General features: G+C 37.9%; 434 protein-coding genes, 16 tRNA genes, 9 rRNA genes, 2 other RNA genes, 8 pseudogenes, 3 riboswitches and 7 other annotated features (2 of these 479 cut by a window edge). Of the genes and pseudogenes, 91 read left to right on the plus strand and 378 right to left on the minus strand.

Going from position 1 to position 461,373, the window contains the following annotated elements; genetic code table 11:
• Positions 1-492 carry the start of a hypothetical protein gene (locus HXV90_RS14585; RefSeq protein ID WP_048390798.1) on the minus strand. 657 nt of this gene lie to the left of the window's left edge, so the window shows 492 of its 1,149 coding nt (coding positions 1-492); the start codon lies at positions 490-492; its stop codon lies off the left edge, out of view.
• 282 nt (positions 493-774) lie between these two features.
• Positions 775-1,827, minus strand: a complete 1,053-nt coding sequence (locus tag HXV90_RS14590; RefSeq protein ID WP_269897500.1) for a helix-turn-helix transcriptional regulator — start codon at positions 1,825-1,827, stop codon at positions 775-777.
• A gap of 112 nt (positions 1,828-1,939) precedes the next feature.
• Here HXV90_RS14590 and HXV90_RS14595 point away from each other — a divergent pair, with 112 nt between their 5' ends.
• The 5 genes from HXV90_RS14595 to HXV90_RS14615 are packed head-to-tail and all read left to right on the plus strand — an operon-like array spanning position 1,940 to position 6,116.
• Positions 1,940-2,914, plus strand: a complete 975-nt coding sequence (locus tag HXV90_RS14595) for an ABC transporter substrate-binding protein (protein ID WP_269897501.1) — start codon at positions 1,940-1,942, stop codon at positions 2,912-2,914.
• Positions 2,889-3,632, plus strand: a complete 744-nt coding sequence (locus HXV90_RS14600) for an ABC transporter permease (protein ID WP_115673070.1) — start codon at positions 2,889-2,891, stop codon at positions 3,630-3,632. Before HXV90_RS14595 ends, HXV90_RS14600 begins: the two co-directional genes overlap by 26 nt.
• A gap of 37 nt (positions 3,633-3,669) precedes the next feature.
• Entirely contained in the window at positions 3,670-4,338 is a 669-nt protein-coding gene (locus HXV90_RS14605) for an ABC transporter ATP-binding protein (protein WP_269897502.1), read from the plus strand.
• 33 nt (positions 4,339-4,371) lie between these two features.
• Positions 4,372-5,076: a class I SAM-dependent methyltransferase gene (locus HXV90_RS14610; RefSeq protein ID WP_115673072.1), complete on the plus strand. Its 705-nt coding sequence runs from the start codon at positions 4,372-4,374 to the stop codon at positions 5,074-5,076.
• The gene (locus HXV90_RS14615) at positions 5,073-6,116 is read left to right on the plus strand and encodes a saccharopine dehydrogenase family protein (protein WP_115673073.1); all 1,044 of its coding nucleotides are present in this window, start codon (positions 5,073-5,075) and stop codon (positions 6,114-6,116) included. The genes HXV90_RS14610 and HXV90_RS14615 overlap by 4 nt, the downstream gene beginning before the upstream one ends.
• A 50-nt stretch (positions 6,117-6,166) precedes the next feature.
• On the opposite strand, the gene HXV90_RS14620 is transcribed toward HXV90_RS14615, so the two are convergent.
• The 3 genes from HXV90_RS14620 to HXV90_RS14630 all read right to left on the minus strand — a co-directional run bounded on the left by HXV90_RS14620 (position 6,167) and on the right by HXV90_RS14630 (position 8,469).
• Positions 6,167-6,889: an amino acid ABC transporter ATP-binding protein gene (locus HXV90_RS14620; protein WP_269897503.1), complete on the minus strand. Its 723-nt coding sequence runs from the start codon at positions 6,887-6,889 to the stop codon at positions 6,167-6,169.
• Positions 6,882-7,541 carry an amino acid ABC transporter permease gene (locus tag HXV90_RS14625; protein WP_036075291.1) on the minus strand — a complete coding sequence of 220 codons (660 nt, stop codon included), beginning with the start codon at positions 7,539-7,541 and terminating at the stop codon, positions 6,882-6,884. The genes HXV90_RS14620 and HXV90_RS14625 overlap by 8 nt, the downstream gene beginning before the upstream one ends.
• A 133-nt stretch (positions 7,542-7,674) precedes the next feature.
• Positions 7,675-8,469, minus strand: coding sequence for a transporter substrate-binding domain-containing protein (locus HXV90_RS14630; RefSeq protein ID WP_004233155.1), 795 nt, complete (start codon positions 8,467-8,469; stop codon positions 7,675-7,677).
• Positions 8,470-8,891: 422 nt separating this feature from the next.
• Between HXV90_RS14630 and HXV90_RS14635 the strand changes: the two genes are divergently transcribed.
• Positions 8,892-11,900: an ATP-binding protein gene (locus HXV90_RS14635; RefSeq protein WP_269897504.1), complete on the plus strand. Its 3,009-nt coding sequence runs from the start codon at positions 8,892-8,894 to the stop codon at positions 11,898-11,900.
• Between the two features lie 5 nt (positions 11,901-11,905).
• The gene (locus HXV90_RS14640; protein ID WP_269897505.1) at positions 11,906-12,628 is read left to right on the plus strand and encodes a DNA-binding response regulator; all 723 of its coding nucleotides are present in this window, start codon (positions 11,906-11,908) and stop codon (positions 12,626-12,628) included.
• Between the two features lie 229 nt (positions 12,629-12,857).
• On the opposite strand, the gene HXV90_RS14645 is transcribed toward HXV90_RS14640, so the two are convergent.
• From HXV90_RS14645 to HXV90_RS14675, 7 genes are read right to left on the minus strand one after another with little or no spacing between them, the layout of a single operon-like run.
• Entirely contained in the window at positions 12,858-13,226 is a 369-nt protein-coding gene (locus HXV90_RS14645) for a Na+/H+ antiporter subunit G (RefSeq protein ID WP_269897506.1), read from the minus strand.
• Positions 13,204-13,488, minus strand: coding sequence for a Na(+)/H(+) antiporter subunit F1 (locus HXV90_RS14650; protein ID WP_004233151.1), 285 nt, complete (start codon positions 13,486-13,488; stop codon positions 13,204-13,206). The genes HXV90_RS14645 and HXV90_RS14650 overlap by 23 nt, the downstream gene beginning before the upstream one ends.
• Positions 13,488-13,970 (minus strand): Na+/H+ antiporter subunit E, encoded by a 483-nt coding sequence (locus tag HXV90_RS14655; RefSeq protein ID WP_048395764.1) that lies wholly within the window; start codon positions 13,968-13,970, stop codon positions 13,488-13,490. Before HXV90_RS14655 ends, HXV90_RS14650 begins: the two co-directional genes overlap by 1 nt.
• Positions 13,970-15,475, minus strand: coding sequence for a Na+/H+ antiporter subunit D (locus HXV90_RS14660; protein WP_048395766.1), 1,506 nt, complete (start codon positions 15,473-15,475; stop codon positions 13,970-13,972). Before HXV90_RS14660 ends, HXV90_RS14655 begins: the two co-directional genes overlap by 1 nt.
• Positions 15,468-15,806 carry a Na(+)/H(+) antiporter subunit C gene (locus tag HXV90_RS14665; RefSeq protein WP_004233143.1) on the minus strand — a complete coding sequence of 113 codons (339 nt, stop codon included), beginning with the start codon at positions 15,804-15,806 and terminating at the stop codon, positions 15,468-15,470. Before HXV90_RS14665 ends, HXV90_RS14660 begins: the two co-directional genes overlap by 8 nt.
• A gap of 3 nt (positions 15,807-15,809) precedes the next feature.
• Complete coding sequence (locus tag HXV90_RS14670) at positions 15,810-16,232, minus strand: Na(+)/H(+) antiporter subunit B (RefSeq protein ID WP_004233141.1); 423 nt, start codon at positions 16,230-16,232, stop codon at positions 15,810-15,812.
• Positions 16,222-18,633, minus strand: a complete 2,412-nt coding sequence (locus HXV90_RS14675) for a Na+/H+ antiporter subunit A (protein ID WP_048395768.1) — start codon at positions 18,631-18,633, stop codon at positions 16,222-16,224. Before HXV90_RS14675 ends, HXV90_RS14670 begins: the two co-directional genes overlap by 11 nt.
• Positions 18,634-19,197: 564 nt before the next feature.
• On the opposite strand from HXV90_RS14675, the gene HXV90_RS14680 reads away from it, so the two are divergent.
• Positions 19,198-19,884 carry an adenine nucleotide alpha hydrolase family protein gene (locus HXV90_RS14680; protein WP_036075307.1) on the plus strand — a complete coding sequence of 229 codons (687 nt, stop codon included), beginning with the start codon at positions 19,198-19,200 and terminating at the stop codon, positions 19,882-19,884.
• Positions 19,885-19,912: 28 nt separating this feature from the next.
• Here HXV90_RS14680 and HXV90_RS14685 read toward each other — a convergent pair whose 3' ends face one another.
• Complete coding sequence (locus HXV90_RS14685) at positions 19,913-21,118, minus strand: MFS transporter (RefSeq protein ID WP_054548546.1); 1,206 nt, start codon at positions 21,116-21,118, stop codon at positions 19,913-19,915.
• A 102-nt stretch (positions 21,119-21,220) separates the two neighbouring features.
• Between HXV90_RS14685 and HXV90_RS14690 the strand changes: the two genes are divergently transcribed.
• Complete coding sequence (locus HXV90_RS14690; RefSeq protein WP_081010917.1) at positions 21,221-21,940, plus strand: DUF421 domain-containing protein; 720 nt, start codon at positions 21,221-21,223, stop codon at positions 21,938-21,940.
• Positions 21,941-21,964: 24 nt separating this feature from the next.
• On the opposite strand, the gene HXV90_RS14695 is transcribed toward HXV90_RS14690, so the two are convergent.
• Positions 21,965-22,669, minus strand: coding sequence for a CBS domain-containing protein (locus tag HXV90_RS14695; RefSeq protein WP_048395772.1), 705 nt, complete (start codon positions 22,667-22,669; stop codon positions 21,965-21,967).
• Between the two features lie 175 nt (positions 22,670-22,844).
• Between HXV90_RS14695 and HXV90_RS14700 the strand changes: the two genes are divergently transcribed.
• Together HXV90_RS14700 and HXV90_RS14705 are read left to right on the plus strand one after the other, a co-directional pair.
• Entirely contained in the window at positions 22,845-23,615 is a 771-nt protein-coding gene (locus HXV90_RS14700; protein WP_269897507.1) for a MerR family transcriptional regulator, read from the plus strand.
• Positions 23,612-24,265 (plus strand): GAP family protein, encoded by a 654-nt coding sequence (locus HXV90_RS14705; RefSeq protein ID WP_103117268.1) that lies wholly within the window; start codon positions 23,612-23,614, stop codon positions 24,263-24,265. Before HXV90_RS14700 ends, HXV90_RS14705 begins: the two co-directional genes overlap by 4 nt.
• Positions 24,266-24,304: 39 nt before the next feature.
• On the opposite strand, the gene HXV90_RS14710 is transcribed toward HXV90_RS14705, so the two are convergent.
• From HXV90_RS14710 to HXV90_RS14730, 5 genes are all read right to left on the minus strand, one after another.
• The gene (locus HXV90_RS14710) at positions 24,305-25,087 is read right to left on the minus strand and encodes an ABC transporter permease (RefSeq protein ID WP_103117267.1); all 783 of its coding nucleotides are present in this window, start codon (positions 25,085-25,087) and stop codon (positions 24,305-24,307) included.
• Positions 25,084-25,968, minus strand: coding sequence for an ABC transporter ATP-binding protein (locus tag HXV90_RS14715; RefSeq protein WP_054548550.1), 885 nt, complete (start codon positions 25,966-25,968; stop codon positions 25,084-25,086). Before HXV90_RS14715 ends, HXV90_RS14710 begins: the two co-directional genes overlap by 4 nt.
• The gene (locus tag HXV90_RS14720) at positions 25,965-26,168 is read right to left on the minus strand and encodes a PLD nuclease N-terminal domain-containing protein (protein WP_269897508.1); all 204 of its coding nucleotides are present in this window, start codon (positions 26,166-26,168) and stop codon (positions 25,965-25,967) included. The genes HXV90_RS14715 and HXV90_RS14720 overlap by 4 nt, the downstream gene beginning before the upstream one ends.
• 118 nt (positions 26,169-26,286) lie before the next feature.
• Positions 26,287-26,718 (minus strand): protein-tyrosine phosphatase family protein, encoded by a 432-nt coding sequence (locus HXV90_RS14725; protein ID WP_048395783.1) that lies wholly within the window; start codon positions 26,716-26,718, stop codon positions 26,287-26,289.
• A gap of 20 nt (positions 26,719-26,738) precedes the next feature.
• On the minus strand, positions 26,739-27,686 hold the full coding sequence (locus HXV90_RS14730; RefSeq protein WP_269897509.1) for a carbohydrate kinase family protein: 948 nt from the start codon (positions 27,684-27,686) through the stop codon (positions 26,739-26,741).
• Positions 27,687-27,842: 156 nt separating this feature from the next.
• Between HXV90_RS14730 and HXV90_RS14735 the strand changes: the two genes are divergently transcribed.
• From HXV90_RS14735 to HXV90_RS14765, 7 genes are all read left to right on the plus strand, one after another.
• Positions 27,843-28,406: a GNAT family N-acetyltransferase gene (locus HXV90_RS14735; protein WP_103117266.1), complete on the plus strand. Its 564-nt coding sequence runs from the start codon at positions 27,843-27,845 to the stop codon at positions 28,404-28,406.
• A gap of 18 nt (positions 28,407-28,424) precedes the next feature.
• A complete protein-coding gene (locus HXV90_RS14740) occupies positions 28,425-29,339 on the plus strand; it encodes an EamA family transporter (protein WP_048395789.1) in 915 nt (304 codons plus the stop codon).
• 199 nt (positions 29,340-29,538) lie between these two features.
• Positions 29,539-30,645, plus strand: coding sequence for an extracellular solute-binding protein (locus HXV90_RS14745; RefSeq protein ID WP_269897510.1), 1,107 nt, complete (start codon positions 29,539-29,541; stop codon positions 30,643-30,645).
• Positions 30,646-30,728: 83 nt separating this feature from the next.
• Positions 30,729-31,799: an ABC transporter ATP-binding protein gene (locus tag HXV90_RS14750; RefSeq protein WP_066038451.1), complete on the plus strand. Its 1,071-nt coding sequence runs from the start codon at positions 30,729-30,731 to the stop codon at positions 31,797-31,799.
• 12 nt (positions 31,800-31,811) lie between these two features.
• On the plus strand, positions 31,812-33,518 hold the full coding sequence (locus HXV90_RS14755) for an ABC transporter permease (protein WP_115673079.1): 1,707 nt from the start codon (positions 31,812-31,814) through the stop codon (positions 33,516-33,518).
• 27 nt (positions 33,519-33,545) lie between these two features.
• Entirely contained in the window at positions 33,546-35,060 is a 1,515-nt protein-coding gene (gene argH / locus HXV90_RS14760; protein WP_054548557.1) for an argininosuccinate lyase, read from the plus strand.
• The gene (locus HXV90_RS14765; protein ID WP_269897511.1) at positions 35,057-36,004 is read left to right on the plus strand and encodes an N-acetylglucosamine kinase; all 948 of its coding nucleotides are present in this window, start codon (positions 35,057-35,059) and stop codon (positions 36,002-36,004) included. The genes argH and HXV90_RS14765 overlap by 4 nt, the downstream gene beginning before the upstream one ends.
• Positions 36,005-36,025: 21 nt before the next feature.
• On the opposite strand, the gene HXV90_RS14770 is transcribed toward HXV90_RS14765, so the two are convergent.
• The 4 genes from HXV90_RS14770 to HXV90_RS14785 all read right to left on the minus strand — a co-directional run bounded on the left by HXV90_RS14770 (position 36,026) and on the right by HXV90_RS14785 (position 39,868).
• A complete protein-coding gene (locus HXV90_RS14770) occupies positions 36,026-37,321 on the minus strand; it encodes a transglutaminase domain-containing protein (protein WP_269897512.1) in 1,296 nt (431 codons plus the stop codon).
• 99 nt (positions 37,322-37,420) lie between these two features.
• Positions 37,421-38,557 carry a transglutaminase domain-containing protein gene (locus HXV90_RS14775; protein WP_269897513.1) on the minus strand — a complete coding sequence of 379 codons (1,137 nt, stop codon included), beginning with the start codon at positions 38,555-38,557 and terminating at the stop codon, positions 37,421-37,423.
• Between the two features lie 252 nt (positions 38,558-38,809).
• Positions 38,810-39,070 carry a metal-sensitive transcriptional regulator gene (locus tag HXV90_RS14780; protein WP_004233098.1) on the minus strand — a complete coding sequence of 87 codons (261 nt, stop codon included), beginning with the start codon at positions 39,068-39,070 and terminating at the stop codon, positions 38,810-38,812.
• A gap of 84 nt (positions 39,071-39,154) precedes the next feature.
• Positions 39,155-39,868: a glycosyltransferase family 2 protein gene (locus tag HXV90_RS14785; RefSeq protein WP_269897514.1), complete on the minus strand. Its 714-nt coding sequence runs from the start codon at positions 39,866-39,868 to the stop codon at positions 39,155-39,157.
• 238 nt (positions 39,869-40,106) lie between these two features.
• Between HXV90_RS14785 and HXV90_RS14790 the strand changes: the two genes are divergently transcribed.
• Positions 40,107-42,023 (plus strand): SEL1-like repeat protein, encoded by a 1,917-nt coding sequence (locus HXV90_RS14790; RefSeq protein ID WP_269897515.1) that lies wholly within the window; start codon positions 40,107-40,109, stop codon positions 42,021-42,023.
• A 44-nt stretch (positions 42,024-42,067) separates the two neighbouring features.
• Here the strand turns inward: HXV90_RS14790 and HXV90_RS14795 are convergent, their stop codons facing one another.
• The 6 genes and pseudogenes from HXV90_RS14795 to HXV90_RS14820 all read right to left on the minus strand — a co-directional run bounded on the left by HXV90_RS14795 (position 42,068) and on the right by HXV90_RS14820 (position 47,129).
• Positions 42,068-42,475 (minus strand): hypothetical protein, encoded by a 408-nt coding sequence (locus tag HXV90_RS14795; protein WP_048395933.1) that lies wholly within the window; start codon positions 42,473-42,475, stop codon positions 42,068-42,070.
• Positions 42,476-42,548: 73 nt separating this feature from the next.
• Complete coding sequence (locus HXV90_RS14800) at positions 42,549-43,922, minus strand: HAMP domain-containing sensor histidine kinase (protein ID WP_269897516.1); 1,374 nt, start codon at positions 43,920-43,922, stop codon at positions 42,549-42,551.
• The gene (locus tag HXV90_RS14805) at positions 43,919-44,590 is read right to left on the minus strand and encodes a response regulator transcription factor (protein ID WP_048395929.1); all 672 of its coding nucleotides are present in this window, start codon (positions 44,588-44,590) and stop codon (positions 43,919-43,921) included. The genes HXV90_RS14800 and HXV90_RS14805 overlap by 4 nt, the downstream gene beginning before the upstream one ends.
• Positions 44,591-44,663: 73 nt before the next feature.
• Positions 44,664-45,761 carry a DUF1648 domain-containing protein gene (locus tag HXV90_RS14810; protein ID WP_269897517.1) on the minus strand — a complete coding sequence of 366 codons (1,098 nt, stop codon included), beginning with the start codon at positions 45,759-45,761 and terminating at the stop codon, positions 44,664-44,666.
• Positions 45,762-45,765: 4 nt separating this feature from the next.
• Positions 45,766-46,161 carry a GntR family transcriptional regulator gene (locus tag HXV90_RS14815; RefSeq protein WP_269897518.1) on the minus strand — a complete coding sequence of 132 codons (396 nt, stop codon included), beginning with the start codon at positions 46,159-46,161 and terminating at the stop codon, positions 45,766-45,768.
• A gap of 72 nt (positions 46,162-46,233) precedes the next feature.
• A pseudogene (locus tag HXV90_RS14820) lies at positions 46,234-47,129 on the minus strand (LysR family transcriptional regulator).
• A 129-nt stretch (positions 47,130-47,258) separates the two neighbouring features.
• Here HXV90_RS14820 and HXV90_RS14825 point away from each other — a divergent pair.
• A complete protein-coding gene (locus HXV90_RS14825; RefSeq protein ID WP_269897519.1) occupies positions 47,259-47,924 on the plus strand; it encodes an O-methyltransferase in 666 nt (221 codons plus the stop codon).
• Between the two features lie 274 nt (positions 47,925-48,198).
• Here HXV90_RS14825 and aceB read toward each other — a convergent pair whose 3' ends face one another.
• Together aceB and aceA are read right to left on the minus strand one after the other, a co-directional pair.
• Entirely contained in the window at positions 48,199-49,797 is a 1,599-nt protein-coding gene (aceB, locus tag HXV90_RS14830; RefSeq protein WP_048395937.1) for a malate synthase A, read from the minus strand.
• Positions 49,798-49,909: 112 nt separating this feature from the next.
• The gene (aceA, locus tag HXV90_RS14835) at positions 49,910-51,193 is read right to left on the minus strand and encodes an isocitrate lyase (RefSeq protein ID WP_004233046.1); all 1,284 of its coding nucleotides are present in this window, start codon (positions 51,191-51,193) and stop codon (positions 49,910-49,912) included.
• A gap of 214 nt (positions 51,194-51,407) precedes the next feature.
• On the opposite strand from aceA, the gene HXV90_RS14840 reads away from it, so the two are divergent.
• Positions 51,408-52,079: a LytTR family DNA-binding domain-containing protein gene (locus HXV90_RS14840; protein ID WP_269897520.1), complete on the plus strand. Its 672-nt coding sequence runs from the start codon at positions 51,408-51,410 to the stop codon at positions 52,077-52,079.
• Positions 52,080-52,188: 109 nt separating this feature from the next.
• Here the strand turns inward: HXV90_RS14840 and rrf (HXV90_RS14845) are convergent.
• From rrf (HXV90_RS14845) to HXV90_RS15015, 35 genes are all read right to left on the minus strand, one after another.
• Positions 52,189-52,304 (minus strand): 5S ribosomal RNA (gene rrf / locus HXV90_RS14845).
• 70 nt (positions 52,305-52,374) lie between these two features.
• A 23S ribosomal RNA gene (locus HXV90_RS14850) occupies positions 52,375-55,302 on the minus strand.
• Between the two features lie 90 nt (positions 55,303-55,392).
• Positions 55,393-55,468: transfer RNA gene (locus HXV90_RS14855), tRNA-Ala, on the minus strand.
• A 12-nt stretch (positions 55,469-55,480) separates the two neighbouring features.
• Positions 55,481-55,557 (minus strand) — tRNA-Ile (locus HXV90_RS14860).
• 94 nt (positions 55,558-55,651) lie between these two features.
• A 16S ribosomal RNA gene (locus HXV90_RS14865) occupies positions 55,652-57,203 on the minus strand.
• 143 nt (positions 57,204-57,346) lie between these two features.
• Positions 57,347-57,422: transfer RNA gene (locus HXV90_RS14870), tRNA-Ala, on the minus strand.
• A gap of 20 nt (positions 57,423-57,442) precedes the next feature.
• Positions 57,443-57,519 (minus strand) — tRNA-Pro (locus HXV90_RS14875).
• 9 nt (positions 57,520-57,528) lie between these two features.
• Positions 57,529-57,605: transfer RNA gene (locus tag HXV90_RS14880), tRNA-Arg, on the minus strand.
• Between the two features lie 8 nt (positions 57,606-57,613).
• Positions 57,614-57,702 (minus strand) — tRNA-Leu (locus HXV90_RS14885).
• A 5-nt stretch (positions 57,703-57,707) separates the two neighbouring features.
• Positions 57,708-57,782: transfer RNA gene (locus HXV90_RS14890), tRNA-Gly, on the minus strand.
• 37 nt (positions 57,783-57,819) lie between these two features.
• Positions 57,820-57,904 (minus strand) — tRNA-Leu (locus tag HXV90_RS14895).
• 17 nt (positions 57,905-57,921) lie between these two features.
• A tRNA-Lys gene (locus tag HXV90_RS14900) sits at positions 57,922-57,997 on the minus strand.
• Between the two features lie 7 nt (positions 57,998-58,004).
• Positions 58,005-58,080 (minus strand) — tRNA-Thr (locus HXV90_RS14905).
• Between the two features lie 3 nt (positions 58,081-58,083).
• A tRNA-Val gene (locus HXV90_RS14910) sits at positions 58,084-58,159 on the minus strand.
• 10 nt (positions 58,160-58,169) lie between these two features.
• Positions 58,170-58,285, minus strand: a 5S ribosomal RNA gene (gene rrf, locus HXV90_RS14915).
• Positions 58,286-58,401: 116 nt separating this feature from the next.
• Positions 58,402-61,329: ribosomal RNA gene (locus HXV90_RS14920) — 23S ribosomal RNA — on the minus strand.
• A gap of 181 nt (positions 61,330-61,510) precedes the next feature.
• Positions 61,511-63,062: ribosomal RNA gene (locus HXV90_RS14925) — 16S ribosomal RNA — on the minus strand.
• The 16S, 23S and 5S rRNA genes sit together here with 11 tRNA genes alongside, the layout of an rRNA operon.
• Before the next feature lie 696 nt (positions 63,063-63,758).
• A complete protein-coding gene (locus HXV90_RS14930; RefSeq protein ID WP_048395308.1) occupies positions 63,759-64,040 on the minus strand; it encodes a hypothetical protein in 282 nt (93 codons plus the stop codon).
• Positions 64,041-64,251: 211 nt separating this feature from the next.
• On the minus strand, positions 64,252-65,754 hold the full coding sequence (gene lysS, locus HXV90_RS14935) for a lysine--tRNA ligase (RefSeq protein ID WP_269897521.1): 1,503 nt from the start codon (positions 65,752-65,754) through the stop codon (positions 64,252-64,254).
• A gap of 179 nt (positions 65,755-65,933) precedes the next feature.
• The gene (dusB, locus tag HXV90_RS14940) at positions 65,934-66,974 is read right to left on the minus strand and encodes a tRNA dihydrouridine synthase DusB (RefSeq protein WP_269897522.1); all 1,041 of its coding nucleotides are present in this window, start codon (positions 66,972-66,974) and stop codon (positions 65,934-65,936) included.
• Between the two features lie 87 nt (positions 66,975-67,061).
• Positions 67,062-67,574: a 2-amino-4-hydroxy-6-hydroxymethyldihydropteridine diphosphokinase gene (gene folK, locus HXV90_RS14945; protein WP_269897523.1), complete on the minus strand. Its 513-nt coding sequence runs from the start codon at positions 67,572-67,574 to the stop codon at positions 67,062-67,064.
• Complete coding sequence (gene folB / locus HXV90_RS14950) at positions 67,574-67,939, minus strand: dihydroneopterin aldolase (protein WP_269897524.1); 366 nt, start codon at positions 67,937-67,939, stop codon at positions 67,574-67,576. Before folB ends, folK begins: the two co-directional genes overlap by 1 nt.
• On the minus strand, positions 67,939-68,793 hold the full coding sequence (folP, locus tag HXV90_RS14955; RefSeq protein ID WP_112116970.1) for a dihydropteroate synthase: 855 nt from the start codon (positions 68,791-68,793) through the stop codon (positions 67,939-67,941). The genes folB and folP overlap by 1 nt, the downstream gene beginning before the upstream one ends.
• 13 nt (positions 68,794-68,806) lie before the next feature.
• Positions 68,807-69,646: an aminodeoxychorismate lyase gene (gene pabC / locus HXV90_RS14960; protein WP_112116969.1), complete on the minus strand. Its 840-nt coding sequence runs from the start codon at positions 69,644-69,646 to the stop codon at positions 68,807-68,809.
• A complete protein-coding gene (gene pabA, locus HXV90_RS14965; protein ID WP_048395320.1) occupies positions 69,647-70,228 on the minus strand; it encodes an aminodeoxychorismate/anthranilate synthase component II in 582 nt (193 codons plus the stop codon).
• Positions 70,225-71,634: an aminodeoxychorismate synthase, component I gene (gene pabB / locus HXV90_RS14970; protein WP_369823949.1), complete on the minus strand. Its 1,410-nt coding sequence runs from the start codon at positions 71,632-71,634 to the stop codon at positions 70,225-70,227. The genes pabA and pabB overlap by 4 nt, the downstream gene beginning before the upstream one ends.
• A 149-nt stretch (positions 71,635-71,783) precedes the next feature.
• Positions 71,784-72,713 carry a cysteine synthase A gene (cysK, locus tag HXV90_RS14975; protein WP_269897525.1) on the minus strand — a complete coding sequence of 310 codons (930 nt, stop codon included), beginning with the start codon at positions 72,711-72,713 and terminating at the stop codon, positions 71,784-71,786.
• A gap of 248 nt (positions 72,714-72,961) precedes the next feature.
• Positions 72,962-73,933 (minus strand): peptidyl-prolyl cis-trans isomerase, encoded by a 972-nt coding sequence (locus HXV90_RS14980; protein ID WP_269897526.1) that lies wholly within the window; start codon positions 73,931-73,933, stop codon positions 72,962-72,964.
• A complete protein-coding gene (gene hslO / locus HXV90_RS14985) occupies positions 73,917-74,798 on the minus strand; it encodes an Hsp33 family molecular chaperone HslO (RefSeq protein WP_009373570.1) in 882 nt (293 codons plus the stop codon). Before hslO ends, HXV90_RS14980 begins: the two co-directional genes overlap by 17 nt.
• Positions 74,799-74,819: 21 nt before the next feature.
• Entirely contained in the window at positions 74,820-75,587 is a 768-nt protein-coding gene (locus tag HXV90_RS14990) for a type III pantothenate kinase (RefSeq protein ID WP_048395343.1), read from the minus strand.
• Positions 75,588-75,838: 251 nt separating this feature from the next.
• Positions 75,839-76,672: an aldo/keto reductase gene (locus tag HXV90_RS14995; protein ID WP_081010921.1), complete on the minus strand. Its 834-nt coding sequence runs from the start codon at positions 76,670-76,672 to the stop codon at positions 75,839-75,841.
• Between the two features lie 153 nt (positions 76,673-76,825).
• Positions 76,826-78,853: an ATP-dependent zinc metalloprotease FtsH gene (ftsH, locus tag HXV90_RS15000; RefSeq protein ID WP_048395325.1), complete on the minus strand. Its 2,028-nt coding sequence runs from the start codon at positions 78,851-78,853 to the stop codon at positions 76,826-76,828.
• Between the two features lie 281 nt (positions 78,854-79,134).
• Positions 79,135-79,677 carry a hypoxanthine phosphoribosyltransferase gene (gene hpt / locus HXV90_RS15005; RefSeq protein WP_004229145.1) on the minus strand — a complete coding sequence of 181 codons (543 nt, stop codon included), beginning with the start codon at positions 79,675-79,677 and terminating at the stop codon, positions 79,135-79,137.
• Positions 79,678-79,744: 67 nt separating this feature from the next.
• Positions 79,745-81,151 (minus strand): tRNA lysidine(34) synthetase TilS, encoded by a 1,407-nt coding sequence (tilS, locus tag HXV90_RS15010; protein WP_066038166.1) that lies wholly within the window; start codon positions 81,149-81,151, stop codon positions 79,745-79,747.
• Between the two features lie 29 nt (positions 81,152-81,180).
• Positions 81,181-83,577, minus strand: a complete 2,397-nt coding sequence (locus HXV90_RS15015; RefSeq protein ID WP_269897527.1) for a SpoIIE family protein phosphatase — start codon at positions 83,575-83,577, stop codon at positions 81,181-81,183.
• Positions 83,578-83,995: 418 nt separating this feature from the next.
• Here HXV90_RS15015 and HXV90_RS15020 point away from each other — a divergent pair.
• From HXV90_RS15020 to HXV90_RS15035, 4 genes are all read left to right on the plus strand, one after another.
• Positions 83,996-84,070 (plus strand) — tRNA-Gly (locus tag HXV90_RS15020).
• A gap of 11 nt (positions 84,071-84,081) precedes the next feature.
• Positions 84,082-84,158: transfer RNA gene (locus tag HXV90_RS15025), tRNA-Met, on the plus strand.
• Positions 84,159-84,162: 4 nt separating this feature from the next.
• A tRNA-Glu gene (locus HXV90_RS15030) sits at positions 84,163-84,234 on the plus strand.
• 165 nt (positions 84,235-84,399) lie between these two features.
• Positions 84,400-84,651, plus strand: coding sequence for a hypothetical protein (locus tag HXV90_RS15035; protein ID WP_048395329.1), 252 nt, complete (start codon positions 84,400-84,402; stop codon positions 84,649-84,651).
• A gap of 86 nt (positions 84,652-84,737) precedes the next feature.
• Here HXV90_RS15035 and HXV90_RS15040 read toward each other — a convergent pair whose 3' ends face one another.
• The 25 genes from HXV90_RS15040 to metG form a co-directional block, all read right to left on the minus strand.
• Positions 84,738-85,175, minus strand: coding sequence for a S1 domain-containing RNA-binding protein (locus HXV90_RS15040; RefSeq protein ID WP_048395331.1), 438 nt, complete (start codon positions 85,173-85,175; stop codon positions 84,738-84,740).
• A gap of 134 nt (positions 85,176-85,309) precedes the next feature.
• Positions 85,310-85,714, minus strand: a complete 405-nt coding sequence (locus HXV90_RS15045; protein ID WP_048395333.1) for an FtsB family cell division protein — start codon at positions 85,712-85,714, stop codon at positions 85,310-85,312.
• Positions 85,715-85,731: 17 nt separating this feature from the next.
• Positions 85,732-86,223 carry a spore cortex biosynthesis protein YabQ gene (gene yabQ, locus HXV90_RS15050; protein WP_048395335.1) on the minus strand — a complete coding sequence of 164 codons (492 nt, stop codon included), beginning with the start codon at positions 86,221-86,223 and terminating at the stop codon, positions 85,732-85,734.
• On the minus strand, positions 86,220-86,519 hold the full coding sequence (gene yabP, locus HXV90_RS15055) for a sporulation protein YabP (protein WP_004229167.1): 300 nt from the start codon (positions 86,517-86,519) through the stop codon (positions 86,220-86,222). Before yabP ends, yabQ begins: the two co-directional genes overlap by 4 nt.
• Before the next feature lie 147 nt (positions 86,520-86,666).
• Positions 86,667-86,957, minus strand: coding sequence for an RNA-binding S4 domain-containing protein (locus HXV90_RS15060; RefSeq protein WP_048395337.1), 291 nt, complete (start codon positions 86,955-86,957; stop codon positions 86,667-86,669).
• Between the two features lie 4 nt (positions 86,958-86,961).
• Entirely contained in the window at positions 86,962-88,422 is a 1,461-nt protein-coding gene (mazG, locus tag HXV90_RS15065) for a bifunctional methyltransferase/pyrophosphohydrolase YabN (RefSeq protein ID WP_269897528.1), read from the minus strand.
• A gap of 8 nt (positions 88,423-88,430) precedes the next feature.
• Positions 88,431-90,053, minus strand: a complete 1,623-nt coding sequence (locus HXV90_RS15070; RefSeq protein ID WP_269897529.1) for a putative polysaccharide biosynthesis protein — start codon at positions 90,051-90,053, stop codon at positions 88,431-88,433.
• A gap of 158 nt (positions 90,054-90,211) precedes the next feature.
• A complete protein-coding gene (spoVT, locus tag HXV90_RS15075; RefSeq protein WP_004229174.1) occupies positions 90,212-90,748 on the minus strand; it encodes a stage V sporulation protein T in 537 nt (178 codons plus the stop codon).
• Between the two features lie 314 nt (positions 90,749-91,062).
• On the minus strand, positions 91,063-94,575 hold the full coding sequence (gene mfd / locus HXV90_RS15080) for a transcription-repair coupling factor (protein WP_269897530.1): 3,513 nt from the start codon (positions 94,573-94,575) through the stop codon (positions 91,063-91,065).
• Between the two features lie 140 nt (positions 94,576-94,715).
• Positions 94,716-94,943, minus strand: a complete 228-nt coding sequence (locus HXV90_RS15085) for an anti-sigma-F factor Fin (protein ID WP_016993788.1) — start codon at positions 94,941-94,943, stop codon at positions 94,716-94,718.
• Between the two features lie 241 nt (positions 94,944-95,184).
• Positions 95,185-95,751 carry an aminoacyl-tRNA hydrolase gene (pth, locus tag HXV90_RS15090; protein ID WP_016993791.1) on the minus strand — a complete coding sequence of 189 codons (567 nt, stop codon included), beginning with the start codon at positions 95,749-95,751 and terminating at the stop codon, positions 95,185-95,187.
• A gap of 146 nt (positions 95,752-95,897) precedes the next feature.
• The gene (locus HXV90_RS15095; RefSeq protein ID WP_048395452.1) at positions 95,898-96,494 is read right to left on the minus strand and encodes a 50S ribosomal protein L25/general stress protein Ctc; all 597 of its coding nucleotides are present in this window, start codon (positions 96,492-96,494) and stop codon (positions 95,898-95,900) included.
• A gap of 252 nt (positions 96,495-96,746) precedes the next feature.
• A complete protein-coding gene (locus HXV90_RS15100; RefSeq protein ID WP_004229183.1) occupies positions 96,747-97,706 on the minus strand; it encodes a ribose-phosphate diphosphokinase in 960 nt (319 codons plus the stop codon).
• 24 nt (positions 97,707-97,730) lie between these two features.
• A complete protein-coding gene (gene glmU / locus HXV90_RS15105; protein WP_103117249.1) occupies positions 97,731-99,101 on the minus strand; it encodes a bifunctional UDP-N-acetylglucosamine diphosphorylase/glucosamine-1-phosphate N-acetyltransferase GlmU in 1,371 nt (456 codons plus the stop codon).
• Between the two features lie 261 nt (positions 99,102-99,362).
• Entirely contained in the window at positions 99,363-99,665 is a 303-nt protein-coding gene (gene spoVG, locus HXV90_RS15110; RefSeq protein WP_269897531.1) for a septation regulator SpoVG, read from the minus strand.
• A 220-nt stretch (positions 99,666-99,885) separates the two neighbouring features.
• Complete coding sequence (locus HXV90_RS15115) at positions 99,886-100,260, minus strand: RidA family protein (protein WP_004229189.1); 375 nt, start codon at positions 100,258-100,260, stop codon at positions 99,886-99,888.
• Positions 100,257-101,090, minus strand: a complete 834-nt coding sequence (purR, locus tag HXV90_RS15120) for a pur operon repressor (RefSeq protein WP_004229190.1) — start codon at positions 101,088-101,090, stop codon at positions 100,257-100,259. The genes HXV90_RS15115 and purR overlap by 4 nt, the downstream gene beginning before the upstream one ends.
• A 56-nt stretch (positions 101,091-101,146) precedes the next feature.
• A complete protein-coding gene (gene ispE, locus HXV90_RS15125) occupies positions 101,147-102,013 on the minus strand; it encodes a 4-(cytidine 5'-diphospho)-2-C-methyl-D-erythritol kinase (RefSeq protein WP_269897532.1) in 867 nt (288 codons plus the stop codon).
• A gap of 220 nt (positions 102,014-102,233) precedes the next feature.
• Positions 102,234-102,413 carry a small, acid-soluble spore protein, alpha/beta type gene (locus tag HXV90_RS15130; protein ID WP_004229193.1) on the minus strand — a complete coding sequence of 60 codons (180 nt, stop codon included), beginning with the start codon at positions 102,411-102,413 and terminating at the stop codon, positions 102,234-102,236.
• A gap of 113 nt (positions 102,414-102,526) precedes the next feature.
• A complete protein-coding gene (veg, locus tag HXV90_RS15135; RefSeq protein ID WP_004229199.1) occupies positions 102,527-102,787 on the minus strand; it encodes a biofilm formation stimulator Veg in 261 nt (86 codons plus the stop codon).
• Positions 102,788-102,944: 157 nt separating this feature from the next.
• Positions 102,945-103,826, minus strand: a complete 882-nt coding sequence (gene rsmA, locus HXV90_RS15140; RefSeq protein WP_048395444.1) for a 16S rRNA (adenine(1518)-N(6)/adenine(1519)-N(6))-dimethyltransferase RsmA — start codon at positions 103,824-103,826, stop codon at positions 102,945-102,947.
• The gene (gene rnmV / locus HXV90_RS15145) at positions 103,819-104,385 is read right to left on the minus strand and encodes a ribonuclease M5 (protein ID WP_257962298.1); all 567 of its coding nucleotides are present in this window, start codon (positions 104,383-104,385) and stop codon (positions 103,819-103,821) included. The genes rsmA and rnmV overlap by 8 nt, the downstream gene beginning before the upstream one ends.
• 220 nt (positions 104,386-104,605) lie before the next feature.
• A complete protein-coding gene (locus HXV90_RS15150) occupies positions 104,606-105,817 on the minus strand; it encodes a resuscitation-promoting factor (protein WP_048395441.1) in 1,212 nt (403 codons plus the stop codon).
• A 135-nt stretch (positions 105,818-105,952) separates the two neighbouring features.
• Entirely contained in the window at positions 105,953-106,723 is a 771-nt protein-coding gene (locus HXV90_RS15155; protein WP_066038156.1) for a TatD family hydrolase, read from the minus strand.
• Positions 106,724-106,976: 253 nt separating this feature from the next.
• The gene (gene metG, locus HXV90_RS15160) at positions 106,977-108,968 is read right to left on the minus strand and encodes a methionine--tRNA ligase (protein WP_369823948.1); all 1,992 of its coding nucleotides are present in this window, start codon (positions 108,966-108,968) and stop codon (positions 106,977-106,979) included.
• Between the two features lie 334 nt (positions 108,969-109,302).
• On the opposite strand from metG, the gene HXV90_RS15165 reads away from it, so the two are divergent.
• Positions 109,303-109,581 carry a transition state genes transcriptional regulator AbrB gene (locus HXV90_RS15165; protein WP_004229214.1) on the plus strand — a complete coding sequence of 93 codons (279 nt, stop codon included), beginning with the start codon at positions 109,303-109,305 and terminating at the stop codon, positions 109,579-109,581.
• A gap of 233 nt (positions 109,582-109,814) precedes the next feature.
• Here HXV90_RS15165 and rsmI read toward each other — a convergent pair whose 3' ends face one another.
• The 20 genes and pseudogenes from rsmI to ffs form a co-directional block, all read right to left on the minus strand.
• Positions 109,815-110,690, minus strand: a complete 876-nt coding sequence (rsmI, locus tag HXV90_RS15170; RefSeq protein ID WP_048395435.1) for a 16S rRNA (cytidine(1402)-2'-O)-methyltransferase — start codon at positions 110,688-110,690, stop codon at positions 109,815-109,817.
• Entirely contained in the window at positions 110,687-110,950 is a 264-nt protein-coding gene (locus HXV90_RS15175; protein WP_004229219.1) for a GIY-YIG nuclease family protein, read from the minus strand. The genes rsmI and HXV90_RS15175 overlap by 4 nt, the downstream gene beginning before the upstream one ends.
• A pseudogene (locus HXV90_RS15180) lies at positions 110,934-111,682 on the minus strand (tRNA1(Val) (adenine(37)-N6)-methyltransferase). The gene HXV90_RS15175 and the pseudogene HXV90_RS15180 overlap by 17 nt, the downstream one beginning before the upstream one ends.
• Positions 111,683-111,745: 63 nt before the next feature.
• Positions 111,746-112,102, minus strand: a complete 357-nt coding sequence (yabA, locus tag HXV90_RS15185; RefSeq protein ID WP_004229222.1) for a DNA replication initiation control protein YabA — start codon at positions 112,100-112,102, stop codon at positions 111,746-111,748.
• Between the two features lie 27 nt (positions 112,103-112,129).
• Positions 112,130-112,945 carry a PSP1 domain-containing protein gene (locus tag HXV90_RS15190; protein WP_048395431.1) on the minus strand — a complete coding sequence of 272 codons (816 nt, stop codon included), beginning with the start codon at positions 112,943-112,945 and terminating at the stop codon, positions 112,130-112,132.
• The gene (gene holB / locus HXV90_RS15195; protein ID WP_054548598.1) at positions 112,938-113,942 is read right to left on the minus strand and encodes a DNA polymerase III subunit delta'; all 1,005 of its coding nucleotides are present in this window, start codon (positions 113,940-113,942) and stop codon (positions 112,938-112,940) included. Before holB ends, HXV90_RS15190 begins: the two co-directional genes overlap by 8 nt.
• A gap of 143 nt (positions 113,943-114,085) precedes the next feature.
• Positions 114,086-114,526, minus strand: coding sequence for a YaaR family protein (locus HXV90_RS15200; RefSeq protein WP_004229228.1), 441 nt, complete (start codon positions 114,524-114,526; stop codon positions 114,086-114,088).
• A 109-nt stretch (positions 114,527-114,635) separates the two neighbouring features.
• A complete protein-coding gene (locus tag HXV90_RS15205) occupies positions 114,636-114,965 on the minus strand; it encodes a cyclic-di-AMP receptor (protein WP_004229230.1) in 330 nt (109 codons plus the stop codon).
• Between the two features lie 277 nt (positions 114,966-115,242).
• Positions 115,243-115,872 carry a dTMP kinase gene (gene tmk / locus HXV90_RS15210; RefSeq protein ID WP_269897533.1) on the minus strand — a complete coding sequence of 210 codons (630 nt, stop codon included), beginning with the start codon at positions 115,870-115,872 and terminating at the stop codon, positions 115,243-115,245.
• A gap of 17 nt (positions 115,873-115,889) precedes the next feature.
• Positions 115,890-117,323 carry an aminotransferase class I/II-fold pyridoxal phosphate-dependent enzyme gene (locus HXV90_RS15215; RefSeq protein ID WP_269897534.1) on the minus strand — a complete coding sequence of 478 codons (1,434 nt, stop codon included), beginning with the start codon at positions 117,321-117,323 and terminating at the stop codon, positions 115,890-115,892.
• Positions 117,324-117,592: 269 nt separating this feature from the next.
• Entirely contained in the window at positions 117,593-118,030 is a 438-nt protein-coding gene (locus HXV90_RS15220; RefSeq protein WP_269897535.1) for an SRPBCC domain-containing protein, read from the minus strand.
• Positions 118,031-118,134: 104 nt separating this feature from the next.
• A 5S ribosomal RNA gene (gene rrf, locus HXV90_RS15225) occupies positions 118,135-118,250 on the minus strand.
• 69 nt (positions 118,251-118,319) lie between these two features.
• A 23S ribosomal RNA gene (locus tag HXV90_RS15230) occupies positions 118,320-121,247 on the minus strand.
• A 182-nt stretch (positions 121,248-121,429) separates the two neighbouring features.
• Positions 121,430-122,981 (minus strand): 16S ribosomal RNA (locus HXV90_RS15235).
• Between the two features lie 285 nt (positions 122,982-123,266).
• Positions 123,267-123,539 carry a pro-sigmaK processing inhibitor BofA family protein gene (locus HXV90_RS15240; protein ID WP_269897536.1) on the minus strand — a complete coding sequence of 91 codons (273 nt, stop codon included), beginning with the start codon at positions 123,537-123,539 and terminating at the stop codon, positions 123,267-123,269.
• Positions 123,540-123,614: 75 nt separating this feature from the next.
• Positions 123,615-123,830 (minus strand): YaaL family protein, encoded by a 216-nt coding sequence (locus tag HXV90_RS15245; RefSeq protein ID WP_004233954.1) that lies wholly within the window; start codon positions 123,828-123,830, stop codon positions 123,615-123,617.
• A gap of 13 nt (positions 123,831-123,843) precedes the next feature.
• Complete coding sequence (recR, locus tag HXV90_RS15250; protein WP_205446338.1) at positions 123,844-124,440, minus strand: recombination mediator RecR; 597 nt, start codon at positions 124,438-124,440, stop codon at positions 123,844-123,846.
• 11 nt (positions 124,441-124,451) lie between these two features.
• Positions 124,452-124,766 (minus strand): YbaB/EbfC family nucleoid-associated protein, encoded by a 315-nt coding sequence (locus HXV90_RS15255; protein ID WP_257962315.1) that lies wholly within the window; start codon positions 124,764-124,766, stop codon positions 124,452-124,454.
• Between the two features lie 20 nt (positions 124,767-124,786).
• Positions 124,787-126,571, minus strand: a complete 1,785-nt coding sequence (gene dnaX, locus HXV90_RS15260) for a DNA polymerase III subunit gamma/tau (protein WP_269897537.1) — start codon at positions 126,569-126,571, stop codon at positions 124,787-124,789.
• A gap of 141 nt (positions 126,572-126,712) precedes the next feature.
• An RNA gene (gene ffs, locus HXV90_RS15265) (signal recognition particle sRNA large type) lies at positions 126,713-126,980 on the minus strand.
• 168 nt (positions 126,981-127,148) lie between these two features.
• Here ffs and HXV90_RS15270 point away from each other — a divergent pair.
• The 4 genes from HXV90_RS15270 (at position 127,149) to HXV90_RS15285 (ending at position 130,874) form a co-directional block, all read left to right on the plus strand.
• A tRNA-Ser gene (locus tag HXV90_RS15270) sits at positions 127,149-127,241 on the plus strand.
• Between the two features lie 127 nt (positions 127,242-127,368).
• Positions 127,369-128,628 carry a sensor histidine kinase gene (locus HXV90_RS15275; RefSeq protein WP_269897538.1) on the plus strand — a complete coding sequence of 420 codons (1,260 nt, stop codon included), beginning with the start codon at positions 127,369-127,371 and terminating at the stop codon, positions 128,626-128,628.
• Positions 128,629-129,507 carry a response regulator gene (locus HXV90_RS15280; protein ID WP_048391012.1) on the plus strand — a complete coding sequence of 293 codons (879 nt, stop codon included), beginning with the start codon at positions 128,629-128,631 and terminating at the stop codon, positions 129,505-129,507.
• Positions 129,508-129,599: 92 nt separating this feature from the next.
• Entirely contained in the window at positions 129,600-130,874 is a 1,275-nt protein-coding gene (locus HXV90_RS15285; RefSeq protein ID WP_016995246.1) for a cation:dicarboxylate symporter family transporter, read from the plus strand.
• Positions 130,875-130,919: 45 nt separating this feature from the next.
• On the opposite strand, the gene HXV90_RS15290 is transcribed toward HXV90_RS15285, so the two are convergent.
• The 10 genes from HXV90_RS15290 to HXV90_RS15335 all read right to left on the minus strand — a co-directional run bounded on the left by HXV90_RS15290 (position 130,920) and on the right by HXV90_RS15335 (position 139,245).
• On the minus strand, positions 130,920-131,540 hold the full coding sequence (locus HXV90_RS15290) for an RraA family protein (protein WP_048391009.1): 621 nt from the start codon (positions 131,538-131,540) through the stop codon (positions 130,920-130,922).
• A gap of 99 nt (positions 131,541-131,639) precedes the next feature.
• Complete coding sequence (locus HXV90_RS15295) at positions 131,640-132,548, minus strand: methyl-accepting chemotaxis protein (protein WP_269897539.1); 909 nt, start codon at positions 132,546-132,548, stop codon at positions 131,640-131,642.
• Between the two features lie 138 nt (positions 132,549-132,686).
• Positions 132,687-133,196, minus strand: a complete 510-nt coding sequence (locus tag HXV90_RS15300) for an LOG family protein (RefSeq protein WP_009374249.1) — start codon at positions 133,194-133,196, stop codon at positions 132,687-132,689.
• 107 nt (positions 133,197-133,303) lie between these two features.
• The gene (locus HXV90_RS15305; protein WP_048391003.1) at positions 133,304-133,972 is read right to left on the minus strand and encodes a deoxynucleoside kinase; all 669 of its coding nucleotides are present in this window, start codon (positions 133,970-133,972) and stop codon (positions 133,304-133,306) included.
• Positions 133,972-134,607, minus strand: a complete 636-nt coding sequence (locus HXV90_RS15310) for a deoxynucleoside kinase (protein WP_269897540.1) — start codon at positions 134,605-134,607, stop codon at positions 133,972-133,974. Before HXV90_RS15310 ends, HXV90_RS15305 begins: the two co-directional genes overlap by 1 nt.
• Positions 134,608-134,805: 198 nt before the next feature.
• Complete coding sequence (locus tag HXV90_RS15315) at positions 134,806-137,217, minus strand: heavy metal translocating P-type ATPase (protein WP_269897541.1); 2,412 nt, start codon at positions 137,215-137,217, stop codon at positions 134,806-134,808.
• Positions 137,218-137,298: 81 nt separating this feature from the next.
• Positions 137,299-137,505, minus strand: a complete 207-nt coding sequence (copZ, locus tag HXV90_RS15320; protein WP_036121975.1) for a copper chaperone CopZ — start codon at positions 137,503-137,505, stop codon at positions 137,299-137,301.
• A 31-nt stretch (positions 137,506-137,536) separates the two neighbouring features.
• On the minus strand, positions 137,537-137,869 hold the full coding sequence (locus HXV90_RS15325; protein WP_048390994.1) for a metal-sensing transcriptional repressor: 333 nt from the start codon (positions 137,867-137,869) through the stop codon (positions 137,537-137,539).
• Positions 137,870-137,935: 66 nt separating this feature from the next.
• On the minus strand, positions 137,936-138,889 hold the full coding sequence (locus HXV90_RS15330; RefSeq protein ID WP_004233977.1) for a cation diffusion facilitator family transporter: 954 nt from the start codon (positions 138,887-138,889) through the stop codon (positions 137,936-137,938).
• Positions 138,890-138,909: 20 nt separating this feature from the next.
• The gene (locus HXV90_RS15335) at positions 138,910-139,245 is read right to left on the minus strand and encodes an ArsR/SmtB family transcription factor (protein WP_004233978.1); all 336 of its coding nucleotides are present in this window, start codon (positions 139,243-139,245) and stop codon (positions 138,910-138,912) included.
• A 223-nt stretch (positions 139,246-139,468) separates the two neighbouring features.
• On the opposite strand from HXV90_RS15335, the gene tadA reads away from it, so the two are divergent.
• Positions 139,469-139,984: a tRNA adenosine(34) deaminase TadA gene (gene tadA, locus HXV90_RS15340; protein WP_269897542.1), complete on the plus strand. Its 516-nt coding sequence runs from the start codon at positions 139,469-139,471 to the stop codon at positions 139,982-139,984.
• Between the two features lie 96 nt (positions 139,985-140,080).
• Here tadA and HXV90_RS15345 read toward each other — a convergent pair whose 3' ends face one another.
• The 7 genes from HXV90_RS15345 to pdxS form a co-directional block, all read right to left on the minus strand.
• Positions 140,081-141,676 (minus strand): amidohydrolase, encoded by a 1,596-nt coding sequence (locus HXV90_RS15345; protein WP_269897543.1) that lies wholly within the window; start codon positions 141,674-141,676, stop codon positions 140,081-140,083.
• A complete protein-coding gene (gene brnQ, locus HXV90_RS15350) occupies positions 141,673-143,004 on the minus strand; it encodes a branched-chain amino acid transport system II carrier protein (protein WP_269897544.1) in 1,332 nt (443 codons plus the stop codon). The genes HXV90_RS15345 and brnQ overlap by 4 nt, the downstream gene beginning before the upstream one ends.
• A gap of 108 nt (positions 143,005-143,112) precedes the next feature.
• Positions 143,113-143,283 (minus strand): helix-turn-helix domain-containing protein, encoded by a 171-nt coding sequence (locus HXV90_RS23525; RefSeq protein WP_225340580.1) that lies wholly within the window; start codon positions 143,281-143,283, stop codon positions 143,113-143,115.
• Complete coding sequence (locus HXV90_RS15360; protein ID WP_269897545.1) at positions 143,247-144,446, minus strand: sigma 54-interacting transcriptional regulator; 1,200 nt, start codon at positions 144,444-144,446, stop codon at positions 143,247-143,249. Before HXV90_RS15360 ends, HXV90_RS23525 begins: the two co-directional genes overlap by 37 nt.
• A gap of 141 nt (positions 144,447-144,587) precedes the next feature.
• Positions 144,588-145,868, minus strand: coding sequence for a serine--tRNA ligase (gene serS, locus HXV90_RS15365; protein ID WP_103117223.1), 1,281 nt, complete (start codon positions 145,866-145,868; stop codon positions 144,588-144,590).
• A gap of 75 nt (positions 145,869-145,943) precedes the next feature.
• Positions 145,944-146,163: a binding site (T-box leader), on the minus strand.
• A 49-nt stretch (positions 146,164-146,212) separates the two neighbouring features.
• Positions 146,213-146,776 (minus strand): pyridoxal 5'-phosphate synthase glutaminase subunit PdxT, encoded by a 564-nt coding sequence (pdxT, locus tag HXV90_RS15370; protein WP_269897546.1) that lies wholly within the window; start codon positions 146,774-146,776, stop codon positions 146,213-146,215.
• 1 nt (position 146,777) lies between these two features.
• Complete coding sequence (gene pdxS, locus HXV90_RS15375) at positions 146,778-147,662, minus strand: pyridoxal 5'-phosphate synthase lyase subunit PdxS (RefSeq protein ID WP_269897547.1); 885 nt, start codon at positions 147,660-147,662, stop codon at positions 146,778-146,780.
• Between the two features lie 102 nt (positions 147,663-147,764).
• Here pdxS and HXV90_RS15380 point away from each other — a divergent pair, with 102 nt between their 5' ends.
• The 3 genes from HXV90_RS15380 to HXV90_RS15390 all read left to right on the plus strand — a co-directional run bounded on the left by HXV90_RS15380 (position 147,765) and on the right by HXV90_RS15390 (position 150,077).
• Positions 147,765-148,184, plus strand: a complete 420-nt coding sequence (locus HXV90_RS15380; RefSeq protein ID WP_269897548.1) for a GntR family transcriptional regulator — start codon at positions 147,765-147,767, stop codon at positions 148,182-148,184.
• A 457-nt stretch (positions 148,185-148,641) separates the two neighbouring features.
• Positions 148,642-148,977 (plus strand): hypothetical protein, encoded by a 336-nt coding sequence (locus HXV90_RS15385; RefSeq protein WP_269897549.1) that lies wholly within the window; start codon positions 148,642-148,644, stop codon positions 148,975-148,977.
• Positions 148,938-150,077 (plus strand): methyl-accepting chemotaxis protein, encoded by a 1,140-nt coding sequence (locus tag HXV90_RS15390; protein WP_269897550.1) that lies wholly within the window; start codon positions 148,938-148,940, stop codon positions 150,075-150,077. The genes HXV90_RS15385 and HXV90_RS15390 overlap by 40 nt, the downstream gene beginning before the upstream one ends.
• Positions 150,078-150,158: 81 nt before the next feature.
• On the opposite strand, the pseudogene HXV90_RS15395 reads toward HXV90_RS15390, so the two are convergent.
• The 8 genes and pseudogenes from HXV90_RS15395 to HXV90_RS15430 all read right to left on the minus strand — a co-directional run bounded on the left by HXV90_RS15395 (position 150,159) and on the right by HXV90_RS15430 (position 155,303).
• A pseudogene (locus HXV90_RS15395) lies at positions 150,159-150,547 on the minus strand (GatB/YqeY domain-containing protein).
• Between the two features lie 89 nt (positions 150,548-150,636).
• The gene (locus HXV90_RS15400) at positions 150,637-151,659 is read right to left on the minus strand and encodes a DUF1835 domain-containing protein (protein WP_269897551.1); all 1,023 of its coding nucleotides are present in this window, start codon (positions 151,657-151,659) and stop codon (positions 150,637-150,639) included.
• Between the two features lie 266 nt (positions 151,660-151,925).
• Positions 151,926-152,915, minus strand: a complete 990-nt coding sequence (locus HXV90_RS15405) for a zinc-dependent alcohol dehydrogenase family protein (protein WP_269897552.1) — start codon at positions 152,913-152,915, stop codon at positions 151,926-151,928.
• 18 nt (positions 152,916-152,933) lie between these two features.
• Positions 152,934-153,344 (minus strand): GNAT family N-acetyltransferase, encoded by a 411-nt coding sequence (locus tag HXV90_RS15410; RefSeq protein ID WP_036076278.1) that lies wholly within the window; start codon positions 153,342-153,344, stop codon positions 152,934-152,936.
• Positions 153,345-153,413: 69 nt separating this feature from the next.
• Positions 153,414-153,965: a hypothetical protein gene (locus HXV90_RS15415; RefSeq protein ID WP_269897553.1), complete on the minus strand. Its 552-nt coding sequence runs from the start codon at positions 153,963-153,965 to the stop codon at positions 153,414-153,416.
• Positions 153,966-153,996: 31 nt separating this feature from the next.
• Positions 153,997-154,095, minus strand: a complete 99-nt coding sequence (locus HXV90_RS15420; RefSeq protein WP_269897554.1) for a VOC family protein — start codon at positions 154,093-154,095, stop codon at positions 153,997-153,999.
• Positions 154,096-154,181: 86 nt separating this feature from the next.
• Positions 154,182-154,492 (minus strand): annotated as a pseudogene (locus tag HXV90_RS15425) (cupin domain-containing protein).
• Between the two features lie 58 nt (positions 154,493-154,550).
• Positions 154,551-155,303, minus strand: coding sequence for an SMI1/KNR4 family protein (locus tag HXV90_RS15430; protein ID WP_269897555.1), 753 nt, complete (start codon positions 155,301-155,303; stop codon positions 154,551-154,553).
• Positions 155,304-155,452: 149 nt separating this feature from the next.
• Between HXV90_RS15430 and HXV90_RS15435 the strand changes: the two genes are divergently transcribed.
• The 3 genes from HXV90_RS15435 to HXV90_RS15445 all read left to right on the plus strand — a co-directional run bounded on the left by HXV90_RS15435 (position 155,453) and on the right by HXV90_RS15445 (position 156,839).
• Positions 155,453-155,788 carry a hypothetical protein gene (locus tag HXV90_RS15435; protein WP_269897556.1) on the plus strand — a complete coding sequence of 112 codons (336 nt, stop codon included), beginning with the start codon at positions 155,453-155,455 and terminating at the stop codon, positions 155,786-155,788.
• A 13-nt stretch (positions 155,789-155,801) separates the two neighbouring features.
• Entirely contained in the window at positions 155,802-156,392 is a 591-nt protein-coding gene (locus HXV90_RS15440) for a GNAT family N-acetyltransferase (RefSeq protein ID WP_269897557.1), read from the plus strand.
• A 312-nt stretch (positions 156,393-156,704) separates the two neighbouring features.
• Positions 156,705-156,839: a hypothetical protein gene (locus HXV90_RS15445; RefSeq protein ID WP_004226973.1), complete on the plus strand. Its 135-nt coding sequence runs from the start codon at positions 156,705-156,707 to the stop codon at positions 156,837-156,839.
• Positions 156,840-156,970: 131 nt separating this feature from the next.
• Here the strand turns inward: HXV90_RS15445 and HXV90_RS15450 are convergent, their stop codons facing one another.
• The 10 genes and pseudogenes from HXV90_RS15450 to gpr form a co-directional block, all read right to left on the minus strand.
• Positions 156,971-157,762 carry a GH25 family lysozyme gene (locus HXV90_RS15450; protein WP_269897558.1) on the minus strand — a complete coding sequence of 264 codons (792 nt, stop codon included), beginning with the start codon at positions 157,760-157,762 and terminating at the stop codon, positions 156,971-156,973.
• 287 nt (positions 157,763-158,049) lie between these two features.
• On the minus strand, positions 158,050-158,439 hold the full coding sequence (locus tag HXV90_RS15455) for a tautomerase family protein (RefSeq protein ID WP_259948149.1): 390 nt from the start codon (positions 158,437-158,439) through the stop codon (positions 158,050-158,052).
• 529 nt (positions 158,440-158,968) lie between these two features.
• Positions 158,969-159,186, minus strand: a pseudogene (locus HXV90_RS15460) (hypothetical protein).
• Positions 159,187-160,058: 872 nt separating this feature from the next.
• Positions 160,059-160,775 (minus strand): hypothetical protein, encoded by a 717-nt coding sequence (locus HXV90_RS15465; RefSeq protein WP_269897559.1) that lies wholly within the window; start codon positions 160,773-160,775, stop codon positions 160,059-160,061.
• A gap of 328 nt (positions 160,776-161,103) precedes the next feature.
• Entirely contained in the window at positions 161,104-161,724 is a 621-nt protein-coding gene (locus HXV90_RS15470) for an AAA family ATPase (protein WP_269897560.1), read from the minus strand.
• Positions 161,725-161,857: 133 nt separating this feature from the next.
• The gene (locus HXV90_RS15475; protein ID WP_269897561.1) at positions 161,858-162,199 is read right to left on the minus strand and encodes a DUF2834 domain-containing protein; all 342 of its coding nucleotides are present in this window, start codon (positions 162,197-162,199) and stop codon (positions 161,858-161,860) included.
• Between the two features lie 794 nt (positions 162,200-162,993).
• Positions 162,994-164,820: a translation elongation factor 4 gene (gene lepA / locus HXV90_RS15480; RefSeq protein WP_269897562.1), complete on the minus strand. Its 1,827-nt coding sequence runs from the start codon at positions 164,818-164,820 to the stop codon at positions 162,994-162,996.
• A 509-nt stretch (positions 164,821-165,329) separates the two neighbouring features.
• Positions 165,330-167,225 carry an acyltransferase family protein gene (locus HXV90_RS15485; protein WP_269897563.1) on the minus strand — a complete coding sequence of 632 codons (1,896 nt, stop codon included), beginning with the start codon at positions 167,223-167,225 and terminating at the stop codon, positions 165,330-165,332.
• Between the two features lie 593 nt (positions 167,226-167,818).
• Complete coding sequence (spoIIP, locus tag HXV90_RS15490) at positions 167,819-168,673, minus strand: stage II sporulation protein P (RefSeq protein ID WP_225340378.1); 855 nt, start codon at positions 168,671-168,673, stop codon at positions 167,819-167,821.
• A 120-nt stretch (positions 168,674-168,793) separates the two neighbouring features.
• Positions 168,794-169,810: a GPR endopeptidase gene (gene gpr / locus HXV90_RS15495; RefSeq protein WP_066036467.1), complete on the minus strand. Its 1,017-nt coding sequence runs from the start codon at positions 169,808-169,810 to the stop codon at positions 168,794-168,796.
• A gap of 163 nt (positions 169,811-169,973) precedes the next feature.
• On the opposite strand from gpr, the gene rpsT reads away from it, so the two are divergent.
• Positions 169,974-170,222, plus strand: coding sequence for a 30S ribosomal protein S20 (gene rpsT / locus HXV90_RS15500; protein ID WP_004226906.1), 249 nt, complete (start codon positions 169,974-169,976; stop codon positions 170,220-170,222).
• A gap of 95 nt (positions 170,223-170,317) precedes the next feature.
• Here the strand turns inward: rpsT and holA are convergent, their stop codons facing one another.
• Complete coding sequence (gene holA / locus HXV90_RS15505) at positions 170,318-171,328, minus strand: DNA polymerase III subunit delta (RefSeq protein ID WP_048392157.1); 1,011 nt, start codon at positions 171,326-171,328, stop codon at positions 170,318-170,320.
• A gap of 165 nt (positions 171,329-171,493) precedes the next feature.
• Between holA and HXV90_RS15510 the strand changes: the two genes are divergently transcribed.
• Positions 171,494-171,631 (plus strand): YqzM family protein, encoded by a 138-nt coding sequence (locus tag HXV90_RS15510; protein WP_004226902.1) that lies wholly within the window; start codon positions 171,494-171,496, stop codon positions 171,629-171,631.
• Positions 171,632-171,659: 28 nt separating this feature from the next.
• Here the strand turns inward: HXV90_RS15510 and HXV90_RS15515 are convergent, their stop codons facing one another.
• The 12 genes from HXV90_RS15515 to HXV90_RS15570 all read right to left on the minus strand — a co-directional run bounded on the left by HXV90_RS15515 (position 171,660) and on the right by HXV90_RS15570 (position 181,361).
• On the minus strand, positions 171,660-173,936 hold the full coding sequence (locus HXV90_RS15515; RefSeq protein ID WP_442916325.1) for a DNA internalization-related competence protein ComEC/Rec2: 2,277 nt from the start codon (positions 173,934-173,936) through the stop codon (positions 171,660-171,662).
• Positions 173,937-173,950: 14 nt separating this feature from the next.
• Positions 173,951-174,520: a ComE operon protein 2 gene (locus HXV90_RS15520; protein WP_004226897.1), complete on the minus strand. Its 570-nt coding sequence runs from the start codon at positions 174,518-174,520 to the stop codon at positions 173,951-173,953.
• 105 nt (positions 174,521-174,625) lie between these two features.
• The gene (locus HXV90_RS15525) at positions 174,626-175,252 is read right to left on the minus strand and encodes a helix-hairpin-helix domain-containing protein (RefSeq protein ID WP_269897565.1); all 627 of its coding nucleotides are present in this window, start codon (positions 175,250-175,252) and stop codon (positions 174,626-174,628) included.
• A gap of 278 nt (positions 175,253-175,530) precedes the next feature.
• Complete coding sequence (locus HXV90_RS15530) at positions 175,531-176,268, minus strand: class I SAM-dependent DNA methyltransferase (RefSeq protein WP_115674130.1); 738 nt, start codon at positions 176,266-176,268, stop codon at positions 175,531-175,533.
• A complete protein-coding gene (rsfS, locus tag HXV90_RS15535; RefSeq protein ID WP_004226890.1) occupies positions 176,269-176,613 on the minus strand; it encodes a ribosome silencing factor in 345 nt (114 codons plus the stop codon).
• Positions 176,610-177,182 carry a bis(5'-nucleosyl)-tetraphosphatase (symmetrical) YqeK gene (gene yqeK, locus HXV90_RS15540; RefSeq protein WP_048392153.1) on the minus strand — a complete coding sequence of 191 codons (573 nt, stop codon included), beginning with the start codon at positions 177,180-177,182 and terminating at the stop codon, positions 176,610-176,612. Before yqeK ends, rsfS begins: the two co-directional genes overlap by 4 nt.
• On the minus strand, positions 177,151-177,741 hold the full coding sequence (locus HXV90_RS15545) for a nicotinate-nucleotide adenylyltransferase (RefSeq protein WP_115674132.1): 591 nt from the start codon (positions 177,739-177,741) through the stop codon (positions 177,151-177,153). The genes yqeK and HXV90_RS15545 overlap by 32 nt, the downstream gene beginning before the upstream one ends.
• 9 nt (positions 177,742-177,750) lie before the next feature.
• On the minus strand, positions 177,751-178,053 hold the full coding sequence (yhbY, locus tag HXV90_RS15550; RefSeq protein ID WP_048392151.1) for a ribosome assembly RNA-binding protein YhbY: 303 nt from the start codon (positions 178,051-178,053) through the stop codon (positions 177,751-177,753).
• A gap of 5 nt (positions 178,054-178,058) precedes the next feature.
• Complete coding sequence (gene aroE, locus HXV90_RS15555) at positions 178,059-178,889, minus strand: shikimate dehydrogenase (protein WP_237898283.1); 831 nt, start codon at positions 178,887-178,889, stop codon at positions 178,059-178,061.
• A 31-nt stretch (positions 178,890-178,920) separates the two neighbouring features.
• Positions 178,921-180,024 (minus strand): ribosome biogenesis GTPase YqeH, encoded by a 1,104-nt coding sequence (gene yqeH, locus HXV90_RS15560; protein WP_054550069.1) that lies wholly within the window; start codon positions 180,022-180,024, stop codon positions 178,921-178,923.
• A complete protein-coding gene (locus HXV90_RS15565) occupies positions 180,021-180,542 on the minus strand; it encodes a YqeG family HAD IIIA-type phosphatase (protein WP_016994153.1) in 522 nt (173 codons plus the stop codon). Before HXV90_RS15565 ends, yqeH begins: the two co-directional genes overlap by 4 nt.
• 36 nt (positions 180,543-180,578) lie before the next feature.
• Positions 180,579-181,361, minus strand: a complete 783-nt coding sequence (locus HXV90_RS15570) for a phosphatidylserine decarboxylase (protein WP_048392148.1) — start codon at positions 181,359-181,361, stop codon at positions 180,579-180,581.
• 199 nt (positions 181,362-181,560) lie between these two features.
• Between HXV90_RS15570 and pssA the strand changes: the two genes are divergently transcribed.
• Together pssA and sigK are read left to right on the plus strand one after the other, a co-directional pair.
• Positions 181,561-181,998 carry a CDP-diacylglycerol--serine O-phosphatidyltransferase gene (pssA, locus tag HXV90_RS15575; RefSeq protein ID WP_004226869.1) on the plus strand — a complete coding sequence of 146 codons (438 nt, stop codon included), beginning with the start codon at positions 181,561-181,563 and terminating at the stop codon, positions 181,996-181,998.
• A gap of 85 nt (positions 181,999-182,083) precedes the next feature.
• The gene (gene sigK / locus HXV90_RS15580; protein WP_269897566.1) at positions 182,084-182,791 is read left to right on the plus strand and encodes an RNA polymerase sporulation sigma factor SigK; all 708 of its coding nucleotides are present in this window, start codon (positions 182,084-182,086) and stop codon (positions 182,789-182,791) included.
• 123 nt (positions 182,792-182,914) lie between these two features.
• On the opposite strand, the gene HXV90_RS15585 is transcribed toward sigK, so the two are convergent.
• From HXV90_RS15585 to recD2, 17 genes are all read right to left on the minus strand, one after another.
• The gene (locus HXV90_RS15585; RefSeq protein ID WP_026023469.1) at positions 182,915-183,070 is read right to left on the minus strand and encodes a hypothetical protein; all 156 of its coding nucleotides are present in this window, start codon (positions 183,068-183,070) and stop codon (positions 182,915-182,917) included.
• A 51-nt stretch (positions 183,071-183,121) separates the two neighbouring features.
• Positions 183,122-183,814 carry a 5'-methylthioadenosine/S-adenosylhomocysteine nucleosidase gene (mtnN, locus tag HXV90_RS15590; protein ID WP_016994157.1) on the minus strand — a complete coding sequence of 231 codons (693 nt, stop codon included), beginning with the start codon at positions 183,812-183,814 and terminating at the stop codon, positions 183,122-183,124.
• Between the two features lie 60 nt (positions 183,815-183,874).
• On the minus strand, positions 183,875-184,534 hold the full coding sequence (locus HXV90_RS15595) for a YrrS family protein (protein ID WP_048392147.1): 660 nt from the start codon (positions 184,532-184,534) through the stop codon (positions 183,875-183,877).
• A 143-nt stretch (positions 184,535-184,677) separates the two neighbouring features.
• Positions 184,678-185,166 (minus strand): transcription elongation factor GreA, encoded by a 489-nt coding sequence (gene greA / locus HXV90_RS15600; protein ID WP_016994160.1) that lies wholly within the window; start codon positions 185,164-185,166, stop codon positions 184,678-184,680.
• Positions 185,167-185,341: 175 nt separating this feature from the next.
• Positions 185,342-185,980 carry a uridine kinase gene (gene udk / locus HXV90_RS15605; RefSeq protein ID WP_112118183.1) on the minus strand — a complete coding sequence of 213 codons (639 nt, stop codon included), beginning with the start codon at positions 185,978-185,980 and terminating at the stop codon, positions 185,342-185,344.
• A complete protein-coding gene (locus tag HXV90_RS15610; protein WP_269897567.1) occupies positions 185,980-187,260 on the minus strand; it encodes a peptidase U32 family protein in 1,281 nt (426 codons plus the stop codon). The genes udk and HXV90_RS15610 overlap by 1 nt, the downstream gene beginning before the upstream one ends.
• Positions 187,261-187,274: 14 nt before the next feature.
• The gene (locus HXV90_RS15615) at positions 187,275-188,207 is read right to left on the minus strand and encodes a peptidase U32 family protein (protein WP_115674133.1); all 933 of its coding nucleotides are present in this window, start codon (positions 188,205-188,207) and stop codon (positions 187,275-187,277) included.
• Between the two features lie 5 nt (positions 188,208-188,212).
• Positions 188,213-188,845, minus strand: coding sequence for an O-methyltransferase (locus HXV90_RS15620; protein WP_054550064.1), 633 nt, complete (start codon positions 188,843-188,845; stop codon positions 188,213-188,215).
• A gap of 286 nt (positions 188,846-189,131) precedes the next feature.
• Positions 189,132-190,259 carry an endolytic transglycosylase MltG gene (gene mltG / locus HXV90_RS15625; protein WP_048392143.1) on the minus strand — a complete coding sequence of 376 codons (1,128 nt, stop codon included), beginning with the start codon at positions 190,257-190,259 and terminating at the stop codon, positions 189,132-189,134.
• 149 nt (positions 190,260-190,408) lie between these two features.
• Entirely contained in the window at positions 190,409-190,936 is a 528-nt protein-coding gene (locus HXV90_RS15630) for a DUF1292 domain-containing protein (protein WP_048392142.1), read from the minus strand.
• A 344-nt stretch (positions 190,937-191,280) separates the two neighbouring features.
• Positions 191,281-191,589 carry a DUF1292 domain-containing protein gene (locus HXV90_RS15635; protein WP_004226842.1) on the minus strand — a complete coding sequence of 103 codons (309 nt, stop codon included), beginning with the start codon at positions 191,587-191,589 and terminating at the stop codon, positions 191,281-191,283.
• An 18-nt stretch (positions 191,590-191,607) separates the two neighbouring features.
• Positions 191,608-192,024 (minus strand): Holliday junction resolvase RuvX, encoded by a 417-nt coding sequence (ruvX, locus tag HXV90_RS15640; protein WP_004226840.1) that lies wholly within the window; start codon positions 192,022-192,024, stop codon positions 191,608-191,610.
• A 2-nt stretch (positions 192,025-192,026) separates the two neighbouring features.
• Entirely contained in the window at positions 192,027-192,293 is a 267-nt protein-coding gene (locus HXV90_RS15645) for an IreB family regulatory phosphoprotein (protein ID WP_004226839.1), read from the minus strand.
• An 88-nt stretch (positions 192,294-192,381) separates the two neighbouring features.
• Positions 192,382-195,042, minus strand: a complete 2,661-nt coding sequence (gene alaS, locus HXV90_RS15650) for an alanine--tRNA ligase (RefSeq protein WP_269897568.1) — start codon at positions 195,040-195,042, stop codon at positions 192,382-192,384.
• Between the two features lie 87 nt (positions 195,043-195,129).
• Positions 195,130-195,345, minus strand: a binding site (T-box leader).
• A gap of 68 nt (positions 195,346-195,413) precedes the next feature.
• Complete coding sequence (corA, locus tag HXV90_RS15655) at positions 195,414-196,379, minus strand: magnesium/cobalt transporter CorA (RefSeq protein ID WP_269897569.1); 966 nt, start codon at positions 196,377-196,379, stop codon at positions 195,414-195,416.
• 245 nt (positions 196,380-196,624) lie between these two features.
• A riboswitch (M-box (ykoK) riboswitch) is annotated at positions 196,625-196,790 on the minus strand.
• A 57-nt stretch (positions 196,791-196,847) separates the two neighbouring features.
• Complete coding sequence (hpaB, locus tag HXV90_RS15660) at positions 196,848-198,281, minus strand: 4-hydroxyphenylacetate 3-monooxygenase, oxygenase component (protein ID WP_269897570.1); 1,434 nt, start codon at positions 198,279-198,281, stop codon at positions 196,848-196,850.
• 123 nt (positions 198,282-198,404) lie between these two features.
• Positions 198,405-200,837 (minus strand): SF1B family DNA helicase RecD2, encoded by a 2,433-nt coding sequence (gene recD2 / locus HXV90_RS15665; protein ID WP_131520513.1) that lies wholly within the window; start codon positions 200,835-200,837, stop codon positions 198,405-198,407.
• Between the two features lie 189 nt (positions 200,838-201,026).
• On the opposite strand from recD2, the gene hisA reads away from it, so the two are divergent.
• The 3 genes from hisA to HXV90_RS15680 all read left to right on the plus strand — a co-directional run bounded on the left by hisA (position 201,027) and on the right by HXV90_RS15680 (position 203,372).
• The gene (gene hisA / locus HXV90_RS15670; protein WP_269897571.1) at positions 201,027-201,794 is read left to right on the plus strand and encodes a phosphoribosylformimino-5-aminoimidazole carboxamide ribotide isomerase; all 768 of its coding nucleotides are present in this window, start codon (positions 201,027-201,029) and stop codon (positions 201,792-201,794) included.
• Positions 201,791-202,078, plus strand: coding sequence for a hypothetical protein (locus tag HXV90_RS15675; RefSeq protein WP_048392136.1), 288 nt, complete (start codon positions 201,791-201,793; stop codon positions 202,076-202,078). Before hisA ends, HXV90_RS15675 begins: the two co-directional genes overlap by 4 nt.
• Positions 202,079-202,622: 544 nt before the next feature.
• Entirely contained in the window at positions 202,623-203,372 is a 750-nt protein-coding gene (locus HXV90_RS15680) for a GTP pyrophosphokinase (protein ID WP_269897572.1), read from the plus strand.
• An 89-nt stretch (positions 203,373-203,461) separates the two neighbouring features.
• Here the strand turns inward: HXV90_RS15680 and HXV90_RS15685 are convergent.
• The 5 genes and pseudogenes from HXV90_RS15685 to cymR form a co-directional block, all read right to left on the minus strand.
• Positions 203,462-204,936, minus strand: a pseudogene (locus HXV90_RS15685) (MDR family MFS transporter).
• Positions 204,937-205,078: 142 nt separating this feature from the next.
• A complete protein-coding gene (locus HXV90_RS15690; protein WP_269897573.1) occupies positions 205,079-205,738 on the minus strand; it encodes a tetratricopeptide repeat protein in 660 nt (219 codons plus the stop codon).
• A 74-nt stretch (positions 205,739-205,812) separates the two neighbouring features.
• On the minus strand, positions 205,813-206,937 hold the full coding sequence (gene mnmA / locus HXV90_RS15695; RefSeq protein WP_004226816.1) for a tRNA 2-thiouridine(34) synthase MnmA: 1,125 nt from the start codon (positions 206,935-206,937) through the stop codon (positions 205,813-205,815).
• Between the two features lie 78 nt (positions 206,938-207,015).
• The gene (locus HXV90_RS15700) at positions 207,016-208,164 is read right to left on the minus strand and encodes a cysteine desulfurase family protein (RefSeq protein ID WP_112118175.1); all 1,149 of its coding nucleotides are present in this window, start codon (positions 208,162-208,164) and stop codon (positions 207,016-207,018) included.
• A 275-nt stretch (positions 208,165-208,439) separates the two neighbouring features.
• The gene (gene cymR, locus HXV90_RS15705; RefSeq protein ID WP_004226809.1) at positions 208,440-208,859 is read right to left on the minus strand and encodes a cysteine metabolism transcriptional regulator CymR; all 420 of its coding nucleotides are present in this window, start codon (positions 208,857-208,859) and stop codon (positions 208,440-208,442) included.
• A gap of 203 nt (positions 208,860-209,062) precedes the next feature.
• Here cymR and HXV90_RS15710 point away from each other — a divergent pair, with 203 nt between their 5' ends.
• Positions 209,063-210,349, plus strand: coding sequence for a replication-associated recombination protein A (locus HXV90_RS15710; RefSeq protein ID WP_112118174.1), 1,287 nt, complete (start codon positions 209,063-209,065; stop codon positions 210,347-210,349).
• An 81-nt stretch (positions 210,350-210,430) separates the two neighbouring features.
• Here the strand turns inward: HXV90_RS15710 and HXV90_RS15715 are convergent, their stop codons facing one another.
• The 15 genes from HXV90_RS15715 to hisS all read right to left on the minus strand — a co-directional run bounded on the left by HXV90_RS15715 (position 210,431) and on the right by hisS (position 224,118).
• Positions 210,431-211,147: a hypothetical protein gene (locus tag HXV90_RS15715; RefSeq protein WP_269897574.1), complete on the minus strand. Its 717-nt coding sequence runs from the start codon at positions 211,145-211,147 to the stop codon at positions 210,431-210,433.
• Between the two features lie 293 nt (positions 211,148-211,440).
• Positions 211,441-211,959: a hypothetical protein gene (locus HXV90_RS15720; RefSeq protein WP_112118172.1), complete on the minus strand. Its 519-nt coding sequence runs from the start codon at positions 211,957-211,959 to the stop codon at positions 211,441-211,443.
• A gap of 209 nt (positions 211,960-212,168) precedes the next feature.
• On the minus strand, positions 212,169-212,555 hold the full coding sequence (locus HXV90_RS15725) for a hypothetical protein (RefSeq protein ID WP_112118171.1): 387 nt from the start codon (positions 212,553-212,555) through the stop codon (positions 212,169-212,171).
• A gap of 141 nt (positions 212,556-212,696) precedes the next feature.
• Positions 212,697-213,458 (minus strand): tRNA threonylcarbamoyladenosine dehydratase, encoded by a 762-nt coding sequence (locus tag HXV90_RS15730; protein WP_048392126.1) that lies wholly within the window; start codon positions 213,456-213,458, stop codon positions 212,697-212,699.
• A 300-nt stretch (positions 213,459-213,758) separates the two neighbouring features.
• Positions 213,759-214,841, minus strand: a complete 1,083-nt coding sequence (locus HXV90_RS15735; RefSeq protein WP_269897575.1) for a DUF871 domain-containing protein — start codon at positions 214,839-214,841, stop codon at positions 213,759-213,761.
• A 24-nt stretch (positions 214,842-214,865) separates the two neighbouring features.
• Positions 214,866-216,191: a PTS sugar transporter subunit IIC gene (locus HXV90_RS15740; protein WP_048392124.1), complete on the minus strand. Its 1,326-nt coding sequence runs from the start codon at positions 216,189-216,191 to the stop codon at positions 214,866-214,868.
• A 47-nt stretch (positions 216,192-216,238) separates the two neighbouring features.
• A complete protein-coding gene (locus HXV90_RS15745) occupies positions 216,239-216,559 on the minus strand; it encodes a PTS lactose/cellobiose transporter subunit IIA (RefSeq protein ID WP_004226783.1) in 321 nt (106 codons plus the stop codon).
• An 18-nt stretch (positions 216,560-216,577) separates the two neighbouring features.
• Complete coding sequence (locus tag HXV90_RS15750) at positions 216,578-216,889, minus strand: PTS sugar transporter subunit IIB (protein WP_004226780.1); 312 nt, start codon at positions 216,887-216,889, stop codon at positions 216,578-216,580.
• A gap of 226 nt (positions 216,890-217,115) precedes the next feature.
• The gene (locus tag HXV90_RS15755) at positions 217,116-218,291 is read right to left on the minus strand and encodes a GNAT family N-acetyltransferase (protein ID WP_269897576.1); all 1,176 of its coding nucleotides are present in this window, start codon (positions 218,289-218,291) and stop codon (positions 217,116-217,118) included.
• 87 nt (positions 218,292-218,378) lie between these two features.
• On the minus strand, positions 218,379-218,657 hold the full coding sequence (locus tag HXV90_RS15760) for an HPr family phosphocarrier protein (RefSeq protein WP_269897577.1): 279 nt from the start codon (positions 218,655-218,657) through the stop codon (positions 218,379-218,381).
• A gap of 18 nt (positions 218,658-218,675) precedes the next feature.
• Positions 218,676-219,395 (minus strand): SIS domain-containing protein, encoded by a 720-nt coding sequence (locus tag HXV90_RS15765; RefSeq protein ID WP_269897578.1) that lies wholly within the window; start codon positions 219,393-219,395, stop codon positions 218,676-218,678.
• Between the two features lie 4 nt (positions 219,396-219,399).
• Entirely contained in the window at positions 219,400-220,122 is a 723-nt protein-coding gene (locus tag HXV90_RS15770) for a GntR family transcriptional regulator (protein WP_004226770.1), read from the minus strand.
• 553 nt (positions 220,123-220,675) lie between these two features.
• Positions 220,676-220,875, minus strand: a non-coding RNA gene (gene ssrS, locus HXV90_RS15775) — 6S RNA.
• Between the two features lie 139 nt (positions 220,876-221,014).
• Complete coding sequence (aspS, locus tag HXV90_RS15780) at positions 221,015-222,784, minus strand: aspartate--tRNA ligase (protein ID WP_269897579.1); 1,770 nt, start codon at positions 222,782-222,784, stop codon at positions 221,015-221,017.
• 65 nt (positions 222,785-222,849) lie between these two features.
• The gene (gene hisS, locus HXV90_RS15785; RefSeq protein WP_054550047.1) at positions 222,850-224,118 is read right to left on the minus strand and encodes a histidine--tRNA ligase; all 1,269 of its coding nucleotides are present in this window, start codon (positions 224,116-224,118) and stop codon (positions 222,850-222,852) included.
• 232 nt (positions 224,119-224,350) lie between these two features.
• Positions 224,351-224,593 (minus strand) — a binding site (T-box leader).
• 164 nt (positions 224,594-224,757) lie between these two features.
• Here hisS and HXV90_RS15790 point away from each other — a divergent pair.
• Complete coding sequence (locus HXV90_RS15790; protein ID WP_054550045.1) at positions 224,758-226,344, plus strand: N-acetylmuramoyl-L-alanine amidase family protein; 1,587 nt, start codon at positions 224,758-224,760, stop codon at positions 226,342-226,344.
• A gap of 47 nt (positions 226,345-226,391) precedes the next feature.
• Here HXV90_RS15790 and HXV90_RS15795 read toward each other — a convergent pair whose 3' ends face one another.
• The 7 genes from HXV90_RS15795 to HXV90_RS15825 form a co-directional block, all read right to left on the minus strand.
• Positions 226,392-227,798, minus strand: coding sequence for a YfcC family protein (locus HXV90_RS15795; RefSeq protein ID WP_054550044.1), 1,407 nt, complete (start codon positions 227,796-227,798; stop codon positions 226,392-226,394).
• A 623-nt stretch (positions 227,799-228,421) separates the two neighbouring features.
• The gene (locus HXV90_RS15800) at positions 228,422-228,637 is read right to left on the minus strand and encodes a DUF2642 domain-containing protein (RefSeq protein WP_004226745.1); all 216 of its coding nucleotides are present in this window, start codon (positions 228,635-228,637) and stop codon (positions 228,422-228,424) included.
• Positions 228,638-228,708: 71 nt separating this feature from the next.
• Complete coding sequence (dtd, locus tag HXV90_RS15805) at positions 228,709-229,149, minus strand: D-aminoacyl-tRNA deacylase (protein ID WP_048392115.1); 441 nt, start codon at positions 229,147-229,149, stop codon at positions 228,709-228,711.
• A 32-nt stretch (positions 229,150-229,181) separates the two neighbouring features.
• The gene (locus HXV90_RS15810) at positions 229,182-231,377 is read right to left on the minus strand and encodes a RelA/SpoT family protein (RefSeq protein ID WP_048392114.1); all 2,196 of its coding nucleotides are present in this window, start codon (positions 231,375-231,377) and stop codon (positions 229,182-229,184) included.
• A 205-nt stretch (positions 231,378-231,582) separates the two neighbouring features.
• Positions 231,583-232,497, minus strand: coding sequence for a pseudouridine-5'-phosphate glycosidase (locus HXV90_RS15815; RefSeq protein ID WP_269897580.1), 915 nt, complete (start codon positions 232,495-232,497; stop codon positions 231,583-231,585).
• Positions 232,498-232,501: 4 nt separating this feature from the next.
• Positions 232,502-233,593 carry a carbohydrate kinase gene (locus tag HXV90_RS15820; protein WP_048392112.1) on the minus strand — a complete coding sequence of 364 codons (1,092 nt, stop codon included), beginning with the start codon at positions 233,591-233,593 and terminating at the stop codon, positions 232,502-232,504.
• Between the two features lie 113 nt (positions 233,594-233,706).
• Positions 233,707-234,957 (minus strand): MFS transporter, encoded by a 1,251-nt coding sequence (locus HXV90_RS15825; protein ID WP_048392111.1) that lies wholly within the window; start codon positions 234,955-234,957, stop codon positions 233,707-233,709.
• A 184-nt stretch (positions 234,958-235,141) separates the two neighbouring features.
• Between HXV90_RS15825 and HXV90_RS15830 the strand changes: the two genes are divergently transcribed.
• Positions 235,142-235,600 carry a MarR family winged helix-turn-helix transcriptional regulator gene (locus HXV90_RS15830; protein ID WP_009373748.1) on the plus strand — a complete coding sequence of 153 codons (459 nt, stop codon included), beginning with the start codon at positions 235,142-235,144 and terminating at the stop codon, positions 235,598-235,600.
• A gap of 39 nt (positions 235,601-235,639) precedes the next feature.
• Here the strand turns inward: HXV90_RS15830 and HXV90_RS15835 are convergent, their stop codons facing one another.
• The 8 genes from HXV90_RS15835 to HXV90_RS15870 form a co-directional block, all read right to left on the minus strand.
• Positions 235,640-236,152 carry an adenine phosphoribosyltransferase gene (locus HXV90_RS15835; RefSeq protein ID WP_004226730.1) on the minus strand — a complete coding sequence of 171 codons (513 nt, stop codon included), beginning with the start codon at positions 236,150-236,152 and terminating at the stop codon, positions 235,640-235,642.
• Positions 236,153-236,175: 23 nt separating this feature from the next.
• The gene (recJ, locus tag HXV90_RS15840; protein ID WP_269897581.1) at positions 236,176-238,506 is read right to left on the minus strand and encodes a single-stranded-DNA-specific exonuclease RecJ; all 2,331 of its coding nucleotides are present in this window, start codon (positions 238,504-238,506) and stop codon (positions 236,176-236,178) included.
• 142 nt (positions 238,507-238,648) lie between these two features.
• The gene (gene trpA, locus HXV90_RS15845) at positions 238,649-239,440 is read right to left on the minus strand and encodes a tryptophan synthase subunit alpha (protein ID WP_066036497.1); all 792 of its coding nucleotides are present in this window, start codon (positions 239,438-239,440) and stop codon (positions 238,649-238,651) included.
• The gene (gene trpB, locus HXV90_RS15850; RefSeq protein WP_269899042.1) at positions 239,437-240,648 is read right to left on the minus strand and encodes a tryptophan synthase subunit beta; all 1,212 of its coding nucleotides are present in this window, start codon (positions 240,646-240,648) and stop codon (positions 239,437-239,439) included. Before trpB ends, trpA begins: the two co-directional genes overlap by 4 nt.
• Positions 240,648-241,262 (minus strand): phosphoribosylanthranilate isomerase, encoded by a 615-nt coding sequence (locus HXV90_RS15855; RefSeq protein ID WP_269897582.1) that lies wholly within the window; start codon positions 241,260-241,262, stop codon positions 240,648-240,650. Before HXV90_RS15855 ends, trpB begins: the two co-directional genes overlap by 1 nt.
• Entirely contained in the window at positions 241,259-242,050 is a 792-nt protein-coding gene (gene trpC / locus HXV90_RS15860; RefSeq protein ID WP_066036499.1) for an indole-3-glycerol phosphate synthase TrpC, read from the minus strand. The genes HXV90_RS15855 and trpC overlap by 4 nt, the downstream gene beginning before the upstream one ends.
• Positions 242,050-243,078, minus strand: coding sequence for an anthranilate phosphoribosyltransferase (gene trpD / locus HXV90_RS15865; RefSeq protein WP_269897583.1), 1,029 nt, complete (start codon positions 243,076-243,078; stop codon positions 242,050-242,052). The genes trpC and trpD overlap by 1 nt, the downstream gene beginning before the upstream one ends.
• Complete coding sequence (locus HXV90_RS15870; RefSeq protein WP_269897584.1) at positions 243,078-244,406, minus strand: chorismate-binding protein; 1,329 nt, start codon at positions 244,404-244,406, stop codon at positions 243,078-243,080. Before HXV90_RS15870 ends, trpD begins: the two co-directional genes overlap by 1 nt.
• 99 nt (positions 244,407-244,505) lie before the next feature.
• Positions 244,506-244,747: a binding site (T-box leader), on the minus strand.
• Positions 244,748-245,067: 320 nt separating this feature from the next.
• Between HXV90_RS15870 and HXV90_RS15875 the strand changes: the two genes are divergently transcribed.
• On the plus strand, positions 245,068-246,756 hold the full coding sequence (locus HXV90_RS15875; protein ID WP_269897585.1) for a methyl-accepting chemotaxis protein: 1,689 nt from the start codon (positions 245,068-245,070) through the stop codon (positions 246,754-246,756).
• Between the two features lie 105 nt (positions 246,757-246,861).
• Here the strand turns inward: HXV90_RS15875 and secDF are convergent, their stop codons facing one another.
• Positions 246,862-249,129 carry a protein translocase subunit SecDF gene (gene secDF / locus HXV90_RS15880; protein WP_269897586.1) on the minus strand — a complete coding sequence of 756 codons (2,268 nt, stop codon included), beginning with the start codon at positions 249,127-249,129 and terminating at the stop codon, positions 246,862-246,864.
• A 346-nt stretch (positions 249,130-249,475) separates the two neighbouring features.
• A complete protein-coding gene (locus HXV90_RS15885) occupies positions 249,476-249,784 on the minus strand; it encodes a post-transcriptional regulator (RefSeq protein WP_004226703.1) in 309 nt (102 codons plus the stop codon).
• 93 nt (positions 249,785-249,877) lie between these two features.
• Here HXV90_RS15885 and HXV90_RS15890 point away from each other — a divergent pair, with 93 nt between their 5' ends.
• Positions 249,878-251,395, plus strand: coding sequence for a putative polysaccharide biosynthesis protein (locus tag HXV90_RS15890; protein ID WP_004226701.1), 1,518 nt, complete (start codon positions 249,878-249,880; stop codon positions 251,393-251,395).
• Here HXV90_RS15890 and HXV90_RS15895 read toward each other — a convergent pair.
• Positions 251,392-252,027, minus strand: a complete 636-nt coding sequence (locus HXV90_RS15895; RefSeq protein ID WP_257960613.1) for a DUF421 domain-containing protein — start codon at positions 252,025-252,027, stop codon at positions 251,392-251,394. The genes HXV90_RS15890 and HXV90_RS15895 overlap by 4 nt on opposite strands.
• Before the next feature lie 138 nt (positions 252,028-252,165).
• Between HXV90_RS15895 and HXV90_RS15900 the strand changes: the two genes are divergently transcribed.
• Positions 252,166-253,017: a polysaccharide deacetylase family protein gene (locus HXV90_RS15900; protein ID WP_269897587.1), complete on the plus strand. Its 852-nt coding sequence runs from the start codon at positions 252,166-252,168 to the stop codon at positions 253,015-253,017.
• Between the two features lie 73 nt (positions 253,018-253,090).
• On the opposite strand, the gene yajC is transcribed toward HXV90_RS15900, so the two are convergent.
• The 7 genes from yajC to HXV90_RS15935 form a co-directional block, all read right to left on the minus strand.
• Entirely contained in the window at positions 253,091-253,357 is a 267-nt protein-coding gene (gene yajC / locus HXV90_RS15905; protein WP_004226696.1) for a preprotein translocase subunit YajC, read from the minus strand.
• A gap of 253 nt (positions 253,358-253,610) precedes the next feature.
• The gene (gene tgt / locus HXV90_RS15910) at positions 253,611-254,756 is read right to left on the minus strand and encodes a tRNA guanosine(34) transglycosylase Tgt (RefSeq protein ID WP_016991901.1); all 1,146 of its coding nucleotides are present in this window, start codon (positions 254,754-254,756) and stop codon (positions 253,611-253,613) included.
• Between the two features lie 57 nt (positions 254,757-254,813).
• On the minus strand, positions 254,814-255,854 hold the full coding sequence (gene queA / locus HXV90_RS15915; protein ID WP_221679909.1) for a tRNA preQ1(34) S-adenosylmethionine ribosyltransferase-isomerase QueA: 1,041 nt from the start codon (positions 255,852-255,854) through the stop codon (positions 254,814-254,816).
• Between the two features lie 17 nt (positions 255,855-255,871).
• Positions 255,872-256,876 carry a Holliday junction branch migration DNA helicase RuvB gene (ruvB, locus tag HXV90_RS15920; RefSeq protein WP_004226692.1) on the minus strand — a complete coding sequence of 335 codons (1,005 nt, stop codon included), beginning with the start codon at positions 256,874-256,876 and terminating at the stop codon, positions 255,872-255,874.
• A gap of 18 nt (positions 256,877-256,894) precedes the next feature.
• Positions 256,895-257,515 (minus strand): Holliday junction branch migration protein RuvA, encoded by a 621-nt coding sequence (gene ruvA / locus HXV90_RS15925; RefSeq protein WP_048395174.1) that lies wholly within the window; start codon positions 257,513-257,515, stop codon positions 256,895-256,897.
• Positions 257,516-257,626: 111 nt separating this feature from the next.
• Positions 257,627-258,406 (minus strand): phosphotransferase, encoded by a 780-nt coding sequence (locus HXV90_RS15930; protein WP_048395172.1) that lies wholly within the window; start codon positions 258,404-258,406, stop codon positions 257,627-257,629.
• Positions 258,407-258,494: 88 nt separating this feature from the next.
• Positions 258,495-259,541, minus strand: a complete 1,047-nt coding sequence (locus tag HXV90_RS15935; protein ID WP_048395169.1) for a LysM peptidoglycan-binding domain-containing protein — start codon at positions 259,539-259,541, stop codon at positions 258,495-258,497.
• 141 nt (positions 259,542-259,682) lie between these two features.
• On the opposite strand from HXV90_RS15935, the gene HXV90_RS15940 reads away from it, so the two are divergent.
• Positions 259,683-260,216, plus strand: a complete 534-nt coding sequence (locus tag HXV90_RS15940) for a transcription repressor NadR (protein ID WP_054550028.1) — start codon at positions 259,683-259,685, stop codon at positions 260,214-260,216.
• A 132-nt stretch (positions 260,217-260,348) separates the two neighbouring features.
• Here the strand turns inward: HXV90_RS15940 and HXV90_RS15945 are convergent, their stop codons facing one another.
• The 22 genes from HXV90_RS15945 to HXV90_RS16050 all read right to left on the minus strand — a co-directional run bounded on the left by HXV90_RS15945 (position 260,349) and on the right by HXV90_RS16050 (position 279,375).
• Complete coding sequence (locus tag HXV90_RS15945; RefSeq protein ID WP_048395166.1) at positions 260,349-260,741, minus strand: thiol-disulfide oxidoreductase DCC family protein; 393 nt, start codon at positions 260,739-260,741, stop codon at positions 260,349-260,351.
• Positions 260,742-260,765: 24 nt separating this feature from the next.
• A complete protein-coding gene (gene pheA, locus HXV90_RS15950; RefSeq protein WP_048395164.1) occupies positions 260,766-261,644 on the minus strand; it encodes a prephenate dehydratase in 879 nt (292 codons plus the stop codon).
• A gap of 165 nt (positions 261,645-261,809) precedes the next feature.
• Complete coding sequence (locus HXV90_RS15955) at positions 261,810-262,265, minus strand: ACT domain-containing protein (RefSeq protein WP_004226679.1); 456 nt, start codon at positions 262,263-262,265, stop codon at positions 261,810-261,812.
• Between the two features lie 24 nt (positions 262,266-262,289).
• A complete protein-coding gene (gene obgE, locus HXV90_RS15960; protein WP_054550027.1) occupies positions 262,290-263,579 on the minus strand; it encodes a GTPase ObgE in 1,290 nt (429 codons plus the stop codon).
• Positions 263,580-263,584: 5 nt separating this feature from the next.
• On the minus strand, positions 263,585-264,112 hold the full coding sequence (locus HXV90_RS15965) for a Spo0B domain-containing protein (protein ID WP_048395160.1): 528 nt from the start codon (positions 264,110-264,112) through the stop codon (positions 263,585-263,587).
• 177 nt (positions 264,113-264,289) lie between these two features.
• Positions 264,290-264,589, minus strand: a complete 300-nt coding sequence (rpmA, locus tag HXV90_RS15970; RefSeq protein WP_016991892.1) for a 50S ribosomal protein L27 — start codon at positions 264,587-264,589, stop codon at positions 264,290-264,292.
• A complete protein-coding gene (locus tag HXV90_RS15975) occupies positions 264,586-264,942 on the minus strand; it encodes a ribosomal-processing cysteine protease Prp (RefSeq protein ID WP_016991891.1) in 357 nt (118 codons plus the stop codon). Before HXV90_RS15975 ends, rpmA begins: the two co-directional genes overlap by 4 nt.
• Before the next feature lie 16 nt (positions 264,943-264,958).
• On the minus strand, positions 264,959-265,267 hold the full coding sequence (rplU, locus tag HXV90_RS15980) for a 50S ribosomal protein L21 (protein ID WP_004226667.1): 309 nt from the start codon (positions 265,265-265,267) through the stop codon (positions 264,959-264,961).
• 14 nt (positions 265,268-265,281) lie between these two features.
• Positions 265,282-265,359: a sequence feature (ribosomal protein L21 leader region), on the minus strand.
• A gap of 45 nt (positions 265,360-265,404) precedes the next feature.
• Positions 265,405-266,016 (minus strand): zinc metalloprotease, encoded by a 612-nt coding sequence (locus HXV90_RS15985; protein ID WP_048395158.1) that lies wholly within the window; start codon positions 266,014-266,016, stop codon positions 265,405-265,407.
• Positions 266,006-266,560 (minus strand): M23 family metallopeptidase, encoded by a 555-nt coding sequence (locus tag HXV90_RS15990; RefSeq protein WP_269897588.1) that lies wholly within the window; start codon positions 266,558-266,560, stop codon positions 266,006-266,008. Before HXV90_RS15990 ends, HXV90_RS15985 begins: the two co-directional genes overlap by 11 nt.
• Before the next feature lie 93 nt (positions 266,561-266,653).
• Positions 266,654-267,451, minus strand: coding sequence for a septum site-determining protein MinD (minD, locus tag HXV90_RS15995; protein ID WP_004226660.1), 798 nt, complete (start codon positions 267,449-267,451; stop codon positions 266,654-266,656).
• 1 nt (position 267,452) lies between these two features.
• A complete protein-coding gene (minC, locus tag HXV90_RS16000; RefSeq protein ID WP_004226657.1) occupies positions 267,453-268,121 on the minus strand; it encodes a septum site-determining protein MinC in 669 nt (222 codons plus the stop codon).
• 27 nt (positions 268,122-268,148) lie between these two features.
• Positions 268,149-268,673, minus strand: a complete 525-nt coding sequence (gene mreD / locus HXV90_RS16005; protein WP_004226656.1) for a rod shape-determining protein MreD — start codon at positions 268,671-268,673, stop codon at positions 268,149-268,151.
• Positions 268,673-269,587, minus strand: a complete 915-nt coding sequence (gene mreC, locus HXV90_RS16010; RefSeq protein ID WP_048395155.1) for a rod shape-determining protein MreC — start codon at positions 269,585-269,587, stop codon at positions 268,673-268,675. Before mreC ends, mreD begins: the two co-directional genes overlap by 1 nt.
• A 13-nt stretch (positions 269,588-269,600) precedes the next feature.
• Entirely contained in the window at positions 269,601-270,620 is a 1,020-nt protein-coding gene (locus HXV90_RS16015; RefSeq protein ID WP_048395153.1) for a rod shape-determining protein, read from the minus strand.
• 581 nt (positions 270,621-271,201) lie between these two features.
• Positions 271,202-271,873, minus strand: a complete 672-nt coding sequence (radC, locus tag HXV90_RS16020) for a RadC family protein (RefSeq protein ID WP_175400705.1) — start codon at positions 271,871-271,873, stop codon at positions 271,202-271,204.
• A 33-nt stretch (positions 271,874-271,906) separates the two neighbouring features.
• Positions 271,907-272,500 (minus strand): Maf family protein, encoded by a 594-nt coding sequence (locus HXV90_RS16025; RefSeq protein WP_066036508.1) that lies wholly within the window; start codon positions 272,498-272,500, stop codon positions 271,907-271,909.
• 98 nt (positions 272,501-272,598) lie between these two features.
• Positions 272,599-273,243, minus strand: coding sequence for a hypothetical protein (locus HXV90_RS16030; RefSeq protein ID WP_004226648.1), 645 nt, complete (start codon positions 273,241-273,243; stop codon positions 272,599-272,601).
• A 168-nt stretch (positions 273,244-273,411) separates the two neighbouring features.
• Positions 273,412-274,662: a bifunctional folylpolyglutamate synthase/dihydrofolate synthase gene (locus HXV90_RS16035; RefSeq protein ID WP_269897589.1), complete on the minus strand. Its 1,251-nt coding sequence runs from the start codon at positions 274,660-274,662 to the stop codon at positions 273,412-273,414.
• Positions 274,659-275,939, minus strand: a complete 1,281-nt coding sequence (locus HXV90_RS16040) for a bifunctional folylpolyglutamate synthase/dihydrofolate synthase (protein ID WP_208644739.1) — start codon at positions 275,937-275,939, stop codon at positions 274,659-274,661. The genes HXV90_RS16035 and HXV90_RS16040 overlap by 4 nt, the downstream gene beginning before the upstream one ends.
• A 134-nt stretch (positions 275,940-276,073) precedes the next feature.
• The gene (locus tag HXV90_RS16045; RefSeq protein WP_048395144.1) at positions 276,074-276,472 is read right to left on the minus strand and encodes a hypothetical protein; all 399 of its coding nucleotides are present in this window, start codon (positions 276,470-276,472) and stop codon (positions 276,074-276,076) included.
• A 257-nt stretch (positions 276,473-276,729) separates the two neighbouring features.
• Positions 276,730-279,375, minus strand: a complete 2,646-nt coding sequence (locus HXV90_RS16050; protein WP_048395142.1) for a valine--tRNA ligase — start codon at positions 279,373-279,375, stop codon at positions 276,730-276,732.
• Between the two features lie 80 nt (positions 279,376-279,455).
• Positions 279,456-279,713 (minus strand) — a binding site (T-box leader).
• Between the two features lie 102 nt (positions 279,714-279,815).
• Between HXV90_RS16050 and HXV90_RS16055 the strand changes: the two genes are divergently transcribed.
• On the plus strand, positions 279,816-280,010 hold the full coding sequence (locus HXV90_RS16055) for a hypothetical protein (protein ID WP_036124009.1): 195 nt from the start codon (positions 279,816-279,818) through the stop codon (positions 280,008-280,010).
• Here HXV90_RS16055 and HXV90_RS16060 read toward each other — a convergent pair.
• From HXV90_RS16060 to HXV90_RS16140, 17 genes are all read right to left on the minus strand, one after another.
• Entirely contained in the window at positions 279,987-280,661 is a 675-nt protein-coding gene (locus tag HXV90_RS16060; RefSeq protein ID WP_269897590.1) for a valyl-tRNA synthetase, read from the minus strand. The genes HXV90_RS16055 and HXV90_RS16060 overlap by 24 nt on opposite strands.
• 170 nt (positions 280,662-280,831) lie before the next feature.
• A complete protein-coding gene (locus HXV90_RS16065) occupies positions 280,832-281,278 on the minus strand; it encodes an SRPBCC family protein (RefSeq protein WP_048395138.1) in 447 nt (148 codons plus the stop codon).
• 516 nt (positions 281,279-281,794) lie between these two features.
• Positions 281,795-283,087: a glutamate-1-semialdehyde 2,1-aminomutase gene (gene hemL, locus HXV90_RS16070; RefSeq protein WP_048395136.1), complete on the minus strand. Its 1,293-nt coding sequence runs from the start codon at positions 283,085-283,087 to the stop codon at positions 281,795-281,797.
• Positions 283,088-284,068, minus strand: coding sequence for a porphobilinogen synthase (gene hemB, locus HXV90_RS16075; RefSeq protein ID WP_048395134.1), 981 nt, complete (start codon positions 284,066-284,068; stop codon positions 283,088-283,090).
• Positions 284,065-284,826, minus strand: a complete 762-nt coding sequence (locus HXV90_RS16080) for a uroporphyrinogen-III synthase (protein WP_115674150.1) — start codon at positions 284,824-284,826, stop codon at positions 284,065-284,067. Before HXV90_RS16080 ends, hemB begins: the two co-directional genes overlap by 4 nt.
• Positions 284,816-285,748 carry a hydroxymethylbilane synthase gene (gene hemC / locus HXV90_RS16085; protein WP_054550018.1) on the minus strand — a complete coding sequence of 311 codons (933 nt, stop codon included), beginning with the start codon at positions 285,746-285,748 and terminating at the stop codon, positions 284,816-284,818. Before hemC ends, HXV90_RS16080 begins: the two co-directional genes overlap by 11 nt.
• A gap of 18 nt (positions 285,749-285,766) precedes the next feature.
• Positions 285,767-286,594, minus strand: a complete 828-nt coding sequence (locus HXV90_RS16090; RefSeq protein WP_004226624.1) for a cytochrome C assembly family protein — start codon at positions 286,592-286,594, stop codon at positions 285,767-285,769.
• Positions 286,595-286,776: 182 nt separating this feature from the next.
• Positions 286,777-288,141 carry a glutamyl-tRNA reductase gene (gene hemA, locus HXV90_RS16095; RefSeq protein WP_048395129.1) on the minus strand — a complete coding sequence of 455 codons (1,365 nt, stop codon included), beginning with the start codon at positions 288,139-288,141 and terminating at the stop codon, positions 286,777-286,779.
• A 197-nt stretch (positions 288,142-288,338) separates the two neighbouring features.
• The gene (locus HXV90_RS16100; protein ID WP_269897591.1) at positions 288,339-291,257 is read right to left on the minus strand and encodes a vWA domain-containing protein; all 2,919 of its coding nucleotides are present in this window, start codon (positions 291,255-291,257) and stop codon (positions 288,339-288,341) included.
• A gap of 18 nt (positions 291,258-291,275) precedes the next feature.
• Positions 291,276-292,724, minus strand: coding sequence for an S-layer homology domain-containing protein (locus tag HXV90_RS16105; protein ID WP_004226619.1), 1,449 nt, complete (start codon positions 292,722-292,724; stop codon positions 291,276-291,278).
• 183 nt (positions 292,725-292,907) lie between these two features.
• Complete coding sequence (locus tag HXV90_RS16110) at positions 292,908-294,569, minus strand: hypothetical protein (protein ID WP_054550016.1); 1,662 nt, start codon at positions 294,567-294,569, stop codon at positions 292,908-292,910.
• A gap of 143 nt (positions 294,570-294,712) precedes the next feature.
• Positions 294,713-294,886 (minus strand): YjfB family protein, encoded by a 174-nt coding sequence (locus tag HXV90_RS16115; protein WP_081011007.1) that lies wholly within the window; start codon positions 294,884-294,886, stop codon positions 294,713-294,715.
• Between the two features lie 135 nt (positions 294,887-295,021).
• Entirely contained in the window at positions 295,022-295,603 is a 582-nt protein-coding gene (yihA, locus tag HXV90_RS16120; RefSeq protein ID WP_048395121.1) for a ribosome biogenesis GTP-binding protein YihA/YsxC, read from the minus strand.
• Positions 295,604-295,607: 4 nt separating this feature from the next.
• Positions 295,608-297,932, minus strand: a complete 2,325-nt coding sequence (gene lon / locus HXV90_RS16125; protein ID WP_048395119.1) for an endopeptidase La — start codon at positions 297,930-297,932, stop codon at positions 295,608-295,610.
• Between the two features lie 230 nt (positions 297,933-298,162).
• Positions 298,163-299,434 carry an ATP-dependent protease ATP-binding subunit ClpX gene (gene clpX, locus HXV90_RS16130; RefSeq protein WP_036075657.1) on the minus strand — a complete coding sequence of 424 codons (1,272 nt, stop codon included), beginning with the start codon at positions 299,432-299,434 and terminating at the stop codon, positions 298,163-298,165.
• Positions 299,435-300,115: 681 nt separating this feature from the next.
• Positions 300,116-301,405, minus strand: a complete 1,290-nt coding sequence (tig, locus tag HXV90_RS16135) for a trigger factor (protein WP_048395116.1) — start codon at positions 301,403-301,405, stop codon at positions 300,116-300,118.
• A 119-nt stretch (positions 301,406-301,524) separates the two neighbouring features.
• Positions 301,525-302,508, minus strand: coding sequence for a hypothetical protein (locus HXV90_RS16140; RefSeq protein WP_269897592.1), 984 nt, complete (start codon positions 302,506-302,508; stop codon positions 301,525-301,527).
• 213 nt (positions 302,509-302,721) lie between these two features.
• On the opposite strand from HXV90_RS16140, the gene HXV90_RS16145 reads away from it, so the two are divergent.
• The 7 genes from HXV90_RS16145 to HXV90_RS16175 all read left to right on the plus strand — a co-directional run bounded on the left by HXV90_RS16145 (position 302,722) and on the right by HXV90_RS16175 (position 309,995).
• On the plus strand, positions 302,722-303,186 hold the full coding sequence (locus HXV90_RS16145; protein WP_237898316.1) for a hypothetical protein: 465 nt from the start codon (positions 302,722-302,724) through the stop codon (positions 303,184-303,186).
• 240 nt (positions 303,187-303,426) lie between these two features.
• Complete coding sequence (locus tag HXV90_RS16150) at positions 303,427-304,269, plus strand: DUF2785 domain-containing protein (protein WP_259948300.1); 843 nt, start codon at positions 303,427-303,429, stop codon at positions 304,267-304,269.
• Positions 304,270-305,094: 825 nt separating this feature from the next.
• Positions 305,095-306,000: a cytochrome aa3 quinol oxidase subunit II gene (qoxA, locus tag HXV90_RS16155; protein ID WP_221680900.1), complete on the plus strand. Its 906-nt coding sequence runs from the start codon at positions 305,095-305,097 to the stop codon at positions 305,998-306,000.
• 61 nt (positions 306,001-306,061) lie between these two features.
• Entirely contained in the window at positions 306,062-308,005 is a 1,944-nt protein-coding gene (gene qoxB, locus HXV90_RS16160; RefSeq protein ID WP_048395108.1) for a cytochrome aa3 quinol oxidase subunit I, read from the plus strand.
• A gap of 1 nt (position 308,006) precedes the next feature.
• A complete protein-coding gene (gene qoxC, locus HXV90_RS16165) occupies positions 308,007-308,606 on the plus strand; it encodes a cytochrome aa3 quinol oxidase subunit III (protein WP_016991860.1) in 600 nt (199 codons plus the stop codon).
• Complete coding sequence (gene qoxD, locus HXV90_RS16170; protein ID WP_004226585.1) at positions 308,606-308,890, plus strand: cytochrome aa3 quinol oxidase subunit IV; 285 nt, start codon at positions 308,606-308,608, stop codon at positions 308,888-308,890. Before qoxC ends, qoxD begins: the two co-directional genes overlap by 1 nt.
• Positions 308,891-309,137: 247 nt before the next feature.
• Positions 309,138-309,995 carry a DUF6612 family protein gene (locus tag HXV90_RS16175; protein ID WP_048395106.1) on the plus strand — a complete coding sequence of 286 codons (858 nt, stop codon included), beginning with the start codon at positions 309,138-309,140 and terminating at the stop codon, positions 309,993-309,995.
• A 61-nt stretch (positions 309,996-310,056) separates the two neighbouring features.
• On the opposite strand, the gene HXV90_RS16180 is transcribed toward HXV90_RS16175, so the two are convergent.
• From HXV90_RS16180 to HXV90_RS16210, 7 genes are all read right to left on the minus strand, one after another.
• On the minus strand, positions 310,057-310,476 hold the full coding sequence (locus HXV90_RS16180; RefSeq protein WP_048395104.1) for a universal stress protein: 420 nt from the start codon (positions 310,474-310,476) through the stop codon (positions 310,057-310,059).
• Between the two features lie 50 nt (positions 310,477-310,526).
• The gene (locus HXV90_RS16185; RefSeq protein ID WP_269897593.1) at positions 310,527-311,603 is read right to left on the minus strand and encodes a PQQ-dependent sugar dehydrogenase; all 1,077 of its coding nucleotides are present in this window, start codon (positions 311,601-311,603) and stop codon (positions 310,527-310,529) included.
• Between the two features lie 44 nt (positions 311,604-311,647).
• Complete coding sequence (locus HXV90_RS16190; RefSeq protein ID WP_269897594.1) at positions 311,648-311,809, minus strand: hypothetical protein; 162 nt, start codon at positions 311,807-311,809, stop codon at positions 311,648-311,650.
• Between the two features lie 151 nt (positions 311,810-311,960).
• Entirely contained in the window at positions 311,961-312,377 is a 417-nt protein-coding gene (locus HXV90_RS16195) for a YugN family protein (RefSeq protein WP_048395101.1), read from the minus strand.
• Positions 312,378-312,513: 136 nt separating this feature from the next.
• Positions 312,514-313,467 (minus strand): alpha/beta hydrolase, encoded by a 954-nt coding sequence (locus tag HXV90_RS16200; protein ID WP_269897595.1) that lies wholly within the window; start codon positions 313,465-313,467, stop codon positions 312,514-312,516.
• 31 nt (positions 313,468-313,498) lie between these two features.
• Positions 313,499-314,230 carry an SDR family NAD(P)-dependent oxidoreductase gene (locus HXV90_RS16205; RefSeq protein WP_269899043.1) on the minus strand — a complete coding sequence of 244 codons (732 nt, stop codon included), beginning with the start codon at positions 314,228-314,230 and terminating at the stop codon, positions 313,499-313,501.
• A 20-nt stretch (positions 314,231-314,250) separates the two neighbouring features.
• Complete coding sequence (locus HXV90_RS16210; protein WP_269897596.1) at positions 314,251-315,876, minus strand: flavin-containing monooxygenase; 1,626 nt, start codon at positions 315,874-315,876, stop codon at positions 314,251-314,253.
• Positions 315,877-316,002: 126 nt separating this feature from the next.
• On the opposite strand from HXV90_RS16210, the gene HXV90_RS16215 reads away from it, so the two are divergent.
• On the plus strand, positions 316,003-316,698 hold the full coding sequence (locus HXV90_RS16215) for a response regulator transcription factor (RefSeq protein ID WP_269897597.1): 696 nt from the start codon (positions 316,003-316,005) through the stop codon (positions 316,696-316,698).
• 67 nt (positions 316,699-316,765) lie between these two features.
• On the opposite strand, the gene HXV90_RS16220 is transcribed toward HXV90_RS16215, so the two are convergent.
• From HXV90_RS16220 to HXV90_RS16235, 4 genes are all read right to left on the minus strand, one after another.
• Positions 316,766-317,227, minus strand: coding sequence for an SAM-dependent methyltransferase (locus tag HXV90_RS16220; RefSeq protein ID WP_048395093.1), 462 nt, complete (start codon positions 317,225-317,227; stop codon positions 316,766-316,768).
• 91 nt (positions 317,228-317,318) lie between these two features.
• Complete coding sequence (locus HXV90_RS16225) at positions 317,319-318,509, minus strand: Ger(x)C family spore germination protein (protein ID WP_269897598.1); 1,191 nt, start codon at positions 318,507-318,509, stop codon at positions 317,319-317,321.
• The gene (locus tag HXV90_RS16230) at positions 318,506-319,603 is read right to left on the minus strand and encodes a spore germination protein (protein ID WP_269897599.1); all 1,098 of its coding nucleotides are present in this window, start codon (positions 319,601-319,603) and stop codon (positions 318,506-318,508) included. Before HXV90_RS16230 ends, HXV90_RS16225 begins: the two co-directional genes overlap by 4 nt.
• Before the next feature lie 21 nt (positions 319,604-319,624).
• Entirely contained in the window at positions 319,625-321,154 is a 1,530-nt protein-coding gene (locus HXV90_RS16235) for a spore germination protein (protein ID WP_412758714.1), read from the minus strand.
• A gap of 362 nt (positions 321,155-321,516) precedes the next feature.
• On the opposite strand from HXV90_RS16235, the gene HXV90_RS16240 reads away from it, so the two are divergent.
• From HXV90_RS16240 to HXV90_RS16255, 4 genes and pseudogenes are all read left to right on the plus strand, one after another.
• Complete coding sequence (locus HXV90_RS16240; RefSeq protein ID WP_269897601.1) at positions 321,517-322,521, plus strand: nucleoid-associated protein; 1,005 nt, start codon at positions 321,517-321,519, stop codon at positions 322,519-322,521.
• Between the two features lie 381 nt (positions 322,522-322,902).
• Entirely contained in the window at positions 322,903-323,178 is a 276-nt protein-coding gene (locus HXV90_RS16245; RefSeq protein WP_269897602.1) for a hypothetical protein, read from the plus strand.
• Between the two features lie 14 nt (positions 323,179-323,192).
• Positions 323,193-324,026, plus strand: a complete 834-nt coding sequence (locus HXV90_RS16250; RefSeq protein ID WP_269897603.1) for a hypothetical protein — start codon at positions 323,193-323,195, stop codon at positions 324,024-324,026.
• 170 nt (positions 324,027-324,196) lie between these two features.
• Positions 324,197-325,685: pseudogene (locus HXV90_RS16255) on the plus strand (serine hydrolase domain-containing protein).
• 181 nt (positions 325,686-325,866) lie between these two features.
• Here HXV90_RS16255 and HXV90_RS16265 read toward each other — a convergent pair.
• On the minus strand, positions 325,867-326,862 hold the full coding sequence (locus tag HXV90_RS16265; RefSeq protein ID WP_269897606.1) for a DUF4179 domain-containing protein: 996 nt from the start codon (positions 326,860-326,862) through the stop codon (positions 325,867-325,869).
• The gene (locus HXV90_RS16270; RefSeq protein WP_269897607.1) at positions 326,863-327,189 is read right to left on the minus strand and encodes a sigma-70 family RNA polymerase sigma factor; all 327 of its coding nucleotides are present in this window, start codon (positions 327,187-327,189) and stop codon (positions 326,863-326,865) included.
• 594 nt (positions 327,190-327,783) lie between these two features.
• On the opposite strand from HXV90_RS16270, the gene HXV90_RS23530 reads away from it, so the two are divergent.
• Complete coding sequence (locus HXV90_RS23530; protein ID WP_048395072.1) at positions 327,784-327,981, plus strand: YjcZ family sporulation protein; 198 nt, start codon at positions 327,784-327,786, stop codon at positions 327,979-327,981.
• A 660-nt stretch (positions 327,982-328,641) separates the two neighbouring features.
• Here the strand turns inward: HXV90_RS23530 and HXV90_RS16280 are convergent.
• From HXV90_RS16280 to HXV90_RS16295, 4 genes are all read right to left on the minus strand, one after another.
• A complete protein-coding gene (locus tag HXV90_RS16280) occupies positions 328,642-329,280 on the minus strand; it encodes an NAD(P)H-binding protein (protein ID WP_066036529.1) in 639 nt (212 codons plus the stop codon).
• A gap of 773 nt (positions 329,281-330,053) precedes the next feature.
• Entirely contained in the window at positions 330,054-332,006 is a 1,953-nt protein-coding gene (locus tag HXV90_RS16285; protein WP_115674166.1) for a lipoteichoic acid synthase, read from the minus strand.
• Positions 332,007-332,439: 433 nt separating this feature from the next.
• On the minus strand, positions 332,440-332,961 hold the full coding sequence (locus HXV90_RS16290; protein ID WP_269897608.1) for a DinB family protein: 522 nt from the start codon (positions 332,959-332,961) through the stop codon (positions 332,440-332,442).
• Between the two features lie 131 nt (positions 332,962-333,092).
• A complete protein-coding gene (locus tag HXV90_RS16295; RefSeq protein ID WP_269897609.1) occupies positions 333,093-333,314 on the minus strand; it encodes a hypothetical protein in 222 nt (73 codons plus the stop codon).
• Positions 333,315-333,535: 221 nt separating this feature from the next.
• Here HXV90_RS16295 and HXV90_RS16300 point away from each other — a divergent pair, with 221 nt between their 5' ends.
• Positions 333,536-333,715, plus strand: a complete 180-nt coding sequence (locus HXV90_RS16300) for a hypothetical protein (RefSeq protein ID WP_269897610.1) — start codon at positions 333,536-333,538, stop codon at positions 333,713-333,715.
• Positions 333,716-333,943: 228 nt separating this feature from the next.
• On the opposite strand, the gene HXV90_RS16305 is transcribed toward HXV90_RS16300, so the two are convergent.
• From HXV90_RS16305 to HXV90_RS16330, 6 genes are all read right to left on the minus strand, one after another.
• Positions 333,944-334,075, minus strand: a complete 132-nt coding sequence (locus tag HXV90_RS16305; RefSeq protein WP_269897611.1) for a hypothetical protein — start codon at positions 334,073-334,075, stop codon at positions 333,944-333,946.
• A gap of 105 nt (positions 334,076-334,180) precedes the next feature.
• Positions 334,181-334,528: a hypothetical protein gene (locus tag HXV90_RS16310; protein ID WP_269897612.1), complete on the minus strand. Its 348-nt coding sequence runs from the start codon at positions 334,526-334,528 to the stop codon at positions 334,181-334,183.
• A gap of 697 nt (positions 334,529-335,225) precedes the next feature.
• Positions 335,226-336,245: a retron St85 family RNA-directed DNA polymerase gene (locus HXV90_RS16315; protein WP_269897613.1), complete on the minus strand. Its 1,020-nt coding sequence runs from the start codon at positions 336,243-336,245 to the stop codon at positions 335,226-335,228.
• 213 nt (positions 336,246-336,458) lie between these two features.
• On the minus strand, positions 336,459-336,800 hold the full coding sequence (locus HXV90_RS16320; RefSeq protein WP_269897614.1) for a hypothetical protein: 342 nt from the start codon (positions 336,798-336,800) through the stop codon (positions 336,459-336,461).
• Positions 336,790-337,701: a phosphoribosyltransferase gene (locus HXV90_RS16325; RefSeq protein WP_269897615.1), complete on the minus strand. Its 912-nt coding sequence runs from the start codon at positions 337,699-337,701 to the stop codon at positions 336,790-336,792. Before HXV90_RS16325 ends, HXV90_RS16320 begins: the two co-directional genes overlap by 11 nt.
• A 636-nt stretch (positions 337,702-338,337) precedes the next feature.
• A tRNA-Arg gene (locus HXV90_RS16330) sits at positions 338,338-338,411 on the minus strand.
• A gap of 221 nt (positions 338,412-338,632) precedes the next feature.
• Between HXV90_RS16330 and HXV90_RS16335 the strand changes: the two genes are divergently transcribed.
• A complete protein-coding gene (locus HXV90_RS16335; RefSeq protein WP_269897616.1) occupies positions 338,633-339,379 on the plus strand; it encodes an SDR family NAD(P)-dependent oxidoreductase in 747 nt (248 codons plus the stop codon).
• A gap of 95 nt (positions 339,380-339,474) precedes the next feature.
• Complete coding sequence (locus tag HXV90_RS16340; RefSeq protein WP_269897617.1) at positions 339,475-340,125, plus strand: hypothetical protein; 651 nt, start codon at positions 339,475-339,477, stop codon at positions 340,123-340,125.
• Here the strand turns inward: HXV90_RS16340 and HXV90_RS16345 are convergent.
• The 13 genes from HXV90_RS16345 to HXV90_RS16405 form a co-directional block, all read right to left on the minus strand.
• Positions 340,122-340,820, minus strand: a complete 699-nt coding sequence (locus HXV90_RS16345; RefSeq protein ID WP_048393687.1) for a YqjF family protein — start codon at positions 340,818-340,820, stop codon at positions 340,122-340,124. The two genes, HXV90_RS16340 and HXV90_RS16345, sit on opposite strands and share 4 nt — an antisense overlap.
• Positions 340,821-340,879: 59 nt before the next feature.
• Positions 340,880-341,041: a DUF2639 domain-containing protein gene (locus HXV90_RS16350; protein WP_016991537.1), complete on the minus strand. Its 162-nt coding sequence runs from the start codon at positions 341,039-341,041 to the stop codon at positions 340,880-340,882.
• A gap of 109 nt (positions 341,042-341,150) precedes the next feature.
• Positions 341,151-342,611, minus strand: coding sequence for a protein adenylyltransferase SelO (locus tag HXV90_RS16355; RefSeq protein WP_112116287.1), 1,461 nt, complete (start codon positions 342,609-342,611; stop codon positions 341,151-341,153).
• Between the two features lie 129 nt (positions 342,612-342,740).
• Positions 342,741-343,244 (minus strand): metallophosphoesterase, encoded by a 504-nt coding sequence (locus tag HXV90_RS16360; RefSeq protein ID WP_269897618.1) that lies wholly within the window; start codon positions 343,242-343,244, stop codon positions 342,741-342,743.
• A gap of 12 nt (positions 343,245-343,256) precedes the next feature.
• The gene (locus tag HXV90_RS16365; protein WP_004226443.1) at positions 343,257-343,850 is read right to left on the minus strand and encodes an XTP/dITP diphosphatase; all 594 of its coding nucleotides are present in this window, start codon (positions 343,848-343,850) and stop codon (positions 343,257-343,259) included.
• A gap of 1 nt (position 343,851) precedes the next feature.
• Entirely contained in the window at positions 343,852-344,601 is a 750-nt protein-coding gene (gene rph / locus HXV90_RS16370) for a ribonuclease PH (protein WP_269897619.1), read from the minus strand.
• Positions 344,602-344,733: 132 nt separating this feature from the next.
• A complete protein-coding gene (gene racE / locus HXV90_RS16375) occupies positions 344,734-345,531 on the minus strand; it encodes a glutamate racemase (protein ID WP_004226440.1) in 798 nt (265 codons plus the stop codon).
• Between the two features lie 10 nt (positions 345,532-345,541).
• Positions 345,542-345,994: a MarR family winged helix-turn-helix transcriptional regulator gene (locus tag HXV90_RS16380; RefSeq protein ID WP_016991542.1), complete on the minus strand. Its 453-nt coding sequence runs from the start codon at positions 345,992-345,994 to the stop codon at positions 345,542-345,544.
• A 74-nt stretch (positions 345,995-346,068) separates the two neighbouring features.
• Entirely contained in the window at positions 346,069-346,290 is a 222-nt protein-coding gene (locus HXV90_RS16385) for a helix-turn-helix domain-containing protein (RefSeq protein ID WP_004226437.1), read from the minus strand.
• Between the two features lie 187 nt (positions 346,291-346,477).
• Positions 346,478-346,942: an acyl-CoA thioesterase gene (locus tag HXV90_RS16390; protein ID WP_066037526.1), complete on the minus strand. Its 465-nt coding sequence runs from the start codon at positions 346,940-346,942 to the stop codon at positions 346,478-346,480.
• A 195-nt stretch (positions 346,943-347,137) separates the two neighbouring features.
• A complete protein-coding gene (sdhB, locus tag HXV90_RS16395; RefSeq protein ID WP_004226431.1) occupies positions 347,138-347,917 on the minus strand; it encodes a succinate dehydrogenase iron-sulfur subunit in 780 nt (259 codons plus the stop codon).
• A 5-nt stretch (positions 347,918-347,922) separates the two neighbouring features.
• Positions 347,923-349,677, minus strand: coding sequence for a succinate dehydrogenase flavoprotein subunit (gene sdhA / locus HXV90_RS16400; RefSeq protein ID WP_004226429.1), 1,755 nt, complete (start codon positions 349,675-349,677; stop codon positions 347,923-347,925).
• A gap of 66 nt (positions 349,678-349,743) precedes the next feature.
• Entirely contained in the window at positions 349,744-350,352 is a 609-nt protein-coding gene (locus HXV90_RS16405; protein WP_004226428.1) for a succinate dehydrogenase cytochrome b558 subunit, read from the minus strand.
• A 272-nt stretch (positions 350,353-350,624) separates the two neighbouring features.
• On the opposite strand from HXV90_RS16405, the gene HXV90_RS16410 reads away from it, so the two are divergent.
• Complete coding sequence (locus HXV90_RS16410) at positions 350,625-351,059, plus strand: YslB family protein (protein ID WP_048393678.1); 435 nt, start codon at positions 350,625-350,627, stop codon at positions 351,057-351,059.
• Positions 351,060-351,157: 98 nt separating this feature from the next.
• Here the strand turns inward: HXV90_RS16410 and HXV90_RS16415 are convergent, their stop codons facing one another.
• From HXV90_RS16415 to zapA, 14 genes are all read right to left on the minus strand, one after another.
• The gene (locus HXV90_RS16415; protein ID WP_103118619.1) at positions 351,158-352,384 is read right to left on the minus strand and encodes an aspartate kinase; all 1,227 of its coding nucleotides are present in this window, start codon (positions 352,382-352,384) and stop codon (positions 351,158-351,160) included.
• Between the two features lie 133 nt (positions 352,385-352,517).
• A riboswitch (Lysine riboswitch) is annotated at positions 352,518-352,695 on the minus strand.
• Positions 352,696-352,802: 107 nt separating this feature from the next.
• Positions 352,803-354,593, minus strand: coding sequence for an excinuclease ABC subunit UvrC (uvrC, locus tag HXV90_RS16420; RefSeq protein ID WP_237898408.1), 1,791 nt, complete (start codon positions 354,591-354,593; stop codon positions 352,803-352,805).
• Positions 354,594-354,716: 123 nt separating this feature from the next.
• A complete protein-coding gene (trxA, locus tag HXV90_RS16425) occupies positions 354,717-355,028 on the minus strand; it encodes a thioredoxin (RefSeq protein WP_004226420.1) in 312 nt (103 codons plus the stop codon).
• A gap of 121 nt (positions 355,029-355,149) precedes the next feature.
• Positions 355,150-356,466, minus strand: a complete 1,317-nt coding sequence (locus HXV90_RS16430) for an amino acid permease (protein WP_442916339.1) — start codon at positions 356,464-356,466, stop codon at positions 355,150-355,152.
• Positions 356,467-356,557: 91 nt separating this feature from the next.
• Positions 356,558-356,791: a binding site (T-box leader), on the minus strand.
• Between the two features lie 139 nt (positions 356,792-356,930).
• On the minus strand, positions 356,931-357,908 hold the full coding sequence (locus HXV90_RS16435) for an electron transfer flavoprotein subunit alpha/FixB family protein (RefSeq protein WP_048393670.1): 978 nt from the start codon (positions 357,906-357,908) through the stop codon (positions 356,931-356,933).
• A gap of 47 nt (positions 357,909-357,955) precedes the next feature.
• Entirely contained in the window at positions 357,956-358,729 is a 774-nt protein-coding gene (locus HXV90_RS16440; RefSeq protein WP_004226415.1) for an electron transfer flavoprotein subunit beta/FixA family protein, read from the minus strand.
• Between the two features lie 114 nt (positions 358,730-358,843).
• A complete protein-coding gene (locus HXV90_RS16445; protein WP_004226413.1) occupies positions 358,844-359,617 on the minus strand; it encodes an enoyl-CoA hydratase in 774 nt (257 codons plus the stop codon).
• Between the two features lie 14 nt (positions 359,618-359,631).
• The gene (locus HXV90_RS16450; RefSeq protein ID WP_054549980.1) at positions 359,632-360,213 is read right to left on the minus strand and encodes a fatty acid metabolism transcriptional regulator FadR; all 582 of its coding nucleotides are present in this window, start codon (positions 360,211-360,213) and stop codon (positions 359,632-359,634) included.
• 138 nt (positions 360,214-360,351) lie between these two features.
• Positions 360,352-362,046, minus strand: a complete 1,695-nt coding sequence (locus tag HXV90_RS16455; RefSeq protein WP_269897621.1) for an AMP-binding protein — start codon at positions 362,044-362,046, stop codon at positions 360,352-360,354.
• A 447-nt stretch (positions 362,047-362,493) separates the two neighbouring features.
• Complete coding sequence (locus tag HXV90_RS16460; protein ID WP_008179180.1) at positions 362,494-362,907, minus strand: DUF350 domain-containing protein; 414 nt, start codon at positions 362,905-362,907, stop codon at positions 362,494-362,496.
• Between the two features lie 22 nt (positions 362,908-362,929).
• A complete protein-coding gene (locus HXV90_RS16465) occupies positions 362,930-365,296 on the minus strand; it encodes an endonuclease MutS2 (protein ID WP_269897622.1) in 2,367 nt (788 codons plus the stop codon).
• A gap of 18 nt (positions 365,297-365,314) precedes the next feature.
• A complete protein-coding gene (gene polX / locus HXV90_RS16470; protein ID WP_269897623.1) occupies positions 365,315-367,024 on the minus strand; it encodes a DNA polymerase/3'-5' exonuclease PolX in 1,710 nt (569 codons plus the stop codon).
• 58 nt (positions 367,025-367,082) lie between these two features.
• On the minus strand, positions 367,083-367,622 hold the full coding sequence (locus HXV90_RS16475; RefSeq protein ID WP_004226395.1) for a CvpA family protein: 540 nt from the start codon (positions 367,620-367,622) through the stop codon (positions 367,083-367,085).
• 5 nt (positions 367,623-367,627) lie between these two features.
• On the minus strand, positions 367,628-367,888 hold the full coding sequence (gene zapA, locus HXV90_RS16480) for a cell division protein ZapA (RefSeq protein WP_016991554.1): 261 nt from the start codon (positions 367,886-367,888) through the stop codon (positions 367,628-367,630).
• 135 nt (positions 367,889-368,023) lie between these two features.
• Here zapA and rnhC point away from each other — a divergent pair, with 135 nt between their 5' ends.
• Positions 368,024-368,947 carry a ribonuclease HIII gene (rnhC, locus tag HXV90_RS16485; protein ID WP_048393660.1) on the plus strand — a complete coding sequence of 308 codons (924 nt, stop codon included), beginning with the start codon at positions 368,024-368,026 and terminating at the stop codon, positions 368,945-368,947.
• A 182-nt stretch (positions 368,948-369,129) separates the two neighbouring features.
• On the opposite strand, the gene pheT is transcribed toward rnhC, so the two are convergent.
• The 3 genes from pheT to HXV90_RS16500 form a co-directional block, all read right to left on the minus strand.
• Positions 369,130-371,547, minus strand: a complete 2,418-nt coding sequence (gene pheT, locus HXV90_RS16490; protein WP_048393658.1) for a phenylalanine--tRNA ligase subunit beta — start codon at positions 371,545-371,547, stop codon at positions 369,130-369,132.
• 12 nt (positions 371,548-371,559) lie between these two features.
• Complete coding sequence (pheS, locus tag HXV90_RS16495) at positions 371,560-372,597, minus strand: phenylalanine--tRNA ligase subunit alpha (protein WP_004226385.1); 1,038 nt, start codon at positions 372,595-372,597, stop codon at positions 371,560-371,562.
• 390 nt (positions 372,598-372,987) lie between these two features.
• Entirely contained in the window at positions 372,988-373,752 is a 765-nt protein-coding gene (locus HXV90_RS16500) for a TrmH family RNA methyltransferase (protein WP_269897624.1), read from the minus strand.
• Between the two features lie 172 nt (positions 373,753-373,924).
• Between HXV90_RS16500 and HXV90_RS16505 the strand changes: the two genes are divergently transcribed.
• The gene (locus HXV90_RS16505) at positions 373,925-374,320 is read left to right on the plus strand and encodes a (deoxy)nucleoside triphosphate pyrophosphohydrolase (protein ID WP_048393654.1); all 396 of its coding nucleotides are present in this window, start codon (positions 373,925-373,927) and stop codon (positions 374,318-374,320) included.
• 7 nt (positions 374,321-374,327) lie between these two features.
• On the opposite strand, the gene HXV90_RS16510 is transcribed toward HXV90_RS16505, so the two are convergent.
• From HXV90_RS16510 to HXV90_RS16520, 3 genes are all read right to left on the minus strand, one after another.
• Complete coding sequence (locus HXV90_RS16510) at positions 374,328-375,305, minus strand: sensor domain-containing diguanylate cyclase (protein WP_048393652.1); 978 nt, start codon at positions 375,303-375,305, stop codon at positions 374,328-374,330.
• 24 nt (positions 375,306-375,329) lie between these two features.
• Positions 375,330-376,121, minus strand: coding sequence for an alpha/beta fold hydrolase (locus HXV90_RS16515; protein WP_269897625.1), 792 nt, complete (start codon positions 376,119-376,121; stop codon positions 375,330-375,332).
• Positions 376,122-376,246: 125 nt separating this feature from the next.
• The gene (locus HXV90_RS16520) at positions 376,247-377,596 is read right to left on the minus strand and encodes an FAD-binding oxidoreductase (RefSeq protein ID WP_054549973.1); all 1,350 of its coding nucleotides are present in this window, start codon (positions 377,594-377,596) and stop codon (positions 376,247-376,249) included.
• A 154-nt stretch (positions 377,597-377,750) separates the two neighbouring features.
• On the opposite strand from HXV90_RS16520, the gene HXV90_RS16525 reads away from it, so the two are divergent.
• The 3 genes from HXV90_RS16525 (at position 377,751) to HXV90_RS16535 (ending at position 379,660) form a co-directional block, all read left to right on the plus strand.
• The gene (locus tag HXV90_RS16525; protein WP_269897626.1) at positions 377,751-379,160 is read left to right on the plus strand and encodes a LysM peptidoglycan-binding domain-containing protein; all 1,410 of its coding nucleotides are present in this window, start codon (positions 377,751-377,753) and stop codon (positions 379,158-379,160) included.
• Positions 379,161-379,291: 131 nt separating this feature from the next.
• Positions 379,292-379,456, plus strand: a complete 165-nt coding sequence (locus HXV90_RS16530) for a YfhD family protein (RefSeq protein WP_004226371.1) — start codon at positions 379,292-379,294, stop codon at positions 379,454-379,456.
• 12 nt (positions 379,457-379,468) lie between these two features.
• Positions 379,469-379,660: an H-type small acid-soluble spore protein gene (locus HXV90_RS16535; RefSeq protein WP_004226369.1), complete on the plus strand. Its 192-nt coding sequence runs from the start codon at positions 379,469-379,471 to the stop codon at positions 379,658-379,660.
• Positions 379,661-379,705: 45 nt separating this feature from the next.
• On the opposite strand, the gene HXV90_RS16540 is transcribed toward HXV90_RS16535, so the two are convergent.
• Both HXV90_RS16540 and HXV90_RS16545 read right to left on the minus strand, forming a co-directional pair.
• Entirely contained in the window at positions 379,706-381,850 is a 2,145-nt protein-coding gene (locus HXV90_RS16540) for a bifunctional diguanylate cyclase/phosphodiesterase (protein WP_269897627.1), read from the minus strand.
• Positions 381,851-382,048: 198 nt separating this feature from the next.
• Positions 382,049-382,576, minus strand: coding sequence for an RNA polymerase sigma factor (locus tag HXV90_RS16545; protein ID WP_269897628.1), 528 nt, complete (start codon positions 382,574-382,576; stop codon positions 382,049-382,051).
• 238 nt (positions 382,577-382,814) lie between these two features.
• Here HXV90_RS16545 and sspI point away from each other — a divergent pair, with 238 nt between their 5' ends.
• Positions 382,815-383,024, plus strand: coding sequence for a small acid-soluble spore protein SspI (sspI, locus tag HXV90_RS16550; RefSeq protein ID WP_066037534.1), 210 nt, complete (start codon positions 382,815-382,817; stop codon positions 383,022-383,024).
• Positions 383,025-383,102: 78 nt separating this feature from the next.
• Positions 383,103-384,482 carry an FAD-binding oxidoreductase gene (locus tag HXV90_RS16555; protein WP_257960580.1) on the plus strand — a complete coding sequence of 460 codons (1,380 nt, stop codon included), beginning with the start codon at positions 383,103-383,105 and terminating at the stop codon, positions 384,480-384,482.
• 47 nt (positions 384,483-384,529) lie between these two features.
• On the opposite strand, the gene HXV90_RS16560 is transcribed toward HXV90_RS16555, so the two are convergent.
• From HXV90_RS16560 to argF, 9 genes are all read right to left on the minus strand, one after another.
• Positions 384,530-385,042: a GNAT family N-acetyltransferase gene (locus tag HXV90_RS16560; RefSeq protein ID WP_269897629.1), complete on the minus strand. Its 513-nt coding sequence runs from the start codon at positions 385,040-385,042 to the stop codon at positions 384,530-384,532.
• Positions 385,043-385,057: 15 nt separating this feature from the next.
• Positions 385,058-385,771 carry an amino acid ABC transporter permease gene (locus HXV90_RS16565; RefSeq protein ID WP_066037537.1) on the minus strand — a complete coding sequence of 238 codons (714 nt, stop codon included), beginning with the start codon at positions 385,769-385,771 and terminating at the stop codon, positions 385,058-385,060.
• A gap of 12 nt (positions 385,772-385,783) precedes the next feature.
• Positions 385,784-386,488 (minus strand): amino acid ABC transporter permease, encoded by a 705-nt coding sequence (locus HXV90_RS16570; RefSeq protein ID WP_054549967.1) that lies wholly within the window; start codon positions 386,486-386,488, stop codon positions 385,784-385,786.
• Positions 386,489-386,512: 24 nt separating this feature from the next.
• The gene (locus HXV90_RS16575; protein WP_269897630.1) at positions 386,513-387,337 is read right to left on the minus strand and encodes a transporter substrate-binding domain-containing protein; all 825 of its coding nucleotides are present in this window, start codon (positions 387,335-387,337) and stop codon (positions 386,513-386,515) included.
• A 20-nt stretch (positions 387,338-387,357) separates the two neighbouring features.
• Positions 387,358-387,636, minus strand: a complete 279-nt coding sequence (locus HXV90_RS16580; RefSeq protein WP_004226351.1) for a glutaredoxin family protein — start codon at positions 387,634-387,636, stop codon at positions 387,358-387,360.
• A 13-nt stretch (positions 387,637-387,649) separates the two neighbouring features.
• Positions 387,650-388,663 (minus strand): LLM class flavin-dependent oxidoreductase, encoded by a 1,014-nt coding sequence (locus tag HXV90_RS16585; protein WP_269897631.1) that lies wholly within the window; start codon positions 388,661-388,663, stop codon positions 387,650-387,652.
• A 45-nt stretch (positions 388,664-388,708) separates the two neighbouring features.
• Positions 388,709-390,037, minus strand: coding sequence for an LLM class flavin-dependent oxidoreductase (locus HXV90_RS16590; RefSeq protein WP_054549964.1), 1,329 nt, complete (start codon positions 390,035-390,037; stop codon positions 388,709-388,711).
• A 143-nt stretch (positions 390,038-390,180) separates the two neighbouring features.
• Positions 390,181-391,077, minus strand: coding sequence for a LysR family transcriptional regulator (locus HXV90_RS16595; RefSeq protein WP_048393626.1), 897 nt, complete (start codon positions 391,075-391,077; stop codon positions 390,181-390,183).
• Between the two features lie 297 nt (positions 391,078-391,374).
• Entirely contained in the window at positions 391,375-392,340 is a 966-nt protein-coding gene (argF, locus tag HXV90_RS16600) for an ornithine carbamoyltransferase (protein ID WP_048393624.1), read from the minus strand.
• A 242-nt stretch (positions 392,341-392,582) separates the two neighbouring features.
• Between argF and HXV90_RS16605 the strand changes: the two genes are divergently transcribed.
• Together HXV90_RS16605 and HXV90_RS16610 are read left to right on the plus strand one after the other, a co-directional pair.
• The gene (locus HXV90_RS16605; RefSeq protein WP_257960575.1) at positions 392,583-393,029 is read left to right on the plus strand and encodes a MarR family winged helix-turn-helix transcriptional regulator; all 447 of its coding nucleotides are present in this window, start codon (positions 392,583-392,585) and stop codon (positions 393,027-393,029) included.
• A 22-nt stretch (positions 393,030-393,051) separates the two neighbouring features.
• Positions 393,052-394,050: a serine hydrolase domain-containing protein gene (locus HXV90_RS16610; protein WP_112116323.1), complete on the plus strand. Its 999-nt coding sequence runs from the start codon at positions 393,052-393,054 to the stop codon at positions 394,048-394,050.
• Positions 394,051-394,463: 413 nt separating this feature from the next.
• Here HXV90_RS16610 and HXV90_RS16615 read toward each other — a convergent pair whose 3' ends face one another.
• Both HXV90_RS16615 and HXV90_RS16620 read right to left on the minus strand, forming a co-directional pair.
• Positions 394,464-395,552: a M42 family metallopeptidase gene (locus HXV90_RS16615; protein WP_016994857.1), complete on the minus strand. Its 1,089-nt coding sequence runs from the start codon at positions 395,550-395,552 to the stop codon at positions 394,464-394,466.
• Between the two features lie 94 nt (positions 395,553-395,646).
• Positions 395,647-396,132: a dUTP diphosphatase gene (locus tag HXV90_RS16620; protein WP_269897632.1), complete on the minus strand. Its 486-nt coding sequence runs from the start codon at positions 396,130-396,132 to the stop codon at positions 395,647-395,649.
• A 105-nt stretch (positions 396,133-396,237) separates the two neighbouring features.
• Here HXV90_RS16620 and HXV90_RS16625 point away from each other — a divergent pair, with 105 nt between their 5' ends.
• The gene (locus HXV90_RS16625; RefSeq protein WP_004226335.1) at positions 396,238-396,633 is read left to right on the plus strand and encodes a hypothetical protein; all 396 of its coding nucleotides are present in this window, start codon (positions 396,238-396,240) and stop codon (positions 396,631-396,633) included.
• 23 nt (positions 396,634-396,656) lie between these two features.
• Here the strand turns inward: HXV90_RS16625 and HXV90_RS16630 are convergent, their stop codons facing one another.
• The 24 genes from HXV90_RS16630 to citZ form a co-directional block, all read right to left on the minus strand.
• On the minus strand, positions 396,657-396,920 hold the full coding sequence (locus tag HXV90_RS16630; protein WP_269897633.1) for a DUF1294 domain-containing protein: 264 nt from the start codon (positions 396,918-396,920) through the stop codon (positions 396,657-396,659).
• 146 nt (positions 396,921-397,066) lie between these two features.
• A complete protein-coding gene (gene rplT / locus HXV90_RS16635) occupies positions 397,067-397,426 on the minus strand; it encodes a 50S ribosomal protein L20 (protein WP_025114500.1) in 360 nt (119 codons plus the stop codon).
• A 57-nt stretch (positions 397,427-397,483) separates the two neighbouring features.
• Positions 397,484-397,684 (minus strand): 50S ribosomal protein L35, encoded by a 201-nt coding sequence (rpmI, locus tag HXV90_RS16640; protein ID WP_004226312.1) that lies wholly within the window; start codon positions 397,682-397,684, stop codon positions 397,484-397,486.
• Positions 397,685-397,715: 31 nt separating this feature from the next.
• The gene (infC, locus tag HXV90_RS16645) at positions 397,716-398,219 is read right to left on the minus strand and encodes a translation initiation factor IF-3 (RefSeq protein WP_016994853.1); all 504 of its coding nucleotides are present in this window, start codon (positions 398,217-398,219) and stop codon (positions 397,716-397,718) included.
• Positions 398,220-398,634: 415 nt separating this feature from the next.
• Positions 398,635-400,566, minus strand: coding sequence for a threonine--tRNA ligase (thrS, locus tag HXV90_RS16650; RefSeq protein ID WP_048393612.1), 1,932 nt, complete (start codon positions 400,564-400,566; stop codon positions 398,635-398,637).
• 554 nt (positions 400,567-401,120) lie between these two features.
• Positions 401,121-402,026 (minus strand): primosomal protein DnaI, encoded by a 906-nt coding sequence (gene dnaI / locus HXV90_RS16655; RefSeq protein WP_231595667.1) that lies wholly within the window; start codon positions 402,024-402,026, stop codon positions 401,121-401,123.
• 51 nt (positions 402,027-402,077) lie between these two features.
• Entirely contained in the window at positions 402,078-403,442 is a 1,365-nt protein-coding gene (locus HXV90_RS16660) for a replication initiation and membrane attachment family protein (protein ID WP_269897634.1), read from the minus strand.
• Between the two features lie 16 nt (positions 403,443-403,458).
• On the minus strand, positions 403,459-403,929 hold the full coding sequence (gene nrdR / locus HXV90_RS16665; protein ID WP_004226277.1) for a transcriptional regulator NrdR: 471 nt from the start codon (positions 403,927-403,929) through the stop codon (positions 403,459-403,461).
• 187 nt (positions 403,930-404,116) lie between these two features.
• A complete protein-coding gene (locus tag HXV90_RS16670) occupies positions 404,117-405,139 on the minus strand; it encodes a glyceraldehyde-3-phosphate dehydrogenase (protein WP_004226274.1) in 1,023 nt (340 codons plus the stop codon).
• A gap of 203 nt (positions 405,140-405,342) precedes the next feature.
• A complete protein-coding gene (gene coaE / locus HXV90_RS16675) occupies positions 405,343-405,939 on the minus strand; it encodes a dephospho-CoA kinase (RefSeq protein ID WP_048393604.1) in 597 nt (198 codons plus the stop codon).
• Positions 405,940-405,952: 13 nt separating this feature from the next.
• Positions 405,953-406,825: a bifunctional DNA-formamidopyrimidine glycosylase/DNA-(apurinic or apyrimidinic site) lyase gene (gene mutM, locus HXV90_RS16680; protein WP_048393602.1), complete on the minus strand. Its 873-nt coding sequence runs from the start codon at positions 406,823-406,825 to the stop codon at positions 405,953-405,955.
• A 12-nt stretch (positions 406,826-406,837) separates the two neighbouring features.
• Positions 406,838-409,465 carry a DNA polymerase I gene (gene polA / locus HXV90_RS16685; RefSeq protein ID WP_269897635.1) on the minus strand — a complete coding sequence of 876 codons (2,628 nt, stop codon included), beginning with the start codon at positions 409,463-409,465 and terminating at the stop codon, positions 406,838-406,840.
• Positions 409,466-409,674: 209 nt separating this feature from the next.
• Positions 409,675-410,034: a hypothetical protein gene (locus HXV90_RS16690; RefSeq protein WP_048393597.1), complete on the minus strand. Its 360-nt coding sequence runs from the start codon at positions 410,032-410,034 to the stop codon at positions 409,675-409,677.
• Between the two features lie 280 nt (positions 410,035-410,314).
• Entirely contained in the window at positions 410,315-410,731 is a 417-nt protein-coding gene (locus tag HXV90_RS16695; protein WP_048393595.1) for a hypothetical protein, read from the minus strand.
• Positions 410,732-410,915: 184 nt separating this feature from the next.
• Positions 410,916-411,926: a protease modulator HflC gene (hflC, locus tag HXV90_RS16700; RefSeq protein WP_048393593.1), complete on the minus strand. Its 1,011-nt coding sequence runs from the start codon at positions 411,924-411,926 to the stop codon at positions 410,916-410,918.
• Positions 411,926-412,888, minus strand: a complete 963-nt coding sequence (hflK, locus tag HXV90_RS16705) for an FtsH protease activity modulator HflK (protein WP_054549957.1) — start codon at positions 412,886-412,888, stop codon at positions 411,926-411,928. The genes hflC and hflK overlap by 1 nt, the downstream gene beginning before the upstream one ends.
• Positions 412,889-413,037: 149 nt before the next feature.
• Positions 413,038-413,751 (minus strand): LrgB family protein, encoded by a 714-nt coding sequence (locus HXV90_RS16710; protein ID WP_004226253.1) that lies wholly within the window; start codon positions 413,749-413,751, stop codon positions 413,038-413,040.
• Complete coding sequence (locus HXV90_RS16715) at positions 413,748-414,116, minus strand: CidA/LrgA family holin-like protein (RefSeq protein ID WP_048393586.1); 369 nt, start codon at positions 414,114-414,116, stop codon at positions 413,748-413,750. The genes HXV90_RS16710 and HXV90_RS16715 overlap by 4 nt, the downstream gene beginning before the upstream one ends.
• 351 nt (positions 414,117-414,467) lie before the next feature.
• Positions 414,468-416,003, minus strand: coding sequence for a two-component system histidine kinase PnpS (gene pnpS, locus HXV90_RS16720; RefSeq protein WP_048393584.1), 1,536 nt, complete (start codon positions 416,001-416,003; stop codon positions 414,468-414,470).
• Positions 416,000-416,716, minus strand: a complete 717-nt coding sequence (locus HXV90_RS16725) for a response regulator transcription factor (protein ID WP_016993215.1) — start codon at positions 416,714-416,716, stop codon at positions 416,000-416,002. The genes pnpS and HXV90_RS16725 overlap by 4 nt, the downstream gene beginning before the upstream one ends.
• A gap of 52 nt (positions 416,717-416,768) precedes the next feature.
• Complete coding sequence (locus HXV90_RS16730; protein ID WP_004226245.1) at positions 416,769-417,209, minus strand: MaoC/PaaZ C-terminal domain-containing protein; 441 nt, start codon at positions 417,207-417,209, stop codon at positions 416,769-416,771.
• Between the two features lie 158 nt (positions 417,210-417,367).
• Positions 417,368-418,306, minus strand: coding sequence for a malate dehydrogenase (gene mdh, locus HXV90_RS16735; RefSeq protein ID WP_004226243.1), 939 nt, complete (start codon positions 418,304-418,306; stop codon positions 417,368-417,370).
• A gap of 178 nt (positions 418,307-418,484) precedes the next feature.
• Positions 418,485-419,747 (minus strand): NADP-dependent isocitrate dehydrogenase, encoded by a 1,263-nt coding sequence (gene icd, locus HXV90_RS16740; RefSeq protein ID WP_048393581.1) that lies wholly within the window; start codon positions 419,745-419,747, stop codon positions 418,485-418,487.
• Positions 419,748-419,826: 79 nt separating this feature from the next.
• A complete protein-coding gene (gene citZ / locus HXV90_RS16745) occupies positions 419,827-420,942 on the minus strand; it encodes a citrate synthase (RefSeq protein ID WP_048393579.1) in 1,116 nt (371 codons plus the stop codon).
• Positions 420,943-421,192: 250 nt separating this feature from the next.
• Here citZ and HXV90_RS16750 point away from each other — a divergent pair, with 250 nt between their 5' ends.
• Positions 421,193-422,158, plus strand: coding sequence for an AI-2E family transporter (locus tag HXV90_RS16750; RefSeq protein WP_269897636.1), 966 nt, complete (start codon positions 421,193-421,195; stop codon positions 422,156-422,158).
• Here HXV90_RS16750 and HXV90_RS16755 read toward each other — a convergent pair.
• From HXV90_RS16755 to HXV90_RS16790, 8 genes are all read right to left on the minus strand, one after another.
• Entirely contained in the window at positions 422,142-422,531 is a 390-nt protein-coding gene (locus HXV90_RS16755; RefSeq protein WP_269897637.1) for an FxsA family protein, read from the minus strand. The two genes, HXV90_RS16750 and HXV90_RS16755, sit on opposite strands and share 17 nt — an antisense overlap.
• A 202-nt stretch (positions 422,532-422,733) precedes the next feature.
• Positions 422,734-424,494: a pyruvate kinase gene (pyk, locus tag HXV90_RS16760; RefSeq protein ID WP_048393575.1), complete on the minus strand. Its 1,761-nt coding sequence runs from the start codon at positions 424,492-424,494 to the stop codon at positions 422,734-422,736.
• A 26-nt stretch (positions 424,495-424,520) separates the two neighbouring features.
• Positions 424,521-425,480 carry a 6-phosphofructokinase gene (gene pfkA, locus HXV90_RS16765; protein ID WP_048393573.1) on the minus strand — a complete coding sequence of 320 codons (960 nt, stop codon included), beginning with the start codon at positions 425,478-425,480 and terminating at the stop codon, positions 424,521-424,523.
• Between the two features lie 321 nt (positions 425,481-425,801).
• The gene (locus HXV90_RS16770; RefSeq protein WP_269897638.1) at positions 425,802-426,758 is read right to left on the minus strand and encodes an acetyl-CoA carboxylase carboxyltransferase subunit alpha; all 957 of its coding nucleotides are present in this window, start codon (positions 426,756-426,758) and stop codon (positions 425,802-425,804) included.
• Complete coding sequence (gene accD, locus HXV90_RS16775) at positions 426,751-427,608, minus strand: acetyl-CoA carboxylase, carboxyltransferase subunit beta (RefSeq protein WP_269897639.1); 858 nt, start codon at positions 427,606-427,608, stop codon at positions 426,751-426,753. The genes HXV90_RS16770 and accD overlap by 8 nt, the downstream gene beginning before the upstream one ends.
• A gap of 24 nt (positions 427,609-427,632) precedes the next feature.
• Positions 427,633-428,274 carry a FadR/GntR family transcriptional regulator gene (locus tag HXV90_RS16780; RefSeq protein WP_048393566.1) on the minus strand — a complete coding sequence of 214 codons (642 nt, stop codon included), beginning with the start codon at positions 428,272-428,274 and terminating at the stop codon, positions 427,633-427,635.
• A 132-nt stretch (positions 428,275-428,406) separates the two neighbouring features.
• A complete protein-coding gene (gene dnaE / locus HXV90_RS16785) occupies positions 428,407-431,490 on the minus strand; it encodes a DNA polymerase III subunit alpha (RefSeq protein WP_269897640.1) in 3,084 nt (1,027 codons plus the stop codon).
• A gap of 22 nt (positions 431,491-431,512) precedes the next feature.
• Positions 431,513-432,457 carry a DHH family phosphoesterase gene (locus HXV90_RS16790; protein ID WP_269897641.1) on the minus strand — a complete coding sequence of 315 codons (945 nt, stop codon included), beginning with the start codon at positions 432,455-432,457 and terminating at the stop codon, positions 431,513-431,515.
• 90 nt (positions 432,458-432,547) lie between these two features.
• Between HXV90_RS16790 and HXV90_RS16795 the strand changes: the two genes are divergently transcribed.
• Complete coding sequence (locus tag HXV90_RS16795; RefSeq protein WP_048393558.1) at positions 432,548-432,853, plus strand: YtpI family protein; 306 nt, start codon at positions 432,548-432,550, stop codon at positions 432,851-432,853.
• 55 nt (positions 432,854-432,908) lie between these two features.
• Here the strand turns inward: HXV90_RS16795 and HXV90_RS16800 are convergent, their stop codons facing one another.
• Both HXV90_RS16800 and HXV90_RS16805 read right to left on the minus strand, forming a co-directional pair.
• Positions 432,909-434,216: a DRTGG domain-containing protein gene (locus tag HXV90_RS16800; RefSeq protein WP_004226205.1), complete on the minus strand. Its 1,308-nt coding sequence runs from the start codon at positions 434,214-434,216 to the stop codon at positions 432,909-432,911.
• A gap of 152 nt (positions 434,217-434,368) precedes the next feature.
• A complete protein-coding gene (locus HXV90_RS16805; protein WP_016994815.1) occupies positions 434,369-435,052 on the minus strand; it encodes a metal-dependent hydrolase in 684 nt (227 codons plus the stop codon).
• A gap of 235 nt (positions 435,053-435,287) precedes the next feature.
• Between HXV90_RS16805 and HXV90_RS16810 the strand changes: the two genes are divergently transcribed.
• On the plus strand, positions 435,288-436,376 hold the full coding sequence (locus HXV90_RS16810) for a M24 family metallopeptidase (protein WP_004226198.1): 1,089 nt from the start codon (positions 435,288-435,290) through the stop codon (positions 436,374-436,376).
• 51 nt (positions 436,377-436,427) lie between these two features.
• Here the strand turns inward: HXV90_RS16810 and ald are convergent, their stop codons facing one another.
• Entirely contained in the window at positions 436,428-437,543 is a 1,116-nt protein-coding gene (gene ald, locus HXV90_RS16815) for an alanine dehydrogenase (RefSeq protein ID WP_004226195.1), read from the minus strand.
• Between the two features lie 421 nt (positions 437,544-437,964).
• Between ald and HXV90_RS16820 the strand changes: the two genes are divergently transcribed.
• A complete protein-coding gene (locus tag HXV90_RS16820) occupies positions 437,965-438,414 on the plus strand; it encodes a universal stress protein (RefSeq protein WP_004226191.1) in 450 nt (149 codons plus the stop codon).
• Between the two features lie 61 nt (positions 438,415-438,475).
• Here HXV90_RS16820 and HXV90_RS16825 read toward each other — a convergent pair whose 3' ends face one another.
• From HXV90_RS16825 to mbcS, 5 genes are all read right to left on the minus strand, one after another.
• Positions 438,476-439,405 carry a class I SAM-dependent methyltransferase gene (locus HXV90_RS16825; protein WP_103118656.1) on the minus strand — a complete coding sequence of 310 codons (930 nt, stop codon included), beginning with the start codon at positions 439,403-439,405 and terminating at the stop codon, positions 438,476-438,478.
• An 89-nt stretch (positions 439,406-439,494) separates the two neighbouring features.
• Entirely contained in the window at positions 439,495-439,998 is a 504-nt protein-coding gene (gene tpx, locus HXV90_RS16830; RefSeq protein WP_004226187.1) for a thiol peroxidase, read from the minus strand.
• 124 nt (positions 439,999-440,122) lie between these two features.
• Positions 440,123-440,749, minus strand: a complete 627-nt coding sequence (locus HXV90_RS16835; protein WP_269897642.1) for an RDD family protein — start codon at positions 440,747-440,749, stop codon at positions 440,123-440,125.
• Between the two features lie 12 nt (positions 440,750-440,761).
• Entirely contained in the window at positions 440,762-441,775 is a 1,014-nt protein-coding gene (gene sppA, locus HXV90_RS16840; RefSeq protein ID WP_048393549.1) for a signal peptide peptidase SppA, read from the minus strand.
• 186 nt (positions 441,776-441,961) lie between these two features.
• On the minus strand, positions 441,962-443,545 hold the full coding sequence (gene mbcS, locus HXV90_RS16845; protein WP_269897643.1) for an acyl-CoA synthetase MbcS: 1,584 nt from the start codon (positions 443,543-443,545) through the stop codon (positions 441,962-441,964).
• 190 nt (positions 443,546-443,735) lie between these two features.
• Positions 443,736-443,833: riboswitch (TPP riboswitch) on the plus strand.
• A gap of 83 nt (positions 443,834-443,916) precedes the next feature.
• Between mbcS and thiM the strand changes: the two genes are divergently transcribed.
• From thiM to thiE, 3 genes are read left to right on the plus strand one after another with little or no spacing between them, the layout of a single operon-like run.
• Positions 443,917-444,684, plus strand: a complete 768-nt coding sequence (gene thiM, locus HXV90_RS16850) for a hydroxyethylthiazole kinase (RefSeq protein ID WP_269897644.1) — start codon at positions 443,917-443,919, stop codon at positions 444,682-444,684.
• Positions 444,672-445,496, plus strand: a complete 825-nt coding sequence (gene thiD, locus HXV90_RS16855) for a bifunctional hydroxymethylpyrimidine kinase/phosphomethylpyrimidine kinase (RefSeq protein WP_269897645.1) — start codon at positions 444,672-444,674, stop codon at positions 445,494-445,496. Before thiM ends, thiD begins: the two co-directional genes overlap by 13 nt.
• Positions 445,486-446,130, plus strand: coding sequence for a thiamine phosphate synthase (gene thiE / locus HXV90_RS16860; RefSeq protein ID WP_269897646.1), 645 nt, complete (start codon positions 445,486-445,488; stop codon positions 446,128-446,130). The genes thiD and thiE overlap by 11 nt, the downstream gene beginning before the upstream one ends.
• A 70-nt stretch (positions 446,131-446,200) precedes the next feature.
• On the opposite strand, the gene HXV90_RS16865 is transcribed toward thiE, so the two are convergent.
• The 5 genes from HXV90_RS16865 to ezrA all read right to left on the minus strand — a co-directional run bounded on the left by HXV90_RS16865 (position 446,201) and on the right by ezrA (position 451,289).
• Positions 446,201-446,419 (minus strand): alpha/beta-type small acid-soluble spore protein, encoded by a 219-nt coding sequence (locus tag HXV90_RS16865; protein ID WP_004226165.1) that lies wholly within the window; start codon positions 446,417-446,419, stop codon positions 446,201-446,203.
• 145 nt (positions 446,420-446,564) lie between these two features.
• A complete protein-coding gene (gene thiI / locus HXV90_RS16870; protein WP_048393538.1) occupies positions 446,565-447,773 on the minus strand; it encodes a tRNA uracil 4-sulfurtransferase ThiI in 1,209 nt (402 codons plus the stop codon).
• Positions 447,774-448,925 carry a cysteine desulfurase family protein gene (locus HXV90_RS16875; protein ID WP_066037557.1) on the minus strand — a complete coding sequence of 384 codons (1,152 nt, stop codon included), beginning with the start codon at positions 448,923-448,925 and terminating at the stop codon, positions 447,774-447,776.
• A gap of 106 nt (positions 448,926-449,031) precedes the next feature.
• Positions 449,032-449,499 carry a GNAT family N-acetyltransferase gene (locus tag HXV90_RS16880; protein WP_259948488.1) on the minus strand — a complete coding sequence of 156 codons (468 nt, stop codon included), beginning with the start codon at positions 449,497-449,499 and terminating at the stop codon, positions 449,032-449,034.
• A gap of 89 nt (positions 449,500-449,588) precedes the next feature.
• Positions 449,589-451,289: a septation ring formation regulator EzrA gene (ezrA, locus tag HXV90_RS16885; protein WP_054549944.1), complete on the minus strand. Its 1,701-nt coding sequence runs from the start codon at positions 451,287-451,289 to the stop codon at positions 449,589-449,591.
• Positions 451,290-451,452: 163 nt separating this feature from the next.
• Here ezrA and hisJ point away from each other — a divergent pair, with 163 nt between their 5' ends.
• Both hisJ and HXV90_RS16895 read left to right on the plus strand, forming a co-directional pair.
• The gene (gene hisJ, locus HXV90_RS16890) at positions 451,453-452,247 is read left to right on the plus strand and encodes a histidinol-phosphatase HisJ (protein ID WP_269897647.1); all 795 of its coding nucleotides are present in this window, start codon (positions 451,453-451,455) and stop codon (positions 452,245-452,247) included.
• A 25-nt stretch (positions 452,248-452,272) separates the two neighbouring features.
• Positions 452,273-452,752, plus strand: a complete 480-nt coding sequence (locus HXV90_RS16895) for a GAF domain-containing protein (RefSeq protein WP_048393529.1) — start codon at positions 452,273-452,275, stop codon at positions 452,750-452,752.
• Positions 452,753-452,839: 87 nt separating this feature from the next.
• On the opposite strand, the gene HXV90_RS16900 is transcribed toward HXV90_RS16895, so the two are convergent.
• A complete protein-coding gene (locus HXV90_RS16900) occupies positions 452,840-454,723 on the minus strand; it encodes a sensor domain-containing diguanylate cyclase (protein WP_048393527.1) in 1,884 nt (627 codons plus the stop codon).
• A gap of 467 nt (positions 454,724-455,190) precedes the next feature.
• On the opposite strand from HXV90_RS16900, the gene rpsD reads away from it, so the two are divergent.
• Entirely contained in the window at positions 455,191-455,793 is a 603-nt protein-coding gene (rpsD, locus tag HXV90_RS16905; RefSeq protein WP_004226141.1) for a 30S ribosomal protein S4, read from the plus strand.
• Positions 455,794-455,864: 71 nt separating this feature from the next.
• On the opposite strand, the pseudogene HXV90_RS16910 reads toward rpsD, so the two are convergent.
• Both HXV90_RS16910 and HXV90_RS16915 read right to left on the minus strand, forming a co-directional pair.
• Positions 455,865-457,060, minus strand: a pseudogene (locus HXV90_RS16910) (MFS transporter).
• A gap of 91 nt (positions 457,061-457,151) precedes the next feature.
• Positions 457,152-457,700 carry a MarR family winged helix-turn-helix transcriptional regulator gene (locus tag HXV90_RS16915; RefSeq protein ID WP_048393524.1) on the minus strand — a complete coding sequence of 183 codons (549 nt, stop codon included), beginning with the start codon at positions 457,698-457,700 and terminating at the stop codon, positions 457,152-457,154.
• Between the two features lie 546 nt (positions 457,701-458,246).
• On the opposite strand from HXV90_RS16915, the gene HXV90_RS16920 reads away from it, so the two are divergent.
• On the plus strand, positions 458,247-459,452 hold the full coding sequence (locus HXV90_RS16920) for an iron-containing alcohol dehydrogenase (protein ID WP_004226138.1): 1,206 nt from the start codon (positions 458,247-458,249) through the stop codon (positions 459,450-459,452).
• 139 nt (positions 459,453-459,591) lie between these two features.
• The gene (locus HXV90_RS16925) at positions 459,592-460,395 is read left to right on the plus strand and encodes a cobalamin-binding protein (RefSeq protein WP_269897648.1); all 804 of its coding nucleotides are present in this window, start codon (positions 459,592-459,594) and stop codon (positions 460,393-460,395) included.
• A gap of 50 nt (positions 460,396-460,445) precedes the next feature.
• Here the strand turns inward: HXV90_RS16925 and tyrS are convergent, their stop codons facing one another.
• A protein-coding gene (gene tyrS, locus HXV90_RS16930; protein ID WP_115674505.1) for a tyrosine--tRNA ligase crosses the window boundary here: on the minus strand, positions 460,446-461,373 show its 3' portion. The gene runs 341 nt beyond the window's last position; the window shows 928 of its 1,269 coding nt (coding positions 342-1,269); its start codon lies off the right edge, out of view; its stop codon occupies positions 460,446-460,448.

A 461,373-nucleotide genomic window follows, 5' to 3' on the forward strand; every position in this document is an offset into this window, starting at 1 on the left:
AATAGTTTCTACATTCTCAACAACCTTTAATGTGTCTATTTTGGACCAATCTGTATATAAACTATTAGGTACTTCCTTTTTTCTAATCCTGTCCATCTTATTCGAAATCCGTATATCTCGAACAAAGTTATGTCCATCATGAGTAATACCCTTCCATTCATTCACTTCAAAATACCCATTCGCTCTGCAAGTTGCTTCATTGGGATTGTTATATGGCACATTAACATAAAGGCTTACAACACCATATGGTTCCTGCATATTTCCTTCATGATTCTTGTTATTATCCTTCCATGAACAAGAAAATTCGTAACCATTCGGACCAAAGGCAGATTTGACCCCAACGGCCTGTATTGTTTGTCCTGCTTTAATTGATTGGGGTCCTTTATCCTCTTCACCATTTGTATTCCAGTATCCCCAGTGCAATTGTGATTCCACCAATTCTAAATCTCGATCTGTGTCATTTGTAACGTTAAAACTAAATGTCCATGCCATAAGTGTGATACCTCCAATTAAAATATTTTAATATTCAGAAATTAATTTATGTAAAACAAATAATTCTTATTACCTAATAAAAAATCTAAAGGTTACATTTTTTTGGTTCTTTATAACTTTTTTTCATTATATTATAGGTCCATAGATTCCGCTATGAGTTCATTCCCTTTTTTAGGTTAATTTTTCTTAACCTTTTAACTTCTAATACAAATCTACTGATTAAAATGCTAATAAACAAAAGAAACTGCTAGAAAGATAGCAGTTTCTTTTGTTAGTCCACCTTTAATCTAATTGGAATCGGGAAAAGATCTTCCATACTAGCTCATTTCGATTTGAGACATTTACTTTTTGAAAAATTACCTTTAAATGATCTTGTACCGTGTAGATTGAAATATCAAGATTATAAGCAATCTCTTTTGTAGGAATCCCTTTAATAACTTCAAATACTACTTCCTTTTCTCTAGGGGTAAGATTATAGGCTGTTATTAAGAAATTGAGCATTTCTCTTGATGATGCTTCATTTATTAATAAAGCAATTTGCTGTTCTTGTTGGCTTGTCAGCAAAAGTGAAGCCCGAATAGCAATATAGCCTGTATCTTTGATAGGTACTATTAAAGAAGTATTTGAATTGTACTTGTCAGCAAGTAATTTTGCACAGATAGCTTGAATAGGCTTAGGAACTTGAATTTCTGCTAAACTTTCATACTTTCTTAAAATGGCTAGCAATTCACAAGCTTTGGTATTACTTGAAAGAATTTTTAACCCTTTATCAAAAATAACAATGCCTTGTTCCCGTTCTACAGCTGGAATCCTCTCCTCAATAATATAATGATAGAACTTCTTTAATGATTCACCCATAATTGGCATCAGTCTTTTTATAAGCATCACATCTTGATCTTTAAATAAAGGCTGTTCATTTTCAGCTCTTTTGAATAGTGTTAAAAAACCATAGCATTGTCCTTGATAAATTAATGCAGCTCTTATTTCATCACTAAAACCATTGGGCATTAAAACTTCTCTATAGCGAAAGCTTCGACTTGAGGAATCGCTTAACCTGCCTATGTTTTGCCCACTTTGAACTAAGAATCCATATCTATTTACATCTTCTGTCGTATATTCCAACTCCATAATCTTCTGATGAATCGCCTCTATTGATTTTTCTGTGACTGCTCCTACTGAAAAAAGTGTATGTGCATCCGTTAATGTACAGCAATAAGCATCAAAATTTATATGTGTTCTTAGAGCTTCTATCATCAATTGACGATATTCAAATGAATTTTTGCTGTGCTTGAAGCATTGTTCAGATTTTCTTTGCCAATAGTGTGCTTCCTTCATAAAAACCTACCTCCCCCCAGAAATATGGGATAGTTCTTTTTTTCCGAAAGTTTATAATTGAGAATAATTCTTAATTGAATTGTACAGAAGTTCAACAAGGAGGAATACTATTTTGAAGAAATTTTATTTTTTATTTTTTATTGTCTTACTAACAACTGCCGTTATTAGTGGCTGCTCAGAGAAATCATCTCAAGCAACCACGGGGGATCAGAATTCAGAAGAACAGCAAACTCTTAAAGCTACTATTAGTGCACCTAAATCGCCAGCTATTTTTCCAAGTATCTTATTGGCAGAGCAACAGAAGGATATTGAACTTATTACCTGGGAAACAGCAGATACCCTTTTAGCTCAAATACAAAAAAAACAAGCACAATTTATTGCACTTCCTCTTAATATGGGGGCAAATCTATATGCAAAAGGTATGCCTTTACAGCTTATTCAAGTCAATACATTTGGCTCTATGTTTCTTGTTTCTACGGATGACAAGGTTCAAAAATTAGAAGATTTAGCACATCAAACTATTTTCGTACCTAGTCAAGGTGGTCCACCAGATATTTTAACAAATTACTTAATTGCTCAAAATAATATCCCAGGTGTTAAGCTCTCCTTTGTCAATCTATCTGAAATTGGTCAACAACTAGCATCAGGAGCTATTCAACATGTTGTTATTCCAGAGCCATTGTTAAGTATAGTGCAAGCTAATTTACAGACAGATTTACATATTGCCATCAATTTTGAAGAAGTATGGCAGAAACAATTTAGCAAACAATTACCTCAAACCGGTATTTTTGTAAATAAGGCTTGGGCATCTAGTAACCAACATGCTATTAAACAATTTCAAGCGCTTTCTGAACAAGCAATTACTGATTTATATCAACAGCCTGATGTTTCCTTGCCCTTATTGAGTGATTTTTTCAAAAGCAATGAAAAAATCATGGAAAGTGCATTAACAAATAGCTCCTTACACTTTCAAACAGCTCAACAAGCGCGGAATGAAACAGAAGCTTATTTTAAGATTTTACTAGAGATTGCACCTGACTCTATAGGTGGTGCATTACCTAATGAAGACTTCTATTACAATGAATAGTCTACTTCGTTCAACAGGTAGCATGATCGTACTAATACTTTTCTGGATTATATTAGCTACTAATTATCCTGACGTACTATTACCTAGCCCTATTGTAGTTGTTTCTGTCTTATTCAAACTATTAGGAAACCCTGTGTTTTGGTCCGCCTTTTTTATTACAATACTGTCCTTTCTTATTGGAATACTGCTGTCTTTGTTATTGGGTAGTATTTTAGGAATCGCAGCAGGTTTATCAAATAAGTTAAAGGATTTTATAAAACCGCTTATTACATTAGCTCAATCCATCCCTCCCGTTTCATGGATGTTATTTACGGTTTTATGGTTTGGAGAACAGGGTGGTGCTCAAATCTTTATTATTTTCGTCACTTTAGTGCCTATCTTTTTCTTTAATGTCATGAAAGGGATACTTCAAACTCCTCAAGAACTGCTCGAAATAGCTCAATGTTTTAGAGTTTCTCGTAAGAAAGTGATAAGAGATATTTATTTTCCACAATTATCACCTTACTTACATTCAGCCCTATTAATAGCAGTTGGAATGGGGTGGAAGACAATTGTCATGTCAGAGTTAATTGTGGGTCATGGAGGGATTGGTCAGCAGCTTAGTCAAGCACGTGTTTTCTTTGATACCCCAACAGTGTTTGCCTGGACGATCATACTTGCATTAGTTGGTCTAGCTATGGAGTTTTTCCTACAAAGACTACTAAAGCAATCTATCTAGTATTATTCCTGTACATCTTTAGAAAGGAGCTTAGCCTATGTTAATCCTTGAGAATCTATCCTTTTCAAGAAATCAAAAGGAAATTTTTCAGCAGTTTCAATTACAAATTGCCCCTCAAACAGTGACATGTATTTTAGGCTCTTCAGGTATCGGAAAAACGACATTATTAAGGCTTATTGCAAAGTTTATATCACCCGATTCAGGGCTAATAAGCTCTCCTACTGGATCTTTAGGCTATGTTTTTCAGGAGCCACGTCTTCTTCCTAGTCTCACCGTATTTGAAAATATTGCATGGGTCAGTGAGACAGTTGATGTGGAACGGATAAATCAATTATTAAAAATTGCAGGGCTCTATCACAATAAAGCACACTATCCGCATCAATTAAGTGGAGGTATGAAACAGCGAGTCTCACTTATTCGAGCGATGGTTAATCAACCAGCTCTTTTATTAATGGATGAACCATTCCAGTCACTGGATGTCCGTTTAAAAAAGGAAATGTTGCAGTTAGTCCATACACTTTGGTTGGACTATCAACCAACCGTTTTATTAGTGACACATGATTTACACGAGGCTCTTTTTCTTGGACAACGAATACTTATTTTTGGGAATAGTCCTACACAAATACTGGGTGACTTCACTAAACAATCATCAGCCTTTCATCCGAATGATTGCTTAAAGATGAAGGAATTGCTCTCGGAATCTTAACGCATAGAAATTAATTATTTTGGAGGTATTTTAATGAATAGATCTTTACATAACTGGGACAGTCCTTCTGTCAACACATATCAACAGTCCATTCGACAAAAAATCATAGGCTATGATCTTATCTATGACATGATGGCCAGTATACTTCACAATTTTACTGCTGCAAATAAATTTTTAGTAGTAGGTGCTGGTGGCGGACAGGAATTACTCACATTAGGCAAATCCTTTCCTTCTGCCCATTTCACAGCAGTCGATATCTCAAAGGTAATGCTGGATCTGGCTGCTAAACAAATTGAATCGCTACCACACGAGCTTACTATTAAGTGGCTTGAGAAGGATTTACTCTCCCTAAGAGTGAATGAGTTATTCGATGTAGCTAGTTGTCATTTAGTTTTACATTTTATTGAAGACTTGGACCAGAAGAGGGCAATGCTTCAAAAAATTGCGGATAGCTTAAATGAAAATGGTGTGTTATTTATCTCATCGATTAATGCTGATTTAACTTCCCAAACATTCAAACACGAGCTTCGTTATTGGCGAAGTTCCATGCTTCATAACGGAATAAGCGAGGATCATTGGGAACGCTTTGAACAATCCTTTCGCATGACAACTCACCCGATTACTCTTGAATTGCTTATTGATTTGCTGAAAGAGGCTGGTTTTACGACAATCCTTCCATATTTTAAAACACATATGATTGACGCTTTAGTCGCTATTAAGGGAGAAACTACTTTATGAAAAATGGGAATATCTTAATCATCGGAGGCTATGGTGAAGTGGGAGGGAAAATTGCAAAATTATTGTTGCAAAGCTATCCTAACAGAATATGGATTGCCGGAAGAAATATAGAAAAGGCAAAGCATTTCTGCGCCCAGCACAATAACTTAGTAAGACCTCTACAATTGGATGTGTCGAAAAAAGTGCACCCAGAGCAATTAGATAATGTAGCACTGGTCATTATGTGTTTAGAGCAAAAAGATACTGCATTTGCGCAGCTTTGCTTAAATGAAGGGATTATGTATATCGATATTACTGCAAGCTATACCTTTCTTAAAAAGTTAGAGGCACTCCACTTACTAGCTGAACAGAATCATTCCACAGCCGTATTTAGTGTTGGTATGGCTCCAGGATTGACAAATTTAATGGCCATGCATGCTGCAAAGCAATTATCCTCCGTAGAGGAGCTGCATATTTCTATCTTACTCGGCGCAGGCGATACGCATGGCACTGCAGCAATTCTTTGGATATTGCATCAATTAAATACACCGTTCAGTAGCTACAACAATCAGAGAGTTGCTAATTTCACTAATAAGAGAACCGTGAAATTTAAGAAATTTGGAAAGCGTAGTGTGTATCAATTTAATTTCTCTGACCAGCACACATTAACAAAGCATTTTCCTTCTATTCCTATCGAAACAAGATTAGGTTTTGATGTAGAGTCGCTCAATAGATTTGTATCCTTTTTACAAAAAAGTAGAATTGCTTACTTATTAAAATTTGACCGTATCCAAACCTTGCTCGCTTCACTTATTCAAAAAATTAAAATTGGTTCTGATGTATGTGGTATACAAATACAAGCCATTGGAAAAAAACATCACAAAGAAACAAGTTATACATTAGACTTTCTAGAACGCGATGAATCTCTCGTAACAGCGAAAGTTGCAGCATTTATTGCGAAAGAACTCCTTAACAACAATCATCCATCAGGAGCCTATCATATTGAGGAGCTATTTACTTTAGAAACCTTACAGGCTCAATTTGAACTGTCCATTCAATAAAAAAGACATTTAGCATTCGCCTAGACGGGGAGCTAAATGCCTTTTATTTTTTATAAAACCTTCTCTAAAAAATCCTTTGCACGCTGTGTTGATGGCGCTGAAAAAAACTGTTCTGGAGGAGCATCCTCAATGAGCTTGCCGCCATCAAGGAAAAGAATACGATCAGCAACCTCACGAGCAAAGCCCATCTCATGTGTCACAATCAACATGGTCATCCCAGAATCTGCGAGGTTTTTCATAACAGCCAATACCTCTTTAACCATTTCAGGGTCAAGTGCCGATGTAGGCTCATCAAATAATATAACTTTAGGGTCCATGGCAAGTGCTCGCGCAATAGCAACACGTTGCTTTTGTCCTCCCGATAAACGATTTGGATATTCTAGACGCTTCTCAAACAGACCTACTTTCTTTAGTAACTCTTCTGCTTTGTTGATAGCTGTAGCCTTATCCAAACCCTTCACATTGATTGGCGCATATGTTAAATTTTCAAGCACAGTTTTATGAGGGAAAAGATGAAAATGCTGAAATACCATACCTACTTCTTCACGTATTTTCATTATATTTGTCCCTTTATCTGTCAGGACTTCCCCTGCAATCGTTACCTTCCCACTTGTCGGAGTTTCTAATAAATTTAAGCAACGAAGAAATGTCGATTTACCTGATCCTGAAGGTCCAATAATAGCAATTACTTCTTTTTCTTTAACTTCAGTTGATATACCCTTTAATACTTCATTCTGCCCATAAGATTTGTGTAAATCTTCAATTTTAATCACTTTTTCTCATTCCTTTCTCGATTCGTTTACCAAGGAACGTTAAAACAAGCGTCATGATGTAATAGATTACCCCTGCAAAAAGTAGTGGCTCAAGATAACGGTATGTCGAACCTCCTACAATGTAGGCACGACGCATAATATCTAATGCACTGATTACTGTCACAACTGCTGTTTCTTTATTTAATGTAATAAATTCATTTACTAAGGATGGTAAAATATTTTTTACTGCTTGCGGAATAATAATATCCTTCATCATTTTTGCATATGGAATACCCAATGCTTGTGCAGCTTCCATTTGTCCTTTATCAACTGCATTGATACCAGCACGGATAATCTCCGAAATATATGCACCTGAATTTAAACCAAAAGCAATAATAGCGGTTGGAATAGGCTCAATTTGGATATCTAGTAATTGCGGTACTGCATAATAAATAATTAGTAATTGTAATACAAGAGGTGTACCGCGGAAAATCGACGTATAGAAATCAGCAAACCAACGTAAAAAATTCACTTTACCAATTTTACATAATGCTAAAAGTATACCTACGATAAAACCAATGATGGATGCACCGATTGCAATTTGAAGTGTAACACCTATCCCTTTTAAAATATAAGGAATAGAGGGAACGATAGCTGTAAAATCTAAATTCACAGCGCTCCCTCCTTTCTTTTTCATCATGATGTAGCTTTGTTTTTTGTACCAAACACAAATTTAGAAGAGGCTTAAAGGATAATAATGAAAAGCACAAGCGATAGCCCAAAAGTAGAGCTATCGCACGAAATTATTATTCAACTTTTTCTAACCATTTTTCTTCTAACTCTTTGATTTTGCCTTCTTCAGCTAGCTCTTTTAAAGCTTTATTAATTTTATCTTTTAAATCGCTTCCTTTTGGAACAGCGATTGCTTTGAAATCTTCAGGCTGTTCTTCCACTGGGAAAGCCTCTAATTGATCATTCGTTTTTAAATAGCCTTTCGCAACGCCACCCTCTAAAATACCTGCGTCTAAACGTTTAGACATCATATCTTGCACAATCTCAGGGATTCGCGTACGTCCTTCTACTGTTACATCAACCTTTTTCGCAATTTCATTACCTAAGTTTTCCTGAATAGATGCAGTTTGTACACCTATTTTTTTACCAGCTAAGTCAGCTTCTTTTTTAATACCGCTATCCTTTTTAACAAGGATTACTTGCTCTGTTTCATTATATTTATCTGAGAAATCTACCACTTTTTCACGCTCTGGATTCGGTGTCATACCAGAAATAACGACATCAATTTTCCCTGCTTGAAGTGCTGGCACTAAACTGTTAAAGTCCATATCTTGCACTTGCATATCAACGCCTATTTTTTCTCCAACTAATTTGATTAGATCAATATCAAATCCAATAATTTCTTCGCCTTTTGCTGCATCCACATATTCAAATGGCGCATAGTCAGCTGATGTACCAACTTTTAATACTTGCTTACCCTCTGTATCCGTAGTAGATCCTGTATCGCTTGCATTATTGTCTTTAGTGCCACATGCTGCAAGTACACCTATTACTAGTACCAGCATCATGATGAATAACTTGTTCTTCATAAATTGTAACTCCTTTTATTTATAATTTATTGTGTATGAGAATACATTTCTCGAATATAGTTGATTGGATATTTATTCATATTGAAGAATAAAAAATCTATCTGCTAATTAAGATATACTCTTTTGAAATAATAATCAAGATAAACTAAAAAAATTTTAGCTAAATATTATATGCATAATTTTCTGATAAGTCAATTTATTTTTGTTTTCATTCATTTTACAAAGTAACTTTACTATTTTCAGTTTTAGCATTATTTATTCCTCCATCATAAAAACAACTTAATTTCAACAGTTCAGAGATAGAGATTATCGCCATCCTTTAAGCTCGCAATATTTAGATTTCATCGCTAGTAGGAATTTTGTATTAATGCCGTAAGTTATCTTGTATAATCCAAATAAATCATTTGAAAGGGATTTTTACGATGAAAAAATTATCGTTATTGTTCGCAATTATTATTGGCTCAGTGCTGATAGCAGGCATTACCTTTTTCTTAACTCAACCTAAGTCGCATGGGCCGCAAGCGATTGAAGGTGTGATGGATTTACGTCATCATTCATTTCACGATAATACGCCTATCAAATTAGATGGGGAGTGGGAATTTATCCCGAATCATTTAGTGGACGGTGAAGCCTTTGATTCCTATCAAAGCTATCTTGTTAATGTCCCTTCAGCTTGGACAAAATATACAATTGATGGGCAACAAATACCTGTATTTGAAAGTGGGACTTATCGTCTCAAGGTTTTAATCGATGATACCGAAGATATTTTAGGAATTAAAACGAGTAACATTCGAATGTCGAACGCATTGTATATTAACGGAAAGCGAGTTGGACATAGTGGAGAGCCCGCTGAGGATAGCAGCTATATACCCCACAATACCCCATATACCGCTTATTTTTCGCCTGATAAAAAAGAACTTGAATTGATTGTTCATGTAGCCAATTTTGATTATGCACCAGGAGGAGGAATTATTAGCTCCATTTTTTTGGGGGATCAATCTAGTATTGCAAAGCTTCGAGAGGGTGCCATATTCTACGATTTAATTACCTTAGCAGGTTTTTTAACAATGTTTATCTACTTTTTTGGCTCATATCTTTATTCAAAATTTGGTATAGAACAGCTTTACTTCTCTATATTTTGTTTCGCAAGTGGGGTTTACACCCTTACTCATGGCGAAAAGTTATTACTAGACTTTATAAATATTTCCTATGCTCCATTTCAGAAAATGCAAATGATCTCTAGTATAGCTGTAGGCCTTTTTATATTGTTGTATTTTTATCGTGCTCTAATAAAACATATGAATCGTTTAGTTGTGAAAGTGTTTTGTGCAATAGGTACCCTTCTAATGCTGGTTGCATTGCTTCCAACATCCATTAATTCACTATTTCAGAATATCAACTCATTGTATGTATTCGCAAATATTGTTTATATCTTCTATGTACAAATTATAGCAATTTACAAACGTGCTACTGGAGTAATGTATTTAACGTTAAGCTCTCTAGCCATTTTGCTTTATTTTATCGTTGCTACTTTAAATACAAATATTAATCTTGAACTGAGTGCTCTACCACCATTGTTGCCATTTATTTGCCTGACAATGCTTTCCCTATATATTTCTCATCGTTTTGCAGATTCTTATTTAGAAAAAGGCAAGCTAACGGAGGCACTGATACGTGTAGATAAATTAAAGGATGAGTTTCTCGCTAAAACATCTCATGAATTCCAAACGCCCTTACATGGCATTATAGGCATTTCACAATCTATGCTGAAGGATAATAGTTTACCTATCTCAGCGGACGAACAAAAAGAAAAAGTATCACTTATTTTCAATATTGCAGAACGGCTATCCTATTTAGTCAATGATTTACTTGATTTTTCAAAGCTGAAGGAGAATGAATTAACATTGCGGATGGCATCTGTTGATTTATATGCCATTACACATATGACTGTAGAAGTGCTTTCCTACACGATTAGCAAGAATGTCAAAATTTATAATCATATAGAACGGGGAACCTTTGTCCTAGCTGATGAAAACCGTCTTCGCCAAATTTTATATAATTTAATTCATAACGCAGTGAAGTATACAAATGAAGGAAAAATTGATATAACTTGTTATGAGAAACAGTCATTCCTTGTGATTGAAGTTAAGGATACTGGGTGTGGGATAGCACCAGAAAATTTAAAAACCATTTTTAACCCGTTCCAACAATTCAATTATTCAATTGGTGGCAGTGGATTAGGTTTACATATTACAAAGGAGCTTGTCGAGCGGCAGGGTGGGAAAATATTTGTTGATTCTATTGTCGGACAAGGCGCTACCTTTTCATTCAAATTACGAAAAGGTCAGCCGACAAATGAGGAATTACCATCAATGCCAATCCAAACATACCAGCATCCTTTCCTAACATTCCCACATATTGTTGAGAAAATAGGAAAGAAAAAAATTCTTATTGTAGATGACGATGCTGTTAATTTAAAGGTACTAATAGATATATTGACACAAGAAAACTATTCCATTATAGCAATTGATAATGGACACCATGTTTTTGAGTACCTTACACAACAACCTAGTATTGATTTATTAATTTTAGATATAATGATGCCCACAATTTCTGGCTATGAGATTTGTCAACAGGTTAGGCAACATTACACGTCTACAGAGCTACCTATTCTAATGTTGACTGCGGCGGTTCGCCCAGAGGATATGATTGCAGCCTTTCAATCTGGAGCAAATGATTTTTTACATAAACCTTTAGATGCTACCGAGCTAATGACAAGGGTTCGCAATCTTCTTTTATTGAAGGAGTCTGCAGAAACAGCTGTGAAAATGGAAACTGCGTTTTTACAAGCACAAATAAAACCGCATTTTATTTATAATGTCTTAAATTCCATTCTGTCCCTAAGCTATTTAGACTTAGATAAATCACGGGCAATGATTACAGATTTTGCTACATTTTTACGTAACAGTTTTGCCTTTGAAAATGCCAACAGTCTTGTCCCTTTGGAAAAGGAGCTTAGTCTTATTGAGGCATATGTAAATATTCATCGTACTAGATATCCTGAGCAATTAGAATTTAATATTTGCATGGATGAGCCTATCCAATGTCTTATTCCTCCTTTACTGCTTCAGCCTTTAGTAGAGAATGCCCTTCTTCATGGTTTGAAAGTCAGAAAAGAGGTTAGCGAGCTACTATTAGTTATAAGGCAGGAAGAGCATATGGTGATTTTCCAACTGATTGACAACGGCATTGGGATATCTTCAGAGCTTTTAAGGCAAATTCAAAATGGTGAGAAAACAGCTAGTCAAGGCATTGGTATTTTAAATATTTCCAAAAGATTAAAAAAATTCGACAACGCTACTATCCATTTTGATAGCCACGAAAACAAAGGAACGACTGTTGAAATTAGATTTCCAATAATTACTTTATAGAGGATGTGAGCAGCTTGTTAAAAGCAGTTATTATAGATGATGAAATTTTAGCCATTCGTTTATTAGAATCCATGCTAAAGGCAAGTGGCTCTATTGAGATTATTGGAACCTTCCAGAATCCAAAAGATGGTTTAGTAAATATTGATATGTTAAAACCTGATATATTGTTTTTAGACATTGAAATGACTGAAATGACTGGACTTGAATTTGCTTCTAAAATAGAAGATGTCTCAAGCTATATAGATATTGTCTTTGTTACAGCTTACGAAAATTATGCTTTAGAGGCCTTTAATGTACAGGCTATAGATTATATTTTAAAGCCCATTGACCACAACCGACTCTTAAAAACAATTGAGCGGCTACTTGAACGAAAGCAACATAAAAAGTTGATGCAACCAATTGAACATACTTCCGTAAATGAGGGAATCAAAATTATTCATACATTACACTTCCATATACACTCAGGAAAAGTTTCAATTGGTGATACTGTATTAACTTTATCAACAAAGGAATTCCAAATTTTATTCTTTTTAGCACAGCATTGCAATCAAGCTTTTCCAGCTGCTGAGCTGTACCGACTTATTTGGGACGAGGATAGCTTTGGACAAACACAAGCCTTACGAGTTCATATCAGCAATTTAAGAAAAAAACTTGAAACGATTCCAGGTCATACAGCTAAAATCGTTATGGTAAGAGGCTCTGGGTATCAATTGGTTTTTCAAGAATAATTTGAAAGGGAAGTTGATTTAACCAATCAACTTCCCTTTCACTTATTTAGAATCCACTTGAATGTTAAGAAATGTCCAATGTTTGCTATCTTAAGCCAGTGCTCTCTCATCTTTTGTGCAGGGATTTCGCCACTCTCTTTGAACAATCTATTCATCAATTTTGCAGTTCTACTATTTTCATTATTTTGCACTAAAAAGACTGTTTGCTTTAGGGCAAACAGTCCTCCTTCTATTTTATCGTATGCTCTTCAGGGAACAATTTTGACTTTAATTCATCTTCACCAGAGTCCTTTGCTAATGGAACGTGAGAACGATAGGCAGCACGACAAATTAAATGCCCTGCAACGGGTGCTGTCACAAAGACGAAAAGAATACCTAAAATGAGCCGTACACTAACAAAACCGTCATGCACCCAGAAATAGATAAACGCTCCTAACAAACAGGTTAAAACCGATAATGTAGAGCTTTTCGTAGCAGCATGTGATCGTGTATAGACATCTGGTAGGCGAATCATCCCAAATGCGCTAATAACACTCACAATGGAACCTATAAGAATAAGGATAACTGCTGCCCATTCAATCATTTGATTTACGTTCAACAATCACACCTCTTTCTATATATTTTGTAAATGCAATCGTTCCGATAAACGCTAAAATGCCCAAAATAAGAATAGCTTCTAAATATGCTTTAGTCTTCAATATAATAGAGACAATGGCAATAGCCGATAATAAATTAACACCAATTGTATCGAGAGCTATCGCTCGATCAGGCATTGACGGACCACGGATAACACGATATAACGACAGCGCAATGGAAATACTGAAGAAAGCAAGTGCAAGAAGTAATATATTGTTAATCATTAGCGTGTCACCTCCATTATCGCTTGTTCGAATTTTCCAATTGATCGTATAACAGCATCCTTTGACTGTTCGATGTCCATAGCATGAATATAAAAGACATCTCCCTCTTCCGATACCTCCATGACGACAGAGCCAGGTGTTAACGTTAACAGTAAGGCAAGAGCTGTAATCTCCCAATCACCCTCTAATACAGTTTTATATGTGAAAATACCCGGTGTAATATTTAGCTTAGGTGTAGTGATTTGTCTTAATACACTATAGCTTGATAAAAATAGCTCCCAGTTAAACAGCCATAATAACTTGATAATGGAAAAGACTCTCCTCATGTAAAATTGAGTACCATAAAAGCGATGCATCGCATATAGAATACCCATACCTACAACAAAACCCATTAAAAATGTTGAAAATTGTGGTGTCACTTCATCCTGTAAAAGTAACCAAAGTGTTGCGATAAATAAATTTAAAATAAACTGCATCGCCATTATTTATTCACCTCACCTTGCCATTGTTCGCCATCTAAAACTGCATCGATATAGATAGATGGTGTATAAAGTGTTTCAGCTGCATCTGTGACAAATGGTGCCAGTTTTTCTGCCCCAATACCTAACCCAAATGTGCAAACAGCTAGTAATGTTAATGGCAACAATATACGTTTAGGTAAAGGTTTTTCATCCTCTAAGCTAATAATGGTTTCGCCGAAAAAGGAAGAAAGAAATATCCTTAACAATGAATATAAAACAATTAAACTAGAGAAAAACCCTAGACCTAATAGAACGAAATGGCCACCTTCTATCGCACCTTGTCCAATTAAAACCTTTCCTAAAAAACCACTCAGTGGGGGTATACCAGCTAGTGAACACATTGCTATAAAGAACAACCATCCAAAAAAGGGGTAGTTACGAATAAGGCCACTCATCTTATCAATTACTGTTTCCCCAGTGAGATATATCATCATGCCAACAGCTAAGAACAACATAGCCTTAGCTATCATATCGTGCATTAAATAGTAGATAACACCTTGTAAGGCTGACTCTGTGCCTACAGCTAGCCCAATTATTATAAAACCAACGCCAATTAGTACATTGTAAGAGGCTATTGTTCTAACATCACGACCTGAAAGTGCACCGATACAGCCTGCTATAATTGTGAGTCCAGCCATGATGCCAAGAGCTGTGTGTGTGACTTCAGGATTGTTAGGGAACAGCAATGTAAAGGAACGTACAAGTGCATACATCCCTACCTTTGTTAATAAAGCAGCAAATAAAGCAGCAATGGCAGTTGGTGGTACACTATAAGATCCTGGCAACCAGAAGAATAATAAAAGTCCAGCCTTCAAGCTAAAGACGATTAAGAAAATAAGCGCTACTGTTGTAATAAGAGGATTAGCTCCTGCCTCCATTACACGAACTGAAATATGTGCCATATTTAATGTGCCTACCGTTCCATACAGAAAAGCTAGTGCCACTAAGAAAATCCAAGAGGCAACAATGTTGATGAGCACATATTTCAATGCTTCACGTAGCTGAATTTTTTCGCCACCTAAGCTAATCAATGCATAGGAAGCGAGCAACATTACTTCAAAACACACAAATAAGTTAAAAATATCGCCCGTCAAAAATGAGCCATTGACACCTGCTATCATCAGCAAGGTAAATGGATAAAAATACATTTTTTCATATCTTAGCTCCATTGTAAAAATTGCATATAGCATACAAATGAGGGCTACAATATTTGCAACTAACACTAATAGTGTCGCAAATGAATCGGCTACAAATGAGATTCCAAATGGTGGTGCCCATCCACTAAAATCAATGCGCATCACACCCTGTTCTTGAATCTCTACTAATAAAATGACGCTAATGATAATAATAAAGCTCAATGTCAATAAGCTGATGATACGTTGTAGCGTCACATGCTCTTTTAAAAACACCAGTAAAATAGCCGTAATTACTGGTACAATTAATGGTAAAACAATCATATTACTCATCAGGCGTACCTCTCAATTCATCAAAATTCCCTGAACCATTTGTTTTGTACGCGCGATACCCTAAAACGAGAACAAAAGCAGTGACAGCAAAGCTAATCACAATCGCTGTTAATATTAATGCTTGAGGTAATGCATCTGTATATGGTCCCTCTGATTCTCCTAATAACGGGACATCCCCTTTTTTTAAACCTCCCATAGTCAAAATCAGTAAGTGGGCAGCATGAGATAAAACAGCGGTGCCTAAAATAACACGCAATAACTGCTTCGAGAGGATTAAGTACGTCGCAACAGCTACTAATATACCTACTAAAACAAGTATTAAAGACTCCATTGGCTACTCATCCTCGCTTATACTTAAAATAATTGTTACAACAACCCCCACCACTGTTAAAGCCACACCTGCTTCAAAAATAGTGACAGTTGAAAAGCCCATTTTCCCAAAGATAGGAACATCTATATACGTATGTGCTTGTGTTAAAAATGGGACATCAAAAAACAACGAACCTATTGCTGTTCCAGTTGCTAGCAATACACCAAGAGCTGCAACTTTTTTGAAGTCGAAAGGCATCCCTTTATGAACAGTTTCAATATCATAGGCTAGATATAACAAAACAATGCCTGAGGCTAACACCAGACCACCTATAAAGCCACCACCAGGAGCATGATGCCCAGCAAAGAATAAATACACGCCGAGTGTTAAAATAATGAACACAACGGCTTTGGTGACGGTTCTTAAAATCACATCATTAATTTTCATGATCTGCTTCCTCCTTTCGTGGCTTAAGCTTTGTCAGAGCATAGACCCCTAAGCCAGCAATTAGAAGAACAACAACCTCTAGCATCGTATCAAAAGCACGGAAATCCCCTAGTATTGTATTAACGATGTTGGAACCGCCAGCCAATTCATAGGCATCATTGAAGTAAGTAGCCACTGGTTCAAAGCGATCATAGTGTACTACTGCTAAACCAACAATAGTTACGGTTGCACCAACAAAAATAGAAATTAATGCTTTTGACCATTGAACCCTTTTACGTGGTAGCTCTGGCATTAAATCTGGCAGATATTTAAAACATAAAAGGAATAAAGCTGTTGTGACCGATTCAACAACTAATTGTGTTAAAGCTAGGTCTGGTGCACGGAAAATAACAAAGAAGAAGGCAATAGAATAGCCTAGTACACCATTTAGCAACATGGCTGTCACCCGACCCTTTGCGAAAATCATCCAAACAGCAGCAAAAATCATGACAAACACAAGGATTAACTCGTAGGATTCTATAGCGGAATCTTTGTCAAAATTAAAGGTCATGGCATCTGACCAAACAAAATAACCAGCGATAAGTGCAACAAAAAATACATATATATAGACAAAATAATGTGTTAAATTACCTGTCATATATTTATTGGTAAGCTTCTGTGAGCCATTTTCACTCATCTCTATCATTCGATTGTAATACGTATTAAACGTATACTTTTGTGAAAATAGACGATAAAGTGGCTTCCAGCTTTTTAATGTTTTAAATAAGATAATTCCAATAATAATGACACCTACTGTCATCAATAACTCTGCATTGATGCCATGCCATGCATGAATATGTGGTGTTAACTCACTTGTAGTTGGGAATGTTGGATAAATACTAGCCATAGCAGGCTCTAAAATATAATGACCTAATATATTAGGGAAGAAAAAGATACCAACTACCAACAAGCATAAAATAATTGGCGATATTAACATGCCAAGTGGAGCTTCGTGTGGTTTTTTATCAATCTTCTCTGGCTGTAGTTTACCCAAAAATGTACGACTAATTAAAATTAAACTATAGACAAAGGTAAAGATACTTGCCACCCATGCTACTATAGGGAAAAACAGCCCTATATCAGCAATAGAGAATGCTTCTACATCACGAATAGCCAATACTGCTGCAAAAAACATTTCCTTACTTAAAAAGCCATTAAATGGTGGCAGTCCTGCCATTGAGAAGCTACCAATCACAGCAATTGTAAAAGTGATAGGCATGAAAGACATTAAGCCACCTAAACGACGAATATCACGGGTACCTACTTCATGATCGACAATTCCAACCATCATGAATAAAGCTCCTTTAAAGGTCGAATGATTCACAAGGTGAAATAGCGCTGCAAAGCTTGCTTGGGTGTAAAGAATCGAGTTTTCCTCATAGCCATAATAATGACCAACAGACCCAAGACCAAAGAGACTCATAATTAAACCAAGCTGACTCACTGTTGAAAAGGCTAATAATGCTTTTAAATCCGTCTGACGGACAGCATTAAAGGAGCCCCAGAATAATGTAACTAGGCCGATAACACTAACTAGCCAGAACCATACTGCCTCTCCTCCAAAAACCGGTGAAAAACGAGCAACTAAATAAATGCCTGCCTTCACCATTGTTGCGGAATGTAAGTAAGCACTAACAGGTGTTGGGGCCTCCATAGCATCAGGCAACCAAATGTGGAATGGAAATTGTGCAGATTTTGTAAAAGCCCCTAGTAAAATTAGAATAAGCGCTGGCGTAAATAAGGTATGATCTCGTATAACCTCTACATTAGCTACAATTTCACGAATACTAAATGTATGAGAAGCTACATAGAGCATTAAGAAACCCGCAAGCATTGAGAGTCCGCCAAAGACGGTAATCATCATCGCTTTTTTAGCACCTGCCCGAGAAGCCTTTCTATGATGCCAAAATGCGATTAATAGGAATGATGACACACTCGTTAATTCCCAAAATGTGTATAATACCATTAGGTTATCTGAAAAAACAACGCCAAGCATAGCGCCCATGAATAGTAATAAATAGCAGTAAAAATGATGAAGAGATTCTTTCGTTGATAAATAAAAAATAGAATATAAAATGACTAAACTACCTACACCTGTAATCAGCAGACCAAAAATCATACTGAGTCCATCTAGGTAAGTTGTGAAATTTATATTAAAAGAGGGAATCCACTCATATGTATGAATAAAGGTTTTACCCTCGGCTAATTGAGGAATATAGCGAGCGAGTAAAAGAAACAAGATGAATGGAACAGATAAAACAAACCAGCCAAGATGTGTGACACGCCTTAGTCGCCTGTAAAGCAATGGAATTAGAGCAGCACAAACAAATGGCAAAAGTATCGCAATGAGAACTGTGACCAAATGAAAACCTCCTACTATCTAAATCATCTAGCAAATTTTTGTGGTGATGGGCATGTAAAGTGCTAAGACTTTAGAAATTTGTTCAAGCTAAGGAACATATTAGATGTATTCTTGAAATTTATTAATGGAATGTGGTGGGGTATTAAAGTGCCTAATTGTTTATAAAAACGGTTATTTTAGTTATTTAGTCACTTCTAACCCGATGCAAGCCTAAATAACTTGTGGAAAATCAGATAATTTATACAGTTACAACTCAGTTAATATCAGCATAATGAAGACACTTGACTATCTATTTAACTCACTGCATAATAGTGTGGCATATGAAAGCAAATTAGCATAGATGCACAGAATGCATAAATTAAATAATCTCTAATTATCGATTTAAGCTTAATCCTTCAAGGGTTTTCCAATACATTTTCGTTAACTTTTATACATTTTTAAGTATACAATATAAATGAGCATAATGCACTGTAACAGCATCGATTTTAGCTGTTTTAGGATAATTTTTTCAAAATCAACAGTGAAATTAACAAAATACCAACAGATAAGAGGTGTACATTTTTTATGAAGCATGTAAAAGGGCGTTTGGATGAAAGTATATTAGTTTGTGTTTATTACGGCTTAAATGGCGAACGTTTGATTCGTCGTGGTCATAAGATGGCCACAATGCTTGATTGCCCACTCTATATTCTTTCAGTCGATTCGCAACCCCTTGATGCATTTGACGCAGAGAAATCTAGTTATATAGAGCAATGGAAAAAGTTATCAGATGAACTTGAGGTTGAAAAATTTATTTTGCAAGATAATGAAAAACGCCCCATACAAAAGGTTATTGCAGAGGTCGCGAAGAATTATAGTATTTCACAAATTATCGTAGGGCAAAGCGCACAAAGCCGTTGGGAGGAAATCACTAAAGGTTCGTTCTTAAACGTACTGTTAAAGGAAGTTCCTTTTGTTGATTTTCATATCGTAGCTGTTCAACGCCCAACCGATGATGATGCAAATGAAACATATGAAAAAGGAGTACGTGCTTACTTAATTAAAGAACAGGAGAACTTTAAAGTAGCATTTACATGTCCTAAGTATGTATCGATTGAAGGTATATTCTTCAAAGAAATTGGCACAGATTTTGACAATGGCATCTTTAAATTTACTTACAACGATAAAATGCATGAAGTTCATATTTCAGAGGGCTATGTAATTGATCAGGAAAAATTGCCAGCAGAATTTTTAGCTCCATTAAGACAATAAAAAAACGCGTAGATACGCGTTTTTTTTATTAGACAGCAGCTGAAGCTGGTTTATCTTTCGGTAAGAAGAAGGCAACTAGTAATAATAAAGGTAATAATGAAACAACAATCATTGTAAAATCAATGCCTTTATGATCCATTAAAACGCCGATAACCATTGCCCCTATTGCGCCCATTCCAAAAGCAAATCCTGTTGTTAAACCTGCCATGGTGCCAATTTTTGTTGGGACTAACTCTTGCGCATAGACCACCGTTACGGAGAAGCTAATCATAATCAACGTACCAATAATAACTAAAAATATCATAGCCGCCCATAATGGTACATATGGCAGTGCTAAACAAAATGGCATAGGGCCAACTACAGAAAGGATAATGACATTTTTCCTACCAATACGGTCTGATAAAGAACCTCCAAAAAAGGTACCTACTACACCAAATGCCATGAAGGTGAATATTAATATTTGCCCTAGTCGAAGGCTGACCTCATAGTGATCCATTAGATAAAACACATAAAAACTTGTTATATTTGTTGTATAAAATGATCGTGCAAAAATAATTGTAAATAATAATGTTAATGCGATTCCTACTTGTTTCTTTGTTAATGGAGGCAATGTTGAGACGAGTACACGCTTTTTCTTAGTTGCACGCTCCTGCTCCAATTGTTTTTTATACCATGTAGCAATTTTACTTAATAAAATAATACCAAACGTTGCAATTACTAATATGATCGCAGCCCCACGTTGCCCTAAAATATCAAAGATGTAAGCACTAATTAATGGTGCTAGTGCTTGCCCTGAATTTCCCCCCACTTGATAAATAGACTGCGCAAGTCCTCGTTTAGATCCAGCTGCCATAAAGGAAACTCTCGATCCCTCAGGGTGAAAAATAGCTGACCCGAAGCCTATAAATAATACCGCAATAATAATAATCCAATACTGCGTTGTGAACGCTATAATAGCAATCCCTATAAATGAACTAATCATACCGATAGGTAAAGCATAAGGCATTGGTTTTTTATCACTGATAAAGCCTACCGCAGGCTGCAATGCAGAAGCAAATATATTTAATACAAAAGAAATCATTCCAATTTGTGTAAAGGTCAATCCTAATTCACTCTTAAATATCGGAAACATCGCTGGGATAACAGCTTGCATCGTATCATTAATTAGGTGAGCAACACCGATTGCAATCATTATTGGATAGATTGGATTGGTTACATTTAAATGTTTATTCATGTTGCCACCTCACTCTTATTTTGTTTAAACATGATTGTCGCATACTATCGACCTTTTTGCACAAGCTATAGTTCGACAGCTGTAAAAGGAGTTGATATATGCATGGAAAGTTTTATTCATGCTCACTTTTGGGAAATGATTCTACGAACAACACTTTCGTTTTTTGCCTTACTAATTCTGGCACGTATACTTGGAAAAAAACAATTAGGCCAGTTAACATTTTTCCATTACATTACAGGTATTACATTTGGGTCGATTGCTTCAGAGATTGCCTCTCAGGAAGAAACACCATTTTTAGATGGTATGATTTCCCTCGTTTGGTGGAGTGCTTTAACGTATTTGATGACCGTTATTACGATTAAATCTAAAAAAGCTCGCGTTCTCATTGATGATAAACCAACAATTGTTATTCAAAAGGGTCTTATATTAGAATCAGCACTACAAAAAAACCGTCTTCATCTAGATGAGCTTACAATGATGTTACGTGAACAAGCCATTTTCTCCGTACAGGATGTTGAGTATGCTTTACTAGAAACAAATGGAAAGCTCAGTGTGCTACAAAAAACCTCTGAACAAGTGGCTACAAAGCAGGATGTTAAAGCCGATGTATCACCACCTACCTACCTTCCTACTGAAGTTATTTCTGATGGTCAACTTATTACCGAGAATATTGTTGAACTTGAGCTGACAGAAGACTGGGTAATAAAGAAATTGAAAAAGCAAAATGTGCATTCTGTAGAAGAAGTTTATTTTGCTCAAGTCCAAACAAATGGTTCCTTGTACATCAGCTTAAAAGATAAAGCGAGACATTCAAGCCCTTAATGCTTGTCTAGTCTCGTTTTTTTGTTAATCAATTTTGACAATATCTAAGGGCGTAATAATACCGAGTAATCTTTGATGTGGTTGACCATGCTCCGTTATTAATAATGCCTCAAAGCGTCTCCCTCTTTCGACTCCTTGTTTAAATATTTCCTCAGCCTCATAGATGGATATCGTTCTACTGACAAATTTGTAATTCACTCTATTTTTCTCATGCAATAAGATATCATGCAGTGTTGGTATTCTTTTCGGTAAATGATCACCACCCATCTTTGACGCAAGCCAATTTGTGATTCCTACTGTTGTGATTAGCCCCTTAAACTGCTTATTATAATAAACAGGAAATTGTGTATATTTGCGCTGACGTATCACTTTTAAAACATGTTTTAAAGAATCGTTTTCTTGAAAAATCAATACTCTTTTACGGAACATTTGCCCCACAAGCGTTGGCTTAGCAAGGGTAGCATCTATGTATTCAATTCGTTCTACAACATCAGTATGTGGCTCTGCAATCACATAATGTAATGATGTACGATGATGCACAATCGCATTTCGTAAGTCTGCATATGAGCGGAGATCATCTTCATATTTCTTCACCAAGACATCCTTTTTCTTTGCTTGATCAATCAGCCGATAAAAAGGCATAAAATCCTTCGCACCTACAATATCTCTCAGTCTATGATCTATTCGATTAAACGCTGTCAGGAAACGATCGGAATTTTCAGTTCCCACTTTTCATGTCCCTTCTTTCTATAGTAGTCTATATATTTTCCGAGTTATTTGACAAATTTCGAGTTACACACCCATTATATTCCTAAGTTATAGAGATTCCAAGAAAGGAGTTTTACAATCCCTCTTGAAAGTGACGTTACGTCATTTTATATAATGTCATTAACAGAGAGGAGGAGTGATTACCTTGCTTACGATTCACAATGTATCAAAACAAACTGGCATTTCTGTTCGAACGTTACGTTACTATGAGGAGATCGGCTTGTTACTTCCTATAGCAAAGACTGAGGGGGGACATAGGATTTACGGAGAGAACGAGCTCAAAACGTTACAACAGATTGTATTTTTAAAGGCATTGGGCTTCAAGTTGAAAGAAATTCAGACACTTATCAATAATTCATGGAACTGGGAAGCAAGTTTAGACCATCAGTTAGCTTTTGTAGCAGAAGAGCAAAAGAAACTACAGCAAATGAAGAACACTATTCTTGGATTAAAGAATGCTTCGTCTATCGAAGGTGGGTTGACAGAGTCCCTTATCCAAAAGTACATTAAGCTTTCAAATCAAGAACGAGATAATAAGCAAGCCTTCCGCCAGCAGATTTTTGCAGCTACAGAAATGGAACTACTTAGAAAATTACCCAATTTAAATAAAAATGATCCTAATTCTTTAGAGTGGATTGGTTTATTAGGTCAATTAAAGCAGCTTCATAATGAAAGTCCTGAAGCCGATTCCGTTCAGTTTATTATTAAACGAATGATGGAAAAAGCCGAGGTAGAATATAACGGAAATGATGAATTTTTAGAGAAGATGTGGACCATAAGAAAATCTACTTATAAATCTGAACAAATTGGATTATATCCTTTAGAGGAAGAATTTCTACATTTTATAGAGCAGGCTTTTCATGTTTATGAAACAAAAAAACAGGCGTTAGGAAAATCACAATCATGAACATAGAAATGTTGCTACTGATTGGTACCTTAGCTTTGTTAGACATGTTTAGTCCTTCTATAATTGGCGTATCCGTCTATGTATTGCTTGTGGCTAAAAAACAGCAGATCCGCCTTTTATTAACCTATTTAATGACTGTTGGGTTGTTTTACTTTAGTACTGGGATTTTTTTAATATTAGGTCTAGGTGTCATATTCAACCCTATTTCTAATTTGCTAGATAGTTACTCAGCTCGATTAATCATGACCATAGTAGGGGGAATTTTATTTATTGGCAGTTGGTTAGTTCCAAAAAGAAAGGCAAATGGATCCCCTAAACCAAAATCTTTACATGTGAGCTCTATGGTAGCTTTAGGTTTCACAACTTCTATTTTAGAAGTTGCAACCGCTCTTCCTTATTTCGCGGCAATAGGTATTTTAACGAGTAATCAAATAGTGTTTTATGAATGGTTACCTTTATTGGCAGGATACAATTTAGTAATGATTGCACCAGGGATCATCCTACTATGCTTTCATCTATTATTCCGCCGATTTATGAATAAACCTTTAAGAAAAATTCAAACGCTTTTTGATCAAAGAACAAGCTCGACCCTTTCTTGGATTATGTTCTTTGTAGGATTGATTTTGCTTATAAATGGTAGGATGATTTAAAATAAAAAACGGTAAAAATGGATTTTTACCGTTTTCTCTTCAGATTTTTGTCATAGACGCATTTCTTTTCATCATCACGATACCAATGCCGATGCAGATAATTGTCAATGCTAGCGTAATGACTAAGCTCCACCAGTAATCTGACATCTCTATTGTTCCTCGAAATTTTGCAATTCCGTAGCTTGCTAGTTTCCACGGAGATATTGTCCAAAAGATTCCTATAATCATATCGATAATTTGCCCAACAAAGATCACTGTAAATGCACATGTTGTAGCAATAACTGTTTTAAAGCTGGCACTCATCATTAACGTAACAGCTATCACAAATAGCAACCAAATATAGTACGTAGAAAAGCTTACTAACAGTGCACCCACGTCCAACGTTCCATATAGAATAGTTGTATAATAGACACTTGCACCAAACCCAGCTAAAATACTAACAAAACAAATGGTGCTCATAACAACAAATTTACTCAAAAAATATGCGCCAAATGATATAGGCCTAGCATATAGTAATGTTGCCATACCATTAGCACGTTCCTTACTAATAGCTCCTACAAACGAAGCCATCATCACCAATAAGCCAATTGTTTGAAATTGCCCGATAGAAGCTTGAATTAAATCCAGTGGCATTAATTCTGGCATCAACATTTCAAAGCCCTCTGGAACATTTCCAACAGCATTTAAAATATCCATCATATAATAGTTTGTTAGTGGATCACTCATTCCAAGCAGAGCAAACACTAGAGGAATCCATAGAAACTTCCAACTCCGCCATGCTTCTCTAAATTCCTTTTGCAGAAGTACATTGAATCCTCTCATGCCTTTTTCGCCACCTTCATGAAAATTTCTTCCAAAGATGCTGTCTGTCGCTCTACCTTTCTAATTGTATAAGGACATTCACTTAACCGTTGAAACAACATTTTCATCGTCGGCTCTTCATTCACGATCTCAATATACACATTACAACCTATTACATGATTAGAGGAATTTGCAAAAAGCTTAGCCTCTTCTTCACTGCCAAATTCAATGACATAATTTTGCTCATCAAAACGTTGCCGTACTTCACGTAATGTTCCCTGCTCTACTAGTTTTCCATTTTGCAAGAATAATAGTTGATCTGTCATTTCTTCAGCATCATTTAAAATATGCGTTGAGTATAAAATAGTCGTCTCTTGCTGTAGTCCTTTTAATAAATCAAGTACTTCTCTACGGCCAACTGGATCTAATGCTGAAACAGGTTCGTCTAATAGCAGTAATTTAGGCTTATGCACTATTGCTTGGGAAATACCTAGTCGCTGCTTCATTCCACCTGAAAAAGAGGCTATTTTTTTATGTTGGACGTCCCCTAACCCTACAAATTCTAAGGTTTTTTGTGCTTCTAATTTAGCCTTTTTGGCTGCTACACCATTCAATTTTGCAGCCATTTCTGTAAACTCTAACGCAGTTAACCAAGGATGAAATTGTGGATATTGGGGTAAAAAACCTATATTCGAACGTAAATCATTACCTAGCATCTTTACATTTCCAGCAGTCGGTCTTAAAAGCCCCGTTAACATAGATAAAGTGGTTGTCTTGCCAGCTCCATTTGGACCAATTAAAGCCGTAGAAGTTTTTTCCTCTAAGTTAAAATGAATAGCATCTACAACTTTGTGCTCTGCAAATTGCTTGGTCAAACCTATAACTTGAAGTAAAGTTGTCATGACTGCTTTCTCCCCACTATAAAGTACGCAATTGATCCAAATAGATTAGCAAAAAGAATAATAAACACCCAAAGAATTTTAGGGCCGTTTGTTGCATGAATTTTTCGTAAATCAATAAGTGCTACAATCATCAAAATAATTTGAACGATGATGAGCGGTACTATTACTGCCCATGGAACTTTTGCTAATTCCTCCATCATACAGATCACCTCATTATTTGTTATACATTAACTATAACAACTTTGTTCTAATATGTATAGAACAAAGTATCTCTTACATCATAAAAAAAGATGTACCTTAATTAGTACATCTTCTCAATTATTTATAAAGTTTTTGCAGCGCGTCTTCCATTTTAGGGCGTATCGTCACCAATGGACGAGCTTTTTTGACAGCTGCCTGTGCTGCTTCTAATGAATCAGCCATTCCCAACTCCATTAATATAGCAGTAGCTGCAACACCTGCACGTCCACCACCACTTCCACAGTGAACATATACTTTTTGCCCTGTCTCAAAGGCTATAGCAACTTCTTGCGCGACTTGTTGAATGGATGATGCTACCTCACTATCTTCATCTGCTATAGGCATATGTTTATAAGAATAAGGAACTGTCTCCTGGTCTTGAGGGGATAGCCCTTGAACACGAACATCTATCACAACATCAACGGATTCTTGTGTAAATGCAGCCTCTGCATCTTTTGCACCGCCAAAGAACAGTTGATCCTTTACTAAAACATCGTAGTCTTTCCCCATATTCTCCACGCCTCACATGTTTATTTTAGTAAATGCTTAATATCCTCATAATATGGTAGAGCCGTTAAAGCACCTGCTTTTGTTGCGGCAAACGCTCCTAATTTGTTGCCAAAGCTTGTACAACGCACTAGTTCTTCTTTTGTTGTAGGTAAACCATTGTAATGGACATCACGTAGGACACCTGCCATAAATGCATCTCCCGCACCTGTTGTATCCACAGGCACTACTTTCTCAGTCGGTACATGTATAACTTCACCATTAAGGACTGCATAAGTCCCGTTTTCTCCTACGGTAATTAAAATAATAGGCACTAAATAGCTATTTAATTGCTCGATACCGTCTTCTAAGCTACTTGTCTCTGTCAGGAAGAATAGCTCATCATCCGTCACCTTTAAAATATCGACATCCTCAAAAAATGATGTAATCGTATCTCGACAAATTTCTTCACTGCTCCAACGTAAAGGACGAATATTTGCATCCATTGCAATAATCGCACCCTTGTCCTTAGCCATTTCTACTGCAGCTCGTGTTGTAGCAAGAGCTGTCGGATGGAACATTGTGCCCGAACACACCGTTAAAGCAGAGGCATGCTTAAAAGCTGCTTCATTTAGCTGTGATGGTTCAACTTGTAAATCAGGTGTTTCATCAACATAATCCTTAAAAATTCGCTCACATGCTTCTGTTAGATGCACATATACACCACTTACTCGTTTTGCTGAATCAAATACGGCATAATCCAGTTTCACACCCTCTTGGGCAAGCCCATCTCGCACAAATTGCGAGCCCTCGTCATCCCCCGTAATTGTAATTAATGCGGAAGGCGCACCAATGCGGCTAATACCCGCTGCAACATTGACCGTTGCGCCACCCATATATTTAGTAAATGATGTGTTTGTTACATCATCAGCAATATAGTCAATAAAAGCATCTCCATAGACTAATATAAAATCCTTCTCTTGCTTTGTCATGATAGTCCTCCTGAAAGTCTAGTCATTATAGATTAACACGAAAATTGTCATTCTATAAAGGTTTTTACTTTTGGCATTTCTTTATGAGAGGATGGATAACTTGAGTCATCCCCTATCTTTGTTATACTTGCCTATAGAAAGGTAGGGATTATCAAAATGAGTATTACAATTCGACAAGCGCAACCACAAGATGCCCATGCCGTTGTGCCTTTAATTATCGACGCCATTGGCGATATTGCTAATCGCTTAACTGGTGAGCAATCAACGGAGGCTGTTATACGAGAGCTGACTGTTCTTTTTCACCAAGAAGACAATCGACATTCTTATTTAAATACTTTTGTTGCTACTGAAAATGAACAGATTTTGGGGATTCTCGTTTATTATCACGGCGAACAAGCCGTTCACATGGACGCTAACCTTGTTAAATGGCTTGAAGCAAAAAATGCGCCATCCATTGTTATTGACCAAGAAGCCCATGAAGATGAGGCTTACATTGATACAGTTTGTGTTGCACCAGCTGCACGTGGTAAAGGAATCGGAACATTGCTATTACAATTTGCCGAAGAGCTGACAAAGCAGCGTGGCTATACAAAATTATCATTAAATGTTGAAACCCAAAAAGAAGAAGCTCGCCGTCTTTATGAACGACTAGGCTTTGTTATTACGGAGCCTTGGTCAATTATTGATGAGCCTTTTCACCATATGGTTAAACAGTTTTAGGAAGTGAATAACTAATATATGAAAAACAATTTGATTTACCCTCTTTTGATTGTTATTGCATCTAGTAGTTACGGGATCTTGTCGACTATTGTCAAAGTAGCTATGCAGCATGGCTTTACATCAGCGGAGGCTGTATCAAGCCAATATATTATTGGCTTTTTACTCGTAATATCCATCTTTATTTTTACTGACAGAAAATTACCAAGACCGTCCAAGAAGGGCTTACTTATTTTAATATGCGCGGGAATTTTTACAGGGACAACAGGTATCGTGTACGGAGAATCTTTAAAGTATCTTCCTGCTTCTCTTGCAGTAGTCATGTTATTCCAATTTACATGGATTGGTCTACTGATTGATTGTGCCCTCCATAAAAGATTACCAAGTAGACCTGAAGTAATTTCAATCGTTATCTTATTTATAGGAACGATTCTAGCTGCAGGTGTATTAAATGTAGATTTAAGTGACATTCCTATTCAAGGATGGCTATTCGGTTTTACAGCAGCCGTTACTTTTGCATGTTTTATTCAATTTAATTCTCGACCCGTCGAGGGCGTGACTACCACATCAAGGGTATTAATCGTTTCCTCTGTAGCCCTTATTTTGATCAGTATTTTCCTAAGCCCCGAGGTTATTTGGAACGGTAAACTATTCATGCAAGGCCTGTGGAAATACGGACTAGCACTAGGTCTTTTCGGTATCATTTTACCGATTTATCTATTTTCAATTGCTATCCCTAAAATCGGTGGTGCGCTTGCTTCTATTTTAAGTGCCATTGAATTACCAGTGGCTGTTACTGTTTCCGTTATTGTTTTGCATGAACCTTTAACTGCTGTACAAATTATCGGGATTGTACTGGTGATTGCTGGTATGATGCTGCCAACCATTGTTGCACAACGTCAACAAAAGGATAGCTTATTAGAAGCACATTCATAAAACGACAAAAAACTCCTTAAAAATGGAATGATTCCTTTTTAAGGAGTTTTTTTGAACTTTAATGAAATGCCATTGCTTACCATTATGCACTTCGCTATGATGAATGCAAATGTAATTTTTTAATAATTCTAACATTAATGTTCCCCTTCGGTATTATACTGCAATATGCAAGTAACTTACTTTAAGAAAGGGGAAGTTGATGAAAAAAGCCTATATTCTTGGTTTTTTCCTTATGTTAATGCTTTTCGTTTTAGCTGCTTGTAATGGCAAAGATCAGCAAAATTCTACAAATGATGCAGCAAATAATGACGAGGCATCGGATGGTAAAAAAACAGAAGTAGCAGCAACGTCGCCTTCAGGCAAGCTAGTAATTTACACTGGACGTGACGAAGAAATGGTGCAAAATGTGATCGATCAGTTTAATGAAAAATATCCAGACATTGAAGTAGAATTTCTAACGATGGGTGCTCAACAAATTTTAGAACGTCTTCGTGGAGAGAAAGCCAATCCTCAAGCAGATTTTTGGTGGGGCGGAACCCAATCAGCGCTCATTGTTGGCGCCAATGAAGACTTACTACATGCTTGGCAGCCGAGCTTTATTGACTCTATTGATACCACACACAAAGATGTTGAAGGACGATGGTTCGGCGAGATGCTGTTACCAGAAGTAATTATGATTAATAGTGATTTACTAACAAAAGAAACTGGTCCACAGGACTGGGATGACTTATTAGATCCTAAATGGAAGGATCAAATTTTAATCAGAGGTGTACTGGCGTCAGGCACAATGCGTACGATTTATTCTTCCATGATTGTACGGCAAGATGCAGATTCACCAGATAAAGGCTATGAATGGTTACTAAAATTAGATGCCAATACAAAGGAGTACACACAAGACCCTAATGCCTTGTATTTAAAGCTAACACGTCAAGAAGGCAGTGTCTCCCTATGGAATCTACAAGATATTTTGTTAAAAAAATATACGACAGATTATCCTTTTGATTATATTTATCCTGAAAGTGGAGCACCTATTTTAGTAGACGGTGTAGCAGTTGTAAACAATGCGAAAAACCTAGAAAATGCGAAACTATTTGTAGAGTTTTTATTTGAAAAAGAGATGGTAACACAATTAGCTAATGATTACTATCAAATTCCTACACGTTCTGATATCGACAAAGCCTCCATGCCAGAATGGTATCAGGAATTAGATTTAAAAACATTTGATATTGATTGGCAGCTAATGTCTGACAAAGAAGCCGAATGGATGGAATACTGGGATAACAATATTAAAGGGCGCGGTAAATAGTAGAACGGGTAAAAATTCGGCTTATACAGCGAATTTTTACCTTCCTGCATCATCTAGATTCTTTGTTAGAGAGGAGCTAATGATTGAGAAGTGTCAGAATTGAAAATGTCTCGAAGCAATTTGGTCAAGTGTATGGCGTGAAAGACTTAAATCTTGAAATAAAAGCTGGTGAATTTTTTACCTTTCTCGGTCCTAGCGGCTGTGGCAAAACAACCACTTTAAGGATGCTTGCAGGCTTTTATTACCCTACTAAAGGCAAAATTCTTTTTGATGAGCGAGATGTCACTCGACTTCAGCCCAATAAGCGCAATATCGGCATGGTATTTCAAAATTATGCCCTTTTCCCCCATATGACAGTTGATGAGAATATTGCATTTGGTTTACAAGTTCGAAAATTTTCAAAAGCTGAGATTCAGCACAAGGTTGATCGAATTAGAGGCCAAGTGCATCTTGCTGCTTACGGCAACAGAAAAATAAATGAGCTATCTGGTGGACAGCAGCAACGTGTTGCTTTAGCTAGGGCACTCGTGATAGAGCCAGATATTTTATTGCTTGATGAACCTCTATCCAATCTAGATGCAAAATTGCGTGAGGAAACACGTATTGAAATCAAACGAATCCAATCTGAGCTTGGAGTCACAACGATATACGTTACTCACGATCAAATGGAGGCCATGTCTATGTCGGATCGAATTATGGTCATGGAAAATGGCTATATCAAACAAATTGGTACTCCTCAGGAAATTTATCATCAACCCAAGGATCGTTTTGTGGCAAATTTTATTGGTGAAACTAATTTAATTGAATGCTCAATCCAAGCTATTGATGGGGAAAATGTACAAGTACGAACAGTGAATGGACATAATTTAACTGGGCGAAAGCAACAAAGCTCTCCCTCTTTAACGCATATGATTGGAGACAAAGTATTTATTTCTATTCGTCCAGAATCGATTCAACTTGGTACTGGTGAAAACACATTAACAGGAAAAATTACATTTGTTGAATTCACAGGCATTAGCGTTAATTACATTGTAGATTTTACTGCGTTCTCACTTAAAGTAATGCTTATTAATTCTTATGACCAAATCAAAAAGATCGGTGAAGATATTACAATCCATATGGCACAAGATTCACTATACTTTTTAGGGGAATAGGAGGAAGCCAATATGGAGAAACAGTCTGAAAGTACGTGGACGCGAATTTTTCATGCTAATTGGTTTGTCTATGTTTTAATATCGCCATTATTTTTAGTGTTATTCGCCTATGTGGTTTACCCCTTCTATCAAACTTTCATCCAAAGCTTTGCTGGCGATGAAGCATTCTTGCACTATAAGAAATTTTTTGATATAGCTAGTCCAGCAAATTTAGAGGCCTTGTGGACCAGTATTTATATTTCATTCATCAGTGTTATTTGCTGTGCACTTGTTGGGGTAACAATGGCCTTTTTACTAGAACGCTATAATTTCCCTGGGAGACGGATATTGTCTGTTTTAGTTTTGGTTCCAATGGCACTTCCTCCTCTAGTAGGTGTTTTGTCCTTTTCATTTTTATATGGTGATAGCGGGATTTTCCCACGAATTTTTCAGCATCTATTTGGGTTGGATCACGTTCCTTTTGCCTTGAAGGGAATATGGGGTGTCATCGTTGTTCATACATTCACAATGTATACGTACTTCTATTTGACTGCCTCTGCTGCCATTAAGGGGCTTGATCCTGCTCTTGAAGAGGCAGCTACTAGTCTGGGTGCAGGGCGTATTCGCGTATGGACAAAGGTTATTTTACCAATGCTCACACCTTCTATTGTTGCCTCATCCTTATTGGTGTTTATGATTTCTATGGCTTCTTATACTGCACCTTTGATGTTTGGTGTAGAGCGTACTATGACGATGCAAATTTATTTATCACGTACAAATGGGAATCTTGAGATGGCTGCAACACAGTCGATGATATTATCTTTTGTATCTATCACTTTTTTAATCATTATGCGCTGGTATCAAAATCGCAGAAATTATCAAAATCTAAGTAAGGGAATTAGTGTTCATCGTTCAGAGGTATCCTCGAAAAAGGTAAAAATTATAGCAACAATTGCTTCTTTTGTTGGCACATTAATATTGATACTGCCTATTTTAGTGCTGATATTGATCTCTTTTTCTGTGGATGGCGCTTGGAAAACGCAAATTCTCCCGACCGACTATACAATTGATCATTATATTGCCCTTTTTACCGATGAGCGCACATGGCGACCTATTTGGAACTCTATTCAAATGGGTGTCATTGCAACACTGGGCAATATTATCTTTGGTGTCGCGGCTGCTTATGCTATGGTGCGCTTAAATTTTAAAGGGAAAACCTTGCTCGATATTTTGATAATGGTACCTTGGGCTTTGCCAGGAACAGTTGTTGCTGTTAATTTAATTGCTGCTTTTAGTACAGAAAGTATCTTTAGTTTTAACCAAGTATTGATCGGGACATTTTGGATTTTGCCATTAGCCTACTTTATTCGACATTTACCACTTGTTTTTCGATCAACATCCGCCTCTCTTGTACAGCTAGATCAATCGATTGAAGAGGCATCACGTGGCTTAGGAGCCAACTGGTGGTATACATTTAGACGTATTGTTGTGCCTTTAACATTCACCGGGATTTTAGCAGGGACACTCTTAGCCCTCGTGCAAAGCTTTGGTGAATTCGTTGCATCCATTCTAATTTACAGTACATCCACTATTCCATTGTCTGTAGCGATATTCCAAAAATTATATGCATTTAAATTTGGGACCGCCTGTGCTTATGGTGTCTTACAAATTTGTTTAATTTTAGTTGTCCTTATTATTTCTGAAAAACTATCAAAAGGCAGTGCTGGTACAGCCATTTAGCTGCCAATCTATTAGGGGGCCATGACAATGTTTGAAGATTTTCGCAATAAAACACAGCTGGAAGATGGGATGATATTCCCTTCTAACATCTATCGAAAAATCGTTTTACAGCCAGCTTATGATGAGGCAAAAAAAAATTTTTTAACAATTATGCTACAAATCAATATTGCTCATTTAAAAATGTTAGAAGAACAAGGACTTGTAAAAAAAGATGAAGCAAAGCAAATTGGGATAGCTCTAAAAAAAATTGACTTAAATTATTATCGTTTAGAGGATTACAGTCCCCAATATGAGGATTTATTTTTCCGCATTGAAAATAAATTAATAGAGCTTGCTGGTGATGTTGCTGGAAATCTTCACATTGGCAGAAGCCGAAATGATATGGGTATTGCCATCTATCGAATGACATTAAGAAAAAAATTATTACTATTAATGCGCGAGTTACTAACATTACGTGATGATTTAATCGCTGCTGCAGAGGAACATATCGATACCATTATGATTGGCTACACACATACACAGCAGGCCCAGCCTACAACCTTCGCCCATTATTTAAAGGCCGTCATCGATCAGCTAGAGCGTGATTTTGAACGAATGCAGCATGTCTATAAAACCGTCAATCGTAGCAGTATGGGAGCCGCTGCCTTAACAACGACAGGCTTTAATATTAGTAGAGAACGTATGCGTGATCTACTAGCCTTTGATGATATTATCGAAAATGCATGGGATGCGGTTGCAGGAGCAGATTATATAGCTGAGGCTGCAAGTATTGTACAGCTTGCAGCACTCAATCTTGGCCGTACTTCTCAAGATTTTTTATTATGGGCTACTCAGGAGTTTAATGCGTTTACACTCGCAAGTCCATATGTGCAAATAAGCTCTATTATGCCTCAAAAGCGTAATCCTGTTTCTATAGAACATACACGCTCATTACTATCTGCGGTTGTAGGAGATGCAAGTACAGTATTACAGATGGTACATAATACACCTTTTGGCGATATCGTAGACACTGAGGATGATATGCAGCCTTATTTATGGCGTGCCATTGACCGCTTAATTGGTATTTATAAGTTGTTTGGTTCGCTTGTTGTTACAATGGATGTCAATAAGAAGAAGTTAAAAAATCGCGCTGAAAATAGCTTTGCGAATGTCACTGAGCTCGCTGATACATTAGTCCGTTCAGAGGGCATTTCCTTCCGTCAAGCACATAGTATTGTTAGTAAATGTATTAAGGTTCTACTTGCTCATGGAGAGGAATCATTAGCTAGTCTTACATGGGGACTTGCAAATACACAATCGAAATTGATCACGGGCAAGGAATTAACTATTTCAGAAGAGGATTTCTATAAGACATTAAAACCAGAATCTTTTGTTGGTGTACGAACATTACTAGGTGGACCCGCTCCAGCCACTATGAAAGCTGCCCTTGAACGCTCCAAACTGAATGCCCATGATTTTTATGAATGGATTCGCTTAAAGGAAAGTTCCATTATTGAAGCAGAAAAAGAACTAACAGCCTTTCTAGAGGAATGGAATCAATGAAGCAATGGTTATTAATTATTGATGGTGGGGCGACAAAAACAGCATGTGCAGTTGTTCATGCTGAATCTGGTGACATTGAATATTCTATATCCGCTAAAGGCTCTAATTATCAAGCCATTGGTGTTGAATCAGCTACAGCAATTTTACAAGAGCTTTTAGCAAATGTTGAAACATTTTTGCAAAAGTATCCTAATTCTCAAATTGCTGTAGCTACCTTTGCTTTAGCTGGCATTGATTCTCCGAAGGATCATGCAACCGTCGTAACCATTGTTCAAAATGCTCTTCAGACCACACAGTTACAAATCGATACACTAATTATTGAAAATGATGCGGAGGCCACACTATTAGGTGTGACTGCTGGACAGGCAGGTGCACTACTCATCGCTGGAACAGGAGCTATTGCCTATGCCTTTGATGGGCAGCGGATTGTACGTGTAGGGGGTTGGGGACATCGGGCTGGCGATGAGGGAAGTGGGTATTGGTTAGGGCAGGAAGTCGTAAGAGCTATATTTAAAATGGAGGATGGTCGTGGGAAACCAACAATCTTAAAGGAAGCCGTCTATCAATCTTTAGGTATACAAGATGTTACAGAGCTCGCTGAATGGCTATTCCGCCCTTCCTATACCAATGCACAACTGGCCAAGATGGGTTCCTTTGTGGCAAAGGCAGTCGAGCAAAAAGATGCTTGTGCCATCGAAATATCTCAACAAGCAGCCCACGAACTAGCTATTCTAGCAAACGCTGTATTGAAAAAAATTAACTATCAGAATACACCATTTAATCTATATTGCAATGGTGGTGCCATCAAGCATAATCCACTCATTTTAAAGTTCTTTACAGAGGAAATAACCTTCATGTATCCTCAAGTGGACATTATCCTTTGTCAGCATCAGCCTATTACCTATTTAATTGAACGAACAAAAAGGGCATATGACTGTTTATAAGTCATTGCCCTTTTCTTGCTTTTAAAGTGCCAGTCTCTTCAATTCATTCGTCGTAAAATAGAGATACCCATCCTTTATAAATAAATCCTTCGAATCCTCCCTATTTAGTACCTCTTCTCCACTACCATCTGGACGAATCTTTGTTAAATACGCCCCTCGGGAATAATTACTAAAGTAGAGCCAACCATCCGAATAAACGATATATTGTGCCCGTGAATTTGTGACACGCTTCGTTTTACCAGTTTTCATATCTAGTACATATAACTTATTGTCATCTGCAATATTACTATAAAACAATTGGTCTCCAACCTGTGCTGGGAAGTCTATATCATGATAATAACTATACAGTGTGCTTGTTGCTTTTGGATAGTCTTCAGCAATCCACGTGTGATCCTTCGCCATTGTACGGTCATCTACTAAAAAGTATTGGTAGCGTATTGCGCCCTTACGATCTGGTACTGGATCATTCCATGTCGTATCGAGATGATACCATTGTCCATCCAACTTGACTAGATTCCACGCATGTCCCTCTTGACCTACATAGCCTACGATATATTTTGTTTCAATACCCAATTTTTGAAGCATAGAGTGGGCAAGTAAAGCATAGCCCTGACATACTCCCCCGTGCTCGGCAAGAACGGTATAAGCGCTGTGTGGGCTAGAATTCGTTTGTTCTGTATAGGAAGTATTGGCAACAATATAGTCATTGACAGCTCGTACCTTTTCTACATCCGTCATAGATTTTTTACTAATCTTAGCAATAATTTCTTGAACATTCATCTCCACATATGCCGCCTGCTCTGGCGTCATTAAATAGCTCTGTTCTCCAAAAATAGTTGCTTTATTTCGCCCATATTCATATCGAATTGAATGTTTACTTACATGGCCGTAAACATAGTCATCGCGTTTGATAGCATTGTTATAGGCCTCTTCTACAATTTGTTCAATTCGCTGTGTATTCCCTTTATATTGAATTTCAAACTTTGGTGAAAAGCTATTATAGTACGCATACATCGCATCAGCCAGTTCCTTGGCATTTGTCACGACTAACTTTGTTTCAGGTTTCTGAATAGGTGGAGCTGTAGGGGCTACCTCCGCTTCATGGACATCTTCTATAGGTAGGGCTGTTTCAATTGAGGCATTATCTGAAAGTCTTGCAGTAACATCTACGATCTTCTCTTTTGTTGAAAGTAGCATAGTTTCTATGTCATCATTATTTGTCCAATCGACCACCTGCTGAACAACAGCCTTACCAGCCGTATAAATAGGATCAATAAAAATAATAATAATGGCAATTATAGCTAATTTCTTCCACAAACTCCTCACCTCCAACCGTCTTCCTTACATTATATACAAAAAAAGCACAAAGAACTCACTTAAGGGTCCATTTGTGCCTGTTAATATTTGTTTGTTGACTTAATTAATTTTAAGTTTATGTTCTTTTGTCTGGACATTATACAGTAAATAATTGTCACTAACCTTTAAATTTGTTACTGGCTGCTTCACTAGCACCTCAGCTTTTAACGTTTTTAAATCTAGCTTTGTCAAATACCCACCGTTACTGTAATCACTATAATATAGGTTTTGATTAGTCCCTGTAATATACAACGCACGTTTATCTAATACCTTTGACTTGCTACCACTAGTCATATCAAGCTTATACAGTTTATCGTTATCTGCAGTATTACTAAAATAAACAATATTATTTAACTGATGTGCGAAATGAACATTAAGCAAATAACTGTATTTAGTGCTTGTAGCAGGAGGATAATTTCCTTTAATCCAAGTGTGATCTTTGCTAATTTGATTGTCCGACACTAAAAAATAGTCATAGGACGCCGCACCAACGCGATTTGGCAAAGGATCGTTCCATGTTGTATCCAAATGATACCATTTCCCATCAACCTTTACTAAATTCCAAGCATGTGCCTCATTCCCATTTACAAAACCTACAACATATTTTGTCTCTATCCCAGACTGCTCTAACATAGCATGTGCTGCCAATGCATAACCCTGGCATACAGCTTGTCCTTCAAAAAACAAAGCATAAGCACTATGTGGACTTGCCTTAGTTTTAGTCCCGTACATAGTATTGGATACAATATAATCGTTAATAGCTTTTACTTTTTGGAAATCTGTCATAGAAGGTTTGATAATATTTTTCAATATTAGATTAATCTTTTTTTGTACAGCTACTTCTTGAGTTTGACTTGTCAGGTACTTCATTTTATACGTTACATTCCCTAGAGAATCTGCGGAAACCATGGTACTTTCTATATGTCCACTTGCATAAACGGCTTGTTGCTTAGCTTTTTCAAGTGCGTCCATCATTTCTTTTTTGAGGTCGCCTATTTTGCCTGTATACGTAATTTTTATATCGGTCTCAAAGTTTTGTATTTGCTTTGCAAGTTCTTCTGTTAATTGATCCCAATTTGCTACTGTTGAGTTCGCTACCATAGGATAAATTTGGGAGGTATTTTCTGTTTGTTTTGCATAGACCGCAGTTGGACTTAATATCAATAAAGCCGCACCACATAACAATAATTTTTTCATCACTCATCACCTTCCCTTGATTCTTTCTTCACTATTTAGCATAGCAAAGAATGTACCTACTAAGCTATCATACAAGTTCACTAACTAAGACTTTTAACTAAAAATATATTAAATTTTATATAATATAAAATACCTAATAATAAAATATAATTAGCGAATATAACTATTTTTTTGCAAAATAATAAAACTCACCTAATTAATAGTGAGTTTTATTTCGATTTAGATTCTGTAATTGTTCAGGAGTTTAGAAAATTATCTACTTTTCACCACTAAATTAACTGCTTCCTGAATGGCTTCGTTCATTTTTTCGCCATCCCCTTCAGCATTCTGTACACATTCCAATAGGTTTGTACTAACAATAACCCCAACTGTACGGTCTACAGCAGAGCGTACTGCTGATAATTGTGTAATGACTGCCTTACAGTCTTTTTCCTCCTCCATCATTTTCAAAATGCCACGTAGCTGTCCTTCCATCCGTTTCACACGATTTTTCACTTGATCTGAATATTCCATATACATTGCTCCTTCTCTTATACTCGCTACGCTCTAATGAGTGATCGTTATTCTTTATCCTAGCTCATTATTTTAAATTTAAACCTAGCCATTACTATTCCTTGGCTTTAGATAATTTATGAGCATTCTCGTAATAATGGTACCAGCGTTTGTTATTTCATCGTACTGAATTATTGAATTCTTCTTTATACGTAATTGCCCAATTTCAACTTCGAAAACTGGACACTTTCTTTTAAGTGCAGCAACTAACATGTTTGTATCATAATCATAGCGTTCACCTTTTACTTTCATTAACCAAGGCAACTCTTTGATGGAAATATAACGTAAACCTGTTTGTGTATCCATTAATTTCTTATGATACAGTATCTCGAAAAATAAGCTTGTTGCACGATTTCCCCAGTAAGAAAGAAATGTACTATCAGTTGAACGAAAGTTACGTACACCTAGCACAATCCCTTCAGAAAACACCTTTGTCATCGTTAAAACAAGCTTCACATCTTGTAAAGTATGTTGCCCATGGGCCCCAATTGTAAGGATACCATGGCACCTCGCTTGTTGTTCTCGTATATATGCAAAGGCGGTCTTAAGTGCGCCACCCTTACCAATATTGCAATCATGCTGTAGTACTTGGCAGCGTTCAATTTTATCTAGGTTTTCAAAAATATCTTTATATTTTTGATCACTCCCATCATTGACAATGATGATTTGTGTAATAGTCGTTGCTAACAATTGATGTACATAGGTAATGAGTGATTGTTGTGGATTATATGCTGGTATAATAGCTGCAATATTTTTCATTTCGATCCCCCACCTAAAGGCTGACAGGTTCTCCGTAGCTACGAATCTCCCTTATATCAAATAGTATCATGTAACAGCAACAATTCAACTGATGAATCCCATTAAAACATATCAATAATATCGATTTTTCTCCGATATATGAACAAAGAGATGAAGAGGCGCTTTGTAAAAAGGTTGAATAAGAAATTGCTTGCAACGACGCCGAGGTAATTAACTGAAAGAGGTGAGTACTTTCGTCATGCATTATGAAAATCTTGAAGAACAATGTCAAAAATTAAGACAGCTGTCCTTCACAATATTAGCTAAAAATTTACAGGATGCTAGTTTGCTCGCCATTTCAACCCCAGCAGAATCCTTACAGAAGTCACTTCTTGTATTAGAGGAAATTTTATATGAGATTTACCGATTGGAAATGCATACCGAACCTAAACTCAAAAATGTCCGAATGCTATTAAATAATCGAAGTTTTGTGGCGCAAATTCATCCTCGTCGGATTTATTTATTGATGAATCTAATTCATAAAATGACAAGCCATACTAGTAATGACATTGTAGAAGCCAAAGCAGCTAAAATTGTTTTAGATTATCTTAGCGATATTGTTGAATGGTTTATGAAGCGCTATGATCGTAGTTTCAAATCGAACCGCATGTCTTCTCATGTCACAGAACTTCCTTCAATATTTGATAAAAATATACTTCAGCATGAGCAGTCTCAAGAGGCTTACGAACATGCTGTCAAATGGTTTGAAGTAGCTGCCCAGAACGGAGATGCAAGTGCTCAATATAACTTAGGTGCTCTTTACAATCATGGTCGAGGGGTAGAAAGGGACTATCGGCTTGCAAAAATGTGGTATGAACGAGCTGCCGCACAAAATGACGCAAATGCTCACTATAGCCTCGGTGTACTTTATCATCTAGGCCAAGGTGTTATACAGGATTATCTAGAGGCTGCACGACATTACCAAATAGCTGCTGATTTAGAGAATGCTGACGCTCAATACAATTTAGGTGTACTCTATAATCAAGGCTTAGGCCTATCTCAAAATTTTAACGAAGCTGCCAAGTGGTATACCTTAGCAGCCAATCAAGGTAATACAAGTGCCCAAAACAATCTAGGCTTCCTTTATCATAATGGCACGGGTGTGGAGCAAAGCTATGATAAAGCCGTTGCTTATTTCAAAATGGCTGCCTTAACTGGAGATGCAAGTGCTCAATACAATCTCGGCTATATGCATCTAAAAGGGCGTGGTATTCCCCAAAACCAAGAAGAAGCGGCAAAATGGTTTCATATGGCTGCTTTACAGGACCATGTGAACGCAGAGTTTCAACTGGCCATGCTCTATAATACTGGGCAAGGAATGATAGAAGATCATATAGAAGCTTTAAAATGGTTCAAGCTAGCGGCACATAAAGGACATTTAAATGCTCAATACTGTCTTGGCCTGCTGTATGAAAAAGAACAGAATCTTGTGTCAGCAGAAAAGTGGCTACTGCTAGCTGCTGACCATGGCCATATCAGCGCTGGCTTCGAGCTAGGACGTCTATATGTATATCAGCTTCAAGATCCAGCCAAAGCAATGTCATATTTTAGGTCTGCGGCAGAAAAAGGCTATGCAGATGCTCAGTATGAGCTTGGCCTATTACTGACATCTGGAAATGGTGTTCCTATAAATTATAAGGAGGCCGTGATATGGTGGCGAGCAGCAACTGATCAATCACATATTCAAGCTGAATATCAATTAGGTCTACTATATGAACAGGGATTAGGGGTAGCCTTAAATCTTGAAGAGGCGCGCAGATGTTATCGCCTAGCAGCCATTCAAGGCCATGCAGGTGCGCAGTATCAACTAGGCAATATATTTGATAAAGGTAAAGGGGTAGAGCAGGATTACACAGAGGCAGCTAAATGGATTGAACAGGCTGCGTCACAAGGACATATGAAAGCACAATACCAATTAGCCCAAATGCACATTCATGGACAGGGCGTACCAAAGGACTTTGCAAAGGCAGCCCAGCTTTATCGACTATCTGCTAATCAAGGACATCAAAAAGCCCAATTCCAGCTTGGTATGCTATACAAAAAAGGGCATGGTGTTGCACAAGACTATCAAGAGGCGACAAGATGGCTGAAAAAGTCACTTGAAGAAATTAAATAAATATTTTAAAACCTACCGCATCACGAATGACACGGTAGGTTTTATTAAAGACTGCTATTATCCTTTTGTTGTTGAATCATAAATGTTACAACAATAAATAAAGCAAAGCTAATTAATAGTGTAGTTCCTCCTACAATAAAGAAGACTAATGTAAAAGTGCTACCAAAATTAAATGGATTTATATTGTAAAACCACATGCCTAACGTTAAGCCCAGAACACCCACAATAGCTGTCCAACCATGAATGGTTACTAATTTTTGTGATTTCACTTTGAAGGCTCTATAAAAAATACCCCAGGCAAACATACTAAGCCAGCCGACCAGTAAAATATGTGCATGTATCGGTCTATATTCATAGCTACCTGATCCCGACATATGTGAACCTAAATATGTGCCGATTAAAGCAAAAATTGCCGCTAATCGAATAAGACGTATGCTCCACTTTTGTTCCATACGATAACTCCCCCTAGTTGTGTTTCAACTAAGTAGCAGTTTATCGTGTGAACATGAACTTTATATGAACTCCTTATGACAAAATTGGTAGATGGATATAAACCTTTGTGCCCGCATGCATCGTACTTTGCATCTGTATGGTCCCTCCATGTAGCTCAACAATTTGTTTGACAATCGCTAAGCCTAGCCCTGTCCCTTGCTTGGTTCTAGACGCATCGGCGCGATAAAAACGGTCATATGCTTTTGCTAATTGATCCTCAGTCATTCCTATCCCACTGTCCTCAACAAGAATTTCAAGTGCGGCAGATCTTTTTTGTAAATGTAGATGTATTTGCCCACCCTCTACATTATATTTAATGGCATTTGTCAGTAAATTATCCCATACATTTTGTAAAAGCCCTGCATCGCCATCAAAAATAATTTGCTCAAGCTTATATGATATTTGAAGCTGTGACTCTTCCATTTGCCAGCGATACTTTCGTACGGTTTCCTTTAACTGTTCATCTAAACGATAAGACTCTCGTTTTACAATTCTTGTCGATTGGTCAAGGGAAGTTAATAATAATAACTGTTTGGTTAATGTAGATAGGCGTTTTGTTTCTAGCTCTATGATTGCTGCATATTCCTGTCTTTCCTGTTCAGTAAGGGAAGGATTTTTCAGTAAATCTACATACCCTTGAATATTTAATAAAGGCGACTGAAAATCATGTGATACATTACTAATAAATTCCTTCCGTGTACGATCATTTTCCTGTAATCTCTCGGTCATTCTATTAAAGCTTGATGCTAATTGACCAATTTCATCTGCACGATCAATATCTAGAACTGTATCAAATTTTTCATGTGCTAGCTGTTGAGTGGCTGCTGTTAACTTCGTAATGGGGCGAATTAATGCTTTAGCAAATAGTAGCATGGCAAGAAGACTCAGTACTGTCATAACCAACATTAATCCTGCAAGTATTGTATGCACCTCAGAAAACAATAAACGAATATCTGGTCTTATGAATAGTGCATAGGACTTACTTTCATAGGTAAATGGCACACCAATTGTATTATTCAGTTCGTTAGCAAAAAATCCTGTTACAAAGGTTTCTTTAGGAAAATCTCGCATACCATGATAGGTTTGCCCATTTAAAACATGCTCCACAACAGATGTTGACAATGTTTTATCACGATATGGACCGCCAAAAAAATGCCCCTCCTCACCAGTTGTCACATATATTTGATAGCCGATTTCACCCAAGGTTGTTAGATAGCTATTTAAATCTTCTGGTTTGTTTGTCTCAATATAATGCACAATATCCTGTGCTATGCTAACGTTTTTCGCATCATTTTTTTCTTTTACAACTTGATGGTAATAGGTATTCGTTACCAAAAAGCCCATACATAAGCTTCCGATCATTACTAGCATTGTTGTTACAACAAATTTACTATATAACGTTTTCATGTTGTTTCCTCTAGCTTATAGCCAACACCTCTTACTGTTGTAATTTCAACAGCCGTGTCATATCGGTTTAATCTTTCACGAATCCGCTTCACATGCGTATTTAACGTTTGCTCATCTCCATCATAGTCATAGCCCCATACTTGTTCCATAATATAGCTGCGAGTAAATACTTGATGGGGGCGTGATGCTAACAAAGCCAGTAATTCAAATTCCTTTAAAGGTAATATAAGTGTATTTTCCCCTATTACAACCTCAAAGCTTCGTCGGTCAATTACTAGTTTACCTACTTGAATAGTTACTTGATTTTTTTTATCAAATCTCCTCAAAATTGCAGCTATACGAAATAATAATTCCTTTGGTTCAAAGGGCTTTACAACATAATCGTCAGATCCTGCTAAAAAGCCACGTTCTTTATCCTCTAGCTCACCTTTTGCTGTTAATAATAAAACAGGAATATCATAATCTTGAGTTAAATACTCTGTTAGTGTAAAACCATCCATTCCTGGCATCATCACATCGACTACAGCTAAATCAGGCAGATTCCCTTCGAGTAAGGCTAGTGCCTGCTTTGCATTTTCAGCAAGTAGCACTTGGTAGCCTTCCTTTGTAAGATAAATATTGACTAGCTGTAAAATATGAACGTCATCATCGACAACAAGGATCTTCATCTGCCCACCTCCAGTTAATAAGAAAAAATCCGATCATATAGAACGAATTTTTTCATCACAAATTACTATTATTTTATAACGAAAATATAGAAATCAACAGCAATAAGAGAAAAGGTAAACCAATCACAATATAGCCTCTAGGATTGGCAAGGTTCATGGTCCATCCTACCCCGAAGCGTTTCTCCACAAAAACGGATGGGTCTTGTCGATTCATATAAATTAAGCCGCCCTTCCAATAACGATCCTCATCCACGTCCATTACCTGGGAATCTATATTTGCTTCATAGCGTACTTTATGTTTATACTTTTTCACCACATATATCAGTAATGAACCCAGCAAAACAACTAAGAACAAAATAAATACTGGTAATAGCTTATAGCCTACTGTCATAGAAGGATAGATGTTGCTTAATTGTAAAATTGTTAATAAAGCTGTTAACGCAGAACTTATCAGTAGTATTTGCCAACTCATGTATTTTCGTGTTTTTAGCTGATCCTCCAACGATTCCTCTTTGCGATTTACAGCTAATTTAATTGCAGAACGTTTAATGGAGTCGGTAATTCCCCACATCATACATTGCATCATTAGCATTACCAATGGCAGTGAAATAGCCGTAAAATAGGTCTTGTTTCTCCAGGCATCGGCTTCGCCACTTGGCCCCCAATGTACTGCTATATCATTTGGCATGAGATCATAATGAAGGTATGTGTAAATGATCAAAAATACGGATATTCCTAATGGTACAGCAAAAAAAGACCAAGGAAGCATTTCATCACGACTTCTTGCAGTTAAATCCACTGCCCGTACTTGTTTAATATTTGCACCCCACTGCTCTTGTTTTTTCAACTTCGATACCTTTTGATGATTTATCCAATACAACGCCATACTTACTGTAAGCATACTAAACAAACAGCTTAATAAAACAATACTTTGAATAGCTTCAGAAGGAGCAAATTGATTGTAACTTATAATCATGATGATTAGAAAAACTATCCCTGTTCCCCCTACGAACTGCACATACTGTTTTTTCAACTGAGCTAAGATGGGATGCTTAATAATTTGATCAGGCACTGTGACTCCAAAAACGATAGTCTCTCTTACAATATAGGGAACGACTATTTGCAAAGCTAATGTCATGATGTAAATGGTTATAAAAACGCCAAGTAGCATTTTGCTACACTCCCTCTGCTGGAATTTGCAAATCAGCAAATACTTTTTTCATCATGTGCTCAATTTGGTCAGCTGTTGCGCCGAGCACCATTCCTTCTGCCACAACAGGTTTTAAATTCTTTTCGATTTGTCGTAGTTGCTCAGGTGATAAAGCTCTCTCCTCTGCTGAACTTATAATAGCTCCAGATTTTGGCCGAATGGTAATAATCCCTTTCGCCTCTAATTCATGATAACTCTTATTAACAGTATGCATATTAACACCTAAATCGGCAGCTAAACTCCGCACAGACGGCAAAGTATCACCTGGCTTCATTTCTCCTCTAGCAATTCCTTCGATAATTTGACGTGTTACCTGCTCATAAATAGGTACGTCTGATTGAAATTCTATTTGAATAAACATGTTTATCAGCTCCACATTTGTTATACAACTAATATAACAAATTTCTCTCCACCTTGCATGAGATTCAAATGTTTAAATGGGGGAATTTTTTATGGTTTCAATAAACCTTTGCACAAGTAAATTCTGCTTCTCATTATTCCTTGTACAAATTGCAATTTTATGTTTAATGGCATGTATATCCTTCACATAAACTCTCGCCAATTGCCCACTCTCTACATACTCTCTAACCGCAAGAGAAGAAATAAAATTTGCACCATAGCCCGCCATGACTGAGCGAATGGTTTCATGAATACCATTAAATTGGAGTGCGATATTTGGTGGTCTCACTTGGTATGTTTGACATAATGAGAAAAGATGCTCCCTCATCGAACTACCTACTTCTCTCATAATAAAAGGCTCCTGAAACATTTCAACTAATGTAATAGATTGATGTGCATAGCGATGATTTGGCGATACTACAAACCATAATTCATCCTCATATAATTCCTCCCACTCTATTTCCTTAGGTCTTTCAGACATTCCCCCACCGTAAATAGCCATATCCGCTTTATAGTTTATTAACTGTTCAAAGGCATCCTTTGTGTTGGTTGTTGTAATCATTAAATTCGCCTGTTCATTAGCAGCCTTGAAAGTAGCCGCCCATTTAGGAATTAAAAAATTAGCAGGTAAGAAAGTTGCAACAATGTGTAAATTCCCAGTTCTTGCAAGTCGATAATCTTCTATAAATGTTTCAATATGTTGCTCAAGAGCAATAAGATTTTGAGCTTTTTCTGCTAGTGTCACACCGAATTCAGTAAAAGTACTACACCACGTCCCTGTTGTTGAAATAGCTGGACTCCAATTTCATGTTCAAAACGTTTGATTTGACTTGAAACTGCAGGTTGACTTATGCATAGCATTTCTGCAGCTTTTGTAAAACTGCCTGTAACCGCAACTTGATAAAACAATTTTAAGCCATGACTATTCATGATTTAACCTCAATTCATAATCTTTAGTTATGTATTAATAATAATAATATATTTTTATTATGATTCATTCTATCATACACTTGATTGGCAAGCTTGCACTTTAAAGCATAATGAAATGAGGACTGTATAATGACAGAATTAAATGTTTGGCAATACGTAGATGACTATTTCATGACTAAGCTCCTTTCAGAAAACGAACATCTTAATACTGCACTACAGGCTAATAAAGCTGCAGGTATTCCAGAGATTGATGTATCTCCTACTCAAGGGAGACTATTATATTTACTCGCAAAAATGAAAAGTGCGGTAAATATTTTAGAGATCGGCACACTTGGAGGCTATAGCAGTATTTGTTTAGCCCAAGCTCTTCCTCAGGCAGGAAAAGTTGTGACATTAGAAATTAATGAAGAGTACGCCAAAGTTGCCAAGCAAAATATAGCGAATGCAGGGTATGGACCAAAGGTTGAGGTCATTGTAGGAAATGCCCTAGATACATTACCAAACTTAAAAAACGCTGGACTATTATTTGACTTTATCTTTATTGATGCTGATAAACCTAATAACCCCGCTTACTTGAAGTGGGCTTTAAAATTAGCAAAATCTGGCGCTCTTATCATTGCAGATAATGTTGTACGTAATGGTGAGGTAACTAATGAAAATAGTGAGGATGAACGTGTTAGAGGCGTACAAGAATTTATAGATTTAGTAAAAGCAAACCCAAGAATTGAAGCAACGGCTATACAAACAGTGGGTGTCAAAGGGTATGACGGCTTTGTACTAGCCGTAGTAAATTAGCATAGAAAAACCGCGTAACTAAAAAAGTAGTTACGCGGATGTACTATATAAAAGATGCCTTACTGCTCCCCATCTAAGCTAGTAAGACATCTTTACCCCTTAAAATCTCTTAACTTTTATTTATAGACCCCTTTTAATTCAATCGTGCTCATCTCTCTAAACGGGGGAACAGACCCCGTCACGTTATGTTAGTGGAATAGGCTGGATTGTACTCGAGTGCAATCCTTAGATAGTTATTAGGAAAGTTTGATATGTTGGATAGTAGACTTGTATTTTACGCTAATTTTTCATACCCTGGAAGTGTCAAGAATTCCGCAAATTCATCTTGTTCAATTAAGGATTTAAACAGTTCAGCAGCTTCTTCATAGCGACCACTGTTATAAGCTTGTTCCCCAACAGCCTCTTTAATTTTCACAAGTTCTTCTTCCAATATTTCTAAAACAAATGCTAGTGTAATACCACGTCCATCATCTAAGATTCCTTTCGGATGACGGATCCATTGCCATACTTGTGTACGAGAGATTTCTGCTGTTGCAGCATCCTCCATCAAGTTATTAATTGGTGCAGCTCCGTTACCTCGAAGCCATGAAGCAATATATTGTACACCAACACTACAGTTAATACGTAGACCTTCAATTGTTATTGTTCCTTCTGGTACAGCTACTAAATCTTCGGCAGATACTTGTACATCCTCACGCTTTTTATGAATTTGGTTAGGCGTTGTCATAATAGCATCAAATTGCTCCATCGCTGTTGCAACCATACCAGGATGTGCTACCCATGTACCGTCGTGCCCCTCTGTTGCCTCACGACGTTTATCTTCTGCCACCTTTGCAAATGCCACTGCATTCGCCTCATCGTCATTTTTAACTGGAATTTGAGCTGCCATTCCGCCCATTGCTGGTGCATTTCGCTTGTGACATGTTTGAATACATAAAGATGTATAGGCTTTCATAAAAGGTACTGTCATCGTTACTTGCCCACGGTCTGGCAAAATAACATCAGCTTGATTGCGTAGACGCTTAATATAGCTGAAAATATAATCCCAACGACCGCAATTCAAACCAGCTGAATGTTCACGTAGCTCATATAAAATTTCATCCATCTCAAACGCTGCTAAAATCGTTTCGATTAATACAGTAGCTTTTATTGTCCCCTGTGGAATACCAATATAATCTTGAGCAAACACAAAGACATCATTCCATAGTCGAGCCTCTAAATGGCTTTCAAGTTTTGGTAGATAGAAATATGGCCCTGTACCTTGTGCAAGTGCGTTTTTGGCATTGTGGAATAGATATAAACCGAAGTCAAAGAAACTGCCAGAAATCGGCTCTCCATCCACCAGGACATGTTTCTCAAGCAAGTGTAGACCTCGTGGACGAACTAACAGCACTGCTGTCTCATCATTTAATTTATATGTTTTACCATTGGATTCTTGTGTAAACTCAATCGTCTTATTAATAGCATCACGCATATTAATTTGACCGCCAATCATATTTTCCCATGTCGGAGAAGATGCATCTTCAAAGCATGCCATGAACATTTTTGCTCCAGAATTTAACGCATTAATAACCATTTTCCGATCAACTGGCCCTGTAATTTCAACACGGCGATCTTGCAAGTCGTTTGGAAGTGGTGCGATTACCCAATCACCTTCCCGAATATGCTTTGTCTCTGGTAGGAAATCCAGCTTCTCTCCCGCATCAAGTCGTTTTTGGCGTTCTTGTCGAGCCTCCAACAGCTCCTTGCGACGAGCATCAAATTTTTCGTGCAGAGCAAGAACAAATTCAAGAGCTTCAGGTGTCAAAATTTCATTAGTTTGCTCATTTTGTTCTCCAACAATTTTAAGCTTACCTGTCGTTGCTTGTTCCATTAGCTGTTTACCCACCTTTGCCATTTTAGTTTCGTCATCCTCCGCTTTAGGAGGAGCGGAGGAGACTATTCTATGATTATGAATTTAGGAAAACACGTATTTAAACTACGACTTATACAAACTGTTCTGTTTCAGTAGAACCTGCCATTGCTGTTGTAGAAGAAGTACCGCCAGAGATAACTTGAGAGATTTCATCAAAGTATCCAGTACCTACTTCGCGTTGGTGACGTGTAGCTGTATAGCCTTTAGACTCAGAAGCAAATTCTGCTTGTTGTAGCTTAGAATATGCAGCCATACCATTATCTTTATAGTCATGAGCAAGCTCAAACATAGAGTGGTTAAGTGCATGGAAACCTGCTAAAGTAACGAATTGGAATTTGTAACCCAACTTACCAAGTTCACGTTGATACTCTGCAATTTCTTCTTCTGAAAGATTTGCCTTCCAGTTGAATGAAGGTGAGCAGTTGTATGCAAGCATTTTACCTGGGAACTCAGCATGAATAGCTTCAGCAAATTCTCTAGCTTCTTCAAGTGATGGTTTAGAAGTTTCACACCAAATTAAATCTGCATATGGAGCGTAAGCTAAACCACGAGCAATTGCTTGTTTGATTCCAGCTTTTGTACGGAAGAAGCCTTCAGGTGTGCGTTCACCAGTGATGAATTCTGCATCACGTGGATCAATATCTGATGTAACCATATCAGCAGCATCAGCATCTGTACGTGCAATTAAAATTGTATCTACACCCATAACATCTGTTGCTAAACGTGCAGCTACTAAGTTACGAACAGCATTTTGTGTTGGAAGTAATACTTTACCTCCAAGGTGTCCACATTTCTTTTCAGATGCTAATTGATCTTCTAAGTGAACACCCGCTGCTCCTGCTTCAATCATACCTTTTACAAGCTCGAATACGTTTAGAGGCCCACCAAAACCTGCTTCTGCGTCTGCTACGATTGGCGCGAACCAATCAAATTGATCAACACGTCCTTCAGCATGATCAATTTGATCTGCACGTTGAAGCGCTTGATTAATTCGTTTTACTACTGCTGGTACAGAGTTAGCTGGATATAATGATTGGTCAGGATACATTTGACCAGACAGGTTTGCATCAGCAGCTACTTGCCAGCCTGATAGATAGATAGCCTTTAATCCAGCTTTTACTTGTTGTACTGCCTGATTCCCCGTTAATGCCCCCAATGCATTGATAAACGGTTCCTCATGTAATGAATTCCAAAGTCGAGTAGCACCTTTTTGTGCTAGTGTTTGTTCAATTACTACTGTCCCCTGTAATTTAACAACTTCTTCAGCTGAATATGTGCGTTCAATACCAGCCCAACGTGGGTTTTCAGCCCATTGTTTTTCTAAAGCTTCGATTCTTTCTTGACGAGTTGACATATTGAAATTCCACCTTCCCCTTTGTGTACAATATACTCTGTTAAAAAACTTTTAATTATCTGTTCCATAACAGGTTTATTTGTTGTAAATTAATATATAACAGACTATTTGAATTTTCATTATTTTTCGATAAAAGATCAAATTTTAAGGATAAAACTACCTTTTTTGACGATGAAATTTGGAAGACTGTTTACAAACAAGGGGGATATTCACAATGAACAATGAGTTAAATTCTTTCGTAAAAGATATTTCGCAACAATATATTTTTATGTTGAAAGACTGGATACCTGCTGATTCATCCATTGCTATTGCTGTTGAAAATGCTTATGTTTATTTTCACTCTGGTCACCAAAGTATTCATTTAGAGATAGGTCAACAAGTATTACCTGGGAGTATTGCCGACCAAGTGTTAAAGACTCAAAAAAAAACAGATGCTATTTTAGATAATTCCCTTTTCGATACGCCATATTATGGCATTGGTTATCCCATATACATTCAAAATAAGCCTGCTGCTCTCGTCATTGTCCTACCGTCATCATTTACAGCAAAAAGAGCAGAACCATTTCAATTTTTAACTGGAAAGCAAGAGGAGGAATGGAATCCTGTAGCAATTAATAAAATATCTCATATTGAAAGCCTACAGAAAAAAACATGGTTTTATGTAGAGGGGGATCAGTATAAAACAAGTATTACACTTAAAGAACTTCAATTACGATTACCATCATATTTTATTCGTATCCATAGATCTTACATTGTAAATATACATTTCATAAAAAAAATGGCACGTGATTTAACGTCAAATTTTATTGTCACTTTAATTGATGGAAGTGAGTTACCAGTAAGTCAATCTTATTTAAATGATCTTCGGAGTGCTCTTGAGTTTTAGTATATACGGCTGTCTTTTTCCGGGGACAGCCTACTTTAAACTATCTTCTTAATTTGAGACAACAAAAAAGCAAAAAAGATCAGAGAATTTATTCTCTGATCTTTCTTTTGCCTAGCGACGTCCTACTCTCACAGGGGGAAGCCCCCAACTACCATCGGCGCTAAAGAGCTTAACTTCCGTGTTCGGTATGGGAACGGGTGTGACCTCTTTGCCATCATCACTAGACTTTGTATTTAATTGAAAGATTTGTTCTTTCAAAACTGGATAAACGGTGCATTGAATGTTTTAAACTTTTTTGGTTAAGTCCTCGATCGATTAGTATTCGTCAGCTCCATGTGTCACCACACTTCCACCTCGAACCTATCTACCTCATCGTCTTTGAGGGATCTTACTTACTTGCGTAATGGGAAATCTCATCTTGAGGGGGGCTTCATGCTTAGATGCTTTCAGCACTTATCCCGTCCACACATAGCTACCCAGCGATGCCTTTGGCAAGACAACTGGTACACCAGCGGTGTGTCCATCCCGGTCCTCTCGTACTAAGGACAGCTCCTCTCAAATTTCCTACGCCCACGACGGATAGGGACCGAACTGTCTCACGACGTTCTGAACCCAGCTCGCGTACCGCTTTAATGGGCGAACAGCCCAACCCTTGGGACCGACTACAGCCCCAGGATGCGATGAGCCGACATCGAGGTGCCAAACCTCCCCGTCGATGTGGACTCTTGGGGGAGATAAGCCTGTTATCCCCGGGGTAGCTTTTATCCGTTGAGCGATGGCCCTTCCATGCGGAACCACCGGATCACTAAGCCCGTCTTTCGACCCTGCTCGACTTGTAGGTCTCGCAGTCAAGCTCCCTTGTGCCTTTACACTCTACGAATGATTTCCAACCATTCTGAGGGAACCTTTGGGCGCCTCCGTTACCTTTTAGGAGGCGACCGCCCCAGTCAAACTGTCCGCCTGACACTGTCTCCTGCCCCGCTAAGGGGCATGGGTTAGAATTTCAATACAACCAGGGTAGTATCCCACCGACGCCTCCTTCGAAGCTGGCGCTCCGAGATCTCTGGCTCCTACCTATCCTGTACAAGTTGTACCAAAATTCAATATCAGGCTACAGTAAAGCTCCACGGGGTCTTTCCGTCCTGTCGCGGGTAACCTGCATCTTCACAGGTACTATAATTTCACCGAGTCTCTCGTTGAGACAGTGCCCAGATCGTTACGCCTTTCGTGCGGGTCGGAACTTACCCGACAAGGAATTTCGCTACCTTAGGACCGTTATAGTTACGGCCGCCGTTTACTGGGGCTTCAATTCGCAGCTTCGCTTGCGCTAACCACTCCTCTTAACCTTCCAGCACCGGGCAGGCGTCAGCCCCTATACGTCACCTTACGGTTTTGCAGAGACCTGTGTTTTTGCTAAACAGTCGCCTGGGCCTATTCACTGCGGCTCTCATGCGCTTGCACGCTCAAGAGCACCCCTTCTCCCGAAGTTACGGGGTCATTTTGCCGAGTTCCTTAACGAGAGTTCTCTCGCACACCTTAGGATTCTCTCCTCGACTACCTGTGTCGGTTTGCGGTACGGGCACCTCTCACCTCGATAGAGGCTTTTCTTGGCAGTGTGAAATCAGGAACTTCGTCCATACGGACTCGCCATCACAGCTCAACGTTACAGTGTGCGGATTTGCCTACACACACGCCTTACTGCTTGGACGCGCACAACCAACGGCGCGCTTACCCTATCCTACTGCGTCCCCCCATTTCTCAAACGGTGAGGAGGTGGTACAGGAATATCAACCTGTTGTCCATCGCCTACGCCTATCGGCCTCGGCTTAGGTCCCGACTAACCCTGAGCGGACGAGCCTTCCTCAGGAAACCTTAGTCATACGGTGGACGGGATTCTCACCCGTCTTTCGCTACTCATACCGGCATTCTCACTTCTAAGCGCTCCACCAGTCCTTCCGATCTGACTTCAACGCACTTAGAACGCTCTCCTACCACTGACATCATAGATGTCAATCCACAGCTTCGGTGAATCGTTTAGCCCCGATACATTTTCGGCGCAGCGTCACTCGACCAGTGAGCTATTACGCACTCTTTAAATGATGGCTGCTTCTAAGCCAACATCCTGGTTGTCTGTGCAACGCCACATCCTTTTCCACTTAACGATTACTTTGGGACCTTAGCTGGTGGTCTGGGCTGTTTCCCTTTTGACTACGGATCTTATCACTCGCAGTCTGACTCCCGTGTATAAATATCTGGCATTCGGAGTTTGTCTGAATTCGGTAAACCGGGATGGCCCCCTAGTCCAAACAGTGCTCTACCTCCAGTATTCTCATCACGAGGCTAGCCCTAAAGCTATTTCGGAGAGAACCAGCTATCTCCAAGTTCGATTGGAATTTCTCCGCTACCCACACCTCATCCCCGCACTTTTCAACGTGCGTGGGTTCGGGCCTCCAGTAAGTGTTACCTCACCTTCACCCTGGACATGGGTAGATCACCTGGTTTCGGGTCTACGACCACGTACTATTTCGCCCTATTCAGACTCGCTTTCGCTGCGGCTCCGCCTTCTAAAGCTTAACCTTGCACGTAATCGTAACTCGCCGGTTCATTCTACAAAAGGCACGCTATCACCCATTAACGGGCTCTAACTACTTGTAGGCACACGGTTTCAGGATCTCTTTCACTCCCCTTCCGGGGTGCTTTTCACCTTTCCCTCACGGTACTGGTTCACTATCGGTCACTAGGTAGTATTTAGCCTTGGGAGATGGTCCTCCCGGATTCCGACGGAATTTCACGTGTTCCGCCGTACTCAGGATCCACTCAGGAGAGAACGAACTTTCGACTACAGGGCTTTTACCTGCTCTGGCGGACCTTTCCAAGTCGCTTCATCTAACTCGCTCTTTTGTAACTCCGTATAGAGTGTCCTACAACCCCAAGAGGCAAGCCTCTTGGTTTGGGCTCTTCCCGTTTCGCTCGCCGCTACTCAGGGAATCGATTTTTCTTTCTCTTCCTCCAGGTACTTAGATGTTTCAGTTCCCTGGGTCTGCCTTCAAGACGCTATGTATTCACGTCAAGATACTACGCGATTAAACGTAGTGGGTTCCCCCATTCGGAAATCTCCGGATCAAAGCTCACTTACAGCTCCCCGAAGCATATCGGTGTTAGTGCCGTCCTTCTTCGGCTCCTAGTGCCAAGGCATTCGCCGTGCGCCCTTAATAACTTAACCAAGTTATTAAGCCTATAAAAAAACTTAAAAAATAAATGTATTTGTTACAATTTCAATGTCGTTTTATCCAGTTTTCAAAGAACAAAAAAATGGTGGAGCCTAGCGGGATCGAACCGCTGACCTCCTGCGTGCAAGGCAGGCGCTCTCCCAGCTGAGCTAAGGCCCCAAGAGGTATATATGGTGGGCCTAAATGGACTCGAACCATCGACCTCACGCTTATCAGGCGTGCGCTCTAACCAGCTGAGCTATAGGCCCTCTTGGAAGTTTTATTAAATTTCATAAACCTTCAAAACTGAACGCAAAACGTAATCTTACAAACCCAAGGTTTGTATTCCGAAATAATCCTTAGAAAGGAGGTGATCCAGCCGCACCTTCCGATACGGCTACCTTGTTACGACTTCACCCCAATCATCTATCCCACCTTCGGCGGCTGGCTCCAAAAGGTTACCTCACCGACTTCGGGTGTTACAAACTCTCGTGGTGTGACGGGCGGTGTGTACAAGGCCCGGGAACGTATTCACCGCGGCATGCTGATCCGCGATTACTAGCGATTCCGGCTTCATGTAGGCGAGTTGCAGCCTACAATCCGAACTGAGAACGACTTTATCGGATTAGCTCCCTCTCGCGAGTTGGCAACCGTTTGTATCGTCCATTGTAGCACGTGTGTAGCCCAGGTCATAAGGGGCATGATGATTTGACGTCATCCCCACCTTCCTCCGGTTTGTCACCGGCAGTCACCTTAGAGTGCCCAACTAAATGATGGCAACTAAGATCAAGGGTTGCGCTCGTTGCGGGACTTAACCCAACATCTCACGACACGAGCTGACGACAACCATGCACCACCTGTCACCGTTGCCCCCGAAGGGGAAACTATATCTCTACAGTGGTCAACGGGATGTCAAGACCTGGTAAGGTTCTTCGCGTTGCTTCGAATTAAACCACATGCTCCACCGCTTGTGCGGGCCCCCGTCAATTCCTTTGAGTTTCAGTCTTGCGACCGTACTCCCCAGGCGGAGTGCTTAATGCGTTAGCTGCAGCACTAAGGGGCGGAAACCCCCTAACACTTAGCACTCATCGTTTACGGCGTGGACTACCAGGGTATCTAATCCTGTTTGCTCCCCACGCTTTCGCGCCTCAGCGTCAGTTACAGACCAGAAAGTCGCCTTCGCCACTGGTGTTCCTCCAAATCTCTACGCATTTCACCGCTACACTTGGAATTCCACTTTCCTCTTCTGCACTCAAGTCCCCCAGTTTCCAATGACCCTCCACGGTTGAGCCGTGGGCTTTCACATCAGACTTAAAGGACCGCCTGCGCGCGCTTTACGCCCAATAATTCCGGACAACGCTTGCCACCTACGTATTACCGCGGCTGCTGGCACGTAGTTAGCCGTGGCTTTCTAATAAGGTACCGTCAAGGTACAGCCAGTTACTACTGTACTTGTTCTTCCCTTACAACAGAGTTTTACGATCCGAAAACCTTCTTCACTCACGCGGCGTTGCTCCATCAGGCTTTCGCCCATTGTGGAAGATTCCCTACTGCTGCCTCCCGTAGGAGTCTGGGCCGTGTCTCAGTCCCAGTGTGGCCGATCACCCTCTCAGGTCGGCTACGCATCGTCGCCTTGGTGAGCCGTTACCTCACCAACTAGCTAATGCGCCGCGGGCCCATCCTATAGCGACAGCCGAAACCGTCTTTCAGTCTTTCACCATGAAGCAAAAGAGATTATTCGGTATTAGCCCCGGTTTCCCGGAGTTATCCCAAACTATAGGGTAGGTTGCCCACGTGTTACTCACCCGTCCGCCGCTAACGTCAAAGGAGCAAGCTCCTTTTCTGTTCGCTCGACTTGCATGTATTAGGCACGCCGCCAGCGTTCGTCCTGAGCCAGGATCAAACTCTCCATAAAAGAAATTTGATTAGCTCAAATTGTTTTGCTGGCATCATGTTTGATGTCCAAAATTGTGTTTCGTTCACTAACCGAAGCTAGCTACTTAAAACTTTATTGATTACGTTTTGCTTGTTCAGTTTTCAAGGTTCATGTAATTGAATTGGTGGAGCCTAGCGGGATCGAACCGCTGACCTCCTGCGTGCAAGGCAGGCGCTCTCCCAGCTGAGCTAAGGCCCCATATTTTTATTTTTAGGAAATGGTCGGGAAGACAGGATTCGAACCTGCGACCCCTTGGTCCCAAACCAAGTGCTCTACCAAGCTGAGCTACTTCCCGTTGTTCTTATGGCGCGCCCGACAGGAGTCGAACCCATAACCTTCTGATCCGTAGTCAGACGCTCTATCCAATTGAGCTACGGGCGCATTTAAAATGGTGCCGAGGACCGGAATCGAACCGGTACGGTAGTCACCTACCGCAGGATTTTAAGTCCTGTGCGTCTGCCAGTTCCGCCACCCCGGCACATTTGGAGCGGAAGACGAGGTTCGAACTCGCGACCCCCACCTTGGCAAGGTGGTGTTCTACCACTGAACTACTTCCGCATGTGCATAAGCTTTTTTTATCTGGCAATGAAAATAATGGTGCGGGTGAAGGGAGTCGAACCCCCACGCCTTGCGGCGCTAGATCCTAAGTCTAGTGCGTCTGCCAATTCCGCCACACCCGCTTATTATTATTTATAAATGGTGAGCCATGAAGGACTCGAACCTTCGACCCTCTGATTAAAAGTCAGATGCTCTACCAACTGAGCTAATGGCTCGAAAAAATGGTGCCGGCTATAGGAATCGAACCCACGACCTACTGATTACAAGTCAGTTGCTCTACCTGCTGAGCTAAACCGGCATATGGTGGAGGATGACGGGCTCGAACCGCCGACCCTCTGCTTGTAAGGCAGATGCTCTCCCAGCTGAGCTAATCCTCCTGGGTATTATGCCTAGCGACGTCCTACTCTCACAGGGGGAAACCCCCAACTACCATCGGCGCTAAAGAGCTTAACTTCCGTGTTCGGTATGGGAACGGGTGTGACCTCTTTGCCATCATCACTAGACTTATTAAAAGACAAGATTTATTATACCATATTTCAGTATAAATGCAAGCTTTTTTTAAAAGCTTACTTGTTCTTTCAAAACTGGATAAACGGTGCATTGAATGTTTCAAACTTTTTTGGTTAAGTCCTCGATCGATTAGTATTCGTCAGCTCCATGTGTCACCACACTTCCACCTCGAACCTATCTACCTCATCGTCTTTGAGGGATCTTACTTACTTGCGTAATGGGAAATCTCATCTTGAGGGGGGCTTCATGCTTAGATGCTTTCAGCACTTATCCCGTCCACACATAGCTACCCAGCGATGCCTTTGGCAAGACAACTGGTACACCAGCGGTGTGTCCATCCCGGTCCTCTCGTACTAAGGACAGCTCCTCTCAAATTTCCTACGCCCACGACGGATAGGGACCGAACTGTCTCACGACGTTCTGAACCCAGCTCGCGTACCGCTTTAATGGGCGAACAGCCCAACCCTTGGGACCGACTACAGCCCCAGGATGCGATGAGCCGACATCGAGGTGCCAAACCTCCCCGTCGATGTGGACTCTTGGGGGAGATAAGCCTGTTATCCCCGGGGTAGCTTTTATCCGTTGAGCGATGGCCCTTCCATGCGGAACCACCGGATCACTAAGCCCGTCTTTCGACCCTGCTCGACTTGTAGGTCTCGCAGTCAAGCTCCCTTGTGCCTTTACACTCTACGAATGATTTCCAACCATTCTGAGGGAACCTTTGGGCGCCTCCGTTACCTTTTAGGAGGCGACCGCCCCAGTCAAACTGTCCGCCTGACACTGTCTCCTGCCCCGCTAAGGGGCATGGGTTAGAATTTCAATACAACCAGGGTAGTATCCCACCGACGCCTCCTTCGAAGCTGGCGCTCCGAGATCTCTGGCTCCTACCTATCCTGTACAAGTTGTACCAAAATTCAATATCAGGCTACAGTAAAGCTCCACGGGGTCTTTCCGTCCTGTCGCGGGTAACCTGCATCTTCACAGGTACTATAATTTCACCGAGTCTCTCGTTGAGACAGTGCCCAGATCGTTACGCCTTTCGTGCGGGTCGGAACTTACCCGACAAGGAATTTCGCTACCTTAGGACCGTTATAGTTACGGCCGCCGTTTACTGGGGCTTCAATTCGCAGCTTCGCTTGCGCTAACCACTCCTCTTAACCTTCCAGCACCGGGCAGGCGTCAGCCCCTATACGTCACCTTACGGTTTTGCAGAGACCTGTGTTTTTGCTAAACAGTCGCCTGGGCCTATTCACTGCGGCTCTCATGCGCTTGCACGCTCAAGAGCACCCCTTCTCCCGAAGTTACGGGGTCATTTTGCCGAGTTCCTTAACGAGAGTTCTCTCGCACACCTTAGGATTCTCTCCTCGACTACCTGTGTCGGTTTGCGGTACGGGCACCTCTCACCTCGATAGAGGCTTTTCTTGGCAGTGTGAAATCAGGAACTTCGTCCATACGGACTCGCCATCACAGCTCAACGTTACAGTGTGCGGATTTGCCTACACACACGCCTTACTGCTTGGACGCGCACAACCAACGGCGCGCTTACCCTATCCTACTGCGTCCCCCCATTTCTCAAACGGTGAGGAGGTGGTACAGGAATATCAACCTGTTGTCCATCGCCTACGCCTATCGGCCTCGGCTTAGGTCCCGACTAACCCTGAGCGGACGAGCCTTCCTCAGGAAACCTTAGTCATACGGTGGACGGGATTCTCACCCGTCTTTCGCTACTCATACCGGCATTCTCACTTCTAAGCGCTCCACCAGTCCTTCCGATCTGACTTCAACGCACTTAGAACGCTCTCCTACCACTGACATCATAGATGTCAATCCACAGCTTCGGTGAATCGTTTAGCCCCGATACATTTTCGGCGCAGCGTCACTCGACCAGTGAGCTATTACGCACTCTTTAAATGATGGCTGCTTCTAAGCCAACATCCTGGTTGTCTGTGCAACGCCACATCCTTTTCCACTTAACGATTACTTTGGGACCTTAGCTGGTGGTCTGGGCTGTTTCCCTTTTGACTACGGATCTTATCACTCGCAGTCTGACTCCCGTGTATAAATATCTGGCATTCGGAGTTTGTCTGAATTCGGTAAACCGGGATGGCCCCCTAGTCCAAACAGTGCTCTACCTCCAGTATTCTCATCACGAGGCTAGCCCTAAAGCTATTTCGGAGAGAACCAGCTATCTCCAAGTTCGATTGGAATTTCTCCGCTACCCACACCTCATCCCCGCACTTTTCAACGTGCGTGGGTTCGGGCCTCCAGTAAGTGTTACCTCACCTTCACCCTGGACATGGGTAGATCACCTGGTTTCGGGTCTACGACCACGTACTATTTCGCCCTATTCAGACTCGCTTTCGCTGCGGCTCCGCCTTCTAAAGCTTAACCTTGCACGTAATCGTAACTCGCCGGTTCATTCTACAAAAGGCACGCTATCACCCATTAACGGGCTCTAACTACTTGTAGGCACACGGTTTCAGGATCTCTTTCACTCCCCTTCCGGGGTGCTTTTCACCTTTCCCTCACGGTACTGGTTCACTATCGGTCACTAGGTAGTATTTAGCCTTGGGAGATGGTCCTCCCGGATTCCGACGGAATTTCACGTGTTCCGCCGTACTCAGGATCCACTCAGGAGAGAACGAACTTTCGACTACAGGGCTTTTACCTGCTCTGGCGGACCTTTCCAAGTCGCTTCATCTAACTCGCTCTTTTGTAACTCCGTATAGAGTGTCCTACAACCCCAAGAGGCAAGCCTCTTGGTTTGGGCTCTTCCCGTTTCGCTCGCCGCTACTCAGGGAATCGATTTTTCTTTCTCTTCCTCCAGGTACTTAGATGTTTCAGTTCCCTGGGTCTGCCTTCAAGACGCTATGTATTCACGTCAAGATACTACGCGATTAAACGTAGTGGGTTCCCCCATTCGGAAATCTCCGGATCAAAGCTCACTTACAGCTCCCCGAAGCATATCGGTGTTAGTGCCGTCCTTCTTCGGCTCCTAGTGCCAAGGCATTCGCCGTGCGCCCTTAATAACTTAACCAAGTTATTAAGCCTATAAAAAAACTTAAAAAATAAATGTGTTTGTTACAATTTCAATGTCGTTTTATCCAGTTTTCAAAGAACAAGTTTTGAAGTGTTTCATTCAGAAGAATGAACCTTCAAAACTGAACGCAAAACGTAATCTTACAAACCCAAGGTTTGTATTCCGAAATAATCCTTAGAAAGGAGGTGATCCAGCCGCACCTTCCGATACGGCTACCTTGTTACGACTTCACCCCAATCATCTATCCCACCTTCGGCGGCTGGCTCCAAAAGGTTACCTCACCGACTTCGGGTGTTACAAACTCTCGTGGTGTGACGGGCGGTGTGTACAAGGCCCGGGAACGTATTCACCGCGGCATGCTGATCCGCGATTACTAGCGATTCCGGCTTCATGTAGGCGAGTTGCAGCCTACAATCCGAACTGAGAACGACTTTATCGGATTAGCTCCCTCTCGCGAGTTGGCAACCGTTTGTATCGTCCATTGTAGCACGTGTGTAGCCCAGGTCATAAGGGGCATGATGATTTGACGTCATCCCCACCTTCCTCCGGTTTGTCACCGGCAGTCACCTTAGAGTGCCCAACTAAATGATGGCAACTAAGATCAAGGGTTGCGCTCGTTGCGGGACTTAACCCAACATCTCACGACACGAGCTGACGACAACCATGCACCACCTGTCACCGTTGCCCCCGAAGGGGAAACTATATCTCTACAGTGGTCAACGGGATGTCAAGACCTGGTAAGGTTCTTCGCGTTGCTTCGAATTAAACCACATGCTCCACCGCTTGTGCGGGCCCCCGTCAATTCCTTTGAGTTTCAGTCTTGCGACCGTACTCCCCAGGCGGAGTGCTTAATGCGTTAGCTGCAGCACTAAGGGGCGGAAACCCCCTAACACTTAGCACTCATCGTTTACGGCGTGGACTACCAGGGTATCTAATCCTGTTTGCTCCCCACGCTTTCGCGCCTCAGCGTCAGTTACAGACCAGAAAGTCGCCTTCGCCACTGGTGTTCCTCCAAATCTCTACGCATTTCACCGCTACACTTGGAATTCCACTTTCCTCTTCTGCACTCAAGTCCCCCAGTTTCCAATGACCCTCCACGGTTGAGCCGTGGGCTTTCACATCAGACTTAAAGGACCGCCTGCGCGCGCTTTACGCCCAATAATTCCGGACAACGCTTGCCACCTACGTATTACCGCGGCTGCTGGCACGTAGTTAGCCGTGGCTTTCTAATAAGGTACCGTCAAGGTACAGCCAGTTACTACTGTACTTGTTCTTCCCTTACAACAGAGTTTTACGATCCGAAAACCTTCTTCACTCACGCGGCGTTGCTCCATCAGGCTTTCGCCCATTGTGGAAGATTCCCTACTGCTGCCTCCCGTAGGAGTCTGGGCCGTGTCTCAGTCCCAGTGTGGCCGATCACCCTCTCAGGTCGGCTACGCATCGTCGCCTTGGTGAGCCGTTACCTCACCAACTAGCTAATGCGCCGCGGGCCCATCCTATAGCGACAGCCGAAACCGTCTTTCAGTCTTTCACCATGAAGCAAAAGAGATTATTCGGTATTAGCCCCGGTTTCCCGGAGTTATCCCAAACTATAGGGTAGGTTGCCCACGTGTTACTCACCCGTCCGCCGCTAACGTCAAAGGAGCAAGCTCCTTTTCTGTTCGCTCGACTTGCATGTATTAGGCACGCCGCCAGCGTTCGTCCTGAGCCAGGATCAAACTCTCCATAAAAGAAATTTGATTAGCTCAAATTGTTTTGCTGGCATCATGTTTGATGTCCAAAATTTTTGTTTTGTTCACTAGCAAAACTAGCTACTTAAAACTTTATTGATTACGTTTTGCTTGTTCAGTTTTCAAGGTTCATTTAGCAACCATCTCTCGACAGCAACTTTTAAATTATAACATTTCTTCACTTCGTTGTCAACATTTTTTTAAAATGTTTTTTCAAATCAGCGGAGACAACTTTTAAATTATATTATAATCAATTATTCATGTCAACATCTTTTTTTCAAATTGTTTTTGAAGTTCAATGTTGTTGATTGCATCGTCTTAACGACAAGTAATAATTTATCACGTTAGAAAAAACTTCGCAAGTGTTTTTTATACAAAATCTAATTTAATTTAACAAACTTGCTTTAATAAGCAAATTTGTGTATTTACGAGAATCGTAAATCATAGTATCTTTCCTTATTTATTATTTGTTTTACTATACATCTCTTTCTATTAAATCTCAATATCTTAAATTAAAATACTACTTACTTTTCAAGTTAAATATAGCTCATAAAACTTAGTGTAAAATTACTTCCTAAATAAAACTACAAATCCACTTAGTTGTTTAGGTCAAAGAAGGTTTTTAAAAATTGCATTATGAAAATAAGCAGGCGCTAAAGTAGAAGTACTTTAGCGCCTGCTTATTTCTAATAGTCCCTATTTTATTTCATTACCTTGAGGGTCAACTATATTTAAGCACCACAAGAAGTTATCCCATGCAGAATACCAGCCACTAAAGATTTCAGAAGAATCGTCCCAACGAACATCAAATTTCTTATGGCCATCTATTTCTACTAAATATAAAGTAAGATTCTCGTCTTTTTTAGCAACGACTAATTTCATACCATGCTCGAGCTCTTCCTCCGTAAATGGAACATCAGAAACAGAACGTAATTGTGCCTGTTCAAATACTTGTTTGTTAATAATTTTGTAATTCATTATAAGCCCCCAATAAAATACTTCTTTTTATACTTATTATATTTGATTTGAAAAACATAGAACTATAAAAGTATAACCTAAATATAATCTACGTTTAAACAACTTAATTTTTTTCATTGAGCAAAAAGAAGAGAACTCACCTATCCTGTGAATTCTCCTCTTAATTCATTGAATGCTCTTTAGCAGCTCTATAAAGAGCCTACGCAGTAATTTATTTTGTAATATGACGCATTGTTGGGAACAATAATACATCACGAATTGATGGTGAATTTGTTAGTAGCATAATTAAACGGTCAATACCTATACCTAAACCACCTGTTGGAGGCATACCGTATTCTAATGCTTCAATGAAATCATTGTCCATTTCATGTGCCTCATCATTACCTGCTTCTTTTTCTGCTAATTGTGCTTCAAAGCGTTGGCGTTGGTCGATAGGGTCATTTAACTCTGTGAAGGCATTGGCGTGCTCACGACGAACGATAAATAACTCAAAGCGATCTGTAAAACGCTCGTCCTCTGGATTTTTCTTCGCAAGAGGTGAGATTTCTACAGGGTGACCATATACAAATGTAGGCTGTACAAGCGTCTCTTCTACTTTCTGTTCGAAGAATTCATTGATAATATGACCTACTTCGTGAACATCCTTCACTTCAACTCCATGCTCTTTAGCAAGTGCTTGTGCTTGTTCTTTTGTCATCGGCTGCCAGAAGTCTACACCTGTTGCCTCTTTTACAGCGTCAACCATATGAACTCGTTTCCAGCCTACAGCAAGGTTGATTTCATCTTCACCATATTGAACAGAAGTTGTACCGAGAACTTCTTGAGCAACATGTGCAATAAGGTTTTCAGTTAGAGACATGATATCTTGATAATCAGCATATGCTTCATATAGTTCAATCATTGTAAATTCAGGGTTGTGGCGTGTAGAAATCCCTTCATTACGGAACACACGTCCGATCTCGTAAACTTTCTCTAAACCACCAACTATTAAACGTTTTAAATGCAATTCGATGGCAATTCGCATATATAATTCCATATCAAGGGCATTGTGATGCGTAATAAATGGACGAGCTGCTGCGCCACCTGCAATTGTGTGAAGCATTGGTGTTTCTACTTCTAAGTATCCAGCATTATCTAAATAATTTCGGATTGCACGAATAATTTTCGAACGCGTGATAAATGTCTTTTTGCTATCTTCGTTTGTCATTAAATCTAGATAACGTTGACGATAACGTTGCTCAACATCCTGTAAGCCGTGGAATTTCTCTGGCATAGGACGTAGCGCTTTTGTAAGGAATGTGAATTCCTCAGCCTTTACAGAAAGTTCTCCCACTTGTGTACGGAACACGTTACCACGCACACCCACGATATCTCCTAAATCAGCTTGTTTAAATAATTCATACGCTTCTTCGCCTACATGATCTTGACGAACATAAATTTGAATTTGACCATTTAAATCTTGAATATGTGCAAAGCCAGCTTTTCCTTTACCACGTTTCGTCATAATACGGCCCGCAATAATTACCTCTTGAAGGTTTTCCTCAAGCTGTTCTTTTGTTTGATCTGCAAATTGATCACGTACTTCTGTTGATAAATGTGTACGCTCAAAACGGCTTCCAAATGGGTCTTGTCCATTTTCTAGTATCGTTGTCATCTTTTGGCGTCTCACCAATAGTTGATCATTTAATTCTTCTATATTTGACACTTGTTCCACTCCTTAAGTAAATTGTCCGCGTTTACGTCCATAATATTTCTATTGTACACAATTTTAGTGCTGTAATCATCTGTTTCAATTTATTTTCAATCCAACACAAAATAATTAATAATTCTAAAAATTAAAAGTGCTGCTGAAAAGGCGCCTCTATCAAATTATAGAGACGCCCATAATAAAAACTATATCATTAATTCTTTAACTTCTGGAACAATTAATTTAGATTCGCTTTCTTCATACTCCTGTACAAGACTATTTAATAGTACCCGAAGTTCTGCCGCAGTTTCTGTTTGGTTAATAGCGTTGCGGGCCTTACCATTACCTCGAATTCCTTTTAAATACCATGATGCATGCTTACGCATTTCCCGTACTGCAATTCCTTCCCCTTTTAATTGAAGAAGTCGTTCAAAGTGCAGTAAACATACGTCCATTTTTTCTCGTACACTTGGCTCTTCTTTTAATTCACCAGTTGCTAGGTATTGAACCGTACGATAGATCATCCATGGATTACCTAAAGCAGCACGTCCAATCATTACTGCATCCACACCTGTAGTTTCCAGCATTCGTTTAGCATCTTGGGGTGTTTCCACGTCACCGTTACCCAGCACAGGAATGCTGACATTTTCCTTCACTTGACGAATATAATCCCAGTTCGCTTTACCCTCATACATTTGTACACGTGTACGACCATGAACTGCTACTGCAGCTGCACCTGCCCGCTCAACAGCTTGAGCATTTTCAATCGCAAAGATATGTTCTTCATCCCAACCAATACGCATTTTTACGCTAACAGGCTTTTTAACAGCATCCACAACAGCCGCTACCATCTCATATACTTTATTAGGATCAAGTAGTAAACGTGCTCCCGCTTCACATTTTATAATTTTATTAACAGGACATCCCATGTTGATATCAATAATATCAGCAGTCGTATTTTCATCCACATATTTTGCTGCTTCCACTAAGGTTTCTTTATCTCCACCAAAGATTTGCAGTGAAAGAGGATTTTCACGTTCATCGATATAAAGCATACCTAATGTTTTTTCATTTTTTTGGACAATGCCCTTATCACTAATCATTTCAGCATATACGAGACCTGCCCCAAACTCCTTAACCGTTAATCGGAAAGCAGAGTTACAAATCCCAGCCATTGGCGCTAATACTACTCGGTTGTCCATGACAATATCGCCAATTTGAAATGGCTTCTCTGTTGACTGACTCAACGTTTTTCTTCCTCCTCTATAGGCTTTACCTATTTTCTCTATCTATCGTTAATGCTATACGCTGATAATTCATTCCTATACAAATACTTAATTCACCGCTGACGGCTCATTAAAGTGGTTCCAGAAGATTACGCCTTCCTTTTCACAATCCATTTGCTGTAACAGATCATGCGCTTGTTGTAGCTGTTCATCGAAAGGTGATGGTGTGATCTCTACAAGTGGTACTAGGACGAACGCTCGCTCGTACATTCTTGGATGAGGAACAATTAAGTTCTCCGTTTCAATATTCTCTTGATTGTAAAGTAAAATGTCAAGATCAATAACTCTTGGGCCCCAGCGGAATTCTCTTACACGCCCTAATTCCCGTTCGATTTCTTGGCAAATATTCAACATCTCAACAGACGATATAGCTGTTTTTAGATGAACAGCTATATTTAAAAAATCGGCCTGATCCGTATAACCTACAGCAGCTGTTTCAAAAATAGATGAAACACGAATCAACTCTAGTTCCTTCTTTTCTTTTAAAAGGTCTACTGCATGCTGAAGATTCTCATATCTCTCCCCCATATTTGTTCCGATAGATAAATAGACATCCTTCATTAGAAATCCCCCCTCGTAACCTCAACAGAGACTTCTTTATAATAACCATGAATAGGTGGGTCTGGTTTAATAAGCTCTACAAAAACTCCTTTTACTTTATCAGGATAGGTTGCTAAAATCACATTTGCTATTTTCACAACAAGAGCCTCAATAAGCTTAAACGGTTCACCCTCTACAATATCCCGACATAACGCATATACCTCTGCATAATTTACGGTATAAGAAAGATCATCCGTTTCACCGGCTTTTGTCATGTCTACTGCAAGCGAAACATTTGCTCGAAAGCGTTGGCCTAGAGTGGTTTCAGCTGCTAATACACCATGATAACCATAAAACTGCATGTCCTTTAAATGAATATAATCCATCACGCTTCCTCCTTAAACAAACGTTTACCCACTAATACATCCGTCATATATGTTGCCCGCGCCATTTCCTTTACATCATGAACTCTTATCATATGACAACCCTTTTCAATTCCATAAACCACTGTGGCGCTTGTCCCTTCAAGACGCTCCTCAACAGGTAAGTTTAAGACATTACCAATCATTGATTTACGTGATGTTGCTAATAATACGGGATAGCCCATAGCCACTAAATCCGATAAGTGTTGCATCATAGCTATATTTTGTGCAGTATTTTTAGCAAAGCCGATACCTGGGTCTAAGATGATATGATGATCGGGAACTCCCGCTCGCTGTGCAATGGCAATACTTTTTTCTAAATCTGCCTTTGCAGTCGTCCAAAAATCAACACCATAATCCATATTTTCACGGTTATGCATTAAAATGATTGGAACATGTAAGTCTGCAGCAACCTGAGCTATTTCTGGTTCTGCCTTTGCTCCCCAAATATCATTGATGATATGTGCGCCGGCTTCAATTGCGGCACGCGCCACACTTGCTTTATACGTATCAACTGAAATAATGACCTTTACTTCTTGTGCTAACGCTCGAATAACAGGCACGATGCGTGCAATTTCATCTTCATCTGAAATTCGTTCGTACCCAGGACGTGTAGATTCTCCACCTACATCGATAATTTTTGCTCCTTCAGCCACCATTTTTTTTGCTTGAGTAACTGCAGCCTCCACATTGTTATACTTTCCTCCATCAGAGAAGGAGTCCGGTGTAACATTTAGAATCCCCATAACAAATGTCTCTTGTCTATAGTCTAATGTAATACCATTAATTGTTAATGGTTTCGTATATTTTTCTAGCATGTAAACGCTCCTTCTATCCTCGTTCCACTTCTTGAACAAATGCGCTATGCAAAATGGAATAAATAGGTCCTTTATTGCCTAAAAATCGCTGGTTCTCCAAGCTACTAATAGGCACAAGTTCTTGTACTGAATTGGTAATGAAGCATTCCGTACTTTGTAGTAAATCCTCTTTTGTATAAAAGCCTTCCTGTACGTCAAGGTTTAGCGCACTAGCCTTTTCTATAACCCATGCACGAATAATTCCTGGTAAAATACCTGTCCCCAAAGAAGGCGTATATAGTATATCATTTTTTATCCAAAATATATTTGATGTCACACCTTCAGCTACATAGCCTGATTCTGTTAAAAAGAAACCTTCTTGTTGAGCCAGTGATGGCATTTCAAAGCGACCAAGCACGTTATTGCCGTAATGGTGCGATTTAACACGAAATGCTTGTTCAGGTGTATTGCGTGGTATGGTAAGCCATTGTGCAAACTTTTCAGTACCACGCGGTGTGTCTTGAAGTTCCTTGCGAAAAATGATGATATTAGGTTGTCTATATTCTGTTGGCTGTAATCCAATATTATGTTCACCCGCAGATACATTTAAACGGAAGTAACCATCCTGACCGCCAGCAAGTTGATTTAGTTGTTGCACAGCCTCAAGTAATACACTTTCAGGATAGTTTAAATGAATGTGATATTGTGATAAAGCATGCTGTAATCTTTCCATATGTGCTTCCCAGTAAAATACCTGACCACCATATGTTCGGAACGTTTCAAAAAATCCTAATCCATATAAAAATCCATGATCAAATGGCGAAATTCTCAGATCCTGGGCCGCCATATAGTTTCCGTTCATCCAGCACTGCATCTATTTCACTCCTTCTATATACATTTCTATAAATTGGCGAAGAAGTTGTTTCCCTTGCTCTGTCATAATGGATTCCGGATGATATTGTACACCCTCAATAGGATATTCCTTATGACGTAAACCCATAATTTCTCCTTCTTCTGTCCAAGCTGTTACTTCTAGACACGCTGGTAATGTCTCCTTTTCTACAATAAGAGAATGATAGCGAGTTGCTTGGAATGGATTTGGCATGCCTTTATGCAAACCCACTTCAGCATGCAGCACGGGTGATGTCTTCCCATGCATTAAACGTTCCGCTTGTATGACATGACCACCAAACACTTGTGCGAGCGCCTGATGTCCAAGACAAACTCCTAAAATCGGAATATTTCCCGCGAAATATTTAATAATGTTCAGGCTTTCCCCCGCCTCATTTGGACTACATGGCCCTGGAGAAATAACAATCATATCTGGCGAAAGTTGTTCTATTTCTTCTACTGTAATAACATCATTACGTTTTACTACTATGTCATGACCAAATTCACCCAAATATTGGACGATGTTATAAATAAATGAATCATAGTTATCGATCATCAAAATCATAATACTCGCTCCTCTGCCATTGCCTTTGCCTGCCACATTGCTTTCGCTTTATTTAAAGATTCCTGATACTCTCTTTCCGGAACAGAGTCAATGACAATGCCTGCTCCAGCTTGAATATGCGCAACCCCATCTTTTACAAACGCTGTACGGATTACAATATTAAACTCCATATCACCTGTAAAGCCTAGCCAGCCGATTGAGCCTGTATATAAACCACGTCGTACAGGCTCCAATTCTTCAATAATTTCCATAGTGCGGATTTTAGGCGCTCCTGTAATTGTCCCACCTGGGAACATCGCACGAATAACATCTGCATTCGTTTTACCTTCTGCTATTTCTCCACGCACATTCGAAACGATATGCATAACATGTGAATAGCGCTCAATGACCATAAACTCATCCACTTCCACTGTTCCATAGGTGGATACACGTCCTAAATCATTGCGCTCTAAATCCACTAACATCACATGCTCAGCACGCTCTTTATCATTATCAATTAATTCTTGAGCCAACGCTAAATCTTCCTCTTCAGACTTCCCTCTTGGCCGAGTGCCAGCGATTGGTCTCGTCGACAACTCATTGCCTTGACGCTTGACTAGTAACTCTGGCGATCCAGAAACAACAGAAAAATCAGGTGCTTCAATATAAGCCATATATGGCGACGGATTAAACGCTCGTAGTGCCTCATAGACATCTAGTGCATTTGCATTGAGTTTCTTAGACTGACGAACAGATAAATTCACCTGAAAGACATCGCCTTGTGCGATATACGTTTGAATTTTTTTAACTGCTGCCTCGAAATCGCCGCCTGCAAATGAAACAAGCAACTCATTTTCATCATTCTTAACTTCTATAGCAGTTGTTTTCTCAAATTTGCGCGCGTCTAATCCAGCCTGTGCAGCAACCTGCCAGATGTTAGCCCATTCTTCCAAGTTAACCTCATTCTCTTCTAACTTCATAAGTGTCACTGTATTCGTTTTCACATCATGTACGGCCCAGCAATCAAAGATATAATAATAGATATCAGGCACTTGTAAATCATCTGTTGCCGTATTAGGAAGCTCCTCGATTTTACGAGCATAATCATACGACACAAATCCAATAGCCCCTCCCTGAAAAACAGGTAGCTCTGCATTATAAGAAACCTGATATTCCGCCACAAGCTCTTCCAGTAAGTCGAGGGACTCCCCTTGTAAAACTTCCTGTCTGCCATTTCTCCAATTTACGAAAAGCCCACCCTCTACTGATCGTGCGGTAGCTAATGGATTCCACGCAGCTATTGAAAAATGTCCACCACGTCCACTCTCTAAAAACACATGTGCTTGCTGCGTCTCTGTCTGCCTTTTATAGCTATAAAAAAATGAATCTGCATCCATCGTTAATGTTTTTGTAAGTATTGTTTTCAAGTTATTTTTCCCCTTTAAACATATGATGTGATTCCATCTTAACTTGATTATTACATAGAAGCGAATGTTTTTATAATTTTCATAGTGCCCTAGTTTTCACACTAAAAAAGGGCCCCTTTATAAAGGAGCCCTTACATAAAAAAATTGAATTAGTCTTCAAATTGATATAAAGGTGTTGATAGATAACGCTCACCATTAGAAGGCACAATAGCAAGGACATTCGAACCCTTACCTAAACGTTTTGCCGCTTCAATTGCAGCATAGATTGCAGCACCAGATGAAATACCACATAGGATTCCTTCTTCACGTGCTACTTTACGTGCTACTTCAAAAGCAACCTCATTCTCAACAGGGAATACTGACGAATAGACTTCTGTATCTAAAACTGCTGGTACAAATCCAGCGCCAATTCCTTGAATTTTATGAGGCCCTGGTTGACCACCAGAAAGAACTGGTGAATCCTTTGGTTCAACTGCAATGATTTCAATGTTTGGATACTTTTCTTTTAAGACCGCACCAGCACCAGTAATTGTACCACCAGTGCCGACACCAGCTACAAAAGCATCGAGTGTCAGGCCATCAAATGCTTCTATAATTTCTGGGCCTGTTGTTAAACGGTGAATTACCGCGTTCGCAGGATTTGTAAATTGTTGTGGTAGGAAGTAGCCATGTTCTTCAGATAGTTCTTCTGCTTTAGCAATTGCACCTTTCATACCTGCTGGACCAGGTGTTAATACAAGCTCTGCACCATAAGCACGTAATAAATTACGACGCTCTAAGCTCATAGTTTCTGGCATAACTAGAATGGCTTTATAACCTTTAGCAGCTGCAATCATTGCAAGACCAATACCTGTATTACCAGATGTCGGCTCAATAATCGTACCACCAGGTTTTAATGTCCCGTCTTTTTCCGCAGCTTCAATCATAGCTAAAGCTAGACGGTCTTTCACCGAGCTTCCCGGATTAAAATATTCTAATTTTACATACACAGTACCTTCATTTTCACTTGTTGCATGATTTAATTTTACAATTGGTGTTTTACCAACTAATTCAGCTACCGAGTTTGCTAATCTACTCATTTACTAATCCACTCCCAATCCCTACTATTTTTATAGGTTTTACTTATTTTGTATTTTATCAATTTTTCCATTCGATTGTCAATAAATAAAACTAATATTTTCAGAATATTTATCATTGCTATGAAAAGGAAAAATCTTATCCTCACTAAAGAAAAAGAACCTGCATTTATTGGGTAATTCACTACGAATGCCTGTAAGTTTGATCAGACTCATTTTACCCCGCAAAACCTGCAGACTCTCTTCATGTATTATTTTTCTTTTTTAGTCTCTCCATAATACCAAGTAGCATTAAATTCCGACCAAAATGCTTCTGGCGTAACAGATTGCGGTAATTGCTCTAAAGCTAATTCACGCTCAATATGTTCTTTCACATCGTCATATGTAAAGGATTGTCCTTCTAATATCTCTTGTACTTGAACAATGCCATAATGACCATTATCTAACTTAAAGGCTTTACTTACCTCATCTGCCTTTAGTGATTTTACAGTATTAATAATTGCAGGGTCTACATTTTCCTGATTTTCTGTAAGGAAACCAATATCCCCTCCTAAACTCGCTGAAGCACTATCAACAGAAATTTCTCGTGCCAGCACTGTAAAATCAGAGCCATTTTTTAATTCACCCAGTGCCTCATCAGCAGCTTTTTTTGAATCGACCTCAATAAAATTCGTACGATAGCTTGTTTTTGTATTATATAAGCCTTGATTTTCCTCATAATACTTTTCAACGTTTTCTTCCTCTATCACTACATCTTTAGTGAGTACCTTATCCAATATAAGCTGTGATCGAATCTTTTGGCGTAGTTGCTCTGCCGAAAGATTTTGCATGGCTGTATCATACTTATCTTGAGCAGATCGCATTAACGCTAATTCAAGATCAATTTCTTTATCAGTAACTTTAATTTTATATGTTTTTGCGGCCTTTTCCATTACCGTTTCATTTACTAAATTTTGGAGTGTTTCTTTACCATATCGTTCTTCCATAGCAATCATCCACTCTTGGCGTGTGATAACATCCCCGTCAATGGCAGCGACTTGTTCGTCGCTACCAATTTCCTGACCTTTGTTCGGGATCAACCAACTAATGAACCATAATGCATTTCCTAATAACAAAACGGCTATGACAGCTAAAGCAGGCTTTGTCTTTAAACGACGTTGCAATAAAGGAGTTTGGTTTGGTGTTACATTGGTTGAAGGTCGCCGATTACGCGTTGAGCTCATCGATAAACCCTTCTAGCTCATCTTTAGAAAAGCTATATGTCTCTAAGCAGAAGTGACATTGTGCCTCTGCACCGCCGTCCTCATCAATCATTTCTCTAATCTCTGCTGTTCCTAGACCTAAAATTGCCGCACCAAACCGCTCTTTTGAACATTGACATTTAAATTCAACTGGCATGGAATCTAAAATTTGTAGATGTCCATTTCCTAATACAGCTTCTAAAATTTGCTCTGGTGTAAAGCCTTTTTCAATCATTTTGGAAACAGGCTCTATTGTAGCAAGGTGTTGCTCAATTTCAGTTATCGTTTCTTCCTCACAACCTGGCATTAATTGAAGTATAAATCCGCCAGCTGCAAGAATAGTGTTGTCTGGATTAACTAATACGCCTAAACCTACAGATGATGGTACTTGCTCAGATGTAGCAAAATAATAAGTAAAATCTTCAGCAATTTCGCCTGAAACAATTGGTGTTTGTCCTGAAAACATATCTCTTAAACCAAGGTCTTTAACAATTGTAAGAGCACCTTCTGTTCCAACACCTGCTCGAACATCTAGTTTACCTTGCTCGTTTAAATCAAAGTGTACATGAGGGTTTGTCACAAATCCACGCACTTCTCCATGTGCATTACTATCAATTACCATTGGGCCAATTGGACCGTTGCCCTCAATTTTAATAGTGATTTTCTCTTCACCTTTTAGCATGGCTCCCATCATAACTGCCGCTGTCATTGAACGACCTAAAGCTGCTGATACAACTGGCCATGTATCGTGACGGCGTTGCACTTCTCCTACTGTGGCTGTTGTACGTGCTGCAAACACACGAACTTGTCCATTAAATCCTAAACCTCTTACTAAATAATCACTCATAAATGGAATGTCCCTCATTTCCTATTGGTTACGTTTATAGAGCTTATATAAACCCTTTAACGTTAAAAATGGATCTACAACATCTATAATTTGTGTCTCCCCTGCAATTAGATTTGCTAATCCACCTGTAGCAATAACTAATGGCTCCTCTTTACTTTGTGCTTTTATACGATTAACAATGCCCTCAACTTGCCCGACAAAGCCATAAAAAATTCCCGCCTGCATGGCAGAAACGGTCGTTTTCCCCACGATATGTGTAGGTCGAACGATTTCAATACGCGGCAATCTTGCAGCCTGTGTATAAAGAGCCTCTGTAGAAATAGTGATGCCTGGCGCAATAGCTCCACCCATGTAATCGCCCTTTTCGTTCAAATAACAATAGGTTGTTGCTGTCCCAAAATCAACTATGATACAAGGGGCCTTATATAAATCTAGAGCTGCTATGGCATTCACTATGCGATCAGACCCAACCTCACGAGGATTTTCGTATTTAATATTTAAACCTGTTTTCACACCTGGTCCTACTATCAATGGCTTTTTTCGAAAATACTTCTGGCACATCGCCTCTAGTGAAAACATAATTGGTGGCACAACTGAGGATATAATAATGCCTGTTATTTGTTCAAATGAAATGCCTGCATGATTAAAAAATGAAAGAACTTGCATGGCATATTCATCTTCTGTTTTATGAAGATCCGTCACCATACGCCAATGGAAGGCTAATTGATCGTTGTCATCATAGACACCTAATACAATATTGGAATTCCCTGCATCTAAAACTAAAATCAAGAATGACACCTCCCATGTCGTCATTGTAACTTTCACAATCCCCATATTACAATATTCTCTCTAACTGGAATGAGGATAAAACACTTTAGAAAATGATACCATACTTTTTATCTTGATTCAGCAGATGTTGTTTGTACTGTAGGGATAGTCTTAGGTACATCACCTTCTACTACAGGTGGAGATAAATACCTATACATGTTATCATCCTTCTTTAAAAAGAGGCCCCCTAAATATGGTAGCCTCTCTTACAATCATTTGAAATTAAATTTTTCTGGATCTGGACCACAACGTAGTCCATCGTTCATTGCATCTAACTGTGTCATTTCTTGCTCAGTTAACGTAAAATCAAAAACAGCTAGGTTTTCAGTCATACGTGCAGGTGTCATCGTTTTTGGAATCGTGACAACATCATGTTGCACATCATAGCGTAATACAATCTGTGCAGGCGTTTTGCCATATTTAGATGCTAGCTCTTGAATCAATGCCTCTTCCAGTAGAGAACCATTCATCAACGGAGACCATGCCTCTACCTGTATGCCCTTATCCTTACAGTAGGCACGTACTTCCTCCTGTATTAAATGCGGATGGAATTCAATTTGATTTATAACAGGGACGACAGTCGTTTCCTTCAAAAGGCTTTCCAAATGGTGTACATGGAAATTACTAACACCAATTGAACGTACTCGACCATCTTGATAAATCTTTTCTAGTGCTTTATAAACTTCAATATAATTTTGGTCTATTCCAGGCCAATGTACTAAATATAAATCTAAATAGTCTAATCCTATTTTTTCTAGACTGCTGTCATATGCCGCAAGTGTTTCTTCATAGGAAAGTCCATCGTTCCAAACTTTTGATGTGATAAATAATTCTTCACGAGTTACCAAGCCTTCTTCAATGGCTGCTCGTATTCCTCGTCCAACACTTTCTTCGTTTCGATATACTTGTGCTGTATCAATACTACGATATCCTTTTGCTATAGCTGTTTTGACTGCTTCAGCTAGGTCATCTCCTTCGGGTACTCGAAAGACACCATATCCAACCAATGGCATTTTAAGACCATTATTCAATACAACATTTCCCACGCATATACACTCCTATCTTTTTTGGCTAACATCTCTCTAAATGGCAGAGTTGCATGCAGCTTGTCTTTTTTACTACTCTATCCTAATGCTTATTAGTAAGAAAAGGCAAAGAAAAAGACTGCTTACTGAACTAGTAAACAGTCTTCCCTATTTTTAATCACGTTTTTCATCGATACCCTTAGGTGCATCATTCGGTTCTTTACGTTCTTTTGCTAAATCCAAAGTTGTTGGATTTGACTCTTTACTTAGTAGCTCTTTTTCAACAACTGGTTCGCCAATAGTATCTAATGTAGGCTTTGCTTCAATCTTTGGAGTGTTCTCCTCAATTTTTTCTGCAGCCTCTGGTTCCGGTAACACACCGTGATCACGTAAATGCTCAATTTCTTGTGCATTTAATGTTTCTTTTTCCATTAGTGTATTGGCAATTAAATCAAGCAGGTGACGTTTTTCCGTAAGGATACGCTTAGTACGCTCATATTGTGTATCAATTATTTTTTGCATTTCTTTATCAATTTCATAGGCTATTGAATCAGAATAGTTCTGGTCAGAATTAAAGTCGCGGCCAAGGAATACATTACCACCTTGACTTGAACCAAATTGCATAGCTCCAAGATTCTCACTCATTCCGTATTCAGTAACCATAGCACGGGCAATGCTTGTAACCTTTTGGAAATCGTTATGTGCTCCAGTAGAAACTTCACCAAGAACAATTTCTTCAGCTACACGACCACCCAGAAGACCTGCAATACGATCTAAAAGCTCTTGCTTTGTCGTAAAGAAGCGCTCTTCCTTCGGTAACATAATCGCATATCCACCCGCTTGCCCACGAGGAACAATTGTTACTTTGTGTACTGTATCAGCCTCATCTAGCTCAAGACCAACGACTACGTGGCCGGCTTCATGGAAGGATACTAGTTTCTTCTCTTTCGCAGAATATACGCGACTGGCTTTTGCAGGACCAGCGATTACTCGGTCTGATGCTTCATCAATATCTGCCATATTTATAGTGCGCTTACTTTTTCGAGCCGCTACAAGCGCTGCTTCGTTTAGTAGATTTTCTAAATCCGCACCTGAGAAACCTGGCGTACGTTGAGCAACAGCTGCTAAATCAACTGTATCTGCTAAAGGCTTATTACGTGCATGTACTTTAAGAATTGCCTCACGTCCTTTTACATCAGGATGACCTACTGTAATTTGACGGTCAAAACGACCTGGACGTAATAATGCTTTATCTAAAATATCCGGGCGGTTTGTTGCAGCAATGATAATAATCCCTTCATTGGCACCGAAACCATCCATTTCAACTAATAACTGGTTTAATGTTTGTTCACGCTCATCATGGCCTCCACCAAGACCAGCACCACGTTGACGACCTACTGCATCAATCTCATCGATAAAGATGATACATGGAGCATTTTTCTTAGCATTTTCAAATAGATCTCGGACACGAGAAGCACCAACACCGACAAACATTTCTACGAAGTCAGAACCTGAGATAGAGAAGAATGGAACACCCGCTTCACCTGCTACTGCTCGTGCAAGTAATGTTTTACCTGTACCTGGAGGACCTACAAGTAAGATACCCTTTGGAATACGGGCACCAATTTCAGTGAATTTGCGGTGGTCTTTTAAGAATTCTACCACTTCAACAAGTTCTGCTTTCTCTTCATCAGCACCTGCTACATCTGTAAAACGCACTTTTTTCTTTTGATCATCATACAGTTTAGCTTTACTTTTACCAAAGCTCATCACTTTATTACCGCCACCCTGAGATTGACTCATTAGGAAGAAGAATAAGAAAATGATGATAATGAAAGGAATAATTCCTGTAAAGAATTGAATCCATCCACTTGTTTCTGGTGCTGCTAAAAAACTAATATTACTATTTTTATCCTTAGCAGCCTCATCGATGCGGTCCATTAAAGATTGGTTTTCACGAGGGATGTTTGTAGTAAAACTTTCCCCTTTTTCATACCCCTTCAGTGTTCCTTCAACGACGTAAACTGATTTATCAGGTTGAATTGTAGCACTTGTTATTTCTTTCTTATCTAGAGCTTCTTGAAACTCATGATAAGTTAATTCTTTCGTTGGTGAATTTCCACCATTGAAAGTACCAAAAATACCGATAATCACTAGGAAAATCAGTAGATAGAATATGGTATATCGAAATATTCGATTCATCTCCAGCCTCCTCATTACAAACAGAAAAATTATAAGTAAAATCTTAACATATCATGATTTCATCATACAACGAAAAGCCCTACTTAAAAAATGTTTCGTTCACTTATTGCCGTTATCACAACAGTTTTTAGGCCATCTTTATATGTCCCAGCGTAATTGTACCTGTTCCTCGGGCTCGATATAGCTAAACATTGTGTCAAGATTTTGAATTATGTTAAACATAACTAAAAATACGTGACTTGCGCTGGAGACCTTTACTTTTTATAGCTGGTCTTTAGTTCTTAGAAAGAATATACCTCAGGCTTTAAAATACCAATATAAGGTAAGTTACGATATTTTTCAGCGTAATCTAAGCCATATCCTACAACAAAGCCATCTGGCACTTCGAAACCAACATAGTCAGCAGATAAATTTACTTTTCGACCTGATGGTTTATCAAGTAATGTAACAATTTTAATGGACTTTGCTTTGCGATATTTAAATAAATCTACTAGATAGCTTAAAGTTAAACCACTATCAATAATGTCCTCGATAATTAATACGTCACGTCCCTCAACGCTTGTATTCAAATCCTTTAAAATCTTCACTTCACCAGATGACACAGTAGCATTACCATAGCTAGACACATCCATAAAATCAAGTTCGATGAAAGAATCGAAACGTTTCATTAGGTCTGTCATAAATGGCATTGCCCCTTTAAGTACGCCAACAGCTAATGGAAATGCATCTTTGTATTCCTCTGTTAATTGCGCGCCTAAGTCTGCAATTCTTTCTTGCAATTGTTCTTCTGTAATCATAATTTTTTCGATGTCGTTTTGTAACATATCGATTCCTCCTCGTGATGTATCAAAAAATCTTCACCCTATTTCGGTGAAATATTTTACAAAGACCTTAGTCTACGATGAGCACTGTATCATCGTTTGGTTGCGGAGTGGTTGAAAAAAATATTCCCATACGCACACCAATTACCGCTACCACCTCATCAGATTGAGAAATCAGTAACGGCCAGCTATTTCGCTCATTTAAAGGAATCTTTTCATCTATAAAAAGGCGAGATAAGCGTTTTGGCTGATCCATTCCTTTTAACAGCATTCTATCTCCATCCCTGCGTGCCCGAACATAAAACGGTAGGTGGAGTTTGCTAGCGTTAAAATAAAAAAGTTGTGCAGTATCCGTCAGCAATTCAGACGATAAATCATGCAAATTGACTACGCGTAAGCGCTCACCATTTGTCAGTGTTGTCCAGCCATTAGCAGTCGAAATAACCTGTTTCTCAGGAGAAGCTAGGCCTTCTAACGGCTCCTTTTTCTGAATCGTTAAATTTCCATAACGGCGAACTGCTAGAAAATCTTCAGGTAAGTGAATTTCAGCATACCCTGCTGTTGTATCACAAAGCTTTAAAATTGAAGTCAATAAGGCATAACTTTGTATCGTATTTGAATCTTTGTAAAGATAGTTTAATAGTATTAAAATGAGCCTCCTTTGTAAAGCAAGTGGTACCAATTGAAATGCCTCAATTTCCATGCGATATGTATTTTCATTATTTCTTATGATGATTTGGGAAAATACATCTTGGGCCAATGTCATTAAAAAGGTATCGTCTTCTTGCAATTGCTTTGTGAAATGGGTCACCTGTTCAGTCACTCGCGGATTCTCTGCCTCCAATAAAGGCACCACATGATGTCTAAAACGATTACGTACATAGGTATCTTTAGAATTGCTAGCATCTTCTCGATAATCTAAACCTTTTCTAAGTAAATATTCCCCTATTTCAGACTTTGTAACCGTTAAAAACGGACGAATTAATGATTTTCCTCCAAAAATTCTTTGAGGACGTATGCCCTGCATGCTATTCATTGTTGCATTTTTTGTAAGGGCCATTAATACTGACTCCAGTTGGTCATCCGCATGATGTGCAGTTACAAGCTTATTAGCATTTGTTTTTTGCAGAACTTCTTTGAAAAATTGATACCTTTCCCTACGACATATTAACTGTGTATTACCATTTTCCTGTGCCAATATTGTAGGTATTGGAATTTCCTTGGCATGTAAGTAAACATCATTAGCGTCACAATATTTTTGAACAAAAGCCCTATCCTCAGCAGAAGCTTCTCCTCTCAACATATGATCAACATGTACGGCTTCCACCTGAATGTTCCAATGCTCCTGTGTTTGAATAAAGTAATGAAGTAAAGCCATAGAGTCTATCCCACCCGAAACGGCGATGAGAAGATGGTCGCCTTGCTGTAATAATTGCTCTTCTTCTATAAATGTTTTGACCTTTAATTCAAATGACAAACGCTTCTCCTCCCCTTTTCGTTGTTAGTTTAAGATGATTTACTCATTGAAGAATACTGAGCTGGTCTAAAGACAGCCCATGTCGGTACAACATGTGTCACCTCTAACATTAATACTGTACAATCATCCTCTATTTCAAAATATCCTTGGAATGATTGCATAATGGTTGTTAGCTTTTCTTGAATCGTTTTATTTGTACTTGCTACCTGCTGTGCGAAAGCTAAAAATGTTTCCTCCTGTTCATCCCAATCAGCTACACTTGAAAACAGTCCATCTGAATGCATTAAAATAACATCACCTGCCTTCAGTTTTCTTTTTTCAGCTTCGACCGCTGAAATAGATAAGAATCCTACAGGTGCTGCATTACTTTCTACTTTCAGTACCTCTTTTCCACGCAAAATGTAGGTTGACATTCCACCCGCTTTCCACGACCACAAATCTCCGTGCTGTAAATCGACAAGTGCAAAATCAAGGGTTGCATACATATCATCTTGCTGCTTTAATGCCATGACATAATGGAGCGTATGCATCGCAGTTTCGGGATTCATATTGTAATTTAGACACTCTCTCATTAAATGAATCAATTTTCTACTTTCATGTTGTGCTTCTTTACTTTGCCCCATACCATCAGACAGCAATATCGCAAATAATCCTGGATGCAATTGGAAAAGGGCATGAGAATCACCGGAATATAGTGTTGCATCTTTAGACATGCTATATATATCATACTCTACTTCAAAGCTAATAGCTGATCTAAAGCAAATTTGAACATGACGAAATGGTATTTCGCAGGCTACTACTTTTTCAATTTCAAAAGGTTCATCAAAAATTTCATAAAGAATCGGCAAAATCATACGTTCAGCTAATGTCGTATCTTTCTCCCAGTTGACACGTGCTGGTGCTAAGGCACAAACAATCTTTCTTGCCCCAGGCTTATTACTTAAGACATCAAGTTGAAAACATTCAATATTGGCTTCCTTTAAGCGCTCAACAATGTCCTTCTCAACACTTACAAAAGAAATTGTATCTTCCTTCATCTCAGCAATTAACTGATTTAAATGATTGCTCATATCTCGCAGTTGAAGGGCAATCATTTTTTTACCATGGAAATATTGCCCGTTAATTCGTTCTCTATAAAGTTCTGTATCTAATTCCTCAAAGATTTTCGTGGATTTCACACATTTATAGCGTATTTGTTCTTCAACACGATGAATAGCTGATTCCTTGCCTACTCCTTTCATATGAAACCAATCTGTCATCAGCTTGTCCATACCATTATTTTGCGCACCCCAGCAATGATCATAACGGAAACAACTTAAACAAGTATTCATTGGTGCTACTTCCTTTGCCGCTTCAACTGGTGCTGTCATAAAGCGATCAAACACAAGTTCCTTCATGAATTGCACAAAATGCTGAAAGTGCTCTAATTTATACGTTACATGTTCTGTTAACCAATTCTGTCGGGCTAGTAAAACCTCTTCTCGTTGTGGAAAGAGCTTGTCCCTTACCTTATCTGAATATTTCTTTGGAATGGTTAGAAATAAAATACTACCAATGGCAATTGAGGTGAAATAAACACTATCCAAGGGCAATGTGGCGTCATAAAATAAAAAAAATACACTAGGTAAAATACTACCAATAGCAACGCCAAATCTACCACCTTTCGCTCCCATACCCGCACATAATCCAGTTAAGGTAGCCACCGAAAGCATACCGGTAAACGAAAGCTTGGCCACACCTATCAGCGTTCCTAACACTGCTCCAATGACAGTTGCTAAGGGCACACTTCCAACCAATGCGCCAAAACAGATAAAGAGCTGCAGTAAAAAAATAGGGAGTGAAAAATAGCTTATTACAACCGTTTGCATTCCAGTAAGCATGGCTGCAAAGACGACTAATCCTGAACCTAGCTTTTCATATGTCCAATGCGTCGTAAACCATTCATACGAATTAACAAATAATACTTGCATAAACAATGTCATAATAAGAGCTAAAGCTGCTTCACAGCCCACATAAAATTGTACAAGCACTGGTGGTAAGCCTTGATACATCACCCCTTGCCACATTATTTGTACTAGTAATACAGCTAAAGACACCGCAATACTTTGGGGCAGTTGCCAGTAACGAAAACGCATAATACATTCATACAGGATAATTTGTAAAGCGAGAATTAGGACTTGTCCAAAGCCTAGGAAAAAGCAACCCGCTAAACTCCCAAATAATACGAATTTAGCATACTCCCTATATTTTGTTCGAATAATGGCCCAAAAAGGAACTGAGAACGGTACAGCCGCTTCAAATACAACAGATTGAGCCAAGAAAAAGGCGGTTAAAAAAAAGAGAGAGCCTATTAGGATCTGCTTCTTTTTCAAACCTATTTTTTGGTCATCTACATTCGTTGTATTATACCATTCAATACTTGTCATTTAACTATCCCCTTTCCGCACTTTTGGTTATTATAAAAAATTATGTGTGGAAAGATTGTCTGACGTTGACAGAAAAAAATATAAATATTTCGACTAATAGCTATTCATAAATACGAGAATTGGCAACAATTTCTATAGTAAAAGGCTTTTGATCAATAGAAATATCGGAAAATTCAATTATTGAATCAATATAATAATTATTTACTATTCATCTTAAAGCCTAATTTGAAGGGATTTTATGTACTATTAATGGTTTGATTCAACTCTTCTCTAGGATATATTTCTACGTAAGAACAAAAAATCCGCTAAAATATTCTTCTATAGTTAAATGTCCTGAAATATCTTTAAATATTTTTTCAAACCTACTTGACACTAGCACGATTGGCTTGTATTATTTAACTTGTTGCTTAAACGACATGCGGAAGTAGTTCAGTGGTAGAACACCACCTTGCCAAGGTGGGGGTCGCGAGTTCGAACCTCGTCTTCCGCTCCATTTCTAAACTTGGCGGCCTAGCTCAGCTGGCTAGAGCGTACGGTTCATACCCGTAAGGTCGGGGGTTCGATCCCCTCGGCCGCCACCATATAGGCCCGTTGGTCAAGTGGTTAAGACACCGCCCTTTCACGGCGGTAACACGGGTTCGAATCCCGTACGGGTCATCTCAAATAGGTATCTCAGAACTAGATTCTGAGATACCTATTTTTAATTTATCCATCTATCTACTTCTTTGCAAATTCTATCCGTCCGCTCAAGTAAAGCTATGTGACAGAATATAAAAGTATGGCATACTAGTAAAAACAACGTTTTTAGGAGGTTTAATTCCCTTGAGTGCATTAACAAAAGCTGCTTTAATTTGTGGAAGTGGCTCAATGATTATTCTTATTTCAATTCTAATAAACTTACCGTTTTTTGTTCAAATAATCTTATTGCTTGGCGGACTAGCTGTGAGTGTATATGGTGTTGCTTTACTTGTCAAAATGGTTATCCATCCTGTGAAGAAAGAATCCATTGGTCTTACCGATGAAAAAACGATAACACCCACAAAAAAGAAAAAGAGACCTTCTTCTACTTTATAGGTATATTAAAAAAGGGAGTAGCTTTTTAAAAAGCCACTCCCAACTCTATTTCATACACTTTTTCTACGATTAAAACAGTCAGCAAACTACCCTCTTCTAGCTCCGCGACCTCCGCGTTTTGATTCTGTAGCACGTTTAAGTGTTGCTAGACGTTCATCACTATCTTTTAAGAAGCGTGCCATTTTTTGCTCAAAATTTTCTTTTGGCTGGTGGCGTTCGTTGCGATCATTGGAACGATTATCACGACGTGGACGTGCTGGACGCTCTGGTCGCTCTGGTCTTTCAGCTTGAGGCTTTGCTTTACGGATTGAAAGACCAATCTTTCCGTCCGCTTCAACATTCATCACTTTTACTTCAACTTCATCTCCAACTTTTAGATGCTCATTGATATCTTTTACATAATTGTCAGCAACTTCACTAATGTGAACTAAGCCTGTTTTGCCATCTGGCAGCTCAACGAATGCTCCAAAATTTGTGATTCCTGTTACTTTACCTTGTACCTTGCTGCCTACTTCAATTGACATAAAAAAAATGCTCCTCCTTAAAAATTAAGCGACTCTTTTGAGCCATGTAATCAATTTAATCAAACTTTTTACTGCAATAAGCTTCTCTTTTCATTATATATAACAATAAAAGAGTGTCAACAATACATAGCTTTTCAGTCGTCTTTTTTATCTTCCTTATCTGGAATGATGAAAATAATCTCACCTTTTTCCGATAAGTAGTACTCTTTTCTTAATAGCTTTGCGATATATTCATCATCCTGCAATTGTTTGATTTTAAGATTTAATGTATCTTGTTCTTCTTTCAATTCAGTGAGATGCCGATTCGCTTCTTCTTTGGATTTCTCTTTTGCTGCTAATGTTTCATTCTGATGTGACAGCACATTTAAGAGAAGAGCAATAATAATGACTGGTACAATCGCAAAAAAGACAATACGACGCATCTTACGTTTTCGAGCCTGTTGTTTGCGATTTATAGCTCTATCCGTGTTACGGACATAGTCATTATCAAGCTTAGTGAAGTTTTGGGATTCATCATTTGATGAATGACGTCTAGTCATGTCCGCACCTCCGATAATTATTGTTGCTTTTTATTATACTTCAAATATCGTAATTTTTTAAAAAAAGTGTAGGACAAATACGAATAAATTTTGACAAAAGGTCTTATAACAAACATAACAATATTTATTAATAATTGCAAAATTTGTCGAATAACCGTAATTATGAAACGCACAATGAACCAAAAGGGTCTCCATGTTATATTCACCAAAATTCTAGCAACGAAACGTAAAAAGGTTTGAAAAAATGATTGATACAAAAAAATTCCGGCTATTTGCGCTAGCGGGTCGTAAGCCCGCCAAGCGCCATCTTTTAGCCAAAATAATAAATAGTATGTCAACCCTCCAAGTAGAATCCAAGTTATTAACTCAACAACCATCATCCACTTTCGAAGGCTTGACCTTTTTGGAGTTGAAAAAACAATAAGCCTTATACTATCAATTATGAAACCAACTGCTATACCGCTCAAAACCATGACAATTAATTGATAAAATTGTTCACTGACAATCATCCAAATAACTTATGAAGGAAACCTTTCGAGAAGCCACTTTCCTCCTCGTCGTACTGTAAGGTTTTTACAGTTCCTTCAAGTGTCAATAATCCTTTGTCAACATCTAAATGAACGATATGCAGTTCCTCTCCACGGATTAACAAGTGCCCTTGGGACGTCTTAATGAAAAACTCTTCCTGATCAAAGCGTTCAATTGATTTTACAGAAGTCATGTCCATTCTTTTACGATTACGAATCGTTAAAATATGCTCTCCAGATGGAATTGTGTAACGATTACTTTCTTGATGTAGCGTCATTTTTTTCCTCCTTTAGTCGTCCTAGCTTCTGTTCACTTTATGCGGACAACCTTCAAAGCATGACAACTTTATTTAAGTTGTGTCATACTTTCACCTACAAAAAGAAAGGCGGGACAACAATAGGAGGGCTAGAAAATAAATTTAGCTTTAATCCTCATCATCAATAAATTCAGGCTCAATCTTTTCAAGTCGTTCTTCTTTCAAAATGGTAAACATTTTTGCTGCATCTTCTTTTTTCACAGTATCACGTATTTCTTCTACACGTGCCGTTACTATTTTTTGACCAAAACGGATAGCAAGCTCATCACCAGCTTTCACTGTACTACTTGCTTTTGCAATCTTTTCATTGATTGTAATACGTCCTTGATCGGCCACTTCTTTGGCTAAAGTACGGCGTTTTATTAAACGGGATACTTTTAAAAACTTATCTAATCTCATAATCTTACTCCTTTTCTAGTTGCTTTGCTTCATTCCAAAATGCATCTAATTGTTCTAATGTAAAATCGGAAAATGGTTTTCCACTTGCCTTTACCTGTTGCTCAACATAGCCGAAACGTCTTGCAAATTTCTCATTTGCATGTAGCATGGCTTCTTCTGGTGATAATTTATAGAAACGTGCTAAGTTTACTAATGTGAACAATACATCGCCAAATTCATCAAGACGGGACGCATTAGAGCCTTTCGTCACCTCATGGCGAAATTCCTGCCATTCCTCGGTAAATTTATCCCATGCTCCCTCCACATCTGGCCAATCAAAGCCCACTTTTGCAGCTCTTTTTTGATAATTGTAGGCTGTCTGTAATGCCGAAGATGCTCTATATTCTTCGTCTAATAAAGGTTTGTCGCTAGTTTCTTTTTCCTCAGCTTTAATAGCCTCCCAATTAGCCACAACATCATCTGCATCTTCTACTGCAACATCCCCAAAAACGTGCGGATGGCGGCGAATCATTTTTTTACTAATCGAAGCTAACACATCTTCAAGTGTAAAATAACCTTGATCTTCTCCAATTTGTGCATGCAAAAATACTTGTAACAACACATCACCAAGTTCCTCAATCATAGCAAAATCATCCTCAGCATCGACCGCAGCCAAGTATTCATGTGCTTCCTCAAGTAAATATTTTTTCAACGACTCATGTGTTTGCTTTTGATCCCAAGGACAGCCATTTGGACCTCTCAGCGTTGCAATGATTTGACGGAATGTTGTCCAATCTCTTAATGACTCCTCCTGTGATTTTACAGGTGGTACATAGACTGTTGTTAAATTATTTACTTCTACACTTTGATCGAGTTCATAGAGTGGCACTGTGACAATCTGTTCCTGTGAAGATCCAGCCGCTGTCACAACTGTCACAGGATACTCATCATCATATTTCTCCATCAACGTTAGCTTCACTTCTGATGCACTGAATGTATCGTATACTTGAGCGATCAAGATATGCTGACGCATGTTAATGTCATGCATTGAAAAACTAGTACCATCAAGTAATTGAAAGCCTTCAATTGGATCTATTTTTAACGCACCAAAAATGGGATCTAAGAAACTCTGACCACCCTCAATGACTAGCTCAATTTCCCCTTCATTTGCGGCTGCAATAAGTAATTGCACTGTTTGCTCTGCAACTAGTGGATGCCCTGGCACAGCATACATAACATCCTCAACAGCGGTAGCTTCTATAAGTGAATCAGCTATTTCTGCATACACAGGTTGAAATGTATCGTGTTTTTCATAAACGTCGTCAAAACTTTCAAATCCCACACCCTCTGCTGCTAATTCCTCTAAAACCGGATGATCCACTGTTCGTACATATAATTTTTTAGCAGCCTTTAATTTTTTATAAACACCCATTTGCAGCTGATTAAAGTCACCTGCACCTAAACCAATAATTGTTAATGTATTCAATATTACACCTACTTCCTTGAATTTAGCCAAAGTTGGTAAACAGCCATTCTACGTCCAAACGGCAGTAAATACCATTCTTTTTCTATTAGTACTCTTTTCTTTGCAATAATTGTTAGCATAACAAACGCCCCAATAGATACTGCTGTCAAACCCGCCACCATGGCTATCATACGTGAAGACATCAAATGGTTTAACAAGGACGATACTAGCTGTAACCATATAAGAACGACGATTGTCATACTGAAGGAGGCTATACCTACTTTTTTATAAAATGCGCCTGAAGCTAATTGAATGCCAGTCAATGTTTTTAAATAAATAATTAGCAAGGTTGCTGTTAATAATAATCCTATATCATTTGCGATGGCAGCTCCTAGTACACCTAATCCACCAATTAAACGTACATTTAATATAATTTTTATTAGAAAACCAATTATGAGAAATAAAGTTGGTTTTTTTAATTTTCCATAGCCTTGTAAGATCGCTGTAAATGTAAGGATAATCGACAAAGGGACAATTTGAAATACATAGACAATCAATACTTCCGATAAGGAATTGGTTTTAAAAAGCATTTCATTTAAATAAGGCATAACTAGCATTAAGCCTAGTGCAGCAGACCAGCCGAACAGGACGGATGCTTTGTATGTTAATTGTATGAATGGCACTGCACTACGTCCCGCTTGTTTTTTCGACAAATGGGCGACAAGTGGCACAATGGCCAACGACAATGAGGATGCAATGACAACACCTAGTTGAACTAACGGTTGTCCTCGATCATAAATACCCTTCGTTTCCTTTGCAATTGTAGGAGTCATCCCATTATCAATTAATGAAGAATAGATTGTAAATGAATCGACCAATTGATAGCCAAGGAGTAGTAGACCACTCATACTGACACTCAAGCTGAGCCAAGTGACCTCTTTAATGATAGGTAAACTTGGATTACCTTGTAGATGTTGTTTAACTTGCTGTAGACCAAATCGTTTATATGAGATATAAGCAAGTAATAGCAAGGCTGTAATTTCTCCAATTACTGTACCGATAACAGCCATTTTTCCTGCACCATAAAGAGATTTAGTCGTTGTCATAATAAGAAAGGTACCTGCTAATATGACAGTTACTCTCACTGCTTGTTCAAGTACTTGGGCATAAGCAATAGGCTCCATAATTGCTCTAGATTGAAAGCTACCTTTTAAAATAGCCAGCGCCGGCATAACCAATACTACTAAGGAGCCTGTACGAATAAGTGGTGCTAATTGAATATCTCCCATTAAATGGGCAATCTTTTCAGCACCTCCAAATAAAATGGCAAAAAACAGTAGTGATAATACCGTTAAATACCTGAAAACTACCTGTGTTATAGTGCGACGTCTTTCATCACGTTCTATTGTATCAACAATACAATCATTGTCTGCAAGCATTTTAGAAATGGCTATAGCAAAGCCACTAGATGTCCAAACAACGAAGATTGAAATAACTGGATATACCTGTTGATAGATATAAAAGCCTTCATCACCTACTAGATTTTGAAAAGGCACACGGTAAATGGCACTAAGAACTTTTACAATAAGGGCTGCTATCGTCAATAAGGCGGCACCCTTCATGTAGCTTTTCATACCAAAACGTTGCGACATAAATTGCCCTCTTTCCTTCTTAACAATGCCAATAGTATAGCATATCTCAAAAGTTTGACGTGCAAGGTGGCACTACTGTTCCTATAATGATTCATCCTTATGTACGCAAAAAAGTTATTGTTCAGCCTTAAAGGTCATCGCAATAACTTTTACATGCATTAACTATTCATTTGTTTTGCTAAGAAGTTTGCAGCTGTTTCCACTACTTTGACTTCTACCTCACCAACAAAGTGTACTTTAGACAAGACGATAATACAGCCTATTGGGTCACCATTCACCATAATAGGTGTCGCACAATATGATTTTACTTGCTCATATTGTCCAGGGACAATTTCAATCGTTGTCTCCATTTTTTCTATTTTTGTGGAGCGTTCGTCCATAAAGCTTTCCGCAAAGGACGTAATGCGACGATTTATATATTCCTTTTTCCCTATCCCTGCAACAGCGATTACTTCATCACGGTCAGTGACAAATGCTGGTGTGCCCATCGTTTCATAAAGTGTTTCAACATATTCTCTTGCAAATTCCCCCAAATCATTGATGGGAGAATATTTCTTTAAAATGACTTCGCCTTCACGGTCCGTATAAATTTCAAGCGGGTCGCCTTCACGAATACGTAGCGTCCTACGAATTTCTTTTGGAATAACTACACGCCCTAAATCATCAATACGACGAACAATTCCTGTTGCCTTCATTCTAATGCCTCGCTTTCGCTACAATGAAATTTTAATTCAATGATAGTATGGTTTTTATTTGAGCAATCTATGCAAAAACTGAAGAAAAAGGATTTCACAACCATCAATCAATTTTTTTCAAAAAACGGTATTACATCAATCAACTCTTTATTAGATTACCCAAGGAATAAGTTTCTATAATTAATTCATAAAAAATATTGGAAAAAATCAATTATTCCTGTGAGCAAATATGTTAGAGATGATGATTACTGAAGCAACATGAAAAAGGCTAATCTTATCTTTTACGGTAAAAGATAAGATTAGCCTCTTAACTACTATGGCTGCTTTTTTGCTTTATCAATAATTTGCATTAGCTCTTCCAACATATCAAAGGGTTGATATTTCCCACTCTTGCGTTCATCTATTGTTAATTTTAACTGCATGCCATCCATACCAAAACCAACAGCACGCTCGAATTTCATCGATTCTTCAATAATCTTACTGCCGTCGACACTTGCCGTCCCTTGTTCTGACAATAGTATTGTAATAAGTTTTTGCTTCTCCTTTACAGATACTACTCCCGCACCTAAGCCCCAAACTTTCATTCGTGCTATTCGAAGTAAACGCTCTGTTTCAATTGGAAGATCGCCAAATCGATCCTCTAATTCCTCCATGATTTCGTCATACTCCTCCACCTGATCCATGGCTTTAATTCGTTTATACATCTGGATCTTTTGATAACCATCTGGAATGTAAGCGTCTGGAATATAAGCATCAATACTCAGCAAAATTTCTATATCTGGCTTTTCTTCTTTTTTCACGCCCGTTTGACGTTCCGCGATGGCATCCTGAAGCATTTGTGAATATAAATCAAAGCCAACTGAATCAATAAAGCCATGTTGCTGCGCTCCAAGTAAGTTTCCTGCGCCCCGAATAGATAAATCTCGCATCGCAATTTTAAAGCCTGAGCCAAGCTCTGTAAATTCTTTAATTGCTTGTAAACGTTGCTCCGCTACATCTGTCAGAACTTTGTCGCGTTGGTACATAAAATATGCATAAGCTACTCTGTTAGAACGTCCAACGCGCCCGCGTAATTGGTAGAGCTGTGCTAAGCCCATGCGATCAGCATCATGGACTATTAATGTATTTACATTCGGTATATCGACACCAGTCTCGATAATTGTTGTCGTAACAAGCACATCATAATCGCCCTCTAAAAAGGCTAAAATTACGGATTCTAGCTCTGATTCAGTCATTTTTCCATGAGCAAAGCCTATCCGTGCTTCAGGGACCAGCACTTGAATCTCCTCAACCCTTCGAGCCATATCCTCTACCCGATTATATAAATAAAATACTTGTCCGCCACGTGCCATTTCCCTCTCAATAGCTTCTCGTACTAATGCCCCGCTGTGCTCCATCACATATGTTTGAACTGGGAAACGATTAGCAGGAGGCGTCTCAATAACAGATAAATCTCGGACCCCTACCATGGACATATGAAGTGTCCTTGGGATGGGTGTAGCTGTTAATGTTAAGACATCGACATTTGTCTTTAACTGCTTAATTTTTTCCTTATGCGTCACACCAAAGCGTTGCTCTTCATCCACAATTAGCAGACCAAGGTCTTGAAAAATTAAATCTTTAGATAAAATACGGTGTGTTCCAATAACTATATCGACTCGGCCCTCTTTTAAGCCCTTTAATGTAGCTGTTTGCTCCTTTTTCGTCCGGAAGCGAGATAACAATCCAACATTAATGGCAAAGTCCTGAAAGCGCTCACGAATAGTCTCATAATGTTGCTGAGCTAGAATAGTTGTAGGGACAAGGAATGCCACTTGCTTTCCATCTTGAATAGCCTTAAATGCGGCACGAATGGCTACCTCTGTTTTACCATAGCCTACATCACCACAGACTAAGCGGTCCATAGGGCGTTCACGTTCCATATCTCGTTTTACTTCAACAATTGAACGTAGTTGATCTTCTGTTTCTTCATAGGGGAACATCGCTTCAAAATTACGCTGGTCATCGTTATCAGGTGTAAAAGCATGCCCTTTCTCTGCTTCACGCTTTGCATACAGCTTTATTAAATCATCCGCAATATCCTGTACAGCAGAGGATACCTTCGCTTTCGCCTTTTTCCACTCTGCTCCACCTAATTTATGTAGCTTTGGTTCTCGATCCTCTGACGCCACATATTTTTGGATTAAGTCTATTTGCTCTACGGGTACATATAATTTATCGTCTGCACGATATCGAATATGCAGGTAATCCTTATGTGTACCATTAACCTCTAATGTCTCTACACCAATATATTTACCAATCCCATGATGAACATGTACAACATAATCACCTGGCTTAATTTCCGTATAACTTTTAATACGTTCAGCATTGGTCATTTTTTGTGTGCGTGCTTTTTTCTTTGCCTGCTGTTTAAAGAGCTCGTCTTCTGTTACAATCGCTAAACGCTGCAGAGGCAATTCAAAGCCACTCGACAAGCCACCATCTACAATATAAATACCAGGTTCTGTTGGCTCACCTATCGCTGTATGAATATCGTATTCTTCAAGCATTTGCTGAACTCTTTTCACTCGTTCTTTATCCCTTGCTATGATGAGAACTGTAAATTTGCCAAGTAACCAGCGTTCAACCTCACTTTGAAGCAAGGACATTTGTCCATGAAATTGCTGCATTGGCTTGCAAGAAAAGTTGGTTGTTTTAGTAAACGTAATCCCTGCAAATGTTCGCGAAAATAATGAAAATGAAAGCTTTTGTTGTGACAACATCGCCAATATTTCTTTTAATGAGAAGGCAGGTTTGACATCATGAACCATTTTTCCCTCTTCGATTAAAGATAAAAACCATTCATCCTCTTCACGTTCCCATGCATCCATTACCTCTTGAATACGTCCAAGTTCGTCAAAAAGCACAATACCATCATATTCAAAGTAATCTCCCAAAAAGGCTGTTTTATCGTATAATAATGAGCCATATTTGTTTACATAATCAGGTAAATTTCCTTGCTGTAGCAACTCAATATCATATTGAATATGCTGATACAGAAGTTCTTTCGTCTCCTGCTTTTTCACCTTCTTTAGGCTGGCTGCTAATGCCACTTCTAAACGGTCTGCTAATGCCTGTCTTTCTGATTTCGTAAGAATGACCTCAGAAGCAGGAAGAATACGAATTTTTTGTAATTTATCAATAGAACGTTGGTCATCTGCTGAAAATGTTCGTATGGAATCAACCTCTGTATCAAATAATTCAATACGAATTGGTGATTCTAAATAAGGTGGATAAATATCTAAAATTCCCCCACGTAATGCGAACTCTCCAGGTGATGTCACCATTGAATTCCGTACATAGCCCATCTCAACTAACGTTTGCAACCATTTATCAATTTCAACATCTTCGCCTAATGCGGTTTGTAAAAAATAATGTAGCCAGTGTTCTTTTGGTTGCATTATTTTACGTAGACCAGCCACAGGTATTACATATACGGCTTTCTCCCCTCTAGCTAAGCAATCGAGCGTCGCGATTCGCTCCGCGCGAAGTTCTGGTGAAGCCACAGAAAGATCGGCTGCAATAAATTCATCTGCTGGGTAATAATGAACATGTTCTTCACCTAACAATCCAGCAAGCTCATCAACCATTTTTTGTGCCTGCAATAGATTAGGAGAGATAATATAGATTGGCTTCTTTACATATTCAAATAACACATCGACCATTACGGGGCGTGCGTTTCCTGTTAAACCTGTAATAAGCTGTGATGCAGTTTGACCGCTCTGAATTTCCTTTAAAAATGATGTAATATGTTTATCTTGCGACACAAGCTGTCGTAAAACCTCCACAGTCAAAAGCTCCTTTCAGCATAAATTCTATATTTTTATTTCTATTATTCTAGTGTTATTTTACATATCTCTATTAATGGCTGTTTTATGAAATGGAAAAAGCCTTGAACACACATAAGTGTGTCAAAGCATCCTTCCAATTATTGAATCCATTTATTGAGTGCGTGATAATCTGGATATTGTCTCAGCGAATCCTCACATTGCTCACAAATGCAGTGCACAGTCGTTTGACCATGTTGATCTTTCTCAACATAATCATCCGCTTCTCCCAATTCGAAAATATGCAACTTTCGAATTGTATCATCTGCATCAAATGGTAGTGTCCCTATTTCTACTTCACAATGCCGACATCGATAGCGAACTGACATCTCCAAATCATCCTCCTTTAAGCAACTTTCTACTTAAAGTATAGACATTTATAAAAAGGATTATGCACTTTTCACTGTCATCCTCATTGCAATAACTTAAAAATTAGAGAATTAATTTTTACCTGTAGCTAAGACTATTCACTACAAGTATTAGCTGTAATAATAGTGTAAGGCAGCTCATTACTCACCTTACACCATGCCAATTATCCAAAAACTTTAACATAAATTTTATTACTTCCATCTATTTGCTTGCGTTAAAGTGATTCATCACATCAAGAAACGGCTTTGAAAGAGATGCTTCAACAGCGTTTACAGAATTTACAATGGCGTCTTGCATAAGAACTTGGTCTTCCTTCGAAAATTTAGCTAACACATAGTCTGCTACCTTCATGCCCGCTGGTGGACGATTAATGCCCACTCGAATACGATTAAATTCCTGAGTGCCTAAATGTTGAATTAATGATTTAATGCCGTTATGACCACCTGCACTCCCTTTTTGGCGCAGACGTAATTTACCTGTCTCTAAATCCAAGTCATCATAAATGACAATTAAGTCTTCTACCTCTATGTCAAAATAGTCCATTAGGGGACCAACACATTCCCCTGATAAATTCATATATGTTAATGGTTTAACAAGTAGAACCTTTCCTTCTGGTCGATGTACAGTTGTGTACATCCCGTTAAATTTTGAATTTGTTAAAGGTGTTCCCCATTTTTCTGCTAACGCATCAATAACATCAAAGCCGATATTATGTCTTGTATGCTCATAAGGTTTACCTGGGTTTCCTAAACCAACGATAATTTTCATAAGTACCTCTCTTCTTTCAAATCTAATAGTCATTATTTTACCATATAGCACGCCTAGAAAGCATTTTGTACAATTGTTAAAAGGCATAAAAAATAAGGCTAACAAGAAAGCTATAGCCTTCTTATTAGCCTTAAGCGTATTTATTTTTATACTGACTCTTGCCCTTCTTCATTTTCTGTAGTCTCTTCCTCTACAGAAACAGGCGCCACAATGGTTACTAACATATACTCATCTTCACTAATAATTTCAACAGATGTAGCATCGCGAATATCTGCTACTGTTAGGGATTCCCCAATTTTCAACGATGAAATGTCCACATCAATTGATTCGGGTAACTCTGTTGGCTTTACTTTAACTTTTAATTCTAAGTTAGGCTGCATTAAAATACCGCCCTCACTCACACCAACTGACTGTCCAAGTAATTTAATCGGGACATCAGCTTCTAGCTCTTCCGCCATATTAATGGCTAAAAAGTCAATATGATTTACTTCATCTTTCAATGAACATTGCTGAATCTCTGACACAACAGCATTCACCTTTTTCCCCTCTAACTCTAGCGAAAACACACTATTTTGCCCATTTTTTTGAATGGACTTTTTAAAATCTTTTGCAGCAATAGAAATTGGGGTTGAATCTACTTTGTAGCCGTAAATAACTGCAGGAATGGCTCCCCCTTTTCTAAGTTGGGTTAATGTTGAACGATGCCCAGTTTCGCGCTTTGTAACACTTAATACTGTACTCATACTTCTTTATTCCCCTTCCAAGAAAATTATTTACGCCTCAACAATAATTCGTTGTAGGCTATGATAATACTTAGCTCTATTTGTTTAAGGTAGAGTAAATATTATTAAGACACATTATTATTATACCCCTTTGTGAGAAGGCTCACACATAAAACACTCATCTATTTCTTCGTCTTGATGAAATAGTGTCCAATTATATAGAAAAGACCAATCTACTCAAAGAGTAGATTGGTCTTATACTTACAATATTTATTAATCAAATAGAGTACTTACAGATTTATTTTCATAAACGCGAGAGATAGCATCCGCCATTAATTTAGCTACAGAAAGCTCTGTAATTTTTGGAGATTTTTTCTCGTCTGAAAGCTGAATTGTATTTGTCACCACTAATTCTTTAATAGCAGAGTTTTCAATACGTTCAATTGCTGGACCAGATAATACAGGGTGTGAACAGCAAGCGTAAACTTCTTTTGCACCAGCAGCACGTAACGCATCTGCCCCAATTGTAATTGTACCTGCTGTATCAATAATATCATCAATCAAGATTGCCACTTTACCATCAACATTACCAACAATGTTCATCACTTCCGCAACGTTTGGTTTCGGACGACGTTTGTCAATAATTGCAATCGGTGCTTTTAATCGTTCAGCCATTTTACGAGCACGTGTTACCCCACCATGATCTGGTGAAACAATAACGATCTCATCTCCTGGAATACCTTTAGATTTGAAGTAATCAGATAGTAATGGTACTGCCATTAAGTGGTCGATTAGGATATCGAAGAAACCTTGGATTTGAGGTGCGTGTAAATCTAATACGATAACACGTGTTGCACCAGCAGTTTCAAGTAGGTTTGCCACTAATTTAGCTGTAATTGGCTCGCGCGCTTTTGCTTTACGATCTTGGCGTGCATAACCATAATAAGGCATTACAACGTTTACTGTACGAGCAGATGCACGTTTAACTGCATCTACCATAATTAAAAGCTCCATTAAATGTTCGTTTACAGGTGCAGAAGTAGACTGCACGATAAACACATCACAACCTCGAATACTTTCTTCAATGCTAATTTGAATCTCTCCATCACTGAAGTGCTTAACAGAAGATTTACCTAATTCTACGCCCATTTCCTGCGCAATTTCTTGAGCTAATGGATTATTAGAATTAAGTGAAAATATTTTTAATTGTGAGTTTGCATAATGATACGGCATGATGGCCTCCTGTTTAGTTGATAATTATTTTGAATTTAATTTGCTTACATAATTCGGTTTGTTTTCTTGTCTTGCACGAGCTATGGCAAGTGCATCTTCAGGAACTTCTTTTGTAATTGTAGAACCTGCTGCAATAAATGAACCTTTTCCAACTTTCACTGGCGCTACTAAGTTAGTATTACATCCTACAAATACATCATCTTCAATAATTGTTTTGAACTTGTTTTTTCCATCATAGTTTACTGTAATGGAACCACAACCAATATTGACGTTACTACCGATCTCAGCATCGCCAATATAACTTAAATGTGAAACTTTCGAGCCATTATCTAGCTTGCTTTTCTTCACTTCTACAAAGTTACCAATTTTGACATGACTACCGATGTCTGAAAGTGGTCGAATATGAGCAAATGGCCCAATAGCAGTATCCTCTGCAATAGCGCTTTCACGGACAACTGAAGAATGTATAGTTGTACGATCACCAACGCGGCTATCTATGATTTGAGTGTTTGGCCCGATAATGCAATCTTCACCGATCACAGTAGCACCTTCAATCATTGAGCCAGGTTGAATCACCGTATCACGCCCAATAACTGCATCTGCACTAATATGCGTTGTTTCAGGATGGATAATTGTTACACCATTCCGCATATGCTTCTCGTTGATTCTTGTACGCATTAATGTCTCGGCTTGTGATAAAGCCACGCGATCGTTAACACCTAGTGTTTCTTCAAAATCATCAGTGACATATGCTTCAACAATATCACCTTGCTTTTGTAAAATTTCAATGACATCTGGTAAATAGTATTCACCTTGAGCATTATCATTTTTCACAAGCTTCAATGTTTCAAATAATAATTTGTTATCAAAGCAATATGTGCCTGTGTTTATTTCTTTTACTAATTGCTGCTCTGCTGAAGCATCCTTTTGTTCAACAATTTGCTCCACCTGTCCGTTACTGCCACGTAATATACGGCCATAGCCAGTTGGATTTTCAGCAATTGCAGTTAAAATAGTTGCTTTAGCATTCTTTGCTTGATGATGTTCGAATAGAGCTTGCATCGTTTCAGGACGAATTAGTGGTGTATCTCCACATACAACTAATGTTGTACCTTCTTCATTACCTAAAATGGCCTCTGCTTGTTGCACAGCGTGCGCTGTACCTAGTTGTTCAGCCTGCAGCACATACTCACTTTTATCACCAAGCTGTTGTTGCACTTTTTCAGCACCATGTCCGACAACCGTTACAATGCGATTCACATCTAACGTCTGAATATGATCCACCACATGTTGTACCATTGGTTTCCCACATACTGGATGGAGCACTTTATATAATTTGGACTTCATACGTGTACCTTGACCTGCAGCCAAAATGACAGCAAAAATATTGCTCATCTGTAAGTCCTCCAATACGCTCATTTTCTCTTATGACTATATAGCAAAATTCATCTATTTTCAAGGCATGTAGAGTTGACAAAAACATGAATTCCTAAATCCAATGCACCTTATGCTCGAATGTCATGAAGTATATCCTGAAATTGCTCATATTATCTTTTTATCAAAATAAAAAGAACCCTTCCAACTAGAAGAGTTCTTCCTATCTTTTTTACCGTAAGTTTGTAACATATCCTTAAAAAGTAAGTTATTTACTATTTATTACACACCGATTCCCTCTAATTCTTCTTCTTTACCAGCTTCCTCTATTTCACTAGAGTTATGATACTGGTTTAAAATGATCTCCTGAATTTTATTTCGAGTATCAGAATTAATTGGATGAGCAATATCTCTAAATTCCCCATCTGGTGTTCGTTTACTAGGCATAGCTACAAATAAACCAGTATTTCCATCAATGACACGAATATCGTGAACAACAAACTCATTATCAAGTGTAATGGAAGCAATCGCACGCATGCGACCATCCGTCTGTACCCGACGTAATCTCACATCAGTAACTTCCATTTTCTCACCACCTCTCTTCTTGGATGCCTAAATGAAAATATTATATTCTCAATTACCGAATATTTTCCTTTTCATAGTCTATCAAATTTTCTAAAAAATTTGAATACTTATTAGAATAATATTTTTTCTTATATACGTAATTTTTGACAATTGTTTGTCGGCGTAAAAAAACCCACTAAAAAGAATAAAGATTCTCTTTAGTGAGCTTAATAAGTTTTATTTATTTTACGATTGCGATTACTTCGATTTCTACTTTTACATCTTTCGGAAGACGGGCTACCTCTACAGCTGAACGAGCTGGTTTATGATCACCGAAATGATTTGCATAAACTTCATTCATCGCTACAAAGTCATTCATATCTTTCATAAAGACCGTTGTTTTCACAACATTATCTAAAGAAGTTCCAGCTTCCGCTAAAACAGCTTTTAAATTAGCAAATACTTGATTTGTTTGTACAGTTATATCTCCTTCCACTAAATCACCTGTAGCTGTTAATGGAATTTGACCAGAGCTATAAAACATACCGTTAACAATAATACCTTGTGAATATGGTCCGATTGCTGCTGGTGCATTTGTTGTTGCTACTACTTTCATTTGTCATGTCCCCTTTTAGAAAAATAGTTACCTTCACTTAATGCAATTGTTCGATCTTTTTCATTAACTTCATGAAGCTTTACAAGTGAATAATAATCGTCTACTAATGTTTCGTCCGCATGCTCAGCCTCCACAAGCACTGCAATGCCTGCTAGCTGACAGTCAAACTCCTCTAAGAGATTTTTCATACCATTCATAGTACCGCCGACCTTCATAAAGTCGTCAGTAATTAATACACGTTGTCCACTCTTCATGCTTCTTTTTGATAATACCATTGTCTGAATTCTTCTGGAAGAACCAGATACATAGTTAATGCTTACTGTAGAACCTTCTGTTACTTTACTATCTCTTCTCACAACAACCACTGGTACATTTAAATGTCTTGCAATGGCATGAGCGATGGATATCCCTTTAGTTGCTACTGTCATTATGACATCGATTTGTTGATCTGCAAAGGCCGAAGCAAAGACCTTTCCTACACGATTAATTAAATCTGGGTTTCCAAGCAAGTCTGTCATAAATAAGTAACCACCTGGTAACAATCGATCTGAATGTTCTAGCTCTGCTTTTAAATCTTGAATCACTAAACGTACTTCAGCCTCGGACATTTTCGGAATATATTTTACTCCTCCTGCAGCACCCGGCACTGTCATCAATAACCCGATTCCTTTTTCTTCGAATGTTTCTTTTACAATCGTTAAATCTTCACTAATGGATGACTTAGCAGATTGATATAGTTCTGAAAAATAAGTTAGCGGGATCAGCTGATGTGGATGTTCTAGTAAGTAGTACGTCATATCAACTAGTCGTTCACTACGCTTCCATTTCATGCGACCCTCTCCTAAACACGAATATTTATAGGTAAAATTAACACAAATTTGCGTTTCTAAGCAAGCGTATTTCGCTCACCCAAAATTCGTACTGCATAAACTTCCTCACAAAAACCACGTAAACCATTATAAATGCGACTTACACGAGCTTCACTATCCACTAGCCCAAATACAGTTGGACCGCTTCCACTCATTAGCGTGGCATCTGCCCCAAAGCGCTTCATTTGTTCCTTTAACATCACAACTTCTGGGTGTAGCTTAAATGTTACAGTTTCCAAAACATTTCCTAATGAAGAACATAATAGCTCATAATCTTTTGTCTCTATAGCTTGTATCATCTGCTGTGTATTGGGGTGTTGCAGTCCTTCAATCTTAAGACCCCCATAAACTTCTGCTGTCGACACACCAATTTTAGGCTTAGCTAGTACAACCCAACAATTAGGTGGAGCTGGTAATTCCTTTATTTTTTCGCCTCGTCCTGTAGCGAGTGCCGTGCCTCCGTAAACACAAAACGAAACATCCGAACCAATTTTAGCACCAAGTTCCGCTAATTCATCTATTGATAAACCTAAATCCCACAGTTCATTTAGCCCTTTTAATGTTGCAGCTGCATCACTACTACCTCCTGCGAGTCCTGCTGCTATAGGGATTTCCTTTTCAATCGTAATGGATACACCTTGTCTAATGCCATATGTATCTTTAATGAGACGCGCTGCCTGATAAGCAAAATTACGATGGTCATTTGGTACAAAATTATCTGTTGAAATTATTTGAATAACACCATCTTCTCGAGATTCAAGACTGATACGATCAGCTAAATCGACTGTTGTCATAACCATCTCCACTTCGTGAAAATTATCCGGTCTTTTATAAAGTACATCTAATGTTAAATTGATTTTTGCAGGCGCCTTTACATAAAGCATCTTTCTTCCTCCTTATAGCTACACGTATAAACAGTTCTTTTTTTCGCGCAAGATTATTCATTTTATTTTACCATATTGAGAATACGAAAATGGAAAAAAAGAACCGTTTACCCTATTCGGAGTAACGGCTCTCTCTCGTCAGTTGTATTTGTTGTGTCAGTAAGGATTTTCATCCCTGCTGAATGAAACTTTATAAGATGACTATTTTAGCAAAAACAGTCTACTTACGCTCTTGCTCACTACTTGCCCGTTCTGCCATTTCTATGGCACGTTTGACCATATTACCAGCATCACGAGCTTTTATGCCGCCCCAGCCTTCCTTTTGCACAACATCATAAAATCCAAGTTCTTTTGCGATCTCTTCTTTTAAACGAGGTGACATGATACCTTTTCTAGGCATATAAACTCCTCCTTTAACAACTGACGAATTTAGTATGCCCGTGAAAACGCAAAACACTCATGTATTTTTAATATACATGAGTGTTTCTAAAATATAGAAATAAGTACTAGAAACTATTTTGCGACAGCAGCCTTTGCTTCGTCTAAAAATGTAATCTCTACTGCTTCAGTTAAAATATCTGTGTAGCTATACGATACGCGCTTGCACGTATTGTCTTCTTGATCGAGCTCTACTACAAAGATGGCGCGATATGTCTCACGTAGTATCCCTGCACACTCAACCGTTTTCTTGCGACCACCGTTTGCTTTTAATTGCAAACGTTTACCCAAATGACAATCCAACGACTTTTTAATGTCCGCTAAAGTTTTTGGCATTTTCGCTTACACCTCACTAATAACAAGTATAAGCTAATGGCCCAAAAATGTCAACAAAATATAATATTTTATCAGCCTCTTATAAATCTTGTCAACTTATTTTTTATAAAAAAATATATATTTTTTTACATATCCGAAAAATTGTTAACAAAAATTTTTACTTTGCAAATACAGGATGAAGTGCATCAGCTAATTTCCCAAACTCTTGAATTGAAAGTGTTTCTCCACGGCGAGTTGGCTCAATATTTGCTAACTCTAATGCCTGTAAAATTTGATCCTTTTGTGCCTTTCCATTAGGTAAACCAGATTGCAGGTTATTATAGATTGTTTTTCTTCGCTGTACGAATGAAGCACGCGTTACAACAAATAGAAAATCCTCATCTATTACTTTTACTGGTGGTTCCTCATGCTTAATAAGGCGAATTACTGCAGAGTCGACGTTAGGTTGCGGCATGAAAACGGTTTTTGGCACTGTCATCGCAATATCTGCTTTCACGTAATATTGTATTGCAATTGATAAAGAACCATATTCTTTCGTCCCTGGCTTAGCTGTTATACGGTCTGCTACCTCTTTCTGCATCATCACAACAAAACCACGGATCGGTAATCGGTCATTGAGTAATTTCAGTAAAATTGGAGTCGTTACATAATACGGTAAATTTGCTACAACCATAATATCATCAATACCTGGCATCTCATCTGCAATTACTTTCTCCACATCTGCCTTAAGTATGTCAGAGTGAATAATAGACACATTATTATATGGACTAAGCGTATCTTCTAGTACAGGTAATAAACGTTGGTCAATTTCAAAGGAAACTACCTTTTTAGCGCTTCTCGCCAAATGCTCAGTTAATGCCCCAATCCCAGGACCAACTTCAATTGCGCCACTATTCTCAGTTAAATTGGCGTGACTCACTATATTTCTTAAAATGTTCGGGTCAATTAAGAAGTTTTGACCTAAACTTTTTTTAAATGAAAAACCATACTTTTTTAATATTTCTTGTGTTCGAATTGGTGTAGCAATATCCTTATGCATCATTTTCCTCCTGATCTAACTGTGCGATAGCCGCACCAAATTGCTCCTCTGTAATCTGAAACATTTTCAATCTTTTATGAAGTTGTTTACCATTTGTAGCACCTATATTTAAAATTTCCCCTAGTCTATCACGACGCTGCTTTGATTGTGGATGTCCAATTAAACGAGCAGTCATTAAATCTTCCAGTGTAATTACCGCTTCGTTTAGCACCTCATGTATAGGGGTATAAACATGTTGTAATGCCTCACGTATATCCTCATCAGCAGCATGCTCAATCCCTAACCCTTTACCGTTTTTAGCGATCGTTTTCGCTTTTGGTAAAAAGGCATGCTTCACCCCTTTTACACGCTCCTCGATAATGGCGCGTATTCGACGTCCTGGATAGTCTGGATCAGTAAATACAATAACTCCACGTTTTTCTTGGGCGTGCTGAATTCGCTTTAACGTTTCTTCAGAAATTGCAGATCCATTCGTTTCTATAGTATCTGCTTGTACAGCACGTTTAATAGCTGTCGTATCATCTTTTCCTTCAACAACAATAATTTCTTTAATTTGCAAAAAGGCTCCTCTTTTCTATCTACCTTATCTTCTGACCATTTTACAACTGCTCTATACGATTTGTACAGGAATACAAGGTTCAGATGAGCTTATCTTATTCAACTTACTCTCTACATACCTTACAACATCATTTGCTAAAAAATAATAAAGAAGCCTTCCCGCCAGTCAAAACAGGAAAGCTCCATTTGTGAAAAACATTTTGATTAATTTTACAATTTTTTTAATTTAATACTTTAACGCGCACTTTCTTACGTCCCCAGTTACGTGCTTGGGCATCTGTTTGTACAAGTATGTCAATCTTATTACCCTTAATTGACCCACCAGTATCCCCAGCTATAGCAGTTCCATAGCCTTCTACCCAAACCTTTGATCCTAACTTAATAACAGAAGGGTCAACTGCGATCACCTTCAAGCCAGAATTTGAACGTAGGTTTATACCAGTTGCTGATGTACCAGTACAACCGTTGCAATATGGTGTATATGCTGTTGCCGTTACATAAAATTCTTTTCCGTTAGTAGGCTCTGCAGAACCACGTGACACAGTTGCTGCACTTGCAACAATTGTTTTTGTGCCTACAGCAACCACTTGCTTCTTCGGCTCTTTTAACACTTTCTCAGATTGTAGGTTTTTTGCCACAACCTTACCGTTTTCTTTGACAACCTCATACGTACGAGAAATCGAACCCTTCTCGCCCGTTGCTACTACTTTTTGTTTCCCCTTTTGCAATGAAGCATCCTGCTTCTTTTCAACTGCGAAATCTAAAGAGTCTTCCACTACATCGATAACCTTTTCTACGCGAACTACTGTGATTTTACTCTCCGGAGTAATAACGTTCTCCAGGTTATTTTCGACACGATCGAATTCATTTAGCTGAATTCCTTGTTGTTTTAAAAAGTTAGCGACCGTAGTCGAAGTGGACCATACTTGTCTTTTATTTACGCCATCGACAAGCGCTACTTGAAACGCTTTTTGAATATCGATTTTGTTTTCTGCTCCTAGTTCAGTATCTAGACCTTGCGCTAAAGAGTCATGTTCAGATACTTTAATATTTGCTTCCTTCAAAATGTCCTTCACAAGTGTTTCAGTTGTCCAAACTTTTGACTGATTTCCATCAACTGAAATAGTTACTTCTTTTGCCTGTTCCCATGTAATTGCTAATCCATTAACAATTTTGGTGTTCAGAGAGGGTGAAATTTTGTCATGCTCTGCTATATCTATATTTTGATTTTGTAATAATTGTTCTACAGTTTTGGCATGTGTTGATACTTCGATTGTTTCTCCATTTGCTTCAAGCTTAACGGATTTTTTCGTACCTTGATAAAGCACGAAAGAGATTACAGACACAAACAGGACAAGTGAGATAATTCTTATCACTGTTTGCTTACTCCTCAATGATCCTAAGAACAAGTTTTTCATGGAATTATTTGACATGAAAAAACGCCTCCTTAATACAAGGTTGGATTATACGGACTAGTTTTGGCACTGTCAACCCGAAAGTATTTCTCTGAAAATTGACTTCTTGTTTTTTGCCAACCACAAACCCTGTATTGGAGGCATCTAAGCTAGTTAATTGTCAATCCCAAAAAAATTTTTCGCATTGGTTGTAGTTGCTTGTGCAATTTCCTCAATTGTCAACCCTTTCAAACGTGCGATTTCCTCAGCAACTAAAGGCACGAAAGCGGGTTCATTGCGCTTACCTCGATGTGGATGTGGAGCTAAATAAGGAGCGTCTGTTTCAATCATCAAGTGCTCAAGAGCTATTTCTGTAGCTACTTCCTTTGGTAGACGTGCATTTTTAAATGTCACTGGTCCCCCAAGACTAATCATAAAATTCATTGCTATACATTCACGCGCTGTTTCTACACTTCCACTAAAGCAGTGCATAACACCCCCTACGGATGCAGCATTTTCTTCACGTAAAATTTGTACAACATCACCTGTTGCATCCCTATTATGAATAACGATTGGTAAATTGATCTTTTGAGCTAATTGAATTTGCTTGCGAAAAAGTTCCTGTTGAACGTCTTTTGGAGACTTATCCCAATAGTAGTCCAATCCCGTTTCACCAATGCCAACTATTTTTGGATGTGAAGCTAATTGCTCAATCCACTCTAAATCTTGTTGAGTACAATCAATAGCGTCTACTGGATGCCAGCCAATGACACCGTAAACAAAATCATATTGCTCTATTAATTGCATTGTTCTCTCAATGGTTTTACGGTCGAAACCAATAACTACCATTCGTTCTACTTTAGCTTCAAGAGCTCTATCAATCACTTCTTGAAGATCTTCCTCATACTGATCTGCGTTTAAATGTACGTGTGTATCTATAAACATCTTCATTCTCCTAACATTGATTTTATTAAAATTTATTATTTCATATTTTTCGTGATCATTACAATTTCATTACAAACTATTCGACATTGTGACATTCCACTTAATCGACATTACCACAAGTAGTTCTTCAGGCCCATAAAACCAAGTTTTTCACGCATCATAAATTATATCAAAATAATTTAATCCCGATTTCTCTAACAGATTTGAAAAGCCTGCTGAATAATTCATATTCAGCAGGCCTTCCTTAAGTTCATTACTTTACTTTTGCACCATTTTCAAGTTTAGGATCAACTGATGCTAATTTTAAAATTCCATCTTTCTCACCAGCTAAAATCATTCCTTGTGATATTTCACCACGTAATTTTACTGGTTTTAAATTTGCTACGACAATCACTTTTTGACCTATTAAATCATCTGGTGTATAGAATTTCGCAATACCTGAAACTACTTGACGTTGCTCATATCCTAGATCAACTTGTAGCTTTAATAATTTATCTGCTTTCGGAACAGTTTCACATGCAGTCACAGTAGCTACACGCAAATCAACTTTCATAAAATCATCAATAGTAATTTCAGGAATTTCTGGATTTTCTTCAGTTTTTTCTACCTTTTTAATTTCTTCATCCTGTGGTGTTTTCACAGACCCACGCATTTCCTCACGAATATAAGTAATCTCAACCTCATTTTCTAAGCGTGGGAAAATCGGTATCCCTTTTTCTACCACTTTAATGTTTGCTGGAATAGTATTGCCGAATGTTGCAATTGTATCCCATGCTAAGAATTTGTCATCTAATCCTAACTGATCGATCATACGTTTAGGAGTTGTTGTCATAAATGGTTGCAACATGACAGCGATTTGGTGTAAGCTTTCTGCCAAATTTCGCATAACTGCACCTAATTTTGGCTTGTCTGACTCTTCCTTTGCTAACACCCATGGTTGTGTCTCATCTATATACTTATTTGTGCGTGAAACAAGCGTCCATAAGTCAGCAAGAACGACACTAAATTGCATTTTTTCCATACTTTCTTCATATTTAATACGTACCGACTCAGCTTGCTCTTTTAAAGCTGCATCAAATTCTGTCGGTTGAAGATTTTCTGTCGGAATAATACCATCAAAATATTTATTAATCATTGAAATTGTACGATTTAATAAGTTCCCTAAATCATTAGCCAGATCAAAGTTTGTACGTTCAATAAATGATTCTGGTGAAAATACCCCATCAGAGCCAAATGGTAATTCTCGTAATAGGAAATAACGTGTCGCATCTAGACCATAACGCTCGATTAACATTTCAGGATAAATTACATTGCCCTTTGATTTAGACATTTTACCGTCTTTCATCATAATAAAACCATGAGCAAATACCTTTTTCGGTAATGGCAAATCTAATGCCATTAAGAAGATTGGCCAATAAATCGTGTGGAAACGAACAATATCCTTGCCAACTACATGTACATCTGCTGGCCAATATTTATTGAATAATGATTCATCTTCTGATAGATAACCTAAGGCTGTAATATAATTCGTTAATGCATCAACCCATACATAAATAACATGCTTTGGATCTCCTGGTACTTTAATTCCCCAGTCGAAGGATGTTCTTGATACCGATAAATCCTCTAGCCCTGGTTTAATGAAGTTGTTGATCATTTCATTTTTTCGTGATTCTGGCTCAATGAATTCAAGGTTCTCTTCATAATAAGCTAATAAACGATCTGCATATTTCTTCATATTAAAGAAGTACGATTCTTCTTTAACCTTATGCACCGGACGACCACAATCAGGACAGTTCCCGTCAACTAGTTGAGTCTCAGTAAAGAATGATTCACACGGTGTACAGTACCAGCCTTCATATTCACCTTTATAGATATCACCATTATCTAAAAACTTTTGGAAAATCTTTTCGACAGCTTTCGTATGTCGATCCTGCGTTGTTTGAATAAAGTCATCATAAGAAATATCCATTAAACCCCAAAGTTTTTTCGCAGCATCGGCAATTTCATTTACATAATCTTGAGGATGTTTACCCGCTTCAGCTGCTTTTTCTTGAATTTTTTGGCCATGTTCGTCCATTCCTGTTAAAAAGCGTACATCATAACCTTTTAAACGTTTATAGCGTGCAATAGTATCAGATGCTACTGTTGTATATGCCGTACCAATATGAAATTTCCCACTTGGATAGTAAATGGGTGTTGTTATATAGAATGTTTTTTGTTGTTCACTCACAAGAACTGCCTCCATTGTTTTACAATATACTTTCTATTCTAACGAAGTACGAAATTCGTTTCAATGAAAGTTTATTAAACGCGAAAATTGTCGAATAATATATTTAATCCATTAAATGACTTAAATAAGAACCTTTTTTACTATTAACAAAAATATTTATTAAAAACCTTTTAAAAAAATTAAAATACCTGCATTCTTCTCAAAAAATTTTTTTAAAAACCATAATATTAGTGCATTAATTAATTGACGTTTATGGCATTACTTGGTATGATAACTATCAGACAAAGAAATAATGTCGAAATTTGACGAAATACCAATATAACTTTTATAAATTAGGAGGAAATCTATTATGAAATCAACAGGGATTGTTCGTAAAGTCGATGAGTTAGGTCGTGTAGTAATTCCTATCGAGTTACGCCGTACGCTAGGTATTGCTGAAAAGGACGCTTTAGAAATCTATGTGGATGATGATAAAATCATCTTAAAAAAATATATGCCTAATATGACATGTGCTGTTACTGGTGAAGTTTCAGATGATAACTTCCGTCTAGTTGGAGGCAAATTAATTTTAAGTCCAGAAGGCGCAGAAATGTTAGTTAAAGAAATTCAATCTAACTTAAAAAAATAATTAGTTTCTCACCTAGATCAAAACAGTGATTTAGGTGTTTCTGTTTATTAATATAACCAATTTCTTAACCCCTTATAATGTCCATGTCAGACCTTTCTATTTAAGGTTACTATTATTTACAATTATTATCAATTTAAAATTGTGTCTCAAAATTATTACTTTTCAACTTTTAAGTTTCGAGTCATTAACTAAATAAAAATAAAGAGCTACCCTAATAAGGTAACTCTTTACTATTATTCACTATGATATTCATTATAAACATCTCGCTTTGCCACTTGCCTTAACTTAGCTACTTCTTTAATGGCTTCTTTTGAAGATACATTCGATTGATTGATAATGAAATCAACATGTTCAACAATGGACATGTTTTGCCAATAGGCTTCTTCATGATCTTCCTCTTCTACACAGCTATTACCTTCAAGAACAATACAAAACTCTCCTCGTATTTCTTCAGTTTGTGACCATTCTACAGCTTCAGACAAAGTACCTCGTAAAAACTCTTCAAACTTCTTTGTCAGCTCTCGAGCTAAAACAATACGACGTTCCCCGAGTATAGCTTCCATATCTTTTAATGTATCCTTTAAGCGATGTGGTGCCTCATATAGTAAAATCGTTTCTTGGCGTTTTTTTAATTGTTCTAATTGCTGGCGACGTTCCTTTTTTCCGCGATTCAAAAATCCATAAAAGAAAAATGGCTGTGGCGATAACCCAGATGCAATTAATGCTGAAATTGCTGCATTAGGCCCTGGCACTGGTACAACAGAAAAGTTTTGGGCAATTGCTTTTTCCACTATATCTGCACCTGGATCAGAAATACAAGGTAAACCTGCATCACTTACTAATGCAATTGTTTTTCCTTCTTGTAGTAATGTTAATAATTTTTCTCCACCTACGGCTATATTATGCTCATGGTAGCTGATTAGTGGTGTGTCAATCTCAAAGTAGTTACACAGCTTTTTGGTGTTTCTAGTATCTTCTGCAGCGATAATATCTGCTTCTTTTAAAATGCGAAGTGCACGCACACTCATATCCTCTAAATTACCAATAGGTGTTCCTACCAGATATAAACAACCTGTCTGATCGTGTATTGTACTTTTTTGTGATTTCACGATTCACCCCTCCTTATATAATTAATTTTCTGTGTTCTTGTTAATTGCTTAAAGGCATATTCAGCACGCATTGCTTCTTGCTTTGTCTCGAATATTTCTTTGTAAATACATTTCACTGGACCTCTAGCTCTTGTATATTTTGCTCCTTTACCAGCGTTATGTACAGCAACACGTTTTTCTATATTATTTGTATACCCTGCATAAAGAGTTTGATCAGCACACTCTAACACATAAAAGTAGTGATTATTGCTCTTTTCCATAAAGAATTTCTCTCACTTCTGTCGTGTATTCATTATTGGCATCATAAACATACAACGGCGGCAGAATTTTTAAATCAGGCTTTCCATCTTTTATTCCTTCTATTAATAATGTATTAGCCTCTTTCCCTTCCTTCGGATAAATGAGCTGCATCCGTTTGGGCTCTAAGCGATTTGCTCGCATAGCTGTCACAATATCTAATAATCGCCCAGGTCGGTGAACAAATGCGGCCTTGCCCCCTTGCTTTAATAATTTACTTGCGGATTGAATCGCTTCTTCCAATGTTAAATACAATTCATGGCGTGCAATGGCATGATGCTCACTGAGATTTTTATCACTCGCTTCATGTGCTAAAAAATAGGGTGGATTACAGGTAACCACATCATACTTTTCAATGCCAAGTTGTTTTGGTATTTCTTTAACATCTCCAAGAATCATTTGAATTTGCTGTTCTAGCTGATTGTAACGGATACTTCTCTCTGCCATCTCAAATAAACGTGGCTGAATTTCTACGCCTGTTATCTGTCCCTTTGTACGTGCACTTAAAAAAGTGGAATCACACCATTTCCTGAGCATAAATCAACGATTTTTCCCTTATGATAAGGAATACTGACAAATTTCGAAAGCAATACTGCATCTAATGAGAACGAAAAGACAGAGGGACTTTGAATAATACGTAAATTCTCAGCCAACAAATAATCTAACCGCTCGTCGCCTTTTAGCCATTTTTCCATGCTTACTCCTCCTACGCTACAAAACAAAAGACTGACACCACCGTAGCGGGAATCAGCCTTTTATTACACATTTTGTTTATTTAAAAATGATAGACAGAACAGACAATCCTCACCCTTACGTGAACTTCCAAAATGAACATGGCAAACATGGAAGCCCTCTTGGTAGAGGCGAGCTAAGTTATCATATCCCTCACCAATATCTAGCGGACTCTCTTTCTTTACTTCAGCAGCTTGTACGGAGTTTGTATTAGAAAGTAGTTCTTCCAGACGTGTACGTAGGTGATGATTTTCTGTTTCAAGCGCCTTATGCTCTTCCATCATTAACGCTACAAATTGTTTCAATGCACCAAATTGCTCCTGCATTGCTTCGAGCTGTTGTTCGAACTCCATAACGGTATCTAAGAAATTACGGTCCTTCACCCAAGCCACCTCGTTAAATTCTCTATCTTAAATAAGATTTTTTTCGCATGCTAGCAGTTCTTCTAGTGTATACTCAACTGTGCGTTCCTGCTCATGTAAATATACTTGAATAAGTCTTTCCAGCACATTTAGCCCTACTACTTTCCCACGGCCATCTGGTGTCATTGTTATCTCACCAACATCTGGCATGCCCTCTTTTGCTTCTTCATATTCATCATTTTCATACTTTAAGCAACACATTAAACGTCCACAAAGGCCAGATATTTTTGAAGGGTTTAATGATAGGTTTTGATCTTTAGCCATTTTAATCGAAACGGGCTCAAAATCACCCAAAAATGTGGAACAACAAAGCATTCTACCACATGGACCGATACCACCTAAAAGCTTGGCTTCATCACGCACACCAATTTGACGAAGTTCAATACGTGTTCTAAAAACCGAGGCTAAATCTTTTACTAGATCCCTAAAATCAACTCGTCCTTCAGCTGTAAAGTAAAAAATAATTTTATTACGATCAAATGTATATTCAACATCTACAAGTTTCATTTCTAAATTATGCTCTATAATTTTAGTACTAGCGAGCTCAAATGCACGCTTTGATTCCGCTGCATTTTCCTCTACTTGTATACGATCACGATCATCTGCTGGTCTAAGTACTTGTTTTAGTGGTAATACAACATCATTATCACCCACAACTTTTTGAGGGACAACTACTTTTCCATACTCTACACCGCGGGCTGTCTCTACAATAACATATTGACTATCCTCTAGTAGAAATGATGCCGGATCAAAATAATATATTTTACCCGCCTTTTTAAAGCGGACTCCTACTACATTATACAAATGTATATCCCTCCTGCAGATTTAGCATTAACTGCTCCATCAATAACGTCCTATTCATGTTACGCTGTAAAGAGGCGCGTGCTTGTAAAATAGATTCCATCTGATTTGATAATCTTTCATAAGTGGAATATAACGCAACTTCTTTAAATAGTGGTAACATGTCTGGATAAGTACAAGCTGCCTCGGGATTAGCTTTTATTGACACTATATCACGGTAAGCAAATAGTAGTAAATCCAATGCTTGCTCCATCTCGCTTTTTTCTTTAAAGTGAGGCAACCACTCTTCATGCACAATAAGCAATGCTTCGTGTACATTTTGCCGAATAGCCTCTACTAATTTTAACACTGTTTTTCGAGCGAGTGCAAACTGCTCATCATTTGCTAAAAAAATCGCTGTTTCGAGCTCATTTGTCATCATGCTTACTGTTGAGGCCATTGAATATGAAATATTATTTTCCTGTAAATGCTTCAACAAAACATGACGTGGCATTTTTTGAAATTTGATATGTTGACAACGAGAACGGATAGTTGGAAGAATTGACTGCATTTGCTCAGTTAGTAATATGGCAGTTACTTCTCCTTCTGGCTCCTCTAAAAATTTAAGTATCATATTTGCAGAGGCTGTATTAAGACGGTCTGCATGATGAAGCACATAAATCTTACGTCCTTCTTCTACACCCACCATTTTCATTTCTCCGATGAGTTCTCGCATCTGATCAATTTTTATGAATTGACCATCTGGATAAATTTGATGAATATTTGGATGATTTCCCGAATCTACACGTTTGCAATTTCGACATGTTTCACATGGAACATTTCCACTTGGTTGCTCACATAACATTAATTTGACAAAAAAGTGCATAATATCTGCCTTGCCTGTCCCTTTTTCGCCATCAAAAATATATGCATGTGCTAATCTATTCTTGTCAAATATTGTTTGAAGCTGCTTCATTACGACTGGTTGCAGTGTGAGTAGCTCTTCAACATTCTTGGCCATACATTTAAATTCCTTCCTGTCTCTACAACAAAAGGTGATACTTTCTTGCACTCTTGTAAAGATTACAGTTGTTTACTTTATGGCGAGTAGCCACATCAACATTTGAAAAAAGCCCGCGCCTAAATGAGAACGAGACACGGGTTTTACATATATAAATTAATTAGTAAGCCTTTAATTTCACCGATTTTATCAAGAAGATCTATTGCTTCTTTTTCTTCGTCTAAGAGATCCTGTGCAAGCTCGACAAGACGTGTATCAATGGTTTCAATGATTTTCAGACGTCTTCCTTCACCAAAACGATTCCAGGTATGTGATTGTTTTAACTCCATACCATGTTCTACTGTCTCTTGTAGAAATCGTTTAACAAGCATTTTAAACCTAGCAAGTTCTCGTAAATTACGTGATCTAGCTACTCGGTCCCCTGCAGTAGATATATCTCCTAACAAACGCGTGAGTTGTTCTGTTTGCAGCTTATTACCTTGCTTGACGACCATATCTCCAAATCGGTTATTTTGATTATTATTTTGTAGTGGCTCTTTGCGATTTGTATTTAACCCGACACGTATATCTTGATTAATCTTCAAGCTGGTTTCGCCCCCACAATTTTCATCTATTTCTCCTACGCATAATCGATTTTAAATAAAATGTTTAATAGTAACAAATAATCAATGATTTAGCTTCGGAGGCTACTTTTTAAAAATGATGGAATTGTTCAATCGGTAAAACAAATACGGTAGCTCCTCCCACCTCTACCTCCACAGGGTAAGGTATATAGGAATCAGCATTGCCTCCTAACGGAGAAACGGGTGCAACCATTTGCTCTCTTGCCCGACAATTATCCCGAATAATATCTAAAAGTTTGGGTATGAGAGAGTCTTCAGTTCCTATAAGAAATGTCGTATTTCCTGAACGTAAAAATCCTCCTGTGCTCGCTAATTTAGTTGCGCGAAACTGATTTTTCGTTAAAGCATTTGATAAGCGGCTGCTATCCTGATCTTGCACTACAGCTACGACTAACTTCATTCGCACTCACCCCTTTTATAAAATTCACCTAGATAGATTTCAATTCTATACTTAATCTTAGTTCATCTGTTGAACTAGAGGAACATCATCATGTTGATACAAAAACTCTATAAGAAAGTTTTAAAAGAGACATCTACAAGGTTCCCTAAACACATAATGTATCTTACACGAAGGTGTGTCTGACCTAATAGGTACTTCGACAATTGTTGCCCTTCTAGTGAAGATAAATTAATGGATAGTATCATTATATCACATTGTTGTAGACAACTTCATGCATTTACTGCATTGCTTCCAATAATAATAACCATACATCTTCAACAACATTTTCAATATCTTGATCTGCATTGACTACACGTATTCGCTCTGGGTACTGCTCTACTAATTGTAAATATCCTTCACGTACCTTCTGATGAAACGGCAAGCTTTCAACATCTAAGCGGTTTACTTCCCGATTGCCAGTTGCATGAATACGCGCTAAGCCAACCTCTGGAGCAAGATCAAATAGTATGGTCACGTCAGGTAATTTCTTCCCAATAGCAAATTCATTAATAGAAAGTACCTCATTGACACCTATACCTCTTGCATATCCTTGATAAGCTAAAGAGGAATCGATAAAACGGTCACATATCACTAACTTCCCTGCATCTAAGGCAGGACGTACTTTCTCAAAATAATGCTGGCTTCTTGCTGCAGCATATAACAATGCTTCTGTTCGTTCATCCATAGCAGTATGTGCAGGATTCAAAATAATCGTTCTTATTTTTTCTGCAATCTCAATTCCACCTGGTTCTCTTGTTGCTAGAACTTCAATATTATTTTTTTTTAATCGCTCTGCTATCATTTGAATGACCGTTGTTTTTCCTGCTCCCTCTGGTCCTTCAAATGTAATAAATAAATTGCTATTCATGCTGTTATTGCCTCCAACTATTTAATAACCTGAATCATTTTATCTGCTAAACGATGATTCCCCTGGAATGTTGCACCTGCTGCTAGTAGCTCTTCCAATTGACTTAACTTAGCTACTGTTATTCTTTCACCTGGTACTAATAATGGTATACCAGGTGGATAAGGAATGATCATATTCGCTGAAATTCGCCCCATTGTACGCATATATGGTAACCATTCTTTCTTTAATGATGCAACCTCATTAAAGGTATATATAGGCTCAGTAATCGGTACAAAATGATAGGCTGTTTGAGAAGCCGTTATGCTATCTGTTTTAGCTGTATTTAATAGCGTTGTTACGGCCTCTTTTATACGAACCCTGATTTCAGCAAATGGGTAGGTATGTCCCTGCTTCAGCAAAGGTAACACAAATAAAACCTGATTGGCATCTGCAAGTTCCCCATATACATGCTTTGCCTCTAATGCCTCCTGTAATTGAAAGCCACTATAACCATTAACACGTAGCAATACTTTAAGTGGATCATCTACTTCAATTACTTCTAATGATCCAATTGCTCGTAATGCATCTACCCATTGATTCTTTTTTTCTATTATATATGCCCCATCACTCTCCATATATGTCTGTACATAATAGCGAGCATCATCTAATGATGCTAATAATAAGTAAGATGGACTACTAGATTGTAACATGCGTAAGTAATGATGTATTTTATCAGCCTCTATCAATGCCGACTTAACATGCATAAAAGAGGCCATCGTCATAGCAGGTAAAGTTTTATGAGCTGATTGAACAACAACGTCTGCACCAAGTGTCAATGCGGATGGCTGAAATAGCGTACATGCATTAAAATGAGCGCCATGTGCTTCATCCACCAATACAGGTATTCCCTTCTCATGACAATAAGCAATTTGTTGCTGTATGTCATTCGAAGTCATCCCATAATAAGTAGGATATGTTAACACTACTGCTTTCGCCTCTGAATAATTTTCTACGGCTTCTTTTAAATCTCTATAAGCTACATGTGTCGCCGACATTGTCCGTTCATCCCATAGCGGCGACACAAAAATTGGCTTAGCCCCAACAAGTTCAATAGCATGGAAAATTGATTTATGTGCATTACGCTGAACTATAATGGTATCGTCTTTGTTACAAGTAGCATAAATCATTGCTAAATTTCCAACAGTAGACCCTCCTACCAAAAAGAAACTCTTCGTTGCTCCATATGTATCTGCCAATAAATTCTCGGCTTCTAATATCATTTCCTCAGGGTAATGTAGATCATCTAATCCTGATAACTCAGTTACATCATAACGCATTACATCCTTAAATGCTTGTGGAAGGTGGGACAGTTCACCATGCTTATGACCTGGGACATGAAAAGAAATATTTTGTTGCTGTCGAAAACGTTCTAACCCTTCTATAATTGGTTTTTTCTTATGCAAAACAAACACCCATTTTCGTTAGATTCTCCTTTAATTATACGAAATTATAAGGAGAGAAAAAAGCTATCCCTCCGCATGGTAATCCACTTTTTATTTAGTAACAAACCTTTTCATCAAAGTTAATCACAGCTTGATGTCATTATCGTTGACGCCTCACCCAAAAAAAGAGTCATCTATACCTAAACCATCATTTTTGTAGCAATAAGAGTTGCTTATTAAAATAAAACCGATTATTGCTGTTATCTGTAATAATCGGCTCACCACTTATTTTCATATAACTAGTCTTGTAATGCTTGAATGGCCATTGCTTCCACTAATTGCTCAATCAACCCAGGTACAAAATTATCTAATACTGGATTCATCATTCCTGCTAAAAATCCACTTGCTTTCATTGTTAAATTACCAGTCAGTTGTGGTGATTCATTTTGATTTTGTATGATTTCAAAAGAACCATTACCATTTATAGGATCAGATAAACCCTCTAATTCAAACTGTATTTGATGAGCATCTGAATTGTTTACTTTAAGTTTTACTTTAACAGCTTTCTGAATTATACCAAAGTCTCCTTGGAAGACCCAGATCATATCGTCTTCATTTAGTAATTCGTGATGTAAGTAACCTGGTATTAAAACAGCCCATTGTTCCTTATTATGAATAAAACCCTCTAATTTATTTTTCTGTATATTGATTACCTTACTATATTGTCCTGTTGCCATTCCATTGCACCCCTTTGAATATTTTGATCACTCTATTAAACTTTAACATTTTCTAGATTTCAAAACATACAAAAAAACCACTGATTTCTCAGTGGTTACTTTTTGCCTAGCGACGTCCTACTCTCACAGGGGGAAGCCCCCAACTACCATCGGCGCTAAAGAGCTTAACTTCCGTGTTCGGTATGGGAACGGGTGTGACCTCTTTGCCATCATCACTAGACTTTGTATTTAATTGAAAGATTTATTCTTTCAAAACTGGATAAACGGCACATTGAATGTTTCAAACGTTTTGGTTAAGTCCTCGATCGATTAGTATTCGTCAGCTCCATGTGTCACCACACTTCCACCTCGAACCTATCTACCTCATCGTCTTTGAGGGATCTTACTTACTTGCGTAATGGGAAATCTCATCTTGAGGGGGGCTTCATGCTTAGATGCTTTCAGCACTTATCCCGTCCACACATAGCTACCCAGCGATGCCTTTGGCAAGACAACTGGTACACCAGCGGTGTGTCCATCCCGGTCCTCTCGTACTAAGGACAGCTCCTCTCAAATTTCCTACGCCCACGACGGATAGGGACCGAACTGTCTCACGACGTTCTGAACCCAGCTCGCGTACCGCTTTAATGGGCGAACAGCCCAACCCTTGGGACCGACTACAGCCCCAGGATGCGATGAGCCGACATCGAGGTGCCAAACCTCCCCGTCGATGTGGACTCTTGGGGGAGATAAGCCTGTTATCCCCGGGGTAGCTTTTATCCGTTGAGCGATGGCCCTTCCATGCGGAACCACCGGATCACTAAGCCCGTCTTTCGACCCTGCTCGACTTGTAGGTCTCGCAGTCAAGCTCCCTTGTGCCTTTACACTCTACGAATGATTTCCAACCATTCTGAGGGAACCTTTGGGCGCCTCCGTTACCTTTTAGGAGGCGACCGCCCCAGTCAAACTGTCCGCCTGACACTGTCTCCTGCCCCGCTAAGGGGCATGGGTTAGAATTTCAATACAACCAGGGTAGTATCCCACCGACGCCTCCTTCGAAGCTGGCGCTCCGAGATCTCTGGCTCCTACCTATCCTGTACAAGTTGTACCAAAATTCAATATCAGGCTACAGTAAAGCTCCACGGGGTCTTTCCGTCCTGTCGCGGGTAACCTGCATCTTCACAGGTACTATAATTTCACCGAGTCTCTCGTTGAGACAGTGCCCAGATCGTTACGCCTTTCGTGCGGGTCGGAACTTACCCGACAAGGAATTTCGCTACCTTAGGACCGTTATAGTTACGGCCGCCGTTTACTGGGGCTTCAATTCGCAGCTTCGCTTGCGCTAACCACTCCTCTTAACCTTCCAGCACCGGGCAGGCGTCAGCCCCTATACGTCACCTTACGGTTTTGCAGAGACCTGTGTTTTTGCTAAACAGTCGCCTGGGCCTATTCACTGCGGCTCTCATGCGCTTGCACGCTCAAGAGCACCCCTTCTCCCGAAGTTACGGGGTCATTTTGCCGAGTTCCTTAACGAGAGTTCTCTCGCACACCTTAGGATTCTCTCCTCGACTACCTGTGTCGGTTTGCGGTACGGGCACCTCTCACCTCGATAGAGGCTTTTCTTGGCAGTGTGAAATCAGGAACTTCGTCCATACGGACTCGCCATCACAGCTCAACGTTACAGTGTGCGGATTTGCCTACACACACGCCTTACTGCTTGGACGCGCACAACCAACGGCGCGCTTACCCTATCCTACTGCGTCCCCCCATTTCTCAAACGGTGAGGAGGTGGTACAGGAATATCAACCTGTTGTCCATCGCCTACGCCTATCGGCCTCGGCTTAGGTCCCGACTAACCCTGAGCGGACGAGCCTTCCTCAGGAAACCTTAGTCATACGGTGGACGGGATTCTCACCCGTCTTTCGCTACTCATACCGGCATTCTCACTTCTAAGCGCTCCACCAGTCCTTCCGATCTGACTTCAACGCACTTAGAACGCTCTCCTACCACTGACATCGTAGATGTCAATCCACAGCTTCGGTGAATCGTTTAGCCCCGATACATTTTCGGCGCAGCGTCACTCGACCAGTGAGCTATTACGCACTCTTTAAATGATGGCTGCTTCTAAGCCAACATCCTGGTTGTCTGTGCAACGCCACATCCTTTTCCACTTAACGATTACTTTGGGACCTTAGCTGGTGGTCTGGGCTGTTTCCCTTTTGACTACGGATCTTATCACTCGCAGTCTGACTCCCGTGTATAAATATCTGGCATTCGGAGTTTGTCTGAATTCGGTAAACCGGGATGGCCCCCTAGTCCAAACAGTGCTCTACCTCCAGTATTCTCATCACGAGGCTAGCCCTAAAGCTATTTCGGAGAGAACCAGCTATCTCCAAGTTCGATTGGAATTTCTCCGCTACCCACACCTCATCCCCGCACTTTTCAACGTGCGTGGGTTCGGGCCTCCAGTAAGTGTTACCTCACCTTCACCCTGGACATGGGTAGATCACCTGGTTTCGGGTCTACGACCACGTACTATTTCGCCCTATTCAGACTCGCTTTCGCTGCGGCTCCGCCTTCTAAAGCTTAACCTCGCACGTAATCGTAACTCGCCGGTTCATTCTACAAAAGGCACGCTATCACCCATTAACGGGCTCTAACTACTTGTAGGCACACGGTTTCAGGATCTCTTTCACTCCCCTTCCGGGGTGCTTTTCACCTTTCCCTCACGGTACTGGTTCACTATCGGTCACTAGGTAGTATTTAGCCTTGGGAGATGGTCCTCCCGGATTCCGACGGAATTTCACGTGTTCCGCCGTACTCAGGATCCACTCAGGAGAGAACGAACTTTCGACTACAGGGCTTTTACCTGCTCTGGCGGACCTTTCCAAGTCGCTTCATCTAACTCGCTCTTTTGTAACTCCGTATAGAGTGTCCTACAACCCCAAGAGGCAAGCCTCTTGGTTTGGGCTCTTCCCGTTTCGCTCGCCGCTACTCAGGGAATCGATTTTTCTTTCTCTTCCTCCAGGTACTTAGATGTTTCAGTTCCCTGGGTCTGCCTTCAAGACGCTATGTATTCACGTCAAGATACTACGCGATTAAACGTAGTGGGTTCCCCCATTCGGAAATCTCCGGATCAAAGCTCACTTACAGCTCCCCGAAGCATATCGGTGTTAGTGCCGTCCTTCTTCGGCTCCTAGTGCCAAGGCATTCGCCGTGCGCCCTTAATAACTTAACCAAGTTATTAAGCCTATAAAAAACTTAAAAAAATAAATGTGTTTGTTACAATTTCAATGTCGTTTTATCCAGTTTTCAAAGAACAAGTTTTGAAGTGTTTCATTCAGATAGAATGAACCTTCAAAACTGAACGCAAAACGTAATCTTACAAACCCAAGGTTTGTATTCCGAAATAATCCTTAGAAAGGAGGTGATCCAGCCGCACCTTCCGATACGGCTACCTTGTTACGACTTCACCCCAATCATCTATCCCACCTTCGGCGGCTGGCTCCAAAAGGTTACCTCACCGACTTCGGGTGTTACAAACTCTCGTGGTGTGACGGGCGGTGTGTACAAGGCCCGGGAACGTATTCACCGCGGCATGCTGATCCGCGATTACTAGCGATTCCGGCTTCATGTAGGCGAGTTGCAGCCTACAATCCGAACTGAGAACGACTTTATCGGATTAGCTCCCTCTCGCGAGTTGGCAACCGTTTGTATCGTCCATTGTAGCACGTGTGTAGCCCAGGTCATAAGGGGCATGATGATTTGACGTCATCCCCACCTTCCTCCGGTTTGTCACCGGCAGTCACCTTAGAGTGCCCAACTAAATGATGGCAACTAAGATCAAGGGTTGCGCTCGTTGCGGGACTTAACCCAACATCTCACGACACGAGCTGACGACAACCATGCACCACCTGTCACCGTTGCCCCCGAAGGGGAAACTATATCTCTACAGTGGTCAACGGGATGTCAAGACCTGGTAAGGTTCTTCGCGTTGCTTCGAATTAAACCACATGCTCCACCGCTTGTGCGGGCCCCCGTCAATTCCTTTGAGTTTCAGTCTTGCGACCGTACTCCCCAGGCGGAGTGCTTAATGCGTTAGCTGCAGCACTAAGGGGCGGAAACCCCCTAACACTTAGCACTCATCGTTTACGGCGTGGACTACCAGGGTATCTAATCCTGTTTGCTCCCCACGCTTTCGCGCCTCAGCGTCAGTTACAGACCAGAAAGTCGCCTTCGCCACTGGTGTTCCTCCAAATCTCTACGCATTTCACCGCTACACTTGGAATTCCACTTTCCTCTTCTGCACTCAAGTCCCCCAGTTTCCAATGACCCTCCACGGTTGAGCCGTGGGCTTTCACATCAGACTTAAAGGACCGCCTGCGCGCGCTTTACGCCCAATAATTCCGGACAACGCTTGCCACCTACGTATTACCGCGGCTGCTGGCACGTAGTTAGCCGTGGCTTTCTAATAAGGTACCGTCAAGGTACAGCCAGTTACTACTGTACTTGTTCTTCCCTTACAACAGAGTTTTACGATCCGAAAACCTTCTTCACTCACGCGGCGTTGCTCCATCAGGCTTTCGCCCATTGTGGAAGATTCCCTACTGCTGCCTCCCGTAGGAGTCTGGGCCGTGTCTCAGTCCCAGTGTGGCCGATCACCCTCTCAGGTCGGCTACGCATCGTCGCCTTGGTGAGCCGTTACCTCACCAACTAGCTAATGCGCCGCGGGCCCATCCTATAGCGACAGCCGAAACCGTCTTTCAGTCTTTCACCATGAAGCAAAAGACATTATTCGGTATTAGCCCCGGTTTCCCGGAGTTATCCCAAACTATAGGGTAGGTTGCCCACGTGTTACTCACCCGTCCGCCGCTAACGTCAAAGGAGCAAGCTCCTTTTCTGTTCGCTCGACTTGCATGTATTAGGCACGCCGCCAGCGTTCGTCCTGAGCCAGGATCAAACTCTCCATAAAAGAAATTTGATTAGCTCAAATTGTTTTGCTGGCATCAATTTTGATGTCCAAAAATTTTTGTTTCGTTCACTCGCCGAAGCTAGCTACTTAAAACTTTATTGATTACGTTTTGCTTGTTCAGTTTTCAAGGTTCATTTGTTTGCCGCTGTTTCAGCAGCAACTCTTATATAATACCATGTGCTATACATTGTGTCAACAATAATTTTTAAATTATTTTTTTCGTTTCAACCAGTTGTATTAGCGACTTCTATAACTATACCAGAATCTTTTTATAATGCAAGCTTTTTATAAAAAAAATATTAAAGCTGTTATTCCTAATACACCTGGAATACCTAAGACAGCGATTGTTAAGACAGAAAACAGATTGATTGGCACATTATATCCTATATAACCAATACCTAAATGAATTACGAATAATAATAGAAAAGCAAATGCAAATCTAAACCAAAACACCGATAATCCTTCTAAGATTTTACCCAGTTTAGCATGTCTTATTATTACATAAAGAAAAAGAAGCCCAACAGGAATACAAATACTCATAATTACTAACCCAGACATATAGTTGCCCCCTCAATTAAATAATTATGAAAGTTTATGTTTCCTGTTTTGCTTCTATGAATATTTTACAAAGAACTATTTTATTAATACCTTACGAATTCTAGCTTCCTTAAACAAATAGAAATGAATACTTTCTGCAGTTTTGCGTTGAGCAATCACACCTAGATCATAATCATCCATTAATTCTTCTATTATCTTTGCCTGTTGTAAATCCTCTTTTGTTTCTTTAATCAGATTCACAAGCTTATCATCGAATTCTTTTTTTAGTTTCCCTTTACTACGGAAGAACATATTAATCCCTCACTCATAACTCGCGTCGGCCTTCCATTGCCTTAGATAGCGTAACCTCATCTGCGTATTCTAGATCTCCACCTACTGGTAATCCATGCGCAATACGGGTCGTACGAATACCTGACGGTTTGACTAGGCGAGAAATGTACATAGCGGTTGCCTCACCCTCAATTGTTGAATTCGTAGCTAAAATAAGCTCTTGGACACTTTCATCTTGCAAGCGCACTAACAAAGAAGCAACATTAATATCTTCTGGACCGATACCATCCATTGGCGAAATAGCCCCCTGAAGTACATGGTACATACCATTGTAGTCGCGCATTTTTTCCATTGCGATCACATCTTTTGTATCTTGCACAACACAAATAACAGAATGATCTCGCTGCTTATCTGTACAAATGTGACATGGATCTACATCCGTTATATTGCCACAAACAGAACAGTAGCTTAGGTTTCGTTTAGCATCAATCAGTGCTTTAGAGAAAGATAATACATCGTCTTCCTTCATTGATAACACAAAAAACGCCAGACGAGCCGCAGTTTTCGGCCCGATACCTGGCAATTTCATAAAACTATCGATCAATTTAGATATTGGTTCTGGGTAGTACATATGAATACCTCCTAGAATGGAAGGTTTAAGCCTTGCGTGAATTTACCCATAGTTGAGTTTGTTTTTTCTTCTACCTTTTTCAACGCTTCATTTGTTGCAATAACAATTAGGTCTTGTAACATTTCGATGTCTTCAGGGTCTACTACAGATTCATCAAGATCTACTGAAACTACTTCACGCTGACCAGAAACTGTTACTTTCACCATACCGCCGCCTGCAACACCTTCAAATTGCTCAGCATTTAAAGCTTCTTGAGCCTCCATCATTTCCTTTTGCATTTTTTGCATTTTTTTCATCATACCTTGCATATTTCCCATTCCACGCATAAATGTTTCCTCCTAAAAATTTAATCTTCAATAATTTCAACAAAATCTTTACCAAAGAGCTTTTCAGCCTCTGTCACAAGTGGATCTTGTGAAGCAAGAGGTTGGGCATCATCGATAAATGGTTCTTCTGGCATTTCTGCCGGTGGTGGCTCTAATAATTCTTCTCCATGCTCTGATTCTGTCTGTGATTTCTTTTGCTGCAGACCATGATCACGAATAAACTCTTCACGCATTTTTAACCATGATTCTTCTGGTATGCATAGCATCTCGTACATTGTACCAGTTTGCCCTGCAATTAATTGTGTAAAGTGAGCCTTTAAAGACTGGTTGTCGGCAACCATCTGACAATGAATATCATACTTGAATTTTAACACAAAAGCACTTGAAGATGCCGCAACAGGTTCGGCTTCTGCTAAAAGAGCAGATTGTGATTTTTGCATTTGACTTAAGGCCTGCGCCCAAATGGACTTAATGCGTTGTACATCTTGCTTTGTGGCATCTTTCAGCACTTCCTGAATACGACCTGTAGGTGCTTTATAACCATTCGGACTTTTAGCTCGGGGCCGTTGCTCTTTTTGTGCTGTCGGCGTTTGCACTGGAGTCCCCGTTTGCAGTTGTAAGGATAGTTGCTGAACCAGCTGTTCAAGAGCCACAATTTTTTGAGTGAGATCAAGGTTTTCTCCCATTTCATTTGTAGTCACCGTTTGATGGGCTATCCCTCCTGAAAACTGTACCATTTTAAGCAAAGCCGTCTCTAAATAAATTTTGGTATGGTGAGAGAAACGCATCTCTTGCTGTGTCTTTGCAAGTATATCAATATACCCATAAAGCATATTTGGTGCAAATTCGTGTGCTAAAGTGAATACACGTTCCTCAGGAGATACAAGCTCTAAAAGTTCAGCTAAATCATCACTTGTTTGAAGTAATAATAAATCGCGGAAAAATGTAATTAAATCCTCTGAGAGCCGCAAAGGGTCCTTACCGTCAGCTATAAGTTGCTCTAAAAGGGCAAGCATTTGCGCAACATCTTTTACTTTAAGTGCCTCCGCAAGATCATAAAAAACATCCTGACTAATAGAACCTGTAACTAATAACGTATCCTCAAGTTTTAATTTTTCGCCACTAAAAGACACAACTTGGTCCAATAAGCTTAAAGCATCACGCATTCCCCCTGCGGCTGATTGTGCAATCACCTTTAAACCTTTTTCTTCATATGGCAAGTCAATATCTTCCAAAACAACCTTCATACGTTCAATAATATCATTAGTAGAAAGTCGTTTAAAATCAAAACGCTGACAACGAGAAATGATCGTAGCAGGCAATTTATGAGGCTCTGTAGTTGCTAAAATAAACACAGCATGAGGAGGTGGTTCTTCCAACGTTTTTAAAAGAGCGTTAAAAGCGCTTGTAGAAAGCATATGCACTTCGTCTATGATGTACACCTTATATCTACTGCTTGCGGGAGCAAAACGAACCTTTTCTATGATATCCCTAATCTCTTCAACACGTGAATTTGAGGCTGCATCAAATTCAATTACATCTGGATGAGAACCATCTGTAATACTCATGCATGTAGCACATTCATTACAAGGCTCTTTCGATGGTGCATGTTCACAATTCAAGGCCTTCGCAAAGATTTTAGCAGTACTTGTTTTCCCTGTACCACGGGGCCCAGAAAACAAGTAAGCGTGTGTTGTTTTATTTGCTAGGAGAGCATTTTGTAGCGTTCTTTTGACATGTGTTTGACCAGACATTTCTCGAAAAGATTGCGGTCGATACACACGGTAAAATGCTTGATACGTCACTGATTTCCTCTCTCCTTCTCCATTTAATTGAATAGTTTTATTATAGCATTTGCAGCATTATATAGAAAATGAAGATGCTAAATTTAAAATAAAAAAGCATCCGCCTATAATAGACGGATGCTTTGAATTGGCAATTTAATGCCGTGCACCTTTCCTTGACAGCCGCACATAAGCGTTACTCTTGTCGTTAGCTCAGATTAGGCAACCCCGCGGCACATGAATAAGACCACTTAATGCTGCTTCCTTCCGGACCTGACATGGTTCATGGGTATCCATTGCGCAGGACCCAATCGTCAACACTACGTGCAAAAGGCAGACCAAACAATACGGACAGCCTCGAAAAAGGAATTCAGTCTCGCTAGAGCGGATTGCGAGTTACAGGACACCGCTACCTTCCCACCTAGCACGGCAATAACTAGTATACTGACTGTTTGTATAAAATGCAACTTAATGCACAAATTATTTATTTCTAAGTGACAATTTAAAAATTATATATTTTTTCAAAAATTATCTTGACGTTCGTTTCTAGTTATGATAAATTTATTTTTGTCGATAAGACAGTAAAGCAATATAACATGGAGGTATACCCAAGTCTGGCTGAAGGGATCGGTCTTGAAAACCGACAGGCGGGTAACACCGCGCGGGGGTTCGAATCCCTCTACCTCCTCCAGTTTTAAATTTCCGACTACGAATGTAGCCGTTTTTTTTTTGCCCAAATTGTATGTATTACTTGTTAGATACCACTTCCGCCCCGGTTGTGGTATTTTTTATTATATCAATGATGGGAGGTTGTTGAATTGCAATCGAAATTACTTATGACGCGTGCTTCCCTTACTTGGATTTTCATTATTGCTGTTATGACCGCAATAGGTAGTGAAATTAAAATTATGCCTTTTGCTAATACAACTTTCCGTTTTGGTTTAGGAACCATTGTCTTCTTTTTATGCACATTAATTAAACCTACACCAATTATTTTAGCCGGTGTAGCTACCAGTATTGTGACAACTATTTTTCGGGTTATTAATTCGACATTACATGATGTTCCGATTCCCGAGAGTATATTTAACCATTTACCAGCTGGTTTATTTTATGTATTGTTTGCAGTATGCCTGCAAATTTTAGATATTCAACAATACAGAGAAAAACCACTAAAACTTGGTTTACTCGTTGCTTTTAGTGAGGTTATCAGTAATTTAGCTGAACAAATTTTCCGCTTTTTTGTCCAAACATATACTTTTTTATTTCTCCATGATCTCTTGATCCTATTAGCGGTAGCATTATTACGAAGCTTTTTTGTAGTAGGGATTTACAGCTCTATTTTGATAGCTGAACAAAAAAAACGAGTACAAGAAATGCTGAATATTGGATCTGATCTCTATGTGGAGACACTATATTTAAAAAAATCAATGAATCATATTGAAACAATTACAGGTAGTGGTTATGAATTATATCGTCAGTTAAAGACGCTAGGTTTTCGAGCGGAAAGTTTACAAGCACTTCATATTGCCCAGGAAATCCATGAAGTGAAAAAGGATTCTCAACGGATATATGCTGGTATTTCAAAGATTGTCGGTGAAAAGAGCTTTGGCCCTTTTGTATTATCTGAATTATTGCATTATATTGAAGAAGGTAATAGGAAATATGCAGAATTACTCGGTAAGGAAATACAATTTAATACATGTATAGACTTCGATTTTCAAACGAAAGATCATATTGCACTCCTTGCTCTTTTAAATAATTTATCAGCCAATGCTGTTGAGGCTATTGAAAAGCAAGGGATCATTTCTATTGCTATTGAGCGCCAAGAGGATAATACTGTAATAACCGTATGTGATAATGGACAAGGGATTTCACAAGCAGATATTTCTGTTATTTTTGAACCTGGATACACCACTAAATTCAATGTTGATGGTGTTGCAGCAACTGGCATTGGGCTTTCACATGTTGCTGAACTAGTAGAAAAATTAAAAGGCTCAATAACCGTTGAATCAAACAATCAATACACAACGTTTAAAATCATAATTCCTACGCAAACTATTCAAACGGGAGAGACTTAAATGAGGTATTTTATTGTAGATGATGATCGTGCAAGTCGCGTTATGTTAAAGCAAATTATTGAAGATAGCGGGTTAGGAACAGTTATTGGTGAGGCTCGCAATGGTGAGGATGCCATTCCACAAATTTTAATGACACAGCCAGAGTTTGTGCTTATTGATTTACTGATGCCTAAGCTTGATGGCATAGCAACTGTGGAACAACTTATGCAAAATCGTTTCGAGGGACAATTTATTATGATTTCACAGGTAGTGAATAAGGAAATGGTTGGCGAAGCATATGAGCAAGGAATTGATTTCTTCATTCATAAACCAATCAATCGTATTGAAGTCGAAAATGTTTTGAAAAAAACAACTGAACAATTTCGACTTAAAAATTCACTATTAGTGATACGTCAATCACTTACAAATATTGAGTTAAGTGAACAAAAGACTCATAAAGCTACATCACGAGACCATATTCAATCTATTTTGAATGATATGGGGATTGTCGGGGAAATTGGTAGTGAGGATATCATTGCCATTATAGAAACATTACTTGCTCACCAGCACAAGATTGCCCCCCTTCCTCCATTAAAAGAGCTTTATGAAGAAATTGCAGCTGTGACCAAGGCTACGCCAGATGAAATTTTAAAAGAGAGTAAAGCCATCGAGCAGCGTGTGCGTCGTACAATATTAGCTGCCATGATTAATCTCGCTAATTTAGGGGTTGTTGATTACACAAACTCAGAATTCGAGTACTATGCCCCTCGCTACTTTGATTTTAAAGAAATTCGTCAGCTCATGACACAGATTGAAGATCACGATAATCGTAAAGCAAAGGTAAATATTAAGAAGTTTATTCAAGTGTTATATTCAGACATTTTAACAAAAGTAAATTAATTTTCTCGGATTTTGTCGGATTCCATAAGTCCTCCGTATTATTAAAGTAAGGCGTGTCCTAAAAATTTAATATTAGGGGAGGTACAAAGGATTTGAAAAAGAAATTTAAAGTCAGTTTAGCCGCTCAGATTTTAATCGGTTTGATTTTAGGGATCATTGTTGGTGGTATCTTTTACGGAAATCCCAAAATTGAGACATATCTACAACCATTAGGGGATATATTTTTACATCTTATTAAGATGATTGTTGTACCGATTATTATTTCGACATTAATCGTTGGTGTTGCTGGTACTGGAGATATGAAGCAACTTGGACGATTAGGCGGGAAATCTATAATTTACTTTGAGATTATTACTACAGTTGCAATCGTAGTTGGATTACTTTCCGCAAACATTTTCCAACCTGGTGCAGGTCTTAACATGAATGAATTATCTCAAGGGGATATTTCGAAGTATGTATCAACAACTGAGGAAGTTCAGCATGAGGGACCATTTGATATCATTGTAGGCATTGTCCCAACAAATATTATTCAGTCAATGGCTGAAGGTAATATGCTAGCAATTATCTTCTTCTCAGTTATTTTCGGTTTAGGGGTTGCTGCAGTAGGAGATCGAGGGAAACCAGTCTTAGACTTCTTCCAAGGGGTAGCAGATGCTATGTTCTGGGTAACAAACCTCGTAATGAAATTCGCTCCACTAGGGGTATTTGGTTTAATTGGTGTAACCGTTTCCAAATATGGGTTTGCTTCACTGGTTCCGCTTGCCAAATTAGCAATTCTTGTTTATGCAACAATGCTATTCTTTATCTTTGTCGTTCTTGGACTTGTGGCAAAATTCGCAGGAATCAGCATCTTCTATTTAATTAAAGTATTAAAAGATGAGCTAATTTTAGCCTTCTCAACAGCAAGTTCTGAAGCTGTGTTACCACGTATTATGATGAAAATGGAGAAATTAGGGGCGCCAAAGGATATTGTATCTTTTGTTATACCGACCGGTTACTCCTTTAACTTAGATGGGTCAACACTATATCAAGCCATTGCAGCATTATTTATTGCACAAATGTACGGTATTCACCTAAGCATTGGTGAACAAATTACGTTAATGCTTGTATTAATGGTTACATCAAAAGGTATTGCAGGTGTACCAGGCGTATCATTCGTAGTACTTCTAGCAACTTTAGGTACTGTAGGTATTCCACTTGAGGGACTAGCCTTCATTGCTGGTATTGACCGTATTCTTGATATGGGACGTACAGTTGTTAACGTAATTGGTAACTCATTAGCGTCATTAGTAATGGCTAAATGGGAAGGCCGTTTCGATCGAGAAAAGATGAAAAATTACTTTAATGATAATGAAAATCTAGCGTAATTTAAAAAAATCCTCACGATGTTGGATGGCATCGTGAGGGTTTTTTTATTTTGCTAACACTTTATCTAAATAAGCGATAATTGATTCTTTTCCATTGGCATGTGCTTCTTGAGCGCGTTTTTCATCTTTTTCAAGCTTAGCCTCTGCCGCCACAGCAATTTTTTCAGCATCTTGCTGTGGCACAACAATTACACCATCCACATCCCCAATAATATAATCACCAGGATGAACTGTAACTCCTCCAATGGCGATCGGTACATTTACTTGACCACCGCCATTTTTATTGCCTGCTGCTACAGTAGTGCCCAACGAAAATACAGGGAAATTTAATTCGCGAATTGCTGCAATATCACGGATTACACCATCCACAACAAAACCTTGTACACCTATCCCTTTTGCTAAGGAGATCACAAAATCTCCAGCAACAGCTCGGTTTGTATTTCCTTTTGCATCAATTACTAAAATATCCCCTTCATTTGCAGCCCTAATCGCTTCCAAAACTGCCCCATTTTCACCATCTGGTAAACGTACAGTTACAGCTCGCCCAGCAACTTTAAAATGGTCTGCTAACGGCTTAATATCACTTCGCACATTGGTATGCCCGCCAGTTGCATCTGAAATAGCTGTTGTTGGTAAATGCTGAAAGCTTACTTCCACTTTTGTCATACATAACACCCCTATTATGATTAATGACTTACACTAGTATTGTAAATAAAAAATATATCCTATTTCAATATATCTCGAAAATAGTAGTCATTATTAGAATTAAATAATTTCAATAAATTGCTTTGATTGCTCGTCTAAGGCTTCAGCAGCAGATGCTATTTCACTAAAGTCATTTGCTGTGACAGTAATTTGTTCATTTGTTTTATCTATTTTTTCTGCTATTTTTGTAATACTATCAGTCACCTGACCAATTTCTCGCTCAATACCCTCCACATTATCCTTCACTTCTGAAATAGATTGTTCAACTCTTACAGAAAGCTTACGTACCTCTTTCGCCACTACATCAAAACCTCTACCATATTCTCCAGCCCTAGCGGCTTCAATAGCTGCATTTAATGCCAATAAATTAGTTTGTGAGGCAATTTCTTGTATAGTTTTGACAATCCCTTTAATAGAATCTGCTTGTTTCTGAAGCTGTACAAGATTACTTACATTTTCATTTGATTCCTTTGAAACCACTTTAATGGTTTCTAGTAGATCTTGGCTATTTTGAATGCCCGCCTCTGAACGCTGGTAAAGCTTATTAGACATGCCCTTCAACTTGTCGGCAACACTAACTATCTCATGTTGACGTTCAGTGATATTGGTAGCTATTTTGGATACACCTATTACTTTTCTTGTATTATTTGCGAAGACAGCCATATATGTCGCTTCTAGCCAAATTATATTACCTCTAGCATCAATTCTTTCTATTTTGTCCTGATAGCTGTTTCCTGCCGTTAGGTGGCGCCAAAATTTATCGTACTCCATACTATTAACGAAATCAGGCAAACAAAAGTCTTTATGATGTTTTCCTAGCATTTCCTGCACTGTATAGCCTAATGTTTGAGCAAATAGTTCATTGACATACGCCACTCTTCTATCCATATCGAAGTGGATAATGGCTATATTGCGTTCAATAGCCTGTACTACTAAATCATCGGTTACTTGAGCCTCTACACTATGCATAAAGAACACCCCATCCGTTACTAATTTTTTACTTAAAATTTAATTATTTTACTTTTATATTACATTAATTATGCCTCAGTGTAATTGCAGCAGATGTTAGTGTACCTGCTGCATCAAGATAAAAAACATGGAGAATGTTCATCCATGTTTTTTTAATAAACGTAAAATCCCTTCAGAGGTAGCCGCTACACGTAAGAACTTCTTTTGCTCTGCACGTATAAAGCCTTCCTCTAGCATTGTTTTAAAATGCTGTAGAAGTGCATCATAGAATCCATGGACATTATATAAAATGACAGGTTTTGTATGAAGTCCAATCTGAGCCCAAGTAAATACCTCAAAATATTCATCTAAAGTCCCTGCGCCACCTGGCAGAGCAATAAAAGCATCTGCTAACTCGGCCATTTTAGCTTTACGAATATGCATAGAGTCTACAATATGAATTTCTGTTAATGAGGCATGGGCCAATTCACGCTTTTGTAAATGTGTTGGCATCACACCAATCACTTCTCCTCCAGCTGCTAAAACAGCATCGGCTACCTTCCCCATTAGGCCTGTTTTAGAACCACCATAGACAACCCCGTGACCGTTTTTTGCCAGTGCTGTACCAAGCTCAGCAGCTTTCTCTGCATAAATCGGACTTTTACCCAAACCGGATCCGCAATACACTGCGATTCTTATAATAATCCCTCCTATTCAAAAAACGTGAAACAATCGGCTATATATTGTCTCACGTTTTTTGGTCATTTATTTTACTTTTATTTTCGTAAATGGCTTGTTTGTTTTAGCATATGACTGATACGGCTTACAATTGCTTCAATGGCATCAGGATTTTTTAATAAATCATAATCATTAATATCTAAACGTAGAACTGGACAAGAATTAAAATTATTTATCCAATTTTCATAGCGTTCATGCATTTCTATCCAATAATCATTCGGTGTTTGTTGCTCCATTGTACGTCCACGCTCTTGAATACGTCCAATAACTGCATCAATAGGTCCTTCAAGATAGACAAGCAAATCTGGATGTGGGAAATAAGGTGTCATCACCATTGCATCAAACAAATTTGTATAAGTCTCATAATCTGTTGGACTCATTGTTCCTTTATCATAATGCATCTTAGCAAAAATGCCAGTATCCTCATAAATAGAACGATCTTGTACAAATCCTCCACCATATTCAAAAATACGCTTCTGTTCTTTAAAACGCTCTGCTAAAAAGTAGACCTGTAAATGAAAGCTCCATTTTTCAAAGTCCTCATAAAATTTATCAAGGTATGGATTTGTGTCTACTTTCTCGAACGAGGTACGAAAGTTCAATGCTTCTGCTAAAGCCTTTGTCATAGTCGATTTTCCTACCCCAACAGTACCAGCAATCGTAATAACCGTTTGTGGTGGAATATCGTACTTCTCTCTTAAATTCATTATTGCAAACTCCTTTGTTGTAACGTATCTTTAATTATTTTTAAAACATGATTTAAATCATTGGGGTTTTTTACAAAATCAAGCTGATCTCCATTAAATCGGATAACTGGAATTTCGGGATGCATGCTCTCAAAGTGCTCGATAAAAGAATGATAGTCAGCCACAAGCTGCTCCATGTAATCACGTGAAATCATCTTTTCAAACTCTCGCCCTCGCATGGCGATACGCTTCATTAATGTCTCAACGCTGGCATGTAAATAAACCACCACATTTGGAACAGGCATGTCTTTCGTTAAAATTCTATAGATCTCTTCATACTTCTCGTATTCAGTTGATGCCAATGTACGCTTCGCAAATATTAAATTTTTAAAAATATGATAGTCTGCTACAACAGGTTTGGCATGTGCTAAACGAAATTTTTTAATATCGGTTAGTTGCTTATAGCGATTACAGAGGAAGAACATTTCCGTTTGGAAACTCCACTCCTCAATGTTTTCATAAAACTTATTTAAAAAAGGGTTTTCGTCTACAATTTCTTTTAATAGATGGTAATTAAATGTCGCTGCTATCTCTTTCGATAAAGAGGTTTTACCAACACCAATCGGACCTTCTACCGTAACAAATGGAACCGTCACCAGAAGCTCCTCCTTTTGTTCTATGGATTCGATCATTGTGTCCTACATAAAATGAATCAGTACCTTTCATTTTATCATAGTAGGAAAATGAAAAACAGAATCAACCTATTGTTCTAGTAAATTTACCTGGGATATTCTTCTCATGGTGACATAGAAAAAAGACATCGAGAATCTACTTCCCGATGCCTTTATACTTATTTATAATTTCACTCGTTGTAAACGAAGTGCATTTAATACGACCGAAACTGAACTAAAGGCCATCGCTGCGCCTGCTACCCATGGAGCAAGCAGACCGAGTGCAGCAATTGGAATACCTAATGTATTATAAGCAAATGCCCAAAATAGATTTTGTTTAATATTACGCATTGTTTTTCTACTCATTAGAATGGCATCAGCGATACTATTTAAATCTCCACGAATAAGCGTAATATCTGCTGCTTCCATTGCCACATCTGTCCCTGTACCAATTGCCATCCCAATATTCGCTGTTGCTAAGGCAGGTGCATCATTAATACCATCACCTACCATCGCCACTTTTTTCCCTTGGGCTTGAAGTTTTTTTACTTCATCAGCTTTACCTTCTGGTAAGACTTCTGCAATAACATGATTCACGCCTACCTCTGTTCCAATTGCTTGAGCAGTACGCTCGTTATCACCAGTCATCATGATGACCGTAATACCCATATCCTGTAAACGACGAATAGCTTCTTTTGATGTATCTTTCACGGTATCAGCCACAGCTACTAAACCTGCATATTGCCCATTGATGGCTGCTAACATGGCTGTCTTACCATTTCGTTCTAGTTGCTCCATTGTTGGTAAAATATCATTAATATGAATACCATATTGTTGCATTAATTTACGTGTGCCAATGATAACACCTTGACCTGAGACAGTTGCCTGCACACCATAACCCGGTATTGCTTCAAAGAATTGAACGTTACCTAAAGCTATGCCGCGTTTTTCTATGCCTTGAACAATGGCTTCTGCTAGTGGATGCTCTGACTGCTTCTCTGCTGCCCCGATTAAGGATAAAAAACGTGCTTCATCTTGCTCTGGCGCTAACAGAACATCTGTAAGCTCAGGTTTACCATGTGTCACTGTTCCTGTTTTATCTACAACAACTGTATCTATGCCTTGTGTTTGCTCTAAATGTTCTCCCCCTTTAAATAAAATACCAAACTCAGCTGCACGTCCAGAGCCTGCCATTATTGAAGTTGGTGTTGCTAACCCAAGCGCACATGGACAAGCAATGACAAGAACTGCGATTAATACCTCTAAAGCAGGTGTAAATTCCCCTGGACGGACCCAAATAATCCAAATTAAAAAGGTTACAATGGCTATGCCCACAACAATAGGTACGAAAATACCTGAAATCTGATCTGCTAAACGTTGAATAGGTGCTTTCGATCCTTGAGCATCTTCGACCACTTTAATAATTTGTGCTAATGCTGTATCACGTCCAACCTTTGTTGCAGTCATTTTAATAAAACCATTTTTGTTAATAGTTGAGCCAAATAATAGATCACCTTGCTTTTTATCAACTGGTAGACTTTCTCCTGTTAGCATCGATTCATCAACAGCTGTTGTCCCCTCTATTACCTCACCATCTACAGGAATTTTTTCACCTGGTTTCACTAAAATAACATCGCCAATGATAACTTCTTCTAATGGGACCTCCTTTTCTATACCGTCACGTATAACGATTGCTGTCTTTGCCTGAAGTCCCATTAGTTTTTTTATGGCTTCAGATGAGCGTCCTTTTGCCTTTGCCTCAAATAATTTACCTAATAAAATAAGTGTAATTAATACAGCACTCGTTTCAAAATAAAGATGTGGACCATGATGTGATCCTATCGTTACAATCGCTTGATAGACACTATAGAAATAGGCCGCTGATGTCCCCATCACAACAAGCACATCCATATTTGCACTACCATTGCGTAATGCTTTATATGCCCCTACATAAAATTGTTTACCAATAATAAATTGCACTGGCGTAGCCAATACCATTTGGACCCATGGATTCATTAGAAATTCTGGAACATATAAAAATGACGTAAAGGAAAAATGACCAACCATCGTCCAAAGCAGTGGTAAAGAAAGTATTGCCGATAAAATAAATTTATGTTGTTGCTGTTTGATAGCTTTTTCACGATGATCCACTGTTTCCTGCTCATCTGCCTTTTGATGTGCCCCATAGCCTAGCTTCTCAACTTTTGTAATGATATCTGCGATGGATACTTCCGAAGGATTAAACTCAATCATCGCTTTTTCCAGTGCTAAGTTGACATTAGCAGAGGAAATACCACTTAGTTTATTTAACCCTTTTTCAATGCGAGTCGCACAGGCTGCACATGTCATACCTGTAATATCAAGTTCAGCTTTTTGTTTAACAACACCATAGCCAAGTGCTTCTATTTTCTTTTCAAAATCTGCTTCACTTAGTTTAGTTGGGTCATATTTAATAGATGATTTTTCAAGTGCTAAATTTACTGTTGCATGTTCTACACCATCCATTTTTTTTAACCCTTTTTCTATTCGAGTGGCACAGGCCGCACATGTCATCCCTGTAATTTGCAAATTAGCTTCCTTATGATCAGAACTCATTTACCTTTCACCTCTCCTTATACCGACTAGGGGTATATATTTTTGAAAATAAGAGAGTGCCACAGAAGCACTCTACAAATTTTATTTTACTTCATAGCCTTGATCATCAATTGTCTCTTTAATTTGATCAAGTGATACTTGTGCATCGTCAAATGCAACATCAACTAAACCTTCTGCTAAATTTACTTTTACTTGTTCAACACCAGCTAAAGCACCAACGTTTTTTTCAACCGCGTTTACACAATGACCACATGACATTCCTTGTACGTTTAATGTTACGTTTTGCATAATAAAATCTCTCCTTTTGTATGTTTTCAATCTATTTTTTCATTAACTTTTGAATCGTTATTACTAACTCATCTAATACTGCTTCATCGCCCTCTGATAGACGATCCACAACACAGCCCTTTAAATGACCTTCTAATAATATTTTTGCCACACTATTTAATGCAGATTGTGTAGCAGATAGTTGCGTAATAATATCATCACAGTAAACGTCTTTATCAATCATTCCCTTAATACCTCGAATCTGACCTTCAATTCGATTTAAGCGAGTTGTTAAATCCTTTTTCACACGCTCAGGGTGATGACTTTTTCGGCAAGACGTAGCTTCCTCTGTATGACAAGCTTCCTCTTTTACTGTCTCCTCCATTCACTACACCTCCTATTTGTAACTATCATACTATACCCAAGAAGGGTATGCAAGTCATAAAAAATTTTATTTTTCATCGTGATGATGTTCATGGTCATTTTCTAATTTACATAAAATAGAATTATCATGTCGATGTAAGGATGTTTCTAATTGAATTGTTACATGCTTAATGCCCTTATGTTGAAGATTATGTTCAATTTTCCGCAAGATATGCTCACTCTCAGCTATTTTCAATTGATCATTTACAACCGCATGACAGGATAATGCATTCGTTCCACTAGTAATTGTCCAGATATGTAAATCGTGGATACTTTCTATTCCATCAGTCTGCTCTATTAACTGAATAATCTCCTGAACATCTACATTTGAAGGTGTCCCTTCCATTAAGACATGAATGGAGGCTTTTGTGACATGGTAGCCACTTCGTACGACCAATAATGCAACAATAACGCTTGCCAGAGGATCTGCCCAGCCCCAGCCAAAAAACATAATTAATAGTGCCGCAACAATAGCTCCTACAGACCCTAGCATATCACTTAGTACATGTAAAAATGCTCCGCGCATATTTAAATTATCCTTTGTATCACTTCCACGCATCATAATCCATGCAACTAAAATGTTAACGAACAAACCAATTATGCTAATTATAAGCATTCCAGTTGTAGCTACTTCTGGTGGGTTTGTAAATCGTTCAATTGCTTCATAGAAAATAAATAATGCGATTCCTATTAATGTAATGCCATTCAATACTGCAGCTAAAATCTCAAATCGTTTATAGCCGTATGTTTTACTATAGCTTGCAGCTTTTTCCCCAAACATAAAAGCTAACATTGCTATGCCTAAAGAGATAGAGTCGCTTAACATATGCCCTGCATCTGATAAAAGAGCCAAACTATTTGTTAAAAAGCCACCAATGGCTTCCACTACCATATACCCTGTAATAATAATAAACGACAGTAATAATACCTTTTTATTTGCACCATGTGTATGATCATGGCCATGGTCATGTTGATGTCCCATTGTTATTCCCCCATTTCATTTTAGTTATGAGCCGCATGCTCAATAGCCTGCTTCAATAAATTCATAATGTGATCATCGTCCTTAGAATAATATATGGTTGTTCCTTCTCTTCTAAATTTCACCAATCGTAAATTTTTAAGAAAGCGTAATTGGTGGGAAACGGTTGATTGGCCTAAATCTAAAATTTCTGCAATATCATTTACAGAATGTTCATCTGAACAAAGTAAGTTTAAAATACGAATTCGAGTTGGATCACTCAATGCTTTAAAAGTCTGAGATACTACAAATAATGTCTCTTCATCTAAATGCTGATCAATATTTTTTTGCATTTCTGAACTGTTTAATTTTTCATCCATAGAAGTTTACCCCATTCTCCAATATTTTTATATGAGCATGTGTTCATATACAAATATATATGGATATATAAGGAATGTCAACAAGTATTTATGCTTCGACATATTACATATCAATCGCTTACGCATGGCTGCAATGATTTTAGATGAATATAACATCCGAAAAGAAGTTAAAAGTAGCAATTACCAATTCAGCACGCTACACTACTGTTAAGGAGAGATATGAGTGGATATTTTTGACGCAGATCGTTTATTTATGAAACAAGCATTAGAGGAAGCTCAACAGGCTGCCTTACTTGGGGAAGTACCAATTGGTGCAGTAATTGTTTATGAAGGAAAAATCATTGCACGTGCGCATAATTTAAGAGAAACAACGCAAAATGCAACAACACATGCGGAGCTGTTAGTGATTCAAGAAGCCTGCAAAAAAATAGGGAGTTGGCGACTGGAGGATACTACTCTTTATGTTACATTGGAGCCTTGTCCAATGTGTGCAGGAGCCATTCTCCAATCACGTGTACCCCGAGTTGTTTATGGGGCAAGAGATCAAAAAGCTGGCTGTGTAGATTCTCTTTACCAGTTATTAAATGATGAACGCTTTAATCATGAATGTGATGTAACAGAAGGGATTTTAGCCGAGGAATGTGGTCAAATTTTAACAGACTTTTTTAAGGCATTACGAGACCGTAAAAAAGCTGAGAAAAAAGCACGATTAGCTTCCAACGATATAAATGGTCATTAAAGAAGGTGCCTCCTAATGAGACACCTTCCTTTTATATTTAAGGGAATGGCGATATATATGAAATATGTCGTAGCAGCGACCATCTTCATAACTAATTTATTGAGCTTGAATAGTGGATTGTGTAAAAACACATTCTCCTTCGATATATGTAGCGAATGGTTTTACATGCATAAGCTGGTTATGTGAAAGCGTCAGCAAATCGTCTTTTAGTACAACAAAATTAGCTTCATAGCCCTCTTTTAACTGACCAACGTTCTCCATACGAATCATCGTCTTGGCATCAACTGTGTATAGCTGTAATGCCTCCTCTACAGAGATTTTTTCTGCGGTACCTAAATCTGTTCCATCATAGGCTGTTCGTGTAACAGCTGCTTGTATCGTAACAAAGGGATTAGCCGCTTCTGCCCATGATGTAGCAGGCGCATCTGAAGAGAGCGCTGTCGCAATCCCCCTCTTGAGAAATGTTTGTACACCATATAATGTCTGTGTTTTTTCTAGCCCTAGATTCTCTAAATAACTCTCAATTTCACAAAATAAGAAGATGGGTTGTGGCACAAAGCCTATCCCCCATTCAGCAGCTTTTTGCAAGGCACTTTTAGATGGCATGGCTGCATGCTCAATACGAACAGACGGTGCATCTGTTAACCAAGCCTTTTCCTCATAAAATGTGTCGACAATTAGATCAATGGCTCTGTCCCCCATTGCATGAACCACTAATTGAATACCATATTCTTTTGCTACCGCAGCAGCCGCTAGCAGCTCCTCTTTCGAAGTCATTGCTATGCCTTTTTCATCACTTCCCAAAAATGGCTCAGAAACAAGTGCTGTACGTCCTGAAACACTGCCATCCGAAAATAGCTTAATGCCTCCGATATAGGCTCCTGCAGAACGATCAATAGTATTTGCTGTCAACAGCTCATATCGTTGAATATCTTCCCAGATATAATAAACTGCTACGCGTTGCTTAAAGCCTTTTTCTCGGGCTTTACGATACAGGCCTAAATAATCAATTGGTGCTACCGTGGCCATTAATTCTGTAATACTTGTTACACCATAGGATGCCAAAGTTTGTGATAGCTTTAGGAGCCTTTTGACAATCTCTTCTTCAGATGGTGTAGGTAAATGCTGTAGTACTAGATTACGTGCATTTTCACGCAGTACGCCTGTAGGTTCTCCATTTTCATCCCGATCGATTTGTCCACCTTGTGGATCAAGCGTATCCTTCGTAATACCTGCGATTGCTAATGCTTTACTATTAACCGATATAATATGACCACATGTACGCATAACAATGACAGGTAACTCTGTAGAGGCACGGTCTAAGTCCTCTTTTAAAGGCGCTCTTCTTTCCTTTAGTTTCCCTTCATCATAGCCCCAGCCTAATAGCCATCTCCGCTGACTTGCATCATAGTTTGCTAATGCATTAATTATATCCTCAATAGAATAAATATATGGAGGTAAACAAGCCACTTGTTCCAAAACATCCGCTAACATAATCGGATGCATATGAGCGTCAATAATCCCAGGAATAATGACCTTTCCTTGTACATCTATTATTTCTCCCTGATAGGGGGGTAAATCTTCCTGTTGTCCAATCCAAAGTATCTTTCCTCCTTCGATTACCATAGCAGTCGCAGATGGCTGAATAGTATCTGCTGTATATATCTTTGCGTTACAAATAATTTTCATCATTTTTCAACTCCTATTTCTTCTATACCAAAAGTAGATTTTTCAGGATCTTCTGCTTTCAGCACCTTATGCAAAATAGTACCGATAATAAAGCCAACAATAGATGGCATAATCCAAGCAAATCCACTAGACTGCAATGGTAAATGCATGACCAACTGTGTCACACCAGGTATCGTAATTTCATAGCTAGCAAATGTTTCAACGATGCTTACTAGAAATGCAAATAGTACAGTTCCTTTATAGGCTCCTGCATTTGGTACAAAACGATCAAAGGCTCCCAGTAGCACAAGTACAATAATGACTGGATAAATTACCAAGAAAATCGGCAATGTAATTTCGACGATGGCACCTACACCTAAGGAGCCAATAGTTGCGCCTACTACACACATAATAAAGACCCACGTTCTATAGCCAAGCTTCTCTTTTGTTAGTTCATTTAAAAACTGTGAGGATATGACCATGACGCCAATCGCTGATGTTAAGCAGGCAAAAATAACACATATAGCTAGTAACGCTTTACCCAAATTACCAATGACACTAAAGGCAATGCCCGCTAATAGTTCTGTATCACTGCCAGGATTTGTGATGATGCCACTACTTGTAGCCCCTAAATAGAGCAGGCCACCATATACTGCAATTAACCCTATTGCAGCAATAGCCATTCCACCAAGCGCGACCTTTTTAGATTGTTTCCCTTTATAGCCATAGCCAACTATTGCTGCTAAAAAGATTGGCGCACAAAGAATACCTGTTCCCACATCTCCTGTTTGATAGGCTGCTATTATGGAGTTGGCAAAAACCCTTTCTGCTCCTGTATTAATTGCCGCTCCTATTGGGTCTAATACCCCTTTACCAATGAGGATAATAAGTATAAGAACAAGAACAGGCGTCAACCATTTTCCAATCTTATCGATCACATTTGATTGGTCCATCGCAAAGTAAAAGCAAATCGCGAAAAATGCTAATACTGACACAATTAAAGGTACGTTCGGAATAATTTGTGATACCCCTAATTCATGAGTTGTCGCTGACATCCTCGGTATTGTGACAACCATCCCAATACAAACCATCATGACCGTATTAAAGGCTTTATAAAACCAATTTCCGATTGGTCTTGTGAGCGCTTCCACAGTTCCCCCAGTATTATAAATTGCATACACCGCAAGCACAGGTAAAATAACACCCGTTAAGCTAAAGCCCATCAGAGCGGAGATCCATGATTCCCCTGCACTATTTCCTATGGATGGCGGAAAGATTAAATTCCCAGCACCAAAAAATATAGCAAATAAGGCTAGCCCCACGATTATCGTATGCTGCATAACTTTAGACATATCCTCAACCCCTTTATTATCGTTTACAGAAGATTTATCTAAATAATAAAAAATTTAATAACACGAAAAAAGGAGATAAATTTTTATCCCCTTTTTGTAAAAAATTTTTTACAACAATTCATATTTTAAACACTTATATTTTAGTAATTGACGAGAAATACCTAAACGTCTAGCTGTTTCCGCTAATCGCCCATCAGTTTCACGCAACTTTTCCGCTATAATTAGACGCTCGTAGGCTTCCGTTAAATCTCGTAAATGTCCAGATTGGTTGTTTTGCATGATCGATTGAGTTGAATGTTGAACATTTTTTTAATCCTCTCTGGAACATGTTCAACAAGTATTTCATCCCCAAGCAAATTATTATATGCCGATTCAAGGGCATTTTTTAGTTCACGCACATTCCCCGGCCAATGATAGGCATAAAACAACTGAATTACTTCATTACAATAGCTTACATTTTTCTGTAGTGTATGTTCATTGTAAAATTGTATATAAAAATCAAGGATAAGTGGAATATCTTCCTTCCTTAATCTTAGCGGTGGCAAATCAATTTGAAGAACATTTAAGCGATAAAATAAGTCCTCGCGTAGCCTTTTTTCAGCTAATAGTTTGTCCACATCTTCATTGACAGTAGTAATATACCGTATATCCAAGGGCTCACCATTTAACACTTTTATATCTACCGCATGTAAAAGTTTCGCCTGCAAAGAGATATCCAATAAATTAAGGTGGTCAATGAGTAGCGTCCCTCCATTAGCCTCCTGTAACTTTCCACTTTTTGCTTCATTGTCCGAGCCGTATAGCTGAGTAAATATATTATCCTCTGTTAATGTTGAGCAGTTCAAAGTAATAAACGGCTTTGTATAGCGTTCACTTTCATTGTGTATGCCTTGTGCGATTATATCTTTCCCAGTTCCAGTTTCCCCAGTTAGTAAAACTGGTGCACTTTTTTGAGCACTACGACGTGCCTTTTCAAGTTGAGTTTTCATTTCGGCGTTTGTTGTAATGTAATCCTCTAAACGATAGGTTGTATGATTATCTCGATATAATTTATGTCCCAGGAAATTATCTAAATATTTAATTTGCTTAGTTTCATAAAAATGTTTTGAAAATTCAATGGCACCAATGGCTTTTCCATGCTCCATAATGGGATAGGTCGAACTCAGTGATAAATAACTAAAACCGTTCAATGTTGTCAGTTGTTGTTCATAGTATAAAACTGGCTGCCCTGTTTGTATGACTTGAAAAACAGTACTTGTCTCAGGTGATAAATTTTGATAATTATCAGTCACTGTGCTGTGAAAAAATTCATCTGGTGTTAAGCCGATTTCCAATAATATATTTAAATCTGCTAAATCATAAAAGATTGCACAGCCTTTATCATCTGTAATTAAAACATTATCAAATTCACTGAAAGCCTGTGCAAATTGTTGCAATTCCATGAATTTCTCCCCCTTGTCCCCATGAATATTACCCATTATAACGAATTTTCAAAAATTATGAGAGATTTCAATTTTAGCAACACAAAAAAGCTATTTTAGAACATCCATAAAGGAATTGTCTAAAATAGCTTTATCTGTCGTTTATTTTGGTGCGATTACTTCTTTACCGCCCATATAAGGTCTTAAAACTTCAGGAATTACTACGCTGCCATCAGCTTGTTGATAGTTTTCTAGAAGAGCAGCAACTGTACGACCAATGGCAAGACCTGAGCCGTTTAATGTATGCACATATTCTGGTTTTGCATTTGGCTCACGACGGAAGCGGATATTTGCTCGTCGTGCCTGGAAATCCTCAAAGTTAGAGCAAGAAGAAATTTCACGGTACATGTTTTGTGCAGGAATCCAAACTTCTAAATCATATTTTTTCGCTGCAGTAAAACCTAAATCAGCTGTACACATTTTTAACTTACGATATGGTAAGCCTAGTAATTGTAATACTTTTTCTGCATGACTTGTTAAGAGCTCTAATTGTTCGTATGACTCCTCTGGTTTTACAAAACGTACTAATTCTACTTTATTGAACTGGTGTTGACGAATTAAACCACGTGTATCACGACCTGCAGATCCCGCTTCTGAACGGAAGCAAGCACTATACGCTGCAAAGCCTTGTGGTAAAGCTTCAGCCGGTAAAATCTCATCTCGATAGAAGTTCGTTACTGGTACTTCTGCAGTTGGAATCATAAAATAATCTGTTTCCTCTAATTTGAATACATCTTCCTCAAATTTCGGAAGTTGCCCTGTACCTGTTAGGCTATCTCGATTAACAATGACAGGTGGTAGCATTTCCTCGTAACCATGCTCCTCTGCATGTAAATCCATCATGAATGTCATTAATGCTCGTTCTAAACGAGCACCAAGACCACGATAGAATAAGAAACGGCTACCTGTTACTTTCGCGCCGCGTTCAAAGTCTACAATTTTTAAATCCGTAGCAAGGTCCCAGTGTGCTTTAATATCAAAATCAAATGTCGGAATTTCACCCCACGTATATTCTTCAACATTGTCGTCCTCTGTTGTGCCTACTGGTACAGATTCATGTGGGATGTTTGGTAAACGCATCATCATATCTTTAAAGCGTTCTTCAACATTATTTAATTGTACATCTAATTCTTTAATTTCATCGCCAACCTGACGCATACGAGCAATGACTTCATCAGCATTTTCTTTGTTGCGTTTCATAACTGAGATTTGTTCAGATACTTTATTGCGTTCTGCTTTTAATTCTTCTGTTTTGGCAATCAATTCACGACGTTTTGCATCTAAGTCTTCAAAGTCATCTAAGTTTCCCAAGTCCTCATTACGTGTTAATAACATCTCTTTAATTTCCGTGAAATTCTCACGGACGCGTTTAATATCTAACATCTTCATACCTCCAATAGTTTCTTCATGATGGAAAATCGTTGCAGCGAAATGAACACAAAAAAGCCCTCATCCCTAAAAAGGGACGAGAGCTACCCGCGTTGCCACCCTAATTGACTAGACATATTTCTGCCTAATCCACTTATTTCATAACGGCATTTCAGCCGGCTACAGCCTACTTCATTCACTTCGACTGTGCAACTCCAGGACGGATTCACAAGTGCTTTTATCAGCTTCCACCAACCGCTGACTCTCTAAAAAAAACGTGCTTGCTACTACTTCCCATCATCGTGTTCAGTTATTTAAAATTTAAACATACTGTACTATATGAAAACAAATTTTGCAAGTCATACCATAGAGGTTACAAAATATTCAAGAATTCGTGTATCCTCTGTTAATTCGGGATGAAACGAACAACCCAATAAATGGCCATCTTGTGCCAAGATTATTTTCCCTTCATGTTGTGCAAGAATTTCAACACCTTTACCTACCGCTTCAATATGAGGTGCACGAATAAATACTGCTGGAATCCCTACACCTACTTTAGGAATATCTAGTTGTACTTCGAAGCTATCCACCTGACGTCCATATGAGTTTCTTGCTACAGTCACGTCCATCACAGCCAAATGTGGTTCAACTTCAATTAGATCCTTGGCTAATAAAATTAATCCCGCACATGTACCAAGCATCGGTAATCCTTGCTGAGCAAGTCCACGAATTGGCTCTAGCAGATCAAATCGATCCAGCAATTTTCTCATTGTTGTGCTTTCTCCACCTGGTAACACAAGTCCATCTAGGTTTCCTAAATCCTTTCTTTGTTTTACTTGAATTGCTTCACAACCAAGAGCTTCTAACATTTGTATATGCTCACGAACTGCTCCTTGTAATGCTAATACACCAATTCGCTTCATGCTACCAACCTCGCTCTTGCATACGCTCGTTGTGTCCAAGCTGTGCAATATCAATCCCCTTCATTGGCACTCCGAGCTCTTTTGATATTTCCGCAATAATCTTATAGTCTTTATAATGAGTAGTCGCCTCTACAATGGCACGTGCAAATTTTTCAGGGTTCTCAGATTTAAAAATACCTGAACCAACGAAAACGCCATCAGCTCCAAGTTCCATCATTAAGGCTGCATCAGCAGGCGTTGCCACTCCTCCTGCTGCGAAGTTTACTACTGGTAAACGACCAAGACGTTTAATTTCTCTTAATAACTCGAAAGGAGCTCCTAGTAATTTCGCCTCTGTCATTAATTCATCCTCTGTCATTCCTACGACTTTACGAACCTGTGCATTTACTTTACGAATATGGCGAACGGCCTCCACAATATTCCCTGTACCTGGTTCACCTTTAGTTCGTAACATCGAGGCACCTTCCCCGATACGACGGGCTGCTTCCCCTAAATCGCGACAGCCACACACAAACGGTACTGTGTATTCACTTTTTAATAAATGGTACTCTTCATCTGCTGGTGTTAAAACTTCACTTTCATCAATATAATCAACACCCATTGCTTCTAAGACACGTGCTTCAACAATATGACCAATACGTGCTTTGGCCATCACAGGAATAGTTACAGCCCCCATCACTTCCTCAACAATACGAGGATCGGCCATGCGTGCAACGCCACCTGCTTTCCGAATATCTGACGGTACTCTTTCTAATGCCATAACTGCTACAGCACCTGCAGCTTCTGCAATTTTTGCTTGCTCTGCATTAATGACATCCATAATGACGCCGCCTTTTTGCATTTCTGCCATTCCACGCTTTACTAGCTCTGTACCTGTTTGTTTCATTTTCTAACCTCCACCTTTATGATGAAGTTTAGTATAATAGAAATTGACCATATCAAAATATCCAGTTTTTAAAATATTTATAGGGTCAGGAGGTTCCAGATCATGGATATGCTTTTATTCCAGCTTGAAAGAGATAGTGATAAACCGCTTTATGATCAGCTTTATAACGGTATTAAAGAAGCTATTATTTCTAAAAAAATAACTGTAGGAGAAAAACTGCCTTCAAAAAGAAAATTAGCTGATTTTTTAAACATTTCCCAAACAACAATTGAAATTGCCTATGCTCAGCTTTTAGCTGAAGGCTATATTATGTCCAAATCACGTATTGGCTATTTTGTAGAAGAAATAGATGAACTGCCCTACATTCAACAAGATACTATGGCGTCCATTAATGAATATCCTAAGAAAAAGTCTTACAAAATCGATTTTAATCCAGGATCTATTGATATCGATGCTTTTCCATTTCAAACATGGAGAAAGTATGCAAAAGAGCTTTTGACGATATCAAGCTTCATTCTTTGAAATTATTGGAGAAGGTCGAGACGAAGTATTCTTTTGACACAACGCGTGTTTGCACGGTTAGTAATAGTGATACAACACAACAAGTACCAGTTGCAGCGGCAAAATTTTTCTCTATCTCACCTTATACGGAGACAGAACACATCTCTAATATGATTCATTTCTTACAGCAAAAGCTTAAAGTACTGGAGGCGTCCCACATTGCGTATCGTCACTAAATTTAAGAGTCTTTACTCTACAAATATATTGCCAGTTTCACCATTCCAATAGCGATTATTTCCTTGCTCTTTAGTATTGTGTTATTTGCCGTTTCTTACCGCATTATTGACAACTTTGTTATTAAACAATTTGAATCTACTTTAGAGATTACATCGACAACGATTTTTGAAGATATTGAGAAAATGATGTAAAGGCAGCGGATAATGGTAGCCCTGACAAATACAAAAAGCTTTTAGATCAATTGAATGCAACGGTTAAAAAATATGATGTTGAAAACGCCTATATCCTTTCTAAAGCAAATGGTAAGGAACATATCGTCGCTCTAAGTAATACCGACAATCATCAGCAAGATTATGTATTTAGTGAAGAAATGCATGAAGCCGTAGCTAGTGGTAACACACAAACAAGTGATATTTATAAGGATGAATATGGTATCCATAAATCCATTTTTATCCCATTTAAAGATACAGATATTATTTTCGGTTTAGATATGGATGCTTCCTTCATTTCTAAGCTTCAAACGGAAACACTTTGGATTTGTATTATTTTAACGATAGTATTTGTAATTTTGGTATAATCGTTGCTTACTTTATTAGTGTAGGCATTACGAAGCCAATTAAAAAAATGACACGTTATGTTGGTCAAGTTGCACAGGGAGATTTGGCTGTTGAACCTCTTCACATAAAAGGTTCCAATGAAATTGCCCAGCTTTCATCAGGCATTGAAAACATGACGGAAGATTTGCGTTCGTTAATTAAACAAATCGCTCAAAATGCTGAACAAGTGGCCGCAATGTCGGAGGAATTAACAGCAAGCTCTGAACAGACAAGTGCATCCATTCAGCAAATAACCTCTTCTATGCAAGAGGTTGCAGCGGGTTCAGAAAAGCAGACCTCTTCAATTGAAGAAGTGGATAGTCATATTACAACCATCTCTAACAAAATGTCAGAGGTAGTGACAAGTGTAACCGATGTAACAGATAAGGCATTCCAAGCATCTGCTATATCAGAAAAAGGCAACACCACAATCCAAGATGCTACTGAAAAAATGGCCGTAACATCTCAGGCTATTCAAGAGTCAGCAGCTGTAGTAGAACGTTTAAGCACATACACAAATGAAATTGGAGATATTGTGACATTGATTACCCAAATTACAGATCAAACGAATTTACTTGCATTAAATGCTTCGATTGAGGCAGCGCGTGCAGGCGAACACGGTAAAGGCTTTGCAGTTGTAGCGGAGGAAGTCCGTAAATTAGCCGATCAATCTTTAGAGGCAACTAACAGTATTCGTACACGCATTGAAACGATTAAAGAAGAATCTGCACAAGCCGTCAAATCAATGGCTATCAGTAGCAGTAATCTTGCCGAAAGCTCAACAACATTCAATGCATCCGGAGAGGCATTTGCTGAAATTTATACCCAAGTCACTGCACTGACGAGAGAAATGGACCATGTCAATAACGTGATGTCCAATATCAATGAAGGTGTTAGCAGTATTGCTAGTTCTGTTGAACAAGTGGGGGTCGTAGCTGTTCAAGCTTCAGGCAATATTCAAAACGTAGCTGCTGCCTCTGAGGAGCAATCTGCAAGTATCGAAGAAATAACAGCTTCCTCTAATAACTTAGCTGAAATGGCTCAACAGCTCCGCAATATCATTCAAAAATTCCAGTTATAAAAATAACAAATCCGCTATGCACATTTTCGGCATAGCGGATTCTTCTTTCCATAAAAACTCTCCTACCAAAATGGTAAAAGTTTAGGCAATAATATTTTTCACAACTTTTGAAATAACGGCACCTTCAGCCTGACCTGTCAGCAATGGTTTTGCAATTTTCATGGCTTCTCCCATGTTCATTCCTTTTCCAACACCCGCTGCCACTAATTTCTCTGCAATTTCTTCTTCTGATAATTGCTTTGGTAAAAGGATCTCAAAAGTGTCAATTTGGCTTCCTCTTTTTCAATCAGGTCTGCTCGCCCAGCCGTTTGTGCACCTTCTAAAGCCTGATTTGTTTGTTTGACCTCTCGATTAATAATAGCTATTTCTTCGTCAGCTGTTAAAGCCTCTCCCTTTTCTTTTTCAGCTGAATCTAATGCTGACTTTAAAAGAGATAATACACCCTTCGCTAACGTATCTTTTTCTCTCATTGCCGTTTTTAATTGTTCAAATACTTCTGTTTTTAACAATGATCTCACTCCTTCTAACCGTCTATATCAAAAAAATTATATCATAAAAATCATGAAGGATTATAGTTCGTTGCATCTGCTAACTTTACTTTATAGTGTAATATTCCCTTTAACTCACCTTCATAAGAAAAAATGCCTTGCTGAATTAATTGACGCAGACGATAGTCAATCCATTCAGCCTCTCTCAATTCTTCCATATGCCCCAGTACCTCTCCAATTAACCTAGCTGCAACTTCGTAATGAATTTCCTCTTGTTCTTCCTGTAAACGTTTAGCACAGGTAATGATCAAGTCATCCTCTCTATCCTCATTATTATTTCCCCAAAGTTCATGATATTTCCATGTATGTATGCAATCGTAATCATCCATTAACAGATTTAGCCCTTCTTTGCATAGGGAGTGCCTCAATGCTTCTTTTAATGGCCATCTTTGGAAATGTTCATAAAAGTAAAGTAAATCCTCTGTGCTGACCTCTCCAGTCGATCTTGGATAATGATCCTCTGCTAACTGTGGTAAAGTATATAACTCATGAAATAACTGAAAAGTATCTAATACATAGATATCATTTGTTTTCTGTTCGAGCATCGCCAAAACGAGTCGAAGCCCTATTTGCTCATGAGCATTTTGGCAAGTCCAAATCAGTATATCCTGATGAGGGGGGATATTTTTAATTTTCTCTATTGCTTCCTTCATCTCCCGCTCACATATGATCAATCCATCATCTTCTATTAGATAGCGCTGTTCCAACCATTGAAAACGAGCTTCAATTCCGTCCCTTGTATGTCCATCTTTCAAAGGACCAACAGAAAAATTACCTGGCACAACAATAATCTCCTCGGACTTAGCATAGTCAGGATTACGAAAGGCTGCTTTCAAGCTCCCCCCAGGTGAATGACCGAATACAATATGCACCGTTTGTACCATTGAAGAATCCCGCTCCTCAGCTTGCTGTAATAAAAACTGTAACATGCTGTCCCTTGACTGTTCATTTATTAAAGTTAAAAGAAGCATCGACTTCGCATCAGCTTCACTCAATCGTTGTATTGATTGTTTTAGTTGGTTGATCTTCTCCATCATCTGTACTCCTTTATTTAAAAACACCTAACCTTATCATACCTCTTTATTACCTCAAATTACTAATTTAGTTAGTTTTAAAGATATGTTACTACTATTGCTAGTGAATTCTTTAATCTGGGCGGAGGCTCACTTCTTTTGAGCCACTTGCTCACTTTTTGGGGCAGGACAATGTATGAACTATTTTCTCCAGAGCTAAAAACACTCATGTCCCTATAAAAAAACATACTACACGTAGTAGCTCAACTACGACGGTAGTATGTTATTTAATCAACATTCGTTAAAAATACTTTTCCTTTTTTAGTTCCCTCAACAGCATCGATTGCCTTATGGATAGCCAATAATGGAAAACGAGCATGTACATTCATCATTTTTAAGGAGCCTTCCTGTACAAGGTGTATAAGTTGTTGCATCGTTTGTTGCCATTTTTCAATTGACGTCTGACGTTGCCAATGGCGTAAATGAAACATCCTCGCTTGTACCTTTGCTTCCTTCACAATGTTTGTCCAATTTACCTGAATACCCGATAAAAGACCAATAGCTAAAAAAATACCCTCGGGCTTTACGCAGAAGGCAAGCTGATTGCCAGCCTCTCCACCAATCGAATCTATTGCTGCATCTGCTCCCCTACTATTTGTTAATGCCATAACGGTTTCGTAAAGTGGCATATGAGAGGTATCAATGACAAAAGCTGCACCAAGTTGCAGTAATTCTTCAGTATGCTGATTACTTCGTGTCACAGCAATAAGTTGATAGCCTAGCAATTTCGCAAGTTGAGCATAGAGATGTCCAATGGCAGAGCCACAAGCATTTACTAATAAGACATCGTTTGATTGTAAATTAAGTACCTCTGAGCATGTTACGAAGGCTGTAATTGGATTAATATACATTTGTGCTGCTGTAAAATCATTCATCGTGTCAGGAATAGTCACTGCAAAATCTGCTTGCGTTTTCACTACTTCCTGCCAAGTTCCCTCTCCCCGTAACGGTAATACGCGCTGACCAATAATCTTTGGTGAAACAAGCGGTCCAACAGCTTCTATTATTCCTACTCCCTCATAGCCAGGGATAGTTGGTAAAGTGATTCTATGAGCATATTTCCCCCATATTGGTATTAAATCTGAGGGATTAATCGGTCTGGCTAGCATGCGAACAAGAATTTCTTGACCTTGAGGAGGCTCGATTGTTTTATTCTCTAGCCTTACAACCTCTTGCGGATTTCCAAATTCATAAATTTTTAGGCATTTTGCTTTCAACGATCCTAGCTCCTTTATTCATTCTGTATAGAACAACATCATACCAGGAGCATCTATTTCACGTTCCTTAAATCCTAGCTTCTGATAGAAAGGTTGTTTACCTTTGGCACAAAATAATTGAACCCATTTTATATTTTCTTTCTGACATTGCTCTAAAAGAGCATCCATCACCATTGTGCCAACTCCTTTTCGTTGATAATCAGGATGCACCATCACATCACAGATAAATGTTTGATAGATACCATCAGAGATAATACGTCCATAGCCAATTAGATTGCCTTCATCATATATAGATGTACTGAACCAGCTATTACAAATAGCCTTGTATAATTGTTCATACGTATACTGCCCTTTTGCATTCCAGCCAGTTGTTTGGTGCAATGCTTTATACGAGTCTATCGTCGGATTTGTTTCTTTGATTATATACATATAACACCCTCCTTATTTTGAATAAATATACAAAATAACATATATTTAATCAACAATAAGTTTATGATGTTAGAGTTGCAGAAGCTTTAATTGCCCTTCTTCATCCATATTTAATTGTAAAGCTTCGTCTATTTCAATACTAATCGGGCTGATAACTGCTTTCTTATCAGAAAAATACCACAGACGTCCACTTGGTCCTAATAGGATATTGGCTCCGTCTTCATAGTTTCCTAGAAAATTAAGGCCATCCAGTTGAATTTCCTTGTTTGCTATAGGGTTTATAGCATACTTCTTTAATTTTTCAGCAATTGTTTGAATGTCATCTGACGTTAAATTGATTTCTCCAATATGTAACACTTGCTCTACAGAAAAATTAACTTCAGCATGTTTCGGATTTATTTCCTGTCTTGCAATAAGCTCTACTATATTGCCTTCTGGATCGTAGAAATAGCATGCATATGCTTTTAAAAACTCAAAATAGACTTCATCCTGCCCCTCTGAATCCAGCAAGCCTACATGCTCTTCTGCCCAAATCTTTGCCTGTTGAAATAAGTTACTAGGAATATTTAATGCAAAATGATACTGCTTTGGCATTTTAGAAGGCTTCTTTTCAAATGTCATCCTGCTTTCTCCCACGGCTATTGTAAAATAGTCAGCTGTTCTTTAACAAAGTAAAACCTAACAAATCAACATAAAATTGCTCCATTTTTTGCATATCATGGACATATAATTTTACCTTCGTAATCTTCATCTTTAAGCACCCCTTTACACTCCCTACTATACAAGTAGCTGATTAGAATGGCTTCATGCAAAAGAATGAAGTTTACTTTCGTATAGTTAGAGAAGCTCTCGATCTCCCCTGCTATTTGGCTGCGATATTACGAGGAATTCTACATCTTCTTGTGAATCGTTTCGCATTTGATGTGGTAAATTTGGAGGTACTTCAATTCCCTCATGTTGCTTTAACTCAATTCTTTGGTCATTCAGTTCTATTGTAGCTGTGCATGATGGTGATAATGATTTACCTCAGCTGTTTGAGCAGGCATCCGCTCATGTATCACACTAAGCTCCCTATTTTGTACAAGATGCCAGCCATCACACTGTGCACCCCATTGATAGTGTTGTGCTAATGCTTTGTTAATTTTCATCATTACACTTCCTTTCCTGCTTTAGAGGAGGGATATCCATCATTCTTGTCAATTTCCCTCATTCAATAAATTCAGCTAAGCTAATTTTCCTTTTTTGAAAATCTGCACGGATAGCCTGTAACTCGGCTTCTAACTTTAAGGCACCTGCTTCAACTCCCCTATAAATTACTAGCGGAGGCTGTTCTAAAGCCTTTCTCGCTTGTGAATAATCATAAGATAATAATTTTTTTAGCAACAATAATGTCTTTAGTTTATCTTTTCCTTCTCCAGTAATAGTTAGTTCATAGTACGCTACAGAACTTTCTTCAGGCAACATTTCTTCTAAACCAGGCGGAATCAGTACACTTTCAAGGAACAAAATTAAATTGTCATAAGCCATTGAAAAATGCCAATTGCCTGTCCCATGGGGAGCGGTAAAAACAGCCGTATCACCTCTTGATAGATCTAGACAATAGGGATCGCCTTCATCTGTGGCAATGACTAAATAATCATGTGGCCAATCCTCAATCATCTCATCTGTCACTGGATTATAATTATAGCCCTCCTGCCCACGTATTAAATCTCTTGCGCCATAGATATTTAGATTAATATAATCACCTGTAGCCCATGTAACCCTTTCAACAACATAATGTCTCAAAAAATAAACATACTCTGCTGGCAATGACCACCCACCATCCACAAATTGGCTAATATCCTCTTCTGAGTGATGATAAAAAACCATGGGATAGGCTGACTCCCGCTCCTGAAGCTCATCAATAAAATCACGCATTTGCTGTAATACTGCATCGAGTTTCTTTTCTAAATCTTTCAATGGAATTCTCTCCTTTTGATGACCAAGTGTCTTTCTTGCATTTTAACATACCCCATCATTAACCAAATAAGGGGAACATGTTATAATCATTAAAATAGACTGGTAGTATGCATAACGTGAACAAAAATAACGGATGGGAGCGATCTGTCATGCAACATACGAATGAACAGATAATACAGCAAGCCAACACGGAATTTTTGAAAGCACTTCGCTATTTAGATTATGGCAAGGTAAAACAAGGGGAAGCATGTCTCAAACAAGCCACCCATTTGGCAAATCTGCTGAATGACCATATCACATTTATTCGTGCTGCCATTTGTTATGGAGAGTTGCTATGGCACGCTGAAAAATATGATGCCTCCGATCATTGGTTACAGCTGGCACTTGATCCATTGACCGCAGGACAGCAAGATATAAATGACTTACTAGATGTGGATGTGCAACGAGCTCGATCCTTACTAAATCACCAACGACATCCATTATAAGGAGCAAGCAATCATGAAATTACTTATTAGACGTCCAGAACAGTCGGACATCCAGGCGTTACACGAATTCTTTGATCTTGTCATTCGGGATACTTATAAAAAAGAAGGAATTGCCGAGCTAGTGGACGATCAACAGGATGAATGGGAAACGAAAAAACAGTATGTAGCAATGGACTTAGAAAGCCAGGGCAAAAAAAGATTTTTCTGGTTAGCTTTAAATGAAGAAACCAATGACATAATAGGCACTATCGAATGCGGTGCAGCCAACGAAATCATTCAACAAACGATCAAAGAGGAACTATTCAATTGTCTAGAAATCGGTACCGTTTTTGTTCATCCTGACTATCAAAATCGTGGGATTGGCACCATGCTACTACAGAAAATGCTCCTGACGTTAGAAAATCGAAGGGTTCCTAGTTTTTGTTTAGATAGTGGATATAAACAAGCGCAAATGATCTGGCAGAAGAAATTTGGACAGCCTGATTTTGTCCTTGAGAACTATTGGGGAGCAAATAGTCACCATATTTATATGGAAACGAACACTACCATTTCGAATATAGAAGTAAAAAATGCTCTATCAGATTACACAAGAACCTCAATGTAAAAAACAAATCTTTAGTCAATAACATGCTTTATGCATACAATATAAAACACTTTCCCAAATGATTTACAGGGTGTTATTAGGAATTACACATAAGGTTCGTGGTTTAGGGTATGACAAATTACAATGAATACTCAGTATGATTTCCACTTAGCTTTCAAGTGTTACCATCTGGTGAAAATATCCTAATAACAATTTACGGGACTCTCGATATGTGGGATAAGACTCTAAAAAAGACTTTGGATCAGGATGATGATTGATAAGCAATAAAGAGATTATAAATGCTAATACTTATTATGTTTGGAGGGGAATGAAATGTTAAAATTCATTGATGATTTAGCGGGTGCGGTTTTCGATGTTTTTATGTTGTTTTGTTATTTCTTTGCAGGCGTAATAATTGTAGGAGTACCCATTTTTTTATTAGCTAAGTTTTTCCTATTGTTTCACTAAATTTCAAACAGGTTGGTCGCACTATAAAAGGAATCACTATAAATAGTGATTCCTTTTATGACGAATACACTCAATATTAGGCTAAATATTTTGCTGCTAGTTCTCAGGTACTTATGGGCGAGACAATGCTATTATTTAATAAATTTATCATAGAACCGTTTGAGCATCGTTGCCATTTGTTGTCTTGTGAGTGTATCTGTAGGATTCATACACTTGCCATCGCCTCGTATAACTTCCTCTTCAATGGCCCACTCCCAATCTTCTTTATGTGCTGGTGATACCATAGCATTTGATTTTATCCCAACTAATAACTCTTTCATTTCAGTAAGTTCCTGTTTTAGTTGTTTATTTTCTTTCTTTAATTCTTCATACTGAGACAATGATATTTCCTTCTTCTTATCAGTATCTGTGAACCAGGATAAAGACTTAGATCCATTTAATTGGTTTAAATCTACAGTTCCTTTAATACCTGCTACAATCCCTTTGTCTGTGTACTGCCATAAATCACAGGCAAAGTTTGGCTTTAGTCCAGGTGAGCTAGAGCCACTATAGCGAGGAATCCACAGGAAATCATAATTTTTAACGGTATCCATCAGATAAGGTTTGTAAAAATGATGGCCTGTATATAGCCCGACTTTTACAGCCTTACTTTTTAAATAATCAATAAACACCTGTGTGCCTTGTACGATATTTTGGACACTAGCACCAAAGCTTTCTTCGATATCTACAACATAAAATAGCGGATTATAGTTTTTTGCTCTGTTATAGAAGTCTTTTGCTTGTTCCAATGCCTCAGTATCATTTTTAAAGGTAACATAAATATAAACACCAAAAGGTACCTTGTACTTCATACAAGCTTCTATATTTTGAACGTATTTACGGTCAATTGTGCTTGTACCATATTGAGTGCGGATGATAGCCAAATCAACATCTTTAACCGCTTCAGACCAATCAATATCTCCTTGATGATGTGAAATGTCTATGATATAACTGATACAATTTTCTCCTCCCTAAAAATAGTAAATAAATTGTGAATAGCGACAAACCCATTGCTTCAAGCATTATTTAGAATCATTCATTAAATAAAGTTATGTAGATTATTTTAGTCCTTATAGGTTCTTCATTTACCGATTTTTAGTGGTCAGATAATTAATAAGACAGAGCACATTTCACATAGTCGAATTAACTCTAAAAAATTAGCAGCTTTATATCAAATATTTACTTTGTAATTAAGTGCTAATTCATCCCCAGGTAACCCTCTTATTCCCCAATTATGTTTAGGCGTTTCAAAAATTGTAATTTCAACATCTTGAGGTGAAATATTTAATTTGTTATTTATGCGTTCAAATAGTAGCTTTACTAATTGTTTTTTAGCTTGAATCGTTCTACCTTCAAACATACTAATTTCTATTATTGTATATGATTCAGTTCTTTCACTTGCAAAATAAAAATCCTCTTTGTCCATAGGAAAAAAGCGCTGAAATTTCTTATCTAATGGATATTCAAGTGCGTCCACCATACAAGAATGGATAATATTCGATAATGTTTCCTTAATGGGATTTAACCTTCCCTTAACACCATAAATTTTAATTTGTCCCAACGATCTCTCACCTTTCTTGACTTACTAATCTAAACTCAACTACCAAATACTGTTCTATAACGATATTATAAAATTCTTCAACATGACCATCAAGCTAATTCTATGCTTGGTTTCATTTAAACAATCACCCAATCTATTCATGAAACAAATGTGAACTATTTAAACCAACAATCCCAAAGTAATAACTCTACTTAACTGTGACCATAATTAACTGCAATACGCTGCAAGCTCAGGTAGAAACAGTTATCCAAATAGTACACATTCTGTTGTTCCAATCTGATAAAGAAATAGATATAAAATATATTATTGTTGATGACAAACTAACGTTTAAAAGTTGTGGGTGCCTATATACCTTAAAGCTACAGGAAATGAAAGAGAGAGTGAGAGAAGCTCAGGACATACTGTTGCTTCGTTAGTTTCTACACCACTACATTTAAATAAATGAAAAGGAAGAACCTTAAATTACTAAAAATTAACTACTCAATATTAAATGAGCACCTCATCATTACTATTCAATTTCAAAAATGACTCAAACTTTATATCTACCTTCAATACTATTTTCTGTATAAACTCTACACTCTTTTATAGAAGCTAATCTAAAAGCAAGCGAATAGGCTATTTTGTAATCTAGAGTATCATATCCGTTGTAAATTCTTCCATATATTTCATTTGCAATTGAATTTGCCCAGGTGTCAGCTTATATAGAGTATCGAAAAGTATTTCTTCTCTGTTCCATTTAATAGTCATGTCATAAACTCCTACATAGTAATAGAAATAATCTAGATGAATGTATTGTTAGGGATTTTGAATTCCATATTTCAAAGCAAGTAGCTACGGAGCGTTTCGTAAAATCTTTAAATTGCACTTCGCGAATAATTTGATTTTTCTAAAAATTGAAGAGATTGCAATTACAAAGGGCTATTAATATAAATTTATATGAAAGTACTATAAAATTATTTCTAATATTGAGAAAAGGTGGAAGTAATATGATTTCAATATACAAATCATTAATTGTAGCAGTGGTAATAGGGTTATACGTATATATAGCCAGTAAAAGTGAAAATAGCGTGCTTCTAAATTTTGTCATACTTTATATGATAATTTCAATAGTTTATTTATTATTTAGAAAAATTGAAAAAGAAAAAAGTAAGGAAAGATAACTTAATTAAAAGTAGGAGATTCGAGACCTTTGAAAAGATTCACTGTAAACTATCTGAAAAAAAGCAGAGGATAGTAGCCAAAACAAAAAATGCCCAAGTACTCAATTAAAAACAAGTAACTGGGCATTATTATGACTAATTACCATGTTGTGTATGTATTATACCATTTTGAAGAGTTAAATAATGGTTTTTTTGGAATCAAAGGAAGCACCAAATTTTATTCCGAAGTTCCTCTTTTTTATATGCATTTATCATATTACCGATTACCTTTTCCAACACAATTTTCATAAGCTCGCAGAAATGCTCATTATATTTTTCTATAGGTCATGTTTCTTCTCTGAACACGGTGACATGAAGGTGGAAGAAAACATTGAAGCCCCCACAACAGAGTAGTCTTAATTGGCAGGTTTCTAAACATCATTTCCATGAATAATTCCAGATTTTTATCAAATTCTTTTATTAATTTATGACCTCTTTAAAGCCTATTCGATGTATGATAAGACGATAGCCAGAGTATCCTTCTTCGTCTAGAAACTCCTCAAATTCTCCATAGACAATTATAGGTGTATTGTTTTTATAAGCGTTCTGCATGTTTCTGATAATTTTTTCTTTCACGTCAGGGTTAGCGCTCTGAAAGTGACAATTTATAAGCTCAGAGTATTTACTTAGATAAAAAGATAGAGTGCCATCACTATGTTTTTCGAGTCCATCTGGAGGATTACCGGCTGTCCACAATAAAGTTTTACGCATTGCATAATAAGCTTTCTCCATTCCTAATTCTGTAAGCATGACATTTATATATGTATCTTGCTCCTCAAAAGTAGAGTCCAGCTCTAACGTATCAAGACGTATTTCTCCTACGTTGTCATAATTTTCAAAACTAGAATCTTCTCCGTCTAAAATGTCCGACTCTTTAAGTTCTACTACAGTTGATTGATTTTCGCCGATAGCAGTATGCTCAGGTGGTGGAATCATATAAACTGAGCCGCCCCGTTCCTCTATTCTTTCTTTCGCTGCCTCCAGGCTGTCCTCACTGAACATAGACTCTACTAGTTCTTGCGTATGAATTTCCTTTTCAACTTCGCCCATGGACTCTTCTTCTGTCTCTGAACTACACCCTGCAATAATTACAAATAAAAGTGTGACAATTGTTATAATAACGCTTTGTATTTTCATATTACATACTCCTCCCTCTAGTTCAATTTTGTTCGAACTCTTTTAATAATACCTCAAATAAAGTTTATTTGGATAACTATTTCCATTTATTATAAAAGCCAATTCTCCAAATTAGGTCTATTTATATTTTTTGGAAGACTATCACTTATATTTAATCAATTATTAAAAGTTACTGAACGTTTTTTATATGGGGTTTCTTTTATATGAAATGCATGATTAGACTTCATATTAGACCGCTCCCCAGCCTTGCTATAGGTTTGATGGGGAAAAATTTAAGACCACCCATTTTGGAGTGGTCTTTTATGGTGTATTTAATTAAAGCATTCCGTTAGTTGAATAAGTAAATCTGTTTTGCGTAGGAATCCCAATCTTTATTATCAGTATTTATTTCAATTGTAGGTATGATTGAATTTTCAGCTTGACTCCTATACTCTTGTTGTTGGTCTAATAATAATTCACACGCTAATTTCTTTTCTTGCATGGTTTTCCCTTCCCATTCATTGGGATTTCTACTACTTATTCTTTCCTCTAAATTCTCTGGTGATACAGTTAACAAAGTACATCTTGCTCCCATTCCAAGTAACTGGGCTTCTAATTCCTTAATTTCATCTGATATTGAATGAGAAAATGCTACTCGATGATTTAAATGAAACCTTTCCAAAATAAAGAATAAGCCTTTTGAACGTTGAGTTTGTCTAATTTCTCTTGACCAATTATATAACATTTTCAACATCGTGACTCTTTCTCTTAAGACTTGTAAGTGTTCCTCTCGATTTAACGACTTTAATTCACCATTTACTTTGTGTAATACTTGCGAATAATGCTCACTGAGAACTATGACACTACGTTCGGCATCATCACTTGCGTGAAGTTGTTTCAACGCTTTTAAGACTGATGTTTTTCCAGCATTCGAATAGCCTTCTAAGATTATCCCTCTAAAATCACTCATTTTCTCCCCCTAATTAATATATTCTCTATCTAAATAAGGACTGTAGAATTATTTACGGTTGTTAAACTAACCTGCCCCGTTTGCCATCCATGTACCACAAAATCAATACTACATCATAGAAAATGTAAGATTTTCACGTTCTTTCATTGGAGTTTAACAACACTTCTTTCTTTATGTATGTCTCTCTGAAAAACAAAAATAAAGGTAATGCCAGCGATAAACCAACTGTAAACAAAGTTAATAGACATATCCACTTTTCTTTAATGTTATACTTTCTTGACTCATTAAACATAAAGATTATAAAAACAAAGCATGAAATAAAAAAGTCAACAGCGAAGAAGGTCGATATCGAGTTTGCAAATAATAAATCTACTAATAACCCTAAATCAAATCCGTTTTTGTTCAAGAATTGCACCAAAAAATAATACGGGAATACTGTGCCGATAATCGCAAATAAAAAGTACACTTTTCTCATTTAAATTAAACTTCCCCTCTCTATATGATTTTCACAAATAATATACTTCTTAATTAAACTCTTTCAGTTTAATAAAACCTCATAAAAAATAATTTAAATAAATATTTCCATATATGATAATTAATAATAGATTAACATTTAAAATATTAATATATAAACTATATAAAATCCAAGAGAATATTGTGAATTATGTCTAACACTATGAAAAGGTGGATTGATTATGAATTCAATATATAAGCCATTAATTTTAGCGGTAGTAGTAGGGGTATATGTATATATAGCCAGTAAAAGTGATAATAATGTGATACCAAATTTTGTCATACTTTATCTTATAATTACAATAGTTTATTTATTATTCAGAAAAATTGAAGAGAAAAGAAAAAGAGTAAGGAGAAGATAACTTAATTAAAAGTAGGAGATTCGAGACTCTGTGAAAAGATTCACTGTAAATTAGCCAACTACCTGAAAAAAAGTAGCTGATAGTAGCCAAATACCCAGGTATTCAATAAATACGAGTATCTCGGCATTATTATTAACGATGCTAATTGAAAATGGACAACCAATAAAAACAGTTCAAAAAGATTAGGACATAGCAGATCAGCAATTACTGAAGATCGCTATGTCCATTTAACACAGAAGATGGCAAGAGATGCTGCCGATATTTTTGATTCCATCGCTAAGAATTTATAAATTGCTGGCACAATTTTCAATGCGGTGGCAAATCGGTGGCAATCTCCACCCAACTGTTAAAAAACTATTTGATTAAAACCCCTATAAACACTGTTATATCAATATTACTTCGAATCATCCATCTTCAGCACAGCCATGAATGCCTCTTGAGGGACTTCGACTGAGCCTACTTGTTTCATACGTTTTTTACCTTCTTTTTGTTTATCAAGAAGTTTTCGTTTACGGGAAATATCTCCACCATAACATTTCGCTAATACGTTTTTACGGATGGCTTTAATTGTTGAACGCGCCACGATTTTTTGTCCAACTGCTGCTTGAATTGGTACTTCAAATTGTTGGCGTGGGATTAATTCTTTTAATTTTTCTACGATGATTTTGCCTCGATCGTAGGCAAAGTCACGGTGTACGATAAAGCTTAGGGCATCGACTTGCTCACCATTTAATAAAATATCCATTTTCACTAATTTCGATGGCTGGTAACCAATAAGTTCATAGTCGAATGATGCATAGCCCTTTGTATTTGATTTTAAATAGTCAAAGAAATCATAGACAATTTCTGATAATGGCATTTCATAAATAATACTTACACGCGATGTATCAATATAATCCATCGTCATGAAATTACCACGCTTCATTTGACAAAGTTCCATAACCGCTCCCACATAATCATTTGGTACCATGATTGTTGCTTTCACATATGGTTCCTCGACACGATCGATTTTTTGCGGGTCTGGCATAAAGGAAGGGTTATCGACTTTCAGCTCAGTACCATCTGTCATATGAACATTGTAAATTACGGAAGGTGCTGTTGTAATTAAGTCGATATTAAATTCACGCTCAATACGCTCCTGAATAATTTCCATATGTAGTAATCCTAAGAATCCACAGCGGAAACCAAAACCAAGTGCTTGCGATGTCTCTGGCTCATATTGTAGAGCTGAATCATTTAACTCTAGCTTTTCTAACGCTTCACGTAAATCATTGTATTTGGCTGTATCGATTGGATACAAACCACAGTAGACCATTGGGTTTAAGCGACGATAACCAGCTAATGGCTCAGCTGCAGGACGGGTTGCATAGGTTACAGTATCCCCTACCCGTGTGTCACCTACATTTTTGATAGATGCAGTTAAGTAACCTACATCACCCACTGTTAATTCAGCCTGTGGCACAACTTTTGGTGTATGTACCCCAACTTCAATAACCTCGAATTCTGCACCTGTTGCCATCATGCGAATTTTATCGCCAGGCTTAACAGTACCATTGATGACACGAATCGAAATGATAACACCTTTATAGGCATCATAAACAGAGTCAAAAATTAAAGCTTGTAGTGGTGCATCTGGATCACCAGTTGGCGCTGGTACCTTCTCTACGATTTGCTCTAGAATATCCTCGATACCAATACCTGCTTTCGCAGAAGCTAATACTGCTTCAGAGGCATCTAATCCAATAACATCTTCTACTTCTTGACGTACACGTTCAGGGTCAGCTGCAGGTAAATCAATTTTATTGATTACAGGTAAAATTTCTAAATCATTGTCAAGTGCTAAGTAAACATTTGCTAGTGTTTGTGCTTCAATACCTTGTGCTGCGTCCACAACTAATATGGCACCCTCACAAGCAGCTAAACTACGTGATACTTCATATGTGAAATCGACGTGTCCTGGTGTGTCGATTAAATGAAATGTATACACTTCGCCGTCTTTTGCTTCGTACTTTAATTGAACTGCATTTAACTTAATTGTAATGCCTCGCTCACGCTCTAAATCCATTGAGTCGAGGAGCTGTGCCTTCATCTCACGGGAAGTTAAAGATTTTGTTTGCTCTAAAATACGGTCAGCAAGCGTTGATTTCCCATGGTCAATATGTGCAATAATAGAGAAATTTCGTATATTCTCTTGTCGTTTTAAACGTGCTTCTCGGTTCATCTTTTCCACTCCTAATTAAACTATAATGAATTATACTATGAACATAACGCAAAGTACAACAGCAACTAGACTTGAAAGCCTATAATATCAATACTTTCAGTGTTTCATGTCGTTTTTAAATTTTACAGTATTAAGTATATAAATGCAGACAAATCAGCTATAGTAGTACTCGATGTGTAGCAGTTGAAATGAAAATGCGTCTACTCGACATGAGGAGAGATTCGATGGATGAATCTTCGCCTGATCAACCAAGAAAAGCACGCTATCTCCAAAAGATATCATCATTCATATTGCTAAAAAGCGTGAACACAATCCCATTTTTTTAAACCTAAACTATGATTAGTAAAAGAAAGAATGGACATCGCACCATCTTCCATATAATGGAACAGATCAAATATCAAGCTTACCATACAGGAACAACTAATAGAGGTAGAGCAAATAGCTCCCTTTCTAAGATATAGAAAAAGTCAGCTACGCAGATAAAACTGTGTATACTGACCTTTTTTATTTTATTTGTTTAAGGATTGTTGAATGAGCTTTGTTAAAACTTCTATCCCTTTTTTCTCTAAATGTACACCGTCAGGGGCAAAGTATTCAGGGTGATTGATTGCTGCTGCATGCCAGTCAATTAGTGTTATCCGCTCATGTTCCTGTGCTTTTTGCAGTAAAGCTTCATTCACCTTTGCTTCCCAAGATCGCGGCACACGTGTATTCACTAAATAAATATCGGCATTTGAAAAAGCTTCAAGGAGTGCATCCATTTGGTCAGTCGTAAAATAACCATTTGTCCCCAATTGTAGAATGACTGCATGATTAGGTTGATTAAAACTTGCATAATTTGGTGCAAGTTTTACAGCTTGCGAAACTTGACGGCCTATTTTTCCATCGATTGTAATAGTCGGATACATATTATGTAAGCTCGGTGCAATATCAATCATTAGGGAGTCACCAATGGCTAGTATGCCACGATAAAACTCATCTTTTTCAGGCTCTATAATGGTGTTATTTTCTTCTTGCTTAGGCGTTTCTATCTCCTGAACATCCTCTACTCCCTCTTCCTTACTTTGAGAAGGCTTGTCTGTTGAGGCTTCAGCTTGTTTGTCCTGCTTGTTCAGATTGGGTGTAGGCTCATCGCCATTAATTTTTATCGTTGTTGGCAGCGTTTTAGATGGGTTTTGCTGACTTTCACCCACTACACCTGTCATGCCTGTGAAAAATACAAGCAGAAAAAGAGGAACCATAACCGTTGATATTTTTCGTGGAAAAGTAAGGCTTCCCCACTTGTTTTTATTACAAATCAGATATTTTTGACAATAGACTCGGAACCCTTCTTTCCGGATGGGCATCTCAATGAAGCGATAGGATAGCTCTGCAATCATCAGGATTAGTAAAAGCTGCAGGAATATTCGCCAATAGGAAGGATTACCAATTTCATGAATGGGTGTCCCTAAAACCATGACAGGATAATGCCATAGATAAATGCCGTATGAACGAGAGCCTATCCAACATAATGGCTTCCATGCTAATATTTTTCCTAGTATGCTGACTGGATGAGAAATACATGCAATCAAAACAGCAGCATTCAAGCAAAATAAAAACATGCCTCCTCTATAAAGAAAGGATTGATATTCATCCACATACACTATGCTTACTAAAAAAATAGTAAGTGCAATGAAACTCATCGTATTTAGTTTCTTCACATGGTTCGCTGATAATTTTTGAGAAGATAATCTTTTCATAGGCCAAACGAGTGCTAGCCAACAGCCTATTAATAATTCAAAACAACGTGTGTCCGTTCCATAATAAACACGACTAGGATCAGCGCCTGGCTGATAGAGTAACGCCATTACGAATGCTGAACAAAGGGCACCACAAAAGATGATATTTGCTAGTTTATTTTGTTTTTTAACAACAAAAAGTCCAATCATTAAGAGCAATGGCCAAATCAAGTAAAATTGTTCTTCAATAGCTAATGACCATAGGTTTTTTAAAGGTGATGGAGAACCGAAACTATCAAAATAAGAGAGTTTATGAAAAATGAACCACCAATTACTTGAATAAAAAATGGAGGACAATGCATCCCCGCGCAAAGGATGGAGAAGCTCTTTATGAAAGAGCATTGCCCAAACAAATGATGTAACAATCATAACGTAGGCAGCTGGTAGTAGCCTTCTAAATCGTCCCACCCAAAATTTCTTTAGGCTGACTGTTAATTGATTGCCCTTTAAAGGTAAGATGGTAGAGGTGATTAAATAGCCCGATAATACAAAGAAGATATCTACTCCTAAAAAGCCACCTCTAGCCCAACTGAAGTTAAAATGATAAGCAATAACTGCTAATACAGCCAATGCTCGAATCCCGTCTAGTCCAGGAATATAACGATGATTTAATGACTTGCCTGACATACTATTCCTTCCTTCAATAATCTCTCAATTTCGTTTCGGTATAATGTGTTGGTTTTTTCTAGCTGTACAAAGTAGAAGTCAATCTAAAAGCGCTGTCACAAATCTGTAATAACCGCACACGGCTTTGGTTAAATGATGTTAGTTACATCCAAATGCTACAAGGAGTATCGCTTTTTGAAGGTATTCCCTTCTGCATCAAGATAAAACCTGTTGTCACGTAATAAACCTTTTGGATTGATAACCATCCCCTCTCTATTATTTTTGCTTATTCACTTATATGTTTGACGATTGAAATACGATAAAAGTTTGAGAGAAAAATGAAACGTTATCATTTTTAGTCTTCTAAAAATTCATATGTATATTTGCTATAGAGGCATTCCCAAAAATGGTATATACTCCAAAAGTAAGTTTGCTTTATTTGCATATGCCTTCATTTAACGTTTTATCATGAAATTCGCGAGCCAACTTGAAAATTATAAGACAAGAATGGAGCAATGGAAAGACAATTAATGAGAATTATTTCTGGAAATTTTATTATCATACAATATTAAAAAAGTGAGCCCACAAGAGTCCCACTTTTTAATATGATTGGTCTATTTTGTTGAATCATTGACAAACGCTTTTGATATTGCCTTACCGATTACAGCAATCGTACGATTAACCTCTTCCTCAGTATTACCAATTCCACCAATCTCAATAATCATCATTTGCTTTGCTAAATCCTGATTGTATCGCCCATCAACCCCATCACCACTTTTAGAAATAACCCCTTTAGAAATTTTTGGAACGATGGCATTTAGTGTGGATGATAAACTTTCAGCATAGGCTGTATTCCAGCGGTAATTAGCATGTTCTGCCCCAACAACAATAGCGATTTTCGCATAATTTTCCCCATTATATGAGATTGTTGTAAGATCATGTTTTAATGAGTCACGATGTAAATCAACTATTAAATCATAATTATTTGTTTCTAAATGCTTACTTAAATATGGCCTCATCACATTATAAGATTCATGATAGCCTTTACCTTCTTCTTGTAATTTCTTCATAATATCTACATCAAGAACATCCGTCTTTAAACCATTTACATTAAAATGATTCACAATCTTATCCTTCAGGCTCATAATATTGACCGTTTCATGAGAAGTCGCTACCTTACCACTCACTGCTTTCACCATAGGTTCATATGCTTCATGCGTATGGGTAAATAACACTAACACTTTAAATGGGTCCGGGTCTAGGGCTTGATCTGGTTCAGGTTCTTTCGTTTGTTCCAGTACACTTTGTTCAGCTAAATTGGTAGCAGCAAACACGACTTGCTTATCTTCTGATTGTTTGATCGGAGTCGATGCTTGCTTGTTGAACGGAAGTTGCCCAGCAATGACAGGTAATACGAAAAAGAACAATAATATACCAAATGACCATTGTAGTTTTTTTAGCAAAGTCACACCCTCCTCCCCATATCGTATGGAGGGGGGATGTTAATTAGAACGAAAATAAATTTCTTGTTTTACGCATAAATAAGCGTGTTTTAGAAGGACTACTCTAAGCGTTGTTTCTTCATTATTTTATAAATCACTTGCCCAATTCATTAGCATAGAAGCCACTAATTTTGCATAGCGATCAATCCAATAGTCTGCTTCTTTTGGTGTAACCATCAGTTGTGTGTGGGAGCCAGCGAAGGTTTCCTCAAATAGCTGCTGCCGCTCCTCCTTCGTCCATGTCGCCCATTCTCCAAATATAGGTTGTACTAATGTCATATCCAGTTCCTTGTTGATATCTGGTTGCCATGAGGATAATGAAAGCTTCGATGACGGTTTACTGCGTTCAGCCACGCGAGCAGCTATCGAACGGAGCATAGTTTCTACCGCATCCGCAATTAATACAGGTGCATCCACTACAGTAGGGATCCCTATTGCTGTTACGGGAATGCCAAGCATCTCATAGGAAATCTCTTGCCGTTGATTGCCTACTCCTGAACCTGGATGTATGCCTGTATCTGTTAATTGAATTGTTTTACAGAGTCGATTACTCGCTCTTGTAGCAAGTGCATCTACTACAATGATTAATTTCGGTTGTAGACGTTCAGCAATAGCAGCCACAAACTCACCAGTTTCGTAGCCTGTTTGTCCTGTTACACCAGGAGCATACATGACAAATTTTTCATCAATGACATCTAAACTATGCAAATGGTCAATTAAATAGGGACCTATTGCATCGGGTGTAATAGTGCGATTTCCTAAACCGACTATTAAAATTTTATCGTCTTCTTGCCAAGAAAGTGCGTCATGCATTTTTTTGAAATTTACAAGCAATTCTTGTTCAAGTTGTGCAAAGCCTTCTTGATCTTCTAATGTTAGTGTCGGGACAGAAAGGGTAATATATTGCCCTTCTTTTTTACCAATTTGCTTTTCCCCTTCAGCATCTACAAGAACATCTGTAATTTTTACTCTACCAGCATTCCGATCTTCAATTTGAATGCCACTTGATTGTTCAAGCTTTTCTTTTTGCTCTTTGGTCTGATGGACAACTACCTCTTCTGATTCATCGATTAAATCTGTTCGTTGCCAATTAAAATTTTGCATACAGTTCACCTCAAGCTGTAGTTTGTTCAAACTGTCAAGTAAATATTCTTTGCATTTATCTATTGCAATTTGGCCAAGCGTTTGTTAAAATGATTTTTGTTGTATTGACACAAGAAATCAATGAGAAGATATCATCTCGTACCTAATTTAGGAGGTGAAATATATGCCAAACATTAAATCTGCGATTAAACGCGTAAAAGTTAACGAAAAAGCTAACATTGCTAATTCTCAAGCTAAATCTGCAATGCGTACTACAGTGAAAAAAGCTGAAAACGCTGTTGCTGCTAACGCTGAAAACAAACAAGAACTTTTACAAGCAGCTTTCAAATCTTTAGATAAAGCAGCTTCAAAAGGACTTATCCACAAAAACGCGGCGGCTCGTAAAAAGTCTCGCCTTGCTAAAAAAGCGTAATTGTTTAAAGGATCAGATACTCTATTAGGAGTAGCTGATCTTTTTAATTTTATAGAGAACATAAAAAGCTGTCCTTATTGGACAGCTTTCTTTGCCTATAGTTGGCGCAATAAAAATAGCTCTAGATAGCGCTCTCGATTTCCACCAGACGATTTTAGCTGTAAATCAACCTCTGCTAATTGATATAATGCCCGTAGCAAATTTTCTTCTGAAGGCCGATGCCGTTGCTCAATCATAAGTTTGACGCGATACGGATGAATTTTTAAATTTTTAGCGATTTGTTGAGGGTGATAACCTTTTTTCAATAAATAAAAAACATTTGACATGGTACGAACATTGGATGCTAGCAAGCCCACTAACATAATAGGTTCTTGTTTTTGTCGCAATAAATCATGATAGATAGACAAGGCTCCGACAGAGTCATTTGCCAAATATGCGTTAAGCATTTTAAAGGCATCTTGCTCTAATGTTTTTGCCACCAAATCCTCCACTAAAGAAGTTGTAATTTCGCCACCATCACCTAAATAAAGGGTTAGCTTGTCAATTTCCATCTGTAATTGTAGCATGTTGGCTCCGACCATCGTAACAAGCAATTCAATAGCATCTTGTGTAATGCTATTACCTTGTGTTTTGACAATGCCTTGAATCCATACGGCTAAATCCTGCTCTTTTGGTGTTTCTGCTTGTACAAATAATGCATGCTCTTTCATCATTTTAGTCACTTTTTTGCGCTCATCCAATTTTTCATAAGGAGCAATAAAAACCGTTACGGAAAAATCAGAAGGATTCGACAACCATGTTTCCAATCGTTTCACATCATGATCGATTTTTTCCTTCCCTTTCTCGGTTGCTTTTAAAAACGAAGCATTTTTAGCAATAATAAGCTTACGTTCTGAGAAAAAAGGAATGGTATCTGCTTCATCCATGACTGCATCTACTGGTACTTCTTCTAAATCAAATGTGGACATCTCCAGATCTTCTTCTGGACCCAATGCCTCTTTTAAACGTTTAATGGTTTCATCTATAAAATAGCTTTCTTCACCAACAAGCAAATATACTGGTGCAAGCTCACCTTTTTTTATTGTATTCCAAACCGTTGAAATCATAATTTCCCCTCCATCTAGCAATACTATTAGTATACATGATTTCATAGTCCTTTGTGTCTTTGACCGAATTGTGTCGATTCCTTGCCAGACGGGGAAATCACCTTTTCGATATAGCTTTTATGACCATGTTGTCTTATAATAAATAACAGAATTGGAGGGATAACAATGAATCCATTTGAAGGAAAAAACATACAATGTCGACGTAACGATGCCATCGATTCTGGTGTTGGCTTCGGTGTATCATTTGGCGTTTTCACGCTTATGTTTATTATTGCAACTATAGTAGAATTTGTATCACAGTAATTGGACTTATGCAGGAGAAGGGCCTTGGTCATTGGACAAGGCCCTTTTCATTTACGCTAACGGACCAGCGATTATCACGAATACGTATTTCGATTGATCCATTCACCCCTGTTGTCCATGTCACTAAATCTCTACTGACAAAACGTTGTACTACTTCTTCATGTGGATGACCATAACGATTATGGAGACCTGCACTAAAAACCGTTAATTGGGGCTGTAGCAGCTCGACAAATTCTTCTGTGCTTGATGTCTTACTCCCATGATGCCCTGCCTTCAGCAATGTGAGATTGGCCAATAAAGGTCCATAACGCTTGATCAGCTGTTGTTCGCCATATTGCTCCAAATCCCCTGTAAATAACGCTGTAAACGCCTTTTGCTGCATGTACAGGACAAGAGAATCATCATTTCCCTCATACAAGGCGTCATCAGGCCATAAGTAATAAAAATCTGTATCCCCTACATGCCACGAAGTCCCCTTCATTTTTTCTTTAATAGGAATATGTCGCTTATTTGCTTCTCGCAATAAATCATCCATTAAAGGCTCATTCAATGAACCAGGTGTAACGTGTATTTCCTTCATGTTAATCTCTTGTAAGACTTCCTCTGCTCCTTCAATATGATCTGCGTCTGCATGCGAAGCAATAAAAATATCGATAGTTCGTATTCCCTTGCCTTTTAAAAATGGGACGACAACTTGCTTCCCTACCTCATATGGACTATCTGCTTTCTTCCACGATTCCTGCTCAAAGCGCAATACTCCACCTGTATCTATAACATAGACAGCCCGTCTAAAAGGCAATTCAATGACAATACTATCTCCTTGCCCTACATTTAAGAAGGTAATCTTTGTTTCGTTATACAACATGGGTGCCAAATGAATCCAAATAACAGGGATGACAAGGATCAAAATAGCTTTCCTGAATCTTTTTATTTCCAAATAATAGAAGCTTGCTAAAACACTTAACATCGCCACGCAGCTCAGCCAAATAGATGGTTTGCCTGGTGACCATAATTGCCAAGGAAGCTCTTGCATATAAAAGATTACTTCGGTCAGCCAATTACGCAGCGGTTCATAGCCAGCAAATAGGACATTAGCAAGTGGTAAAGAAAGATAAGATAGCACAAAGGCAATCATGTTAAAGGGTAATATAATAAAGGAAAACAGTGGAACAAAAACAATATTGACAAAAAATGAGGATAAAGATAATTCATAAAAATGATGGAGTAATAGTGGGTAAACGAGCAGTTGGCACACGAATGTGATAAAAAAAGAACGACCTAGCCAAGTTCTTGTCTGCTTAAAAATAATACCAGAATAAAGAAGACTAGCGGTTGCTAAATAGGATAGCTGGAAACCAATTTGGAAAATAACACCTGGCTCAAGCAAAACAAAGCCTATAAAGCTAATAGCTAATGCATCATCGATCGAAAGAACCCACTTAAAAAAGCGCAGTAACATCATCAATTCTACTACAGAAACAGCACGCCATACGGAAGGTGCTCCCCCTGCAATAACTCCATAAACCGGTAAGAGGATCAATAGCACGACAGTAGCCATTTCCTTGCGAACTCTTATTCTAAGTAATCCTTCAAAAAAGAGCCAAGACATCAGCGCGACATGTAGCCCAGAAATCGCAAATAAATGGGTAATACCGAGCTTTTGATAGGCACGCTGCAGTTCATCCTCCATCTGATCTTGCACCCCTATTAAAAGTGCTTGAGCCTCTGCTACAAGTGATTTTGGAAAAGTCCTCTCTATATGCTTTTTCATATTGTGTCTTACTTCGGCAAGAATAGTGAAGATGGAGGTTCGTTTTCCTACATAATGCCAATTCGTGATTTCAACAACGCCTGTTGCTCCTTTGCTCGTTAAATAGTTTGACATGGAAAAGGCATAAGCATGTGCAGATGGAGAGGGAGTCACGAGTTCACCTTTTGCAGAATACGTCATTCCAGTTAATGAGGTATTTTCAAAAAAATTTTTCTCTTGTTCCGAGGAAAAGGTATAAACTACGTAAAGTTTTTGGCCATTTGTTGTTGTAGCAAACCCACGGAGTTTTTGCCCGTTTATTTTATAGTCACTTGACCAAGTTATAGGGAAGGTTGACGGTAAAGGGGAAGGTTCCGTCAGATGATTGATAGAAAGGAAAAAATAAGTTAGTAGACCACTAGTTAGCACAAAAATTGCAAGAAAACGTGACTCACCTTTTATGGTGAGCCACAGGACTAGTAGCAGTAAAAAAATGAGTAGCCATGCTGATTTGTATACTGCAATAGCAGCTATCAATACAGCAAGAGCTACCATAATCCATCTATGCTTTAAAGCTTGATGCCAAATAATGCACTCACCTTCTGTTCATATGGGAGCAATTTTTCAGCAGATACCCCACTCTCGCGAAGCTCGTGCAGCATTTCTGTATACAAAGCTAGTTTGTCATCTCGTAAAAAATCAATTTTACGTTCATCAAAGGGTACATGAACTACTTCCACTCCAGCTTTTGCAAATAACTCCTGTGCATATGGATTATTTTTATAATCCGTTGCGTAATACACACGTTCTATGCCAGCTTGAATGATAGATTTTGTACATGGTAAACATGGAAAATGTGTTACATACAAATCAGCACCTTTTGTCGGTGTTCCATATTTAGCACATTGCAGTAAGGCATTCATTTCAGCATGCACGGTACGGACGCAATGATTATCAACCACATAGCACCCTTTTTCGATACAATGCTCGTCCCCTGTAATGGAACCGTTATAACCACCTGCAATGATGCGTTTGTCCCGTACAACAGTTGCTCCTACAGCTAGTCTTGTACATGTACTACGTAATGCGAGTAAATGGCTTTGTGCCATAAAAAATTGATCCCAAGTAATTCGCTCCATATGACTACCTCCAAAAATTGTCTAACTAATTAACTTTCTCTTGCTTTTCTACTACAGTGTAGCCCTTTTAGAAAAGGGGCGTCAATATACCATCCTTTAAAAGCATTACTTTACAGTAATCGCATCCTTTAGCTTTTCAAATGTTTTATCACCAATACCACTAACATTTTTTAAGTCATCTATGGTTTGAAACTGCCCATTTTCCTCTCGATACGTAAGGATACTTTGTGCTTTAGAAGGACCGATTCCTGGCAATGTTGCTAACGTTGCTACATCAGCTTTATTGATATTAATCTTTTGCTCCTTATTAGTCTCAGTAGGTAGCGTTAACAGAGAAGAGGCTCCTTCCTCTAGCTGTTCGCCTTTGATAGGAATATAGATTACCATTTCATCCTGTACCTTTTGGGCATGATTGATAAATTGTGTGTCAGCATTCTCTGTATAGCCACCAGCAAGCTGTACAACATCTTTTATACGTTGGTCTTGCTCAAGTTCATAAACGCCTGGATACATTACAGCACCCTTTATTTCCACAAATACCCGCTGCAAAACCGCTTCCTCAGCAGATTCACTCAAATTTTTTTCTTCAATAGGTTGGATTGTTTCGATGAGCTCTTCTTGGGGAGGTGAAGAGTCAGAACTCGAAAAATAGAAGTAACAAAGTCCACTGACGACTAGTATGCTGGGGAATAACATACTTTTTTTGTACTTTTGCCATAAAGATTGTAGCACAGTACCATCCTTTCCTTGCGAAAGGTCATCATATGGAGTTATATATATCTTACACTATGGATGGGTGGTTGAAAATGATAAAAAAACGTCAGAAGTTTCAATTTACCTGTTGAAGAGAGCTATCCTCTTAGTTATATCCAATTTATCCGACAATTTAGCCTCTTTATCCGCCTGTTCAAGTGTTCTATCCGCTATTTTAATCTTTCTATCCACTACTTTAGCTTTTCTATCCATCAAAAAAGCCACACTGCGTATTACACAGTGTAGCTCCCTTTTCTTTATTTCAGCGCACGAATAAAAATGCGTTCACTTTCCTCATCAGGTGCCTCATCTGTAAAGTCTGCTGTAATTTCCACATGACTAAAACCGATGGCATGCAACCAAGCCATATACTGCTCGATAGTGTAAGTACGTTGCACGTGCTCCTCATCAAAGCGTTCATATAATTCACTTGCGTCATCTCGTACATAAAAGGTCATTTGATGAATAACCGAATGTTCAAAGTCGGCAGGCTCCGTATGCCATATATAACTAATGTCACCATCATCATATGTGAACGGACCATCTAAAAAAATCTCATTCATTTTAAATAACGAGTGAACATCAAAAAACAGCTGACCTCCATCACGCAACGCCGCATAGATACGTTCTAATGTCGTATAAACAGAGTGCTCCTCTACCACATAATTCAAGGAATCAATTGTGATTGTGACAACATCGATTTCCTCAAATCCATCTAGTTCGACCATAGACATACAGTATAATGGTGCATGGTAGCCTGCACCAGCAAAGCGTTCTGCGGCAATGGACAGCATCTCTTCTGATAAATCGATTCCACTGACTTGATAACCAGACTTTGCAAATAACAAGCTAAGTACACCAGTGCCACAACCAATATCCAACAGTTTTGGGTACTGGCTGCTTGGTGCATGCTGTACAACCCAATCTACATAAAGATTGTAAGGAATATCCGTTTGCAGCTCATCATAGACATGAGCAAAGCGTTCGTAACTCACTTAGGCCTCTGGCATGTCTAGTTGCGGTGCATCGCCCCAAAGACGTTCTAAATTATAATAAGCACGCTCATCCTTATGGAATACATGTGCCACAACATCGCCTAGGTCAACTAGTACCCAACGAGCTCCATCAAATCCTTCGACACGGCGAATTTCATAGCCTTGTTGTTCAGCTACATCCTGTAATTCGCGTGCAATGGCTTGCACTTGGCGATCTGAGTTACCATGAGCAATGATAAAATAATCTGCTAAAAGGGAAATTCCTTGCATATTTAAAACGACAATATCCTCACCATGTTTGTCGTCGATTGCTTTGTACGCTGCTTGTAATAAAGTTGAAGTCATCCTTCACTATCCTCTCTGTTCATCATATCGTTATAACATTCTATAGATAAAGGATAAATCGGCTGCTTTGTGTCAATTAAGAATGCCAAAGTATGGCGTACACATGCACTCATCGCCTTATCCAAATTTTTTTGTGCTTTTTTGCGCAGACGATCAACTCCATCAAATCGACGGTTCGGTTCAATCATATCTGCGACAAAAATAATTTTTTCTAAACGGCTCATATTAGCCCGCCCAGTTGTATGGAAACGAATAGCATTCAACAGCTCTTCGTCTGTGATACCAAACTCACTTTGTGCTATATATGCACCTACTGGACCATGTAGTAATTCACTACCCCATCCAATTAGTCTTTCATCTAATTTTTCATCACGAACGATATTCTCCATCCACTCAATATCAGCATATTTAGCAATATCATGGAGGATAGCTGCTGTTTCAGCTTTTTTTACGTCCTCGCCATATTTATGAGCTAGGTTAATGGCCGTTTCCATCACTCCAACTGTATGAATATAACGTTTTTCAGGCATTCTTGGCTTAATCGCCGCTAAATACTGTTCGCGTTCCATAAAGACCTTCCTCTCGTATGAACGTCTCTACAGCTTCTGGTAGTAGAAATGTCACCGTTCCTCCTGTAGCCAGGCGTTCACGAATCAGTGTGGACGATAAATCGATTTGAGGTATTTCCACCATACGTATAGGGTACTCTGTTGCCGCGGCTGTCCCTGGACGCTTTACTCCGACAAACTGAACAAGTTTCACTAAATCATCTATACAATGCCATGTATGTAGCGAATCAATCATATCGCCACCGATGATAAAGTAAAATTTCACATTGGGCTCTCTTCTACACAATGTAGAAAGTGTCTCATAGGAATAGGATACGCCACCCTTCTCAAGCTCATACGACTCTACTGAAAAATAAGGAAATGGACGAATCGCACGTTTTACCATTTCAAGTCGTTCAACATTACTAGCATCAAAACGTGCATGCTTATGTGGTGGGATGGCATTAGGCATAAAGCGGATTTCATCAAGTTCTAGCGCATGAAATACTTCATTTGCCATTAAAAGATGACCCATATGTGGTGGGTTAAATGTACCTCCAAGTAAACCGACCCTTTTCATCGTTTCACCTTATTTCGTTACTTTTGGTAATACAATCTTTTTATGATTGCGTGACTCTTTATATAAAACAACTGTCAGACCGATTAATTGGACAAGCTCCGCATGAGCGCCTGTGGCTAATGCTTCTGCGACTTCATGTTTATCCTCTTCACAGTTATCTAAAATACGTACTTTAATCAATTCACGTACTTCTAATGCCTCGCGAATTTGCTTTGTCATTTCATCATTAACGCCACCTTTTCCCACTTGGAAAATAGGTGTTAAATGGTGTGCTTCTGCACGTAAAAAACGTTTCTGTTTACCTGTTAACATAAAAATTAGTTTCCTCCTAATTGCGCCTTCAGTTGCGCAATCATTGAATTTGTATTTGGATAGTTTCCTAACCAGTGTTCAAAAGCGATGGCTCCTTGATGGACAAACATTCCTAAGCCAGTGACAATCGTTGCTCCTTTTTCTTCAGCCGCTTGTAAAAAAGGCGTCATTAATGGATTATACACAATATCCGCAACAATTGCTTCTTTCATCAGCCGATCTAATGAAAATGGCATTGAAAAATTGCCCGTGGAAAGGCCAGCTGATGTCATTTGCACAATAATGCTGAAATCAGCTAGCGTTTCTTCCGCTTGTTGTAATGAAATGGCACGTCCCATACCCATTTCATCAATAATCATTTGTGCATTCGTCACCGTACGATTGGCGATGGTTACATGACAATAGCCTTGTTGCTGCATAGCAAAGGCAATGCCTCGAGCAGCACCTCCAGCACCGACAAGTAATACAGGCTTGTCTTTATGAGAAACCCCAACGGCTTCTTCGAGTGATCGAACAAATCCAATACCATCTGTATTATAGCCTTTCAGCTTTCCTTCTGTTGTTCGTACGACTGTATTCACTGCGCCCATTTTCTGTGCCAGCTCATCTAGCTCGTCTAGATACGGAATGATTGCTGTTTTATGAGGAATGGTCACGTTCCAGCCACTTGCCCCTAATGTCTTCAAACCAGCAACAGCAGATTCTAATTGATCAGGCGTTACATGTAAAGGAATATATGTCGCATCAATTGACATGTCCTCAAACCAAGCATTGTGCATGGCAGGTGATTTTGAATGTTCAATTGGATCACCCATAACTGCAAACCATTTCTTCATTTTTAGTCCCTCTCTCTACTATGTCCTCCATTTAGATCAGCGAAGGACGAATTGAAACTTGTACACCTTTTGGTGCGTAAGCTGCTACTACTACATTCGCGTGTTGAACGGTAATCCAGCCAAGCCCAGAAAATACTACATCTGTTTTCGCTTCTTTGATGGAAAATTCGTGACGAACCAATGGCGGTAACTGGTCGATAAAGTCCGCAGTTGGGGGTGCCAATAATTCTCCTTTATGCTCTTCATATAGCGCATCTGCCTTCTCAAGCTTTGTACGATGAATTGGTAAATCATTTGCCACATGGATGGTAAAGGCAGAACGATCACCCTGAATAAAATCAAATCTTGCTAATGCACCAATAAATAGAGTTTGCCCAGCATTTTGTTGATAGACTTTCGGCTTAATTTCTTTTTTCGGCATAATATATTTTAATTCACTGGCATCAATATGATGAGCCATTTGATGATGATTAATAATACCTGGCGTATCATATAATGCACTACCATCATCCAATGGAATATCAATCATGTCTAAAGTAGTACCTGGGAAATGTGAGGTTGTAATCACTTCACCCTCACCTGTTGCCTGCTTAATAATTCGGTTAATGAACGTAGATTTCCCAACATTTGTACAGCCAACAACATATACATTTTGTCCTTTACGATATTCATCGATGGCTTCCATTGCTTCTGCCATCCCTTTGCCTTTATGGGCACTGACTAATAGGACATCGACAGGCTGTAGTCCAAGAGCCTTTGCTTCACGTTTCAGCCAGTTGATAACTTTTTTTGGCTTCACAGACTTTGGTAATAAATCAGCTTTGTTGGCAATCAATAGGACAGGATTCTTCCCTACAAAACGATGAAGCCCTGGTAGCCAGCTTCCATTAAAATCAAATATATCAACAATTTTTACGATTAAGCCTTGCTGTGTGCCAAGACCATTTAAAATACGTAAAAAATCGTCATCTGTTAACGATACTGGTTGAATTTCATTGTAATTTTTCAAACGGAAGCAACGCTGGCAAATGACCACATCCTTTTCTAATGATGATGGGGGTGCATACCCAACTGCTGTTTTATCTTCTGTTTGAATTGTTGTACCACAGCCAATACAATTTGGCATTTCAATCATTCTTGTTCCTCCCAAGTTATAATTCCTTTTCGTTTCAAATCATTAAATACGCGACGTTCAATGAAACGATTCAATTTTGTTACAAGCCCATCTGATTGTGCAACAGGCTTCACGAGCACTGTGTGTAAGCCTAAGCGATTTGCGCCCATTACATCCGTAAGGAGTTGATCTCCTACCATTACTACTTCATTTGGACGTAAGCCTAGTTGAATCAGTGCATTATAAAAAGCATTACGAAGCGGCTTTTTCGCCTTGTGAATATAAGGGATACCTAACGGCTCAGCAAAATGCTTTACACGAGCTTCCTTGTTATTTGACGCAATAATAACACGAATACCTGATTCTTTCATAATGCGTAACCAAATGATTAGCTCTTCTGTTGCATCTGGACGATCCCATTCAACAAGCGTATTATCTAAATCCGTAATGATTCCTCTAATCCCTAATTCTTGTAACTTTTCCGGCGTAATTTCAAAAATATTCGTCACAAATTCGTTCGGTAATAAAAAATTATACAAAATAGCGACCCCTAATCTTAACGTATTATTCGACCATTATAGCATATTTGCAAAGGCTTCACCCATTCGAATTGGGCTTCCTTTTACAACATTATCCGTAAATTTAATTGTATCCTTTTCAAACAGCATCACAACAGTGGAACCAAATGAGAAATAACCAACTTCCTGCCCTTTCTGCCATTTCGTTGTTGTATTGGTAAGTACAATGGAATTCACAAAGGTTGCACCTACTTTGATAAATGCAACATGCTGATTATTTGCTGCTTTCAGCTCAGTCACTAAACGATAATTATGAGAAATTGGTTTTTTACCGTATGTAAGACCTAACTGATTCACAGGATAAGATTTCTGACCAAGTGTATATTGTCGTAAGACTTCTCCATCTATCGGGCTATGGATACGATGGTAATCAGCAGGACTTAAATAAAAAACAATAAAATGTCCGTCTGCATATTGTGCAGCTCGTTCTGTATTGCCGAGTAAATCTTGTAATGCATAAGGCTTACCCTTCACAAGAAATGTCATGTCCCATTCAATACGTCCAAAGGATTCCACTTTTGCGTCCACTGGGCTGGCATAGACAGTTGGATTTTTTTCAATAGGTCGAGCTTCTTCAATAAGTTCTCTTGTAAAAAAATCATGTAAACATGAAAATTGTTGTTGTTTTTTTGAAACTTCTTCAAGGTTAATATCGTATAACTTCATGTAGCTTGGTATTATACGTTTACTCCACTTCGCTTTTGCTATTGTCTGCAAAAGATGGGAAGATTGCTTACCATTCGTTAGTTCTATCAAGCGTTGATATAGTTTTTCTTTCATACAGTAAAACCCCTATCCATTAATTTAGACTGTCAATTTTTTCGCATTCGAAGTATAATGGTACAATATCTTAAGTGCAAAGGAGTGATCCCCCTTGTTTTTTTATCACAAGTTGGTGGATACCACGGTTAAGAAAATGAAATCGCACGCAGCTAACTTCATAACAATTAGTAATATGTCCTTTGGAGGCGCGGCTATTATGGCCACTCTACATGAATACTATAGCTATAGTGTCTTGTTTATCTTTATAGCAGCTCTTCTTGATCGCTACGATGGTAAGGTAGCGAGAGCGCTCGGACAAGTGTCAGAATTAGGTAAACAATTAGATTCTATGAGTGATATTATATCATTTGGTGTGGCGCCTGCATTATTAATGTATGAAGTTGTTCTAGTTGATTTTGGTTTTGTCGGCATGATGATGGCCGTATTATTTATCGTCTGTGGCGCGATGCGTTTAGCTCGCTTCAATATTAGCGAAGCGAACGGTTATTTCACAGGTTTACCAATTACAGCCGCAGGTACGTTCTTAACTTTAACGTATTTCGCAGCTTATACGTTCCATCCGGCATTTTATCTTTTCCTTTTCCCCATTTTAGCTTTACTCATGATTAGTACATTTACGTTAAAAAAAGTGTAACAGCACATTTGCTGTTGCACTTTTTCATTTCCCACGGCTTTTAAACATATACTGTCGAAAAATGGGGAAAGGATGAAATCATTCAATGAGCGGAATTTTTACATCGATTTTGCAGTTATGGCTTGAAATCCCTGCGTTGCTTGGCTATTTAAAGGGGCAAACATTCCATAAACCCTTTTCAAAAGAAGAGGAAGCTGCTTGTATTGAACGATTTTTAGGTGGCGATGAGCAGGCGCGTCTTGATCTAATAGAACGTAATATGAGGCTTGTCGCACATGTCGTTAAAAAATTCCATCCAAAACATGAGCAACTCGATGATTATATTTCTATTGGAACAATTGGACTAATGAAAGCCGTTGAGAGCTATACCCCTGATAAAAAAACTAGACTTGCCACATATGCAGCTCGTTGCATTGAAAATGAGATTTTAATGCATCTACGCACCCAAAAGAAAGTGCAAAAAGACGTTTCGCTATTTGAGCCGATTGGAACTGATAAAGATGGGAACGCACTGCAAATTCGCGATTTACTTCAGTGTGATGAAGAAAGTGCCACAGAGAAGCTAGAGCATAAAGAGCATGTAGCACAACTATACCACTATTTGCATATGCTCGATGAACGTGAGCTCGAAATTGTGACACTCCGTTATGGATTAAATCAACAGGATGCACTTACGCAAAAGGAAATTGCAGCACGCTTAAATATTTCACGTAGCTATGTATCTCGCATTGAAAAACGGGCACTTATTAAACTCTATCAACTATATAAACGAGACCAAAAAACTATTGAATAATATATTGTAAAATGGTTATGAAAAAAATTCAATCCTTCAATGACGGAAGAATATGCCTATTTCATGGCATATAAAAAGCTCCCCTGCGACATGACTATGTCGCAAAGGAGCTTTCCCGTCATACTAGTGTGCTGATTCAGAGAGTTCTGCTGAAATCAACGTACCTATTAAAGTTGTAATAATCACTACACCTGCTGTTAAAAATAACATCATGAATGCCTCCCATTCTATTATGAAGAGATTTATTAATGTCAGTGTAGCATTTGTTTTTTGTATCAACTGTGATTTTTCTCACAGAATAAACCACACATTTTGACCATTCTGTGTAGTTTATAGTGAGGAAATTGCTTTTAATACGACTTGTGTCGAATGTTTTGCAGCAACTGGTAAAAATTCATCAAAGCTAATATTCGATTCTTTACCTGCAATATCTGATAATGCACGAATGACTACAAAAGGTGTAGCAAATTGATAACAAACTTGTGCAACTGCAGCCGCTTCCATCTCTACAGCTTTCATTTGAGGGAAATGGCGACGAACAGCCTCTACACGTTCAGGATCATTCATAAAAGCATCCCCAGAGCAAATTAAACCAACGCCATACTGATGCTCTCCAACTGCCTTTACAGCCTCCTCAGCTACCTTCATCAATTTCTCATCTGATTTATATGCTGCTGGCATACCAGCCATTTGTCCAATTTCATAGCCAAAGATTGTGACATCCACATCGTGGTGACGAACTTCATCAGAAATAACGACAGCGCCTACCTCAAGAGCTTCATCATATCCACCTGCAGAGCCTGTATTAATGACAACATCTGGTTTAAACTCATGTAAAAGAATTGTCGTAGACATAGCAGCATTTACTTTACCAATACCGCTTTTTAATAATACGACTTCCTTGCCTTCAAAAGTTCCTGTTGTATACTCACTACCTGCAATCGTTGTGCTGTGTGCATCGTCTAATGCTGCTCTTAGAAGCTCCACTTCCTCTTCCATTGCGCCAATTACTGCAATTTTCATGTACTGTTACTTCCCTTCTTTTATCAACTCTATTAAAAATAATCAAAAGAGTGATTTTCGTCAATAGGCGCCTTCTAATGTATTTAGTTGCTCTAGCTTCACAGGCTTCCACCCTTCATTATCAACCCATTCCATGCTTACACGATACATTTGAGATTTATCATTGGTCGAAACAGTTGCAATGGATGAATTAGGACCACCATTATTTTGCATACGCCAGATGATCATATTGCTTTGGTCAATACCTGTCACAGTAGATACTGTTGCTACTTTCTCAGCCCAGTCTACAGACGTGTCGTCATATGAAGACACATGCTGACCTGTTTGAGTTGTAGGTGTTGGTTGCCAATTTTTATTCGTGATGACCTTCTCAACAATAGGATTATCTGATGCTGATTCTTCTGCTGTGCCTTGTTCTTCCTGGGATGTCTCAGGTTCTGATTCTTCTTCTGAAGGTTTATCTTCTTCTACAGCAAGATCTTCTTTTTCTTCATCCGTCGGTTCTTTTTCTACTTCTTTTTCATCATCACCGCTCTGTTCTTCTTGAACGGGTTCCTCTTTCACTGCTTGATCTGCATCATCTTGCCATTTAAACACATAGGTTGCTGTGATAATAATGAGTACAACCACAACACCAATTAGAACATTCAATAGTTTATCTAGCTTTTTATTACGAGATGGCTGCAAATGACGACCACTTCGAGTTTGTCGTTCACTCATAATGTCTCCCCCTCTCTAGGCAATATTCTATCAAGTTCGACAGCACTTGCAAAATAATTCTACTCACTATTTTACTACATAGTTTTCACGCTAAAAATGGTACAAGCAGTCAGCCAAAGGCTAACTGCTTGTACATATACATATTATTTAATTGAGACAATTTTCACTTTCATTTCGCCGCCAGGTGTTTGAACGACAACCTCTTCACCTTCAGCACGACCAAGTAGACCTTTTGCAATCGGTGATTCATTCGAAATACGGAATTCCATAGGATCTGCCTCAGCAGAACCAACAATTGTATAAGATTCTTCATCTGTTGATGGCTTACCATTGATGATTTCTACGAATGTAACCGTTTTCCCTAGTGATACTACACTGTTATCTGTCTCGTCTTCAGAAATAATCACTGCATTGCGAATCATTGATTTTAATGTTGAAATACGACCTTCTAAAAAGGCTTGTTCTTCTTTAGCAGAATCGTACTCAGCGTTTTCAGAAAGATCTCCAAAATCACGTGCTATTTTAATGCGTTCAACGATTTCTTTTCGTGTTTCAGTTTCTAATTTTACTAATTCTTCTTCTAATTTACGTTTTCCCTCAGCTGTCATAGGGTACTGTTTTTCATTTGCCAAAGTCCTTCACTCCTTGTTTCTTCAATATAAAAACATAAAACTCGACTAAATGCACGGAAGATGCATTTAATCGAATTTTATTATTTTTAAACGTTTTCAAATTACGCTTTGACCTAATAGTATGCATGCTTTTTCAAAATATGCATGTAAATATTGTCAATACCACTCTATCTTATTACAATACGTTGTCGGTTTCAAGAATAGTTTTAATTTTCGTTACCATTAAATCAATCGCCACCTCATTATCCCCACCTTCAGGAATAATGATATCAGCATAACGTTTTGTTGGTTCAATAAATAAATTATGCATCGGTCGAACCGCTGATAAATACTGCTCAATCACCGAATCCGTTGTACGTCCACGCTCTTTAATATCACGCATAATACGGCGAATAATACGTAAATCTGAATCTGTATCCACAAATAATTTAATATCCATTAAATCACGTAAATCAGCATCCTCAAGGACTAGAATACCTTCTAGTATAATAACATCTACTGGTTCAACATGTATAACTTCTTCTGCCCTTGTATGCTGGACGTAATCATACACAGGTTTTTCAATTGGTTGACGCACTAACAACTTTTTTATGTGCTCAATTAATAAATCATTATCGAAAGCTAACGGATGATCATAGTTAGTTCCTAAGCGTTCTTCAAATGTTAAATGACTTTGATCCTTATAATAAAAATCTTGTTCAATTACCACAACAGAATGCTCACGGAAAACTTCATAAATGGCGCGCGTCACACTCGTTTTTCCCGAGCATGAGCCACCTGCGATTCCGATGACAACAGGGCGCTTCACTGCCATTAGTTATTCTCCTTTCGCATCATGTTATGCGGCTTCAATGGTGTATCACATTTAAATTTTACAATTTGTAATGGATGACGAGCTGCATCTAGGCTGTTGCCATCCTCGTCCCAAATTTCACCCATTGTTAAACGGAAATTCTCAATTTCAGGACCAAAGAATTCTACTTCGTCACCAGGTTTAAAATAATTACGCTGTTGCATTGTCACTATTTTTGTCTCTGGATCATGCTCTAAAATAAGTCCAGCAAATTCATAGGTTGTTTTACGACCATGCACACCAAACATCTGCTCTTCAAAGCCAGGTGCATCATGGAAGAATGCTTCAGCCGTATCACGGTTAGCACATTTGTCTAATTCCTCTAGCCATTCACGTTTAATTTTAAAGTTATCAGGATCTGCACAATAAGCATCAATCACTTTACGGTACACAGAAACAACTGTCGCTACATAGTGAATGGATTTCATACGACCTTCAACTTTTAACGAGTCGATACCTAGCTCAATCATATGAGGAATCGCTTCAATTAATTTTAAATCTTTTGGACTCATCGCAAATGGTGCATGGCTCTCATCGAAAAGTGCTTTTTCTTCCCCATCTTCTAATTCATATAGATCGTAGTCCCAACGGCATGATTGGCAGCATCCCCCTCGGTTTGAGTCACGAGCCGTCATATGATTAGAAAGAACGCAACGACCAGAGTAGGCAATACACATTGCTCCATGAACAAAGGCCTCAATTTCAATGTCGACCTTTTCCTTCATCAGCTTCATTTCTTCTCCGCCCACTTCACGTGCTAATACAACACGATGTAAACCTTCTTCTTTCCAGTACTGCACGGCCTTCCAGTTGGACAATGATTGCTGAGTAGAAAGGTGAATTTCAAGCTTAGGTGCTGCTGTACGACATGTTTCAATAATGAGCGGGTCTGCTACAATAATACCCGTTACGCCCACTGATTCAATATCCTTTAAATAACGCTCTAAGCCATGCATATTTTCATTGTGGGCAAAAATATTTGTTGTTACATATATTTTCGCACCATATTGATTGGCAAATTCTACACCTTCACGCATCTCTTCAATTGAAAAGTTATCCGCATTCGATCGTAGACCAAACTCTCGCCCACCGATAAATACAGCATCTGCTCCGTAATGGACAGCTATTTTTAATTTCTCTAAGCTACCAGCTGGTGCAAGTAGCTCTGGTTTTTTTGTAATGACACGTTTACCGTTGACAATCTCACGGATTTTGTCATTTTGCTCTAACGCTAATGCCATGTTATTGTCCCCTCCTAGTAAACTGTTTCCTTGAAGATAAAGCCCGTATCTAATGGTCTAATAGCTGGTTGAATATCTTCAATTTTTGCTAATAAATCGTCTTTTATTTCTTCATATGCCTCTTCTGATTCGTCAAAATACGTATCGATCGCTTTTCGATAAGCTTCTGTTACCGCGACTACATAGTCTGGCGTTTGAAGTACACCTTCAATTTTCAGAGCATCGATGCCACCTTCAAATAATTCGCCTAGTTCATCAATAATACACATATCATTTGGACTGAAAATATGTGTACCATTTACATCTTCATATATTGGATATTTATTATTTCGTTCATCATCATGTAGGAACATATTACGATTTTCCTGGCGATTTTCAATAGCCATTACTTTATCTTGATATAAGAAATAATGGCCAAGTAATGGACGTTTTGATTGGAACATACATGTCATTCCATGTACTTGTACTTCAATTTCCATTTCGGTATTTTCTTTAATTTCTAATACTTCATCAAGAGAAAGCTCACGCGCTAACACGGCACGCGTTGCACCACGTTTCCCCCAGTAATTAGCCGTAAACCAGTTTGTAGCTGTCGTTTCTGGATTCCAATGTAACGGAATCGTAACACCTTGCTCTCTACGAATAATGAGAACCGCTGGATCACCGTAGATTAAACGGTCCACACCGATACGTTGCATTTCATTTAAATAATCAGCAAGTGCCTCTAGCTTCTCATTATGGAAAAGTGCATTGACTGCAACATATACCTTTTTACCCGCTTCATGAATAAGCTTTGTCGCTTCTTCTACTTCTTCAACGGAGAACTCTCCTGCTAGACGTAGACCAAATTGTTGTTCACCAATAACAAAAGCATCTGCTCCAGCGACTAAAAGTGCTTTTATATGTTCTAATGATTGTGGTGTCACAAGCAATTCTGGTTTTTTCATAGTAGTCACCTCTTCAAACATAGTAATAAACCATCACCGACTGGTAAAAAAGCACTTGTATAATCTGGGTGCTGCATAATCCAATCCGTGAAGTTTTTTAAATTGCGAATCATTGTTCGCTTACGACGTGGAACATCCTTCAACTCTAAATCAGACAAACCATGCATGTACATATTATCGATATACAATACCCCACCTGATTTTACTAAAGGTGCATATTTTTCAAAAAAGCGTTGGTATTGTCCCTTCGCAGCATCAATAAAGACCGCATCGAATGTTGTGTTAATGGCCTCGTCATCCACTTCTAAAGCGTCACCCTCAATGACCGTAATTCGATCGGATACAGTCGACCGTTTAATATAGGCTTTTGCCCTTGCTACACGATCTTGATCACGTTCAATTGTAACAATTTGGACATAAGGCAATGCCTCTGCCATACGAATAGCAGAGTAACCAATTGCTGTACCTATCTCTAAAATTTTTGACGGATTTTGAATACGCAACAGTTGATTTAATGCATCAATACCTGCCAGCTGCATGATCGGTACGTGATGCTCCTCCGCAAATGCTTCCATTTCTAAAAGCAATTCATTACGTGGCTGTATAAATGATTGTATATATGCATCTGATAATTCCATTGTTTCCACCCTCATTTAAAAGGCAACGAGCGTTTGCCGTTGTCTGTACTTCATCATTTATCAACAAAAAGAAAAAGACCAAACGTGATGTCTTGGTACTTTGCCATACAAAAATGAGCAATTGCTTCGATATGCTCAAACAATTGCCACCACGCATATTTGTCCCGCATAAATGAACGGATTGATCAAAAATCACACTTTATAATAGCATGAAAATAGAAGGAAAGCTATTTTTCTTTCCTTCTATCCATCTGTTTGCTATACGATTTTTGTTCTTCCTATATGTTTACTCTTCTTTTCGTAAATATTTTTCTACCTTCTGCAAATGCTCATCATAGGTTTTTGAGAAGTGGTTGACACCCTCTTTATCTGCTAGGAAGTAGAAATAATCTGTTTGACTTGGATTTAATGATGCCTCAATCGAAGTTTTACCTGCACCTGCTATTGGACCAGGTGGTAGACCTTTATTTTTGTAAGTGTTATAGGCATTATCCACTTCTAAATCTTCATATAGAACACGATCCTTGTGATCACCCAGTGCATAGAGCACGGTTGGGTCTGTTTGGAGTGGCATCCCTTCATTGATTCGATTATAGAAGACACTTGCAATAGTCTCTCGATCCGTTTGAGCAGTCGCTTCTTCTTCCAATAATGACGCAAATGTTAACAGCTGATGTACGGACATTTGTTTTTCAGCTAATACATCACTATAGTTCTTCACTACATTGTTCATGGCTGCTATCATCTCTTCAACAATCGCTTGTAAAGATGGTTTTTCTTCATAATAAGAATACGTAGCTGGATATAAATAGCCCTCTAAGTCATAGCGAATATTGTCAGCTAAAACAGCCTCTGTAACTAGCTCAGGATAATTAGCCATCATTTGCTGAACAAATGTGTCACTCGTCACAAGATCCATAAATTCTTTTTGTGTGTACGGTGTTTTCTTTTCAATCACTTTCCCAATTTGTTCAAGTGTTAAGCCTTCTGGGACTGTCATCGTAAAAACAGGCTTACGATATACCTTCCCTGTTTTCAAGCTTTCAATGAGTTCATCAAATGTCATTGCCTGTGTTAAATCATAATTTCCCGCTTGAAATTGTGATTCATTTTTAAATTTTGCATAGTATTTAAAAACACGTGCATCTTTTATGACACCTTTTTTCTCTAGTAGTGTTGAAATGGAGGACAAACTAGAGCCAATTGGTACTTCTACTGCAATTGTTTTCGTTGCATTAGGGTCTAATGGTTTTAAAGCACCTTTTACATAATTGTACCCAAATAAACCAACAACTCCAATTATTAGTACGAAAACAATGGCAATAATTGCGACGATTTTTCTCACCATTTTTACCTCAGATTTTCTTTCTTGCATTTTTGAAAACATTTCTTGTTTTTTTGAACCGTTATCCACGGGTTTCCCCCCTATCACTATTCAATATCATACTAGAAATCAACTTTCACGACAAACAGAAATCGACAATTCAGGAGAAATTACATATGTAAAAAATCTGCCAACAACTTTCGTTAGCAGATTTTTGAGCATTCTAGAAATAGTTTATCCTATAAAGTGTTTAATACTTCTTCTACAAATTCCCATTCTTCATCTGACTCAATCGGGTATAACTCTTCAATCTGGCCTTCATTTCCAGCTATATATTGGGCTGCAAAAATATCACGCTCATCAATCGGTTCATCTGTTGCTGGCACATATAATACATACGATTTACCGAATTGCTCAGATGAAAATGTATGAATGACTTCGCACACTTGATCTTTTCCTTCTTCGTCTGTCACAGTAATTAGCTGTGGTTCTTCTTCAAATTCATCAAGTAATGTTAACACCACTTCATTAATCATTTCCCATTCGGCATCTGTTTCAACAGGCTGTAAATTTGTCATCTCACCTGTATTGTCATCATAATCAAAAGTCATCGCGGAAAGGTCTCCTGGAATTTCTTGACCGGTTTCATCTAGAAGGGAAAATAACACATAGGACTTGTCCTCCGCATCAAAGGTAAAGACCACACGACACTGCTGTTCCTTACCATCTTTCCCAATGATCATAAATTCTTGCGTTTCTTCATTCATTCTGTTTCCTCCTTTATGACAATTTGATGTCATTTATTATATCGTTTTTTTGAGGTTAGACACTTTAGAATAGCTTCTCCTATTTTGAGCAAGTTTTCCCTGCATTTCTTCTCTACCTTTGAGCAGGTTCTCGATGTTTGGAGTGGGGCTTGGAGCGGTTACACTCTATTTCTAAGCGAATCCACAAACTTTATGAACGTTTCCCAACAATTGTGGATCAAATTCACACATCTACAATGCATTCATTCTTCAATTTAACAATCCTTCTACATTAGAAAAGCTTCAATAAAAAAGGAACAAGGACTGCAAGCTGCGATCCTTGTTCCAAGCTTTGAGTTAGAAGATTAGTCTTCGTTTTCATCCTCTAAAGCGTTTAAAACGTCCTCTACCATATCCCACTCTGCTTCAGTTTCGATTGGTGTTAATTCACCATCTTCACCATTTTCAGATGGTACAAATGAAGATACAAAGATTTCAACTGAGCCATCTTCATCTTCCTCTGCGCCTACCATTGAGTAAAACACATATGATTTGCCAAACTCTGGAGATTCATGAACGTGAATCACTTCACAAAGCTGCTCGTTTCCGTTTTCGTCAATCACTGTAATGTGTTGAACATGTAGTTCTTCTTCATGGTTATGCTCGTGTGCCATGCATTGTCACCTCATCAATTAATTTTTGCTATCTAAGTAGCCTTGTAAAATCATCACAGCTGCCATTTTATCAATGACCTGCTTGCGCTTTTTGCGACTCACGTCCGCTTCGATCAGCATACGTTCAGCAGCCATCGTCGTTAAACGTTCATCCCATAATTTGACCGGTAGTGAGAAATGCTCTTCTAATAGCTTTTTATAGTTCTCAGAAGCCTCTCCACGCGGTCCAACCGTATTATTCATGTTTTTTGGAAAACCTACAACAAATTCTGTTATAGTATATTCCTTTACTAGCTCAGCGATACGGTCAATACCGAACTCACCATTAGCTTCATCAATTTTTACGGTTTCAATACCTTGGGCGGTCCAACCAAGTGCATCACTTACAGCAACACCCACAGTTTTTGACCCAACGTCTAATCCCATAATTCTCATTTCTAGTCCTCGTTATTCTTTTTGATATAAAATTTAACAAGCTCCTCTAGAATTTCGTCACGCTCAAGCTTGCGAATTAAATTACGAGCATCCTGATGGCGAGGAATATACGCCGGATCACCAGAAAGTAAGTAACCAACAATCTGATTGATAGGGTTATATCCCTTTTCCTCTAATGAAGAATGAACTTTCAACATTACCTGCTTGACTTCCTGTTCCATTGATTCTTCTGGAAAATTAAATTTCATCGTTTGATCAAATGAACTCATGACCAGCACCTCGCTTTCAGAAATAAGGAGATGTGCAAACAAGCTCATCTCCAATTTCTCTTTATTATAACATGTTTTGGTGAATTAATTAAATGGATTTAACATAATCATACACAGAAAGTAGTGCTTCATCAAGTTTTGATGCATCTTTTGCACCTGCCATCGCCATATCTGGACGACCGCCACCTTTACCACCACATGCTTCCGCAACCATTTTCACAATATTCCCTGCATGGTAATTGCCACCAACTAATTCTTTTGAAACACCAGCACATAACATAACTTTTTCACCATCAACTGCTCCAAGAACAATGACTGCTTTTGGCATTTTTGCTTTCAGGTCATCCATCATTTGACGGAGTTGATTGTTATCCTTCGCTTCCACTTTTGTAGATAGCACTGTCACATCTCCAATTGTTTGAGCGGCATCAACAACTGCCCCTGCCTGTGCATTGGCGATTTTTTGAGATAATGCTTCGTTTTCACGTTGTAATTCTTTGTAGTCTGCTTGTAATGCCTGTACTTTTGTGACAATATCTTTAGCATTTGCTTTTAATAATGTCGCTGCATCATTTAATAATGCTTCTTCTTCTTTTACTGCTTCATAAGCAACTTTTCCTGTAACAGCTTCAATACGACGAGTACCTGCACCGATACCACCTTCTGAAACAATTTTAAAGAAGCCAATTTCAGAAGAGCGTTTAACATGGATACCACCACATAGCTCAATCGAATAATCTCCGATGGATACTACACGTACAACATCTCCATATTTTTCACCGAATAATGCCATAGCACCCATTGCTTTTGCTTCATCAATACCTTTTTCTTCAATAACGACCTCTATATCATCCCACACTTTTTCATTTACAATACGTTCAATTTGCTGTAATTCTTCTTTTGTAACTTGACCAAAGTGAGAGAAATCAAAACGTAAACGATCAGGTCCTACATATGATCCAGCTTGGTTCACATGATCACCTAGCACATCTTTTAATGCACGTTGCATAATATGTGTTGCCGTATGGTTTTTAATGATTAAATTACGGTCATCACGATTGACCACTGCTTGCACTGCATCTTCCACATGCATTTCCCCAGATTCAACTACTACTGTATGAAGCGGTTGACCATTCGGTGCTTTTTGAACATCTTTTACAACAGCCGTAAAGCTATCATTTGAAATAGTACCACTATCAGCAATTTGACCACCCATTTCAGCGTAGAATGGTGTCTTCGCTAAAATAACCAATGCTTCCTGACCTTCCGAAGCGACTTTCGCAACTTGACCATTGACGATCATTGCAGCGATTTCAGTATTAACACTTAACGTATCATAGCCAACAAATTCACTTGCAACCGTTAAGTTTGCTAATACTTCATTCTGTACTTGCATCGAATCAACATCTTGTCGTGCAGCACGCGCGCGTTCACGTTGCTCTTCCATCGCTGCCTCAAAACCTTCATGATCTACTTTCATGCCTACTTCCTCTGCATATTCTTCCGTTAGCTCGATTGGGAAACCATAAGTATCATATAAACGGAAAGCATCTGCTCCTGGGATGTAATCATGACCAGCTGCTTTTTGAGATTCCACTACTTCATTAAAGATAGCTAAACCACCATCTAATGTTTCGTGGAAACGAATTTCTTCATTTTTAATGACACGTTGAATAAATTCGCATTTCTCTGTAACTTCTGGATAGAAGTCTTCCATAATTTTACCCACAGTTGGTACAAGTTCAAACATAAATGGTTTTTCAATACCAATTTGTTTAGCATAGCGAACGGCACGACGTAGTAAGCGACGTAATACATAGCCACGGCCTTCATTTGAAGGCAGGGCACCATCGCCTATAGCAAATGCTACTGTACGGATATGGTCTGCAATCACTTTAAATGGTGTATTAATATCTTCATCTGAGCCAAAGATTTCATTTAAGTCTACTTCGCCAGGTCGTTTATATTTACGATTGGCAAACTCCTCGATTTTTTCAATAATTGGCATAAATAAATCAGTATCAAAGTTTGTTGGTACATTTTGCACGACGGACACAATACGCTCTAAGCCCATACCTGTATCAATATTTTGCTTTGGTAGTGGCGTGTAAGTGCCATCAGGATTATGGTTAAATTGAGAGAACACAAGGTTCCAAATTTCTAGGTAACGCTCATTTTCTCCTCCTGGATACATTTCAGGGTCATTTTCATCTGAGCCGTATTCTACGCCGCGATCATAAAAAATCTCTGAGTTCGGACCAGATGGGCCTTCTCCTATATCCCAGAAGTTCCCTTCTAAACGAATTAAACGTTCTTCTGGAATACCAATTTCCTGATGCCAAACATCATATGCCTCCTGGTCTTCTGGGTGAATCGTGATGGATAATAACGCTGGATCAAAGCCCATCCATTTTTTATCTGTTAAAAACTCCCAAGCATAATGAATTGCTTCTTTTTTAAAGTAGTCACCAATAGAGAAGTTTCCTAACATTTCAAAGAATGTATGGTGTCGAGCTGTTTTCCCAACGTTTTCAATATCGTTGGTACGAATCGATTTTTGTGCATTTGTAATACGTGGATTATCAGGGATAATACGGCCATCAAAATATGGTTTCAAAGTTGCAACACCTGAGTTGATCCAAAGAAGTGATGGATCATTTATTGGCACAAGTGGTGCTGATGGCTCATGATGATGCCCCTTTTCTTTAAAAAATTCCAAATACATACGGCGAATATCTACTGCTTTCATTGGATAAATTCCTCCTATTTTATATTGTAAAATCACGATACGAATCCTGCGATTTACCGAAGAAAATAAAAAAAGCCCTCATCCCCAAAAAGGGACGAGGACTTGTCATTAGTCTCGCGGTACCACCCTAGTTGTAAGTAAAAACCTTACTTACCTCTTTAGCACTTGTAACGTCAGTGAACGGCAGGGATTAGCTGCACTCTGGAGTAGCTTTCGGCATTTGCTGTTGTGAGGATTTTTTCAGCCTAGAAATCCCTTTCTTGTGCACACACAAATACGTACTTTTTCCATCATCGTTTTTACTTTTTCTATCGAAAATTATAAAAAAAATCTATTGCGCTGTCAATTAGTACTAGTCTGACTAACACTAACTAAGCAATCATTTTTTTGAAATATATCCACATACCCCATGTAAAGAAAACTAAGAAGGCGCTAATTGCAATAGTTGTATAAGGGGTATCTTGATAAGGTAAAGGTACATTCATTCCAAAAAAACTAGTAATTACTGATAGTGGTAACATAATTGTCGAAATGACCGTTAATAAATTCAGCTTTTCAATGGATTTCCCACTGATAATTGAAAAATACGTATCAAGCGTGCTGTTCACTAAATCGCGATATGTCTCTGTGGAGTCGACAATACGTTCTAGATGGTCATTCAAATCTTTATAGAATGGAATATTTTCTTCTTGAATGTCAAATTTCCACTGGCCATTGATTGTAGAAAAAATTCTTCTTTGTGGCATAATGGCCTGACGAATTAAAATAATTGTCCGCTTCAATGCAAGAAATTCCTCTGTCACCACTTTTGGTTGATAATCATAAATTTCTTCTTCTAGTTCATCTATACGCGCGCGAATTCGTTCTAATACTGGGAAATATTCGTCTGTAATACCGTCAATAATTGTATGCAATAAAAAATCAGTACCCTTTTCCAAATATCTTGGGCTATTGACACAAACATTTTCCATTTTTCCTAGCCATTGCAACTTTTGCTTATGCACAGTCACAATATAGTTTGGTCCCATAAAAATATTTAACTCAACGGTTGTAATTTCATTGTTACTTTTCTCATTATAAATTGGTGCATGGAGCACAAAAAATTTATAATCACCATAACTATCCATTTTTGGACGTGAGCCTTCATGTAAGCAATCTTCAACTGCTAGTGGATGAAAGCCAAATACATCAGCTATATTATTCAATTCATTATAACTATAGGCATATAAATCTACCCATAATAAATCTTCATTATGAATAGGGAGTTGTAAATCAATCATATTGAAATCATGTTGGACTGTCTTACTGCTGCTATTATAATAGTGGATTTTAATCATTGCATTTCACCTCGTGTTTGTTATTGAGGGAAACAAAAGGTCATCCTTAATCACCCTTTGTCTGCATCGGTGATCAGAAATCGATGACTTTTTATGTGTTTCCGTTTGCCTAAATGATACTTATTCGGTTCAGGACTACTATCCATTTCTCATCACCTTCCTTCCATAACAAAAACACGCCTTCTACGAATGAAGGCGTGTTGAATACACATATCAAAAAATAGCAATAAAATACATTGCATGCTTGTTACCTTCAAACGTTGAGTTTTAGCACTATGCGGCATAGGAATATGTCCAGCTACGTTAAAAAACACCTTATTTCGATGATTTCTGTTGACCCATTGGCGTCTCTCGACATTTTTGGGTAGTAGCGTATCTCCAGCATAGGAGCCTCACCTAACGAAGGGAGTCTTATTTTTTTATTCCTGTAAATGATAACGGATAGTTTCACAACTGTCAAACTTTCTATCAATCATTTTTCAAAAAGTCTTCCACTCTTTGCACTAAATGCTCTCGTTGATAAGATTGATAGAGCAGGCTAGATAAACGTACAGGATCACCAAAGAAAAAGCGTTCATACAATGTCTGTCTTGTGCCAAAACTACTCATCGTTAAATCCCAAGCTAAACGGAATTTCTTTACTCGCTCTTCCCCTTTGTCTTGAAATGATTGCAGATAATGATCAAGATCCCCATCATCCGTTGCAAAAGCTTTTGCACTCGGTATGGACATTAATCCACTTGCTCCCAGTTGCTGTATGATATCTGTAAAGGTAGGATATACTTTCGGGAAAATATGAATAGCGACCTGTAATGTGGATTGGTCTGGTCTGATAAAGCCAAAGGAATCCCTTTGTGCCTCAATTTCTGATTTTAATTGCAATGCTTTCATCGTTTCTAATGCTACGATGACATCTACCACGTTTTGATGGACATGTTGGTAATCCCCAATATTTATGGAATCCACAATCATTTGTACAACCCCTAGGATGAATTCCGTCTTAGCAATTTGACGTGACAGCACATGATGCAAAGTATACGCTTGGAAGCCACTAACATTCATAAATTGATTGGCCACTTCAACATTTTCGTAATAAAATACCCGTTCCCACGGGACAACTACATCATCAAACACAACGATTGCATCCATTTCTTCAAAACGTGCACTTAACGGATAATCAAAGGTAGAATCTCCGCCTACAAATGATTGCCGACATAAAAACTTTAAGCCTTGCGTGTTACTTGGAATAGAAAACCCGAAACCTTTTCCCTCATCATAGCCATTTGTTGATAAAACAAGAAGCTCATCTGTTATGCCACCCTGTGTCGCTAGTAATCTTGCTCCTTTAATGACTAAGCCCTCACTTGTTTTCCCAATGATTTTAGCTGCAATGGTTACTTCTTCATCCTCATAGTAAAAGCGCTTGCGATTTACCTGTGGTTCGATAAAGGTATGTGTTATCGTAATATCATTCTCGCGAGCATACTCATAGAACTTTAGCAAATGCTCTGGGAAACAATTTGGCTTCTCTTTTAAAAAATCTGACGCTGATGCAAGGGCCATTAATGTTGTATTCATATAATCAGGGCTTCTCCCCATAAAGCCTTGAGAAGATAATGCCCATTCCCTTGCCGCTTGGCGCCTCTTCACAAGATCTTCTGGCGTCAATACTTGAAGAAATGACATGCCAACTTTCTGTTTACTAGTTGGCGATTCATAGGTCATTTTTTCAAGAAGTGCCTCTTGATGTTGTAAATCAAAAAGTTTCGCTTGACTCTGGATAATTCCTTTAAAGGCAGGATGTTCTGACACCTTTCCTGTCACGACTTTCCCATCTATCGAAATATACGTTTTTAAAGCATCAATTCGTTCAATATACTGTTGCCCTGTCATTATTGGCATGCTGTCACCCCTATACATTCCCTATGTTTTTGTACTCATCTAGTATATGAAATGTCCAAATATTAGGTGACGATACATCAATTAGAAAAACCCGATTAGACAGTCTAATCGGGAATATATATTTTATTCATCCAAAAAATCATATGGAGAGACATCATTCATACCAATCATTGGATGAATATAAGGGGCTGTTTCTACTGTTAGCTTTTGTTCAACGGAAACAGGCTCCTGCATCCCTTCATTATCTACTGGCACTGCCTCGACTTCCACAAGTTCTTCCTCAATTTCCATTGGGTTAAGTCTTGCACGTAAAGAGGTGAAACGCTGAAGGTCATCTGTACGTTGTAAACCATCCGCAAGCACATCTGGTTCACCACATAAAATCAAAAAGTTTTTAGCACGTGTAATACCTGTGTATAAAAGATTACGCCGTAACATTTTGGAATACCCTCTAACCACTGGCATAATGACCGTTTGAAACTCAGAGCCCTGTGATTTATGGATGGAGCAACAATAAGCTAGTGTCAATTGATTGAGGTCGCTTCGTTGATAGGTCACTTCAATGCCATCAAAGGATACGATCAGTAAATCTTGTTTTTCGATCGTCTCCTTCGCCTTAATAATACTAATGACCTCACCCATATCTCCATTAAAGACATTGCTTTCAGGTTGATTGACAAGCTGAAGAACTTTATCCTTTATTCGATAGGTGACATCCCCAAAGACTAGCTCTTTTCGTGTGCCAGTATCATTTGGGTTAATAAGCTCTTGAATCATTTTATTTAAATTATCTATACCAGCTGGTCCTTTATACATGGGCGCCAACACTTGAATATTACGGATTTCCTGGCCCTTTGCGACAGCACTTTTGACAACTTGAGTTACAACGTTGGCAACTTGGTCTGCTGAAGCCTTAATAAACGAACGATCAGAGGTTTTAGCTGTTAACTCTTGTGGAATCGTTCCTTTTTTTATTTGATGCGCAAGTTCAATAATCGTTGAGCCTTCTGCTTGTCGATAAACATCTGTTAGCTCGACAGTTGGTAGCTGCTTGGATGCTAATAAATCCTTTAACACCTGTCCTGGACCTACTGGTGGAAGCTGATCCTGGTCTCCAACAAAGACAACTTGAACATCTTCATGTAAAGCTTTTAATAATTGATGGGCAAGCCATGTATCAACCATTGACATTTCATCCACGATAATCAGCTTACCTGTTACTTCCCGCTCTGTTTCTTCCTCTTTTTCTTGCCCTGTAAAACCGAGCAGTCGATGGATGGTCATCGCAGGAAGCTCTGTTGATTCGGCTAATCGTTTAGCAGCACGTCCAGTCGGCGCACAAAGAATAATCGGAAAAGGCTCCTCTTTTTGAGCATACTCTTTTGGATTTAAGGATAGCCCATGAAGCTTTGCATAAACTTCTACGACTCCCCGTACAACAGTGGTTTTCCCCGTACCAGGACCACCCGTTAAAATCATAACAGCTGAATTTAAAGCCTGTTCGATGGCATTCGCTTGTGTTTCTGCATAGGTAACATTGAGTAGCTCCTCTGTTTCTCCAATGGCTTTTCGAATTTCATCTTTACTAAAATGTTCAGCCTTATTATTCCGCTCGATAAGCGATAAGATTTTCGATGCAATCCCTACCTCCGAAAAATAGAGTGATGGCAGATATAACCTTGTCTCTTCACCACAAATTTTGCCTTCTTCACGGAGTCCGATACAGGCTTGAGAAATATCCTCGAATGGTATCTCCTGTCGTTGGCTTTGTTCAAGCATTTCCTTAACGAGCGGTAAAACCTGTTCTGCATCTAGATAAACATGTCCATCCGATAAAGCTGCTGTATTTAAAATATGTAAAATCGCTGCTTTGACACGATCAGGATGTTTACCAGTTATACCTAATTTCGCACCTAGCTCGTCGGCTCGAAAGAAACCCACCCCTTCCACATCTTCAATCAAGCGGTATGGATTTTCTGTCAGTAATTCAATGGCTTCTGTTCGATAGGTTTGATAAATCTTCATCCCAAGCTGTGGACCAAATCCCCACTCATTCAATTGAATCATGACCCGCTCTAAGCCTAAGTTTTGCTCAATGGTGCGGTGAATGACTTCTTTTTTTTCAGCGGATAGACGCGGAACAGCATCGAGGGCACTAGGATCTTCTAAAATAACACGGAGTGCATTAGCACCTAGTTTTTCAACAATCGTTTCAGCTGTTTTTTTCCCGATCCCTACGAAGAGGTCACTAGATAAATAATGAATAATTCCTTGCTCAGTTGCAGGTACCTCTTTTGTAAATGTCTCAATTTGAAATTGAGCACCGTATTTAGGATGCTGTTTTAAAATACCAGTAAATCGATATTGTTCATCCATTTGTAGTGGGGGAAAATAACCAACAACAATAATCTCTTTATCTTCATATTGCAAATTCGTCTCTTGAATTTTCACACGTACAATCGAATACATATTTTGCGCATTATGAAAGATAGAGACGATCGGACGTCCGAGTATAAAAAATTTATTGAGTTCAAATAAATCTAAATGATCTGTCATGTTCGGTCCGTCCTTTCTTATAGTTTTCAATCTTTTTATTTTACCATAGCCACATGAAAATATCGCAGACAAAAATATATCCACTTTGTTATTTTTACATTATTTTGACAAATGACAATTCTCTGCCTTTATCCTCCGTTCCATGCTATGATTAATATGAATTAGTTGCACGGAAGGATTGTGAAATTATTGGAATTTAGACCTTGCATCGATTTACACGATGGCAAAGTAAAGCAAATTGTAGGTAGCACTTTGGGATATACAAATCAAGCAGTTGTAGAAAACTTTATTTCTCAACATGATGCTAGCCACTATGCACAAATGTTTGCCCAAGATCGTTTAACAGGTGGACACGTTATTATGCTAGGCTCTGGTAATGAAGAAGCTGCCCTATCCGCTTTAACAGCCTATCCTCAAGGCTTGCAAATAGGTGGTGGCATTACAGCTGACAATGCTCAAAAGTATATTGACGCAGGCGCTTCGCATGTCATTGTCACATCCTATATTTTTCATGATGGTCAGCTCGATTTAGCGCGTTTAAAGCGCTTAAATCAATTAATTGGTAAAGAACACCTTGTTATCGATCTCAGTTGTAAGATGCGTGACGGAAAGTGGTTTGTCATGACAGATAAATGGACTACATTTAGTCATTTCGAAGTCAATGCTGCGTCGATTGCCTATATTGAAGACTTTTGTGATGAGCTGTTAATACATGCTGTCGATGTTGAAGGAAAAAAGGGTGGTATGCAGGAAAGCTTGGTACAGGATTTAGCTGCCTGGACATCTATTCCAACTACCTATGCAGGTGGCGTTCGTTCAATCGAAGACTTAGAAAAATTTAATCAATTAGCCCACGGAAAACTTCATATAACCATTGGAAGTGCGCTCTCAATTTTTGGTGGCGATTTACCTTATACAGATGTAGTAGAATATTGTAAAAAAGGCGGGATCTTGTGAAGCTCATTTATAAAGATTATGTTTTTCCATTTCAAGAAACTAATTTAGAGAGAATCATAGATGGTAAGTATTTTAAAGTGAATAAAAAGGATCATTCTCTTGCGATTCATGTACAACTTGACAACGAACAAATGTTATTGGAATTTTCAAAATCACTAAAGGCAACATGTGGGTTCTTACGCGATCAAGAAACAGAGCCTTATATTGGAACCTATATTGATTTACAAATTTTCGTTGATGAGTTTAATAAGCGCTATAACTTAAATGCTGAAATTATTAGTTAAAACAAGGGGACAAATGGTTCCCTTGTTTAACCTCAAACCCTCTTCTGCATTTCTTCCTTGCCCCTATTTCTGAAACCTTTTCATTGTCATGTGAGTTATATATTGTATAGCATAAACCACAGGGGGCTTACATGACTAAACTACATATTTTTTTCCAACCTTATTTTTATGCTTTCCGCTCTTCTTATAGAGATGATCACCGTGATCCCCTATGGTGTAGGCTTTCATAGTGGATACAGAACATGGTGGATAACTTTTGGTCCGTTTAATTTCTATATAGCTCGTATTAGTTTGCCTATATTAATTGTTTATTTATGTAAGCTTTCAATCAATAAAAATTTATCATTGACGATAGGATTGAAGTTCCTCATAGAAGGTATATTATTAATGAATCAGATGCAGGGCAAATCATTACGTTTGCTTGTGCATCAAACATTCTTTTATGGAGAGCTATAGAAAATTCCATTTGGAAGTATCTCGTTGCCATCACAGCTATACAAAAAATAAAAATTGAATAAACCGTAAAAGAAAGGATTTACAAACGATGAAAACTGAACTAGAAGTAAACACTTTAAAATCTTTTCAAACTGAATTAACACGCTTCTTTTTAGCTTACAAATTTGCTCTACAGGAAGTGGAAACGAAAATTAATATATTACAAGAAGAATTTAAGTTAATTCATGAATATAATCCAATTGAGCATGTTTCTACACGTGTAAAATCACCTAAAAGTATTTTAACGAAGATGATGAAAAAAGAGCTTCCTCCATCAATAGAGGCCGTGCGTGAAAATATCCGCGATATAGCTGGTGCTCGCATCACCTGTTCCTTTGTGGAGGATATTTACAAGGTAAGTGCCATGTTACAAGCACAGCATGACATGGAAGTTGTTGAGGTGAAGGATTATATAGCCAATCCAAAAGAAAATGGCTACCAAAGCTTACATCTTATTATTAAAATTCCTATCTTTATGTCAGACCATATGGAAAAGGTCTATACAGAGATCCAAATTCGTACAATTGCAATGGATTTCTGGGCAAGCTTAGAACACAAAATTTATTATAAGTATAACAAAGAAGTACCTGAGCATATTCGACATGAATTAAAGGAAGCCGCACTACAAGCAGCTGAATTAGATCAAAAAATGGAGCGACTGAATAAGGAAATCAATATTTTAAAAGAAAATGAAGCCGAGCCTTCATTGCTAGACAGTACCCCCATCGCACATTTAGCGAAATACTTAACGGAACTACCTGGCAATCAAATAATTGATGACACTCTATTCAAAAAGTAAATTTATTCTATGGTTTAGTCGTCAAATGAAAAACCCACCTCACACGCTGCTTGATCACAGAATGTGAGGTGGATTTTACTTTTTGTTCACTATTGCGCTTTCCTTGTAGATTTCGTTGCTACAAAAAAGGAGAAAATAAGAGCACCAATAGCAAAAATAAAGGTAGCTATATATACATAACTGACGCCATTCGCAATAGTATCCTTTAAAAAGCTTACTTCTTCTAATTTAAACCCACCTTTTGCAAATTCACCATTTAATTGAATTTCACCTTTTCCTAATGAAGCCATTTTTTCACTCGTTGCTAGGTTGAAAATCATACCAAATAGTGCTGCACCAATCGCTTGGCTAAATGTATTTGTAAAAGAGTTCAAACCAATTGAAATACCAAGTTGCTTTGGATCTGCCACCTTTTGTATGGAAATCATCAACATCGGCATAATAAAGCCCATCCCTAGTCCAATTAATGATGATGCGAAATAAACGCTGAAATCACTAGAATCTGAAGATAGTCTTGCCAACAATAGTGTACCCGTAACAAGTAAAATCGTACCCATTTGGATAATGCGTTTATTTGTTAAACGACCGATTAAATAACCTGCCATAATCGAGTTCACCGTCCAAAAAATAGACATTGGTGTTAATAATAAACCAGCCTGCGTTGCATTTTTGCCTAAAACACTTTGAGCAAATATAGGAATATAAACGGTTACACCAATGACAATAGACATACCGCTTAAAGTTAATGCATTAATGACCATTAGTCGTCCATTTTTAAATAGTGTTAACGGAATAATTGGCTCCTCTGCTCGTAACTCCACCCAGATAAAAATACTTAAGAATACAAGAGCAACACCATACATTAGCAGCGATTGACCTGATAACCAGGTTTGTGTTTTACTGTTTTCGATAATAACAAACAGTAACGCAACCATGCCAATTGTAAAAAACACTGCACCTAGGTAGTCAATTTTACGCTTCACTGCCTCTAGTTGTTCTTTATAATGTTTAGCAATTAAATAAATAGAGGCTAAACCAAACGGTACATTAATGAAGAAAATAAAATGCCAAGATACTTGGTCAACTATAAAGCCTCCAAATAACGGACCTACTACACCAGAAACGCCCCATACCATACTTAAATAGCTTTGTCCTTTGGCACGCTCTTTTTCAGTCTTAAACAATTCACCAACCATTGTTAATGTAATCGGTAAAATTGAACCTGCGCCAATACCTTGAATTGCTCGAAAAACAATTAATTGCTCCATGGATTGAGCTAAACCACATAACATAGAACCTATTAAAAAATAATGATCCCAGTAATAATCATCCGTTTACGACCAAATAAATCGGCTAATTTACCAAAAATAATCGCCGCTATGGCTGAAGCTAGTAAATAAGCAGAATAAATCCAGCTTATTAAGTCTACACCTAATAAATCAGCCGTAATACTCGGAATAGCAGTACTAACAATAGTTCCCTCAATTGCAGCAAGTGCTGTTACAAGTAATAGTGCAATAAAAACTTTATTCATTCTGTCACCTTTTCCTTTCCCGCATGACATACATTACCAAGTTTGAACTAGAATTAAAAGAGAAAGAGAATCAATTTATGAAAAAATAAACAATTTTTTCTGTTTTACTAGATAAAATCAATAAAAAAGCAGCAAGAATGTTAATCAACATTCACTCGCTGCTTATTATCTATCAGTTAAATCGTTGAGCAATCATATCGTAAATAAAACGTGCCTGGTCATATTCAGGTTGTAAGGTAAAGGCTTGTTTCAAATGATACATTGCATCCTCTGTTTGTTCGGTAGACACGGCATATAGTACGCCTAAATTATAATGTGCATCTGCATTATTCCAATCCTGTTCAATTAAGAGATCTAGTTCCTTCTTCCCTTCCTCAAACATTTCTAATGCACATAACACTATCGCATAGGCTAAACGAATCTGTGTATCTTCTGGAGCAATTTCTACCGCACGTTGTAAATAAGGTAATGCCAATTTTGAGTTATCCAACCGTTCAAAGCATTTCCCCATCATATAATAGACATCGGCACCTTCAATATGATGTTTTAGCGCTTGCTCATATAGCTTCACGGCCTCGGCATAGCGTTCAGCATTGTAATATAAATTCGCTAGACCGTAATAGGCTGTAGCTGCTGATTCATCTACAGTGATTGCCTTTTGGAAGAAACGCTCTGCACGTTCAATATCCTCTAATACGGCTAATAAATTGCCGAAATTTACATACCCAATAGCATTTTCAGGCTCTGCCTCTATTGCTTTTGTAAATAGTTGAGCAGCATCCTCATAACGTTTTTCTTGAAATGCTTGGATGCCCTGTTCATTATAATTCATTTGTTCTTCACCTCTATGTAGCGAAAGACTGCTTTTAGGAAGCCAAGAGGCCATAAAAGCAGTCTTAACGCAATTTATCCAACATATGTTAGTTTTTCATTACTTTTAAAGACTTCATCAATCGTTCCGCCACCCATACATTCTTCTCCGTTGTATAGCACTACAGCTTGGCCAGGTGTAATTGCACGTACAGGTTCTGCAAATGTAATGTGTGCACGCCCATCTGGTAAAATTTCAACTTCTACTGGTGTATCGGTTTGACGATAACGGAATTTTGCTGTGCAAGAAAATTTCCCAGGCAATTTTTTTGTCGAAGTATAGTTCATTTTCACAGCTGTTAATGATGTTGAATACGAATATTCATTGTCAAAGCCTTGTCCGACAAGTAGAACATTACGCGCTAAATCTTTTCCTAGCACAAACCAAGGCTCGCCGTCCCCACCAATACCAAGCCCGTGTCGTTGACCAAGTGTATAGTACATTAAACCATCGTGTTGGCCCATTACAACGCCATCCATTGTTTCCATTTTCCCAGGTTGAGCTGGTAAATATTGACTTAAGAACTCCTTGAAATTACGTTCACCGATAAAGCAAATGCCTGTTGAATCTTTTTTCTTTGCCGTAGCAAGGCCAGCTTCTTCTGCAATTTTTCGTACTTCTTTTTTCTCTATATCACCAATTGGGAACATTACATGCGCCAATTGCTCTTGCGATAATTGATTTAAAAAGTATGTTTGATCTTTATTATCATCAACGCCACGTAACATTCTAACTTCACCATCACCATTACGATCAATTCGTGCATAGTGACCTGTCGCTAAATAATCAGCACCAAGGTTCATGGCATGCTCTAAAAATGCTTTAAATTTAATTTCTTTATTGCACATAACATCAGGATTTGGTGTACGCCCTGCTTTATATTCTTCTAAAAAGTATGTGAAAACCTTATCCCAATATTGTTTCTCGAAATTGACAGCATAGTATGGGATACCAATTTGATTACATACTTTTATTACATCGTCATAATCTTCCGTTGCCGTACAAACACCGTTTTCGTCTGTATCATCCCAGTTTTTCATAAAGATCCCGATTACTTCATACCCTTGTTGTTTTAACAAGTATGCCGCCACCGATGAATCTACCCCACCTGACATGCCGACAACAACTCGAATTTGAGAGGGGTCACGTGTTTCTTTCATTGTGGTCACCTTTTCTTTTATCTAATTACAGTTTATGTTTCAATATTTTAACGAAACATAACATAAGTATTTTGCAAATTATTTTTTAGCTAGTTTTTTCACAATTAGAGCCGTTTTTTCTGCTGCATCTTGTATATCCTTTTCCGTTAAACCCTGCCCAAAGCTGAATCGGATTGAATTTCGTAGCTCCTCTGCACTTTGTCCAAACATTGCTACTAACACATGAGAAGGATCAATCGATCCTGCAGTACATGCCGAACCACTCGAAACATAGATACCTGCCATATCAAGGTTCACTAAAAATGATTCTACCTCCATGCCTGCAAAGCTAATATTTAAGACATGAGGCAACGAATACACCTCATCACCATTTACATGGAATGCTAGCTTTTCCTGTGAAAAAACAGCAAGCATAATTTGCTTAAAGTGATTGTATAGTGAACGCTTTTCTTCACGCAACTCATTTGCAACTTGCACTGCAGTCGCAAAAGCAATAATGGCAGGTATATTTTCAGTACCTGCACGACGTTTTTTCTCTTGTGCGCCCCCAAGAGCATAACTTGCTAACGGTGTTCCTGCTTTTTGATAAAGAAATCCAACACCTTTTGGACCGTTGATTTTATGAGCAGATACACTCAATAAATCCACCTGTAATTCATTTACATCAATGGACTCTAAGCCATAAGCCTGAACCGCATCTGTATGGAATATGGCACTATGCTCACGCAATAGCGCGCCAATCTCAGCAATTGGCTGTATCGTTCCAACTTCATTATTTCCATACATAATTGTCACTAAAATGGTATCATCACGAAGGGCTTTTTGGACATCCTCAATCGCGACACGCCCTTTTTGATCAACAGGTAAATAGGTCACCTCAAAGCCATCACGTTCAAGTTTTTCACACGTATGTAATACTGCATGATGCTCTACTTGCGTTGTTATGATGTGTTTTCCTTCATTTGCACGGGCATAGACAGTTCCTAAAATTGCCATATTGTCAGCTTCTGTGCCACCACTTGTGAAAATAATTTCCCCTGCTTGCGCACCAATGGATTTCGCCAATAGCTCACGTGCATCATCTAGATATTTCCTTGCTTCTCGACCTGCTTTATGAATACTCGATGCATTGCCAAATACCTCTTGCATAGCAGTTGTCATCGCTTCTATTACTTGGCCATTCATTGGAGATGTGGCCGCATGATCGAGATAGATATATGAATTCATGTTGAAAACTCCTTTTTAAACTCTGTGACATCCGCCAGAGGCTTTCGCTTGATTCAGTTAATGCTTGCAAAATAATAAAAGTGTTCTTCGCTCCTCTATAAGTGAGGAGTCTTCCGTACTTAGTGGTTCATTTTAGTACAAAACATTTGCTGAATCGAGATAAAAGCACAAAACCCACATCACTCATCGTAAAAATAGCCATTGAGATGTGAATAGTTCACAATCCCCCAATAAGATGAAGTGAATGCAGGAGTAGCGCTTTAGCTTAAACTATTTTAAATATAGAACATGTAGCCTTCCACTACATTTTCCTCTGTATATTGTGCTAAATCTTCAATTGTCGTTGTATCTAACACGTTTTTTACTGCATCACGAATACGTAGCCATAACTCACGTTGCGGGGCTTCTTCATTTTCAATACCCTCTACTGGTTGAATCGGCCCTTCTAGCACACTAATAACATGGGCTGCTGAAATTTCGCTAGGTGGATTTGCTAGCATATAACCACCATAAGCACCACGTACACTTTTTACTAAGCCTGAATTACGAAGCGGAGATACTAATTGCTCTAAATATGCCTCTGAAAGTTCCTTTTCCGCCGCAATTTTACGCAAGGGAATTGGCCCTTCCCCATAATGCTTTGCTAATTCAATCATAATTGTAAGCCCATAACGGCCCTTTGTTGAAATTTTCATTTTATCACCCTCAATTAGTCTAGTCAAAATACTACCAACAGTATATCATAATCTCCTCTTGATGAACTCGGAAATACACCTAGAAGGATATGATATACTAATTAAAGCGATTCATAATCGTTCAAAATCCATATGAGAGCTTTATTTTAGCGTAAAAAAATGTAAGAAGCAAAAAATGACAACGACAGAAAGGGGAAGTTATTTTGCACAATGAACCACTCGCTTTTCGAATGCGACCTTTAACCCTTGATGAGATTGTTGGTCATCAGGATTTCATTGGTCCCAACACAGCCCTTTATAAAATGATTCAAAATGAACACGTCCCTTCCATGTTGCTATATGGAGAACCTGGAATCGGTAAAACATCCATTGCCAATGCCATTGCAGGAAGTTCCAAGCTCCCTTTCTTCGCACTTAATGCCACACGAGCTGGCAAAAAAGATGTGGAAGATATTGTACAAGAAGCAAGAATTTCAGGGAAAGTAATACTTTTCCTAGATGAAATTCACCGTTTCAATAAATTACAGCAAGATACACTGTTACCACATGTAGAAAATGGATCAATTGTATTAATTGGTGCCACGACAGAAAATCCCTATCATGATGTTAATCCAGCGATTCGTTCACGCTGTGGCGAAATTTACCAGCTAAAACGCTTAACGAAGGAAAATTTAATCGAACTAGTTGAAAAAGCACTTGCTGATGAAAGACGCGGACTAGGTAAATATCATTTTGCCTTAACACCATCACAAATTGAACAAATTGCCGCCGCAGCAAATGGAGATGCACGAAAGGCGTTAACTTTGCTAGAATCCATTTACTATGCCAGTGATGAGGTGGATGGACAAACGGTTGCTGCCGACCATGTCATTGAACATCTCATTAGTCGAATTGGTGTGTATGGCGATAAAAAAGGATCACATTTTTATAATTTACTATCAGCCCTGCAAAAGTCTGTGCGTGGCAGTGATACCAATGCTGCTCTGTATTATCTAGCGCATTTATTGGAAACAGGCGATTTAGTGGCTGTCAGCAGACGCCTACTTGTTATGGCCTATGAGGATATTGGTCTAGCTAATCCCGAAGTCGGACCTCATATATTAGCTGCTATTCAAGCAGCCGAACGACTAGGATTACCAGAGGCACGTATCCCACTTGCCAGTGCTGTCATTGAAATGTGCCTTGCCTCAAAATCCAACTCAGCCATTATGGCTATTGATGCTGCCATTAAGGCTATTCATGAAGGCAAAACAGGTGATATACCTCATCATTTGCGAGATGCTCATTACGAGGGTGCAAAAGATTTAGGACACGTTGGCTATCAATATCCTCATAACACACCGATCGGAACTTTTGGTGGTTGGGTAGACCAGCAATATTTGCCAGACGAACTTGTAGGAACTGAATTCTACAAACCTGTTATTGCTGGTGAGGAAAAGCGCATGGCTGGCATCTACGACAAACTAAAATCATTTCAAGATAAGAAATAATAAAACAAAGCAAAGTCACTATCTTAAGTAATTGAAATGACTTTGCTTTTTATATAACAACAGGATAGGCTACTCTAGCAATCATCCTGTAAAGCTCGGGTTATTTGTTGTATATCGTTCATGGTAAAACAAATTTAATGGTTCTGCCAAATGTCGAAGTGATGGCAAAATGGACTCTTTCACATCTCCTTCATTTGCCTTACTATGCAAAAAAACAATCAAATTATACGACTGATACAACAAGCTGGCGAACTCTTGATTGTTTTCTCTTACCTCAAAGCGAATTGCTTTTACAGCAATTGCTTGTGCAATTTTTTGTTCTCTTGTTTCACAGGAGGGCTCCTTACTTAATTCGTCATCCGACACTCTGTATAACCGTTTTAATGCACCATATACCTCTTTATTTCCACTAAATCGATCTTTTAACCATTGCAAGACAAATTGCAAAAGAATAACTGCATAGATAAGGGAAAGACATTCATCGCCACGTGATTTTTTTGCTAAGCGTTGGAAATATTCTGCTTGTGTGACTAGTTCAAAAAGAATTAAACGTATTGGATAAAGCATGGCATGACCGCTATTGATGTAAAGCTTTTCTCGATCTCTATACATAGCCAACCAAATATCTTTGACCAATGAAATAGATTTCCTTGTTGAGAGCGCTAATTGACATTGAATAAGCTCCTGTTCAATTGTCGGTTGGATAAGCTGTAGAAATAAAAGTTCATCTTCCTCACTAACTAATAAAAGCGGCTTTTCCAAATTCGCCAAATCTATTTCTATTCCATTTACAATCATTGCTTAGCCCCCTTCCAATAAGTTCTTACAGCTAAGTTCTTACAGCGTGAGCACATATATTACCAATTTTCTAACTATAATTCGACAAAAAAACATAAATACCTTTCAAGAAAATATGCCTTTTTACTTTCCTCACAATAAAAAAGAACCCACGCTACTAAAAGAGGCAAATAAATCACTCTCTTTCCACATCGAACATTGTAGAAAAAACTGATTTAAATCCCAATAAGTTACGTAGATTCTTGACGTATAGGCTATTTTCAGAAAATAGATAGTCTATTATTGTCTAAAGTTTATGCAGGAAGTTCTTGTTCCACAAATAATTTAAATTGTTGAAGACATTGCTTCACTTCACCTTTTTGTGACAGTACTTCGTTGCGTATGTTTGTTGCTTTTTCTTCATCCTCTAGCACTTCAGTTAAAAGAGCCAAGATATCTTCTAATAATTGCTCATTCTCTTCCTGCTCAATACTCGGTAAGGAATAGGCTGCTATTTTTAATAAATGCTCTACTTTTTCAGGCGTTTTTTGCAAAGCATTCGAAGAATAATAGGTCGATGCAGCTAAAAAGTAGCATAATTTTGCACAACAATCGATAAATAAATGCCAATACGTATTTGCTTTCGGTAATTCCCCTGCCCGCTGATTAACATATTCCTTATAATAGGTAGTGACTTGTATATATAAAGGATTCAATTCTCTCATGGCTTTCGGATAGTTGTTGGATGTATCCAAATAGTCAAATACAATGGCATTCATTTTCTCTTGAAGTTTAACAATATCTAAATGATCACGAATTACTTGAATTTCCATTTTCCCACTCTCCCATATGTCATTTGCTGTTTAGCTTTCTGGCTATTCACTGAGTAGCACCAAGCATCCCAAACAAACTGATCGATTATCTAATGGATGATTCAAATTATAGCAATAAACCATATGAAGTAGTGTGGACATGAAAAAAATAAGACAATTTCGTGAATTAATAGCATTTTATGTACATAAGAGGAACTATTTTGGTAAAATTATACCCTTTGTACATAATCATCAAATAAGCATGGTTCGTTTGCTCGATCGATAATTTCAATAATACTTCCATGCACATATTTTTTAATGCGCTTTTGAGGTATATAAAAATAAGCATTGTTCATAATTAACCATTCACTTAATGTTAAATCACTACCTGATTGTTGATTCGTTAAGATTTTTTTGTGTCGCAGAACATCAGCCATTTTATAAAAACCATCTGACAATTCGTAGGCTGATACATCAAAATTAAAAATGGGGCTGACAACCTGTCCAACATCAAAAATATGTATAGTTTGGTTTTCTTCATCTATAGCTAACTCTACTGTGCTAATCTCGTCGAAAAGATTTAAACCTCTATACTCCATTTGATAAATTTTTTCCATTTGTATACGCCTCCTTTTTTACAACGGTCTAATTGTAACATAGAAAAAGTAGCTACCTCTAAATACAATTAAGGCAGCTACTTCTACGAAAATGAACATTTATGCTGTTTTTTGACTATTACCAAAGCACCGTATTTGGTATTAACCTTGTACGCGCGTAATTTTCACATCTTTTAGGATGGTATTGACTACCCAGCTTGCTGCAATTAAACCTGCTACTGACGGTACAAAAGCGTTAGATGAAGGTGGCATCTTTGCTTTTCGAATTGCTGCATCAGGCTTACCTACATGTTCGACAACATCTGGACGTACGACAATTGGACTTTCATCTGAAAATACAACCGTAACACCCTTATGAATACCTTCTTTACGTAGCTTAGTACGAATGATTTTAGCCAATGGGTCTGTATGTGTTTTTGAAATATCTGCAATTTGGAAGCGAGTAGGGTCCATCTTATTTGCTGCACCCATGCTTGAAATAATAGGAATATTACGCTTTAAACATTCCTTCATTATATGAATTTTATACATCACTGTATCACTTGCATCAATTACATAATCAATGCCTTGTGCAAAAAATTCTTCATAAGTTTCTTCCGTATAAAACATGTGCATGTCAATCACTTCACATGCTGGGTTAATATCTGCAATACGCTCTTTCATGACAGCTGATTTTGATTGACCAACTGTTGATAAGTATGCAACAAGTTGTCTGTTGACATTTGTGATATCTACATTGTCCTTATCGACTAGAATAATACGGCCGATTCCGCTTCGTGCACATGCCTCAGCCGCGAATGAACCGACACCACCCACACCAAGAATGGCAACCGTTGTATTTTTTAATTTCTCGAGACCCTCTGTTCCTATTGCGAGCTCGTTACGTGAAAATTGATGTAACATCCTGACACTCTCCATCTATGAAATTTTATTAGTAAACCTAGTTATATACTAAGATAAAATCAAAACCTATCTTACATTTTATCATGTTATTGTTCAAGATAAAAATATAAAGAAAAAGTCAAAATTGTCTACTTAAATCCTTTGAGATAATAATCCATAAAAAAATTCCATCCAATTCTGCTATATATGGTAAAATGGCACATTAAAATTAGTTCATTAATCAGGTAAATCTTATATAACATTATGCTCAACCACATAAAGAAAAAGAGATTGATGACTCAATCTCTTTCTCACTCTTCTTTACTTTGTAAAACCAAATGATGCCCATGGTTGAATGCATGTTAATAAAAATAGTTCTTCCTCGACAATGCTAGCTACGACATTACTCGATCCTGTATTCGGAATGTCCTTTAGCACAATCTGTAGCTCTCCCTTATAACGAACATCTAAATTATTATCAATCGTGACATCTCCTCTTTTTAATGGCCGTATATCATGCACAGGAAAATCTCCATTTTTATATTTTACGCGGGATTGGGTGCTCCGAATCACGTATTCAGACACATCACCCCGATTAAAATGAGGCTCTTTATAAAGAATCGTCTCCTCTAAAATGCTTGTGTCTTCAGACTGGACAACCCTTAACTCAAGCTTATTACGATTTAATTGTCCTAATGCACGTAGTTCTTCCTCAGAAGCAAACATATTGCCAATAATACAATCGTCAATTAACCCTGTATGCCATAAATCTTTCGCCTGTACAGTGATTGGGAGATAACGGTGTTCCTCTAATGTAGGTAACCCGTGCTCTGTTTGCTCCCAAGGTCCATATTGACCATGTTGTGAGGAGATCATTGCTGCTGTTCTCACATTGTGCTCTTTAAAGTGTTGTGACGTTTGTACAAAATGCTGACGAGATAGCCCCGTAAATCGTTTTGGATAAAAATTATGACAGCCGATAATGTTCTCTTTATTGGGCTGATAAGAGATAATATTATCTACATACTTCGTACCATTACTAATGTTTAATTCTATTTTTAGATGACTTGCATCGAGTGACATCAACGCTTCTTCTTGACCTGAAAATCCCATATCTAAACGTAAGGCTGCCAAATAATAATGTTCTTTTAAATAGCCAATATCCCTATAAGTTAAGCCTAAATCATCAAAAACACCTGGTGCAATATCAGCGGATATGTCAAAGCCGAGGCGTTGCGCAAATTCGTTGATTTGTTGTAATTTTTGACGCTCCTCATCCTGTTTTAATGACATTAGGCATGTGAATATACGATCAAAGCCATTATCATGAGCCAGCTGAACATAGCGCTTCATCTCCTCTAGCGTACTATGCTGCGGATATAGCGAGATTCCTAATCTTTTCACTTCAAACCCTCCGTTAATTGATGCTTATACTTCCACTTTTTGTCCTCTGGATTCCACTACAGATTCCTCACTCTGTGCCGCTAAAGCAGCTTTTTGCTCATTCTGCCTTGCCATACGGTTCGCCATCGAGATAAATGGCAGATAAATACAAACAGCGATGATAATTAAGACCATACTCAAAACAGCACCACGCCAAGATTGAGTTGCTAAAAAACCATTAATAATCGGCGGTGTTGTCCAAGGCGGTGAAACGGTAGCGGCTGGCACCCAACCCCATTTCGTTGCAAAGAATGCAATTGTTACGTTTATCATTGGTGTCAAAATGAACGGAACAAATAAAACTGGATTTAATACAATTGGTAACCCAAAAAGTAATGGCTCATTGATATTGAAAATCCCAGGTGCTGCGGATAGTTTCCCAACTGTATTATATTGCTTATTCTTTCTCGCAAATATGAAAATCGCAATAATAAGTGCTATTGTCGTACCAGAGCCTCCCATATTAATAAAAGCATCAAAGAATGGTTTATTGACAATGTAAGGCGCAACTTTACCAGCAGAGATTGCTGCAACATTTTCATTAATAGCTGGTAAATTAATCGTTTGCATGAATGGTTCGATGATATTTGCTCCATGTACGCCAAGTGTCCATAAAAATGTAGGTATAAATGCCAAAATTAAAGCAGCAAGCCATGTATTTGTAAGACCCATAAATGGCTCTTGAATCGCAGAGTAGAAGGACCCGACAATATCTGGTATATCAAAACCTGCTGAAATAATTGTACGTACTAAAGCAAATATTCCAATCGTAATAATGGCAGGAAGTAACGCAGCAAATGATTTGGAAACAGCTGGTGGTACACCAGTTGGCATTTTGATTAGTAGTTTAGGATTGCCAGACAATCTACAAAACAATTCTGTAGAAAGTAGTGCAACAATCAGAGCAATAAATATACCACCCGTGCCTGTTGTTAAGCCGGTTAATCCGCCTTCCCCGAAAGTCCCAAACGTCATGTAGCTTGATAAACTAATTACTCCAGCAGACAGACCATCTTTTTGATAACTTTTAGCAAGATGATAAGCAACAGTAAAGGCAAGTAGCAGTGAAATGATATTAAATGTAGCACTCCAAATATTACCGCCAAATTGAGTCCATGTCTCATGTTTCCAGATGGCATCGAGTGTATTTTGATAAAATTTGATAGGCAAATTGTTAATAAGTACAGCCAAAGATCCCACAATCGTTAAAGGCATAATCGTAATAAATCCGTCACGAATGGCAACTAAATGACGCTGATTCCCTACCCTAGCAGCAACCGGTACAAACTTTTCTTCTAAAAAACGGAACACTCACATACACTCCCTTTGCTTTTTATTGATAACATCAAAATTTGATGTTACTCCCCTTGGATTCGTTCATATAGCTCAATCATTTCCTGTGCTAAATCTCGAAAAGTAATAGCATTCATTAAATGATCCTGGGCATGAATTAATAACATCGAAACCTCTACCTTTTCTCCCCTTGCTTCTTGAGACAGTAACCCCGTTTGAGCATGATGCGCTTCAATTAATGACTCATTCGCTAATTTGATTTTTTCTTTTGCTGCCTCAATTTGCCCCTTTTTTGCTAGCTGAATAGCTTCCATACACTCACTTTTCGTATTTCCACTATGCACAATCAGTCCCATAATGGATGCCATTAATGCTGTATCTTCCATTCCCCATTGCCCCTTCTTTTATCCAATTAGTTGTAGAGCCTGTTTCAGGACATTTTCACCGTTCATCATGCCGTAATCCGCCATATTGATCACATCGATTGGAAAGCCTTTATCCTTATATTTTGTTTCAAATGAACCTTTCAAATAACGAACCTGTGGGCCTAATAAAAGAACATCAGCCTTCTTTGTCGCTAAGATCTTTTCCACCTCTCCTTCAGCAATGGCGTAAATATCGGCGTCAATATTTTGCTCTTGCGCTGCTTTTTGCATCTTCGACACTAATAAACTAGTACTCATACCTGCTACACACACTAACATGATGTTTTTCATTCGATACACTCCTTTTATTTTCTTCGATTGTGTAATCGCTTACTTATTTTGAGAATAGCACCTATTGGTATATACCACAATATAAATTTTACATTAAATTTATTTATATCAAGTTATTTACAAAATTGGGCTATATCAATTTTGTCGTGAAATTAATGATTATAATCAACTGGTATAGTCCAGAAAAAAAGCCAAAAAATTTTTAAATTTTCTTATTATTCAATACCTAGAAATACTCATAAAATGCTGGCTTTTCAGTAGGGATTGCCCATTGCCACTGTTCGATCACCTTTTCTACCGTAGGTTGATTAGCATAGACAACTGTTTCTTTGACAGAAAGATAACCTGCCATCATCGCAGAAAAAAGATTAATTGGTAGTGTTAACATATGCTTGTCAGAAACTGAACTTGTCTCAATTATTGCGACCTGACCATTTTTATTTATTTGATAAATATGCTCATTCCAGAGACAAAATGGATCTTCAATACGAATCGTTAATGTTTCTTGAATATCCTTCCACGGATACTGCTGCATAAATGCATAAACATCTACTACTCTAATCATCACATCCTGTATGACTTCCCTTTTGAATTGTGGCTCCTTGAAATAAAAGCCAAAAGGATAATGATTACTAGTAACTCCCGTTATGCTACTGACACTTGCTGCATGAGATGTCATATAACGCCACATGGCTTGTTCAGCTAAGAAATTTGCTACAATAAAGTCTTGGATAGTAAATGTCCCATCTCGAATCGTATAACGAATATAGCCTTCTATGTTACTGCCTTGAAAATAGGCAGCAAAGTGACTATCTGGACTCCTTCTTTCAAGTCTTTTCCACCATCCATCATCCCTTACCATGCCACCATTTCGAATGATTGCCTGTGCATTATGAAAATCCTTAATCATCTGAAAGAGCACAGGATCTAACCACTCAAAGCTCATCCTTTTCATGTCGTCTACTTGTTTCCCTAAAGAGGGAAACATAGTTTGAGGGATTGTATAATGGAGCTTCTCAAAAAATAATTCCCAGCCAAAATAACGATAGAAGGACACAGAAAATGGCGCTAATACTGAAATCGTTTGTCCATTGTCTCGCATTTTTTGCAGCGCTTCTGTCATAAGCCTTTTGATAATACCCTGTTGTCGATACTCAGGATACGTTGCAACAAAGCCAATGCCTCCCATTTTAAATGAAACTCCATGCACTGTAATATTTAGCGGTAATATTAATAGCTGCCCAACAATTTTTTTGTCATCATAAGCACCTAAGGTCGTGCTTTGCTCAATCCAATAATGAAAATCCTCTCGACGAGCCCCTGAGTACTTATTTGGAAAGCAATAGTCTCTCAATCGATGAATCTGCCCATAATCATTAGGCGAGACGATGTGAATGTCCATTTAACCACCCCTTTAATTCCCAATATTCAGATAATTATTCATAAGATTCTTTTACAGTGGCATAATCACAACCACTGCAAGAATCTTTTATCCCTCTTGCCATTCTTCTCCTATTGCTTTAGACAACATGACTTCAGTATTAGTTTGAAATAATGTTGCTACATCTGGCCCATCTGCTGAAATTTCCACTACACTTCCTGGTTTAACACCTAATGACATCACGCCCATAATAGACTTTAAATTAACGGATTTTTCTTCGTATGTTAATTTAATATCACTTTGAAATGGTGTCACTGCAGTTACGAGTAATGCAGCCGGTCTGGCATGAATACCTTCAGTAGATGTAATTTTATACATTTTCTTCATTTACATACCTCCACTCTTTCACGTGAAATTAATCCGATGTTGATATTTGGCAATCATTTTCTCATTATGTGACCAATCCGAATCAACATTATTGCTGACAAAAATCGGTAACTCTATTGAGGACTTTGCTAGTGTTTCTATGATTTCACTGAACAAAGCATTTAATAGTAATGAACCAATAACAGTAGATGCTGGCGCATACTGTATGTCATGTATAGTTAGTACACCATCACCAATCGGTATATGGGTATTAATTACAAAATCTACCACATCTTCTAGCCGCAGCCCACTGTGATGACGTGTAGTCTGTTCCTTATAGTGGAGCGATTGGAGGGATAGCACAAATATCCCTGAGTCCTTTGCTAATAAAGCGGCGTCAATAGGTGCTGCATTTCTCCCTGAGGTTGAAATGACGATGCAAACATCATTTTCACGAAAGTCAAACTGTTCCTTATGCTGTTCAACAATAGTTGAATCTTTCTCATTGATTGAAGAAGCTAATGCTCCAGCATGTAAAGCTAATGGTTCAATAAATATAGGACGGACGGGTACTAAACCACCTGCTCGATAAAATGCCTCCTGTGCCAATAGCTGTGAATGACCACAACCAAATAATTGAATTATCCCACCTTTTTGGAGACGTTGGACAATGATTTGAGCCACATCACTTATATGTGATGCCTCCTGTTCCTTCACAACCTGGATAAGCTTTTCGATTTCAGAAAAATATGCATGCATAAAATCACCTTTTAATTTCACTTATGAATTTATAACGATCAGCTCGATACGTACTGCGTACAAGCTCAAAGGGCTTACCATCTGATAAATAACTTGTACGTTTGATAATTAAAACTGGTGCTGTTTGATTAATTTGTAGAAACTTACTGTCCTCTTTCGATACGATGGCTGCCTCCATCTGTTGTACCGCATTTCCTATTTTTTGATGGAACTTTGCTTCGATTAAGGCATAAAGCGAGCCCATTATTTGCTTCTCATCCAACTCCGGATAAATTTTAACTGGGATATATGTTCTTTCGATTGCCATTGGTTGCGCATCTGCATTTCTTATGCGCACTACAAAAAATACTTCTTCGCCAGACTCTATCATTAAATCTCTTGCAATATCCACTGGTGGTATGATTTTCTCAAATCGTAATACCTTACTGCTTGGTTCCATTCCTCTTGCCCGCATATCTTCCGTGAAACTCGTTAAGCCTTTTAACGGTTGCTCTAATTTTGGATTTGCAACATACGTTCCTCTCCCTTTTTCACGATATAATAGACCACTATTTACTAGATTGGTAATGGATTGACGAACAGTCATTCTACTTACATCAAATTGTGCAGAAAGCTCTCGTTCTGATGGGATAGTCTCACCAATTCTGTATTCTTCTAAATAAATTCGTTGTTTAATAATCTCTTCTATTTGTATATAAATAGGTATATGAGAATTTTTCTCTAACAATTCTTACACCTTCCTTATCGCCTTTATGATTTCTCCATACAACTTTACCTCGTTAGATCGGTTTTTGTATTTCGCATGATTAAACAAAGCTAAATGATATCCACGATAACAGTGTAAAAAGGACATATTTACACAGTCGCTTGATGTGGTAACTTTCTCACTATCATTGTAGCATCTGAGCTCAATCATTGTACCATTATATTCTCAACTGACTAATCACCGTCTCGTAGTTTTGATCCAATTTGCCTTCTTTTCAATAGGCTTTTCCCTCATGTGTTTTGTATCAATCACAATTAAAACGCTTTCAAAATCATTTAAATAAAGTGTTTATCCTCGTAATATCTGCCTAAAGATATAATGTATCTTTTCCTTTAGCGGATATAGCTTCTCAAAAGGTATAGTTGTCTATACCAATTATATGCTGCTTCATCAGAAATAAAAAGTAATTTTTCATATTTTCTAAACATTCACTCAAAAAACTCCACTAGTTCTTGTTTAATTTTATGTAAAAAAAAGGAGCTATTAATAAGCTCCTCTCAATCCTATGTATAGGACGAATCCCAATTGTGCCGTAATGCCAAGAAACATTCGTTTTGAACCCGCAATTTGCAGGTGGGTGCCCGCTTTGCAACTTTAAACGTCCCGCTTTGTTAGGGGCATGTTTGCGACTACAAAATGAAGGCTCCCGATTCTATAATGTTCGGTCAAAACTGTGAAGTAGAGTTAGCAGTTAGACAAACACATCAGGATTCGTATTACAGTTATCATAACACCACTTTTCTGATAATTCAAACGATTTTCTCTAATAATCTATAATTTCTTACGAAAACGCAAAAAATACCTAGATTCCCAACAGTATTTGCTAGGTAATCCAGGTATTTTGAATTATACATTATTTTCTAAATGGTTTGATAGCCAGGCTTAGTTCACTTAGTTGCTCAGGAGATACTTCGCTTGGCGCTTCTGTCATCAAGCAGCTTGCACTAGCTGTTTTAGGGAATGCGATTGTATCGCGTAAATTAGTACGACCTGCTAATAGCATAACGAAGCGATCAAGACCAAAGGCAAGACCTGCATGTGGTGGTACGCCGTATTCAAACGCTTCTAATAGGAAGCCAAATTGTGCTTGTGCTTCTTCTTCTGAGAAGCCAAGTAATTCAAACATTTTCTCTTGTAGGTCACGTTCGTAAATACGTAATGAACCACCACCAAGTTCATAGCCGTTTAAAACGATATCATATGCTTGTGCACGTACTGCTGCAGGGTCTGTGTCCATTAACGCTATATCTTCATCAAACGGGCGTGTGAATGGATGGTGTGCTGCATAGTAGCGTCCATCTTCCTCAGAGTATTCGAATAATGGCCAATCAGTAATCCAAAGGAAAGCAAATCGTGATTCATCGATCAGATTTAAATCTTGTCCTAATTTTGTACGAAGAGCACCTAATGAAGCTGCTACAACATCGGCTTTATCTGCTACAAATACTAGAATATCGCCAACTTCTGCTCCCATACGCTCGATTAAGGCTGCTGCTAATGCCTCGTCAAAGAATTTCGCAATTGGTCCGTTTAAACCTTCTTCTGTTACCTTTAACCAGGCAAGACCTTTTGCTCCGTAAATCCCAACGAATTTTGTTAACTCGTCCATGTCTTTACGGGAATATTTGTCAGCTGCACCTTTAATATTGATACTTTTCACTTGTTTTCCTTGTGCAACCGTATCAGCAAATACTTTGAAATTACAGCCTTCAAAAATATCATTTAACGCCACAAGCTCTAATCCAAAACGTACATCTGGCTTATCTGAACCATAACGATCCATTGCTTCTTGGTATTTCATGCGCTGGAATGGTGCAGGAATGTCAATTCCTTTTACTTCTTTCATAACCACTTGAATTAAGCGTTCGTTCATTTCTAATACTTCTTCTTGTGTTAAGAAGCTCGTTTCAATGTCCACCTGTGTAAACTCTGGTTGACGGTCAGCACGTAAATCTTCGTCACGGAAGCAACGCGCAATTTGGAAGTACTTTTCAAAACCAGCAACCATTAATAATTGCTTAAATAATTGAGGTGATTGTGGTAAGGCATAAAATTCACCTTCATGTACACGTGAAGGAACTAAATAGTCTCGAGCACCCTCTGGCGTTGATTTTGTTAAAATTGGTGTTTCAACTTCTAAGAATCCTTCATTTTGTAGGAAGTTACGAATTGTACGTGTCACATCAGAACGCATTTTGAAAGTATCGAACATTACGGGACGACGTAAGTCTAGATAACGATATTTTAAACGTAAATCTTCTGATACATCTGTACGATCTTCGATTTGGAATGGCGTTGTTTTTGCCGTATTAATTACGACTAATTTTGTTGCTTCCACTTCAATTTTACCGTTTGGTACATTCGGGTTGATTTGATCCTCTGTACGAAGGATGACTGTGCCTTCCACTTCGATCACATATTCACTACGCACTTTATCCGCTAATGCGTGTGCTTCTGCAACATCTGGACTAAACACAACTTGCGTAATACCTGTACGGTCACGCAAATCAATAAAAATTAAACCACCAAGGTCACGACGACGCTGTACCCAACCTTTTAATACGACTTTTTCGCCTTGTAACGCTTCTGACAGCTCGTTACTAGCATGTGTTCTTGTAGCCATTGTTAAATTCCTCCAAAATATCTTCAATTTATGTAGCATTTCCTAGAAATGCCCTCTGTCTATTTTTAAGCTTTTTGTGTTAAATAGTTCACTAGCTCTGAGAACGCCACTTTGTGCTGCTCCCCAGATTCCATATGTTTTACAGCCGCTGCTTGCTCTTCAAGTTCTGTTTCGCCAAGAACAAGCGTATATTTTGCACCTAGTCGATCCGCTGATTTCATTTGAGCTTTCATTTTACGGTCTAAATAATCCATCTCTGTCGCAAGTCCCTTCGCTCGGAAAGTACTTGTCAGCTCAACAGCCTTTTGCTTCGCTTCATCGCCCATTGCAATAATGTAAACATCTAGCCCTGAAGCTGTGTCTAATTCAACACCCTCCGCTTCAAGTGCCAGCAACAAACGCTCAATACTTAATGCAAAACCTATACCTGGTACATCTGGACCGCCAATTTCTTGCACTAATCCATTGTAGCGTCCACCACCACATAATGTTGTAATAGCACCAAAGCCTGATGCTGTGGACATAATTTCAAAAGTTGTGTGATTATAATAATCAAGTCCTCGTACAAGATTTGGATCGACCTCATATGAAATACCCAATGTATCTAAGTATGATTTCACTTGAGCGAAATAAGCAGCTGACTCTTCTGTTAAGAAATCAGTTAACGCTGGAGCCGTTTGCATTAATGGATGCTCACGATCTACCTTACAATCTAAAATTCGCAATGGATTCTTTTGTAAACGATTTTGACAGTCTGAGCAAAATTCATGAATATGTGGCTCAAAATGCTGTAATAAAGCAGTACGATGTGTATCACGTGTTTCTTTATCGCCAAGAGAATTAATCACTAATTTTAAATCCTTTAAACCCGCTGATTCGTAGACGTCCATAGCAAGAGCAATGACTTCTGCATCAATCGCAGGATCTGCTGAACCAATTGCTTCTACTCCAAACTGTACAAATTGACGATAACGACCAGCCTGTTGGCGCTCATAGCGGAACATTGGTCCTAAATAAGAAAGCTTAACTGGCTGATCAGGAGCACCAAACATTTTATGCTCCACATAGGCACGTACGACACCAGCCGTATTTTCTGGACGTAGTGTTAATGAACGCCCTCCACGATCTTCAAATGTATACATTTCCTTTTGTACAACATCAGTTGTTTCCCCAACACCACGTGCAAATAGATCCGTTTGCTCGAAAATTGGTGTGCGAATTTCGTTATAGCGATAAACACGACAAATATCACGAATAATCGCTTCAACTTTTTGCCATTTTTCAGATTGACCTGGCAAAATATCTTGTGTCCCTCGTGGCACTTTAAAACTCATGTAATTCCCTCCTATATTGATTGCTTATGATAGAGCAGCTGTAGTCCCACTTTGAGCGAATGCATGCTTTGGTTGAGCAAATTTTTGTCCGGTTGGAGCGGGTTACAGCCTTGATGAGCGCTTTTCATATTAATTAGAGCGCCTTCCCCCTCTTTTCTGAGCAAAAACAACAATCCCTCTTAAAAAACTCATTACTTTTTGAACAACAAAAAAGCCCTCGTCCCTTGCAATAGCAAGGGACGAGAGCTGTATAAGCTTCCGCGGTTCCACCCTAGTTGACACAAATGATTACATGTGTCCTCCTCTTAATCGGATAACGGCCGATTCCGTTTTTTCCTACTAGGCACTACTTTTCAGAAAAAAGCCTCTCAAGTGTTATTCACGTGATACATTTTTGTAGGAAAGATTGCAGCCTAAGTCTTTCCCTCTCTTTTCCAATAGTGGTATACGCTACTTGCTTGGTCATAAGCGATTAATCATTTTTCGATTACCCTTTATGTTAGTCACTAGCCAAAGCAATGTCAACTATTTTTGTATTTTTCATCAGTCTATGTTGAAAATAACTAATTCTGTTACCATTTTACCACGAATTTTATGATAAAAGCATGGTAAAATAGCACAAGGAATAGGAGGAATCTGATGAGGACAAAAATTTTACATAGTATAATCATCTTCGTACTAATGGTAACGATGGCGATGCCAAATAAGAACTTTGTTCAAAGAGCTTCCGCTGATACCAGTGATCTAAAAGTCGCTGGAACGATTCTTCATTTGCGAGAGGGTCCTGGATTGTCTTATCCCATTATTACGACTTTAGAAGAAGGTGACCCTTTAACCTCAATCGGTCGAGAAGGTGATTGGTACCAAGTCAAAGCAGGTAATTACGAAGGTTGGGTTGCCTCTTGGCTGACAGCACCTACTAATGCTAAACAAGTGATCGACAAAACCGTCATTTCACAAGTTGACCGTTTAAATATTCGAACAGAACCAGATATCTCTTCAGCGGTTCTTGGTCAACTTTCTACTGGTAACCAAGCAAACCTCGTTGAAGAAAATGGAGAATGGGCAAAAATCGATTGGAATGGACTAACAGGATGGGTATCGAAGGATTATGTCACGATCAACGATAACCCTAAAAAAGAAACAGAGCCCAAAGAAGATGCTGTAGAAGTAACTACTACAACGACGGCACCCGCTAACAAAGATACAACCTTCACCATTTTAGTGGACACCCTTAATGTTCGTAAGAAGCCCGATTTGAACGCTAAAAAAATCGGCACAGCAACAAAAGGACAAGCCTTTAAAGTCCTCGCACATGAGCATAATTGGGTACAAATTCAGTACAATGATAAAAAAGTAGGTTGGGTCTATAGTTTTTACGGTACATTCTCCAATAAAGTAAAAAGTACCTCAAAAACATCAACTTCCAAAGAGTTAGAGTCTGTTACGATTATCTATAATGGGACAAACCTACGAACGGATGCCTCAACAGCAGCAGAAGTGGTTGAACGTGTAGATGCTGGTGTAAATTACCCGATAGTAGGCGTTAAAAATGATTTTTATGAAATACAAATAGACGACGAAAAAACAGCTTTTGTCGCGAACTGGGTGGTCACAACAAGTTCCAATAAAGCGACAAGTCCACAGAAAGAAAAGGAAGAGCCTCGCAAAAAAGGTACTTTAACTGGATTAACGATCGTTGTTGATGCTGGTCACGGTGGAAATGATCATGGCACAACTGGACAACGAGGTACAGAGGAAAAGGGCATTACTTTAAAAACGGCTACTTTGCTTGCTTCCAAGTTAAGTGCTGCTGGCGCAAACGTTGTCATGACGAGAGAATCGGATGAATATGTGGCATTGCGTAAGCGTGTATCGATTGCCCATCAATATGAGGCAGATGCCTTTATTAGCCTTCATTATGATGCGACAGATGATAGCTCCATTAACGGCTTCACATCCTATTATATGAATAGCAATCAAAAAGGGCTTGCTGAAGCAATTCATGATGGTCTTTCCAGTAAACTAGATTTAAGAGACCGTGGTACACAACAAGGGAATTATTTAGTTTTACGAGAGAATCGTCAAAAGGCCGTCCTTATTGAGTTAGGCTTTTTAAGTAATTCCAGTGAGGAGCGCGTCATTACAACAGCTAAATTCCGTGAACAAGCGACTCTTGGTATTTATCAGGGAATTCTCAACTACTTTAATGAACAAGATGAATAAGCAAAAAAAAGCTGCGGATGATGATAACATCCACAGCTTTTTTATATTTAAGATATTCCTAATGCTACCGCAGCAATTAGCGCCAGACAGGCAATCAATGCCCACCCAAGAATCATCTTCCAGATAAACTTAATCCACTTTTCATATGGGATACCTGCAACAGCTAAATACGCCATTAATGCAGACGAAGTAGGAATAATAGAGTTCGTTAAGGAATCCCCATATTGGAAGGCTAAAACAGCCACTTGTCGCTCTAATCCTAATAAATCTGTGATTGGAATCATAATCGGCATTGTTGCAGCTGCCTGTCCACTACCAGATGAAATAAATAAATTCAAAAGAGCTTGGATAAATAACATGCCGATTGCACTGATAGCATGTGGCAAATGTCCAATTGTTTCTGAGGCTGCATAAACGATTGTATCAATAATTTTCCCCTGCTCTAAAACAACTGTAATAGCACGGGCAAAACCTACAATTAAAGCACCAAATGTTACGGCCTTGGCTCCCTCAATAAAGGAATCAAAGATAGTAGCAGGTTTTAAACCACCAATTAACCCTGCAATTAACCCCATAATTAAAAAGGATGCAGTTAGCTGCGTTAAGAACCAGCCCCAGTTAAAGACACCATAAATATTAAAGCCAATCCCACAAGCCATGACAATAAACACGAATTTATGCTTGCCTGTTAATGCAGGGATGTCAATCGCTGAAACATTGGATTTAGCTTTTTGCTCAATATCGTAAATAACGCTTGCTTGAGGATTCTTTTTCACCTTAAAAGCATAGCGAGAGACATAAAAAATAGCAAAACTTAATACAAAAACATAGACAACAGCACGGAAGCCAATCCCTGAGAATAATGGTACATCAGCTAATGATTGTGCAACACCTACCGTAAAGGGATTAAGCATTCCTCCAAAAAATCCACTGGCGGCACCAAGTGTAATCATGGCTGTTCCTGTTACAGCATCAAAGCCCATCGCACGTGCAATGGCCACACCAATTGGTACGAAAATAATAGTTTCTTCCGCCATCCCCATTGTAAAACCACCAACAGAGAATAAAATCATCGATAAAGGAATCAGTAATTTCTCTCGGCCCTCTAAAGCTTTTACCCCTTTATAAACACCAGCCTCAATAGCACCTGTAGAACGAATAATACCAAATACACCACTGACTAAAAAAATGTAGAAAATAATTTGAGCCCCTTTTTCGAGACCCATTGGAACCGCTGTAAACATTTCAAAAAAGGAAACTGGCTCACTCTCAATATGATGATAGCTTCCATCTACAACGAGCATTCGCCCTTCTTCATCCTCTACACGTTCAAACTCACCCGCTGGTATAATATAGCTTGCAATACCTGCTAAAAAAATAATAGCAAAAATAATCGTATATGTATGAGGTACTTTCAACCAGCTTTTCTTCTTGACCCCCTGTTCATTTTCCATTAAACCACGCTCCTTTTTCTGATTTAGACATTAGCAGTATATTGTCGCTATTTGTCGCTAATTGAAAATAAATATACATGAGTTTAAATTTATTGTAAAGTATTAATTTTCTATTATTTCTGAAAGCACACGCTACCTTTCCTAATTAAACCTCTTGTTCCTCTCCTATAAACATAGAAAATTTTATACACATACTCAAATAATAATGGGCATTTTCAACGTTATTTTTTGTTTTCCAAAATAATAATTTCATCTTATATGACGAATTGTTTTTTATTAAGGCAGGAGCAATATGCGGCGGTGTTAGAAATGATAAAGTTTGTATGGATTGTCTTTAAATGCTTTTTATTCATGAACTTCATAAAGATCCCCTTATTAGTGGGATGAAAGACATCAAAGGTTGTAAGTAGAATGGAAAATTGTAGGTAGCTATCCATGATGAATCAAATGGACATTCTTACATATCGTTTATATTTTTTTAAAAAAATAATATTCAAAGAGTAGCAACTGTTTTAATAGTTTTTATCTCTTCGAAATAAATTTGTTATTTAGGTATTTTTGTTTGCCCTAAACAAATAAAAAAACCTTCTATCATTTATTATGATTTGAAGGTTCATACTTTCTCATTTTTTTGTAGTTTCCAATGTCACCCATACAATTTCCTCCATCCGAATGAAGAAAGGCGTACGATTTATCTCAAGAACCATATGGTCAGGTAGTATGGATAATAAAATACCTTGTTGAATATTTTTTTCTGTTTGCACAACTACTGCCTGACCAATCATCATGTTAAGAGTTTCGTATAAATATGGATTTGTTATACTTCTCGTCTGCGTCATGTTTAAGACACTCCTTCCTATAAAACTAACCATACTCTTTAGTATATGTAGGAATTATAGGAAATGTTCCATTATTTTGACTCTAGAAGAATTGTGACTGGACCATCATTAATTAGTGCTACATCCATCATGGCACCAAAAATACCTGTTTCCACATGTAAGCCCTGCTCGCGTAAAGCTTGATTAAAAGCCTCCCACAGTGGCTCAGCTGCTTCTGGTCTAGCTGCATTGATAAAACTTGGACGATTCCCTTTTTTTGCATCCCCATACAATGTAAATTGTGAGACGGATAAAATAGCGCCCCCATGCTCTAAGATCGAATGATTCATTTTTCCATCTGCATCTTCCCAGAGACGTAAATTGGCTACTTTTTTTGCTAAATAGGCAACATCCTCTTGTGTGTCTTCATGTGTGATTCCCACTAAAAGAACATAGCCATGATCAATTGCTCCTGTAACAGTTCCGTCCACTGTTACAGAGGCAGCTTTACTGCGCTGTAATACTACTTTCATGTACTAAACCCCAATTCTATATTGCCTATCAATTAGTTAATGACACGTTGCACCGAATATATATCAGGTGTTTGTTTAATTCGCTCAACTACTTTATGCAAATGTGAAATATTTGAAATAGAAATTGTTAAATGAATTGTTGCCATTTTATCACGGTCAGCACGACCACTTACTGCTAAAATATTCGTTTTCGTTTCACTAACAATTTGCATGATTTCATTTAAAATGCCAGGTCTATCAAAAGCTGAAACTTCAATATCAACAGGGTATTCCTTTTTCTCAGGAATGACACCATGCTCCCATTCTACTTCAATTAAGCGCTCCTGCTCATCCTCAATTTGAATATTTGGACAGTCCTCACGATGGACAGAAACACCTCTACCCTTCGTAATAAAACCTACAATATCATCACCAGGAACGGGCGTACAGCAGCGAGAAAGTCGAATGAGCATATTATCAATACCCTTTACAATAACACCCGATTCCGTACGTTTTTGTGGAATTGGATTTTTCATTTTTTGTTCAATTTTCTCTAGTGCTTCTTCCTGCTCACGTTCTTTACGACGTTTTTCAGCTAAACGATTTACGACCTGTTGCGCAGTAATACCATTCACACCAACTGCAGCATACAAATCTTCTTCATTCGTATAGTTAAATTTGTCGCATACCCGTTTTAGGTTTTCGGAGGACATCGTTTCCTTTAAATCGAAATCCTGAGCACGGATTTCTTTTTCAATCATTTCTTTACCTTTGACAATATTTTCTTCACGCAGGTGTCGTTTAAAGAATTGCTTTATCTTATTCTTCGCCTGCGAGGATTGAGCTATTTTTAGCCAATCGCGACTCGGACCAAAGGATTGTTTAGAAGTTAAAATTTCAATGATATCGCCCGTTTTTAATGGTGTATCAAGCGGTACCATCTTCCCATTGATTTTCGCTCCAATCGTACGATTTCCCACTTCGGAATGAACACGGTAGGCAAAATCAATAGGAACAGAACCTGCTGGCAATTCAATGACATCACCTTCAGGTGTAAAGACATAAACCATATCAGAAAATAAATCAAATTTTAAGGATTCCATAAATTCTTCTGCGTTGGAAGATTCATTTTGAAATTCTAAAATTTCACGGAACCACGTTAATTTTTGGTCGACATTCTGCTTTTGATGATCAACGTTTTTGCCTTCTTTATATGCCCAGTGCGCCGCAATCCCGTACTCTGCAATTTTGTGCATTTCCTTTGTACGAATCTGTACCTCCAACGGATCACCATATGGTCCAATAACAGTCGTGTGTAGGGACTGGTACAGGTTTTGTTTTGGCATAGCAATATAGTCTTTAAAGCGTCCTGGCATTGGTTTCCAAAGTGTATGCACAATCCCTAATACGGCATAGCAATCTTTAATACTATCGACAAGAACACGAATGGCTAATAAATCATAAATTTCATTAAACTGTTTCTTTTGTAACACCATTTTTCGATAGATACTGTAAATATGTTTTGGTCGACCATAGACATCTGCGTCAATTTCAACCTCATTCAGTTGTGATTTCATCTCAGCCATCACATTTTCTAAATAAGCTTCACGTTCATCACGTTTTTTCTTCATCAGACTGACAATACGATAATATTGTTGTGGGTTTAAATAGCGCAGTGCTGTATCTTCAAGCTCCCATTTTACAGTCGAAATTCCAAGACGATGAGCAAGTGGTGCAAAAATCTCGAGCGTCTCTTTTGAAATGCGTCGTTGCTTTTCAGCAGGTAAATGCTTTAACGTACGCATATTATGAAGACGGTCTGCTAGCTTAATGAGGATGACACGAATATCTTGGGCCATAGCCACAAACATTTTCCGATGATTTTCTGCCTGCTGCGCCTCTTTAGATAAATATTTAATTTTCCCTAGTTTGGTAACACCATCAACAAGCACGGCCACCTCTTCGCCAAATTCACGTACCAAATCATCCCGTGTAAAATCCGTATCTTCGACAACATCATGTAAAAAACCTGCCGCTACAGTTTCTGGGTCCATTTGTAATTCAGCTAGAATACCTGCTACTTGTACTGGGTGAATAATATACGGTTCACCAGAGCTACGGAACTGCTCAATATGGGCATCCCTTGCTAATTCATATGCTTTTTTCACGAATGCGACATTTTCATCATTCATGTAGGATTTGACTAACTCAAAAACGTCCTCAGGAGTCAAAATTTGCTCTTTCGCCATAACATGTCCACCTTGCTCGTCAAATTTTTCAGATTAGATATAAACTTAATTGTATAAAATATTGTGGTCTATTGTAAAGAGACTGTATCATTTAGTTTAGTTAATCTCGTGAACAGTTCGAAAAATGGAAAAAATATTCTTCTTTTTAATAAAAAAGACCCTCTGCGACTTCACGTCACAAAGAGTCCTTGTTTCGACAAATTGATTAATGTAATTGATTGTAAGCTACAGCAATTTTCGCGCCGACTACTGCATTGTTTTTCACTAATGCAATGTTGGCATCAAGACTTTTACCTTCTGTTAATTCTTTAACTTTGCCAAGTAAGAATGGTGTAACATTTTTACCGTGAATGCCATTCTCTTCAGCTTCAACTAAAGCTTTTTCAATAATGTTTGTAATAAATGCATGCTCTAATGCTTCAGACTCAGGAATTGGATTTGCGATGACAGCGCCACCTTTTAAGCCTAATTGCCATTTCGCAGATAGCATTGCTGCAATTTCTTCTGGCGTATCTAATTGGAAGTTTACATCAAATCCACTTTGACGTGTGTAGAATGCTGGTAATTCATTCGTACCATAACCAACCACTGGCACACCTTTTGTTTCAAGATATTCTAATGTAAGACCGATGTCTAAAATAGATTTTGCACCCGCACAGATAACGGCAACATTTGTTTGTGCTAATTCTTCTAAATCAGCAGAGACATCCATTGTTGTTTCCGCACCACGGTGTACACCACCAATACCACCTGTAACAAAGATTTCAATACCTGCAAGCTCTGCACAGATCATTGTCGCTGCAACTGTTGTAGCACCTAATTTTTTCGTTGCTAGTAAGTAGCCTAAGTCACGACGTGAAGCTTTTGCAACACCTTGAGCATTACCGAACATTTCTAGTTCTTCATCTGATAGACCAATTTTAATTTTTCCATCAATTAATGCAATTGTTGCTGGGACTGCACCATTCTCGCGAATAATTTGCTCAACTTCACGCGCAGTTTGCACGTTTTGTGGGTATGGCATACCGTGTGAAATAATTGTTGATTCTAACGCAACGATTGGTAGACCTTTTGCTTGTCCTGCTTTTACTTCTTCTGATAATACGATGAATTCTTTCATGTTGTTATTCCTCCATTTCATTTTTCAACAAATCTACTGATAATTCAGGTCTTACTGTATAAGGAGATGCCAATGTATTTTTTGCATTGGTTAATCCAGCATCAATACATGTCTCAAAAGATTGTCCAGTCAGCCAACTGTGAATAACAGCGCTAACAAAGGCATCTCCTGCTCCTGTTACATCTTCAATTTTGTCAATCACTTTAGCGGCAACATGACAAGGGGCAATCGTTGTAGATGCTGCATAAACGCCCTTGCTACCAGCCGTGATAATGACATGCTCCGCACCTAATTGTAGGAGCTGTTGTAAAGCTTTTTCATAATGGGTAGCGTTTTCAATTTTATGTCCAACAATCGTTTCCGCTTCATCTGTGTTACAAATAAACCAAGTTACGCCTTGTAATGTTTCAGGTAGTCGATTCATTTTTGGCGAAGATACTGGCACAATAACAAGTGGAATATCACGAGCAAGGGCTACTTGCTGGATATACGCCACTGTTTCTTTTGGACAGTTTAAATCCAAAATAAAACAGCCTGCGTTTACAAGCATTGTTTCATGTTTTTTCAACAAGCTCGGTAACAGAAGGTCGTAAACTTCCATATTTGCTACAGCTAGTGCTAGCTCACCTTGTTCATCCATGATGGCAGTATAAGAACCTGTAGAAGCCTCTGCAAGCTGCTCTACATAACGTAGATTCATAAAGGATTCCGAAGCCTCTTGGATCACTTGCCAATCAGCATCCTTACCTGCCGTTGTCAGTAACGTCACTTGGTGGTTTAATCTGCCTAAGTTTTCAGCAATATTTCGACCAACGCCACCTACACTAAAGGAAGAACTGGCAGGGTTAGATGTTCCAAATTGAACATTGCCCTTGACATGGAATTTGCGGTCTAAATTAGCGCCACCGATGCAAATAATTTCATTTTCTTCGGGTAATATATAAGCACGACCTACAATTTTTCCTTGCTTCGTTAAACTAGACACTAAATTAGCAAGCACAGGACGCGACAGATTCATTACATCTGCCATTTCTTGCTGAGACATAAACGGATTCTGGCGAATTAAAGCAAGCACCGCCTGTTCTCTTTCATTCATAGCATCACCTTTTATTATATTTGTTTATATTATAAACTTTTGTTTGCGTTATGTCAAAAGATTCTTTATTAAAAAAGTTGAACTTCATCTTACTGAGGTTCAACTTTTTTTGTTTATGCTTGCTGAGGTGTTTGTTTTTTAACAATGATGACGAATAAACTGGCCATTGCACAAAACATTCCTGCAAGAAAAAAAGCCCATGTATAAGAGTTAAAAAATTTATAAATTAACCCTCCACCATACGCTGCAACCGCCGCTCCTGCTTGATGTGAAGCAAATATCCACCCATAGATAATACTGCTTTTTTGCATACCAAAAATTTGTCGTGTAATACTGATGGTTGGTGGCACTGTAGCAATCCAATCTAGTCCGTAAAAGATCGTGAAAATCGTTAATAAAACAAATGATCCTTGTGCAAGTGCATAAGGGAGCAATAATAGAGATGCGCCTCTTAACAGGTAATACCAAAACAATAACCACCGATTATCGAAGCGATCAGATAACCAGCCAGACGCAGTTGTACCTAATAAATTAAAAATGCCCATAAAAGAAAGGAATGATGCGGCAGTGACTAAAGGAACGCCAAAGCTAATACAATAAGAAACAAAATGAGTACCAATTAATCCGCTTGTCGATAGCCCACAAATAAAAAAGCTACCTGCTAAGAGCCAAAATGCTTTAACCTTAATCGCCTCAAATAAACCTTTAAAAGCCATAGCTATTGGATTCTTCTTTTGCTGTATTTGTTGTTCCTCTATAGCCTCCTCTTGTCCATAAGGAGTTAACCCCATATCCTGAGGTCTATTTTTTATAAAAAGCGCAATCATGAAAAACATTATGATACTAAGGAGTAGCATTAATGTGATAGCCCATCGCCAAGAATAGTGTTCAATAATGATAGCTAGAACTGGTAATAAAATTAACTGGCCCGTGGCTGTACTTGCCGTTAAAATACCAACCGCTAATCCTCTGCGTTTTACAAACCAATGATTCGCAACATATGGACTAAGGACAGTTAAAAAAAGACTTGCTCCAAGACCAATAATGCCCCCCCAAATAACGATTAGCTGCCAGGATTCACTCATCAAAAATGTTAAAGTCATTCCTAATACTAAAGTTGCCATAGCACCTAGCATCATTTTCTTTAGGCCAATGACTTCAAGCAACGCAGCCATAAATGGTCCAGATATGCCATATAAAAACAAACTTACAGCAAAAGCTAAAGCAATGGTTGAACGATCCCAGTGAAATTCTTTTTCAAGAGGGTCGATAAACACGCCAGATGATGACATTGTAATTCCTGCGACAATTATCGAGAAAAATGTGACGATTAAAATAAACCAACTATAATGAACACGCTTCACCTCAACACCTTCTTTTCTTTGATAGACTACAAAACATGTATATACATGTTTAAGTCTACTTATTTCATTTATATGTATATACATGTATAATCATAGTAATCGTTCATAAAGCTGTCAAGAAGTAATTTCTAGTTATTGGGTGTATACTTATAATTAGTAGAATCCCCTTAAAGGAGTACTGTCGATGAAGAATCAACTTAAAAATATTGATTATACACAAATTTGTGTTTGTGCTAACCTTAGAAAAAAAACAAGGGTAGTCACACAATTATATGATAAGCTGCTACAGCCTACAGGTTTAAAAGTTACACAATATTCAATGCTTGCACATATTGACCTTCAACAAGCTGTCTCAATCAGCCGTTTAGGTGAAATTTTACAACTGGATCAAACCACTATAACACGTAATATTAATCTATTAAAGCAACATGGCTATGTTGAGTTAAAGCGAGATACCAATGATGCTCGTACCAAAAAAATAACGCTCACTGAAAAAGGTTTAGAAAAACTGCATGAAGCAGCACCTATTTGGCAAGGCATTCAAGATAGAATTATCGAGGATATTGGAACCGAAAAATACGCAGATTTCTACGATACCTTGCGAACAATGCAAAAAATTATTCAAGCCTATGACGAAGTATAAAAAAAGCGCCCACAGTATAGGGCGCTTTTTGCCATGCTCTTAATATTGAATAAGTGTTTTAATATTTAAATCGCCAAGCTTTTCGCGACCATTTAATTCTAGAAGTTCAATCAGGAATGCACAGCCTACTACCTGACCACCTAATTGTTCTACTAAACGAACCGTTGCTTCAACTGTACCACCAGTCGCTAGTAAATCATCACAGATTAAAACTTTTTGACCAGGCTTAATTGCATCATGATGCATTGTTAACGTATCTTTACCATATTCAAGACCGTAGTCTGCACTAATTACCTCACGTGGTAATTTACCAGGTTTACGAACAGGGGCAAAGCCAATTTCAAGTGCATAGGCAACTGGACAACCGATAATAAAACCACGTGCCTCAGGGCCAACAATAATTTCAGCGCCCACTTCTTTTGCATATTCTACGATTTGGTCTGTTGCATATTTGTATGCAGGACCATTATCCATAATTGTTGTAATATCTCTGAAGGTAATGCCCTCTTTCGGCCAATTTTCAACCGTTGTAACGTATTGCTTTAAATCCATGTTATTGCTCCTCCTACGAAACGTTATTCGTCCGCTGATGTTAAACGTTCATCAAACCATTGTTTTAATTCTATATAAGGAGCATAGACAAGCTTTTGCTCCATTTCAATCTGTTCTGAACGTTGTTTGTAAGACGGTGCCTCTGTTAGTGCTTGTTTTGGAGCATTCACGTTGACAGTCGTCAGTCCACTCTCCATTTTAACAAAATCAAGCTCAAAAAACACCTGTGTCATAAATTTTAGTGTATCTAATGGCCACCCCGTATGCTTCGCTAAATCTGCGATATGCATATCAAGCGGAAAGGCTGGTCGATTTTTCAAGAACTTATAATACCAAGCAAATTGCTCACGAGTAGGTAGACCACTGAAGTATTGCGAGTCAGGCATATAAAAATGAGCATAAATACGTGAAGGGGCTGTCTTCTGTAAAACGTCCTCTAGCTTTTGAACATTGTGTGGCAAGTCTAAGAGCACGATGTAATCACTTTGTTCAATATTTGAAAGGGCTGGGTCAACCAGTGTAATAGGTGCACCGATTAATGATTGATAATAGGTCATCGTTTCTGGACGAAAGGCGATAAACCGGGCCACGTCCTTCGGTACCGTATTCAGCCATCGAGCTGTTTGACGGATACCACGAATATCAAATAACTGCCATTCTGTAGTTTGGACATCCTCGATCATAAATTGGGCTTTTTTACGTCCCTGCCATTCGTTAATTTGCAAATCGCCTATAAAGGAAACTTTGATGCCATACGTTAATTCATCATGTAAATGCCCTTTGTTAAAACCAACACTATCCAATTTATCATAGCCGTTTGTTATTTCCATTTTAATATGATTCTCGCCCGCTCCAATTTTACGCATGGAGGCGATTTCTACATCCTCTAGCACATACACAGGCTTAGGGAAATCTGTGCCAAATGGTCCTAGTGTTGAAATTTCCTCAATAGCATCCGCTGAAATTTCGTCTATGCTGAGCGGTATATCAATATGCACTACAGGTGTTAATTGCTCCTCTGTTAAACAGGCTCTTGCCTGAGCATCTAAGCGAGTACGTAGTTCATCCACATGCTCTAATGATAGGGTCATACCTGCAGCCATAGGATGTCCACCAAAATGCGGTAAAATATCTCGATTTTTAGCTAGTTCATTATATAGATGAAAACCTTCAATACTTCGAGCAGAACCTTTTGCTATGCCCTTTTCGGGATCGAGTGACAGCACAATCGTTGGACGGTAATACAGTTCAACGAGACGTGAGGCTACAATTCCTACAACACCTGCGTTCCAGCCCTCGCCAGCAACAACAAGAACTAAGGAATTGCCGATTTTTTCATCTGCTTCAATCAGTGCGATGGCTTCATCTGTAATACTTTTCACAATATCTTTGCGCTCGGTATTGCAGGCATTTAGCTTTTTTGCCAATGCGGTTGCTTTAGCATTATCCTCCGCCATTAATAATTCGACACCAGGAGCTGCTTCACCTAGACGACCAACAGCATTCAATCGTGGACCAAAATAAAAGCCAATCGTTTCTTCTGTAATTTTCGTCTGCTCTGTACTGGCTATGTCACACATCGCTTGTACCCATGGACTAAGGGAACGACGCATTTCTTGTATGCCCCTCTTCACGAGATAGCGATTTTCATCCACCAACGGAACCAAATCTGCTACAGTGCCAATCGCCACAAATTCTATTAGATGGCTTGGTAGTTCACCATAAAGAGCATGTGCCAGCTTAAAGGCTACCCCTACTCCTGCTAGCTCGCCAAATGGATATTGCCCTTCTGGTATTCGGGGATGAAGAATAATATCTGCTGGTGGTAGCTCCTCACCTGGCTCATGGTGATCTGTCACAATGACATCCATACCAAGCTCCTTTGCTACTCGAATAGGCTCAATACCAGATATACCATTATCCACTGTAAGGATTAACTGTACACCATCTTCATAGGCCTCCCGAAATAGGGCTTCATGCGGACCATAGCCATGGATAAAACGATTCGGAATTTTAAAGGAGACGTCTGCTCCAAGATCTAGTAAAACATGTAACATAACGGTTGTGCTTGTCACACCATCCGCATCATAATCACCATACACTAAAATTTTCTCACCATTTTCTAGTGCTTGTTCAATCCGTGCTACCGCTTCAGCCATACCATGCATAAGAAATGGGTCATGGATATTTGCCTCAGTCATATTTAATAAGCTTTCTGCCTCAGCCGTTGTTTCGCAGCCTCGTGCTGCTAAAATTTTTGCTGCAATCGCAGAAAGTTGTAAGTCATTTTGTAATGCTTGTACAAGTGTCGCGTCAGGACGCTCCACCTGCCATCTTTTTTTCGATAGAATCATCTGCTCACTTCCTTACGAAAGCTATTATACCGAATTTCTATAGGTTGCGCACTATCCGTTAGATTGATAGTTTTATCCATCGATTTTTAATTTCTATTCGGTCACTTTTCCATTTCTTTCATCATCAAAAAAGCCTACTCTTCTAAAGAGTAGACTTTTCTAACATACCTTTCGAGGCGGCTACTAATGCTTCCACCGTTGCCAAATCTCCTTGATGCAATGCCGTCACAATGGCACTACCGACAATTACACCATCTCCCAAAGCCCCCATCTTTTTCACTTGCTCAGGTGTTGAAATACCAAAGCCTGCAAGCACAGGGATTGGACTTGCTTGACGTAAGCTTGCAAAATGCTGTTCTAAATTATCGGCAAAACGCGATCTTGCTCCTGTGATCCCATTAACGGTCACTGCATAAACAAAACCCTGACTAGCTGCTGCGATGCGTGCTATACGCTCTGGAGGGCTTGTCAATGAGATAAGCTGTACCACATCAATGCCATATGGATTTAATGCATCACGTAACAACTCGCTCTCTTCCAAAGGGACATCTGGTACAATTAATCCCTTAACTCCTCCAGCTACACAGGCTTGCGCAAAAGACTTTAAGCCATATGCTAATACTGGATTGAAATAAGTCATGACTACGAGAGGCACTGTTATTTCATCTCTAAATGAAGCGAGTGTTTGCAACACGTTTCTTAATGTCACACCAGCTTTGAGTGCACGTTCTCCTGCTCGTTCGATTGTTGGACCATCGGCAACAGGATCTGTAAAAGGAATCCCTACTTCAATAGCTGTTACCTCTAATTGTTGCAGTTTTAAAATAGTTGGCTTAATGGTCTCTAGCCCTCCGTCACCTGCCATGATATAAGGTATAAAAGCTTTATGGCCTTCAGCTTTTGCCTGATCGATCGCTTGCTGTAAAGTTGTCATTTTACATCCCCTCCTAGTGCTGCTCGAACTGTGTGAACATCTTTATCTCCTCGGCCAGATAAGCACACAACAATGATCTGATCTTTTGCCATGGTCTTTGCAAGTTTTGCCGTATAAGCAATAGCATGAGAACTTTCAAGTGCAGGCAGTATCCCTTCTGTTCGGCTTAATAATTTTAGTGCCTCCAGTGCTTCAGCATCTGTGATGGAGTCAAATTGAGCTCGACCAATATCATGTAAATAACAATGCTCTGGTCCTTTCCCTGGATAATCTAACCCAGCTGAAATAGAATGTGCTTCTTGAACAAAGCCGTTTTCATCCTGTAATAAATACATGTAGGCGCCATGTAATACACCTAATTTTCCATCTGCGATGGCCGCAGCATGCTTCCCAGTTTCAAGACCACTTCCTGCTGCTTCAACACCGTATAAGGCAACTGATTCATCATCAACGAATGGGTGAAACATACCGATTGCATTACTGCCACCTCCAATACAGGCAACAACTGCATCAGGTAAACGCCCCTCTTTTTGCACGATTTGCCTTCTTGTTTCTACTCCAATGACACGCTGAAAGTCCCGAACAATTTTTGGGAATGGGTGAGGACCTAAGGCAGAGCCTAAAATATAATGTGTATCCTCAACATTTGTCACCCAGTAACGTAGGGCAGCGTTCACAGCATCCTTTAATGTTTTAGAACCACTTTCCACCGATTGAACCTTTGTGCCAAGCAACTCCATACGAAAGACATTTAACTGCTGACGTTTTATATCTTCTGCTCCCATAAAAACAACACATTCTAGATTTAATAATGCACATGCAGTAGCTGTTGCCACACCATGCTGACCAGCTCCTGTTTCAGCAACGATTTTCTTTTTACCCATGCGTTTGGCTAGAAGTGCTTGCCCAATCGCATTATTAATTTTATGTGCACCTGTATGGTTTAAATCTTCACGCTTTAAATAAACCTTTGCTCCATCTAGCGCCTTCGTTAAATTTTCTGCGTAATAGAGCGGTGTTTCGCGGCCAACATAGTCTTCTAAATAATAGGACAGCTCCTCTGTAAATGCAGGGTCTAGTAATGCTTGCTCATAAGCAGCTTCTAATTCAAGCAAGGCTGTCATTAATGTTTCGGGCACAAACCGACCACCAAATTGTCCAAAACGCCCTTCTTTTGTCGGTACACTATTTGCTATTGATATTCCCATCATCTGCTCCCCCTCTTTACTGCCTGTAAAAAAGCTTGTATTTTGGTAGAATCCTTGCTTCCATCTGTTTCTACACCACTTGAAACATCCACCATAAAAGGCCCTACATCCGTAATAGCCGCTTCAATATTGTCTACATTGAGACCACCCGCTAATAGTAATTTTTCTTTGGGAATCCCTACTTGCTCAAGGAGTGTCCAATCAAAAGTGTGACCACTCCCGCCTTTAAACTCTGTACCAGGCGCGTCAAATAAGTAATAATCTACCTGATAGTTGGCAGCCGCTTGAACATCCTCTTTTTCTCGTATCGATAATGCCTTTATGGCGGGATAACCTTGCTCCTGAATAAATGCTGGCGTTTCCTCCCCATGATATTGCACATAATCTAAGGGCACTCGCTCTACTGCTTCCTTTAATTCGGCTGACGTTGGATTCACAAAGACACCTATTTTTAAAACGCCTTGTGGTACATGCTTCGCTAACTGTTGGGCTTGCTCAATGGATACACGACGTTTACTCGGTGCAAAAACAAACCCTATAGCATCTGCACCAGCATGAACAGCTGTTTTGACATGTTCTTGCTCCTGTAGACCACAAATTTTGACCTTTGTCATACCGATGCCCCCTCTTTACTTACTTGCAAATCTCGTAGTGCTTGCCCCGCATCTCCACTCCTCATTAAAGCTTCACCTACTAGGACACCACTAGCCCCCATCGAGGCTACTAGCTTCGCATCGTCCTGCGTCCATATGCCACTCTCACTAATTAATACTCGATTCTCATCAAATGGAAACACATTAGCAATTTCTCTGGTGCGCTCTAGGCTTACTTCAAAGGTACGTAAATCACGATTATTAACGCCAATTAACTTTGCATCTACCGCAAGAGCGCGTTCAAGCTCTTCACAATCGTGTACTTCCACTAAAACCTCTAGGCCTAAGCCCGTTGCATAGCTATATAAATCACGTAAGGCATCGTCTGTTAAGGCTGCCACAATTAATAAAATAATGGATGCACCTGCCGCCTTGGCAAATCGAATCTGCACTCGATCAATCATAAAATCCTTACAAAGAAGTGGGGTATCTACAGCAGCAGCAACTGCTGCTAAATCTTCAAAGGAGCCTTTAAAAAATTCCTTGTCTGTTAAGACCGAAATAGCTGCTGCTCCTGCTAGTGCATAGACTTTTGCTTGAGAAACTGGGTCTGCTCCGCCAGCTATTAACCCTTTTGAAGGGGAAGCACGCTTCATTTCCGCGATGACTTGCAGTGTATGAGCTTGACACAATGATTCAATGAACGAGCGACGTGGCGTTTCTGTAAAGTTTGCTAAAGGATCTGGCTGCTCTAATAAAGCACCTACCTCAATCTTTTTTTGCAGTAATATTTTATTGAGTATATTCATTACCCTACCTCCACTTCTTTAATTTGCATGCTATATGTTACAACCGCCTCTAATTTTTGTTGTGCTCTACCGCTAAAAATACTTTCCTTTGCCATAGCAACACCCTCTTTGATGGTTTCCGCTTGACCATAGCCAAATAAGCCGATGCCAGCATTTAATACTACTGTATCTAAATAAGGACTCCGTTCGCCAGCCAATATTTTTTGCATAATCACCGCATTTTCATCTGCATTGCCACCACGGATGGCCTTTAAAGGGGCCATTTGAAGACCGACATCTTCTGCGGTTAGGGAAAAGGGAATTAGATCTCCTTTATCTACTAAAACCAATGTATTTTGACCTGCTAATGAAGCCTCGTCTAAGCCTTGTGGTCCTGAGACGACAATGGCCCGCTCACGTCCAAGCATTTGTAAGACTGAGGCATATTCCATGACAAAATTCGGTCGATTAATGCCTGTAAATTGTGTGGATAATGGGACCGGATTTGTTAAAGGACCAACAAGATTAAAGATTGTCGGTTTTCCTAATGAACGGCGAACTTCACCAATTCTCTTTAATTTCGGATGAACATTCGGTGCATAAATAAAAGCGATTCCCTCTCTCTCTAGCAAATGGGCTGTTTGTGGGATAGAAATAGCTGTATGAATACCTAGTGCCTCTAGCACATCTGAGCTACCAGAGGAGGAAGAAATTTTACGGTTCCCATGCTTGGCAATTTTGACACCTGCCCCAGCTAACACGAAAGCAGAAGCTGTACTGATATTAAAAGTATGAAGACCGTCTCCACCTGTACCGCAATTATCCATATAGCTACCTTCTTTTACGGCTATATCAAGAGCAAAAGATCGCATAATAGTTGCTAATGCGGCTACTTCATGTGCAGTTTCTCCCTTCGTAGCTAAAGCTGTTAAAAAGCTTGCTATTTCTTCTTTAGGAGTATCATCCTGAAATAACCATTGCGCTGCCTGTAGCATTTCTTCGTACATGAGATGTGTTCCCTGCAGTACTTTCCCTTGTAATCGTTCCATTAGTTTTGCCCCCCATTGTTCACCAGTAACTGTAAAAATGCCTGTTCTTCCTCTTGCACTTGATGTAAAACGTTTTGCACATTTGTATATTTGGTAACAGTTATTGTTGCTTGCAAATGCATGGTATCCTGTTTAACTACAATAGATTGACCTGTTAAGGCAAAATCCAAATGACCATTAAATCCAATAAAGCCGAGAGCACCAAAATAACCAGCTGCATACGGATGCTCCGTTGCTGAAAGTGGGGATATGGTTGCTGCTAAAACATCCAGAGCATGAAGCATTGGTAAAAGCTTTCCTTCCACCCTAGTCGTCATGTGCAGTGCCTTTTTGGACCGCTGGATACGCATAGCCTCCATGACCTGAACAGAATCTCGGAAACAAACCGACTGTAATTCTTGCTGAATAGCCCTAACAAGAAGTGCATGTGATTGCCTAATGCTTTCATGGTTGTATAATTTACGTTCATTTTCTAGTTCTTCATTTTTTGTTTCCCCTCGCGGATATGTTCCCTCTGTAGGAGTCGCAATAACGCTTTCACCTTTTACTCGGATTAGACTTTCAGGAGAAGTACCTAACACAACATGATCGTCAAATTCAATATAATACATATAGGCTGCAGGCTTTTTTTTACGTAGCTGTCGATACAAAGCCAACGTATCACCTTGAAAATTGGCTACATTGCGGTTCGGCAAAACTACCCTTGTTATGTCATCATGTAAGTTGGCTTGCATTGTCTGTAAAACCGTTGCAAATGATTCGTTTGTTGTAGTATCAAGCGGTTGATAACGATAAGATGCTTCGTCACTGATATGCCCGTTTACTATTTGCTGAGCCAATTCTTCCAAATCAGGTTCCTGCTTTTCTGCATCTATATTTGTATGAATCAATGTCACTTCATCTGTTTGATGATCGAAGACAATAATCGTTTCATAGACATGAAAATAAGCATCAGGCAGTTCTATTTTTTTATCTACGAACATCGTTGTACCGCCAAAGCCTATATATCCAACGGCACCACCTGAAAATGGAAATTGCGTCGTATTGGAAATACGTGGCATGAGGCGTTTAAGAAGAACAAAAAGTTCCCCTTGATGCACGTATGTTTTTCCTGTTTTATAGGAAACCTCTTGGATTTCTTGGCCCACACCTTTATATGTTTTTCGTGGATTAGCACCAATGAAGGAAAATCTTCCAGCTCCTTCGTGTTGGGCAGAACTTTCCAATAAAAATTTATGTTTTCCCTGTAAACGCCTAAAAATCAAAATAGGTGTTAAAGAATCGCCATTGATCGTTTTCATTTTTGTTCTTGAACTCGTTATTTGCATAGCTATTTTGCTCCTTTTTCAAAGATTCCTTTAGCTAATGTCTAGACGAATGCTGAATGAAAATAAAAAAGCCCTCTGCAAAAAGGATTATTCCTAATTGCAGAGGACGATTATGACCGCGTTGCCACCTCATATTAGAGCATATGCTCTCACTTTTGTGCTTTACATCATGGGTATGGTAAACCATACCATGAAAGCACCCCTATAACGTGGGGAATCACGTTCGCTTTTTTATAAGCGACTCTCATAAGTCCATTCACATAAGCTGTAAATCAGTTTACACCAGCCACTGACTCTCTTTATTACACACTTAGGCTACTACTCTTATTCAACAATTTCTCAGCTATTCTCATCTAAACTCAGCTCATCTGTTCTGCGGCTGACCTCGCTCCCGAGATCTTCTACCTTGACCGAACAAAAAGTTAGCCTTAATTCTATGCCAATCCAATACTATTGTCAATCAATTCTGACGAAAAAAGTTGAAATTCCTATTTTATCAGAAGAATCAAAAGTAGGTATATTATCCTTCTATAAAAACTTATTGGAGAACAAGATTTCCTACGATTGAAAATTCCTTGACTATTGACCATGTAAATATATCAAGTTATAGTAATTTCAGAACATCAATTTTTTCCATATAATAAAAGAAAGTAGGAAGTTTATGTCCGTTCGCAAAAAATTAAATATAGGATTCATTTCCTTAACATGTTTACTTTTTATCTCAAGCATCGTATCATTTATTCAATTTAAAACAACACAGAATGATTTAGAAGAAGTATTGAAGCATCGGATGGTGCAAATCCAATTAACAGATAAAATCCAACAACAACTTGCGTCTCAAGGTTTATTTTTACGTTCCTATATTTTAAATAAGAAGGACGATACAGCTAAGGCCAATTTAGAGCGCTATGAAAAGTTGTTACCTGAAACAGTTCATGAACTTTCTACTATTGTTCGATCAGATTATACAAAAAATATTATGCAGCAAATCACGGAATTGCAAAAAGAGTTACTATCAAATTCACAGAAAGCTTTACAAGCGTTTAATAGTGGCAACACGGATCTAGCACTCTCAATCATCAATAATGATGTTACAAAATACAATAAGGACATTTTTAAGTTAACAACTGAATTATTAGCTTATCACGATGAACAGCTTCAAAATGTTGACCAATCTGTTAATCAAACCGTTTCACGCGCTATTATCATTACTATTAGCCTTTTCCTTGCAAGTATTATTATTGGTTTATATTTTATGCATATGGTCAAAGCCTCCATTGTCCTGCCCCTACGCAAGGTTATTGGAGCAGCAGATACATTAGCACAAGGTGATTTAACAATTGCTGAGCTTGACCATCAATCCAAAGATGAGATCGGTACACTTGCCAATGCAGTCAATACATTAAAACAAAATCTAGCTGGTTTAATGACTAACATTCAAGATCGTGCATCCCATCTATCGGCTGTTTCAGAAGAGCTTTCTGCTAGTACAGAAGAAGTAACAGCAACTTCTGATAATATTGCTCAACGAATTCAAAATAATGTAACACATATCACTTCTTCTGCTAGTGCCTCTCAGCAAAGTGCTGTGGCAATGGATGAAACTGCATCAGGTGTCCAACGCATTGCGGAGGCGACTCAAAGTCTTCATCATAATGCAGAAAATCTGACTCAGCTTGCCCATACAGGTGGTGCAACGATTGCAACAGCAAAAGAACAGATGAATATGATCGCACTAGCAACTTCTGATATTGCAACATTAACGCAAAAACTAAGTAAGCAATCAGAAGAAATTGGACAAATTACAACAGTGATTACAGCAATCTCAGAACAAACAAATTTACTCGCACTAAATGCAGCTATTGAAGCTGCAAGAGCAGGAGAACATGGGAAAGGCTTTGCAGTCGTAGCGGATGAGGTACGAAAGCTTGCTGAAGAATCGAATCAATCTGCCAATCAAATCGTTGCTATTACAAAAGAAATTCTAACAGATACACAAAATGTTGCAGCATCAGTAAATAATGGTTTAGCTTCTGTAAAGGATGGTGTAGCCAAAATTCATGAGGCTGGAGATGCTTTCTACTCCATCACCTCTGCTGTTGCTGCATTCACAGAGCAAATTGAAGAAATTTCTGCCACATCTGAAGAAATCTCTGCTAGTGCAGAGCAGGTTGCAGCTTCTGTCACGGAAATTGCCAATGTTTCTAACGAATCAGCAACGAATTCTCATATGATTGCAGAATCTGTTGACGAGCAAGTTGCGACCATGCAGCAGGTAAATACTGTCGCAGAAGAATTAAGTGAAAATGCGCAACAGCTACAAGGCTTAATCCAGCAATTTAAATTGTAAATACTATATGAAAAATCTGCTGCTTTTTATAAAAGGCAGCAGTTTTTTTGCATGAAAAAAGCAGAGAATAGAAAACCATATGTTTTCCATTCTCTGCTCATTATATTATACAGTAGGCTCGTCTGTACCCCATTGTTTCTTCTCTTTTTTACGTAGCTTCCCATCTGATTTTTTCATTTCACGAATTTTTAATGAATACCAGATTTGAGCTGCGATACAGATTGAAGAATACATACCTGTAATCAAACCAATCAATAACGCGATAGAGAAGTTTTGAATAGATGGTGCACCAAAAATTAATAGGGCTACAACAACGATAATTACAGTTAATACTGTATTAACCGAACGACCCATTGTTTGGCGTAGCGATTTATTCACGATATTCGCCAATACTTCACGGTCATTAATGGTATCATAACGATCTAAGTTTTCCCGCATACGGTCAAAGGTAACAATCGTATCATTGATGGAATACCCAACAATTGTTAATACAGCCGCAATAAACGTAATATCTACTTCTAAACGCATGAAGCTAAAGACGGCAACAATTAAGAATACATCATGCAATAATGAAACAATCGCACCTATACCCATGCGCCATTCAAAGCGAATTGCTACATAAATGATGATCCCTATTGCTGCAAGAGAAAGAGCCTTAATCGCATTTTTTACAAGTTCCTTACCAACTGTAGGCGATACGGTACTTACTGCTGGTTCATGACCATATTTTTCGCCAGCTTCTTTTTTAAATTCTATAATTTCTGCTTGTGTAAGGTCATCTTTATAGCGAATGACTGCTGTATTACTTTTCTCACCAGAGAGTATGATATCTTCTGATGAAAAATCAATGCTATCTAGATATTTGGATACTTCTTCTTTTGTTAATGTTTGGTCCGATTCAATTTGGACACGAGTACCGCTTGAGAAGTCAATACCTAGGTTGAGGCGGAAAATACCAAGAACCACTAAACCAGCCACTAAAATGGCTAATGAGAATGTATAGAATTTCTTACGGTTGTGAACAAAGTCAAATCGATCGAATTTCGTTGATAAATCTAATGTACCAATATTTTCATCTAAACTATGCTGTTTTGATTTTGCAATACCAAACCATGCTGGACTGTTGAAATAGCCACTGTTTACAAGTAGTCCTAATAGGACACGTGAGCCCCAAACTGCTGTTAAGAAGCTCAATAAAATACTAATAATTAAAGTTGTCGCAAATCCTTTAACAGAGCTTGTTCCCCATTGGAACAATACTGCTGCAGCTAATAAAGTTGTCAACTGCGCATCGACAATGGCTGATAAAGATTGTTTAGAACCAATTTGGAAGGCTTGTTTAGCGGAATAGCCCACTCGCAGCTCTTCACGTATACGTTCTGCCGCTAAAATATTGGCATCTACTGCCATACCTATACCAAGTACAATGGCCGCAATACCTGGGAGTGTTAATACCGCATTAATCCAGTCAAAGACTACTAATACTAGGAATGTAAACACAACCAGTGAAATGATGGAAATAAAGCCTGGTAAACGATAGTAGAATAGCATAAATAAGAAAATAACTACTACGCCGACAATACCAGCAAAAATAGTACTTTTCAGTGCTGCATCACCAAATTGAGCACCAACAGAAGTTGAATAAATTTCATCTAGCTTTACAGGCAATGCCCCAGCATTTAAAATATCTGCTAAATTTTTTGTTTCTTCAACAGAGAAATTACCGCTAATCATAACATCTGTTGTATTTAATGTTTGACTAACTGTTGCTGCAGATGCATAGCGAGGCTTTGCTTTTTGTGATTCCGCTTTATAGGAATCGACACCCTCTTCAAAGTCTAACCATACAACCAGTAAATTTTGACCTGCGGGTTTTGCTGCAATTTTACTTGTTATATCAGCAAATTTTTTCGCATCTTTTAAAGTTAAGGATACAATCGGACGATTTTGTTGGTCAAAAGAGCCTTTAGCACCGTTAGCTTTCAAATCGTCTCCATCTAATAATAAATTATCATCAACATCACGGAATGTTAAATTCGCAGAAGTAGACAATAACTTACGTGCCGATTCCTGATCCTCAACACCAGCTAATTGCACACGAATACGATTTTTGTCCTCAACCTGAATACTCGGTTCACTAACCCCCATCGTATTTACACGTTCACCAAGTGCAGTGGATGTTGCTGTGACAATTTCTGGTGTAATTTTTTGTCCTTCTTTTAATTCATTTACCTCGTAAAGCACTTCAAACCCGCCCTGTAAGTCAAGACCAAGCTTGATGTCCTTTAAGACGCCGTTTACAGTCGTACTAATACCTGCTGCCAATAGCACGATAATCAGTAGGAATGCAACTATACGACTTTTTAGTTTCATCAATAAATCCTCCTCGAATTGGTGTAAGGGCTGTCCTTACACGCCAAACAAGTAACTAGCAATACCTTTTGAAACGTTTAATCCTCCTTTTCATCTAGAATCGTGTTACCTGTGCTTCAAAAAGGTTGCTTTACTTATTTCAATCGTTCATAACGCGCAAGTTTATCTTAGTATTATTAGGTACTAGCCTTCTAAATGTCAATAAAAGCAATGAAGACTTATGTAAGTAAGAACTTATTCAAAATAAAAAAAGCGCAACACACTTATTATGAAACAGGTTGCGCTTGGTGTCAATTCAACACGTATAGGATTCTTAGAATTATTGTAAAATTTGACACATCATTGATTACGTTCTGACTGGACCAAGCAGTAATTGTAACTCGTCTGTATTGACCTCTTCAAACCAATTATTACTTTGTAAAAACTCTACTTGATTAAATGAGACGATATCAGATGGTGATACCGAAAAAATGGTAGAAATGACTTCATGTAAACGTAGTTGCTCAACTTTCTTTTTACGCCATTTTTTTTCAATACAGTAGCGCCAGAGTTCTTCGGCTGTAATAGCATTATATTGATAATGCTGGAACTCTGCTATCTTACTATCAATTGCCGGACGAATCTTTTCAAATAGTTGCTCATATTGCATACTCATTTTGAATCATCTCCAATCAAAGTCGTAACGTAAGACATGCTTGCATACAAATAGTGTAAATGAATTTTTGCGGCTTGAGAAGGGACGGATGGCATGAGTTCTTTTGTACGAGGTACATTATTTTTAATGTTTGTGATTTTTTTATCTAAACTTTTTGGCTTCTTTTATAGAATGCAATTTATGCGGATTGCTGGTGAAGAGGCTGTCGGTATTTATATGACCGTCTATCCAGCGTTTATTTTCTTCATCTCACTCATTCAACTAGGACTACCTATCGCTGTGGCTAAAATAGTGGCTGAATTACTAGCAAAAAATAAACGTGAGAACATCTTTGGTGTCATGCGTACAGCTATTCTTTGGTCATTCATTGGCATGATCATTTTTATGCCACTCGTTGCACTAACAATACCATATATTTCAACAACTCTATTACATAATGAACAGACAACATTTACACTATGGATTGCACTCTTTGCTGTACCAGTATCAGTTGGATCTGGCTTATTACGTGCCTATTTACAAGGTGTTGCAAAGATTACACCGACAGCATGGGCACAAATGATCGAACAAATTGTACGTATTAGCTTCATTACTTTAATGCTACCCTATGTGGCTAATTACAATAATGCTGCTGTCACGGCTGCGGCGGCAATGGGCATTACACTGCTAGCCGAAGTTGTAGCATTCTTGTATTTATGGCTACACTATATCGTTTCCAAAAAGAAATTACTGACACGAAAAACTAAAATTGAAGGGTATCCTGCATCACCAATGTTACGTATTGCCCTTCCCTCTGCAGGCAGTAAGCTTTTTGGTTCTTTCACTTGGTTTTTAGAGCCGATTATCTTTTTAAAAGCTTTAACTGTGGCCGGTTTAACCGCTTCTGCTGCCACTATTTTATATGGTGTCATCTCCGGTGTTTTGGTGCCATTACTGTTATTTCCTGCATTTGTATCAACAGCCTTATCGATTGTGCTCATTCCAGCTGTTAGTGATGCCGTCGCTCGTCAGCACATCCCGCTATTACAGGAACGAATTTCAGTGTCCCTAAGATTGTCTTCGCTAGTGGGTTGCTTTGCTGCTACGTATTTCTTTGTGCATGGAGATGAATTAGCGATGAAGCTTTTCCATTTAGAAGAAAATCGTGGGTACGTTAAAATTTTAGCACCTATTTTTTATTTTTATTATATTCAAAGTCCTCTACACTCCATCTTACAGGCAATTGGTGAGGCAAGAGCTGCCATGATGAACTCCATCTATGGTGGGCTAGGTAAACTTTTCGTGATGTTTGTACTTGCCTCTCAACCAGGTATCCAAGAAAAAGGAGCCGTTGTAGCTATTGGCTTTGGGGTATTACTAACGTCATTCTTGCATATAGCAACAGTTAGACAACGTAAAAACCTCCGTGCTGGCTTCAGAATGTTTGTCGTGCCTTATAGTTGTTTTATTGCTGTTTGCGTCGCCCAGTATTTCCTTATTCCAATACTATCACTACCATTTATTTTAAGTAGTGGTGTGACATTATTTTTGCTATTTACCTTTTTATTATTTACCAATCAGTTGCGTATTACAGATTTCCGTTACATTAAAAAATTGGCGAAGAAAGTCTAGGATTCCTTTAATTGAATATGCAGCTTATTGTCTTCCCAAATACAAAAAAATACTGTTTCACTGTCAGTAATATTATTTTTTGCTAGCTCACCCTTTAGCCAATCCACATCTTTATGCATGGTAAATAAATGTCTCTCTTGGATATCACCGTCGATAATCAATGGATACACAAAGGCTTTTTCATCTTTTTTATAGACAGAAAGATTGCCTGAAGGCTCTAAATACGCAAAGGCTACATCTGTCACAGATGCAATTCCGTTTTCTCGTAATTGCTGACATAAATCATCTAAATTATAGCGGTGTTTTCTCATCTCACTCTCTAAAATAACACCGTCTTTTACTAATAAAGCAGGGTCACCATCCACTAGGTCACGTATTTTTTTGAACTTTAATGACAAAAAGGCACTTAATATTTGAATAAAGAGCAAAATAATGATAGGTAGTATGGCATTAAAGAGAGGATTTTTATAATCGTCTAGCGCAAAGGCCGCTACTTCTGCAATTAATACAAATACGACCAAATCGATGACTGATAATTCACCTACTTCTCGTTTACCCATTAAACGGAAAACGATGATGATAAACACATACAAAAAGCAAGTTCTAAAAATAATATGGTAATATTCTTCCATATAAACACCCCCATACTATCAAGGTGACCTTACTTATTGTTTTTTATACAGTTTTCAAGGAATAGTCCCTACTTGTTCGTACACACTAACATAGAGCTTAGATGCTTATCACAATAAACATGCAAACAAGGTGAGGACATGACAAAAAAAATAATCGTTTTCGTTTTTGTTTATATCCTTTTTCTTATTAGACCTTATCCTATTTACGGGTATCAAGAACAGGAAATACCTATTCTTATGTACCATCATTTAGAGGACAATATAAACAATACTACAGTTATTTCACCCAAAAGCTTCGAAAATCAAATGAAATTACTTAAAATGGAAGGCTATCAGGCCATTTCTGCTCAGCAATTATATGATTACTTAAACGACCAAGCGCCGTTACCTCAAAAGCCCGTGTTAATTACTTTTGACGATGGGTATTTTAGTAATTATGAAAAAGCTTACCCGATATTGAAAAAATATGATATGCATGCAGAAATCTTTGTGATTGCAAGCCGAATCCTAGAGATGAATGGAAACAATTACTATCAAAATGAAACAGCAAAGATGAGTTGGGATCAATTAAAGGAAATGAAGGATTATATTACAATCCAGAGTCATACTTGGGACTTACATTATAAATTACCTTCAAAAAATGGTAAACTAAATGGCGCAGTATTTGGTCCTAGTATTGTAAATGGGCAACTAGAGAGTCAGGTTGAATATGAAGAAAGGGTAAGAAATGATTTTATTCATTCAAGAAAAATAATCAAAGAAAAGTTAGGATATGAACCAATAGCAATAAGCTATCCTTATGGGATTTACTCACCCTCCACCATCAAATTAGCCAAGGAAGCTGGCTTTAAGATGGCCTTTGTCATACAAAATAAACATGTGAAAAAAGGCGATTCCCTATTTACGTTAAGCCGAATAACGATTAATGGCAATGATACTGGTGAGGCATTCATTCATAAATTAAAAACTACAACTGCAAAAAACATCTAAACACTGCCTTCTAATATTGTATAAAAAAGACTTACAATATAGCTATCGCCTATTGTAAGCCTTTTCTTCTTTGTTACTGATTGTCATTGACAATTCGTCCAATTGCTTGACGGTCAAATTTCACTCGTACATTGTCAGCAATTTTTAATGTCACTGCTGTGTCTTCAATTGCATCAATAACACCGTGTAAACCACCAATCGTAATGACTTTATCTCCACGTTGCAAACTACTTTGCATATTTTGTGTTTCCTGCTGTCTTTTTTTAGCTGGACGGATTAAGATAAACCACATTGCAACGAACATTAATAATATTGGTGCTAATCCTAATAATTGATCCATAATAGCATCTTGCCCCCTTTCCAAATCTCACTTTTTTAGTATAGACTATTCCACCATTAAAAAGCGATGGACAAGCCCAAAAATTTTCTCAATTACTAATATTTTTTCTATGATTGACAATATTTTGCTAGAAATATTCACTTTTTACAAAGTTTTGAATGATTTGCAAAACTATTGCTATTGATTATGGACATTAGGGGATGCCTAATGTCCTTTTTTAATTTAGCGCATGTAATGATCCTATTCGTCTAGTTTAAAAGTTTTTTGCATCTGGCCCATTAAAGCCGTATTTTTCAAAGAACTCTTCACGGAAATCACCAAGGCGATCTTGACGAATTGCCTCACGTACTTGCTCCATCAATTTTAATAGGAAGTGTAGATTATGATAGGATGTTAAACGAATACCGAACGTTTCTTCCGTGCGAATAAGGTGACGAACATAGGCACGAGAATAATTTTTACATGTATAGCAGTCACAGTTCGGATCAATCGGCCCAAAGTCACGTGCATATTTTGCATTTTTCACTACTAGACGTCCTTCTGATGTCATCAGTGTTCCATTACGTGCAATACGTGTTGGCAGTACACAGTCAAACATATCGATCCCACGAATTGCCCCATCAATTAAAGAATCTGGTGAGCCAACACCCATTAAATAACGAGGTTTATTTTCAGGCATCATTGGCGTAGTAAATTCTAAAACGCGGTTCATCACATCTTTTGGTTCTCCAACGGATAATCCACCAATTGCATAGCCTGGGAAATCTAGTTCTACTAACGCTTCTGCTGAGCGGCGGCGTAAATCTTCGTACTCTCCACCTTGAATAATGCCAAATAAACCTTGCTCCTCTGGACGCTGATGTGCTTCCTTACAGCGTTTTGCCCAACGAGTTGTTCGATCAACTGATTTCAGCATATAGTCATGTGTCGCAGGATACGGTGGACATTCATCAAAAGCCATCATAATATCAGAGCCTAAATCATTTTGAATTTCCATTGCCTTTTCTGGGCTCAAAAATAATTTATCTCCATTGAGGTGATTACGGAAATGAACTCCTTCCTCCTCAATTTTCCGGAATTGACTAAGTGAAAATACTTGGAAACCACCTGAATCCGTTAAAATTGGACGATCCCAGTTCATAAATTTATGAAGTCCGCCTGCTTCTTTGACAATATCATTACCTGGACGAAGCCATAAATGGTACGTATTGGACAGAATAATACCGGCATTCATCTCTTTTAATTCTTCTGGTGACATGGTCTTCACCGTTGCTTGTGTGCCAACAGGCATAAATGCTGGTGTTTCAAAGGAGCCGTGTGGTGTATGGACGATGCCAAGACGTGCTCCTGTTTGTTTACATGTATGAAGTAGTTCATATCGAATTGCTGGTTGTGTCATAAAATAAATAATCCTTTCTTATCTGAAGTAAAAACAGTACTCCGATTTTATCCACTATTATTTTTTGGGACGTATAAACATAGCATCACCAAAACTAAAGAAGCGATATCTTTCTTCTACAGCTTGCTGATAAGCACTTAAAATGGTCTCACGAGTGGCTAGCGTACTAACAAGCATGACTAGTGTTGATTTTGGTAAATGGAAGTTTGTGATTAACCCATCCACCACCGTAAAATTGTAGCCTGGATAGATGAAAATAGACGTCCAACCTTGTTCTGCTCGCACTTCTCCCTCATATTTAGAACCAATTGTCTCTAATGTACGAGTAGAGGTTGTCCCAACAGCTATTACCTTGCCACCGTTACGCTTTACGCGATTAATTGTATCTGCTGCTTGTTCTGTAACACTATAGAATTCCGCATGCATTTCATGGTTCTCAATCGAGTCTACACTAACGGGACGGAAAGTGCCAAGACCGACATGTAGCGTAATAAAGACAACCTCTACGCCTTTAGCCTTCACTTGAGCTAATAGCTCCTCTGTAAAATGCAGCCCAGCTGTAGGCGCTGCAGCAGAACCACGCTCTTTGGCATAAACGGTTTGATAACGATCCTTATCCTCAAGTTTTTCACGAATATAGGGAGGTAATGGCATTTCACCAAGTTGCTCTAATATTTCATAAAAAATACCATCATACTGAAATTCAAATGTACGTCCGCCATGTTCAAGCTCACCTGTACATGTAGCTGTTAATAAACCGTCACCAAATGTGATGACTGTTCCTACTTTTACACGCTTTGCCGGTTTTACAAGTGTTTCCCACTCATCTGTACCAGCCATTTGCTTCAGTAGCAATACTTCTATATGTGCACCGGTTTCTTCTTTTACACCCATTAAACGAGCAGGTAAAACTCTTGTATCATTTAGTACAAGACAGTCTCCAGCATGTAGCTCGTCTAATACATGGGCAAAATGGTGGTGCTCCACTTTATTTGAGCCCGGTGTCACGACCATTAATCGACTTGCTGTACGATCCACTAATGGTGTTTGGGCAATAAGCTCCTCTGGTAATTCAAAATCAAAATCTTCTACACGCATGAAAATAACTTCCTTCTTTATGTTTGTTGGGGATACTCATATCCAAAATGTTCGTAGGCTAAATGTGTGGCTACTCTTCCTCTCGGGGTACGTTGAATAAGGCCAATTTGCATCAAATAAGGCTCGTATACATCTTCTATCGTAACCCGTTCCTCACCAATTGATGCAGCAAGAGTATCTAAGCCTACTGGGCCTCCTCGGAATCGCTCAATCATATTGGTTACAAGTTTATGGTCAATATGATCAAGCCCTCTAGGATCTACTTGTAACAGCTCTAATGCTTGCTGTGCAAGACCCTCCGTTATCATACCATCTCCAAGCACTTGTGCATAATCTCGCACTCGTTTCAATAAACGATTGGCAATTCGAGGTGTTCCACGTGAGCGTCTCGCCATTTCCATTGCTGCTACTTGCTCTATTTCTACCTCAAATAAATGTGCACTTCTCACAACAATTTCAGCAAGCGATCGGTCATCATAATATTCTAGGCGCAGCAACACACCAAAGCGATCTCTTAGAGGAGCTGATAAAGCACCCGCTCTTGTTGTTGCACCTACAAGGGTAAAGGGAGGTAAATCAAGTCGTACAGAACGTGCTTCAGGACCTTTTCCTACCACAATATCTAAGCAGAAGTCTTCCATTGCTGGATATAATACTTCTTCAATAGCACGGGGCAGTCGATGAATTTCATCAATAAATAAAACGTCCCCAGGCTCTAGTGAACTTAAAATAGCTGCCAAATCTCCTGGACGCTCAATCGCAGGGCCACTTGTCATGCGTACGTTAACATTCATCTCATTTGCGATAACAGCCGCTAAGGTCGTTTTACCAAGTCCTGGAGGTCCATATAACAACACATGATCTAAACTTTCTTGGCGAAGCTTTGCCGCTTCAATGAATATTTGTAAGTTTTCCTTTACCTTATGTTGCCCAATATACTGTGCTAATTTTTGAGGACGTAAAGATAACTCAAACTGCTCATCATAGCTCCCTGCTTCACTTGCCATCATACGTTCAGACATGCACCTTTCCTCCTTTCCTTATTTTAATTTTAGCAGTAGTTGCAATGCTTGTTTCATAAAGGCATCTGTCGTTTCAAGTTTATCGTTATCCTCTAGCTGTGGTTTAATTTTTTCTAGCTCTTTTTCAGAATAGCCAAGAGCCATTAAGGCAAGTAAGGCTTCTTCTAATTCGTGTTTATAGGCATGCACACCAAACAAAGGTAATTCATCTTCTGCACTAGGTAATTCAAGTGTATCTAATAATGAACCAAGTTTACCCTTCAAGTCGAGGATCATTTGACGTGCTGTTTTTTTACCAACTCCAGGGAACTTCACTAAAAACGCTTCGTCCTCCCGCTCAATTGCGCTAATAACCTGTTGTGGATTACCTGTAGCTAAAATCGCTAAAGCGCCCTTTGGTCCTATTCCTGACACTAAAATAAGCTTACGGAATAACTCACGCTGATCTAGGTTAGGGAAGCCATATAAAACTTGCGCATCCTCTCGCACATGCAAATGAACATATATCTGTTGCTCAAGGGCAGATGTTCGAAAAGCAAATGGATTGGGCGTATTAAGTTGCCACCCAATCCCCTGTTGTTCCAGCACAATAAATTCAGGTGTAATACGAGTAATTTGTCCTTTTAAATAATCATACATCTATAATCCCTCACAATCATCGTCTTCGATTATAGCATATAGCGAACGAATGCTCGACAAAAAGTAGCGTCTAAACTCCATTCGCAGACAAAAATGACCGCCAATTGACGGTCATTTCTTGACAAATCTATCAATATCGTACCACAGTTTTGGCCAGTAGGTGAGGGCTCGTTTTGTAAATGGTACTAAATAATCTAAAAATACTAGCTGTTGCTCTAGTGGTAAATCTATAGCAAACAGCCATTCTCGTAATAACTCATTCGGGTATTTCAAGCGATGAAGCTTTCTTTTATCCAGTCGTTTCAGCTCAGGTAACTCTGCAAAAATCTTTCCAAGATCATAATCTACAGCAGGTAACACACGATGTAACCATAAAATATACTCGTCATCCGCTTCACCAAGGTGCGCTAAATCAAAATCAATTAAACGTAATTGTCCATCGGAGCACCATAAAAAATTATGATGAACTACATCCCCATGCAATAGCGTAATCTCTTTTTCAGGTGCATCTTCCAATGCAATCAATTGTAATGACTTATCACTATAATGCAATATTTGATCAATTTCTTCTTTCGTTAAAAATGTTCGAAACTCATTTCTTCTACTTTTAAAACGCATATGACGCATTTGCCATTTTAAAAGCTGTGAGTAGGTATGCAAGCCTGGCACGCGCTGCCAAGCAATCTTTTTATGTGTGTCATGTAAAGCGATTAGTAGTCTAAGAGATTCCTTACGATCTTTTTTATGTGCAAAGTTAGCACCGTGGCTTCCTTCTTGCCACATTTGCACAATTAACTGCTCATCATCGCTCTGAACTAATGGTAGGATCAAAGAAGGTTCCATACGTCCTAATTGGCGATGAATGGTTCTTACCTTCTCCGCAATTTCCACTTGCTTTGCACGTTTGACAAAATAATTTTTCGATCGATATTTATATTTCCAAATATTTGGCTTTACTTCTTCTACAATATACGCTTTTTCACCATCGATAAGGCGTCATCCCGCCTGGGAAATAATGCGGAGACATCCAAGGACCTGCTGCTGATGGGCATGGTGGTGGACAATGTGTCGGACATGGTGGTGGCGGGCAATGACAAGGGTCCATTTGCCAATTTGGCATCATCATTGGTTGTGTGCCACAGCCACAAGATTGACCCATGTTCATATCAGGCATCATCATTGGTTGTGTGCCACAACCACAGGATTGCCCCATATTCATATCGGGCATCATATCCATTTGTGGCTTTTGGTGATCTTGCGTATGGAAGAATGGTGATGTGGACTCTAAAAAGTCTTCCATTCCACCTACTTTATGATCTGGCATGTCATAGGACATTGGCTGCTGTGGCATCGTATAATGCTCAACCTGCGGCTGCATTGGCATCGGCCACCACATCTGATGATAGATTGGCTGATGGCAACTTGAACAATGTGGTACGGCAGGCATTTGTGGCATGATATGCATTGGTGGATGTGGTGCTGGTTGTGGCATTGGCATTGGCTTTGGTTTAGCTACAGGCGGTGGTGGCGGTGTAGGTGCTGGCGGTGGTGGTGGCTGTATTTGTACAGGTGGTGTTGTAACATTTTGCTCCATTTGTGGCATCACCAATTGCTGGTGCCAATTCATTTCCACAGGCTGCGGTACCCACATCGGCTGTTGTGGCATCTGCATTGGCATTGGCATCGGTATTGGTATCGGTATCATTTGTGGTTCTGGCATTGGCATAGGAGCTGGTGGTGGCGGTACAATTGGCGGTGGTGGTGGCATTGGTCGCTGTACCTCTTTTTTAGGACTTTCCTTTGGTGTCTCCTTATGCACTTGTGTTTCCTTTTTCGGCATTTCTTTATGTGAATCTCTATGCGGCTCTTTGTTTATTTTTTCAGGCAATATAATTTCCATGCCTGGAACAATATAATCTGGGTTGGCAAGATGGACATTGAGCCGCTTCAAATCTTCAAACGAAATGCCGTACTCTTTCGCAATCTTCCACAAGGTATCTCCCTTTTGAACAATATGAATACGCAATTTTTTCCTCCCTTCCTCTCTACGTATCATATGTTCAATGTTTCATTTGGATACAAAAATTTCAGCAAGTTAGAAAAGCTTCATGGTACACTAATTCATAAGGAACGCTGATTCCTTTATTACGAGCAGGGGTGATCTCTTATGAAAAAAATGTTAGGCGAAGAACGCCGACTGCAACTATTAGCGCAATTAAAAAAAAATAAAGCACCTATAACTGGGACAGACTTAGCAAAGTTCGCCAATGTTTCTAGACAAGTAATCGTCAATGATATGACTTTATTAAAGGCAAGAAATGAGCCCATTATTGCCACAAGCCAAGGTTATCTTTATATGCATCAAGAACAAATACAGCAAACCGTTGAACGAACATTCCCTTGCTTGCATACATCAGAGCAGACGGAAGATGAATTAATGACGATTGTAGACTGTGGCGGAACCGTCAAAAATGTCATTGTCGAACATCCAATATATGGTGAACTGACAGCCTCTATCATGGTATCCAACCGCCATGAGGTGAAACAATTTATCGAACGTGTGAATGCCACACAGGCCAACTATTTATCTGCTCTCACTGGCGGCATCCATCTACATGTCATCACAGCACCCTCTGTTGAAGTTTTAACATTAATTGAGCGAGCTTTACAAAAAAAGGGCTACTTAGTGTCAGATCAATGAATAGTAAAAGCACCGTCTGAAAAATTGATTTCAAACGGTGCTTTCTGTTTTTTAATGCTGGTTTTGTCTCGTTAAGCGCGGGCTTCCGTCCGCAGCTATTGTATTGTTCCTTTAAAGGCGAGTATTTCCCTATCAGGAAAGAAATCTTTGACGTTGAGCAGGCGTAGGCAATAAGCATTCACTTTTTTTTCCAAACAAACGATAGCGTTGCTTTGCAAATAATCGATATAATGCATTGCGAATAAATGGTGGTACAAGAATGAAGGCGTAGAAACAAGGCCACAATCCATCAAATTTACGGCAAATGTTTAACGCAGCGGTAGATTCAACAGACACTTTCCCTTGTTCAATAAGAATTACACTATCTATATTCTTTGGTATATGATATTGAGTGAGAAGCGATTGACCAGCCTCGCTTTGCAGCGATGCAAATTGAAAATAGCCAGCTTGATCATGTTTGATGATAAATTGAACAGTGCTATCACAAAAATTACAGACACCATCGAATAAAATAATCCCACCCATCTTCTTTCCTCCTCCTTCACATTACTATGCTTCGTCTGATGTTACATAAGTAAAATAGGTACCCAGTGACTTTACTTTGCAGCCTAGCGCAGCTAATTCTTCCATTGCCCCACGCATCATCGGTTCCTTTTCATCTGCTAATACATCAATCATAAAGAAATAATCACCTAATCCAGTTTTTAATGGACGTGATTCGATTTTACTTAAATTTAGCTGACGCCATGCAAAAACAGAAAGCACCTGATGTAATGCACCTGAACGATCTGTTGGTAAGGTAATCATAAATGTTGTTTTTGCTTGCCCATCTGATAGCTCTTGTGGCAATCGTTTATTTTGCTTAGACAGTACAAAGAATCGTGTATGATTAAAATGAAAATCATGGATATTCTGCTCCACTATTTCAAGACCATATTTTTCCGCTGCGGCTGCATTACCGACTGCCGCTATACACTCTTGTGGATTCTCTGATACATATTTTGCTGCTGCTGCAGTTGAAGTTGTTTGATGTAATGGTACATGACTAAAACGATAAAATAAATATTTATGACATTGAGCTAGTGCATGCGGATGAGAATAAACACCTTCGATTGACTGCCAATCATCCTTCTGCGCTTTATTGACCATTAAATGCTGCTGAATTTTCAGCAATAACTCTCCAGTTACATAAAGTGTTGCCTCATGGAATAAGTAATCTAATGTTAATGATACAGAGCCCTCTAGAGCATTTTCTAGCGGCACGACAGCTAAATCTACCTTTCCCTCTGCAACAGCCTCTATACATTCTGGAATCGTGGCACACGGTACGAGCCACTCATTTGGAAAAGTAGCCTTTGTTGCTAAGTATGTAAATGATGCTTCTGGTCCTAGATAGGCGATTCGATTTTCCCATTGTTGCTTTGTCATTGCAAATACCTCCTTTATGGCACAATAAGGAGCAGTCCCTCGTGATGAAAAACGCTTGGGACAGCTCCTTATTTGAGCTTTGTTATCGTATCTTTACCCATTGGGGTTATTCAACACGATGTTTGTCATTTTGTCAAAAATTAAAGGATTGAACACTCTCTGTGCTTATAATGCTCCAGAACTAATCACTTCCGCTGATTCCACAAAATCTAAGCGTTTTAATTGCTGAATAAGATCATCAAGATCACAAGTCATGCTTGTTACATCTAATGACAATGTAACATTCGCACGTCCCTGAATAGGGATTGTTTGATGAATCGTTAAGACATTACAATGTGTAATTGTCACAGTTTCTAAAAGCTTGGCAAGTGTTCCTTTTCTATCTTGAAGCTGTAAAAAGACTGTTAAAATGCGTTCCTGCACAATTGAATGAAAAGGAAAAACCGCATCACGATATTTGTAAAACGCACTTCGCGATAAATCCACCTGCTTTACCGCATCCCAAATGGAAGATACTGAACCACTTGATAGTAAGTGTTTCGCCTCCAAAGTTTTTTGCATTGCATCCGTTAAAACATCCTCACGAACTAAATAATATCGCTGATTCGCAACATTCTTCATACGCTTCCCCCTAAAACTCATGTCTTAATCGACAAATTCAAATTCAAACTCTTGTAGGCGTACTGTATCGCCATCTTGCGCTCCACGCTCACGCAGAGCCTCGTCCACACCCATTGCACGCAATTGACGAGCAAAACGACGTATACCATCCTCACGGCTAAAGTCTGTCATTTTAAATAAACGCTCAATTGCATAACCACTAATAATAAATGTACCATCATCATCACGTGTGATTTCGAAATCTTCACCTTTTGCCTCATGCTTGTACATTACGGTTGCGTCTGATTGCTCCTCTAGATCATCATATAGTGGGAATTCAGGCGTTACTTCTAATAGATCGGCAATGGCAAAAAGTAGCTCTTTTAAACCTTGACGTGAAACAGCAGAAATTGGGAAAATTTGAACGTCTTCTCCAACCTTCTGACGGAATGCTTGTAAATTCTCTTCTGCATCTGGCATATCCATTTTATTGGCTACGATAATTTGTGGACGCTCTGTTAAACGAAGATTATATTGTTTTAGCTCTTCATTAATTGTTAAATAATCTTCATATGGATCGCGGCCTTCCATCCCTGACATATCAATGACATGAACGATAACGCGTGTACGTTCGATATGTCGTAAAAATTGATGACCTAATCCAACTCCTTGATGTGCTCCTTCAATAAGCCCTGGTAAATCAGCCATCGCAAAGCTTCGATGGTCATCCGTTTCAATCATGCCTAAGTTCGGTACAATTGTTGTGAAATGATAAGCACCAATTTTTGGCTTAGCCGCGGAAACAACAGATAAAAGTGTTGATTTACCAACACTTGGGAAACCAACTAACCCTACATCTGCTAAAACTTTTAACTCTAATATAACATTTAATTCTTGTCCTGGCTCACCTTTTTCAGAAAGTTCTGGCGCCGGGTTGGCAGGTGTAGCAAAGCGAGAATTACCTCGTCCACCTCTGCCTGCTTTCGCAATAACTGCTCTTTGCCCATGCTCGACTAAGTCAGCAATAACGGCATTTGTTTCTTCATTCATAACCACTGTGCCTGGTGGTACTTTAACAATTAAATCCTCCGCATTTTTACCATGCATGCCTTTACTCATCCCATGCTCGCCACGAGGTGCTTTAAAATGGCGTTTATAGCGGAAATCCATTAATGTTCGTAAGCCCTCTTCTACTTCAAATACAACGTTACCACCGTGTCCACCATCTCCACCAGCTGGACCACCATTTGGTACATATTTTTCACGGCGAAAGGCTACCATACCGTCTCCGCCATCGCCACCTTTAACATAAATCTTTACGTGATCGACAAACATTTAGTTCACTCCCTATTTGCACTCAAGACATATTGCCAGCGTGTAGTTGTCTGCTCAATTGTTTGAATGTCGAATTGTTTCAAACCTTTTTCGGTGAATGCATCAGCACTCCATAACCCATTTAGCGTGAATGTCACGGCAAATGTATGATCGTCAACACGTACATCAAGCGTTAGGATCTGCTCTGTAAATGGATCTAATGTATCATAAACATGCATAACTGTTTTGTTTAAATAATCTACAACTTCCTGATCAATATCATTGGTCACAGGCTTTTTTATCTCACCGCTTAGCTTCCAAGCTAATGATGGGTAACGCCATCCTGCTGTTTGAAGCCATTCAATTGTTTGTGGTAATTGTAGTCGATTGAGGATAGAAAATACTCGTAATTGTTCTGAATAATGTTGAATAAGTTTTTTCGATTCCTCGATTCTACCTAAATCTAAATTCATGCGAATCAGTTGCAGTTGATTCACATAATCATGATTTGCAAAACGTAATACTTCACTAATGGTTAGTGATTGATTGTTCATCCCATTCACTCCAATAAAGTTATCCTTACTAGTATAACAAGTTTTGCTGTATTTTTCCCTTAATTCTTTAATCAATTATACCTTGGTGTCATTGCGTCCAATCGGCTTTTTTGAAATTTAGCCAAAAAAAGGACTGCAATAAATGCAGTCCTCCGCTTTATGTTATCTTATAAAAGATTAAGCTTCTTGTGTTGTTGGATAAACAGATACTTGTTTGCGATCGCGACCTAAACGTTCAAATTTAACAACGCCGTCAACTTTAGCAAATAGTGTATCGTCACCACCACGACCTACGTTTGTACCTGGGTAAATTTTTGTACCGCGTTGACGGTAAAGAATTGAACCACCTGTTACGAATTGGCCATCAGCACGTTTTGCACCAAGTCGTTTAGACTCAGAGTCACGTCCGTTTTTAGTAGAACCTACCCCTTTTTTCGATGCAAAAAGTTGAAGGTCTAATGCTAATAATAATTTCATCGAGTTCCACCTCCTACTTGGTTGTAGTTGATTTGGATGTATTGTCCGTAATTTTGCACCATAGAATACACTTGGGCAGTCATTACTTGAACAATTAACTGTAGTTTTGCATCTACTTCAGGCTCTATGTCTGATGGTAAATCTACCTTGAGATATCCTCCACCTTCAGCAGCTTGTTCGATTTCTGGCTGAATTTGTAATAATGCATAAATAGCATTCACTGTACCAATGGCTATAGTTGATGCTCCTGCACATACTAAATCCTTACCAGATTCATCATAACCAGCATGTCCTGAAAATTCGAATGCTGACACATGTCTATTTTCATCGTGATGAATCGTAACTTGTATCATTCGCTATACCTCACAATTAAGCGTTGATTGCTTCAACAACTAATTTTGTGTAAGGTTGACGGTGACCTTGTTTACGACGGTAGTTCTTTTTAGCTTTCAATTTGAAAACAACGATTTTTTTCGCACGGCCTTCTTTAACAACTTTAGCTGTTACAGTAGCGCCTTCTACGAATGGAGCGCCAACTTTAACGTTTTCGCCACCTACGAATAAAACTTTATCAAAAGTTACAACCTCATCAGCTTCTACGCCTAACTTTTCAACATAGATTTCTTGACCAGCTTCTACTTTGACTTGTTTACCACCAGTTTCAATAATTGCGTACATTTTACTGCACCTCCTCTTAGACTCAGACTCGCCTGTTTCATAAGGTGATCTTACTAGACACTTAAACCTTTACAGAGCGGTTGTAGTAGCACGGGTGCTACAAACAATAACATTAAAATATTACCACACGAATTTTTTCAAGTCAATCTATTCATAACATATTTTTCAAAAGCAACTCGGTATTTTCGATAACGCCATTCTTTCAACACTTGCAACCAAATGAATAAATTTATGATGGCTAAAAAAATAGATTGTGGCAAGAACTTGAAAGTGACAAGTAATAGTATAGTAGCTACGATGAATGATAACCAATAATATAGCTCTATCACGTGAGCTCTTGGATATTTTAAAAATAGGCAGGCTAACAATATCCTTCCACCATCTAACGGTATGATGGGTACAATATTTACAGCCAATAACACGAGTTGTACATTTATAAGCTTAGTAGCGAGTAAATCAGGCATAAAAAAAGCGAGGCCAATCCCAATAATCGTAGCGATTGGCCCTCCTAATGCAATCCATAGGAGTGACGAAGCTTGCACAACCGCTGGATTTTCAAATTGAATTTCTCCCCCGTATGGTGTAATTACGCAGGATTTCACCTTCACTCCACACATTACTGCCGCAACTAAGTGACCAGCCTCATGCCACAGTAAGGAAAACAGAATGATCGCGTAATAGGCTAATTGGCCACTAAAAATCATGACAAATACGAGAGGGATACACAGAAGATGTAATTTAATCCTCATTGGTCTCCGTCGTTTCAAGCCATTGTACAATTTGCTCTAAATCATAATGGGCATCTCCCTTTTCGATGGACACATAAAGTTGACCCGCTTCTTTCGTGCCAATTAAATCATTTGCTTGAATAGATGTGTATGGTAGTTGAGCTAAACTATCTAACATACCATAGGAAACGGTTGTACCATCTTCATAGCTGATGGTCATGGTCTTACCTGTGTACTTTGTATGGCCAGTAAAAACGACTAATCCATTTTGACCAGCATAGATAGGTAAGCCAACATCATACTGCAATAGATAGCCTTCTTTAAACACTTGGGCATTCGCAAATGTTAAAAGATCTGCCTGCCCTACATCACTAGAAACCATGATGGTCTCTTTTTCTTTTTCGAACCAGCTTTGTCCAAGCTCACTTAAATACGTTAAATCAGCAGAGGTTGTAACAAGCTTCCGAACAGGTGTATCCACTACACCCTGGTCCTCTAAACGAATTACAAGCATGATCGCCGCCACAAGAAGTATCGTGACAAACCATTTCCATTTTTTAAACAAGCCCTCATCCTTTTTTCCTCACTATATGTGATTGCATGTCCAAACATGCACAAGAAAAAACCTTCTCGTACAATTGCACGAAAAGGTTTTAATTTATTTTGAGAAAAGGGCTTTAAGTTTTGAAAACATCCCTCTTTGCTCATCTTGTATAGCCATTAATGGCACTGATTCACCAAGAATACGACGGGCAATATTTCGATAGCCTAATGACGCTTTATTTGAGGGGTCCATTACAATTGGTTCACCTTTATTAGAAGATGAGATGACGCCTTCACTGTCTATAATAATGCCTAATAAATCAATAGATAAATGAGTTGTAATTTCATTGACATCCAGTGTGTCACCACTCTTCATCATATGTTGTCGAATACGATTAATGATGAGTTTAGGTGCTGTTATCTCTTCCTGCTCCAGTAAACCAATAATACGATCTGCATCACGAACAGCAGAAATTTCAGGTGTTGTGACAACAATCGCATGATCTGCACCAGCAACAGCGTTACGGTAGCCTTGCTCAATTCCCGCTGGGCAATCGATTAATACATAATCATAGTCTCTTTTCAATTCCTCTACTAAGCTCTTCATTTGCTCAGGGGTAACAGCATTTTTATCTGTTGTTTGAGCAGCAGGTAATAAAAATAGTTTCTCATCTACGCGTTTATCCTTAATCAATGCTTGATGAATTTTACAGCGTCCTTCCACCACATCGACTAGGTCATAAATAATACGATTTTCAAGGCCTAAAATCACATCTAAATTACGCAGGCCAATATCTGTATCCACTAAACATACTTTTTTACCTTGTAGAGCCAATGCAGTCCCAAGGTTAGCCGTTGTCGTTGTTTTACCGACACCGCCTTTACCTGAAGTTATGACGATCGCTTCTCCCACACTAGCTTCCTCCCTTAGACACATTTAACAATGGTCGAATATTTTTTAAGGCATGAATTTGATCGTACGTAATGCGTCCATCGTAGCCAATAAATGCACAAGTCATTTCTACTTGATTAATCGCTTTTACATGTTCATCTGACATTACCTGAACTTGATCGGCAATCATGATATGCGTGGCTTCAAATCGAGATGCTGCAATGATTGCTTCTTTATTGCCTTGCATACCAGCATGTGCAATCCCTTTAAGTCTACCTAGGACATATACATTACCTCCAGCCTCAACACGACCGTTTGGATTGACATTTCCTATGATAGTAATATCCCCGGATGAACGCAGAATTTGTCCTGATCTGACCACTCCTATATATGTATCTTGTTGGCTTTCAAACATCTTCTGGTTGCTTTCGTGGACAGTCAGTACTTCACTTTGCACCTTCGATACAATAAGCTGTTCTGTTTCTTCTATAATTTTTATAAGTTCATTTAATTGTTCTTCAGTACAGTATCGATAGCCTAAGTATAATTGTACATCAACTTTACCATCGATACCGCCCTCTAAAACCTTATTCTTTAATTCTTCCACTAGTTCACCATACGCACATTGGTCGTCTAGGCGTAGTACAAAACCGTCCTTCGTTCCCTTCATATTAACTAACTGTTTTTTCATGAATGCCTCACCTCACGTTGTTCTTTGTTAAGAAACCTCACGTGCTCTCTGTAAGACACGCGCATTAATTAGATACTTGAAGGCCCACCCAAGAATCATTAAAAATAAAGCATTCGCAATGATTGTTGGTAGTAGTCGTGAACGTAAGAAATCCGCTAAAGGAATTGCTGTAAAATCGATTAGGAAAAAGAATTGATAGAGAATAAATTCTAAAATCGCTACTAGTACAACTGAAATTGTAGTTGTTACAACTAAGTGCTGATGTATAACTTTCACGATAGACCCTGCCAAAAAACATATAAGTGGATAAAGTACTGAATATAATCCAATAATATCAATGTAAAACACATCATACAAGACACCAAAAAAAAGTCCATACATTACCGCACGTTGACGGCTGTAATAGATGGATATAAAAATAAGGTATAAGATTAAAAAACGCGGTACCAGAAAATAGACTTCCCCTTTAATTTCAATCGGGGAAAGCATAGCAAATTCTGGTTCTAACAGGAAGAGTAAAACCGCTACAGAGGGGATGAGAAATCGAACCATCACTCCGCCTCCTCTTCACTTGCCTCTTGCGGATTCGATAAATCCTCATTCGTTGCATTGCCATCTGATCCATCAATACTTGTGGATGTTCGCTTGGCAATCACAACATGCTCTAAAATTGAAAAATCAGCAGATGGTTTGACATACGCCATTTTCGTTAAACCAAAGTCATCTGTACTAACTTCCGTAATTTCTCCTATCGGCACTCCCTTAGGGAAAATACCACCAAGACCTGAAGAAACTACTTGCTCGCCTTCTTTCACCTTCATGCTAGAATCGATTCGCTTCATAATGAGTTCATTACGTTCTTCATCAAAGCCCTCGATTAAACCGTATGCTTCTTTTTCTCCTAGCACCATCGCGGAAACACGATAGTTTGGATTATTTGTATTTAAAAGCTCTACCTCAGATGTGAAAGGTGTAACTAGGGTAATTTTCCCCACTAACCCTTTCGCGGTCATAACTGCCATATTTTTTTTGACTCCATGAGAAGACCCTTTATCTAAAATAATTTTCTCTTCCCACTGGTCAGGATTTCTAGCAATCACTGTTGCTTGAATTGGATTAAATGCCTTTAAGCTCTCAGTTTTATCCAAAAGCTCTCGAAGCTTGTTATTCTCTGATTTTAAATCCGTAGCCTCAGCTTGTACAACTGCAAAATCTTCTAAGCGTGCTTTTAAACGTTTATTTTCTTCGTACGTGTTTAAGAGGGAGTCAATACTATTAAAAACACCATTAATATAATTCGCCGGCTTCGCAACAAGCGATTGTGCGAAACCGACAGTATCTTTAATAATTTGCTCTGGTAAAGTTGCATTCGTCCGATCACGTAATGAGAAGCTAATCAATGCCACAAGAAAAACCATGCCTATGAGCAGCAAAATTACTTTCTTATTGAAAAAAAAGTGTGGCATTGCCTAAACCTCCTTACCCTTTAACTTGTTGTTGACGAATTAAGTCGATATGATCTAATGCCTTACCTGTACCAATCGCTACACAGTCTAAAGGATCTTCTGCAATGAATACTGGCATATTTGTCTCTTGACTGATTACTTTGTCTAAGTTTGTTAGCAGTGCCCCACCACCAGTTAATACAATACCGCGCTCCATTACATCAGCAGATAATTCTGGAGGTGTTTGTTCTAATGTTTTACGAACACCGTCAATAATAGAGGAAACCGCTTCACGTAATGATTCAGAAATTTCCTGTGAAGAAATTTCGATTGTTTTCGGTAAACCTGTTAACAGGTCACGTCCTCTAATATCCATTCGTGCTTCTGGTCCTTCTGCCAATGCCGTACCAATTTCCATTTTTACGGCTTCCGCTGTACGTTCACCAATTGTTAAATTATACGTTTTACGGATATACGAAATGATGGATTGATCCATTGCATCACCACCAACACGTACAGATTCACTCGTTACAATACCACCTAAAGAAATAACGGCAACTTCTGTTGTACCTCCACCGATATCAACAACCATTGACCCTGTAGGATCCCATACAGGAAGATTTGAACCGATTGCTGCTGCAAATGGCTCTTCGATTGTGAACGCCTCTTTTGCACCTGCTTGTCGTGCAGCATCAATAACAGCACGCTGCTCCACTGAAGTAATACCATAAGGTACACAAATCATAACATTTGGTTTTTTCCAGTTGCCTCCAGAGTTTTTACATGCTTCTTTTAAATAATACTCAATCATTGCTGTTGTAATATCGAAGTCAGCAATAACGCCATCTTTCATTGGACGAATCGCTACGATTGAGCCAGGTGTTCGACCAATCATATTTTTCGCATCATTACCAACGGCAACAATATCCCCTGTTTTTGTATTTTTTGCTACAACTGAAGGTTCACGTAATACGATTCCCTTTCCTTTAATAAACACTAATGTATTCGCTGTGCCGAGGTCAATCCCGACATCTTTGCTTCCTAGTCCAAACAAATTGTGTACTCCCTTTCTATATAAGCCATACTTTCGTTGACATCCAATATATTTGACGACAATGTATAGGAAATTGAATTGTGTAAATACACAATTGACTCCTTTCAACGTCCATAGCACCTGTCAAATTTTTTTATCTCCAGTCAGTTGGTAGTTTACACCTATGAAAAAACTACACACTCATTCACCTCACCACCAATTTTGATGGGAGTCCTCCCTGAATAAAGATAAAATTCATACCGTTCATTATAACGGAAAAACGCAAGAATTTGTAGTATCACATACTTCAACTCACAGAAAAGATACTATTTTAATTCCCTCTTAAACTAAAAATAGTACGTATAGATTAGCATATAATTTTTATTCCCATAAGACAATGTGTATCAGGCTACCAATTTTTGTGAAGATAATTGCTTTTCTATGAATACATTAACGTTATGTAAGAAAAAAGGTTCGCCAATATACCACAAAAAAATACAAAAATTTTATGACTGGTTATAATTAAGGTCATTTATAGTAATAGAATCTTCTATACAACAAAATGGATTCATCATAAAAAACTCTGCATATTGTATGCAGAGTTAAAAATATCCTTTTTCCTTTAAACTAATATATTGATGGTCGCCGATGATGACGTGATCAATTAACTCTATCCCTATAATATAGCCTGCTTCAACAATTCGCTTTGTTACTTCAATGTCCTCCGTGCTCGGTGTTGGCACCCCACTTGGATGGTTGTGGGCACATATAATAGAAGCGGCAGACCTTTTGACAGCTTCTCGAAATATTTCTCTAGGATGAACGATGGATGCATTTAAACTGCCAATGAAAATCGTTTGCTTATGAATAATTTGATTTTTTATATTTAAAAAAAGCACTACAAAATGCTCCTGATTAAGCGAGGTCATATCAGGCATTAAGTAAGTTGCTGCATCTTGTGGAGAACGTATTGTGAATTTCTCATCATTATGTTTTTGAGCCAGTCTTCTACCAAGTTCAACAGCAGCCATTAATTGAATGGCTTTCACCTCGCCTATTCCTTTAATAGCCATCATTTCTTCGATGGTTGCATGCTTCAAATGATGGAGTCGTTCAAAAACATTTAACACCCTATTTGCAAGAACAAGCACAGATTCTTCCTTTGTGCCTGTCCTCAATAAAATAGCGAGTAGCTCTTGATTCGATAAACTTTCAGCCCCTTGTCGTAATAGCCGTTCACGGGGGCGATCCTCTATATTGACATCACGTATCATCAAAGTTGGTAAAGCGTCTTCTAGCAAAAATATTCACTCCTTCGCAAATTGGACTATCTGTAGATCCACCAATTGCGAAAACAAAGTTGCAAGTGGTAAACCTACAACATTGTTATAATCTCCTTCAATTCTTTTAACTAATAGTGTACCAATCGTTTGAATGCCATAACCACCCGCTTTATCAAAAGGATCTCCTGAATCTACATAAGCTTCGATTAATTCCTGCGATAGACGGTGGAAAACAACTGTAGTCTCTTCCACAAAGGTCGTTTCCTTTCCATTCGGTTCGATTATAGCGACCGCAGTCATCACACTATGTTTGTTATTTGACAAACGTAATAAGTGAGAAATAGCTTCCTCACGCGTTTTAGGTTTATGTAGTAGCTCTTGATTGTAAACAACGATTGTATCTGCACCAATAATCGTGGCATTAGCTGCTTTTTTGGCTACATCACGCGTCTTCAATAAAGCTACTCCTTTTACATAATCCTGCATTGTATGAGCTTGTACACTTGTTTCTTCCACTTCACTTGTCAAGACTTCAAACGGGAGTGCTAGCATGTTAAGCAATTCCTTGCGCCTAGGGGAAGCAGAAGCAAGGACAAGCTTATGATTTGTTTTTAACATTATCTGATCATTCCTCCTTATCCTTATGATACAGAAGAATGCACAATTTGAAAATTTTCAAAAAAACAAGATAATGAAGATTTCATTATTTTTTATTGTTAAAACTTCACTTGAAGACACGTATTTTTAGATTGGTAATGTGCAAAAACATGCAGACGAATGATGTTGATATCGTTGGAAATAGTAGAGGCCGCTGCGCCAATGGACTGCCAATCCTCAGGTAGCGTTGAGTCCTTGCCATTTTCCTTAAAATTTAATTTTGCGGCATTTTTATCTGCTAAAGCAGTTGGTAGTTCTGCCAAGGTAGGTTCTTTACAGCTTTCACCACTGACGCTAAATGCCTTTTTAAAGGTTGCGGGGTCCTGTAAAAATTTTAGCTGACTTTCCTCCGTCACCATGCTTGTCCATACATAAAACTTGTCATCAACTTGAACGATCGCGCTCTCTTTTAAGGCAGGATACTCAGCAACAAATGAACTTGCGCTCTCATAGTTTGAATACACGCCAGCTTGGCTTGCATAAAACATCGATGCATTAGATGTATTGGTTGTCTCCCCGGCAGTTGGAATCGTTTCTGTTTGTGATTGATTATTTGCCACTTCACTACCATTTTTCTTTAAAGGTAACTGTGTGCTGGCTTGTAAAACGCCCAGAAAAATTGCTACACCTAATAGACCAACAAATCCACCAATAATCATTGCTCGAAATATTTGTTTTTTCATCACATGACTTACAATTTTCATTCAACTATCACCTCATCCTTCCACCTATCTATGCCAACATCATATGATATTATATGTACATTCCAAAGGGTAAATGCGAATTTATTATTTTTTGATACGGAACTCATTGCAATCCTAAATTTGCAGCCATAAAAAAACTAGGACTCACTATCAAGAGCCCTAGTTATTTCATTGTTTTAATCTATGACGAACCTCTGTTAATAAATATAACGAGCCTGCTACAATGGTTCTCTGCTGTCTATGTGATTGTGCCTGTATAAAGGATGCATAGTCAAGCAAGGTTGTTTTCGATGTTGCATGAGAAAGTTTGACCATTTGATGTGCTGGCATTGCTCGTGAATTAGCAAAATCGACGAAGTAAAAGTCATCACTCACCTGCTCTAGAATTCCGAGAATCTGCTGAACATCTTTATCTGCTAGTATGCCAACGACAAATGTTATCTGCTCATTTGGATATTCACACTGAATCGTTTCTATTAATTTTTCAGCACTTGCAGGATTATGCGCACCATCCAATATAACGAAAGGCATTATTTCTTCAAAGCGTCCCAAAATAGAGGCCTTTTGCACAGCTTGACGAATAGCTGTTTGATCAATAGACACGTCTAATTCTGACGCCACTTCAAAAAATGCTGTAATGGCGAGAGCCAGATTGTTTCCCTGATGTGTCCCCTTCATAGAACGATTCAGGTTCGCAATTTGGAACTGCTGTACGTCATTCATATAGCTTTCTCCATCAGTTGTTTGCTTAATGGCAAAATGCTGACCTAATGCAAATAGAGTGGCTTTTTTTCGAACGGCTACTGCATCCACAACTCGCTTCGCCTCATCAGGCAAATCACCAATAATAACTGGACGTTGTTGTTTAATAATACCTGCTTTATGGTGTGCAATGCTTTCAAGCGTATCCCCTAAAAACTTTGTGTGCTCTAAAGCAATACTTGGGATAATAGAGACAATAGGTGTTACCACATTTGTACTATCCAATAAACCACCCATTCCCGCTTCAATCAGCGCAATATCCACCTGCCCATTGACAAAATGTAAAAATGCCACCACCGTCAGCAATTCAAAATCGGTTAGTTTGCCACTCAGCCCAGCATCATGCATCTGTTGGAAAACTTGATCCATTTCAGCCTCTGTTATAGGTTGACCAGCTATTTGAATTTGGTCATGAACATCAACGATACATGGTGACATAAATTTGCCCACGCGTAAGCCATGTTCTTGTGCAATTGCCTCTAGAAATGTTAACGTAGAGCCTTTGCCATTTGTGCCCGCTAAGTGGACAACACGCAAAGTTTGCTCAGGATTACCTAAATATGATAAAGCCTCTTCAATCGCTGTAAGACCTGGTTTAATGATATCCTCACTTTTAACCTGCCATTTCTCTTTATAATGATCAAAGTTTGGGATCATCGTCCTTCCTCCTGTAGCCACTGTCGAGCTTGTGCTATAAAATATAATGAGCCTGTAATGACAACAATATCCTCTTTTTGGCGTTCTTGTAATACTGTTTGAAGGCTTTTTAGCCATTCTATATGAACCGTTTTATTTGCATGAGTCGACAACATCGCTAAGCTTTCAGCAGGCATTGCATTCGGTAGATCTATTTGTGTAAAAGTGATCGAGGTGGCAACAGCATCCATTAGTTCTATACTGTTACCATGATCCTTATCTGCTAATGCCGCATAAATAAAGTGATAATTGTTTCTTGGATAGACATTTTTTAGTGTTTGGATCAGAGCAGCTGTACCCTCTGAATTATGAGCACCATCTAGCACAATTTGATTCGGCCATTGCTCAAAGCGGCCTGCCCATTGCGCACATTGTAGACCTTGACAAATAGAATCATCAGTAATGACAATTGCCCCCTGCTCACGTAATGTTAGTATGGCTGTGATTGCCAAACTTGCATTATTTATTTGATGTTGACCAGCCATTTTTAATGGTACATCCTTCATCAAGACAGGGTCCTTTTCATATGTAAAATGCTGATAGTCAGTACTTTGCCAACTATTTGTCACCATGAAGTCTTGACCTAAAACATAGCACGTCGCATGTCGTTCCTCTGCCGTGGCTTTAATGACAGCCAATGCCTCCTCATTATGAACACCTACAACAACTGGTATGCCTTCCTTGATGATGCCAGCTTTTTCAGCGGCAACCTTTGCGAAAGTGTCGCCTAAAAAGGCTGTATGCTCTAACGAGATCGTTGTAATAATAGCTAAAAGCGGTGTTACGACATTTGTCGCATCCAAACGCCCTCCAAGCCCTGTCTCAATAAGCGCTATATCTACACCTTCATGTGCAAAATACTGAAACATAATGAGTGTAACTACCTCAAAAAAGCTTGGAAATTCACCATTGTAGTGTTCTTCTATAATTTTCGCAAGTTTATTGAAATAGTAGAGAAATTGCTCATCCGAAATTTGGTGGCCGTTAATGGTCATACGTTCATTAACTCGCTCTAAATGTGGAGACGTAAATGCCCCTACAGTGTAGCCTGCATGTTGAAGCATTTCTCTTAATGCGTTCACCGTAGAACCTTTACCATTTGAACCTGCTACATGGATTACTCTTAGCTTATTGTGAGGTTCATCTAAATGTCCTAGTACTTCCCGCATAAGGACAAGTGGCGCACGTTTATGATCAACTGCTTTTAATGTAAAAATAAATTTTGTACATTCGTTCATTGTGTTAAACAAAAGAAACACTCCTTCTTACTGCAATATCTTTATTTTAGTACAAGTAACGTTTAATAACATAGCAAAATGACAAAATACAAAAAACACGCAGCTAGCAACTGCGTGTTCGTATTAATATTATTTTAGTGTACTTTGTGAGCACCTAATAAAGCACCCATATTATTTAAAATGGTTTTTGCATCACTATTTAATAATGGATGAACATCTGGGCGTTGCACTAAGTCAAAAGCATTTTTTAACGTTCTTTTTAGCATCGATATATCAAAATCTGAGCAATATTCATTAATTTTTTGGATCGTTAATAAATCTGTTCGTGATAATTTAGTGCTATCCTGTTGGGGATTACTATTTGCTAATATGTGCTTAATCAGGACACGGCCACTTGTATTCAATAAACGATAATACTTTGCTTCGGATAATTTTAAGAGATTCGTTTCGATCAATACTCTCGCGCTTACAAAGTCTAATTCATCACATGCTTTGTTGACTTTTGTAATAATGGTTGCAATATTTCCTGACATTCTCAACACCTCCATTGGCTCTTATTTTCTTTACTAATAAAGACTGTCTATCTAAAAAACCATCTATTTAGATTTGGTTTTTCACGGCTAAATAACATGAAATTAGGTTTTGTTTCCTATTAGTTCAGCGCTGCACATCATCTATTAGACCAATTTATTTAAAATAATACTATATATTTTTTCCTAATTCAATGTATATCTTTAGCTCTACATAAAAAAAGCAATGGATGACTTTTTCGTCATCCATTGCTTCGTCTTTACATATTTTTTAATTCTTCTAAACGTTTTAACACAACTGCATGCTTGCTTTCGTAATCTGCTAATTTCTCACGTTCTGCGTTGACTAACGCTTCCGGTGCTTTCGATACAAACTTCTCATTCGATAATTTACCTGTAACAAGCTTTACTTCTTTTGCCCATTTCTCTAATTCTTTTTCAAGACGGGCAATTTCTTCCTCAAGATTGATCAGTCCAACAAGAGGCAGGAATACCTGTGCTCCTGTCACAACAGCAGTCATTGATTGTCCTGGGGCCTCTAAACCTTCACCAATTGTTAAAGTGTCAGGATTACAGAATTTTTCTAGATATGCTTGATTATCTTTAAGTACAGCTGCTGTTGCTGCATCTTTCGCTGAAATAAACAACGGTACTTTTTTGCTCATCGGTGTATTTACTTCCGCACGAATATTACGTACTGAACGTATAATATCCATTAGGAGCTTCATATTATCTGCTTCATCAGCAAAATGAAGATCTGTGCGTACTGTTGGCCATGCTGCCACTGTAATAGATTCACCTTCGTGTGGTAAGTGCTGCCAGATTTCTTCTGTAATGAAAGGCATAAATGGATGTAAAAGACGCATTGTTTGATCTAGTACGTAAGCTAAAATAGATCGAGTTGTCTTTTTAGCTGCTTCATCTTCACCGTAAAGTGGTAATTTTGCCATTTCAATATACCAAGAACAGAAATCATCCCAAATGAAATTGTATAATTCACGGCCAACTTCGCCGAATTCATAACGCTCTGCAAGAGAGGTTACACGTTCAATCGTTTCATTTAAGCGCGTTAAAATCCATTTGTCAGCTACAGATTTTTCACCAGTTAAATCGATCTCATCATATGTCATACCATCCATATTCATAAGCGCAAAACGTGATGCATTCCAAATCTTATTGGCAAAGTTCCATACTGCTTCAACTTTTTCAGTTGTATAGCGTAAATCTTGACCAGGTGATGAACCAGTAGCTAAGAAGTAGCGTAATGAATCTGCACCGTATTGTTCAATGACATCCATTGGATCAACACCATTGCCAAGTGATTTACTCATTTTACGCCCTTCACCATCACGTACTAAACCATGAATTAGCACATCTTTAAATGGACGTTGATCTGTAAACTCAAGGCCTTGGAAAATCATTCGAGAAACCCAGAAGAAAATAATATCATAGCCTGTTACTAATGTATTTGTTGGATAGTAACGTTTATATTCTTCATTTGCTTCATCTGGCCAACCCATAGTAGAAAACGGCCATAGTGCTGAAGAGAACCATGTATCTAGTACATCTTCATCTTGCGTCCAGTTTTCTGCATCTGCTGGGGCTTCTTTACCTACGTATATTTCGCCTGTTTCATTATGGTACCAGGCTGGGATTTGATGGCCCCACCATAATTGACGAGAAATACACCAATCGCGTATATTCTCCATCCAGCGGGAATATGTGTTTTCAAAACGAGCAGGAACAAAGTTTACTTTCCCTTCTTCGTCCTTTTGCAGCTCTAGGGAAGCATCAGCAAGTGGTTGCATTTTAACGAACCATTGTGCTGAAAGATATGGCTCAACAACAGCACCAGAACGTTCAGAGTGTCCTACTGAATGCATATGCTCTTCAATGCGAATTAACACACCTGCTTCTTGTAAATCAGCAACAATTTGCTTGCGGCATTCGAAGCGATCCATTCCTTTATATTTGCCAGCAAGATCATTCATTGTGCCGTCTTCATTCATTACTAGAATGCGCTCTAGATTATGACGATTACCAACTTCAAAGTCGTTCGGATCATGGGCTGGTGTCATTTTTACAACCCCAGTACCAAATTCCATATCAACGTACTCATCAGCAACAATTGGAATTTCGCGACCTACAATCGGTAAAATAACGTTTTTACCAATTAAGTGCTGATAACGCTCATCGTTCGGGTGAACAGCTACCCCAGAGTCACCAAGCATTGTTTCGGGACGTGTTGTAGCAACTTCTACATAGCCAGAGCCATCAGCTAATGGATATTTCATATGATAGAAGGCACCTTGCACATCCTGATAAATTACCTCGATATCAGATAATGCTGTTTTTGCTGCTGGGTCCCAGTTGATAATACGTTCACCACGATAAATTAAACCTTTTTCATATAACTGAACAAAAACTGTTTTTACGGCATCTGAAAGACCTTTGTCTAATGTGAAACGTTCACGTGTATAATCTAATCCAAGACCAAGCTTTGCCCATTGATCACGAATATGTCCAGCATACTCTTCTTTCCATTCCCATGTTTTTTCGAGGAATTTTTCACGTCCTAAATCATAACGTGTAATATTATCCTCACGCAGCTTGGCTTCTACTTTTGCCTGTGTTGCTATACCAGCATGGTCCATACCTGGCAACCATAGGGCATCATAGCCTTGCATGCGTTTCATACGAATGAGAATATCTTGTAATGTTGTATCCCAAGCATGACCAAGGTGTAATTTACCTGTTACGTTCGGTGGTGGAATAACGATTGAATAGGGCTTTTTCCCACTTTCAGGCTGTGCCTCGAAGAACTTCCCTTGTAACCACCATTCATAGCGACCAGCTTCAATGGACTGTGGGTCATATTTAGTTGGCATTGAAATGTTTTCTGTCATATTGACTCCTCCTATTGTTTGAAAACTGTTGGTAAAGAAATACTATTTATTTTTTACCCAATAAAAAAACTCCTCTCGTCTAAAAGGACGAAGGAGTTTTAGTTCGCGGTACCACCTTTAATTCCAGCAGGGTTAAGATAAATATTAAATAACATATTTTCTCAGCCTATTCTACTGGCTCTCAATTCGGTAACGGTGTTTAACCGGCTTTAACTACTATTAGTTCACTAAAGCTGCTCAAGGGCTACCTTCAATTTCGTACAAATAGAAACTTCTCAGCTACCGTTTCCTCTCTGAAAATGTAGTCAAAATTTACTCTTCCCTATCATAGCATCTGTATTTGATTTTCCTTATTGTACCGCAGGATCGTGTCATTTTTCAAGTGATTTAGTCATCTTTTAGTAAGAGGAAAGTAAATAGAAAAGGAAGTGACAATTCAAATGCGACGACGCAAGTATAACCCTTGGCTTTTACCACCTTGGCTACGACAAGTTCGTTTTTATTGCAGAACCATCATCGTGCCGATTTGTGCTTTTCAGTTTATCCGTGTCATTATTGTGCCAACATCAGGTGATTTAGTCTTCTTATTACTCCTGCTACTTCTCTGCTATTTACTTTTGAAAGACATCATTTGAAACACGAACTTTAAGCGGTGTATATTCTTCTGTTAGATCCCAAATCATAGAAGGCACTTCATGCCAAGTACTGGATTCGCGTACAACAATATGGCTTGAGGATTCTCTTAATACAGCTTTTTGGTCAACTGTTGTAGAATTCTCTTGGCGTGAAGCTGCTGCTACTGCGGCAGGTTGTTTCACTTGAACACTTTCTTCAATTGCAGCCAATGTCTCCTCTTGTTCGAAAGCATGTGTTGATAGGTGCGGATTGTCTAACACATCTTTTTCAACAACAGGTTCATACTCATTGAAAGCGCTTGTGACTGTCCACTCAAGCTGACACATCTGATTTGTTAGACTAGGGCGAATATCCTTGACCATTAAATCTTTGACATCTGATTCTTTTGGTAAATCCACATGTAAAGGAACGGCATACTCAAAATAACCAGTATCTCCTTGAATATCAAGGGCATCAATTGTAATTAAATCTTCATTTTCCGTAAATGCTTGCATATCTTGAAAATCAAAGCGAACGTGTGCGGTGATATGATAGATGCCCATAAGTCGCAAAGAATCCTCTAACTGCATTGCCTGCCACTGTGGCTTAATTTGAACAGCTGCTATTTCAGTTGGGCAGCCATATCCAGGAAAACAAAATGTTTCGCGCATATTCCAAGTTTTGTGTTCGATAATAATCCCTCCCTTTGCATCATATGACGATTTGAAGGATAGTATGCTAGGATGTTGCCATTTGAACAGAGTTAAAAATAGATACTACTAAAAAAATGGCATGCTAGAAGTAATAGTCTAGCATGCCATTCCCATGGATGTTCGTATCATTAAACATTTACTAATTTAATTTTATTAGCTACACGATCTGTTAGCATTTGTGTTGCCTTTGGTACGATCGGTTTAAAAATCGGATTGAGAACAGGGCCAGCTAACCCGCCTGCAATGACTTCTAAGAATCCTGTCATTTTAGTATTTTCAGCGTCGATACTTTCTGCGAGGAAATAGCCATTTCCTGTGAAGTTATCAGAAAGCCCCTTTAATTCAAATGTAACTTTTGATGGTGCTATCCATTCTAAGATTGTAATTTCTACTTCAACTGTTTTTTTCAAAACGCCAACATTGCCTTTAAAAGTCCAAGTGGAGTGTTTCTCATCAATCATTTCATGTGCATTATAACCAGGGACAAGCTTTGCCCATTTTTCCATATCACTAACGAAATCCCATACATGTTCAATCCCTACGGGTACTTCGACCGTGTGTGTGCCTGTTGCCATATCAATTCACTACCTTCTTTTATGAATAGCTATATTATAAACGATATCGCCCACAATTTGGCTATGCTGAAAGATGTAATTTTGACAAAAGCAGGTCCTTCATCCAGTATAGTTGAGCGTACTTACTAGTAAATATATGCTATTGTTCCTTTTTACTCATGTATTCCTCAAGCACTATAATGCCTTCTGCTTAATCCATTAAAAAAGGTAATGTCAATGGGATATAAAGCATTTTTACAAAGCGAGGGTTTATTCCGTTCCGCTAGCATCCTTTCCAAGGGGGCGTTCGTGAGTGACAACACCTCTACATAAAATGAGTAGTGAACACTTTTACTTTATTTGAAAACCTTGCTATTAAGAATCATTTTTATGGGGTGAAGTGGAAGGCGCTTGAATCCCGTGGGATAGCTAAAGAGGTGAGCCACAGGAAAGCAAGTAGCCTACAACGGAAACCATTTTCACCTTTCAACAGCAGAAGAGCATGCTAGAAATAATTCTAGCATGCTCTATCAAATTTTATTGCGCTAATTGCGCAAATACTTTATGGAATGCTGCCACTGTTGTCGCAATGTGCTCTTCCGTGTGAGCTGTTGAGATGAATAGTCCCTCAAATTGAGAAGGAGGTAAGAAAATACCTTCCTCTGCCATTAGACGGAAATATTCAGCGAATAATTGTAAATCTGATGTTTTAGCAGAAGCAAAATCAATGACATCTTCATTCGTGAAGAAGAAGCCAATCATAGAGCCTGCACGATTAACAGTGTGCGGGATATTATATTTAGTTGCTGCTTCACGGAAACCAGCCTCAAGCTGATCCCCTAATTTTTTAAAGTAATCATACGTACCATGGTCTAAACGGGATAACGTTTCATAACCAGCTGTCATCGCTAACGGATTCCCCGATAATGTTCCTGCTTGATAAATTGGTCCAGCTGGTGCTACTTGCTCCATAATTTCTTTTTTCCCAGCGAATGCGCCTACAGGGAGACCACCTCCGATGACTTTACCTAAAGTAGTCATATCAGGCGTTACCCCAAAATACCCTTGTGCACAGCCATAATCTACGCGGAAACCTGTCATGACTTCGTCAAAGATTAATAATGCACCGTGCTCTGAAGTAAGTGCACGCAAACCTTCTAAGAAACCTGGTTGTGGAGGTACAACACCCATATTTCCTGCTACTGGCTCCACAATGACTGCAGCTAACTCTGTGCCAAATTTCTCAAAAATCACTTTTGCCCCTTCTAAATCATTATAGGCAACTGTCAACGTATTGCGGGCGATATCTGCAGGTACGCCAGGGCTATCAGGTAGGCCTAATGTGGCAACACCAGAACCAGCTTTAATCAATAAGGAGTCACCGTGACCATGATAAGACCCTTCAAACTTTAAGATCTTATCACGTCCTGTCACACCACGTGCTACACGTAATGCAGACATAGTAGCCTCTGTTCCAGAAGAAACAAAGCGAATCATTTCCATTCCTGGTAAACGGTCTAATACTAATTGAGCTAAGCGATTTTCTGTATAGCTTGGAGCACCGAAGGAAGAACCCTTCGCAGCTGTATCTGCAATTGCTTTCACTACCTCTGGATGTGTATGTCCTAAAATTAACGGACCCCAAGACAATACATAATCAATATATTCATTGCCATCAATGTCTTTAATGATTGCCCCATGGCCAGATTCCATGAAAATCGGGTCCATATTTACTGATTTAAATGCACGTACTGGGCTACTTACACCGCCCGGCATTAATTGAACAGCTTCAGCATAGGCTTGTTTTGATTTTTCGTAAGAACGTGTCATTTATTTCTCCTCCAACCAACGTGCAGCATCTTTTGCATGATACGTAATGATTAAATCAGAGCCTGCACGTTTCATGCCTAATAATGTTTCAAGCACAACTTTTTTCTCTTCAATCCAACCATTTATAGCAGCCGCTTTAATCATTGCATATTCACCTGAAACGTTATACGCAACAAGCGGTAATGGATAGTTATTTTTCATGTCTCGAATAATATCTAAATAGCTAAGGGCAGGCTTGACAATTAGGAAATCTGCGCCCTCTTCGATATCTGACTCCGCTTCACGGAATGCCTCTAGACGATTTGATGGATCCATTTGGTAGGATTTACGATCACCAAATTGCGGAGCACCATCTGCAGCATCACGGAAAGGTCCATAGTAACTGGATGCATATTTGACTGCATAGGACATAATCGGGATATGTTCAAAACCAGCTTCATCCAGACCAGCGCGAATTGCCGTTACAAAGCCATCCATCATATTTGATGGAGCAATGATATCAGCGCCAGCTTTTGCTTGTGATATCGCCGTGCGAGCTAAAACATCTAATGAAGGATCATTCAAAATTTGATCGCCCTCAATTAAGCCACAATGTCCATGATCCGTAAATTCACATAAGCATGTATCCGCGATGACTAACAACTCAGGATGACGTGTTTTAATGAGTCGAGTCGCTTCTTGCACAATGCCATGATCATGAAATGCACCTGTTCCAACCGCATCCTTTTCAGCTGGCAAGCCAAATAAAATAACTGCAGGAATACCTAATGCTACAACCTCATCCACCTCTGCCTCTAGTTTATCTAATGAAAATTGAAAAACGCCAGGCATTGAATGTACTTCATTTTTAATATTTTCGCCTTCTATTACAAAAATAGGATAGATCAGGTCCTCTTTATGTAAGTATGTTTCTTTTACCATTGATCTCATCGTTGCATTGGCACGCAAACGACGGTGTCTTTGAAATTGTAGTTTTGTCATGATTTGTCCCCTACTTTCATAATTTCTTCGATGACTGCTTGCATTGTATAAACGCTTGGCATAATATCCACAGTAGCACCGTATTGTTCAAGAGCTGCTTCCGTAATATGACCGATGGCTGCAATGCGAGCTGCTTCCCAGCCAATATGTGGAACAACTTCCATTGCATACACGTCAACTGCTGAAGGACTAGCAAAAATCACTGTAACATTTTGATGTTGCTGGATGCAACTGACAATAACAGATGTTTGATCATGTCGTTCTATCGTTTCATAGACTGTCCATTCTTTTAATTCAAAAGGCAATCCATCCTTCAGCGTACTTTTCGCCTTTTCTCCTCGAATAAACAGACATCTCGGTTGATCACCCGCTACACTCGGAAATTCTTTAACGAAAATATCAGCACTAAATATGGAAGGCATAAAGCTCACTTGAAATCCTAAATTTTCTAATGCTGTTGTTGTTTTAGATCCAATGGAAGCTATTTTTCCTTTGAAATGACTTGCATTAAATTGATGTCGAAGCATTTTACTAGCAAAAGCTTCTACAGCATTTTGACTAGTAAAAATCAACCAATCATATTGCTTAGCGCGGTTCAATAGTTCAGGATCCTTGCTATCTAATCGTTCACAAGTTTCAATTAATGGGGCTACGATGGCATGTCCACCTAAAGCTGTTATATTTTCGACAATGGTTGTTGTCTTAGATGTGCCTGTTAAAAGTATGGTTTTACCCTTTAGAGGTAAATTACTGGGCATCTTGCTCTGCCTTTACACGCTGAATTAAATCGAAAGCTCCCTGTTTTGTTAAACTAGCAGCTAGTTCTTCTCCAATTTTTTGTGCATCTGTGCCAACTACTGTTTCCTTATACACAACAGATGCATCTGGAGCAGCAACAAGGCCTGTTAATGTAATTTCTTCCCCATTTGAAGTGGCATAACCAGCAATCGGAACTTGACAACCACCATCCATTGCAGCTAAAAATGCACGTTCTGCATGTGCTTCTTGCCAAGTGAATGAATCAGTCAACTTACCTAATTCGGCTAAAAGCTCCGCATCATCGGCACGACATTCAATGCCAAGAGAACCTTGCGCTACAGCTGGTAGACATTGTTCGACAGGTAAAAACTCAGTGACTACATCATCACTCCACCCAAGGCGTTTCAAACCAGCCGCTGCTAAAATAATGGCATCATATTCTTCTGTTTCAAGCTTAGCTAAGCGTGTATCAACATTTCCACGAATCCATTTAATTTCGATATCAGGACGTACTGTTAAAAGCTGAGCACTACGACGTAAAGAACTTGTCCCAACGACTGCTCCCGCAGGAAGGTCAGCAAATTTAACATGCTCTTTCGAAATAAATGCATCACGAGCATCTTCACGTGGTGGAATACAACCAATCACTAGCCCATCTGGCAATACAGCAGGCATATCTTTCATAGAATGAACAGCAAAGTCAATTTCTTTATCGTAAAGGGCTTGTTCAATTTCTTTTACAAACAACCCTTTCCCACCTACTTTTGAAAGCTGTACATCTAAAATTTGGTCACCTTTTGTTACAATCTCTTTTACTTCAAATTCGAATGGTGCACCAGCCGCTTTTAATTCATTAATGAACCAATTTGTTTGCGTTAGCGCTAATTTACTTCTCCTAGAACCTACAATAATTTTTCTCAACAGTCTCCAACCTTTCTTCTAATACCATAAATGGAATCGCGATAAACTACTACCTAAGAAGAAGTTTACAACAACTAATAGATAGGCATAAATATGTACCCATGCATAAGTTGTACCTGTCAGCTTGCTTTTGCGATTCACATATAGGATAAAACAATACAAAATTAAAATAATGAAGGACCCTATGATTTTCGCATCGAAAATCGAAAGACTCTCTAATGTTAATAGTGCCCATTCAAACCCTAATATTAAACTTATAAATAACATCGGAATTCCAATGAAAAATGAAATATTCATCCAGCTGCTTGTCTGCTGCAAGGAAGGCAATCTAGTCCATAAATGCGACCACTTTTTCTTTTTCAGCAATCGATATAGAACGAGATACAAAATGGCAAACACAAATGTTAATGTAAAAGCTGCATAAGACAATATTGCAAATGATATATGAATAAAAAGCATCTCTGAAATTAAAGTATCCCCGACAGCTCCTGTAGGACGTTTCGGCATAAAAGTAAATATACTAGCGAATAAAAATCCTAGTATATTAATAATAAACACAGGTAAATCCACCCTTGCTATGCAATGAAGGATAATGGATAACGTCACGAGTAACCAGGAATAAAAAAGTATTCCCTCAGACAAGGATAAAATCGGAAAACGCTTCGTTTCCACAAACGTTAAAATGATAATGGCACTTTGAATCATCCATACAAATGAAACAAGCCAAAAAGCAATGCGTCTTGCACGTACTTGCTTATAAAAATAATCAGTAAAGTAAAAAACTAGACTGATCGCATACAAGACGATCATCACTTCATAGAGCCTCGTCATGGTCAAATCAGCCAATAGACATCCCTTCTTTGTCGTGAAATTAATAAACTATTTTAGCATAGAAAACAAAAAAACGTTTTCGTATCCTTAGTTTACCATACAGATACGAAAACGCCTCGTGTAATATCAGTAGAAAATCCAATTGCGCGTAACACCCATGTACAATCACAGCTTTCTACGTGAGCGCAATAGATAATTTAGAAAGAGTACTTTGGTTCAGTAGAAGTCTGAGATACCTGTGCGCGTTCTTTGCGCTCAAGCTCTTGCTTTGTCATCTCATGAACTTCAGCTTCCACAGCATCCTCTATACCAAAAATTTGTTGGAATAAACGTAACTGTTCATTTGCTTTTGGAGAATTAGCCATTTCTTTAGCTTGCAAGATTGGCTCTTTTAACAATTGATTGATAATAGATTTTGTATGTTTGCTTAAAATTTTACGTTCACGTTCCGTTAAATCTGGCATTTTATTTTCGATACTTGTCATAGTCTCTTGTTGAATACGATTTGCTTTTTTACGTAATGCTGAGATGACTGGCACTACCCCAAGAGTAGCTACCCAGTCTTTAAATTGCACAACTTCTTCGCCAATCATATTAGTAATATCAGCAGCAGCACGTTCACGCTCTGCTAAGTTCGCTTCGACAATACCTTGTAAATCATCAATATCATATAGGAAAACATTTGGTAGGTCGCCAACTCGTGGGTCAATATCACGAGGAACCGCTATATCTACCATGAATAATGGTTTTCCTTTACGTAAACGTTCCACAAATTGCATTAGCTCGTAATCAATAACATAATCAGTAGCACCTGTTGAAGTAATTAAAATATCCGCTTCTAACAAAGAACATTGTAATTCCTTCATTGATTTAGCTTCACCATGGAATTTAGCTGCTAAGCTTTCTGCTTTTTCAAATGTACGGTTAATGACAGTAACTTTCCCTACACCACTACCGTAAAGGTTCTCAATTGCAAGTTCCCCCATTTTTCCTGCACCTAAAATAGCTACATGCTTGCGTTGTAATGAGCCAAAAATTTTCTTTGCTAATTCTACGGCCGCATAGGAAACGGATACCGCATTCTCACCAATCGCTGTTTCATTATGAGCACGCTTTGCAAATGTTACTGCTTGTTTAAATAGCTGATTGTATACCGTTCCTGTTGTGCCAATCTCTTGTCCACTTAAAAAGCTTTTTTTTACTTGCCCTAAAATTTGTGTTTCACCTAGAACCATTGAATCGATTCCAGCTGTCACTTTAAATAAATGTTCGACTGCCTCATCTTCTTCACGAATCGTTAAATACGAAGAAAATGTCTCCACAGGCAAATCAAACCAGTTGGCTAAAAATTGTTTCACAAAATGACGTCCAGTATGCAATTGATCCACAACAGCATATATTTCTGTACGATTACATGTCGAAACAATTACGTTCTCTAATATACTTTTTTGCTTTTGCAGCGCTTCCATTGCTTGTGGCAGTTCACTCTCAATGAATGATAACTTCTCACGTATTTCAACAGGCGCTGTTTTATAATTCAAGCCTACTACGATGGTATGCATGAATAACACCTCACACGTTCTAATTCACAAATCTCATTATAGCACAGTTCGACAAGAGTTCATCAATAATTTGTGAACATGTCATGAAGAACTGCAATTCGTCATCTACATTAGAATTATTATAAACTAAGTGTAACAAATTATACGTGTTGTTTCAAATTAAAAAACTGCCCCCATTATCGGAGGCAGTTTTCTCATTAATTTGTTATTGTAACAGTCTTTATTGCAATCATATTTCCATCTTTATCGTATGCTATAAACTCAATCTCATCATTGACTTTAAAGTCCTGCATAGTTTGAACAGTTTTTGTTAACATATACACTTGATCACTACGCTTTTGCAAATCAAACTGGACATCTCCACTGATTGAATTAAAACGTACATTCATCTTCGCAACGTTTTGACAGTTACCATCAACTCGAGCACTCATTGTAATATAACCTTTTCGTAGCGAAACACTTGTCTCTTCAAATAAATCTTCTGGATTGATACAGCTTGAAGCTTGCGTTTTACATAAAATTGTATCAATTAACTTCTGGAAGACTTGATGCAATTGCAAATTATCAATTGCATGGAAGTACGTTCCGCCCGTTTCTGAAGATAATTGCATTAAAGTGGCGTCATTTACTTGTGATTTTTTGCCCATACTTACTGTGTATACTTTGACACCTTGCTTTTTCGCTTCATTTATAACTTTTGTCATTTTTGATTTACTCGTTTTACCATCAGATACAACGACAATCGCTTTGGATGTTTTCGAATCGTTCGAGAATTTTGTTAAAGCAATATCGATGCCTGCAAAAATATCGGTTGCACCCTTATCTTTCGATGCTTTATAAAGATCTTTTTTCAACACATTTTCTGTTGTACCTTCTCCAAGTACTGTCGCTTTTGTATTGGTTTCTATGACTATGTTATTTTTAGCCTTTAATTGATTGATTAGTTCAATCATTTTCTTCCCACGATAATTTGTTGGATCAACAGCCTTCATGGAAGAAGAATAATCCACTACATAGGCAATTTCTGTTGCTAAAGAACAAGAGTTTTTACTGAAGTATGGATTCGTAAAAATATCTTTCGTCACTGTTTTATCTTTTAAACCCTTCAAGGACGTTGCATAGCGAGGGTCTATTGGATTGACAAGTCTTGCTTCCACTTTAGATTTGCCATATATAACTGAATCAAAGTAGGCTACAGCGGTACCTGGATTCCCTGTATTATTTAATGGATCAGAAGTGTTCGTAATAAATGAAGCTGTTTTTTCTACTCCGTCATACTTAATTTTGACTGTTCCTTGATAATCTGTAATAGGCTCTCCACCAGGACGCACTAAAGTCACCATTACTTTTGTATAACGATCTTTTCCTGATGGTCTTGATGCAGCATCCGCACTTTCCTTTAGGGCCTCTACTCGTTTTTTAAACGCCTCTACTTGTCCAAGTAATTTACCGCCTTGGTATTTTAATAATACCGTGCGGTCATAGTTACTTAAGTTAGTGAAGATCGAATAAATCTTCATAACACTGTCATAATGTTCTAATGTTAAATCTTTTTCGTCTGGCATTTCTTTCATAAGCTGAATAATGGCGCCGACTGGATTAATGTTCTCTACCTGTGAGGCAATATCATCATCAATGCCCTGAACGCGATAAATAGGACGACCATCGTCAGCAATTAAATACATTATTTCCGTTTTAGCTGGCGTTGTAACAGAGTTCTCAAAACGTGTCTTTAAAAGTTCCTCAAATAAGTGAACAGAAATATCATAGTTTTCAAATTGAAGAATAGCATTTTCATAACCTAATGCCGGATATTTAGGATCAGATCCACCGTAACGCAAATAGATGTTTTGCACATTCCCTAAAACGTCCGTCACATTTGTTTGCTGCCCAATACTAAATAATTTTTTATCTGAATTAGCATTTAGAGGAACTGGGCTATAAACATCAATTAAGTTTTGCGTAAAGAACTCTGGAATATCTTCACTTTTTGGAAATTCAGGAATCACGCTCCCATTATCATCTGTATTTGCTGGGTCGTATACTTGGTAATCAATACGCAATTCAGGCTGCGGTGCATAACGCACTTCTGCGTTTAGTTTCTCACCAACAAGACACTTCATTGCTGGGTCCGTATTATTAATCAGCTCAAAAGTTATTGTATCACGTACTGATTTAGTTAATTTTGGTGCTACCACTATAGCAGATACCGTTGAACCATCCGATTGGACAATGTCAACTGCTTCACCTGAAGTATCAACAATATTTCCGTAGGATGCCTTCACGCGGAATGAATAAGATTTATCATCAGCGATAGGATCACCATTACAAGCCTTTAAAGAAACTGTAACTAGTGTTGTATCCACATTATTTGCAATTAAATCAGGCTTTTCCACCAAGATACTCTGCAATGCATTATTAACATTATTTGGTCCAGTAAAATCATTTGAATTATCCTTTGGCTCTTCAAAATCAGCACTACTAGATCCCATAAAACCAGGTGGTAATGTAATGCTATCATTATCACGACCAGCTGGACTACGTTTTAATCCTTGTACTGCAAAAGTGCTATTTTGAACAGCACGATAGAAAAATACAGCAACATCACCCCGTGTTAGTTTTGTGGATGGATTAAAGCTAGCGAATGTGTTTTTGCCTGTAGAGCTTGTAGATAAATCATTTGAATATAAATATTGAACTGCCTGTGGCTCATCTAAATCTAAGCCTTTAAAAGCCGCGTAAATTTGGGCAAATTGGCCACGTGTTACAGCTTTTGTTCGATTCGTATTTACATGTGTACCATTAAATGGTAAATAAAAATCACTGTAGAAATTATAAGCAACACTATCAATATAAGATAAAGCATAGTTACGATCTAGTTTGGCAAACATCAGAACAAGATCGCGATCTGTCACTTGATCATTTGGTAAAAAGTTACTTGCACTATTTAAGGACATCAGGTCATTATCGACCGCCCATGAAATAGCTTTATAATTATTGCTATTTGTTGGAACATCTCTAATTGTTGTAGCTGCTTGCGTAACAGTAGGTGTAGCTGTCATCAGTAGAAGCATGAAGCAAAGCATAGCAAGCAATGCTTTTTTTACATATGTCATTTTTGTTCCATCCTTTCTTTAGTTAAAGAACAATATGTCATCACGATAGTTTTGTTTTAAGTCATCCTCTAAATATTTCAAGAATCGTTCTAAAACAACTGACGCCTCTGCACGCGTTAGCGGTTTATTTGGATTAAAACGACCAGCAGCATCACCAATCATTAAGCCAAGTTCATTCGCTATATAGATGCCATCTCTCGCATAATTTGGAATCTGTTTGTCATCTGTAAATTTAGTTAAGTAACCAGGATCAGGTGCTCTATTTTCAAGTCCTAAGGCACGGACAAAGATAGTTGCAGCCTGTGCGCGATTAATAGCATTATCTGGCTTAAAGTAGTCAGCTGATACACCTTTGATTATTCCTTTATTTAACGCTGATTCAATATAACCGTAATCTTTGATAGAACGCTTCAAGTCTTTAAAAACACTTGTAGTAGGTGTCTTTTTTGATTTCTTTTCTTCAAACACACGTAAATCAACCGCTTTACCAATAGCCGTCGTAAAATCAATACGTTTCATTGGTGTATTAGGAGAAAAGAAGTTACTTGAATCTGAGTAAATACCTAGAGAATAAAGTTTTTCAATTGCTTCTTTCGCATAATGGGTTGTTAAATCTCTGAATTTAGGAATGATAAGACGTTCAATTGTCGGCATGTACTCTGTATCTAAATCAAGTGTACCTTTTTGTCCTGAAGATAGGTCGTATGTATATTCAGAAATAACATCCTTTTCACTTACGACTGCATATCCACCTTCAAAACTCCCTAAGCTACCGAGATTTTCCTCATAATTTAAAACACGTGATTTACTTGTAGATAAACGATTTTTCACATGACTTGTTTTACCATCACTATAAGAATAAACAGATTCCGTGATTTGAGTTTCTGTCGCACCCCAGAAGTTCTCATAGCCTGCATGTCGACTATCTGTTTCAATTGTTACTGTGTTTTGAACAGCATTTTTTCCTTTTCCTGTTTCAAAAGCATAGGTTTTTCTAGAAATAATATTTCCTGAGTAATAATCAGAGGCTGCACGATTATCAGTAACTGTTCCTTGTGAAAATTGATAATCGACTAAGGAATAAGTAATGGCGCCAATTGTGATTTTTTCAGTGTATTTCTTCACTTCACCATTGGATGTTTTTTGACCAAGAACTGCATAATCCACTACATCTGATTCATAGGCAATATTTCTTGTCAATGTTGCGCCATTGCTTGCTGTTAACTTCATGCTATACGTTTCAGTTAATTTACCTTTTGATTCTTTTTGAGCAATTTTAATATCTTTACTTGTCCCTTTAAAAATAACAGGTGTCCCTGAAAGGAACACAGCTTCTTCATATGTATATTCGTTTTTTACAGCACCTGTTGTTTCTAATGAAGCGGCTGATGCATTGAATGGAATAGTTGTTCCAATCAAAAAGACAGCAAGGACTAGAAACATTATTTTAGATAATTTTTTTTGCATTCGCTTTTCCTCTCTTTCACTGTGCATTTGCGTGCATAATGAAGCTTGTTTCTAATATAACTAAAAAATCTGCTCGTCTTGCGAATGTATACACAATTTAGCCTATTCGAAGTAACTTCCTCATCTTTCGATTATGAAACATATTCGCATAAGACTCGCAGATTTTTTAGTTTAATATTTATGCTAATCTACCAAAATAAAATGAGCTTTAACAAATCGATCTGATAATACAACTAAACGATCAGATGGCTGTAAGTCAGAAGCTTGAATCACCTTACCTGCTTTAATCAGTGTCGCTTGGTCAATATTCATATTAACCATTTCACCTGCTTCATACCAACGACCATTTTGCCATTGACTAACACTCTTGACATTAATGACTGCAGGATACGTAGATTTTACTGACTGTAGTTTCCCTGCAAGCATTAGAGGGGCAACAGGTTTAGCCTTGTCTAAAATATGAAGAGCTTGTACATGGCCTTCCTTCACATAGAAATAACCATAATCTCCCTCAGATAAGTAAAGTTCAATATCTGGCATGACACTATATGTTTTATTGCCGTCATCTACCATAGCTTTCGTTGAATTACTAACTGACAGCACAGTACGATCTGCTTTCTTGAAAACATTTGATTCAATCTTCATCGCATCGTCAATTTCAATTACATATCCATCTGCTTGAGATAAGCGTCCATAATATAATTCATGACCTGCGAGATTAGGTGACATGAAGCTATCACTTGTAACTTGTATTACTTGGGCATAGTGATCACGAGTAGCACCATCAGCCACGACAAAAGCAGTACCATATGCCATAAGACCAGTAGGTTCAATTAATCGTCCATTTCGAATTAAAATAGTTCCATTATGGAAATACATTGTTCCTGCTGTTTTCAGTTTCAGTAGTTGGTAATCTGTATCAACAGACAGCATTGGTTCGTAATATGTTCTTTCATTATTTTTTAATACGACAATTTTCTCGATTACTTCCTTACCAAATTGTTTAACGGTCGCATAGTATGCTTCGCTACCTATATAATTTTTCAGCTGACCTTTCTCGACTTTTGTATTCCCAACATAGATTGGTACTTTGGATGTAAAAGGCATAGTTGAAAGATCATTTGTTGTTTGAGAGCCAAATTGCCAGTTTACAAAGGCATGCTGATTTTTCACGGTAAGCTTGTTGGCATTAGGATTGACCGCTTGTATCTCGCCTTTATATAAGTTTTCAACGAGCGTACCTGTTTCACTGATAGCTACCTTTGATATGATTGAGGAAGTTTTATTTTTGAAACTTAATTTAACTCGATCCCCAACGTATAATGCACTAATATCTGTTGCAGAAGAACCTTTTTGATAATTGGTTTCTTTGTTTAAATAGTATGTCGTTTCTGCGCCAACATCTGGTTTTACCATGATAAATAAACCATTTGGATCAATACTCGTGACGACACCAGCAGTTGTTTTACCGTTACTGCTTCCTGTTGATGGTACATTTGTTTCTGTTGGTGTATGAGAGGTACCGCGAAGTTCAACAACACTTCTAAGAGAAATTTCAGCCTCGACTTCCATCCCCATCTTAAAACCCTCAATCGTTGTAGACGTATTATTAATATATAATCTAGTATTTTTATTAATATTAAACGTTACTGTTCGTCCACGATCATTTTCCAATGTAATTTTACTAAGTTGCTTTTCTATCGTACCATCAGGCTTCGTATATTCTGAAAACGTTACATCAACAAATGTCCCTGTCACTAGTTGGGCTGCTTTAGCAGATTGATTAAAGGAAAAACCAACTATCATCAGTAACGTAATCATCAGTATGTATAAATATTTTTTCAAAAAACCTGCCTCCTTACTAATTATTAGTATATCGTATTATTGGTAGTTTTTCTTATTCGAAAAGTTACATTTTAGGCCTTCTTGAATTTATTTCTAAAAACAAAAGTTGAGGTAGCTTTTAACTTCAAGCTACCTTGCCTACTTCATACTTGAATATCAATTGTATGTCCGGCTGTTGGATGTGGAGCATCTAACATTTCAACTAACTGTTCTGTATTTTGCTGTTGCATTTCCATTGCCTGTTTCGTAACAGCTAAAGATACATTTTGCATAAGTGTTGCTTGGTTCATTGCCATCGATAAAGCTGCGATATCCATCTAGTCCACCTCCTATCTAATTTATCGGACAAATAGTTTCATCATCAAGTATTTTCCCTAATTTTCTACACCACTCGATTGAAAATACAAAAACATCTATTGTCCTAACGGTTTAGATACAATAGATGTTTTTTATTACATTTTATTTTCGATTGTTTTCCAAGCTTCCTCAAAGCCAAGACCCGTTTCTGATGAGAAGACAATAAGTGAATCACTTTTTTCCATCTCCAGTGTCTCTTTGACAATTTTCTTATGTTTATCCCACTTACCTTTTGGAATTTTATCTGCCTTCGTTGCAATGACAATGCAAGGAATATTGTAATGCTTTAAAAAATCATACATCATACGATCATCAGCTGTTGGAGGATGTCGCAAATCTATAATTTGTACGACTGCTTTTAACTCCTGGCGTCCTGTAAAATAGCGCTCGATCATTTTTCCCCATGCCTCACGCTCTGTTTTAGAAACCTTTGCATAACCATACCCTGGAACATCTACAAAAAATAGCTGTTCTTCAATCTTATAAAAGTTAAGGGTTTGTGTTTTACCAGGCTTAGATGAAATACGTGCTAAAGCTTTACGTCCGATCATTCGATTTATAAAGGAAGACTTTCCTACATTCGAACGACCTGCTAATGCAAATTCTGGCAGTCCATCTTCTGGATATTGGTCTGGTCGTACCGCACTAATGACCATTTCGACATTATGGACTTTCATTTTTTTAAAAACCTCCGTCCAGCGCATAGGCTAAAACTTCATCAGCCGATGTCACTAGTTTAAATGTTAGTTGCTCACGTACACTATCAGGAATATCCTCTATATCGCGTTCATTATCCTTAGGACAAATGATTGTCGTTAATCCTGCACGGTGAGCGCTTAATGTTTTTTCTTTTAAGCCGCCGATTGGCAATACACGGCCACGCAAGGTAATCTCACCTGTCATACCTACCTCGCGGCGAATCGGGCGATGTAAAATAGCCGAAACGATAGCTGTTGCCATTGTAATACCAGCTGAAGGTCCATCTTTAGGTACAGCACCCTCTGGCACATGGATATGAATATCATGTGTATCAAAAAATTCGGCATCCACATTAAGGTGTTCCATCTTCGTACGAACATAGGATAAGGCTGTTTGAGCAGATTCCTTCATTACCTCACCAAGCTTACCAGTTAGTTGTAACTTCCCTTTACCTGGTGTTAAAGAAACTTCAATTTGTAATGTATCTCCACCAACTGTTGTATAAGCAAGTCCAGTAGCGACACCCACTTGATTTTCCTTTTCAGCCTGTCCATAGCGGAAACGATGTTTACCAAGTAAATCTTGTAATGATTTGGAGCTAACCGTTACGCGTTTTTTCTCACCAGATACAATTACTTTGGCAATTTTACGGCAAAGCGTAGCAATTTGTCGTTCTAAACCGCGAACTCCTGCTTCCCGAGTATAATAACGTATAATATCAGTGACTGCTTCATCTTTGATTACCACTTGCGTTTTTTTCAAGCCATGCTCTTTAAGCTGCTTTGGTATAAGATGATTTTTTGTAATTTGAGCTTTCTCGATTTCAGTATAGCCTGCAATAGATATTACTTCCATACGATCTAATAATGGTCCTGGGATGCTACTTAAATCATTGGCAGTTGCAATAAATAACACATTAGATAGATCATATGGTTCCTCAATATAATGATCACTAAATGTATTATTTTGTGCAGGATCTAAAACTTCAAGCATAGCTGCTGCAGGGTCACCTCTAAAATCATTCGACATTTTATCGATTTCATCTAATAAAAATACTGGATTAATCGTACCTGCTTTTTTCATTCCTTGAATAATACGTCCTGGCATTGCACCAACATACGTACGTCGATGTCCGCGAATTTCCGATTCATCTCGAACACCACCTAAAGAAATACGAATAAATTTTCGATCTAAACTTTCGGCAATGGAGCGAGCTAATGATGTTTTACCAACACCTGGAGGCCCTGCTAAGCATAAAATAGGTCCTCGCAGTGAATTTTTCAGCTGACGTACTGCTAAATATTCTAGAACACGTTCTTTGACTTTTTCTAATCCATCATGATCTCGGTTTAAAATATTTTCAGCATGGGCAATATTCATGCGATCCTCTGTAGCATTTGTCCACGGTAATGAAATAAGCCAATCAATATAATTGCGAATAACACCGCTCTCAGCACTAGCTCCAGGTATTTTTTCATAGCGATCTAATTCTTTCAGTGCTGCTTCCTTTGTTGTTTCTGGCATACCAGCTTCGTCGATACGCTTCCGTAATTCTGCAACTTCTCCAGTTTTCCCTTCGCGATCTCCCAGCTCCGTTTGGATAGCTTTCATTTGCTCACGTAAATAATATTCCTTTTGCGTACGCTCCATTGACTGCTTTACTTTGGAATTAATCTTCTTTTCTAGATCCAATACTTCCTGTTCATCATGCAAGCGAATAATTAAATGATCTAGTCGTTTTTTAACGCTTAGCATTTCCAAAACTTCTTGCTTGTCGGCAATTTTAAACGGCAAATGAGAAGCAATAATATCAGCTAAACGGCCAGGCTCTTCAATATCCGTTACAGTATTGATCGTCTCAGTTGTAATTTTATTGGAGGATTTTGCATATTTTTCAAAATACGTCAACAATGTCCGCATCAATGCTTGTGTTTCTACATCTTTTTCTGTTGACTCCTCTTTAATTTCAATATCGACAACCGTATACTTCTCTAACGCACGATAGTTTTTCCACGTTGCACGAGCAACTCCTTCTACAAGGATACGTAACGTGCCATTTGGTAATTTAAGCATTTGTTTGACATAAGCAATTGTACCAACTGAATACAAATCTTGCTCTTCAGGTTGTTCATCGTGCATTTCTTTTTGTGTTACCAATAAAATCATTTGGTCCTCTAACATTGCCTGCTCAAGCGCCGCTACAGAACGATTTCTACCCACATCAATATGTAACACCATCGATGGGAATACTAAAAGTCCACGCAAAGGCAATAATGGTACATTTGTTGTTTTTTGTATTGTCACCATGCGGGCATTCACCTCCGTCAAAATTTTCATGTTAACATCCCGCGCTACTAGTATGTGTTTAAAAAGTTGATTCACACTAGATATTGAAGCGAGCCAAAAATTTCTTCAAGTTACAGCTGGCTTTATGTAGGAATGAATAAAAAGCTGACTGTCGATATGTGCGAATATTGCACAATCGAAGTCAGCTAATTACTCTCTATCTCACAACGGTAGACAGCCACGTCTATTCATTATGCTGAAGTTTTAGTGTCGCTACCTTCATCGAGTTCAGTGCCATCTTCAAGAAGCAATTTCGGTTTTTCTTTATCCGTAATTGTTTTTGCTGTAATGATACATTTTTTCACGTCTTCACGTGAAGGTAATTCGTACATTACATCAAGCATTGTTGACTCAATAATTGAACGAAGACCACGCGCACCTGTTTTACGTTCAATTGCTTCCTTAGCAATTGCCACAAGAGCATCTTCATCAAATTCAAGCTCAACGCCATCTAATTCAAGCATTTTTTGATATTGCTTGGCTAGTGCATTTTTCGGCTCTGTTAAAATTTGTACTAGTGCTGCTTCGTTTAATTGCTCCAGACTCGCAAGTACAGGTAATCGACCAATGAACTCTGGTATTAAACCAAATTTCAATAAATCCTCAGGAATCAGCTTGGACATGATAGAACCTTCATCTACATCTACTTTATTCGGATCTGAACCGAATCCTATTACTTTTTCACCCTGACGTCGTTTAATGATGGTTTCAATACCATCAAATGCACCGCCAACAATGAAAAGAATATTGGTTGTATCGATCTGTAAGAATTCTTGATGAGGATGTTTTCGTCCTCCTTGTGGTGGAACACTTGCAACTGTTCCTTCAAGAATTTTTAGGAGTGCCTGCTGAACACCTTCGCCGGAAACATCTCGTGTAATAGATGGATTTTCCGACTTACGTGCAACCTTGTCAATTTCATCAATATAGATAATCCCTTTTTCAGCGCGTTCGATATCATAATCAGCTGATTGGATTAACTTTAATAAAATATTTTCAACGTCCTCACCAACATAACCTGCTTCAGTTAAGGAGGTAGCATCCGCAATAGCGAATGGAACATTTAAAATACGTGCTAACGTTTGAGCTAATAAAGTTTTACCGCTACCAGTTGGGCCGATTAACACAATGTTCGATTTTGCTAATTCAATATCATCAATTTTACTATTCGTATTGATACGTTTATAGTGATTGTAAACTGCGACTGCCAATGCTTTTTTAGCACGCTCTTGTCCAATTACATACTCATCTAAAATCGTTAAGATTTCTTTCGGTTTTGGGATATCTTGGAATTCGATCTCCTCTTCTACACCTAGTTCCTCTACAACGATCTCTGAACAAAGCTCGATACATTCATCACAAATATAAACACCTGGACCTGCAACTAATTTACGCACTTGTTCTTGTGGTTTTCCACAGAATGAGCATTTTAAATTGCCTTTTTCATCATTAAATTTGAACAATATGTTTCACCCCTATTCAAGCAACAATCTTACAAGATTATTGAACCTTTATCAAATAAATTGTCTGCATCATTTACGCCTCAGTAATTATGCATGTGTAGATTATAACGCATCGTCATGTACTTTACTTCATTTGTCTTTCGAAGCATGCTATAGGAACCTGCTTACTTCGCCACCTTATACTGCTATAAAGTTACATTTATTCACTTCCGACACACTACAAACTACTGATCTCTATTTATAAATCTACTACATTCATCAACCAAGGGTATATCACTCAAAAAATAAATTTTATTTAGTTAGAACCTTTCTGAATGAAGTTAAGTTTAGCATCGTATCAATTTCGCCTTGACTCTAATAGCGCCAGGACTTCATCTAAATCCTTGCCGCCTGCCAGCAGGCACTATCTTCATTCAGTCGTGGTTTAAACACACACTAAAAAGGTTAAAAGGCTTACAGCTCGCCATCTATGTGAGATGGGAGTTTTTTGTACCTGACATAATACTTTGGATACAAAAACATCTGCTGAATGAAGATAAAAACTAAAACAATACTATGTATAAGTGAAGTATAAAGTGAATTAAATGTTAAGGGGACTGATTGCTAAGAGTTTATGTGATAAAACAAGGCACGGATGAATGCCGTACCTTGTTTTTTTGGGCTATCTAATTACACAAAATCTTATTCAGTAATTTTAGCGTTTTCTACTAAAAATTCAACTGTTTTTTGGATTTTGATGTCATTTTCAAGTACTGCTGTTCCACCTAAAGCACTTGTGATTTGATCTTTTGTCATGTTAAATTGAGCAGCCATTTTTTCTAATTCTGCTTCAATATCAGCTTCAGATGCTTCAATTTTTTCAGCTTCAGCAATTGCTTCAAGTGTTAATGATACACGCACACGGCTTTCAGCTTCTTCTTTCATTTGGCCACGTAAGTCTTCTTCTGATTGACCAGAGAATTGGTAGTAAAGGTCTAGATTCATACCTTGCATTTGTAAACGTTGACCAAATTCTTGTAACATACGATCAGTTTCAGAGTTGATCATACCTGCTGGTACTTCAAAGTCCGCATTTTCAGCTGCTTTTTCTACAAGCTCATCACGAAGAGCTGCATCTGATTCTGTTTCTTTTTGAGCTGCAGTTTGTTCTTTAATTTTAGCGCGTAAAGCTTCAACGCCTTCAACTTCTGGATCTAATTCTTTTGCAAATTCATCATTTAACTCAGGAAGAACTTTTGTTTTAACTTCTTTCACAGTTACTTTGAAAGTAGCTTCTTTACCAGCTAATTCAGCTGCATGATATTCTTCTGGGAATGTAACAACAACATCTTTAGATTCGCCAGCTTTAACACCAACTAATTGCTCTTCAAAACCTGGAATGAATGAACCTGAACCGATTTCTAGTGGATAGTCTTCACCTTTACCACCTTCAAAAGCTTCTTCGCCAACGAAACCTTCGAAGTCGATCACAGCTGTATCACCTTCTACGATTGCTTCGTCTTCTTTGATTTCAAGCTCTGCTTTACGAGCTAATTGATCTTGAATTTGTGCATCTACTTCTTCATCCGTTACTTCTACTGGAAGTTTAGATACTTCTAGACCTTTATAGTCTCCTAGCTTTGGTTCTGGTTTCACTGTTACTTGTGCAGTGAATGTGAAATCTTGACCGTGTACAAAGTTTTCTGTACCAGCGATTTCTGGGTAATCAACTGGCATAATTCCAGCTTCATCAATTGCTTTTGCATAAGATTCAGGAACGATGATTTCTAATGCATCTTGGTATAGAGATTCGATACCAAAACGTTGTTCAAACATTTTACGAGGCATTTTACCTTTACGGAAACCTGGTACGTTAATTTGTTTTACAACTTTTTTGAACGCTTGGTCCATTGCTGCGTCGATTTCTGCAGCAGGTACTTCGATTGTAAGAGTACCGATATTACCTTCTTGTTTTTCCCATTTTGCTGACATGTATAAATACCTCCAAATAAATAATCAAGTTTAAGATGTTAGACAATTCATTCGTAACTACGATTTTGACAACCATTTTAGTATAACATAGATGTGTATAGTTTCAACTTATTTCATACCTAATGTAGTTCTGTTAGCTTTTCTAACATTTGTAAAAAGTCAATGATTTCATAGTCCATTTCTTGTACATTTCCAAGCATCGCTAAGACAAAATCAATATAACTATAGGCAACATCATCTGCTTCGAACGGGTGCCATTCAAATGGATACGTTACAATGGCATGCTTTGCCATTAAATATTGTACCATTTCCAAAGTCGATGGGTCTTGTTCTAGCTTCACTTCTAGTATATTTTTTATTTCTCCATACTGCGGTAGCTGGTTAGGCAATACTAATTCAGTAGGATTAACAACTTTGGTTTGATTAAATTTGGCTACTGTAACATTGATAGCTACTTCTTGTTCTACTAATAATATAAGTGCTAGACTCTGGACAAACGGATGGATCGTGGAACATTCAATAATCTCTTTCAACGGCTCTTTTAATTGTCTTACATTTGTATCCATAAGTCGATGTAAGCGAATGGATTGCTCATTTGGACTAAGTACCCTAAATTTCTCAAGGTCATATTCTTGTTCTTCTATTAAACGTTGTGCATTTTCTTTTTTTTCTAGATTCTTAGACACTTCACTATTCAAATTTTTTAAGCGTTCAAATTTTTCAATTTGATCCTGAGGCAAAACATTTTCTTCAAGTAGCGTTGAAATTAATGACTCTACTTGATGGTATTCTTTTAACTGCATGCATACGGTAATGTACAATTCCATGATTTCTACATAAAATGACGTACCCATTGAAAATAATTGCTCACAAACATCCTTTGTCTTGCTATAGTCCTTTAATTCATACAAAGCGAAAGCATAAGCACTAAGAGCAAATTCATCTCCAGCTTCGTACACAAATGCCTTTTCAAAGCTTGCCACCGCTTTTTCATACTGAAAATTTTCAGCAAACATATGTCCTTCACGTATTAATGTTTGGACAGCGCCCGGAAAAACAACAACATTGTCATGTTTAATGACATGACGCTTTCTTTTTGTCATTTTTCTCACCTCATTATTCTAATTTTTCATTTCTGCTATTTACTAAAAAAATCCAAGTTTCTTGTTTTTAACAAAAAATTATTGCTTTTGCATTCATATTTTGTAATAAATTGTATTATAATTAGAATAGTCTAAAATTTATCACAATTCGCAGACGCTTCCCCTTTGTTGTCTGCATCAAGAAAATCAAGTTCTTAACAAGGAGTGGAATCCATGCAATTACTTGATACAATTACAGAGTTTGATCATTGTATCTCATCTGCATTCGAGGCATTATCAATTAAAGTCATTTCAATTTCTACAACGGACGGCCATTTTCAAGATAAGCCGATAGAATTTGAACTTTTAACACGCACCAAAATAGATGTCTACACACAAGAAGCCAGCACCTATATTTTAAAAATTCAAGGGTGTATTCCTGGATCTATTGCACTTGGTCATCAAAACGAGTCTCTTTCCATTATTCCTCAAAAAGTAAACATTGAATGTAACTACAAGCTGCTACATGTTGATAAAAAAGATATGCAGCAGATTTTACAACATCCTGAACCAAATCGTCACTATAGTGAATGGCTCATTGATGCAATCAAAAATGCCAATATTCTTGTCGAGTTAAAGACAAATCAACACACGCTCACTGAATGGCCAATTGGCATTAAATCAGCAGTCATTATTTAGCTAGACAAAGACATACTTAAATAGGTATGTCTTTTTTATTGTTCACATTTTAGTTTTACCATTTTATTGCGTTTCTATCATAACAACTTTCTATAGTTTCTGGAAATAATATTGTAAAATTTATGTTTTAAAGAGGACATTCTAACTGTGCTTGATTAAAATGAAGGTTTCAAATTTATCCCTTCGAAATGAAATGGCGCTATAATATAAAATACAAAAATAAGTTGGGGGCTTTTTTACATGGATATTAAAGAAACATTACAGTCTTTTTCTACAATGACACTGTCTGAACGTCAGACATTTATGTTCCAACATAGTGATTGGCTATTACAGGAGATGTTAGCCCATATTGGCTCAGTTGATGCCGAATTACGAGACCAGCTCATTTATCGCACCTTTGTTGATTTACTAAGTGATAATTTATTGAGTTCTCAACAACTTCAATATTTGTTTGATACAGTTACAGGTGAGGATTTTTTATATTTACATATCGGAGATAAAACAGAGGATAGTGTCTTTACTCGTTCTTTTTCTGCTTTACTAGTTGCAGGTCTTCTTGCAAAGGACGCTGAATTACTTGTTTTAAGAGATGAAGACCTACAAGTGTTCTTTAAAAAAATTGGCCGTTATTTGTTATTAGAACAGGATATGAGAGGATATGTTCAGGGAAAAGGATGGGCACACAGTATTGCACATGGTGCAGATTTAGCTACAACAACAATAAAACATCCAAAATTCGATTTACAGTATGCACCATCCATTTTACATGCATTAAAACTTGTCACTTGGAAAGAAACAGTCTTTGTTAACGATGAAGAGGAACGTTTAATTAATATAGTGGATGCATTATTGCTTCAAAATTACTCAGAGGAAGCACTGATCGAATTTGTTGAGCAGGCTTTTGATAAATTTGAAATGCATTTAATGACACAAGGTTATAATGAGCTCTTCTTTAGTGGAAGAACTTGTACCTTAAACTTTATGAAAACACTGTATTTTTCTTTGAAAATGAATAATAAAGCTCCACAGCTTCAAAATACGATTTATGGACAAGTAGCCAAATGGCTGAAGCTTGGTGATTGACAGGTAATTTTAAAAATGCTGAATTACACCGCTTAATTCTTGATAACATAAATTTTTTCTAAAATACTAGCAAACTAAGAACTGGCTTAGTTTGCTTTTTACTTTTCAAATAAAACAAATGAAGTAAAAATATGGATATTAAAGAAAAGCTGTTATTATATTAACATAATTAATATTTCACTCCATTTATTCCCTCCTCGCTCATTCCTTTCATTGAAAATTCAACCTATTGTTTCCATAAAACGTCATTGCATCTACTCCTTTTTTGGATAAAAGGCAAATAAAAAATCCCAATAGGTCTGGTATGACAATGATTTTATTACAAAACAGCGTCTAAAATGTGAAATACCATTTTTCACATTTTAAATTATTTACTTAGGTAAACATCAGGAATGCAGTATTTTCAACGTTTCCACAGTGTTTAATAAATAAAACCTATAAATACCAATACTAAAATAACGATTTTTGTTCAAAAAATGTTCAAATTCAATACCGCTATACTATCATTTTCATAACAAAATTATGTTTTTTCTTAAAAACAGGGCGTATAATCCAATGTGCAAACAACGAGAGATTGTGACAATCGTAGTTAACCAAGTATGTATTTAAACGATTGCGCAAATCATTGATTTTGCTAACGCTTGCATCAGATCAATCAACACTAGATTTTATGTTTCATATTGAACCATGCCATTGTAATTTCTTATGTTGTTGATTGATACGCCAAGATAAAAGAGGTGACCTCAGTATCAACTATTTGTAAATGTGACACTGACAAAAACACATGAATTTTATGAATAGCCGTTCTATAGAAAGGAGTCAAACATGAAGAAAAAATTAAGTTTAATGTTAGTAGCATTGAGTGCGATTGCTCTTCTTGCTGGATGTGAACCATTAACAGTGTTCAATCCAAAAGGACCTAATGCTGAAACATTATCAAACACAATTATCTTATCCATTATTACAATGGCCTTTATATTGCTAGTCGTGTATGTGCTTTTAGCCTTTATGCTTACAAAATATCGTGCATCAAAAGCAGCTGCAGATTATGAGCCTCCTCATGAAGAAGGAAGTCATCTGCTTGAAATTACATGGACAGTAATTCCAATTATTATCGTAGCATTTTTAGCTGTTGTGACAGTAAGAACAACATCTACAGTAGAAGCTCAACCAGCAGGTTATGACGATAAGGAGCCTTTAGTGATTTATGCATCATCATCAAACTGGAAATGGCACTTTAGTTATCCAGAAGAAGGTGTTGAAACAGTTAACTATGTAAACATTCCGGTGGATCGTCCAATCGAATTTAAGCTTTACTCATTTGGTCCAATTACAAGTTTCTGGATTCCTCAATTAGCAGGTCAAAAATATGCTATGAGTGATATGTTAACAACAATTCACCTTGCAGCAGATGAAGTTGGTTCATTTATGGGACGTAACTCTAACTTTAATGGACGTGGCTTTGCAGAAATGGAATTTGAAGCACAATCTATGACACAAGAAGACTTCGATAAATGGGTTGCTGATGTTAAAGCGAAAGAGGCACCATTAACAGAAGAAAAATTTGATGAGCTTTTAGAGGCAGAACATGTTGGTCGCCAAAGCTTCTCATCTACACACTTAGACTTTAGACCAGCTCCAATGGAACATGGCAAACACATGAATATGGATGAAATGGATCATGGGGACATGTCTGAAGAAGACATGAATAATGAACATTCTGGTCATTAATTTGATTTTATCGTTGAACGAATCGAGACATTAATTTTTAATTCTGAAAGGAGCGCATCCAATGAGTATGGAAGAATTATTCCATCCAATGCAAGAACCGATGATTTTAGCGGCAGCTATTAGTATCGTAGTTGGTGCAGTGGTTATCGTAGCAGGCCTTACTTATTTCAAAAAATGGGGCTATTTCTACAAAAACTGGCTATCAACTGTTGACCATAAAAAAATCGGGATTATGTATATCGCAGTAGCTTTATTAATGCTATTCCGCGGTGGTATCGATGCACTATTAATGCGTGCACAAACAGCCGTTCCAGATAACGGACTTCTTGATGCACAACACTATAATGAAATTTTCACAACACACGGTTTATTAATGATTCTATTTATGGCGATGCCATTTGTTATCGGCTTAATGAACATTGTCATTCCACTTCAAATCGGTGCACGTGACGTTGCTTTCCCACGTCTAAATGCTGTCAGCTTCTGGCTATTTGCAGCAGGTGCTGGTTTATTAAACTTATCATTCATTATCGGTGGTTCACCAGACGCTGGTTGGACAGCCTACTTCCCTCTTGCAAGTACGGATTTTAGTCCGACTGTAGGGAATAACTATTATTCTTTAGCCCTTCAATTATCAGGTATTGGTACTTTAATGACAGGTGTTAACTTTATCACGACGATCATTAAAATGCGTGCTCCTGGTATGACATTAATGAAAATGCCAATGTTTTCTTGGTCAATTTTAATTACAAACATTATTATCGTATTCGCGTTCCCAGTATTAACTGTAGCGCTTGCTCTTATGATGTTTGACCGTCAATTCGGCACAAAATTCTTTGCGATGCAAGATGGTGGTATGGATATGCTTTGGGCCAACCTTTTCTGGGTTTGGGGACATCCTGAGGTTTATATCGTTATCCTACCTGCTTTCGGTATTTTCTCAGAAATCATTGCAACATTCGCACGTAAAAACTTATACGGTTACAAATCAATGGTGATGAGTATGGTGGTCATTTCCCTACTATCATTCGTAGTTTGGGCCCACCACTTCTATACAATGGGTCATGGTGTAATGGTAAACAGTGTTTTCTCTATTACAACAATGGCAATCGCCGTTCCTACTGGGGTTAAAATATTCAACTGGCTACTCACAATGAGGCACGGGAAAATTCAATTTACAACACCGATGCTTTATGCACTTGGCTTTATTCCTATCTTCACAATTGGTGGGGTTACAGGGGTAATGCTAGCGATGGCAAGTGCTGACTACCAATATCATAATACGATGTTCTTAGTTGCCCACTTCCACTATGTATTAATTCCAGGTACAGTATTTGGTGTCCTTGCAGGTTACCACTACTGGTGGCCAAAAATGTTCGGTTTCCGTCTAAATGAAAAATTAGGGAAAGCTGGTTTCTGGTTCATTGCCATCAGCTTCAACGTAACGTTCTTCCCACTATTCATTTTAGGTTTAGATGGATATGCTCGTCGTATGTACACTTATTCTGAGTCTACTGGTTATGGTCCATTGAACATGTTATCGTTCGTTGGTGCTCTAGGACTTGCAGTCGGCTTTGCATTAATCGTCTACAATATTTACTATAGCTGGAAGCATATGCCTCGTAATGAAAAGGCAGATGTTTGGGATGGTCGTACACTTGAGTGGGCTACTCATTCTCCAGTACCAGAATATAACTTTGCCGTAGTGCCTACCGTTACTCGCTTAGATGAGTTCTGGTTCGCGAAAAAAGAAGGTCGCGATATTACTGCAGGTACAATCGAAAAAATTCACATGCCAAATAATACAGGCACACCATTCTGGATGAGTGGATTCTTCTTCCTTGCAGCATTCTTCGCTGTATTTAATCTATGGATTCCAGCCATCATCAGTATGCTTGGTGTATTTGGCTTCATGATCCATCGTTCATTTGAAAAAGATCATGGTCGTTACATTTCAGTTGAGGAAGTAATGGCAACTGAGAAAAGCTTGAGAGGTGATAAATAATATGAAAATCGATTCTTCACTTCCATTAGAATATAGTACAGAGGAAAACCGTCTAAAAATCTTTGGTTTTTGGATTTTCCTTGGCGCCGAAATCGTGTTATTTGCCACTTTATTTACTGTGTATTTCACACTTCATACACGTACAGGTAGTGGACCAGATGGTGCCGAGATTTTTGAATTAACTCCCGTTCTATGGGAAACATTCTTATTATTAACAAGTAGTTTCACAATTGGTCTTGGTGTTCATGCAATGCGTATTGGTCGTAAAAAAGCGATGATGACATTCTTTATCATCACTCTATTACTAGGCCTTGGCTTCTTAGCTATTGAGATTGATGAATTTGTCACATATGTACACGAAGGTGCGACGATTCAAACAAGCGCATTCTTATCGTCATTAATGACTTTACTTGGAACGCACGGTGCCCACGTAACATTTGGTTTCTTCTGGGGCGTAGCTATTTTAATCCAAGTAGCGAAACGTGGCTTAAACCCACAAACGGCTAATAAAGCGTTTATCTTCTCACTGTACTGGCATTTCCTAGACGTTGTTTGGATTTTCATCTTCAGCTTCGTCTACTTGAAAGGACTGATTAGCTGATGAAGGAATTATTCCCAAAACAACATGTGATGGGCTTCGGCTTCTCACTATTACTAACAATCGTAGCTTTAGCAGTTGTAAAATTTGATATGTCTCTTAATATGGCATTTGGAATTTTACTAGTAACTGCTCTTGCACAGGCAACTGTACAATTAGTATTATTCATGCACATCGGTGAATCTGAAGATAAAAAAACGTTATATACAACAATTTTATACTCAGTATTCGTAGGTGTTGTGACAATCATTGGTACATTATTTGCTATGATCTGGGGTTATAATTGATCCATTACACTATGGTGTAAGCAAAAGGCTGTCTGTACTTATCGTCCTTGTACGATAAGTTCATGACAGCTTTTTTGTTTTATTCCTATTCATTTGGTAATTATCACGTTTAAAGATTACAAAAGTAGGAGTAATGTTATTTTTTTAATAAAAAAGTAGTTCTTTTCTAACAATTTATGAAACTTTTCCTTTTTTAGTGCGTATAGTAGTAGATAGTGTTTTTTACCAAGAATAGGAGATGAAAGTAATGAAGAAAATTTTTAAAGTATTAGCAGTCGGAACACTAGCGTTGACACTTGCCGCTTGTAATTCAAGCGCTACGCCTACGAAAGACACAACTAATAAAAGCAAACTCACTTTAGAACAAGTGTATGACAAAGCAGTAGATCGCCAGGCTGATATTCAAAGTGCAAGTGCTAAAATGGATATGACACAGGTGACAAAGGTTGGGTCTGGTGAAGAAGCAATGGAGTTTTCAATCGACTCCAAAATGGAGATGGATATCATCGTTGATCCACTTGCAATGCATTTATCAGGATCTATGACAATGCCTGATATGATGAATGAAGGTAAAGAAACAATGGACATGCCAATTGAAATGTATATGAAAAAAGATGCAGGCTTATTTATGAAGGATTCGACAACAGATAGCTGGTTAAAGCTCCCTGATGAGAACTTTGATGCTATATTAGATCAAACGGCGGCTTCTGCTGATGCGAAGGAACAGCTAGAACAATTGAAAAAATTCATTAAGGACTTTACATTTGAACAAACGGATGATGAATACGTCCTTACATTAGATGCAAAAGGCGATAAATTCAAAGAACTAATCGATTCTGAGATTAATAAATCTATGCAAGAAATGGGTCTAGAAGAAAATCCAATGGATCAACTATCAATTGAAAAAATTAACTACGTACTACACATCGATAAAGAGACTTTCGATACGAACAAAATGGATATGAATTTTGACTTAAAAATGGCCGTAGAAGGTGACGAATTGTTAATGAATACAAAATCAGTCGTTACGTATACTGAATTTAATCATCTAAAAACAATCGATATACCTCAAAGCATTATTGATAACGCTCAAACATTCCAATAAAAAAAGAGCCTGCTTGTCTACTAGCACAAGCAGGTTCTTTTACTCTCAACTATTTTAACAACTAACGAACAATCAACACATCACAAAGCGCATGACGTACGACTTTCTCTGCCACAGAGCCTAACATCATTTTCTCCATACGATTTAATCCAGTTGCACCGCAAACAATTAAATCAACCTGAGGTAACTGTGTTAAAATGCCTTTTGGTGAACCTGTTTCTACAATGGATTCGACCTCTTTGACTCCTGTCTGTAATGCCTCTTTTTCTAGCTTTTCCATTTTAAGAATGTTTTCCTTCTTCAATTCCTCGGCATATTTTAAGTCATATGCTGAAACTGCTCCAAACGATTTTGTATCAATGACATTCACCAATTGCAAAATAGCATTGTGTTCCTTTGCTAATTGACTAGCTCGCTCCAATGCTTTTAATGATTGTTCTGAGAAATCAATTGCTACTGCGATCTTAAGATAGTTTGCCATGTTTGTCCTCCCCATTCATCCTACCATTCCATGTTTTCTCAAATATTATATCACAATGGCGTTCGATATAGTTTATCATCCTGAGGTTGCGGATTTCCACGACCATCTGTATTATTGCTAATAAAATAAAGAAATTTTTCATCCACAAAGACATCACGAATTCTACCAAATTCTGATAGTAATTCATTGTGTTTGTTCTTATTTATATCAAAAGCTAGGACTGCTTTGCCTCTTAGGGCAGCGACATATAATTGATCATTTACAATAGCAATGCCTGATGGTGCCCATGTGATAGAAGAACTGGATGTAAAAAGAGGTGTTATCATCCCCTGCTCTTTCTCCATTCCTTCAATAAGAGGCCAGCCATAATTCTTCCCCTTCTCAATGATATTAATTTCATCATTTCCTGCATTGCCATGCTCACTGGCATACATCGTACCATCATTAGACCATGTTAAGCCTTGTGGATTTCGATGTCCATAGCTGTATATATAGGATTGAGGAAAAGGATTATCATTCGGTATGGTGCCATCCAAATTGATGCGCAAAATTTTCCCTTCTAAAGCTTCCACATCCTGTGCTAAAGAAGGTTGTGTTGCATCTCCTACCGTTGCATACAGCTTGCCGTCAGGACCTATTTTCAAACGTCCCCCATGATGGTATGTACCACTCTTTATTCGATCCATAATAAGATCCTGTTCGAGCCATTTATTATCGTTAAACGTTAACGTAACAATTCGATTAAATTGTTCCTCTTCCTCGACATACGTATAATACGCATAGGCAACTTGACTAGTAGGAAAATTAGGTGCTAACACAAATCCCATCATACCAGCTTCTGGAGCAGTTGATAGCTCCTTTTTCAGGATAATCTGCTGCCTATCAACGCCCCCTTCCGCAATCTTTACAATACTTCCTGGCCTTTCTGCTATATAAAAGACATCTCCACTTTTTTGAATCGACCAAGGTGTCTGCAATTGATCTGCTATTATTTCGATAGAGGAATTCATGGCATCTATAGCGTGATTTTCCTCACTTTCTAACCTATTATCGTTATTATCCTTCGTTGACGTACAAGCAACACATAGAATCATCGTTAGCAGTATTAAAGGTATGTAACGTCTCATGATTAATCATCCTCTCATTTATGAAAAATAGAAAGAGACGCCACCTAGACGCCTCTTTTACTTTTTATACTTTCAAACAGGATTATTTCACCAAATGTTCTTGTTTTCTTTAACACCTCTAGAAAGGCTTCTTTACGATGGATGAGTCGTTCTTGGTGCAATTTCTGATAGGAATGCTGAAAATCATCTATAGCTATTTTATCCATAAACTCACCTCATATAGTAGTACGTGCTAATACCATTATAATGTTGGAAAATTCTTACGACAATTCTATTTATATTTTTGATTATATGTTCCCAAAATAAAAAGGATAAAAGACATATAATTTCTTGCAGCAGCTATTTAAATTTATCTAACTAATGAATGAAAAATGGTAGTACTTTTTCTTCCACAGCTTGTTCACCTGCTTGAATCCATCTACTTTTATCATGAATGTATCCATCTTTATCAAGCGGAGTTTGAAATTGACTAACACCAGTTGCATCTAGTAAGGAGCCCTCATCATAATCTAGACCAATATTCTCAACATGCTTAATGACAAATGGCTTTTGAAAACGAATTTGAGCATCTTCATTATCAAGCTCTCCTGATGTGACGATAAAAGGGACACGTAAATAAATAGTTTCTCCTGCCTCTTTCCATAAAACCGAGTCAAAGCTTCCTTTATAGTACTCCCAATTCCCGCCGATCGTGAAACCCCGATCGGCAATTTTATCTCGTAAATAGCCAAATCCTATCTCTTTTCCAACGATTTTTGAATCAAATTGTAACAATTTATCTTCTCCTCCTTTCACTCGATAAAAGTTTAACCTAAAAGACGATATTACAAACTAGCTAAGAGATCATTTTGCTGAACAAAAAAATCCCGAAACCTGAGTAGATTATGGTTTCGGGATTTTCGTAAATTTTTTATAAAGGCACTGAAATATTTCGATGTAACACATATTTAGCAGCTTCTACATACTCTGTGACAGCTCTTTGACTGACTGTGGCTGTAGGAACAATACTCTCAAAGCCATGATAGCAGCCTGGGTATAAGTGGAATTCAACATCTACTCCAGCCTGACATAGCTTGGTTACATATTGTAAAGTCTCATCACGAAATGGATCAAGTTGACCAACACATGTATAAGTAAATGGTAAACCTGATAAATCATCCGCTCTAGCTGCGGCAGCATATGGTGGTACATTGTCGCTACCATTTTCTCCATTCAAATACATTTCCCATCCCTTTTGATTGAGTGAGTGGTTCCAGATCATATGTCCCGTAATTTCTAATGAAGATGGGGTATTATTGCGATCATCAATCATTGGATAGAGCGGCATTTGGAAACTAAGCTTCGGATAATTTCGATCGCGTGTAAGTAGTGCAAGTGCAGCTGTGAGCCCACCGCCAGCACTTGCTCCAGCAATCCCTAAACGGGTAGGATCTATCCCTAATTCATCCGCATGATCTGCTACCCATTTTAACGCTGTATAGCAATCTTCAAGCGGAGCTGGATAAGGATGTTCAGGCGCAAGTCGATAGTCTACAGATACTACAACACAATTCGCTTCATTGACAAAACGCTGACAAAGCACATCATCACCCTCTGGTGCTCCTAAGACATAGCCTCCACCATGAATCCATAGCAGGCCTGGGTATATTTCCTTTTGCTCTTTTGACTTATAAATACGAAGACGAAGAGAATCATTATTATCAGGCCCTTGAATGACTTTATTTTCTACTATGATGTGCTCTTCAATTGGAGCTGGCACAGCAACGGCTGCCATTCCTTCTCTTGTAGCTTGTACATTATCCAAATCTAATGGGGGAAAAATTGCTAACGTTTCTTTTAGTTCTGAATCAATACGATGTTCCATTAAAATCCTTCCTCTCTTATTTAAAATGTTTTTACGATGTTAAACCGCCATCAATTGGGACGACAGCACCATTCACATAAGAAGCTTCCTGCGAAATTAAGAAAGCGATTACATTTGCGATTTCAGTAGGGTCTGCTAATCTACGTAATGGTCCATTTTCTTCTGGACTTGATGCCAATCCCTTTGTCATGTTTGTCCTCACGCCACCGGGACAAATTGCATTCACTCGAATCCCTTTAGGTCCATATTCCATGGCTGCCGTTTTAGTTAATCCAATTACACCATGCTTACTTGCAGCATAACCACCTAGATAGGGTTGTCCCTGTATACCAGCTGCTGAGGATGTATTCACAATGACACCTGATTGCTGTTGCTCCATTTCTTTTAATACATACTTTAAGCTGAGAAACGCCCCTTTAAGATTGACCGAGATTATTCTATCAAACGTTTCCTCTTCTAAATCTCCCAGTAGTGTAGGTGGGCTTAAAACACCTGCATTATTGATAAAAGCATCAATCCTGCCAAATGTTTCTTTTGCAGCGTCCACATATTTTTTGACATCATTGCTTTGTGAAACATCAGCTTGGACAAAAATTGCTTGTTGGTGATATTCCTTAACAGCATGTAGTGTGTCTTGTCCACTTTTTTCATCAAAATCCACTAAAACTAATGCTTTGCCCATAGTGGCAAGCAATTTTGCAGTATCTCTTCCTATACCACTTCCAGCACCTGTAATAATGACTACTTGTTGCTCCATATTGATATATGCTCCCCTCTCACGAACTATGATATTGATTTTAATTTCATTAACTTAAAGCCTACATAATTGTTTTGAGCCACCTCATTACAATGTTTTGTGTAATAATCAAATCCTCCTAGATAGATTAAAAAACTTCGAGGTTTGCCCTCAATATTGGCTCCCGTATACCAGGAATCACCTTTGACGTAGAGTGTTGCATTAGCAACATCTCGACAATGTGTGCTCCAAGCTTCCTCTGCTTCTATTGTTGGTTCCACAAGATCAATGTCATGCTCACGCAAATAATGCATGCACTCGGCAATCCATTCGACATGCTGCTCAATAGCAATCGGCATGTTCACGAGGACAGAAGGGCTTTCTGGTCCCGTAATCATAAATAAATTAGGAAAATCTGCTGTTGTGAGTCCAAGATAGGTTTGAACAGTTGCCCCATCCTTCCACTTCTCTTTTAATGACAAGCCATTCCTTCCTCGGATATCAATCTTAAATAATGGCCCTGTCATGCCATCATAGCCTGTTGCAAAAATGATGATCTCTAAATCAAAATGGTTATCCGCCGTTTGAATACCTTCTTCTGTTATTTTTTGAATAGGTGATTCTTTGACATCAACCAGTAAAACATTCTCCCTATTATAGGTTTCAAAATAATCGCTATCTAAAACCTGTCTTTTCGTGCCATACATATACTTAGGACATAGTTTTTCTGCAACCACAGGATCTTTCACAATCTGTCGTATTTTGGAGCGAATAAATTCTGCCGCTTTTTCATTGGACTGTTCATTCGTTAACAAGTCATGATAAGTAGCTGAGAAGGCAAAGCCACCTTGTGCCCAAGCTTTCTCAAAAACCGCCTGCCTCTTATCATCAAGTTCTTCCATTGCAGATTGCTGATTTTGTGCAAAAGGTGTACCTGAAACCGAATTTCTCATGGAACGTTTTATCGCTTCAAAATTTTTCTTCGTTTCTTTGATAAAGTCCTCTTCATATGCATGGTTACGAGCGGGAATCGTATATTGTGGAGTGCGTTGAAACACCGTTAACTGCTCTGCTTCTTTTGCAATAACAGGTATTGCCTGAATCCCGCTTGAGCCTGTCCCAATAATTCCTACACGCTTCCCAGTAAAATCAACCTTTTCATGTGGCCAATGCCCCGTGTGATACCATTTTCCGTTAAATTGTTGCAACCCCTGGATGTTAGGAACATTTGTTGCAGATAGACAGCCTATTCCTGTAATAAAGTACCTTGTTAAAATGTACTGCCCATCGTTTAGATGAATCATCCATTTATGTCGTTTTTCATCAAAATGAGCTGCAGTGACTCTTGTGTTAAATTGGATATCTGATCGCAATTGAAAACGATCGGCTACGTAATTTAAGTAGCGTAATATTTCCGCTTGCTCTGGAAATCTAGATGTCCAAGTCCATTCTTCATATAATTCTTTTGAAAATGTGTAGTTATAATAGATGCTTTCAATATCACATCTAGCACCAGGATAACGATTCCAATACCAAACACCACCTACACCATCTCCAGCCTCGTATACAATGGTTGAAAAGCCTTTACTCCTCAACTGATGTAGCATATACAGACCTGCAAACCCAGCCCCTAGAACAACTGCATCCACCTCTTTAATTGTTTGACTACTCACCTGTTGCTCCTCCTTACGCCAAAATAGAGAAATATGGCTTTACTTAGCTTAAATACTACAACTTACAGAAAATATTGAAAATTCCTTATTTTAAGCGTAGTATATACTTAAAAAAGGGGATAGGTCATGTCCAATCTTTATACCATTCAAAAACGTTTCGACACAGTACAAAGTTATGCCAACCATGAAGAGCTGTTGATACAGATTTTGCAGGTATATTTAGATGCTTTTCCTATCAAGGATGCCTATTTATTGAGGTATTCTCCAATAGGCTTTGTTGCAGAAGGAATCATTTTTTTAAATGAATCGGGTGGTAGTCATATCGGTGAAATTCGTGAGGAGATTCGTAGCTTCCCTATTATTTATGCTGCTATTGAAGATAAGAAGGCTAAATTTTGCACAGGAATGGACTATTTAAAAAATATCAGTATGAAATACTCTATTCCCTCGCAAAATAATACGTTTTTAATTGTCCCTATTTTCATTGGGTCATATGTTTTTGGCTATATTTGTAGTACTCAATTAGAAGAGGAAATCGATATAAATGATAAGCTGTTAGATGACATGACCACCTTTGGAAACATGATTGGACAGCTTATCATACAAGCTAGAAATAGCAAAAAAGAGGGCTTTCTGAGCAAGCGTGAATTAGAGGTAATGAGACAGGTAGCGCAGGGAGATAGTACAAAGGAAATAGCAGATGTTATGCAATTAAGTGAATTAACTATTACACAATATGTAAAATCTGCTATCAAAAAATTGCGTGCCAAAAATCGCTCTCATGCCATTAGCATTCTTTATCAAGAAGGAATCATTCTTTAAAAAATCAGGGGAGCATGCTACTCCCCTTTTTTAGTAACCCACAATTGTCTTCACTTTAACAATTTTATTACGCCCAGTAGGCCTTCATTAAATCTATTGACCACGCTGGCTGTTTAACATCCTCTTTAGGTAAAAATTCTTTCATTACAGGCTTTATATCTAGTATAGGTGTGCCATCTATGGCGTCTAGCCCTTGAACGATTAATCCTCTTGATTTGACCTCTAACAAGGCAACGATTGTACTTCCTAATTTATTGGGTCTATTTTTACCTCTTTGTGCGAAAATGCCAACCTCTGGATAATCATGATTATTTCTCGGATGTCTTGCCTCATATTGAATTTGATCGTCTGTAACCTTATCAAAATAAAAAATAATTTCTAGATGAGAAAAATCTTCTATTCCTTTTAAGGACGCCTCTTGGATATGATCAGCAAGTTCAATAGTTGAAATAATCTCTCCCCAATGATCATCTTTTAACATTTGCCGATTGTTACGAACGGTAGCGATTGATTGAATAGTATATTGCATGTCTTTTATCCCCCATCTTTTCGAATATCTACTATATGTCCTTTCATTTCAGTATAGACTAAATGGACAGAAAAAAAGATGATTAACGATGTTAATCACCTGACGTGCCATAATCCTTAATGGAAACATTCACTTCACATGTAATAGGAACCTCACTAAACGTTTGATCCCATTCTTTTTTTCTTTTTTGCCATACTTTCGGGTAATCGATTCTTAGTTTATTGCCAAACCCAGAAACATCTGTTTGAAATTCATGTTGCGTTTTATCTAGTGCTTTCCTCACTAATCGCTCTATCTCTTTTTCAAATACCTTCTCTGCTTTTTTCAAAAATTGATTGTCAAATGCTTTATCGGAGAGAACCCAATGTTCAGCAATTCTGCCCTCTGATTGAATTTTTATCGTAAAGGAGATTTGATCCTCTTTTACATGTGGAATAATTTTACTTTTAGCTGAAATAATTTCATACACAATAGGTGCTCCTGACTCCTCATCAAAGCCTTTGACAAGGCCACCTTTCGCATCGCCAGACATCCATGCAATTCCTTCTAGGTCACTCTCATTTAAAAATCCTCGTAGCTTTTTGGTTTTTCCTTCAATGATAGCAGCGCCTGCAAATTTTACTTCTCCATTTTCCGTACTCACATTTTGCAATAAAAAGCTAGAGTCTGAATACAGCTTCCCCTCTAGTTTGGCTACGGTCATCGGAGGCAAAATTTTTGTCGTCCTTTCATGTCCCTCCATCATTTCTACTAATTGAAAGGCAGGAATTTTAGTTGGTTCATTTGTTTCAAGTGCCTGACTTGCCTGATCCTGAGCAATAAAGAGCAGTCCACTCGGCCGTATTTCTAATTCTCTTAGAAAAAAATCCAACGTTTGTTGGAGATTGATAGTACTAGCTAATTCCTCACCGATAATAATTACTTTGGAATGTTCAGCAAAGGAACGTTTATCAACCTTTAACAGCATATTTCGTAAAGTTGGTAACACCGCATCACCTGTCTCAGAAACATTTTTATACGCTTTTTCTGGCAATGCTCCCTCTTTTGTTCCAGAAACCGTAGTCTCTGACGTAACAAATTGATTGGTAATTGTTAGCAACTGTCTGTTTGCATACCTAGCATCTTGTTGCTCTTCAGAGGAAACATCACCCGTCTCTAAATCCAATGATGTACCTACAATAAGGCCTAAATCCTCAATCTCTTTACTACTCCAACAGCCAGTAAGAAGTAAGGTTACCGTTGCAACTAGAAGTAAACGTACACAACACTGTATTCGCTTCATGCTTTCTTTCCTTTCAATTTCGAAATAAGGAGTAAGGTTATCGGTACTACACCAAATAAAATTAATGTAGCATGACCAATCTTATCGCCAAATGTAAATAGATCGTTAATATTTTTAGGTGTCATCGCAATAATGTAAATAATCGGAAGTAGCCCGTATAAGAAGGGATGCATATTTTTCTTAAACAGTTGGGCTAATCCTAAAGTAGCGGCATAATAAGTAATCGTAAAGGTAGCAAAGATTTGCATAATCCAAATTACAAGAAGAAATGACTCAAAGCGTTCAAAAATTAAACCAGGGATTTCAAAACTTCGCATTAATTCAATTGTTGGCCAAGTCCTTGTTAAAACACCCTCAATGGATAGAGCACCAATGACCATCACAACCGTGATGACATAAAAGAGCAAGGGTATGGCTATACCCGCCAGTACAACCTTTACAGCTTTTGATTTATCTGAGGGGTACATAAATGCCACAAGTAGTAGCATAATTTCAGGCCCTAAAAATGCTAGTGTCGCTGTTTTTATTCCCTTTAACATCGGAACAACGCCCAGACCGAGTACTGGTCTCAAATTATCGATTTCAAAAATCCCTAAACTTAAAAAGGCCACAAGTAAAAAAATAACAAAGGTAATAGGAAAAATGATTTCAAATAAACGAGCGATTGTGTTGATGCCACCGCTTATTAAGTAAAGTCCAACCCATAAAAAAGGCAAAATAATCGCCCAAGTGGGGGTTCCTTCTAATAAGAAGAGAGAAGTTACTTCAGCCATGATGCGAACTTCAAAGGCAGAAATGGTAAAAAAGTAGGCAATTACACACGCACTTATAAACCAGCCTAACCACTTCCCTATGATATCTTGATTATATTGATAAAATGTTTTGTCAGGGTATTGCTGGCTTAGCTTCACAATGATTACACCTGCAATCATTGCAACGACTCCACCTAAAAATACACTAATCCAAACATCTGGCGTTTTTACTTTTTCTACAGATGCACGAGGTAAAGTAAGAATCCCAGTGGCAAGAATATAGTTAATAATAATAACAACTGCTTGTGACGTCGTTATTTTATCTTTCATACTGCTGTTCATGGCTGTTTTGCTCCCTTTCTCTTATTCCCCTTTGCGGACCGAATCTTTTGGCTTTAACAATCTAGGACGATGCTTCATCATCTTTAAGGGCATTCGCACCATAAAATCTTTCCAATCACCTGCTCGATACGGAATAGTTGGGCTCAAATATGATACACCGAAGCTCTTTAGCTTTACCAAATGACTGCAAAGGAATAAGAAAAATAGAATGATGCCATATAGTCCAAATAAAGCTGCGGAAAACATCGCCACAAAACGTAGCATTCTTAGCGTGATACCAGCATTATATTGAGGGATAGCAAAAGAGGAAATTGCTGTTAATGCAACCACAATGACCATGATTGGACTAACAATTCCTGCCTGTACGGCGGCTTCTCCAATAACAAGCCCTCCAACGATCCCCATTGTCGGACCAATCGGCTTCGGTAGACGAAGTCCTGCTTCTCGTAATATCTCAATAGCGACTTCCATAATGAGGGCTTCAATCAATGCTGGAAACGGTACCCCCTGCCTTGTTGCCATCATGGACAGCGCTAGTTTAGTGGGAATTAAACCTTGATGAAACGATACAAAAGCAATGTACAGGGATGGGGCAAATAAAGAGATGCCTGCAGCAAAATAGCGAAGCAAGCGAATAAGTGAGCTCGATAACCAACGTTCATAGTAATCCTCTGGTGATTGCAGTAGCATATTAAACGTGACTGGCACAATTAATGCAAAGGGAGTTCCATCTAAAAGAATTGCGACTCGTCCCTCTAGTAAAGCAGCAATAACCCGATCAGGACGCTCGGTACTCTGCACTTGCGAAAATGGGCTGAGGTAATCATCCTCAATCAATTGCTCAATATATCCTGATTCAGCAACATCATCCAAATGGATTGTTTCAATTCGTTCCTTCACCTCTTTGACAAGATTAGGCTGCACAATTTCATCTATATAGGCTAAAACCAACTCTTTTTTCGTACGTTCGCCTACTTCCATCTCGATAATCGATAAATTTCGATTCTCACCATGCTGTCTTAATAAAGAGGTATTCACACTTAATTTTTCCGTGAAGCCCACTCTTGGTCCACGTACCATTGCTTCAGAAACAGGCTCCTCAAGATTTCGAGTTTTGCCATGTGCCGTACCAATGATAAATACATTCTGTATGCCATCCACAATTAATACAGTGGAACCAGTTAATACTTTCCCAACAGCTTTCATGACTTTCGATTCCTCTAGCAGTTCACTCACTGGTAGGATTTCATTTCTAATTGATTGTTGTAATTCATGACCTCTTAAAACAGACGACTTTTTTGTATGTCCATTCATTAATGATTTCAAAATATGTTTGTCAATTAATTCTTTATCGCATAATCCTTTAAGAAAAACGATCGCTGCACGATTATCCGTATTTCCTATTTGAAATTCTCTAAAATGAATATCCCAATTATGGCCAAGTTCTTTCCTCATTTGTAAAAGATCTTTATTAAAATCTCCTGTAAATTGCTCTAACGTTTTTTGAATAGGTATGTGTACCATCTCAACTTGTTCACTATTTTCTTTCATCTCAATTTTGCCATTGCTCTTATTAACAAATAAAAAAACATGGAACAATTTATAAATTAAATATGGAATAAAAAACGCTAAAAAGCCTTGTAAAAAAACTTGCCAATGTGGCATGTAGGAAATCACCTTTTCCCACATATTGATCACCCTCTTTAGTACACTTGTACAGAGTATCCCTACATGTTTTTATCTTTATCTAAGCAGCAGTATTTTAAACTTCCAATCCTCAACATTCTTTCATAATAAGACACTAACATTCGGTGACCATAACAAAACCAGCCTTAAATGAGTACTGGTACTTATAAAAGCAATCTTTAGCTTATGGTATACTAGCTACTATGAAAAATTAGAAGGTGAAATTTATGCTAGAAGTCAGTGAAAGTAAATTAACACAATATAGTCTGCATTTTTTGAGTGAGACGCTTATTTTAGGAGAAGAAGTTTTTACACAACCTGAGGTCATATTAGAAGCAGCCTTTACACAGCTCGCTTTTAGTAAAATTGATGTGGAACAGCAATATGAATTTTTCCATGAAAGCAATATTGCACTCAATGAAGTTTTTACGTATTCAAGAGCTATTTTCGAACAGGGAAGTAACTTCCTAGAACACTCACAAAATATTGCCAAACACTTACATAGTGTGTCACAGCATCCTAACATCAAAAGCGGAGAACTGTTTATTGGCCTTTTTGAAAATTGTTTTCTATTAAATGAGGCTAAAAAGATTATCGCTATTGTCAAAATTGATGAAAAAGAAATGTTTTTAGATGTGAAAAATGAACACAATCAAATGATCGTGAACGGCGTGGATGGCATTAACGTTAAGAAAATTAATAATATGGCAATTATTGTTGATATGGGACCAGATCAATCTCCTGCCGTGTATATTAAAACAAAACGTAAAGAAGATATTGTTTATTGGCAAGAACGATTTTTAAAAATTAAGGCAGCGGATGAACATTATTATAAAACCAATTTAGCATTAACAGAATGTAAAAAATTCATTTTAAAGGAAGAAAATTATACAAGCACAGAAAAACTTGGGCTCTTGAATAAAACACTGGATTACTTTAGAAATGAAGAGGAGTTTCAAGTAAATCATTATATTGAAACTGTTTTTGAGCAAGCCGACACTACTCAAAAAGATATCATCATTAATTCGGTCAAACCCTATGAGACTATCATTTCTGATAGTGCGCTAGAAAAAGCTGAAAAGAAATACAAACGTAAAATCAAACTGGATTCCAATATTGAAATCCAAGTAAATATTCAACATATCGACCAAATAGATGAATTAATTGAAGTTGGCTATGATGAGGCAACGAATCGCAAATTCTATAAAATCTATTTCCAGGATGAACAGTAGAAGAGCTTGGATTAAACGGATGCAAGTTATCTTATGAGATTAAACATTAGAATGACAGCGTCTCTCCTAAAATCTTCAATTAGAAGAAAAAGAGCTTAAAACAGTATAACCTGCAATAATGCCTTAGTTCGTGCCCTTGAATTTTCTCTGGAAGCGCACTAATCCTTGTAAATCTTTGCTTCGATAATCAACCCTTTGCATGGTCTGTGCTGTAAATAATAGCTATTTTTCAAAGACTACAGATACTAAAACAGTGAGTCTTATCATGAATCCTCCACTCTTTAATTTCTTAAAATTTTTTTCAAAAAGTTAAAACTTTTTCAATTGGTAAAACGTCTAATAATTGGTAACAGAAGTTAACCTAAAGGAGAATTGATAAATATGAAAAAACCTGCTAAAAAAACATGGCTATTAGCTTCAGCATTAACACTTGGGATGGCTGTATTAACACCACTTCAAGCTGGTGCAACAGCTGTTGATACAACAAATAATGTAACGATTCAAATAGAACAAAAAATAACAGGTACCATTAAATATTTTGATGGTAGCAGCATTACCCTTAAAGGGACAGATGGAAAAAACTACTACATCGGTTTACACAATTTCTCAGATAAACAAATTGAGCAGTTAAAGCTAGCAGAGGGTCAGGAATTTTAGTTGAGGGTAGTATTGTGAAAGATTACTCAGATTTCTTTACCTTTGCCGTCTATAAAAAAAGCTTACCTAAAGAAGTAACAAAAGAAGAATTAGTCCAACTAGAGAAACTCTTTTCTGACATGAAAAAGGCTGAAAAAGAAGAGAATTATGAGGAAATGGAACGAATCTATGAGGCGATGGATAACATCACAAGACCTTACGAATTAGCAAATTGGCAACCTGAGCCTTTTGAAGAATTTATTAATGAAGCCGCATTCGCTGAAAAAAATATTGTTATCAAAGCACAAGATAAAGAACAGCTAAAAACACTTTATAGTAACTGGATTAAGTATGTAAAAGAAAATAAAACGGATGAGGCATCAGAAAACATTGATAAAATTTTCACTATTCTTGAACCTTATTACCAAGAATTATATCCACCTTTAACTTTTGAAGAGTATATGGCGGATATGAACGTCGATTTAACAAAAGAGGAACTTGCAAAACTTAAAACAATCTATGAAGAGGCACAAAAAGCTGAAAAAGATAAAGACGAAGAATTGGCTATGAAGAAATGGGATGAATTCTATGAAATACTTCGCCCACACTTTAAACCAGTTCCCTTCGAGGAATATATGGCAGATATCGAATTCAGCATTAGTAATGCAGATTACGCAAAATTAAAACAACACTATGAAGAAGCAGTTGCCCTTGAACAAAAGGGTGAAGATGAAAAAGCTGGCGAGCAATGGGAAGCCTTTTATAAAGTTTTAGACCCTTACTACGAAGCGAACAGAGAAATTCTTATCTCACCATCTAAATTAACATTTAACGGTCAAGATTTTACGCCAGAGCCAGAAACAAATTAAATAAAATTTCAAGGGCCCTCCTATTGGTTTTAGGAGTGGCCCTTTTTGAAGTGACAAATTTGTCATGTTATCCCGGAAATAGTCATGTTAATCGATGGTTTACCCTTATTTTTCTTGTTACAGTAAACCATGTTGTCACAAGCACATTAAGTTCTAAGGAGAAAAACAACATGACATTATTCATGAAGAAATCGGTGATGATGACAGTAATGTTACTATTTTTTACGTTCACACCCGGATTTGGACACGCAGCATCAAATAATACAATTAGTAAAATTGATCAGTTTATTAAGGAGCAGCAAACCATTAGTAAAATCCCAGGAATTTCAGTAATTATTGTTGATAAAGGGAAAACCGTCTATCAACGGGGCTTTGGCTTTGCAGATACGAAAACAAAAACGCCTGTTACCTCTGATACTCTTTTTGAGTTAGGCTCCACGTCTAAGGCATTTACAGGACTCGCTATTTTACAATTAGAAAAACAAGGTTTGTTAAAACGATCAGATGATGTCCGAAAGTATATCCCTTGGTTATCATTAACCTATAAAGGCGAGGATCAGGCTGTGACAATACAGCAGCTATTGTCTCATACTAGCGGAATTCCCTCAAATTCCATTACTCAAATCCCAGAAAGCACAGCGGATAATGCCCTTGAATTAACAGTTAAAACACTGCTGGATCAATCACTAAATCGTCAACCAGGGAGTTCTTTTGAATATGCAACCATCAACTATGATGTCTTAGGCCTCGTCATTGAACAAGTTGCAAAACAGCCATTCGATCAGTATATTCAACAGAAAATTTTACAACCTGTTGGTATGCATCAATCTTTTGTAGGAATTCACCAAGTACATTCCACACATATGGCTTCTGGCTATAAAATAGGTCTAATGAGAGAGCAGCGATACATACCACCTATCTATCGTGGCAACATCCCCGCTGGTTATATCATCAGTAACGCTAATGATATAGCCAGATGGTTAAAATTACAGGTAGGAAACAGTGATATCTATTCAATCAGTAACAATTTAATTCAAGAATCGCATACTCCAGATCTAACAGTGGAGCCTTTTGATACGAATACTTACTATGCAAACGGTTGGGCCGTTGTGAAAAGGACACAAAGTCATATATCTACCATGCTGGTGAGAATCCAACCTTTTCCTCGTATTTCATTTTGCAACCTGACGAACAAATCGGCGTGGCTATTTTAGCCAATATGAATACAAGCTCTACAACAGCGATTGGACAAGGTGTCATGGATTTATGGGAGGGCAAAACGATTGACATGCAACATATCAGCAGCTATCAAAAGCTAGATAAAATTGTAACAATCATATGTGCTATCATCATCGTAATCAGCATTATTTTCTGTTATCTATTCGTTCAAAATATACGCAGCCTTTATAAAAAACAACGTAGTATGGCAAATCTTAATTACAAAAGAATATTGTTATTATCTGCCCATACTATACTTGTGGCGACAATGCTGACAGCATTATTTATCACGCCTAACATAGTACTTGGGGCTTAAATTGGATATTTATTAAAGTTTGGGCACCAACTTCTATTACATTCCTGTTGTATAGCTCCATTTCGGCCAGTCTTCTATATTTATTATTAGGCTTTATGATGATTGGTACTAAAAGAAAGAATTAAAAATTTAATAGCTTAAAAGATATTTAGCTACAATTAATAGCTCTATTTTGACTGAACACTGCGTAATATGAGCTAATGGTAAAGATGCTGACCTATATCATTCATTGCCAACACATCCATCTTTGAAGGTAAGAATTGATTCCTTCAGCCCTTTGAAAACAAGTTGTAGGAACAGACCATATCATTTTAGAGAAATATTAATACTTGGGAGCGGAACAAGCTCTTTCCGCTCTAATGTTTTTTCGTCAACAATTCTTATAGTTGGCGTAATGATTAGCGTTCGAATATCAGAATCAGGTATAAAAACCTCAACATAACCATTTACTCGCCCAGAACCGCTTTTAATGGTTGTTGCTCCTACCTTTTCATATACATTTCCAAGATTATCTTCTATGTCTACCATTAAAAATTCTGTCTCCCAGTCAAGATTTCCCTCAAAATAAAGAGTGGTTATATATTTTCCCTCTGTTATTTGATTATATAATAGCTGGTATTGATCATTACCAAATGGTATATTTACTTTTCTTGAATACGCTCGGGTTGGTGTAAGTTCTAACTGAAAGTCCCAAGCTCCTTCTACAAGAGTCGTATTTTCCATACCTATAAAATCTTGAGGACGCCATTGAACATTTACCTTTTCATCAATTACTTTGTCTGAAATTCTCGCTGTAAACATACCAATCCAAGTAGCATCATTCTTTTTAACGATTTGATGACTAAGTACGTCTAACTTGTTTCCGTTGACTTCTAAATCGCCCTTCCAAAATAGAGGGGGTTCATCTATCGATTGTTCGTGTTTCATTTCATAACTAACCGATACAATCGTTCCATCGAAAAAAGCCTCAGCTAATTCAATGGAGGTTCCGTTACTTTCGTCTATTTGATTGATGGTTGATGCATTATCACTAAATACTTGTAATTGGGGATTATCATTGCTATTTAATAGTTGCTGTACAATTGGTACTCGATTAGCCACTACAGGTAGCCAAATGCTACTACTAGTAAAAATAAATGTGAGCATGGCGACAATACTAACCCACTTCCATTTTTTAAATACATACTTCTTGGTTGAAGATGACCGTAAAACACTTTTTTCAATATTAATCTTTTCCCAATCAGATAATTCAATTGGTTCAATCTCTTCAATATCTATTTCGATGAATTCCTTTTCGTTCATTTAGATACCTCCCAGCTCTTCTGTTAACTTTAACTTACCTCGATATAAACGATTTTCTACAGCTGATTTAGATAGACCAAATATTTCAGCGATTTCTCCGTTGGAATATCCTAAGTAGTATTTCAAGAGAAAAATTTCCTGATCGTTTTTACTTAAATTTAAATACTGACTGATAAATAGTTGCTCTTTTTGTACTTTTTGTTCGACGATTCTTTCTGGTAGATCCTTGCTATTTGAAATTGATGAAAGTAACTCGACTGTTTTAGGCTTATTTTGAAGGCTTCTATATGTATCAATCGCTTTATATTTGCAATAACGCCAATCCATTTTTTAAAATCAATCTCATCGCCAGTAAATTGAATACTCTTTTGCCAAATGGTTAGAAATACATCGTTGATACATTCTTCAATAGCTGTTTGATTGGGCTGTAACACTTTCACTACAATGGCTTTAACATAACCTCCATATTTGTTAATCACTTCTCTTAAAGCTTGTTCATCCTTTTTTTGTAGCTGATTAATTAATGAATACACGAAGTTAGAAAACCTCCTTTCCTTTCTTCTCTACAAGTAATAACGAGCAAATGAAAGAAAACTCTCACATTATTTAAATAAAAAAACAAATGATTCCTTTCAGCAACACATTGTAGCTAAAAATAGAAACGGAAAAACATAGACTTACTGTTTCAAACCCGCTCCATCATCATGCATCAAAAAATTATTTTTTATCTTATGGACTGGATTGACAACTAATCATCAGGCTGTAACAAGCGCCTTTGAGTTTCATCCTATCAAGTGTTTAGTGATACTCATCCTTCACCCAAGATTCTCTTTAAAATTACCTAAATACGATTCATTAGACGAATACCCTTTTCTCTTTCAACGGCATTCATACAATAAACTGAAGAAAGGAGAGATCTTGATGGGATACTTTGGAAACATGGGTAATTTCAATTGTTGTTATGGAGGCTATGGTAATGACTATAGCGGCGGTTATAGTATGGGTTGTTGTGGCATGGACTATGGCGGCAAAAACAATAGTTCAACATTCGTTTTAATCGTTGTGCTATTCATTCTTCTGATTATTGTCGGAGCAACATTCGTGCAAAAAGAATATTAATATTTATTGATAAACATGAAAAAGGGATGATCTTCATTAATAGCAACTCACATTAATGTCGATACATCCACAGCAAAGAGGGTCACTTCCAGCCTATGTGACCCTTTTTTAAACCTGCTTGTCTTTCACCTTATTTAATTTTAAATTCTCCATTTCTCACATTTGCAGTAATACACATCGCTAAAGAAATATAATAAGCCAACATTTTTACTCCCATTTACGCCCCATATCCGCTTTTACATCATAAAGTTTTTTAAAAATGAAACCACCTAAAGCAATGAATCGTATACTTACTTAAGAAGAGCCTGCACTTTTTTTGTAAAAGGGGTCGAGTAATGTGAGGGAATGGTTGCAAGGAAGGAAAAACAAAAAGAGAAGAGATAAGAGACGTAAAGATCAATATTCATTAATTGACTTATTTCTTGACGTACTAATTTGGATACCAGAATTACTTTTCCTCCCATTTAGAATCATTTATTGGTTGTTGAGAGGCGTTGGAAGGTTTATTGGAGAAGGTTTTAATTAAAAAACTGCTCAAAAGGATATCATTTGATTTTTTGTACCAATACGATTGAGGCAAAGGGAAATTTTGTTGAGCATTCAAAAGGGATAAAGTCATTTAGTTGAGGCGCTGACCCTATCCCTCTCCTTTAAATTAGATTAATTGGAGATAAACGGTGCTTTTTGTACATACTTTTGATTTTCTATTTGGTTAATGATGAATGTAGCTATATCCCGATTTGTTATTTTTGTACCTGGCATATCTCCAAGATTTTCCTTTATGAACCCTACTTCATCTCCCTCTACGATAAATGGAAGCCGAATTAGTGTCCATTTGATTACTTGATTATAGCTAAGGAGATGCCATTCTTTTTTCTTATCCATCATCATTTTTGAATAAATAATTTCAAATATCTTTGCACCCATTCTATTTATAATACTCTTTGTATCTCCAGCAATGGTTAGCGATCCACCCGTTACCCCAATATAACGATCCATATGTAAATCAGACATGACTCCCAATATATTTTCCGTTACTTTACTATAAATCGGTTTTTCTTTCATTGGTTGACCAAAAGTATTGATAACGATTTGACAATCTTTTAATAGCTTTTGAAGATCCTCGATATTTTGTACATTTCCTTCTATTACCTCAATCCTACTGTCTCTGAAAACTAACTTTTCTGGGTTTCTAACAAGCATCCGTACGTGATACCCTTTCTCTAATGCTTTAGAAGCAATGTAACGCCCCGCTTTACCTGTTCCACCGATAATTGCTATCTTTTTATAAACGTCCATGATGCCCCTAATTATCATAATAATATGTATACGGGCAAATCATAGTTTAGATTCAATAATTCTATTATTCACCTCTCTTTATCAAATGAGATAAAGAAATAGTAATTTTGTTTATTCTAGCTAGAGCTTTTGTCTAAGCAAAAAAAAAAACCACTCTCTTAAAAGAAAATGGCACTTCAACGCCTCATCGTACTAACTTGATAATTACACTTTTTAGGTGTATTCAGCTTAACTAGATCAGTGGTTTATATTATTTACTAAGTCTTTATTATATGCAATCCACTTCTCCATTTCTCTCTCGACAGCTCGGTTTTGCCATTCAAACCAAATACCTGTACATTCACTGCAGTGACTATCGACACCCTTTTTTTCATGTGTATCTTGACATGTAAACACAGTATTTTTACGACAACTATAACAATAAATGACTATGTCTTTATAAAACTCCATCCCGATCAACTCCTCAAATTTACACCTATTTCTTTCCTTTTTTCATCTAAATTATTCTTTAAAAAGAAATAAGTAAGGATGATGAGTGCCATCATGTTTGTTCTTTCCTCTCCTTACTAATAAAAGCGATTCAAACCCTTACTATTAAAGGATTTGAATCGCTTTTTCCGTTAGTCCAACTTTCTATTTGAACCTTAAGGAGAATATAAAACCTTGGTATTGCCATACTTACTCAAAAATGACCAATAAAAAAGCAATTCAAGGTAATGGTATGATATCCTATAGACATTGATATCGTACACAATTCCTTGAACTACCTTAAATTATTTAGACTCTACGTTCTCATCAGGAGAGTAATTATATTGAGAAGGATCAACTGGCGTATAACCTGTTGGCGTATAGAATCTCAATAAGTCACCATTTACGACTCTATCAGATAACGCCAATTTATGATCTACTTCATTTTTAATCGTCTTTGCTTCCTCTAATTGACTGTCGTCTAATGGTAAGCCTGTTTTATTATCATAATATTTTTCATTAATTGAATAAATAGTAGGACTGACAAAATCGCCATTTCTAAATGGTACAATTTCATCATGCTCTTCTGATAATAAGTCTGAACCAAATTGAACAAATTGTTGTGAATCAATTCCTAGTAAATGCAATAACGTTGGCAGTAGGTCTGTTTGGCCACCATAGCTATGGTTGGTCCCACCTTGTATGCCTGGAACATGTATAAATAATGGTACACGTTGTAAATTAGCACTTTCATATGGTGTAATCTCTTTTCCAATGACTTGTTCCATCGCTTTATTATGATTATCGGAAATACCGTAATGGTCACCATAAAGAACAATCATTGAATGATCATATAATCCTGATTCCTTTAATTGCTGGAAGACCTGTTGAATTGCTTCGTCTGCATAACGAGCTGTTTGGAAATAATTATCAACGCTTGCATCTCCCGTATTGGCTTTATCAATTGTCACTAAATCTTGATTCATTTTATATGGATAGTGATTCCCTACCGTAATTAATTTTGTATAAAAAGGTTGTGGTAAGGAGCTTAAAAGATTTTGAGATTGTTCAAAGAATGGTTTATCTAACAAACCATATTCAGCCATGTCCTCTGAAGTACCTGTGTTATAGTAACTAGCATCGAAGAATTTATCGAAGCCAAATGATTTATAAATTACATTTCTATTCCAGAAGCTTCCGTTATTACCATGGAATACAGCTGATGTATAACCATAATCTTTTAAAATACTAGGAGCTGCCTGATACGTATTTTGTGCTTTTGTAATATAAGCAGATCCTTGTGGTAATCCAAATAAAGAATTTTCAAGCATAAATTCTGCATCAGATGTTTTCCCTTGACCTGTTTGATGGAAGAAATTATCAAAATACAATGTATTCTTATCTTTTGCTAATGAATTTAAAAATGGTGTTACTTCTTCACCGTTTAATTTATAGTCGATTAAAAAGTTTTGGAATGATTCTAAATGTAAATAGATAACGTTCATTCCCTTTGCTGCACCAAAATATTGGGCATTCGGTTTGGCGTAGTTTGACTTTGTATAGTTAATTACTTCAGTAATATCACTACTATCTGCCAAAGCTCTCTGAGAAGAGGCTTTCATCGTTTCAACTGAGTCATAAATCGTATAGTTATACATCCCTAGATATTTCACAATATAGTTTCTATCAAAACCTCGTGTTAATAGTTGAGGACGATTAGTTTCAGCTAGTCCTAAATTAAGGATTGATACCGCTAATGCAAAGGCAATGATTGCCATTCCTTTTTTATAGCCAAAACGTTTGGTATCTTTTTGGATTTTTTTAGAGAATCGTAGATAAAACATAACCATTACATCCACAAAGAACAAGATATCATAAGGCTTTAATAAAGAAAGAACACTGCCGCCTAAGTCTCCAAAGTTCTGCGTTTGAGAAAGTGTAGGTAATGTAATGAAATCACTAAAAAATCGGTAATATACAATATTGGCATATAAAACAATAGACATCAAAGTGTAGACAACAACGAGTGATGTGTATTTTCTTTTTCCTTTAAATAAAAATGAAAATCCTAGAAATAGCATTGCTGAGCCCAGCGGATTTATTAGTAAAAGGAATTGTTGAATGATTCCTTCTACACCTAAGTCAAATTGTGATAGTTGAGAGATGTATGTTTTAATCCATAACATTAATACTGCTACTATATAAATTCCTAAAAAGTTTTGTAATAGGTTATCTTTTTTATTTGCTAGATTTTTCATTTTTGCACCTACCTTTTACTGATTAAATTAAAATCTAGATATATATGAACTTAACTGATAAGTACTGTATGGCACTTTAAAAAATGTTACGTTACAATAGCTTTTTTCGCGACCAATGTATAGTACTCCCCATTTAAACTTCTGTCAAGTTGTTAGCTATTCTTCATATAAATATTTCTAATTAACCTATATATTGTCCAAAAAATACCCAGTAAACATTAGTTTTTAACTAATGTTTACTGGGTATTATAAGCCATAAGTAAATGCCTTTATGAAATCTGCCTCGCAATTTTTCTCATTTGGGCATCAAAAAATCTTCCATTCAAATGAATTGGAAGATACTCTGGTACGCTATTCACTTTTTGCTAATAAACAATTGGATATTATTGCAACATTTTTCTAGCATATATATATTTCTACAGTGTCTCTCATTCTATTTAAACGTTTCTTTATTTATTTGAGCACCTACTGAATCTTTCAATGATGAAGAAAGACCTCTTCTGATTAGATTTGCAGAAACAGGCGCTCTCCCCATTTCCCTTGCCCAAATTGATAATTGTCCTATATGGTGAATTTCATGTGCAATGGTATGACGAATGACTTCACCCCATGTATGCGTCTCCATACTACCATTTGCTAATGGAATATGAAGAATACGCTCTTCCATGCTGTCATCCCATTGATTTACAAAGCTTTCGACGTCTAACTGAAATGCAGCTTCCAATTTACGAACCTTTTCCAAGCTATTATATTCATCAAAGCTCTCCTGAAAGTCTGTTTTCCCCTGTAAAAGACGAATCCAACTCCATTCAACATCAATGATATGGAAGAGTGTGTGTAATATACTGCCCATTCCTCCAGTTCGGTTTTGCAAAAGTTCTTCTTCAGTCAACTCTTCACACCAATGAAACCAATCTTCCCGAACTAGCCAATTATATTTAAAAAATGTTTGCAAAATAGCACCTCCGTAGTTGTTGAAAAAAATATTATAACTCACTATTTCTTCATATAAAGTGAGGATCCCTTCTTTGCTCTTTTCAGATATCCAAATAAGCACTACAAGTAACTAAGCTAAATGTCTAGTAATTACCACTTCTGGTTACTCTTATGAATTTTTTGATAAACGTAATCTGCATTATCTAGGTTTTTCCAGCTACTAATAAAATTTAGTATTAGCATAAAAATTCCAAATAAAATAAATGCCAACATATATTTACCTATGAAAAATACACCAAACGTTGCAACCAAAAGTAATATCATTAAAATTATTACGAGGATTTGTAATTTCCCCTTCTTCTTCTCATCCACCTGTTCAGCCTCCAATCAAAGCGCCGATACTTTTCTAAAATGTTTTATTTGGTTTATTTTAACATAAAAATTCATTTTTTCTAAAAAATGAATTATTTTATGCAAAATCCAAACATCAGAAATTTCCTACCAAATTTTCCTTACATAGTCTTGGGATGATCTGAAATAAACAAGGGATATTTTATTGGATAAGATAAATAATATCTTTAGGAGGTGTCGACATGAAACGAGACAAAAAAAATACAGAGTTTGCAACAGACGAGTCAACAAAACAATCATTTGCTAGTGGAGCAGACCCAAAAAAACCTAATGGGCGTAAAGAATCTACGGAAGCTCCTCGCCCACAACGTGAAGAAGACCTTATTATGGATGAGAAAAAAGGGAAGTCAACTTCGTTATAATGTAAGAATGATTATTATTTTATCTATTTTGACCACCCAATAATGGAGTGGTCTTTTATTGTGCTTCTGTCTTTCGCTTTGTTTAGCGAGCACAGGAAATAATGCGATTAATGTCACCCAAAATTGTTTATGATGCAAACTTACTTGCCAGTTAATTTTCATATTACATCAGTACTCCTTTAATAATCAAAGCCAATCTTGCACTTACAAGACCGTCAATAAGCAGCCTTAATATCCAAGTTGTATTATCTTTATTCCGCCTATATCTTTGCGAATTTCCTTAATATTTGATTCAGCAACAGCAAGCCTTATTTTCACATCGGTCATGTCATTTTCTAATCTTCCCATTTGTTGCTCCATGTGAACCACCTCATCAATAAAAATAGCACTGCTCGGAACAGTGCATAGCTTAGGTCTTGTTGTATAAAAATGACTCTCCACAGATGATTGTGGAAGGCTTTAAAGTTATTTTTCTAAAGCAGTAACTATTCTTTTTAAATAAACTATTATTTCATCAAGTTTTTCATCAATATTATTAGTTGTAGCTGATTCTTTTTCTGATGAACTTTGATCTACAGTTACTCCAAACACTTCACTAAGACCATGTTTCATAGCATTTTCCCACTTTACGTTATTTTCATAGTGTAGTTTTTGAGCAATATCCCATGCTGGTAAAAAGGCCTCAGTCAATAACTCATGGTTTTGAATTAAATTAAATTCCCTAGCAAATAATCTGAAAGCACGAATATTGGCTACTTTTTCACCCACTTGATCTGCAAATTCTTCAGCAGAGTACGTCTTTTGAAATTTCATTACATCCACCCCTATAATTGTATTTTAATTACACTTTAATTGTACTTTAATTATAGTTTAATTGCAATAATAAAATTTAATTGAAGTAACTCTGACATTATTTCAACAACCTCTTTTCGAATAAATTCAACCAAAAAATATTTGTTTACTTCAAATAATAGGCAATAAATTTATGATTGTGTTCAACTTCTAATTTCTCCTAATCTGACTAAGCTCTTGTTTAATCTTTTGAATCAAAGCTGGCCTATCATTACCAAACGTAGCTTTAATACTAAAGCATGTACCTCTTTGATTTCAATGATACGCGATAGATATTCAAACAACACGTGATCACTATTCACACGTATTAAAAGAAATGGAAGAACGAGATGAAGAAATAGCGATTAATGTTTATTCTTCTTAATTTTTTTGCTCACCATGTTTACAATTTTGTTTACCTAATTTATTTTTTATATGTTATTCTGCGGTTATTAAAATTATCTATATAAACAAAAAACGCTTAAAACCCAATATTGATAAGGTTTCAAGCGCTTTTTAATTTGGTTAAAAATTAACCTTTGATTTGTTATTGACGTCCCAGGAGGGATTCGAACCCCCGACAGTACGCTTAGCTTACTACTATAGTTTTCACTACCAATGCAGTCATACTAAACGTTTATTAAGGTATACCCAAAGCATTTAACTTCGTTGGCTTATACTAATACGGCCATTTTATTTCATTTAATTCCTTTAAATAAATATTTCCAATATCTGGTTCAATCATTTTCACATAATTAACCATTCCATACATATATTCTTTGTAGTAGGAAATATATTCTATCTTATTCTTTTTTAAGTGTTCATAGACTCCAAACCTTTTACAATAGTATATATGTTTTTCTATTTCCTTTTTATACTTACGCTTAACCTTTACTCCATTATTAACAATCAAACCTGTAACTTCTTGCTTTTGATTACTAAATTGAAGTCTTTCCTTATTCTCATTTAATATAAATTTATTATTAGCCACGATTTTTTTAATTACATTTATATTCGTCATTAATAAATCTATTTCATTCGATGATATCGTTATGTCATCCGCATATCTCGAATAATTAGCTTTAATTCTTTTTGTAAATTCACTTAAAGAATGATCCATTCTCTCGCATCTCAAGTTAGCAATATAAGGACTTGTTGGAGCTCCATGAGGCAAATGCCCCTTGTATGTAAGTATTTTAGACAATATATATGATATCTCGGATGTATATCCTTTATTGAAAAATATATAGAATATATCTTTTCTAGTTATTGATGGAAAAAAATCCTTGATATCAATATTATATACAACTTTTTTATTCGTGTGATTTTTTGCATTATCTACAATGTTTTTTCCATCCCTATACCCAAAAGCAAAACCATTTATTGGGAATTTCTTCAAAATATTATCTAATATCCATCTTTGAATCATTTTCAAATTAAGACTAGGAGTGTCTATTTCTCTAAAGCCACCCCTTTTCTTAGGAATTTTAAAACTCTTATAAAAGGTATCAGTATTATATACATAATGACCTAATATACTAGTTGTAACTCCCATAAGTTTTGCTAGATGAGTACCGTCAAATATAACGGGTAACTCTTGTCTGATGAGTGTCTCCGCATATGAAATACACAAATCAATATATTCATCGTTATAACCTTGATCATTTAATTCTTTTTCTAGTAAATTTAAATAGCCCATATTTATCCCCTAAGAGCCCTAAGCTTTTACGAATTAGCTAGCTTTTTAATTTTTTATCTTTTTATACACTATGATATCTTTAGATATCACAACTAATTGTATTTCCAATTAGTTGTGAATGTAAGATTTATCTTACATTCATAGCTATAAAATAGCATAAACACCAATAGGGAATCCCTACTGTTAGCTAAAAGCTAGGGCAATTATATTATATTACTTTTTATATTTTTTTTCAAATTTTTTTGGTATATATATATCTTCGAAACTTATTCTCTCCTCAGTGAATATATCATCAGTAGTTTCCTCAATTTCAAATTCTACGTTTAACAAATTATAATTATCCAGATAGTTTTTACCCTTATCACTAACTTTCAAATACTCTTTAAGTAATATTAAATCTTCATCTATTAAATATGTTATTAAATTGTCAATTTGTTCAAATGTATAACCAAATAACATCATAATTTCTTGGTAAGAATAGCTAGAATCTACTGAATTAAAATATTGTAATAATAATGCAATTTTATAATTATCTATTGGACTTTTAATTCCCACTTTTCTTCACTCCATAGTTTTTCTTTAATCTATCCTTTTTACTTCTCTTTGTATATCTTGAAAATAGTGGGTTCCATTCTTTTCTCTTTCCTAACTTGCTTTCATACCAAATAGAACTGATAGTATTATTTGGGATATTATGAGAAAAACCTATTAATAATTGTGAATTTTCATAGCCCATAATATTCCGATGTTTCCTACGCCACAATGAACGTTCGATTTTTTCTAATATTTCAAATTCTTGTTCAGACAGATATTTATAATTGCATAATTTATCCACTACTTCACAACAATCTATTGATAAATTAATATCCTTATATTTCCTTTTAATTTCTTCTAATTTAGTTTGAGCATGCTTATTAATTACGAGAAATAAAACTATTACATTTTTATTATTAAACAACAATATATTATCTTCAAAAAACTCTTCTAAAGTTCCACCTGTACCACAAATATCATCAATAATTAATACAGTATCTGAGTTTTCATCAATTTCTCTCGGATCCATTACAATAGTATCTTTATAAGGTAGTACTTCTCTGCCAATAATAGCTTCTTCTCGGTCAATTTCTTTGAGAAGTGCAATAACATCATACGACCCATTAAACCTTCTATTATTCGAAACCATTGGAATAATATTTGTATTTTCAAAGTTTTGATGATCACTTTTTAATTTATAAATTTTTGTTTTAATTAAAGATTTTATATCTATTTTAGAATAAAACTTCATTTCCTCTATCAACTTTTTCAACACATTTACTTCTTCTTCAGTTTTCATATTACCTAACCAATTTGAATATCTTTCTAAAAAATTACTAAAATAAATTTCACTACTATTTTTTCTTGCTAAACCAACAACTTTTCCATTTTCATCTATTATTTTATCTTTCAGTAGTACCAATTTAACCCCTCATTCACTATGAAATTCATTGAATATGTTTTTATTATACCAATATTTACTATGTATTGTACCTTTCTTAACCTTCTTATCCTCTTTTAATTTAATGGATTGCCAAAACTTAGATTTATACCAACCATTGGTGAAACACTTACCTAAGAACGATTTTAGAACCTTTATGCGTGTTAGCTTCGTTTGATTCACTACCTGCATACTATCGAGCCATGAGTAAATCGTGTCTACTGTAATTTCTTCCAAATAGGTAACCCTTGTACTCTTTGAGAAATTCGTCAGGACAGTATTGTAATCTTTGATAGTTCGAGAACGATAACCGCTCACCTCCATTTGATTAATGATAGTTCCTAACGCTTCTGAAAAGGGCTTGTAGTGAGCGGTATTAATCTTCTCCCCTTTTAATAGAAGTGGTAAGCTCTTTGGTTGTCAGTGTAAAATCCACGTCAAATAATCCTGTCTTTTTGGTCATAAAAAAATCCTCCATTCAATTGAAGTGGAAGATAATTTCGGTACGCTATTCACGTAATTTCTTAGGGTAATAAAAAAAGGGATTCAGAAACAGTGACCGAATCCCTAGTTTCTCACAAATCCAATTGTATCAAAGGTTTGTGACTGATTTTAGTACGTCCCAGGAGGGATTCGAACCCCCGACCGACGGCTTAGAAGGCCGTTGCTCTATCCAGCTGAGCTACTGAGACATGATGTCGTTTCTTATGTATTCCATAGGAAGGACAATATTTATTATATGTACTTTATAGCATAATGTCAACATTAATTTTACTATGCAGGCAAGGTTTCCCTCATATATTTTATCATATGTTGCTACAGCATCCATTATACCATTTCTTCACCCTCTTAACAGGACGGATAGCAAAATATTTGCTACACTATTGGCGATAAAAAAGTAGGAGGTATGCGGATGTTTAAAGATTTAGTCGTTATTGTTACAGGTGGTGCACAAGGGATTGGTAAGGGTATTACGCTCGCATATGCACAACAAGGTGCAAAAGTGGTGATTGCTGATTTAAATGCAGGCTTAGGTCAACAGTTAGAAAAGGATATGCTTGCTCAAGGCTACTCTGCATTATTTGTTCCAACGGATGTGACAAAGGAACAGGATACCATCCATTTAATGCAGCGAGCTGTTGAGCAATATGGGACCATTCATATATTAATTAATAATGCTGGGAAGTTCCAGCATCAATCTCCCTATGAGGTGACGTTTGATGAGTGGCAGGATTTGTTGCAGACGAATTTAACGGGTACCTTTTTCTGTGCCAGAGAGGCTGCAAAAGTGATGCGGCATAATGCAAAGGGTGGTTCCATTGTTTCACTGGCCTCAACGCGAGCTAAAATGTCAGAGCCTCATACAGAAGCTTATGCGGCTACAAAGGGTGGTATCATAGCGTTAACACATGCTTTAGCGCGATCTTTAGGGCCAGATCAAATTACAGTGAATTGTATTTCACCTGGGTGGATTGAAACAGGTGATTACGAGGCACTACGGCCAATCGATCATGCGCAGCATTTGTCAGGAAGGGTTGGTCTGCCTGAAGATATTGCACAGGCTTGTCTCTATTTAACAAACCCGATCAATAACTTTGTGACAGGTATTAATCTTACAGTTGATGGTGGCATGACGAAGAAAATGATGTATGAGGCGTAATTTTGTCGTCTCTCTTCTTTTCTTTCTTGTTCTTCATACTCCGAGATTCCTTAGAGTATGCTACTGTAGGAGAAAGAACAAGAAGGAGTGAAGCCTTGTACCCCTATTCAAATGGTTTTTCATTAAGCCAGCTGTATCATGCTCCCTATACGCAGTATACGGCTCCGATTCGTCACTTTTTACAGTCAAATGATTACCGACGCTGTATTAGTAAAGGCGAAGCAGACTTTATGGCTATGAACCGCTTACTTTGGATGGAGCATGTCAATTGGACACGGATGACTATTATAAGCATTGTGTTTAATTTGCCTGATTTACCCTTTGTGCAGCAGCGTTTGCTACGCAATGCAACCGATTTAGGGAATTGTTTACGCCCCTTTTATGGTGACTCCGTGGCGGATCATTATGCAGCTTTAATTAAAGAGCATCTGGTAATTGCGGCTCAATTAGTGACAGCTGCTGCGAAAGGTGACGCTACCACAGCGGAAGCTAAAGAGAGGGAATGGTATCGTAATGCAGATGATATTGCTTTCTTTTTGCATACAATCAATCCATACCTAACTAGAGAGGCCGTACAAAAAATGTTTTATACGCATTTAGCTTTAACGAAAAATGAAGCTATCACGATGATACAAAAAGATTATCAGGCAGATGTAGAGGTATTTGATGAAATTGAAGCAGAGGCACTTGCGATGTCAGATATGATAGCCAGCGCCATCGTTATGCAATTTTGTTACCTCTTTTAATGCAAAAATCTTGATGGATTTATGATCATTTTATGCTCAACTGCTGGAGGAAAAACTCTCGCAGTTTTGTTTTTAGCATAATGAGCACGAGGCTGCATACCCTGAAGTTTCCCCTTCATAAAAGAGGCTAATGTATTACTTTCAATCGTTACGTTGGCTCTTTTTAATTCCCATGGGGAGTGGTGAATATCAATGCGAAAAAGTGTATCCTTCCATTTCGCCCATGAATGGTAGCGCTCTACAATCCATCGGTCAAAATTAGTATTGGTCTTGTCTCCTATTGTATAAATAACCCTCAATCTTTCGTCACATGCTTTGTAATGGCTTGTGTATGAATAGTGATTCCCTCTTTGTTTTACTAGGATGTTGGAATGGCGATATGGCAAGCTACCTATTGCCGTAATTTTTGATAAGAAATTATTCGTCACATCTAAATGAAAAAAATAGATGCCTTTCATGCCGTTATACTCCACATATGTTCGGACATTCAATTGTAAATAGGTATTCATCCCCGGAAGAGGTGGTAGAAAGCGTAGCCGATGTCGATAAACTTTAAAAACTACAGCACTAAGCCAGGCATTTTGTTCAAAGAGATCGAGCTTCAGTTCTTTAGGTACATGTTTTTCAAGTTCTTGAGGGGCTATCGGCCAATGTAAAAATAGAACATCTTGCCATGTTTGAGTCATCATCCACATAGTAAAACTCCTTTCTAATCACTAGTTTTTCCTAGAAAGGAGTTCTTCAAACAAACGGTCTATTGATTTTGCTCAGCAGACTCTATTTCGACATAACGATAATATAAGTTTCGTAATTCAGATTCTTTATATAAGCCTAAATGACTTTTAAATTGAGGATGAACCATTATTCCATGAGCACGTAAAACTTTGACAAACCAACCCTTTGAATACTTATGCACCGACCTTATTCTCCTTTATTTTTATTCATACATAGAATATGCGTTTGAATACGGTAGAGTGCCTTTATACAAATAAAAAACGAGAGAATAAATAACTCTCGTTTTTTACTTATGTGCCACAAAACGTACGATATGGTTGATTAGTGTGTTCAGGTAATGAAGCGTATTCTTGTTGTTCTTTCGCATGAGCATAAGGCTGAGCTAGGACTTTTAGTAGGTTGTTCATCACACTATAATCGCCTTGTTCTACAGCCGCTTCCAAAGCTTCTTCTACCCTGTGGTTACGTGGAATAACAGCTGGATTATGTTGGCGCATTAATTGTTGTGACATGTCTTTGTTTTGCTGCTGTCTTGCTAATCGAGCTTGCCATTTGTGATACCAGTCCTTAAAAGCTGGTGCGTTAAATAATGGGGAATCCTCCAATTGCTCAAACGATAAGGCGATAAATGTATTCGTATAATCTGCTTGATATTGCTGCATAAGCTGAAGAAGCTCTTCAACAAGCTGGATGTCTTCTTGCTCCTCATTAAAAATGCCTAGCTTTGCACGCATTCCTTTCAACCAATTTTCTACATATAATTTTGGATACTGTTGTAGCGTTTCTTGTGCCAGTTGAATGGCTTTTTCTTGATCATCATCAATTAAAGGTAGTAAGGACTCTGCTAAGCGCGTTAAATTCCAGCCACCGATATTGGGCTGATTTCCATAAGCATAGCGTCCTTGGTGATCAATCGAGCTAAACACAGTCGCAGGATCATAGATGTCCATGAATGCACAAGGACCATAATCAATGGTTTCACCGCTAATGGTCATATTATCGGTGTTCATGACGCCATGGATAAAGCCCACTAACTGCCACTTTGCTATTAGGGAGGCTTGTTTCTTTATGACTTCATTTAACAAATAAAGATAACGATTTTGATTGCCAATATTAGCTGAGTAATGTCGTTCTATTGCATAATCAGCTAAAAGCTGTAGCTCCTCATCTGTCCCCCATTGCGCAGCATATTGAAATGTCCCTACCCGCAAATGACTACTTGCAACTCTTGTGACAATAGCGCCTGGTAGTTCCGTTTCTCGAATAATCATTTCACCTGTAGTGACTACTGCTAGACTACGTGAAGTTGGGATCCCTAGTGCAAACATCGCTTCACTAATAATATATTCCCTTAGCATTGGACCTAATGCGGCTCGCCCGTCTCCACCGCGAGAATAAGGTGTTCTACCTGATCCTTTTAAAGCAATATCATACCGTTCCTTTTGAGGTGTGATTTGCTCCCCATATAATAGAGCCCTACCATCACCTAGCATATTAAAATGACCAAATTGATGCCCTGCGTAAGCCTGTGCAATCGGTTCGCCACCTTCTGGAATTGTATTACCAGCTAAAACGGCTAATGCTTCCTCACTCTTTAAAGCCTGAATGTCTAACCCAAGTGAGGCTGCAACTGATTCATTTAATAAGATCAATTTTGGTGAACGAACAGGATTTAACGATATGTCGGAATAAAAAATACTTGGTAGTTGAACGTAACTATTATCAAAATGCCAGCCAATTGTTTTTTTCATGTTTTCTCCTTTATTGCCTTTACGATTTATTTTTGCTATTTCAGCATGAATCATTCATAGGCAATTTTACCATTATCAGTAGCCCAAATAAAAATCCGCATACTTTACTAGTTATGCGGATTTTCTCTATTATTGTCGATCAAATGTATATGTAGCGATACATTGATTATCATTTGTCATGCAATCAACTTTAAAAGATGTCGCATTGATTTCCACAACAGCAAAGCTTTTCTCTTTACGACCACGTGGTTTTAATAAGCTGCCTGGATTTAAAAATAGGATATCATCCATCATTTCGGCACCAAGAATATGTGAATGACCAAAGCAAACGATCTGTGCACCTACTTCTTTAGCACGATAGGATAATGATAAGATGGAATTTTTCACATTGAATAAATGACCGTGTGTCACAAAAATCTTTACATCATGGACCGTGAAAATTTCTTCTTCAGGGAAAGCTTTCTCACGATCACAGTTTCCACGTACTTTTTTCAATCCTTCTAATGCCTCATGTGAATAGGGAAGTTCACTATCTCCACAATGAACCACAATATCTATTTCAGGATAAAAACCTTTAACCTTTTCGATGACATGGCTGTCACCATGTGTATCGCTCATAACAAGCATTTTCATGGATATCACCTCTTATTTGATAAGATTCGGTAATTGCTCCTTTAACTTGCGAATTGCATTGCCTCGGTGAGAAATAGAACCCTTTTCCTCTGGTGAAAGCTCAGCCATCATTCGATTTAAGCTTGGCACAAAAAAGATTGGATCATAGCCAAAGCCATTCGTTCCACGCTTTTCATGGGCAATGACGCCTTCACATGTACCAAATACCGTTGTTGTTGCGAAATCAGGTCCTGCAATTGCAATACAGCAGCAAAAACGTGCTGTACGTTTGTCATCTTCGACACCTTGTAAATTTTCTAACAGTTTAATCATGTTTGCTTCATCGTCATGGTCACCAGCATAGCGAGCGGAGTACACACCTGGCTCACCATTTAATGCATCTACTGCTAAACCACTGTCATCTGCAATAACAATGGTATTAAGCTCCTTCGCCAATGCTTCTGCTTTTAAGATGGCATTTTCTTCGAATGTTGTTCCTGTTTCTTCTATTTCCATATCTGGTGCCACTTCAAACATTGTTACGACTTCATAACCAAGTGGTCCAAATAATGCTTCAAAATCTTTTGCTTTTCCTTTATTTTTTGTGGCGATGACTACTTGTTTCATATTATTGATTCCCTCCAACTTTTTGTGCCAGTTCACCAAGCGTTATTTTTTGAAGCTCAACTAATTGTTGTATGCCTTTTTCACCTAATGCTAACAATTCATTTAGTTCTTCACGAGAAAAAGTAGCTTCCTCACCAGTACCTTGTAATTCAACAAATCGTCCTGCGCCTGTCATCACAATGTTCATATCAACAGCTGCAGCCACATCTTCTACATAATTTAAATCAAGAATAGCGCCTTGTTCTTCAACGATCCCAACACTTGTAGCTGCTAAAAAGTCTATTACTGGGAATTTTTCAAATGGCTTTTCTTCAGCAAATTTAGCAATGGCCTGTGTCATGGCAACAAATGCTCCCGTAATGGATGCTGTACGAGTACCGCCATCCGCTTGAATGACATCACAGTCAATCCATACAGTACGTTCGCCTAGCGCTTCTAAATCGACTACAGCACGCAATGCACGCCCAATCAAGCGCTGAATCTCCATTGTACGACCATTGACTTTCCCACGAGAGGATTCACGTGGTGTCCGTTGAGCGGTTGCACGAGGCAACATGGAATACTCGGCTGTAATCCACCCTTTTCCTTGCCCACGTAGAAAACCAGGTACCTTGTCTTCAATCGTTGCGGTGCAAATTACTTTTGTATTGCCTACTTGAATTAATACGGAGCCTTCAGGGTGTAATAGATACTCACTATCTATTTTCACAGGTCGTAGCCCATCTGCATTTCTACCATCATATCTTGTCATATATTTCGTTCCTCCTAAAAACTTTCGCGCCCTCATCTTATCATAATTTGTGCCATCAAAAAAGTACTCGGTGGCTTATGTACAATGCTGAAAACGGCAAAAATCAGCCTAGCCTGTTGCTAAGCTGATTTTTTATTTTAATGTGATACGTTTTATGTCGAGAGTACCTTGCTCTAACCAATTCTCAGCAATCGAACGGAAAATTGGGACAGAACCAGTTGCAAAAAATCTATGAGCAGGCACCGCATTTGCATTTGCTAAAGTGCCATTATACGCTAACATTTCCTGTACATCCTTTGCTGTTTCCTCCGCAGAAGATAAAACATTCACATCTTCTCCGACAACAGCTTCAATTTGTTTTTGTAAAATAGGATAATGTGTACACCCTAAAATAACCGTATCAAATTGTCGATTTTTCAACGGCTTTAAGCCTTCTGCTATTAAATTATTTGCAAAGTCACCTTTATATTCGCCACTTTCTACAAGTGGTACGAATGTGGGACAAGCTAGTGGAATAATATGTGTTGACGTATTAAGTGACAATAAGGCTTCTTCATACGCCCCACTTTTAATTGTTCCTTCTGTTGCAAGCACAACGACTTCATGTCGCTTCGTTTTTTTTACAGCTGCACGTGCGCCAGCATTGATAACACCTAGTACTGGAAAAGGCATATTTCTTTGTAAACTTTCGAGTGCTACTGCAGTCGCTGTATTACAAGCTATAACGAGCATCTTAACATTCATTTTTTCGAGTGCTTTTGCCATTTGCCAAGTAAAATTCCGTACTTCCTGACGACTTCTTGGACCATACGGACACCTTGCTGTATCGCCAATATAATAAATCGTTTCGTTTGGCAATCGCTTCATGATTTCTTTTGCTACGGTTAAACCGCCTACTCCTGAGTCAATAACGCCTATCGGGGCATTCATACTTTCCGCCTCAATCCTGTTTCATGTGTACATGTAGTTTTTCTAAATAGCTTGATAATTGCGCGACTTCTTGTTCATTAAAACCAACAAGCATCTCTTGCAAATATTGCTGTCTTTTTTCAATTACTTCTTGAATGATACGTTCGCCCTTTTCGAGAAGATGAACGACAACGACACGGCGATCATTTTCATCACGCACACGCTTGACTAATTCATTTTTCTCCATTCGGTCCACTAAATCTGTTGTCGTGCTAAAAGCTAAATATAAACGGTTTGATAATTCGCCAATTGTAATATCACCAAGCTCTTCTAACCACTGTAATGCAACAAATTGTGGCGGCGTAATCGCATAATCGGAAACAATTTCTCTTCCCTTTTGCTTCACGATGGCCGCTATATAGCGTAATTCCTTTTCAACCGTTGCAACGGTTTCAGGTGAGTGCTTTGTTACTTCATCCGACATATAACTATTTCACTCCTAAAAATACGTTGAATAGTTCTATTTTGTCGTTTTTTTCACGAAATAGCAAGTGTCCATTAGTCTAATTTAAATTCTTCCAAGCGTAACAGCTCAATTAACGCCTGAGATCGATTCGTTACACCTAGCTTTTGAATTGTATTGGAAATGTGATTTCGCACTGTTTTTTCACTAATACCAAGCTGCTCTGCAATATCTCTCGTTGTTTTTTCAGCTAATAAAAGCGCAAATATTTCACGTTCTCGGTTTGTTAAAAGAGAACGATGATGAGAGCCATTCATTCAGTTACACCCTCCTCCCCCGCACGTATTGTAACTTATGTTAAGGGGCAGGAAGCGGTGACGGCTATTTGCATGATTATTCCATGTTTCCTTAAAAATTTCGAAAATTACATTGTTACATTCATAAATTTTACGTAAAAAGCAAAACCTACTATTTCAATAAATTTACATATACTTATATATTGAACTAGTGAGGCAGAATGGCCAACTGAATGAATTTCGTTTTTTCTTCCTCTGAAATCGGCACACTTTTACCTGTACGAGGATCCATTTGTACAATTGTTCCACGACCAGTGAAACAGATTTCGTCCTTTTGATTTTTTGCTAGATAGTGAATGTCCATCGACGAATTCCCAACTTGCGCGATTTTTGTATAGATTCGTAGTACGTCATCAAAGAAAACCTGCTTTACATAATCGCATTGTAAATCGGCTACAATAGGTATAGATTTCACATTCTCTTCTCCAACTGGGGGCATTAAAATTCCTAAATGTCTGAAGTAATCAATTCTTGCTTGCTCAAAATATGTAAAGCTAATCGTATTGTTCATATGACCATACATGTCTGTTTCTGAAAATCGCACTCGTACCTCGCTAAAAAATGAAAAACCCTTTTCCCACTCTTGAAAATTATCGATATAATTTGCCTTCATGATATACCATCCCCTGTCATGTAATTGCCCGTCTTTTATCAATCAACGGCAAACAAAATGAATACATATTCATTATAAAAGAAAATGCTATATTATCATAGAAAAAATGTAAATAAACAACTTGATAAATTTCATTTCTATAACTATAAAAAACTCCCTTACACTTCGTGTAAGGGAGTTCAGCTTGTCCGTATATTAGTCTACGTAGTGGTCAGAACCGAAGAAGTTACGGAACATTTGCACTGTAGTTGCACGGTTTAATGAAGCGATGGATGTTGTTAAAGGAATCCCTTTTGGACATGCAGCAACACAGTTTTGAGAGTTACCACAGTTTGCAAGGCCACCGTCACCCATAATCGCATTTAAACGTTCATCTTTAATCATAGCACCAGTTGGGTGAGTGTTGAAAAGACGTACTTGTGATAATGGAGCTGGTCCGATGAATGAAGCTTTTTCAGACACGTTTGGACATGCTTCCATACATACACCACAAGTCATACATTTAGATAGTTCATAAGCCCATTGACGTTTACCTTCTGGCATACGTGGACCTTCACCTAAATCATACGTACCATCGATTGGTACCCATGCTTTAACTTTTTTAAGCGCGTTGAACATACGTTCACGGTCAACTTGTAGGTCACGAATAACAGGGAATGTTTTCATTGGCTCCAATTTAATCGGCTCTGTCAATTGGTCTACTAGTGTAGAACATGATTGACGTGGACGGCCATTGATCACCATTGAACATGCACCACAAACTTCTTCTAAACAGTTCATATCCCATGATACTGGTGATGTGTTTACACCATCTTCAGTAACAGGATTTTTTTGAATTTCCATTAAAATTGAAATTACGTTCATACCATGACGGTAAGGCACTTGGAATTTTTGCCAGTAGCTATTGCCGCCTTGTGTATCTTGACGTAAGATTTCCACTTTGACCATTCTTCCAGTATTAGCTGCGATTTGCATAACTTTTAGTCTCCTTTCGCAGAGTAGTCGCGTTTACGTGGTGGGATTAATGAAACGTCGACTTCTTGGTACGTGATGATTGGATTACCAGTAGCTGGGTCAAACTTCGCCATTGTTGTTTTTAAGAAGTTCTCATCATCACGGTTAGGGAAATCAGGTTTATAGTGTGCACCACGAGATTCATTACGTAATAGTGCACCTTTTGTCATTACTTTTGCAAGCACTAACATATTTTTAAGCTGACGTGTAAAGTGTGCGCCTTGATTGCTCCATTTTTGCGTATCATTGATGTTGATGTTGTTCCAACGCTCAGTAAGCTCATCAAGTTTTTTCAATGTATCTTCAAGCTGATCATTGTAACGTACTACAGTCATTGTAGCAGTCATCATTTCACCAAGCTCTTTATGCAGTAAGTAAGCGTTTTCTGTGCCTTCCATTTTCATGATAGCATCCCATTTCGCTTGTTCCTCTTTTACACGAGCATCGTAAATCTCTTGTGGAAGATCTTCAGCATGCTTTTTAAGGTGTTTTACATAGTCTACTGCGTTTGGTCCTGCAACCATACCACCGTAGATAGCAGATAATAATGAGTTTGCACCAAGACGGTTTGCACCATGTTGAGAGTAATCACATTCACCTGCTGCAAATAGACCAGGAATTTCAGTCATTTGATTGTAGTCAACCCATAATCCACCCATTGAATAGTGAACTGCTGGGAAAATTTTCATTGGTAATTTACGTGGGTCATCCCCTACGAATTTTTCGTAGATTTCGATGATACCACCAAGTTTAACGTCCAATTCATGTGGATCTTTATGTGAAAGATCTAGGTATACCATGTTTTCGCCATTGATACCAAGTTTTTGGTTTACACAAACGTCGAAAATTTCACGTGTCGCAATATCACGTGGTACTAAGTTACCATAAGCTGGGTATTTCTCTTCTAAGAAGTACCAAGGTTTACCGTCTTTATAAGTCCAAATACGACCACCTTCACCACGAGCTGATTCTGACATTAGACGGTTTTTGTCATCTCCAGGAATCGCTGTTGGGTGAATTTGAATGAATTCACCATTCGCATATGAAGCACCTTGTTGATAAACGATAGAAGCAGCAGAACCTGTGTTAATAACAGAGTTTGTTGTTTTACCGAAGATAATACCAGGGCCACCAGTCGCCATAATAACAGCGTCTGCACGGAATGATTTAATTTCTTCTGTACGCATATCTTGCGCTACGATACCACGACAAACGCCGTCTTCATCGATAATAACACCAAGGAATTCCCAGTGTTCATATTTATTTACTAAACCAGCTACTTCATGAGAACGAACTTGCTCATCTAGCGCATATAGTAATTGTTGACCTGTTGTTGCACCAGAGAAAGCTGTACGGTGCATTAAAGTACCACCAAAACGACGGAAATCTAAAAGTCCTTCTGGTGTACGGTTGAACATAACACCCATACGGTCCATTAAGTGGATAATGCCAGGTGCTGCATCACACATACCTTTAACTGGTGGTTGGTTCGCTAGGAAGTCCCCACCATAAACTGTATCATCAAAGTGGATCCATGGAGAATCCCCTTCACCTTTAGTATTTACCGCACCATTAATTCCGCCTTGCGCACAAACAGAGTGTGAGCGTTTTACAGGAACTAATGAGAATAAATCAACTTCAGTACCAACTTCAGCTGCTTTAATCGTTGCCATCAGACCGGCAAGACCACCGCCGACAACAATTATTTTGCTTTTCGCCATGATTATTTCTCACTCCTCTTAAAAAATTGCAATGATTGCATGTGCTCTATCGTAGCTTCTATTGAATTATACGAAAGCTAAAATAGCAGCCACACCAACTACACTTAGAATTACGAAAAGAATGTTTGTTACGTAAGTAGCGATCTTTTGAGACTGAGGAGATTGTGTAATACCCCAGCTTACTAGGAATGCCCATAAACCGTTAGATAAGTGGAAAGTTGCTGATAAAATACCAACAATGTAGAATCCAAGCATGAATGGATTAGCAACAATATTCGCCATCATGTCGTAATCAACGTGTGTGCCAAGTGCTTTTTGAATACGAGTTTGGAAAATATGCCATGCAATAAATATCACTAAGAATACACCAGTAAAACGTTGTAAAGAGAACATCCAGTTACGGTACGTGCTGAAACGTCCTGTGTTTGGTGTAGCAGTGAATGCAATGTAGACACCATAAAATGCGTGGAACATTAATGGAATATAGATGACAATCCATTCAACTAGGATAAGGAATGGAATCTTTTCCATTACTGCGGTAGCATCGTTGTAACTTTCTGCCCCGCCTGTTGCTGTAAAGTTAATGAACAGGTGCATCGTTAAAAACAGACCTACTGGAATGATCCCAAGTAGAGAATGTAAGCGACGCCATAAAAACTCTCGATCTTTCGACAAGACTGTTACCCCCCTTAGTACTTAAAATAGCACAACAAAAGAAGTCATCATTTTGTAAATGATACTTCATTGACTGTGTATTTCATCATGGTACAATATTATGACATGTTTATTGTACTCTCAAGAGCTACGAGCGTCAAGGCAACTCGGAGTTTTTCATAGAGCTTATTAAAGAACTAATCTAGTACATGATGCGTCGTTTTTTCTCGAAAAATCTATCATTACTTTATTACCGTTAAATTTTAAGAAAATTCTAAGAAAGAAGGATAACAATGTTAAACACTCCATCTCCTACAATCTCATCATTTGGCTATGAGATCATTCGTGATCATATTCTATCTTCTATACTCGGTAAACATGAAGATGACGTCCTTTATTGGGCAGGTAAAGAGCTTGCTCGCAAGTTCCCATGTAAAAGTCAAGATGAACTTATCGCATTTTTCGCAGATGCCTGCTGGGGTACATTAGAACTCATAAAGGAATCAAAAGATGGACGTATTTTCCAGTTGACAAATGACCCTGAAATTCTTCAAATAAAGCAGCGCAGCTTTAAACTTGAAGCAGGATTTATAGCAGAGCAAATTCAACTAGCTAAAGGCTACCTGACAGAATGCTATAATGAAAAACGGGAAAAGCAACAATACGTCATGTTTACAGTCAAATGGGACGTTAAAGAACGTATTATGAATACCATTCCCTCAGAATAATTAAAAAGGATTGTTTCCCATTAAAGAATGGGATGACAATCCTTCTTTTTTCTTCCTTTTATTTCGGTCAATTACATAAAATGCTGTTTCTTCTATTATTATATGTAAAGTGCTTGCTCTAAATTAAACTCATCATGGAGCGCATTAGCTGCTTGGATCATATCATCCTGTGGTACAACAACGGACACTTTTATTTCAGAAGTACTAACCATTTTTACAGGGATATTTTCACGACGTAACCGATCAAACATACGAGCAGCAACGCCTGGATTAGAAGCCATGCCTGAACCAATAATAGAAACTTTTGCTAGTCCAATTTCGAAGTCAGCAAAACTAAATCCAAGTGATAATTTACTATCCTCTAAAACACGTAATGCTTCCGCAAATTCCTCTTTTAAAATGGAAAACGATACAGTTGGCTTCAACCCATCAATAATGGCTTGGACAATAATATCTACATTAATACGGTTCTCTGCAAGAACCGTAAATATATCTGCTAATGAAGCATTGGAAAAAGCATCATACCCTACTGTTAAACGAATAATATCTGATTCAAATGCAACACCACGAACGACTAAATTTTTTTCCATTTCCACTTCCTCCTTCAATAAAGTGCCTACTGATTCTATTAAACTCGAACGTATAATAACAGGCATTTGAAATTTCTTCGCTAACTCCACCGCACGAGGATGTATGATATGAGACCCTAAATTCGATAATTCCAACATTTCATCATAGGAAATTTCTTGAAGCTTTTGGGCATTGGGAACATATCGTGGATCTGCTGTATAAACACCGTCCACATTTGTATACATATCTACTCTCTCCGCTTCCAACGCTATGGCAAGTGCAACAGCAGTTGTTTCAGCTCCACCTTTCCCAAGCGTGGTGATATTGTGCACTTCGTCAATCCCTTGTTCTCCAGCAATAACCACAATTTGTCCCTGTGCAAAATGTTCTTCCATACGACTAATATCTATATAGTCGATACGAGCATGTCGATACATACCATCCGTATGTATACCAGCTTGCCATCCAGTTAGAGATACAGCCTCATAGCCTGCTTCCTGCAAAGCGATGGCAAATAAAGCACTAGATAATTGAGAGCCAGTTGACAAAACTGCATCTAATTCTCTTTTCGACACATCGTCAGTTAGTTGGTGTACCATCATTTTCATCTCTTTCGCAGTGTGTCCCATTGCTGCAACGACCACTACTACATCCAATCCTTTGTCCTTTTCAGCAATCGCTTTCCTAGCAGCCTCTTGGATTTGTTCAGAAGAAGCTAATGCAGCTCCTCCAAACTTCATCACGATTTTAGCCATTTCTTTCGTACTCCCTTCCAGTTCATCTATTTCACCAAATTATGGGGGGTAAAACCGTTTCTAGAAAACTAAAAGGCAGCCTCCACATAACGTGAAAGCTGCCTATAACATGTACAATAATCGTAACTTGCGCATGTGTGATAGCTCTCCGAAACGTTTAGAATCGACAGTCTTACATTTCTTAAATGCAAAACCAGTACAACAATGGAACAACAATACTGTACTTCGGCAAGCTCCCCTTTCACACAATATCTCTGGACTTGTCCATCCTCCATCGTGTTACTCTTGAATCTTGCACCTCTATCATCACTTTTAAGTGAATGTATTCAATTCATTAAGCCTTAGCGTAAACAAACTAGTCACGCAGTTGACTCTCCATAACATTGAAAACAATGTTATTTATAACCATAGCACATGCCTATTCCTTTGACAATGATTGTTGCTGAAAATAGCTAAAAATTTGGCTTGCTAAATTAGCAGGCATCCCAGCCTCCTGTAATGCTAGCTCGCTCGCCTCTCGAATTTTTTTGACTGAACCGAAATGTTTAAGCAGCTGTTGCTTTCGTTTTGGTCCTACCCCTTCAATATGATCTAATACAGATTGAATGGCATGCTTCTCATGCTGTTGACGCAAGAAGGTAATAGCAAAGCGATGGACTTCGTCTTGAATTCGTTGTAATAAATAAAAGCCATCACTTGTACGTTTTAAGCTAATCACTTCCGGTGGATCACCAAACAAGAGCTGAGATGTATTATGCTTATCATCCTTGGCTAAACCAGCAATCGGTATAACAAGACCAAGCTCATCTTCTAGTACTTCACGGGCTACTTCCATTTGTCCCTTACCACCATCAATTAAGACTAAATCTGGTAATGGTAGTCCTTCCTTTAAAACACGTATATAGCGACGACGTATAACCTCCTGCATTGCACCGTAATCATCATGCTTGGCTGCTGTACGCGTTTTATATTTTCGGTACTCCTTTTTCGCAGGCTTCCCATCAATGAAAACAACCATAGCAGATACTGCATCCGTTCCATGCATATGACTATTATCAAAAGCTTCAATTCTTAAAGGTGTACTAATACCCATTGCTTCTCCAAGTGCCTCACAAGCACCAATCGTACGTTCTTCCTGACGCTCTATTAGCTGGAATTTAGCTGCCACAGCAATTTCAGCATTTTTGGTAGCTAATTCAACCAATTCCTTCTTTTGACCTCTTTTCGGTGTTAGCACTTTAATTTCTAATAATTCTGTTAAGATAGCTGCATCAATGGCTTGTGGAATAAAAATTTCTTTTGGCTTAATATGCTCTGGCTTTTCATAAAAGCGCCCAACAAATGTTAAAAATTCTTCCTCTGCATCTTGATAGATGGGGAAAATTGAGACATCGCGCTCAATCAGCTTTCCTTGGCGCACAAAGAAAACCTGAACACACATCCATCCTTTTTCAACAGCATAGCCAAATACATCTCGATTTGTTGTATCACTTGAAACTATTTTTTGTTTCTGCATAACCGTATCAATATGGGCAATTTGGTCTCGGAATTCCTTCGCTCGCTCAAATTCCAGGTTTTCTGCAGCTGCTAGCATTTTAACTTCAAGCTCTTTTTTGACTGCCTCCACACCACCATTTAGAAACTTCGTCATATCCTCAATCATTTCTTGATAAACCTGACCATCTATTTCCTTCACACAAGGTGCTAAGCATTGACCCATGTGATAGTACAAGCAAACCTTGGAAGGTAATTGTACACATTTGCGCAGCGGATACAATCGATCCAATAGCTTTTTCGTTTCACTTGCTGCATAGGCATTCGGATAAGGACCAAAATATTTTGCCTTATCCTTTTTTACCTTCCGTGTCGTAATCAGACGAGGATGTTTTTCATTCGTAATTTTTAAATATGGATAGGTCTTATCATCCGTTAACATGACATTATATTTTGGATCATGTAATTTGATGAGATTCAGCTCTAAAATAAGTGCTTCAATATTTGATGACGTTACAATATACTCAAAATCTTCTATTTCACCTACAAGCCTTTGCGTTTTCCCTTCATGTGTTCCAGTAAAATAAGATCGTACACGGTTTTTTAGAACTTTTGCTTTACCGACATAAATGATAGTCCCTTGTCGATCCTTCATCAAATAGCAGCCAGGTTGATCTGGTAAAATATCCAGTTTTCGCTTTATTAAATCGTTCATTACCTACCTGCCCCCCTAAGTAAAAATTCCCCTCATTAGAATAATGTTAGTTATTTTCTTTATTATATAACGAAAAAAAGCCGAACACATCAATTGATGGCTCGGCTTTGTGAACTTCCTTCATTACGCATGTTTTGCGATAAATGCTTCTAAAGCTTCTTTTGGTTGGAAGCCTACTGTTTTGTCAACTAATTCTCCATCTTTAAATAATAGTAAAGATGGGATTGACATAATTTGATACTGAGCTGCAGTACCTTGGTTATTGTCAACGTCAACTTTTACAATTTTAGCCGCACTACCTGCTGCGTCCATTTCTTCAAGAACTGGCCCAATCATTTTACATGGTCCGCACCAAGCAGCCCAAAAGTCTACTAGTACTAACCCTTCTTTAATATCGTCCTGGAACGTAGCATCTGTTGCATGTACAATTGCCATTTGAAATCCTCCTTAAACTTACTATGCTTGTAGTATAGCATGGATAAATTCACTTGAGCGAACAATCTGCCTACAATGTATTTTTTATGCAAATCTGTGTCGAAAAATCAATACACAGTCATTAATTGACTTGATAACGACCCTTCAATACATAGGTTAACGTAATAAAAAGGTAAATAGCTAACGTAATGCCTGTCACAATAATAGATGTGGTGAAAATAATTCCGATGAGAATCGCACTTAACGCCAATATAGCTATCCAAGTCGTATAAGGGAACCATTTTACTTCATAGGCACTTGTGTGCTCTGCTTGTTTTTTACGTGATTTTAAATGTGCAATCGCAATAATTAACCAAATAAATAACACAGTATAACCAAGTGATCCCATTAGAAAATCAAATGTTTTGCTTCCCGCATATAAAGATAAAATGACCCCTAAATACATAGCTAAAGTACACATTAAAATAGCATATACTGGTACTTTTCGTTTCGATAAATAAGCAAAGATTTTAGGCACACGTCCATCTACAGCCTGTGTATATAGTACGCGTGATGAACCATACAGTCCTGAATTCATTGATGAAATAATGGCAAGTAAAACAACAGCGTTCATAATATGGTCTGCCCCTGGAATACCAACCATTTTAAAAACCATGACAAACGGGCTTTCAGGAACCCCATTTACTTCATTCCAAGGAATCAAGCTTACGATAATAAAGAATGGCAGTAAGTAAAAAGTAACAATACGTACTAATGTACTGCGAACAGCTTTTGGCACTACTTTTTCAGGATTTTTCGTTTCAGCTAATGTAATCCCGATGATTTCTGTCCCACCATAGGAGTAGATAACTACAAGCATTGCAGCAATTAATCCCGTCGAGCCATTAGGGAAAAACCCACTATGCTCCGTTAAGTTAGCAAAACCAACAGCACTATGATTTCCAAACGTCACAAGCAATAAAATAAGTCCTGCAATGATAAAGACAATAATAACAGTAATTTTGATTAATGCTAGCCAATATTCTGTTTCTGCAAAGATTTTTACGGATAATAAATTAATCGCTGTTACTAACACAGAAACAGATAGTGTTAGTATCCAAATTGGATATTCTGGTAACCAATATTGAATAAAGATAGCAGCCACGACAGACTCTGCTGCAATATTTAAAACCCACATTTTCCAGTAGATCCAATCTAGGAAATACGCAGGGTATTTACCTAACACGGATTGCACTAAATCTCTAAAGGTTCTTGCTTCTTTATTACGCACGGCCATTTCTGCTAAGCCTTGCATAACAAATAATAAAATAATGCCGCCGATTAAATACGCAATCAACACAGATGGTCCTGCCATATCAATGGCTGCACTACTTCCTTTAAATAATCCCGCGCCAATGGCACCACCTAACGCCATCATCGTGATATGACGCGAGGTCATTGTTCTTGTTAATTGTTGCTTGTTTTTTTCCACTTTCTTACCTCCTAAATATCAAAAAAGCATACCATCTATTCCTTCATCATCAAATGAAAGAAGAGACGATATGCTATCAGCAAACCGCGGTACCACTCTAATTGGCTCTTGAGAACCCAGCTTAAAAAACCTTGTAACGAAGGTTAACCGTCAAACAAATAGAATAATCTGATAATTCTATTTGTGTTACCACTCCTAGGCAAGTTCAAAGTCTTATTGGTCTGCGTTGCACCAACCCGCAGCTCTCTTCACCGAATAACGAGCTTTTACTACTCCTAATCTTTGCGTTTCAAATCATTAATGTATCCATCACTATAATGTCTATCGTTAATTATGTCAATATTTTATTTTGCAATAATTTTCAAATAGTACTTTTTAAAATGGAAAGCAATATAAAAAAACAGGAAGGGTTACCCCTTCCTGCATCTGTATTATGCATTCACTTTTAATGCTTTAAATTCTTCAATTAGAAGCGGAATAACTTCAAATAAATCTCCTACGATACCATAATCCGCTACTTTGAAAATATTTGCTTCAGGATCTTTATTGATAGCAACAATGACTTTTGAATTGGACATTCCAGCTAAATGCTGAATTGCGCCCGAAATACCTGCTGCAATATAAAGATCTGGTGTTACAACCTTACCTGTTTGTCCGATTTGCAGCGAGTAATCACAGTATTCAGCGTCACATGCACCACGTGATGCACCTACTGCACCGCCTAGTAAATCAGCTAGCTCTTTTAATGGCTCGAAGCCTTCTTCTGACTTCACGCCACGACCACCTGCAACAACTACTTTCGCTTCTGAAAGATCTACACCTTCTGAAGATTTACGAACAACTTCTTTAATAATTGTGCGCAGATTTGTAATCTCTACAGAGATGGCAGACACATCACCTGTTTTACCTTCTGCTTTTTCTAAAGGTGTAATGTTATTAGGACGAATAGAAGCTAAGACAACGCCTTCTTTAACTTTTACTTTTTCAAAGGCTTTACCAGAGTAAATTGGTCGGATGAATACCACATCATCGCCTGCACCTTCAATAGCAGTGACATCAGATACTAGACCTGCTTGCAATTTGCTTGCAATTTTTGGCGATAAATCTTTCCCATTTGCTGTATGACCAAAGACAATACCTGCTGGTTGTTCTTGCTCGATAATAGCTAATAGTGCTTGACTATAGCCATCAGATGTATATTGTTTTAAATGCGGGTGTTCCACTGTTACTACTCGATCAGCACCATATTCAAATAATGGACCTGTTAAACCTGCTACAGCATCCCCTAAAAGTACCCCAACAACTTCGCCACCATCAGCGATTTGTTTTGCAGCTGCTATTGCTTCGAAAGAAACATTACGTAAGCTTCCTTCACGAACTTCACTTAATACTAATACTTTTTTTGACATAGCATATTCCCTCCGTTACCCTTTAAGATTCGATTGACATCAAATAATTAAACAACTTTTGCTTCCGTGTGAAGTAGATTTACCAGTTCTTTTGCTTGTGCAGAAAGGTCGCCTTCTAAAATACGGCCTGCTGCTTTTTGAGCTGGTAAGAAGATGTCTACTGTTTCAATCTTCACTTCTACATCATCTTCATCGATATCTAAATCATCTAACTCAAGCTCTGCAAGCGGTTTCTTTTTCGCTTTCATAATACCTGGTAGAGATGGGTAACGAGGCTCATTTAAACCTTGCTGAGCAGTTACTAATAACGGTAAAGAAGTTTCAATTACCTCTGAATCCCCTTCGATATCGCGAACAATTTTCGCAGATGTTCCGTCAATTTCAAGTTTTGTAATCGTAGTTACATAATTCATATCCAATAAATCAGCAACACGTGGACCAACTTGCCCTGAACCACCATCAATCGCAACATTTCCTGTTAAAATTAAATCTGCATCTTTATCTTTTAAGTATTCTGCTAGTAGATAAGCTGCTGCATGTTGGTCCAGCTCATCTAAATCATCTTCTGTATTAATAAGCACTGCTTCGTCTGCTCCCATAGCAAGTGCTGTACGTAATTGCTTCTCTGCATCCTCGCCACCAATTGTCACCACTGTTACCTTACCACCAGCAGCATCGCGAACTTGGATTGCCTCTTCAATGGCATATTCATCATAAGGGTTGATAATGAATTCTGCGCCGTCCTCTTGGATTTTACCACCCGACACAACGATTTTTTCTTCTGTATCAAATGTGCGTTTAATTAATGCAAAAATGTTCATATATCCATACCTCCTGGAACGTTTTATAATTCTAAGTAAACTTATAAATATTATATATTTTCAGTTTCGATAACGCCGATAACATACTGAACGTTGCTATCGACATTTGGAAAATTATTTGCCAGTAAACACAGGCTCACGCTTTTCAATGAATGCTTGAATTCCTTCTTTGGCATCTTCTGTGACAAATACTGTCCCAAAGGATTTAGCCTCTGCTTCAATGCCTTCATAGAATGATGCATGCTTTGCATATTGCAATGTTTGAATAGCTGCTTTTAAAGCAATTGGGCTTTTCTTAGCAATGCTCTTAGCAATCTTTAACGTTTCTTCTAGCAATGCTTCGTCTGAGAATGAACGGTTTGCTAAGCCCCACTGAACAGCTTCATTACCAGAGATTGGTTCACTTGTAAACATCATTTCAGCAGCCTTTGCTACTCCAACATAGCGTGGTAAGCGCTGTGTACCACCAAAACCAGGAATAAGCCCTAATTGTAATTCAGGTAAACCTAATTTTGCTGATTCAGTGACAAATCGCATATGACAGCTCATTGCTAACTCAAGCCCTCCGCCTAATGCCGCACCATGGATGGCTGCAATTACAGGCTTAGAAAACGATTCAACACGCTCAAAAACCTGCTGCCCGTTGCTAGCTAGCTTTGTAAATTCCTCACCAGATTCTACCCCAATAAATTCTTTAATATCTGCCCCTGCAGAGAAGAAACGGCCTTCACCATGAAGTACAAGGACTCTTACAGCATCATCGTGTTCTACAGCATCAAGCACAGCGTTAACTTCTGCAATAATACCGCGAGATAATGCATTTGCTGGTGGACGTGCAATTGTAATAATCGCTACTCCATCTTCTACTTTCCAACTTAGAAATTCCATTTCTCCACATCCTTTTAAGCTTTAATGCCGTTCAGGATTAATGCCTGAACCTTTGGAACCTGTTCCATCAAATCATATCGATAGTCATTCATAACCCACGACGTAATAGTTTCATCAATTGTTCCAAAAACCATTTGTCGAGCCAAGCGTACATCCATCGTCTGATTGAACTCACCTGTAAGCATACCCTCGATTAAAATTTGATCAAGTAGCTGTAAATACTCGCGCAATACGGAATTAATTTTTAATCGTAAGTCTTTGTTTGACTGGCGAAGCTCTAATTGTGTGACAGTTGCTAGGTATCGATCTGTCGCTAGAACATTAAAATGATTTTCAATCATTCGTGAAAGTTTGTCTTTAGACGTACTCCCCTTTTCTATTATATCTTGTAATGACTCTACAAAAACAGCCATTTTTTCATTAAAGACAGAAATTAATATATCTTCTTTATTTTTAAAATATAAATAGATTGTTCCATCGGCCACCCCTGCCTGTTTGGCGATTTTCGATACTTGCGCTTGGTGATACCCATTTTCCGCAATAACGATGACAGCTGCATCAATAATTTGTTTATATTTTGGCTTATCTCGTTTCACTTTTATATCACCACCTAAAAAACATGCGCACGTCGATATGACGTGTAAACCTAAAAAAATATGAAAATATGAATGGTCATTCATTCATATTTTCATATTATATTTTACAGCATTGCTTGTCAATACTTTCACACGTATTTATTTCGCTTCTTTATTCGCTAATTTTGTTTTTTCTTCTTCAACTAACGTACGACGCAAAATTTTTCCTACAGCTGTTTTTGGCAGCTCTTCTCTAAATTCATAATAACGCGGAACTTTAAAAGCTGCTAGATGCTGACGGCAATATTTATTTAATTCGTCCTCAGTAATCGAATATCCTTCTTTTAATACAATATAAGCTTTAACTGTTTCACCACGATACGGATCAGGTATGCCTGCTACTACGCACTCTTGGATCTCTTCACGTTCATATAACACTTCTTCTACTTCACGTGGATAAATATTAAAGCCGCCTGCTATTATTAAATCTTTTTTACGATCTACTACATAGAAGAAGCCTTGCTCATCCATATAACCAAGATCACCTGTTAAAAACCAACCATCAGCAAATGTCGCAGCTGTATCCTCTGGACGATTCCAGTAGCCCTTCATTACTTGTGGTCCTTTAACAGCAATTTCACCAACTTCACCAATAGGTAGCTCTTCTGTATCACCTGTACGTAAAATAACCGCTTCTGTATTTGGCCAAGGTAAACCAATCGAGCCAATCACCCGCTTCCCCCAAATTGGCGTAGCATGTGTTACAGGTGAGGTTTCTGTTAACCCATATCCTTCTACTAGCTTTCCACCAGTCACTGCCTCAAACTTCTCTTGCACTTCAATTGGCAATGAAGCAGAGCCACTTAAGCATGCCTTAATGGATGATAAATCATAATTCGCAATGTCTGGGTGATTTAAAAGGCCGATGTATAAGGTTGGTGCGCCGGGGAACAGTGTTGGTTTTTGTTTATCAATCGTCTTTAATGCCGTTTCAGCATCAAACTTCGGTAAAAGCACCATTCTATTTTGAGTAAATACAGATAAAAGCATAACAGTTGTCATGCCATAGACGTGGAAGAATGGTAGAATGCCCATAATGGTTTCTTCACCATGAACACATTTATACATCCAAGCATCACACATTGTCGTATTGGCAATTAAATTTTTATGGGTCAGCATAACGCCTTTTGGGAAACCTGTTGTCCCACCCGTATATTGAAGGAGTGCTAGGTCTTCTTCAAAATCAAATGGCATATTGTCAATTATCTTAACTGGTGCTGAACGCATTATTTCTGAAAACAGATGATTTTGGCCGCTATGTTCAACCTTGACACTAAAGCCATACTGCTTTTTTTGAATAAATGGATAGACTAAATTTTTTGGGAATGGTAAATAATCTTTAATAGCTGTCACAATGACATTTTCAAGAGCTGTCTCTTTCATAATTTTCATGACTCTCGGATATAAAATATCCATTACGAGAATAACCTTTGCTCCTGAATCAGCCATTTGATATTGAAGCTCACGTTCAGTATAAAGTGGATTTGTTTGTACTACAACAGCACCTGCATACATGGCACCATAGTAAGCGATTACACTTTGTGGCGTGTTAGGCAGCATAATTGCTACTCGATCTCCCTTTTCCACACCTAGTGCTTGTAAATAGTTTGCGAACCTTAAAGCTGACTCATATAGCTCGGTGTACGTCAAATCCTTTCCCATAAAATGAATCGCTACTTTGGATGGATTCTTTTTATAGGCACGTGTCAAAAACTCTTGCACTGGAATTTCCTCAAACGTTAAAGACGATGGTACTTCTTCAGGATAATTTGGTAGCCATGGTTTTGCTGTCATACGTCCTCTCCCCTTTGTCCCAAACTTTGTCAATTCTTATATTTATTATAATGAAAAAGAAATACAGTTTCAAACAGAAAATAGAAAATAAATGCATTTTCGATTAATTATTATGCAATTAACAACATTAATATGATTGATATTTATCGGGATTTATTTGAATACACCTTATGAATGCTCGTTCATTCTTGAGTTACTCCATAAAAAAATAACCAGCATATTCCTATATTATAAAAATAATTTTTCTACCCTTTAATAGAGTTTTATGAAAGAAAGTTAATAGGTTGTAGTAGAAATTTATGCTATGTACAATTAACAAAAAACGCATCCTCATAAAGAGAATGCGTTTTTTATTTAAATCGTTAACATATAGTAGACACCTACTGCCAAAAATGCAATACAGACAACGATTAGTACTTTTGCTAATTTTTCCATGTCATGACACTCCTATGCAATACTTGCCCCAATTACAAACGAAAGACCGACTGAAATGGTAAAGGAAATGAAACCAACTGAGCGATTATCATTGGCAATCTCTTGATCAACGTTAAAACGAGGTGTCATAAATTCAAATAAGAAATACGCTACAATCAATAATGTAAAGCCAAAAAGGCCCCAACCGATCATTTCACTTAATGTACTATGACGTGCAATGGAAAAGCGGAAGATATTACAAATCCCTAGTATTTTCCCACCTGTTGCAAGAGCCACAGCGACATTACCTTTTTTAATTTCTTCCCAATTTTTATATTTCGTAACGACTTCGAACAATGCCATCGAGACGACTAAACATAATACTACAACACTAAAATATCCTGCCGTTTCGATAATTGGATATCGCCAAAAGCCAGAATTCAGCATTTTTCTCCGTCCCCTTTATAGCTTATTTCAATTCAACAACTGTGACGCCTAAGCCCCCTTCACCGGCTTCACCAAAACGGAAGGATTTTACGCGCTTATGCTTTTTCAAATAGCTTTGAATACCTTGACGTAAAGCCCCTGTACCAACTCCATGAATAATGGACACACGACCATAATTAGAGAGTAATGCATCATCAATATATTTCTCTGTTCTTACGATTGCATCCTCATAACGTTCACCACGTAAATCTAATTCTAGTTTCACATGACTATTTCGATTTTTCACACCAGCTGTTCGTAATACAGGCTCTTTTTCAGGTTTAATATATTCCAAATCAGTATCTGAGATTTTCATTTTTAAAATCCCCATTTGGACAACCCATTCGGTATTCGACACCTTTTCTAACAAAGTACCTCGTTGACCATAGCTTAACACCTTTACCTCGTCTCCGACAACTAAGTTTTGTGCACGAGCTTTGACTTGTGCCGCCTTTTTTAGCACTTTATTGTCTTCAAGTGGTGTTGCTTCTTCCAAGCGTTTACGTGCTTCAATCAATTCATGCTCCTTGACAACTTGATCAGCATTTTTACGCATTTCTCGAAGCTCTGCAATAATCGCTTCTGCTTCACGTTTTGCTTCATCAACAATTTTACGCGCCTTTTCCTTCGCCTTCTTATCAAGCGCCTCTTTACGCTCCTCATAGGCTTGCAATTTATCTTGAAGCTCTTTACGTAATGTTTCTGATTCTAATAGCAATGCATGCGAACGCTCTGCATCATCTTCAGATTGGCGACGTGTTTCTTCCAATGAGGCAATCATCGATTCAACCTCATGTCGATCGGTTCCAGTAAAGCCTTTAGCACGATCAATAATGGATTCAGGTAAACCAAGACGACTGGAAATTTCAAATGCATTTGAGCGCCCAGGTACACCGATAAGTAGACGGTAGGTCGGGCTCAAAGTTTCAATATCAAATTCTACACTGGCATTGGCTACACCTGGTCGATTATAGCCATAAGCTTTTAGCTCAGGATAGTGAGTTGTAGCCATTACACGAGCACCGCGCCCATGTACTTCGTCTAAGATTGAGATGGCTAAGGCTGCCCCTTCCTGTGGGTCAGTACCTGCCCCTAACTCGTCAAAAAGAACAAGTGATTCGTGATCAAATTTTTGTAGGATGTCAACAATATTAACCATATGGGACGAGAACGTAGAAAGTGACTGCTCAATTGATTGCTCATCACCAATATCGGCAAATAATTGCTCAAATACAGCAAGTTCTGAGCCATCTAATGCTGGCACTGGTAATCCCGCTTGTGCCATTAATGTACACAGACCAACCGTTTTTAATGTCACCGTTTTACCACCTGTATTAGGACCTGTAATGACAATAGCTGTAATGTCTTTACCAAATTCAATATCATTGGGAATAGCTGATTCTATTGGTAGTAGTGGATGACGTGCACGTATTAGTCGGATATAGCCATCCTGATTCATTTTAGGCATTGTACATTTATTGGCTTGGCCATATTTGCCCTTTGCTAAAATGACATCGATATCGCCTAATACCTTCACTAAGTTAAATAAATCTGATGCTACTTCTTGCACCATTGCACTTAATGCTAGTAAAATACGTTCAATTTCAGCCTGCTCTTTCATTTTCAAGCGATGAATTTCATTGTTTGCTTGGACAACAGAATCTGGCTCAATAAATAAGGTTTGACCAGAAGAAGATTGGTCATGGACAATCCCACCATAGTGGTGACGATATTCCTGCTTTACGGGAATAACAAAGCGATCATTACGAATTGTCACAAGTGTATCAGAAAGCATTTTCGCTGCATTACTTCCCCGAATTAAACTTTCCAGCTTAGAGCGGACTTTCCCTTCTTCAGCACGCAAAGATTGGCGAATAGAGCGCAATGTTTGACTAGCAGAATCTAAGACAGCTCCATTGTCGTCAATACAGTTATTAATTTCATGTTGCAATCCTGTTAGGACAGGCATTGCTTCCTTTTTGGAGATGAAATGGGGAATATCAATCACTTCATCGGCTTCTAAATCTTCAATAAAATTACGTAGAATTCGGCTTGCTCGAATCGTGCTCGAAATTTCCATTAGTTCTACTGTTGCTAACATGCCTCCTATTTGAGCACGTCTGGCAGAGGGACGGACATCAAAAATTCCTCCCATTGGTACATTGCCCTTCACACGCAAAATGGAAAGTCCCTCATCCATTTCCTCTAATAATTGTACTACTTTATCAAAATCTGTTTGTGGCACAAGCTCCTCAATGGCAGATTTACCAATGGAGGAAGTACAATAGGAAGCCACTTGTTGCCTAACTTTATCGTATTCTAGTGTTTTCAATGCGCGTTCTGCAATCACTGAGAACACCTCCTCAGCCTATTTATTTCGTTGTATGAACGCTTCAAACTGTTCACGCGTCCATGTATTCACAATCATATCTTTCGGTAACCATGCTCTATTTGCATAGCGAACCCCAATATCCATAAAACGTAAATGTGCAATATCATGCGCATCTGTGTTGATGGCTACTGGCACACCTGCAGCGCATGCCATTTCTAAATGTTCTACACATAAATCGAGACGATACGGATTTGCATTTAACTCTAAAATTTTACCATATTCCTTTGCCCAGGCAATTAACTGTTTCATATCAGGATTATAACCATCGCGATCTTCAATAATTCGACCAGTCGGATGGGCAATCATATGAACATAGGGATTTTGCATAGCTGTTAGTAAACGTGCCATAATTTTATCTTGTGATTGTGTAAAACTAGAATGAATGGAAGCAATAACAAAATCGAGCTCTTTTAACACCTGATCTTCGAAATCAAGGGAGCCGTCTGGTAAAATATCCATCTCCGTCCCTTTAAACAAATGAAAATCTGGATGTGCTGTATTAAACGCCTCAATTTCTCCACGCTGCTTTTCTAAACGCTCTGGCGTTAATCCATTTGCTACTTTTAGGAATTGCGAATGGTCTGTAATAACGCTATATTGATAGCCCCGTGCTAGTAACGCCTCGCCCATTTCTGCAACAGAGTATGCTCCATCCGACCATGTTGTATGCATATGCAAATCAGCTTTAATATCCTCTAGTCGAACTAAGTTTTGAATTATGTTTGTTTTGTCAAATTCTGCTGTTCCTGTCCGTAAGCTCGGTGGAATCCAAGGTAGATCAAAATGAGTGAAAAATGCTGCCTCGTCTTGGAACGTTAAAACGGTACCATCTTCCTGTTCCACTCCATATTCACTTATTTTTTCACCACGGGCTTTGGCAATTTGCCGCATACGAACATTATGATCTTTTGAACCTGTGAAATGATGCAACGCAGTCGCATATTCATTGTCTTTCACTAAACGGAAATCAACGCTAACTGGTTCATCTAAGTCTAAAATCACCGAAATTTTTGTATCCCCTGCCGCCACGACTTCTTGAATGGCCAAGCTATTTAACAAGTTTTCGCGTACTTCCTCTACTGCTTCTGTCACAACAATAAAATCAATATCTTTGCTAGTTTCTAATGCTCGACGGAAACTCCCAGCAACTGAAAACCGGTCTACTTCCTTCATACTACCTAGAAGCGCCTCAATTTGTAAAACCACAGGCTCAAGCTGCCAAATTGGTAGTCGTTCTGAACGATTTGCTAAATTGGCTAGCTCCTTTAAAATCTTCTCCTCAGTTTTTACAGCAAATCCAGCTAATTCACGTACTTTTCCTGCCTCACAAGCTGCCTTCAAGCTTTCTGCAGAGTCAATACCAAGCTCTTGGTGTAGTTTCGCAATTTTTTTTCCTCCCAAGCCAGGTAATTTTAGCAATGGCAGTAACCCTTTAGGTACAACCTCTTCTAACTCCTTTAACAAACTCGATTCACCTGTTAACATTAAGTCCTCTATTACAGCCGCAGTACCCTTGCCAATACCTTTGAGTTTTGTTACATCATCCATTTCGCTTAATGAACGCTCGTCCCCCTCTAGTGCTGCCGCAGCCTTTCGAAAGGCTGATACCTTGAATGGATTTTCTCCCTGTAGTTCCATATATAAAGCAATTTTTTCGAGTGTGCGAATAATTGTTTTTTTATTCATTGGTAATTCCTCCTATCGTAAAAACACTTCCCTCAAGACAGAGAGAAGTGCACAGTTACTATTGCATATAAATATACCACCAGTTTTGGAACATCTTTGTAATAATTGGTGTATGCTCCAACATCAGACCACTTAACAATGACTTCGACATTAAATTTTGTATGGCATCTACTGGTAATAAAGCGCACACATATAGCAAAATAAACATAATTAAATAGTTTTCAATCATGCCAAGTAACGCCCCAAGCCAACGATTCACTGTATTTAGCACAGGCAAATACGCGATAAAGTCAAATATCGATGCCACGATTTGCAACGTTATTTTTACTGCAAAGAAAATAACAGCAAAGGCAATTACCCGATAAAAGGTGCGGTCTAAATCTAGACTATCAATGACAACGCCAAGGCTACCTGTGTCAGTGACACCTGGATACGGAACCCAAAATACAAATTTTTGTGCTAATGGCTTATAATAAATATACGCAACAATTAGGGCTACTACAAAGCTGACAATATGCATCATCTGTACAATAAAACCTCGTTTTGCACCGACGCCTATACCAGCTAACAGTACCACTAATATGATTAAATCTAACATTCTCTTCAACCCTTTAACTTTTTCAATTCTTCTTCTAATTGCTCCATTCGTTCTTTTAATAGTAAATAATCATGAACTGTATTTACTGCTGTCAGAACAGCAAGTTTTGTGCTATCAAGTGAGGGATTATGTACGTTCATCTCGCGCATACGGTCATCAACAATCGAAGCAACAAGTCGCATATGGCCAATGGATTCAGAGCCGACCATTTTATATGTATGACCATATATTTCAACAGAAATTTTATTCTTTTCTTGTTTTTCCATAGTCGCACCCTCCTATAAATTCGATGCACACACGATTTTAGAGGCTTGTGAGCACCATCACACAAAAAAGCTATTTATTATCATACCATGAAAGGTATAAAATTGTGAACAACGAGGACAGAAAGGAACGATTAAATGGCAAATATTGTGCTTTCCATTTCAACAAATATTCAAAAAGAGGTGATGGCTTACTATGCATCGCACTTTATAGAACGAAAGGCTCCGGGAGTCATTTTTGCGGCAAAACTACCAGATACAGCCATAACTATGTATAAATCAGGCAAATTAATGTTTCAGGGGGGCGGTGCTGAACGTGAGGCAGCACGTTGGGGAACTGTTGAAAAAACTGGTACTCCACTCTCCACTATCGGGGCAAAAGGGGATGTACTGCCTAACAATTTCGCAACCATGTCTGTCTTAGGCTCAGACGAAACAGGCACAGGTGATTATTTTGGTCCAATCACTGTAGCAGCAGTATATGTACCTACTTCCAAAATCGAACTCATGAATGAGCTTGGCGTAAAAGATTCAAAAATGCTAACAGATGACTATATGAGGAAAATTGCACCTGATTTGCGTGCAGCCTGTGTCCATAGTGTTCTCGTCTTACGCAACGAGAAATATAACAACTTACAAGCGAAAGGCTATTCCCAAGGTAAAATGAAAGCCATGATGCATAACAAGGCACTACAAAACACACTATCAAAAATGGCACCTGAAAAACCTGAATTTATCTTAATCGACCAGTTTGCTGAACGTGGTGTCTATTACAATTATTTAAAAAATGAACGTGAACTTGTACAAGAGAATGTCTACTTTTCTACTAAAGCAGAACAATTACATGTAGCTGTGGCTACAGCATCTATTTTAGCTCGTGCTGCCTTTTTAAAGGAAATGGACCGTTTGAGTGACATTACAGGGCTTACATTAATGAAGGGCGCCTCTAACAAGGTAGATGTGCAAGCAGCCCGAATCTGGCGTAATCAGGGCGAAGAATTTCTACGCTCCATCACAAAATGGCATTTCGCCAACACTGATAAAGCACGGAAGATGAAGTAAATCATACTATTGGTTGCTTAAAAAAGCTTTTTTGGGGTTCCTGATGAGCGTGAGACGCATTAGGAACCTTTTTGAGCGCTTTCCTCATTTTTTGGATCATTCATTCTTCACCTTTTGGATCATCATCTTCACCATTCTCAAACAAAAAAAGACTGCCTCGTAAGACAGTCTTTTTTCATATATTAGCGTACTTCTGTGCCTGCAATCGTAGCAATGGCTTTTAACACTTTGTTATGTGCGGCCACTACTTCTTCGTCTGTTAAAGTACGTTCTGGATCAAAGTATGTGAGTGAGAAGGCAACCGATTTTTTACCTGCTTCCATTTTCTCCCCTTCGTAAACATCGAATACGCGGATATCTTTTAATAGTTTCACACCCGCTGCATCAATAGCTTCCATTACTTCGCCCGCTGTTGTTGTACGGTCCATTATAAGAGCGATATCGCGAGACATAGCTGGGAAACGAGGTACTGGTGTATAGGCAAGTGGTGCTTCTTGTGCCGTTGCACTTAATAGCGCCACTAAATTCATTTCCATTACATACGTGTCTTTTACACCCCATGCTTTTTGCTCTGCTGGGTGAAGTCCACCAATGATGCCGACTTGCTTGCCATCCAATAAAATGCTAGCCGTACGACCTGGATGTAAGCCATCCACTTGTGATTTCACAAATGTCATGCGATTTGCTAAGCCAAGTTTGCCAATGACACCTTCGATGATACCTTTTAGCACAAAGAAATCTACAGCTTTTTTCTCACCTTGCCAAGCATGGTCTAGCCATTTGCCAGTTAGTACTGCTGCCACATGCTCTTCCTCATATGGTTGCCCCTCATCTGATTGACCAAGGAACACGGAGCCAATTTCATATAAAGCCACGCCTTCAGCTTGACGTGCAACATTATAAGCCGCCGCTTCGATTAAATGTGGAATAAGGCTTTGACGTAATGTAGAACGCTCCTCACTCATTGGCATAAGCAAGCGAGTTACCGGCTCTGCTTTCAAAGCAAAACGTTGTGACAATGCATCCGACGTTAACGAATAAGTTACCGCTTGATATAGGCCAGCCCCTTCCATGTAATGACGAACAACACGTCGATTTGCTTGGTAAGGTGATAAATTACCTACTTGTGTTGCACCCTCTGGTAATGTCATTGGGATTTCATCATAACCATAAAGACGAGCAATTTCCTCCACGATATCCTCTTCAATTTTAATATCTTGGCGACGTGTTGGTGCATCAATAATTAATAAACCATTTGCTGCCTCTACACCAAATTTTAAACGCTCTAAAATAGAAAGCATATCTTCTAATGCAATCTTCATACCTAAACGTTCATTAATAAAATCTGGGGAAACGACTACTCGCGCTGGTGTTTTATCTAACTCATCTACTAAACATGTACCTTCTAATACTTCGCCTCCTGCTAATTCAGCAAGTAGAGCGGCAGCACGTTCAGCAGCTGGTAAGACACGATTTGGGTCTACCCCTTTTTCGAAACGAGCCGATGCATCTGAACGTAGGCCAAGATGACGAGACGTTTGACGCACTGTTAAACCATCAAAATAGGCTGACTCAATGACAACAGTCGTTGTTGAATCTGTTACCTCTGAATTAGCACCACCCATTACACCAGCAATGGCTACTGGCTCTTTGCCATTTGTAATGACTAAATCTGAAGCTTTTAATGTACGTTCTTGGTCATCTAATGTTGTAATTTTTTCACCTTCTGTTGCTTTACGAACAACGATTTCACCCGTTGCTAGACTATCATAGTCAAAAGCATGTAAAGGTTGACCATATTCCATTAATACATAGTTCGTTACATCTACGACATTATTGTGTGGACGTACTCCCGCAGCCATTAGACGATTTTGTAGCCACATTGGTGATTCACCGATTTTTACGTTTTTGACAACTTTTGCTACATACATAGGATTTGCTTGTAAATCTTCTACATGAAGCTTCAGGTAATCCTGTGCTTTTTCACTAGCAGTTTGATAGGAAATTTCTGGATATTTAATTTCCTCTGAAAGAATGGCACCTACTTCATACGCTACACCTAGCATTGAAAGGGCATCTGAGCGGTTTGGTGTTAGTCCTAGTTCTAACACTGTATCACGTAGGCCCAATATAGCCAGTGCATCTGTGCCTACTTCTGCATCTGCTGGTAGGACAAAGATACCTTCTGAGTATGCCTTAGGCACAAGCTTTCCTTCGATTCCAAGCTCTTGTAAGGAACAAATCATTCCGTTCGATTCATGACCGCGAAGTTTTGCTTTTTTGATTTTAATGCCACCTGGTAAATGTGCACCTGGACGAGCAACAATGACTTTTTGACCAGCATCAACATTCGGTGCACCACAAATTATTTGTTGAGGCTCTGCTTCGCCAACGTCAACTTGGCAAATATTTAACTTATCAGCCTCTGGATGTTTCTCCTTAGAAACTACATAACCAACTACAACTTTATCCATAGCATTAGCACGATCAATTACTGCATCTACTTCGATCCCAGAGCGTGTAATTTTTTCTGCTAATAGCTCAGGTGCTAAGTCCTGCGTATTGATATAATCTTTTAACCATTCTAATGATACTAACATGTTTTATCCCCCTTACGCTTCTGTTCGCTCGAATTGTGATAAGAAGCGAGTGTCACTTGTATAGAAATGACGAATATCGTCAACACCATATTTCAACATCGCAATACGTTCTGCACCAATACCAAATGCAAATCCAGAAACTTTCTTTGGATCATAGCCAGCCATTTCTAATACGTTTGGATGCACCATACCTGCTCCTAGAATCTCAATCCAGCCAGTGCCCTTACATACGTTACAGCCTGCTCCACCACATTTGAAACAAGAGATATCCATCTCTACTGATGGCTCAGTAAATGGGAAGAAGCTCGGACGTAGTCGAATTTCGCGGTCTGCACCAAACATTTTTTTCGCTAACGTATCTAATGTTCCTTTTAGGTCACTCATGCGAATATTTTCGCCAATGACTAAACCTTCAATTTGCATAAACTGATGTGAATGTGTTGCATCATCATTATCACGTCGGAATACTTTACCAGGACAAATTATGCGAATCGATTCACCTTTTTTGGCTTCCATCGTACGAGCCTGTACTGGTGAAGTATGGGTACGTAATAATATTTCCTCGGAAATATAGAACGAATCTTGCATATCACGAGCTGGATGACCTTTTGGTAAATTTAGTGCTTCAAAGTTATAGTAATCCTTCTCCACTTCTGGACCTTCAGCAATTTCATAGCCCATTCCAATAAATAAATCTTCAATTTCTTCTATGACACGTGTTAAAGGGTGACGGTTCCCCACTTTAATTTCACGACCTGGTAAAGTGACATCAATCGACTCACTCGCTAATTTTTCAGCAATGGCTGCCTCTTCCAACACGGTAATCTTTGTTTCTAATACTGCCGTTACATTTTCACGAACATTATTCACTAAAGCACCCATTTTCGGACGTTCTTCAGCTGATAATTTGCCCATCCCTTTTAGTAAATCAGTGATAGGTCCTTTTTTTCCTAAATACGCAACACGTACTTCATTCAATTCTTTTAAATTTGCAGCTGCTTCAATTTTAGCAAGTGCTTCTTGCTCTAATTGTTTTAATTGCTCTTCCATGTTAAAACCTCCTCAGAAAATAAATGCCTGCTTTTTAGGCATAAAAAAACTCGCCCCTAAAAAGGGACGAGGACATTTTCGCGGTACCACCCTAGTTATTGCAAAGCAAAGCCTTACAATCACTTCATTGACATAACGACTTGATAAAGCCGGCTTACCTTTACAGCAGTACACTGGTCCCGGTAGCTGCTCGCAGGCTGAATTCAAAACTGCATTGATACGGCGTTGGCTCTCAATCTCTGGCCTACGCTCCCTGTCGTCCATTCACAATCTTTACTACTTCCCGGTCAAAGCATTTATTATTTAAACATACATTTTAGAATAAATTATACAATAATGGACTGTAGCAAATCAAGAGACAACTGCCTCAATCCCACAATGAGCAATTAATTATTTGGCAAAGCCATATAAAACAATACCTGTTGCTACTGCGACGTTTAATGATTCGGCCTGTCCAAAAAGAGGAATGATCATATTTTGATCTGTCATCGCTAATAACTGAGGCTGAATGCCACTTCCTTCATTCCCCATAATAATCGCAAATGCACCCGTATGCTGAATATCACTATACGGCACCGCTTCCTCATCTAATGCAGTACCAAATACTGGTACACCTTGATCCTGTAATATATCTATCCATTCTGCTAAATCTCCACGCACTACCGGAATATGGAAATGCGAACCTTGAGCAGCACGTAGTGTTTTAGGATTATAAAGATCGGCACAGCCTTTTCCTAAAATTACAGCATCTAAACCTGCAGCATCTGCTGTACGAATCATTGTTCCAATGTTACCAGGATCTTGGACAGCATCAATTAATAACACTTTTCGCCAAGTAGTCATCACATTATCCTCTAAGACGGGCTGTTTACATACAGCAAAAACACCTTGGGAAGTTTCTGTCTCCGCAAATTCCTTCGCTACCGCAGTCGATACCTCTACAATAGCTATATCATCGATTGGCCATAACATTGGCAAATCGATACCTTCACGCACTATAATTTGTAATACTTGGTTTTTATTTTTTAATGCTTCTTCAACAAGATGAAAGCCCTCTACTAGGAAATCACCCGAACGTTCACGCTCTTTTCTTGTTGTCGCTAACTTTTTCCAATATTTCACTAACGCATTTTGCGTAGATTCAATTCTCTTCATCGCTACCTCTTACCGCCTTTTTCCTATATATTGACCACTATTATACCCTACGAAATAGCAAATTTCATAGCTAAGTAAGAAAACTGTTATTTTCCTGTGGTGGCAAGTGGCGTACAACTTAAACATGCTATAATCATACATATCTAACGAAGACACAAAGTGAGGTATATAAATGAAAAAAACAATACATGTAGTAGGGGCTATAATTGAAAATGAGCAACAAGAAATTTTCTGTGCTTTAAGAAACCCCCAAATGGTATTAGCAAATTATTGGGAATTCCCTGGCGGTAAAATAGAGCAGGGTGAAACACCAAAACAGGCACTTTCTCGAGAAATTCTTGAGGAATTTAACTGTACGATTCAAGTAGGTAAACAAGTGGCTGTAACACTCCATGAATACGAACAATTTTTCGTTCATTTAGAAACATACAAAGCTTCAATTATTAAAGGCACACCCCAAATTCTAGAACATGCTGAAGCAAGATGGGTTCCCCGCAACCAATTGCTTGACCTTCCATTTGCTCCAGCAGATCTTCCTTCTATTCAAAAATTAATGGCCGAATTGTAAAGGCTAGTCACTTTATCTCATGAAAATGAGTGACTTTGTTTCGTCCGTGCTCTTTCGATCCATACAATGCTTTATCTGCTTTTTTTATCAATGTCGTCTCTGTATCTTCTGAAGTTACTGTGGCAATTCCCATACTGATCGTAAGACTGCCTGTTGGCCAACCATCCTGCTCCACGGTGTGTCTAATTTTTTCGCCGATTTCTATTGCCGCAGGTATCTCGGTCTCAGGTAAGATGATAATAAACTCCTCCCCACCATAACGAGCGACGATATCTTCTAGACGTACTTGTATTTGTAATAGTTGTGCCAATTGTACGAGGACATCGTCTCCAACTTGATGACCATATGTATCATTGACCTTTTTGAAATGATCGATATCTAAAATGCATAACGAAAAAGTTTCTGCTGTCTCATGAAAATGATTAAAATGTTTTTCGAGTTGTTCCTGGAAAAATCTCCTGTTTTTCAAGCCGGTCAGTTTATCAGTCATTGATAATTCTACTAAAGCAGCATTCATTTCCAATAATTTCGCCTGCTGATGTTCTATTTCTACATGAATTTGCTCCAAATTAGCTAATGCACGATCCTTTTCTTGATAGGCAGCCTCAAGTAGTTTTTTGGCTGATCGTAATTCTTGTTCATAATCTATGCGCTTTTTCATCTTTACTAAAATACAATCAATGCGCTCTACCAAATCCTCTTTGTACAATTTGGCATTCATTAAAAACGGAACCGACATTCCGTCCTTCTGTTTGAGATGAATGAATAATTCCTCTACTTGCCCCTCTAGATTAATCATAGGATAAAAATAAGAGTGAAAAATCATCTTATTGGGCGTAGATAGAAGAATTTCTAGATGCATATGTAATAATTCCTCTTGCTCATAGCCGATCCAATCTAGCAGGGTTCGATTGATTTCTGAAATAAGCCCTTCATGTGTGATGGAAAGAAATCCACATGGTGCATTGTTGAGTCGTTTTTCCATTGTTGAAAATCCTTTCATTTTTCCCTACAAAAAATCTGCAATACATTGTATCGTTTCATTTGGGTGACTAATATGTGGATAATGACCTTTTGCTTCCATTAATTGTAACGTGCTATTTTTGAGATGCTGATGCAAATAATCTCCAACACTACTTGGCACAATACTATCTTCCGAGCATTGGATAATTAACGAAGGAACAGAGACCTTTGGTAATTCACTTCGATGATCAGATAAAAATGTGACCTCAGCAAATTCCTTTGCAATGATAGGGTCTGCTGCTATAAAGGTTTGCTTCAATTCCTGTGTTAATGCTGGCTGTTCAGGATTACTCATTGCAATAGGTGCCATATAGCTAGCCCAACCTGTAAAGTTCATTTCCATCATGTCTAGTAACTCTGCTATATCACTTCGCTCAAATCCCCCTCGATAACCATCATCATTTAAATAACAGGGAGAAGGACCAATCATAATCATTTTCTTAAAATAGTCAGGGTGCTGGATAGATGCGAGCAGTCCTATCATGGCACTAATGGAGTGCCCTACAAAAATACTATTTTTTAATGATAGCGTTTCAATAATGTCCAATAAATCTTGTACATAGCCCTGTAACGATTGATATTTCTCTGATGAATAGGCATTTATATCTGAGTTACCTGAGCCTACATAATCGAATAATATAATCTTATATTTGTCCATAAATGCAGGCGTAATGAAACGCCACATATTTTGATCACAGCCAAATCCATGTGCAAAAATAAGTGGTTGGTCCCCTTGTCCGAGTATTGTTACATTATTACGAACAACAATATTTTCCATTCCAATCAATCCTTTTAGAAATATATGTAATAGTTTTATTGTGACCCCTTAAACAGTATTTATCAAGCTAAAACGTGAAAATCAAAAAGGAGCAGGAGTGCCGCTTCACCTGCTCCATTCTCCAGCTACAACCACTTCCTAATAGGTGGGATACTCTGCTGAAATTGAAATACATTATACGGATCATATTTTGTTTTCACTTCACGAAGCCTTCTAAAATTACGTCCGTAATAGGCTGTATGCCAGTCCTTAATATATCGATCTGGAAAATTCACATAATCACCAGACGTATAAGGTGATAAAGCTTGACGTAAATTTTCTACCCACTTAATATTTTGTTCTTCCTCTTTCGGTTTTTTCCAGGAAGTATTATATTCTTGAGCTATTATCGCATTGCGATAGTAATAGGCTGTATGCTGGGGAGCAATTTCACCTACTGCTCCTCTTAAAGACTGTTGCCATATTGTTGTATTTGAATTAGGTGCATGGGCTAAAAATTCTTTCATCCTCTGAATCGCCTTATATGGAAACGGTCTCTCCAAAAATGACCCTGATCTTTTTCGATAGGCAGGCTGATTACCGCTTGGTAAATCAAAAAATTCTATTGCCTTGCTATATGGCACTTCCTTTATCCAAATACTTGTTGGCAAGCCTGTTTTTCTAAGAGGGCGAAGCAATTTCTTTAATTCAGCTGCTGTTCCTATAAACTCACCTTGTGCGACTATCTCACCTACTTCCTTTGTTTTTAGCTCAATCTGTGAGGTTAGACGCTTATCTGTATAGGGAGCCCATTTTTGCCATGCATCAAAGGCCACTTCAAAGTCATCCCATCCCCATGTAATAGAGAACAGTGATACCTCATTAATCGCATGAAGCTTGAATGTCAAAGAAGTGACTATACCAAAATTGCCTCCACCTCCACCACGACTTGCCCAAAACAAATCATGATGTTGTTGCTTATTCGCTCTGATTACCTGAGCACCCTCATGTTCACTAGCTACCACCGTTTCGATTTCAATAAGATTGTCACAAGTTAATCCAAATGGTCGTGATAGCATCCCAATCCCACCACCAAGGGTCAAACCGACCACCCCAACACTACTTTCTGTACCAGCAGGAATGGTAACACCATGCTCCCATAATGTACGGTATACGTTTCCCATATTAGCTCCAGCATCAATTCTAGCCGTCATTTCTGATAGATTTACCGAAATATCATTCATATCACTTACATCAATGACAAGCCCTTTATTTACTAAAGAAAAATTTTCATAGCTATGACGACCACTTCGAATTCTGAAAGGCTCATTGTTTTCTCTAGCCCATTTTAAGGCATTAACCACATCTTTCGTTTTTTGACAAAACACAATGACACTCGGATATTTGGGATTATTTAAATTATTATTCGTTCTCGCTTGTTCATAATCCGAATCTTCAGGCGTGACGATTCTTCCTGTGAGCTTCGCCTTTTTCAACATCAAGCCCCTTTCTCACAATGATACTTATCCTATGCAACTCATTGAGAAAGAATTTAAAATTTCAGCTTTTTTCTAGAATCACACTAAAATACTCTTTTTCACACTTGAAACATATGATGCACTAATAACAACAACGTGTTGGAGGTGTTCTATGCTTATCCATGTGGTAAGTGCTGGCGAAACACTGTGGCAAATCGCTAATCGTTATGCTGTACCCGTACAATCTATTAGCCAATTAAATGCATTAGCTACTCCTGATCAATTAGCCATCGGACAATCACTGGTTATCCCTTCTCCTTATACAATTTATACCGTTCAAAAAGGAGATACGTTATGGTCAATCGCACAGAAATTTAGCGTTCCCTTGCAATCTATCATATTAGAAAATCATCTAACGAATCCCGATCAATTAACACCAGGAACGAAATTAATTATTCCACCCATTGTTCATATCGTGCAGCCAGGAGAAACTTTATGGCAAATAGCACAGCGCTATGGTACGACCGTTCAAGCCATTACTATAGAAAATAAACTAAACACTCCAAATATGCTTTATGTTGGTTCACAATTGATGATTCCAAGAAAATTACCAACGATTGAAGTCAATGCTTATTCCTACCAACCTTCAGATGAAGCTGTAGACTCCATTAATGCTATTGGTCATCTACTAACTTATTTTAGTCCTTTTGCTTATAAGATGAAGGAAGATGGGACATTACAGCCCATTAATGATGAAAATATGATAGCGGCAGCAAAGGCTAAACATATTATCCCAATGTTAACGCTCACTAATTTTACTTCTACAGAAGAAGGCTCTAATTTAGTACATGTCGTCTTGTCCAGTCCAGAGTTAAGTAAAAAGGTCATGAATAATGTATTACAGGTGATGCAAGATAAAGGTTATCAAGTATTAAATATTGATTTTGAAAATGTTTTACCTGCTGATCGCGAAAATTTCAATGCCTTTATTCAATTGGCTGTGGATACCCTTCATCCAAAAGGCTATTTAGTTTCAACAGCGCTCGCACCTAAAACAAGTGCTTCACAAACTGGGACATTATATGAAGCGCATGATTACGAAGCACATGGGAGAATAGCAGATTTTGTTGTATTAATGACATATGAATGGGGCTATCGTCTTGGCCCTCCACAAGCTATTTCCCCGATTAATGAAATGCGAAGAGTCGTGGAGTATGCTTTAACTGAAATACCAGCTGATAAAATCTTATTGGGTTTTGAGTTGTATGCGCGTGATTGGCTCCTACCTCATGTCAAAGGCCAAGAAGCCGAAACGTTTAGCCCCCAGGAAGCGCTCAATAGGGCCATCAAGTACGGGGCAACAATCCAATATGATCCAACGGCCCAATCTCCTTTTTATCGATATGTTGATGAGCAAGGAAGGCAGCACGAGGTATGGTTTGAAGATGCGAGAAGTGCACAAGCCAAATTCGACATGACTAAACATTACAATTTACGTGGCATTAGTTATTGGGCATTAGGATTCCCGTTTCCTCAAAATTGGGTTTTATTAAACGATAATTTTTCTGTTAAAAAATCTTAATACTCATTATTGTTCGCAATAAACAAAGAGCTATGCGAATTTTTCCTTGTGAAGTGCGATCTGTGCTGACGGGATAAAAAGTTCATTTCAAAGCCATATTAATTTATATCAACAGGAAAGGAGCAACTCACATGGGAAGAGACAATAAACAAGGTCAAAGCAATAATAAAGGCTCATTACCTCAAACGCCAAAAAACCAAAAGATTGCACCAAACAAGGTGAGTGAGGAATTTTCTCAAGAGTTTATGGAGCTAATTAACACAGTCACGCAAAATAAGAATAAGCAGAAAAAATAAGGGGGGCTTCAGTTGGATTTTCAACGTGCACAAGAAATTGTCGCCTCACCTTTAGAATTTGAAGTGAGCTATAATGGTGTTTCCATCTGGATCGATCAGCTCCACGATGATGAAAAAACAGCGACAGTTCACCTACGCCGTTCTTTAGAAGAGCGATCTGAAGTAGCTATATCCGAATTAAAAGAAGAATATCTCGTTCACTAAACAGCAAGAACCTGCTTACTCAATAGCAATAAGCAGGTTCTTTTTTTAAATACTATAATCTTCAATATATTGAAGTTGTGTTAATACTTCCTCCACACGATGATGTAAATCTTTATAGGTTTCCGTAATTTGCTGTGGGGATATTGGCTTACTGAATAGATAGCCCTGAATATAATCACAGCCACCATCTATTAGAAAAGATAATTGCTCCACTTCTTCAATGCCCTCTGCCACAACCTTCAAACGTAAATGTTTAGCCATCGAAATAATCATGGAAACAAGTGCTTCATCATTCGGATTATGTGGCACGTTTCTCACAAATGTTCGGTCAATTTTTAAACAATCAATTGGGAATTCCTTTAAATAAGATAGAGAGGAATAACCTGTTCCAAAATCATCTACAGCAATTTGGATGCCTAATGCCTTTAACTCATGTAATAGCTGTGTCATTTGATCAATATTCATCGTCATACTTTCTGTAATTTCTAATTGTAAAAATGACGGATCTAAATTGGTACGATGTAAAATATCTTGTACCATTTCTACTAAATCCTGTTGAAATAACTGGCCAAGTGATAAATTCACTGCCACTTTCATCGGAGGTAAGCCTTGTTTCTCCCATATTTTCGCTTGAGTGCATGCGTTTTCTAAAATCCATTTACCTAGCGGGATAATAAGACCACATTCTTCAGCAATAGGAATAAAGATATCAGGTGGAACAAAGCCCCGAGTTGGATGACGCCAACGAACCAAAGCTTCGACCGATTCAATGGTGCCTGTTTTTAAGTTGACCTGTGGTTGATAGTCTAAATAAAATTCATTATTGGCTAACGCATTATGTAAGTCTTGCTCTAACAATATTCGATCTGCAATACCTTTAGACATGTATGGTTTATAAAAAAGAAATCTTTGAGGTATTTGTCTAGCTTCTCGCATCGCTAACTGTGCATGCATTAATAGCTCTTCACCAGTCCATTGCTCCTCATAGAGAGCAATCCCAATATTTAGACTGCCATTCAATGAAAATAATTGGACCTGTAAAGGATCTGTCATGGCACTTTTAAGATTTAAGCAAAATTGTAGTAGTTCCTCAATCGTCTTTACATGGTCAATATAAATAACAAATTGTCCTTCACGCAGTTTAGTTGCAAAATAATGTGGAGGTACAATCGATTGAATTCGCTCTGCAACAAGCTTCATCATTTTATTAGAGTTACTAATCCCAATGGACGAACGAATCGCCGCAAAGCGATCAATTTCTATGGCAATGATAGCCTTTTGCGCTTTATGTTCATGTAAATTTTCTTTTAACGTCTTTAGTAAAAAATGTTCATTTGGCAACAATGTAATGTCATCATGATAAGCTTGAAATCGAAGCTCCTGTTGAGATTGTTCAAGATCCTTTTTTATTTTCAACAGCTGCTGAAAGGGTTTTTCCACAGATGTATAGTAAATCGCCTTTAGGAAAAAATAGAATGCTAAAAACTGATAAATCAGTGCTGAGAAATCCCATAATGCATTTTGATCTTGACTAACAATAAAGAAGACATCACTCACAATAAGGGAAATAGCTGCGCTAATTAGCCACATGGAACGCTTCGGTAATTTTTTTACATATGTACTAACAATAGCAATGGTTAAAATTTGAAGAATAATAGCAATTAAGTGTACCATATTATCAATCGTATCTAACCAATTTTTAGGCAATACTTTGGGCGAATAATAAGCCAGAAAAACGCTTCCTAGAACGAAAAGCATCGAACAACCATATGTCAGTATCCGATGATTCATGGTTAATCGCTTTTTAGGGTTTAAAATAATAAGTATAAATCCAATGGCTAAGTATAAACGTATTAATATATGTAGGGGCTCGTTCATAAAGTTCCATTCTCTCGATTGGCTAAAAAACAAGCTAACTAATTCTAATAAGGCAATAATGAAAAACATGTTTCCTATGTATAAAGTTTGATTGGATAATAAGTGTGAAAATACTAAATAGGATTGGATCGCAATTGCCATTGTAAAAACAATGATTAATATTTGTATCACCAATTTTATATCTTGATACATGTTACCTTGGAAAACACCATATATTTGATTGCTAAAGCTCAGTAATGGTATGACAAGTAATAAGGGTAATACCATGTACCAAATTTCTTTTTTCTCTATCTGATTAAACCATCTCTCCACTCCAAACCCTCCATACTACTATATAAACATTCACTAGGAAATTTTATCTATCTATATCGATTATTTAAATTTGAATTGTATATTTCTTTGACTTCTTACAAATCATAACACTTTTATCGGAATTTGTATGCACCTATGTGAAGTATGCTAATATTCATTTTATTTCAATATTAGCATACTTTTGATATTTTTAGTTCTTTATTCCACCCTGGAAAGTTGATGTTTCAATCTCTGGATGATTCTACCTCTTCTTTTTTTAATAGCAACAGCGGATAAGCCTAATGCATTAGCTATTTCTTGATCACTGTAACCTTCTACATAATAAAGTAGTAATATTTCTCTTTCTATCTGCTTAAGCTGAGACAACTTAATTTCAAGTAAGCTAGGATTTTTTTGATTGTCCCATCCCTCCATATCACTAAGAATAAAATTGAGTGTTTCACCATCAACAACCGTTATTCGCTCTGAATAGTTTTTTTCCTTTGATAATTCATTTAGAATCTCACCTTTTATCGAAGAATAAAGATAAGCAGAAAATTGTCCCTTTGCTGGATCTGCTTTTAGCCATGCCCTCCATACCGCAATAGAAGCAATATGACGATAGTAATCAAAATCCTTGTAAATATGAAGCTGCGTAAAAATGGCTGTAATCATTGGTTGCACAGCCTCTAAAATTTCTTCAAACGATTGTGTTAATGAAAGTTTGCGATTGTTGCGAATGGACATACCACTCTTCCTGTCAACTGTGCACAGTTTAATATTCCTAGGTAACACAATCTTAGACTGTCATGTTGTTTGAGAGCTAATGCCCATTTTCAACATTTCAACGCGCAGAAAGAATAAAATGCCTGGCATATTTAGTCATAATTCCTCCAAAGTTATTGCAAAAATTATCTATTTTCTTTGGTATTTCATACATATTTAAACGATAGTTGGACAAATTACTACTAAGGAGGCGATATAGATGAATTTTCAAATAAGAGATGCAATTACAGCGAATGTACATGGTCAATCTGCCGCAGAATTCAAAGACATTGTGGAAGATGCTATTAATCGTGGAGAAGAGCATTTACTACCAGGGCTTGGGGTGTTTTTTGAAAAATGGTGGAAGCAATCCAGTCCAACAGAACAAGATGAATTTGTTCAAAAACTAGAAAAAGTATTTGCTAACTGATTTTTAATGAACTGTGCATTCCATTTCCAATAAATGCGTGATAAAGTTTTACTTATCAGAAAATTTGGAGGGATTGGAATGACTGTTGCAGTAGAATTACTTGTCAATCAACTCAAACAGGTTTTATTAGAAGAACAAGTGTCAACAAACGAAACGGTACGACAGCTACATGGAAAGGATGAATCTCATCATATGATGAGATTACCTGATATCGTTGTCTTTCCCCGTTCCACAGCTGATGTCAGTGCCATCTTAAAAATTGCACATGCACAACGTGTACCAGTTGTACCATTCGGTGTTGGCTCCAGCTTAGAAGGAAACGCGATTCCTATTGCACATGGTATTTCTATTGATTTCTCTGAAATGAATAAGATTTTAGAAGTTCGACCTGACGACCTTCTTGTAAAAGTTCAGCCTGGCGTCACACGCTCTCAACTGAATAAGGAGTTAAAAAAACACGGTCTACAATTCACAGTGGATCCAGGTGCAGATGCAACACTAGGTGGCATGGCTGCGACGAATGCTAGTGGTACGACTGCTGTGCGTTACGGTGTTATGCGTGATCAGGTTCGTGATTTAGAGGTTGTCCTTGCAGATGGCTCTGTCATCCATACAGGTAATTTAGCCGCGAAATCCTCTTCTGGTTACCATTTAAATGGTCTATTTGTCGGCTCTGAAGGAACACTTGGCTGCTTTACGGAGTTAACGTTAAAAGTGTATGGTATACCTGAATTTGTGACAGCGGGGCGAGCTGTTTTTGACACAGTTGGAGATGCTGTTAGTGCTGTTACCGCCTTATTACAGGCTGGTATTTCAATTGGTCGAGTGGAATTGGTCGATGAATCCTCTATGAAGCAGGCCAATGTCTATAACGATACATCCTTTAGCGAAAAACCAACATTGTTTTTAGAATTCCACGGAAACGAAGCGGGTATGCATGCGGACATCGCATTTGCTACAGAAATTTTTGAGGACTACAGCTGTCTATCCGTCGAATTCGAGCAAGATAATGCTGCTCGTAATAAGCTTTGGGAAGCACGACATTCTTTAGCCTATGCATATATTCATGCTTATCCTGGTAAGAAGCTCATGTCAACGGATGTCTGTGTACCAATCTCTGTGCTTGCTGAAACCATTTTATATGCACGAGAACAGCTTGATCATGTTGGACTCGCAGGTGGGCTTGTGGGCCACGTGGGCGATGGAAATTTCCATGCACTTTTAATGTTAAATCCAAATGACGCCGAGGAGCAGGCAAAAGCGGATCGCTTCAATGAACAAATTGTGCAATATGCATTACTTCGAGGTGGCACATGTACGGGCGAGCATGGTGTTGGCATTGGCAAAATGAAATACCAAGCCACTGAGCATGGTACCTCTTTAGTCGTCATGAAAAGCATAAAAGCAGCGCTTGATCCACTTAACATTATGAATCCAGGAAAGATTTTCACACTATAATTAACATTAAAACCCGCTGATTGACTAGAGCATCAGCGGGTTTATCATTATAAATCATAACGGAAGCTCTTGACTAATATATCTCCCTTGTAAAATTCCTTCGACTCATCTCGCACAAAACCTAATGATAAGTAAAGATTTATGGCAGCCTGCATCATATCACCTGAGTGTAAATAAAGTGCCTGATCCTGTCTTTTTCTAGCAAAGGCAAAACTTTCATTTAATAATTTCTTAGCAACCCCTTGCCCTCTGCCTTTTGGATGCACACCTAATAAGCGCACAATCGTCGATTGAATATTTAGCTCTGGCAAGCCATACGCTTTCCCTGCATCCGTAAATAGTTGTAATCCACCTAATATGTCATCTCCGCGTTTTGCAATTAGAATTGTTTCTGCATTCGGATTACCAACCGAAGCACGGATATCACTTAAATATGATTGCCAGCGCTCTGGGTCTTCATAGTCCTTTTCATATTGCGCATAGCTCTCAACTAAAACTTCAAGATAGCTTGCATAATCTTCCTTTTGTAAATGTTCAATCACAATGTTCGCTACTGTCACTCTAATTTCCCCTTTCTATGATGAAAAACCGCCTTTACTATAGGCTGTTACTCTTTTTTCAATACGGTGTGAAACCCATTCTACTATGATTGAAATTCCCCAATAAATAAGACCAACAGCAATAAATGACTCTAAAAACTTTAAGTTCATGGAAGCAATAATATTTGCCACACCGGTCAATTCTTTAATGGATAGGAAAAATGCTAATGATGTAGCATGTAAAAAACCAATAAAAACATTCGTCAAGTTGGGAATAGATTGCCCAAATGCTTGTGGTAAAATATAACGTCGCATCGCTTGAGGAAATGTTAATCCAATCGCATATGCTGCTTCTAATTGTCCTTTAGGTACAGCTAATATCCCTGAACGAATAATTTCTGAGGCATAAGCCCCTGCACTAAGTGTTAAGGCTAGTATGACAAAAAATAAAATAGGAATAGAATTTGATTGTATCTTTAAATGAAGCAAATTAGCTACACTATCAACTAGCATTGGCAAGCCAAAATAAACGAGCATGATATGCATAATGATAGGTGTTCCTCTGAAAAATGAAACATAAAAATTAAGTACAGATGAGACTATTTTTATCTGTTGAATGCGCACGAAAGCTACAATTATGCCAATAACGATTCCTAATAAAACAGGTGTAATAGTCATGAATAAGGTTAACGGTATTACTTTACTAATTTCTCGTAATGCTTCTACTATAAAAGCGATATCAATGGTCATAGCATATTCCCCCTATTGTGAAGCAAGCTCCTTTGGCATATAGCGATTAAAATAGCGTTCATTAAATTTAAATACTTTTTCAAGGATTATCACGATGACATAGTAAACAATTGACAAAGCTACATAGATTTCAAACGCTCGTGTCGTAGAAGCAATCAAGGTTTCTCCCCTCCCCACCATATCCATTACACCGATGGAGAATGCTAACGATGTATCTTTTAATGAACTAATCATTGTATTTGCTATATTTGGAAAAGCAACACGTATTGCCTGTGGAAAAACAATTCGCATAAAAGCTTGTGATCCACTTAAGCCTACTGAATAGGCCGCCTCCATTTGACCCCGATCAACGGTTAAAATTGCTGCACGAAATATTTCGGCAAAGGCTGCCGCATTGCTGAATGTGTACGTAATAATAACAAAATACATTGCATCCATTCGTGTCACATCAATATGAATGAGCTTTAACAATGCGGGTATACCGTAAAATACTAAGAACAACTGCACTAAAATGGGTGTACCACGAATAAAGGATATATAGATTGTAATAATTTGCTTCAATATCGGTATGTGAAGTAGCTTTGGTATGGCTAGCACAATCCCAAGCATCATACCAAAAAGTATGGAGAATACTAGAATCTCGAAAGTTATGGGTAAATACTGAAGCAATGTTGGAAGTACTTCCGCAATTAGCACGACATCAAAGTTATTTTCCATACTGCCATCTTCCTTTCCTATTCATTAGAAGTCTACTGTATAATCATCACCCAACCACTTTTTACTAAGCTCACTCACTACCCCCTCATTCTTTAATTCAACGATTGCTTCATCTAAGCGCTCCTGTAACTTCACTTCATCTTTATTGAGTAAAAAGTAGACCTTTGAATTTAATAATGCATCACCTACAACCTTTTGCTGTGCCTCATTGCTTTCGTTATAGTATCGAACAGCAAACGGTGTGGTAATAATGGCATCAATTCGTCCCGTTGCAAGTTGATTATTAACATCAACTGAGCCAGAAGAATAAACGATATTTGCTCCTAAATTATGCTCTTTATTATACTTTTCAATAAAAACAGCAGAATTACTTGTTGGTGAAACACTCACATTTTTCCCTTTTAAATCCTCAATGGATTGAATTGCATTATTTTTCTCGTTGACTGTCACCTTTAATGGGAAAACATTATACGGCTCTTTATTAAATAAAAACTTCTCTTCACGCTCACTATTAACTTCCATTTGATGGGCAATAAAATCTATTTTTCTTGTTTCTAAACTTAGTAATAAATTGGAGAATTCCATTGTTTTAAATTCAAACTCATATTCTGGTAGCTTCTCATCAATTGCACGAACAAGCTCTACATCATAACCAGTTAAATGTCCCTTGTCATCTAAAAAACAGATGTTTGGAAACTGAGTTCCCGTACCAACTATAATTTTTTGAACATCCTTGCCACTCTGTGCTGTTTTTTGAGCACTTGCGTCACCAACTGTTTTTTCTGAGTTTGCACACGCAGTTAATAGCGCTGCTAGCACAAGTAGCAAATAAAATGATATTTTTTTCATAAGATTCCTCTCTCCTTCTGTTATGCATATGAGGGTAGATTCACAGCAAGTGCCTTCTGTAGATGCTCTAAACCAATTGCCGTTACAGCTCTATAGATACCTGTTTCACTTGACCCGATTTCTACAACAGGCACATGTCGAACCCCATACTTTATATCAAGGATGTCTCTAAAATTATCATTAGACGTGACATCAACTGTTTTGTAGGAAATATGTCGTTCTTGTAGATATGCTTTTATTTCCTCGCAATAACTACAACCTTGCTTCGACCAAATGATTATATCTAAACTTTTTGTCATATCATGACCTCCCTTAGATTACCTTCACCTTTTGCTGTAACTGCAAATGGACAGGACTTAAAAGCTCAAACGAACGTTGACGTTCAAATTCCTTCAAGATGGGCGTATGCAAAATAAATTCATCAATTTGGAATCGTACATGGTAGTCATCTAAATTGGCTCTAATGTCTTCTGCTGTACCGTATAAAATATCAGCCTCATACTGCTCCACCGTGTATTCCTCTCCAGATTCCTGACCAAATTTCTCTGCTAGCTCTACTGATTGTAGCGTCAGGCTTCTGCCACTTGCTAAATGCACCTTTGTAATTTTTTGATCTCCTATTAGTGCTTTCGCTTCCTCTTTACTTGGGGCAGCAAGTGCAGCAATGGAAATCGCAAAAGTGCCGTTTGGATGATGACTGCGATAGATTCTAGCCGCTTGCGCCAAAACATCATTATCACTATTAATAAATCGAGCAAAGACAAATGCAATGCCTAGTTTTCCTGCAAGAGCAGCACTTTCAGGGCTAGCGCCAAGCAAAAATAATGTCGGCTTTGCCTTTGGAATCGGCGTTGCTTGTATGCCATATAATTCGTGCTCTTTTGGTATGGATTGCTCAATTAATTGCTGTAAAAATATTAGTCTCTCTTCAAAATCTTCCCCTTGATTGAGTGTGCCATATTGTAGAGCCTTCGTGGAAAGTGGCAAGCCACCAGGGGCTTTACCGATTCCTAAATCTACACGTCCTGGCTCCAATGATGCTAGAACATGGAAATTTTCTGCTACTTTATAGGGACTATAATGCTGTAGCATAACCCCACCTGATCCAATTTGAATGGATTTGGTTTTGGCAAGTAAATAAGAAACCAATACTTCTGGAGAAGAACCTGCTAATGACTCTGTATGATGATGCTCCGATACCCAAAAACGTGAATAGCCTAACTGCTCAGCTCGTTGTGCTAAAGTCACCGTTTTTTGTAATGTTTGTTCATTGCTTGCTCCTTCAATAATAGGGCTTTGATCTAATATGCCTAATGTATAACTCATACAACCCCTCCTAATTTCTTTTATTCAAATAAATTTACTAGGTTTTTAGACAGACTGTTTAACATAGCGACTTTCCTTGAATGGTAAACCTAAATTCCCACGCAAAGTATCTGCCTCATAATCTTTACGATATAGCCCTCTTGCTTGTAAAATTGGCACTACTTTATCAACAAAATCTTCAAGAGCACCAGGTACTGTCACGCCAATAATAAAACCATCTGCTGCTTCCTTTTCAAACCATTCTTGTACAAGATCTGCTACTTGCTCAGCTGTCCCAAAAAAGGCTGTTTTTGGTGTCGCCTCGCGTAAAGCGACTTGACGTAATGTCAGACCCTCCTGCTTAGCATAACGTTTAATATAATCGGTTGTGCTTCTAAAGCTATTGGCTCCAATATCCCCTAGATCAGGAAACGGTGCATCCACATCGTATTGGGTAAAATCATGATGGTCGAAGTAACGTCCAAGATAAGCAAGAGCACGGTCTATGGAAACTAACTCAACAATTTCTTGATATTTCGCCTCTGCTTCCTCCACCGTATCGCCAATAATTGGTGATATACCTGGAAAAATCTTTACTTCTTCGGGATTTCGTCCAAATGTTGCCACCTCTTTTTTTACTCTCGAGTAAAATTTCTGTGCCTCTTCAATAGATGCCCCATGTGTGAAAATGGCATCTGCATCTTTTGCAGCTAATCGAATGCCCGCATCAGACGACCCAGCCTGGAAAATAACGGGCTGGCCTTGCTTTGTTCGACCAATATTGAGTGGTCCTTGGACTGAAAAATATCGCCCTTTATGATGTAATGTGTGTAATTTTTCTGGATCAAAAAATTGATCTTTGTTGACATCTGCAATAAACGCATCATCATCCCACGAGTCCCATAAGCCTTTGACAACCTCTAAGTATTCTTCCGCAATGAGATAGCGTTCTGCATGGCTAGGATGTTGGTCGATTGTTTTGTTATAGTTCAAAGCAGTACTTTCTAATGGTGTCGTTACAACATTCCATCCAGCACGCCCAGCACTAATATGATCTAATGAAGCGAATTGGCGTGCTACTGTAAATGGTTCGCTATAGGAAGTTGAGACTGTTCCAACTAAACCAATGTTTTTCGTCGCTACTGCTAAAGCCGATAAGATTGTAATAGGTTCAAATCGATTTAAAAAATGAGGGATGGATTTTTCGTTAATAAATAAACCATCCGCAATAAATGCTACATCAAATTTTCCCTGCTCTGCTTTCTGAGCCTGCTGAATATAGAAAGGTAAGCTTACACTTTGATTGCTCGCCACCTTTGGATGACGCCAACCAGAAATATTTCCTCCTACCCCATGAATAATTGCTCCAAATCGAATTTTATCCTGTCTAGCCATGTCAATTCCTCCTCAATCTTTATTTTACTAAACATAGTGGTTAAGTATGTTTTGTTGGATTGAGAATGATATTACCGTTCCTTTAGACGATATGCAATAGGTACAGTAATAGAAAAAATTTTATGTGGTGATAAAATTTTTTATCAATACGTGTCTCCTATGCTTTCAAAATGCTTAGCTGTTTCACAAATTGTCTGCCAAAAGGCAGATGGCAACGTCTCTTTCTCTTTATAGGTTAAAAATATATGTTGATTCATATCCAGCAAATGCTTAACGTCTATCTCCACAAATTCACCGCTTTCCAGTTCCTTTTTAATGCATAGATGTGGTAAAAAGCTTAGATAGTCTTTTGTCCGAATAAACTCTTTGGCAACTTCTAAATGATCTGTTCGTACCTCAATATTGGCTGCTACTCCCTCTACCTCGAACATTTTATGCACATAATTCCAATCAAACGCGCCACATTCAAAAAACACCATTTTCTGTTGAGCTAATTCTTTTGCTTGAATAAGTTCATTTAGTTGTAATGGGTGATCACGGTGTTTGACAAGTTTCACTGTATTGTTCAATAAAAGCTCGTTCTCAATGTCATCCCCATGCACATATTGAATAAAGCCTAGATGAATTTGATGGCTTTGTAGCTTTTCTAAAATATTTGTTGTGGAACCTGTAAATAATTGAAAACGCAAATAAGGAAATTGCTCTTTCCATTTAGGCAATGCATAGGCTAAAAAATACTGGGCTGTTACACCGTTTGCACCAATACATACCTCATCGGTCTCCTGCGTTTCTTCTAATTGCTTCTTTCCTTGCTGAAATGTTTGCACAATTTGCGTGGCAAATGGTAAAAAATCTTTCCCTTTCTCTGATACGCTCACACTCCTTCCATCTCGGTAAAATAACTCAACACCTAGCTCTCGTTCTAATGATTTAATACGTGCAGTTACAGTCGGCTGTGAAAGAAATAATGCATTGGCTGCTTTATGGATACTTTTGTAATGGACAACATATAAAAATGCCTCGATATGGTCTATATTCACGAGGAGTTCACTCCTTCATTACTTATTTAACCTATTATATAAATAATTCCTTATATTCTCTATAACTTATAAGAAAACTATGTTTTATATTTTTGACAAAGAAAAAAAGTAACCCAGCGTCTCCCAGGTTACTTTACTATGTAGCGATGTAGCCATCCATCTTGACAACAAACATCGCACGTGGTGAACATCCCTCTGTCTGCCTACCACTTTTATGTTATTCACATGAACACCCTCTGTTGTCCATGTAAACTCTATCTATCGTACTTCTCAACTCGAGAAAGCATATGTCTCAATTTAAGCTAAAATCGATGCTAATACAGCTTTTTGAGCATGCAATCTATTTTCGGCTTGCTCAAAGATGTAAGAATTAGGTCCGTCAATAACTGAAGTCGCAACCTCTTCCTCACGATGTGCTGGTAAGCAATGTAAGAACATATAATTTGGTTTTGCATAGGCTACTAGCTCATCATTAATTTGATAGCCAGCAAAATCTTGTAAACGTTTTGCTGTTTCTTCCTCTTGACCCATAGATGTCCAAACATCAGCATAGACGACATCTGCATTTAATACTGCTTCAACAGGATCATTCGTGATCATAATCGTACTGCCATTTGCTGCCGCAATGGCCTGTGCTTTAGCGATGACTTCCCCATCACATTCATACCCTACAGGTGTCGCAACAGCTACATTCATGCCAACGTGTGCTGAAGCTACTACGAGTGAGTGTGCTACATTGTTGCCATCACCTACATAGGCAATTTTAAGTCCTTTTAACATGCCTTTATTTTCTGCAATCGTCTCTAAATCAGCTAATGCCTGGCAAGGATGATAAATATCCGTTAATCCATTGATGACAGGGATTGCTGCATGCTCTGCAAGCTCTTTGACCATTTTGTGAGAGTTTGCGCGAATCATAATGCCATCTAAATAGCCAGATAATACATGCGCTGTATCGTAAATTGATTCACCACGACCAATTTGCAAATCACGCGCATGCATAAACATGCTTTTTCCACCTAATTGATTCATACCAACTTCAAATGAAATACGTGTACGAGTTGAATGTTTTTCGAAAATCATGCCAAGCGTTTTACCTTCTAGTAATCTTGGACATTTCCCCTCTTTTGTAATCATCTTAAGCTGTGTTGCTAATTCAATAAGATCCTGGACCTCTTGACTTGTATAGTCTAGCAAAGTTAGTAAATCTTTTCCCTTTAAACTAGACACTAACTTTAACTGTACTTCTTCGAGTAATTTCATAGCCTTCGCTCCTTATATCGTTGCTGTTGAAATTAGTATAACATGCATAAATATAAAATCAACTGAATTTTTATAATTAATCTTAATTATTATTCATTTGTTATTAAATGTGTCAAAAATTCGTCAAATCGAATATTTATACATGTTTTCTTTTTTACTAAACATTCATATTCTTAAATAATTGCATTATATTTTATATATCTTTATAATTAATATGCATTAACTATTGAGGCGGTGAAAAAATGGAAAAAGAGCTGATACAGCTGGTCAAAGAGCTGAACCAAGTAGAATATGAAACAAATGTGATGCTAACAGAAGAATTCTCCACCCTATTAGATGAAACATTAACTACAAAGCAGGCACTATTTTTAAGTCTTCTTCAAACACATGGCCCTTTGCAAACCTTCGAATTAGCAAAGTTGATGGGGACATCTGCTAGTGCTGTAAGTCAATTAGTAGGAAGATTAGAACAGGAGAGCTTTATAAAAAGAACCATAAATAAAAAGGACCGTAGAGAGATCATCATCGAGTTAGATACGCGGGGCTTTTATTATTTTCAAAAACAGGAAGAAATTGAACTAGCCATTATCAATAAATACTATTCACAGCTCTCTAAAGAGGATTTACTGCAATTAAAAGAAATATACACGAAACTCCATGCTATCGTCTCTAGCGATCAAAAAAATTAGAGATTGAAAAGGAGGAATATTTGTGGATTTAAATGATTTAAAAAAGGATATTTTTAAAATTGCTTATCCTTACGTAAAGACTCGTCCGAATGTAATCCTATCCATTGGTGTTATTTGTCGTAATCTAGATGCTGCTTTTATATTCAACGGCTCAAATGTCACATATGATAAAAAACCCTATGTCTATGAAATTGGGTCAATCTCTAAAGTTTTAACAACATCCATGTTTGGGGAAATGATTCAAGAAGGAATCGTGAAGATAGAAGATTCTATCGCCAAATACTTTTCTGAAATTCCCGATAATCACCCTGTAACTTTGAGGCATTTGGCAAATCACACATCTGGTCTACCGGGAATTGATGTACTGAAGAACATCTATAATCTTTTTGATAGCCAAACACCTCGTGATCCCTTTTGTCCCTACTCATTGAATGAGGCAATACAGTATTTTAAAACCCATACCCAGGAGCCTAAAGTTAAGTTTAGATATTCTAATGTAGGAATGGGCCTTTTAGGATATTTATTAGCAAATGAACTTCACACTGACTTTGAAACAGCCATTACTCGTAGAATCGTAGAACCTTTAAATTTAACGAATACCTTTATTTCTATCCCCCCCTCTAAAGAAAATACCGTATTGAAGGGATATTCTGTTCGGGGACATAACAAGCCCCCACTTGAAATGAATGAATTTATGGCAGCTGGCGCTATACGATCCACTGTTGATGATTTATTAAAATTTTTAAAAATACACATTGGCAATCAAAATTCAGGCTATCTATTAACACATCAAGCTACTCATACTATTTCAAAAGATGTAAGCATCGGATTAGGATGGGTACTTGAAGACGATATTATTTGGCATAACGGATCAACGAAAGGCTTCTCTAGTTATCTAGGATTTAATAAAAAACAGCAAACAGGTGTCGTGATTCTATCCAATTATCGATCCTCTATACTAGCAACAAACCCTCTTGAAATGGGGAAAAATATTCTACAGCTCTTGCAAAATTCTTTATAGCGAAAATGGGGTGTTTCTTGAAATGGTATAAACGGGAATACCCTATTCTTCACAAGAACTACTTGTAGCTCCTATACATAGCTTGAAACCTGTCAACCTTTACTCATTCTTAATAGTTCTATGCTTGTTAAACGCTTCTAGAAGCTAGCAATGATTCTTGTCATAAGCTAACTTAACATGGGCTGTTGCTCAGCACAGCAACAATCAATTTACTTGCAGATATTTTCCATTAACCTACAAATTAATACTTCTCTATATTTTGATTTCTATAAGAGTCTTACTCACTAAGAAGAATGGGACTTGTGTTTATAATTAACTATTCATATTAACAAGTCTAATTGTCTTGGAATGAGTAAAAAAGCCTCCTAACATTTTGTTAGAAGGCAAAATCATGCTATATCTATTTAGCAGTATCAGTCAAAAGTAATTTTATTGACTGCATCACGGTCTAATTTTTTAATGACTTCTACCATTAATTTAACGGCATTATCATAATCATCACGATGTAGGATACCTGCATGTGAATGAATATAGCGTGTTGCAATACCGATTGATAGTGCTGGTACACCATTTGCTGTTACGTGGATGGAGCCAGCATCTGTACCACCGCCAGCCATCGCTTCAAATTGATATGGAATATTGTGCTCATCTGCTACATCTAATACGAATTCACGTAAGCCACGATGTGAAACCATAGATGCATCATACACAACGATTTGAGGGCCTGCACCCATCTTACTCGTTGATTCTTTTGCTGTAACTCCAGGAGTATCTCCTGCTACACCTACGTCCACTGCAAATCCAATATCTGGTTGGATTTTATGTGTAGCAGTTTTTGCACCGCGAAGTCCAACTTCTTCTTGTACATTCCCTACAGAATAAAGAATATTAGGGTGCTTTTCATTTTGTAACGCTTTCATAACATCAATCGCGATTGCACAGCCGATACGGTTATCCCAAGCTTTAGCTAATAGATACTTATCATTTTTCATTACATTAAATTCAAAGTACGGTGTTACCATATCGCCAGGACGTACGCCCCACTCAAGTACTTCATCTTTAGAAGCTGCACCAATATCAATAAACATATCTTTAATGTCTACTACCTTATTACGTACATCCGCAGGTAAAATATGAGGTGGCTTTGAACCAATAACCCCAATCACTTCATCGCCCTTACGTGTAGTAATCGTTACACGCTGTGCAAGCATAACTTGGCTCCACCAGCCACCCACTGTTTGGAATTTGATAAAGCCTTTGTCATCAATTTGTGTAACCATGAAGCCTACTTCATCTAAATGTCCTGCTACAACAATTTTAGGACCGTTTTCATCGCCAACTTTTTTAGCAATGACACTACCTAAGTTATCTGTTTCTACAGTATCTGCATATGGTGCAATGTATTTTTTCATGACCTCACGCGGTGCACGTTCATTACCTGCGATACCATTCGCATCTGTTAAATCTTTAAACATTTGTAATGTTGGATCTAGTTGTGTCATCCTTTTGCCTCCTACTTCTTGTATCTATTTTATTATACTTCGTTTACCGAAATATTCCTAGCTTAATCGTCTGAAAATTGGTGTATTTCTTAATTTAATAACCTGAACGCTGCCGATGATAATTTTCTTGATTTTTTTCAAGATAAGCACCAACTACATCCTCAAATGTAAAACCGAGATTATACGCTAATAATCCATAGTATTGCCAAATAGCTAAATAACGCTCCTCTGTAGGTTGATGAATAAATGCTAAAATAACACTTTGTATTTCTAAAAAAGTAGCTGTTAAATCTTTGTTTTCTTCTACGAAAGGCCACATTTCAATCGATGTATAGCCCTTTAATAAGCCAAGAGATAAGATAAAATGAATCGAATCTACATATTCTTCTAAAATGACTTCACGTGCTGATGGTCCCTTTGTGCTCCAAAATTTAAAGCAACGTGTTTCATTAGCAAGCTCAGCTAGTTCCACTAGTAAGGCTAAGCCCTTTTCCTGAAACACATCTTGCTGAATATTTTGTGTTTGCTCGATAAAATCATCAAGCTCTTTTTGCATGGTAAACAATTGTTGTAAATTCATTTTTTTCTCCTAAATTTCTAAAAAATTTTTTATAAAAAGTGAAACTATTTGACCCTTCTAATCGTATAGGAAAGAATAACCTTTCTTCAAGGGGGAAATTTAAACATGTTGCCGTTACTAATTCGACTTGCTGTAATAGCGCTTATTATCTATGTATTTTACAAAGCGATTCGTTATATAACTGATCCTAAACGCAAACTTGATGAAGCCTATGAAAAAGGCCAGTATTATTTCTATGATGACGTTAAAAATGTCCGAAAAAATTTCTTTATTTCCTATAAAGGTGCTCTTTTTGAAGGTGAAAAATACCTAGGCACAACAGAGGATGCATTTGAGGTTGTAACCATTTTCGTCGGTGCGCGCGATGCTGCAACATTACAAGGCTTCAGCAAAAGCGACTTTGAATATTTGCAGCAAGAAATATTATTGAACTATCCAAGCGCCAAAATCAATTGGAAGCAGCCCATTGAACAGCTTATGCGAAACACATCCCCATCATGAGGATGTGTTTTAATTATTCTCATTTATGTCCAGAGCTGCACAATGATAAAAATTTGTATGGCTGCAAGTAGGGGAAAACCAAATGCAAAACGATTATGACGTGTTTTGTGGCGGAATAAATACATACCCAATACACCCCCAGCTGCCCCTCCTGCTATGGCTAGTGTAAATAATGTACGCTCTGCTATACGCCATTCATGATTCTTTGCGCGTGATTTATCCATCCCCATTAATATGAGCAATACAATTGATACAATGTTCATATAAGCTAATAATGCTTGTCCCATTTCTTACTCCTTTAAAACCGTGATACTATTAATCTAACACAAAAAAGACTGATGGAAAAACCCATCAGTCTTTTTATTGCACTTATGATATTTTGCACCTGTCGCTACGCTTTCGGTGCAGAAATAATAGTGAATGTTGTCAGCTATTATTTAGCTACTGCTTTTTTAGCAGCGTCTGCTAATTGAGTGAATGCTGTAGCATCAGTTACTGCAAGGTCAGCTAACATTTTACGGTTAACTTCGATACCTGCAACTTTTAAACCGTGCATTAAACGGCTATAAGAAAGACCGTTCATACGAGCAGCTGCGTTGATACGAGTGATCCATAATTTACGGAAATCACGTTTTTTCTGACGACGGTCACGGTATGCATATTGACCTGATTTCATTACTGCTTGGTTAGCAACTTTGTATAATGTATGTTTTGAACCATAGTAACCTTTAGCTAATTTCAATACTTTTTTACGACGTTTGCGCGTCACTGTTCCGCCTTTTACGCGTGGCATATGAATTACCTCCTGCTTTTCATTAAAAAATGAATGTTAGTATTTTTTTGTAGTCAATTATTTCATGTAAACAAGTAAAGATTTGATGCGTTTGAAGTCACCAGATGATACGATGTTCGCTTTACGTAGGTGACGTTTTTGTTTCGTAGATTTGTTTGCGAATAAGTGGCTTCCATAAGCACGGTCGTATTTTAATTTACCTGAACCCGTTTTTTTGAAACGTTTCGCAGCTCCACGGTGAGTTTTCATTTTTGGCATGTCGAATTCCTCCTAAACTGTTCGTCTAATATTATTTCTCGTTCTTTGGTTGAAGAACTAAGAACATGCTTCGGCCTTCCATCTTCGGTTTTTGTTCTACCGTTGATACTTCAGCACAAGCTTCAGCAAAACGATCTAACACACGTTGACCAATCTCTTTGTGTGTGATCGCACGACCTTTGAAACGTAGGCTACATTTTACTTTATCGCCTTTTTCAAGGAATTTAATCGCATTACGTAACTTCGTTTGGAAATCATGCTCATCGATTGTTGGGCTCAAACGAACCTCTTTCATTACGATGACCTTTTGATTTTTACGAATTTCACGGTCTTTCTTTTGCTGTTCAAACTTAAATTTACCATAGTCCATGATACGAGCGACTGGCGGCTTGGCTTGAGGGGCCACAAGGACAAGATCCAAGTTTACACGAGCGGCGATTTCTAGCGCTTCATTACGTGTCTTTACACCAAGCTGGTCACCATTGTGATCGATTAATCGAAGTTCACGTGCGCGAATGCCTTCGTTTACATACATGTCTTTGCTAATAGTAATCCACCTCCAAGTAGTTGTCGCGAATACATGGTTTGGGCAAAGCCTTGCCCGGTTGAACGGTACATCCTCTCGTCATGTCCATAAAAAAAGGACGGACATTTTTGAAGATGTCCGCCCGCTATATGTGCATGCGCAAGTCTACGCAAAACAATTCAACGTGTCATACCTGTTCACAGCCTTTAAAGCGTTGTATCAGGTGAGAAGCGGGCAGCCTCTACTTCAACCACAAACTTTGTATTCATTAACCTTAATTATATTAGCATGTATATGATAAGCTGTCAAATATTTATTTTCTTATCAGTGCTAACATAACCAAAAGGAAGCTATTCTATACAAATGCAAGATTTATTTTATACAGAAACCCTCACTTTGGCAAGCGAGGGTTTCTAGTTAAAGCTTATTTTGTAATTTCTGTTTTTATAGCTGCTAGGAAATCCTCAAAGCTAATTGTTTCGGAATCTTTCGAGCCATAACGTCGCACATTTACGCCATTTGCCTCAACTTCTTTATCCCCGATAACAAGCATATAAGGAATCTTTTTCATTTGTGCCTCACGGATTTTATAGCCTAATTTCTCTTCACGATCATCCATTTCCACACGTAAACCAGCCGCTGTAAGTTGCTCTTCAATTTGCTTTGCATAGTCGAAGTGAGCTTCATTCGATACTGGAATAACTTCAACTTGTACCGGTGCTAACCAAGTTGGGAATGCTCCTTTGTATTCTTCAATTAAGAAGGCAACAAAACGTTCCATTGTTGATACAACACCACGGTGGATAACAACTGGACGATGAGGCTTACCATCTTCCCCAACATAAGTTAGGTCGAAGCGTTCTGGTAATAAGAAGTCTAATTGAACTGTAGATAAAGTCTCTTCTTTCCCAATCGCTGTTTTTACTTGAACGTCAAGTTTAGGACCATAGAATGCAGCCTCACCTTCCGCTTCAAAGTAGTCTAAGCCAAGTTCATCCATTGCTTCTTTTAGCATACTTTGTGCTTTTTCCCACATTGCATCATCATCGAAGTATTTCTCAGTATCTGCTGGGTCGCGATAAGATAAACGGAATGAGTAATCATTAAGGTCGAAATCTTTATAAACCTCTAAAATTAACTGTACTACTTTTTGGAATTCCGCTTTAATTTGATCTGGGCGAACAAAAATATGGGCATCATTTAATGTCATCCCACGAACACGTTGTAAGCCTGAAACAGCCCCTGACATTTCGTAACGGTGCATTGTGCCAAGCTCTGCAATACGCAATGGTAGGTTACGATATGAATGCATGCTGTTTTTGTACACCATCATATGGTGAGGACAGTTCATTGGACGCATAATTAATGTTTCATTATCCATTTCCATTGGTGGGAAAATTGAATCTTGATAATGATCCCAGTGACCAGAAGTTTGATAAAGCTCTTTAGAACCTAATACTGGCGTATAAACGTGCTTATAGCCAAGTGATAATTCTTTATCGACAATATAACGTTCAATAACACGACGAATTGTTGCACCATTTGGTAACCAAAGTGGTAAACCTTGGCCAACTTTTTGGGAAGTTGTAAACAGTTCTAATTCTTTTCCGATTTTACGGTGATCACGTTCTTTTGCTTCTTCTAGCATTTGAAGGTGGTGTTTTAATTCCTCTTTTTTGAAGAACGCTGTACCATAAATACGTTGTAACATTTTGTTATCAGAGTTCCCTCTCCAGTAAGCACCCGCTAATGATAAAAGCTTGAATTCACGAAGTTTACCCGTAGATGGTACATGGATACCACGGCAAAGATCAAAAAACTCGCCTTGATAATAAATAGATACTTGCTCATCTGCAGGAATGGCTTCAAGTAATTCTAATTTATACTCATCGCCAATTTCTTCATAAAGGGCTTGTGCTTCTGCACGGCTTACATTTTTGCGTTCTACCTCAAGGTTTTCAGCAATAATTTTCTTCATTTCTTTTTCAATGGCTGGTAGATCTTCAGCAGTGATTGGTGTTGGTGAGTCGATATCATAGTAGAAACCACCTTCAATTACCGGACCAATCCCAAGCTTTACATCTGGGAATAGACGTTTAATAGCTTGCGCTGTTAAATGGGCAGTTGAGTGACGTAAAATTTCAAGTGCTGCCTCATCATCTTGTGTAATGATTGCAATTGTTGCATCCTCTTCAATTGGTGTTTTTAAATCCACTAACACACCATTAATTTTACCTGCATACGCTTTTTTCCGTAAGCCAGGGCTAATAGATAATGCTACGTCATCAGTTGATGTGCCTTTTGCAAATTCCTTTACAGCGCCATCTGGGAAAGTTAATTTAATCATTTCTGACATATCCTTTGCACTCCTTTGTTTTTGATAAATACATAATGCTTGATGATTGGCTGGAGCAATGTTTGTGTGACTCTACGGCTTGGTTTGAGCGGAGTCATTGCTTTTTTAAGCATTTCTCTGTTCAATCGGAGCGGCATCTTCATGTTTCTGAGCGGTTTCTTACTCTCTATGAGCGAATTTACCACTTTCGCGAGCGACTTATCTCCCTATATGAGCAGAGCCACCACTATTTCAATGAAATCTGAGAAAAATAAAAAAAGCTCCGTCCCTCACAAAAGGGACGAAGCGTATGCTCGTGGTTCCACCCTTCTTCCTTCCGACTTACATAAAGTCAGACGAAGCTCAAGGCTAGCTAACGGGCTAGGGACCGGCGAAAGATTATCCCTTTCGCTGCTCAGTAGGTAGTAAATAATGTGCCCATACTAGGAAGTTTTCAGCCGATGACTTCCCTCTCTAAAAGCTGATACACAAAATTCATGTCCTCATCAATGCATATTGATATTAAGTATATGAGTCAGTATACGCTCGATTGTCGAAAAATGCAACTATCAATGTTACATCCGACGATTTTTGCCTCGCATTTCGATCGGCACTGTTAGGGCTTTAATTCGCTCCATAATTCGTCCCGCTTTAACAACCTCAATATCACCTTTTTGTGACTGAGCTAAGTGATGCTCTAATTCTTCATAGTTAAAATTAGACGTAATAAAAGTTGGCAATTGTTCTGCCATCCGATAATGGAAAATAGTCCCCAAAATTTCATCACGTGTCCAGGCAGTCATTGTCTCCGCGCCTAAATCATCTAGCATTAAGACAGGAGCCTTTTTAATATAATCAATTTTCTCATTCAATGTATTATCGCCAATGGCATTTTTCATTTCTCGTAAAAATTCTGGAACGAAAACTACCACAGAGCGGATTTTAATAGAGGCTAATTCATTGGCCAATGCCCCAAGTACAAAGGATTTCCCTACACCGAATTTACCATATAGGTAAAAACCTTTTGCAGGTAATTGACCAGTTTCTTTTGTTATTTTAACAAATTGAGCTGCTTTTTGTGCAATCGCCACACGTGATTCATCATCAATACTTAAATCATGAATTGTTGCTTGTAGCACATCTTTGGGCATATGCATACTTGCAATCATATTCGCAACATCTCGGCGTTCTTCTTCCCTAATCTTTTGCTCACAGCGCACATAGTCCATTTCAATAGAATTCCGAACAACCCTTAATGTCGGGATGAATCCTTTTAAATAGTTTGTACAATGTTCGGTATTATCACACCCACAGCACTCAGTAGATTGACTAATAAACTCATGCAGTTTAGGTAAATTTCGCTCAACATTGTCATAGTTTAATTCATCTGCATGCTGCGCTAAAAATTCCTGCACATGCGGGTGCTCTAAAATTTCACGTCGCATGGCTTCATAGCGTTCTTGGAACGAGGGTACATTAATTGCTCGCTTTAGTGGTCCATTTATAGGTTCGATTACTGCTCACCTTCTTTACTATTCGCTTTTTCCTAGCATCTCTAATATTTTTTGTCGCTCTTTTTCAAAATCTATAGTACTAGAGGTAGATTCCTCTTGATTGTCATTTCGTTTATAGAACCATTCAGGCACTTTTTCTTCACGTTGATATCTTGAACGTCCTTTAGTCTGTTGAGTCGTTTTATTGGACGTTTGCGGCTTGTTTTTCCAAGCTGTATATTTATCATGCTCTTGACGTGCAAGTTCCATTGCTTCCTTAGCGGTCTGGACATTTTTTCGTACCCAATGATCAGCAATCGTTTCCACATATTTTTTAGGGAGCTTCATATCTGTTGTTAGCATAACGTATTCTAACAATGCATTAACCACTCCAATTGGCATGCCATGTTGAACGATTAAATTTTCTGCAAGTTGGACTGAGGTTTGTAATGGTTCTTTACCATTATTTATATCTCTTAAAACTTGGACAGGTGCCGTTGTTTCTAAATAGTGTTGAAGTTCCTGATCCTTGGTTTTTTGTCCCGCTTCTGCTACTGGTAGAGGATCGGTGACACGGGCAAGTTTTGGCGGCTCCTTGGATACGGTTAATTTATAAAAATCAGCAGCAGCCTTTCGTAAACGTTCCTGAGAAATTCCTAAATCATCATCTAAAGCAAGTATGACTACTTTTTGCATATCAAGGGCTGTTAAATGATATAAAAATGCCAACTTGGCTATAGCTTCACGCACTTCAAATGTCAACAAATTGGAAGGTACCAATTGCTCAGACAAACCTGCTTGCAATAAATCAAAATCGAATTGCTCCAAATAAAAAGGATATACTTTTTGTTGTTTATCCTTATGACTCGTATCCACTTGTAAATCTGATGGGATATTGGCATGAACAGGCTTATAGACATCAATAAAAGCACGAGATACATCCTTAAACGCCGAGTCCTTTACAGGTGACATAAAGCGCTGACGTAAGTTGCGATAAGCCTGCTCTCCAATTTTACTAAACAAAAACATCGACAGCAGCGGGTCTTTCATAAAGCTATCTGCATCTAATGGGCGCTGTAGCTCATATAAAAAACTCCGCTCACCAGCATTTTCTTTTTTCCATGTACGCAGCAAACCAATAGCTTCTAAAGCAATACGAGCCTCAAACACTTTACCAATTGGTAGCCCTAGCACATTCATTAAATAATAATGTGTCATTTGCTGCTTTGGCATTTGCTCTGCTTCTGCCCATAATGTTAAATAGAGGCTAACTGGCTCTGATCCCGTTAATGGTTGATAAAATAATGTAACTAATTGACGCTCTTGTGTAGAAAATGCATGAGGTAGACGAATGTCGAAAGGATCGCCAGGCTGCAATTCCTTATATAAATGAATCAACGTCATTCATCCTCTCTGTTTGCTATGATTTCTTCTCCGTTTGACGTTGAATAATGTCCTTTATTTCTTCAATAAAGACATTGATATCTTTAAACTGACGGTAGACCGACGCAAAACGCACATAGGCAACCTCATCAATTTTGGCTAAGCGGTCCATGACCATTTCGCCAACATCTTCTGAGCGTACTTCCGAATTTCCAATACGACGAAGATCTTTTTCAATGGACAAAACAAGTTCCTCCAGCACATCAAGTGCCACTGGGCGTTTTTCACAAGCACGAATAAGCCCACGAAGTACCTTCTCACGGCTAAACTCTTCTCGTGAACCTTCCTTTTTCACAACGACTAATGGTGTCTCTTCAATTTTTTCAAACGTTGTAAAACGGAAGCCACATGACTCACATTCACGACGTCTACGAATTTCTTTATTATCATCTACTGGCCTCGAATCCACAACACGCGTTCCGTTAAATTGGCAAGATGGACATCTCATATAATTACTCTCCTGGTTTACAACAATTTAATATATCTATTATAACAAATTTCCTACATGTAAGAAAAGTGCATTCACGTTTGTGGGCTCATGATAAATCTAAAGCACCTGAAGTACAAGAAAAGTTTCTGTAAAAAAAGAGCACATTGAAACCTTTTCGATTTCAATGTGCTATCTATAGAAATTATTACGCGTTTACCGTTTCTAAAGCATTTGCCACTTTTTTCACAAGGTCAACAACGCGTGCAGAGTAGCCCCACTCGTTATCATACCAAGCAAGTACTTTTACTTTGCGGTTGCCTAACACCATTGTAGAAAGTCCATCAACTGTTGAAGAATAAGTTGTTGTATTGTAATCAGAAGATACTAATGGCTCAACAGAGAAATTAAGGATACCCTTCATCGGACCTTCTGTTGCCGCTTTTACAAATGCTGCATTAACTGCATCAACTGTTACATCTGTATTTAAATCTACTACAAGGTCAACTAAAGATACGTTTGGTGTTGGAACACGAAGTGCCATACCATGAATTTTACCCTCTAATTCAGGTAACACTAATTTTAAGGCTTTCGCTGCACCTGTAGATGTTGGGATAATGGATTGGGCGCATCCACGTGCACGACGTAGATCTTTATGCGGATTGTCTAAGTTCTTTTGGTCATTTGTATAAGCATGAACTGTTGTCATTAAACCATTCTCAATACCAAACGTGTCATTCAATACTTTTGCTACTGGCGCTAAGCAGTTTGTTGTACAAGAAGCATTTGAAATAACATCATGTTTCGCAATATCCAATTTGTCATCATTTACACCTAAAACAATTGTGACATCCTCGTTTTTACCTGGTGCTGTTAAAATTACTTTTTTCGCGCCAGCTGCTAAGTGCATCGCTGCTTTATCACGCTCATTAAATTTTCCTGTAGCTTCAATAACGATATCTACACCCATTGTAGACCAAGGTAATTTTAAAGGATCACGTTCACTAATAATTTGAACTCGTTTACCATTTACAACTAAAGCATCGCCTGCTGGTTCTACCGTACCTTCAAATGTTCCGTGATTTGTGTCATACTTAATCAAATGTGCTAACGTTTCTGCAGGATAGCTAGCGTTAATTGCAACGATGTTTAAATCTTGTTGTACGATAGCCTGGCGGAAAACCATACGTCCGATACGCCCGAAACCATTAATAGCAATTGATACTGTCATTTATAATATCCTCCTGTGAGTACATACTCAGATTAATTAATTATATACTTTATGGTGATTAGTATAACACAATTTCAAAAAAGATGAACATTATATATTGAGAATATAAAAGTTCTTATTTTCTGAAAAATTATTCTTTATTATGGCGTTTCCCCATAAAAAAATGCGTAGCAAGGTCGGCTTGCTACGCATTATAAAAGAACTCATGAAATAACATCCCAATAATGCAGGATTTTTTTTAATTGTTCTTCTGTACTTTCTATATTTTCATTATTATAAATGACCGCATGTGCACCCTTTTCTTTGACAGACATCGGCAGTTGAGAGTGCATACGTGCCAATGCATCTTCTTTAGATAAATTATTTCGTTCCATTAAACGTCGAAGCTGAACTTCTTCACTGACCGATACCACAATGATACGTTCCACAAAATGTTGAAGCTTACTCTCAAATAACAAAGGAATGTCCATCACAACATGTTCATGTCCTGCTTCTAAATAAGCATCACGCTGACGTAACATTTCTTTTCTGATTGCTGGATGTATGATATCATTTAACGTTTTGCGTTTGGCAGGCTCATGAAATATGATATCTCCCAGCATAGTTCGATTTAAATTGCCGTCCTCAAGCAAGATAGCTTGTCCGAAGCTTTCAGCAATCAATGCTAATGTTTCAGTTCCAGGTTCTACGACATCTCGTGCTACAACATCTGCATCAACAATCGGTAAACCCAGTTCGCTCATCATTTTAGCTACTGTACTTTTTCCACTTGCAATACTTCCTGTTAGTCCGATAATCATTGCTAAATCCCCTTTAATGTTGACAATTTGGGCAATAGACAGAGGTACGCCCTCCAATTGTCATTTGACTTGTTGCCGTTTCACATGCTGGACATACCTTTTTCCCATACATTTTTAATCGATTCTGCATACTCCCTGCTTCCCCATTAATATTCCGATAATCAGAAATAGTTGAACCACCCGCTTCAATGCTTTGACGTAGGACAGCAACAATCTCCTCAAATAATGCTCGCTTCCGCTTTTCACTAATGCGGCTCATTTTGCGTGCAGGGTGAATTTTCTGAGCAAACAATGCCTCTGTTGCATAAATATTGCCACAGCCCGAAATGACTTGCCCATCCATAATTACTTCTTTTACGGCTTTATTTTCATATTTCGGTAGCTTAGATTTTGTTATAAAAAAATCACATGCATGCTCATCAAATGGCTCTGGTGCCATTTTTGTCAATGGTGCATGATCTTCAATTTTTGTCAGAAAACGAAGTTCACCGAATCGACGAATATCTGAATAAATCAAGTATCCCCCATCTGCCATTTCAAATGTCGCATGGATATGCTTTTGAAATTTCGCCTCATTGATTTCTTCGGGTGAATTCACAACAAACCAAGCACCTGTCATCCCTAAGTGACTAACAAGAACATATGGAACATCATCCTTCAGCAAATGAAAGAAAATATATTTTGCTCTTCGTTCAATTTTGGTAATGGTCATCTGGGACAAAGTACTTTCAAATGCATCAGGCGCTGCTTGTTTGACAATACATTGTTTACCCTCACTAAAAGAGAAATGTACTCGTTCAGAAAGCTGAACCTGTTGAATGGTACGTCCTTCAACTGTTGGCTTCAATGCCTGGACGACACCCTCTACCTCTGGTAATTCAGGCATTTGAATCCCTCCTTATTTTGCCTCGTACCAAGTTGAGCCATGGTTAAAATCTACTTTAAGCGGTACAGCAAGCTCAATAGCGTTTTCCATGACTTCAGGTACAATTTTTTCGAGTAAGGCAATCTCTTCCTTTGGTGCCTCAAAGATTAGCTCATCGTGCACTTGAAGTAGCAGTTTTGCCTGCATCTTTTCTTTTTTCAATCGAGCATCCATATCAATCATTGCCTTTTTAATGATATCAGCTGCACTACCTTGAATTGGCGTATTCATCGCCGTACGCTCAGCAAAGCTTCTTAAATTAAAGTTTGAGCTTGTTATATCCGGTAAATAACGGCGTCTATTTAATATCGTTGTCACATAACCATTAAATTTTGCATTTTGTACAATGTCATCCATGTACTGTTTTACACCAGGGAAACTTGCGAAATACTTTTCAATAAAATTAGCCGCTTCCTTACGCGTAATATCTAAGTTTTGTGATAGACCATAATCACTAATACCGTAGACTATTCCAAAGTTAACAGCTTTCGCTGCGCGACGCATATTACTATCAACCTCATCTTCTGACACATGAAATACATCCATAGCTGTACGTGTATGAACGTCCATTCCTTCACGGAAAGCCTCAACAAGGTTTTTATCTTCTGACATATGTGCAAGAACACGTAATTCAATTTGCGAATAGTCAGCAGAAAATAATATCCAATCCTCTTTTGAAGGTACAAAGGCTTGACGAATTTTGCGGCCCTCCTCCAAACGAATTGGGATGTTTTGTAAATTCGGATCTGTTGAGCTTAAACGCCCTGTTGCAGTTAAAGCTTGCTGGAAGCGCGTATGCACTTTACTATCTGATACATGAATCTCCTTTAGTAAGCCTTCAATATATGTGGATTGTAATTTTCCAAGTTGGCGATACAACAGAATATGTTCGATGATAGCATGCTCTGACTGTAATTTTTCTAGGACATCTGCAGCAGTTGAATAGCCTGTCTTAGTCTTTTTAATCACAGGTAGCCCTAGCTTATCGAATAGAATCACACCTAATTGTTTTGGTGAATTAATATTAAAGGTTTCTCCAGCTTCTGCATAAATTTCTTGCTCAATTACTACAAGTTTATCATTAAGCTCTTGCCCCATTTTCTCTAACGTAGCGCGGTTAACCGTAATCCCTTCGCTTTCCATTTCACCTAAAATTCCTGCCAATGGTAGCTCTAGGTTTTTATAAAGATCGAATTGTTCATTTTCCTTTAATAAGGCTTCCAGTTTCGGCTGTAATGACCATACTGCAAAAGCTTTACGGCTAACATGCTGTGCAAGTTGGTCCAAATCAGGTATTGCACGCTTGGCACCTTTTCCATATACCGCTTCATCTGCTTGGACATCATAGTAGCCTAATTCCCTTGCAAGTGTTGCGATATCATCGCCACTTAATGCTGGATTATTAATATAAGAGGCAAGTAGCAAATCAAAGTCAACGCCAGCTAATTGAATCCCAGCTCGCTTTAATGATGCTTGAGCTGCCTTAGAATCGGATATATATTTTATTTTTGTGGCATCTTCTAGCCAACGACGGAGAATATCTGATTTTGCTGCTTTATCAAATGGAATATATTGCGTCTTTACGCCATCTGATAAGGCAATTCCCAGCTGCTGACAAGTATGATAGTGCTCGTTTTCAAGCTCTACATGCACAGCCATCACATCTTTTAAATCCTCAGGTCGAACTTCCTGGACAAGGTCATAATCGAGAGGCGCCTGTTCTTCTTCTTGCACTGTAAAGTCACTTTTATCAAGCAGCGATTTAAAGCCAAGCTCACGCCACACATTGATTAATTCATCTTCTTTTGGCCCATTATATTCAAGATCAGCCAGTGAAATGGTGATTGGAGCATCCGTATAAATCGTTGCCAGCTTCTTACTCATGATGGCTTGCTCTTCATTAGCTACAAGCTTTTCCTTCATTTTAGAAGCTTTCAATGTATCCATTGCTTCATAAAGTGATTCAACGGAGCCATGCTCTTTTAATAATTTTACAGCCGTTTTTTCCCCGACGCCTGGTACACCAGGAATATTATCGGAGGAATCCCCCATCAAGCCTTTCATATCAATAATTTGAAGCGGCGTTAACCCATACTTTTCCGCAATAAAGGCTGGTGTATTTTTCTCTATTTCCGTAATACCTTTTTTCGTTATATAAACGGTTACTTGCTCTGTCGCCAGCTGAGTTAAATCACGGTCTCCTGAAACGATGATAACATCCATATCCTGCGACGAAGCCTCTTTAGCAAGCGTTCCGATAATATCATCCGCTTCATATAACTCCTGCTCATATTGCTTAATACCATACGCATCAATGAGCTTTCGTAAATAAGGAAATTGCTCTGATAATTCTGGTGGTGTCTTTTGACGTCCTCCTTTATATTCTGTAAAGGTTTCATGGCGGAATGTTGTTTTCCCAGCATCAAAAGCAACCAATATTTTGGTTGGCTGTTCTTCCTCTAATATTCTTTGTAGCATTGTTGTAAAGCCGTATACAGCATTAGTATGAATGCCACTATCATTCGTTAGCAATGGCAACGCAAAAAACGCGCGATACGCTAAACTATTACCGTCCAATAATAGTAATTTTTCCTTGGTCATGATTTTATCCTCCTGCGTTGTCTTCTTCTTCTACTTTATCATAACAATACATTTCAAGTAAAAAAAGCAGGCGTCCACCCTCAAGGTTATCCATTATTTTTAATGGTTTATCCACCACTTTTAGACTTTATCCGCTACTTTAGCATTCCTATTCATTCAAAAAAGCCAACCGCGCGCAGCGGTTGACTTGTTTAAAATATTTTAACTCCTTAACGCATATTACCTATAATAGATGAACGACTATCCTGCATTTTTTTTACAAAATTAGTCATTACATCAAAAGCCTCATTTCGTTTACTATTCATGCTTTGTAAACGGAGCATATCCATTTGACCTTGCTGTGCATTCAAATCAGCTAGCTGTTGATTTCGTTGTTGAACATCCTCTAGTTGATCCTTAAGCTGATTTTCTAACAGCTGTGCTCGCTGTGATTGGACTGCCTGTAATGCTGATTCTAGATCCATGCCTTGAATATCAATTGGTTGAATTAGGCTATTAGCAGAGGATTGCCCTGCCCCACTAAATAATAATCCGACTGCTAAAGCACTTCCAAACACGACCTTTTTCATCTTTATTACCTCCTATTAAAATGAATCTTTGCTTATCATACATACTAAAGGTTAAAACTAGGTTAAAAAATATAATATGGTATGTATGCATCTGCCTATCAAGTTTAGTCATTGACTATTCTCAATAACTTGACTGTACTACAGATTAAATAAGGGCAATACTGACAAATGTTAATAATTTTCGTATTAACAAGGCATAAGACGTATTACATCCATTACTAAAAAGCAAAAACTTTCATTCAAGGACAAGTCTCCTGTAAATGAAAGTTCTTAATAGTTGTTATTGATTTGAAGTACGATAAAAAACTTCTTCATAGATGACAGTTAATATAAATGCATTCATAAAAGCAAACACAAGAAATAACGGCATGCCGCCTAATTGTGGATATGTTAGCTCTTGATTAAATACCATTACTGTACTAATTTGTGCCAAAAAGAAGATTAAGCCAATTCCAACTTGCCAAATAGGACGCTTGACCTTTCTTTTTTCATACCAAAATAATTTCTTAAAAAGGTTTCTTACATCATCTGCAATAATGATACTGATTAAAAAGATACAAACAAAAAATACTGGTATATGATAAACACTTTTCGTCACCCACGAAAAATCGGATAGACGGTAGAAAAGTGTTAATATCGAAGCTATACTACAAGCAATCCCTAAATTTTGGAGCCATTTGCTAATTTGTAATTTCAAAGCCTTTACCCCCAACTATTCTTTTTTAAACATTATCATTCTATCAAATTATAGTTGATTCGGGAATACAAACTTATAAATTTCTATTATTTTCATACTATAATAATTCGATTTCATGGATAGTTATAATTCTAGTGCAACAAAAAGTCGTCTCCTTCAAGACAGAGACGACTTTAAACTGCGTTTATTTAATATAACCAGACAAGATGTTGGCATATGGTGAAGTAGCTGGCAAGATAATAACCGTATCTTCCCCAACCGTTTTCTTATAGGATTCTAATGTGCGGTATAAAGAATAAAATTCAGGATCTTGAGAGAAAGATTTATTGTAAATCTTTGCAGCCTCTGCTTCTCCTTCAGCTTGAATTAAAGCAGCTTCTTTACTTGCTTTAGCAAGCATTTCTTGTACGTGTTGATCCGTTTGTGCCTCAATACGACGTTTCTGTGCATCTCCCTCTGAAAGATACTTTTGTGCAATTGATTCACGATCTGAAATCATATTCGTAAAAACGGATTGTTCATTTTCAGTAGGTAAATCAATGCGACGTATACGTACATCTACTACTTCAATACCATAGTTATCGTTGGAAAGAAGTTCATTAACACGTTCAGTTACTTGATCGTTTATGCTGCCTCGAGAAGAATCCTCATCATTTATAATCTCCGTATAGTTAATTCGGCCAAGTTCAGAGCGAATAACAGAATAAATGAACTCTTCCATACGTGATTCAACTTTTTCTATCGTACCAGCATTCGAAATCAAGAGCTTAGGATCCGTAATACGCCATACAGCATAATTATCAATAATAATTCGTTTTTTATCCTTTGTATTAATTTCTTCTTCCGAAATCTCATATGTCATTTGGTTTTTTGGTAACTTTGTGACACTTTGAATAAAAGGAATTTTCATATTTAAACCTGGTTCACGCTCAAATTTAACAACCTCTCCAAACTGCCGAACAACAGCATACTCTGATTCTTTAACTATATAAATATTCGTTAATAAAGTAATCACTAGAGCGAATATGACCGTTAAGGTTACAGCTAGAGAGATATATTTTTTAGGATTCTTCGGTCCTTTCTTCGACATTTTAACTACATTGTCTCCCGAATCACCTTCTGAAGGAGCAGCTTTTTTACTTTTGCCAGATAAGAAATTGAGGAATTTTTCTAGATCCTTATTTTTTTGGTCCATTAGTTACCGCTCCCCTCTTTTTTCTCTGTTTGTGTCTGTTGAGGCTGTAGTTGCTGAAGTGGTAAATACTTCATCGTACTACCATCATCATTCATAATGTAAATTTGTGCTTTCGGTAGGACATTTTCAAGCGTCTCTATAATTAACCGCTCTCGTGTAATTTGCTGATTGCCCTTGTATTGCTCATACATTTTATTAAAGACCGCTACATCCCCTTGTGCTTGCTCGATACGGGCTGTTTTAGTTCCTTTTGCTTTCGACATAATAGCATCACGTTCGCCTTCAGCTTCACTAATGCGTTGGTTTTCATATTTTTCAGCTTCATTTATTTTTGTATTTTTCATTTCACGTGCATCTGTTACAGCAGTGAATGCTGCACGCACATCTTTATTTGGCAATTCTACATCTTGCAATTTCACACCTAAAACGCTTATTCCAATATCGTATTTTTCAATAAGAGAAACTAATAATTGGCGAGTATTTGCTTCGATGTCAGCTTTACCTTCTGTTAACGCTGCATCGATAGAAGAGCTTCCGATTATAGAACGAATGGCACTCGATGTCGCGCTATGTAATATTCTTTCTGGATCCTGCGAATTAAATAAAAACTTGTTAGGCTCTGTAATTTTCCATTGAACAACAAGGTCTGTTAAGACAATATTTTCATCCCCCGTAATCATTTTTGTTTCGGCATCGTATGCCTCTAACTCACCTGCTTTATTTTGTTTATAACCAAATTGCAGACTAAACGTTTCTTTTGACAAAATTTCTACGGATTGGACGGGCCAAGGTAATTTAAAATGAAGACCTGGATTTGTTACTGTATCATCGGCACGACCAAATGTAATAACCACAGCTTGCTCTGATTCATCTACCGTGTACCATGAAGTAAAAACTGTAATAAGTGCAATAATTCCAAATATTCCAAGTCCAACAATCATTAGTGTCCTTTTCACACTCATGTCTGTTCCTCCTTTTGCTTAGTACTATTGTTTACGGTGAACCCTTATAAAAAGTTTCAAAATATTTTCATATAATGATTGTAAAGGACAGAATCCCCTGTATCTCACTCTTAACAAAAGCTTATCAATGCAAAAAAATCCTGTTACCTTTAGGGCAACAGGATATTGATAACCAGATGTTCAAATACTGGGAAAATGGTAGTGGATAATACAATACTAATTAATGCAGCAACGATCATCGCTAGACTAGCAAATGTGCCTTCTAGCTCTCCAAATTCAAATGCTTTTGATGTACCCGTTCCATGAGCACCCATACCAAGCATTAATCCTCTAGATGAAGGTCTGTGAAAACGACATACTTTGATAACGATTGGTGCTAACAAGCTTCCTAAAATACCAGTCGTCATAACGAAAACAGCTGTAAGCGTAGGAGAACCACCAATCATATTCGAAATATCCATCGCAATAGGTGTTGTTACAGAACGTGGCACTAAACTATGCACCAACTCATCATTTAAGCCCACCAATAAAGCCATCATAAAAGATGACACAATAGCAACCGCTGAACCAACAGCAATGCTGATGAAAATTTCAAATGCGTGTTTTTTTAATAGGTTGACATTTTTATATATAGGAACGGCAAACGCAACGGTTGCTGGTCCTAGTAAATTTGTTAAGACACTCGCTCCAGAATTGTAGGATTTATAAGATATACCTGTCAGTAGTAAAATACCTATAATGACTAAAGGTGTAATCAGCATAGGTGTCAGCCATTCTTTTTTATATTTTTTATAAAACATTTTACAAATATAAAAAATAGCAACGGTCCCAAGTAAGCTGACAATGGCGATTAATAAAGTCATATCGCATCACCCTTCTTTCGCTGCTCTAGCCATTGTGCTGTATACCCCGTTACAAACATTACCACAATGGCACTCACGACAATGACCAGCACAACCTTCATTCCTTGCACACCAAATAAGGCATGATAATCAATAACACCGATGGCAGATGGAATAAAGAATAATAAGAGTTCACTTAATAGTACGGCTGCTCCTAATTCAATCCATTCAAGCTTGATTATATGAAACTGTAACAGCAAAAATAATAGGACAAGTCCTATTATACTCCCTGGAATCGGCAAGTGAAGTAGGCGTGCAATAGTATTTCCGATTAATAATAGGATATAAAGATAGCCGATTTGCACGATACTTTTGACGATTTTCATGGTCATCCTTCTCTCATTTTTTTCTCTGCCTCAACAGTCAGGAAAACACGATTCGAATGATAAGAAGGTTGATTCACTGACTGTCAAAGCGTTCGTCTAACAGACAATCGCGGGTAAGATGGTTGTTAAACTTTATGCTACTATACTTTACACCTATTTACGTTCCCTGTAAAACAGAAAAAGAACCTAGTGTCTAAAAAACACTAAATTCTTTCTGTGGGGAATATAAAGCAGTTAAAAATCTTCTATTAGATTTTTATGGTCATCGTCTTAACAATCATATTGGGGGTTTCTAGAAATAAGTATAGTGCCCAAATATGAATGTAACATGTTGTTCATGTAAAGGATTTGTTAATTTTTCGGAATCATGACAATCATTTTAGTTCCTATGCCGACTTCACTCTCTACTTGAATTCGGCCATGATGCGCCTCGACTAAATGCTTAACAATCGCTAAGCCTAAGCCTGTTCCACCAGAATTACGACTTCTCGCTCGATCCACCCGATAAAATCTTTCAAAAACGCGCGCTATTTCATGTTTTTCAATACCAATTCCTTGATCCTCTATTTCGATAATGCCATGTGTTTCATTTTCCTTTAATCGAATAGAAACAGTCGTGTTTTCAGGTGAATATGTAATCGCATTGGTAATTAAATTCGTCACAATCTGAATGATACGATTGGCATCCCCCATAACCTGGACATCTCGTTCGATATCCACCTGGAAGCTCATATTTTTTTCATCCAATCGCGGAGCTGTCAATTCTGCTCCACGAATTAGAACATCCTGTAAGCCCATCGGCATAATATTGACAGTAAAACCATGCTGCTCGATCTTTGAGAGCTCTAGTAAATCTTGAATCAGCATTTGAAGTCGATTACTTTCTTTATATATAATCTCCAAAAAGGAAATCAGCATTTTTTCGTCTTTATAGGCCCCATCCAATAAAGTTTCTGAAAAGCCTTTAATAGATGTAATAGGTGTGCGTAATTCATGTGATACATTCGCAACAAAGTCTTTCCGAATTTGTTCTAATCGAACTAGTTCCGTTATATCATGCATAACGATAACAACGCCTAGCCATCGTCCGTGGTCCCCGATGACCGGTGCCCCATAAACTTCTTTGTTATAAAGTTCTTGCTGTACTTCCATTTTAATTTGTTGTCGATAAGGCATTTCTGTCAGAAAAACATGATCGATAAATTGTTCTAATGATTTAGGTAAGCCTATTGTACGAAAAACCTTTCCTTGTACATCATCAAGCTGCATTCCAAAGCGCTCCAGAAATACTCGATTTACAATGGAAATATTCCCCTCACGACCAATCATCATAAGGGAGCTCCCCATATTTTCAATTAAGGTTTTCAGTCTTTCTTCCTCTACTTCACGTATCGTTGTAATATCTTGCAAATTCCGTGCCAATATGTTTATGGAATGACTCAGTGGTATCATCCGTTCATGCTCATTTTCTTGAGCACGTGCACGATAGTTACCCTTTGCAAGCTCAAGGGCAGTGTCTGTCACATTATCAATCGGTGCAGTAAAGTTACGTATCATATAACGACTTATAATTGCTATTAATATCAACGTGATGGTAAAGAGAATAGCCAGTACTCCGTAAAGGCGAGCACGCACATAGTTCAATAAGGATTCGTCTCGTTCCATAGCCTGAGCTGCGTACAAAGCTTCCTGATCTTCCTTCGTTAAATCCATTTTGCGTTCATCGATTACTTGGTCCATTGATGTCCGTATCTCAGTGGTTGCTTGCTCGTTATATTGCTCGATATAAACAGGAAAAAGCTGACCTATAACAATCATTAGGACAGCTAGTATCGTTCCAAGTAAAAGCATGAATGTCAAGAATAAGCGGTTGCTCATCGATTTCATGTCGTTTTCGGCTCCTCAAATTTATAACCAAGACCTCTAATTGTTTTTATAAACATCGGCTTACGGCTATTTTCTTCAATTTTATCGCGAAGGTGGCTAATGTGTACATCCACAATTCGAGTATCGCCAGCAAAATCATATTTCCATACAGCACTTAATAGCTGATCACGTGTTAATACACGATTTTTATTTTCAAGTAAATAGATGAGTAGCTCAAACTCTTTTGGTGTAAATTCCAGTGCCTCATCCTGTAAAAATACTTCAAATCGCTCTGGGTACACTCGCAATTGTCCAAACTCATACATTTTTTCCTGCGCCTCATCCTTATCATCTGCGACAACATTTTGCGTGAAACGTCTTAATACAGCCTTGACACGCGCTAAAACTTCACGAGGACTAAAAGGCTTTGTCATGTAATCATCTGCTCCCAACTCAAGACCAAGAACTTTATCAAATTCGTCATCTTTAGCAGTTAGCATAATAATTGGCGTATTCATACGTTGTTGTCGTATTTGTTTACAGACCTCCATGCCATCTAGTTTTGGAAGCATCAAATCTAAAAGAATTAAATTTGGCTGTAAGTCGATTGCTTTTTCAAGCCCTTCCTGACCATCAGCAGCCGTTTCCACTACATAGCCTGCCTGTTCTAAATTATATTTCAATAATGTTGCAATCGAAAATTCATCTTCAATTACTAAAATCGTTTTTGTCATGTCTAATGCCTCCGTTAGTGATTTGAAACCCCCATTTCAAATCTCAAGACGTCTATAGCGCAAGTGGTGGAGTCACAAGCAATAAACCTTCAATTACAAGCTGCTTCTGCTCATTATATGAGTGGACAGATACAGTGATGGTATTGTCATATTTATTGATTGCTGTAACCTCTAATAGCGTATCGAACAATTCATAATGATAGAGAGGTCCTAAATATTTCAAATGTTGCTCAATAATTCGTGCACCTGGTCCTGGAATATACTTTGACACAGCTGATGTAATAATACCATTTAACATAATTGTCGGCACAATTGGCTTTTGAAAAGGTGTCATAGCCGCATAATCATGTTGAATATAAAGCGGGTTACTATCGTTTGTAAGGCCTAAATAAAGCAATAGATCCCTATCTTCAATTTTTTCAGTGATATGGATTTTCTCGCCAACTGTAATTTCATCGATTGTGAGACCAAGTTTACTATTTTTTTGAAGCAAAGATACGCCAACCCCTTTTCTATCATACTACATTCATAGTATCAATTTTATGCTAAAAGTACAATGAAAAGCAGAAGAACCTTACCTTTCTCAACCCTGGAAACATAAAAAAACGAGCAGGAACATTCCCTACTCGTTTTAAGACTTAGACTGATATTCTACACTAAAATTTTCATCACATTACGAACTGCTTCTGCCGATTGATCTAAAGCTGCTTTTTCTTTGTCCGTTAATTCTAGCTCAAAGATTTTTTCAATACCGTTTTCGCCAAGTAATGTAGGAACACCTAAGTATAAATCATGATAGCCGTACTCGCCTTCTAAATAAGCAATAGATGGTAAAATACGTTTTTGGTCTTTTACAATAGCTTCAGCCATCTCTATTAGTGCCGCAGCAGGCGCATAATAGGCAGAGCCGTTACCAAGTAAGTTGACAATTTCTGCTCCACCATTACGCGTTCGGTCAACAATTTCTTCTAAACGTTCAGCAGAAATAAGTGTTTCTAACGGAATACCACCAGCAAATGAATAACGTGTTAACGGTACCATTGTGTCACCGTGACCACCTAATACAAAACCAGTAATATCTTTCACTGAAATCTTAAGTTCTTCTGCCACAAATGCACAGAAACGAGCCGTATCAAGAACACCTGATTGACCAATTACACGGTTTTTAGGGAAGCCAGTTTCTTTGTATACTGTGTATGTCATGGCATCAACTGGGTTTGTCAGTACAAGGATTGTAGCATTTGGTGAATGCGTAGCAATCTCTTTTGAAACAGTTTTCATAACACTCTGATTGATTTGAACAAGGTCATCACGGCTCATACCTGGTTTACGTGCAACACCAGCGGTAATGATCACTACGTCAGAATTCGCCGTATCTGCATAATTGGAAGTACCTTGCACATAAGAGTCAAACCCTTGTATTGGTGCTGCCTCCCACATATCTAGCGCCTTACCCTTTGTTGGGTTTTCTGCTTGTGGAATATCCACTAATACGACGTCACCAAGTTCTTTCTGAGCTGCTAAAAATGCTGCAGTAGCGCCTGTAAAACCGCCACCGATAACTGAGATTTTTTTTCGTTTCAGAGACATTTGAATACGCTCCTTTAAAATTAGGTTATATATTTTAAAAGAGGGAGGAGACTTCCATCTCACTCCCTCAATTAAACAAGTTTATCGTAAATATTCAATTAAAATTTACTGTCACCCTAATTATATCGGCAGAAAAAAGCATCCGCTTTAGCGATAAATTCTATTGTAGAATAGAAAATTATAGGTTTTTGATTAACTCATTAGCGAATTCTGAACATTTCACTTCTGTAGCGCCGTCCATTAAACGTGCGAAGTCATAAGTAACAACTTTAGAAGAAATTGTTTTCTCAACAGATTGAGTGATCATGTCAGCAGCTTCTTGCCATCCTAAGTGTTCAAGCATTAATACACCTGAAAGTAATACTGAAGATGGGTTTACTTTATCTAAACCAGCATATTTTGGAGCTGTACCGTGAGTAGCTTCGAAGATCGCATGGCCAGTAACATAGTTAATGTTAGCTCCTGGAGCGATACCGATACCACCAACTTGTGCAGCTAAAGCATCAGAAATATAGTCACCATTTAAGTTCATTGTAGCTACTACATCGAACTCAGTTGGACGAGTTAAGATTTGTTGTAAGAAGATATCAGCGATAGAATCTTTCACTAAGATTTTGCCAGCTGCTAAAGCATCAGATTGAGCTTTGTTTGCTGCTTCTTCACCTTGTTCAGCTTTGATAGCATCGTATTGGTTCCAAGTGAAAGTTTGATCAGCAAATTCTTTTTCTGCTAATTCATAACCCCATTTTTTGAATCCACCTTCAGTGAATTTCATGATGTTACCTTTATGAACTAAAGTAACAGATGGGCGTTTATGTTTAATTGCGTATTCGATAGCAGAACGTACTAAACGTTCAGTACCTTCTTTAGATACAGGTTTAACACCGATACCAGAAGTTTCTGGGAAGCGGATTTGATTTACACCAAATTCAGATTGTAGGAAGTTGATGATTTTTTGAGCTTGTTCTGAACCAGATTCGAATTCAATACCAGCGTAGATGTCTTCTGTGTTCTCACGGAAGATAACCATATCAACGTCTTCTGGGCGTTTAACTGGAGAAGGCACTCCATCAAAGTGACGTACTGGGCGTAAGCATACATATAAGTCAAGTTGTTGACGTAATGCTACGTTAAGAGAGCGGATACCACCACCGATTGGTGTAGTAAGAGGACCTTTGATTGCAATTAAGTATTCATTAATTTTGTCTAAAGTTTCTTGTGGTAACCATTCACCAGTTTGGTTAAATGCTTTTTCACCAGCTAAAACTTCTAACCATTCAATTTTCTTTTCACCGTTATAAGCTTTTTCTACTGCTGCGTCAATTACGCGTGATGCTGCTGCCCAGATATCTGGACCAATTCCATCACCTTCGATGAAAGGAATTACTGGATTGTTTGGTACATTAAGTACGCCATTTTCAACTACAATTTTGTTTGACATTCTGTTGCCTCCTAAATTCATAATCATAGGACTGTGTTAGTGATAACACAGTCCCAAACATTCTAGCATATTTTCCAAATTAGCGCTCGCTGATTGGAACATATTTTTGCATGCCTGGTCCAACATACTCAGCACGTGGACGGATTAGGCGGTTATTAGCATATTGCTCAAGGATATGTGCCACCCAACCTGAAGTACGTGATACTGCGAAAATTGGTGTGAACAGGTCATGATCAATACCTAAAGAATCATACACTGACGCAGAGAAGAAATCTACGTTTGCAGGTAATTTCTTTTGTTCTACGATCATGTCATGGATTTTAACTGACATTTCGTAAAGCTCTGGTTTACCAGTTAGCTCAGTTAATTTTTTAGACATTACGCGTAAATGCGGAGCACGAGGGTCGCCTTTACGATATACACGGTGACCGAAGCCCATGATTTTTTCTTTGTTGTCTAATTTATTTTGAATATAAGATTCAACATTTTCAAGTGAGCCAATTTCAGTTAACATTTTCATAACTTGCTCATTTGCTCCACCGTGAAGTGGTCCTTTTAATGCACCGATCGCTGCAGTTACACCTGAATAAACGTCAGATAATGTAGCTACACATACACGTGCAGTGAATGTAGATGCATTTAACTCATGGTCAGCATGTAATACTAATGCTTTGTCGAATGCTTCAATTTCAATATCTGCTGGCTCTTCGCCTTTAAGCATGTATAAGAAGTTTGCAGCATATCCTAGTTCAGGTTTTGGTGAAACTGGTTCTAAACCTTTACGAACACGTGCAAAAGCAGTTACTACTGTAGCAATTTTAGCTTGAAGACGAATTGCTTTACGGTAGTTTGCTTCTGGATCCATAACATCCGCTTCTTCATCGAATACACCAAGTAAAGATACTGCAGTACGCAATGCAGCCATTGGATGTACAGTTGAAAGTGGGTATGTTTTAAATTGGTCGACAATCGCTTGCGGAATTGACATGTTGTCTGCCAATTGTTGTTTTAATTCAGCTAGCTCGTCCTCTTTTGGTAAACGAGTATGCCATAACAGGTAAATTACCTCTTCGAATGACGCATTTTCTGCTAAATCATCAATGTTGTAACCAACATATGTAAGTGTGTCATCGATAATTGAACTGATTTTAGATTCCGCTGCTACGATACCTTCTAAACCTTTAGTTGCTGACATAAATTATCGCTCCCTCATACTTATTTTTTTGTTGCAAATGCGTTTTTTATGTTGCATTTACGAATTTTGCTCATATGAACCATTAAGTAAATCGCTTACATTGCTATTATAATCATTTTTGACAGCTTTGTGAATGAAAATCCTCCAAATAAAGAAAAAGACGTCCGAACGACTATATAATTGTCCTAAAGAGATTTTTTTGTATATTTTGACATTAATTTATCAATTGGTTGGGGGTGAATTTGTAAAAATGAGGAATTTAAAGTATTTTTCATACGAAAGAACTACGAGCGTTTTGCTATTTATTTTTTATTTAGTCATACTTTGGTTTGTATTACCTGTGTCACTCGCAATTTTTTTATCATTTTCGACGTATCCTATCATAAATTTTTTACACAAATATTGTAGGATTGCGTATTGGATTGCAGCAATTATTGTGGAAGTATTAATATTAACCTGTATTTTTCTACTAGTTGTCATATCTATTAACAGTATTATCGTCATTTTCCCAGAAATTCGAGAGACTTTACAAAATTTCCCATTTTTCAGTGAATATGAATCCATGTTTGTACAAGTTTTAAAAGAAAAATCACTGTCCATTTTCGATTCCATCATCGTATATACAGCAGATCTTTTCCAATTATTAATGAAGCATGTCATTGAGGTTTTCATCTTTTTAGTCGCTTATTACTTTGCGCTTCTAGAAACACGTAAATCACGCTATTGGTTCTTTCAATATGTGCCTAAAAAATATCGTCAAGAGTGGCAATCTCATTTTGCAAAAATCATGCAACTTTTTCATTATTTCTTATTTGTAGAGTTTCAATTATTTACGATTACCCTACTCATTCTTTGTGCTGGCTTTATGATCCTTCAATTTGAACAAGCCATTATTAAAGCATTTATTGTAGCATTTGCAGATGTACTACCGTTTTTCGGAATTGGCGTTTTTCTTGTGCCAATGAGCATTTATTTTTATTTCAATGGCAATACCTTTTTATGTGTGGCCATTTTACTACTCTATTTATTTGTACAATTAACAAGGCAGCTAGCCGATTCGATGCTTTGGTCCAATACGCTTCAGCTACGCACATTCCATACATTCTTTATCAGCGCTGCCTCTATTCTATTATTTGGCTTTTATGGTATATTACTGAGCCCTATCTTTTTATTTCTAGCTGTAAAACTGAAAGAAAACTCTATCTTTGAACGATGATGAATTGACCTTTTTTCATTTTTTTACGCATCCAGTAATAGACAATGGGTTGGAACATTTTTCGAGAAAATGGCATGAGTAGGAATAAACCTAGGACATCTGTTAAAAATCCAGGTAACGCTAAAAGCAAACCACCACCAAAAGTTAAGAAAGTATCCACTAATGCAGCTCCTGGCGCTTCTCCGCGTGCCAATGTATTTTCCACATTTTGAACAGAGTTCATACCTTTATTTTTCATGACATAAATCCCAATCACACTCGTAGCAATAATGAGCAATAATGTACTTAAAACACCAATATTTTGTCCAATGACTATTAATAACGTCAATTCGGCTAATGTGTAGACAATGAAACCAAGAAAAATTTTTCGCATATTTTTCTCCTTTCTACTTGAAAAGCTATACCTTCTATACGTTATTATAGCCCGTTTAGTTTCATAAAAAAATGAATAGACCTATTCTAAGAGAAAGCAACTTCTGTTAAAGAAAGAAATTAATAGTTTCCATAAAGTGTGTGTACAACCTTTATGAAAAAGCTCTAGTACAACAAACCGCACTAGAGCTTTTTGTTAATTATTAAAGAACGCTTGCATGTCCTTTGTATATCACACCTGTTTCAGCGTCCATTGTAATTTCTTGACCATGACGGATTAATGTAGTTGCTTCTTTTACACCAACGATTACTGGAATACCTAGGCTTAACCCTACAACTGCTGCATGGCTAGTAAGTCCACCTTCTTCAGTAATTAGGCCAATACAATTTTCTAAAGCAGGCATCATATCACGATCTGAACCGACTGTAACAAGGATGCATCCGTCTGTATCGTAGGCAAGTGCCTCAGCAGCATTTTTAGCAACCACTGTTTTACCAACAACTGATGCTTTTCCGATCCCTTGTCCACGTGCAAGTAAATCTCCAATAATGTGAACTTTCATTAAGTTTGTTGTACCCGCTTCACCTACAGGTACACCTGCTGTAATGACAACTGCGTCTCCATGTGTAACAAAACCATGCTTCAAGCTTTCATCCACAGCTAGTTCTAAAATTTCATCTGTTGTTGTCACTCGTTGACACACAATTGGGTATACGCCCCATACTAGTGTTAATGTATGCGCTGTATTTGTAGAGCCTGTTACGGCAACAATTGGCACTCCTGGGCGATATTTCGCAATCATCCTCGCTGTATTACCACTTTCAGTTGGAGCTAATACGGCTTTCACCCCTAAGTTGATAGAGGTATAAGCTACAGCTTGTGAAATTGCCTCTGTCATATTTGCTTCTTTCTCACGACTACGTGTAGAAACAATTGATCGATAATCTAATGAATTTTCAGTGCGTTGTGCAATTTTATTCATCGTTTGTACCGATTCAACTGGATAAAGACCTGCGGCAGTTTCACCAGATAACATGATAGCATCTGTTCCATCAATAATTGCGTTGGCTACATCACTTGCTTCTGCACGTGTTGGTCGTGGGTTACGCTGCATGGAATCTAACATTTGAGTTGCCGTAATTACCGGTTTACCAACTTGATTACATTTTAAAATTAATTTCTTTTGTACAAGTGGTACTTCTTCTGCAGGAATTTCAACACCAAGATCTCCACGAGCAACCATTAAACCGTCAGATACTAGGATGATTTCATCGATGTTATCGACACCCTCTTGGTTTTCAATTTTGGGGATGATTTGAATATGACTACCACCATTTTGTTCAAGCAATTCACGAATTTCAAGAACATCTTTTGCACGACGAACAAATGAAGCAGCAATAAAATCAACACCTTGTTCGATACCAAATAAAATATCTTGTGCGTCTTTTTCTGTGATACCTGGTAGTTGTACAGAAACACCTGGTACGTTAACACCCTTTTTATTTTTTAGTACGCCAGCATTTTCAACAATTGTATGAATTAATCCTTTTTCCATATCCGTTGCTAATACACGTAGTTGAATTAGTCCATCATCAAGTAAAATAATTGAATTTTGCTCAACGTCTTCAATTAAGCGCTCATATGTGACAGAAAAGCTCGTCTCAGTACCTTCTACTTCTGTCATTGAAATATCAATTACTTGACCTGCTGACAAATGAAGCTCGCCATTTTTCATGTTATGTGTACGAATTTCTGGTCCCTTTGTATCAAGTAAAATTCCCACTGGTTTATTTAATTTTTGTGCCACTTCACGAATTAAATGAATACGCCCTGCATGTTCCTCATGTGATCCGTGTGAAAAATTCAAGCGGGCTACATTCATACCTGCTTCGATTAATTTTTCTAAAATTTCTGGTGACTCACTTGCAGGTCCAATTGTACATACGATTTTTGTTTTTCTCATTTTTGCCCACTCCGTTTTATAACAAATTATATTGATAGTTCTTTCATTAGTGTATATAGGCTTACATCAGCCTCATGATTCTTTTCAAAAGCCTCTGGCATATCATAATCAATGACTTGATGATTGCGAATACCTACTGCTCGACCAGCCTTGCCTTCCATAAGTAATTCAACTGCATGTGCGCCAAACTGACTCGCTAATACGCGATCTCTTGCTGTAGGTGATCCACCACGTTGGATATGACCTAATACTGAAACACGTGTTTCTTTTCCTGTTTTTTCTTTTAACAGTTTTGCCAGCTCACTTCCTGACATAACACCCTCTGCCACAATAATAATACTATGCTTTTTACCACGTGCTGCACCACGATCTAAGCGTGCGACAATATCATCTAAATTATAATCTTCTTCTGGAATTAAAACTGTTTCAGCACCAGCAGCAAGACCTGCCCATAAAGCGATATCTCCTGCATCACGTCCCATTACCTCTACAATGAAAGAATTTTCATGAGATGTAGCAGTATCTCGGATTTTATCAATGGATTCTACTACTGTATTTAGGGCTGTATCAAAGCCAATCGTATATTCAGTTCCAGGAATATCATTGTCAATTGTTCCAGGTACCCCTACAACTGGGAACCCTTTTTTCACCAAATCCATGGCACCTCGATAAGATCCATCACCACCAATGACAACAAGTCCTTCAATACCAGCAGCTCGTAAATTCTCAATACCTCGTTGCTGAACAGCATCTTCTTTAAATTCTGGGCATCTTGCCGAATTCAAATGCGTTCCACCACGTTGAATAATACCACCAACTGCACCTAAATCAAGTTCTTCCATAAATCCTTTTACTAAGCCTTCATAACCATGCTTAATTCCGACAACATCAATTCCATGAAATGCTGCCTTACGAACGACCGCTCGAATAGCAGCGTTCATTCCAGGCGCATCTCCACCACTAGTTAATACAGCAATTTTTTTCATTGTCGAACCTCCTGCAGTTACTATTATTATTCACATTAACATGAAAAAACAAACTATGTAAGGGTTCTGGGGATACAAAAACATAACTTTTACATAAAAAATGAAAAGAATGCGCTTTCACACACTCTTTCCACCTAAAAACATCCTAAATCTAACATTTTTTCAAGAAGTCTGGCGTTTATTATGCGCTATTATCTTCTTTAATTTTTATAGCTTTTTAATATGTTAAGAAACAAATTTTGTCTCTTAACGAGCAAATATATAGCTTTTAAATTTTATATCCTATTAAAGTAAACAACATTCGTCTTTTTACAAACAGATTTACACTTCTGTATACTGTCCAATTTTTTTAAATTTTTCATAGCGATCTTCAACTAATTGTTCTCCATTTAAAGAATTTAATGCATGAAGTGTGTCACTAATGCATTCTTTAATAGAAAGGGCCTGTTTTGCTACATTGCGATGTGCTCCACCAATAATTTCAGGAATAATGCCATCAATTACACCAAGTTCTTTCAAATCAGGTGCTGTGATACGCATGGCTTCTGCTGCCTGCTTAGCCAGACTACCATCACGCCATAAAATAGATGCCGCTCCTTCTGGCGAAATAACAGAGTAAGTCGAGTTCTCAAGCATAAAGACACGGTTTGCTACACCTAATGCTAATGCACCACCACTTCCTCCTTCACCAATAACGATACTAATTACAGGCACAGTTAAGCCAGCCATTTCTACAAGGTTTCTAGCGATTGCTTCACTTTGACCACGTTCTTCAGCAGCTTTCCCTGGGTAAGCACCTTTTGTATCGATAAAACAAATAATTGGTCGTTTGAATTTTTCAGCTTGCTTCATCAAGCGTAGTGCTTTTCGATACCCCTCTGGATGAGGCATACCAAAATTACGACGGATATTTTCCTTAGTAGACTTACCACGTTGATGTCCAATTATTGTTACTGGTTGCCCTTCGAAAATGGCAATCCCACCAAGAATGGCTGCATCATCACCAAATGTACGATCACCATGTAATTCAATAAAATTTTCACACATTGCTTCAATATATTGAAGCGTTGTAGGTCTTTCTGGATGCCTTGCTACTTGCACACGATCCCACGGCTTCATATTGGCATAAATCGATTGCTCTAATTGTGTTAAACGTGTTTCAAGCTTCTCGATTTCACCAGACATATCAACTTCTGCTTCAGCAGCAATTGTTTTTAATTCATCAATTTTCTCACGTAATTGTACGACTGGTTCTTCAAATGCTAAATTTTTAGACATGTTGTACGCCGCCTTTCGTATGCATTTTTACAAGTAAAGAAACTTGTTTACGTAAATCTTTGCGATGGAAAATGGCATCAAGCTGACCATGCTCTAATAAAAATTCTGCTGTTTGGAAATCACTTGGTAGTTTTTCTCGTACAGTTTCTTCAATTACACGTCGCCCTGCAAAGCCAATCAATGCCTGTGGCTCTGCAATATTTATATCACCAACAGAAGCAAAGCTTGCTGAAACTCCGCCTGTTGTTGGATGCGTTAAGATGGAGATGAACAATAAGCCTTGATCACTGTGGCGTTTTAATGCGACACTAGTTTTCGCCATTTGCATTAATGATAATACGCCCTCTTGCATACGAGCACCACCACTAGCGGTAAAGATAATAAATGGTACACCTAGTTCAGTTGCCTTCTCTACTGCTCGCGTAATTTTTTCACCGACTACAGAGCCCATTGACCCCATACGGAAGTGCGAATCCATAATCGCTACGACAATTTCTTCCCCATCTATTGTACCAACGCCTGTTAGGACAGCCTCATTCAAGCCTGTTTTCTCTTGGTCTGCTGCAATTTTTTCAACATACGCTGGGAAATTAAGGGGATTACTTGTTTGTAAATGATCATCCATGGATTCGAATGAGCCTTCATCTAAGAAATAGTTCACACGTTCTTGAGCAGTCATTTTGAAATGATGACTACATTTTGTACATACTTTATGATTTTTTTCTAATTCTTTTGTTAATTGAATGTGACGACATTCAGGACATTTTGTCATTAACCCTTCTGGAAATGCCTTTTCTTGCCCGTCCTCTTTCTTTTTTCGATTACCACTAAATAAGCTACGTATTGCCATGTTCGACTCCCCCTTTGTTGTTGTCTAAATGCTCTGTACAGTACTCATCCACTGCTCATAAGCTTTTAATGCTTCTTTTTCGTAACCCAGCTGCATCGATTTCAACATCGTTTGAATGATTAATTTTTCATCTTCTGTTGAGTTTCGATTTAAACGGTCGCCATCATAAGCTGCTAATTGAAACCAGATTTTTAATGAAAGACGATTACCTGTCGTAATTAATAGTTCTCTTAAAATATCTCGACAATTAATTGTACCTTCTATTTCTAGTTTCACAAAAAAACTATCCCACACAGGTAGTGTGCGAAGAATCTCTGTACAACTTATTACGCGGATTGCTTCCATTTCATGAATTTGTCGCGTTAATTCGACATCTTTTTTTGATTTTTCATCTTCTAATATAAACATCGACAGTATTTCTACGAGCTGATGCTTATGTGTGGACGCAAGAAAAGTACCACCACCATGTCTCGTTTCAATAAGCCCTAGCAACTCTAAGCTTCGCAAAGCCTCTCTCACAGAGGATCGCCCGACACCTAGACGCTCTGATAGAACTCGTTCGGAAGGTAGCTTCTCACCTGCTTGAATTTTTTCCATTTTAATGAGTTGACGTAGTTGTTGGACGATTTCTAAAAACACTTTTTTTTGTTCGGTTTTTTTATCCATACGACTAACTCCCCTTATCAAAAAAGTGGTCTGACCACTTTTTAACGTTGACTCTAGCTTACAAAATAACTGTGCAAAAGTAAAGAAAAAACTGCATAAAATTTAATGCAGTTTCTAATTTCTTGTTTCATTTTATATCTTTTTCGTCGTTTGCGCATGTTTTACTTTGATTTGCGGCTTGCCAAAACGTCTTTCTAAAACACCTTCAATCCATAACATTTCCTCCTCTACCAGCAGGTCTTGGACCAACTGAAAGGTTTGTGGAAAAAATGTAGTGGAAACTGTTCCAAACTCATCCTGTAGCTGAACAAAAGCCATTTGCTCACCTTTTTTCGTACGGATTTTCTTCACTTCTTCAATCAGACCAATCATTTTTATGGAGGTACCATCACGCTTCTGCTTCAACTCTCGACAGGTACTATTGATATCCGCCCAGAAGAGTCTTTCTTGTGCAACTGGATGGGTAGAAATATAAAAGCCCAAGCTCTCTTTTTCATGCATCAATTTTTCCTTCTGGGACATCGCTTCTGCCTGCATATATTTTGGTTTACCAAAACTAAATGCCATTGCTGATGCTAAATCAATATCTTCAGTTGGCCTTAAAAGTTCTGCGTGTTTCAAAGCTGCCTCGACTGTCATGATGAGGACGGCTCTATCTTTTTCTAGATAATCAAGCGCCCCAGCATATATCAATGATTCCAACACTTTTGGCTTAAAATGCTGCGCACTTAAGGCAACAGCTAGATCAAATAGGTTATTTAATACCTCTGGATTTGTTTGACGGAGTCCATGTATTTTTTCTATAAATGTATGAGGCACACCTTTAATTCCTGATAAGCTGTAGCGAATGCCTTCCTTTTCCACCGTAAAATATTTCGTACTACTTTTTAATGAAGGTGGATAAAATGGGATGCCCTTATCTTTTGCCTCATGGACAAATTGTTGAATCTTTTCTACATTTCCCGTGGCATTTGATAATAACGCTGCATAAAAGTTTTGAGGGAAATGCGCCTTTAAATAAGCCATTTGATAGGAAATAACACTATAGGCCACAGCATGACTTTTAGGGAAACCATAATCCGCAAAGCGTACAATCAGTTCGTATACTTCTTCAGCTAAACGCTGATCAAAGCCTTGGCGTAGCGCCCCCTGAACAAATGCTGTGCGTTGCTCCTCTAAAACTTGTCGATTTTTTTTACTCACTGCTCGGCGAAGCAAATCTGCCTGTCCCATTGTAAAGCCTGCCAGTACTGATGCAATTTTAATAATTTGTTCTTGATAAACGATCACACCAAAGGTCTCTTGTAAAATAGGCTCTAGCACTGGATGTGGCATCGTTACCATTTCTCTGCCAGCCTTCCGTTTTGCATAGACAGGAATAAAATCCATTGGACCTGGGCGATAAAGTGCATTTACAGCCACAATATCTAAAAAGGTTGTAGGACAGATATCACGCAAGGCTTGCTTCATACCGTCTGATTCTAATTGAAAAATCCCCAGCGTATCCCCTCTTTGTAATAGTTGAAACGTCTTGTCATCATGCATTGGGATTCGCTCGAATTCTATCCAAGGACCACCAGCTTTATAAATTGACCAACGTATTTGCTCTAAAATAGTGAGATTGCGCAAGCCTAAAAAATCCATTTTGACGAGACCACATGCTTCAATATCTCCCATTGGCCATTGCGTACTATAAATACCATCATGCCCTTCTTCAATCGGTACAGTATTCACTAAAGGCGATGGAGCGACGACAATACCAGCTGCATGTATAGACGAGTTTCTTGGTAGGCCCTCCAATTTTAACGCCACCTCGTACCAACGCAAATGCTTATCATTCTCCGCTAACCAGCCTTGAAAGTCCTGTGACTCTGCTAAAGCTCTTTGTAATGTAATTCCCGGCTTATTTGGAATCATCTTCGAAATTTTTTCTAGCATTTCCGCATCAAAGCCAAATACCCGTGCAACATCCCTGGCAACTGCTTTTGCAGACAATGTACCAAATGTAATAATTTGTGCGACATTTGCTTTGCCATACTTTTGGGCAACATACTGAATGACTTGATGCCTTTTACTATCAACAAAATCGATATCAATATCAGGTAAGGTAATTCTTTCAGGATTTAAAAAACGTTCGAATAATAAACCATAGGCAAGTGGATCTACTTGGGTAATCGAAAGACTATATGCCACAAGCGAACCTGCTGAAGAACCACGTCCAGGTCCCGTCAAAATTCGATTTTCTTTTGCATATCGCATAAAATCCGCCACAACCAAAAAATAGTCAGCAAAGCCCATAGAGCAAATAATTTCTAGTTCATACTGTAATCGTTCATGGTAAGCACCTGGTATTGCCAGTTGCTTGAATCGCTCTTCTAATCCAGTAAATGCTTCTTTAACAAGCAAGCTTTCAGCTGTTTCACCTTCAGGTACAGGAAATCTAGGCATTTGCACAGGCATTTTTGGTAAATCAGCTTTACAGCAAGCAAGCATTTTCGTACTGGCATCAAGCCAATCTGGACGATCCGCAAACCAATTTTGCCATTCGAATGCTGTTGGGGCAAAATAGCCCTGTACATCAGCTGTTTGCATAGTATTACCAAGCTTTTCTCCTGTATCAATTGCTCTTGCTACTTCATAAGCAAAATGATCTTCTGGACGCAAAAAATAACAGCTTTGAGAGGCTACAAGTGCAATAGCATGTTCTTCACACCAAGAAACGAAATCATCTTCTTGTTCAGCTTTTATCCCTCCAGGTCTAGCAATCCCCATATAGAGGTGATGGTTAAACAGTTGGACCAAAGCAGAAACCATTGCCTGCCAGTCATCTACATCTGTTAAATCGTCTGAAGAAAGTAGCGCTATACAACCTGCTGAATATCCCTCAAGCCATTTCCAAGGCAGCACATCATCTTGTCTAATTGAAATCGCACTACTAATCTTTAATAAATGTTGATAGCCCTCCTGTGTCTGCGCATACAGGACGAGGGGAAGCGTTTTATCATGCCACTGAACGTTAACCGAAAGCCCTATAACCGCATGGATATTTACTTGCTGCAATGCTTTACAAAAAGGCAAAAGCCCGTACAATTTCGTATTAACGATTGCACAGGCTTGTGTCTTTTGTTCTTGTAAAAAAGGAATCAATTGCTCAAGCCGAATTGTGCTTTTCAATAAATCCGCGCTCGTATGCATCTTTGTATATACATGTGTCAAATGAATCCCTTCCTTTTCTCTGTTAATGATACGCTTTACAAATCTCTTTTAATCTTGCAATAACAAGGTCTGCTTCTTCCCATGAATAGGCAGTAGCACCAGATGCAAGCGGATGTCCGCCACCGTTAAATTCTTTCGCTAATGTATTGATAACGGGACCCTTCGAACGTAATCGTACACGGATCTGATCCCCTTCTTCAATGAAAACAACCCAAGCGCATATATTTTTAACACTGCCAAGGCAGCCTACTAATAAAGAAGCCTCAGATGGCACAGTGTCATGCTCTGCCAGTAATTCTTTTGTTAGCTTCACATAGGCAGCTCCATGCTCATCCATTGTAAAGTTTTGATAAATATATCCCTGTAAATTAAGTAATTTTTGCTCCATTTCGTACATGCCATCAAATAGTTGATTTCGATCAAAATCATATGTAATCAGATCCGCAGCAACTTTAAATGTTTTAGCTGTTGTACTTGGGAATTGGAATCTGCCTGTATCGCCCACTATTCCTGCAAATAATAAGCGTGCAGCAGCATCTGAAAGTTTCCAGTTTGCTACTTCCTTGCCTTCTTCATATAATTCATAGATCATTTCGCTACAAGAGCTTGCTGTCGTGTCCACCCATAAAAGATCACCATAAGCATCATCATTTGGATGATGATCAATTTTTATCACCATTTTACCTTTTGTGTAGCGTTGGTCGTCAACACGCTCTGTATTAGCCGTGTCAGTGACAATAACTAAAGCATTTTCATACACTTCATCCGCTATTTCATCAGGCTGTGCCATAAAAGATAAAAAAGCATCATGTTCCCCTACAGCAAAAACCTGTTTCTCAGGATAATTGGCTAAAATAATCTCTTTTAAGCCTTGCTGTGAGCCATAAGCATCAGGATCAGGGCGTACATGACGATGGATAATAATGGTTTCATTGGCCTCAATTGTGTCGATGATTTGTCTTTTCACAATAATTTCCCCCAAAATGATAGTAAGAACCGTTAGCATTTTTACATAATTATCGTTACAATAATGTCTAGTTATGCTAGGAGGTTTACTATGCTCAATTTAATATTTGTGTTTGCGATTATCATATCTTTTGTTTTTTATTTTTATTTTAAAACAAAACAATTCCGTTCTCCATTACCTATTGCTAAAAATTGGTATAAAAGCAAAGCGAACATCGGCTTAGGTTCCTTAATATTGTCATTTGCTTTAAATCAAGCTTATTTATTCCCGAGCTTATTTACATTTATTATTGTAGCAATTCTTGCCGCGCTCGGCATCTTAGTTATTGTAGAAAATATAAAAAAAGCCCGTCATTATGGACAATTTGTTGAGGAAGAATTCCGCATTAATCAATAATATATGTAACAAAGGGATGACCAAGCAATTGCGCTAGGCCATCCCTTTTCAATACTTAACGTTCTAATAGTTGGAACATCATCATTGCCTTACCAACAAGCATTTGTTGATTATACACTTCAAAATCCATTTTCACAAACTTACGACTCATATCTAAAATCCGAGGCTTAACAGTTAGCGTACTTTCCATTTGGACTGGTTTAATAAAGTAAATAGTCATATTCTCTGCCACTGCATCTCCACGTTTACGTCGTTTTAATGCGAATGAACCGACCTCAGCTAGTAAAGTTGTAAAAGCACCGTATGAAATTGCTCCATATTGATTGGTCATTTGTGGTGTAACTTTAAATTCAACGATGAGTTCTTCATCACCTAATACCTTCATTTCATTTTTCACTAAATCATCAATCGTTTCACCATGCTGTGGCTGTCTTTGTGCTAATTGCAACGCCTTCAGTACATCTTGACGGCTAATAACACCCTGTAAAATATTGTCGTCATCTACAATTGGTAAGAGATCAATCCCCTCCCAAATCATTCGATGCCCTGCCGAAGCGACACTCATTTTCATGGAGCCAGCAATTGGGTTTTTCGTCATTACTTTTTCAATAAGCTCGTTTTCTTCACGACCAATGACGTCTTTTACGGTAATCATACCGACCAATTTATTTTGGTGGGTAACTACAGGAAATGCACCATGGGTTGTACGTTCATTCAGCTTCTGGAAATGATGAATTGTTTCATCATTTTTTAATGCTGCAGTGTCAGTCATCGGTACATAAATGTCTTCGATAAAAAGAATATCTTTTTTAATCAATTGGTCATAGATTGCCCGGTTAATCATTGTTGCTACTGTAAACGTATCGTAGCTTGTTGAAATAATTGGTAAATCTAATGAATCTGCAAGCAACTTATTATCTTCCGTAGTATCAAAACCGCCGGTGATTAAAACAGCTGCCCCCGCTCGAAGGGCATTCTCATGTGCTTTAATACGGTTACCAACAATTAATAAGCTACCTGCATCAGTGTAACGCATCATGTCCTCTAATTGCATAGCCCCAATAACAAATTTTGTTAGTGTTTTATGTAGACCTGATTTACCACCTAAAACTTGGCCATCTACAATATTAACAATTTCTGCAAAAGTTAAGCGCTCAATATTTTCTTTCTTTTTTTTCTCAATACGAATTGTTCCAACACGTTCAATAGAACTTACTAAGCGACGATTTTCAGCTTCCTTAATTGCACGGTAAGCTGTTCCTTCACTCACTTGCATTTCCTTTGCTATTTGCCGTACTGAAATTTTATCGCCCACGGGTAGTGATTCGATGTATTGTAAAATTTTCTCATGTTTTGTAGACAAAATATCACCTATTTCCTAAGCTTCAATTCTGCTCTTAGTGTACCATATTTTTTATGAAAATATTTAATATAAAGTGATGAAATTGTTTAACTTTCCCCATCATTTCAACTACCAGCGTGGTGTCAATTCATATAGTACAGCATTACCAACGATTAGAAACAGTTTACTTTTTCGCCAGCTTTCAAAATTTGAACTTCTGTATTTTGTACTAAATCTGCAAAAATTTGTGGATCTTGCTCGATTGGTGGGAATGTATTGTAATGAATCGGTACGACAATTTTCGGCTTTAAAAACGAAACCGCACACGCTGCATCCTCTGGCCCCATTGTAAAATTATCACCAATTGGTAAGAATGCAATATCAATTGGATGTCGTTCACCAATTAGTTTCATATCACCAAAAAGAGCTGTATCGCCCGCATGATAAATTGTTAATCCTTCAATAAATAATAAAATTCCAGCCGGCATGCCCATATAAATTATTTCGTTATTTTCTGTTACATAAGAAGAGCCATGAAAGGCTTGTGTAAACTTTACTTTACCGAAGTCAAATTCCTTCGCACCACCTATATGCATTGGGTGTGTTTTTACACCTTGCCAAGAAATCCAATTAGCCAGCTCATTTGGCGCAATGACTAGCGCATCTTTTTTCTTCGCTAATTCTACTGTATCTCCAACATGATCATTATGGCCATGTGTAAGTAAAATAATATCTGGCGCTTCGTCAGCCACTTTTAAGTCTGTTTGCCCATTGCCATTAATAAAAGGGTCAATTAATATCGTTTTTCCATTTGTTTGAATTTTGACAACTGAATGTCCATGATAACTTATTTTCATCTTAACATCCTCCTCGATTAACAAAGTACAGTCCAACATTTTAATTCGCTACCCATGCGCTTTTTCCCTTTTTTTGATATGCTTGTACAGAGAATAATGGTAGTATTCTCTAACAACTTTATACCCTGTTAGAGCATAATTATTCAGTACTCGATAAGAAACCTCGCTACTTTTTTCGGCAGTCGAAGCTTTCTTACGTAAAAAATTTTCCATGCACTAAAAGGAGGACATATTAATGTCAAAGGTTGAAGAAATCCAACGTTACTTGCAGCAAAATCATATCGATGCAGCATTCGTAACAACACCTGACAATGTTTTTTACGTTTCAGGCTTTAAAAGTAATCCACATGAAAGATTACTAGGAGTCATGATTTTTAAAGATGCGGAGCCTTTTCTAATTTGTCCACAAATGGAGATTCCAGATGCAAAGGCTGCTGGTTGGTCTTATGAGGTAATTGGTCATCAAGATACAGAAAATTCGATGGAAGTTCTTGCTCAAGCGATTGTAGCACGCCAAATCACCCCAGCTACATTTGCTATTGAAAAAGCACAACTCATTGTTGAGCGCTTGGAAGCTTTACAGCAATCTTTCCCTCAAGCTAGCTTTGTGCGTCTTGACGAAAAAATTAATGCGATGCGCGTAATCAAAGATGAAAGTGAATTAGAAAAATTACGTAAAGCTGCTGAATTGGCCGATTATGCAATTGAAATCGGTTGCAAGGAAATTGCTGAAGGTAAAACAGAAATGGAAATCCTAACAGCAATCGAAAGTGCCATTCAAGATAAAGGCTGTAAAATGTCTTTTGAAACAATGGTATTGAGTGGTCCAAAAACTGCCTCTCCTCACGGGAAGCCAGGTGCACGTAAAATTGAAAAAGGTGATATGGTACTATTTGACCTTGGCGTTATTTACGATGGCTATTGCTCAGATATTACACGTACTGTAGCTTTTGGGGAGCCTAGTGAAGCACAAAAAGAAATTTATCAAACTGTTTTAGCTGCCAATACAAATGCTGTCGCAGCAGTAAAACCAGGTGTTCGTGCGATGGACTTAGACAAAATTGCGCGTGATACAATTACAGAGGCTGGTTATGGTGAATATTTCACGCACCGCCTTGGACATGGTCTTGGTATTTCTGTGCATGAATTCCCATCTGTTACAGGTGCCAATGAGATGACGATGGAAGAAGGTATGGTCTTTACGATTGAGCCTGGCATTTATAAATCAGATGTAACAGGCGTACGTATTGAGGATGATGTTGTCGTTACAAAAGATGGCGTTGAAGTATTAACAAAATTCCCGAAAGATTTAATCATTCTATAATGCAAAAAAGGAAGCAACTAGTGTGCTTCCTTTTTCTCTGTCTAGCAAAGTTTATTGAATTAACTCATCCACATTGACAAATGGTAGTCCTTGCGAATCTGCCACTGCTTTATAAACAAGTTGTCCATCTAATGTATTCACACCTTTTTTCAGTGCTGCATTATCAAGGCAAGCTTGTTTGTAGCCTTTGTTGGCAATTTGAAGTGCATATGGAATTGTATTATTTGTTAAAGCAATTGTAGAAGTACGTGGTACCGCACCAGGCATATTTGCAACTGCATAGTGTACAACGCCATGCTTCACATATGTTGGATCATCATGTGTTGTCACACGATCAGATGTTGCAAAAATACCACCTTGGTCAATTGCAATATCAACTACAACAGAGCCGGCTTGCATTGATTGAATCATTTCTTCCGATACAAGTTTCGGTGCTTTTGCGCCTGGAATTAATACAGCACCAATAACTAAATCTGAATCTTTCACTGATTCTGCAATATTATATGGATTAGACATTAATGTTTGAACATCGCGTCCAAACATATCTTCTAATTGACGTAAACGTTCTGGGCTTAAATCGATAACTGTCACATCAGCACCCATGCCAACAGCAATTTTTGCAGCATTTGTACCCGCAATACCACCGCCAATTACTGTCACTTTTCCACGTTGTACACCCGATACACCACCTAGTAAAATACCTTTACCAGCATGGTTTCTCTCTAAGAACTGTGCACCAATTTGTGTAGCCATTTTACCAGCGACTTCACTCATTGGTGTTAACAAAGGTAATGAACCATTTGCTAATTGTACTGTTTCGTAGGCAATTCCTACAACTTTTTTATTTAAAAGTGCCTGAGTTAATTCAACCTCTGGCGCTAAGTGTAAATAAGTGAATAAAATTTGACCCTCGTAGAAGTAATCATACTCAGAAGCTACAGGTTCTTTTACCTTCATAATCATTTCTTGGGACCAAGCTTCTTTAGCTGTTTGAACAATATGAGCACCTGCTGCAATGTAATCAGCATCCGTAAAGCTTGAACCTAGCCCCGCTCCTGTTTCAATATACACTTCATGCCCTGCATGTGTTAAAGTGACAACTCCTGCTGGTGTCATTGCTACACGGTTTTCATTGTTTTTAATTTCCTTTGGAATACCAATCTTCATTGTTTCCTATCCCCTTCCATAACGTAAGAAATAAGCATCATTTATGTAACTAAACTTGATGCACCCCTTGCACTTCCATATTACCAAACAATTGCAAAAAAAGCTTTAACTAATGCAAATACAGATAAAATTTATAAGATTTCCAAAATAACAAATATTCAAACGTTGTATATCATTATAAATTACTATATTTAAAAACTAAAAAGGAGTATAGGTAGCAGTTAATGGAACTGATTCATGTGTAGTTGAAACCAATCAAAAGACGTTTACACACTGCAAATAGTGGGAATTAGATATTTATAATTAATTAACATTTCTACATGAAATGCCTTCACATTTTCATAATTTTTCTTGCGGAAAGTATTTCCTTTAGAAAATCATTTGGTATAATCAACATATACAAATCAGGGAGGTTTTTCAAATGGCTAATCATTATAAAAGCATTGTTGTTGCAGTAGACGGTTCAAAAGAAGCTGAATACGCGTTTCGTAAGTCAATTGATGTTGCAAAACGAAACGAAGGTGCAGTGTTAAATCTAGTAAATGTAATCGATACTCGTTCATTTGCTGCTATCGAAGCATATGACCGTTCCATTGCAGAGCGTGCTCAAGCATTTTCTGAAGAACTATTAAATGGTTACAAAAAGCAAGCTGAAGATGAAGGTTTAACGAATGTTAATCTTATCATCGAGTATGGCTCTCCAAAAAATATCATAACAAAAGAGCTTTCTAACATCGTAGACGCAGATTTAATCATTTGTGGTGCAACTGGTCTAAATGCAGTAGAACGCTTCCTAATCGGTTCTGTATCTGAGGCTATTGTACGTTCAGCTAAATGTGACGTACTAGTTATCCGTACGCCTGAAAACTAATTTGTAATACATAAAAAGGTATCCTTGTATAGGATACCTTTTTACTTGCACTCAAGTGCAATTACTTGCCCTCTTTCCACATCTTCACTTTTTCAAAGAATAGCGCAAGTGCCTGCTTATTCTGCATATTTGGTACTTTAGCTAATAGGACTTCTTTAGGTGCTTTCAATTCCTTCGATTGTTTTTGTAAAATCACAATGCTCTTCTCTAATGATTTATTTGCAAACATCGAGTCAGGTAATTGAATAATCGCTTGAATCCACGCATGTTTTTGAATGTATTTGTGTAATTGCTTAGACTGCTCTGACTCAAACAGATGAGATGGTGCAAGGAAAAATAAATAGCCGCCATCCTTTGTATAATTCATTGATTGCTCGATGAATAAATGATGGGCATAACTCATCCCCTCCGCTGGACATAATTCATAATCGAGCGCCACTTCTTCATTTGGATAATAACCTACAGGTAGATCACAAACAACGGCATCCAATGGATTGACCAATAAATCTTCTAAGGCATCTTGACGGTATAAAGAAATAGGTTGTTCTGTTAAGTCAGCAGTTGCCGCAGCAAGACGAATAAGTAGCTCATCCACCTCTACACCTGTTGCTTCCACTTTTCCATCTAATAAATTCATAACCGTCAGTAATAAATTGCCCGTGCCTACTGCTGGGTCCATGATCGAGATCTTTTCATTTTCAAGACGCTCTGCAAAAATCTGCTCCACAAAGTAGCCCACTAATAGCCCTAACGTGTCAGGAGTCATTTGATGATTCGGCTGTGAGCCTTTGCGCATCCCTTTTAAAATAGCAATTTGAATAGCTTTACGAATATCCTCTTTTGTTGCATCTTTTTGAGAAAAATCAACTTCGCCATCAAGCCATGCCTCTAACCCATCTAATAATCCTTCTAGTAACGTTATATTGTGTTCTTTTTCGATTTTTTCGGCATGCTCATTTAGCAAACCAAATAACTTTTCGATATTTTCCATATCTAACTTCCTTTCACGCAGAAAAGAGCCGTGACAAACACTTGTCACAGCCCCTTTGTCTAGTATTATCTTAGCCTAAAAGCAGCTTATTATGCTAGTGCTTTGACAGCTGCAATGGCCGCTTCATAGTTTGGATGATCTGTAGCTTCAGGTACATATTCAACATATGTTACTTTATTGTTTGCATCCACAACGAATACTGCACGTGTCAGAAGACGTAATTCTTGAATGTATACGCCATATGCCTCACCAAATGAAAGGTCGCGGTGATCTGATACAGTTTGGACTGCATCTATACCTGCTGCACCACACCAACGCTTTTGAGCGAATGGAAGATCCACAGATACTGTATAAATGACTACATTATCACCTAAGTTAGCTGCTTCCTCATTGAATCGACGTGTTTGCGCATCACATACACCAGTATCTAATGATGGTACAACACTAAATAAACGAATTTTTCCTTCTGAATCATTTAATGTTACAGGTGATAGGTCATTCGCTAATACCGTAAAATCTGGAGCTTGATCGCCCACCTTTACTTCATTTCCTACTAGTGTCACTGGACCATTTTTAAATGTTACTTGTGCCATCTAAACGCCTCCTAATCATCATATGTACATAATATTACTAAATGAAGGGAATTAATTGCAACTATGATAGCTTACATACTTAGAAATAGATAAGACTGTCTCCTAATTTGAGACAGTCTTATGTTTATTGTTCATTTTTTTCCTCTAGCTTGGCTAAGTCTATTTTTTCTTCTTGCACAGTAATTTCTATATGTTCTTCTTGTTTTGGTAAAGTAGTCGGTGTTGAAGCCTTTTCAATAAAGATTTTTTCGTGTACCACTGTTGTATCGGCAAAATAGTCATGTAAGCCTTGATTTTCTGGCAAAATCACTACCAAAATATACAGTGGCATAAAAATATTATTGATGATACGACCAATCCAATCACGGAATAACACATCTGACCAAGTTAGCTGATCGTGCTTTAATGAAATTACACGTAATCCGAACACCATTTTCCCTAGTGTTTGCCCAAAGAACTTGGTCATCAGCACAAAATAGCTATAGTAGAAAATTGCTGTAATAATAGAAATTGGCGCATACCAAACCGAATCAGATAAAGACCAATCCATTAAATAGAAGATAGGATTGACGAGTATTCCACCTACAGCAGAAATGATGAATCCGTCTAATAAAAATGCCCAAAATCGTACCCAAAAACCAGCAGTTTTTAATGCATAGTTTTTTTCATGTGCTGATTCTCCTGAAGTGTTTATATAGAAGCCATTTTCCAATGAGGGTGAACCTTGCATAACAATTTTATTGTTTGTCATTGTGCTCCCCCCTTAGTATTCCCCATATAGATACATCATTTTCGGAGCGCTATAGTCCGTCATGATTTTCATTAGCATTTTTTCTTCGGCGGAGGGACCGAACATGGAGCCAATTTTCATACCTACGTATGATTGCCAGCCACCCATATCGTATGAATACTCAAATAAAGCCGCATCTTCAAGTCCATAATCCTCACGAAGAGCTGCAATGGCCGCTTCTTCATCACCAATTTCATCAATTAACCCTGCTTCAAGTGCTTTTGTACCGCCAAGAATACGACCATCTGCAACCTTCTTCACTTCTGCTTCAGACATATTACGTCCCTGTTCTACAATATCTACAAATTCTTCGTACGTTTCATTAATCATATCTTGCATCATTGCACGTTCCTCTGCTGTCACTTCACGCATTGGACTTAGCATATCTTTATGCTCTCCCGATTTAAACGTTTCAAATTTGACTCCTACTTTTTCAGCCAGCTCTTGATAGTTAATTGATTGCATGATGACACCAATAGAGCCTGTTATTGTATCACGATGGGCAAATATTTTATCTGCTGGTGCAGAAATATAATAACCACCTGAAGCTGCCATAGAATCCATTGATACATAAATTGGAATTTGTCGTTCTTCTTTTATTTTTAGTAGCTTTTTATAGATATCTGCAGATTCCTTTACACCACCACCTGGTGAATTAACGCTTAAAACAACACCCTGTATGGACTCATCATATAAAATATTATCCAATTGTTCTAAGAAAAATTGATGATCATAGGCAACTGGTTGCCACAATGTACTTGAGCCGATATCTTGAATCGTTCCATCTACCTTTAAATAAGCAATTCGCTTATCAAAATTCTCCCCTTCAATGACATTTTCATATACATCTAAGCTATTACCTGCCATCAAGCTATCAAAATTACCTAGGAAATCTGCTTTAAATAGCGCAAAAATGGTATTAATTCCTAACGAAAATAGTAAAAGAACACCAGCCACTACTAAAGCAACCCACCTTTTTACATTCATGTCTTTCCGCCTCCTCAACACGTAATACGTATGACTTGCCAATTTGTTTCATTTTTTTGCAATAATTAAACACAAAAAGCTTTAAGCTATGTATTTCCTCATATTACCTTACCTAAAAAAAATAAAAAAATCAAAGTCCATACCTTTGATGAACTTTGATTTTCGACATTATTTCCTAGGAAATGATTATAATTGGAGGTGTTTGATTTCTTGTTGCCGTAATTCGACACGTCTAATTTTCCCAGAAGATGTTTTTGGTAGTTCCTCTACAAATTCAATAGTACGTGGATATTTATAAGGAGCGGTCAATGATTTAACATGACTTTGGAGTGTTTGAATAAGCGCTCCATCACCTTTTTCACCATTGCGCAGAACAATAAATGCTTTGACAATATTTCCTCTTACTTTATCAGGGCTCGCTATAACAGCAGCCTCTTTTACAGTTGGATGTTTCATTAAAGCATCCTCTACTTCAAAAGGGCCAATTGTATAGCCTGAGGATATAATAACATCGTCTCCTCGTCCGTCAAACCAAAAGTAGCCATCTTCATCTTTATAGGCACGATCTCCTGTAATATACCAATCCCCACGAAACTGTAAATTTGTACGTTCAGGATCATTTAAATATTTTTTAAAGAGTGCTGGCGTTTCGCGATGAACAGCAATATCACCAACTTCTCCGATTGTAACAGGTTTGCCCAAATCATTAATAATTTCAACAGTGTTGCCAGGAGTAGGTTTTCCCATAGAGCCAACTCTCGCTTCCATCCCTACCATTGTGCCTACCAATAATGTATTTTCCGTTTGTCCATAGCCATCTCGCACTTGTAATTTGAATGTTTCCAAGAATACTCTTATAACCTCACTATTTAATGGCTCACCAGCTGATACAGCTTGGCGAATTGCACTTAAATCATATTCATGTAAATTTTCAAGCGCTGCCATAAAACGATATTCAGTTGGTGTACAGCATAGTACATTGATTTTGAATCTCTCAAGCAATGCTAAATAAGAAGCTGCTTCAAATTTACCTTTGTAGACAAATGCAGTAGCACCACTGCCTAAAGTAGCTAGAAATGGACTCCAAATCCATTTTTGCCACCCTGGTGCTGCAGTCGCCCAAACAATATCATTTTCTTGTACACCCAACCAATGTGGTGCTGTTGTTCGTAAATGAGCATAGCCCCAACTATGCGTATGCACTGCTGCTTTTGGATTTCCTGTTGTTCCGCTTGTATAGGCTAAAAATGCATTGTCTGTGCTTTTTGTTGGGATAGGATTTATGTAGGTTGTAGGTTGATTATTCATTTTTTCAAGTATGTTCTGCCAAGGTTCATGTGCATTCCCTATGACAAATTGCAGTATGTCTTGTAAATTCCCCACTTTATCGAACTGTTCAATATAGGGTTCAAATGCAATAACTGCTTTAGCATTTGCATGATGAATTCGATACTCAATATCCTTTGTTCTTAACATCTCAGAACTTGGAATAATAGTTAAACCCGCTTTCAATGCAGCAATATACACAATATATGCTTCAACCGAACGTGGTACCATTACTAAAATGACATCACCTTTCTTTAAACCTTGCTTGGTGAATACATGTGCTGCTTGATTTGCTTTTTCCAATAAATGTGCATATGTAATACATTGGATGTCTTGGTTTTCTTCATAAATGATTAAAGCATTTTTGGCTGCATCCTGAGCATATTTTTCAATTTCCTCTACTATGTTATACCATTCTGGTGCAACTAAATCTTGTCTTTTCATGGCAATTGCCCCCTTTTGTTATGACACATTATAAAACTCTTTTTTCAGCATTTTCAATGGTTTGTGCTTAATTTCGGTAAAGTCATGACAACTATCATACCCTCCTATATGGCATCGGTCACATTTTATCTATAGGAAAACTTGCTATTGAATACAAATGAAAAGTATGGTACATTTTGGTCAACTAAAAGCAAGATTGCAGGGGGACTCGTAAGAGTTGAGAAGGTAAAACCTGACCCTTTGAACCTGTTAGTTAATACTGACGTAGGGAGCAATAAACATCGTTTTCAGATGAAAGGCTCTTTTCGTGCATTTTTACACAAAAAGAGCCTTTTTTGCATGCTTACGTCCATCCCTAAAGGAGGACTACAATGATTTTTCAAACAATTCGTCAACAGCAACCACTTATCCATTGTATAACCAATTATGTAGTGGCAAATTTTCAAGCAAATGGTTTATTAGCGATAGGTGCTTCACCAGTAATGGCCGATGACTACCAAGAGGTAGAGGAGATGGTGGCCATTGCTCAAGCATTATTAATTAATATTGGAACACTTAATGATCGCACAAAAAGTGCCATGTTATTAGCAGGTGAAAAAGCCAATAAACTTGGTATTCCTGTTATTTTAGATCCTGTCGGAGTTGGAGCCACAACTTATCGTAAGGAAACCGTAAGATACTTACTTGAAAACATACACTTTGCCGTGATTCGCTGTAATCTCGGCGAGCTAGCAGCAATAGTTGGTGTAAATTGGCAACAAAAGGGTGTCGATAGTGGTCATGGCACTATCGCTATGGAATTAGAAGCCACATCATTGGCTCAACGCTATCAATGCATTGTTATTGTCACAGGAGAACGCGATTTTATAACTGATGGCAAGCATAGCCAATGGATCGCTGGTGGTCATCCACAAATGACGGAAGTAACGGGTACAGGTTGTTTACTTAGCGCAATTTGTAGCGCAGCCTATAGTGTAAGCCATAATCCTTACCAACAATTAACAGAAACACTTACTTACTATAAAAAAGCAGGTGTACTGGCATCCGCATTTACTGCAGACATTGGTGATTTTCAAATAGCCTTACTCAATGCTATACATCGCTTATCAAAGGATGGTGCAGCTTCATGCATATTGTAACAACAATCGCTGGCTCAGATAGTGGTGGTGGCGCGGGTATACAGGCTGATTTAAAAACATTTCAGGAATTAGAAGTGTTTGGTACTTCTGTTATTACTGCTCTAACTGCTCAAAATACTTTGGGTGTAACAGGTGTTTACCCTATTGACGTTTCCTTTATAAAAAAACAATTCGAGGCCTTAGTAGAAGATTTTCCAATCGCTGCGATTAAAACAGGAATGCTTTATTCCTCAGAAATTATCAAAGCAATTGCACACAAGATCAGGGAGCTAAACATTCCACTGATTGTTGATCCGGTGATGATTGCAAAAGGTGGGGAAAGCCTATTACAGCAAGAAGCTATCGATGCCTTACGCTCAACTTTATTACCACTTGCTACGGTTGTTACGCCCAATATACCCGAGGCAGAGACACTTACTGGGAGATCTATTCATCATTTTGAAGATATGAAAGAAGTAGCTCAAAGCTTGTTACAGCTAGGTGTACAATGTGTCATCATTAAAGGTGGTCATTTAGCAGATCCACTTTATGCCATTGATTATGTATTTTGCAAAAATGGACGTTCTTTTTCTTTGCAGTCTCCACGAATCCAAACAAAAAATACGCATGGTACTGGATGTACATTTTCCGCAGCACTTACTGCTTTTCTTGGACAAGGATTTGCTCTGGAAAATGCCATTATAGAAGCTAAAAAATTTATCCAATTAGCTATTATGTATGATTTATCGATTGGAAATGGTCATGGACCCACTAATCATTTTGCTTATCAACAGTATAAGGAAGGCTGTGAGGTGATTATTCATGAAACGTGAGGATTTGGAGCTTTATTTTATTATGGGTACGAGCAATGTTCCTTCTCAAGAACAACCCATCTATATCCTAGAAAAAGCCTTGCAAGCAGGCATTACAATGTTTCAATTTCGTGAAAAAGGTCCTCACGCGTTAACTGGACTTGCCTATGAACAATTTGCACGCCAATGTCAAAAATTATGTCATCATTATAAAGTGCCCTTTATTATTAATGACGATGTTGATCTAGCGATACGACTAGGAGCTGATGGTGTTCATATCGGACAAGATGATTTACCTGTAAGTGTAGCACGTAAAAGAATCGGGAACATGATTCTTGGTGTATCTGTCCATTGCGGGGAAGAATTGCAAATAGCTATTAACCATCAAGCTGATTATGTTGGTATCGGTCCAATCTTTCCAACATCCTCTAAAAGTGATGCACAACCACCATGTGGTACATCTTTTTTACAGGAGGCTCATTCATTACATCCTGAATTACCAATTGTAGCAATCGGTGGAATTAATTTCACAAATGCTCATTCTGTATTTCAAACGGGGGTTGATGGTGTTGCTGTTATTTCAGCTATTTGTCAAAGCAAAGATGTTGATCATACAGTAGCTACATTTAGATCCCTATCTCGTATAAATAAATGATCAATAAACAAACTAAAACCAGTGCCTTTTACGGTCACTGGTTTTAAGTTTATAAATGCTTAATCAGCATTTATTGGTTGTTGTTTGGCATACCTTTTAATTGAGATTCTGCCATTTGTACAAGACGTTTAGTGATTTCACCACCAACGGAACCGTTGGCACGAGCTGAAGCTTCAGCTCCTAATTGAACACCAAATTCTTGTGCAATTTCGTATTTCATTTGATCTAGTGCTTGTTGTACACCAGGTACTGCAAGCTGGTTTGAACTACGGTTGTTGTTTGAAGCCATGTTTCTCACCTCCTTGTGAATATAGAATGTGCGATATTAGATTTTTAATACAAAAAATTTAGAGGTAAATTGTACCTCTATTGGAATAACAATATCCATACAAAAAAGCCGTCTCAAAATGGGCTTTGAGACGGCTTTTGAATCCTTATAGTAGATCTGCAAATTTATCTTGTTGTTCTTCTTTCTTAGGGAAAATATAGACCTCGCGATTCTTCACTGCTCGCTCGATCAATTCATCAAAGTCAGAGAAGCTTTCATAATGCTCAACCTTTTCAAGCTTCGGTTTTGTTTTTGGACTTGCTGGTGTAAAAATCGTGCAGCAATCTTCAAATGGCTGAATAGATGTTTCGTATGTGCCGATTTTTTCTGCAATATCAATAATCTCTAATTTATCAGTTGAAATCAGCGGACGAAGGATAGGTGTATTTGTTACTGCGTTTATTGCTGTTAAACTTTCAAGCGTTTGACTCGCCACCTGTCCAAGACTTTCGCCCGTTACAATAGCAAGTGCACCAATTTCCTCACGCACCTGATCAGCAACCTTCAACATCATTCGGCGTGTTGTCGTCATCGATACATTAGAAGGTACTTTTTCTTTAATAAGAACTTGTATTTCAGTAAAAGGAATGACATGCAAGCGAATACTAGCACCAAATTTTGTTAATTCATTGGCAAGCACCTTAACTTTTTCCAATGAATTTTGGCTTGTATAAGGTGGACTAAAGAAGTGAATTGCCTCTAATCGCACACCACGCTTCATCATTAAATAACCTGCGACAGGGCTATCAATACCGCCAGATAGCATTAATAAAGACTTGCCATTTGATCCTACAGGCATTCCACCTGCACCAGGAATGACTTGTGCCATCATATAAGTTGCATCATGGCGAACTTCTACACGTAGCTCAATATCAGGCTGCTTCACTTTAACAGATAAATTTTGAAATTGTGGTAAAACATAGCCACCGATCTCACGTTGGATGGCATGAGATTCTAAAGGAAATGTTTTATCAGTACGTTTTACCTCTACTTTAAATGTATGTGGCTCATCTTTAAATGTCTCCATAATAGTGATAGCGAGCTTTTTCATACTGTCCATATCTTTTTCGCATGCAGCGACAGGGCTAAATGATTGAATACCAAAAATTTTAGGTAAACCTGTAATTAGCATTTGCATTTGTGCTTCGTCTTCTATGGCAATAAACATACGGTCACGTTCTGTGCGAATATGCAGTTGTCCTAAATCTGCAAAGGCATGACGAATATTTTCACGTAAACGGCGGATAAAATCCATTTTGTTGCGACCTTTTGTAGAAAGCTCACCATATCTAATTAAAATTTCTTTCCAAATCATTTACTTATTTTCTCCTTTGAGTTCCAACATTACTTCTGCTAGTACTTGTTTAAAGTTTTCTATATCTTCTATTGTGTTATGTGCGCCAAAGCTAAGGCGAATCACGCCTTTTTTATAATGCTCATCAAGGTGAAGCGCCTCGACAACATGACTTGTTTTCGTTTGCTTGGAAGAACATGCACTTGATGTCGACACAATGACACCACGTTTTTGCATAGCATTAATAATGACTTCCCCTTTTAAATCACGAACACTAAATGACACAATATGCGCAGCTCCCTGTGGGGTTGATAAAACATGGACTGCTTCGCCATAACTTTCTAGCTGAGTTCGGATTTCATCGTGCCATTGACGGTATTTATTTGTGCGTTCGTTCATTGTTTCAACAGCAAGTCGAGCCGCTTTCGCTAAAGCAACAGCTTGCGGAACTGCTACAGTACCACTACGCATACCAAATTCCTGACCTCCACCAAGAGCAAAGGGCTGCCATCTTATGGGTTTACGGAATGCTAACACTCCTGAGCCTTTAAAGCCATGAATTTTATGACCAGAGATAGAAATACAGTCAGGTCCTTCTTCTTTAAAGGATATTGCTAATTTCCCAAAGCTTTGCACAGCATCAACATGAAAGGCAGCACGACTCATTTCATGAATCATTTTTGCTGCTTCCTTAATAGGCTGAATTGCGCCCATTTCATTATTCACATGCATGATGCTAACTAAAATTGTTTCTTTTCGTATTTTAGTACGAAGCTCATCTAGAGAAATCACCCCTCTTCGATCGACACGAAGATATTCAACATCATAGCCCTCTTTTTCAAGTTGTTTCATTGTTTCTAGCACTGAGGGATGTTCAATTTCAGTCGTTAAAATATGCTTTCCTATATGCGTATTACTACGTGCTATGCCAAAAATAGCTGCATTATTTGATTCTGTACCACCTGAAGTAAATAGCACATTTTTTGCCTCTGTCTGCAAAATATCTGCTACTTGCTCACGCGCACGTATTAATAAATCATTTGCTTCAACACCCATAGCATGGATGGAAGCAGGGTTGGCATAATACTGCTCATTTACAACCATAAAAGCCTGCATAACCTCTTTTAAAGGCTTAGTTGTTGCACTATTATCCAAATAAATTGTATTAACCATAACTTTTCACACACTTTCAAAACGTTGATTTAACGGTATTTATCATAACGCAATCTTTGGCGATTGACCACTAACTATAACAATTATTTAAATTTTAATTGATATCCTACATTTTTTTCACCATCGTGACAAACTCTGTTGGTGTACTAAATTCAATTGCTTTAACAAAACCAAATTTTTCATAAAGATGGATTGCTCTCTTATTAAATAGTGCAACTGTTAAACGTAATGGCAGCTGATATTCTTCTTGAACTGTTTGAACAATAAACGAAAAAAATGCCGTTCCTAATCCTTGACCCGTTAGATTTGGCTTCAACCCAATTCCAATATCTATACAGTGTTCTTCATACGCCCCAAAACCTTGCCCTTTTGGCACTTGGGCTGCTTTACCTGTACAATAATAGCCAATTAATTCACTATGATTATTAAAGATCGCAAAGTAAGGATTATCAAGCATTTCTTGTACATTTTCACCCGATAATTCATTATTGTAAAAATCGTAAGGTGCTACATATTGCCATTGTAAAATTTCACTTGCGAAATGTTCATTCATTTCTTTGATTGACAATTTCATACTGAATCACATCCTAATCTAAGCATAAATAGAAAGCTGTCTAAAAAGTAATCGCTATACTTTTTAGACAGCTCAAAATGTTATTTGAATTATTTTGCTATGAATTCTTCGGCAACCATTTCTTGAATACGCTTTAAGGCACCTGGCTCCATTTCTTCCACTGCTGTACCTGCTTCTTCTAAAGCCTTTGCATAACGGAATTGATGGAAAGCCTCTTCTGCTTCTCTTAAACGTCCGTTCAATTTTGGGTTCGATGCACGATGGCGATTACCGTACTGAATAATACGCTCAATGAGCATCACATTTTCTATTAACTCATGTGCCTTTACTTTAACATCCTCTACACAGAGTGTTGCTGCATTTAGATTATTATGAACAGTACCCATATTAAGTGGTACTTCTTGCAAGCTTTGCATGACAACATAGATGTGCTCTGCTGCCTCATCAAGTCGTGCATCCATCTCCTCAGGAATTCCTGGAATATTTGCCTTGTTCAATAAACGATCCGTATCCTGTAATATTTTCTTTAAGTTTTCGACTTGAGCGCGTGCCTTATTTTCATCTATTCGAAGTTTCTTCATTGTATTCGACAGATGACCTTGTTCTTCGTGAATTCGTTCAAGCTCTTCACTAATTTCGATTAACTCTTCCTGTAAGCTAGAATAAGCTGATTTTTCTTCCCTTACTCGCATAGCTAATAGATCATAGCGACGTTGCAGTGCTTCCAATTGTTTTAAAGCGGCTTTTGGAATTTCGGCATCTTTTTCATTTAAATGATAACTTTGCTGTACATACGTTGCCTCGTCATTCACTAATTTTGTTGAAGAAATGACATTGGTAATAGAACTTAATAAACGATCACAATTTTGATCTACATAATTTTTAGCAATAACCTCTTTTTCAAGTAAATCATAAAAATGGTCGATTTCTTCATTTATTTCTGTCACACGCGGTTTAACAACTTTTAAATTCAGCTCTGCAAGTTCGAGTTTTAATGCCTCAAATTCTTTTTCATATTTATTAAGTGCATCTGTCAATTCTAAATGCTGTAAATAGTAAGATTGGTCTTCCATTTCACGCTGGCCATTACGCAATTCCTGAACCGCACCTGGTAGCTTTACTTGAATTTCCGTTAAGATGGTTGGAACATCATTAATATATTCGAATGTCTGCTGCGATTCTTGATTTAAGCTAATGACAATTTCTCGCGCTTGCAAATAATTACCTTCATTTGTTAGGACATCGAACTCTTCAAATTTTTGAACAAATGTCTCTAGCTTCTTCTCTAATGCAGGTAATGCTACACCGAATGAATGCTGATGAGCCAGCAATGTCTTTCTTGCAGAGCGATAGTATTCTTTTAATTGTTCGATTTCAATTCGATTTTTTTCTTCGCTGCCAATTAATTCATTCAGTTCTTCTAAAATTTTATTTTTATCTTGGTCGCATTTCTCAATGTAATCTTCAATTTCACGTTCTATTAAAGTTGCCCTTTTAAAACGAAGTCGATTAATTTGATCCTCAGCATCAAATAGAAGAGAATCGATTTTAGTCATATGTACGTCGATGACTTCATCCCAAGTATTGCGCCATCGTTCAAACATTTCTTCCGTTTCACCGTTCATGTTTAAAGATTTTACTTTTGAAATTTCTTCATTTATAGGATTATGTTGTATTTGTAATTTTTCATTTTCTAGTTTTGCAATAATTGCAACATGTTTTCTTCGCATCATAAATCCTACTATGGCTAAAATTAATAGTAGGATAATCGGAATGATGATATACTCCATCGTAAGCCTCCTATTCTACAATAAACGAATTGGCTAGTTGTATTTATTATATACTATGTTTTCGCCTTTTGTACTAAAATTTAAGTGTTTTTCAGAAAACTGTATTTTCGCTATTGTGAAATATTTAAATAGCGTATCTATAGAGCTAAAGGAGTGGTAAATTATGAAACGTGATGGGCATATACATAGTCCTTTTTGTCCACATGGCACTACGGACTCATTCAAGCAATATATTGAAAAAGCAATTTCTCAACATTTCACAGATATAACATTTGCAGAACACGCCCCATTGCCCAAAAGTTTTGTCGATCCAACCCCGCAACAAGATAGTGGCATGAATCCTGATGATCTCATGTCTTACATTGAAGAATTGCAACATCTACAACAACAGTATGCACAAGATATTCGTATCCGCATCGGACTAGAAGTTGACTACATCCAAGGCTACGAACAAGAAACTCGTCAATTCCTTGATACCTATGGACATCTTTTAGATGACGCTATTTTATCAGTCCATTTTTTAAAATGGCAAGATACCTTTGTATGTATCGACTTTTCTTCTGAATGCTTTATTGATTTTTCAAAAAAAGTTGGCTCTGTTGAACTGCTATATGATTTATATTATGATACTGTCCTACAATCGATTAGAGCAGATCTTGGACCATACAAACCGAAACGGATTGGGCATCCATCACTTATTCATAAATTCCAACTAGCGCACAACGAAAAAATCAATGACACCCCACGTATCAAAGAAGTATTAGACAGCATGAAATTCGCGGGCTATGAATTAGATTTAAATAGTGCTGGTTTAAGTAAACAATATTGTCAGGAGCCTTATCCACCATTTGCCCTTATCAATTATAGTCAAACTATTAAACTACCATATGTATTTGGTTCAGATGCACATTGCGCAGAAGATTTACATCAACACTATAATGTTATATTACCAATATAAATAACTTTTAAACGAGGTGCTTAGTATGTTTACACAAATTAATTACGAAGGATCAATTGCTGACCAGTATCTGACATTATCAAAACAATTAGATGCACTATTAACTGGCGAAACCAATCAAATCGCCAATTTAAGTAATGCCTCTGCTCTGTTAAATCAATTTTTAACTAACATTAACTGGGTTGGTTTTTATCTCTTGCAGGATAATGAGCTTGTGTTAGGACCATTCCAGGGTCTTCCTGCCTGTGTTAGAATTCCTATTGGGCGTGGTGTTTGTGGTACAGCTGTGGCAACAAGAGAAACAGTTGTTGTAAAAGATGTACATGATTTTCCAGGGCATATTGCCTGTGATGCTGCATCGCAGTCTGAAATTGTTATACCGCTAATGAAGCAAGGTGAAATTATTGGTGTGTTAGATATCGATAGTCCTATCGTGAATCGATTTTCAGAGGAAGATCGTAATGGCCTAGAGGAATTTGTTAAAACACTTCTTAACCATTTATAATACAATATAAAAATTGCCCTGAAATGTTTTATATTGTCATTTCAGGGCGATTTATTTAAACAACCATTTACGTTTTGCTTTATAATCCTATGAATTCGTTTGGAACGATCCATTGTGAGTACAAAAGCGATTTTTCCCGCTGTTTTTCGCCTCATACAAGGCAGTATCTGCATGTAAAAACACAGATTGGAACGCTGGTCGATCTCGCTCATCCCATGTTATAAGACCCGCAGAAATGGTTACTTGTGGATCTGTGGTACTTGGGATGACTTCCACAATGGTTGATGCTAATTCTAAAGCTTCTTTTTCATCGATGTTAGGGACATAGACAGACATTTCTTCTCCACCCCATCTTGCACAAATCCCACGACTTCCAATAGTCTCTTTTAATTGAACCGCAATCTGAACAAGAATTTTATCTCCAACTTGGTGACCATACGTATCATTAATGCGTTTAAAATTATCAATATCAATTAACAAAAACATACCAGATTGATCATATTCAAGTGATTTTTCTACAAACTGATCGAGGTAACTACGAGCATACAGTTTCGTTAAATGATCCAAATCGACCATTTCCTGAAGCTGTGTTCGTAAAATTGAGTTTGCAATGGCTAATGATGAATGGTGAATTAAAGATTGCATTAATTTGAAACTATCGAATGAAAAGAAATATGGCTCTTTATGTAAGACAATACTAAAACCATTAATCTTTTCCTCCATAAGTATAGGAATCGCCATAATAGAGCGATACTCAATTTGATTAGGAGTTAGACGGCTGAAATCGGCAACAAATAGTGGATCATTCGTTTGAGCAAAGTGCTGTTCAACATGTTTTATATAACTTTGACCGTTTTCTGAATGGAACAGGGAGGTACTTGCACCTGTTATTTCAAATGTATCGTGTTTTTTAAATGCGAAACATACTTCCATTGGCTGAAAGGATTTCAGTAACTGCTTTTGTAGGAAAAGTAACATTTCATGAATGTCAATTCGCATATTTAAACGATGCGAAGTTTCATTGATGAGCTGTAAATCACTTACGAGGCGATGCGATTGATGATATAACTTTGCATTTTCAAGAGCATTTCCTGAAGCTTGTGCCAGCATCCGTACAAAATCTTTTTCGGTTGTTGAAAAAAGATAAGTGGTGGGTGCACTTACTTGCAAGATGCCATAAATAGCTTGCCTGCCCTTAATCGGCGCATTTAACAACCGACAATTTAAATCGCTCGCTAGCTCTGTCGTCAACTCTCCTGATACAAAGGCTTCAATTGTAGCAGGTCTTTCTGATAAATAATCAAAAAGCTTAATATCGATGGTCGTGTGTCGATCTTGATCATTCGATAAAATAAGCTCCACATTAAACTCAGGAAAATTATCCCGTATATTTTTTAATACATTTTCTAAAATTAAATCAATATCCATTGTTGAATGAAATAAGTCAGTCATGTTATATAGTTTTCTATATTGGTCTTCATTTATTTTGACATCTAAATTGTCTCTAATCATTTGAAGAACCTTTGAAAGTGTTTCTATACACTCTTCACCATACTCCGAGGTCATAAAGTCTGTCCAAGACTCTGTTGCCTCCACAAGTAATATACCAATGGGATTTTTGCCCTCTGCTTGGAAAAGCACCATATCTGTCATCATTGAATAGGCCTGTCTTGCTTTCAATATATAAGGAATTTTCACTACTTTTTGTTGATAAAAACTAGCTTCGATCATCAGCCATGACACAGCATTTAGCTTTGTTTCAATTGTTAATGAAGCCATCTCTTCGATTGGGATTAAGGAATTACCTTCAAAACTAAGAAAAGCAGCATTATCAATTTTCAAGCGCTTCTTTAGAAACTGTTTCAATGAACAAAAATACCCATTAAAACTAGTTTGTTCTTCATAAGAACTCACCCAAAAGCTCAAAACATCAGATTTTATATATTTTAGCGTTTGTAAATGGTCTGTCATGAAATCACCTTTTCTATATAACGTCCAAATCAATTACTATTAACTTATAATATATTATACATAATTTGTGTCATTTTGACTATGTAATTATCCCTTACTTTTACAATTTACATAACACAGCGTATCATTAACTATTCCCATATTATTTTAAATAGGTAGTGAGGAATTTCCTACTATGTTCTTTTAAATTTTTTTACTAGCTAATAATTGACGTCCTTGTCCGAAGCAGTTACAATGGAGGTTGTGTAAAATAAACGCAGCAGTGGTATAAGCTTATGATTGTATTTTATTCCTCTATTTTCTGATGTACAACCACTTAGATGATCAGCAATGAAAATTAGATGGTGTATTGTGTAACCTAACGGCTGCATAGGCGAAAGTACATGAAAATAAAATGCGTGTAAGAATGGGTACTACTGGTTTTTGTTTTACAACAAAAAACCAAATTTAAAGGAGGAGACAACAATATGTCTCGTTATACAGGTCCATCTTGGAAATTATCACGTCGTCTTGGTATCTCACTAAGCGGTACAGGTAAAGAAATCGAAAAACGTCCTTACGCACCAGGACAACACGGTCCAAACCAACGTAAAAAATTATCAGAATACGGTTTACAACTTCAAGAAAAACAAAAACTTCGTCATATGTATGGTATGAACGAACGTCAATTCCGTACTCTATTTAACCGCGCTGGTAAAATGAAAGGTGTTCACGGTGAAAACTTCATGATCCTTCTTGAAACTCGCCTTGACAACTTAGTTTACCGTTTAGGTTTAGCTCGTACTCGTCGTGGAGCTCGTCAATTAGTTAACCACGGTCACATCTTAGTAGATGGCAAACGCGTTGATATCCCATCATACAGCGTAAAACCAGGTCAAACGATTTCTCTTCGTGAAAAATCTCAAAACCTTGCTGTAGTAGTAGAAGCAATCGAAGTAAACAACTTCGTACCTGACTACTTAACATTCGATGCTGACAAAAAAGAAGGTACATTCACTCGCCTTCCAGAGCGTTCTGAATTATCAGCTGAAATCAACGAAGCATTCATCGTAGAGTACTACTCTCGTTAATCAATTGATGCTAATAAAAGCCCTGAAATCCCTTGTATACCAAGGCTTCAGGGCTTTTTTTCTATGAACAATCAATTAGAACCTACGTTTTTTCCGCTTTTAATCATTAGCGCAAAAACTAATCCAGTACCGAGTATTGTAGCAAGTAAGAGGAAGGCTACAGTAAAGCTACCAAATTGTATGAAATAAGCAGATATGAACGGTGCAACATTTGTTCCAGCAAATAAAATTACTGTGTACATAGAAACTGCAATCCCTCCCATATTCCAACCTAACTGACTAACAAGCGTTACTAATGAAGGAACAGCAAGTGCAATCCCACCAACAAATAAAATACTACTGATTGTTAAACCGGCTATAGTTGAAATAAAGCTCATCGCGGTCAGTGCAATAATCGAAAGAGTTAAGGCCATTTTCAGTACAAACAGCACATTAAAACGCTTTGCTATTTTCCCCGCAAATGGTGACATAACCATCCCCACTATCCCAAAGATACGAATGTAGATAAGGTTCTGACTTTTCATACCAAAGAAATCACTCGTTAAATAAGCCCCTAGAATAATGTACATACTGACAAATGACATTAATAATGCAAACGCAATGATATAACTAAAGATCAAATTTCTATTGGTGAAAATAATACCAATTCTCTTCAGAGGAGCCCATATATTTTTAGTTTCATTCTGAATTATTCCCTTCGGTAAGATCCACACGACTAACAAAGCAGTCATAACATACACTACAGCAAGTACATAAAAGATGACGTGCCAATGACTATGGTCGCTTACATATCCACTAAACACCTGACCAACTATACCCGCTACAAGAAATCCCGTACTGATAAAACCTACTGCCCCAACTTTTCGATCATTTGGAAAAAACTCAAGAATATAGGCAAGTGCTACTGGTGAAAATGTTGCTGCCGCAAGCCCCTGTAATCCTCTCAATAGAAGGATAAAAGAAAAGTCATTAACTAAGCCTAGAAGTAACGTTATTACGCTTAATGAAAAAAGCCCAAATACAATGATATTTTTACGACCATATTTTTCTGATATCGCACCATAAAAAAACACCCTAGTGCAAATCCAAGTGAAAAAACACTAGATGTAAAACCCGCTTTAGTCAATGAAATATGAAAATAATCACTGAATACACTAATCAGAGGTATTGTTAAATAGAGACTCGACATCACTACCATACCTGTCCAGGATAAAATAGTTGTCATTAAAGCATAATTTGCTCGATTTCCTGAAATTACAATGTTCATTTAAATACATCACCTTTTTAGTTCGATTAACTTATAGTTAGATAATCTAATTAAACGATTAAAAATTAAACTGTACCAACATAGCTACAGTTTAACGTTCCACCTTTAATTTTCTTTGAATAGATTTTAATAATTTACTCACTAGCTTTTCAAATACTTTTCGTTCATCAGGTTCCAAATCAATTAAATTAGAAGCACATGACGACCAATAAGTCGGTAACACTTTCGTTATAAAAGCACGACCTTCATCCGTTAAACTTACATAGACCTTCCTCCGATCTTCTTTACTATGATTCCGTACAACAAGATTTCTCTTTTCTAGCCAATCAAGCATTGACGTTGCTGATGCTCTCGTAATTCCTAATCGTTGAGCTAAAGCTGATGGAGTCGCTCGTCTATCTTCATGTAGAGTCAGCAATAGTAATAAGTCTAATTTACTTTCCGTAATGCCAAAAGGAGCTAACTCATTGTCTGCTACATCCAGCACATAATCACTTAACCATAACAACATTAATCCCAGCTTGGCATCTTCTCGATTTGTATCACTTGAAGAAGACATTTGAATCAGTTCAATATACGGCTCTACCCCTAATACAGGTAAATCATCTTCATGTGTGTACGTTTTCTTACTTTTTGTCATTACAATCACCTTTTAATTAGATTATCTAACTATCAACTATTCTAACTATAAATTTAATCCAAAGCAAGAATTTTTATTTTCACTGATTTCTTCAAAATGATGCACTACTTTTTTAGCGCAGACGCATTGCCCAGATTATTATAACCAACAATAATTTTTTCTCTTATATTGTGGCAATTTTATGTACTTTAAAATAACAATTACATAGTTTCAAAATAACATAATCACTACCTTTATAATAAAAACAAAATATCAGTTATTTACTATTCATTAGATCATCAAAATAGAACTGTTTTCCAAAAAATATATTTTACTTTCATAGTAAAATATTTTTAAAACCTTTTTAAATTCAATATTCTACAACAAAACAACATTCCAATGCTCCTATCATCACCTTAACTTTTTTGTAAAATAATAACATGAAGAAATTTAACAATTTTAATAAAAATACGAGTTGAACTTTTACAAAAAATAGAATACGATGAATTGCGAAAGGTGGTTCACCATCATTCAAGCAATAATAATTTTTTAAAAGGGGTTGGAAATATGTCAGACGTTCTAAAGCAATTTGTTATGCCGAAAACAAACTTATTTGGACCTGGAGCAATTCAAGAAGTTGGTAAACGCTTAAATGATTTAGAAGTGAAAAAGACATTAATCGTAACAGATGAGGGTCTACACAAATTAGGTCTCTCAGAACAAATTGCAAACATCATTACAGCTGCTGGAATTGATGTAGCAATTTTCCCTAAAGCAGAACCAAATCCAACAGATCAAAACATAGAAGATGGCATTTCCGTGTATCATGCGGAAAACTGTGATTCTATTGTTTCTCTTGGAGGAGGCAGCGCACACGATGCAGCAAAAGGTATCGGACTTATTGCTTCGAATGGTGGACGCATTCATGATTATGAAGGCGTTGATAAATCACAAAATCCACTTGTGCCATTAATTGCAATTAATACAACTGCTGGTACTGCCAGTGAAATGACTCGTTTCACTATTATCACGGATACAGCACGCAAAGTAAAAATGGCCATTGTTGATAAGCATGTGACACCGTTACTTTCTATAAACGATCCTGAATTAATGATTGGTTTACCTCCTGCTCTTACGGCAGCTACTGGGGTCGATGCACTAACACATGCTATTGAATCATTCGTTTCTACGAATGCTACACCAATCACGGACGCATGTGCTGAAAAGGTCCTTCAGCTAATTCCTGAATATCTACCACGTGCCTATGCAAATGGAGCTGATATAGAAGCGCGTGAACAAATGGTATATGCACAATTTTTAGCGGGAATGGCCTTTAATAATGCATCACTTGGCTATGTTCATGCAATTGCTCATCAATTGGGTGGTTTCTATAACCTACCACATGGCGTGTGCAACGCTATTTTATTGCCACATGTTTGTCGATTTAATGTCACAGCACGTACAGAGCGCTTTGCTCGTATCGCTGAATTATTAGGAGAAAATGTAGAAGGTTTAAGTAAGCGAGATGCGGCTGAAAAGGCTATTACAGCTATTGAGAAGTTATCACAAGATTTAAATATTCCTAGCGGCTTCCGTGAATTAGGTGCAAAAGATGAGGATATTGAGATCTTAGCAAAAAATGCATTATTAGATGTGTGTGCTGAGACGAACCCTCGTAAAGCAACACTAGAGGATATCAAACAAATCATCACAAATGCAATGGGTCCTATTGTGAAAAAAGAAGAGTCACTCGAGGCAGTTGCCCTTTCTTAATCGACGGTTTCCTATAAGCCTATACAAAGGATGGAGAAAACAAATGTTTTCTCCACTTTTTTATGGACTCGATACACACACATTGTCTATCACGGGAACTCTCGCTATACTTTTCTTAAAAAGAATAGGAGAAAATAATATGCGTTTAATTTCAATTTGTCCTAGCAATACAGAATTAGTCGCCTATTTAGGGCTGACAGACCAGCTCGTTGGAGTTGATGATTATTCTGATTGGCCATCATCGGTTAAAGATCTACCACAGCTTGGGCCTGATTTATCAATTAACATGGATGCATTAGAGGCATTACAGCCTGATCTTGTTCTGGCTTCCTTGAGTGTACCTGGTATGGAAAAAAACATTGAGGCACTAAAAGAAAGAAATATTCCTCATATTATTTTTAATGCAAACTCATTAGAAGAAATTGCGCAAGATCTTCTGACACTCGGGAAAGCTTGTCAAGTGGAGGAACAAGCAAAGACAATTGCTGAAGAGTACATGCATTCCATCGAAAAAATGTATTCCATTGCACAAACAATTCCGAAGAAACCTACCCTGTATTGGGAATGGTGGCCGAACCCTATTTTCACTCCTGGGAAAATAAATTGGCTAACAGAAATTAGCGCTCTTGCTGGTGGCATAAATCTATTTCAAGATGTTGAGCTTGCTAGTGTTCAAACAGATTGGACAGATGTTGTTAAACGCCAGCCTGACTATATCATGATGGCTTGGGTTGGTGTCGCATTTGAGCGTATCCAACCTGCTAATTTATTAAAACGTCCAAATGCCAAAGAGTTACATGCCATTCAATCGGAACAGCTCCATGTAATGGAAGAATGGCTGTATTGTCGCCCTTCTCCACGACTTATTGAAGGTGCTATAAAGCTTGGAAAAATACTGCATCCTAAAGAATATGAACAAATAAAACCTCCAAGTTTCTTATGATGAAAAAACCACATCCAGTGTTTTTGGGGATGTGGTTTTGCAAATAGAAATTAGATAAATTTCACCATATGATATTTTTTCTTACCTCGACGGACAATGCTAAATGCATCCTCTAAACGATCCTTCGCATCGACTACATATTCTAAATCTGTTACCTTTTCACCGTTTACACTAATAGCACCATTTGATACATCTTCACGTGCTTGACGTTTTGAAGAGGAAATGCCGGCCTCCACAAGTAGGTCCACAATGTTTTTATCCTCTTTAGCCATTTCAATAGAAGGAACGTCTTTAAAAGCGTCCTTCATTTCTTCGGCTGAAAGTGCTTTTAGATCTCCTGAGAATAAAGCAGCTGTAATACGGATGGCTTGCTCTAATGCCTCTTGACCATGTATTAAACGAGTCATTTCTTCAGCTAGCGCCTTTTGGGCCTTACGTAAATGTGGCTCCTCCTCTACAGATACGGCTAAAGCTTCAATTTCTTCACGAGATAGGAACGTGAAGATTTTTAAGTATTTTATGACATCTGCATCAGCTGCATTGATCCAGAATTGGTAGAATTCATATGGAGATGTTTTCTTACTATCTAGCCAAACAGCACCACCTGCGGTTTTACCAAACTTTGTACCATCTGCCTTTGTTACTAATGGAATCGTAATTCCAAAGGCTTTCGTTTCTTCCTCGTGTGTTTTACGAATAACCTCTAACCCTGTTGTAATATTACCCCATTGGTCAGAGCCACCTACTTGAATACGGCAATTGTAGTGATTGTATAAATGATTGTAATCAATACCTTGAATTAACGTATAGGCAAACTCTGTAAACGAGATTCCTGTGTCAAGACGAGAAGCAATCGTATCTTTTGCTAACATATAGTTTACGTTAATTAGTTTCCCGTAATCACGTAAAAATTCAATTGTGTTTATATTACCAATCCAGTCACGATTGTTCACAAGCTGAGCACCATTGCCATCTTCC

Origin of the sequence: Lysinibacillus sp. JK80, from assembly GCF_027557635.1 — a bacterium.
Lineage (GTDB): Bacteria > Bacillota > Bacilli > Bacillales_A > Planococcaceae > Lysinibacillus > Lysinibacillus capsici.

Excerpts from the sequence above, each read along its gene's own strand:
- HXV90_RS14590 (WP_269897500.1), bottom strand. The coding sequence starts at position 1,827 with ATGAAGGAAGCACACTATTGGCAAAGAAAATCTGAACAATGCTTCAAG.
- HXV90_RS14600 (WP_115673070.1), top strand. The coding sequence starts at position 2,889 with ATGAAGACTTCTATTACAATGAATAGTCTACTTCGTTCAACAGGTAGC.
- HXV90_RS14605 (WP_269897502.1), top strand. The coding sequence starts at position 3,670 with ATGTTAATCCTTGAGAATCTATCCTTTTCAAGAAATCAAAAGGAAATT.
- HXV90_RS14610 (WP_115673072.1), top strand. The coding sequence starts at position 4,372 with ATGAATAGATCTTTACATAACTGGGACAGTCCTTCTGTCAACACATAT.
- HXV90_RS14615 (WP_115673073.1), top strand. The coding sequence starts at position 5,073 with ATGAAAAATGGGAATATCTTAATCATCGGAGGCTATGGTGAAGTGGGA.
- HXV90_RS14630 (WP_004233155.1), bottom strand. The coding sequence starts at position 8,469 with ATGAAGAACAAGTTATTCATCATGATGCTGGTACTAGTAATAGGTGTA.
- HXV90_RS14635 (WP_269897504.1), top strand. The coding sequence starts at position 8,892 with ATGAAAAAATTATCGTTATTGTTCGCAATTATTATTGGCTCAGTGCTG.
- HXV90_RS14650 (WP_004233151.1), bottom strand. The coding sequence starts at position 13,488 with ATGATTAACAATATATTACTTCTTGCACTTGCTTTCTTCAGTATTTCC.
- HXV90_RS14655 (WP_048395764.1), bottom strand. The coding sequence starts at position 13,970 with ATGGCGATGCAGTTTATTTTAAATTTATTTATCGCAACACTTTGGTTA.
- HXV90_RS14660 (WP_048395766.1), bottom strand. The coding sequence starts at position 15,475 with ATGAGTAATATGATTGTTTTACCATTAATTGTACCAGTAATTACGGCT.
- HXV90_RS14665 (WP_004233143.1), bottom strand. The coding sequence starts at position 15,806 with ATGGAGTCTTTAATACTTGTTTTAGTAGGTATATTAGTAGCTGTTGCG.
- HXV90_RS14670 (WP_004233141.1), bottom strand. The coding sequence starts at position 16,232 with ATGAAAATTAATGATGTGATTTTAAGAACCGTCACCAAAGCCGTTGTG.
- HXV90_RS14680 (WP_036075307.1), top strand. The coding sequence starts at position 19,198 with ATGAAGCATGTAAAAGGGCGTTTGGATGAAAGTATATTAGTTTGTGTT.
- HXV90_RS14685 (WP_054548546.1), bottom strand. The coding sequence starts at position 21,118 with ATGAATAAACATTTAAATGTAACCAATCCAATCTATCCAATAATGATT.
- HXV90_RS14690 (WP_081010917.1), top strand. The coding sequence starts at position 21,221 with ATGGAAAGTTTTATTCATGCTCACTTTTGGGAAATGATTCTACGAACA.
- HXV90_RS14705 (WP_103117268.1), top strand. The coding sequence starts at position 23,612 with ATGAACATAGAAATGTTGCTACTGATTGGTACCTTAGCTTTGTTAGAC.
- HXV90_RS14710 (WP_103117267.1), bottom strand. The coding sequence starts at position 25,087 with ATGAGAGGATTCAATGTACTTCTGCAAAAGGAATTTAGAGAAGCATGG.
- HXV90_RS14715 (WP_054548550.1), bottom strand. The coding sequence starts at position 25,968 with ATGACAACTTTACTTCAAGTTATAGGTTTGACCAAGCAATTTGCAGAG.
- HXV90_RS14720 (WP_269897508.1), bottom strand. The coding sequence starts at position 26,168 with ATGATGGAGGAATTAGCAAAAGTTCCATGGGCAGTAATAGTACCGCTC.
- HXV90_RS14725 (WP_048395783.1), bottom strand. The coding sequence starts at position 26,718 with ATGGGGAAAGACTACGATGTTTTAGTAAAGGATCAACTGTTCTTTGGC.
- HXV90_RS14730 (WP_269897509.1), bottom strand. The coding sequence starts at position 27,686 with ATGACAAAGCAAGAGAAGGATTTTATATTAGTCTATGGAGATGCTTTT.
- HXV90_RS14735 (WP_103117266.1), top strand. The coding sequence starts at position 27,843 with ATGAGTATTACAATTCGACAAGCGCAACCACAAGATGCCCATGCCGTT.
- HXV90_RS14740 (WP_048395789.1), top strand. The coding sequence starts at position 28,425 with ATGAAAAACAATTTGATTTACCCTCTTTTGATTGTTATTGCATCTAGT.
- HXV90_RS14745 (WP_269897510.1), top strand. The coding sequence starts at position 29,539 with ATGAAAAAAGCCTATATTCTTGGTTTTTTCCTTATGTTAATGCTTTTC.
- HXV90_RS14755 (WP_115673079.1), top strand. The coding sequence starts at position 31,812 with ATGGAGAAACAGTCTGAAAGTACGTGGACGCGAATTTTTCATGCTAAT.
- argH (WP_054548557.1), top strand. The coding sequence starts at position 33,546 with ATGTTTGAAGATTTTCGCAATAAAACACAGCTGGAAGATGGGATGATA.
- HXV90_RS14765 (WP_269897511.1), top strand. The coding sequence starts at position 35,057 with ATGAAGCAATGGTTATTAATTATTGATGGTGGGGCGACAAAAACAGCA.
- HXV90_RS14775 (WP_269897513.1), bottom strand. The coding sequence starts at position 38,557 with ATGAAAAAATTATTGTTATGTGGTGCGGCTTTATTGATATTAAGTCCA.
- HXV90_RS14780 (WP_004233098.1), bottom strand. The coding sequence starts at position 39,070 with ATGGAATATTCAGATCAAGTGAAAAATCGTGTGAAACGGATGGAAGGA.
- HXV90_RS14785 (WP_269897514.1), bottom strand. The coding sequence starts at position 39,868 with ATGAAAAATATTGCAGCTATTATACCAGCATATAATCCACAACAATCA.
- HXV90_RS14790 (WP_269897515.1), top strand. The coding sequence starts at position 40,107 with ATGCATTATGAAAATCTTGAAGAACAATGTCAAAAATTAAGACAGCTG.
- HXV90_RS14795 (WP_048395933.1), bottom strand. The coding sequence starts at position 42,475 with ATGGAACAAAAGTGGAGCATACGTCTTATTCGATTAGCGGCAATTTTT.
- HXV90_RS14800 (WP_269897516.1), bottom strand. The coding sequence starts at position 43,922 with ATGAAAACGTTATATAGTAAATTTGTTGTAACAACAATGCTAGTAATG.
- HXV90_RS14805 (WP_048395929.1), bottom strand. The coding sequence starts at position 44,590 with ATGAAGATCCTTGTTGTCGATGATGACGTTCATATTTTACAGCTAGTC.
- HXV90_RS14810 (WP_269897517.1), bottom strand. The coding sequence starts at position 45,761 with ATGCTACTTGGCGTTTTTATAACCATTTACATCATGACATTAGCTTTG.
- HXV90_RS14815 (WP_269897518.1), bottom strand. The coding sequence starts at position 46,161 with ATGTTTATTCAAATAGAATTTCAATCAGACGTACCTATTTATGAGCAG.
- HXV90_RS14825 (WP_269897519.1), top strand. The coding sequence starts at position 47,259 with ATGACAGAATTAAATGTTTGGCAATACGTAGATGACTATTTCATGACT.
- aceB (WP_048395937.1), bottom strand. The coding sequence starts at position 49,797 with ATGGAACAAGCAACGACAGGTAAGCTTAAAATTGTTGGAGAACAAAAT.
- aceA (WP_004233046.1), bottom strand. The coding sequence starts at position 51,193 with ATGTCAACTCGTCAAGAAAGAATCGAAGCTTTAGAAAAACAATGGGCT.
- HXV90_RS14840 (WP_269897520.1), top strand. The coding sequence starts at position 51,408 with ATGAACAATGAGTTAAATTCTTTCGTAAAAGATATTTCGCAACAATAT.
- HXV90_RS14930 (WP_048395308.1), bottom strand. The coding sequence starts at position 64,040 with ATGAATTACAAAATTATTAACAAACAAGTATTTGAACAGGCACAATTA.
- folK (WP_269897523.1), bottom strand. The coding sequence starts at position 67,574 with ATGAAGGATGTCTATTTATCTATCGGAACAAATATGGGGGAGAGATAT.
- folB (WP_269897524.1), bottom strand. The coding sequence starts at position 67,939 with ATGGATTATATTCATTTAAAGGACATGCAGTTTTATGGTTATCATGGT.
- folP (WP_112116970.1), bottom strand. The coding sequence starts at position 68,793 with ATGCTAGAAAAATATACGAAACCATTAACAATTAATGGTATTACATTA.
- pabC (WP_112116969.1), bottom strand. The coding sequence starts at position 69,646 with ATGCAGTGCTGGATGAACGGAAACTATATGGCGGCCCAGGATCTGAGA.
- pabA (WP_048395320.1), bottom strand. The coding sequence starts at position 70,228 with ATGATTTTGATGATCGATAACTATGATTCATTTATTTATAACATCGTC.
- cysK (WP_269897525.1), bottom strand. The coding sequence starts at position 72,713 with ATGAGTAGATTAGCAAACTCGGTAGCTGAATTAGTTGGTAAAACACCA.
- HXV90_RS14980 (WP_269897526.1), bottom strand. The coding sequence starts at position 73,933 with ATGAGCTCAACGCGTAATCGGCGACCTTCAACCAATGTAACACCAAAC.
- hslO (WP_009373570.1), bottom strand. The coding sequence starts at position 74,798 with ATGAGTGATTATTTAGTAAGAGGTTTAGGATTTAATGGACAAGTTCGT.
- ftsH (WP_048395325.1), bottom strand. The coding sequence starts at position 78,853 with ATGAATCGAATATTTCGATATACCATATTCTATCTACTGATTTTCCTA.
- hpt (WP_004229145.1), bottom strand. The coding sequence starts at position 79,677 with ATGTTACAAAACGACATCGAAAAAATTATGATTACAGAAGAACAATTG.
- HXV90_RS15015 (WP_269897527.1), bottom strand. The coding sequence starts at position 83,577 with ATGACAAGTATTGAATGGTATAATACAACGAATGTAGATGACCAAAAA.
- HXV90_RS15040 (WP_048395331.1), bottom strand. The coding sequence starts at position 85,175 with ATGTCAATTGAAGTAGGCAGCAAGGTACAAGGTAAAGTAACAGGAATC.
- HXV90_RS15045 (WP_048395333.1), bottom strand. The coding sequence starts at position 85,714 with ATGACTAGACGTCATTCATCAAATGATGAATCCCAAAACTTCACTAAG.
- yabQ (WP_048395335.1), bottom strand. The coding sequence starts at position 86,223 with ATGATTGTCAGTGAACAATTTTATCAATTAATTGTCATGGTTTTGAGC.
- yabP (WP_004229167.1), bottom strand. The coding sequence starts at position 86,519 with ATGACGCTACATCAAGAAAGTAATCGTTACACAATTCCATCTGGAGAG.
- HXV90_RS15060 (WP_048395337.1), bottom strand. The coding sequence starts at position 86,957 with ATGAGATTAGATAAGTTTTTAAAAGTATCCCGTTTAATAAAACGCCGT.
- HXV90_RS15070 (WP_269897529.1), bottom strand. The coding sequence starts at position 90,053 with ATGTCGCAACGTTTTGGTATGAAAAGCTACATGAAGGGTGCCGCCTTA.
- spoVT (WP_004229174.1), bottom strand. The coding sequence starts at position 90,748 with ATGAAGGCAACAGGAATTGTTCGTCGTATTGATGATTTAGGGCGTGTA.
- HXV90_RS15085 (WP_016993788.1), bottom strand. The coding sequence starts at position 94,943 with ATGTCAGTTCGCTATCGATGTCGGCATTGTGAAGTAGAAATAGGGACA.
- pth (WP_016993791.1), bottom strand. The coding sequence starts at position 95,751 with ATGAAAATTATCGTTGGTTTAGGAAACCCAGGTAAACCTTATGAGCAT.
- HXV90_RS15095 (WP_048395452.1), bottom strand. The coding sequence starts at position 96,494 with ATGAGTACAGTATTAAGTGTTACAAAGCGCGAAACTGGGCATCGTTCA.
- HXV90_RS15100 (WP_004229183.1), bottom strand. The coding sequence starts at position 97,706 with ATGCCGTATCATTATGCAAACTCACAATTAAAAATATTTTCACTTAAT.
- glmU (WP_103117249.1), bottom strand. The coding sequence starts at position 99,101 with ATGAGCAATATTTTTGCTGTCATTTTGGCTGCAGGTCAAGGTACACGT.
- spoVG (WP_269897531.1), bottom strand. The coding sequence starts at position 99,665 with ATGGAAGTTACTGATGTGAGATTACGTCGGGTACAGACGGATGGTCGC.
- HXV90_RS15115 (WP_004229189.1), bottom strand. The coding sequence starts at position 100,260 with ATGAAAGTAGTAGCAACAACAAATGCACCAGCAGCAATCGGACCATAT.
- purR (WP_004229190.1), bottom strand. The coding sequence starts at position 101,090 with ATGAAATGGAAGCGTAGTGAACGACTAGTTGATATGACGTACTACTTA.
- ispE (WP_269897532.1), bottom strand. The coding sequence starts at position 102,013 with ATGCTTTATGTAAAGGCGCCTGCAAAAATCAATTTAACATTAGATGTA.
- HXV90_RS15130 (WP_004229193.1), bottom strand. The coding sequence starts at position 102,413 with ATGCCTAGAAAAGGTATCATGTCACCTCGTTTAAAAGAAGAGATCGCA.
- veg (WP_004229199.1), bottom strand. The coding sequence starts at position 102,787 with ATGCCAAAAACTTTAGCGGACATTAAAAAGTCGTTGGATTGTCATTTG.
- rsmA (WP_048395444.1), bottom strand. The coding sequence starts at position 103,826 with ATGCATAAGGATATTGCTACACCAATTCGAACACAAGAAATATTAAAA.
- HXV90_RS15150 (WP_048395441.1), bottom strand. The coding sequence starts at position 105,817 with ATGTCAAATAATTCCATGAAAAACTTGTTCTTAGGATCATTGAGGAGT.
- HXV90_RS15155 (WP_066038156.1), bottom strand. The coding sequence starts at position 106,723 with ATGTTTATAGATACACACGTACATTTAAACGCAGATCAGTATGAGGAA.
- metG (WP_369823948.1), bottom strand. The coding sequence starts at position 108,968 with ATGGAGGCAGTTCTTGTGAGTGAACAACAAAAAACATTCTATATAACA.
- HXV90_RS15165 (WP_004229214.1), top strand. The coding sequence starts at position 109,303 with ATGAAATCAACAGGGATTGTTCGTAAAGTCGATGAGTTAGGTCGTGTA.
- HXV90_RS15175 (WP_004229219.1), bottom strand. The coding sequence starts at position 110,950 with ATGGAAAAGAGCAATAATCACTACTTTTATGTGTTAGAGTGTGCTGAT.
- holB (WP_054548598.1), bottom strand. The coding sequence starts at position 113,942 with ATGGCCAAGAATGTTGAAGAGCTACTCACACTGCAACCAGTCGTAATG.
- HXV90_RS15205 (WP_004229230.1), bottom strand. The coding sequence starts at position 114,965 with ATGAAGTTAGTCGTAGCTGTAGTGCAAGATCAGGATAGCAGCCGCTTA.
- tmk (WP_269897533.1), bottom strand. The coding sequence starts at position 115,872 with ATGAATAGCAATTTATTTATTACATTTGAAGGACCAGAGGGAGCAGGA.
- HXV90_RS15220 (WP_269897535.1), bottom strand. The coding sequence starts at position 118,030 with ATGGCAACAGGACAATATAGTAAGGTAATCAATATACAGAAAAATAAA.
- HXV90_RS15240 (WP_269897536.1), bottom strand. The coding sequence starts at position 123,539 with ATGTCTGGGTTAGTAATTATGAGTATTTGTATTCCTGTTGGGCTTCTT.
- HXV90_RS15245 (WP_004233954.1), bottom strand. The coding sequence starts at position 123,830 with ATGTTCTTCCGTAGTAAAGGGAAACTAAAAAAAGAATTCGATGATAAG.
- recR (WP_205446338.1), bottom strand. The coding sequence starts at position 124,440 with ATGTACTACCCAGAACCAATATCTAAATTGATCGATAGTTTTATGAAA.
- HXV90_RS15255 (WP_257962315.1), bottom strand. The coding sequence starts at position 124,766 with ATGCGTGGAATGGGAAATATGCAAGGTATGATGAAAAAAATGCAAAAA.
- HXV90_RS15280 (WP_048391012.1), top strand. The coding sequence starts at position 128,629 with ATGAGGTATTTTATTGTAGATGATGATCGTGCAAGTCGCGTTATGTTA.
- HXV90_RS15290 (WP_048391009.1), bottom strand. The coding sequence starts at position 131,540 with ATGACAAAAGTGGAAGTAAGCTTTCAGCATTTACCAACAACAGCTATT.
- HXV90_RS15295 (WP_269897539.1), bottom strand. The coding sequence starts at position 132,548 with ATGCATAGTGTAGAGGCTCAAGTAACCGATGATTTAGTAGTACAGGCT.
- HXV90_RS15305 (WP_048391003.1), bottom strand. The coding sequence starts at position 133,972 with ATGAATTTAAGAGAGAAGTACGATATTCCACCACAAACGGTTATTACG.
- HXV90_RS15315 (WP_269897541.1), bottom strand. The coding sequence starts at position 137,217 with ATGAGTTCTGATCATAAGGAAGCTAATTTGCAAATTACAGGGATGACA.
- copZ (WP_036121975.1), bottom strand. The coding sequence starts at position 137,505 with ATGCAAAACGTAACATTAAACGTACAAGGAATGTCATGTGGTCATTGT.
- HXV90_RS15325 (WP_048390994.1), bottom strand. The coding sequence starts at position 137,869 with ATGGAGGAGACAGTAAAAGAGGAAGCTTGTCATACAGAGGAAGCTACG.
- HXV90_RS15330 (WP_004233977.1), bottom strand. The coding sequence starts at position 138,889 with ATGGGACATCAACATGACCATGGCCATGATCATACACATGGTGCAAAT.
- HXV90_RS15335 (WP_004233978.1), bottom strand. The coding sequence starts at position 139,245 with ATGGATGAAAAATTAAACAGTTCAGAAATGCAAAAAAATATTGATCAG.
- HXV90_RS15345 (WP_269897543.1), bottom strand. The coding sequence starts at position 141,676 with ATGATGAAAATTATTTGTAACGCAAAGATATATACAGCAGATACTATT.
- brnQ (WP_269897544.1), bottom strand. The coding sequence starts at position 143,004 with ATGTCTAAAGTTATGCAGCATACGATAATCGTGGGGCTAGCCTTATTT.
- HXV90_RS23525 (WP_225340580.1), bottom strand. The coding sequence starts at position 143,283 with ATGCAAAACAACCAATCTGGACATTTACGAGATTTAACGGAAGCCTAC.
- HXV90_RS15360 (WP_269897545.1), bottom strand. The coding sequence starts at position 144,446 with ATGGAATTGCAACAATTTGCACAGGCTTTCAGTGAATTTGATAATGTT.
- serS (WP_103117223.1), bottom strand. The coding sequence starts at position 145,868 with ATGTTAGATATTAAACGCGTCCGTGAGAATTTCACGGAAATTAAAGAG.
- pdxT (WP_269897546.1), bottom strand. The coding sequence starts at position 146,776 with ATGAAGCGAATTGGTGTATTAGCATTACAAGGAGCAGTTCGTGAGCAT.
- pdxS (WP_269897547.1), bottom strand. The coding sequence starts at position 147,662 with ATGAAACAAACAGGTACAGAGCTAGTAAAGCGTGGAATGGCAGAAATG.
- HXV90_RS15380 (WP_269897548.1), top strand. The coding sequence starts at position 147,765 with ATGGATATGCTTTTATTCCAGCTTGAAAGAGATAGTGATAAACCGCTT.
- HXV90_RS15400 (WP_269897551.1), bottom strand. The coding sequence starts at position 151,659 with ATGGAGAAGATCAACCAACTAAAACAATCAATACAACGATTGAGTGAA.
- HXV90_RS15410 (WP_036076278.1), bottom strand. The coding sequence starts at position 153,344 with ATGTATATAATCAAAGAAACAAATCCGACGATAGACTCGTATAAAGCA.
- HXV90_RS15415 (WP_269897553.1), bottom strand. The coding sequence starts at position 153,965 with ATGACATTTGAAAAGAAGCCTTCTAAAATGCCAAAGCAGTATCATTTT.
- HXV90_RS15420 (WP_269897554.1), bottom strand. The coding sequence starts at position 154,095 with ATGAAGATTACGAAGGTAAAATTATATGTCCATGATATGCAAAAAATG.
- HXV90_RS15435 (WP_269897556.1), top strand. The coding sequence starts at position 155,453 with ATGCAACATACGAATGAACAGATAATACAGCAAGCCAACACGGAATTT.
- HXV90_RS15440 (WP_269897557.1), top strand. The coding sequence starts at position 155,802 with ATGAAATTACTTATTAGACGTCCAGAACAGTCGGACATCCAGGCGTTA.
- HXV90_RS15445 (WP_004226973.1), top strand. The coding sequence starts at position 156,705 with ATGTTAAAATTCATTGATGATTTAGCGGGTGCGGTTTTCGATGTTTTT.
- HXV90_RS15465 (WP_269897559.1), bottom strand. The coding sequence starts at position 160,775 with ATGAAAATACAAAGCGTTATTATAACAATTGTCACACTTTTATTTGTA.
- HXV90_RS15470 (WP_269897560.1), bottom strand. The coding sequence starts at position 161,724 with ATGAGTGATTTTAGAGGGATAATCTTAGAAGGCTATTCGAATGCTGGA.
- HXV90_RS15475 (WP_269897561.1), bottom strand. The coding sequence starts at position 162,199 with ATGAGAAAAGTGTACTTTTTATTTGCGATTATCGGCACAGTATTCCCG.
- lepA (WP_269897562.1), bottom strand. The coding sequence starts at position 164,820 with ATGAACCGAGAAGCACGTTTAAAACGACAAGAGAATATACGAAATTTC.
- HXV90_RS15485 (WP_269897563.1), bottom strand. The coding sequence starts at position 167,225 with ATGTCAGGCAAGTCATTAAATCATCGTTATATTCCTGGACTAGACGGG.
- gpr (WP_066036467.1), bottom strand. The coding sequence starts at position 169,810 with ATGCAAAATTTTAATTGGCAACGAACAGATTTAATCGATGAATCAGAA.
- rpsT (WP_004226906.1), top strand. The coding sequence starts at position 169,974 with ATGCCAAACATTAAATCTGCGATTAAACGCGTAAAAGTTAACGAAAAA.
- holA (WP_048392157.1), bottom strand. The coding sequence starts at position 171,328 with ATGATTTCAACGGTTTGGAATACAATAAAAAAAGGTGAGCTTGCACCA.
- HXV90_RS15510 (WP_004226902.1), top strand. The coding sequence starts at position 171,494 with ATGAATCCATTTGAAGGAAAAAACATACAATGTCGACGTAACGATGCC.
- HXV90_RS15515 (WP_442916325.1), bottom strand. The coding sequence starts at position 173,936 with ATGGTAGCTCTTGCTGTATTGATAGCTGCTATTGCAGTATACAAATCA.
- HXV90_RS15520 (WP_004226897.1), bottom strand. The coding sequence starts at position 174,520 with ATGGAGCGAATTACTTGGGATCAATTTTTTATGGCACAAAGCCATTTA.
- rsfS (WP_004226890.1), bottom strand. The coding sequence starts at position 176,613 with ATGACTTCAACTTTATTACAAGCAGCGTACAAAGCAATCGACGACAAA.
- yqeK (WP_048392153.1), bottom strand. The coding sequence starts at position 177,182 with ATGGAACGCGAACAGTATTTAGCGGCGATTAAGCCAAGAATGCCTGAA.
- HXV90_RS15545 (WP_115674132.1), bottom strand. The coding sequence starts at position 177,741 with ATGAAAAGGGTCGGTTTACTTGGAGGTACATTTAACCCACCACATATG.
- yhbY (WP_048392151.1), bottom strand. The coding sequence starts at position 178,053 with ATGTTAACAGGTAAACAGAAACGTTTTTTACGTGCAGAAGCACACCAT.
- aroE (WP_237898283.1), bottom strand. The coding sequence starts at position 178,889 with ATGAAGAAATGGTTTGCAGTTATGGGTGATCCAATTGAACATTCAAAA.
- yqeH (WP_054550069.1), bottom strand. The coding sequence starts at position 180,024 with ATGATTGAAATGCCAAATTGTATTGGCTGTGGTACAACAATTCAAACA.
- HXV90_RS15570 (WP_048392148.1), bottom strand. The coding sequence starts at position 181,361 with ATGAAAGAAAAACTATATCAACGCTTGATAGAACTAACGAATGGTAAG.
- pssA (WP_004226869.1), top strand. The coding sequence starts at position 181,561 with ATGGCCACTCTACATGAATACTATAGCTATAGTGTCTTGTTTATCTTT.
- sigK (WP_269897566.1), top strand. The coding sequence starts at position 182,084 with ATGAGCGGAATTTTTACATCGATTTTGCAGTTATGGCTTGAAATCCCT.
- mtnN (WP_016994157.1), bottom strand. The coding sequence starts at position 183,814 with ATGAAAATTGCAGTAATTGGCGCAATGGAAGAGGAAGTGGAGCTTCTA.
- HXV90_RS15595 (WP_048392147.1), bottom strand. The coding sequence starts at position 184,534 with ATGAGTGAACGACAAACTCGAAGTGGTCGTCATTTGCAGCCATCTCGT.
- udk (WP_112118183.1), bottom strand. The coding sequence starts at position 185,980 with ATGGCAGTGAAGCGCCCTGTTGTCATCGGAATCGCAGGTGGCTCATGC.
- HXV90_RS15610 (WP_269897567.1), bottom strand. The coding sequence starts at position 187,260 with ATGGCATTAGCGTTAGAGCAAAATGACAAAATCCGTGAGATTGTCAAC.
- HXV90_RS15615 (WP_115674133.1), bottom strand. The coding sequence starts at position 188,207 with ATGAAAAAACCAGAATTGCTTGTGACACCACAATCATTAGAACATATA.
- HXV90_RS15620 (WP_054550064.1), bottom strand. The coding sequence starts at position 188,845 with ATGGAATTATCAGATGCATATATACAATCATTTATACAGCCACGTAAT.
- HXV90_RS15630 (WP_048392142.1), bottom strand. The coding sequence starts at position 190,936 with ATGAATGAAGAAACGCAAGAATTTATGATCATTGGGAAAGATGGTAAG.
- HXV90_RS15635 (WP_004226842.1), bottom strand. The coding sequence starts at position 191,589 with ATGGCACACGAGCATAACCATGAAGAAGAACTACATGTTCAACACATT.
- ruvX (WP_004226840.1), bottom strand. The coding sequence starts at position 192,024 with ATGAGAATTATGGGATTAGACGTTGGGTCAAAAACTGTGGGTGTTGCT.
- HXV90_RS15645 (WP_004226839.1), bottom strand. The coding sequence starts at position 192,293 with ATGAGTTCATTTGATCAAACGATGAAATTTAATTTTCCAGAAGAATCA.
- alaS (WP_269897568.1), bottom strand. The coding sequence starts at position 195,042 with ATGAAAGCAGTAGATATTCGCCGTATGTATTTGGAATTTTTTAAAGAA.
- corA (WP_269897569.1), bottom strand. The coding sequence starts at position 196,379 with ATGATTAAAATCCACTATTATAATAGCAGCAGTAAGACAGTCCAACAT.
- hpaB (WP_269897570.1), bottom strand. The coding sequence starts at position 198,281 with ATGCCAATAATGACAGGGCAACAGTATATTGAACGAATTGATGCTTTA.
- recD2 (WP_131520513.1), bottom strand. The coding sequence starts at position 200,837 with ATGACAGATCATTTAGATTTATTTGAACTCAATAAATTTTTTATACTC.
- HXV90_RS15680 (WP_269897572.1), top strand. The coding sequence starts at position 202,623 with ATGAAAACTGAACTAGAAGTAAACACTTTAAAATCTTTTCAAACTGAA.
- HXV90_RS15690 (WP_269897573.1), bottom strand. The coding sequence starts at position 205,738 with ATGAATTATAATGAACAGGGCATCCAAGCATTTCAAGAAAAACGTTAT.
- mnmA (WP_004226816.1), bottom strand. The coding sequence starts at position 206,937 with ATGAAAGAAACACGTGACCCCTCTCAAATTCGAGTTGTTGTCGGCATG.
- HXV90_RS15700 (WP_112118175.1), bottom strand. The coding sequence starts at position 208,164 with ATGAATTCATATATCTATCTCGATCATGCGGCCACATCTCCAATGAAT.
- cymR (WP_004226809.1), bottom strand. The coding sequence starts at position 208,859 with ATGAAAATTTCAACAAAGGGCCGTTATGGGCTTACAATTATGATTGAA.
- HXV90_RS15715 (WP_269897574.1), bottom strand. The coding sequence starts at position 211,147 with ATGATTGTAAATGGAATAGAAATAGATTTGGCGAATTTGGAAAAGCCG.
- HXV90_RS15720 (WP_112118172.1), bottom strand. The coding sequence starts at position 211,959 with ATGGAAATTCAAGTAATTCGTGATCATTTAGATATTGTTAAACTTCAA.
- HXV90_RS15725 (WP_112118171.1), bottom strand. The coding sequence starts at position 212,555 with ATGGAAAAAATTTATCAAATGGAGTATAGAGGTTTAAATCTTTTCGAC.
- HXV90_RS15730 (WP_048392126.1), bottom strand. The coding sequence starts at position 213,458 with ATGTTACATCAATTTTCACGTAACGAGCTCGCAATAGGAACAGAGGGT.
- HXV90_RS15745 (WP_004226783.1), bottom strand. The coding sequence starts at position 216,559 with ATGGAAGATACAGCATTAATGGCATCCATTATGGGACTGATTGTGCAT.
- HXV90_RS15750 (WP_004226780.1), bottom strand. The coding sequence starts at position 216,889 with ATGAAAAACATCATGTTAGTGTGTGTAGCAGGTATGAGTACTAGTTTA.
- HXV90_RS15755 (WP_269897576.1), bottom strand. The coding sequence starts at position 218,291 with ATGGACATTCACATCGTCTCGCCTAATGATTATGGGCAGATTCATCGA.
- HXV90_RS15760 (WP_269897577.1), bottom strand. The coding sequence starts at position 218,657 with ATGAAGAAAATGTATAAAATTACATCTACTGAAGGTATTCATGCCAGA.
- HXV90_RS15765 (WP_269897578.1), bottom strand. The coding sequence starts at position 219,395 with ATGCATGCATATTTTTCTGAAATCGAAAAGCTTATCCAGGTTGTGAAG.
- aspS (WP_269897579.1), bottom strand. The coding sequence starts at position 222,784 with ATGGCTACAAGAACACATGCTAGTAACGAGCTGTCAGAAGCGTTACAA.
- hisS (WP_054550047.1), bottom strand. The coding sequence starts at position 224,118 with ATGAGTTTTAAAGTGCCACGAGGGACACAAGATATTTTGCCAGGTCAA.
- HXV90_RS15790 (WP_054550045.1), top strand. The coding sequence starts at position 224,758 with ATGAGGACAAAAATTTTACATAGTATAATCATCTTCGTACTAATGGTA.
- HXV90_RS15795 (WP_054550044.1), bottom strand. The coding sequence starts at position 227,798 with ATGGAAAATGAACAGGGGGTCAAGAAGAAAAGCTGGTTGAAAGTACCT.
- HXV90_RS15800 (WP_004226745.1), bottom strand. The coding sequence starts at position 228,637 with ATGACGCAGACGAGAAGTATAACAAATCCATATTTATACGAAACTCTT.
- dtd (WP_048392115.1), bottom strand. The coding sequence starts at position 229,149 with ATGAAAGTAGTATTACAGCGCAGTAAAGCTGCCTCTGTAACAGTGGAC.
- HXV90_RS15810 (WP_048392114.1), bottom strand. The coding sequence starts at position 231,377 with ATGGCGAAAGAGCAAATTTTGACTCCTGAGGACGTTTTTGAGTTAGTC.
- HXV90_RS15815 (WP_269897580.1), bottom strand. The coding sequence starts at position 232,497 with ATGAAAGAATTCATCGTATTATCAGAAGAAGTAAAAGCAGGACAAGCA.
- HXV90_RS15820 (WP_048392112.1), bottom strand. The coding sequence starts at position 233,593 with ATGAATGAAAGAGAACAGGCGGTGCTTGCTTTAATTCGCCAGAATCCG.
- HXV90_RS15830 (WP_009373748.1), top strand. The coding sequence starts at position 235,142 with ATGAAGAATCAACTTAAAAATATTGATTATACACAAATTTGTGTTTGT.
- HXV90_RS15835 (WP_004226730.1), bottom strand. The coding sequence starts at position 236,152 with ATGGATTTAAAGCAATACGTTACAACGGTTGAAAATTGGCCGAAAGAG.
- recJ (WP_269897581.1), bottom strand. The coding sequence starts at position 238,506 with ATGATTCTATCGAAAAAAAGATGGCAGGTGGAGCGTCCTGACGCGACA.
- trpA (WP_066036497.1), bottom strand. The coding sequence starts at position 239,440 with ATGACAACTTTACAGCAAGCGATCGATCAGGCAAAAGCTGAAGGCCAT.
- trpB (WP_269899042.1), bottom strand. The coding sequence starts at position 240,648 with ATGGGAATATCAATAGCAAATAGTGTACCGACAAAAGAAGGGCGTTTT.
- HXV90_RS15855 (WP_269897582.1), bottom strand. The coding sequence starts at position 241,262 with ATGACAAAGGTCAAAATTTGTGGTCTACAGGAGCAAGAACATGTCAAA.
- trpC (WP_066036499.1), bottom strand. The coding sequence starts at position 242,050 with ATGAATATACTCAATAAAATATTACTGCAAAAAAAGATTGAGGTAGGT.
- trpD (WP_269897583.1), bottom strand. The coding sequence starts at position 243,078 with ATGGAACGATTACAAGGGAAAGTACTGCAGGGAACACATCTCATGTAC.
- HXV90_RS15870 (WP_269897584.1), bottom strand. The coding sequence starts at position 244,406 with ATGCAAATAACGAGTTCAAGAACAAAAATGAAAACGATCAATGGCGAT.
- HXV90_RS15875 (WP_269897585.1), top strand. The coding sequence starts at position 245,068 with ATGTCCGTTCGCAAAAAATTAAATATAGGATTCATTTCCTTAACATGT.
- secDF (WP_269897586.1), bottom strand. The coding sequence starts at position 249,129 with ATGAAACTAAAAAGTCGTATAGTTGCATTCCTACTGATTATCGTGCTA.
- HXV90_RS15885 (WP_004226703.1), bottom strand. The coding sequence starts at position 249,784 with ATGAGTATGCAATATGAGCAACTATTTGAAAAGATTCGTCCGGCAATT.
- HXV90_RS15890 (WP_004226701.1), top strand. The coding sequence starts at position 249,878 with ATGAGTTCTTTTGTACGAGGTACATTATTTTTAATGTTTGTGATTTTT.
- HXV90_RS15895 (WP_257960613.1), bottom strand. The coding sequence starts at position 252,027 with ATGGAAGAATATTACCATATTATTTTTAGAACTTGCTTTTTGTATGTG.
- HXV90_RS15900 (WP_269897587.1), top strand. The coding sequence starts at position 252,166 with ATGACAAAAAAAATAATCGTTTTCGTTTTTGTTTATATCCTTTTTCTT.
- yajC (WP_004226696.1), bottom strand. The coding sequence starts at position 253,357 with ATGGATCAATTATTAGGATTAGCACCAATATTATTAATGTTCGTTGCA.
- tgt (WP_016991901.1), bottom strand. The coding sequence starts at position 254,756 with ATGACACAACCAGCAATTCGATATGAACTACTTCATACATGTAAACAA.
- queA (WP_221679909.1), bottom strand. The coding sequence starts at position 255,854 with ATGCGTGTAGAAGATTTTGATTTTGAATTACCAGAGGAGCTTATTGCC.
- ruvB (WP_004226692.1), bottom strand. The coding sequence starts at position 256,876 with ATGTCTGAACGTATGATGGCAAGTGAAGCAGGGAGCTATGATGAGCAG.
- ruvA (WP_048395174.1), bottom strand. The coding sequence starts at position 257,515 with ATGTATGATTATTTAAAAGGACAAATTACTCGTATTACACCTGAATTT.
- HXV90_RS15940 (WP_054550028.1), top strand. The coding sequence starts at position 259,683 with ATGAAAAAAATGTTAGGCGAAGAACGCCGACTGCAACTATTAGCGCAA.
- HXV90_RS15945 (WP_048395166.1), bottom strand. The coding sequence starts at position 260,741 with ATGGGTGGGATTATTTTATTCGATGGTGTCTGTAATTTTTGTGATAGC.
- pheA (WP_048395164.1), bottom strand. The coding sequence starts at position 261,644 with ATGACAAAGCAACAATGGGAAAATCGAATCGCCTATCTAGGACCAGAA.
- HXV90_RS15955 (WP_004226679.1), bottom strand. The coding sequence starts at position 262,265 with ATGAAGAATGTTGCGAATCAGCGATATTATTTAGTTCGTGAGGATGTT.
- obgE (WP_054550027.1), bottom strand. The coding sequence starts at position 263,579 with ATGTTTGTCGATCACGTAAAGATTTATGTTAAAGGTGGCGATGGCGGA.
- HXV90_RS15965 (WP_048395160.1), bottom strand. The coding sequence starts at position 264,112 with ATGAACAATCAATCACTAACCATTAGTGAAGTATTACGTTTTGCAAAT.
- rpmA (WP_016991892.1), bottom strand. The coding sequence starts at position 264,589 with ATGAAATTATTATTAGCATTAGACCTTCAACTTTTTGCATCGAAAAAA.
- HXV90_RS15975 (WP_016991891.1), bottom strand. The coding sequence starts at position 264,942 with ATGATACAAGTTACGATTCATCACGATGAAAATAGACATGTGTCAGCA.
- rplU (WP_004226667.1), bottom strand. The coding sequence starts at position 265,267 with ATGTACGCAATTATTGAAACTGGTGGTAAACAAGTCAAAGTAGAAGCT.
- HXV90_RS15985 (WP_048395158.1), bottom strand. The coding sequence starts at position 266,016 with ATGAGGATTAAATTACATCTTCTGTGTATCCCTCTCGTATTTGTCATG.
- minC (WP_004226657.1), bottom strand. The coding sequence starts at position 268,121 with ATGAAAAAACAGTTAGTTAATATGAAGGGAACGAAGGACGGTTTTGTA.
- mreD (WP_004226656.1), bottom strand. The coding sequence starts at position 268,673 with ATGGTTCGATTTCTCATCCCCTCTGTAGCGGTTTTACTCTTCCTGTTA.
- mreC (WP_048395155.1), bottom strand. The coding sequence starts at position 269,587 with ATGCCACACTTTTTTTTCAATAAGAAAGTAATTTTGCTGCTCATAGGC.
- radC (WP_175400705.1), bottom strand. The coding sequence starts at position 271,873 with ATGATACGTGATGTCAATATAGAGGATCGCCCCCGTGAACGGCTATTA.
- HXV90_RS16025 (WP_066036508.1), bottom strand. The coding sequence starts at position 272,500 with ATGTTAAAAACAAATCATAAGCTTGTCCTTGCTTCTGCTTCCCCTAGG.
- HXV90_RS16030 (WP_004226648.1), bottom strand. The coding sequence starts at position 273,243 with ATGAAAATTGTAAGTCATGTGATGAAAAAACAAATATTTCGAGCAATG.
- HXV90_RS16035 (WP_269897589.1), bottom strand. The coding sequence starts at position 274,662 with ATGATCCCAAACTTTGATCATTATAAAGAGAAATGGCAGGTTAAAAGT.
- HXV90_RS16040 (WP_208644739.1), bottom strand. The coding sequence starts at position 275,939 with ATGAACGAATGTACAAAATTTATTTTTACATTAAAAGCAGTTGATCAT.
- HXV90_RS16045 (WP_048395144.1), bottom strand. The coding sequence starts at position 276,472 with ATGTCAGGAAATATTGCAACCATTATTACAAAAGTCAACAAAGCATGT.
- HXV90_RS16050 (WP_048395142.1), bottom strand. The coding sequence starts at position 279,375 with ATGACAGAAAACATTTCAATGCCAACTAAATATGACCCACAGTCCATT.
- HXV90_RS16055 (WP_036124009.1), top strand. The coding sequence starts at position 279,816 with ATGCGACGACGCAAGTATAACCCTTGGCTTTTACCACCTTGGCTACGA.
- HXV90_RS16060 (WP_269897590.1), bottom strand. The coding sequence starts at position 280,661 with ATGCGCGAAACATTTTGTTTTCCTGGATATGGCTGCCCAACTGAAATA.
- HXV90_RS16065 (WP_048395138.1), bottom strand. The coding sequence starts at position 281,278 with ATGGCAACAGGCACACACACGGTCGAAGTACCCGTAGGGATTGAACAT.
- hemL (WP_048395136.1), bottom strand. The coding sequence starts at position 283,087 with ATGACACGTTCTTACGAAAAATCAAAACAAGCCTATGCTGAAGCTGTT.
- hemB (WP_048395134.1), bottom strand. The coding sequence starts at position 284,068 with ATGACAAAACTACAATTTCAAAGACACCGTCGTTTGCGTGCCAATGCA.
- HXV90_RS16080 (WP_115674150.1), bottom strand. The coding sequence starts at position 284,826 with ATGCCCAGTAATTTACCTCTAAAGGGTAAAACCATACTTTTAACAGGC.
- hemA (WP_048395129.1), bottom strand. The coding sequence starts at position 288,141 with ATGCATACCATCGTAGTAGGCTTGAATTATAAAACAGCGCCTGTTGAA.
- HXV90_RS16100 (WP_269897591.1), bottom strand. The coding sequence starts at position 291,257 with ATGACATATGTAAAAAAAGCATTGCTTGCTATGCTTTGCTTCATGCTT.
- HXV90_RS16105 (WP_004226619.1), bottom strand. The coding sequence starts at position 292,724 with ATGCAAAAAAAATTATCTAAAATAATGTTTCTAGTCCTTGCTGTCTTT.
- HXV90_RS16115 (WP_081011007.1), bottom strand. The coding sequence starts at position 294,886 with ATGGATATCGCAGCTTTATCGATGGCAATGAACCAAGCAACACTTATG.
- yihA (WP_048395121.1), bottom strand. The coding sequence starts at position 295,603 with ATGAAAGTCCATAATGTCGAAATGGTCATTAGTGCGGTACGACCAGAC.
- lon (WP_048395119.1), bottom strand. The coding sequence starts at position 297,932 with ATGGTGACAATACAAAAAACAACAAATGTACCATTATTGCCTTTGCGT.
- tig (WP_048395116.1), bottom strand. The coding sequence starts at position 301,405 with ATGTCAGCAAAATGGGAAAAACAAGAAGGTAATATCGGTACTCTTACA.
- HXV90_RS16140 (WP_269897592.1), bottom strand. The coding sequence starts at position 302,508 with ATGACAAAAAGAAAGCGTCATGTCATTAAACATGACAATGTTGTTGTT.
- HXV90_RS16145 (WP_237898316.1), top strand. The coding sequence starts at position 302,722 with ATGCAATTACTTGATACAATTACAGAGTTTGATCATTGTATCTCATCT.
- HXV90_RS16150 (WP_259948300.1), top strand. The coding sequence starts at position 303,427 with ATGGATATTAAAGAAACATTACAGTCTTTTTCTACAATGACACTGTCT.
- qoxA (WP_221680900.1), top strand. The coding sequence starts at position 305,095 with ATGAAGAAAAAATTAAGTTTAATGTTAGTAGCATTGAGTGCGATTGCT.
- qoxB (WP_048395108.1), top strand. The coding sequence starts at position 306,062 with ATGAGTATGGAAGAATTATTCCATCCAATGCAAGAACCGATGATTTTA.
- qoxC (WP_016991860.1), top strand. The coding sequence starts at position 308,007 with ATGAAAATCGATTCTTCACTTCCATTAGAATATAGTACAGAGGAAAAC.
- qoxD (WP_004226585.1), top strand. The coding sequence starts at position 308,606 with ATGAAGGAATTATTCCCAAAACAACATGTGATGGGCTTCGGCTTCTCA.
- HXV90_RS16175 (WP_048395106.1), top strand. The coding sequence starts at position 309,138 with ATGAAGAAAATTTTTAAAGTATTAGCAGTCGGAACACTAGCGTTGACA.
- HXV90_RS16180 (WP_048395104.1), bottom strand. The coding sequence starts at position 310,476 with ATGGCAAACTATCTTAAGATCGCAGTAGCAATTGATTTCTCAGAACAA.
- HXV90_RS16185 (WP_269897593.1), bottom strand. The coding sequence starts at position 311,603 with ATGAGACGTTACATACCTTTAATACTGCTAACGATGATTCTATGTGTT.
- HXV90_RS16190 (WP_269897594.1), bottom strand. The coding sequence starts at position 311,809 with ATGGATAAAATAGCTATAGATGATTTTCAGCATTCCTATCAGAAATTG.
- HXV90_RS16200 (WP_269897595.1), bottom strand. The coding sequence starts at position 313,467 with ATGGAACATCGTATTGATTCAGAACTAAAAGAAACGTTAGCAATTTTT.
- HXV90_RS16215 (WP_269897597.1), top strand. The coding sequence starts at position 316,003 with ATGTCCAATCTTTATACCATTCAAAAACGTTTCGACACAGTACAAAGT.
- HXV90_RS16220 (WP_048395093.1), bottom strand. The coding sequence starts at position 317,227 with ATGCAATATACTATTCAATCAATCGCTACCGTTCGTAACAATCGGCAA.
- HXV90_RS16225 (WP_269897598.1), bottom strand. The coding sequence starts at position 318,509 with ATGAAGCGAATACAGTGTTGTGTACGTTTACTTCTAGTTGCAACGGTA.
- HXV90_RS16230 (WP_269897599.1), bottom strand. The coding sequence starts at position 319,603 with ATGAACAGCAGTATGAAAGATAAAATAACGACGTCACAAGCAGTTGTT.
- HXV90_RS16235 (WP_412758714.1), bottom strand. The coding sequence starts at position 321,154 with ATGAAAGAAAATAGTGAACAAGTTGAGATGGTACACATACCTATTCAA.
- HXV90_RS16240 (WP_269897601.1), top strand. The coding sequence starts at position 321,517 with ATGCTAGAAGTCAGTGAAAGTAAATTAACACAATATAGTCTGCATTTT.
- HXV90_RS16245 (WP_269897602.1), top strand. The coding sequence starts at position 322,903 with ATGAAAAAACCTGCTAAAAAAACATGGCTATTAGCTTCAGCATTAACA.
- HXV90_RS16265 (WP_269897606.1), bottom strand. The coding sequence starts at position 326,862 with ATGAACGAAAAGGAATTCATCGAAATAGATATTGAAGAGATTGAACCA.
- HXV90_RS16270 (WP_269897607.1), bottom strand. The coding sequence starts at position 327,189 with ATGGATTGGCGTTATTGCAAATATAAAGCGATTGATACATATAGAAGC.
- HXV90_RS23530 (WP_048395072.1), top strand. The coding sequence starts at position 327,784 with ATGGGATACTTTGGAAACATGGGTAATTTCAATTGTTGTTATGGAGGC.
- HXV90_RS16280 (WP_066036529.1), bottom strand. The coding sequence starts at position 329,280 with ATGGACGTTTATAAAAAGATAGCAATTATCGGTGGAACAGGTAAAGCG.
- HXV90_RS16285 (WP_115674166.1), bottom strand. The coding sequence starts at position 332,006 with ATGAAAAATCTAGCAAATAAAAAAGATAACCTATTACAAAACTTTTTA.
- HXV90_RS16300 (WP_269897610.1), top strand. The coding sequence starts at position 333,536 with ATGAAACGAGACAAAAAAAATACAGAGTTTGCAACAGACGAGTCAACA.
- HXV90_RS16305 (WP_269897611.1), bottom strand. The coding sequence starts at position 334,075 with ATGGAGCAACAAATGGGAAGATTAGAAAATGACATGACCGATGTGAAA.
- HXV90_RS16310 (WP_269897612.1), bottom strand. The coding sequence starts at position 334,528 with ATGAAATTTCAAAAGACGTACTCTGCTGAAGAATTTGCAGATCAAGTG.
- HXV90_RS16315 (WP_269897613.1), bottom strand. The coding sequence starts at position 336,245 with ATGGGCTATTTAAATTTACTAGAAAAAGAATTAAATGATCAAGGTTAT.
- HXV90_RS16335 (WP_269897616.1), top strand. The coding sequence starts at position 338,633 with ATGTTTAAAGATTTAGTCGTTATTGTTACAGGTGGTGCACAAGGGATT.
- HXV90_RS16345 (WP_048393687.1), bottom strand. The coding sequence starts at position 340,820 with ATGTGGATGATGACTCAAACATGGCAAGATGTTCTATTTTTACATTGG.
- HXV90_RS16355 (WP_112116287.1), bottom strand. The coding sequence starts at position 342,611 with ATGAAAAAAACAATTGGCTGGCATTTTGATAATAGTTACGTTCAACTA.
- HXV90_RS16360 (WP_269897618.1), bottom strand. The coding sequence starts at position 343,244 with ATGAAAATGCTTGTTATGAGCGATACACATGGTGACAGCCATGTCATC.
- HXV90_RS16365 (WP_004226443.1), bottom strand. The coding sequence starts at position 343,850 with ATGAAACAAGTAGTCATCGCCACAAAAAATAAAGGAAAAGCAAAAGAT.
- rph (WP_269897619.1), bottom strand. The coding sequence starts at position 344,601 with ATGACAAGATATGATGGTAGAAATGCAGATGGGCTACGACCTGTGAAA.
- racE (WP_004226440.1), bottom strand. The coding sequence starts at position 345,531 with ATGAATGCCCCGATAGGCGTTATTGACTCAGGAGTAGGCGGTTTAACC.
- HXV90_RS16380 (WP_016991542.1), bottom strand. The coding sequence starts at position 345,994 with ATGTCGGATGAAGTAACAAAGCACTCACCTGAAACCGTTGCAACGGTT.
- HXV90_RS16385 (WP_004226437.1), bottom strand. The coding sequence starts at position 346,290 with ATGAATGGCTCTCATCATCGTTCTCTTTTAACAAACCGAGAACGTGAA.
- HXV90_RS16390 (WP_066037526.1), bottom strand. The coding sequence starts at position 346,942 with ATGAAGGCAAATTATATCGATAATTTTCAAGAGTGGGAAAAGGGTTTT.
- sdhB (WP_004226431.1), bottom strand. The coding sequence starts at position 347,917 with ATGCAAATCGCAGCTAATACTGGAAGAATGGTCAAAGTGGAAATCTTA.
- sdhA (WP_004226429.1), bottom strand. The coding sequence starts at position 349,677 with ATGGCGAAAAGCAAAATAATTGTTGTCGGCGGTGGTCTTGCCGGTCTG.
- HXV90_RS16410 (WP_048393678.1), top strand. The coding sequence starts at position 350,625 with ATGTTAAACACTCCATCTCCTACAATCTCATCATTTGGCTATGAGATC.
- HXV90_RS16415 (WP_103118619.1), bottom strand. The coding sequence starts at position 352,384 with ATGGCTAAAATCGTGATGAAGTTTGGAGGAGCTGCATTAGCTTCTTCT.
- uvrC (WP_237898408.1), bottom strand. The coding sequence starts at position 354,593 with ATGAACGATTTAATAAAGCGAAAACTGGATATTTTACCAGATCAACCT.
- trxA (WP_004226420.1), bottom strand. The coding sequence starts at position 355,028 with ATGGCAATTGTACATGCAACAGATGCTACGTTCCAGGACGATATTAAA.
- HXV90_RS16430 (WP_442916339.1), bottom strand. The coding sequence starts at position 356,466 with ATGACCTCGCGTCATATCACGATGATGGCGTTAGGTGGTGCCATTGGC.
- HXV90_RS16435 (WP_048393670.1), bottom strand. The coding sequence starts at position 357,908 with ATGTCAAAAAAAGTATTAGTATTAAGTGAAGTTCGTGAAGGAAGCTTA.
- HXV90_RS16440 (WP_004226415.1), bottom strand. The coding sequence starts at position 358,729 with ATGAACATTTTTGCATTAATTAAACGCACATTTGATACAGAAGAAAAA.
- HXV90_RS16445 (WP_004226413.1), bottom strand. The coding sequence starts at position 359,617 with ATGGAATTTCTAAGTTGGAAAGTAGAAGATGGAGTAGCGATTATTACA.
- HXV90_RS16455 (WP_269897621.1), bottom strand. The coding sequence starts at position 362,046 with ATGACAGCAAAACCATGGCTACCAAATTATCCTGAAGAAGTACCATCG.
- HXV90_RS16460 (WP_008179180.1), bottom strand. The coding sequence starts at position 362,907 with ATGCTGAATTCTGGCTTTTGGCGATATCCAATTATCGAAACGGCAGGA.
- polX (WP_269897623.1), bottom strand. The coding sequence starts at position 367,024 with ATGAATAAAAAAACAATTATTCGCACACTCGAAAAAATTGCTTTATAT.
- HXV90_RS16475 (WP_004226395.1), bottom strand. The coding sequence starts at position 367,622 with ATGTTAGATTTAATCATATTAGTGGTACTGTTAGCTGGTATAGGCGTC.
- zapA (WP_016991554.1), bottom strand. The coding sequence starts at position 367,888 with ATGGAAAAACAAGAAAAGAATAAAATTTCTGTTGAAATATATGGTCAT.
- rnhC (WP_048393660.1), top strand. The coding sequence starts at position 368,024 with ATGGCAAATATTGTGCTTTCCATTTCAACAAATATTCAAAAAGAGGTG.
- pheT (WP_048393658.1), bottom strand. The coding sequence starts at position 371,547 with ATGTTAGTATCATTAGAATGGTTAAAAGATTATATCAATACGCAGGAC.
- pheS (WP_004226385.1), bottom strand. The coding sequence starts at position 372,597 with ATGGAAGAGCAATTAAAACAATTAGAGCAAGAAGCACTTGCTAAAATT.
- HXV90_RS16500 (WP_269897624.1), bottom strand. The coding sequence starts at position 373,752 with ATGAAGAGAATTGAATCTACGCAAAATGCGTTAGTGAAATATTGGAAA.
- HXV90_RS16505 (WP_048393654.1), top strand. The coding sequence starts at position 373,925 with ATGAAAAAAACAATACATGTAGTAGGGGCTATAATTGAAAATGAGCAA.
- HXV90_RS16510 (WP_048393652.1), bottom strand. The coding sequence starts at position 375,305 with ATGGAAAAACGACTCAACAATGCACCATGTGGATTTCTTTCCATCACA.
- HXV90_RS16515 (WP_269897625.1), bottom strand. The coding sequence starts at position 376,121 with ATGGAAAATATTGTTGTTCGTAATAATGTAACAATACTCGGACAAGGG.
- HXV90_RS16525 (WP_269897626.1), top strand. The coding sequence starts at position 377,751 with ATGCTTATCCATGTGGTAAGTGCTGGCGAAACACTGTGGCAAATCGCT.
- HXV90_RS16530 (WP_004226371.1), top strand. The coding sequence starts at position 379,292 with ATGGGAAGAGACAATAAACAAGGTCAAAGCAATAATAAAGGCTCATTA.
- HXV90_RS16545 (WP_269897628.1), bottom strand. The coding sequence starts at position 382,576 with ATGTCCATTCGCAACAATCGCAAACTTTCATTAACACAATCGTTTGAA.
- sspI (WP_066037534.1), top strand. The coding sequence starts at position 382,815 with ATGAATTTTCAAATAAGAGATGCAATTACAGCGAATGTACATGGTCAA.
- HXV90_RS16555 (WP_257960580.1), top strand. The coding sequence starts at position 383,103 with ATGACTGTTGCAGTAGAATTACTTGTCAATCAACTCAAACAGGTTTTA.
- HXV90_RS16565 (WP_066037537.1), bottom strand. The coding sequence starts at position 385,771 with ATGACCATTGATATCGCTTTTATAGTAGAAGCATTACGAGAAATTAGT.
- HXV90_RS16570 (WP_054549967.1), bottom strand. The coding sequence starts at position 386,488 with ATGGAAAATAACTTTGATGTCGTGCTAATTGCGGAAGTACTTCCAACA.
- HXV90_RS16575 (WP_269897630.1), bottom strand. The coding sequence starts at position 387,337 with ATGAAAAAAATATCATTTTATTTGCTACTTGTGCTAGCAGCGCTATTA.
- HXV90_RS16580 (WP_004226351.1), bottom strand. The coding sequence starts at position 387,636 with ATGACAAAAAGTTTAGATATAATCATTTGGTCGAAGCAAGGTTGTAGT.
- HXV90_RS16585 (WP_269897631.1), bottom strand. The coding sequence starts at position 388,663 with ATGAGTTATACATTAGGCATATTAGATCAAAGCCCTATTATTGAAGGA.
- HXV90_RS16590 (WP_054549964.1), bottom strand. The coding sequence starts at position 390,037 with ATGGCTAGACAGGATAAAATTCGATTTGGAGCAATTATTCATGGGGTA.
- argF (WP_048393624.1), bottom strand. The coding sequence starts at position 392,340 with ATGAAATTACTCGAAGAAGTACAGTTAAAGTTAGTGTCTAGTTTAAAG.
- HXV90_RS16605 (WP_257960575.1), top strand. The coding sequence starts at position 392,583 with ATGGAAAAAGAGCTGATACAGCTGGTCAAAGAGCTGAACCAAGTAGAA.
- HXV90_RS16615 (WP_016994857.1), bottom strand. The coding sequence starts at position 395,552 with ATGACACAACTAGATCCAACATTACAAATGTTTAAAGATTTAACAGAT.
- HXV90_RS16620 (WP_269897632.1), bottom strand. The coding sequence starts at position 396,132 with ATGAATTTACAACAATTGTTTACCATGCAAAAAGAGCTTGATGATTTT.
- HXV90_RS16625 (WP_004226335.1), top strand. The coding sequence starts at position 396,238 with ATGTTGCCGTTACTAATTCGACTTGCTGTAATAGCGCTTATTATCTAT.
- HXV90_RS16630 (WP_269897633.1), bottom strand. The coding sequence starts at position 396,920 with ATGGGACAAGCATTATTAGCTTATATGAACATTGTATCAATTGTATTG.
- rplT (WP_025114500.1), bottom strand. The coding sequence starts at position 397,426 with ATGCCACGCGTAAAAGGCGGAACAGTGACGCGCAAACGTCGTAAAAAA.
- rpmI (WP_004226312.1), bottom strand. The coding sequence starts at position 397,684 with ATGCCAAAAATGAAAACTCACCGTGGAGCTGCGAAACGTTTCAAAAAA.
- infC (WP_016994853.1), bottom strand. The coding sequence starts at position 398,219 with ATGTATGTAAACGAAGGCATTCGCGCACGTGAACTTCGATTAATCGAT.
- thrS (WP_048393612.1), bottom strand. The coding sequence starts at position 400,566 with ATGTCAGAAATGATTAAATTAACTTTCCCAGATGGCGCTGTAAAGGAA.
- HXV90_RS16660 (WP_269897634.1), bottom strand. The coding sequence starts at position 403,442 with ATGACGTTGATTCATTTATATAAGGAATTGCAGCCTGGCGATCCTTTC.
- nrdR (WP_004226277.1), bottom strand. The coding sequence starts at position 403,929 with ATGAGATGTCCATCTTGCCAATTTAACGGAACGCGTGTTGTGGATTCG.
- HXV90_RS16670 (WP_004226274.1), bottom strand. The coding sequence starts at position 405,139 with ATGACAGTATCAATTGCTATTAATGGTTTCGGGCGTATCGGACGTATG.
- coaE (WP_048393604.1), bottom strand. The coding sequence starts at position 405,939 with ATGATTATCGGACTAACAGGAAGTATTGCAAGTGGAAAAAGTACAGTA.
- mutM (WP_048393602.1), bottom strand. The coding sequence starts at position 406,825 with ATGCCTGAATTACCAGAGGTAGAGGGTGTCGTCCAGGCATTGAAGCCA.
- polA (WP_269897635.1), bottom strand. The coding sequence starts at position 409,465 with ATGACCAAGGAAAAATTACTATTATTGGACGGTAATAGTTTAGCGTAT.
- HXV90_RS16690 (WP_048393597.1), bottom strand. The coding sequence starts at position 410,034 with ATGAAAAAGGTCGTGTTTGGAAGTGCTTTAGCAGTCGGATTATTATTT.
- hflC (WP_048393593.1), bottom strand. The coding sequence starts at position 411,926 with ATGGACCAAAAAAATAAGGATCTAGAAAAATTCCTCAATTTCTTATCT.
- hflK (WP_054549957.1), bottom strand. The coding sequence starts at position 412,888 with ATGAGTGTGAAAAGGACACTAATGATTGTTGGACTTGGAATATTTGGA.
- HXV90_RS16710 (WP_004226253.1), bottom strand. The coding sequence starts at position 413,751 with ATGACTTTATTAATCGCCATTGTCAGCTTACTTGGGACCGTTGCTATT.
- HXV90_RS16715 (WP_048393586.1), bottom strand. The coding sequence starts at position 414,116 with ATGAAAATCGTCAAAAGTATCGTGCAAATCGGCTATCTTTATATCCTA.
- pnpS (WP_048393584.1), bottom strand. The coding sequence starts at position 416,003 with ATGAAATCGATGAGCAACCGCTTATTCTTGACATTCATGCTTTTACTT.
- HXV90_RS16725 (WP_016993215.1), bottom strand. The coding sequence starts at position 416,716 with ATGACAAAAACGATTTTAGTAATTGAAGATGAATTTTCGATTGCAACA.
- mdh (WP_004226243.1), bottom strand. The coding sequence starts at position 418,306 with ATGTCTCTGAAACGAAAAAAAATCTCAGTTATCGGTGGCGGTTTTACA.
- icd (WP_048393581.1), bottom strand. The coding sequence starts at position 419,747 with ATGTCAAACAAAATTGTAGTTGAAAATGGCGTACTTAATGTACCAAAC.
- citZ (WP_048393579.1), bottom strand. The coding sequence starts at position 420,942 with ATGTCAGCAACTAAAGGTTTAGAAGGTATCGTAGCAGCGGAATCTAAA.
- HXV90_RS16750 (WP_269897636.1), top strand. The coding sequence starts at position 421,193 with ATGAGGAATTTAAAGTATTTTTCATACGAAAGAACTACGAGCGTTTTG.
- HXV90_RS16755 (WP_269897637.1), bottom strand. The coding sequence starts at position 422,531 with ATGCGAAAAATTTTTCTTGGTTTCATTGTCTACACATTAGCCGAATTG.
- pyk (WP_048393575.1), bottom strand. The coding sequence starts at position 424,494 with ATGAGAAAAACAAAAATCGTATGTACAATTGGACCTGCAAGTGAGTCA.
- pfkA (WP_048393573.1), bottom strand. The coding sequence starts at position 425,480 with ATGAAAAAAATTGCTGTATTAACTAGTGGTGGAGATGCGCCTGGAATG.
- HXV90_RS16770 (WP_269897638.1), bottom strand. The coding sequence starts at position 426,758 with ATGTCTAAAAATTTAGCATTTGAAGAACCAGTCGTACAATTACGTGAG.
- accD (WP_269897639.1), bottom strand. The coding sequence starts at position 427,608 with ATGGCAATACGTAGCTTATTTAGTGGTAATCGAAAAAAGAAAGAGGAC.
- HXV90_RS16780 (WP_048393566.1), bottom strand. The coding sequence starts at position 428,274 with ATGGATAAAAAAACCGAACAAAAAAAAGTGTTTTTAGAAATCGTCCAA.
- HXV90_RS16795 (WP_048393558.1), top strand. The coding sequence starts at position 432,548 with ATGCTCAATTTAATATTTGTGTTTGCGATTATCATATCTTTTGTTTTT.
- HXV90_RS16805 (WP_016994815.1), bottom strand. The coding sequence starts at position 435,052 with ATGAAAATAAGTTATCATGGACATTCAGTTGTCAAAATTCAAACAAAT.
- HXV90_RS16810 (WP_004226198.1), top strand. The coding sequence starts at position 435,288 with ATGTCAAAGGTTGAAGAAATCCAACGTTACTTGCAGCAAAATCATATC.
- ald (WP_004226195.1), bottom strand. The coding sequence starts at position 437,543 with ATGAAGATTGGTATTCCAAAGGAAATTAAAAACAATGAAAACCGTGTA.
- HXV90_RS16820 (WP_004226191.1), top strand. The coding sequence starts at position 437,965 with ATGGCTAATCATTATAAAAGCATTGTTGTTGCAGTAGACGGTTCAAAA.
- HXV90_RS16825 (WP_103118656.1), bottom strand. The coding sequence starts at position 439,405 with ATGGAAAATATCGAAAAGTTATTTGGTTTGCTAAATGAGCATGCCGAA.
- tpx (WP_004226187.1), bottom strand. The coding sequence starts at position 439,998 with ATGGCACAAGTAACATTTAAAAATGGTCCAGTGACACTAGTAGGAAAT.
- HXV90_RS16835 (WP_269897642.1), bottom strand. The coding sequence starts at position 440,749 with ATGACAAACAATAAAATTGTTATGCAAGGTTCACCCTCATTGGAAAAT.
- sppA (WP_048393549.1), bottom strand. The coding sequence starts at position 441,775 with ATGAATGTAAAAAGGTGGGTTGCTTTAGTAGTGGCTGGTGTTCTTTTA.
- mbcS (WP_269897643.1), bottom strand. The coding sequence starts at position 443,545 with ATGAAAAGACAAGATTTAGTTGCACCAGAATGGTATAACATAGTAGAG.
- thiM (WP_269897644.1), top strand. The coding sequence starts at position 443,917 with ATGATTTTTCAAACAATTCGTCAACAGCAACCACTTATCCATTGTATA.
- thiD (WP_269897645.1), top strand. The coding sequence starts at position 444,672 with ATGCATATTGTAACAACAATCGCTGGCTCAGATAGTGGTGGTGGCGCG.
- thiE (WP_269897646.1), top strand. The coding sequence starts at position 445,486 with ATGAAACGTGAGGATTTGGAGCTTTATTTTATTATGGGTACGAGCAAT.
- HXV90_RS16865 (WP_004226165.1), bottom strand. The coding sequence starts at position 446,419 with ATGGCTTCAAACAACAACCGTAGTTCAAACCAGCTTGCAGTACCTGGT.
- thiI (WP_048393538.1), bottom strand. The coding sequence starts at position 447,773 with ATGATTTGGAAAGAAATTTTAATTAGATATGGTGAGCTTTCTACAAAA.
- HXV90_RS16875 (WP_066037557.1), bottom strand. The coding sequence starts at position 448,925 with ATGGTTAATACAATTTATTTGGATAATAGTGCAACAACTAAGCCTTTA.
- HXV90_RS16880 (WP_259948488.1), bottom strand. The coding sequence starts at position 449,499 with ATGAAATTGTCAATCAAAGAAATGAATGAACATTTCGCAAGTGAAATT.
- ezrA (WP_054549944.1), bottom strand. The coding sequence starts at position 451,289 with ATGGAGTATATCATCATTCCGATTATCCTACTATTAATTTTAGCCATA.
- hisJ (WP_269897647.1), top strand. The coding sequence starts at position 451,453 with ATGAAACGTGATGGGCATATACATAGTCCTTTTTGTCCACATGGCACT.
- HXV90_RS16895 (WP_048393529.1), top strand. The coding sequence starts at position 452,273 with ATGTTTACACAAATTAATTACGAAGGATCAATTGCTGACCAGTATCTG.
- HXV90_RS16900 (WP_048393527.1), bottom strand. The coding sequence starts at position 454,723 with ATGACAGACCATTTACAAACGCTAAAATATATAAAATCTGATGTTTTG.
- rpsD (WP_004226141.1), top strand. The coding sequence starts at position 455,191 with ATGTCTCGTTATACAGGTCCATCTTGGAAATTATCACGTCGTCTTGGT.
- HXV90_RS16915 (WP_048393524.1), bottom strand. The coding sequence starts at position 457,700 with ATGACAAAAAGTAAGAAAACGTACACACATGAAGATGATTTACCTGTA.
- HXV90_RS16920 (WP_004226138.1), top strand. The coding sequence starts at position 458,247 with ATGTCAGACGTTCTAAAGCAATTTGTTATGCCGAAAACAAACTTATTT.
- HXV90_RS16925 (WP_269897648.1), top strand. The coding sequence starts at position 459,592 with ATGCGTTTAATTTCAATTTGTCCTAGCAATACAGAATTAGTCGCCTAT.